General features: G+C 65.3%; 379 protein-coding genes, 2 tRNA genes, 3 rRNA genes and 3 pseudogenes (1 of these 387 only partly in view). 177 read left to right on the forward strand and 210 right to left on the reverse strand.

The features are described from left to right. The 4 genes from WI26_RS24220 to WI26_RS24235 form a co-directional block, all read right to left on the reverse strand. On the reverse strand, positions 1-867 hold the 5' portion of the coding sequence (locus WI26_RS24220) for an NAD(P)/FAD-dependent oxidoreductase (protein WP_069227433.1). The gene continues 459 nt to the left of window position 1, outside the view; 867 of the gene's 1,326 nt are visible here — the first part of the coding sequence; its start codon is at positions 865-867; its stop codon lies beyond the left edge, outside the window. An 18-nt stretch (positions 868-885) separates the two neighbouring features. Further along, positions 886-1,779 (reverse strand): dihydrodipicolinate synthase family protein, encoded by an 894-nt coding sequence (locus tag WI26_RS24225; protein ID WP_069227434.1) that lies wholly within the window; start codon positions 1,777-1,779, stop codon positions 886-888. Between the two features lie 4 nt (positions 1,780-1,783). Beyond that, entirely contained in the window at positions 1,784-3,283 is a 1,500-nt protein-coding gene (locus tag WI26_RS24230; RefSeq protein ID WP_069227435.1) for an aldehyde dehydrogenase, read from the reverse strand. Positions 3,284-3,344: 61 nt separating this feature from the next. Beyond that, a complete protein-coding gene (locus tag WI26_RS24235) occupies positions 3,345-4,070 on the reverse strand; it encodes a GntR family transcriptional regulator (protein ID WP_069227436.1) in 726 nt (241 codons plus the stop codon). 639 nt (positions 4,071-4,709) lie between these two features. On the opposite strand from WI26_RS24235, the gene WI26_RS24240 reads away from it, so the two are divergent. From WI26_RS24240 to fdhA (WI26_RS24250), 3 genes are all read left to right on the forward strand, one after another. Next, positions 4,710-5,840 (forward strand): hybrid-cluster NAD(P)-dependent oxidoreductase, encoded by a 1,131-nt coding sequence (locus tag WI26_RS24240; protein ID WP_069227437.1) that lies wholly within the window; start codon positions 4,710-4,712, stop codon positions 5,838-5,840. A 63-nt stretch (positions 5,841-5,903) separates the two neighbouring features. Continuing rightward, complete coding sequence (locus WI26_RS24245; protein WP_069227438.1) at positions 5,904-7,133, forward strand: M24 family metallopeptidase; 1,230 nt, start codon at positions 5,904-5,906, stop codon at positions 7,131-7,133. Positions 7,134-7,189: 56 nt separating this feature from the next. Then, positions 7,190-8,392 (forward strand): formaldehyde dehydrogenase, glutathione-independent, encoded by a 1,203-nt coding sequence (fdhA, locus tag WI26_RS24250; protein WP_069227439.1) that lies wholly within the window; start codon positions 7,190-7,192, stop codon positions 8,390-8,392. Positions 8,393-8,889: 497 nt separating this feature from the next. Here fdhA (WI26_RS24250) and WI26_RS24255 read toward each other — a convergent pair whose 3' ends face one another. From WI26_RS24255 to WI26_RS24270, 4 genes are all read right to left on the reverse strand, one after another. Further along, positions 8,890-9,522, reverse strand: a complete 633-nt coding sequence (locus tag WI26_RS24255; RefSeq protein WP_069227440.1) for a LysE family translocator — start codon at positions 9,520-9,522, stop codon at positions 8,890-8,892. A 6-nt stretch (positions 9,523-9,528) separates the two neighbouring features. After that, complete coding sequence (locus WI26_RS24260) at positions 9,529-10,764, reverse strand: MFS transporter (protein ID WP_236849324.1); 1,236 nt, start codon at positions 10,762-10,764, stop codon at positions 9,529-9,531. A 39-nt stretch (positions 10,765-10,803) separates the two neighbouring features. Beyond that, complete coding sequence (locus tag WI26_RS24265) at positions 10,804-11,880, reverse strand: 1-aminocyclopropane-1-carboxylate deaminase/D-cysteine desulfhydrase (protein ID WP_069227441.1); 1,077 nt, start codon at positions 11,878-11,880, stop codon at positions 10,804-10,806. A gap of 82 nt (positions 11,881-11,962) precedes the next feature. Next, positions 11,963-13,303 carry a cation:dicarboxylate symporter family transporter gene (locus tag WI26_RS24270; RefSeq protein ID WP_069227442.1) on the reverse strand — a complete coding sequence of 447 codons (1,341 nt, stop codon included), beginning with the start codon at positions 13,301-13,303 and terminating at the stop codon, positions 11,963-11,965. Between the two features lie 401 nt (positions 13,304-13,704). Between WI26_RS24270 and WI26_RS24275 the strand changes: the two genes are divergently transcribed. Then, complete coding sequence (locus WI26_RS24275; RefSeq protein ID WP_069227443.1) at positions 13,705-14,619, forward strand: LysR family transcriptional regulator; 915 nt, start codon at positions 13,705-13,707, stop codon at positions 14,617-14,619. Between the two features lie 187 nt (positions 14,620-14,806). On the opposite strand, the gene WI26_RS33340 is transcribed toward WI26_RS24275, so the two are convergent. Continuing rightward, positions 14,807-14,977 carry a DUF6726 family protein gene (locus WI26_RS33340; RefSeq protein WP_335622148.1) on the reverse strand — a complete coding sequence of 57 codons (171 nt, stop codon included), beginning with the start codon at positions 14,975-14,977 and terminating at the stop codon, positions 14,807-14,809. Between the two features lie 462 nt (positions 14,978-15,439). Between WI26_RS33340 and WI26_RS24280 the strand changes: the two genes are divergently transcribed. Further along, the gene (locus WI26_RS24280) at positions 15,440-15,916 is read left to right on the forward strand and encodes a DUF2059 domain-containing protein (protein WP_069227444.1); all 477 of its coding nucleotides are present in this window, start codon (positions 15,440-15,442) and stop codon (positions 15,914-15,916) included. A 159-nt stretch (positions 15,917-16,075) separates the two neighbouring features. On the opposite strand, the gene WI26_RS24285 is transcribed toward WI26_RS24280, so the two are convergent. Continuing rightward, positions 16,076-16,294, reverse strand: coding sequence for a hypothetical protein (locus WI26_RS24285; protein ID WP_069227445.1), 219 nt, complete (start codon positions 16,292-16,294; stop codon positions 16,076-16,078). An 89-nt stretch (positions 16,295-16,383) separates the two neighbouring features. Then, positions 16,384-17,046, reverse strand: a complete 663-nt coding sequence (locus WI26_RS24290; protein ID WP_069227446.1) for a DUF3313 domain-containing protein — start codon at positions 17,044-17,046, stop codon at positions 16,384-16,386. 232 nt (positions 17,047-17,278) lie between these two features. Between WI26_RS24290 and WI26_RS24295 the strand changes: the two genes are divergently transcribed. Then, positions 17,279-17,860, forward strand: a complete 582-nt coding sequence (locus WI26_RS24295; RefSeq protein ID WP_069227447.1) for a TetR/AcrR family transcriptional regulator — start codon at positions 17,279-17,281, stop codon at positions 17,858-17,860. A gap of 574 nt (positions 17,861-18,434) precedes the next feature. Beyond that, on the forward strand, positions 18,435-18,734 hold the full coding sequence (locus WI26_RS24300; protein WP_069227448.1) for an H-NS family nucleoid-associated regulatory protein: 300 nt from the start codon (positions 18,435-18,437) through the stop codon (positions 18,732-18,734). Between the two features lie 628 nt (positions 18,735-19,362). Here WI26_RS24300 and WI26_RS24305 read toward each other — a convergent pair. The 3 genes from WI26_RS24305 to WI26_RS33465 form a co-directional block, all read right to left on the reverse strand. Then, positions 19,363-19,701 carry a hypothetical protein gene (locus WI26_RS24305; protein ID WP_069227449.1) on the reverse strand — a complete coding sequence of 113 codons (339 nt, stop codon included), beginning with the start codon at positions 19,699-19,701 and terminating at the stop codon, positions 19,363-19,365. Positions 19,702-19,790: 89 nt separating this feature from the next. After that, positions 19,791-20,009, reverse strand: coding sequence for a BPSL0761 family protein (locus tag WI26_RS33460; protein WP_069227450.1), 219 nt, complete (start codon positions 20,007-20,009; stop codon positions 19,791-19,793). Between the two features lie 132 nt (positions 20,010-20,141). Then, positions 20,142-20,660: a DUF6471 domain-containing protein gene (locus tag WI26_RS33465; protein ID WP_069227451.1), complete on the reverse strand. Its 519-nt coding sequence runs from the start codon at positions 20,658-20,660 to the stop codon at positions 20,142-20,144. Positions 20,661-21,578: 918 nt separating this feature from the next. Here WI26_RS33465 and WI26_RS33120 point away from each other — a divergent pair. From WI26_RS33120 to WI26_RS24330, 4 genes are all read left to right on the forward strand, one after another. Next, the gene (locus WI26_RS33120; RefSeq protein ID WP_236849325.1) at positions 21,579-22,862 is read left to right on the forward strand and encodes a hypothetical protein; all 1,284 of its coding nucleotides are present in this window, start codon (positions 21,579-21,581) and stop codon (positions 22,860-22,862) included. A gap of 949 nt (positions 22,863-23,811) precedes the next feature. Next, positions 23,812-25,392 (forward strand): TniQ family protein, encoded by a 1,581-nt coding sequence (locus WI26_RS32410; protein WP_155768813.1) that lies wholly within the window; start codon positions 23,812-23,814, stop codon positions 25,390-25,392. After that, positions 25,389-26,183: a TnsA endonuclease N-terminal domain-containing protein gene (locus WI26_RS24325; protein ID WP_155768814.1), complete on the forward strand. Its 795-nt coding sequence runs from the start codon at positions 25,389-25,391 to the stop codon at positions 26,181-26,183. Before WI26_RS32410 ends, WI26_RS24325 begins: the two co-directional genes overlap by 4 nt. Positions 26,184-26,554: 371 nt before the next feature. Next, positions 26,555-28,504: a hypothetical protein gene (locus WI26_RS24330; RefSeq protein ID WP_236849326.1), complete on the forward strand. Its 1,950-nt coding sequence runs from the start codon at positions 26,555-26,557 to the stop codon at positions 28,502-28,504. A gap of 99 nt (positions 28,505-28,603) precedes the next feature. Here the strand turns inward: WI26_RS24330 and WI26_RS31735 are convergent, their stop codons facing one another. The 4 genes from WI26_RS31735 to WI26_RS24345 form a co-directional block, all read right to left on the reverse strand. Continuing rightward, complete coding sequence (locus WI26_RS31735) at positions 28,604-29,089, reverse strand: Mov34/MPN/PAD-1 family protein (protein ID WP_081334342.1); 486 nt, start codon at positions 29,087-29,089, stop codon at positions 28,604-28,606. Continuing rightward, the gene (locus tag WI26_RS31740) at positions 29,089-30,489 is read right to left on the reverse strand and encodes a ThiF family adenylyltransferase (protein WP_236849327.1); all 1,401 of its coding nucleotides are present in this window, start codon (positions 30,487-30,489) and stop codon (positions 29,089-29,091) included. Before WI26_RS31740 ends, WI26_RS31735 begins: the two co-directional genes overlap by 1 nt. 320 nt (positions 30,490-30,809) lie before the next feature. Further along, complete coding sequence (locus WI26_RS24340; RefSeq protein ID WP_069227455.1) at positions 30,810-32,024, reverse strand: nucleotidyltransferase; 1,215 nt, start codon at positions 32,022-32,024, stop codon at positions 30,810-30,812. Positions 32,025-32,043: 19 nt separating this feature from the next. Further along, positions 32,044-33,696, reverse strand: a complete 1,653-nt coding sequence (locus WI26_RS24345) for an SAVED domain-containing protein (protein WP_069227456.1) — start codon at positions 33,694-33,696, stop codon at positions 32,044-32,046. 235 nt (positions 33,697-33,931) lie between these two features. Here WI26_RS24345 and WI26_RS24350 point away from each other — a divergent pair, with 235 nt between their 5' ends. After that, on the forward strand, positions 33,932-35,704 hold the full coding sequence (locus WI26_RS24350; RefSeq protein WP_155768816.1) for a hypothetical protein: 1,773 nt from the start codon (positions 33,932-33,934) through the stop codon (positions 35,702-35,704). Positions 35,705-36,014: 310 nt separating this feature from the next. On the opposite strand, the gene WI26_RS24355 is transcribed toward WI26_RS24350, so the two are convergent. Beyond that, entirely contained in the window at positions 36,015-36,986 is a 972-nt protein-coding gene (locus WI26_RS24355) for a LysR substrate-binding domain-containing protein (RefSeq protein WP_059466824.1), read from the reverse strand. A gap of 136 nt (positions 36,987-37,122) precedes the next feature. Here WI26_RS24355 and WI26_RS24360 point away from each other — a divergent pair, with 136 nt between their 5' ends. Continuing rightward, the gene (locus WI26_RS24360; RefSeq protein ID WP_069227458.1) at positions 37,123-39,423 is read left to right on the forward strand and encodes an NADP-dependent malic enzyme; all 2,301 of its coding nucleotides are present in this window, start codon (positions 37,123-37,125) and stop codon (positions 39,421-39,423) included. 173 nt (positions 39,424-39,596) lie between these two features. On the opposite strand, the gene WI26_RS24365 is transcribed toward WI26_RS24360, so the two are convergent. Together WI26_RS24365 and WI26_RS24370 are read right to left on the reverse strand one after the other, a co-directional pair. Further along, on the reverse strand, positions 39,597-40,724 hold the full coding sequence (locus WI26_RS24365) for an aminotransferase class V-fold PLP-dependent enzyme (RefSeq protein WP_069227459.1): 1,128 nt from the start codon (positions 40,722-40,724) through the stop codon (positions 39,597-39,599). 213 nt (positions 40,725-40,937) lie between these two features. Further along, on the reverse strand, positions 40,938-41,915 hold the full coding sequence (locus WI26_RS24370) for a LysR family transcriptional regulator (RefSeq protein WP_236849328.1): 978 nt from the start codon (positions 41,913-41,915) through the stop codon (positions 40,938-40,940). 47 nt (positions 41,916-41,962) lie between these two features. Here WI26_RS24370 and WI26_RS24375 point away from each other — a divergent pair, with 47 nt between their 5' ends. The 5 genes from WI26_RS24375 to WI26_RS24395 all read left to right on the forward strand — a co-directional run bounded on the left by WI26_RS24375 (position 41,963) and on the right by WI26_RS24395 (position 47,507). Continuing rightward, positions 41,963-42,406: a DMT family transporter gene (locus WI26_RS24375; protein ID WP_069227857.1), complete on the forward strand. Its 444-nt coding sequence runs from the start codon at positions 41,963-41,965 to the stop codon at positions 42,404-42,406. Between the two features lie 149 nt (positions 42,407-42,555). Further along, on the forward strand, positions 42,556-43,500 hold the full coding sequence (locus WI26_RS24380; RefSeq protein ID WP_059466832.1) for a GlxA family transcriptional regulator: 945 nt from the start codon (positions 42,556-42,558) through the stop codon (positions 43,498-43,500). A gap of 479 nt (positions 43,501-43,979) precedes the next feature. After that, positions 43,980-45,692 carry a M36 family metallopeptidase gene (locus WI26_RS24385; protein WP_069227461.1) on the forward strand — a complete coding sequence of 571 codons (1,713 nt, stop codon included), beginning with the start codon at positions 43,980-43,982 and terminating at the stop codon, positions 45,690-45,692. Positions 45,693-45,770: 78 nt separating this feature from the next. Beyond that, positions 45,771-47,024 carry a M20/M25/M40 family metallo-hydrolase gene (locus WI26_RS24390; RefSeq protein WP_069227462.1) on the forward strand — a complete coding sequence of 418 codons (1,254 nt, stop codon included), beginning with the start codon at positions 45,771-45,773 and terminating at the stop codon, positions 47,022-47,024. A gap of 120 nt (positions 47,025-47,144) precedes the next feature. Continuing rightward, complete coding sequence (locus WI26_RS24395; protein WP_069227463.1) at positions 47,145-47,507, forward strand: YbjQ family protein; 363 nt, start codon at positions 47,145-47,147, stop codon at positions 47,505-47,507. Positions 47,508-47,513: 6 nt separating this feature from the next. Here WI26_RS24395 and WI26_RS24400 read toward each other — a convergent pair whose 3' ends face one another. From WI26_RS24400 to betC, 4 genes are all read right to left on the reverse strand, one after another. Continuing rightward, entirely contained in the window at positions 47,514-48,764 is a 1,251-nt protein-coding gene (locus WI26_RS24400) for an MFS transporter (protein WP_069227464.1), read from the reverse strand. Positions 48,765-48,997: 233 nt separating this feature from the next. After that, the gene (locus WI26_RS24405; protein WP_059537790.1) at positions 48,998-50,137 is read right to left on the reverse strand and encodes a porin; all 1,140 of its coding nucleotides are present in this window, start codon (positions 50,135-50,137) and stop codon (positions 48,998-49,000) included. A 256-nt stretch (positions 50,138-50,393) separates the two neighbouring features. Then, positions 50,394-51,362, reverse strand: a complete 969-nt coding sequence (gene choX / locus WI26_RS24410) for a choline ABC transporter substrate-binding protein (RefSeq protein WP_059511992.1) — start codon at positions 51,360-51,362, stop codon at positions 50,394-50,396. 45 nt (positions 51,363-51,407) lie between these two features. Next, a complete protein-coding gene (gene betC / locus WI26_RS24415) occupies positions 51,408-52,943 on the reverse strand; it encodes a choline-sulfatase (RefSeq protein WP_069227465.1) in 1,536 nt (511 codons plus the stop codon). 202 nt (positions 52,944-53,145) lie between these two features. Between betC and WI26_RS24420 the strand changes: the two genes are divergently transcribed. Together WI26_RS24420 and WI26_RS24425 are read left to right on the forward strand one after the other, a co-directional pair. Further along, the gene (locus WI26_RS24420; protein ID WP_081051594.1) at positions 53,146-54,072 is read left to right on the forward strand and encodes a choline sulfate utilization transcriptional regulator; all 927 of its coding nucleotides are present in this window, start codon (positions 53,146-53,148) and stop codon (positions 54,070-54,072) included. A gap of 255 nt (positions 54,073-54,327) precedes the next feature. Then, on the forward strand, positions 54,328-55,215 hold the full coding sequence (locus WI26_RS24425) for a formyltetrahydrofolate deformylase (RefSeq protein ID WP_069227466.1): 888 nt from the start codon (positions 54,328-54,330) through the stop codon (positions 55,213-55,215). 134 nt (positions 55,216-55,349) lie between these two features. On the opposite strand, the gene WI26_RS24430 is transcribed toward WI26_RS24425, so the two are convergent. From WI26_RS24430 to WI26_RS24480, 11 genes are all read right to left on the reverse strand, one after another. Then, positions 55,350-57,005: an APC family permease gene (locus WI26_RS24430; RefSeq protein ID WP_059466842.1), complete on the reverse strand. Its 1,656-nt coding sequence runs from the start codon at positions 57,003-57,005 to the stop codon at positions 55,350-55,352. A 225-nt stretch (positions 57,006-57,230) separates the two neighbouring features. Continuing rightward, positions 57,231-58,094 (reverse strand): glycine betaine ABC transporter substrate-binding protein, encoded by an 864-nt coding sequence (locus WI26_RS24435; protein WP_059466843.1) that lies wholly within the window; start codon positions 58,092-58,094, stop codon positions 57,231-57,233. 144 nt (positions 58,095-58,238) lie between these two features. Beyond that, on the reverse strand, positions 58,239-59,387 hold the full coding sequence (locus tag WI26_RS24440; RefSeq protein ID WP_059537781.1) for a hybrid-cluster NAD(P)-dependent oxidoreductase: 1,149 nt from the start codon (positions 59,385-59,387) through the stop codon (positions 58,239-58,241). Between the two features lie 120 nt (positions 59,388-59,507). Further along, entirely contained in the window at positions 59,508-60,749 is a 1,242-nt protein-coding gene (locus WI26_RS24445) for an aromatic ring-hydroxylating oxygenase subunit alpha (protein WP_059537778.1), read from the reverse strand. Between the two features lie 52 nt (positions 60,750-60,801). Next, positions 60,802-61,587, reverse strand: a complete 786-nt coding sequence (locus WI26_RS24450; protein WP_069227467.1) for an electron transfer flavoprotein subunit beta/FixA family protein — start codon at positions 61,585-61,587, stop codon at positions 60,802-60,804. Beyond that, on the reverse strand, positions 61,584-62,753 hold the full coding sequence (locus WI26_RS24455; RefSeq protein ID WP_069227468.1) for an electron transfer flavoprotein subunit alpha/FixB family protein: 1,170 nt from the start codon (positions 62,751-62,753) through the stop codon (positions 61,584-61,586). Before WI26_RS24455 ends, WI26_RS24450 begins: the two co-directional genes overlap by 4 nt. A 4-nt stretch (positions 62,754-62,757) precedes the next feature. After that, the gene (locus tag WI26_RS24460) at positions 62,758-64,683 is read right to left on the reverse strand and encodes a (Fe-S)-binding protein (protein ID WP_069227469.1); all 1,926 of its coding nucleotides are present in this window, start codon (positions 64,681-64,683) and stop codon (positions 62,758-62,760) included. A gap of 2 nt (positions 64,684-64,685) precedes the next feature. Then, complete coding sequence (locus WI26_RS24465; protein WP_059466848.1) at positions 64,686-66,749, reverse strand: NADH:flavin oxidoreductase; 2,064 nt, start codon at positions 66,747-66,749, stop codon at positions 64,686-64,688. Positions 66,750-66,823: 74 nt separating this feature from the next. Next, positions 66,824-67,357, reverse strand: coding sequence for a DUF5943 domain-containing protein (locus WI26_RS24470; RefSeq protein ID WP_059466849.1), 534 nt, complete (start codon positions 67,355-67,357; stop codon positions 66,824-66,826). Positions 67,358-67,495: 138 nt separating this feature from the next. Beyond that, positions 67,496-68,467, reverse strand: a complete 972-nt coding sequence (locus WI26_RS24475; protein ID WP_006488981.1) for a dipeptidase — start codon at positions 68,465-68,467, stop codon at positions 67,496-67,498. Between the two features lie 42 nt (positions 68,468-68,509). Further along, positions 68,510-69,784, reverse strand: a complete 1,275-nt coding sequence (locus tag WI26_RS24480; RefSeq protein ID WP_069227470.1) for a serine hydroxymethyltransferase — start codon at positions 69,782-69,784, stop codon at positions 68,510-68,512. Positions 69,785-69,793: 9 nt separating this feature from the next. On the opposite strand from WI26_RS24480, the gene WI26_RS33125 reads away from it, so the two are divergent. The 6 genes from WI26_RS33125 to WI26_RS31760 all read left to right on the forward strand — a co-directional run bounded on the left by WI26_RS33125 (position 69,794) and on the right by WI26_RS31760 (position 74,172). Then, entirely contained in the window at positions 69,794-70,213 is a 420-nt protein-coding gene (locus WI26_RS33125; RefSeq protein WP_236849330.1) for a hypothetical protein, read from the forward strand. A 20-nt stretch (positions 70,214-70,233) separates the two neighbouring features. Further along, positions 70,234-71,259 carry a GlxA family transcriptional regulator gene (locus WI26_RS24485; protein ID WP_069227471.1) on the forward strand — a complete coding sequence of 342 codons (1,026 nt, stop codon included), beginning with the start codon at positions 70,234-70,236 and terminating at the stop codon, positions 71,257-71,259. Positions 71,260-71,801: 542 nt separating this feature from the next. Next, positions 71,802-72,464, forward strand: coding sequence for a hypothetical protein (locus WI26_RS24490; RefSeq protein ID WP_069227472.1), 663 nt, complete (start codon positions 71,802-71,804; stop codon positions 72,462-72,464). 10 nt (positions 72,465-72,474) lie between these two features. Further along, positions 72,475-73,026: a PAAR domain-containing protein gene (locus tag WI26_RS31755; protein WP_081051595.1), complete on the forward strand. Its 552-nt coding sequence runs from the start codon at positions 72,475-72,477 to the stop codon at positions 73,024-73,026. Beyond that, the gene (locus WI26_RS24495) at positions 73,013-73,687 is read left to right on the forward strand and encodes a M35 family metallo-endopeptidase (protein WP_069227473.1); all 675 of its coding nucleotides are present in this window, start codon (positions 73,013-73,015) and stop codon (positions 73,685-73,687) included. The genes WI26_RS31755 and WI26_RS24495 overlap by 14 nt, the downstream gene beginning before the upstream one ends. Next, positions 73,684-74,172 (forward strand): hypothetical protein, encoded by a 489-nt coding sequence (locus WI26_RS31760; protein ID WP_236849331.1) that lies wholly within the window; start codon positions 73,684-73,686, stop codon positions 74,170-74,172. Before WI26_RS24495 ends, WI26_RS31760 begins: the two co-directional genes overlap by 4 nt. A gap of 368 nt (positions 74,173-74,540) precedes the next feature. Here WI26_RS31760 and WI26_RS24500 read toward each other — a convergent pair whose 3' ends face one another. Beyond that, positions 74,541-75,956, reverse strand: a complete 1,416-nt coding sequence (locus WI26_RS24500; protein WP_069227474.1) for a discoidin domain-containing protein — start codon at positions 75,954-75,956, stop codon at positions 74,541-74,543. 283 nt (positions 75,957-76,239) lie between these two features. On the opposite strand from WI26_RS24500, the gene WI26_RS24505 reads away from it, so the two are divergent. Continuing rightward, on the forward strand, positions 76,240-77,661 hold the full coding sequence (locus tag WI26_RS24505; RefSeq protein WP_069227475.1) for a PLP-dependent aminotransferase family protein: 1,422 nt from the start codon (positions 76,240-76,242) through the stop codon (positions 77,659-77,661). 8 nt (positions 77,662-77,669) lie between these two features. Continuing rightward, on the forward strand, positions 77,670-78,506 hold the full coding sequence (locus WI26_RS24510; RefSeq protein ID WP_069227476.1) for an ATP-dependent serine protease: 837 nt from the start codon (positions 77,670-77,672) through the stop codon (positions 78,504-78,506). A 92-nt stretch (positions 78,507-78,598) separates the two neighbouring features. Here the strand turns inward: WI26_RS24510 and fdhA (WI26_RS24515) are convergent, their stop codons facing one another. The 8 genes from fdhA (WI26_RS24515) to WI26_RS24550 all read right to left on the reverse strand — a co-directional run bounded on the left by fdhA (WI26_RS24515) (position 78,599) and on the right by WI26_RS24550 (position 88,467). Further along, positions 78,599-79,795, reverse strand: a complete 1,197-nt coding sequence (gene fdhA, locus WI26_RS24515) for a formaldehyde dehydrogenase, glutathione-independent (protein ID WP_059537747.1) — start codon at positions 79,793-79,795, stop codon at positions 78,599-78,601. Between the two features lie 269 nt (positions 79,796-80,064). Beyond that, the gene (locus tag WI26_RS24520) at positions 80,065-81,255 is read right to left on the reverse strand and encodes an efflux RND transporter periplasmic adaptor subunit (protein ID WP_069227477.1); all 1,191 of its coding nucleotides are present in this window, start codon (positions 81,253-81,255) and stop codon (positions 80,065-80,067) included. After that, a complete protein-coding gene (locus tag WI26_RS24525) occupies positions 81,255-83,087 on the reverse strand; it encodes an efflux transporter outer membrane subunit (RefSeq protein WP_069227478.1) in 1,833 nt (610 codons plus the stop codon). Before WI26_RS24525 ends, WI26_RS24520 begins: the two co-directional genes overlap by 1 nt. An 8-nt stretch (positions 83,088-83,095) precedes the next feature. After that, positions 83,096-84,034, reverse strand: a complete 939-nt coding sequence (locus tag WI26_RS24530; protein ID WP_069227479.1) for a glycosyltransferase family 2 protein — start codon at positions 84,032-84,034, stop codon at positions 83,096-83,098. Positions 84,035-84,044: 10 nt separating this feature from the next. Then, positions 84,045-85,631: a DHA2 family efflux MFS transporter permease subunit gene (locus tag WI26_RS24535; RefSeq protein ID WP_069227480.1), complete on the reverse strand. Its 1,587-nt coding sequence runs from the start codon at positions 85,629-85,631 to the stop codon at positions 84,045-84,047. Further along, positions 85,628-86,911 (reverse strand): glycosyltransferase, encoded by a 1,284-nt coding sequence (locus WI26_RS24540; RefSeq protein ID WP_069227481.1) that lies wholly within the window; start codon positions 86,909-86,911, stop codon positions 85,628-85,630. Before WI26_RS24540 ends, WI26_RS24535 begins: the two co-directional genes overlap by 4 nt. 16 nt (positions 86,912-86,927) lie before the next feature. After that, positions 86,928-87,497 carry a methyltransferase family protein gene (locus WI26_RS24545; protein WP_059466862.1) on the reverse strand — a complete coding sequence of 190 codons (570 nt, stop codon included), beginning with the start codon at positions 87,495-87,497 and terminating at the stop codon, positions 86,928-86,930. 67 nt (positions 87,498-87,564) lie between these two features. Then, a complete protein-coding gene (locus WI26_RS24550) occupies positions 87,565-88,467 on the reverse strand; it encodes an alpha/beta fold hydrolase (RefSeq protein WP_069227482.1) in 903 nt (300 codons plus the stop codon). A gap of 719 nt (positions 88,468-89,186) precedes the next feature. Between WI26_RS24550 and betI the strand changes: the two genes are divergently transcribed. Genes betI through betA form a run of 3 tightly spaced genes read left to right on the forward strand, consistent with a single transcriptional unit; the run spans position 89,187 to position 92,996 of the window. Next, positions 89,187-89,771, forward strand: coding sequence for a transcriptional regulator BetI (gene betI / locus WI26_RS24555; protein ID WP_059466864.1), 585 nt, complete (start codon positions 89,187-89,189; stop codon positions 89,769-89,771). Between the two features lie 32 nt (positions 89,772-89,803). Next, positions 89,804-91,273, forward strand: a complete 1,470-nt coding sequence (gene betB / locus WI26_RS24560) for a betaine-aldehyde dehydrogenase (RefSeq protein ID WP_069227483.1) — start codon at positions 89,804-89,806, stop codon at positions 91,271-91,273. Between the two features lie 22 nt (positions 91,274-91,295). Then, positions 91,296-92,996, forward strand: coding sequence for a choline dehydrogenase (gene betA, locus WI26_RS24565; RefSeq protein WP_069227484.1), 1,701 nt, complete (start codon positions 91,296-91,298; stop codon positions 92,994-92,996). A gap of 77 nt (positions 92,997-93,073) precedes the next feature. Here betA and WI26_RS24570 read toward each other — a convergent pair whose 3' ends face one another. The 6 genes from WI26_RS24570 to WI26_RS24600 form a co-directional block, all read right to left on the reverse strand. Next, positions 93,074-94,186 (reverse strand): hypothetical protein, encoded by a 1,113-nt coding sequence (locus WI26_RS24570; protein ID WP_069227485.1) that lies wholly within the window; start codon positions 94,184-94,186, stop codon positions 93,074-93,076. A gap of 244 nt (positions 94,187-94,430) precedes the next feature. Beyond that, positions 94,431-94,934, reverse strand: coding sequence for a hypothetical protein (locus WI26_RS24575; RefSeq protein ID WP_059466868.1), 504 nt, complete (start codon positions 94,932-94,934; stop codon positions 94,431-94,433). 123 nt (positions 94,935-95,057) lie between these two features. After that, positions 95,058-95,882 carry an OmpW/AlkL family protein gene (locus tag WI26_RS24580; RefSeq protein WP_069227486.1) on the reverse strand — a complete coding sequence of 275 codons (825 nt, stop codon included), beginning with the start codon at positions 95,880-95,882 and terminating at the stop codon, positions 95,058-95,060. 73 nt (positions 95,883-95,955) lie between these two features. Further along, positions 95,956-97,209, reverse strand: a complete 1,254-nt coding sequence (locus WI26_RS24585; protein ID WP_069227487.1) for a DUF2957 domain-containing protein — start codon at positions 97,207-97,209, stop codon at positions 95,956-95,958. Positions 97,210-97,280: 71 nt separating this feature from the next. After that, on the reverse strand, positions 97,281-98,894 hold the full coding sequence (locus tag WI26_RS24590) for a DUF2957 domain-containing protein (RefSeq protein WP_060188168.1): 1,614 nt from the start codon (positions 98,892-98,894) through the stop codon (positions 97,281-97,283). Positions 98,895-99,518: 624 nt separating this feature from the next. Further along, the gene (locus WI26_RS24600) at positions 99,519-99,815 is read right to left on the reverse strand and encodes a cupin domain-containing protein (RefSeq protein ID WP_069227488.1); all 297 of its coding nucleotides are present in this window, start codon (positions 99,813-99,815) and stop codon (positions 99,519-99,521) included. Positions 99,816-100,239: 424 nt separating this feature from the next. Here WI26_RS24600 and WI26_RS24605 point away from each other — a divergent pair, with 424 nt between their 5' ends. The 3 genes from WI26_RS24605 to WI26_RS24615 all read left to right on the forward strand — a co-directional run bounded on the left by WI26_RS24605 (position 100,240) and on the right by WI26_RS24615 (position 102,811). Beyond that, positions 100,240-101,184, forward strand: a complete 945-nt coding sequence (locus WI26_RS24605) for an ABC transporter ATP-binding protein (protein WP_059537717.1) — start codon at positions 100,240-100,242, stop codon at positions 101,182-101,184. Between the two features lie 5 nt (positions 101,185-101,189). Next, entirely contained in the window at positions 101,190-101,960 is a 771-nt protein-coding gene (locus tag WI26_RS24610) for an ABC transporter permease (protein WP_059466874.1), read from the forward strand. Positions 101,961-102,109: 149 nt separating this feature from the next. After that, positions 102,110-102,811: an MBL fold metallo-hydrolase gene (locus WI26_RS24615; RefSeq protein WP_059537715.1), complete on the forward strand. Its 702-nt coding sequence runs from the start codon at positions 102,110-102,112 to the stop codon at positions 102,809-102,811. Between the two features lie 42 nt (positions 102,812-102,853). Here WI26_RS24615 and WI26_RS24620 read toward each other — a convergent pair whose 3' ends face one another. Next, positions 102,854-103,084 (reverse strand): hypothetical protein, encoded by a 231-nt coding sequence (locus tag WI26_RS24620; protein ID WP_060320908.1) that lies wholly within the window; start codon positions 103,082-103,084, stop codon positions 102,854-102,856. 381 nt (positions 103,085-103,465) lie between these two features. Here WI26_RS24620 and WI26_RS24625 point away from each other — a divergent pair, with 381 nt between their 5' ends. The 7 genes from WI26_RS24625 to WI26_RS24655 all read left to right on the forward strand — a co-directional run bounded on the left by WI26_RS24625 (position 103,466) and on the right by WI26_RS24655 (position 109,086). Next, positions 103,466-103,897 carry a YciI family protein gene (locus tag WI26_RS24625; protein WP_069227489.1) on the forward strand — a complete coding sequence of 144 codons (432 nt, stop codon included), beginning with the start codon at positions 103,466-103,468 and terminating at the stop codon, positions 103,895-103,897. A gap of 142 nt (positions 103,898-104,039) precedes the next feature. Then, a complete protein-coding gene (locus WI26_RS24630) occupies positions 104,040-104,846 on the forward strand; it encodes a DinB family protein (protein ID WP_069227490.1) in 807 nt (268 codons plus the stop codon). Further along, complete coding sequence (locus tag WI26_RS24635) at positions 104,843-105,574, forward strand: alpha/beta fold hydrolase (protein WP_069227491.1); 732 nt, start codon at positions 104,843-104,845, stop codon at positions 105,572-105,574. Before WI26_RS24630 ends, WI26_RS24635 begins: the two co-directional genes overlap by 4 nt. A 119-nt stretch (positions 105,575-105,693) precedes the next feature. Next, positions 105,694-106,542 carry an alpha/beta hydrolase gene (locus WI26_RS24640; protein WP_196483716.1) on the forward strand — a complete coding sequence of 283 codons (849 nt, stop codon included), beginning with the start codon at positions 105,694-105,696 and terminating at the stop codon, positions 106,540-106,542. Between the two features lie 134 nt (positions 106,543-106,676). After that, the gene (locus WI26_RS24645; protein WP_069227492.1) at positions 106,677-107,576 is read left to right on the forward strand and encodes a LysR family transcriptional regulator; all 900 of its coding nucleotides are present in this window, start codon (positions 106,677-106,679) and stop codon (positions 107,574-107,576) included. A 96-nt stretch (positions 107,577-107,672) separates the two neighbouring features. Beyond that, the gene (locus tag WI26_RS24650; protein WP_059466882.1) at positions 107,673-107,999 is read left to right on the forward strand and encodes a carboxymuconolactone decarboxylase family protein; all 327 of its coding nucleotides are present in this window, start codon (positions 107,673-107,675) and stop codon (positions 107,997-107,999) included. A 79-nt stretch (positions 108,000-108,078) separates the two neighbouring features. Continuing rightward, a complete protein-coding gene (locus WI26_RS24655; protein ID WP_059511965.1) occupies positions 108,079-109,086 on the forward strand; it encodes an aldo/keto reductase in 1,008 nt (335 codons plus the stop codon). A gap of 159 nt (positions 109,087-109,245) precedes the next feature. Here the strand turns inward: WI26_RS24655 and WI26_RS24660 are convergent, their stop codons facing one another. Both WI26_RS24660 and WI26_RS24665 read right to left on the reverse strand, forming a co-directional pair. Continuing rightward, positions 109,246-109,476: a hypothetical protein gene (locus WI26_RS24660; RefSeq protein WP_059466884.1), complete on the reverse strand. Its 231-nt coding sequence runs from the start codon at positions 109,474-109,476 to the stop codon at positions 109,246-109,248. A 278-nt stretch (positions 109,477-109,754) separates the two neighbouring features. Beyond that, positions 109,755-110,660: a hypothetical protein gene (locus tag WI26_RS24665; RefSeq protein WP_059466885.1), complete on the reverse strand. Its 906-nt coding sequence runs from the start codon at positions 110,658-110,660 to the stop codon at positions 109,755-109,757. A 78-nt stretch (positions 110,661-110,738) separates the two neighbouring features. On the opposite strand from WI26_RS24665, the gene WI26_RS24670 reads away from it, so the two are divergent. Then, positions 110,739-111,077: a helix-turn-helix domain-containing protein gene (locus tag WI26_RS24670; protein WP_059511964.1), complete on the forward strand. Its 339-nt coding sequence runs from the start codon at positions 110,739-110,741 to the stop codon at positions 111,075-111,077. Positions 111,078-111,688: 611 nt separating this feature from the next. After that, positions 111,689-113,641, forward strand: coding sequence for a Xaa-Pro dipeptidyl-peptidase (locus WI26_RS24675; protein ID WP_069227493.1), 1,953 nt, complete (start codon positions 111,689-111,691; stop codon positions 113,639-113,641). Positions 113,642-113,812: 171 nt separating this feature from the next. Here the strand turns inward: WI26_RS24675 and WI26_RS24680 are convergent, their stop codons facing one another. Beyond that, a complete protein-coding gene (locus WI26_RS24680; protein ID WP_069227494.1) occupies positions 113,813-115,075 on the reverse strand; it encodes a Zn-dependent hydrolase in 1,263 nt (420 codons plus the stop codon). Positions 115,076-115,283: 208 nt separating this feature from the next. Next, positions 115,284-116,213, reverse strand: a complete 930-nt coding sequence (locus WI26_RS24685) for a 2-hydroxyacid dehydrogenase (protein WP_069227495.1) — start codon at positions 116,211-116,213, stop codon at positions 115,284-115,286. Positions 116,214-116,379: 166 nt separating this feature from the next. Between WI26_RS24685 and osmF the strand changes: the two genes are divergently transcribed. The 5 genes from osmF to WI26_RS24710 all read left to right on the forward strand — a co-directional run bounded on the left by osmF (position 116,380) and on the right by WI26_RS24710 (position 121,066). Further along, the gene (osmF, locus tag WI26_RS24690; RefSeq protein WP_059466890.1) at positions 116,380-117,303 is read left to right on the forward strand and encodes an ABC transporter substrate-binding protein; all 924 of its coding nucleotides are present in this window, start codon (positions 116,380-116,382) and stop codon (positions 117,301-117,303) included. Further along, positions 117,300-118,478 (forward strand): ABC transporter permease, encoded by a 1,179-nt coding sequence (locus WI26_RS24695; RefSeq protein ID WP_069227496.1) that lies wholly within the window; start codon positions 117,300-117,302, stop codon positions 118,476-118,478. Before osmF ends, WI26_RS24695 begins: the two co-directional genes overlap by 4 nt. Beyond that, positions 118,475-119,413 (forward strand): ABC transporter ATP-binding protein, encoded by a 939-nt coding sequence (locus WI26_RS24700; protein ID WP_069227497.1) that lies wholly within the window; start codon positions 118,475-118,477, stop codon positions 119,411-119,413. The genes WI26_RS24695 and WI26_RS24700 overlap by 4 nt, the downstream gene beginning before the upstream one ends. Continuing rightward, complete coding sequence (locus WI26_RS24705) at positions 119,410-120,177, forward strand: ABC transporter permease (RefSeq protein ID WP_069227498.1); 768 nt, start codon at positions 119,410-119,412, stop codon at positions 120,175-120,177. The genes WI26_RS24700 and WI26_RS24705 overlap by 4 nt, the downstream gene beginning before the upstream one ends. A 220-nt stretch (positions 120,178-120,397) precedes the next feature. Beyond that, positions 120,398-121,066, forward strand: coding sequence for a lytic transglycosylase domain-containing protein (locus WI26_RS24710; protein WP_069227499.1), 669 nt, complete (start codon positions 120,398-120,400; stop codon positions 121,064-121,066). Positions 121,067-121,131: 65 nt separating this feature from the next. Here WI26_RS24710 and WI26_RS24715 read toward each other — a convergent pair whose 3' ends face one another. Genes WI26_RS24715 through WI26_RS24740 form a run of 6 tightly spaced genes read right to left on the reverse strand, consistent with a single transcriptional unit; the run spans position 121,132 to position 128,168 of the window. After that, on the reverse strand, positions 121,132-121,572 hold the full coding sequence (locus WI26_RS24715) for a dihydroneopterin aldolase (protein ID WP_059511958.1): 441 nt from the start codon (positions 121,570-121,572) through the stop codon (positions 121,132-121,134). Further along, positions 121,569-122,198, reverse strand: a complete 630-nt coding sequence (locus tag WI26_RS24720; protein ID WP_059466896.1) for a sarcosine oxidase subunit gamma — start codon at positions 122,196-122,198, stop codon at positions 121,569-121,571. Before WI26_RS24720 ends, WI26_RS24715 begins: the two co-directional genes overlap by 4 nt. After that, the gene (locus tag WI26_RS24725; RefSeq protein ID WP_069227500.1) at positions 122,188-125,199 is read right to left on the reverse strand and encodes a sarcosine oxidase subunit alpha family protein; all 3,012 of its coding nucleotides are present in this window, start codon (positions 125,197-125,199) and stop codon (positions 122,188-122,190) included. Before WI26_RS24725 ends, WI26_RS24720 begins: the two co-directional genes overlap by 11 nt. Beyond that, complete coding sequence (locus tag WI26_RS24730; RefSeq protein ID WP_059534095.1) at positions 125,196-125,495, reverse strand: sarcosine oxidase subunit delta; 300 nt, start codon at positions 125,493-125,495, stop codon at positions 125,196-125,198. Before WI26_RS24730 ends, WI26_RS24725 begins: the two co-directional genes overlap by 4 nt. A gap of 27 nt (positions 125,496-125,522) precedes the next feature. Beyond that, the gene (locus WI26_RS24735) at positions 125,523-126,767 is read right to left on the reverse strand and encodes a sarcosine oxidase subunit beta family protein (RefSeq protein WP_010089369.1); all 1,245 of its coding nucleotides are present in this window, start codon (positions 126,765-126,767) and stop codon (positions 125,523-125,525) included. Positions 126,768-126,782: 15 nt separating this feature from the next. Beyond that, positions 126,783-128,168, reverse strand: coding sequence for an L-serine ammonia-lyase (locus WI26_RS24740; RefSeq protein ID WP_059466899.1), 1,386 nt, complete (start codon positions 128,166-128,168; stop codon positions 126,783-126,785). 245 nt (positions 128,169-128,413) lie between these two features. On the opposite strand from WI26_RS24740, the gene WI26_RS24745 reads away from it, so the two are divergent. The 8 genes from WI26_RS24745 (at position 128,414) to denD (ending at position 136,619) form a co-directional block, all read left to right on the forward strand. Next, on the forward strand, positions 128,414-129,484 hold the full coding sequence (locus WI26_RS24745) for a GlxA family transcriptional regulator (RefSeq protein ID WP_069227501.1): 1,071 nt from the start codon (positions 128,414-128,416) through the stop codon (positions 129,482-129,484). A gap of 199 nt (positions 129,485-129,683) precedes the next feature. Next, positions 129,684-130,388, forward strand: coding sequence for a FadR/GntR family transcriptional regulator (locus WI26_RS24750; protein WP_059452152.1), 705 nt, complete (start codon positions 129,684-129,686; stop codon positions 130,386-130,388). A gap of 83 nt (positions 130,389-130,471) precedes the next feature. After that, positions 130,472-131,362: an L-threonate dehydrogenase gene (gene ltnD / locus WI26_RS24755; protein WP_059466901.1), complete on the forward strand. Its 891-nt coding sequence runs from the start codon at positions 130,472-130,474 to the stop codon at positions 131,360-131,362. 19 nt (positions 131,363-131,381) lie between these two features. Next, positions 131,382-132,683, forward strand: coding sequence for a 3-oxo-tetronate kinase (gene otnK, locus WI26_RS24760; RefSeq protein WP_069227502.1), 1,302 nt, complete (start codon positions 131,382-131,384; stop codon positions 132,681-132,683). Beyond that, entirely contained in the window at positions 132,680-133,318 is a 639-nt protein-coding gene (locus WI26_RS24765; RefSeq protein WP_069227503.1) for an aldolase, read from the forward strand. The genes otnK and WI26_RS24765 overlap by 4 nt, the downstream gene beginning before the upstream one ends. Positions 133,319-133,456: 138 nt before the next feature. Continuing rightward, positions 133,457-134,782, forward strand: coding sequence for an MFS transporter (locus WI26_RS24770; protein WP_069227858.1), 1,326 nt, complete (start codon positions 133,457-133,459; stop codon positions 134,780-134,782). 60 nt (positions 134,783-134,842) lie between these two features. Next, a complete protein-coding gene (gene otnI / locus WI26_RS24775; protein ID WP_060188198.1) occupies positions 134,843-135,619 on the forward strand; it encodes a 2-oxo-tetronate isomerase in 777 nt (258 codons plus the stop codon). Between the two features lie 28 nt (positions 135,620-135,647). Beyond that, positions 135,648-136,619 (forward strand): D-erythronate dehydrogenase, encoded by a 972-nt coding sequence (denD, locus tag WI26_RS24780; protein WP_069227504.1) that lies wholly within the window; start codon positions 135,648-135,650, stop codon positions 136,617-136,619. 79 nt (positions 136,620-136,698) lie between these two features. On the opposite strand, the gene WI26_RS24785 is transcribed toward denD, so the two are convergent. From WI26_RS24785 to WI26_RS24795, 3 genes are all read right to left on the reverse strand, one after another. After that, the gene (locus WI26_RS24785) at positions 136,699-137,787 is read right to left on the reverse strand and encodes a lysylphosphatidylglycerol synthase domain-containing protein (protein ID WP_069227505.1); all 1,089 of its coding nucleotides are present in this window, start codon (positions 137,785-137,787) and stop codon (positions 136,699-136,701) included. After that, the gene (hpnI, locus tag WI26_RS24790) at positions 137,784-138,953 is read right to left on the reverse strand and encodes a bacteriohopanetetrol glucosamine biosynthesis glycosyltransferase HpnI (protein ID WP_069227506.1); all 1,170 of its coding nucleotides are present in this window, start codon (positions 138,951-138,953) and stop codon (positions 137,784-137,786) included. The genes WI26_RS24785 and hpnI overlap by 4 nt, the downstream gene beginning before the upstream one ends. A gap of 62 nt (positions 138,954-139,015) precedes the next feature. Beyond that, positions 139,016-139,327 (reverse strand): hypothetical protein, encoded by a 312-nt coding sequence (locus WI26_RS24795; protein WP_155624471.1) that lies wholly within the window; start codon positions 139,325-139,327, stop codon positions 139,016-139,018. A gap of 323 nt (positions 139,328-139,650) precedes the next feature. On the opposite strand from WI26_RS24795, the gene WI26_RS24800 reads away from it, so the two are divergent. The 3 genes from WI26_RS24800 to WI26_RS24810 all read left to right on the forward strand — a co-directional run bounded on the left by WI26_RS24800 (position 139,651) and on the right by WI26_RS24810 (position 142,356). Beyond that, positions 139,651-140,310 (forward strand): response regulator, encoded by a 660-nt coding sequence (locus WI26_RS24800; RefSeq protein ID WP_059466909.1) that lies wholly within the window; start codon positions 139,651-139,653, stop codon positions 140,308-140,310. Beyond that, the gene (locus tag WI26_RS24805; RefSeq protein ID WP_069227507.1) at positions 140,307-141,758 is read left to right on the forward strand and encodes an ATP-binding protein; all 1,452 of its coding nucleotides are present in this window, start codon (positions 140,307-140,309) and stop codon (positions 141,756-141,758) included. Before WI26_RS24800 ends, WI26_RS24805 begins: the two co-directional genes overlap by 4 nt. A 70-nt stretch (positions 141,759-141,828) precedes the next feature. After that, entirely contained in the window at positions 141,829-142,356 is a 528-nt protein-coding gene (locus tag WI26_RS24810) for a cytochrome b (RefSeq protein ID WP_069227508.1), read from the forward strand. 266 nt (positions 142,357-142,622) lie between these two features. Here WI26_RS24810 and WI26_RS24820 read toward each other — a convergent pair whose 3' ends face one another. Both WI26_RS24820 and WI26_RS24825 read right to left on the reverse strand, forming a co-directional pair. Then, a complete protein-coding gene (locus tag WI26_RS24820; RefSeq protein ID WP_069227859.1) occupies positions 142,623-142,898 on the reverse strand; it encodes a DUF4148 domain-containing protein in 276 nt (91 codons plus the stop codon). Between the two features lie 71 nt (positions 142,899-142,969). After that, complete coding sequence (locus WI26_RS24825) at positions 142,970-143,314, reverse strand: DUF4148 domain-containing protein (protein WP_069227510.1); 345 nt, start codon at positions 143,312-143,314, stop codon at positions 142,970-142,972. Positions 143,315-143,517: 203 nt separating this feature from the next. Between WI26_RS24825 and WI26_RS24830 the strand changes: the two genes are divergently transcribed. After that, complete coding sequence (locus tag WI26_RS24830) at positions 143,518-144,207, forward strand: aspartyl/asparaginyl beta-hydroxylase domain-containing protein (protein WP_069227511.1); 690 nt, start codon at positions 143,518-143,520, stop codon at positions 144,205-144,207. A 28-nt stretch (positions 144,208-144,235) separates the two neighbouring features. Here the strand turns inward: WI26_RS24830 and WI26_RS24835 are convergent, their stop codons facing one another. Next, a complete protein-coding gene (locus WI26_RS24835) occupies positions 144,236-145,177 on the reverse strand; it encodes a LysR substrate-binding domain-containing protein (RefSeq protein ID WP_069227512.1) in 942 nt (313 codons plus the stop codon). Between the two features lie 78 nt (positions 145,178-145,255). Between WI26_RS24835 and WI26_RS24840 the strand changes: the two genes are divergently transcribed. The 3 genes from WI26_RS24840 (at position 145,256) to WI26_RS24850 (ending at position 147,251) form a co-directional block, all read left to right on the forward strand. After that, positions 145,256-145,654, forward strand: a complete 399-nt coding sequence (locus WI26_RS24840; protein WP_059504314.1) for a nuclear transport factor 2 family protein — start codon at positions 145,256-145,258, stop codon at positions 145,652-145,654. Between the two features lie 125 nt (positions 145,655-145,779). Next, a complete protein-coding gene (locus tag WI26_RS24845) occupies positions 145,780-146,049 on the forward strand; it encodes a MoaD/ThiS family protein (protein WP_060320882.1) in 270 nt (89 codons plus the stop codon). Positions 146,050-146,105: 56 nt separating this feature from the next. Further along, positions 146,106-147,251 (forward strand): WD40/YVTN/BNR-like repeat-containing protein, encoded by a 1,146-nt coding sequence (locus tag WI26_RS24850; RefSeq protein WP_069227513.1) that lies wholly within the window; start codon positions 146,106-146,108, stop codon positions 147,249-147,251. 49 nt (positions 147,252-147,300) lie between these two features. Here WI26_RS24850 and WI26_RS24855 read toward each other — a convergent pair whose 3' ends face one another. Beyond that, on the reverse strand, positions 147,301-148,224 hold the full coding sequence (locus WI26_RS24855) for a LysR substrate-binding domain-containing protein (protein WP_069227514.1): 924 nt from the start codon (positions 148,222-148,224) through the stop codon (positions 147,301-147,303). Between the two features lie 159 nt (positions 148,225-148,383). Between WI26_RS24855 and WI26_RS24860 the strand changes: the two genes are divergently transcribed. Then, positions 148,384-148,809 carry a PACE efflux transporter gene (locus WI26_RS24860; RefSeq protein WP_069227860.1) on the forward strand — a complete coding sequence of 142 codons (426 nt, stop codon included), beginning with the start codon at positions 148,384-148,386 and terminating at the stop codon, positions 148,807-148,809. Positions 148,810-148,944: 135 nt separating this feature from the next. On the opposite strand, the gene WI26_RS24865 is transcribed toward WI26_RS24860, so the two are convergent. The 4 genes and pseudogenes from WI26_RS24865 to WI26_RS33130 form a co-directional block, all read right to left on the reverse strand. Then, entirely contained in the window at positions 148,945-149,892 is a 948-nt protein-coding gene (locus WI26_RS24865) for a choline ABC transporter substrate-binding protein (protein ID WP_060188217.1), read from the reverse strand. Positions 149,893-150,002: 110 nt separating this feature from the next. Next, on the reverse strand, positions 150,003-151,004 hold the full coding sequence (locus WI26_RS24870; RefSeq protein ID WP_069227515.1) for a GlxA family transcriptional regulator: 1,002 nt from the start codon (positions 151,002-151,004) through the stop codon (positions 150,003-150,005). A gap of 114 nt (positions 151,005-151,118) precedes the next feature. Beyond that, complete coding sequence (gene choW, locus WI26_RS24875; protein ID WP_059466921.1) at positions 151,119-152,015, reverse strand: choline ABC transporter permease subunit; 897 nt, start codon at positions 152,013-152,015, stop codon at positions 151,119-151,121. Next, positions 152,008-153,299 (reverse strand): annotated as a pseudogene (locus WI26_RS33130) (quaternary amine ABC transporter ATP-binding protein); the annotation flags it as partial. The gene choW and the pseudogene WI26_RS33130, both read right to left, overlap by 8 nt. A 472-nt stretch (positions 153,300-153,771) precedes the next feature. Between WI26_RS33130 and WI26_RS24885 the strand changes: the two are divergent. From WI26_RS24885 to WI26_RS24960, 13 genes are all read left to right on the forward strand, one after another. Next, positions 153,772-157,194: a DUF2339 domain-containing protein gene (locus tag WI26_RS24885; protein ID WP_069227516.1), complete on the forward strand. Its 3,423-nt coding sequence runs from the start codon at positions 153,772-153,774 to the stop codon at positions 157,192-157,194. Continuing rightward, the gene (locus tag WI26_RS24890; RefSeq protein ID WP_069227517.1) at positions 157,191-158,543 is read left to right on the forward strand and encodes a DUF3999 domain-containing protein; all 1,353 of its coding nucleotides are present in this window, start codon (positions 157,191-157,193) and stop codon (positions 158,541-158,543) included. The genes WI26_RS24885 and WI26_RS24890 overlap by 4 nt, the downstream gene beginning before the upstream one ends. Positions 158,544-159,075: 532 nt before the next feature. Continuing rightward, on the forward strand, positions 159,076-159,726 hold the full coding sequence (locus WI26_RS24900; RefSeq protein ID WP_069227519.1) for an NADPH-dependent FMN reductase: 651 nt from the start codon (positions 159,076-159,078) through the stop codon (positions 159,724-159,726). 221 nt (positions 159,727-159,947) lie between these two features. Continuing rightward, entirely contained in the window at positions 159,948-160,166 is a 219-nt protein-coding gene (locus WI26_RS24905; RefSeq protein ID WP_006749916.1) for a hypothetical protein, read from the forward strand. A gap of 92 nt (positions 160,167-160,258) precedes the next feature. Further along, positions 160,259-161,161, forward strand: a complete 903-nt coding sequence (locus WI26_RS24910) for a hypothetical protein (protein ID WP_059511939.1) — start codon at positions 160,259-160,261, stop codon at positions 161,159-161,161. Between the two features lie 450 nt (positions 161,162-161,611). Further along, positions 161,612-161,812, forward strand: a complete 201-nt coding sequence (locus WI26_RS32415; protein ID WP_155768817.1) for a hypothetical protein — start codon at positions 161,612-161,614, stop codon at positions 161,810-161,812. Positions 161,813-162,283: 471 nt separating this feature from the next. Next, positions 162,284-169,204: an ESPR-type extended signal peptide-containing protein gene (locus WI26_RS32420; RefSeq protein ID WP_155768831.1), complete on the forward strand. Its 6,921-nt coding sequence runs from the start codon at positions 162,284-162,286 to the stop codon at positions 169,202-169,204. A 124-nt stretch (positions 169,205-169,328) separates the two neighbouring features. Beyond that, the gene (locus WI26_RS24935; RefSeq protein WP_069227522.1) at positions 169,329-170,003 is read left to right on the forward strand and encodes an OmpA family protein; all 675 of its coding nucleotides are present in this window, start codon (positions 169,329-169,331) and stop codon (positions 170,001-170,003) included. A gap of 403 nt (positions 170,004-170,406) precedes the next feature. Further along, the gene (locus WI26_RS24940; protein WP_069227523.1) at positions 170,407-171,552 is read left to right on the forward strand and encodes a DUF2827 domain-containing protein; all 1,146 of its coding nucleotides are present in this window, start codon (positions 170,407-170,409) and stop codon (positions 171,550-171,552) included. Between the two features lie 14 nt (positions 171,553-171,566). Beyond that, a complete protein-coding gene (locus WI26_RS24945; protein WP_069227524.1) occupies positions 171,567-172,721 on the forward strand; it encodes a DUF2827 domain-containing protein in 1,155 nt (384 codons plus the stop codon). 46 nt (positions 172,722-172,767) lie between these two features. Continuing rightward, positions 172,768-173,235, forward strand: a complete 468-nt coding sequence (locus WI26_RS24950; RefSeq protein ID WP_069227525.1) for a DUF4019 domain-containing protein — start codon at positions 172,768-172,770, stop codon at positions 173,233-173,235. A gap of 28 nt (positions 173,236-173,263) precedes the next feature. Beyond that, complete coding sequence (locus WI26_RS24955) at positions 173,264-174,400, forward strand: DUF2827 family protein (protein WP_069227526.1); 1,137 nt, start codon at positions 173,264-173,266, stop codon at positions 174,398-174,400. 25 nt (positions 174,401-174,425) lie between these two features. Beyond that, complete coding sequence (locus WI26_RS24960) at positions 174,426-176,399, forward strand: FkbM family methyltransferase (protein WP_069227527.1); 1,974 nt, start codon at positions 174,426-174,428, stop codon at positions 176,397-176,399. Positions 176,400-176,441: 42 nt separating this feature from the next. Here WI26_RS24960 and WI26_RS24965 read toward each other — a convergent pair whose 3' ends face one another. The 7 genes from WI26_RS24965 to WI26_RS24995 form a co-directional block, all read right to left on the reverse strand. Further along, a complete protein-coding gene (locus tag WI26_RS24965) occupies positions 176,442-176,885 on the reverse strand; it encodes a hypothetical protein (RefSeq protein WP_069227863.1) in 444 nt (147 codons plus the stop codon). A gap of 62 nt (positions 176,886-176,947) precedes the next feature. After that, the gene (locus tag WI26_RS24970) at positions 176,948-177,751 is read right to left on the reverse strand and encodes an EAL domain-containing protein (RefSeq protein WP_059464512.1); all 804 of its coding nucleotides are present in this window, start codon (positions 177,749-177,751) and stop codon (positions 176,948-176,950) included. A gap of 739 nt (positions 177,752-178,490) precedes the next feature. Next, positions 178,491-179,633 carry a DUF2827 domain-containing protein gene (locus WI26_RS24975; RefSeq protein WP_069227528.1) on the reverse strand — a complete coding sequence of 381 codons (1,143 nt, stop codon included), beginning with the start codon at positions 179,631-179,633 and terminating at the stop codon, positions 178,491-178,493. Between the two features lie 226 nt (positions 179,634-179,859). Further along, positions 179,860-181,860, reverse strand: a complete 2,001-nt coding sequence (locus tag WI26_RS24980; protein ID WP_069227529.1) for an acetyl-CoA carboxylase biotin carboxylase subunit — start codon at positions 181,858-181,860, stop codon at positions 179,860-179,862. Positions 181,861-181,896: 36 nt separating this feature from the next. Then, positions 181,897-182,682, reverse strand: coding sequence for an enoyl-CoA hydratase/isomerase family protein (locus WI26_RS24985; RefSeq protein WP_069227530.1), 786 nt, complete (start codon positions 182,680-182,682; stop codon positions 181,897-181,899). Between the two features lie 19 nt (positions 182,683-182,701). Then, entirely contained in the window at positions 182,702-184,309 is a 1,608-nt protein-coding gene (locus WI26_RS24990) for a carboxyl transferase domain-containing protein (RefSeq protein WP_059464516.1), read from the reverse strand. Positions 184,310-184,339: 30 nt separating this feature from the next. Continuing rightward, positions 184,340-185,521 (reverse strand): isovaleryl-CoA dehydrogenase, encoded by a 1,182-nt coding sequence (locus tag WI26_RS24995; RefSeq protein WP_059447136.1) that lies wholly within the window; start codon positions 185,519-185,521, stop codon positions 184,340-184,342. A 171-nt stretch (positions 185,522-185,692) separates the two neighbouring features. Here WI26_RS24995 and WI26_RS25000 point away from each other — a divergent pair, with 171 nt between their 5' ends. Further along, complete coding sequence (locus WI26_RS25000) at positions 185,693-186,439, forward strand: TetR/AcrR family transcriptional regulator (RefSeq protein ID WP_059464517.1); 747 nt, start codon at positions 185,693-185,695, stop codon at positions 186,437-186,439. 68 nt (positions 186,440-186,507) lie between these two features. Here the strand turns inward: WI26_RS25000 and WI26_RS25005 are convergent, their stop codons facing one another. Further along, positions 186,508-186,996 carry a MarR family winged helix-turn-helix transcriptional regulator gene (locus WI26_RS25005; protein WP_059464518.1) on the reverse strand — a complete coding sequence of 163 codons (489 nt, stop codon included), beginning with the start codon at positions 186,994-186,996 and terminating at the stop codon, positions 186,508-186,510. A 198-nt stretch (positions 186,997-187,194) separates the two neighbouring features. Here WI26_RS25005 and WI26_RS25010 point away from each other — a divergent pair, with 198 nt between their 5' ends. Together WI26_RS25010 and WI26_RS25015 are read left to right on the forward strand one after the other, a co-directional pair. After that, positions 187,195-188,274 (forward strand): aromatic ring-hydroxylating oxygenase subunit alpha, encoded by a 1,080-nt coding sequence (locus tag WI26_RS25010; RefSeq protein ID WP_069227531.1) that lies wholly within the window; start codon positions 187,195-187,197, stop codon positions 188,272-188,274. Beyond that, positions 188,271-189,236, forward strand: coding sequence for a PDR/VanB family oxidoreductase (locus WI26_RS25015; RefSeq protein WP_069227532.1), 966 nt, complete (start codon positions 188,271-188,273; stop codon positions 189,234-189,236). Before WI26_RS25010 ends, WI26_RS25015 begins: the two co-directional genes overlap by 4 nt. Positions 189,237-189,267: 31 nt before the next feature. Here WI26_RS25015 and WI26_RS25020 read toward each other — a convergent pair whose 3' ends face one another. After that, positions 189,268-189,714 carry a hypothetical protein gene (locus tag WI26_RS25020; RefSeq protein WP_069227533.1) on the reverse strand — a complete coding sequence of 149 codons (447 nt, stop codon included), beginning with the start codon at positions 189,712-189,714 and terminating at the stop codon, positions 189,268-189,270. Between the two features lie 425 nt (positions 189,715-190,139). On the opposite strand from WI26_RS25020, the gene WI26_RS25025 reads away from it, so the two are divergent. The 5 genes from WI26_RS25025 to WI26_RS25045 all read left to right on the forward strand — a co-directional run bounded on the left by WI26_RS25025 (position 190,140) and on the right by WI26_RS25045 (position 196,216). Beyond that, positions 190,140-192,320 carry a TonB-dependent siderophore receptor gene (locus tag WI26_RS25025; RefSeq protein WP_069227534.1) on the forward strand — a complete coding sequence of 727 codons (2,181 nt, stop codon included), beginning with the start codon at positions 190,140-190,142 and terminating at the stop codon, positions 192,318-192,320. 369 nt (positions 192,321-192,689) lie between these two features. Then, on the forward strand, positions 192,690-193,481 hold the full coding sequence (locus tag WI26_RS25030) for a hypothetical protein (protein ID WP_060323033.1): 792 nt from the start codon (positions 192,690-192,692) through the stop codon (positions 193,479-193,481). Positions 193,482-193,489: 8 nt separating this feature from the next. Next, positions 193,490-194,545 carry a molybdate ABC transporter substrate-binding protein gene (locus tag WI26_RS25035; RefSeq protein ID WP_069227535.1) on the forward strand — a complete coding sequence of 352 codons (1,056 nt, stop codon included), beginning with the start codon at positions 193,490-193,492 and terminating at the stop codon, positions 194,543-194,545. Positions 194,546-194,591: 46 nt separating this feature from the next. Then, entirely contained in the window at positions 194,592-195,278 is a 687-nt protein-coding gene (locus WI26_RS25040; RefSeq protein WP_059538184.1) for a c-type cytochrome, read from the forward strand. Beyond that, positions 195,275-196,216 carry a c-type cytochrome gene (locus tag WI26_RS25045; protein ID WP_069227536.1) on the forward strand — a complete coding sequence of 314 codons (942 nt, stop codon included), beginning with the start codon at positions 195,275-195,277 and terminating at the stop codon, positions 196,214-196,216. The genes WI26_RS25040 and WI26_RS25045 overlap by 4 nt, the downstream gene beginning before the upstream one ends. A gap of 39 nt (positions 196,217-196,255) precedes the next feature. On the opposite strand, the gene WI26_RS25050 is transcribed toward WI26_RS25045, so the two are convergent. Both WI26_RS25050 and WI26_RS25055 read right to left on the reverse strand, forming a co-directional pair. Further along, positions 196,256-198,178, reverse strand: coding sequence for an SMP-30/gluconolactonase/LRE family protein (locus WI26_RS25050; RefSeq protein WP_069227537.1), 1,923 nt, complete (start codon positions 198,176-198,178; stop codon positions 196,256-196,258). Between the two features lie 682 nt (positions 198,179-198,860). Beyond that, the gene (locus WI26_RS25055) at positions 198,861-200,054 is read right to left on the reverse strand and encodes a porin (RefSeq protein WP_059464528.1); all 1,194 of its coding nucleotides are present in this window, start codon (positions 200,052-200,054) and stop codon (positions 198,861-198,863) included. A gap of 314 nt (positions 200,055-200,368) precedes the next feature. Here WI26_RS25055 and WI26_RS25060 point away from each other — a divergent pair, with 314 nt between their 5' ends. From WI26_RS25060 to WI26_RS25075, 4 genes are all read left to right on the forward strand, one after another. Beyond that, complete coding sequence (locus WI26_RS25060; protein WP_059464529.1) at positions 200,369-201,001, forward strand: LysE family translocator; 633 nt, start codon at positions 200,369-200,371, stop codon at positions 200,999-201,001. Between the two features lie 42 nt (positions 201,002-201,043). Continuing rightward, on the forward strand, positions 201,044-201,580 hold the full coding sequence (locus WI26_RS25065) for a GNAT family N-acetyltransferase (protein ID WP_069227538.1): 537 nt from the start codon (positions 201,044-201,046) through the stop codon (positions 201,578-201,580). A 97-nt stretch (positions 201,581-201,677) separates the two neighbouring features. Next, positions 201,678-202,412 carry a metallophosphoesterase family protein gene (locus WI26_RS25070; protein ID WP_069227539.1) on the forward strand — a complete coding sequence of 245 codons (735 nt, stop codon included), beginning with the start codon at positions 201,678-201,680 and terminating at the stop codon, positions 202,410-202,412. 53 nt (positions 202,413-202,465) lie between these two features. Then, positions 202,466-203,077 (forward strand): alpha/beta fold hydrolase, encoded by a 612-nt coding sequence (locus WI26_RS25075; protein ID WP_069227540.1) that lies wholly within the window; start codon positions 202,466-202,468, stop codon positions 203,075-203,077. A gap of 54 nt (positions 203,078-203,131) precedes the next feature. On the opposite strand, the gene WI26_RS25080 is transcribed toward WI26_RS25075, so the two are convergent. Continuing rightward, complete coding sequence (locus WI26_RS25080) at positions 203,132-204,454, reverse strand: ATP-binding protein (RefSeq protein ID WP_069227541.1); 1,323 nt, start codon at positions 204,452-204,454, stop codon at positions 203,132-203,134. Beyond that, complete coding sequence (locus WI26_RS25085; RefSeq protein WP_059464534.1) at positions 204,451-205,191, reverse strand: response regulator; 741 nt, start codon at positions 205,189-205,191, stop codon at positions 204,451-204,453. The genes WI26_RS25080 and WI26_RS25085 overlap by 4 nt, the downstream gene beginning before the upstream one ends. Before the next feature lie 228 nt (positions 205,192-205,419). Between WI26_RS25085 and WI26_RS25090 the strand changes: the two genes are divergently transcribed. The 3 genes from WI26_RS25090 (at position 205,420) to WI26_RS25100 (ending at position 207,362) form a co-directional block, all read left to right on the forward strand. Beyond that, complete coding sequence (locus tag WI26_RS25090; RefSeq protein WP_069227542.1) at positions 205,420-205,992, forward strand: thioredoxin family protein; 573 nt, start codon at positions 205,420-205,422, stop codon at positions 205,990-205,992. Between the two features lie 191 nt (positions 205,993-206,183). Continuing rightward, positions 206,184-206,738 carry a PAAR domain-containing protein gene (locus WI26_RS25095; RefSeq protein ID WP_069227864.1) on the forward strand — a complete coding sequence of 185 codons (555 nt, stop codon included), beginning with the start codon at positions 206,184-206,186 and terminating at the stop codon, positions 206,736-206,738. Between the two features lie 3 nt (positions 206,739-206,741). Continuing rightward, positions 206,742-207,362: a type VI secretion system amidase effector protein Tae4 gene (locus tag WI26_RS25100; RefSeq protein ID WP_069227543.1), complete on the forward strand. Its 621-nt coding sequence runs from the start codon at positions 206,742-206,744 to the stop codon at positions 207,360-207,362. A 375-nt stretch (positions 207,363-207,737) separates the two neighbouring features. Here WI26_RS25100 and WI26_RS25105 read toward each other — a convergent pair whose 3' ends face one another. Further along, a complete protein-coding gene (locus WI26_RS25105; RefSeq protein ID WP_069227544.1) occupies positions 207,738-208,376 on the reverse strand; it encodes an FMN-binding negative transcriptional regulator in 639 nt (212 codons plus the stop codon). Between the two features lie 125 nt (positions 208,377-208,501). On the opposite strand from WI26_RS25105, the gene WI26_RS25110 reads away from it, so the two are divergent. Together WI26_RS25110 and WI26_RS25115 are read left to right on the forward strand one after the other, a co-directional pair. After that, complete coding sequence (locus tag WI26_RS25110; RefSeq protein WP_069227545.1) at positions 208,502-210,055, forward strand: PLP-dependent aminotransferase family protein; 1,554 nt, start codon at positions 208,502-208,504, stop codon at positions 210,053-210,055. Between the two features lie 97 nt (positions 210,056-210,152). Next, complete coding sequence (locus WI26_RS25115) at positions 210,153-212,351, forward strand: penicillin-binding protein 1A (RefSeq protein WP_069227546.1); 2,199 nt, start codon at positions 210,153-210,155, stop codon at positions 212,349-212,351. A gap of 211 nt (positions 212,352-212,562) precedes the next feature. Here WI26_RS25115 and WI26_RS25120 read toward each other — a convergent pair whose 3' ends face one another. After that, entirely contained in the window at positions 212,563-213,759 is a 1,197-nt protein-coding gene (locus tag WI26_RS25120) for a hypothetical protein (RefSeq protein ID WP_069227547.1), read from the reverse strand. A gap of 248 nt (positions 213,760-214,007) precedes the next feature. Next, the gene (locus tag WI26_RS25125) at positions 214,008-215,426 is read right to left on the reverse strand and encodes an MFS transporter (protein WP_059914788.1); all 1,419 of its coding nucleotides are present in this window, start codon (positions 215,424-215,426) and stop codon (positions 214,008-214,010) included. 418 nt (positions 215,427-215,844) lie between these two features. Here WI26_RS25125 and WI26_RS25130 point away from each other — a divergent pair, with 418 nt between their 5' ends. Next, the gene (locus tag WI26_RS25130; protein ID WP_069227548.1) at positions 215,845-218,289 is read left to right on the forward strand and encodes a DUF3772 domain-containing protein; all 2,445 of its coding nucleotides are present in this window, start codon (positions 215,845-215,847) and stop codon (positions 218,287-218,289) included. A 51-nt stretch (positions 218,290-218,340) separates the two neighbouring features. On the opposite strand, the gene WI26_RS25135 is transcribed toward WI26_RS25130, so the two are convergent. The 5 genes from WI26_RS25135 to WI26_RS25155 all read right to left on the reverse strand — a co-directional run bounded on the left by WI26_RS25135 (position 218,341) and on the right by WI26_RS25155 (position 228,522). After that, complete coding sequence (locus WI26_RS25135; RefSeq protein WP_236849332.1) at positions 218,341-219,750, reverse strand: TolC family protein; 1,410 nt, start codon at positions 219,748-219,750, stop codon at positions 218,341-218,343. An 18-nt stretch (positions 219,751-219,768) separates the two neighbouring features. After that, complete coding sequence (locus tag WI26_RS25140; protein WP_060103300.1) at positions 219,769-221,112, reverse strand: HlyD family type I secretion periplasmic adaptor subunit; 1,344 nt, start codon at positions 221,110-221,112, stop codon at positions 219,769-219,771. Next, complete coding sequence (locus WI26_RS25145) at positions 221,109-223,295, reverse strand: type I secretion system permease/ATPase (protein ID WP_069227549.1); 2,187 nt, start codon at positions 223,293-223,295, stop codon at positions 221,109-221,111. Before WI26_RS25145 ends, WI26_RS25140 begins: the two co-directional genes overlap by 4 nt. Before the next feature lie 103 nt (positions 223,296-223,398). Further along, positions 223,399-228,000 carry a calcium-binding protein gene (locus WI26_RS25150; RefSeq protein WP_236849333.1) on the reverse strand — a complete coding sequence of 1,534 codons (4,602 nt, stop codon included), beginning with the start codon at positions 227,998-228,000 and terminating at the stop codon, positions 223,399-223,401. After that, the gene (locus WI26_RS25155) at positions 228,001-228,522 is read right to left on the reverse strand and encodes a hypothetical protein (protein ID WP_236849334.1); all 522 of its coding nucleotides are present in this window, start codon (positions 228,520-228,522) and stop codon (positions 228,001-228,003) included. It abuts the gene before it with no gap. Between the two features lie 925 nt (positions 228,523-229,447). Here WI26_RS25155 and WI26_RS33470 point away from each other — a divergent pair. Then, positions 229,448-229,591: a hypothetical protein gene (locus WI26_RS33470; RefSeq protein ID WP_414143876.1), complete on the forward strand. Its 144-nt coding sequence runs from the start codon at positions 229,448-229,450 to the stop codon at positions 229,589-229,591. A 223-nt stretch (positions 229,592-229,814) separates the two neighbouring features. Here the strand turns inward: WI26_RS33470 and WI26_RS25160 are convergent, their stop codons facing one another. After that, positions 229,815-231,326, reverse strand: a complete 1,512-nt coding sequence (locus WI26_RS25160) for an aldehyde dehydrogenase family protein (protein WP_059464541.1) — start codon at positions 231,324-231,326, stop codon at positions 229,815-229,817. Between the two features lie 633 nt (positions 231,327-231,959). Between WI26_RS25160 and WI26_RS25165 the strand changes: the two genes are divergently transcribed. The 3 genes from WI26_RS25165 to WI26_RS25175 all read left to right on the forward strand — a co-directional run bounded on the left by WI26_RS25165 (position 231,960) and on the right by WI26_RS25175 (position 235,734). Next, complete coding sequence (locus tag WI26_RS25165; protein ID WP_069227551.1) at positions 231,960-233,540, forward strand: amino acid permease; 1,581 nt, start codon at positions 231,960-231,962, stop codon at positions 233,538-233,540. A gap of 135 nt (positions 233,541-233,675) precedes the next feature. After that, a complete protein-coding gene (locus WI26_RS25170) occupies positions 233,676-234,944 on the forward strand; it encodes an NAD(P)/FAD-dependent oxidoreductase (RefSeq protein ID WP_069227552.1) in 1,269 nt (422 codons plus the stop codon). A 115-nt stretch (positions 234,945-235,059) separates the two neighbouring features. Then, on the forward strand, positions 235,060-235,734 hold the full coding sequence (locus WI26_RS25175) for a TetR family transcriptional regulator (RefSeq protein ID WP_059464545.1): 675 nt from the start codon (positions 235,060-235,062) through the stop codon (positions 235,732-235,734). 124 nt (positions 235,735-235,858) lie between these two features. On the opposite strand, the gene WI26_RS25180 is transcribed toward WI26_RS25175, so the two are convergent. Then, a complete protein-coding gene (locus WI26_RS25180) occupies positions 235,859-237,685 on the reverse strand; it encodes a phospholipase D-like domain-containing protein (protein WP_069227553.1) in 1,827 nt (608 codons plus the stop codon). Between the two features lie 104 nt (positions 237,686-237,789). Beyond that, positions 237,790-238,548: a DeoR/GlpR family DNA-binding transcription regulator gene (locus WI26_RS25185; protein WP_059464547.1), complete on the reverse strand. Its 759-nt coding sequence runs from the start codon at positions 238,546-238,548 to the stop codon at positions 237,790-237,792. A 206-nt stretch (positions 238,549-238,754) separates the two neighbouring features. Between WI26_RS25185 and WI26_RS25190 the strand changes: the two genes are divergently transcribed. The 3 genes from WI26_RS25190 (at position 238,755) to nadE (ending at position 241,122) form a co-directional block, all read left to right on the forward strand. After that, complete coding sequence (locus tag WI26_RS25190; RefSeq protein WP_069227554.1) at positions 238,755-238,940, forward strand: hypothetical protein; 186 nt, start codon at positions 238,755-238,757, stop codon at positions 238,938-238,940. A gap of 243 nt (positions 238,941-239,183) precedes the next feature. Then, positions 239,184-240,053, forward strand: a complete 870-nt coding sequence (locus tag WI26_RS25195; RefSeq protein WP_069227555.1) for a DMT family transporter — start codon at positions 239,184-239,186, stop codon at positions 240,051-240,053. 220 nt (positions 240,054-240,273) lie between these two features. After that, entirely contained in the window at positions 240,274-241,122 is an 849-nt protein-coding gene (gene nadE, locus WI26_RS25200) for an ammonia-dependent NAD(+) synthetase (protein WP_059464550.1), read from the forward strand. Positions 241,123-241,201: 79 nt separating this feature from the next. Here nadE and WI26_RS25205 read toward each other — a convergent pair whose 3' ends face one another. From WI26_RS25205 to WI26_RS25215, 3 genes are all read right to left on the reverse strand, one after another. Continuing rightward, on the reverse strand, positions 241,202-242,878 hold the full coding sequence (locus WI26_RS25205) for a S10 family peptidase (protein WP_060323008.1): 1,677 nt from the start codon (positions 242,876-242,878) through the stop codon (positions 241,202-241,204). 73 nt (positions 242,879-242,951) lie between these two features. Next, positions 242,952-244,541 carry a S53 family peptidase gene (locus WI26_RS25210; protein ID WP_069227556.1) on the reverse strand — a complete coding sequence of 530 codons (1,590 nt, stop codon included), beginning with the start codon at positions 244,539-244,541 and terminating at the stop codon, positions 242,952-242,954. Positions 244,542-244,774: 233 nt separating this feature from the next. After that, positions 244,775-245,398, reverse strand: a complete 624-nt coding sequence (locus WI26_RS25215; RefSeq protein ID WP_059914793.1) for a LysE family translocator — start codon at positions 245,396-245,398, stop codon at positions 244,775-244,777. Between the two features lie 134 nt (positions 245,399-245,532). Between WI26_RS25215 and WI26_RS25220 the strand changes: the two genes are divergently transcribed. Continuing rightward, the gene (locus WI26_RS25220; RefSeq protein WP_044848788.1) at positions 245,533-245,997 is read left to right on the forward strand and encodes an Lrp/AsnC family transcriptional regulator; all 465 of its coding nucleotides are present in this window, start codon (positions 245,533-245,535) and stop codon (positions 245,995-245,997) included. A 77-nt stretch (positions 245,998-246,074) separates the two neighbouring features. On the opposite strand, the gene WI26_RS25225 is transcribed toward WI26_RS25220, so the two are convergent. Continuing rightward, on the reverse strand, positions 246,075-246,986 hold the full coding sequence (locus WI26_RS25225) for a LysR family transcriptional regulator (RefSeq protein ID WP_059508255.1): 912 nt from the start codon (positions 246,984-246,986) through the stop codon (positions 246,075-246,077). Between the two features lie 138 nt (positions 246,987-247,124). Between WI26_RS25225 and speB the strand changes: the two genes are divergently transcribed. Together speB and WI26_RS25235 are read left to right on the forward strand one after the other, a co-directional pair. Continuing rightward, positions 247,125-248,081, forward strand: a complete 957-nt coding sequence (gene speB / locus WI26_RS25230; RefSeq protein WP_069227557.1) for an agmatinase — start codon at positions 247,125-247,127, stop codon at positions 248,079-248,081. A 53-nt stretch (positions 248,082-248,134) separates the two neighbouring features. Then, the gene (locus WI26_RS25235; protein WP_069227558.1) at positions 248,135-249,460 is read left to right on the forward strand and encodes an MFS transporter; all 1,326 of its coding nucleotides are present in this window, start codon (positions 248,135-248,137) and stop codon (positions 249,458-249,460) included. A 161-nt stretch (positions 249,461-249,621) separates the two neighbouring features. Here the strand turns inward: WI26_RS25235 and metE are convergent, their stop codons facing one another. After that, positions 249,622-251,913 (reverse strand): 5-methyltetrahydropteroyltriglutamate--homocysteine S-methyltransferase, encoded by a 2,292-nt coding sequence (gene metE, locus WI26_RS25240; protein ID WP_069227559.1) that lies wholly within the window; start codon positions 251,911-251,913, stop codon positions 249,622-249,624. Between the two features lie 128 nt (positions 251,914-252,041). On the opposite strand from metE, the gene WI26_RS25245 reads away from it, so the two are divergent. The 3 genes from WI26_RS25245 to WI26_RS25255 all read left to right on the forward strand — a co-directional run bounded on the left by WI26_RS25245 (position 252,042) and on the right by WI26_RS25255 (position 255,827). Continuing rightward, positions 252,042-252,950, forward strand: a complete 909-nt coding sequence (locus WI26_RS25245; protein ID WP_069227560.1) for a LysR family transcriptional regulator — start codon at positions 252,042-252,044, stop codon at positions 252,948-252,950. A 223-nt stretch (positions 252,951-253,173) separates the two neighbouring features. After that, a complete protein-coding gene (locus WI26_RS25250) occupies positions 253,174-254,766 on the forward strand; it encodes an inorganic phosphate transporter (protein ID WP_069227561.1) in 1,593 nt (530 codons plus the stop codon). Positions 254,767-255,083: 317 nt separating this feature from the next. Next, on the forward strand, positions 255,084-255,827 hold the full coding sequence (locus tag WI26_RS25255) for a 2OG-Fe(II) oxygenase (RefSeq protein WP_069227562.1): 744 nt from the start codon (positions 255,084-255,086) through the stop codon (positions 255,825-255,827). A gap of 254 nt (positions 255,828-256,081) precedes the next feature. Here WI26_RS25255 and WI26_RS25260 read toward each other — a convergent pair whose 3' ends face one another. From WI26_RS25260 to phnS, 13 genes are all read right to left on the reverse strand, one after another. After that, positions 256,082-257,506, reverse strand: a complete 1,425-nt coding sequence (locus WI26_RS25260) for a DHA2 family efflux MFS transporter permease subunit (protein WP_069227563.1) — start codon at positions 257,504-257,506, stop codon at positions 256,082-256,084. A 563-nt stretch (positions 257,507-258,069) separates the two neighbouring features. Then, positions 258,070-258,182, reverse strand: a 5S ribosomal RNA gene (rrf, locus tag WI26_RS25265). A gap of 157 nt (positions 258,183-258,339) precedes the next feature. Beyond that, positions 258,340-261,221: ribosomal RNA gene (locus WI26_RS25270) — 23S ribosomal RNA — on the reverse strand. Positions 261,222-261,515: 294 nt separating this feature from the next. Then, positions 261,516-261,591: transfer RNA gene (locus WI26_RS25275), tRNA-Ala, on the reverse strand. 38 nt (positions 261,592-261,629) lie between these two features. Further along, positions 261,630-261,706 (reverse strand) — tRNA-Ile (locus tag WI26_RS25280). Between the two features lie 62 nt (positions 261,707-261,768). Continuing rightward, positions 261,769-263,301, reverse strand: a 16S ribosomal RNA gene (locus WI26_RS25285). The 16S, 23S and 5S rRNA genes sit together here with 2 tRNA genes alongside, the layout of an rRNA operon. Before the next feature lie 511 nt (positions 263,302-263,812). Continuing rightward, on the reverse strand, positions 263,813-264,364 hold the full coding sequence (locus WI26_RS25290; protein WP_069227564.1) for a phosphonate degradation HD-domain oxygenase: 552 nt from the start codon (positions 264,362-264,364) through the stop codon (positions 263,813-263,815). 4 nt (positions 264,365-264,368) lie between these two features. Further along, on the reverse strand, positions 264,369-265,823 hold the full coding sequence (gene phnY, locus WI26_RS25295; RefSeq protein WP_069227565.1) for a phosphonoacetaldehyde dehydrogenase: 1,455 nt from the start codon (positions 265,821-265,823) through the stop codon (positions 264,369-264,371). Beyond that, positions 265,820-267,130 carry a phosphonoacetate hydrolase gene (gene phnA, locus WI26_RS25300; protein ID WP_069227566.1) on the reverse strand — a complete coding sequence of 437 codons (1,311 nt, stop codon included), beginning with the start codon at positions 267,128-267,130 and terminating at the stop codon, positions 265,820-265,822. The genes phnY and phnA overlap by 4 nt, the downstream gene beginning before the upstream one ends. Beyond that, entirely contained in the window at positions 267,127-267,987 is an 861-nt protein-coding gene (gene phnV, locus WI26_RS25305) for a 2-aminoethylphosphonate ABC transport system, membrane component PhnV (protein ID WP_069227567.1), read from the reverse strand. The genes phnA and phnV overlap by 4 nt, the downstream gene beginning before the upstream one ends. Then, entirely contained in the window at positions 267,977-268,897 is a 921-nt protein-coding gene (locus WI26_RS25310) for a 2-aminoethylphosphonate ABC transporter permease subunit (RefSeq protein WP_069227568.1), read from the reverse strand. Before WI26_RS25310 ends, phnV begins: the two co-directional genes overlap by 11 nt. Beyond that, positions 268,875-269,978 carry a 2-aminoethylphosphonate ABC transport system ATP-binding subunit PhnT gene (phnT, locus tag WI26_RS25315; protein WP_059467152.1) on the reverse strand — a complete coding sequence of 368 codons (1,104 nt, stop codon included), beginning with the start codon at positions 269,976-269,978 and terminating at the stop codon, positions 268,875-268,877. Before phnT ends, WI26_RS25310 begins: the two co-directional genes overlap by 23 nt. 34 nt (positions 269,979-270,012) lie before the next feature. After that, on the reverse strand, positions 270,013-271,104 hold the full coding sequence (gene phnS / locus WI26_RS25320) for a 2-aminoethylphosphonate ABC transporter substrate-binding protein (protein WP_069227569.1): 1,092 nt from the start codon (positions 271,102-271,104) through the stop codon (positions 270,013-270,015). 254 nt (positions 271,105-271,358) lie between these two features. Between phnS and WI26_RS25325 the strand changes: the two genes are divergently transcribed. After that, complete coding sequence (locus tag WI26_RS25325; protein WP_069227570.1) at positions 271,359-272,468, forward strand: 2-aminoethylphosphonate--pyruvate transaminase; 1,110 nt, start codon at positions 271,359-271,361, stop codon at positions 272,466-272,468. A gap of 105 nt (positions 272,469-272,573) precedes the next feature. On the opposite strand, the gene WI26_RS25330 is transcribed toward WI26_RS25325, so the two are convergent. From WI26_RS25330 to aroQ, 3 genes are read right to left on the reverse strand one after another with little or no spacing between them, the layout of a single operon-like run. Next, a complete protein-coding gene (locus WI26_RS25330) occupies positions 272,574-273,914 on the reverse strand; it encodes an MFS transporter (protein WP_069227571.1) in 1,341 nt (446 codons plus the stop codon). A 41-nt stretch (positions 273,915-273,955) separates the two neighbouring features. Beyond that, positions 273,956-274,810 carry a shikimate dehydrogenase gene (locus tag WI26_RS25335; protein ID WP_069227572.1) on the reverse strand — a complete coding sequence of 285 codons (855 nt, stop codon included), beginning with the start codon at positions 274,808-274,810 and terminating at the stop codon, positions 273,956-273,958. After that, positions 274,807-275,262, reverse strand: coding sequence for a type II 3-dehydroquinate dehydratase (aroQ, locus tag WI26_RS25340; RefSeq protein WP_059467157.1), 456 nt, complete (start codon positions 275,260-275,262; stop codon positions 274,807-274,809). Before aroQ ends, WI26_RS25335 begins: the two co-directional genes overlap by 4 nt. A gap of 256 nt (positions 275,263-275,518) precedes the next feature. On the opposite strand from aroQ, the gene WI26_RS25345 reads away from it, so the two are divergent. Then, complete coding sequence (locus tag WI26_RS25345) at positions 275,519-277,411, forward strand: bifunctional sugar phosphate isomerase/epimerase/4-hydroxyphenylpyruvate dioxygenase family protein (RefSeq protein WP_069227573.1); 1,893 nt, start codon at positions 275,519-275,521, stop codon at positions 277,409-277,411. Positions 277,412-277,697: 286 nt separating this feature from the next. Beyond that, positions 277,698-277,961 carry a hypothetical protein gene (locus WI26_RS25350; protein ID WP_059528378.1) on the forward strand — a complete coding sequence of 88 codons (264 nt, stop codon included), beginning with the start codon at positions 277,698-277,700 and terminating at the stop codon, positions 277,959-277,961. A gap of 74 nt (positions 277,962-278,035) precedes the next feature. Here the strand turns inward: WI26_RS25350 and WI26_RS25355 are convergent, their stop codons facing one another. Further along, positions 278,036-278,830 (reverse strand): AraC family transcriptional regulator, encoded by a 795-nt coding sequence (locus WI26_RS25355; protein WP_069227574.1) that lies wholly within the window; start codon positions 278,828-278,830, stop codon positions 278,036-278,038. Positions 278,831-279,485: 655 nt separating this feature from the next. Between WI26_RS25355 and WI26_RS25360 the strand changes: the two genes are divergently transcribed. Together WI26_RS25360 and WI26_RS25365 are read left to right on the forward strand one after the other, a co-directional pair. Further along, a complete protein-coding gene (locus tag WI26_RS25360; protein ID WP_059508592.1) occupies positions 279,486-280,622 on the forward strand; it encodes a branched-chain amino acid ABC transporter substrate-binding protein in 1,137 nt (378 codons plus the stop codon). 322 nt (positions 280,623-280,944) lie between these two features. Continuing rightward, positions 280,945-282,255 carry an MFS transporter gene (locus WI26_RS25365; RefSeq protein WP_069227575.1) on the forward strand — a complete coding sequence of 437 codons (1,311 nt, stop codon included), beginning with the start codon at positions 280,945-280,947 and terminating at the stop codon, positions 282,253-282,255. Between the two features lie 129 nt (positions 282,256-282,384). On the opposite strand, the gene WI26_RS25370 is transcribed toward WI26_RS25365, so the two are convergent. From WI26_RS25370 to garD, 4 genes are all read right to left on the reverse strand, one after another. Beyond that, positions 282,385-282,822, reverse strand: a complete 438-nt coding sequence (locus WI26_RS25370; protein ID WP_059467162.1) for a DoxX family protein — start codon at positions 282,820-282,822, stop codon at positions 282,385-282,387. Positions 282,823-283,046: 224 nt separating this feature from the next. After that, entirely contained in the window at positions 283,047-283,502 is a 456-nt protein-coding gene (locus WI26_RS25375; RefSeq protein WP_059467163.1) for an RbsD/FucU family protein, read from the reverse strand. A 78-nt stretch (positions 283,503-283,580) separates the two neighbouring features. Further along, positions 283,581-283,973, reverse strand: coding sequence for a nuclear transport factor 2 family protein (locus WI26_RS25380; protein ID WP_059536626.1), 393 nt, complete (start codon positions 283,971-283,973; stop codon positions 283,581-283,583). Between the two features lie 180 nt (positions 283,974-284,153). Beyond that, positions 284,154-285,707 (reverse strand): galactarate dehydratase, encoded by a 1,554-nt coding sequence (garD, locus tag WI26_RS25385; protein ID WP_059536629.1) that lies wholly within the window; start codon positions 285,705-285,707, stop codon positions 284,154-284,156. A 230-nt stretch (positions 285,708-285,937) separates the two neighbouring features. On the opposite strand from garD, the gene kdgD reads away from it, so the two are divergent. Beyond that, positions 285,938-286,852: a 5-dehydro-4-deoxyglucarate dehydratase gene (kdgD, locus tag WI26_RS25390; RefSeq protein WP_069227576.1), complete on the forward strand. Its 915-nt coding sequence runs from the start codon at positions 285,938-285,940 to the stop codon at positions 286,850-286,852. Positions 286,853-286,986: 134 nt separating this feature from the next. On the opposite strand, the gene WI26_RS25395 is transcribed toward kdgD, so the two are convergent. Both WI26_RS25395 and WI26_RS25400 read right to left on the reverse strand, forming a co-directional pair. Next, positions 286,987-287,538 carry a hypothetical protein gene (locus tag WI26_RS25395; protein WP_059536632.1) on the reverse strand — a complete coding sequence of 184 codons (552 nt, stop codon included), beginning with the start codon at positions 287,536-287,538 and terminating at the stop codon, positions 286,987-286,989. A 192-nt stretch (positions 287,539-287,730) separates the two neighbouring features. After that, on the reverse strand, positions 287,731-289,308 hold the full coding sequence (locus WI26_RS25400; protein WP_059467168.1) for an aldehyde dehydrogenase (NADP(+)): 1,578 nt from the start codon (positions 289,306-289,308) through the stop codon (positions 287,731-287,733). 244 nt (positions 289,309-289,552) lie between these two features. Between WI26_RS25400 and WI26_RS25405 the strand changes: the two genes are divergently transcribed. Further along, positions 289,553-290,956 carry an MFS transporter gene (locus WI26_RS25405; RefSeq protein ID WP_167359261.1) on the forward strand — a complete coding sequence of 468 codons (1,404 nt, stop codon included), beginning with the start codon at positions 289,553-289,555 and terminating at the stop codon, positions 290,954-290,956. A gap of 64 nt (positions 290,957-291,020) precedes the next feature. On the opposite strand, the gene WI26_RS25410 is transcribed toward WI26_RS25405, so the two are convergent. Both WI26_RS25410 and WI26_RS25415 read right to left on the reverse strand, forming a co-directional pair. After that, positions 291,021-291,746, reverse strand: a complete 726-nt coding sequence (locus WI26_RS25410; RefSeq protein WP_059508586.1) for a site-2 protease family protein — start codon at positions 291,744-291,746, stop codon at positions 291,021-291,023. Then, complete coding sequence (locus WI26_RS25415; RefSeq protein ID WP_069227577.1) at positions 291,743-292,705, reverse strand: DUF2167 domain-containing protein; 963 nt, start codon at positions 292,703-292,705, stop codon at positions 291,743-291,745. The genes WI26_RS25410 and WI26_RS25415 overlap by 4 nt, the downstream gene beginning before the upstream one ends. Positions 292,706-292,959: 254 nt before the next feature. Here WI26_RS25415 and WI26_RS25420 point away from each other — a divergent pair, with 254 nt between their 5' ends. Continuing rightward, positions 292,960-293,808: a helix-turn-helix domain-containing protein gene (locus WI26_RS25420; protein ID WP_069227578.1), complete on the forward strand. Its 849-nt coding sequence runs from the start codon at positions 292,960-292,962 to the stop codon at positions 293,806-293,808. A 6-nt stretch (positions 293,809-293,814) separates the two neighbouring features. Here the strand turns inward: WI26_RS25420 and WI26_RS25425 are convergent, their stop codons facing one another. Continuing rightward, entirely contained in the window at positions 293,815-294,441 is a 627-nt protein-coding gene (locus tag WI26_RS25425) for a LysE family translocator (protein ID WP_069227579.1), read from the reverse strand. A gap of 175 nt (positions 294,442-294,616) precedes the next feature. On the opposite strand from WI26_RS25425, the gene WI26_RS25430 reads away from it, so the two are divergent. Together WI26_RS25430 and WI26_RS25435 are read left to right on the forward strand one after the other, a co-directional pair. Beyond that, positions 294,617-295,081, forward strand: a complete 465-nt coding sequence (locus tag WI26_RS25430; protein WP_081334347.1) for an Lrp/AsnC family transcriptional regulator — start codon at positions 294,617-294,619, stop codon at positions 295,079-295,081. 462 nt (positions 295,082-295,543) lie between these two features. Further along, on the forward strand, positions 295,544-297,268 hold the full coding sequence (locus WI26_RS25435; RefSeq protein ID WP_069227580.1) for a YadA family autotransporter adhesin: 1,725 nt from the start codon (positions 295,544-295,546) through the stop codon (positions 297,266-297,268). 49 nt (positions 297,269-297,317) lie between these two features. On the opposite strand, the gene WI26_RS25440 is transcribed toward WI26_RS25435, so the two are convergent. The 6 genes from WI26_RS25440 to WI26_RS25465 are packed head-to-tail and all read right to left on the reverse strand — an operon-like array spanning position 297,318 to position 303,549. After that, positions 297,318-298,529 carry an acyl-CoA dehydrogenase family protein gene (locus WI26_RS25440; RefSeq protein WP_069227581.1) on the reverse strand — a complete coding sequence of 404 codons (1,212 nt, stop codon included), beginning with the start codon at positions 298,527-298,529 and terminating at the stop codon, positions 297,318-297,320. Next, positions 298,526-299,383, reverse strand: a complete 858-nt coding sequence (locus WI26_RS25445) for a hypothetical protein (protein ID WP_069227582.1) — start codon at positions 299,381-299,383, stop codon at positions 298,526-298,528. The genes WI26_RS25440 and WI26_RS25445 overlap by 4 nt, the downstream gene beginning before the upstream one ends. 54 nt (positions 299,384-299,437) lie before the next feature. Next, positions 299,438-300,094 (reverse strand): methionine ABC transporter permease, encoded by a 657-nt coding sequence (locus tag WI26_RS25450; RefSeq protein WP_027781522.1) that lies wholly within the window; start codon positions 300,092-300,094, stop codon positions 299,438-299,440. Continuing rightward, positions 300,087-301,274: a methionine ABC transporter ATP-binding protein gene (locus WI26_RS25455; protein ID WP_069227583.1), complete on the reverse strand. Its 1,188-nt coding sequence runs from the start codon at positions 301,272-301,274 to the stop codon at positions 300,087-300,089. The genes WI26_RS25450 and WI26_RS25455 overlap by 8 nt, the downstream gene beginning before the upstream one ends. Before the next feature lie 18 nt (positions 301,275-301,292). Then, a complete protein-coding gene (locus WI26_RS25460; RefSeq protein WP_069227584.1) occupies positions 301,293-302,708 on the reverse strand; it encodes an LLM class flavin-dependent oxidoreductase in 1,416 nt (471 codons plus the stop codon). Positions 302,709-302,718: 10 nt separating this feature from the next. Beyond that, a complete protein-coding gene (locus WI26_RS25465) occupies positions 302,719-303,549 on the reverse strand; it encodes a MetQ/NlpA family ABC transporter substrate-binding protein (protein WP_069227585.1) in 831 nt (276 codons plus the stop codon). 421 nt (positions 303,550-303,970) lie between these two features. Here WI26_RS25465 and WI26_RS25470 point away from each other — a divergent pair, with 421 nt between their 5' ends. From WI26_RS25470 to WI26_RS25485, 4 genes are all read left to right on the forward strand, one after another. Further along, positions 303,971-305,335, forward strand: a complete 1,365-nt coding sequence (locus WI26_RS25470; protein ID WP_059467179.1) for a 2-hydroxycarboxylate transporter family protein — start codon at positions 303,971-303,973, stop codon at positions 305,333-305,335. A gap of 173 nt (positions 305,336-305,508) precedes the next feature. Next, a complete protein-coding gene (locus WI26_RS25475; RefSeq protein ID WP_069227586.1) occupies positions 305,509-307,413 on the forward strand; it encodes a sensor histidine kinase in 1,905 nt (634 codons plus the stop codon). Beyond that, positions 307,403-308,767: a sigma-54-dependent transcriptional regulator gene (locus WI26_RS25480; protein ID WP_069227587.1), complete on the forward strand. Its 1,365-nt coding sequence runs from the start codon at positions 307,403-307,405 to the stop codon at positions 308,765-308,767. The genes WI26_RS25475 and WI26_RS25480 overlap by 11 nt, the downstream gene beginning before the upstream one ends. Positions 308,768-308,893: 126 nt before the next feature. Continuing rightward, positions 308,894-309,205 carry a DUF3579 domain-containing protein gene (locus WI26_RS25485; protein ID WP_069227588.1) on the forward strand — a complete coding sequence of 104 codons (312 nt, stop codon included), beginning with the start codon at positions 308,894-308,896 and terminating at the stop codon, positions 309,203-309,205. Here WI26_RS25485 and WI26_RS25490 read toward each other — a convergent pair. From WI26_RS25490 to WI26_RS25510, 5 genes are all read right to left on the reverse strand, one after another. After that, complete coding sequence (locus WI26_RS25490) at positions 309,199-309,522, reverse strand: fimbrial protein (protein WP_069227589.1); 324 nt, start codon at positions 309,520-309,522, stop codon at positions 309,199-309,201. The genes WI26_RS25485 and WI26_RS25490 overlap by 7 nt on opposite strands. A 356-nt stretch (positions 309,523-309,878) precedes the next feature. Continuing rightward, entirely contained in the window at positions 309,879-310,943 is a 1,065-nt protein-coding gene (locus tag WI26_RS31805) for a fimbrial protein (RefSeq protein ID WP_081334348.1), read from the reverse strand. Positions 310,944-311,030: 87 nt separating this feature from the next. Further along, positions 311,031-313,640, reverse strand: a complete 2,610-nt coding sequence (locus WI26_RS25500; RefSeq protein WP_069227590.1) for a fimbria/pilus outer membrane usher protein — start codon at positions 313,638-313,640, stop codon at positions 311,031-311,033. Positions 313,641-313,825: 185 nt separating this feature from the next. After that, positions 313,826-314,581: a molecular chaperone gene (locus WI26_RS25505; protein WP_069227591.1), complete on the reverse strand. Its 756-nt coding sequence runs from the start codon at positions 314,579-314,581 to the stop codon at positions 313,826-313,828. Positions 314,582-314,691: 110 nt separating this feature from the next. Next, on the reverse strand, positions 314,692-315,249 hold the full coding sequence (locus WI26_RS25510; protein WP_069227592.1) for a fimbrial protein: 558 nt from the start codon (positions 315,247-315,249) through the stop codon (positions 314,692-314,694). A 361-nt stretch (positions 315,250-315,610) separates the two neighbouring features. On the opposite strand from WI26_RS25510, the gene WI26_RS32435 reads away from it, so the two are divergent. Further along, a complete protein-coding gene (locus WI26_RS32435; RefSeq protein ID WP_155768818.1) occupies positions 315,611-315,979 on the forward strand; it encodes a hypothetical protein in 369 nt (122 codons plus the stop codon). On the opposite strand, the gene WI26_RS25515 is transcribed toward WI26_RS32435, so the two are convergent. The 6 genes from WI26_RS25515 to WI26_RS25540 form a co-directional block, all read right to left on the reverse strand. Then, positions 315,958-316,239, reverse strand: coding sequence for an Hpt domain-containing protein (locus tag WI26_RS25515; RefSeq protein WP_335622152.1), 282 nt, complete (start codon positions 316,237-316,239; stop codon positions 315,958-315,960). The genes WI26_RS32435 and WI26_RS25515 overlap by 22 nt on opposite strands. 383 nt (positions 316,240-316,622) lie before the next feature. Beyond that, positions 316,623-318,194 (reverse strand): hypothetical protein, encoded by a 1,572-nt coding sequence (locus WI26_RS25520; protein WP_069227594.1) that lies wholly within the window; start codon positions 318,192-318,194, stop codon positions 316,623-316,625. Positions 318,195-318,283: 89 nt separating this feature from the next. Further along, complete coding sequence (locus tag WI26_RS25525; RefSeq protein ID WP_155768819.1) at positions 318,284-318,850, reverse strand: hypothetical protein; 567 nt, start codon at positions 318,848-318,850, stop codon at positions 318,284-318,286. Positions 318,851-319,257: 407 nt separating this feature from the next. After that, on the reverse strand, positions 319,258-322,791 hold the full coding sequence (locus WI26_RS25530; protein WP_167359262.1) for a TcfC E-set like domain-containing protein: 3,534 nt from the start codon (positions 322,789-322,791) through the stop codon (positions 319,258-319,260). Positions 322,792-322,858: 67 nt separating this feature from the next. Next, positions 322,859-323,566 (reverse strand): fimbria/pilus periplasmic chaperone, encoded by a 708-nt coding sequence (locus tag WI26_RS25535; protein ID WP_069227597.1) that lies wholly within the window; start codon positions 323,564-323,566, stop codon positions 322,859-322,861. An 86-nt stretch (positions 323,567-323,652) separates the two neighbouring features. After that, the gene (locus WI26_RS25540; protein WP_155768820.1) at positions 323,653-324,426 is read right to left on the reverse strand and encodes a common pilus major fimbrillin subunit EcpA; all 774 of its coding nucleotides are present in this window, start codon (positions 324,424-324,426) and stop codon (positions 323,653-323,655) included. A gap of 239 nt (positions 324,427-324,665) precedes the next feature. Here WI26_RS25540 and WI26_RS25545 point away from each other — a divergent pair, with 239 nt between their 5' ends. Continuing rightward, entirely contained in the window at positions 324,666-324,887 is a 222-nt protein-coding gene (locus WI26_RS25545; RefSeq protein ID WP_069227599.1) for a hypothetical protein, read from the forward strand. Positions 324,888-325,003: 116 nt separating this feature from the next. On the opposite strand, the gene WI26_RS25550 is transcribed toward WI26_RS25545, so the two are convergent. Then, positions 325,004-328,054, reverse strand: a complete 3,051-nt coding sequence (locus WI26_RS25550; protein ID WP_081334350.1) for a hybrid sensor histidine kinase/response regulator — start codon at positions 328,052-328,054, stop codon at positions 325,004-325,006. A 230-nt stretch (positions 328,055-328,284) separates the two neighbouring features. On the opposite strand from WI26_RS25550, the gene WI26_RS25555 reads away from it, so the two are divergent. From WI26_RS25555 to WI26_RS25565, 3 genes are all read left to right on the forward strand, one after another. Continuing rightward, a complete protein-coding gene (locus WI26_RS25555; protein ID WP_069227600.1) occupies positions 328,285-328,953 on the forward strand; it encodes a response regulator transcription factor in 669 nt (222 codons plus the stop codon). Between the two features lie 604 nt (positions 328,954-329,557). Continuing rightward, positions 329,558-330,184: a response regulator gene (locus WI26_RS25560; RefSeq protein WP_230939388.1), complete on the forward strand. Its 627-nt coding sequence runs from the start codon at positions 329,558-329,560 to the stop codon at positions 330,182-330,184. 393 nt (positions 330,185-330,577) lie between these two features. Beyond that, positions 330,578-331,429: an alpha/beta fold hydrolase gene (locus WI26_RS25565; RefSeq protein WP_069227601.1), complete on the forward strand. Its 852-nt coding sequence runs from the start codon at positions 330,578-330,580 to the stop codon at positions 331,427-331,429. 224 nt (positions 331,430-331,653) lie between these two features. Here WI26_RS25565 and WI26_RS25570 read toward each other — a convergent pair whose 3' ends face one another. Continuing rightward, positions 331,654-332,688: a sugar phosphate isomerase/epimerase family protein gene (locus WI26_RS25570; protein WP_208604141.1), complete on the reverse strand. Its 1,035-nt coding sequence runs from the start codon at positions 332,686-332,688 to the stop codon at positions 331,654-331,656. A gap of 96 nt (positions 332,689-332,784) precedes the next feature. Beyond that, the gene (locus tag WI26_RS25575) at positions 332,785-333,531 is read right to left on the reverse strand and encodes a UTRA domain-containing protein (protein WP_069227602.1); all 747 of its coding nucleotides are present in this window, start codon (positions 333,529-333,531) and stop codon (positions 332,785-332,787) included. 224 nt (positions 333,532-333,755) lie between these two features. Here WI26_RS25575 and WI26_RS25580 point away from each other — a divergent pair, with 224 nt between their 5' ends. From WI26_RS25580 to WI26_RS25600, 5 genes are all read left to right on the forward strand, one after another. After that, positions 333,756-334,805: an ABC transporter substrate-binding protein gene (locus WI26_RS25580; protein ID WP_069227603.1), complete on the forward strand. Its 1,050-nt coding sequence runs from the start codon at positions 333,756-333,758 to the stop codon at positions 334,803-334,805. A 106-nt stretch (positions 334,806-334,911) separates the two neighbouring features. Continuing rightward, positions 334,912-335,808: an ABC transporter permease gene (locus tag WI26_RS25585; RefSeq protein ID WP_069227604.1), complete on the forward strand. Its 897-nt coding sequence runs from the start codon at positions 334,912-334,914 to the stop codon at positions 335,806-335,808. Beyond that, positions 335,798-336,577, forward strand: a complete 780-nt coding sequence (locus tag WI26_RS25590) for an ABC transporter permease (RefSeq protein ID WP_069227605.1) — start codon at positions 335,798-335,800, stop codon at positions 336,575-336,577. Before WI26_RS25585 ends, WI26_RS25590 begins: the two co-directional genes overlap by 11 nt. 12 nt (positions 336,578-336,589) lie before the next feature. After that, positions 336,590-337,606 (forward strand): ABC transporter ATP-binding protein, encoded by a 1,017-nt coding sequence (locus WI26_RS25595; RefSeq protein ID WP_069227606.1) that lies wholly within the window; start codon positions 336,590-336,592, stop codon positions 337,604-337,606. Beyond that, on the forward strand, positions 337,607-338,275 hold the full coding sequence (locus WI26_RS25600) for an HAD family hydrolase (RefSeq protein ID WP_069227607.1): 669 nt from the start codon (positions 337,607-337,609) through the stop codon (positions 338,273-338,275). It begins immediately after the preceding gene. Between the two features lie 268 nt (positions 338,276-338,543). Here the strand turns inward: WI26_RS25600 and opcM are convergent, their stop codons facing one another. From opcM to WI26_RS25620, 4 genes are read right to left on the reverse strand one after another with little or no spacing between them, the layout of a single operon-like run. Next, complete coding sequence (gene opcM / locus WI26_RS25605; protein WP_069227871.1) at positions 338,544-340,076, reverse strand: multidrug efflux transporter outer membrane subunit OpcM; 1,533 nt, start codon at positions 340,074-340,076, stop codon at positions 338,544-338,546. 10 nt (positions 340,077-340,086) lie between these two features. Beyond that, positions 340,087-343,287 (reverse strand): multidrug efflux RND transporter permease subunit CeoB, encoded by a 3,201-nt coding sequence (gene ceoB / locus WI26_RS25610; protein ID WP_069227608.1) that lies wholly within the window; start codon positions 343,285-343,287, stop codon positions 340,087-340,089. 45 nt (positions 343,288-343,332) lie between these two features. Continuing rightward, positions 343,333-344,550 carry a multidrug efflux RND transporter periplasmic adaptor subunit CeoA gene (ceoA, locus tag WI26_RS25615; RefSeq protein WP_059467208.1) on the reverse strand — a complete coding sequence of 406 codons (1,218 nt, stop codon included), beginning with the start codon at positions 344,548-344,550 and terminating at the stop codon, positions 343,333-343,335. A gap of 31 nt (positions 344,551-344,581) precedes the next feature. After that, entirely contained in the window at positions 344,582-345,442 is an 861-nt protein-coding gene (locus tag WI26_RS25620; protein ID WP_059508501.1) for an alpha/beta hydrolase, read from the reverse strand. 173 nt (positions 345,443-345,615) lie between these two features. Between WI26_RS25620 and ceoR the strand changes: the two genes are divergently transcribed. Next, complete coding sequence (ceoR, locus tag WI26_RS25625; RefSeq protein ID WP_059467210.1) at positions 345,616-346,620, forward strand: putative multidrug efflux transcriptional regulator CeoR; 1,005 nt, start codon at positions 345,616-345,618, stop codon at positions 346,618-346,620. A 415-nt stretch (positions 346,621-347,035) separates the two neighbouring features. After that, a complete protein-coding gene (locus WI26_RS25630) occupies positions 347,036-347,332 on the forward strand; it encodes a DUF4148 domain-containing protein (RefSeq protein WP_059467211.1) in 297 nt (98 codons plus the stop codon). Positions 347,333-347,560: 228 nt separating this feature from the next. On the opposite strand, the gene WI26_RS25635 is transcribed toward WI26_RS25630, so the two are convergent. Together WI26_RS25635 and selD are read right to left on the reverse strand one after the other, a co-directional pair. Next, positions 347,561-348,640 carry a purine-nucleoside phosphorylase gene (locus tag WI26_RS25635; RefSeq protein ID WP_069227609.1) on the reverse strand — a complete coding sequence of 360 codons (1,080 nt, stop codon included), beginning with the start codon at positions 348,638-348,640 and terminating at the stop codon, positions 347,561-347,563. Positions 348,641-348,992: 352 nt separating this feature from the next. Next, positions 348,993-350,057, reverse strand: a complete 1,065-nt coding sequence (gene selD, locus WI26_RS25640) for a selenide, water dikinase SelD (protein WP_063552689.1) — start codon at positions 350,055-350,057, stop codon at positions 348,993-348,995. A 114-nt stretch (positions 350,058-350,171) separates the two neighbouring features. Here selD and WI26_RS25645 point away from each other — a divergent pair, with 114 nt between their 5' ends. After that, positions 350,172-351,008 (forward strand): DMT family transporter, encoded by an 837-nt coding sequence (locus tag WI26_RS25645; RefSeq protein ID WP_069227610.1) that lies wholly within the window; start codon positions 350,172-350,174, stop codon positions 351,006-351,008. 96 nt (positions 351,009-351,104) lie between these two features. On the opposite strand, the gene WI26_RS25650 is transcribed toward WI26_RS25645, so the two are convergent. Continuing rightward, on the reverse strand, positions 351,105-352,613 hold the full coding sequence (locus WI26_RS25650) for a PLP-dependent aminotransferase family protein (protein ID WP_059508499.1): 1,509 nt from the start codon (positions 352,611-352,613) through the stop codon (positions 351,105-351,107). Positions 352,614-352,733: 120 nt separating this feature from the next. Between WI26_RS25650 and WI26_RS25655 the strand changes: the two genes are divergently transcribed. The 3 genes from WI26_RS25655 (at position 352,734) to WI26_RS25665 (ending at position 356,906) form a co-directional block, all read left to right on the forward strand. After that, positions 352,734-354,023 carry a 4-aminobutyrate--2-oxoglutarate transaminase gene (locus tag WI26_RS25655; protein ID WP_059467215.1) on the forward strand — a complete coding sequence of 430 codons (1,290 nt, stop codon included), beginning with the start codon at positions 352,734-352,736 and terminating at the stop codon, positions 354,021-354,023. 99 nt (positions 354,024-354,122) lie between these two features. Next, positions 354,123-355,592, forward strand: a complete 1,470-nt coding sequence (gene gabD, locus WI26_RS25660; RefSeq protein ID WP_069227611.1) for an NADP-dependent succinate-semialdehyde dehydrogenase — start codon at positions 354,123-354,125, stop codon at positions 355,590-355,592. Positions 355,593-355,706: 114 nt separating this feature from the next. Continuing rightward, entirely contained in the window at positions 355,707-356,906 is a 1,200-nt protein-coding gene (locus WI26_RS25665; protein ID WP_236849335.1) for a hypothetical protein, read from the forward strand. 76 nt (positions 356,907-356,982) lie between these two features. On the opposite strand, the gene WI26_RS25670 is transcribed toward WI26_RS25665, so the two are convergent. Together WI26_RS25670 and WI26_RS25675 are read right to left on the reverse strand one after the other, a co-directional pair. Continuing rightward, positions 356,983-358,527: a PAS domain-containing methyl-accepting chemotaxis protein gene (locus WI26_RS25670; RefSeq protein ID WP_059594196.1), complete on the reverse strand. Its 1,545-nt coding sequence runs from the start codon at positions 358,525-358,527 to the stop codon at positions 356,983-356,985. A 396-nt stretch (positions 358,528-358,923) separates the two neighbouring features. Then, positions 358,924-360,468, reverse strand: coding sequence for a PAS domain-containing methyl-accepting chemotaxis protein (locus WI26_RS25675; protein WP_069227612.1), 1,545 nt, complete (start codon positions 360,466-360,468; stop codon positions 358,924-358,926). 533 nt (positions 360,469-361,001) lie between these two features. Between WI26_RS25675 and WI26_RS25680 the strand changes: the two genes are divergently transcribed. Beyond that, positions 361,002-361,478, forward strand: coding sequence for a DUF523 domain-containing protein (locus tag WI26_RS25680; RefSeq protein ID WP_419465567.1), 477 nt, complete (start codon positions 361,002-361,004; stop codon positions 361,476-361,478). 100 nt (positions 361,479-361,578) lie between these two features. Here the strand turns inward: WI26_RS25680 and pcaF are convergent, their stop codons facing one another. Continuing rightward, a complete protein-coding gene (gene pcaF / locus WI26_RS25685; protein ID WP_069227613.1) occupies positions 361,579-362,781 on the reverse strand; it encodes a 3-oxoadipyl-CoA thiolase in 1,203 nt (400 codons plus the stop codon). A 227-nt stretch (positions 362,782-363,008) separates the two neighbouring features. Here pcaF and WI26_RS25690 point away from each other — a divergent pair, with 227 nt between their 5' ends. Continuing rightward, positions 363,009-363,797, forward strand: a complete 789-nt coding sequence (locus WI26_RS25690; protein ID WP_059508612.1) for an IclR family transcriptional regulator — start codon at positions 363,009-363,011, stop codon at positions 363,795-363,797. A 203-nt stretch (positions 363,798-364,000) separates the two neighbouring features. Here the strand turns inward: WI26_RS25690 and WI26_RS25695 are convergent, their stop codons facing one another. Next, positions 364,001-365,116, reverse strand: a complete 1,116-nt coding sequence (locus WI26_RS25695) for a succinylglutamate desuccinylase/aspartoacylase family protein (protein WP_069227614.1) — start codon at positions 365,114-365,116, stop codon at positions 364,001-364,003. Positions 365,117-365,161: 45 nt separating this feature from the next. Beyond that, on the reverse strand, positions 365,162-365,962 hold the full coding sequence (locus tag WI26_RS25700; protein WP_059508494.1) for a transporter substrate-binding domain-containing protein: 801 nt from the start codon (positions 365,960-365,962) through the stop codon (positions 365,162-365,164). Positions 365,963-366,098: 136 nt separating this feature from the next. Between WI26_RS25700 and WI26_RS25705 the strand changes: the two genes are divergently transcribed. After that, positions 366,099-367,019, forward strand: a complete 921-nt coding sequence (locus tag WI26_RS25705) for a LysR family transcriptional regulator (protein ID WP_069227615.1) — start codon at positions 366,099-366,101, stop codon at positions 367,017-367,019. A gap of 34 nt (positions 367,020-367,053) precedes the next feature. Here the strand turns inward: WI26_RS25705 and WI26_RS25710 are convergent, their stop codons facing one another. Beyond that, positions 367,054-368,385, reverse strand: coding sequence for an MFS transporter (locus WI26_RS25710; RefSeq protein WP_069227616.1), 1,332 nt, complete (start codon positions 368,383-368,385; stop codon positions 367,054-367,056). A gap of 56 nt (positions 368,386-368,441) precedes the next feature. After that, complete coding sequence (locus WI26_RS25715; RefSeq protein ID WP_069227617.1) at positions 368,442-369,632, reverse strand: M20 aminoacylase family protein; 1,191 nt, start codon at positions 369,630-369,632, stop codon at positions 368,442-368,444. Between the two features lie 229 nt (positions 369,633-369,861). Between WI26_RS25715 and WI26_RS25720 the strand changes: the two genes are divergently transcribed. From WI26_RS25720 to WI26_RS25730, 3 genes are all read left to right on the forward strand, one after another. Then, entirely contained in the window at positions 369,862-370,500 is a 639-nt protein-coding gene (locus tag WI26_RS25720) for a TetR/AcrR family transcriptional regulator (RefSeq protein ID WP_069227618.1), read from the forward strand. Positions 370,501-370,545: 45 nt separating this feature from the next. Further along, entirely contained in the window at positions 370,546-371,529 is a 984-nt protein-coding gene (locus tag WI26_RS25725) for an MDR family oxidoreductase (protein WP_069227619.1), read from the forward strand. Positions 371,530-371,614: 85 nt separating this feature from the next. Beyond that, positions 371,615-372,193, forward strand: a complete 579-nt coding sequence (locus WI26_RS25730; protein WP_069227620.1) for a peroxidase-related enzyme — start codon at positions 371,615-371,617, stop codon at positions 372,191-372,193. Between the two features lie 131 nt (positions 372,194-372,324). On the opposite strand, the gene WI26_RS25735 is transcribed toward WI26_RS25730, so the two are convergent. Both WI26_RS25735 and WI26_RS25740 read right to left on the reverse strand, forming a co-directional pair. Further along, on the reverse strand, positions 372,325-373,200 hold the full coding sequence (locus WI26_RS25735; protein WP_069227621.1) for an SDR family NAD(P)-dependent oxidoreductase: 876 nt from the start codon (positions 373,198-373,200) through the stop codon (positions 372,325-372,327). Positions 373,201-373,385: 185 nt separating this feature from the next. Beyond that, entirely contained in the window at positions 373,386-373,964 is a 579-nt protein-coding gene (locus WI26_RS25740; RefSeq protein WP_059536747.1) for a TetR/AcrR family transcriptional regulator, read from the reverse strand. A gap of 202 nt (positions 373,965-374,166) precedes the next feature. On the opposite strand from WI26_RS25740, the gene zwf reads away from it, so the two are divergent. Continuing rightward, on the forward strand, positions 374,167-375,642 hold the full coding sequence (zwf, locus tag WI26_RS25745) for a glucose-6-phosphate dehydrogenase (RefSeq protein ID WP_059467232.1): 1,476 nt from the start codon (positions 374,167-374,169) through the stop codon (positions 375,640-375,642). Positions 375,643-375,800: 158 nt separating this feature from the next. Here zwf and WI26_RS25750 read toward each other — a convergent pair whose 3' ends face one another. Beyond that, on the reverse strand, positions 375,801-376,745 hold the full coding sequence (locus WI26_RS25750; protein WP_069227622.1) for a LysR family transcriptional regulator: 945 nt from the start codon (positions 376,743-376,745) through the stop codon (positions 375,801-375,803). A 101-nt stretch (positions 376,746-376,846) separates the two neighbouring features. Here WI26_RS25750 and WI26_RS25755 point away from each other — a divergent pair, with 101 nt between their 5' ends. From WI26_RS25755 to WI26_RS25765, 3 genes are all read left to right on the forward strand, one after another. After that, a complete protein-coding gene (locus tag WI26_RS25755; protein ID WP_069227623.1) occupies positions 376,847-378,049 on the forward strand; it encodes an MFS transporter in 1,203 nt (400 codons plus the stop codon). 272 nt (positions 378,050-378,321) lie between these two features. Beyond that, a complete protein-coding gene (dkgB, locus tag WI26_RS25760) occupies positions 378,322-379,128 on the forward strand; it encodes a 2,5-didehydrogluconate reductase DkgB (RefSeq protein ID WP_059914225.1) in 807 nt (268 codons plus the stop codon). A 66-nt stretch (positions 379,129-379,194) separates the two neighbouring features. Continuing rightward, positions 379,195-380,310 (forward strand): alkene reductase, encoded by a 1,116-nt coding sequence (locus WI26_RS25765; protein WP_069227624.1) that lies wholly within the window; start codon positions 379,195-379,197, stop codon positions 380,308-380,310. 161 nt (positions 380,311-380,471) lie between these two features. Here WI26_RS25765 and WI26_RS25770 read toward each other — a convergent pair whose 3' ends face one another. After that, entirely contained in the window at positions 380,472-381,137 is a 666-nt protein-coding gene (locus WI26_RS25770) for an O-methyltransferase (RefSeq protein WP_069227625.1), read from the reverse strand. Between the two features lie 48 nt (positions 381,138-381,185). Here WI26_RS25770 and WI26_RS25775 point away from each other — a divergent pair, with 48 nt between their 5' ends. From WI26_RS25775 to WI26_RS25800, 6 genes are all read left to right on the forward strand, one after another. Then, positions 381,186-381,863 (forward strand): TetR family transcriptional regulator, encoded by a 678-nt coding sequence (locus tag WI26_RS25775; protein WP_059467237.1) that lies wholly within the window; start codon positions 381,186-381,188, stop codon positions 381,861-381,863. A 477-nt stretch (positions 381,864-382,340) separates the two neighbouring features. Continuing rightward, positions 382,341-383,729 (forward strand): NCS2 family permease, encoded by a 1,389-nt coding sequence (locus WI26_RS25780; protein WP_069227626.1) that lies wholly within the window; start codon positions 382,341-382,343, stop codon positions 383,727-383,729. A gap of 225 nt (positions 383,730-383,954) precedes the next feature. After that, entirely contained in the window at positions 383,955-384,548 is a 594-nt protein-coding gene (locus WI26_RS25785; protein WP_069227627.1) for a hypothetical protein, read from the forward strand. A 247-nt stretch (positions 384,549-384,795) separates the two neighbouring features. Further along, positions 384,796-385,716, forward strand: a complete 921-nt coding sequence (locus WI26_RS25790; protein WP_059508609.1) for a LysR substrate-binding domain-containing protein — start codon at positions 384,796-384,798, stop codon at positions 385,714-385,716. A 225-nt stretch (positions 385,717-385,941) separates the two neighbouring features. After that, complete coding sequence (locus tag WI26_RS25795; protein WP_059467240.1) at positions 385,942-386,724, forward strand: ABC transporter substrate-binding protein; 783 nt, start codon at positions 385,942-385,944, stop codon at positions 386,722-386,724. 259 nt (positions 386,725-386,983) lie between these two features. After that, positions 386,984-388,099, forward strand: a complete 1,116-nt coding sequence (locus WI26_RS25800; protein ID WP_069227628.1) for a succinylglutamate desuccinylase/aspartoacylase family protein — start codon at positions 386,984-386,986, stop codon at positions 388,097-388,099. A 140-nt stretch (positions 388,100-388,239) separates the two neighbouring features. On the opposite strand, the gene WI26_RS25805 is transcribed toward WI26_RS25800, so the two are convergent. Beyond that, the gene (locus WI26_RS25805) at positions 388,240-389,046 is read right to left on the reverse strand and encodes a MetQ/NlpA family ABC transporter substrate-binding protein (RefSeq protein ID WP_069227629.1); all 807 of its coding nucleotides are present in this window, start codon (positions 389,044-389,046) and stop codon (positions 388,240-388,242) included. Between the two features lie 307 nt (positions 389,047-389,353). Here WI26_RS25805 and WI26_RS25810 point away from each other — a divergent pair, with 307 nt between their 5' ends. From WI26_RS25810 to hmuV, 5 genes and pseudogenes are all read left to right on the forward strand, one after another. Beyond that, positions 389,354-390,514: a porin gene (locus WI26_RS25810; protein ID WP_059467242.1), complete on the forward strand. Its 1,161-nt coding sequence runs from the start codon at positions 389,354-389,356 to the stop codon at positions 390,512-390,514. Between the two features lie 221 nt (positions 390,515-390,735). Next, positions 390,736-390,996: a DUF2866 domain-containing protein gene (locus tag WI26_RS25815; protein ID WP_059467243.1), complete on the forward strand. Its 261-nt coding sequence runs from the start codon at positions 390,736-390,738 to the stop codon at positions 390,994-390,996. 124 nt (positions 390,997-391,120) lie between these two features. Next, complete coding sequence (locus WI26_RS25820; RefSeq protein WP_059501533.1) at positions 391,121-391,504, forward strand: DUF6232 family protein; 384 nt, start codon at positions 391,121-391,123, stop codon at positions 391,502-391,504. A gap of 71 nt (positions 391,505-391,575) precedes the next feature. Next, on the forward strand, positions 391,576-391,803 hold the full coding sequence (locus WI26_RS25825) for a hypothetical protein (RefSeq protein ID WP_059467415.1): 228 nt from the start codon (positions 391,576-391,578) through the stop codon (positions 391,801-391,803). A gap of 179 nt (positions 391,804-391,982) precedes the next feature. After that, positions 391,983-392,126, forward strand: a pseudogene (gene hmuV / locus WI26_RS31810) (hemin ABC transporter ATP-binding subunit); the annotation flags it as partial. A 36-nt stretch (positions 392,127-392,162) separates the two neighbouring features. Here the strand turns inward: hmuV and WI26_RS25830 are convergent. Next, on the reverse strand, positions 392,163-392,774 hold the full coding sequence (locus WI26_RS25830; RefSeq protein WP_069227630.1) for a trimeric intracellular cation channel family protein: 612 nt from the start codon (positions 392,772-392,774) through the stop codon (positions 392,163-392,165). A gap of 8 nt (positions 392,775-392,782) precedes the next feature. After that, a complete protein-coding gene (locus WI26_RS25835) occupies positions 392,783-394,894 on the reverse strand; it encodes a penicillin-binding protein 1A (protein WP_069227873.1) in 2,112 nt (703 codons plus the stop codon). 218 nt (positions 394,895-395,112) lie between these two features. On the opposite strand from WI26_RS25835, the gene WI26_RS25840 reads away from it, so the two are divergent. After that, on the forward strand, positions 395,113-395,907 hold the full coding sequence (locus WI26_RS25840; RefSeq protein ID WP_069227631.1) for an aminoglycoside phosphotransferase family protein: 795 nt from the start codon (positions 395,113-395,115) through the stop codon (positions 395,905-395,907). A 102-nt stretch (positions 395,908-396,009) separates the two neighbouring features. Here WI26_RS25840 and WI26_RS25845 read toward each other — a convergent pair whose 3' ends face one another. The 5 genes from WI26_RS25845 to WI26_RS25860 form a co-directional block, all read right to left on the reverse strand. Further along, positions 396,010-396,846 carry a bifunctional allantoicase/(S)-ureidoglycine aminohydrolase gene (locus tag WI26_RS25845; RefSeq protein ID WP_069227632.1) on the reverse strand — a complete coding sequence of 279 codons (837 nt, stop codon included), beginning with the start codon at positions 396,844-396,846 and terminating at the stop codon, positions 396,010-396,012. Positions 396,847-397,543: 697 nt separating this feature from the next. After that, the gene (locus WI26_RS25850) at positions 397,544-397,987 is read right to left on the reverse strand and encodes a hypothetical protein (RefSeq protein WP_059467247.1); all 444 of its coding nucleotides are present in this window, start codon (positions 397,985-397,987) and stop codon (positions 397,544-397,546) included. A gap of 376 nt (positions 397,988-398,363) precedes the next feature. After that, positions 398,364-399,023 (reverse strand): methyltransferase family protein, encoded by a 660-nt coding sequence (locus WI26_RS25855; RefSeq protein WP_069227633.1) that lies wholly within the window; start codon positions 399,021-399,023, stop codon positions 398,364-398,366. 165 nt (positions 399,024-399,188) lie between these two features. Continuing rightward, positions 399,189-399,353 carry a hypothetical protein gene (locus WI26_RS32795; RefSeq protein ID WP_167359263.1) on the reverse strand — a complete coding sequence of 55 codons (165 nt, stop codon included), beginning with the start codon at positions 399,351-399,353 and terminating at the stop codon, positions 399,189-399,191. Positions 399,354-399,619: 266 nt separating this feature from the next. Beyond that, positions 399,620-400,039, reverse strand: a complete 420-nt coding sequence (locus WI26_RS25860; RefSeq protein WP_059815048.1) for an HIT family protein — start codon at positions 400,037-400,039, stop codon at positions 399,620-399,622. Positions 400,040-400,151: 112 nt separating this feature from the next. Here WI26_RS25860 and WI26_RS25865 point away from each other — a divergent pair, with 112 nt between their 5' ends. Both WI26_RS25865 and WI26_RS25870 read left to right on the forward strand, forming a co-directional pair. Next, positions 400,152-400,373, forward strand: a complete 222-nt coding sequence (locus WI26_RS25865; protein ID WP_069227634.1) for a hypothetical protein — start codon at positions 400,152-400,154, stop codon at positions 400,371-400,373. A gap of 195 nt (positions 400,374-400,568) precedes the next feature. Then, entirely contained in the window at positions 400,569-401,972 is a 1,404-nt protein-coding gene (locus tag WI26_RS25870) for a serine hydrolase domain-containing protein (protein ID WP_069227635.1), read from the forward strand. Positions 401,973-402,038: 66 nt separating this feature from the next. On the opposite strand, the gene WI26_RS25875 is transcribed toward WI26_RS25870, so the two are convergent. The 4 genes from WI26_RS25875 to WI26_RS25890 all read right to left on the reverse strand — a co-directional run bounded on the left by WI26_RS25875 (position 402,039) and on the right by WI26_RS25890 (position 405,208). Continuing rightward, positions 402,039-402,662, reverse strand: coding sequence for a glutathione S-transferase family protein (locus WI26_RS25875; RefSeq protein WP_059467251.1), 624 nt, complete (start codon positions 402,660-402,662; stop codon positions 402,039-402,041). 141 nt (positions 402,663-402,803) lie between these two features. Further along, entirely contained in the window at positions 402,804-403,274 is a 471-nt protein-coding gene (locus WI26_RS25880; RefSeq protein ID WP_059467252.1) for a DUF2269 family protein, read from the reverse strand. Next, complete coding sequence (locus WI26_RS25885) at positions 403,271-404,530, reverse strand: SDR family oxidoreductase (RefSeq protein ID WP_069227636.1); 1,260 nt, start codon at positions 404,528-404,530, stop codon at positions 403,271-403,273. Before WI26_RS25885 ends, WI26_RS25880 begins: the two co-directional genes overlap by 4 nt. A 144-nt stretch (positions 404,531-404,674) precedes the next feature. Next, positions 404,675-405,208, reverse strand: coding sequence for a GbsR/MarR family transcriptional regulator (locus WI26_RS25890; protein WP_059467254.1), 534 nt, complete (start codon positions 405,206-405,208; stop codon positions 404,675-404,677). Between the two features lie 215 nt (positions 405,209-405,423). Here WI26_RS25890 and fabV point away from each other — a divergent pair, with 215 nt between their 5' ends. Then, positions 405,424-406,626 (forward strand): enoyl-ACP reductase FabV, encoded by a 1,203-nt coding sequence (fabV, locus tag WI26_RS25895; protein WP_059467255.1) that lies wholly within the window; start codon positions 405,424-405,426, stop codon positions 406,624-406,626. A 162-nt stretch (positions 406,627-406,788) separates the two neighbouring features. On the opposite strand, the gene WI26_RS25900 is transcribed toward fabV, so the two are convergent. Beyond that, on the reverse strand, positions 406,789-407,367 hold the full coding sequence (locus WI26_RS25900) for a hypothetical protein (RefSeq protein ID WP_069227637.1): 579 nt from the start codon (positions 407,365-407,367) through the stop codon (positions 406,789-406,791). A 163-nt stretch (positions 407,368-407,530) separates the two neighbouring features. Beyond that, complete coding sequence (locus WI26_RS25905) at positions 407,531-408,061, reverse strand: GNAT family N-acetyltransferase (protein WP_069227638.1); 531 nt, start codon at positions 408,059-408,061, stop codon at positions 407,531-407,533. Between the two features lie 196 nt (positions 408,062-408,257). Between WI26_RS25905 and WI26_RS25910 the strand changes: the two genes are divergently transcribed. The 5 genes from WI26_RS25910 (at position 408,258) to WI26_RS25930 (ending at position 411,730) form a co-directional block, all read left to right on the forward strand. After that, positions 408,258-408,635, forward strand: a complete 378-nt coding sequence (locus tag WI26_RS25910) for an ArsR/SmtB family transcription factor (RefSeq protein WP_069227639.1) — start codon at positions 408,258-408,260, stop codon at positions 408,633-408,635. Beyond that, entirely contained in the window at positions 408,598-409,083 is a 486-nt protein-coding gene (locus tag WI26_RS25915) for an SRPBCC family protein (RefSeq protein WP_069227640.1), read from the forward strand. The genes WI26_RS25910 and WI26_RS25915 overlap by 38 nt, the downstream gene beginning before the upstream one ends. A gap of 120 nt (positions 409,084-409,203) precedes the next feature. Continuing rightward, the gene (locus WI26_RS25920; protein WP_059467260.1) at positions 409,204-409,680 is read left to right on the forward strand and encodes an SRPBCC family protein; all 477 of its coding nucleotides are present in this window, start codon (positions 409,204-409,206) and stop codon (positions 409,678-409,680) included. 187 nt (positions 409,681-409,867) lie between these two features. Beyond that, the gene (locus tag WI26_RS25925) at positions 409,868-410,506 is read left to right on the forward strand and encodes a 2-hydroxychromene-2-carboxylate isomerase (RefSeq protein WP_069227641.1); all 639 of its coding nucleotides are present in this window, start codon (positions 409,868-409,870) and stop codon (positions 410,504-410,506) included. A 528-nt stretch (positions 410,507-411,034) separates the two neighbouring features. Then, positions 411,035-411,730, forward strand: a complete 696-nt coding sequence (locus WI26_RS25930; RefSeq protein ID WP_059467262.1) for a phosphatase PAP2 family protein — start codon at positions 411,035-411,037, stop codon at positions 411,728-411,730. A 136-nt stretch (positions 411,731-411,866) separates the two neighbouring features. On the opposite strand, the gene WI26_RS25935 is transcribed toward WI26_RS25930, so the two are convergent. Together WI26_RS25935 and WI26_RS25940 are read right to left on the reverse strand one after the other, a co-directional pair. Beyond that, positions 411,867-412,526: a glutathione S-transferase family protein gene (locus WI26_RS25935; protein ID WP_059467418.1), complete on the reverse strand. Its 660-nt coding sequence runs from the start codon at positions 412,524-412,526 to the stop codon at positions 411,867-411,869. 132 nt (positions 412,527-412,658) lie between these two features. Next, positions 412,659-413,729, reverse strand: a complete 1,071-nt coding sequence (locus tag WI26_RS25940; protein ID WP_069227642.1) for an MBL fold metallo-hydrolase — start codon at positions 413,727-413,729, stop codon at positions 412,659-412,661. A gap of 232 nt (positions 413,730-413,961) precedes the next feature. Here WI26_RS25940 and WI26_RS25945 point away from each other — a divergent pair, with 232 nt between their 5' ends. Next, the gene (locus WI26_RS25945; protein ID WP_069227643.1) at positions 413,962-414,867 is read left to right on the forward strand and encodes an HTH-type transcriptional regulator ArgP; all 906 of its coding nucleotides are present in this window, start codon (positions 413,962-413,964) and stop codon (positions 414,865-414,867) included. A 101-nt stretch (positions 414,868-414,968) separates the two neighbouring features. On the opposite strand, the gene ltaE is transcribed toward WI26_RS25945, so the two are convergent. The 3 genes from ltaE to WI26_RS25960 all read right to left on the reverse strand — a co-directional run bounded on the left by ltaE (position 414,969) and on the right by WI26_RS25960 (position 417,008). Then, a complete protein-coding gene (gene ltaE, locus WI26_RS25950; protein WP_069227644.1) occupies positions 414,969-415,982 on the reverse strand; it encodes a low-specificity L-threonine aldolase in 1,014 nt (337 codons plus the stop codon). A gap of 158 nt (positions 415,983-416,140) precedes the next feature. After that, positions 416,141-416,668, reverse strand: coding sequence for a YMGG-like glycine zipper-containing protein (locus WI26_RS25955; RefSeq protein ID WP_060321375.1), 528 nt, complete (start codon positions 416,666-416,668; stop codon positions 416,141-416,143). 13 nt (positions 416,669-416,681) lie between these two features. Beyond that, positions 416,682-417,008, reverse strand: coding sequence for a hypothetical protein (locus WI26_RS25960; RefSeq protein WP_059536788.1), 327 nt, complete (start codon positions 417,006-417,008; stop codon positions 416,682-416,684). A gap of 509 nt (positions 417,009-417,517) precedes the next feature. Here WI26_RS25960 and WI26_RS25965 point away from each other — a divergent pair. Genes WI26_RS25965 through WI26_RS25975 form a run of 3 tightly spaced genes read left to right on the forward strand, consistent with a single transcriptional unit; the run spans position 417,518 to position 420,127 of the window. Next, a complete protein-coding gene (locus WI26_RS25965) occupies positions 417,518-418,939 on the forward strand; it encodes a cytochrome ubiquinol oxidase subunit I (protein WP_069227645.1) in 1,422 nt (473 codons plus the stop codon). Between the two features lie 29 nt (positions 418,940-418,968). Next, on the forward strand, positions 418,969-419,976 hold the full coding sequence (cydB, locus tag WI26_RS25970) for a cytochrome d ubiquinol oxidase subunit II (protein WP_059594112.1): 1,008 nt from the start codon (positions 418,969-418,971) through the stop codon (positions 419,974-419,976). Then, entirely contained in the window at positions 419,948-420,127 is a 180-nt protein-coding gene (locus tag WI26_RS25975) for a hypothetical protein (protein WP_069227646.1), read from the forward strand. Before cydB ends, WI26_RS25975 begins: the two co-directional genes overlap by 29 nt. Before the next feature lie 95 nt (positions 420,128-420,222). Here the strand turns inward: WI26_RS25975 and WI26_RS25980 are convergent, their stop codons facing one another. From WI26_RS25980 to WI26_RS26000, 5 genes are all read right to left on the reverse strand, one after another. Next, a complete protein-coding gene (locus WI26_RS25980) occupies positions 420,223-420,678 on the reverse strand; it encodes a TIGR00725 family protein (RefSeq protein ID WP_155624419.1) in 456 nt (151 codons plus the stop codon). A gap of 70 nt (positions 420,679-420,748) precedes the next feature. Then, complete coding sequence (locus WI26_RS25985; RefSeq protein ID WP_420480788.1) at positions 420,749-421,564, reverse strand: ABC transporter permease; 816 nt, start codon at positions 421,562-421,564, stop codon at positions 420,749-420,751. 25 nt (positions 421,565-421,589) lie between these two features. After that, positions 421,590-422,678, reverse strand: coding sequence for an extracellular solute-binding protein (locus tag WI26_RS25990; protein ID WP_069227649.1), 1,089 nt, complete (start codon positions 422,676-422,678; stop codon positions 421,590-421,592). Between the two features lie 36 nt (positions 422,679-422,714). Continuing rightward, the gene (locus WI26_RS25995) at positions 422,715-423,746 is read right to left on the reverse strand and encodes an ABC transporter ATP-binding protein (RefSeq protein ID WP_069227650.1); all 1,032 of its coding nucleotides are present in this window, start codon (positions 423,744-423,746) and stop codon (positions 422,715-422,717) included. Positions 423,747-423,753: 7 nt separating this feature from the next. Beyond that, positions 423,754-424,605, reverse strand: coding sequence for an ABC transporter permease (locus WI26_RS26000; RefSeq protein ID WP_069227651.1), 852 nt, complete (start codon positions 424,603-424,605; stop codon positions 423,754-423,756). 162 nt (positions 424,606-424,767) lie between these two features. On the opposite strand from WI26_RS26000, the gene WI26_RS26005 reads away from it, so the two are divergent. Continuing rightward, positions 424,768-425,664 carry a LysR substrate-binding domain-containing protein gene (locus tag WI26_RS26005; protein WP_059914163.1) on the forward strand — a complete coding sequence of 299 codons (897 nt, stop codon included), beginning with the start codon at positions 424,768-424,770 and terminating at the stop codon, positions 425,662-425,664. A gap of 79 nt (positions 425,665-425,743) precedes the next feature. Here the strand turns inward: WI26_RS26005 and WI26_RS26010 are convergent, their stop codons facing one another. Beyond that, complete coding sequence (locus WI26_RS26010) at positions 425,744-427,420, reverse strand: alkaline phosphatase family protein (protein ID WP_069227652.1); 1,677 nt, start codon at positions 427,418-427,420, stop codon at positions 425,744-425,746. Positions 427,421-427,710: 290 nt separating this feature from the next. Between WI26_RS26010 and WI26_RS26015 the strand changes: the two genes are divergently transcribed. After that, positions 427,711-427,932 carry a hypothetical protein gene (locus tag WI26_RS26015; protein WP_059448952.1) on the forward strand — a complete coding sequence of 74 codons (222 nt, stop codon included), beginning with the start codon at positions 427,711-427,713 and terminating at the stop codon, positions 427,930-427,932. A gap of 66 nt (positions 427,933-427,998) precedes the next feature. Here WI26_RS26015 and WI26_RS26020 read toward each other — a convergent pair whose 3' ends face one another. Next, a complete protein-coding gene (locus tag WI26_RS26020) occupies positions 427,999-431,787 on the reverse strand; it encodes a DUF748 domain-containing protein (RefSeq protein ID WP_069227653.1) in 3,789 nt (1,262 codons plus the stop codon). A gap of 152 nt (positions 431,788-431,939) precedes the next feature. Then, positions 431,940-433,379: a DUF1254 domain-containing protein gene (locus WI26_RS26025; RefSeq protein WP_069227654.1), complete on the reverse strand. Its 1,440-nt coding sequence runs from the start codon at positions 433,377-433,379 to the stop codon at positions 431,940-431,942. A gap of 376 nt (positions 433,380-433,755) precedes the next feature. On the opposite strand from WI26_RS26025, the gene WI26_RS26030 reads away from it, so the two are divergent. After that, positions 433,756-436,554: a heavy metal translocating P-type ATPase gene (locus WI26_RS26030; protein WP_081334352.1), complete on the forward strand. Its 2,799-nt coding sequence runs from the start codon at positions 433,756-433,758 to the stop codon at positions 436,552-436,554. A gap of 169 nt (positions 436,555-436,723) precedes the next feature. Here WI26_RS26030 and WI26_RS26035 read toward each other — a convergent pair whose 3' ends face one another. From WI26_RS26035 to WI26_RS26045, 4 genes are all read right to left on the reverse strand, one after another. Beyond that, on the reverse strand, positions 436,724-437,203 hold the full coding sequence (locus tag WI26_RS26035; protein ID WP_059467282.1) for a GNAT family N-acetyltransferase: 480 nt from the start codon (positions 437,201-437,203) through the stop codon (positions 436,724-436,726). A 159-nt stretch (positions 437,204-437,362) separates the two neighbouring features. Then, positions 437,363-437,518 carry a hypothetical protein gene (locus WI26_RS32800; protein ID WP_167359264.1) on the reverse strand — a complete coding sequence of 52 codons (156 nt, stop codon included), beginning with the start codon at positions 437,516-437,518 and terminating at the stop codon, positions 437,363-437,365. 175 nt (positions 437,519-437,693) lie between these two features. Further along, positions 437,694-439,106 carry an FtsB family cell division protein gene (locus tag WI26_RS26040; RefSeq protein ID WP_069227655.1) on the reverse strand — a complete coding sequence of 471 codons (1,413 nt, stop codon included), beginning with the start codon at positions 439,104-439,106 and terminating at the stop codon, positions 437,694-437,696. Positions 439,107-439,210: 104 nt separating this feature from the next. After that, positions 439,211-439,909: an MgtC/SapB family protein gene (locus tag WI26_RS26045; RefSeq protein ID WP_069227656.1), complete on the reverse strand. Its 699-nt coding sequence runs from the start codon at positions 439,907-439,909 to the stop codon at positions 439,211-439,213. 106 nt (positions 439,910-440,015) lie between these two features. Between WI26_RS26045 and WI26_RS26050 the strand changes: the two genes are divergently transcribed. Continuing rightward, entirely contained in the window at positions 440,016-441,125 is a 1,110-nt protein-coding gene (locus WI26_RS26050; RefSeq protein ID WP_069227657.1) for an AGE family epimerase/isomerase, read from the forward strand. Here WI26_RS26050 and WI26_RS26055 read toward each other — a convergent pair. Beyond that, complete coding sequence (locus WI26_RS26055; protein ID WP_069227658.1) at positions 441,098-442,723, reverse strand: methyl-accepting chemotaxis protein; 1,626 nt, start codon at positions 442,721-442,723, stop codon at positions 441,098-441,100. The two genes, WI26_RS26050 and WI26_RS26055, sit on opposite strands and share 28 nt — an antisense overlap. A 271-nt stretch (positions 442,724-442,994) precedes the next feature. Between WI26_RS26055 and WI26_RS26060 the strand changes: the two genes are divergently transcribed. After that, complete coding sequence (locus WI26_RS26060; protein ID WP_059467287.1) at positions 442,995-443,438, forward strand: PaaI family thioesterase; 444 nt, start codon at positions 442,995-442,997, stop codon at positions 443,436-443,438. 60 nt (positions 443,439-443,498) lie between these two features. Here WI26_RS26060 and WI26_RS26065 read toward each other — a convergent pair whose 3' ends face one another. The 12 genes and pseudogenes from WI26_RS26065 to prpB form a co-directional block, all read right to left on the reverse strand. Next, on the reverse strand, positions 443,499-444,548 hold the full coding sequence (locus tag WI26_RS26065) for a CaiB/BaiF CoA transferase family protein (RefSeq protein WP_069227659.1): 1,050 nt from the start codon (positions 444,546-444,548) through the stop codon (positions 443,499-443,501). Positions 444,549-444,844: 296 nt separating this feature from the next. Beyond that, positions 444,845-446,110, reverse strand: coding sequence for a type VI secretion system protein TssL, long form (gene tssL, locus WI26_RS26070; RefSeq protein WP_069227660.1), 1,266 nt, complete (start codon positions 446,108-446,110; stop codon positions 444,845-444,847). Positions 446,111-446,257: 147 nt separating this feature from the next. Further along, positions 446,258-446,521 carry a PAAR domain-containing protein gene (locus WI26_RS31815; RefSeq protein WP_081334353.1) on the reverse strand — a complete coding sequence of 88 codons (264 nt, stop codon included), beginning with the start codon at positions 446,519-446,521 and terminating at the stop codon, positions 446,258-446,260. Positions 446,522-446,616: 95 nt separating this feature from the next. Beyond that, entirely contained in the window at positions 446,617-447,699 is a 1,083-nt protein-coding gene (locus WI26_RS26075) for a DUF6396 domain-containing protein (RefSeq protein WP_236849336.1), read from the reverse strand. A gap of 11 nt (positions 447,700-447,710) precedes the next feature. Next, a complete protein-coding gene (locus tag WI26_RS26080) occupies positions 447,711-449,276 on the reverse strand; it encodes a DUF6396 domain-containing protein (RefSeq protein WP_081334354.1) in 1,566 nt (521 codons plus the stop codon). A gap of 87 nt (positions 449,277-449,363) precedes the next feature. Continuing rightward, positions 449,364-451,334 (reverse strand): phospholipase D-like domain-containing protein, encoded by a 1,971-nt coding sequence (locus tag WI26_RS26085; RefSeq protein ID WP_069227661.1) that lies wholly within the window; start codon positions 451,332-451,334, stop codon positions 449,364-449,366. A gap of 36 nt (positions 451,335-451,370) precedes the next feature. Next, positions 451,371-454,103, reverse strand: a complete 2,733-nt coding sequence (locus tag WI26_RS26090) for a type VI secretion system Vgr family protein (protein WP_081334355.1) — start codon at positions 454,101-454,103, stop codon at positions 451,371-451,373. 33 nt (positions 454,104-454,136) lie between these two features. Further along, a pseudogene (gene tssK, locus WI26_RS33275) lies at positions 454,137-454,235 on the reverse strand (type VI secretion system baseplate subunit TssK); the annotation flags it as partial. 898 nt (positions 454,236-455,133) lie between these two features. After that, a complete protein-coding gene (gene prpF / locus WI26_RS26095; protein WP_069227663.1) occupies positions 455,134-456,324 on the reverse strand; it encodes a 2-methylaconitate cis-trans isomerase PrpF in 1,191 nt (396 codons plus the stop codon). A 26-nt stretch (positions 456,325-456,350) separates the two neighbouring features. Continuing rightward, the gene (gene acnD / locus WI26_RS26100; protein WP_069227664.1) at positions 456,351-458,945 is read right to left on the reverse strand and encodes a Fe/S-dependent 2-methylisocitrate dehydratase AcnD; all 2,595 of its coding nucleotides are present in this window, start codon (positions 458,943-458,945) and stop codon (positions 456,351-456,353) included. 82 nt (positions 458,946-459,027) lie between these two features. After that, on the reverse strand, positions 459,028-460,200 hold the full coding sequence (gene prpC, locus WI26_RS26105) for a bifunctional 2-methylcitrate synthase/citrate synthase (RefSeq protein ID WP_059508457.1): 1,173 nt from the start codon (positions 460,198-460,200) through the stop codon (positions 459,028-459,030). Between the two features lie 116 nt (positions 460,201-460,316). Then, positions 460,317-461,210 (reverse strand): methylisocitrate lyase, encoded by an 894-nt coding sequence (prpB, locus tag WI26_RS26110; RefSeq protein WP_044845010.1) that lies wholly within the window; start codon positions 461,208-461,210, stop codon positions 460,317-460,319. Between the last annotated feature and the right edge of the window lie 163 nt (positions 461,211-461,373).

Below are 461,373 nucleotides of genomic sequence, written 5' to 3' on the forward strand. Positions count from 1 at the left end.
TGGAAATGCCGGCGTCGCAGCCCATGAGCGCTCGCCGCTTAGCCTCGACGGATCGAATGCATGCGTCATCGAAGCGTACGTGTAGACATGCAGCAGCACGCCCGGGAAGAAGCCGAAACTCTGCGCATGGCCGTTGTTGGCGAGGATGATCTTGCCGGCGTTGACGGCGCCGTTCGGCGTCTTGATGCGCCACGCCGCACCCTGTCGCTCGAACGACAACGCAGGCGTATTCTCGAAAAGCCTAACCGGATCACGAAGCGAATCGGCGAGACCCCGGATATAGGCGGCGGGCTGAATCATCACGGTACCGGGCGTAAAGATCGCCGACGTGAATGACTTCGTGCCCGTTACCTTCGCGATTTCCGTTGCATTGAACAGACGATATGGTTCGTTAACCTTATCAAGCTGGGCCGCATAAGAGGTGACATGCTTGTCGCCTTGCGGTCCCATTGCGACGTTGTACTTTCCGCACGGGTCGAAGATATTCTTACCCCAACCCTTCTCGAGCGCCAGATCGCGGGCTAGCGCGATCGCCATCCGATGCACCTGGATGTCGTGTCGACGCTCATCGCTACCCGAGCCGCCATAATCTTCAGACGATACTTCGTGCGGCAGGTCAATGATGAAGCCCGAATTGCGGCCCGTAGCCCCCTCGGCGACTTCACTGGCCTCAAGCACGACGACCTTGAGCGTCGGGTCGAGTTGCGACAGGCGCCGCGCCGCGGACAGGCCGGCGAAACCACCGCCGATGATCGCAATATCGGCGTTCACCGTACCGACGAGCGGCGCGCACGCCGTCCGCGGGGGCAGCATCTCGACCCAGCCGGACTTGCCGAGATGCTGCGGGAGTTTGCTCGCTACGAACATGATGGCTCACCCGCTCCGTTATACGGCCTGCCGTTCACGCTCGACCAGCGCGCCGACGGCAGTCCGCAATGCATCGACCTTCGTGGCGGACAAGCGGGACAGTGGGCGACGCGGATTACCCGCGCCGTAGCCCGTCATCTCGGCCGCGGCATAGACCGACTGCACGTAGTCGCCTTCCCAGATCAGCGACATCGCGGGCTCGAGCAGGCGCCAGATTTCCCGCGCGTCGTCCCAGCGATGTTCCTGCGCGGCCGTTACGAGCTCCAGGCAAGTCTTTGGCGCGAAGTTCGCACCGCCCCAGATCAGGCCACCGACACCGGCATACATCGCGTACGGCACGAGCGGATCGGCACCGTTCATCATCGGCAGGCCCGTGCGGACCAATGCCGCCTGCTTTGCCAGATCGCCGCTGCTGTCCTTGACCGCGAGAAATTCGGGAATCGTGCACAGCCGGCGCAGCAGCGACGGTGTGATCTCGACGCCAACCGCCTGCGGCACGTTGTAGCCGATGATCGGCAGCCCGGCGTGCGCGACGGCGGAATAGAACTCGAACACGCCATCGTCGTCGGTCGGGCCTTCGAAGAACGGCGGCAGCACCATCACGCCGCCCGCCCCGCAATCAGCCGCATGACGCGTGCGCTCGACGACATCGTCGACGAGCAGAGCCGACGTTTGCGCGATGATGCGGGCGCGACCGTTGATGACTTTCGCACCGAACGCGACCAGCGACTTCGATTCCTCCTTCGACAGGTACACGTGCATTCCGGTGCCGGAACTCAGCACGAAACCCTTGATTCCGACCGCGAGATAGCGCTCGATCAGTTGCTCCAGTCTCGCATGATCTGGCTTACCGTTCTCATCAAAAGGAGTACTGATCGCCAAATTGATTCCAGGGAAAGCAAAGTCTTTCATGTCGTTATGCCTCGTCCGCTTCGTTAACGTTCAGGTCGATCCAGAGGGTCTTGAGCTGTGTGTACTGGTCATGCGCGTGCAGTGAGTTGTCGCGTCCGCCAAAGCCCGACTGCTTGAAGCCGCCGAACGGGGTCGTGATGTCGCCTTCGCCAAATGCATTCACCGTCACCGTGCCAGCGCGAATCGCCCGGGCCGCGCGCATCGCACGCTTCCCGTTGCCGGCGAATACCGATGCGGCAAGACCATAGTCGGTGTCGTTCGCGATATCGATTGCCTCCTGCATGCCGTCCACGGTGATGACCGACAGGATCGGCCCGAAGATTTCCTCCCGTGCGTGCTTTGCGTCGTTGTTCGCGACGTCGATGATGGTCGGATGGACGTAGCGTCCTTCACTCGTCTGGCCACCGTAAAGCACGGTGTAGTCGCCGGACAGATACGATTGCACCTTCTCGTAATGCTGTTGCGATACGAGCGGCCCGATCCGGTGAGCGGGATCGAGCGGATCGCCTACCCGCCATTCGTCGGCGAGCTTCGTAATCTTCTCGAGCAGCGCCGCCTTGATGTCGCGATGTACGATCAGCCGCGAAATCGCTGAGCAGTTCTCGCCCATGTTCCAGAACGCACCGTTGACGATGTGGCCCGCGACAGCGTCGAGGTCGGTCGCATCGGCCATCACGACGCACGGGTTCTTCCCGCCCATCTCGAGCACGACTTCCTTGATGTTGCTTTCGGCCGAATACGATAGGAAGCGTCGGCCGGTGTCGGTGGACCCGGTGAAGGACACCATGTCGATGTCGCGATGGCGACCTATCGGCTCACCCACGGCCGGACCCGTTCCCGTCACGACGTTGAACACGCCGGCGGGAATACCGGCTTCGAGCGCGAGTTCCGCGACCCGCATGGTCGTGAGCGAGGTTTCCTCGGCGGGCTTCACGACCAGCGTGCAGCCGGCTGCGAGCGACGGGCCGATTTTCCACGCGAGCATCAGCAGCGGAAAATTCCACGGCAGCACGAGGCCGACGACGCCGACCGGCTCGCGCACGATCATCGAGATATGACCGTCGGAGGCCGGCGACACCTGATCGTAGATCTTGTCGATCGCTTCCGCGTGCCAGCGCAGCACGTTGACCGTTTCCGGAATGTCGACCGTCTGACAATCGAAGATCGTCTTGCCGCTGTCGAGGCTTTCCATCACCGACAGCTCAAGCGCGTGCTGTTCAACCAGGTCTGCCAGGCGGAGAATTGCATGCTTGCGGGCGGCCGGATGCAGCTTCGACCAGCGGCCGTCGTCGAATGCTGCTCGCGCGGCGCCAACCGCGACATCGACGTCTTCCTTTGCGCACGCGGGCACGTCGGCAAGATGCGCGCCGGTTGCCGGGTTGATCGTGGCGAACGTTTCGCCCGATAGCGACGCGCGGGCTTCGCCGTCGATCACGACGCGGGACGGCAGGCTCAATTCGCGAGCGATACGTTGATACTCGCTCCTGGACAACAAATCAGTCATATCAGTCTCTCATCGACACGGGGTTTCATGAGGAACCGAACCAGCCGCTCGGTTCGTGATGCTAAAAATCAATCGATACGTCGACACCTTCGGGCGCTACGTACGACGCCATGTTTCTGCGCGCCAGATAGACGTGCGCGCTCACGATCTCTCCGGCCGCCTGCGCGTCGCGACGCTCGATGGCATCGATGATCGCGTCGTGCTGCTGAATCGCCTCGACGAGCTCGGCTTCCATCTTCTCGTCGCGCGGTTGGTAAAACGTCTTCGCGAGTCGCGCATGATCAATCAGCAAGCGGCACAAGCTCGGCAATAAGTACGGGTTGTGGGCCATCTTGCCGATCGCGAGGTGAAACTCATCGTTCTGCAACACCCGTTCGTCCACGCTGCCGCCCTCCACTGCCGCACGAAACCGCTCCTGGATGCGCTTAAGACCCTCAATTTCCGGTCGGGTCGCATGCATCGCAGCCAGCTTGGTCGTCGCTACGTAAATCATCGGTGCGGCCAGAAAATAGTTGCGCAGCGAGTCGTAGTTCATCGACGCGACGCGTGCCGCGCGATTGGCCTCGAGCTCGATGTAGCCCTCCGCCGCCATCTGCCGCATCAATTCACGGACCGGCGGACGGGACAGTCCGAATTCCTCGCCGAGCGCCACCTCGTCTAGCGTCGCGCCCGGCTGGAGTTCCATGCTGAGGATCCGGTGTCGAAGCGTCTGCGCCAGAACCGCCTTGCGATCCAGCGCCGGCGACTGCGCATCTTCACGCTCGACTTCCACGAGAATGGCCTTCATGTGCTCTCCTGTTGCATGCATCGTCGGTATACAAATTGTATTCGTCAAGACTTCAATGTGTCTAATAGGGGAAACTGCGGATGCTGCAAGCGTTCGTCCCGCCCCAAAACCGGTCTGGCGAGCCGCGTTCGACGTGCAACTTGATCGTCGTCGAGACCAGCGGGCGAGAATTTACGCGCTCCGAGTACCGATGTTAGAGGAACCATCATCGCCGGACGCCCGGTTCGGTCAGCACGACCTACTGGAAACCGGTGGTGTCGACGGTCGCCCTACAAACCGGAGTCGATGGTGGCGCGACCATTCTGGAGCGAACGCGGACGCTCAACGCGAAGCATCATCCGCCCGCTGCCTGTTTGCGCTGCGTCATTTCGAACGAAATCCATCGCTGCGATGTTCGCCTCGTTCCCGCCGAGGCAATGCCCGCACGGGTACGCGTCACGCATAACCTAATGTAATGACGCCGGGAAAATAAAGCGCATTGACGCTGTTTTAGTGCACGCCAATACTCGGGGCACAGCGAAGGCAATCCGGGCATGAAGAGAGACATCGGAGCGAGGCGCACTGCAGCCCACTCACGAAGCCCTGCTTTCGCGAATGACAGCGTGCACGCCGAGCGTGCGACGCGCCCCAAGGAATGCCATGAACTCCGTCAACACCATGTTCGATCCCGCCCACGAAGCACACGACCTTCTCTCCCAGCCCGACACGTGGGACAGCACAGGAAGAACCTGGGCGAGCGGTGAACAGCAGGTCCTGACGTGTTGCCGCGTCATCGACGAGACCCACGACGTCAAAAGCTTCGCGTTCCGCGTGGGCGACGGCTCGCCCGTTCGCTTCGAACCCGGCCAGTTCATGACGGTGTCGGCGAACGTGCACGGCCAATCGGTCGAGCGCTGCTACACCATCTCGTCGCCGCCGACCCGTCCCTATCTGCTGTCGATCACGGTGAAGCGCGTACCCGGCGGCATCATGTCGAACTGGCTGCACGACCACATGAAGCCGGGCAGCCAACTGCTGGCATACGGCCCGTCGGGAAGCTTCACACCGACGGCGGCGCCCGCAGCCAAGCTGCTTTACCTCTCCGCCGGATCGGGCGTGACGCCGCTGATGTCGATGACGCGCGCGAGCATCGACCTCGGGCTCGACCTGGACATCGTGTTCGTCCACAGCGCGAGAACGCCCGCCGACATCGTGTTCCGCAAGGAGCTGCATCGGCTCGAGGCGCTGTCGCCGCGTCTTCGTACATTCTTCGTCTGCGAAGGCGTCGGCGACGAAGCGCACTGGTCGGGATCGATCGGCCGGCTGAGCCTGCAACTGCTTGCCGAACAAGTGCCTGACTACGCCGAGCGCGAAGCATTCACCTGCGGCCCGGCGGGCTACATGAATGCCGTGCGCGACCTGCTGCGCAGCGGTGGACACGATCCCGCGCGCTATCACCAGGAGAGCTTCGACATCAGCGCAGGCGTTGCACCGGAGCCGGCCGCACCCGTGGTGGAATTGTCGTCGGAGACGTTCACGGTCAAACTGTCACGCTCGTCGAAGACGTTCACGATGAGCGCCACGGAAACCGTGCTGTCCGCGGCGAGAAAGGCCGGCGTCGCGATTCCGTCATCCTGCAGCCAGGGCATCTGCGGCACCTGCAAGACCAAAGTGCTTGAGGGCACCGTCGATATGCAACACAACGGCGGCATTCGCGACCGGGAAGTTCAGAAGGGTTTCCGGTTGCTGTGTTGCAGCCGTCCGACGTCGGACCTCGTGCTGGAACTCTAGTCGGTCTCGCTCACGCCCGATTCTCCTTAAACGCACCATCGGCATCATTCCAGGAGGCACGGCATGGCCGGCAATCAGCTCCTAGATATAAGCAGTGCTATTGATTTACATGACAAGAACTCCGTGCTGCGGGACGTGCGCGCATACCGATTAGGCCGGGTTCAAGAACAGCTTCTCGCGCACAAGATTCCCGCGATCCTTTTGTACGACCCGGTCAACATCCGCTACGCGACCGATACATCAAACATGCAGGTGTGGGCCGGGCGCAATCCCGCGCGCTACGTGATGGTGTTCGCGGACGGCCGCATCGTCGCTTGGGAGTTCCACAGCAGCGAGCACGTCTGGGACGGACTGGATCTCGACGTTGAGTTTCGCGGCGCCGTCAGCTGGACCTACTTCAACGCCGGCCCCGATGCAGAGCAGCGCGCCGAAACATGGGGCGCCGAAATCGTCGACGTATTCCGCCGCCACGCACCGGGCGAACGCTTCCTGGCCGTCGACCGCCTCGATCCGTTCGGCACCACGTTCCTGGAAAAGCGCGGACTCACGCTGACCGACGGTCAGGCATTGATGGAAACTGCACGGCTCATCAAGTCGTCAGGCGAACTCGTGCTGATCGGCGAATCGCTGCGCACGGCGGAGAAAGGGATCGAGCGGATGCGGCGCGAACTGCGCCCGGGCCTCACCGAGAACGACATCTGGGCGAACCTGCATTACGAAAACATCCGGCACGGCGGCGAATGGATCGAGACGCGCCTGCTGGCGTCTGGCGACCGCACTAACCCGTGGATGCACGAGTGTTCGTCGCGAGTGCTGCAGGCTGGTGACCTGCTCGCGTTCGACACCGACATGGTCGGGCCGAACGGCTACTGCTCGGATATCTCGCGCACCTGGCTCGTCGGCGACGGACGTCCGTCGGACGAGCAACGCCGGCTGTATGCGTACGCCCACGCGCAGGTGCATTTCAACATGGACTTGCTGCGGCCCGGGATGACGTTCCGCGAGTTTTCGGAAAAGGCATGGAAGATTCCCGACCGGTTCGTGAAGAACCGCTACTGCTGCCTGGCACACGGCATCGGGATGGTCGACGAGTATCCGTCGATCGCGCACCAGGTCGACTGGGACAGCGCGGGCTACGACGGGCGCTTCGAGGTCGGGATGACGGTTTGCGTCGAAAGCTATATCGGCGAAGAAGGCGGCCGCGAGGGCGTCAAGCTTGAACAGCAGGTCGTGCTGACCGAACACGGTTGCGTGCCGCTGACCGACTGCAGCTTCGAAACCGACTGGCTTTAATGCATCAGGGAAGGCATCGCCTTTCCGTTCAATTACCCATCACATCAGGAGACACCATGTCAGGCAATCGTGGCGTTGTTTATGTCGGTCCGGGGAAGGTCGAAGTGCGCAGCATCGCCTTCCCGGAGCTCGTCGATCCTTCAGGCCGCAAGGCGAACCACGGCGTCATTCTCCGCGTGGTCGCCACCAACATCTGTGGCTCGGACCAGCACATGGTGCGCGGCCGGACGACGGCACCGTCCGGGCTCGTGCTCGGTCATGAAATCACCGGTGAAGTCGTCGAGGTCGGCTCCGACGTGACGACGCTAAAGAAAGGTGACCTGGTGTCCGTGCCGTTCAACGTCGCGTGCGGCCGCTGCCCGATGTGCAAGGCGCAGAACACGGGCGTATGTCTGAACGTGAATCCGGCGCGCGCGGGCGGCGCATACGGCTACGTCGACATGGGCGGCTGGATCGGTGGGCAGGCTGAGTACGTGATGGTGCCGTATGCGGACTTCAACCTGCTCAAGTTCCCGGACCGTGACCGCGCGATGGAGAAGATCCGCGACCTGACGTGCCTGTCCGATATTCTGCCCACCGGATATCACGGCGCCGTGACCGCGGGTGTCGGGCCAGGCTCGACGGTCTATATCGCCGGCGCCGGTCCGGTTGGGCTTGCTGCGGCGGCGTCCGCAAAACTGCTTGGTGCGGCCGTCACGATTATCGGCGACGTGAATCCGAAACGGCTCGAGCACGCGCGGCGCGTCGGCTTCGAGACCGTCGATCTGTCCGAAGACGCGTCGCTCGCCGAGCAGATCGCGGGCCTCCTCGGCGAACCGGAAGTCGACTGCGCGATCGACTGCGTCGGCTTCGAAGCGCGCGGCCACGGTCACGCCGGCTCACAGGCAGAGGCACCGGCCACCGTACTGAACTCGCTGATGGAAATCACGCGTGCCGCCGGCAAGATCGGCATCCCCGGTCTGTATGTGACCGACGATCCCGGCGCAGTCGACGCCGCGGCGAAGCACGGTAGCCTGTCGGTTCGCTTCGGTCTCGGCTGGGCGAAGTCGCATTCGTTCTTCACGGGCCAGACGCCGGTGATGAAGTACAACCGCAACCTGATGCAGGCGATTCTGTGGGATCGGCTGAACATCGCCGAAATCGTCAACGTAACCGTCATCGATCTCGACAACGCGCCGAGCGGCTACGCGGAGTTCGATTCGGGTGTGCCGAAGAAATTCGTCATCGATCCCCACGGCAGTTTGACGGCCGTCGCCTGACGAGCATGCACGAAACGTCCGAGGCAAAGCACGGAAAGCCAACTCGATGAACTGCACCCCAAAGGTCGGATGTCAATCCAACTTTTGGGGTGTTTTTGCGCCCCACACTTACGTCGAAAGCGCAATCGTCCTCACCTAACAAGCGCTCGATATATCAGAGGCGCATCCTTCCCGCCAATTCGGCTTTGATGCAGGCCGCAGCCCGACAGACAGCCCATTCTGGCCGCCTCGCCGAGCCAGTCACGACACCGCTAATAAGCGGAAGGAAGCGCGTTGCAGTGAGTATTCAGATATGGCAATAGTCGATTGCCGCTGGCGCGCGACGACGCCCATTTTGCCGTCAACGTAGACTACTAAAGCTATCGGTCGGGTCCGCCCATTCCCAGACAGGCGCGGAGACTTCACGACATGAGAGACGTAGCTCGGATGGCCGAGGGCCCGCATTCATTTAAACCCGACCGGTCTCTACAAACCCCGAGACGCTCCAATACCGCCTTTTAGTGCGAGGACGAAGCGGCGAGCTTGATCCCGAACGCAATAAAAATACCACCTGTCATCTTGTCAAGCTTCCTCATTGCAGATGGCCGGCGCAAGAACTTGCTCAGCGGGACCATGGCAGAAATCAGAATTCCGAACCAAATCAACGTAAGTGCGACATGAAGGCATGCGAGGAAAAAAGAATAGGCCGCTACACTGGTGCCGGCTGGCACGAACTGCGGAAGGAAGGTAACGTAGAAAACACCAACCTTCGGATTGAGGAGGTTGCTCAGAAAGCCTCGCCAGAACATATCAGCGGGGGCGCTCCGATCTGTCTGCGGGCCAGCGCCAGCGCTCAACGCAGTACGCGGCTTCAGCAAGAGTTTGATGCCGATGGACACCAGATAAGCGGCTCCGACAAGCTTGACGATCGCGTACGCTGTCTCAGACGCTCGCAGGAGAGCGCCAAGCCCGAGCGAAACAGCGCCTCCCCATAGCAGGCATCCTAGCGCGATGCCTACTGCGGCCGCCGCGGCTGGCCAGCGCCCACCCGCCGTTGCCGCTCGCAATACAATAGCTGTGTCTACTCCCGGTGTAACGACAAGAATGGACGCAGTTCCAACGAAAGCAAGCAGCAACGGAAGATTTATCATAAGGGGCTAATGTGTTCGCGTGACTGATTTGCGTCCGCTAGTATGCACACACAAAGCCATACCGGCAAACGCGGCGCCCAGCATGCACACGGCAGTCCAGCCAGCTAGATTCCACGCAAGGCTCGCTGCGGCAGAACCAGTTGCCCCGCCCAAAAACATGCCACCCATCAGAATGGCGTTGAGGCGGTTACGGGCCTCTGGCCGAAGCGCCTGGATGACGTGCTGGTTCGAGACCTGCGAGCCCTGTGCACCGAAATCCAGCAGTACGACACCCGCGACCAGTCCAGCGACCATGCCCCAGACACCAAACACGACCCAAGATGCGATCATGGTTACGCTCGCGAGGCCGATAACGAAATGAGGGCCTCTGCGATCCGCAATCCGACCGGCAATCGGCGCAAACAATACTCCCACTGCGCCGATGATGCCGAACATACCGGCTACGTCTGCGCCGAGATGATATTGGCTGTCGAGTTGTAGTGCGAGCGTTGTCCACAGTGCGCTGAACGATGCGAACACGCACGCCTGAACCATCGTTGCAGTTCGCAACTGCGGCTCCCCGCGCCATAGGGCGGCCAGTGACCGCAGTAGTTCGCCATAGCTCGCCTGCGTCTTCGGCGGGCTCTTGGGCAGAGAGATGGCAAGCACGAAACCCGCTACGACGGCCAGCACCACACCGAGCCAGAACATTGCTCGCCAGCCGAAGTGCACGGCTACGGCCCCGGCAAGCGCCCGGCCAAACAGGATGCCGCAAAGAAGCCCACTCATCACGATCCCGATCGTTGCCCCCCGGCGTTCGGGTGATGCCAACGCTGCAGCGAACGGCAGAATCTGCTGGGCCACGCTCGATGAAATTCCAACCAGTGCGGACGCAAACACGAGTGACCACGCGTCAGGAGCGAGGGCCACTCCCGCAAGCGACAGCGCAAGCGCTACGAACTGAATGACGATGAGGCGACGCCGCTCGATACGATCGCCCAACGGAACCAGAAGCAGGAGACCGAACGCATAGCCGAGTTGAGTCGTTGTCGGCACGAATCCCGTCAGCGATCGCTGGTGGGGGAACGTGCTTTCAATAATGCCAAGCATCGGCTGGTTATAGTAGATGTTGGCGACTGCCATTCCGCATGTTATCGCCATGATCAACGTCAGTCCCAGGCTCATGGACGAAACGGATGAGCCGCTCATCGTGGCCTCGGGACGTTCGCGGGAAGCGGTGTCCACGATAGAAACCTTGTTCAATGTTCACTCCATTTTTTCCGAACCGCGAAGCGATGTCCGTTACTGAAGCGCGCCAACCACGCCCGACACTTCGAAGAGGTTAGCCGTATCGCCCGTATGCAGAAAGGCAACGTTGCTGCCGGGCGCGACTTTCCCACTGCCAATGTGTTCCAACAGGCCTGCAAAGCCCTTGCCGGTATAAACCGGTCCGAGGAACACACCTTCTGCCTTGGCCAACTCCTTGATTGCAGCGGTACTCTCCGGCGAAGGAACTGCGTAGTTATCGCCGATGAATCGATTGTCGACTTCGATCTCGTCGAGAATGGCTTGGTCGGAAGGCGGCTCGATCGAGAACGTCCGGAAGATATGTTTCACCCGCTCGACAATGATGGCCTCGTTAATCCAGAAGTCGGGCTGGTAGTGCGAGATCGATATCGATCGGAACTTGACCGGGTGCCCTGTCAACAGCTTGGCCGCCAGCATGCCCGGCAACGCCGTTCCGGTGCCGGTGGTGTGGTAGATGTAGTCGAGTTCCGCGCCTGCGGCGCGAGCCTGTTCGATCATTTCCTTGAATGTGCGGACGTGCGCAGCAAATCCCGTGGGATAGGCGCCACCCGTCGGGACGATCAGCACCTTGCGGCCCTGTGCCTCAAGTTCGGCCTTGCGCGCGTTCATTGCGGCCAGCATTCGTTGCTTGTCGTCCGGACGGTTCGCATATGCGCTACCAGGAGCAACAAGATAGTGCGTTTCTACATCCATCAGTTGGTCGAGCAGCAGGTTGCCACGGTACTCGCTCAACTTGCCGTGCCGCTCCTCGTCGCGCGTCAGGAACAGGATGGGCGTGAGGCCCGCAACCCGTGCTGCCGTCGCAAACTGCATCCCCGAATTCGTGAGGTAGGCGCCCTGCGTGATGATCGTGTCGACACCATCCTCGAGCGCCTGCCCGATGATGAGTTCCGCCACCCGCATTTTGCTGCCACTAAGCGACCCGGGCCCCGCCATATCCTCCCGCTTCATGAAGAGGTTGATGTCATGAGCGCGAGACATATTTTCGAGTTTGTGGAACGGGGTCGGATAGAAGCCGATGCGCTTCCTCGGCAGTTTGTCGAGAAGAGCTTCCAGTTCAGAGAGTTGCATACGGTACTCCGTTAGCCTGATTGATGAATATGCTGATTTCAGCGGTCCGATCCTTCCGGCACCGGCATGAATCGCTGACGATTCAGGAAAGCTGTTCGACGCTTTCAATTCGCTTCAGATAAGCCTGTCCCTTCTCATGGTCGTATTGGCCCTCCCACTTGGCGATGACGAGCGTTGCCAGTGCATTGCCGACGACGTTCAAGGCCGTACGCCCCATATCCATGAAACGGTCGATTCCGGCGATCAGTGCAAGTCCTTCGAGAGGTAGCCCAGCACTCGACAATGTTGCGAGGAGGATGACGAACATGAATCCGGGCACGCCTGCTGCCCCTTTGGACGTCACTACCATCGTCAGGACTAGAACGATCTGCTCTTGTAGACCAAGATGAATGCCGTATAGCTGAGCTACGAAGAGCGTTCCGATGCCGAGGTAGACGGAGGCGCCGTCGAGATTGAAGACATAACCCGTCGGAATGACGAACGTGGTGATGGCTTTGGGCGAGCCAAAGTCCTCCATCTTCTTCATAAGCTGAGGAAGTACGGTCGCCGAACTGCATGTTGTAAACGCAATCAGCAACTCGCTCTTGATTACGCGCAAAAGCGTGAAGATGTTGAAGCCGAAGACGCGAGCCGTGAAGCCGAGGATAATGACCGTAAAAGCAATGATGGCCGCGTAGGCGACACCGAGAAGTTTCAGCAGGGGCAGCAGCGACGCGAACCCGAAATTGGCTACCGTGATCGCGATCAGTGCGGCCACGCCGACAGGCGCATATCGCATCACCATGCCGGTGATTTTGAACATGGCGTCGGAGACGCCTCGAAGCAAATCGACGACGGGTTGCCGGAGTTCCTTCGGAACACTCTGCAATGCGAGACCGAAGAGCACGGAAAAGAACAGCACCGGAAGCAGATCACCTCGCGCCATGGACGCAAGAATGTTCTCGGGGACGATGCCAAGAATCAAATGCATGAATCCGTGATGTTCGCCGGCCGCCGCCGCAGAGCGCTGGATGCCAGAGATATCGGCATGACCAAGTTGCGAAATGTCGGTTCCCACGCCCGGCTGCAGGATGTTGCCGAAGACGAGGCCGACTACGATGGCGATCGTCGTGACGACCTCGAAGTACACGATCGTCTTGAACCCGATGCGGCCCAGGGACTTCCCGTCCCCTACGCCTGCGATACCGACGATCATGCTCGTGAATACGATCGGCACGACGACCATCTTGATGAGCTTGATGAACAGGTCGCCCGCCGGCTGGATATAGCTACCGATGGCCGTGCTGCGAATGTCCGGATATTTGTTCAGGATGATGCCGACCAGAATACCGACGACCATTCCTATGACAATTTGCCACGCTAACCCAATGCGCAGAGCGCTTCGCGCCTGAGGCGCGCTTGCCTTATGTGCTGAACTGTTCATATGTCTCCTATTTGCATTTTTTGCAGCCGTCGTGCGCGCGCCTGCTCGCCGAATTAATTGCGTTCGGGAGGCAATGGCTGCCCGGTCCAGCTGAATATAGGAGCCCGATGTGTTGCAGTCCAGTGCTCAGTTAGCACCGGCCCGTTGCTAGTTTTGCAACGCTCGTACGCAGCTAGATCGAATTTTCCAACCCTGTTCCCCGACCGTCACTAAACGACATTTCGGCCGATCCGCGCTCGTACGCATACGTGATCATTCGGCCCATCCTCGAAGCACGCTTCCGGCACGGCTACCAGGACAGGCTTTCCGTAGTTTCTAAAGCGATGCAATTTATCAACAATTTTTTGCCAGCCTGACGCATACTAGGCAACGTATTCGTGCTTGTGAGAACGGGGGGCTTGATGCGACATCTGCAGATTTACCGCTTCATCACAGAAGTCGCGCGCCGGGGATCTATTCGCAAGACAGCCGATCATCTTCACATCACGCCGTCAGCGCTGACCCGGAAGATTCAGGATTTTGAAGAGGAACTCGGAACGCCCGTCTTCGAAAGACTGCCGCAAGGTATGCGCTTGAACGCGGCTGGAGAGCTTCTGCTCCGCCACATCAGGGATCAAAGCGCCGATTTCGAGCGGCTGCACACTCAACTCTCCGATCTTGCTGGCATCCGCCGCGGCCATGTTGCGCTGGCGTGCTCTCAGGCTTTTGTTGACAGCGTCTTGCCAGACGAGATTGCAGCGTACCGGGCACAATTTCCGCAGGTTACGTTCTCGCTCGATGTCCGTGACAACGTCCAGGGTGTTAGCGCTTTGGCGAATTACGAGGCAGATCTGGCGCTACTTGTTGATCCTCCGCCTTCCGCGGACGTACGGGAATGGTTCGTTAAGCATCAGCCTCTCTGCGCGGTTGTGAGCAAGTCCCATCCGTTAGCCAAAACTGATTCGGTCCGTCTTCGGGACTGCCTCAAGCACCCTATCGCAATGCCCAGCCAAGCACTTGCGATACGCACGCTTCTGGACGAAGCGACCTATCGGCTACAACTTCAGGCCGAGATTGCAGTCGAGTCTGACTCACTCGAGTTTCTCCGCAGCTTCGTTGTACGAGAATCCGCGGTCACGTTTCTCCCTCTGAGTGGTGTGCCGCGTGCCGACGACCGAATATGCGCTCTGCCGATTAGCAGGCAGGACATCGATCACCTGCGGGTAGTCCTTGGACAGCTCAAAGGAAGGACTCTTTCGATCGCCGCCGAGAAGTTTGCCGACCAACTTAGTAGCCACTTGGCCAACTTACCTTACGCGTTCACGGGAGGCGATTAACCGCAGCACAGCCATCGTTTCTCGCCGAAAAAGTTTCGCGCATACGCCCACCACCACACTGGCGCGCACGCTTAATACCGAAACACGGACGCGCCCCCTCGATCCCGGCCACCGCAACGCAACTGCGCTCCTCGGTCACTTGCACGCCCCCCTCCGTTCCGTGTGCAGTAATTGCCGCTTCCGAACTTCACGGGTCGATTACTGTCGCGCACGCGTCCGTCGGCGCAGCGGCCACATGCCCGACGACCGGCACAATCTTTATACCTGCTGACGCGATACGACACGGCGCTGCCGCGAGGCCGCATCCACCAAGCGCGATACAGCTGGCAACACAAACGGCCCGGACGAACCACTTCATATAAAACCCTCCTGGTAGCGATCGACACATCTTCCGAATAGACCCGACTTCCAGGGCCTAGCTTAGAGTCATACTAACATACAAACCGTCTAGACGGTTTGTATGTTAGTATGACTCGCATGCCGAACCCGTACACGCGACGTCCTGCACTGCTCGATCGACCGCCCGACGGCGTAACGGACGCGTCGCGTGCCGATGCGCCGTTGTCTCAGCATTAACCGGCGGTTCACATGACGGTATCCATTAAGCAAGCCACAGCGGACCGCACTCTCTTCTCTCATTCATCGAATTGCGACCATGCGCCACCCAACCACTGCCACCCCGCGCCACGGACTTTCACTCAGCACGGTGCTGTTGCTTGCAGCTCCACTTGTTGTATCGCTCGGGAGCATCCTCATCATCGTAAAGGTATTTTCAACCGACGTTCCTTACCTAACGAACGGCTTCTAGGATGGGGTCCAGATGAAAATCCCACGCCTCATCCCGATCGCGTCGTGCATAGCATTGATCGGTTTCATTTCGACGGTACACGCTCAGCTCCTCGGGCTCGACGATCTGAAACGATTCGGCGAAAAGCGTGACCTCTGCCGTCAAGCGCTCGGGTCATCAGGGATCGAAGACGATATGGACCAGCGCATCCGCGATCTAGTCAGAAAATCGTATGACACTTCCCGTCTCAGGCGCGGGTCGACCGGATCGTTGGACGCCAGCACCTATCGCGAGATGGTCGAAGACTCCGTCAACGATCTTAGAGATCCGGTACTCAAGCAGTTGACGGATAGCTGCGCGAGGAATTTCACAGTAGGCGAACTCCATAGCGTCACCGATTTCTATACGAGTTCTGCTGGACAGGCATGGCTTAGCAAAGGTCGAACCATAATCATGCCGGAGATGGACAGAGCCATCTCAAGAATTCAACCTCGGGTCAATGAAAACTGAGGAGGCGCGTTGCACCACGCTCGTGTTATGAGCGGGCATCGATGCCCGCTGGACGGCGCGCGTCTCCGTCGACGCTCTTTGCTATGCGACAACCGAACGATCAATGCGACTTTGGCGAGCTCACTGCGTCGCCTGCCGTCGACGCGGTCTCACGCGAGATCATCGAGAGAGGTCCTGGATGTCCGTCTGGAAGCCCAGCACGAGGGTCAGATAGAAGAGCGACGCGAAGACACCGGCCATCGTACCGAAAATGTCCCGTGCAAGCGCGCCCCGGATCACTTGAGCAGGAATCCCGATCGCCACATAGGCGACAACGAACACGATCGAAACCGTGAGCGGTGGTGGCGTGGTAAGAATGAGATAGGCGATGTCGCGCATGCTCCCGGCTCCTCGTCAATTTCGGTCAATTCATCCCGGACGTCTCGACCCCGCCCCACCGCTTCGCCGCAGGCGAGGCATCATTGTCGTCACCGGAGTTGGGCAACGAGCGCGTCTGCGCCCTTGTCGATGCCCGTGCGGGCCGCACTGAGCGACCCAAATGCAGCCGGCAGGTTCATGGCGTTCGGATATTGCTTTGTCACATATGCAGCCAGCAGTTGACCGCTTGTGCTGTCGTAGACTTCTACAGCGTACGAAACCGAACCGCTGAATGCCCCCTTGCCCCCCCGAATTGCCTGCACGCCGTTATAAAGATTGCCGGCGATATCGAAATGCATGGCTTGCCCCACGACCGCCTTGGTCTTCTCTGCGCCAGTCAGCGTAAGCCGAACGCGCAGTGTCGCAGAGGACGGCTTCGGCACGATCTGAAAGCGCTTTCCGAGTTTGTCGACGAACACCTTCCCCATGTACTCGGCAAGCGCGGTCTTGTCCTCGCCCTTCAGGTCCCCGAATTGATTGTCCTGGCCGGAATATACGACGACGGGATCCACGATCACCTGCCGGTATTGCGACCAGTCCACTCGTGCCGCATATCGGTACGGCACCTTTGCGGCATCACCGTCGCGGTTCTCTGTCAGCTGTCGCGAGGAGGCAATGCCCGAATAGGCAACGGGTTGTACACCGGCGCATGCAGTCAACGTCAGCACCGTGACGCCGGAAAAAATGAAAGAACCAAATTTGGATGTGAGCATGTTGGATTCCGTGGAAGGCGCTCGGCCGGCACCAGAAGTGAAATTGCGAAGGGGGTTGACGCGAGGCAAGCGTAACACTGCCCTCATCGCATGTAAACCGTCTACCCGGTTTGTTTTGTGAAAAGTAATCGCCAAGGTACAATGCCTGGCTTGCGGCTGAGCGCACTCTCAAGCTCGCCTCACCCTATCGCCCTATCACCGCGCGCAAGCGCGCCGCTATCACGACGACAAAATGGACAACCAGACCCGCTCGGAAATTTCGCGCAAGAAAGCCATCGATGCAGCCCTCAGCATCCTCACACGCGAAGGTGTCGGCGGCTTAACGTTCGACGCACTCTCGCGTGAAAGCGGCATCAGTAAGGGAGGGTTGCTGCACCAGTTCCGTACCAAGCAGGGCGTGCTCCAGGCTCTGCTTGAATTTCAGCAACAGCAATTCGAACAGTTCGGGCGCGACTACCTAGCGAAGGAGGGGGCGTCGAAGGCCGAGCCAACGCTCGCGGCCCAGATCGCGATTTTTCGGGAAGCCATCAATCAACCGAACTCGGTCGCACGCGCGGTATTGGCGGCAATCATCGAAAGCCCGGACCTGCTAGAGGGCCGAGACAACGCAGACGCCGACAAGCTAAAAATCATGGACAAAGAGTCCGATGATTTCGAGCTGTCGCTACTGCGTTACTTCGCAGCGAGCGGCATTGCGTTCAACGTGCTGCTTGGCCTGACACCGCTAACAGGTGCCATGCGCAATCGACTATTCGCGCGCCTTCTGAACGAGGAGAACTGGCAAGCCAAGACCGTCAAACGCAAACCTAGCTAAGGAGGTCGTCGTGTTTGTGCGCTAGAAGTGCCCGCCCGGTGATTCGCCTCTCGGAGGCCGATCCCCGACAAAATCCAATTCGAGAAAAGGAAAAACGGACCTAGCGATCCGTTATCCGATTACTGCTCGAGCCGTCCACTCCAGAAACTCTGGAAATGCACTTCGCGCCGATGCTTAGCACGCTTGCGCAACTGCGCCTTCATCTCGGAAGTGACGACGATCCCCCTCTTGCCGAAGCGCGCAACGCGTACCACGACGGTCGGTGTCGGCTCCTCTAGGGTTTCGCTCGAATGAGCCCCCCCTTTCACGAAGACTGTCTAGCAGTTTCGTCCATGCGGCCTGTCCGCCACAGGGGCAAACTTGATCGACGGGATCGGAAAAGAGACTGTCGCAGCATTGCTATCGACAAGTATACCTAAGTAAACTCTGTTTTATCAGCCGGATTCGAAAGAACGGCTCCATGCCCGAAATCCGGATCTCCTCTACGAGTTCGAATAGACCAGCTTTATCTCGCACCTCCTGCGAACAAATCTGTATCATGCGTACATGCATTTCAAATATGGGAGATAAACGAATGGCAACTTACAAAGAGTTGAAAGCCCAAATGGATGCGCTGGCTGAAAAAGCGGAAATCGCCCGCGTAGCGGAGTTCCAAGCGGCCGTTGACGATATCCGGGCCAAAGTGGCTGAGTATGGCATTACCGCGAAGGACATCTTTGGCGCACGGCGCAGCCGCTCGGCTAAGCAAGTGAAAGCCCCAGTAGAAGCCAAGTATCGCGATCCGAAGACCGGCGCGACTTGGTCGGGCCGCGGCCGCGCGCCGGCATGGATCAAGGACGCGAAGAACCGCAATCGGTTTTTGAGTCAGGAGTAATCTCACTGTGATCAAGTTGGGACGCGAAGCGCTGATGCCTGCCGGCTCAGCCAACACCGAGCCAGACAGCATCCGAGGCGTTCTCGGCCAGCGGGTCGGTCAGCCAGGCGCAGCAGGCGAGCGTTCAATACCTTATGGTACGTTCGGTACCAACACCGAACGCCGAAGGCTTAATGCGGGCGCACTTCGACGAGCTGTTTGCTGTTGACGCCAATGGAAACCTCACCCGAAGGTACCGATTGAGGTCAACGGCACGCAAATGACGCTAGGAGTCGTGCTTGGGAGGCGTTCAGTTTGGCGGCTTCGTCTTCAGTCAAACAGTTGGCAACGATTTCGGCGTTCGCCGACTGCAAAACGGTTTAGTACAGCTCGTTAAGTTGTATAACTAATCGCCAAGTGCCGGACAGTCTGAACGATTCGGGAGGTCCGGCACGTTTCCTACGTCGACAAGCAACTCCGTTCCCAATCGTTGTCGGTGGCCGACCAGATTCGCCGAGGTGGTTGGGCTGTAAGTCCATCTCTGCGGATCACACTGAAACACCCGGGTCAGCAATGTTTGGGAATCCGTCCAGGTCATCTTCAGCCGCTGCAGTCCGTGACGGTCGGTCAACTCGTTGTGGCTTGCTCGCTACCTCGCGTGGCCTTCACCGTCAGCGCCAACGAGTAGCTGCAAGGTGACGTCAGAGTACGACTTCACGTCGTTCAGCGCGCACCACCGTTTCCACACGTACTCCGCATCGAGTGACCAGCCATCTCGGCCGACCAGTTGATACACGCGGCCCGACTGAGTCTGACCACGCAAGGTGACTCGATCGAAAACAGTGATCGCTGAACTGACGCGGCCTGAGAAATCGAGTGTATCGGCGCCGACGAAATGCCGCGTACCAGCGTCGATCTCGAAGATACGCCAGCTCGAAAGCGTGACATCAGGCGCTTCGTCCGCGGACGGCAGTCTCCAGATTGGCATCACAATCTCCCGTGCTGATGGAGCTTTCAGCGCGCGAAGTCCAGTTGAGCAATCTGGTTGGGCGAAGAGCCCGGGCGCACGCAGCCTCTTCACCGGTGGGGCTTCGCGCGTGTCAACGGCATTTCCCAGCACCCCGGATACATGGCGCACGTCAATTCGATGTCGGCCAACGACGGATAGTGGCGTAGCAGGTTTTGAGCGGCCAAGACTACGTCTCGAGGTACGGCGTCGGCCGACGGCCTCGACAGCTGCATGAGAAACGCCCGCGTCCTAAGCACCGCGGCCGTACGCTCGCTCGGCGTCGTCATTGCTCTGCCCCCCCTAGGCGACTCCGCTCAATCGCCGGACTCGATTGAGCCGAAATCCAAAACCGTTACCAATATACGGTTTCATTCTAGCCGCTGACCCGTTATTGGCAAGGCGACTTCGGCGGGAGACCACTACTCCGATGTAGGGGGGACACCCTGCATCGCAGCCGAAACGAGGGCGCGAGAATCAACATAGGCGTCCATGCTTTGGCTTCTGAGAACGGCCATACACTGGAGAAAGAACGTGAGCGAGAAGTCTCCAGCCGACAGATGCGAGATCATCGTCTTTACCGTGGTGCTCGCGCCTACAACCGCAAGTCGGTGCAGCAATTCGGTTGGGGTAATCCACGGTTGCTGCGCTAGCTCAGCCGCTAGAACGGCCTGCGCACGGGCCTCCCAGGTATCTTGCGATGCAAGTGCCTCGGCCCACAAGGCAGGAGGATGTGCCCCTGTTGCGTGAATGATCTGAAGGAGCAAAGTGAACTTGACAGAGCCGCGCGCGACACGCGCGATTAGCGGGCGCTCGTCTTCGTGAACATCGATCGCAGCGAGGGCTTCGATTAGTTCTCCGTAGCTGCAATCTTCTCGGGCTAGCACGACCCGGATTACACGGGAAGCCAATCCTGACCAGGACACATTCGTCTCGCCCACTGAACCCTTGAAATTTAAATGTTTCCGGCTAAATTAAACTGTGACGAAAGCCTCGTTTTGAGCACTGGGAAATGGTCCCGTCGGCCGCCCGTCCGCTCGGCGACCGCATAACGTCATGTTGCGAGATCAGGGGCAAGCCCGTCAATCAATCAGAAGAAAACACAATTCGGGATCAAGATTGCCGGTGAGACTAGCACACACCCCCATAGTGACAGACGCATCGGCACAGAATGGCGACATACCAGCGCAAGCGCAAAAAGGCCGACAAGCGCACGAGTGCTTGACGGCCACATCAGTGGTATGGCAGTATCGCCGTTCCCGATCTTTCGGGGTCCGGTTCTATATAGTATATGGTTATGCACTTTTTTGTCAAACAGGAATTGAAGGCTGCAGAAAGTGCATCCGGAGCGATATGCGGATAGAGGAATATAGCCTTACGATTTACTGACGATCCAAATTTTTCTCGCAAAGAAAAATGCCCAGAGTTGCAGCTCCGGGCATTCATCCGGTGCGCCCCCGAAAAGGCCCACCTACGCACTAATCACGCGCGCGTAGGATGCCATAGATAGGGGCGCGATGTCAACGCACGCCCATACGAATTCGATCTATGGCAAATATGCCTGCCCGGCTCTCCTGCCACCGGCATTCCCAGCCGCGTATCCGCATTTCGCGCGTCGGCGACGCGGAAAGGCGTTCCGCACACTGTTCGTCCGCGCTAAGTGCAACCTTCGCCCCAAGCCACCAGACAGACCTGCGTGGGGGCGCAACCACGTTCGCTGTTTCTGAGTTCGTCGATACACCTGACTATCCCCGAGCCAGTCGCTTTCCTATCGCCGGCGGAAGTGGCACTTCACTCAACGATCTGCCCGCATGTTCTTGTGCTCGCTCGCACGTGCGAAGCTCGCAAGGAGGTGCCGCTTGAGTCGCATGCTTACAACTGGCGCCGAGGACCTCCGCGACGCCGACAATCCGCTCCTCGATAGCGTGCCGACCGTACCAAGTCTCAGGGAAGCGATGGCATTAACTGAGGAAGTGAGAGCCGCGGACTTTGATAGAACCGGATTGTCGAACCAGGAATTCCTACTCCACCAAGCGGCGGGGACGTTTGTCACCAACGCGGCTTACGCACGCGTACTTATGGACGTCGTTGCTCAGGTTCGGACTTCGTACAAGGACCGGGATTTGCGCAAGCCCGACTATCGAACTTACACGTCGAATGCCAACATCTTTTTACATCGCCGACGAAATTCATACGGGCATGAATTCCCGTCGTTGTTCGGCATCGCACCGCGAGCGAGGCCCAGAGGAAATATCCTTGCAGTGCCCGTGCGTATGGGACGCAGATCATTTGCCGGCGCACTGGAAGCGACCATTGGTCGAGGTCCGGTTGTAACGCGCGTCCCGGCGGCTGAAGGATACGCCGAATATCTTCAGCTTCGCACGTTGCGAATGCAGTGGCCGATTGACGGAAAACTGGGCAGCTTCGTCCAAGGCTTCGTCGGTGCATTTGACTCGGCCTTCCAAACTGAATACGCGAAGGCGACGCACAGCCCCCTATTTCGGGATCGCGAAGCCGTTCCCGCCATGTGTGCGCTTGGCGTCGCATCGCATCTAGGCCTGCTTCTTGTCGAGAAAATCAATATGGAGAATGTCCGTAGCGCAGCGGCAGACGTGACATGGAACGCTCTTGCGCAATTTACGCGCACGACCGGCATTCCCGTACTCTGTCTTCCGACACCTGGCGCTGCTGCGGCTTCTCTCTCGAAGCTACCTGGAGCAATCGGTGACCTGACGCCAACCGGCGCCCGCGAAATCAAACCCGCATACAGCGCGACTGACCGACACTGGATTGCGGTTTGCCAAGCACTCTTCGCCGCAACCCTCGGAACAATCGGGATTGACACGATGCCAGCATGGTTTCCTGCGGCAGGCCATGCGCTGACACTCGGGTATCCAAGTTTGCTTTCCAAGGCATTGGTCGCGATTTCGCAACAGCTTCTCGCGTTCGATCTCAAGGAGTTCAGTTCGGATGTCCTCATGACACACGGGAAACAAGCCCTCGCACTAGATCTTCCACATATCGATGCCCTGAGGATTCTTCGCAAAGGCGGGACATTTCGCAAAACCAGCATCATCCGACATGGCGATTGGCTCTCCTTTGCGGAGCTGGCCCCGACACACCTAATGCCCGAACTCCAGTGAGCAGCCAGAAATTTCCATGTTTAGAACCTTCTATCCGGCCGCAAAATACGAGACTCCGTTAAGCCTCCTCTGCACACTCGCATTCACGACGATGGATAAAACAATCGTCCGCCTCGTTTCTGAAGCACAACACAGTAATTCGCTACAAGTTCAGATCGCTCCCTGTACTCTTTCGCGATTCTGCAGGTTAACCGATGATTTCTATGGAAACTCATATCAAGTATTGATGCAGCGGACCATATTCCCCTTGTATCTGAGTTGCATGACTGAACCACAGGCCACGTGCTTAGCCAACAAAGTGATTTATGGTCTACGAAAAATATCCGGTGGCCTCAATCTCCCTATGACGAACCGATCCGCAAATAGGTTTGGCATTCAATGTCGGGAATGCAACCGACTGTCAATTTCGGAGACGGGACGCCGTTGCTCGCTATCATTTCATTGCATTCCATTACAGAGCCGCTGTCCACTGCATGGATGTCGATATAGCTCCGCAAACGCACGCTGCGAATTGGAAATACTGACTTACACGACTGAAACACCCGCCAAGAAGCACAATAGCGAGGAGCTGAGCACAACACTCTTTCGCCTCATCGAAACATCAATTGCTCTACATTCTGTCAAAGAAATGATGTCGACACTTTACGCACGTGGATACATAGAAGAAAGCGGCCAAGTCAGAACTATCGAGTTGGCACAGGATTTCGCATCGCACTATTCACACGGGTTTGATGATCGCCGACTCAATGAACTGATTGCACGCGGCACTGTTGTTTTTCACGCACTCAACTGCATTAAGCAGCCCACACTCTACCCTCACCCGATAGAGATCGCACTGCTCAATACTGCCTTACGAAATATAGAGTACACATCGCCGCATACCAATCGATCATAAAAATTGGCCGTCAATTAACCAGACAATTCGCCAACACCGCGACATCCTCATAGCATGAGTTTCGATAAATTCAACAACGGCATCCTTTCGCTCTCGTCCATTTGCGAAGGCGAGGCATTCGGTGGATACCTCGCGAGGCATCGCTACAACACAACTGGATCACAGCTCGAGAAGCTTTACGGCAGTCGCAGAACACCGTGGATTCTTTCCGGACAAATAGCAGAACATGTACGCATCTGCGGCAATCACGTTGGCACACTTGATAAGGTTTTGTCCTATCACACACTAATAACCGGATTTTGTAGATTCTTACCCCCGGAAGACGCAACGCGCGTCCACGAATATCACATCGGTAAGCCGATTCGGTCGATTATGCCCACCGTTGGCCTAACAGCCAATCGCGGACTCGGGCAAGTATGGAGCCCTGGAATATGCATGGAATGCCTTAAGGAAGATATCAGCCCAACGGGGCAGAACTACTGGAGGCGAGATTTTCTGCTTTCACATATTCGCTATTGCTCAAAACATGGCACACCAATCTATGATTTCTGTGATGTGTGCGTTCACGGACATCGTGCCTCATACGGCTTGACAGCTCCCGACAGCAAGTGTCTGTGCGGCGCCCACCTCATCATACGGAAACAGATCACGACAAAGCCAGTCGCGAGATTCGAGTTAGATATCGCACGCGGCTGGTCGAAGCTATTGGATCCAAAATTCTGCCAAAACATCCAGGGGTATGAAATATTGGATCTCATAAATCAACAAGCAATCACCCTTGGCATAGTCGACGGTCATAAAATAAAATGGGATAAATTTGGAAAATTTTTTGATACTTCGACAAATTTTTCACTTTCCAACAGTATCGGCTTACTTTTCCGTAGCGCTAGGATTCTGCGCGTGCTACTAGGGAAAGCCACTCTGCGCAATCCAATTCATGCCATCTTTATGCTTACGACGTTATTCGATGGCTGGGATGGCGCAGAGAGTGCAATTAATTCATACGTGAGATCTTCACAGTATTTTCCAAACCAAGATGAGGCGATTCGTGGCAGCCGTCACGAGAAATCCAAAGGCAAAACGGGAAATAACAATACGAATAGGCGACGTCCGCTGACGGCTGAAATTTGCAGAACTTACACTAAACTCAAAAACAAACACCCAAGCTTATCGCATAGCAACATAGTACTTTTAATGGGCAGCCCCTCTGGCGTAACCATTAAAGCCCTGCGCGAATTGGGTGTAAACGCCGTACCATCGAGACGCGAAGCATTCGCACCGCCCGAACAGGACTCGAGAATGGCCAAGGATATAGAGAGGCGCTGGATGGAAATGAAAAATGCAAATGTACGGTATCGAATCACGGTTAACAAACTCGTTCATGGGCAATCGAAATTGAGTGGCCTCTATCGTCCTGGAATGTGTAAACGTTACCCTCAAGCCATTGCCGCATTAGAAAAATATTCTGAAACGCCTGCGATGCGCACGCGCAGAATTTTGCGACTCGACATTCTTAACGGTGTAGTCCGATGCTGTAAACCTGAGTCCGCAGATCAGCTCGATCACATGTCGGACCACGAGGTTGAAAAGCTGTGGAACCGCCATTGCGCAGATTTACGACGGAGACGGTCATGAAGGTTCTTGAACTGCCGCTACCATTCGTAACACCTCGACACATCACGCTTCCTCATCGCGACGCCTTTGGTGTGCCTCATGGAACAAATTATTCACCATTTCGCAAGGCGGCAGAAATCAGTCTCGCCACTCGCGCTTCCTTTGGCGGGGTCAAGGTGCGCCGAGTTCATGAAGCGCTGTCACTCAATGAAATGCGTGCTTTGTTAGCGTTCAACTTCAACCCGTACGCAGTTGACATTCGTGACCAATATCCCGTCTACGATCAGGAGGCTTATAACCGCGCGAAACGTAACGGCATCAGGATGCCCATCAACAGCGTGATGACTTACGACATCGTCTTGACGCTCGTGCTCCCTCCTGATTACCGGCTGCATTACCACGGCATATCCATCAAGGATGCCAGAGACGAACTTACCCAACAGGACTGGAACCGGCAAGAGCGTGAGCACGCCAGGTTCCTCGAACGAGGCTGGACCTGGGAGTTACTGCGCGGCGATCGGTTCACCAAGCGCGCATTTGGAAACCATGCGCTCATGAAAACATGGATCGCAAACGTCGATGTATGGAATCACTACGAGGAAGCAGCGATCCTTGCGACTCGGCTCAAAACGCGCTCCCAACGCGGAACACTCGATGACATATTGAACCGGCATGCCAGATACATGGGCATCAACTGTGATCACGCGTTCGAACTATTCTCGACGGCGGTCTCCTTCGGGTTTCTCTACATCGACCACAGTGAAGACTTGCGTGTGGACAAGCCGCTACATCTTGAGAGGTGCGCGCTATGACTGACGCTGTTGAGCCGAATGCGGTTCGCCCAATCGTCGGAGACGAGTCGTTAATTGCTTGCTTGCGCGAGATTCATCACGCGCCCTGGCCAGCCGACCTGTTTCGATTCGCGCCGTTCACGCTTTCCGGAGACGACGACAAAACCGCGTACGTTGCAATCGCATGGATCCCCGCCACACGAAGACTATATGCGCAGAGAGTCACAATTGGAGCGCCGCCTCCCGCGAGCAGAATGCCGCAACCCATGGACGTGGATGCGGACGATTGGCAATCGAGAGTAGTTCTGGCGAGCAACGCGTTTCGACCGGAATACATGAGATTGTCCGCGGCGGAGGTACCCAGCAGTTCGCTTGCAGGGATCTCAAGGCGCATGATGCTTATCAATGCGCTGGTCATGGTTGACCCGACGGGCATGGGACAAGAGTCGGACTACATCGTGAATGACTTAGTCCTTTGCGACGCTCAACGTCGCAACGAACGAATCAAGGAGATCGGGATTGCTGTCGACGGTGGCCCAGGTTTCAAGGCATACCTCGTCAAGCTATTGACGAAGTTCATGTGGTATGGGGGTGGTCAACAGGCACTGTTTGCGCGAACACCGGATCGTGGTGGCCCCAACCAGCCCCGACTGAAACCCGCGACCAAACCCGGTCCGCTATCTGCACTGGAAAAACTTGATAAGGCACGCGCAATTGCTCGAGGACGGACCTACGTCAGAAGTGCTATGCGCGTCGATAGCACAATCAGAGACACGATGACGAAAGCGGCAACTCACGATTGGGCCGTGAATCAACGTACTTTGGCTGATACTCATCGCCTAATGATCGGGCGGGAGTACTCGGACTGCCGAATCGCCGAGACGCCGAGCTATGGCGCTCTCTACTACCATCTATCTAAATACATCGAGCCAGCCCATAATTTGATGGAGAAGCGCTACGGGCGCAAAGCGGCGGCGCAATACGTTGTTCCTCGCACCGGAAATTCAAGCGATTTGACGCAAGGTGCGATTGAAATACTGGACGCTGACGGCTTCGTTCCGAAGATACCGGTCGGCGGCCTCGTGAAGGGGAAGTTGGAACCGGTAGAGGTCTGCGTTGTTCTTGCTGTTTCCCGCCTGTCAGGTGGAATTTGGGGATATGAAATATTGCTCGAGAGTGAACGCTCAGAGGGCTATCTCCGATGCCTCGTCTGGTCACTTCTCCCAATGGACGATCGAGTGAAAGCTCTCGGCCTCCCCTCGCTTCCGGGCTTATTGCACGGCAACTTCGACGGTCTATTTGTCGACAATGGGCCGGGGAAGAAGAAGACGGTTCGGGTGTCCGCAGTCGATACATTGGACGGCACCATGTTCAACCCGCCTGGCGGACGAGGTGATTTGAAGTCAATGTGCGAGAGGGTAAACAGGACCATCATACGTCTCATGGCCGATGAAACCGATGTCGGCTACACGCGGGACAACGACATTCTCGAGAAGCTCAAACGTGAAGAACGATCTCGACGCGAACCGCTCACCATCGACGACTTCGAGCGGCTGCTCCTTAAGTCAATCAATTACCTCAACCTCACATCAAACAAGGCGCGTCTGCGTACCGAAGAGATGGCCAACGCAGGGGTCGGTATAGTGCCCGCCGAGATCCACCAGTACTACCAACAGTTGCGGCGCGGAAAAGCAGCAAGATCCTGGACTCCAGCGGAAGTGTTCGACACCTTCTTGCCGTGGAAAGAAGTGCCTTGCATCAGGGGCCGCATCAAGTATGAAAAGGCGCAATACACTTCGCCAGAACTTATCGAGATTGCATCAAACCATGCGAAGCTGCCAGTAAAGCGGCAGTTAAAGGTCGAAATCAAGCGAACCGTCCAGGATTCGTGGACACTGCTTTGTCGAGGACCAGATAAGAATGTCTTCGAAATCGAGATGCTCGATGAGGACAAACGTCGGTTCGGCTCGGGCGGCTGGAAGAAATTGGAACTTGCCAATCGTGACGAAATGCTACAAGAAAAGGCCAACCTCGAACCACGGCGCGCGCGGTCAGCAGGCAAAATTAAGGTGACGCAGCAAGAGCAGGTCGATTCATACGAAAGAGGACGGGGCAATAGCTACGCCGGCGCTGTTGGCATAACAAAGACGCAGGCGAAACAGAACGGGCGCGCATCTCGGGCCAGCGAATTCGCGGAGATCGAGCGCGCTATCTACCTCCCCTCGTCGGATAAGCAGCCAACGCCGGCAAATCAACCACAATGGGACAACGTGGAGGATTTGGACGACCCGTTGGAGGCCGCTGCTCGGCGTGTAGAAGAGGCCTATCTCAGCACGAAGTGACGGTGTCGAAGCGTATCCGTTTGAAAAGCGAGGGGTTCAGGGTCCATCGATTCATGCGAGTCGCGCCTTCTCGCGCTAACACGTCGATGAGAGGAGTCGTCACTCACCGGATGCCGGCGAAATCGGCAACGCGCGATGTATCGTCGTGCCGTCGTGGACGCCCACGTAGAGCCCCTTAGGGAAAGGCGCCGTACCAACAATGATAAATACAATACCTGCAAGTCCCGCCGCCCCTGCGGCCTGTGCATCGTCCTCGGCCAGTTTTAGATCGGCCGAGGACGGGTACGGATGCGGTTCAGGATGCGTATGCCACAGGCCTATGCAATGCATTCCGGCGTCAAACATCGTCGAGCGCTCGGCATCGGCGCGAGCTCGATCTATGACGACGTTCGCCCGAGATACCGACTTTGGTTTCAGCACTGTTGCGATGTGGACAACTACCTCTGGTGACGAAAGTGAAGGGGAATACAGTTGGCCAACGCTTTCCGTGCAACGGCGGCCGTTCTGAACACGCGAATATAGCGTTCGCAGAACACCGTCTTCCAGCACCAGTTCCCATTCGGCTCGTGGCAGTGCAAAACGCATCACTGCGCAGTCCCTCGTGTGCCAAGAACGTCATTGAAACCACGTGTCAGCCGCACGGAACAAAAGGCGTCGTCGGATAGAGGTACCAGGGGACCCGGATTGACTTTGACATCGAGCGATGCGAAATATGCGCTCGAGCGAACAACTGACCAGATTTTCGACTGCTGTGGTACTTCTGCGTCCAAGACACCGAGGACGCACTCGCAGGCGGTTGCTGCAACTTGGGAAACATCGGCCGGACCATATTCGTGGAAACCTGAGTTGCAAGCCGGCAGCACGATTTTCGTTTCCTCATGCCATTCTGCTACATGGATCCGAAGGACAGGATCATCGACGGGCCAGGTTGTGTCTCTATCGACGAGAACGACGTGCGACGCCGCGCAGTACGGCTCCATCCATGCATGAATGATGGGCGTGCCGGCGAGTGTGGTGTTGCGTACCTCACTAAGAAACCGACGGACACTCTCCTCTCCAGTGCAATCAACCACCAAATCAAAGTCACCCGGTCGGCACTGAGCGAGAATCCAATCGGCTGCCATCGCGTAATGGCCCTTGACAACGACACCGGGGATATCGGCGTTCAACTGATCTGCGAGTTCGACAGCCTTATGCTTGAAAAGAGCACGCATTCCCAGCGGATGTCTGGAAACATTTTCCGGCATCACGTCATCCATATCGACGAGCGTCACGCGCTGGATGCCCGCTTTCGCAAGCCCTATCGCGAGCGGCGCGCCAAGCGACCCACAGCCCAGAACGAGAAGCCGCTTCGTTCGGCGCCGTTCGATCCGCTCGAGGCGCTGATCGCGCACAAGCGCCCAGTCCGGATCGATGCGCGTCACCTCAAGGGGCATAACATCCGGCAAGTCGAGCTTGGGCACTAGTGGAGGTGTGAGTTGATACGCAAACGCTGCGTTTGCGGCGGTCAAGACAACAAATCCCGCCGGAGCGCGCCCGGGATCCGTCGAGCACCAAGCCCTCAGATCGAATTCGCCGTCCGTCGCCTTGTATGCCAGTCGAGTTAGATCATCGAATGTTCGAGGCCAATTTGCTGGTGTCCAGCATATGGATGCCGGCAGCGGGATGAACGCCGCACGAGCCAACTCGAGAGTGCCGCATGAAAGCTTATGCCTGCGCGCGAGAAAGTTTGGGTCAACGTTGGGCCCGGTCGCTACACCTATAAGGCCCGTCTGATAGACGGCGACCTGACCTTCGACAATCGAGTCGACGCGACCTAAGGCGTTGAGGAACTGACGAATGCGGCCACGCATTTTTCGTTTCGCGCTGAACTCGCAGAAACGATTCCAGTAAGCCACGGCCTCTCGCTCAAACTCATCCGTCACCCATGCAATATCGGTACACCTGTCAAGGAAGGAGTCAAAGGCCTTGAGGACATCATGCACGGCGTACTCCGGTTGCGTGTATGCGAGGGACTCGTTGAGCTTTCCGAGGCATACGGCTCCCGTTTCTTCCACATGCGGAAGGACCAGGCATAGTGCCTTGTCGACCATAATGCGAGGTGCTCGCGTGGGAAATCCTCGCGGCAAAATGAGCTTGACGCGTGTGTGACCCCGTAAAACGGGATGCTGCAGGTCGAATTCCCACGTGTGAGTCGCGCTAGGGCGTGCCCCCACACGACTTAGGAATGCTGCCCCTTCACCATCCAACCATTGCACCACTGCCGCCACTTGGCCTGCGAATGGCGCCACGTGTTCTTCTGCGCTCATGCGAGAGTGTCTTTTTTGCTACCGGATGGTACCGGCGTCACCGGTTCACGACGTTCGCCGCCCGGGACGGATTTCATCAGCGAATTGAGCAATCCCGTGGCCGCCGGCGCGATGCTCGCTTTCCAGGCGTCAACGCCGTGCTGCCCAAAGATCTTCCGGACACGCTCCTCATTGCTGCGTGAGTATGAATCCGAAAACAGCGCAGCGAGATCAGCCTGAAGCTGCTTGTGCCAACTATAGAAGGCTCTCGCCCGTTTGCCGTCATCCTCGTTCCAGCGCTCGGCGAAGTTTTCATCTTCATGCCGCGGGTTGCGCACGCTGTAGCGCTCGCCGTCGAACTCAATGAAGTCAGGCATTCGCTCGACCACATCAAGAAGCACTTCGATGGCATTCGAGTACATATGGCGATCCTGGTAGACTGTCTTGTACGCCCACGTAGCGAGCGTCACGAGGACAACCGAGATGGGCTTGCCTTCCTTTACCTCATCCGAGGCGCCCCGATACATCAAATCGCGGTGTAGTTTGATGAGCTGCAGAGTTCGGCGCAGTATGTCGTCGATTGCCACGGGATTCTCAGGCACATCATCAATTTGATGTGCTGCGTCCATTGCGGCCTTGAGCATCCTCTGGAACACGAACTTCTGGTTCGCAGCCTCACAGAACCAGTCTGCGAACTCTTCAGGGTTTGACGGGCTCCAGCCTGTCTCTGGATCGCGTACACGCAGGTCAGTGCCTGTGATCCCGAAGCTATCCGGCAGAGCCGGGGTGACGTCGAAGTAAAACGGCTCGTTCACATACTGAAGACGCCAGCAACGAGGCTTCGGTTTCGGGTCGCCGGCAGCATCGTTGAGGCCGCGCAGGGCGTCACCGAAGTCAGTAAAAAACTGATCGGGATCGATTCCAATGAAGTGTTCGCCACCCAGCTTCACAACAATGTCGAGGTCAAACTTTTCGTTTCCTCGCGGCGCAACGGTGGTTTGCGTGCGCATCGAACCTTGGACGACGATATGCACATCGGTTTCGCCTACACCGAGTTTCCGCGCGACCTGTTTCGCGAGCAGCCCATAGTGAGCAACGGCACGGTCCCTTTCCTCCTCACTTAACTCGAGTTTCGACAGCAGTTGCACCATCAACTCTTCCCATTGTCGAGCTTCCTGGTCGGCAGCTGCCTTCTCCATGAAGGCCTTTGCAAGCGTGCGTTTGCTATTCATGTATTGGTCTCACTCATTGCTACATTAGCGACACTTCGCGTCCTGTCCTGACGTTCTTTACATAGGACGAGGCGATCTCGATTGTTGGCAAGAACTGACCACGGCTTCCATCTGAGGTCCTCGCCCTTTCGTAAAACACAACTCGACTTTGATGTCGGCTCTGCAGTTTCTGGCCCAACCTGACGCAAGCTGCCGCCGGCGCAATCGGAATGCAGTGGATACGGTCAACCCTCCACTGGTCCTGCAGTCGCTGCAGCGCATGGTCGAACGCTTTGCCGACCAGCACGAGATCGTCTCGATGTCCAATAACGCTACGAGAAGGCGCCGGGACCGTGACCTCGACGACTGGCAGCCTCCATCGCCCGTCCTGATGAAACGTCGAAGGTAGTTCCTCGGGCGGCACCCGGTCCGTCAAGCTGACAAGCAGTACCGCCTCGCGTTCATCAGGGCGGGGAGCGCGATGAACCGTCACCGAATACTTATCGCTTAGAGGCGGTTCACTGTCAGCAGGCCAAACCCACTGTCCCCCTACTGCATTGCGTTCAAACTGGAACAATTCGACCGTGCGGGCCTCCCCGATGAGACGTCCACCGAGCGCTAACACGGACATGGTGTGGAGCGGGAAGACTGAAATCACGTCGGCGCGAGCCCCACCATGGGTCGATCCATCGAGGCGCGCCTGAAGCAGCGGTATCTCCGTCCGAGCGAGCTGATCGAAGAGCGATTCCCAATAATGAATCGCCGTGCCATCCCCCTGCTCGTTGCCGTTGTACGCAAACCAATGAGGTCTCGGATCCAGCGGCCGCACCTTCATGATACGCATAGCATCTTCAGCACGTCGCTGATCAAACTGAACCGTCTGACCCGCAATGTTGCCGCCAATGACGATCATGTCCGAAGCCGGATAGCGGAGACTGCTGAATAATCTTGCGACCTGCGCAATATTGGACTCACGCATCGCCTTCAGTTTCTCCACGGAATACTCCTCAGGAGAAACACGATCAATGAGCCGGTGACATTTATCACACAGCAGCATCACGTTATCGGCGCTCTCGGCCAATCGCTCCGAGAGCGTTTCATCGCCGCGCGGACCATCCTTCGATGACGCGACAATGTGAGCGAAGTAGCTGTAGTTGCCTGCCGTATTCGTAGAAGCATGCATCGACAGGTTTTCGCCGCACCCTTCAAATTGACAGTGCCATCCCGCCTGTCCTCCAACGAGCTTGCGCACTTCTGGCGGAATCTCTCCCGTTCTGCCGCCTTCGCGCCTCTTGGGTTTGACAAACCCGGTAAGCTCATCGCGCCGTGCGGCCCAGCGGTCAACATCTACCCTGCGATAGGTTGCGGCAGCCTCAATAGATACGAGTCCCGCCTCCAACGAATCCACCTCAAGCCACTTGAACTTCCGTCTATTAGCGTCAACTACCGCGCGAGAGTTCGCCGCGAAATCACCGCTCGGGCCAAACCGCCATGGAGCCTGCGGCCCGGTCTTCATCGCAGCCGCCACGCGTAGCTTGTCCGCCATCAATACGATGACATCGGACTGCGAGACAACTTTCTGTAGCGCCTCGGCAAGTTCCGGGTCCGGAAGCCCTCGAGAAATGTCGCCACTCCGCTCAACCCCGTCCTCCGGCTGCGGCGACCGCCCCACCGAATCAACATGTTGTGCCATTTCAAGAAATTTTGACGATTTAACACAACATATAGTAACTTTGCAAAACATGCAATGCTTCAGCGTTAGCAGACAACGCTGCTCTGGAGCATGGATTGCGGCTCTCGCTCCGAGATTTGAGCCGGAGACCTAGCTCGAATCGACTGTTTAACCGGATATTTGATTTAGCGGACAAGCTCGCAAACGTTTTCCATCGCCACAACGATGTCCAAATCGTTACTTGAGGATGTAGCGCATGCATTTTGATTGGTCACGGAACACCGGGCACTCCGACCTGATACCGGGAATTCCTGATACCAAGTACCCAATTGCTGTTTTGGGTTATGGTGGGATATCGCCCAAATTCGTTGGTGAGAACACCCGAAAAGTCGCTGTTTCGTTCCAACAGCTGGATGAACCAAGCGCGCAACCATTCCACAAAATGGTGTCGTTCAGCCATCTGCGCGCACTGCGCATCGGGTCAGTCTGGCAAAACATGCGGCACGTGGGCGACGTCCGATACGATGAGTTCGGAAAAGTCGACGTCGACTTTTCGCCCGGCCAGTGGCGCGTTCTCTCCCCGCTCACCGAGACACGGGACGGACGGCCAGCGCCATTGAATGGCCGATACCGAGCCTCCAGCAAAGATGAACGCGTGGAGCGCAGCTGGTTGCTCGAGTTCACCCTTTCAAACAACCGCACCTTGCTCGTCCCGTGCATGGAGTTCCTCCTCCGGTGCTATGGCATATCGGAACTGATACCACGCGCCCTGACCAGTAGACCGTGGGACGCAGCCACGGCGTTGTTTTTGGCTAACATGACGCCCGAAATCAACGCAGAAGGGAAATGGGTAATCCGCCCGACCGAGCGAATGCAGGATGGTGACAGAGCGTTCCTCGGGCACATTGTCCACTCTGCCGATGCTCGGCACGCAGCAAAGTCGATAGCGGACCAGTGTGTGTTCGAAAGCAAAAGCAACAAGATAATCTTCCCCCGCGTCACTCCTTGGTTTTCAGGTAGCGTTCCAGTCGCTGCGCAAGGCCTATGGATCCGTGAAGGAAAAACGTTCCTCGCGTTACGCATGGACCTGTTAGATGCGCCTTCTGGTCCTGGGATCGTCGCGGTGAAGACGAAAAAAGACGAAATCAGCCGATCTGAGGACGACCTGAGCAGCGACCAAGCTTACGAGGGACGTCAGAGCTTTACCCTTTCACCCGATTCGAAGCTAAAGGTCCACGTCCCAAGCGATGCGCATAGCTTCGGTAATGCTCAGCCCGAAAAGCGCGATCCCAAACGGGACCGCTTCCCCGTCCGATCGACGCGCGACATCACAACGGTTTTTGAGCGGCAATCGAGTATCGTTTTGCCATCAGACGGTCCAGTTGGGCCTGGCGTTCAACTTGTTTCCCCAGAGGTACCCGACGTTCTCGAGCTACATCGCATGGTGATGGCTCATGGCACATTGTTGGAAATGTGGAGGGCACTGCAGACCCTTCAATCTGAGCACCCTAGACACCTGCGTCGTGTTCAATGGCTGCACGCCGAACGCGGTTTCATAAGTAGCAGTCCGCCCGAACTCATTGCGTTCAAGCCCTTTGCGGAAAAAGAAGACGTCAAGCCGGACATACGTAGTTGGGTGACGAGGGACGTCAAGACCGAATCGCCCCGCGGAATACTTGTCCTGCGCATAGACGCCACTGTCCCGAAGACGCTGGAAAACAAAACGGTCTATGTGCTCGAAATCGAACGCCGCGTGAAGCAGTCTCGGGTTGGCAAGGACAGGATTGACGAGGAAGCCGAACGCTTTCGAGGACTAGTTGCAGTCCTGGCGCCGGAAACGGACTTCGATGAGTGGCTTCGTGACACGCTGTCCAAGATCCGACACGTCGTCGGACATGTCGTTGAGCTTGAAACGCTACACCCCGACATGATTGAAGCGTTCAAGCATAGCCAATCAAGAGGCACCAACAAGACGCCATTTCGGGCGTCGGCCCTTCTGGCTTTGAAGAAGGCCGGGGTCGATCTGTAGTCGTGCGAACGCCATTGCTAGCGCTGGTGCTCGCATTGGGTCGCATTTCTGATCGGCATGGTGCCGCATGGGAAGCACCTGTATCCACATCTAATCAAAATTCCACTTCAAAGGGATGACGAGCGTTTTCCTTGTGATGTTGTCCCTCATCGCCCGACTCAGCACCCGATGCAACCCATTGATATATAAGGATGTAACCGACATATCCCGAACTAATCAAATGTCGTATCCGCATCTAATCGAAAGCAACAGCCGCAACAGGCGTGGCGCCGATTCCGGCCGGACCGGTGGCGGGCCGGCGCCCGACGCGTTATCGCGGCACTTCGACGTAGGTTTCCCTGCAGATCTCGCGCAGCGCCTGAACGAGCAGATCCCGCGTCGGCGCATGCGATTCGCCGGCGCGGGTAAACAGCGCGATGGGCGGCAGCGTCCAGACCAGCGAGTAAGGCACGATCGCCACGCCGGCGATGCGCACCATCTCTTCCGCGATATCGGCCGGCACGATCGACACCGCGTCGTCGCTCGACGCGATCATTTCGCCGATCAGCTTCGACGAGTAGCTTTCGACGATCGGCACGGGCGGCGCGATGCCGGCCGACAGGAACAGATCGGTTACCTGCTCGCGCATCGGCGTATGCGGCGCGCCGAGAATCCAGTCGAGCGCGCGCAGCTTCTCCCAGTCGAGTTTCATGCGGGCCAGTTTCGCGGCCAGGCGACGGCTCGCGATCATCCGCGGCTGCTGCTGGTAAAGGACTTCGAAGGAGACCGGCCCCAGCTCGACCGCCGACGACGCCCGCCCGATCACGAGATCCACGCTGTGATCCTTGAGCTGGAGCAGCAGCTGATCGCTGGTGCCTTCGTGAATCGTCACGGTCAGGCGCCTTTCCATCCTCGACTGCAGCCGCTTGAGCGCGGCCGATAGCATCTGGCCCGAAATAAACGGGATCACGCCGATATGCAGATGGGCCGCGTGGCCGGCGGCGACCGCTTCCATCTCGCGGGCGAGATGGTCGAGGTCCTTCAGCATCGCCCTGGCGCGCTCGAGCACGACCGAACCGAGCGCGGTCGGCCGCATCCCGCGCGACGAGCGCTCGAACAGCGGCGTGCCGAACATGCTTTCCAGCTCGGACAGCGCGTTCGTCACGGCGGGCTGGCTGCTGGCCATGTGCTCCGCCACGCGCGTCAGCGACCCGTGCTGCTGGATCTGCAGCAACAGCATCAGGTGCCGCATCTTCAGCCGCGCGCCGAGCCGCCGGACCACGTCGTTCGCGTCGAATGTCATTGCCGGACCGCCATACCATCATGAAAAAGTGATGGGCCGATATTAAAACAGAATCATCTCCTTATGGCCGATCCCTAGAATCACCTCATGGATCGCGTCGGGACTGGCCTGGCGCGCATGCCCGGACCCAAAAAACATGAAACAGACAGAGACTCAGCAGCAGGCCGCATACGACTATCACGAGTTTCCGACCCCGGGGAAGATCTCCGTCGTCGCCAGCAAGCCGCTCGTGACGCAGCGCGATCTCGCGCTCGCCTACACGCCCGGCGTCGCCAGCGTGTGCGAGTCGATCGCCGCCGAGCCGCTGAACGCGCATCGCTTCACGAGCCGCGGGAATCTGGTGGGCGTCATCACCAACGGCACCGCCGTGCTGGGTCTGGGCAACATCGGCGCGCTCGCGTCGAAGCCGGTCATGGAAGGCAAGGCCGTGCTGTTCAAGAAGTTCGCCGGGATCGACGTATTCGACATCGAGATCAACGAGACCGATCCGGACAAGCTCGTCGACATCATCGCCGGCCTCGAGCCCACCTTCGGCGGGATCAACCTCGAGGACATCAAGGCGCCGGAGTGCTTCACCGTCGAGCGCAAGCTGCGCGAACGCATGAAGATCCCCGTCTTTCACGACGACCAGCACGGCACCGCCATCACGGTCGCCGCCGCGTTCATCAACGGGCTGAAGGTGGTCGGAAAGTCGATTTCCGAGGTGAAGGTCGTGACGTCGGGCGCCGGCGCCGCGGCGCTCGCGTGCCTGGACCTGCTCGTCGACCTCGGGCTGCCGGTCGCGAACATCTGGGCAACGGATATCGAAGGGGTGGTCTATCGCGGCCGCACCACGTTGATGGACCCGGCCAAGGAACGCTTCGCGCAGGAAACCGACTCGCGCACGCTGTCCGACGTGATCGGAGGCGCCGACGTGTTCCTCGGGTTGTCGGTCGGCGGCATTCTGAAACCGGAGATGCTGAAGGCGATGGCCGCGCGTCCGCTGATTCTCGCGCTCGCCAACCCGACGCCGGAAATCTTCCCGGAACTCGCGCATGCGACGCGTGACGACGTCGTGATCGCGACGGGCCGCTCCGATTTCCCGAACCAGGTCAACAACGTTCTGTGCTTCCCGTACATTTTCCGTGGCGCACTGGATGTGGGCGCAACGACGATCACCCGCGAGATGGAAATCGCCGCGGTTCACGCGATCGCCGGCCTCGCACAGGAAGAGCAGAACGACATCGTCGCGGCGGCCTATGGCGGCGATGAAGTGTCCTTCGGCCCGCAATACCTGATTCCGAAGCCGTTCGATCCGCGCCTGATCGTGCGTATCGCGCCGGCCGTGGCCAAGGCCGCGATCGAAGGCGGCGTGGCGACGCGCCCGATCGCGGATCTCGACGCATATGTCGAGCAGCTGCAGCAGTTCGTCTACCACTCGGGCGCGTTCATGAAGCCGCTGTTCGCGACCGCGCGTCAGCTCGTGCGTGACGGCGGCAAGGCACGCATCGTGTTCACCGAGGGCGAAGACGAGCGCGTGTTGCGCGCGGTGCAGGTGATCGTCGACGAGAAGCTCGCGCGTCCGATCCTGGTCGGGCGTCCGGAGGTGCTGCTCGCGCGTATCGAGCGGTTCGGCCTGCGCCTGCGTCTCGGCCAGGATGTCGAAGTGACCAATCCGGAATATGACGAACGCTTCCCGCAATACTGGACGACGTATTGGGAATTGCGCTGCCGCGACGGCATCTCGAAGGAAATGGCACGCGTCGAAATGCGACGCCGCCTCACGCTGATCGGCGCGATGATGGTGCGGCTCGGCGATGCGGACGGGATGATCTGCGGGACGGTCGGCGAGTATCACAATCACCTGAGGTTCGTCGATGAAGTGATCGGCAAGAAGCCCGATGCGTCGACCTATGCGGCGATGAACATCCTGCTGCTCAATCAGCGGACGGTCGCGCTGGTCGATACGCACGTCAACGACAACCCGGATGCGGAGCAGATCGCGGAATTCACGATCGCGGCCGCGCGGCAGATGGAGTGGCTGAATCTCTCGCCAAAGGTTGCGTTGCTGTCGCGGTCGAACTTCGGGTCGGGGAGCGCAGCTTCGGGCGTGAAAATGCGAAAGGCCCTGGAAATCATTCGCACGCACGCGCCGGATATCGAGGCGGATGGCGAAATGCACGGCGACTGTGCGCTCGACGAGGCGCTGCGCGCGCGACTGCTGCCGATGTCGCCGCTGAAGGGCGCGGCAAACCTGCTCGTGTGTCCGAACGTCGATGCGGGGAATATCGCCTATAACCTGCTCAAGACCGAAGCGGGTAGCAACGTGGCGGTGGGGCCGTTCCTCCTCGGGGTCAACGGGCCGGTGAACATTCTCACGTCCAGCGCGACCGTGCGGCGGATCGTGAACATGACGGCGTTGACGGTGATCGAGGCGAATCGGAACGCGGCGGGATGATTGGTCGTCGGTAACAACACGATGCAGTGTCCGCGAGGCGCGATGGTCGGTGAATCGGAGGGAATACGACTCGACGATCCGCCGACCAGTCTCCACCAGGACGTCGGCTGGTGTGGGTCGGAAGCATCAGTCAAGTATGGTGGCTTCCGACCTCGGTCGATCGAAAATGCGCCCTACCGAACCCGCTCCAACGCACCAGCAAACCTCCCGACCGCCGCGTCGACATCATGCAGCTTGTCAAGACCGAACAAGCCGATGCGGAAGGTCTTGAAATCTGCCGGCTCGTCGCACTGCAACGGCACGCCGGCCGCAATCTGCATTCCGACATCGGCGAATTTCTTGCCCGACCGGATATCGTCATCGTCCGTGTAGCACACGACAACCCCCGGCGCCTCGAAGCCTTCCGCCGCCACGCTCCGAAACCCCTTCTCCGCCAGCAACGCACGAACCCGCGCGCCGAGCTCGAGCTGTTCCGCCCTCACCTTGGCGAAGCCATACGCCTCCGTTTCCTTGATGACATCGCGCAACGTCGCGAGGCTGTCGGTCGGCATCGTCGCGTGGTACGCGAACCCGCCGTTCTCGTACGCTTCCATGATCTGCAGCCACTTGCGCAGGTCGCACGCGAAACTCGTGCTGGTGGTCGCATCGATTCGCTCGCGCGCAAGCGGACTCATCATCACCAGCGCACAGCCAGGCGACGCGCTCCAGCCCTTTTGCGGCGCGCTGATCAGCACGTCGACGCCGCTCGCCTCCATGTCGACCCAGATCGTTCCGGACGCGATGCAATCCAGCACGAACATGCCGCCGACCGCATGCACGGCGTCGGCCACCGCACGCAGATAGCTATCGGGCAGCATCATCCCGGAGGCGGTTTCGACGTGCGGTGCAAAGACCAGATCCGGCTTGTGCTCACGAATCGCGGCGACGACTTCGTCGATCGGGGCCGGCGCAAACGCAGCCTGCCTCCGCGATTCGACCGGACGCGCCTTCAACACGATCGACTCGGCGGGAATACTGCCCATGTCGAAAATCTGCGACCAGCGGAAACTGAACCAGCCATTGCGGATGACCAGGCACTTCTTGTCCGTCGCGAATTGGCGCGCAACGGCTTCCATGCCGAACGTCCCGCTGCCCGGGACGATCGCAACGGCCTTCGCGTTGTAGACCTTCTTCAGCGCCGCGGAAATATCGCGCATGACGCCTTGAAAGCGCTGCGACATGTGATTGATCGACCGGTCGGTGTACACCACCGAATATTCGAGAAGCCCGTCGCGGTCGACATCGGGAAGTAATCCTGGCACGTTCGCCTCCGGTAAAGGATGAACCATGGGATCGGCACGAGCGGTATTCGTGAGTCGACACCGCCGCGCCCATGCAAATCTGCGTGAATGCTTCGACGACGAACGATTCTAACGAAAGCCGTCCGACGCCGGGGACTTTGGTGTTTTGTGCGGTGCACGCACGAAGGCGCGTTCGCGGGGGAAGGATGCTGCCTGGATGCTGTCGGAAAGCCGCTAAACGCCGCCGCGCCCCGCCCTCACGCTCCCGACGAAAGCCTTCGCCAACACCGTCGGCTCGACCGGCACCACCAGCGCACAGACCGACTTCGCATCGTCATCGGCGATCGGCACGAAGACAACGCCTTCAAACAAAAGGCCTGCCATCCGCTCCGGCACGATCGCAATACCCCGTCCGGCGGCAACGAGAATCAGCATCGACGTCTTCGGCGAAACGATTCGCGCGGTCACCGGCACGAACCCGCGCTTCAGACACAGATCGATCACGACCCGCGCCAATCCGCCGCCCTCGCGATGCACCGCCGATACGAACGGCTCGCGCCGCAAACGCGCGATGGTCGTACGCTTCTGCCGCGCGAGAGGATGACCGGCGGGCACCGCGACGCACAACCGCTCCGCCGCCATCTCGACGAAGCGAACCCGCGCATCGCGCCGCAGCACGGGCAACCGGACAACCCCGACATCGGCATGGCCATTCGCGATCTCCAGCACCTGATCCTCTGACGACGCGCGATCGACATCGATGCGCGCGCCGGGACACGCGCTCATGAACCGGTCGAGATCCGGCATCAGGCTACTGACGGGAATGGTGCTCGAATGCAGCAGCCTCAACACACCGGCCTCGCCGTGCGCCAACTGCGCGCCCTCCTCCGCCGCTGCCGTCAGCGTCGCCGGAATCGACGCCACGCGATCGCGATAAATCGCGCCGGCCGGCGTGAGCCGGACACCGCGCGGCTCACGCTCGAACAGCAAGAACCCCAACTCGTCCTCGAGTTGACCAACCTGACGGCTGAGTGCCGACTGCGCGACATGGAGCGCGCTCGCCGCCGGCGTGAATCCGCCGAGATCGGCCACGGTCAGGAAATAGTGGATTTGCCTCAGGGATGGCATGCCGAAATGAGATGAATAAGCGTCCGATTTGATATTTGCGTTATACCGGAGCGCTCTCCAGAATGAAAGCTGCGGGTCCGCCAACGCCGTCTCGGCCGTATTTCCAGGAGCGTTCGATCTTGATGATTTCGCTGACTACCCTACTGTCGTATCTCCTCGTCGTCGCCGCCGGCATGAGTGTCGCACTGCAGCAGGTGCTCAACGCCAACCTCCGCGCACAACTCGCTTCCCCGTGGTGGGCCGGCTCGGTCAGCTACTTCGTCGGGCTCGTCGCGATGCTGGCGGTCGCATTCCTGTCGCCGCAGCCGCGCCTGACAGGCGCGCTCGCCGAAACCGGATCGTGGTTCAGCTGGACGGGCGGATTCTTCGGCGCGGTATTTATCGGCGTCGCGATCCTGATGGTCCCGCGGCTGGGTGCGGCCACGACGCTCGCGCTGGTCGTCGTCGGGCAAATGGTCGGCGCGCTGATTCTCGATCAGTTCGGACTGTTCGGCACACCACAGCATCCGGTCAGCGTATTGCGCATCGCCGGCGCGGCCTGCCTGATCCTCGGCGTCGTGCTGATTCACACATGACGGTACGCCGGACGGTGCGCGGTGCAAAAATGCGCTGAGCACCGGCAAAACCCGCGATAATCGGGCGTTGAACGCCCGGCTCGCACGAACCTGCCCGCTCGCCGCGCCGCGCCATGCGTGACGACCACCCGATTCCACCCCACGCCCCGATGCCAGAGGATTTCCACTTCCTGTTGCTGCCCGGCTTCTCCGCACTCGGCTTCATGTCGGCGGTCGAGCCGCTGCGCGTCGCGAACCGCTTTCGCACCGAACTGTACCGCTGGCACGTGATCAGCGCGGACGGCGCGCCCGTCGCCGCGAGCAACGGCATCCCGGTCGCCGCCGAAGCAGCATACGCGGACGTCGCGCGGGTCGAGACGGTGTTCGTCGTCGCCGGCTTCGATCCGCTCGTGTGCTACGACCGCGCGCTCGGCGACTGGCTGCGCCGCCAGAACCGGCACGGCGCGACGCTTGGCGGCATCGACACCGGCAGCTTCGTGCTCGCGGAAGCCGGGCTGTTCGATGCATCGCAAACGCTCACGCTGCACTGGGAAGCGCTCGCGGCGTTCCGCGAACGCTACCCGGGCCTGAACGCGACGCAGGAACTGTTCGAGATCGACGACCGGCGCATCACCTGTGCGGGCGGCACCGCGTCGATCGACATGATGCTCGACCTGATCGGCAGGCGGCACGGCGCCGATCTCGCGGCGGCGATCTCCGAGCAGTTCGTCGTCAGCCGCATCCGGCAACGCTCGGACAGTCAGCGGCTCGAGATCGCAGCGCGCTACGGTGTGCACAACCGCAAGCTGATCCAGGTGATCGACACGATGCAGCGGCACATGGAAAGCCCGCTCGGATCGGACGCGCTCGCGCAGGACGTGTCGATCACGCGGCGCCAGCTCGAACGACTGTTCAGCGCGACGCTGAACGACACGCCGACGCGCTTCTACCTGAACCTGCGCCTCGACCGCGCCCGCGAGCTGCTGCAGCAGACCGACATGAGCATCACGTCGGTGTGCGTCGCATGCGGCTTCGAATCGCCATCGCATTTCTCGCGCACGTATCGCTCGCGCTTCGGCGTGAGCCCGCGCAGCGACCGCCGCGCGACGCGCTGAGCAGCGCCGCTATTGCGTACAATCCGGCGCGCCATTGCGCGCTCCGGCAGCGTTTGCCGCCGTTCGCTGAACAATGCCGCCGATTGATCGAAGGACCGAAGCGGCCTTCGAAAATAAATTGCAATGTCATCGAAAATATTCTGTAACATACCTCGCAATTAGATAGGCAGCCCTAAGGAGATGAGAGCCCGGGCCCGACGCTTGTCGTGCCACGCAGGCTGCCAAACTACGATCAATGCCGATCCGAGGGGTATGACATGACGATACTCGCTTCGCCGTCGCCGCACCTGCCTGCCGTTCGCCTCCCCGCCGCCTTTCCGCTCCGATTCTTTTCGACCTGACGTTTAGTCATCCTTAGTCAGTCGAATCTCCCTGCACCGCTTTGTCGCACCGGTTCCATCGAGCCGGCGCGCGGGCCGTGTCGTGCCTGCTCGCCACAAGCGCGCGGGCGTGTCCAACCGTTGAGATGAGGATCACGTATGCAGACATCACGCAAAGCATTGCCGCTCGCCCTGGGTCTCGCGCTCGCTTTCGGCATCGTCGGCGGCAGCGCGGCCGATACCAAGGTCGCGAACCCGCAGGCGTCGAGCCTGCGCGAAAGCCTGACGCGCGGCGTGGCACCTGCCGCGGCCAAGGCCGATACGGCCGCCGGCCAGTTCCGCGCGGACGGCGTCGCCGTCACGCTGTACAACCCCGCATATCGCGCGAAGAAGGCGGCCGCCACGCCCGCCGCCACCGCACGTGATTTCGTCGCATCGCAGGCGACGCAGCTCGGGCTCGACGCGGCCGCGCTCGCGAGCCTCGCGGTGACGTCGGAGCGCGACGACACCGATTTCACCGTCGTGCGCTTCCAGCAGCAGGCGGCCGGGCTGCCCGTATACGGAAGCGACATCGCGGTGACGGTCGCGAAGGACGGCCGCATCCTGTATGTCGCGAGCAACACGATCAACGGCGTGGTCGCCGCCGCGCGCAAGGCGCAGGCCGTCGATCAGCAGCAGGCGCTCGACCGCGCACGCGCGTATCTCGGCGTCGTCGGCTTCACGAACCTCGACGCGCAACTCGTCGCGTTCGTCGACAAGGCCGGCACGCATACCGCATGGAAGGTGCGCGGCCGTCCGCAGGACGGCCCGAAAGGCGACTGGGAACTGTTGATCGACGCGGGCAGCGGCGAAGTGCTGCGTGCCGAGGACAAGGCGTTCTATGCGACCGACGGCACGGGTTTCGTGTTCCGGCCGGATCCCCTTTCGTCGACGAAGAGCAGCTACGGCAGCACGGGCTACAAGGACAACAACGACGCGGACTCCACGCAGCTCACGGCCTCGCGCGTACGCGTAACGCTGAAGGATCTCGCGCAGTCGAATTCACGCTACGTGCTGTCGGGCCCGTATGCATCGTGCGTCGATTTCGATGCGCCGCGCGACAATGCGTGTCCGGCACAGGCGACGCCCGCCTTCGAGTTCACGCGCGGCAACCTCTATTTCGAGGCGGTGAACGCGTACTACCACATCGACACGTTCCTGCGTTACGTGAACCAGGCGCTCGGTATCAAGGCGATGCCGTACCAGTACACGGGCGGCGTGCAGTACGACCCGCACGGCGAATCGGGCGACGACAACTCGTCGTACTCGTCGAGCAGCGGCCGGCTAACCTTCGGGCAGGGCGGTGTCGACGATGCGGAAGATGCGGACGTCGTGATCCACGAGCTCGGGCACGGCATCCACGACTGGGTGACCAATGGCGGCCTGTCGCAGCAGGAAGGCCTGTCGGAAGGCACCGGCGACTATCTCGCCGCCGCGTACAGCCGCGACTTCAACCAGTGGAGCCCGTCCGACGCGCAGTATCACTGGGTCTACAACTGGGACGGCCACAACGAATACTGGGGCGGCCGCGTGACGAACTGGAACGTCGGGCGCACCTATGCGCAGGCACGCGGCGCCGAGATCCACACGGCCGGCCAGTACTGGGCATCGTGCAACCTTGTCGCGCGCGACGCGATCGGCGCGCAGGCGATGGACAAGGCGTTCCTGAAAGGGCTGTCGATGACCAACAGCTCGACGAACCAGAAGGCCGCCGCGCAAGCGGTGCTGACGGCCGCCGCCGCGCTCGGCTACAGCAGCGCGCAGCTCGCGGCGATCGGCAACGCGTACAACAAAAGCTGCACGTACGGCGTGACCGTGCCGCAGAAGTCGTAATTCCGCAGCAGGCGGGGGGCGTCGCACGACCTGCGGCGCGCCCTCTTCCTCGACATCGCCATCCTCACGAGATCGAACATGCCTACTCTGACATTGACCCGCCTGAGCGCCGCGCTGAGCGGCATGCTGCTGACCGCCGCCGCGCACGCGACGCCGGTGTGGATCACGCTCGGCGACACCGCTTTCCGCCAGCTTCAACGCATCGATGCGAGCGCGACCGCGCAGTACAGCACGACGGTGGACGCCGGCAAAACACCCGACGGCGCCACGCGCCGCGAAACCGTGCACGTCGTCGAGATCGACGATGCGCGGCTCGGCGAACTCGCCCATGCGGTACACCATGCGCGTGGCCACGGGCCCGGCTACATCGTGCATGACTCGTTCGACGACGCGCGCCGGGCATTGCAGCCGGCACCCGCCGCGCTCGCGAAACAGGCCGCCGCGACCGCCTACGCGGTGTCGAACGCGCCGCAGATCAAGACCTGGATTCAGCAACTGCAAGCCAGCAACATCGCCGGCACGATCACGTCGTTGTCGGGTTTCACGAATCGCTACTACACGACGTCGCACGGCGTCGCTGCCTCGGACTGGCTCGCGCTGCAGTGGAAGCAACTGGCCGGCTCGCGCAGCGACATCGCCGTCGAGCAGTTCGCGCATACGGGCTTTCCGCAGAAATCGGTGATCCTGACGATCCGCGGCAACGATCCGGCCGCCGGCACGGTCGTGCTGGGCGGCCACCTCGATTCGACGGTCGCCCGCACGACGGAAAACACGCGCTCGCCCGGCGCCGACGACGATGCGTCCGGCATCGCCAGCCTGACCGAAGCGCTGCGCGTGCTGCTCGCGAACGGCTACCGGCCGAAGCGGACGATCAAGTTCGTCGGTTACGCGGCCGAGGAAGCCGGGCTGCTCGGATCGAAGGCGATCGCGAAGCAGTTCCGCACGCAGAATGCGAACGTGGTCGGCGTGCTGCAACTGGACATGACCAACTACAAGGGCGATCCGAAAGACATCTACCTGATCACCGACTACACGAACGCCGCGCAGAACACCTACCTGACGAACCTGGCGAAGACCTATTTACCGGAACTCGCGGTCGGCACGTCGCAGTGCGGGTATGCATGTTCGGACCACGCGTCGTGGAATGCGCAGGGCTACCCGGCGTCGTTCCCGTTCGAGGCCGACCAGAACGACAGCCCGTATATCCATACCGTGAACGACACGCTGGAGAATTCGGACCGGCAGGCGAACCACGCGCTGAAGTTCGGCAAGCTGGCGCTCGCCTATGCGGTCGATCTTGGCGGTGACGGCAGCACGACCGTCAAGCGCTGACCGGGTCTCGCCGCCTCGAGATTCATCGGGCGGACGCGCATCGTGCGCGTCCGGTCGAAGCGCGTTTCCCGTTCCGGATAGAATCGTCGTTCGATCACTTCCGCGACACGGCGCACCGCCATGACCGACTTCTCCCGCTCTGCCGACGATCTCTCGCCCGAACGCGTCACGACCGCGTTCGACCTGCCCGGCCACACGACCGTCCGTTCGCTCGGCGTCGCGCAGGGCATCGTCGTGCGTTCGCGCTCGATCGTCGGCTCGTTCGGCGCGGCGCTGCAAACCATCTTCGGCGGCAACATCACGCTCTATACGTCGCTGTGCGAGAAGGCGCGCGAGCAGGCATTCGACAAGATGCTCGCCGACGCACGCAAGCTCGGCGCGAACGCGATCGTCGCCATGCGCTACGACTCGACCGAGATCGGGTCGGGCGTGACGGAAGTCATCTGCTACGGTACGGCCGTGCGCGTGGCGCCGGACGCGTGACGCGCATCACACGTCGCGTTCGAGCGACTTCATGTTGGTGAGCTGAGGAAACAGCTTCATCCACGTCAGCGCGACGGCGATCGTCGCTGCGCCGCCGATCACGATCGCAGCCGGCGCGCCCCACCACGCCGCCGTTACGCCCGATTCGAATTCGCCGAGCTGGTTCGACGTACCGATGAACAGCGAGTTGACCGCGCTCACGCGGCCGAGCATGTCGTCGGGGGTACGCAGCTGCACGAGCGACAGGCGCACGACGACGCTCACCACGTCCGACGCCCCCAATGCCGCCAGCGCAATGAGCGACACCGCGAAATGCCGCGACAGCCCGAACACGATCGTTGCGATACCGAACGCGATCACGCCGCCGAACATCGCGCGGCCCGGCCGCCCCTTCAACGGAAAACGCGTGAGCCACAGCGTGCCCGCGAGTGCACCGACCGCGGGCGCCGCGCGCAATGCGCCGAGCCCCCACGGCCCGACCTGCAGGATGTCGCGCGCGTAGATCGGCAACAGCGCGGTCGCGCCGCCGAACAGCACCGCGAACAGGTCGAGCGACAACGCACCGAGGATCGCCGGTTCGCGCCGGATGAACGCGATACCGGAAAACACCGAACGCAATGTGACCGGCTCGCGCGCGGGCGGCGCGCTGCGCAGCGGAATCGTACCGCTCAGCACCGCCGCGATTGCGAACGCGACGACGCTCGTACCGAACGCGGCGGGCGCGCCGACGCCATACAGGAGGCCGCCAAACGCCGGCCCGAGAATCTGCGCGGCCTGGTTCGCGGACGTCGACAGCGCGGTCGCACGCGGCAGGTCGCCGCGCGGCACGACGGCCGGCAGCAGCGACGACACCGACGGCGATTCGAACGCGCGCGCGGTGCCGACGATCGCCGCGAGCGCATACACGCCCGGTGCGACGAGCCACCCTTTCGCGGCGCCGAGCAGGAACACGCCGGCGGCCAGCGCCTCGACGCCCTGGCAGATCGTCGCGATGCGCCGGCGATCGTAGCGGTCGGCCACCTGCCCGACCACGAGCGTCAGCGCGAACATCGGCACGAACTGCGCGAGCCCGACGAGACCGAGCGCGAACGCGCTGTGCGTGAGCGCATAGACGTACCAGCCGATCGCGACCGAGAGGATCTGGAACGCGAGCGACGACATTACGCGCGTGCCCCAGAAGCGCTGGAACGGCGCGTGGCGAAACAGGTTGGCGGGTAACGGCGACGGCGAACGGGATTCGGGTAACGGGGCGGTCATCGGACGGATGTCATCGAAGAAGGGCCGGCGTTGCGCAATGCGGCCAAACCGCGATGATAGCTTCAACCGCCCCAATCCCGCCCGATGCCTGCCCGTTGGGCACAGGGCCCGCGCATATCGCACCGCCCGATACCGATTCGCATCCGAACAACGCGCAAAAAAAAAAAGCGCGAACCGCGGTTCGCGCCAAAGAGAGACCTCGCTGAAGACGTCGAAAGAATTACCCGCCCCGCTCAGAACGAATGCCGCATCCCGATCCGCACGTCGGCCTGCGTCTGCGTCGTCGACGGCGTGAAGCTGTAGCCGATCACCGCATCGACACCTTGCGAAGCACGCAGGTAATCGCCGGAGATGTACACATCGGTGCGCTTCGACAGCAGGTAGTGCAGGCCGGCCGTGCCCTGGTTCCAGTGGTGACCTTCGAAACGCGTGTGCTGGTAGCCCGCGATGAAGCTCAGTGCCGGCGTGAACTGGTACATGCCGCCGCCTTCATAAACCTGCATGTGCGACGACTGGCCGAAGCCCTTGATCGTCGTGTACGAGAAGTTCGCGTCGAGCGACAGCTTGCCGATCGTGTAGCTCGTGCCGATGCCGAACGTGCCCTGGCTGTCGACGTCCATCGCGGTGTTCGCGAACAGGTCGGTGCGCGCGCCGGTCGCCGGATCGACGGTCACGGTCTGCTGGCCGAGGAACGTATGCGTGCCGATCATCGCGTACGGGTCGAACGCATAGATGCCGTTCGGGTTGTTCAGGCGCGTGTACGCGGCGCCGATCGAGAAGTCGCCCTTCGTGTAGCTTGCGCCCGCGCTCCATGCGCTGTTGCGATGGAAGTTGCCGGCGACGTTGCCGAACGAGTACATCGCGCCGAACTTGAAGCCGCTCAGGTCGTTCGACAGGAACTTGACCGAGTTCGGCAGGCGGTCGCCGTTGAAGCGGTCGAAGTCGCCCTGGTGGATCGCGTAGCCGCTGCCCCATGCCGAGATGTTGTAGATCGACACGAGCTCGTTGGTGATGTCCAGCTGGTTGCCGAACGACAGCGTGCCCCAGTCGTTCTGGAGACCGACATAAGCCTGCCGCCCGAACTCCGCCCCGCCGAACCCGAGCTGCCCGTTGCCCAAGTGGAAGCCGCTCTCGAGCGCGAACACGGCCTTCAGGCCGCCGCCCAGATCTTCCGTGCCTTTCAGGCCGAAACGGTTCCCGTAGGCGACGCCGTCATCGAACTTGACCACATGCGAACCGCCCGTGTTGTTCACGTACGTAATGCCCGCGTCGAGAATCCCGTACAGCGTCACGCTGCTCTGCGCATGGCCGATGGCGGGAATACAGGCCGCGCATGCCAGCGCGGCGGCTACGGCAACTTTCTTTTGCTTCATTGTCGACCACCCTCCCTGAACCCTTCGATGGAAAGAACCGTGGCCTGGCGCGCACAGCAATACGCCGGCTGATTCGAATTCGGTACATCCGCTGGCTTCGGCATTTCGTTTTCCGCAATAACGCAGCCATTGGCGAAAAATACAAACCCATATTTCAGGTCACCCGTCTGAAGGCGACACCAAATGGTCTTGATGCGACTGGTCGGGAAAACACGGAGACGGGCGGCACGGCAAAAGCCGGCCGCCCGAAGGCAGGTCAGCGGGCATCGAGCGCGGCGCGTACGGCCGGCAGGGCCGGCGTGCCGGATGCGGTCGTGACGCCGTCCAGCCAGCCCTCGACGAGCGCCGGATCGGCTTTCAGCACGTGCTGCGCCGCCAGCGCGGGCGACGTCTTGTTGTCGAGCATGTCGGCGATCATCCGGTTCTCGACGTCCACGGAGAACGTCATCTGCCGGAACAGCCGCGCCAGATTCGCGCACTGGCCGGCAAAGCCGGGGCGCGTCACCGTGTTGACCGTCGCGCCGCCATAGTTCGGGCCGAAATACGCATCGCCGCCCGACAGGTAGGTCAGGTGGAATTTCGTGTTCATCAGGTGCGGCTCCCACGCGAGGAAGACAATCCAGCGCTTGTCCCGCACCGCGCGCTCGACCTGCGTGAGCATCCCCGTCTCGCTCGATTCGACGAGAGACCAGTTCGCGGACCCGAGCGCGTGGTCGGACAGCATCCGCTTGATGTTCTGGTTCGCGGGCGCGCCGGGCTCGATCCCGTAGATCTTGCCGCCGAAGCGGTCCGCGTAGCGCGCGAGATCGGCGAATGTATGCACGCCGGCCGCCGCGACGTAGTCGGGCACGGCCAGCGTGAACTTCGCGCCGCTGAGGTTCGCGTGCAGCACGTCGATCGACTTCTCGTCGACGAACGGCTTCACGAGCGGCGCCTGCGCGGGCATCCAGTTGCCGAGGAACACGTCGACCTGCCCTTTCTTCAAGCCCTGGTACGTGATCGGCACCGACAGGTTCGCGACGTCCTGCCGGTAGCCGAGCGCCTTCAGCACGACGCCGGCCATCGCATTCGTCGCGTCGATGTCGGTCCAGCCGGGCGCCGCCATCTTCACGTCGCGACACGTTTGCGGATCGGCGGCGTGCGCCGACTGCATCGCCACCACGCACGCGGTCGCGGCGAGCGCCGCGCCGAGCCTCCGGATTGCTGCATTGCATTGTCGTTTCATGATTCGCTTCCTCCGTCGTTCGTCAATGACCGCGATGCGGACCGTTCAGCGCCCGACGCGCGGAAAGCGCGCCATCGCTTCGAGCGTGTCGAGTTCGATGTGATTGCGCATGTAGCGCTGGCTCGCATCGGTAAACGGCTGCCAGTCCCATGCCTGGATGCGCCCCTGCGTCGTCGCCGCGTAATGGAACCGGCGCCGCCGCTGGCTCGCGCGCACCTGGGCGTCGAGTTCCGGCAGGTTCCAGCGCCGCGCGGCCTCCGCGCGGAAGGCGGCGAGCATGTCGGCGGCTTCGGGCAGGCCGGCCAGGTTCGTACGCTCGCGCGGATCGTCGGCGAGGTTGTAGAGCTGGTCGGGGTCGGCCGGGCAATGCACGTACTTCCAGTCGCCGCGGCGGATCATCACGACCGGCGCGACCGCCCCTTCAGCGAGATACTCGCCCAGCGCGACGTCGTGCGCCGGTGCGCCACGCAGATGCGGCACGAGGCTCGCGCCGTCGACCGGGTCCGGCCAAGCGCCGGCGGGCGCCGCGCCGGCCAGCTCGACGAGCGTCGGCAGCAGGTCGACGTGCGACACGGGCCCGCGTACCCGCGCGGCATCGAAGCGGCCCGGCGCATGAACGATCAACGGCACGCGGCAGCCGCCCTCGAAGAACGTCATCTTGTACCAGAGGCCGCGCTCGCCGAGCATGTCGCCGTGGTCGGACGTGACGATCACGATCGTGTCGTCGGCGAACCCGCATTGCTCGAGCGCGGCCAGCACGCTGCCGAATTGCGCGTCGACGTAGGACGTCGCGCCATAGTACGCGCGGCGCGCGGCGCGGATCTGCGTGTCGCTGGGCGGCGTGCGGTCGTTTTCGCAGACGAAGCGCAGCCGCTGCGAATGCGGATCGCTGTCGGCCGCATCGAGCCGCACGGCCGGCATGTCGATTTCGTCGTCGTTGTACAGATCCCAGTATTCGCGCGTGATCGCGTACGGATCGTGCGGATGCGTCAGCGAGACGACCATGCAGAACGGTCGCTCGTCATGCCCGGCGGCACGCTCGCGCGCGACGTCGTACAGCTTCTGCTTCGCCGCGAACGTGACCTCGTCGTCGAAGTCGAGCTGGTTCGTGCGCACGCACGGGCCGGCCTCGAGCACCGAGCTCATGTTGTGATACCAGCTCGGCCGCTCGGTCGGGCGATCCCAGTCGGGCACCCAGCCGAAGTCGGCGGGATAGATGTCGGTCGTCAGCCGCTCCTCGAAGCCGTGCAGTTGGTCCGGCCCGCAGAAATGCATCTTGCCGGACAGCATCGTGCGGTAGCCGCCCGCGCGCAGGTAGTGGGCGAAGGTCAGCGTTTGCGCCGGCAGTTCGGCGGCGTTATCGTAGGCGCCGATACCCGACGGCAGCTTGCCGGTCAGCAGCGAGAAACGCGACGGCGCGCACAGTGGGCTCGCGCAATACGCGGCATCGAATACCACGCCTTGCGACGCGAGCCGGTCGAGCGTCGGCGTGCGTGCGACGCGATTGCCGTAGGCTGGCAACGCGAACGGCGTCAGCTGGTCGGCCATCAGGATCAGGATGTTGGGAGTCGGGTTCGTCATCGGCGGTCGTGGGGAAATCGGTGTTCGAACGGAACGGCGCGACGCTTGCGCAGCGACGCAGCCAGCATGACGGACGCAGCCTGAAGAAAGTGCCGCGCGCACCGGCCGCGACTGGCTAGAATCGCGGAAGGACCGGCACGGTGCCGTGTCGTCCGAATCACTATCCCCCGCCCGAATTCGCGCGGGAAGGCGTCCGGCCCTTATGAGGCCATTAGAGAGACTTATGTCGAAATCCGAACCGTTACCGTCGATGCAGGCGCTGCGCGCGTTCGAATCGGCCGCCCGTCTCCAGAGCTTCACGGCCGCCGCGCGCGAGCTCGGCTCGACGCAGCCGGCCGTGAGCCAGCAGGTGTTCCAGCTCGAGGCGGAGCTCGGCGTGCCGCTGTTCGAGCGCAGCCCGCGCGGCGTCACGCTGACGAGCGACGGCCAGTGCCTGTACGAAGCCGTGCGGGTAAGCCTCGACACGCTGCGCGGCGCCACCGCGACGCTGCGCGCGCGCCGCGAGCATGGCGCGCTCACGATCGTCACGGATTTCGGTTTCGCGACCTACTGGCTGATGCCGCGCCTCGCGGGCCTGAAACGCGTGATGCCGGACGTCGACGTGCGGGTCGTCACGTCACAGGATTACGACGCGCAGCGCGACCACGCCGACATCGCGATCCTGTTCGGCGACGGCCACTGGCCGTCGTGCACGGCCGCGCGGCTCTTTCCGGAATCAGTCACGCCCGTCTGCTCGCCCGCGTTCCGCGCCGCGCACCCGCACGTCGCCCGGCCCGACCATCTGCATGCGCTGCCGCTGCTGCACGTGCAGCCGACGCGCCCCGAGCGCTGGCTGTCGTGGGCCGGCTGGTTCGACGCGCATGGCCTCGACGCGCCCGCCGCCGCGCGTGGCGTGACCTTCAACAGCTATGCGCTCGTGATCCATGCTGCGCTGCTCGGCGAGGGCGTCGCGCTCGGCTGGTCGCCGCTCGTCGACGAGCTCGTTGCGTCCGGGCAGCTCGTGAAGCTCGTCGACGCACCCGTCGTCACGTCGCGCGGCTACTTCCTCGTGCGTCCGCCGCAGCGCCCCGAACCGGACGCGACCCACGTGTTCCGTCGCTGGCTGCTGGATGCGTGCGCACCTGCGTGAACGGCGCTCCGGCAAGCGAATACACACCTGACACTTGCTGGACTCGCCGCGCCCGTCCCGCCCGACGCCCGCTGCCCGGCCCGCCGAAGCCCCGCTCCGTTCGGCCGCACTGACGCGCCGATACCAGCCACACGGCGGGTTGGTTCTATCCTCGCCAAAAACGTCCTGATTTACTTGAGTCTCCCGCTACCCGCGTAGCTCGACGCCATGGTGCGCCGCCGCGCGGGTTCGCCCCCAAGACATCCGAGGAATCACATGACCGCCGACTCACGCCCCGATCAATTCGTCCTGACGCTGTCGTGCCCGAGCGCGGCCGGCCAGGTCGCCGCCGTCGTCGGCTTTCTCGAGCGCCACCGCTGCTATGTCGATGCGCTGAACGTGTTCGACGACGATCTCAGCAACCACTTCTTCGTGCGCTGCGTGTTTCATCCGACGGATGAGTCGCTACAGATCGACGCGTTGCGCCAGGAGTTCGGGCCGATCGCGACCGCGCTCGGCGGCGGCGGTGAAGGCGACACGCAATGGGCGATCCACGACGTGAACGCGCGCCCGAAGGTGCTGATCATGGTGTCGAAGCTCGAGCACTGCCTCGCCGACCTGCTGTTCCGCTGGCGGATGGGCGAGCTGAAGATGGACATCGTCGGCATCGTGTCGAACCATCCGGACTTCGAACCGCTTGCCGTACAGCACGGGCTGCCGTTCCGCCATTTCCCGATCACGGCCGACACCAAGGCGCAGCAGGAAGCGCAGTGGCTCGACTTCTTCGAATCGAGCGGCGCCGAGCTCGTGATCCTCGCACGTTACATGCAGGTGCTGTCGCAGGAAACCAGCGCGAAGCTCGCGAACCGCGCCATCAACATCCATCACTCGTTCCTGCCCGGCTTCAAGGGCGCGAAACCGTATCACCAGGCGCACGCGCGCGGCGTGAAGCTGATCGGCGCGACCGCGCATTTCGTGACCGACGATCTCGACGAAGGTCCGATCATCGAGCAGGTGGTGGAGCGCGTCGATCATGCACTGCGTCCCGAGCAACTGCTCGCGGTCGGCCGCGACGTCGAATGCATCACGCTCGCACGCGCGGTGAAGGCGTTCATCGAGCGCCGCGTGTTCCTGAACGGCGACCGGACGGTGGTGTTTCCGTAAACGCATCGCTTCGGCGAGCGGCCAACAAAAAACCCGACCGGCAGCAGCAGCCGGTCGGGTTTTTTATCGCATTGCGTTCGGCGCCTCGCGCGACGGTTCCGGGTGCGGTGTCCGGATTCGCCGCGCTTACGGGCTTACTTCACCCACGCGAAGTAATACGACAGCCAGATCGTGAGCGCCGCGCCGACCAGCGCCGCATACGGCATCAGGTTCAGCCACATCGCGCGCTTTGGCACCTCGAGCTCCATGTCGCGCTGCATCTGCGCGGGGAAACGGCCGCGATCCTGCCAGTAGTGGCGATAGAGAAACACCGGCACGATCAGCAGCATTGCGATCAGCCCGTTGCGCAACGTGCCTTCGCCCTGCAGGTTCGCACCCGCGCCGACATAGACGAGGTTCGCGTAGCCGCAGATCGAACCGGCGACGAGCAGCCAGGTCGGACAGCGGAACGGGCGATCCCAGTTGCCGCGATCCATCCGGTGAATCCAGCCCGACTGAAGATTCAGGAACACGAACAGCATGTAGCAGACGTTCGAGATCGACAGCACCGTCATGTAGTCCGACATCATCAGCAACACGAGGTTGAAGCCGAGATCGGTCCACATCGCTCGGGTGGGCGAGCCGTGCTCGTTCACGTGCGACAGATACTTCGGCAGCCATCCGTCGACTGACGCTTGGTACAGCGTGCGCGACGAGCCCATCATCGACGTCATCACGATCAGCAGGATCGACAGCATCAGCATCACGACGACCGCGTTCGCGACCCACGCGCCGCCGCCGACGATCTTCGCCATCGCGGCCGCGACGCCGGTGCCGTCGCCGATCGACGGATCGAGCATCGCCTGCGTGCCGAGCGCGCCCTGGAACGCCATCGGCACGAGCGTCATCACGACGAGACACAGCGCGCCCGACCAGAAGATCGCCTTCGCGGTGTCGCGACGCGGATCGCGGAATTCACGCGTATAGCAGACAGCCGTCTCGAAACCGTACGACGCCCAGCCCGCCATGAACATCGCACCGAGCGCCATCGTGACGCCCTGCCCGTTCCACGAACCGAAGGTCGCGGTCGTGAGATTGCCTTGAGCATCATGACCGAGCGGCAGCAACGGGAGCAGATTCGACATCGGCACGTCGCCGGTGACGAAGGGCACGATGCCGACGATCAACAGCGGCGTGAGCGACGCGATGCCGAGAATGCGCTGCGTGCGTGCGGCCTTCGACGCGCCGCTGTGCTGCAGTTTGAACGTGATGAGAAGCAGAATCGTCGCGATGATGAACGTCGCGTTGATTCGCAGGGAAAGACCCGGCTTGATGAAGCCGAGATCCGCAACCTTGAGCTGCCAGTGCAGCACCGCCGCATTGGCGGGAAAGAGACTCGTGAGCGCATAGCTCGCCGCGAGGCCGCAGCCGAGCGCAAGCATCGGCGACCACGCGAGCCAGTTGCACCACACGGAAACCGGGGCAATCAGTTTGCTGTATCGAACCCAGCCGATCGCGCCATACACCGACGCACCGCCCGATTTATGGGGAAATAGCCCCGATATTTCCGCATAAGTCGCGCTTTGAATCAGCCCCATCGTGATCGCGGCGATCCAAATCGCCCACGCGGGCTGGCCGATCGTCGCGCATACGCCACCGATCGTGAACAGCACGCCTGCCGGCACGCCGCTCGTTACCCAGAAGGCATCTTTCCAAGTCAGGCCACGATGCAGCGTGTGGCCCGTCGAATCATGTGAGATGGTTGCCTCAACACCACTGGTGCGATTCGCACGCAGTCCTGCTTGACTCATCCAATTCCTCCTCTCGATCAGAGTTAGCGCTTCAGCGCTTACTCTGGTCCGATGCAAAGCAGATGACTCCGCACAAGGGCGCTAGTGTAACAACTTACGCGCATTTTTGCAGAATCAGTAAAAGAAAACCGGGATATGCCCGCATGAATTCCGGATTATTTCGGATTCCTGCAAGACATTCCCGGTCTGTTTTTTTATGATTCTCGCGACGAATCGCCGCGGTCTTTACTGCGCGCCTTCAGTCCACGAATTCACGCGATCGGCATGCGCCGCGATCCATGCATCGGCGGCGGCTTCCGGCTTCGAGCCGTTCTGGATCGCGAGCATCACGCTGTCGATCTCGCCCGGCTTCCACTGGAATTTCTTCAGGAACGCGACGACCGGCTTCGCCTTCGTTTCGAGCTGCGGGTTCACGACGCTGTCGACGTGCTCGGCGCCGCCGAACACCTTCTTCGGATCGTCCAGGAAGCGCAGCTTCCACTTCGCGAACATCCAGTGCGGCGCCCAGCCGGTCACGATCACGGGCTTGTTCGCGCCGACGGATCGCGACAGTTCGGCCGTCATCGCGCTGCCCGAGCTCGGCATCAGCGTGTAGTTCAGGCCGTAGCTCTTGATCGCTTCGTCGGTCTTGCGCATCACGCCCGCGCCAGCGTCGATGCCGACGATCCGGCCGCCGAAGCTGCCTTTCTCGGCATTCAGATCGTCGATGCTCTTCGCCTTCACGTAGTCGGGGACGATCAGTCCGATCTTCGCGTCAGGAAAGTTCGCGCCGAGATCGACGACCTTCGTCTTGTATTCGCCCCAGTAGGAGCCGTGCGTGACCGGCAGCCATGCGGAGAGCGTCGCGTCGAGGTCGCCGCGCGCTACGCCCTGCCACATGATCCCGGCAGCCACCGGCACGAGCTGGACCTGGTAGCCGAGCTTCTTCTCGATCACGCGAGCCGCGACGTTCGACGTTGCGACGCTGTCGTCCCACCCTTCGACGTAACCGATCTTCAGCGTCGGCTTCGTATCTGCGAGCGCCGACGCGCTCAGTGCCACCATCGCCGACAGTGCGCCGGTCCACAACAGCTTTCCGAACAACTTCATGGTCGATCTCCTTGGAATGCGCACCGTGCGCGTTGTCTCTCTAGGTTCTTCAACCACAATTCCGCGGTATCGTTGTTTTACGACGGATGCTTGTCCGAAGGCGACGCGACGCGTCGCATCCGGACCGGCGATGGCTTGTCTCGACTACTTGTCGATCACGAGGTCCGACAGCGGCTTGCTGCAGCACAGCAGCACCATCCCCTGATCGATCTCCCGCTGGCGGATGCCGCCGTTGTGCTTCATCTCGACTTGCCCCGACACGAGCTTCACCTTGCAGGTACCGCACATGCCCTGCGTGCACGACGCCGGCAGCCGCACGCCCGACTGGCGCGCCGCATCGAGCACGTGCTGCTCCGAGCCGCACGAAATCTCGCGGTTGCTCTTCGCGAAGCTGACCGTGTATTGCTTCGTCGCGACGTCGGCGCCGTCGGCGGCCGGCACGAGCTCGGCGAGCACGTCGTCGCTCGCCGTCTGCGCGAGCGTTTCGAACGAGAAGCTTTCCTCGTGATACTGCTTGCGGTCGAAGCCGGCTTCGTCGAGGAGGTCGCGCACGGCCTTCATGTACGGCGCGGGGCCGCACGTGAAGATCTCGCGCTCCATGAAGTCCGGTGCGATCAGCTTCAGCAGCGGCAGCGTCAGGAAGCCCGTGACGCCCGGCCAGTTGGTGCGCGCACCGACGCGCTCGACGACGAACGACGTGCGGAAGTTCGTATGGTTCGACGCGATCAGATCGAGTTCGCGCGCGAAGATGATGTCGTCCGGCGTGCGCGCGCTGTGCACGAACAGGATGTCGCGATCCTCGGCGAGATCATGGTGTGCGCGGCTCATCGACATCAGCGGCGTGACGCCCGAGCCGGCCGACAGGAACAGGTACTTGCGCGCCGGATGCCGCGCGCACGTGAATTCACCGGCCGGGCCGAGCACGCGGACCGACGCGCCCGGCTGCAGGTTGTCGTGCAGCCAGTTCGACACCTTGCCGCCCGGCACGCGCTTGACCGTGATCGAGATCGTGTGCGGCCGCGCCGGCGACGACGAGATCGTGTAACACCGGTTGATCGTCTCGCCCTCGATGTCGAGCTCAAGCGTGATGAACTGCCCGGGCTCGAACGAGAACGTGCGGCCCTGCGGCGAACGGAAGAAAAAGCTCTTCACGTCGTGGGTTTCCTGCCGCACGTGGCAGCACACCAGCGTTTCCTCGACGTCGCTCGTCCAGCGCTCGGGGAGCGCGCTCCAGAACGCCGGGTGCGTAACCCGGCTGTCCGCCGGCTCGAAATTGGCCGCATCTCGCATCATGTTAGCCTCCGCAGGGCCGCCCCAAGGAGGCTAACCGCCCCCTCGGGGGGCAGCGAACAAAGTGAGCGTGGGGGTTGTTTCATCTGTAGCTCCGCTTGCTGTTCCGCTGATTACTACGTACTACGCGCCGGTTTTTTCGGCGAGCCGGCCGATGTACCAGGCCGAGAATTTTTCGACGAGACCTTCCGTGTACGGCGAATACGGGCCCGGCTCGTACGCGCTGCTGGTCGCGCCGCGCTGCGAGAATTCGACGAGTGCGCGGTCCTGGTCGTTGGTCGCGTTCCACACGGCCGTCAGGTTCTTCACGTCGTAGTCGATGCCTTCCTTCGCATCCTTGTGCACGAGCCACTTGGTGCGCACGAGCGTCTTGCCGGCCGACAGCGGAATCACCGAGAACGTCACGATGTGATCGCTCATGAAGTGGTGCCACGAGTTCGGCTGCGTCCAGAACGACAGGCCGCCAAGGTCGGCCTGGTCGAATTTGCCGAGGAGCTTCTTCGATGCGATCTTCGCGTCGAGCGTCTGCGATTCGCCGCTGCGGTCCAGCGGCAGGCGCTGCGTGCGGAAGCCCGTCACGTCGAGCAGCTTTTCGATTTCCGCGGACGGCAGGCCCATTTCGGCCCACTCCTTGCCACGGCGCACGCAGGTTTCCGCGAATGCGTCCATGCCTTCGGCGTTCGCGTCGGAGCGCTGGTAGCCGAAGCCGTATTCATACAGCGAGATTGTCAGCTCCGGATGGTTCGCGACGCAGTGATAGCACTCGCGGTTGTTCTCCATCGTGAGCTTCCAGTTGCCTTCCTCGATGATGTCGATCTGCGCGGCGATCTTCGTGTTCGGCAAATCGTGCGGCAGCAGATACGGCTCCATCTGGGCGCGCAGCTGCGCGAAATCGGCCGGCGGCTCCTCGGCGAGGCAAACGAAGATCAGCCCCGCGAGGTTCTGCACGTGCACCGACTTCAGGCTGTGCTTGCAACGGTCGAACTGCTCTCCCATGTGCTCGGCGAACATCAGCTGGCCCGTCAGGTTGTAGGTCCAGCTGTGGTACGGGCACACGATGTTGCCGACCGAGCCTTTATCCTCGTTGCACAGGCGCGCGCCGCGGTGACGGCACACGTTGTGGAACGCGCGGATTTCCATGTCGTCGTCGCGCACGATCAGGATCGAGTCGCTGCCCAGTTCCACGGTCACGTAGTCGCCCGGCTCGGGAATGTCCGGTTCGACCGCGACCTGGATCCAGTGCTGGCGGAAAATCGCCTCCATGTCGAGGGCGAAGATTTCCTCGCTCGTGTAGAACGGCGCCTCGAGGCTGTAACCTTCCTTGCGTCGCTCGATCAGTGCGCGAATGTCTGCCGATACTTTCATCGTTTGCTCCGGATTCCTTGCGTCCCAGTGTGGTTGCCGACAGGCATCAAAATCAGTAGTCGATGAGCTGATGCTCGCGCAAATACGCGAGGATCACTTGTGCTTTTTCGACTGAACTCCCTTCATTTACGACGTTGCCGCCACGGCTTTCGGTCGTCGTCGCCGACAGCATCCGGGCATGCCCGGAGCGCTTCTCGGCGGCGACCAGTTTTACGGGTTTACGCTCGATCGGGCCAACCTTCCACGCGCTGGCATCGGCATCCGCGCCGGTCGACGTCAGCGCCGGGCGGATCGTGCCGGCCCGCAGCCGCGCATACGCGTAGCGCGGCGCGACGTTGGCGAGCGGATGCACGGCGACGACGGCAGGCAACGCCGCGTCGACGCGCCGCCGCAACCCTTTCGGCAAGAATTGCCGGACCGCCGCACGGCCGGCGTCGACCGTCACGTCGACAGCCGAGCCGACGAGCGGATAGCCGAGGGTCGCGGCGACGCGATATGGCAGCATCCCGGTGTCGTACGCGCCCTCGGCGCGGGTGCCGGTCAGCACCAGGTCGTAGCCTTCGACGCGCGCGGCGAGTGCGTGCGCGGCATCGTCGCCGTCATGGCAGGCCAGCACCTCGACCTGCCGTGCGCCGAGCGCGAGGTATTCAGCAAGCGCTTCATTTGCGGGATCACCTGCATGGAGCACGTCGAGCTGCGCGCGATGCCGCTCCGCGAGCTGGCGTCCGACCTCGAGCGCGGCAGCATCGTTGCGGCTGTAGCGCGCGGTGCCGCTGACGGGGTGCCGGCCCACGGAGACGAGCACCGCGATGCGTTGCAACTGGCGGGGGGCGTTCATGCTGCGACTCCTTCGGATTCACGGGCGCCGACCGCGGCCGGCGATTGTCCACGCGACGCGCGTGCGGCCTGCACCTGTTCGATCAGCGCGGCGATCGTTGCCTGCGCGTCGCCGACCACCGTCAGGTTCGCGCGCTTCGCGATCGGCGCGCTGCCGTCGAGGTTGACCGCGATCACGTGACGGCAGTCCTTGATCCCCTGCAAGTGCTGCACCGCGCCCGAGATGCCGAACGCAATGTACACACTGGCCTCGACCGTCTTGCCGGTCGCGCCGACCTGCTTGTCGCGCGTGAAGTGACCGTTGTCGACGGCGACACGGCTCGCGCCGATCGCCGCGCCGAACGCGCCTGCGAGCCGCTCGAACGCGCCGATGTCCGACACGCCGTTGCCGGCCGACACGATGAAGTCCGCTTCCTCCAGCGCGACCTGCGCCGCGTCGATTTCCTCGAGGCCGAGATCGCGGTACAGCTGCGCCGCGTCGCCGGCCGGGCGAATGAAGTCGGCGGCCAGGCGCTCGCCGGCGCCGACGAACGGCAGCTTCGCTTCGACCGCGTTCTGCGCGAGCAGGATCACGTCGGGCAATCCGCGCGTCGCGAACGCACGGCCGGCCTGCGCATACGCGCCGACGTGCTTCGCATCGATCTCGACCACGTGGGTCGCGACGCTCGCGCCGGCGGCCGCCGCGTAGCGCCGGCCGAGATCGCCGTCGCCGGTCGCGTTGTCGGGCACGAACACGTGCTTCGGCGCGAGCGCCGCGGCGCACGCCTGCAACGCCTGCAATTCGCTTTCGGGCGCAAAGGCGCGACGATCGAAATCGACCAGCTCGATCAGCTTGTCGACGCCGAGCGCCGCGGCGTCATCCTTCAGTTCGCCGAACGCCAGCAGCGCCACTTCCGTCTGCGCGTCGGCGAGCACCGCGGCGGCGGCGATCGCCTGCCGCGCATGGTCGTCGAGCGCACCGCGCTCGGTGTGCGCCACCACCAGCATCACGTGCTTCGGGTCCTGCACCGCGCGGCGCGGCTTCACGGCCGCGGCGCCATGACCGTGCGCGGACCACTGCGCGACGCTCGCGTCGGCGCTGCCTTCCTCGCCGAGCGTGATGCGCTTCAGGCCGGCGGCCGTGATGATGAACGGGCGGCGCGGATCGATTCGTTTGATCGTGTTCATCGACTCACTCCAGCGAGGCGGCAACGAGTTCGGCTACGTCGAGCACGTCGGGGCGCGGGCCCACGACGCCTTCGAGCATCGCCGTGCAGTTCGGGCATCCGACCGCGACCACCTCCGCGCCGATGGCGCGCGCGTCGGCGATGCGGATGTCGGGAATACGCTGCTTGCCCGGGATGTCGGTCAGCGGCGCACCGCCGCCACCGCCGCAGCAGCGGCCGCGCATGCCGTTGCGCTCCATCTCGACGACCTGGATGCCGATCGTCTTCAGCAGCTTGCGTGGCGATTCCGTCTCGCCGTTGTAGCGGCCGAGGTAGCACGGGTCGTGATACGTGGTGCGCTTCTCGCGCAGCGCTTCGACGGCCTTCGGCGCGATCTTGCCGCTGTCGGCCAGCTCCGCGAGGTAGGTCGTGTGATGCTTGACCGTCACGCGCAGCCCGAGCGCGCGGTATTCGTTGCGCAGGCTGTGCATCACGTGCGGGTCGGCCGTCACGATCTGCTTGTACGACAGCGAGCCGAGCGTACCGATCAGACGCTTCGCCATCTGCTGAAACGTCGCTTCGTCGCCGAGGCGGCGTGCGACGTCGCCGGTGTCGGTCTCGGTCCCGCCGAGCACCGCGTAGTCGACGCCCGCCTTGTTCAGCACCTTCACGAATGCGCGCAGCGTGCGCTGGTAACGCATGTCGAACGCGCCTTCACCCGCGACGAACAGCACATCGACCGGCTTGCCGGGTTGCGCGACGGGTGCGTTCAGGTCGACCGACCAGTCGTAACGTGCAGCCGTGTCGTAGCCGCCCATCGTGCCGGTCTCGCGCAGGTTCGCGAGCACTTCCTGGCCTTTGCCCGGCACCGTGCCGTGCACCAGCGTGCGGTTGCGGCGCATGTCGACGATCGCGTCGACGTGCTCGATCAGCATCGGGCACTCCTGCACGCACGCACGGCAGGTCGTGCACGACCAGAGCGTCTCTTCCTCGATCAGGCCGGACACGATCGGGCCGTTCGGCTCGCCGCGATGCTGGCCGACCGCGAGGCCCGGCGTCGGGCTGCCGGCGTATGCGGCGTCGGTGCCGCCCGCCATCCCGACGACGAGATCCTGGATCAGTTTCTTCGGGTTCAGCGGCTGGCCCGATGCAAACGCGGGGCAAGCGGCTTCGCACTTGCCGCACTGCACGCATGCGTCGAAGCTCAGCAGCTGGTTCCAGCGGAATTCGACCGGCTTCGCGACGCCATACTCGTCGTGCTCGATGTCCGGCAGCTTCAGCGCGGTCGGCGGCGTGGCCGTGCCGTTGCCCGTGAACGATTCACGGGTGGCCGCGAATCGTTCCTGGCGCGGGTGGAATGCGAGGTGCAGCAGGCCGGCGATCGCATGCTTCATCGGGCCGCCCTTCGCGGCGCCGATGGTCATCGTGAACGCGCCGGCGCCGATCAGCAGCGCGCAGAGCACCGCGAACGCACCCGACATCGCGCCGGCCGGCACGACCATGAACAGCACGAGGCCGAGCGCGAACGAGCCGAGCAGCCAGGGCAGCGCATTCCACGGGCCGCGCGACAGGCGGGCGGGCACGTCCTTCGCCGCGCGGCGGCGCCAGACGAACACCACGCCGACGAGCATCGCGAGCGCCGCGAGGAAGATCAGCTTGTCGAGCCACGGCGAGTAGATCGCCAGGCCGTAGTTGACGAACACCAGCGCGAGCGCGGCGATCGCGCCGCCGGCGGTCGCGACGTGGGTCTTCGCGATGTACGGATCGCGGGCGACCACGTGGTGCAGGTCGACGAAGTAGCGCTTCGGGATCGCGAACAGGTTTGCGACGCCGAATGAGCCGGGCGCCGTCGCGCGCCCGAGACGCCAGTAGGACGAGCGCTTCGCGACCGCGAACGCGAGCCCCGCCACCGACAGCCACAGCAGTGCGGTAATGAGGAAAGCCGGATTCATCTTTAGAAATCCTTGACGAGACGCAGCGAGTCGTAGATCGCACCGTGGACGTTGTGCATCGAGATGCAGTCGCCTACACGGAACAGCAGGAAGCGGCCGTTGCCCAGCTCTTCCGACAGGCACGGCTGCGGCTCGGCCGCGAACAGCGTGTGCGGATCGATCTGGCCGCGGTTCACCGACTCCGGCTTGAGCTTCCAGTACAGTTCGTCATTCGGCGACGAACCGTTCTCGATCACCACCTGGTCGACCGCGCGCTCTTCCAGTTCCTCGGTGTATTCGTTGCGCAGCACGGCGATCTTCTTGCCGTCCTCTTCGTACACGCGATCGAGCATGGTGTTCGGCGTCTGAATCACGCCGAGCGCATACAGGCGGCGATAAAAGATCGGGAACGTCGTGCCGCCGCAATCGTCGGCCACCTTCACGTCGGGCGTCACCACCTCGACCTTCGAGCCGCGGCTCGCCATGAAGTCGGCCACGCCGGCGCCCGCATGCGTGCTCACGCCGTCGAACAGCAGCACGTTCTGCTTCGGCTCGACCTTGCCGGTCAGGATGTCCCACGAGCTGACGGCCAGCCCGTCGGCAACGCCCCACGCCGGCACCTGCCACGTGAAGCTCGAACCGCCCGTGGCGAGCACGACGATGTCCGGCTTCTCGGCCATGATCATCTTCTCGTCGGCGGCGACGCCGAGGCGGCGGTCGACGCCCAGGCGCTTCGTTTCCATGTCGAACCAGCGGATGATCCCCGACATCTGTTCGCGCTGCGGCGCCTTCGCGGCGATCATGACCTGGCCGCCCACTTCGGTGTTCTTCTCGAACAACACCACGTCGTGGCCGCGCAGCTTCGCGACGCGTGCGGCCTCGAGCCCCGCGGGGCCCGCGCCGACCACCACCACCTTGCGCTTCGGACCGCGCGACTTCTCGATGATGTGCGGCATCGTCGCTTCGCGCGACGTCGCTGCGTTCTGTATGCAGAGCACGTCGAGGCCGTTGTACTGGCGGTCGATGCAGTAGTTCGCGCCGACGCACTGCTTGATTTCGTCTTCCCGGCCGTCGCGGATCTTGATCACCATGTGCGGATCGGCGATCTGCGCGCGCGTCATGCCGACCAGGTCGATCATCCCGTTCGCGAGCAGGCGCTCGGCCTGGCCCGCATCGCGGATGCTCTGCGCGTGCATCACCGGAATCTTCACGACCGACTTGATGCCGGCCGCAAGGTGCACGAACGGCTCCGGCGGCAGCGCCATCGGCGGCATGCAGTTGGCGATCGTGTTGTGCGTGTCGCCGCCCGAGCCGACCACGCTCAGGTAATCGATCAGACCCGTCTCCGACATCGCCTGCGCGATTTCCTTCAGCGCCTCGTGATCGAGGCCATCCTCGTGGAATTCGTCGCCGCACATCCGCAGGCCGACGCAGAAGTCCTTGCCGACCGCCTCGCGCACGGCCGTCAGCACCTCGATGCCGAAGCGCAGACGGTTCTCGAGGCTGCCACCCCATTCGTCGGTGCGATGGTTCGAACGCTTGCTCCAGAACTGGTCGATCAAATGCTGGTGCGCGGCGGAGATTTCGATGCCGTCCATGCCGGCTGCCTTCACGCGCTTCGCTGCCGCCGCGAAGTCGCCGATGATGCGGCGAATCTCCTCGATCTCGATGATCTTCGCGTTACCGCGGTGCACCGGTTCGCGCACGCCCGACGGCGACATCAGATGCGGCCAGTGCTCGCCGTGGAACGACGAGCGGCGGCCCATGTGCGTCGCCTGGATCATGATCTTCGCGCCGTGCTTGTGCATCGTGTCGGCCAGGCGCGTGAGCGGATCGATGATCTTGTCGTTCGACAGGTTCACCGACTTCCACCAGCCCTGCGGGCTGTCGATCGACACGGGGCTCGAGCCGCCGCAGATCGCGAGGCCGACGCCACCCTTCGCCTTCTCTTCGTAATAGCGGATGTAGCGGTCGCCCGGCAGGCCGCCCGGCTCGGCATACACCTCCGCGTGCGCGGTGCTGACGATCCGGTTGCGCAGCGTCAGCTGGTTCAGCTGCATGGGTTTGAACAGGTGGGGATAACGCATCGCAGGCGACCTCTGGCGTTCGAATGTCTCGTGTTGCGGGTGTTGTTGTGTTGCTGTGTCGTGATGTCAGCGCGTCAGTGCGCGATCGGCGACACTTCGAAGACGCAGTGATCATGGTGCTCGGCCGCACACTGCACTTCCTTCGACTGCGCGCGCGGCGCGTCCTTGCCTTCCGGCGTCGTGTCGTTGACCCAGTCCATCGCGCCGGCGAACCAGCCCGCGAACATGTAGCAGAGCTTGCCTTCCTTGCCAGGCTGCTGGAGCACGAACGACGAGTGGCGCAGCTCGATCTTCGCGCGCGCGCTGGCCGGATCGGCCTCGATGATCGAGAACAGGCCCCAGCCGCGTTGCGACAGGCGCTTCAGGTAGTGCTCGAACACGGCCATGCCGGTGAGCCCGTGCAGCTTCGCCTCCTTGTCGCACCAGTGGTATGCGGACTTGTAGCCGGCTTTGTAGAGAATCTCGGCGTATGCCTCGACACCGAGCGCTTCCTCGACGGCGACGTGGTTGTTCGTGAAGAAGTGGCGCGGCACATACAGCATCGGCAGCGCGTCGGTGGTCCAGACGCCGGTATCGGGATCGACGTTGATCGGCAGTTGCGGTTGCATCGTGGTGACTCCGTGAGGAAAATTGGCCGCGCGGCTCGGGCGCAGGCGCGATATCGTCCGCGTGCCCGCGCGGCCTGCGCAGGCACGTCCCGATCGTTGTTGTGTTGAATCGCGGGTAGCGGTTCGGCGCGGCGGCGCTTACGCGCCCCACACGTCCTTGAACACGCGCACCCAGTTCTCGCCCATGATCTTGCGGATGCGCGACTCCTTCCAGCCGTGCCGTTCCATCGCCGCAGTCAGGTTCGGGAATTCGCCGATCGTGCGGATGCCGTCCGGGTTGATCACCTTGCCGAAGTTCGTCAGCTGGCGATAGCGGCCCTTGTCATGCGTCAGCATGTCGAAGAATTCCTTCGCGAAATCCTGCGTGAAGTCCGTGCCGATGCCGACCGCGTCTTCACCGATCAGGTTCACGACGTAGTCGATCGCCTCGATGTAGTCGTCGATGTTCGCTTCGATACCGCGCTTCAGGAACGGCGCGAACATCGTCACGCCGACGAAGCCGCCGGCGTCGGCGATTTCCTTCAGCTGTGCATCGCTCTTGTTGCGCGGATGTTCCTTCAGACCCGACGGCAGGCAGTGCGAGTAGCACACCGGCTTCTTCGAGAACGCAATCGCTTCCGACGACGTGTTGCCGCCCACGTGCGACAGGTCGACCATGATGCCGACGCGGTTCATCTCCGTAATCACTTCGCGGCCGAAGTCCGACAGGCCGCCGTCACGCTCGTAGCAGCCCGTGCCGACCAGGTTCTGCGTGTTGTAGCAAAGCTGCACGACGCGCACGCCCATGTCGGCGAACGCCTCGATGTAGCCGAGGTTGTCCTCGAACGCGTGCGCGTTCTGGAAACCGAGGATGATCCCCGTCTTGCCTTCCTTCTTCGCGCGGAAGATGTCGTCGGTCGTGCGCACCAGCGTCAGCAGCTCGCCGTTGTCGCGGATCTTCTTCTTCATCACGCCGATGTTGTCGACGGTCTTGGTGAAGTTCTCCCACACCGACACCGTGCAGTTCGCGGCCGTGATGCCGCCACGGCGCATGTCTTCGAACACCGGCTTCTCGAACTTCGAGATGTTCAGTCCGTCGATGATGATGCTGTCCTGATGCAGCGTGCTCATATCTGCCTCTCGCTCCAGTCTCTGCTTTTGTGGGGTCGTCGATCAGTAAATCGGGAAGCGCTCGCAGAGCGCGAAAATCTCGCGGCGCACGCGCTGTTCGGTCGCGTGGTCGCCTTCCGGGTTTGCGCGCAGCGCGTCGAACACTTCGAGAATCAGGCGGCCGATCTCGCGGAACTCGGGGACGCCGAAGCCGCGCGTCGTACCGGCCGGCGTGCCGAGGCGGATGCCCGACGTGACGGTCGGCTTCTCCGTGTCGAACGGAATGCCGTTCTTGTTGCAGGTGATGCCAGCGCGCTCCAGCGCCTGCTCGACCGGCGCGCCCTTCAGGCCCTTCGGACGCAGGTCGACCAGCAGCAGATGGTTGTCGGTGCCGCCGGTGACGAGGTCCACGCCGCCCGCCTTCAGCACATCGCCGAGCGCCTGCGCGTTCGCGAGCACGTTGTCGATGTAGGTCTTGAAGTCCGCGTGCAGCACTTCGCCGAACGCGACGGCCTTGCCGGCGATCACGTGCATCAGCGGGCCGCCTTGCAGGCCGGGGAACACGGCCGAGTTGATCTTCTTCGCGATCTCTTCGTCGTTGGTCAGCACGAAGCCGCCGCGCGGGCCGCGCAGTGTCTTGTGCGTGGTCGACGTGACGACGTGCGCGTGCTCGACCGGGTTCGCATGGCGGCCGGCGGCGATCACGCCCGCGATGTGCGCCATGTCGACCATCAGCTTCGCGCCGACGCTGTCGGCGATCGCGCGGATGCGTGCGAAGTCCAGCGCGCGCGGGTACGCCGAGAAGCCGGCAATGATCAGGCTCGGCTTGTGCTCGTGTGCCAGCGCTTCAACCTGGTCGTAGTCAATCCGCATCGTGTCGCGGTTCACGCCGTATTGCACGGCGTTGAACCACTTGCCCGACAGCGCCGGCTTCGCGCCGTGCGTCAGATGGCCGCCGGCGTCCAGCGACATGCCGAGCACGGTGTCGCCCGGCTTCGCCAGCGCGAGCATCACCGAGCCGTTCGCCTGCGCGCCCGAGTGCGGCTGCACGTTCGCGTAGCCGGCGTTGAAGATCTGCTTCACACGCTCGATCGCCAGCGCCTCCACTTCGTCCGCGAATTCGCAGCCGCCGTAGTAGCGCTTGCCCGGATAGCCTTCCGCATACTTGTTGGTCAGCACCGAGCCCTGCGCCTCCAGCACCGCGCGCGACACGATGTTTTCCGACGCGATCAGCTCGACTTGCGACTGCTGGCGCTCGAGCTCCTTCAGGATGGCGCTGCGCACCGGCGCGTCGCGCTCGGCAAGGGGCTGCGAGAAGAAAGGCTGGGTGTTCGACATAGTGCGTCCGTGACGAAGAATAAAGGGCGTGAAACCGAAGCTCGAGGCCCGCCGTACCTGGGTTTCCAGCGCATCCAGTGCAAGGCTGCCGACGGCTCTATTCTTGTCGTTCGGATTTTCGGCGGATTGATGAATTTAGACGCGTTCTTTGCCTTTTCCGCCATGCGCGTCCGTTTTGTACAAGTGACCGGTCGTACTTTTTCAGACGGCCTGGCGAACCGGCGTGAGTCGTTCATCCATGGACAGGCACTTCGCCGGTGCCTGCGCTGCGCGTCAAGGGTGCAGCACAGCCCGCTCACGGTGCAGTGCAGCATCCGCTTTCCGCCCATACAACGTATGGAGCTAGGGTTTAGCCGTATGGCACGCTTGTTGCGCTCGCTCACACAATACGGCAGCCCGACCCGTGCCTCTCGGGCGAAAAGCTATTAGAGATTCAAGGAACGCTCCCCATGTCGCCCGACCGCACAGCGTCGCTGTCCCACTTCGCGTTCATGCCCTTGCCGAACTTCACGATGATCGCGTTCACCAATGCGATCGAGGTGCTTCGGATGGCGAACTACCTGAGCGGCCAGCCGCTCTATCGCTGGTCGATCATCAGCCCGGACGGCGGCCCGGTTACGGCGAGCAACGGCCTCACGGTCGACACGGGCCCGGCCGAATGCGTGGGGCAGCCGGATATCGTATTCGTGTGCGGCGGTGTCGACGTGCAACGCGCGACCACGCCCGCCCATCTGTCGACGCTGCGCCGCTTCGCGCGCATGGGGCTACCGCTCGGCAGCCTGTGCACGGGCACCTATGCGCTCGCGAAGTCGGGGCTGCTCGCGGGCTACGCATGCGCGATCCACTGGGAAAACATGTCGGCGCTGAAGGAAGAGTTTCCTGACACGCGGTTCCTGAAGGAACTGTTCGTGATCGACCGCGACCGCATTACGTGCACGGGCGGCGTCGCGCCGCTCGACATGATGCTGAACCTGATCGCCGCGCGCGTGGGCACCGCGCGCGTCACGCAGATCGCCGAGCAGTTCATCGTCGAACACGTGCGCGACACGAGCGCGCAACAGCGGATGCCGCTCGTCGCGCGGCTCGGCTCGGCGAACAAGTCGCTGTTCGAAGTGATCTCGCTGATGGAGAACAACATCGAGGAGCCGCTGTCGCGCGAGGAACTCGCACGACTCGCGAACATGTCGCAGCGCCAGCTGCAACGCCTGTTCCGCGAGCATCTCGGGATGACGCCAACGCACTATTACCTGACGCTGCGGCTGCGCCGCGCGCGCGAGTTGCTGCTGCAGACCGACATGTCGATCATGCACATCACGATGGCGTGCGGCTTCCAGTCGGCCTGCCACTTCAGCAAGAGTTATCGCGATGCGTTCGGCGTCGCGCCGACGCGCGAGCGCCGCAAGCAGGTCGCACCGCTCGCGCAGGGCACGGCGGCAAGCGCGCCGGCGTTTCCCGCTCATTTGATTCATGCGTGACGCGGGCGTGGTGCGATAAAAGTTCTGCGGTCTTGAAACCTGATGCCGAGAGGCCAAGCAAGCGCGATCGCAAACGCCACGCAGCGGGTCTGGCCTCTCGGCGCGACGCATTCGCGCCACGTCTCCTGACGGCATTGCTGCTGTAGCCGGGGTTCCCTCTCCGCGGTCTCCCCCCAATTGCAAGAACGTGCCCACCGGAAATTGGGGACGTCGCACCGGGACAGCGCCGCCCATCCATGCCGACAACTCCCTGGAACAGAAATTCTGCGTCCCTCGCGAGACCTCGTCCGCCGTTGCCCCACGCGAAGATCGGCGCGAGCATCCGTGCAGTGCGTCCGTTACGGGTTAAGGTCGCCGCATCTCGTACGGGGCGTGTCACACGAGTCGAGATCACGCGCTCATCGAGCGCCTCGTCATTGCTGAGTGTCAAGGCATTTCATTTTCAGTCGAAGTTAAAACTAAAAATCATCCTCGTCTGATATCCAAGCCGGTCGTTACCGGCGACCGTTCATAGCTCGTCCACTCATGTGAAATCCGGGCTAATGACAGAAAAAGAACCAGACCATTGTCCGTATTTTCTTCATTCGTCGATCCGGCTCTACGCGATGGTGAAGCAGCTACACACCACGCGGGTCTTCAAGTCCGACGCAGCCGATCAGACGTATAGCGGCAACATGCAAATGATCTGCACGACCGATCCGTTCATTTGCACCTACCTTTCACCGCTTGACGCGATCATCGGCTCCCGAACGCTCACGCGCGACGATGACCACTTCTGGCCAATCGATTTCCGGCAGGTCGATACCCGTCATTTCATGGAGCAGCACGGCCGACTCTCGGTCGCCGTGAACTATGCCTACGGAGCGACCGGCGGCCGATTGGCGGTTTCCGACGCCGGCCATCCGTTGATGACCTACACCTTTTCATCCTTCGACGTGCCGGTCGAACATCGCGATCACTTCACGATCCGGTTTCCCGACAGCGTGGTCGACCAAATCGAAACAGCCTATCTTCGTGCCGGACTGTCCGGGTTCAGCAGGACACTCGACATGATGGATAAATGGACCGCTGGTCAGATTGCCGAGGCCCAGGCCGAAGCATTGGCAAGAATGCCGTCGACCATTGCTGCTGAAAGCACGGCGATCGATCAATACGCGATCTATGACCCCGAGTGCGGTGATTGGGTCTTTGCCAACTTCGATTGAGGAAACGACCATGAGCCGACGAGCAGTCAGGCACGGCGACCCGACAACAACGGGCGGTGTCGTGATCGCGGTTACGTCCACGATGTTCAATCACGGCAAACAGGTAGCCGTGGATGGCGACAAGGCGACGTGTGGAAACTGCGAAGGCGCGTTCCCGATAGTGGGTGGCGCTCACCGCATGATCCACCATGGAAGATGTGTTGCTCTGGACGGTGACGTAGTGCTCTGTCCATGCGGGAAAAACCGGCTCGTCGCCGGTAGCGACAGCACGATTTTCTATGGGAGCGGCAGCGGTCACACTGCGGCAAAACCGCCGGCCACACATTCCCCATACGCACCAGCACGCCACGCGCACGGGTCGTTCACCCATGACGAACAATACGTGTTGCGCGATATAGACAGCGGGCGACCGCTCGCGAATGTCCGCTATCGGATCAGCCTGTCATCCGGGAAGGTATTTACCGGCACGACAGACGCAACAGGCCATACGCAGCGCGTTAGATCCATACATGCGGAATCACTCAAATTCGAGATTGCGAGAGACGGTAATGCCGATTCCTGATGACTACGTGTTGGTACATGACACGGCTACAACGAACACGACACCCGGCTCCAAGGTGTATGTCGACCTCAACACTACGCCGATATGCCCGAACATGAGCAATGAGCAGTTCGCCGAAACCGTCATGCGCGCACGCGACGCAGCCGTCGTGCTCATCAAGGACCGCATTGCAGCGGTAGCGCAATGGGACGCCAGCGAACAAGCGCGTGCCACGACCTATTTCGGGCGCGCTGATGCAGTGATTCGCAGCACGTTGTCTTCCTGCTTGCCACGATTGCTCGCGGCAATGCAGGAGCTTGTTCCGGCAAAGATCGTTCGATGGGATAGTCAAGTTAACAGGAATCTGACTTGCACGATCGTACCGGACGACGGTAGAAACCACGCCGCCGTGTGCAAGCCGGACTCCCATAATCGACTCATTGCTGTCTATTCGAAATTTTGCAGCGATTCCTTCGGCGAGCTGTACCATGCCTGCAAAATAAAGGTGCTGATTCACGAATGTACGCACTACACCGATACATTCGATTCCGATGATGTGATGTATGGAGACACGGAAATTGGGATGAAAATATTCGCGATGCAGAACCCCAATCGCGCCATCACCAACGCGGACAGCATCACCGGGTATGTCGCAACCTTTGACAGGACAATCAAACAATGATCGGACATTCACTCAAATTCAGTGTCGCAACCTGCCTTTTCGCCATGCTGTCACTCCTGCCCGGCGGGGCCACTGCATGTACCATTGGCGAAGAAACACAGGTGAAATTTCCACCGAACACAGCCGCGTTTTCCAACGCAGACCGAGTGTCAATAGCGAATATCGCTATTGAAGCGAAGAAATGGCCCGATGTGGAAATTCGAGCCGTTGTAATTGCCGGCGCCTATATTTCCGAAAATGACGTTGACAAATTGAAGGATGCGCGCGCAAAAATTGCGAAATCGTATTTGCAACAGCTCGGCATCAAATCCGAAAATATTTTTATCGACAAAAAGACATTCACTGAGGAAATGACGGAAAGACAGCCCGACGGCACAATCATCACGCATCAGATGGTCGTGGAACTGACACCGATATGCAAAGGTAGCTGCGCCTGGATGTGTGACGACCCGCGCGTGAGCCCTCGAAGTAAACCCGTTAATTGACGTCTCAGCGCCAATCGAATTGGGGACCATCGTTGATGGCGACCAAATTCCTGACTGCCGCTGCGCTCACCTTGAGTTGCGCACCTGTAGCGTTCGCGTGTGACGGTCCGTCGAACATGCTGGCCTATTACATCGACCTTGTCTTCCATACTCAGTTTTCAAGCCGGACGAATTCGGGCAATCAGGGCGGCCCGGCGAGCTGAACGTTAGCCCTCGATGTCCCAACCACTGCTGCCCGAACCTGAATCCGATACCCAGGACACACTGACGTTACACGGTGCATTTATCGGCCCGCGCAAAGCGGGCCGTCTTTCGCTACTGGGTCAGCCGCTCGCGATCGAGACCTTGAAGACCGCTTCCCTCCCCGCTTACGATCCCCACACCTGCATCTCGTCGAGCGAGTAACCCCACTGCGTCGCCCGCTTCGTGCCCAGCATCCGCACATAGCGGCCCTGCGCGTTCAGGTTCTGCAGCGTGACGTGACCATACGAAACGCCGTTGTTCGTCGAATAGACCGTCGTCCAGTTCGCGTTGTCGTTGGACGTCTGGATCTGGTAGACGAGCGCGCCCGCGTCCCAGTAGAGATCGACTCTGCTGATCTTCTTTGTTGCACCGAGATCGACGGAGATCCATTGCGGATCGACGCCCGCGCCTTCCGGCGAATCCCAGCGCGTACTCGTCGTGTTGCCGTCGAACGCCTTGTCCGGCGTCAACGACGCGTTGTAGCTCGCCGACGCAGCAGCCGGACGACCTTGCGACAGCAACGTCGGCTGCGCGGCGGCCGGGCCGCCGTAGTAGCTCGAGCCGAGCTTCGCCTTGGTCGCGTCGGCGTTCACGCCGAATTGCGACAGGCTCCAGCGCTGGCCGGTCGTCACGTCGCCCACATAGAGCTGGTAGCCGCCCGCCGTCGTCGACGAGAAGAACACGTAGTTCGTACCGGTCACCGGCGCCGGGTCCGAGTTGTTGCTCATGCAGTCGCTGATCGGCAGCGCGTTCGGCGTCGATGCCGGGTCTGCAGTCTTCGCATAGATCTGGTCGGCGCCGCCCGAGTCCTTCCAGCGCGCATAGAACACCATGCCGTCGCCGCGCACGATCGGATAGTAGGTCTGCAACCCGGCCGGATGATCGAACACCGCCGTCGCGCCCGTCGCGATCGTGCGCTTCATCAGTCCCATGTTCGAGCCGGTGCCCGTCGCGTAGTAGACGGCGCTCGCGTCCGGCGCGAGGAACGGCATCGAGTATTCGGCGCCGGCCGGTGCGTTGGTCAGGCTCACGACCGACGTGAACACCGGGCCCGCGCTCGTGTACGACAGCGTGCCCTGCTTCACGTCGCCGTTCTGCTTGAATACGAGCGTCTTGCCGTCGGCGCTGAACTTCGGATCCTCGTTGCGCGTCGCGCCCGTGCTGTTCGTCAGGTTGACCGGCGGCGTGCCGGCGCCGAGTTGCAGCATGAACACGTTCCATGCGCCGTTGCTGATGCCCATGAACGCAAGCCACTTGCCGTCGGGGCTGAACACGCCGTTCATCGGATCGGTGATGCCCCAGCTGCTCTTGCTCAACTGCGTGAGCGTGCGGGCCGAAAAGTCATACAGGAACAGCTGACTCGTGCCGTCGCCGTACTTGACGTAGCTGTGATAGACGAGCTTGCCGGTCAGTGCGGCCGGGAACGATGCGTTGGACTGAGTCGGGGGATTGTTGATGCAGGCCGCTTCGGCGACGCCGCCGTGCAGCAGGTTGAGCGCATGGCCGACCACGAGGCCCGCGACGAGGAACTTCGATTTCACGCTGGTTGCTTCCGGGTAAGGTAAGGACGCAGCAGATCCGGTCCCGCACACGGTGCGCGAGCGTCACGGATCCGCCGTCGGGGAGCGTGAACACCGTATCGATCACGCGGCGGGAATAAAGCTTGCGAAGAATGCCGGTTCGCTGGTCTGAAGAAAAGGATCAGAGTCGGTCGAAAACGTGCGTATCAGCACATTGCGAACGATCGATTGGGGCGGGATTGAACGCGGCGGACGCCGTGCTACTCTTTTTTCAGCGACGGCCGTGATCGGCCGGAGGCCAGGCATGAAGCGATATGCGGTGCTCGCACAGACGATTGCCGATTCGATCCGGCGCGGCGACCTGCCGGCAGGCGCGCGCATCCCGACCGTGCGCGCGGCGTGCCGCGCCCATCGTGTAAGTCCTTCCACCGTGTTTCGCGCGTACTACGCGCTCGAAAGCGAGGGCCTGATCGTTGCGCGCGCGCGCTCCGGTTATTTCGTTGCGAACCTCGATGACAAACGTGTGCGCGCGGGTCACGACACCCCGCGCAAGCCGGCTGCGTCGCAGATCGGCGACGACGATGCACTGTTCCAGCTGATCGACTCGCTCAAGCGCGACGACATCGTGCCGCTGGGCTCCGCATTCGCCAGCTATTCATTGTTTCCGATGAGCAGCCTGTGGCGATACGCGGCGACGGCAGCCCGCAACATGGACCGCGCGAAACTGCTGGCCGGCCTGCCGCCCGGCAATGAAGCGCTGCGTCGCCAGATTGCGTTGCGGTACCTGAACGCGGGCGCGTCGTTGCCGATGGAAGAAATCGTCATCACGACCGGCGCGGCGGAAGCGCTGACGCTGAGCCTGCAGGCGCTCACGCGCCCCGGCGACATCGTCGCGATCGAACGCCCTGCGTTCCCCGCGGTGTTGCAGGCCGTGCAGCGACTGCATCTGAAGGCCATCGAGATTCCAGTCGACCCGCGCACCGGCCTCGACCTCGACGCGCTCGCCGAAGCACTCGACACGCATCCGGTGCGCGCGTGCTGGTTCATGACCTCGTTCCACAACCCGACCGGCGCGACGCTGCCCGACGAGCGCAAGCGCGCGCTGATCGCACTGCTCGCATCGCACCAGGTGCCGCTGATCGAGGACGACGTGTTCGGAGAACTACATTTCGGCCCGACGCCCACGCGCCCCGCGAAACTGTATGACGACGACGGGCTCGTGCTGCATTGCGGTTCGTTCTCGAAGTGCCTCGCCCCGGGATTCCGGGTCGGCTGGGTCGCGGCCGGACGTTATGTGAAGCAGATCAGGCAAGTGAAGAACGCGAGCGCGCCGGCGGCCGACGTGCCCGCGCAGATGGCCGTGTCCAGTTATCTGCGCAACGGCGCGTACGATCGCTTCCTGCGCAGGCTCCGGCGCAACCTGGCCGCTCACCAGGCGCAGATGCTGGCGGCGGTACGCGCGTACTTCCCGGCCGACACGGAGGTATATGCGCCGCGTGGCGGATATTTCCTGTGGATCGAATTGCCGCCGCACGTGGATGCGATGCGGTTGTTCGGCGACGCGATGGAGAATGGGGTCAGCCTCGCGCCCGGGCCGATCTTTTCGATGACGGGTGCCTTTCACCGCTATGTCCGGCTGAACTATGGCCGGCCGTGGACCCCTGCCGTCGAGGACGCGATGCAGACCATCGGAACGCTCGCGGGGCGGCAACAGCAAACGAGGTAGCAACGATCATGCAAGTCCTGCCCAACCGGAAAGTCCGCCCGCGCGACACGCTGCGCGGCGCACTGAACCTGCGTGCCGAGCCGCGCGATACCGTCAGCCAACGCTGCCGACAGTGCGGCTTCATGGCGTTCCGCGCCAGCGAGCAGTGCCCCGTCTGCGGATTGGGCGGCTGGCCATTCGCGCCGCTGCGCCAGCCGCGCGACGATGCGCCCACCGCGGACATCACGCCGCCGCCCGAGCAGCAGCCCGTCCCGACGTGGTCCTCGCGCGTCGCGGCTGCGGTGCGCGGCGCGGCGGTCCAGCGGCCGCGCGCGTCGAGCGCGCCGCTGCTGAGCATCCTGACCCTCGTGATGCTGGTCGGCGGCTATGTGACGTATGACCGGACGTGCCGGGCGGATCCCGTCTGTCGCGGATCGGGCGCGTCGCGCACGGTGACGGCCGATGCCAGTCCGTATACGGCTGCCCCATCGACGTTGCCGGCCGGGCCCGTGCCCGTCCAGGCATTTCATCCGGCCGAGCCCGAGGCAGTCGGCACCGCTCGGCTCGCCGACGCGGACGTCGACACCAACGCCGATCGGCCGAGCAAGGCCGCTCGACGCAGCAATGCCGGCACGCCCCGACATGCGGCAGGACGCCCGACGACGATGCTCGCGCGGCACACGCCGCCGCCAGTTCACGGACCGAACAGCGCGCGCGGCGGCGGCATTCGCGTCGCCGACTGGAAAGGCGGCGCCGCCGCGACGCGACGCGGGCAGGCGATACGCCGCGTGAGCCTGCATACGCATCAAGGTCGTCGAGCCATGGCGAGCCGCACCGAATTGGCGATGGTCTATCGCGGGCATTGAGCGCGCGGCACACCGCGACCGGAGACATGCCCGCAACGACAAACGGGCGGCACCGTCTCCGGTACCGCCCGCTTCAGCCCGTCGTTCGTGCGTCAGGCGGCCAGCAAGCCGTGCGGATCGATCACGAATTTGCGCGGCGCGCCGCCGTCGAACTTCTTGTAGCCTTCCGGCGCCTGGTCGAGCGAGATCACTTCGACGTTGACGATCTTCGCGATCGGCAGACGGTCGAACAGGATGGCCTGCATCAGGTTGCGGTTGTACTTGAGCACCGGCGTCTGGCCCGTGAAGAACGAGTGCGACTTTGCCCAGCCGAGGCCGAAGCGGATGCTCAGGCTGCCGTGCTGCGCGGCCTTGTCCTTCGCGCCCGGATCGTCCGTCACGTACAGGCCCGGAATGCCGATCGCGCCGGCCGGCCGCGTGATTTCCATCAGCGAGTTCAGCACCGTCGCGGGCGCTTCCTCGGAATGGCCCGACGAGCCGTGGCCGTGCGCCTCGAAGCCGACGCAGTCGACCGCGCAGTCGATCTCCGGCACGCCGAGGATCTGCGCGATCTGCTCGCCGAGCGACGCGTCCTTCGACAGGTCGACCGTCTCGAAGCCCATTGCCCGCGCGTGCGCGAGGCGCTCCGCGTTCATGTCGCCGACGATCGTCACCGCCGCGCCGAGCAGGCGCGCCGACGCGGCCGCCGCCATGCCGACCGGGCCCGCGCCCGCGATGTAGACCGTCGAGCCCGGCTTCACGCCCGCGCTCACCGCGCCGTGATAACCGGTCGGCAGAATGTCGGACAGGCAGGTCAGGTCGCGAATCTTCGCCATCGCCTGGTCGCGGTCCGGGAATTTCAGCAGGTTGAAGTCGGCGTACGGCACGAGCACGTACTCGGCCTGGCCGCCGATCCAGCCGCCCATGTCGACGTAGCCGTAAGCACCGCCGGCGCGCGACGGGTTGACGTTCAGGCACACGCCCGTATGCGTGTCCTTGCACATCGCGCAGCGGCCGCATGCGACATTGAACGGCACCGACACGAGATCGCCGATCTTCAGCGTCTCGACGTCCGGGCCCACTTCGACCACTTCGCCCGTGATCTCGTGACCGAGCACGAGGCCGATCGGCGCGGTGGTGCGGCCCCGCACCATGTGCTGGTCGGAGCCGCAGATGTTCGTGCTCACCACTTTCAGGATGACGCCGTGGCCGATCGCGCGGCCGGTCGGATCGACCATTTTCGGATAATCGATCTTCTGAACTTCGACCTTGCCCGGCCCAAGATAGACGACACCTCGATTGCTGCTCATCGTATTGTCTCCATGTCTCGTTGGATCGCGCTGCCGCGCGCCGGCGGATGCGGCGCTACGCAACGTGCTGTTCGAGAGTAGTCCCGGAGGTGGGGGCCCCGTTGTCTCAAACGCGACATGCGTTTGAACGGTGCCGACATCGATGGCGGAAATGCGAAAGTCGGGCCAGGGGAAGCGCCCGGCGGGCGGGATCGCGGAAGGCACGGCGCACGTGAGCGCGCGAGCCGGCCGATCGGCGCGACCGGTCGGCGCCATCGGCCGGGCGCGCGTTATCCGCCCTGATTCTCGCGAATGATCGCGGCGGCGGCCGCTTCCGCGTCGCTCGCGACGCCGTCGTGCATGCGCGTGCTGACGGCCGGCGTCGGCGGCTCGCTGTCGAGCGCATGGCCGTCGCGGTTACGCGTATCGACCGTCGCACGCGTCGACAGTCCGACCCGCAGCGGATGCGCGGCCAGATCGCGGGGATCGATCGCGATCACGACCGGCACGCGTTGCACGACCTTGATCCAGTTGCCGGCCGCGTTCTGAGAAGGCAGCATCGAGAACGCGCTGCCCGTGCCGGCCGAGAAGCCCTGCACGCGGCCGCGATAGGTCACGCGCGAACCGTAGAGATCCGACACGATCTCGACTGGCTGGCCAACGCGCATGTGGCGGATCTGCCCTTCCTTGAAATTCGCCTCGATCCACAGCCGGTTCAGCTGCACGATCGACATCAACGGCACGCCGGGCCCGACTTGCTGGCCGACCTGCACCGAACGCTGGCCGATCGTGCCGTCGACCGGCGCGACGATCGTCGTGCGCTTCAGGTTCCGGTACGCGAGCTTGAACTGCGCGGCCGCCTGCACGACGGCCGGGCTTTCGTCGACGGGCAACCTGGTGCCGAGCGCGCGCGCCGCATCGAGCTGCGCCTGTGCGGCCGCCAGGTTCGCCTGCGCGCCGGCGACCGCCGCGCGTGCGCGCGCCAGCTCCTCCGGCGCGACGATCTCGACCGACGCGCCCGAACGCGCGGCGAGCGCGCGCTGCGCGAGCGACAGATCGGCTTGCCGTGCGTTCACGGCTTCGACGTACATCGTGTTCGAGATCTTCGCGTTCGCGACCTGCCGCACGGCCTGTACGAGTTGCGCCTTCGCCTGTGCGAACGCGACGGACGCCTCGGTGTCGTCGAGGCGCACCAGCGTCTGCCCGGCGCGCACGGCCTGCGTATCGGCGACCAGCACGTCGGTCACGGCGCCCGGAACCTGCGCGGCGACCTGCACGATGCTGCCCGCGACGTACGCGTCGTCGGTGTCCTCGTAATAGCGGTCGCGCAACAGCCAGAACGCGATCCAGACGAGCGCGGCCAGCAGCACGACCGCGAAGAACAGCGTGAAGCGCTTGCGGCGCGTCGCCCGGCGCGCGTCGAGCGCGGGATCGTTCAGTGCGGCCGGCTGCGCGGCGGTATGAAGGTTGTCGTGGTGCATCAGTCGCTTTGCGTAACGATCAGGCGGTCATGCTGGAACAGGGGGATCGGCGCTGGATTCGCCGCCGTGCGAGCGGAAACGGGAGCGCCGCGGGGCGTCGCGCCGGCGGCCGGCGTGCGTGCCGCATCGTCGCGTCGTGCGGCCCCCGCATTCGATGCGGCGACGTCCTGCTGAATGGTTACGCCTTGCACATGCGCATCGGCCGGCCCCGCCGTCGATTGGCTCGTGGTCGCGGCGGTGGTCAGTGCGGACATGGCGGGCGTCGCGGGTGCGGCAATCGAAGCGCCGCGTTTCGCCGCTCCATTGCGCGCCCGATGCACGGCCGGCGCCTGCGCGACCGTCGTGCCCGCGTCGAACCCGCCGCCCAGCGCGCCGATCAATCCGACGCGCAGCGTCCGCTGCCGGCCGAGCAGCGCGATCATCTGTGCGCGCTCGTCGATCAGCGTGAGATCCGCGACATCCACGTCCTTCTGCATCAGCACGCCGCGCCGATGACGGTCGGTCGCGATTTCCACGATCTTTTGCGCGGCCGCGGCTGCGTCCTGCTGCTGCGCGACCAGCGTCTGCGACGTGCGCAGAGACGTGACAATCTGCGCGACCTGGCCGAGCGCGTCGTCGACCGTCTTGTTGTACAGCCCGATCGCGACGTCGGCCTGCGCGACGTCCGCGCCGAGCTTCGCCTTCAGCCGGCCGCGATCGAACACCGGCAGCGAGAGCGCCGGGCCGACGGAACCGCCAAGCGCGTCGCGCGAGAACAGCGACGCGGGCGTCAGCGCAAATACGCCGCCGAGCGCGACGAGATTCACGTCTGGATAGAATTGCGCGCGGGTCGAATCCGCATTCGCGAACGCGGCTTCGACACGCAGCCGCGCGGCGACGATGTCGGGCCGACGGCCCAGCAGATCGGCGGGCAGCCGTGCAGGTAGCGCGCCGCCGGCCAATGCGCCGACGTGCGGCCGCTGCAACGCGAGCCCGCGTTCCGGGCCGCGGCCCGACAACACACCGAGCTGCAGTTGCGCGAGCTTGATCTGCTCGTCGTTCAGTGCGATCTGCGCGAGCAGCTTGCTGCGCTTGATCGATGCGTCGCTCGCGTCGTACGCGTTGTCGAGCCCGCGCGCGGTACGCTCGCGCAGCACAGTCGTCACGCGCTGACTGACCTTCAGCTTCTGCTGCAGCAGATCCTGCATCGCGTACGCCTGGTCGAGCTGGCAGTACACGGTCACGATGGCGACCGCCAGCGTCAGCCGCACCTGCTCGGCCTCGACCCGGGCCGCCTCACGCAGCGACATCAGGCTCTTCGTCGCCGCGCGATTCTTGCCCCACAGATCGAGCTGGTAGTTGAGCCCGACGAATACCGACGACGGCGATACGTTCGGATCGCCAAATATCTCGACCGGCACGCGATAGCCGCCGGCCGACACGTTGGCGACGTCGTCGCCCGGTTTCGGCATCCGCGCGCGGCTGACCGTTGCGCCGGCCGTGCCTGTCAGTCCCGTCAACGAATCGAATTGCTGAAGCTGCGCCTGCGCGATCCGCAGCCGCGCCTGTGCAACCTGCAGGTCGGGGTTGTTTTGCGATGCCTCGGCGACCAGCGCGTCGAGCTGCGGATCCCGCAGTTGCTTCACCCAATCTGGCGCGGGCCACGCGCCGTTCACGCCGGGGCCGGCCGTGTTGGCGAGCGCATCGTCGGCCGGCGCGCGCAACGACAGCGACGGCAGGAAGCCCGTCGGCACGCATCCGCTCAATGCCATCGCCACGGCCGCCGCACCGATCAATGCACCGCCCTTCACGCTGCGCGCCAGCTCCGCCGCATTTTCTTTCACACGCTGCATCGCTTCCCTCATCCCTGCTGGACGCGCTGCGCCCGTGCGGCCAGACGCGGCCGCGTGCGCTCGAGCGGACCGAGCCGGCCGAACAGGCCGTCCGCGATGCCGAACAGGATGCCGGCGAGCTTGTCGCGCTTGTCACGCTCGACGAGTGCGATCTGCACGACCTGCCACACCGTCAGCAGATTCGGCACGATCGCCACGGGAAAGCGCAACCCGTACTGCATCCCGAGCTGCACCGCATTGCGCGCGCTGTAGTAGCGCCGTTGCCACGAGTGATTCATCGACGTCATTTCGAAAGGACCGAACGCGTGACGCTGCTTCGCGCCGATCCGGTGCGGCAGCACCAGAGACGGCACGACGTAGAGCGGCACGTTGCGCGCGAGGGCGCGGAAGCTGTACTCAGTGTCGACGTGATCGATGAACAGCGTCTCGTCGAAGCGGCCGAGCACGTCGAACGCGGCGCGCGACACGACGCAGCCCGACGAGATCAGGAACGCACAGCGCTGCAATCGCGCATCGGGATCGACGCGCAGTCGTCGCAACGCGATTCCGTTGGTCGCCAGCTCCGGCAGGAAGCTGCGCGCGTTCTCGTCGAAGATGCGCGGGCCCGCGAGGAATGCGCGCCCCGCAAGCCCCGCGCAGGCGTCGCGCATCGTCGCGAAGTAACCGGCCGGCACCGACGAATCCTGGTCGAACAGCGCGACCGCATCGACGTTGTCGCGAAACAGCGCCGCGAGTCCCGCGTTGTACGCGCCCGCGATTCCGCCGCGATTACCGTGATGCAGCAGCGCGATACCATCGCGCGCGCACAGTTCGCTTGCACGCGAATCGGGCTGCGGCGTGTTGTCGACGACGAGCAGCGCGTCGCACGCGCGCCGCCACGTGCCGAGCGCCGCGAGCTGCGCGTCGGTCGGGTGATACAGGATCACGAGTGCGCCGAGTGTCGTCATGCCGCTCTCCTCAATGTCCGAACGACGCTGCCGCGCCGCGCTTCGGCCGCGTGAGCCACATCATCGCGGCGAGCACGAGGCAGGTCATGCTGGCCATCCAGAACATGTCGCCTGTCGCCATCATGTACGCCTGCTGCATCACGACCTGGTGCAGCGTCGACAGCTCGCGCACGCCGTCCACGCCCATCGCGTTCAGCGTGTGCACGAAGCGCTGCGTGTTCGCCGACGCGTGCGTGACCGATTGCGACACGACGTCGTAGTGATAGGTCGCGCGGTTGTCCCACAGCGTCACGCTCATCGCGGTGCCGAACGCGGCGGACAGCGTGCGCAGGAAGTTCGACAGGCTCGACGCGGCCGCGAGCCGGTCGTCCGGAATGCGCGACAGCGTCGCGGCGGTCAGCGGAATGAAGAAGCACGGCAATCCGATTCCCTGGATCAGCCCGGGCGCGGCAATCTGCGCGAACGTCATCTTCAGCGTGAAATGCGCGTCCCATGCGAGCACGGCCGCGAACACGAGGAAGCCGAACGTCGCGAGCACGCGCGCGTCGAAACGATGCGCGTGCAGACCGACAAGAATCGAGAACACGAGCGCGAGCACGCCGAGCGACGCGGTGGCGAGCCCCGCGTGGAACGCGTTGTAGCCCATCACCGCCTGCATCCACAGCGGGAACACGACGCCCACCACCGAGAAGCTCATCATCCCGAGCGAGATGATCAACACGCAGAACGAGAACGTGCGGTCGCGAAACAGGCTCAGGTCGACGACCGGATGGGCCTCGCCCGCCTCCCAGATCAGCAGCGACACGATCGCGAGCGCCGCGACCACCGCGAGCGTGACGATCAGCGGCGAATCGAACCAGCCCTTGTCGTGACCGAGATCGAGCATCGCCTGCAGCGAACCGACGCCGATCACGAGCAGCACGATGCCCGGCACGTCGATCGGGCCAGCCGCGCCGCGTTGCGCGTCGGGGCGCAGCATCGCCGTGCAGACCGCGAACGAGAACAGCCCGATCGGCAAATTGATCAGGAAGATCCACGGCCACGAGAAACTGTCGACGATCCAGCCGCCGACCACCGGCCCGAAGATCGGCGCGAGCAGCACCGTCATCGCCCACAGCGCGAGCGCGACGGTGCGCTTGTCCGGCGGGAACGTGCGCAGCAGGATCGTCTGCGACAGCGGCACCATCGGCCCCGAGCACAGCCCCTGCAGCGCGCGGCAGACCACCAGCACGTGCAGGTCGCGCGCGAGGCCGCACAGCAGCGACGTCAACGTAAACAGCAGCACTGCACCGACGAACAATCGCAGCTCGCCGACGCGCCGCGCGAGCCAGCCGGTCAGCGGCACCGCGATCGCGGCTGCGACCGAATACGAGCTGATCACCCACGTGCCCTGGCTGTTCGAGACGCCGAGACTGCCCGAGATCGCGGGCACCGCAACGTTGGTGACGGTCGAGTCGAGTACTTCGATGAAAGTCGCGAGCGACAGCGCGAACGTCAGCAGCGCGAGCCGGGCGCCGCGCACCGGCGGCGCAACGGCTGCGGGTTCGCTCGCGTCGAAGGCGGCGGGCGTATCCTGAAGCGGCGATGCCGTGCTCATGCGCCCGCCATCGCGACAACGCGCGGCAAGGTCGCACGTCCGCGGCTCGGCGCGAAGCGCTCGATGTAATCGGCAGCCGTTTCGCAGCCGTCCGGTGCCGCGTGGATCAGCGCACGCGTGCGTTCCGCATGCACGGCGAATTCGGGTTCATCCAGCACGCGCGCGAGCGCCGCACCGAGACGCACGCCGTCGACCGCACCGTCGACGCGCACGCCGGCGCCGCTTGCCGCGACGCGCTGCGCGTTGTCGAACTGATCGTGAGCGAACGGCGTCGCGACCTGCGGAATTCCCGCTTCGAACGCGAGTGCCGCAGTGCCGATCCCGCCGTGATGCACGAGCGCGCGGCAACGCGGCAGCAGCGTGCGCATCGGCACGAAGCGGCGCACCAGCAGCCGGTCGCCGTCCGGTGCCGCATCGTGCGGGCTCAGCAGGATGCCGCGCGCGCCGGTGGCACGCAGCGCGTCCGCGACCGCGCGCGCATACGCCGCGTGATCGATCAGCGTCGACCCGGCGGTGAAGACCACGGGCGGCTCGCCAGCCGAGAGAAACGCATCGAGCGCGCGATCGTCGTCGGGTGTCGCGATGTCGTTGAACAACGGAAAGCCGCTTTGCAGAACGCGGGCAGGCCAGTCGCGCTGCGCCGGTGCGAACCAGTCGGGAAACAGGCACAGCACGCCGTCCGTCGAATGCAGCCAGCGTCCGAGCACGCGCCGCGCGGGGGCGAGCCCGAGGTCGCGGCGCACCGCGTTGAGCGCCGGCCCGCACACGCGGTCGAGCACCTGTCGCTCGATCAGCGTCATCAGCGCCGCCTTCACCGGCAGCGGCCAGCGCGCGGGAATCGTCAGGCGCGGATGCGTCGGCGGCGCGTGTGCCGACAGCAGTGTGGACGGCGATACCTGCACCGACACGTACGGCGTGCCGTGCAACTCCTGCATGAAGCGCGCGGAAAAGGCCCACAACGTGCCGACCAGCACGGTGTCGCGATCGGTCAGCGCGCGCAGCGTGTCGTAGTGCGGGCGCAGCACCGGCGCGATCACCTGCCAGAGCGTGCGGAACGACGTACGCGGATTCCACAGCGCCGGGTTCTCCATCGCCGCCTCGTACTCGGCCGCCGTGCCGACCGGCACGAACGTGAAGCCGCAGCGGCGCGCGGCCGCCTCGAACGGCGGATGCGTGCAGAACACGACGTCGTGGCCGCGCATCGCGAGCGCACGCGCGACGCCGAGCAGCGGATGCACGTCGCCCGCCGAGCCGATCGCGGTCACGATCACCTTCGCCATCGCGCGCCTCGCGGGGTCAGTAGAAGCCAGGGATCAGCGCCGCGACTTCGCGGCGGTACTGCGTGTACGCCGGCCCGAAATAGCCGGTGAGCCAGCTCTCCTCGACGCGTACCTTGTATGCGAGCGACGCGAACACGAGCGCGACGCCGAGCGCGCCGCGCCATTCGCCGCCGATCAGCGCGGCGCCGACCAGCGCGATCAGGCAGCCGGTGTAGATCGGATGGCGCACGAGGCCATACGGGCCGGTACGGACGAGTTCGTGGTTTTCCTTCAGCGTGACGGACACGCTCCAGTTCGTGCCGAGATGCAGCCGCGCCCACACGGAGAACAGCAGCCCCGCGACGAGCACCGCGAGCCCGCATTGCGCCTGCAGGCCGAAGCGCTGCCAGTCGGGCACGAGTGCCTGCCACGACGGATCGGGCAGGATGATCAGCGCGCCGCCGACGATCAGCGGAATCGACTGCAGCGTGCGCGAGCGCGACGCCTCCTTGCGCACGGTCGTCTTCACGGCCTGCGACGTCGCGATCCAGTAGGCGAGCCACGCGGCCCAGGGAACGACGATGGCGATGGTCTGAACGATATTCACGGCTGGCCTGCCTCGTGTGGAAGAGAATTCGGATGCGTCCGGAATGCCCGGTGCGCGACGTGCCGCGTCATGACGACAGCGCCACCATCGGCGCGGGCACGCATGCGTGCGCGGCGCCAAGCGCGATGCCGGCGGCGACGGGCGGCGTGCCGCAGAAGAAGTCGAGCAGCGCGGCGCGCGTGGTTTCGCGCTGCACGCGGCCTTCGATGTCGAGGAAATGGCCGGCGTCGGGAATCGTCGCGAAGCGCGCGCGTGGCACGTGCGCGGCGAGTTGGCGCACGTCGGCCGGCGTCGTGTATTCGTCGCGCTCGCCGTTCAGGAACAGCAACTCGCAACCGATGTTCGAAAACTCGCTCAGGTAGCGCTCCGGCTGCAGCGACAGGATCTGGTCGACGTGGAACGCGACCTGGTCCTGCTCGTCGCGCGGCAGGCGCGTCAGATACCGGTAGTTGTACAGCTTCATGATGCGCGGCAAATAGCGGCCGACCGTATCGTTCAGCAGCTGCGCGGCCTTCAGGTTCTCGCCGGCCGCGATGTGGTCGCGGGCGCGCGTCACGTAGTCGACCATCGCGTCGTTCAGGAACGGCGAGAACGAGCAGATCGCCGCGCGCCGCACGCTCGGGCACCCGCGCGCGAGCGCGAACAGCGACGCAACGCCGCCCCACGACACCGATACGAGGAACGCCGGCGCGAAGCGCTCGACCAGATACTGGAGGATCGCGGCTTCGTCGTCCTTGGTCAGGATAAAGCAGCCCGGGTTGTGCTGGCGCGACTGCCCCGCATACGGCAGGTCGAAGCAGATCGTGTTCATCCGCTCGCCGAGATACTGGACGGTCTGCCCGAACGACGCGGTCGTCGCGAGCGCGCCGTTGACGAGCATCGCCGTGTCGAACGACGGATCGAACACGTTCCGTTCGACGTAGACCTTCAGACCATTCGGTAGCGGGACCACGTGTTTTTCGGTCGGCATCGTCGTTCTCCGGTGGATGCGGCGTCTCGGCGTCGCGGCATGCTGCAAATGCACAATGGCGGGGGGCCGGCCCCGTCGAGGTCGTTGGCCGCGCCCATTGCCGACGCACCGCGAAAAAAACCGCGGCGCCGATTCATTCCTTGTGGTGCGGCGACATACTAATACGGGCAATATTACTTACTCAAGTCATTCCAACGACCCCCTCTACTCCACCGGGAAATACGACCGATTAAAATATTTTCGACCTTTTTTATGTTAGACGGAATCGCCCCCCGGTCGACAGCAATCGTTTGCACCCCATCCGACCAACAATCGAATATCCACAAAATTTCCTTTAAATTCAATTCGATACCAAGATTCAATCGACCGATTGAAACGAATTACCGGAAATTACGAACGATGACACTCGTGGCTCCAATTTTCGAATTCCCTGGAATTTCACCGAGCTCCACACTCTTTCTGTGTGTAATAAATCGAATCGGGAAATTTTCGCAGCCATTGCACCGTCTTTTCAAAAACCGTTTTAAACAAACTTCAAATTATTTAACCGTCTTTCGATTCGTTTTTCCGCACCTGCACAATCGCGGTCGCAGTATCGGGGCTCAATCCGACCTCTACGCTCACCATCGGACCCCGATTTTTTGTTGATTGAACGTTCAATAAAAAATCGCTAAGCTGTCGGCTTCCAGGAACGGCCCGTCCGGGCGAAGGGAGTCGCGATGCCGAAAGTCGGAATGCGAGAGATTCGTCGCGCGCAGTTGATCGACGCGACGCTGCGCTCGATCGACGAGGCCGGCCTGCCCGGCACGACACTCGCGTCGGTCGCGCAGCGCGCGAACATCTCGACGGGCATCGTCAGCCATTACTTCGGCGACAAGGACGGCCTGCTCGAAGCCACCATGCGCCACGTGCTGCGCGACCTGTGGGCCGCCACCACGCGCCGCCGCGTCGCCGCACGCAAGGACCCGCGCTCCCGGCTGCGCGCGATCGTCGCCGCGAACTTCGACGACACGCAGGTCAGCGCACCGGTGATGAAGACCTGGCTCGCGTTCTGGTCGCAGAGCATGCACGACGCGATGCTCAAGCGCCTGCAGCACGTCAACACCCGGCGCCTCCATTCGAACCTGTGCGCGGAATTCGCGAAGGCGCTGCCGCGCGCGAAGGCACGGGAAGCCGCCAGCGGCCTCGCCGCGCTGATCGACGGCCTGTGGCTGCGCGGCGCGCTCGCCGGCGGCCCGATCGACACACGGGCTGCACTGAAGCTCGCCCACGATTACATCGACCTGCTGCTCGCGTCGGACTGACGCGTCGCGCAGTCGCCCTCAAGGAGATCCTCATGTCCGTATACGGTTTGCAGCGCCTCTACATCGGTGGCGGTTACGTCGACGCCACCAGCGGCAAGACTTTCGACACCTTCGATCCCGCCACCGGCGAACTGCTCGCGCAGGTGCAGCAGGCGAGCGCGGCCGACGTCGACCGCGCGGTCGCATCGGCGCAGCAAGGCCAGCGCGAATGGGCCGCGATGACCGCGATGCAGCGCTCGCGCATCCTGCGCCGCGCGGTCGACCTGCTGCGCGAACGCAACGACGAACTCGCGACGATCGAGACGCGCGACACCGGCAAGCCGATCGGCGAGACGCTCGCCGTCGACATCGTCACCGGCGCGGACGTGATCGAGTACTACGCGGGCCTCGCGACCGCGATCGAGGGGCTGCAGGTGCCGCTGCGCGCCGAGTCGTTCGTCTATACGCGACGCGAGCCGCTCGGCGTGTGTGCGGGCATCGGCGCATGGAACTACCCGATCCAGATCGCGTGCTGGAAGACGGCGCCCGCCCTCGCGGCCGGCAACGCGATGGTGTTCAAGCCGAGCGAAGTCACGCCGCTCACCGCACTGAAGCTCGCGGAAATCTATACGGAAGCCGGCGTGCCGGCCGGCGTGTTCAACGTCGTGCAGGGCGACGGTTCGGTCGGCGCGCTGCTGACGGGTCATCCGGACATCGCGAAGGTGTCGTTCACCGGCGGCGTCGAGACCGGCAAGAGGGTGATGTCGCTGGCCGGCGCATCGTCGCTGAAGGAAGTGACGATGGAGCTCGGCGGCAAGTCGCCGCTGATCGTGTTCGACGATGCCGACCTCGACCGCGCCGCCGACATCGCGGTCACCGCCAATTTCTTCAGCTCGGGCCAGGTCTGCACCAACGGCACGCGCGTGTTCGTGCACCGCTCGGTCAAGGACGCGTTCACGCAGAAGGTGCTGGAACGCGTGAAGCGCATCCGTGTCGGCAAGCCGACCGACGCCGACACCAACTTCGGCCCGCTCGTATCGGCCGCGCAGCTCGACAAGGTGCTCGGTTTCATCGAGAGCGGCAAGGCCGAAGGCGCGAAGCTGCTCGCGGGCGGCACGCGCCTGACCGACGGCCACTTCGGCAGCGGCCAGTACGTCGCGCCGACCGTGTTCGGCGACTGCCGCGACGACATGAAGATCGTCCGCGAAGAGATCTTCGGGCCGGTGATGAGCATCCTCGATTTCGAATCGGAGGACGAAGTGATTGCCCGCGCGAACGACACGCACTACGGCCTCGCGGCCGGCGTCGTGACCGAGAACCTGTCGCGCGCGCACCGCACGATCCACCGCCTCGAAGCCGGCATCTGCTGGATCAACACGTGGGGCGAATCGCCGGCCGAGATGCCGGTTGGCGGATACAAGCAATCCGGTGTCGGACGCGAGAACGGCATCACGACGCTCGAGCACTACACTCGAATCAAATCGGTGCAGGTCGAGCTCGGCCGCTACAACCCGGTGTTTTGAGAACGACAGGAGATTCCCCGTCATGACGACACGCGAATACGACTACATCATCTGCGGCGCTGGTTCCGCGGGCAACGTGCTCGCGACGCGCCTGACGGAAGATCCGAACGTCACGGTGCTGCTGCTCGAAGCGGGCGGCCCCGACTACCGCTTCGACTTCCGTACGCAGATGCCGGCGGCACTCGCCTATCCGCTGCAGGGCCGTCGCTACAACTGGGCCTACGAGACCGATCCCGAGCCGCACATGGACAACCGCCGGATGGAATGCGGCCGCGGCAAGGGGCTCGGCGGCTCGTCGCTGATCAACGGGATGTGCTACATCCGCGGCAACGCGCTCGACTACGACAACTGGGCGACGCACAAGGGGCTCGAGAACTGGACGTATCTCGATTGCCTGCCGTACTTCAAGAAGGCCGAGACGCGCGACGTCGGCCCGAACGACTATCACGGCGGCGACGGCCCCGTATCGGTCACGACCAGCAAGCCCGGCGTGAATCCGCTGTTCGAGGCGATGGTCGATGCGGGCGTGCAGGCCGGCTATCCGCGCACCGACGACCTGAACGGCTATCAGCAGGAAGGCTTCGGCCCGATGGACCGCACCGTCACGCCGAAGGGCCGCCGCGCGAGCACCGCGCGCGGCTACCTCGACCAGGCGAAGGTGCGGCCCAACCTCGAGATCGTCACGCATGCGCTCGCCGACCGCATCCTGTTCGACGGCAAGCGCGCATCGGGCGTCACGTATCTGCGCGGCAGCGAGCGCGCGACCGCGCATGCGCGCCGCGAAGTGCTCGTGTGCAGCGGCGCGATCGCGTCGCCGCAACTGCTGCAACGCTCGGGCGTCGGCCCCGGCGCGTGGCTCAAGGAACTCGACATCCCGATCGTGCTCGACCTGCCCGGCGTCGGCCAGAACCTGCAGGATCACCTGGAGATGTATATCCAGTACGAGTGCAAGGAGCCGGTGTCGCTGTATCCGGCGCTCAAGTGGTGGAACCAGCCGAAGATCGGCCTCGAATGGATGCTGAACGGCACCGGTCTCGGCGCGAGCAACCACTTCGAAGCAGGCGGCTTCATCCGCACGCGCGACGACGACCTGTGGCCGAACATCCAGTATCACTTCCTGCCCGTCGCGATCAACTACAACGGCTCGAATGCGATCGAGATGCATGGCTTCCAGGCGCACGTCGGCTCGATGCGTTCGCCGAGCCGCGGCCGCGTGAAACTGCGCTCGCGCGATCCGAACGATCATCCGAGCATCCTGTTCAACTACATGGCCGAAGCGCTCGACTGGCGCGAGTTCCGCGATGCGATCCGTGCGACGCGCGAGATCATGCGGCAGCCCGCGCTCGACCGGTATCGCGGCCGCGAACTGAACCCGGGCGCCGACTGCAAGACCGACAAGGAACTCGACGCCTTCGTGCGGGCCCGCGCGGAGACCGCGTTCCATCCGTCGTGCTCGTGCAAGATGGGCTATGACGACATGGCCGTCGTCGACGAAGAAGGCCGTGTGCACGGGCTGGAAGGCCTGCGTGTGGTCGATGCGTCGATCATGCCGATCATCACGACCGGCAACCTCAACGCCCCGACGATCATGATCGCGGAGAAGATCGCCGACAAGATTCGCGGCCGCAAGCCGCTGGCGCGCGTCGACGTGCCCTACTTCGTCGCGAACGGTGCGATGGCGCGCAATGTCGCGAAGGCGGTGCGGCAGCCGGAGACGGTGTAACCGCGCGAGCGCCCTCTCCGGTGCGCATCAGCAACACCCACGGCTCGTGGCGTTCTCGCCGCGAGCCGTTTTTCATTTCATTGGGCGCGCTCGCCGCCCGTACTGAAGCGCGTGATCGCAGCCACCCTCGGCCGCACGCGTTTCGCGCGCACGATCGGATTCGATCGCGACGTCAGGCTCATCGCGCCGCGTAGCTGATCGAACGCGACATCCTCCTGCCTCCCGAAGCGGCCGATCGCCGGCCACGCGAGCGTGTCATCGAGCCAAGCCTCCCACGCGTCGCCATGAAAACACCGCGCGAACTCGCGCACCATGCCCGGCGCCGCGATCACGATGCCCGCCAGCAGGTAATACGCCCAGAAACTGCCCGCGCCGACGAGCCGGTCAAGCCGGCACACGGACACCGCCGCGAGCAGCCCGTCCACCGACGCGAGATCGGTGCGTCGTTCGCGAATCGCCCGTGCGACCAGATTGTGTCGACCGCCATACGCGGCGAAGGAAATCCCGTTGCCGGCCGCAAGCTGGGCGCAGAACATCGCGAGCGCGGCCATCTCGTCGATGCGCGCGGCATCGTCGCGCGGCCCGCAGACGCGCAGCACGATCGCGTCGATGACGGCCCCCGGCCCGGCCGACGGCTCCACGCAGGCCGCCGCGACGGCCGCACGTCGTTCTCTCAGGTTCTTCGCAAGCGGCGGCCCTTCACCGTTCGCGAGTCGCTCCCGCATTTTGTGCGTGTCGATTTCGTCGCTGCCTGGCGTGACGCCGCCGGCAATCCGCTCGAGCGCTGCCCAGCCGTCGTTCGGATCGTCGAAGGCCCACGCATCGATGAAGCCATGCGCCGCTTCGAATGCCGCACGCGATCCCGGGCAGCATCGCTCCGCGTGCGCAAGCTGCCGCGCATCGGGAACGTGCATGCACGCATCGGTCGCATCGCACGCACACCCGCCACCGTCCGTTGCAATCCACGGCGCGAATTCGCGCAGGACAGCGATCGCGTCATGCGACAGGTTCGCGCCGACGCGCACGCGAGCCGCGTGCGTCGGCTTGACGGCCGTCGCGCCGACGTCGTCAGTCGTCACGCAAGCCGCGTCGTTCAGGTATTCGATCAGGTACTGCAGCCACGCGGCCGTGCGCAGCCGGTCGGGCGTCGCAGCGCGGGCATCGCCATACTTCGCTGGGTCGGTGAGCATGGGTGGTCCGGAATGGTTTTGGCAAGTCGAAGTAATTGTTCTGTATCCGTCGTCGCAGGCGGCACGGTGCGTCGCCCCCCCCCCCCCTGCATGACCGTCCGCATCGGATCGCGAGGCAGGCGGCCGGCCGGTCGTCACGCCGATACGCGCGACGACGCGCATGCGTCGCGAAACCGGGTCGCCCGCCGCGCATCGTTGCACGGCCCTCGTCCCTGGCGGGCGCCCGGTTCCGCTCGTGCGACGCTTACTGCACGTGGAACTTCGGCGACGTGGCGACCGTGCCGCTGACCGTGCAGTCCGGCGTCAACACCGCGTTATTGAACGTCAGCGACGAATTCGGATCGCTCCACGTCGTCACGACCTTGCTCGGCCCGCAGGTGCCGAGCAGCGAAACGGTCACCTTCGCGTTGTTGATCGACAGCTGCGTCGTGCTGTCGGCCTGCCCCGTCCACGGCGCCGCGCTGGTTGCGCTGCCGCTGATCAGGCCACACGTCGCGGCGCCCGTGAACGTCGTCGACGTGATGTTGACGATGCCCGTCGACGAGATCGTGCCGTTGAACGTCGCGTTGCAGGTCGCGTTGATCGAGCCCTTGGCCAGGACCGTGAGCCCCGTCGCGGAGAACGGCTCCCCGTTCGGGTTCATGGCCTGCCCGTCGGCGCGCGAGACGGTCACGGCGAAAGCAGGCGCGGCCGACACCGCGGTGAACGCCACTGCAGCAACAAGCGATACGATTTTGCGAATGCTCATTTGAACTGCCCCCTCTCTCTACACAAATGGCGGCATGCCGCCAGGAACGCGACGCCCCGGCCGGATCGGCCCGGCCGCTCGGTCGCAGGAAGCCGCCGGCGCGCGCGATGCACGCCGGACGGCTCAGAACTTGTAGGAAATCCCGACGAACGTGATCAGCGGATCGGCCTTCAGCCGCGTGCGCGTGGTCGCAAGTGTCGAGCCGTCCGCGGCCTTGATCACGAGCGACGAGTACGTCTTCAACGGCATGTACGTGAGCGTTGCCGTCAGCCCCCAGTGCTTGTCGATTGCGTAGCTCGCGCCGATGTTGTAGACCGGCGTGAACGACGACGACGCCTTGCCCTCCACCGACGTCGGCCCCGGCTTGCCGGCGCCGGCCGCGAGCACGCTGCCGAGGTTCTCGTTGATGTCCCTCGCGAAGTTGCCGTTCAGTTCGATGTTGCTGAACCAGCTGTAGGCCACGCCGATCCCGACGAACGGGCGAAACTTCGCGGTCGGTGCATTGAAGTAGTACTGCAGAATGATCGTCGGGCTCCATTGCCGCGCATTCTTCACGGCCGGCTGGTTCGACGGATTGTCCATGTTGACGCTGCCGAGCGAGCCCGCCGGGCCCGGCGGCCGGATCACGCCGTGCCCGGTCAGCGTGAACTCGGGCGGCACGCCGAGCACGGACGTCACCGCGATATGGTCGGTGAAGAAGTGCGTGAGCGTGAGGCCGACCGTATCGGCGTTGTTGACGGTCAGGCTCGTGCCCGGCGACGTGAACGACCCGGGCAGCCGCAGCGGCCCGTTGATCGGCATGCTCGCGAGATTCGTCGTCAGCCCGTTGGTCGAATCCTGCGGCATGATGTGCAGCCAGCCCAGCGTCGCGACGTTGTCGCCCGCCTGCTGGGCCGATGCGAGCATCGACACGCCTGCGACGACACCCGCGACAATCAGCTTCTTCATGAAGTCTCCCCCTCATTCTGCCGGCGCGCCGCGCAGCCATGCGCGACGCCGCCGTGTCTCCATGCACGCGCGATCACTGCACGAACGCGCCGACCGTGAAGTACGGATTACTGGTATCGGCCATGTCGAGGAACCCGAACACGCCGCCCGTGAACACGAACTTGCCGGTCGCCGGCCCCGATGCCGCGTCCGCGTGCACGGTCGTCACGACGCCCGGCACCTTCTGCGTGTAGTCGAGGTTCAGCGCGCGCGTGAGCGCGGCCTGGGATGCGTTGAACGGATCGAGCAGCGTCGCCTGCGCACCGACGAGCGCGGTCGCGCGGTAGTTGAACGCGCTGTCGACGCCTGTGTACTCGCCGTTTTGCGAGCCTTGGGCGATTGCCGTCTGCGGGCTCAGGAACGAGATACCCGACTCGTCGTCCGCGCTCGGCGGGCCCTGCGTGAGGTCCGCGTTCGCGGCGCCCGTACGGATGAAGACCGGCACGAGCTGGTTGCGCAGCTTGCCGACGATCAGGATTCCCTTGCCGGCCTTCGCCGGATCGAGCGCGGCGAGCGTCGGCGGAACTTGCGGCTGGTAGTTCAGCGACTGGAACGCCGGTGCATCCGCGCGAAGCGTGAACGGCTGGTTCACGGTCGCGTTCGATGCGAGCGGCTGGCCCCCGTTCTTCTTGCCGAAGTTGTCGGTCTCGACGTAGCTGCCGTCCGCGTTGATCGTCACCTGCTGGTCAAGCGCCACCGGCTGGAAGTTCTGCGACGGCACTTGGTGGTAGCCGAGCTGGTTGTATGTGCCGGCGATCTTCGACAGATCGGTTTCGAGAGACGAAAAGCTGATGAACGGGTAGTACGGGAAGGTCGTCTTCGGGATCCTGCCCACGCCGATCACGCCGTCGAACTGGATCGTCGCGCCGGGAATCGCACCACCCAGCACACCTTCACCAAGGAACAGGCGGGCCGGCCGGCTCGGGTCGAGGCTCGCGTTCTGCATCCGGAACGTGCACTGGTTCAGCTTTGTGGTCGGCAGGCCCGTTTCGTCGGCCAGCGTGCCGTCGACGACGTTGGCCGGCGCGGTGTCGCGCGTCGGTTGCACGGTGCCGGTGACCGTCGGCACCGGCGATGCGAGGTAGGTCATCCGGTACGTCATCTTCGTCGTGTCGAGCTGTACCTTCACGAGTTCGCCCGAGCCGGACCCGCCGATGAACACCGTGTTGTAGTCGATCGTCTGCGGGCACAGCCGGACCACCGGCGCGGGCGGCGGGTCGCCGTCGCCGCCACACGCGACCAGCACCGGCGCGAGCGATGCCGCGGCCATCCAATGCTTCATACTCATAGGATTCCTCTTGAATTTCGATTCGCCGGCGGCGACGCATGCGCCGCCGGTGCTCCGTGTTCCGTCCGCCGTTACTGGACGAACGCGCCGACCGTGAAGAACGGGTTGACCTTGCTGTTGTTGACGACCATCGCGTAGATGTTCCCGGCCGTCACGAGCCAGCCGGTGTCGCCCTTGCCGAAGATCGCCACGTTGCCGTTCGCGCCCTTCGCATTGAAGTCCTGCGAGGCCGTGATCTTGATCTTGCCGGGGGTGGCCTGCGTGTAGTCGAGCGCGAACTGCGACGTGACCGACGACGTCTGCGGGTCGATGAACGCCGCGGTGGCGCCCTGGAACAGCGTCGACGTATAGTTCGCGGCCATCGTCGACACGGCGGTGCCGTCGTTGCAGCTGCCGGCCTGTGCCAGGAAGAAGGTGCCGTCGAACGTGCCGGGCAGATCCGGATGCGGGATGTTGTTGTTGAAGCTCGGGCCCGCCGTCGCGATCGCGAACGTCGCGGTGCTGGGCGCCACGACACCGCACGCGGATGCGCTCGTCGCGCCAATGAAACCGCCCTTCAACGAATTGGCTGCGACGGCCGTGGTCCGCGACAGCATCGAGATTCCCACCTCGGCATCGGCAACCGACGCCAGCAGGTTGCTCGCGTCGATATGCGTGTAGCCCACGCGAATCACGATCGGCACCAGCACGCCGTTCAGCTTGCCGACGATCATGATGCCCTTCGCCTGACTCGGCGCGACGATCACGATTGCCGAGCCCTGCCCCGCGAACGGATAGACGAGGTTGCCGCCGGCGCTCGCCACCGGATGGCTCACGAACACGTTGTCGGACGAGCCGTCCGCGTTCTTGCGCAGCGCCCACGGCGTTCCGGTGGTCTGGCACGAGTAGTCGCTACCGGCCGTGATGGTGCACGAGCCGTCGGCATTGAACGTCTGGTTCCAGTTGACGACATCGGGCTGCCAGCCGACGGCGCCTGTGCTGCTCTGCGCGCTGCCGCCGACCGGCGACAGGTGGATGCCGAGTTCGTTGTAGTTGCCCGCGACCTTCGAGAAGTCGGTTTCGGTATCGGTGAAGCCGATGAACGGATAGAAATCGAAGGTGCGCGACGGCACTGTGCCGAGCACGATGCCGGGGAACGGCTCGAGGCCGGCAAACGCGATCGTCGCGCCCGGAATCCCGCCGCCGACCACCCCGTTGCCGACGAACAGCATCGGCGGATCCGCGCGATTGATCGTCACCGCATATGCACCGTCGCTCGTCGCGCCGCTGTCGAGCACGAACGCGCAGCGGTTCTGCTCGGCGGTCGGCAGATTGGTCGGATGATGGAACGCACCGCTGATCGTCAGGCCCGCGCGCGTGTTGTTGACCTGCCCAGCCGACGTCGGCACCGACGATTCGATGAACTGCATCTGGTAGGTGAGCTTCGTCGTGTCGAACTTGACCTTCACGTATTCGCCGCTGCCGGCGCCGCCCGTATAGGTCGTCGTGTAGTCGAGCGAATCCGGACACAGCTTCGTCACGACGGGCGGCGTCGTTTCAGCGCCGCTCGGCCCGCATGCGCTGCCCGAGCACTGCGGCACATTGATCGGGCCCGGATCGTCGCCGCCGCCGCAACCGGCAACGAACGGCAGCGCCAGCACGGCGCACGACAGGATCGCCTTCCGCCAATCAGGAATGCAAATCATCAACCCCTCCTTTTGAGGTACGACAGGTCTCGCCCGAACGGGCTGCGTGGCCCGCCGGTTGGTATCGCGCCGCCGCGACAACGCGCGGCGCATGACGATGCGCGCAAATGCGCGCCGCGTTGCCGGCCACGCAAATGCGATCAGGACCGCCGCGGCAGGCAAGCGCTATCCGGCGCCGCCGTCATGCGGCACGGCGCCATCGGGAAAATCGAAATGGAATGGGGTGGATCGCTACAGCGACATCGCGATGCGATGACGCAGACGCGCAATGCGCGTCGCGCCCGCATCCGGCGACAAGCAGGGAAACGGCAGTGCGGCAAGGCCCTCGGATAGGCGTCTCATGTATTGGTCTCCGTACGTACGCTTGATTCGTTATCGTGATGCGTCGTTTGTCGAGACTATGATCGGACGATACGCACAAGTAAATGGATGCAGAGTTCCAAACGTGCGGGACCGTGCGATCCTAGTGGGCGCACGGTTTTTGACACTTTTTCAAACAGCCTTCAATTTATTTGCTCAGACAAATATCCAAGCCGTACAACCCGCGTTCGAATGTCGGCGGGCGACCGCGCGAGGCCCGGCGTACGGGCCTCCGGCGGCCCGCGCACATGCTGCGGCGCAACCTTACACGTCGATGATCGCGAGGGTTCCGGAGCTGCCGGGCAGCACCGCGTGATGCGTGCCGGCGACCGCGAGATACATCTGGCCGGCCTCGACGACGACCGTCTCCCCTTCGACCTCGAGCATCAGCCTGCCGTCGACCACCAGCAGCCCTTCGTTGTAGTCGTGCACTTCCTTTTCGTACGGCTGCGCGTCCATGCGCAGCACCTTGATCCGGGCCGGCCCGACCTCGCCGACGATCGTGGATTTCCATGCAACGGCCTGCGCGGCCGCGACGGACTTGAAATCGATCAAAGACATGCGCTTCGCTCCGGGACGTGAGAGGAACGCATTATCGCGAGCGCGGCGCGCGCCGTCCCGATACGGCGCAGCGCCGTTCGGGCAGCACAGTCGCCGCCCGCCCCGCCGTCACGCGCAGACGCGATCGGCGTCCGGTTGCCCGAAAACCGCACGCATTATTCGCCCGATTCGAATAAAGCATCGCTTTATTGAATGACGCGCGCACATTGGTTGCAAATCCGACACGGGGGTCACACGTCCTTTGCATCGGAATGCATTTCCATCTTCCGGTTGCTAATATGGCGGTCCTGCGATCCCGCACCACAACGCCGTTCGACATGACGCCCGCTCGCCATGCCGCACCCGACACCGGCCGCTTCGCAGCGGCGGCACCGGGCACGCGCGGCGCGCGGCGTCGGACCGACCGGCCGTGCCATCCGTGAGCATGCAACCGATCCTTTCCGTCTCCGACCTCTCCAAGACTTACGCGTCCGGCTTCCAGGCGCTGAAGCACGTGAACCTCGACATCCGCCCCGGCGAGATCTTCGCGCTGCTCGGGCCGAACGGCGCGGGCAAGACCACGCTGATCGGCTCGATATGCGGCATCGTCACGCCGACCGAAGGTCGCGTGACGGTCGGCGGGCACGACATCCGCGATCAATACCGCGCCGCCCGCGAAATGATCGGCCTCGTGCCGCAGGAGCTGACGACCGACGCGTTCGAAACCGTCTGGGCGACCGTGTCGTTCAGCCGCGGCCTGTTCGGCAAGGCGCCCGATCCCGCCTACATCGAAAAGACGCTGAAGGCGCTGTCGCTGTGGGACAAGCGCGACAACAAGTTGATGACGCTGTCGGGCGGCATGAAGCGCCGCGTGATGATCGCGAAGGCGCTGTCGCACGAACCGCGCATCCTGTTCCTCGACGAGCCGACGGCCGGCGTCGACGTCGAACTGCGCCGCGACATGTGGAAACTGGTCGACTCGCTGCGCGAAAGCGGCGTGACGATCCTGCTGACCACGCACTACATCGAGGAAGCCGAGGAAATGGCCGACCGGATCGGCATCATCCTCGGCGGCGAACTCGTGCTCGTCGAAGAGAAGCACGAGCTGATGCGCAAGCTCGGCAAGAAGCAACTGACCGTGCAGCTCGAGCATCCGCTCGCGACCGTGCCGGGCGAACTCGCCGCATTCGGGCTCGAACGCGCGGACGACGGCGCCGCGCTTGTCTACACCTACGACTCGCAGCGCGACGACGCGAGCATCGCGAAGCTGATCAACGCGCTCGGCTCGGCCGGCATCGGCTTTCGTGACCTGCACACGACGCAGAGCTCGCTCGAGGACATTTTCGTCAGCCTGATCGACAACCGCCGCAACGGCACACAAGGGGCGTAACGCACATGGCGAACTGGAATTTCCAAGGCATCCGTGCGATCTACCGTGCCGAAATGGCCCGCACGCGCCGCACGCTGATGCAGAGCATCATCGCGCCGGTGATCTCGACGTCGCTGTACTTCGTCGTGTTCGGCTCGGCGATCGGCTCGCGCATCAGCGACGTGAACGGGATCGGCTACGGGTCGTTCATCGTACCGGGCCTCGTGATGCTGTCGCTGCTGTCGCAGAGCATCTCGAACGCATCGTTCGGCATCTACTTCCCGCGCTTCACGGGCACGATCTACGAGATATTGTCCGCGCCCGTGTCGTACTGGGAGATCGTGATCGCGTATGTGGGTGCGGCCGCGTCGAAGTCGTTGCTGCTCGGATTGATCATCCTCGCGACGGCCGGCCTGTTCGTGCCGCTGCACATCCTGCATCCGTTCTGGATGGTGCTGTTCCTCGTGCTGACGTCAATCACGTTCAGCCTGTTCGGTTTCGTGATCGGCATCTGGGCCGACAGCTTCGAGAAGCTGCAGCTCGTGCCGCTCCTGATCATCACGCCGCTCACGTTCCTCGGCGGCAGCTTCTATTCGGTCGACATGCTGCCGCCCGCGTGGCGCATCGTCACGCTGTTCAACCCGATCGTCTATCTGATCAGCGGCTTCCGCTGGTCGTTCTACGGGCTGGCCGACGTGCACGTGGGAATCAGCCTCGCGGCGACCTCGCTGTTCCTCGCGATCCTGCTCGCGATCGTCGCGTGGATGTTCCGCACCGGCTACAAGCTGAAGAACTGACTCGGCGCGCCGCGGGTTGCCCCGGTTCGCGGATCCGCAGCGGCGCTGCTAGACTGAATCGGAAGATCGACTGCCGCCGTCTGCCGCACCGCAACCCGCGGTGCGCGGGCGGCGCGGCTCCCGCCCCCTTCCCTGCGCGAGGATCCCCGATGAGCGCCTCCCGAATCGACGTCGTCCGCGACGGCCTGTTTCGCGCCACGTCCTACGTCGACACGCTGAACCTGAGCTTCAGCCAGTTCTTCGTACGATCGCCGCACGGCGATGTGCTGTGCATCGAAACGGGCACGCGTTCCAACTTCACCCAACTGAGCGCGGCGCTCGATACCGTCGGCATCGCGCCGTCGATGGTCAGCAACGTGATCGTCCCGCACTTCGAGGCCGACGAAATGGGCGCGCTGCCCGACTTCCTCGCGGCCAACCCGGCGCTCGTCGCGTACGGACATCCGATGTGTACATGGGGGCTTGCCGACGTGTTCGGCGTGCGCGCGATTCCGTTGAAGGACGGCGAGCCGACAACGCTGTCGGGCATCGACGTCGTGCCGATCTTCACCAAGCACGTGCATCAGTGGGACGCGCTCGTCGTGTATCTGCCGGCGTACAAGGCGCTGCTGTCGTCAGACATCCTGATGCGCTTCGGCAGGGAAGAAACCGACGACCCGCTGCCGGCGATCCTCGATGCGATCACGCGCTCGGACTACCTGCCGTCGCTCGCGCACCTGGCGAACGCGCTGCGCCGCATCCAGGCGCTCGATCTCGACATCGTCCTGCCGATGCACGGCCCGGCGATCACGCACGACATCGCGCGCGTGATCGCCGGTGTGATTGCCCATTGCGAGGCGACCGCGGCGTAACGCACGCGCCGCCGCGTGTGGCCGCCGGCCGCGCGTCGCCGGTCAGGTGCCGGTCACGACGAATTCGGCGGCCGCCTTGCTCTGGATCGCGGCCATCACCGCAAGTTCGCGCTTGCTGCGCGGCTCGCCGGATATGACGCCCGTCGCATGCTTGGCCTTCGCGCCGAGCGGGAAAAACACGAACGATGCGCCGGCCGGCGCGGTCGGCTCGGCACGCAGGCGTTTGTTCAGAATCTTCAGGTACTTTTTCTTCGAGACTTCCTTCGTTGCCATGGCGCCCTCCACATGAACGTGATGCTGACCAGCATACCAGTTTTGACCGGTGGCTCCGGCGCGCTGCAGCACGATCGGCCTGCACGCGAATCGGCCAGCTTGCACGCCTCGACGAGTCAGGCCGCGACCTTGGCCGTTGCCGGCGCCATTCACATGCCGTCACATCCCGTGTCACGCGCGAGCGGATCTTCCATTCCGGGCGCTTCCCGTTACGCGATGCTGCCCACGGCTGTTGCCTGCCGCTACCGGTCGCCAGAATTTCTTGCGCTCGATGTCGATTCGCGCGCAGGTCAAGCGTCGTAGTGTCGTAACCGATCGTTTTGCCGTCCGCACGGCCGGCCGATCGCGGATTCCCCCTTTCCCGTTCAAGGAGCAGCGACAATGCGCGTCATGGTGATCGTCAAGGCCACGGCCTTTTCCGAATCGGGCACGATGCCCGATACCGAACTGCTGGCCGCGATGGGCCAGTACAACGAGGCACTCGTGAAGGCCGGCGTGATGCTGGCCGGCGAAGGGCTGCACCCCAGTTCGCGCGGCAAGCGCGTGCACTTCTCCGGCAAGGACCGGACCGTCATCGACGGCCCGTTCGCCGAGACCAAGGAACTGATCGCCGGCTACTGGCTGTGGCAGGTGAATTCGATCGAAGAAGCCGTCGAATGGGTCAAGCGCTGCCCAAATCCGATGCCCACCGAATCGGACATCGAGATCCGCCAGGTCTTCTCGCCCGAGGACTTCGGCGAGGCTTTCACGCCGGAACTGCAGGAACAGGAAGCACGGCTGCGCGCGGAGATGGACGGCAAGCGCGGGGCGTAGGCCGGGCGGTCGAGGGGCGCTGCGGGATCGACGCGGGCGCCCCGCGCCCGCCGACTCCCGGACAAATCCATCGACCGGGATTGACGGCGCCTCGCCTAGTAACGTATCGTTTTGATACGTTACTAGGCGAGGCCTTGTCGTCATGCATTCCCGTTTCGACCGTTTTCGCGCAACGCCCCTTGGCGCGCAGCTCGAAGCGCTGATCGCGCAGCCCGAGCGTTATCTCGAATTCGCGGCGCTGTCGCGAGTCGGCGTCGCGGCGATTGGCGCGATCCAGCACGAGATCGCGCACAAATTCCCCGAAATCGAAGGCGATACGACGGCCCGGCAGTTCTGCGGCGCGATGGTCGCCGACGTGATGCGCCGCCACGGGCACGACGTCGTGCAGGCGCGCGGCCGGATCGGCGGCGCGCTGTTCAGCTACGGTGCGGTATTCAGCGCGTTCCCGCTGGCGCTGCCGTTCGCCGACGTCGTCGCCGCGCTGGCCGCGATGCCCGACCGGGTCACCGCGTATGCCATGCACATTCCTGCCGCGCTCTTCACGCGCCGCCCCGCCGGCACCGGCTTCTCGTTCGTCGAACATGCGTGCCACCTGCGCGACCTCGATGCGGTGTTCGCCGAACGCATCGACGTCGTGCGCACGCACGAACTGCCGGTGATCGCGTCCGTCGACGGCACTGCACTCGCCGCGCAGCGCGACTACCTCGCGCAGCCGCTCGACGACGCGCTCGCCGCGTTCCGCACCGGCCGCGCCGCGCTGTGCGCGTCGGTTGCGGCGCTGCAACCGTCCGAACGCCAGCGCTGCGGGCTGCGCGACGGTATCCGCCGGATGTCGCTCGAGGAACTCGTGCGCGAACTGCTCGACCACGATCGCACGCACGTGCTCGAACTCGACGAACTGCTCGCCGAACTCGAATTGCCGCCCCTCCCGTCATCGGAAGCCAAATGAACCGGCCCACTCCGCCCGTCGTCTTCGTCCACGGTTTCATCGGCACATTCGACGTACCCGAATGGCCCGGCCCGCATCTCGCCCCCGACCTGCTCGGCTACGGCACGCATCGCGGCGCGCCGGCCGATACGATCACGCTCGCCGCGCAAGTCGAACACGTCCGGCAGGCAATCGACACGCACTTCGGTGCACAGCCGGTCGATATCGTCGGTCACTCCGTCGGCGGCGCGATCGCGATGCTAGTCGCCCATGCGCATCCAGCGTGCGTGCGCCGGATCGTCAACGTCGAAGGCAACTTCACGCTCGACGATGCGTTCTGGTCGGCGTCGGTCGGCCGCATGTCGGCCGCGCAAGCCGACGCGATGCTCGATGGCTTGCGCGGCGATCCGTCCCGCTGGCTGCGCGGCTCGATCGACGATCCGTCGCCACGCCAGCTCGACGACGCGCGCCGCTGGCTCGCGCATCAGCCGGCATCGACGCTGCGCGCGACGGGACGCTCGGTCGTCGCGACGACGGGCGAACCCTGTTATCTGCGGACGCTCGCCGAAGTATTCGAGCGCCATCCGGTATGGCTCGTCGCGGGCGAACGCTCGCGTGCGGGCTGGCATGTGCCGGACTGGGCGCTCGCGCGGTGTGCCGGCTTCGAAACGATCGCCGGCTGCGGGCACCTGATGCCGTCCGAGCGGCCTGCCGCATTCCGGGAGACACTCGCACGCTGTCTCGGCTAATGCGAGCGGCCACCCGCCCGACGCGCCCGCCACCTGACAACCCGTAGGTTTCGCCGAAATATGGCTGAAAGGCACGGTTGCTAGAGTCGTCTCACAGGGTTTTCCCGATGCGAGGCTCCATGAATCTGGTACGCGCGTTCTGGCTACTGCTGCTGCTCGCCGCCGCGGGCCCGGCCCTCGCTTTTCAGACGCGGATCGTCGCGATTCCGAGTGCCGCGATGAACCAGACGCTGAAGGCGACCGTCGTGCTGCCCGACGACTACGCACGCCCGCGCCACGGCCCGGAACGCAGCGTCGAGCGCTTTCCGGTCGTCTACCTGCTGCACGGCTCCGGCGGCGACCACACCGACTGGACCGCGAACACGCACATCGCCGCGTTGGCCGATCGCTACCGCGTCATCCTCGTGATGCCCGACGGCGGGCACGAAAGCTGGTATATCGACAGCCCGTTCGACTCGGGCAGCCGCTACGAAACCTTCGTCGGCGACGAAGTCGTGTCGTATGTCGACATGCATTTCAGAACGATCGCGACGAAGGGCGCGCGCGCCATCACCGGGCTCAGCATGGGCGGCTTCGGCGCGCTGCGTATCGCGCTCGACCGGTCCGACACGTTTGGCGCGGTCGGCAGCATCAGCGGCGCGGTCGATCCGCGCTGCTGCGAGGACGAACCGGGCATCGACCACGTATTCGGCGATCCCGGCCGCCATCCGTCATTCTGGAACCGCAACGCAATTGTCGAAAACGCGCGCGCTTTCGTCCGTGCGCATCTGGACCTCACGATCGACTGCGGCCGCGACGACTCGTTCGTCGGTTCAAACCGCACGCTGCATCAACGACTCGTCGCGCTCGGCGTGCCGCACGACTATGCGGAGCGCCCGGGCGGACATACATGGGACTACTGGGCGCACGCGATCCGCTATCAGATGCAGTTCTTCGCGGCGTCGTTCCAGCACGGCGGCTACGCGTAACGTCCGATCGGCGCGACATGGAGCAGCCGACGCTCGCGCCCCCCGCTTGCGCGTTCTTCGAATCTTCGCGCCGTCGCATCGCGCAACGGGCCCGATGGTAGGATGCGCAGGCATCGACTACCCGACTTCCCCCCATGCCGCGCGACAATTTCGCGGACCTGCTCGCCTTCATCGCCGTCGCGCGCGAGCGCAGCTTCACGCGCGCGGCCGCCCGCCTCGGCGTGTCGCAATCCGCACTCAGCCATACGATCCGCTCGCTCGAGACACGCCTCGGCGTGCGGCTGCTCACACGCACGACGCGCAGCGTGGCGCCGACCGAAGCCGGCGAGCGCCTGCTGCTCAACCTCGCGCCGCGCTTCGACGAAATCGAGGCCGAGTTGTCGGCGCTCGCCGAGCTGCGCGACAAGCCGGCCGGCACCGTGCGCATCAACGCGACCGACTACGTGATCCGCACGCTGCTGTGGCCAAGACTCGCGCCGATGTTGCGCGACTATCCCGACCTGAAAGTGGAATTCGTTACCGACTATGGACTGTCCGACATCGTCGCGGAACGCTTCGACATCGGCGTGCGGCTCGGCGATCAGGTCGCGAAGGACATGATCGCGGTCCGCATTTCGCCCGACATGAAGATGGCGGTCGTCGGCGCGCCCGCGTATTTTGCGGAACGCGAGCCCCCCGCGACACCGCAGGATCTCGTTACGCACGACTGCATCAACCTGCGCCTGCCGACGCACGGAGCACTGTACGCGTGGGAACTCGCGCGCGGCGACGACACGCTGCAGGTGCGCGTCGACGGCCAGGTCACGTTCAACGGCACCTATGAAATGCTCGACGCGGCCCTCGCGGGCTACGGCCTTGCCTACGTGCCGGCCGAACTCGCCGCGCCCCACGTCGACGCCGGCAGGCTCGTCAGCGTGCTCGACGACTGGTGTCCCACCTTTCCCGGCCACCACCTGTACTACGCGAGCCGTCGGCAATCGTCGCGCGCGTTCGCGCTGATCGTCGACGCGCTGCGCCACCCCGGCCATTCATGAACAGGTTCGATAAGTGCATGCGCACTCCTGGGGATTATCGATAAGCGCGTCGGTGACTACCATCGTCGATGTCTTCCACGTCCTCCGGAGCCTTCGATGTCCGAACCGACTTCCGCCGCGCGCCAGGCCTTCGGCGCAATCGCGCCTGCCCTCGCCGACTACACCGACAACGTGCTATTCGGCGACGTGTGGCAACGCCCCGGCCTGTCTCCGCGCGATCGCAGCCTGATTACCGTCGCGAGCCTCGTCGCGCTGTATCGCGTGAACGAACTGCCGTTCCATCTGAAGAAAGCGCTCGACAACGGCATCACGCGCGACGAGCTGATCGAAGCGATCACGCATCTCGCGTTCTACTCGGGCTGGCCGACCGCCAGCTCGGCGCTGCCGATCGCGAAGCGCGTGTTCGACGAAGCGGGCGTGTAAGCGCCGCGCAATCCCGTGCCAGCACCTTCATTCAACTGACTTCAACCGACGCGGGCGCACGCCCGCATGGAGCCTCAACATGGATTACCGCTATCTCGGGCGCAGCGCGCTGAAAGTGTCGCCGCTGTGTCTCGGCGCGATGATGTTCGGCGGCGAGACCGACGAAGCAACGGCAACGCGCATCATCGACAAGGCGTTCGACCAGGGCGTCAACTTCATCGACACGGCCGACGTCTATCACGCCGGGCGCTCGGAAGAAATCGTCGGCCGTGCGATCGCGCGGCATCGCGACAGCTGGGTCGTCGCGACGAAGTTCGGCTATCCGGCCACCGCTGACGCAGGGCCGAACCGTCAGGGGCAGTCGCGCAAATGGATCCATGAATCGGTCGACGCGAGCCTGAAGCGGCTCGGCACCGATTACATCGACATCCTGTATTTCCATCGCACGCTGACCGACGCACCGCTCGAAGAAGGGATGCGTGCGGTGGCCGACCTGATCCGGCAAGGCAAGGTGCGCTACGTCGGGCTGTCGAACTTCAAGGGCTGGCGCATCGCCGAGATCGTGCGCGTCGCCGACCAGCTCGGCATCGATCGCCCGGTCGCGAGCGAACCGCTGTACAACCTCGTCGATCGCACGGCCGAAGTCGAACAGTTGCCGGCGGCCGCACACTACGGCATCGGCGTCGTGCCGTACAGCCCGCTCGCGCGCGGCGTGCTGACCGGCAAATACGCGCCCGGCACGCAGCCGCCCGCCGATTCGCGCGCGGGCCGCGGCGACCGGCGCATCCAGCAGACCGAATGGCGGCCCGAGTCGCTGCACATCGCGCAGCAGGTGGCCGGACACGCGGCCGCGCGCGGCACGACGTCGGTCGCGTTCGCGCTCGCATGGGTGATGAAGAACCGGTTCGTCAGCTCGACGATCGCCGGGCCGCGCACCGAAGCACACTGGGACAGCTACATCGATGCGCTGACGCTCGAGCTCGGCCCCGACGACGAACGCTTCGTCGATTCGCTGGTGCCGCCCGGACATGCGTCGACGCACGGTTATACGGATCCGGGTTATCCGGTCGAAGGGCGGAAGGTGTGAGGTTCGTCTGCTGAAAACGGGCGGGCGCTGCCCGACCGCTCGATGCGACGGGGCGACGGGGCGACGGCCCATTGGCACGCTGGGCGTCGGGCGCCGCAGCAAAAAACGAAAACGAAAGACCACAGCGGCGCAAGCGCCAGCAGCAGCCGCGAATGGCGTTCAGTTGCCGGCCGCCGCGTCGGCACTCACCACGCGATCGAAGCACTCCTGCGCACGCGCCAGTTCGTCGAGCGCGCGATCGAGGCGCGACATCGCGCGTGCATACTCGGCCGCCGAGATGTCGTCGTCGCTTTCGCCGCGCACGGCGCGAAACGCCTGGTCGACGTTGCGCGTCGCTTCGACGAAGCGTTGCGCCGCTTGGGCTTCCCGCGAACAGATGTGGGTCGACATCGACACTTCTCCCTCGGGGTTGCAGTGTGAAGCAAGCCGACGCCCAGCATGCGTGATGCGCATGTCGGCGGCGTGAACGACGGCTGGCAGCCTGTCGACGCGCGACCACCGCGCGGCGCGCTTCGTGGCGATTGTCGCGCGACGCTTGCCGATCCGCCACGGCGAGATTGCAACAAATTCTTGCGCGCGCCGAGACGGCGGCCGCACGCATGCGTGTCGTTGCACGCGCATTCAGCTTTCCTGTTCCGCATCACGCGCCGCACATGAGCGGCCGAACATCATGCGCGCCCGATGCGCGGATGCGCGAGACCGCCGAATGCAGCCGCCTCGCCGGGCGACAGATCGAACAGATCGCCAGTGAGCTCGCGCGGATGCTCGGACGCGGGCCGGCTGCGCAGTCGCGCGACATGGGTGGGTGCGACGTAGGCGGCCGCCGTTTCGATCGGCGGCACGTCGAACAGGTCGCGCGTGACGCCGCGCACGGCATCCGTCGGCGAACGGCCGCGCAAGCGCGCGACCAGCTCGACGAAGCGATCGAAATCGCCGGCGCGCGTCGCCTTGTTCACTTCCGCGAGATCGCGCGCCTTCAGCACGCACGGCTGCGCGAGCCGCACGAAATACGGCGCTTCGAGTTCGACCGACAGCGCAAGCGGATAGCTCTTGCCGGTTTGCTCCTTCGCGCGCCCGATGCAATCGACCACAGCCGCGCCCTGCGCGACGCCGAGCGGCTTGCCGGTGCTCACGCTGCGCAGGTGATCGGGGAACACGCGCAGTTGCGTGCCGACCGTCAGTGCGGTGGACGATGCGCAGACGAGTGCGTAGTGCTGTTCGCGGCGCCGGCCCGACGGCAGCGTCGAGCGGCTCGCGATGAACGTGTGCGGCGGCAGCGGCCGCACCTGGCCGCTGGCGTCGACCCATGCATTCCACAGCAACGCGTCCTCGCGCCTGCGCTCGCCCGGCCGCGTGCGCGACGCGACTGGCGAAAACAGCGCAAGCAGCGAGCCCGTGCGATGCGCGGCGACTTGCGCACTGTTGCCGAGCGGCTGGTTGATTCCCCACAGAAAACGCCCGCCTCCGAGCCGGCGCTCCCATTCCTTGCGGAGCACGACGGTCGGCAGTTCCTCGCCGGACTCGGTACCGATCTTCGTCCAGCAGAACGTGGGAGGGAGGTGTTTCAGTGTCATCAACTTTCTCGGGATACAGCCTCGCCGGTGACAGCAAGCCCATTCAACAACCGTAACTGTATAGGTATAATGCATCGCATGGAAGCCCCGGACCACGATTTTCCTGTACAAGACCTGCTACGCCGCCTGATGGCGGATACGCGTTCGTCCAGCGAAATCGCGCGACTTTCAGGCGTCAGCCAGCCGACCGTGTCGCGTCTTCGGCTGTCGAACGGGCATCGGCTGCGACGCAGCGCGCCATTCAACAAGCTATGCAGTTTCTATGGCGTCGACACCAGCCCGGCGCGCCGCCGGTACAACGACCTGCTGCGCGACGCGATCGTCGACGCATGGGACGGCTCCGACGAGCACGGGCGCGCGCTGCTGGTCGTAATTCAGGGGTTGAAGGATCTGCAGGCGAAGGCCGACGACGGGTGATCCCCACAGGCATCCATGAATGGCGAAAGGCTGAAAGCATCCAGCGAGCGGGCGATGGCGAAGACGATTCGTCATCGCCCGTCTTGCATCGGGCGATGAGGCACAACGCAGCGGCAGGCCGCGTCGCCGAACACGCGCATCGGGATGCACACCACATGCCCCGCATCGACGACACTTCAAATATTTTTTGCTCGCAGTTAAAAAAGTTTGACACGCTGTTTTCACTGAGATAACTTTTCCGCAAGCTTCCGGAAAGCAAACGCGAACCGGCAAGCCATCACGATGCGCGGCGCGGCCGAAACCGCCGATCCGTTTCATTCCGTCGCCGCACGCGCGTCGCGTCGTGTTTTTCAGCAGCGCAGCTCGCAACATCCCCGTCTCATCGAACGAGTCGTTCCGTCTCACCTGGAAGGACGCGCGGCATGCGCACATTTACTTTGCAGTCCTGCATGACATGCAGTACGAAGCTGCTGCTTTCCGCCCCGTGCATGTCGCCCGGCGTTGCCTCGATGGCGCGGCTTCCTTTTCGTTGCATGCAGTAATCGGCCCGGCCCGCAGGGGGCGTATCGCGGAACGGTCGTATCCACACAATCAAAAGAACGAGGTCGGCAATGCAATTTCATTTCAGAGGATCGCGGCGCGCATGGCTACCCGCGCTCGTTGCAGCCGCGACGCTCGCCGCTTGCGGCGGTGATGACGGCGGCAGCGTCGCGGGCGTGTCCGCGCTCGCGCAAGGTCAAGGGCAAGGGCAAAACCAGGATCAGCAGGGTGACGATACGCAAGGACGCGTATCGCCGTCCGGCGTCCCGTACGCGAATCCGGCCAGCGGTGGGCGCTACAAGCCGGTGATCACCAACGGTCAGGTACAGCCGTCGCTATCCGGCGGCACGATCGAGGAAAACGCGTGGGTCGACACGCCGGTCGACTCCGACGGCGACGGTACGCGCGACCGCATTCACGTGCGCATCGTGCGTCCGTCGGAAACCGCCAACGGCGCGCACACGCCGGTCATCGTGCTCGCAAGCCCGTACTACGCAGGGCTCGCCGACAGCCCGAACCACGACGTCGACGTCGAACTCGACGGCACTCCGCATCCCGCCGCCACGGCGGCCGCGACGGCCAACGGCGCCTCCGCGCGCATCATGGCCGCGGCGCCGCAGACGCGCATGCTGCAGCAGCTCGAGGCGGCCGCGGCCGGCCGTTCGTGGATCGAGGGCTACTTCATTCCGCGCGGCTTCACGATCGTCTATGCGGATTCGCTCGGCACCGCCGGTTCCGACGGCTGCCCGACGATCCTCACGCGCGATGAATCCGTCGCGATGGCGTCGGTGATCCGCTGGCTCGGCCGCGATGCCACCGCGAAGGATGCGAGCGGCAAGCCCGTCGTCGCGAACTGGTCGACGGGCCACGTCGGCATGTACGGCGTGTCGTACGACGGCACGCTGCCGAAGATGGTCGCGAGCCTGCGCACGCGCGGGCTCGACGCGATCGTGCCGGTCGCCGGGCTGTCGAACATGTACGGCTACTACCGCTCGGGCGGCCTCGTTCGCGCGCCGGAGGGCTATCAGGGCGAGGACGTCGACGTCTATATCAAGGCGCTGCTGACGAACGCGCATCCGGAGCGCTGCACGCACCTGATCGACGAGGCATTGCAGCAGGAGGACCGCAAGACGGGTGACTATTCGCCGTTCTGGGCCGCACGCGACATCCCGACCACGCACGCGGTCGCGCCGGCGCTCGTCGCGCAGGGGCTGACCGACGACAACGTGCGCGTCGACCAGTCGACATCGTGGTATATGGCGATGCGGCGCCAGGGCGTGCCGACGCAACTGTGGCTGCATCGCCTGAAGCACACCGACCCGACCCGCGTGCCGGCGATGGCCGATGCGTGGACCGCCGAAGTGAACCGCTGGTTCACGCGCTACCTGATCGGCGCCGACAACGGCGTCGAACGCGATCCGCGCGCTGTGGTCGAGCAGGCCGACGGCACGCTGCTGAAGGAAGCCGACTGGGCCGCTCGGCACGCCACGCCGGTCGCGTACTTCGCGGGCGGCGACGGCACGGGCACCGGCACACTGTTGCGGCTGCCGAGCGGCGGCCCGCTCGCGCGCTTCACCGACGATGCGTCGATCCCCGCGCTCACGCTGGCGAACGCCTCGACCGGCGAGCATCGCAGCCGCTTCGAGACAGCGCCGTTCGCGGCTGCGACGCGCATCTCCGGCACCGCGACCGCCCGCGTGCGGCTGACCTTCACCGGCGTCGCGAACGTGACGGCACTACTGGTCGACCGCGCACCGGACGGGTCGGCAACGATCGTCACGCGGGCATGGACCGATCCTCGCAATCGCGTGTCGGACTGGTTCTCGCAGCCCGTGCTGCCGGGAATGCCGTATGACCTGAAGCTGACGTTCATGCCGCGCGACTACAAGCTCGAAGCGGGTCACAAGCTCGGCCTCGTCGTGCTGTCGAGCGACAACGAGGCAACGCTGCGGCCGACACCGGGCACGGGTCTCGCGCTCGATCCGGCGGGCACGTCCGTGACGGTGCCGCTGGCTTCTTCCTGAGCTGGCGAGGTTGATCGGCATGACTGACCGCCATGCGCGTGCGATCGCGCCCCATCGCATGCGCATGACGCCGAGTGACACGCACCGAAGGCGCCGTGCGACGATGCTTCACCATCGCACGGCGTCATTCTTCATCGGCAACGCGATCGCGTCAGCCATGCGACGCGCAACTCACCCTGCCGCGAGACGCCTGAGCACGACGTCCAGCAACACGTTCGCGCCGTCGACGAGCTGATCGTCGTCGGTATGCTCGCGCGGGTTGTGGCTGATCCCGCCACGGCTCGGCACGAAGATCATCGCGGCCGGCGCGATGCGCGCGATCATCTGTGCGTCGTGGCCGGCGCCCGACGTCATCCGGCGATGCGAGAATCCCATCCGCTGCGCCGACGCCTCGATTTCGTCGACGAGGCCGGCATCGAACACGACCGGCTCGAAACGCACGAGTCGTTCCGTCGCGATCCGGACACCCTCTTGCGCCGCCACCTTGTCGAGGAACCCGGCAAGGCGCTTCTCCGCGTCCTGCAGGCGCCGTTCGTCGGGATCGCGGAGGTCCACCGTGAATACGGCCTTGCGCGGAATCACGTTGATCACGTTCGGTTCGATGCGCAGCATGCCGATCGTCGCGAGGGTCGTGCCGCTCGCCACTGCCAGCTCGCGCAGGAAAGTCGCGACGGCCGCCGCCACCCAGCCCGCGTCGTGCCGCAGATGCGTTGGCGTCGTGCCGGCATGATTCGCGTTCCCCAGCACGGTGATCTGCTGCCATGAAATGCCCTGCAGGTTCTCGACCGCTCCGATGCGGTTCTGCTCGGCCTCGAGAATCGGCCCCTGCTCGATGTGCAGTTCAAGATACTCGTGCGGCACGATCGCGCCGGGCTCGAGCTCGCCGGCATACCCAATGCGCGCGAGTTCGTCGCCCAGGCGCGTGCCGTCGACGCCGACGGTATCCAGCGCCGCATCGACCGACAGGCCGCCAGCATGGACGAGCGACCCCATCATGTCCGGCTGATAGCGGATGCCCTCTTCGTTCGTGAACGCGCCGATCGTGATCGAGCGCCGCGGCTTGAGCCCTGCGCGACGAAACGCGCGTGCGACGGCGAGGCCGGCGAGCACGCCGTAGCAGCCGTCGAGTGCGCCGGCGTTCGTCACGGTGTCGATGTGCGAGCCGATCATCAGCGGCCGCTCGGCGCCGTCGTCGGAGGCGGAACGCAACGTGCCGAAAATGTTGCCGATCCGGTCGACCTGAACGTCGAGGTCGAGCTCGTGCATCCACTCCACGACGAGATCGCGCCCTGCACGCTCGTCGTCCGTCAGCGCGATGCGGGTCCGGCCGCCGGCGTCGGGATCGGCACCGATGTCGCCGAGTTGTCGCAATTGGTCGAGAAGAAGCGCTCCATCCAGTTCGAGCGCCGGCAGCGGTACGGCGAGGGTATTCATCGATCGTCTCCATGAGCGGCACGCGTCCGGCCGATAGCCGGGCTTGACGGAGTGAAATGCTATTTCATCGCGATCGATATTTCGGCTCTGAATTCGCGGCCCGGACGCAATTTTTTCTCGTCCTGGCAGACCGGTCCGGATCAATGCGCGCCGGTTCGTCTTCGTGCCGGCGTGCCTTTCATCTCTTTCGCATGCTCCGCCGTGCCGCTCACACCGGCGTCAGCACCGGCTCCCCCGCGAAATGCCGTGCGGCGTTGTCGAGAAACTGCTGGACCGAACGATCGAGCGCCTCCGGCGACCAGCCGCCCATGTGCGGCGTCAGCACGATATTGTCGAGCACCGTGAGCGCGCGCGGCGGATCCGGCTCGCCTTCGTATACGTCGAGCCCGGCGCCCGCGATGCGCCGTTCGCACAGCGCGTCCGCCAAAGCAGCGGTATCGACAACGCTGCCGCGCGACACGTTGACGAGAAACCCGCCCGGGCCGAGCGCGTCGAGCACCGTGCGATCGATCAGATGACGGGTGCCCGCACCGCCCGGCGTCGCGACGATCAGGAAATCGGCCCATTGCGCGAGCGAATCGACGCGATCGAAATAGCGATACGGAACATCCTTCGCGGAACGGTTGTGATAACCGATCTCGATGTCGAAGCCGGCCGCGCGCCGTGCGCATTTCTCGCCGATCTTGCCGAGCCCGACGATGCCGAGCTTCTTGCCCGACACATTCGGCGGCATCTGCAGCGCGTCGCGCCATACGCCGGCGCGGGTGTTCGCATCGAGCTGCACGACGTTGCGCACCGCCGCCAGCAGCAGCGCGAATGCATGATCGGCGACGCAATCGTCGTTGGTGCCCGCGCCCGTCACCACGGTAATGCCGCGCGCCTTCGCATGCGCGACGTCGATGTGCTCGTAGCCGGCGCCGAGCGCGCTGACGAACGTGAGCTGCGGCAGACGATCGATTTCGGCGGCAGTGAGGCCCGTGCTGCCGTTGGTCAATACCGCGCGGATCGTGCCGCCATGTTCGGCGATCGCACGCGCGCGCTCGTCGGTGGTCGGTGCATGGTGGACGTCGTATGACGCGGCGATCTGGCGGTGCGCGTCGTCGCGCAGCGCGATAAGAACCAGCAGCTCGGGCTTCATGTCAGCAAATGTCCGCAGGCGGGAATGCGTTCCAGTGTAACAACGGCGCGTGACGCGCACGGGTTACCCCCACGCGCGCTGTGGACGTGCCGCCGCACATGGTTTGCCAAAGCCGACTCAGTCAAGTAACTTTCGGCGTACGTCCCCGTTCTGGAGATTGGCCCCGATGAAGCTCGCCCTGCCCGCCCGAATCCTGGGCCTCGCGTTCGCCGCCGCTGTCGTGGCCCCCGGCGCGCATGCCGACGCGCCCGTCGTGGTGTCGTCGAAGATCGACACTGAAGGCAACCTGCTCGGCAACGTCATCGCACAGGTGCTGAAGGCCCATGGCATCCCCGTCACCGAAAAGATCGCGCTCGGCACGACGCCGATCGTGCGCAAGGCGCTTACGAGCGGCGAGATCGACATCTACCCCGAATACACGGGCAACGCGGCGTTCTTCTTCAACAAGGCCGACGATCCCCTGTGGAAGGACGCGAGCCAGGGCTACGACACCGCGAAGAAGCTCGACTATGCGGCGAACCATCTCGTCTGGCTCGCCCCGGCGCCCGCGAACAACACGTGGGGCGTCGCCGTGCTCGCGCCGGTCGCGCAAGCGCAGCACCTGAAGACGTTCTCCGATTTCGGCAAGTGGATCGCGGGCGGCGGCAAGCTGAAGCTCGCGGCGTCGGCGGAGTTCGTGAACAGCGCGTCCGCGCTGCCGTCGTTCGAGAAGGCGTATGGCTTCAAGCTGAAACCCGACCAGCTCGTCGTGCTGTCGGGCGGCGACACGGCCGCGACGATCAAGGCCGCCGCGAACCAGACCGACGGCGTGAACGCGGCGATGGTGTACGGCACCGACGGCGGCATCGCATCGAGCGGCCTCGTCGTGCTCGACGACGACAAGCACGTGCAGCCCGTCTACGCGCCGACGCCGGTGATTCGTGAAGTCGTGCTCAAAGCGCATCCGCAAATCGCCGAGTACCTGAAGCCCGTGTTCGCAAGCCTCGACCTGAAGACGCTGCAGATGCTGAACGCGCGCATCCAGATCAACGGCGAACCGGCCGCCGGCGTGGCAAAGAGCTACCTGAAATCGAAAGGCTTCGTCAAGTGACGGGTCGCGCGGTGCCGTCCGCGCGCCGCGTCGCGCTCGACAAGGTCGGCATCCTGATCGGTGTCCTGACGATCGTCGCGGTATTCGGCATGCCGTTCATGGTGCTTCGACCGAACCGCATCGCGGCCGGCACGGGGCTGTCGACGTTCGCCGCACTGCCCGCCGCGCAGGGGGCCGCGCTCGCCGCGTTGTGGGTTGTCGGCGCGTTGTGGGCGATGACGGCGAGCCGTCCCGCGTGGCGGCTCGCGGCCGGCTGCACGTGGCTCGCGACGTTGGCCTACGCGGTCGGCGCGGCGGCGACGCACGTCGTCGCACCCGACGACGTGCTCGCACGCGTGTCGCCGGCGGCAGGCGTCTGGCTGCTGCTGTTCGCGTGGGCCGTGCTGGTCGCCGACGCGCTCGCGCGGCTCGCCTTCAGACCGTGGCGGCGCCTCGCCGCACTCGTCGTCGCGATCGCGGCGATATCGGTGCCGCTCGCGAGCGGCTGGTGGGACGGCCTGTCCGTGATGCGCGAATACGCAGTGCGTAGCGACGACTTCTGGCGCGAGGCCATCCGGCACATCGCGCTCGCGGGCGGCTCGGTCGCCGCCGCGCTCGTCGCCGGCCTGCCGCTCGGCGTCGCATGCGCGCGGATCGCACCGGTGCGCACCGTCGTGATGCCCGTTCTCAATATCGTGCAGACGATCCCGAGCATCGCGATGTACGGGCTGATGATGGCGCCGCTCGGCCTGCTCGCCGCGCACGTGCCGATCGCGGCCGCGCTCGGCATCCGCGGGATCGGCGTCGCGCCGGCCGTGCTCGCGCTGTTTCTCTACTCGCTGCTGCCGATCGCGTCGAGCGTCGTGGTCGGGCTCGAGCAGGTGCCGCCACACGTGACCGAAGCGGCGCGCGCGATGGGCATGACGCGCGCGCAACGGTTGCTGCGCGTCGATCTCGTGCTCGCATTGCCGGTGATCCTGAGCGGCGTGCGCATCGTGCTCGTGCAGAACATCGGGCTGACGGCGGTTGCCGCGCTGATCGGCGGCGGCGGCTTCGGCACCTTCATCTTCCAGGGAATCGGGCAATCGGCCGCCGATCTCGTGCTGCTCGGCGCGATCCCGACGATCGCGCTCGCGCTGGCGGCCGCCGTCGTGTTCGAAGCCGCGACCACGCTCGCGAAGGGACGTACCGCATGATCGAAATCGAACGCATCGGCAAACGCTTCGGCGACATCGTGGCCGTCGACGACGTATCGCTGACGATGAAGCAAGGCACGATCACCGCGCTCGTCGGCGCATCGGGCAGCGGCAAGTCGACGCTGCTGCGGATGATCAACCGGCTGATCGCGCCGACCGCCGGCTCGATCCGCATCGACGGCATCGACACCGCGAGCGTGCCGCCCGAGCAACTGCGGCGGCGTATCGGCTACGTGATCCAGGGGCACGGCCTGTTTCCGCACTGGAGCGTCGCGCGCAACATCGCGACCGTGCCGCGTCTGCTCGGCTGGTCGGCCGAGCGGATCGACGCGCGCGTGCGCGAACTGCTCGACCTGTTTCATCTGGCACCGGCCGAGTTCGCGGACAAGCTGCCGCACGAACTGTCGGGCGGCCAGCAGCAGCGCGTCGGTGTCGCGCGCGCGCTCGCGGCCGAGCCCGCGATGCTGCTGATGGACGAGCCGTTCGGCGCGCTCGATCCGATCATCCGCAACAAGGCGCAGGACGATCTGTTCGCGTTGCAACGCCGGCTCGGCATCACGGTCGTGATCGTCACGCACGACATCGAGGAAGCGCTGAAGCTCGGCGACACGATCGCGGTGATGGACGGCGGACGGCTGCTGCAGGTCGCGTCGCCTGCCGAGATTCTCGGCAGGCCCGCAGCGGGTGTCGTCGAGCAGCTCGTCGCCGGCGTCGACCGGCCGCTGCGCCTGCTCGCGCTGACGCCGATCGACGCGGTGGCCGAGCCCGGTCACGCCGATGGCGAACCAATCGCCGCGACGCGCACGCTGCGCGATGCGGTGTCCGAGCTGCTGTGGCGGGGAGCGGACGCATTGCCGGTCGACGACGGCGACGCCCGCGCCACGCGCCGCATCACGCTCGATGCGATCCGCGCGCACGCGAGAAAACCCGCATGACGACGCCGCTCGCGCGTTCGCCCCTGCCGCGGCGGCTGCCCGCGCATGTCGCACGCGCGGCCGCGCTCGCGCTGCTGCTCGTGCTGCTGCTGCGCCCCGCGTGGCTACAGGGGATGTTCGCGCCGTTCGCCGACAACGGCGCGCCGGTCATCTACGATCGCGCGAGCCTGCTCGACCTCACGCTCGCGCATCTCGGCACCGTCGCGCTGTCGAGCCTGATCGGCACGGTGGTCGCGGTCGCGGCCGGCATCGCGGTCATGCGGCCGTCCGGCGCGGATTTCCTGCCGGTGGCGCGCAGCGTCGTCGACATCGGCCAGACCTTCCCTCCCGTCGCGGTGCTCGCACTCGCGGTTCCGGCCGTCGGTTTCGGGTTGAAACCCGTGCTGATCGCGCTCGTTCTGTACGGGCTCCTGCCGATTTTCGAGAGCACGATCGCAGGGCTCGAAGACGTGCCGCGCGAAGTCGTCGAAGCCGCACGCGGGATGGGAATGAGCGGCTGGCAGCAACTGGTGTCGGTCGAGCTGCCGCTCGCGTTTCCGGTGATCGTGAACGGCATCCGGCTCGCGGTGGTGATCAATCTCGGCACCGCGACGATCGGGTCGACGGTTGCCGCACGCGGGCTCGGCGACGTGATCATCGCGGGCCTGCAGACGTCGAACACCTCATTCGTGCTGCAAGGCGGCGTGATCGTCGGGCTGCTCGCGGTGCTGCTCAGCGATGCGATCGGCGCGCTTGCACGGGTGGCGAGCGCGAGGCGGGCGTAGCATGCGTCGGCGGCGCGCTACCCTGCGTACGAAATAGGGGACGCGAGAAAAAATCCGGCCGTGCTTCATCCGGACTCCGATACGTGTTCGTGCAACGATCGGCTTTGCGTGAGGCACGCGCCGACCAAAGCCTACATCGCGCTTTCATTCGAGCCCGCGCTCGCACACGTACGATGATTGGCCGATATACTATGCGCCTCCCATTTCCCCGCACTCCACCATGCGACGACGGTTTCTCTGGCTGATCGTGCTTTCGCTCGGCATCGCGCACCAGGCCTCGGCGCAGCAGGCGCCCGCATTGCCTGCCTCCGCGCCCGAAGCGGCCGCATCCGCGCCGGCCGAGGCCTCCGCCCCGCTCGCGAACGATCAGCCAAACGAAGCAAACCGCCGCATCACGTCCTACCTGACGAAGAAATTCGGCGTCGCGAAAGAGCGTGCCGCGAAGCTCGCCGATATCGTGAACATCACTGCGGCGAAATATTCGCTGCCTCCGGCGCTCGTTTACGCCATCATCTCGATCGAATCGCGCTTCCAGGAAAAGGCGCGCGGCCAGCATGGCGCGACCGGGCTGATGCAGGTCGTGCCTTCCGCGCACCGCGGCATGCTGCGCGACGTGAAGGACCTGACCGAGCCGAATGCGAACGTCGAAGCCGGTTCAAAGATCCTGTCGGGCTATGTGCGGGCAGCCGGCGGCAACGTGCAGGCCGGGCTGAAAAGCTATGGTGGATCGAATGCATATGCGGCGAAAGTGATGCAGCGGGTCGACACGTTCCGTTTCGTCCTCGAACCCGAAGACGGCGCGAAGATCGCGAACGATACGAACGCGCGCATGATTCCGGTCAGCGATCTGTCGACCGCGGCGCCCGCCGCAAGCCGCAACGCGAAGTAAGCGCTGCATAGAGAAACGGCGCGTCATCACGCGCCGCTTTGGAACGATACGGGCTGCTCAGACCGTCACAGCTGGCCCGCCGCCCCCGTCCACCGCAGGTAATCCCCGCGCGTCCAGTCGAGCGACACGCCGACGCGCTTCGTCCCGGGCCGGATCTTCGGCTTGTACATCGACAGCGTTAGCGACTCCAGCGCGGGCCATTCGCGGAACGACAGCACCGCGAGATCGGCGACGAGCGTTTCGAGCAGTCGCGTATGCGGCTTGTGCGACAGGAACGACGCGACACGTGCGCAGTAGCCGTCGTAGTCGATCCACTCGCCCTGCTCGCTCGGCTCGCAGCGATACCCGAGCCGCGCATCGATCACGATCGGCTGCGGCGCCTCGTGCTCGTGCGCGTGGATGCCGATCCGCGCGGGCACTTTCAGTTCCTCGACGAACACGCTCCAGCCGCGCCCGCGCAGGCGCGGCGCGTCGATCGCCACGAACGGTTCGTCGAACGGCTTCATGATGCGAGCGGCGCCGCGGCGTCGAGCATGATGCGCACGAAATAGTCGGCGAAACTGCGACGCACGACGATCTCGAACGTATCGTCGCCGGTCGGGAGCAGCGTGATCGGCGACTTGAAGTAGTGCGACTGCGCGCACTGGCCCGGCTTGAGCACGCGCGGATGCAGATCGAGCGGGCAGCCGCGCGCGATCACGTCGCGCACGCGTTCGCCGCTGACCTCGACGACCGTGTAGCCGCTGCCGACGTCGACGGCCGCCGCATACGAACCCTGCACGGCCTCCGCTAGCTGGGCTTCGAGCACGCCCGCCTGCACGGGCCCGTTCGAGCGCACGAGCCACTCGTCGGGACCGAGCCACAGCACGTCGTACTCGGCGCCGCGCGCGACCGTGTTCGGCGCCGACGGCGGCCGGCAGCCGACCACGCGCTCGAACGCGCTGACGAATGCCGGGTCGCTCAGCTCGCCGCGCACGTTCACGAGATCGAGGAACGCCCGCTCGCGCAGCATGAACTTCTTCGATGCGCGCGCCTGGTGCGGCTTCAGCACATCGGCCGCGCCGACGAACGGCGATTCAAGCGTCACGCCCGCGCCCGCCACCTGAGACTGGTTTCTCGTTTCATTCCACATGCTGGCGCACCCCTTCGGTATCGTAGAAAACCGGGCTCGAGATCTTCGCGGTGACGCGCTTGCCGTTGGCCAGCGGAATCACGACGCTCTCGCCCATCTTGTTCAGACCGCCCTTCACCACCGCCAGCGCAATCGAGCGCTTCAGGATCGGGCTGTAATAGCTCGACGTCACGTGACCGATCATCGGCGTCGGATCGACCGCCGACACCTGCGTGTCCTTCGCGATGATCTGCGCGCCTTCCGGCAGCACGAACTGCTCGTCCTCGGTCAGCAGGCCGACGAACTGCTTGCGGCCTTCCTTCGCGGTATCCGAGCGCGACAGCGAACGCTTGCCGAGGAAGTCCTTCGACTTCGCGACGAGCCCGCCCATCCCGAGGTCGTACGGCGTGATCGAGCCGTCGGTATCCTGACCGACGATGATGTAGCCCTTCTCGGCGCGCAGTACGTGCATCGTTTCGGTGCCGTACGGCGTGATGTCGAACTCGGCGCCGGCCGCCATCAACGCTTCCCACACCGCGCGGCCCGCGTTGGCCGGCACGTTCACTTCATACGCCAGTTCGCCCGAGAAGCTGATGCGCATCACGCGCGCCTTCACGCCCGCGACGGTGCCGTTGCGGTAGCTCATGAACGGGAACGCATCGTTGCCGAAGTCGATGTCCTGGCACACCTTCTGCACGACCTTGCGGCTCTTCGGGCCGACCACCGCGAACGTCGCCCAGTGATCGGTGACGGACGCGAGCCGCACCTTCATGTCGGGCCATTCGGTCTGAAGCCAGCGCTCGAGCCACGTGAGCACGCGCGCCGCGCCGCCGGTGGTCGTCGTCATCATGAAATGCTGGTCGGCGAGGCGCACCGTCACGCCGTCGTCGAACACCATGCCGTTTTCGTCGAGCATCAGCCCGTAGCGGCACTTGCCGACCTCGAGCTTGTTCCACGGGTTCGTGTACATCCAGTTCAGCAGCTTCACCGCGTCCGGACCCTGGATGTCGATCTTGCCGAGCGTCGACGCGTCAAGGATGCCGACGCTGTTGCGCACCGCCAGGCATTCGCGCTTTACGGCCGCATGGAGATCTTCGCCGCTCTTCGGGAAATACCAGGGCCGCTTCCAGTTGCCGACGTCTTCGAACATCGCACCGTGCTCGACGTGCCATTCATGCACGGCCGTCTTGCGGATCGGGTCCAGGAAGTCGCCCGTCTCGCGGCCCGCGAACGTACCGAACGACACGGGCGTGTAGTTCGGGCGGAACGTCGTCGTGCCCGTTTCCGGAATCGTCTTGCCGAGCGCCTGCGCGAGGATCGCCATCCCGTTGATGTTGCCGAGCTTGCCCTGGTCGGTGCCGAAGCCCATCGCGGTGTAGCGCTTCACGTGCTCGACCGATTCGAAACCTTCGCGCGCGGCCAGCAGGATGTCGGCGGCCGCCACGTCGTTCTGGAAGTCGACGAACTGCTTCGGCCCGCGTGCGGCGGCCTCGCGGCTGCCGACGAGCCACAACGGCTGCAGTGCGCCTTCGACGGTTTCCGCGACCTGCGGCGCGACGGGGCGCTGCGCAGTCGTGAAGCCCGCTGCCTTCGCCGCTTCGGCGCCCGCGTCGAGCGCGAGCCGCAGCGCACGGGCGAGACCGAACTCGCCGGCGGCCGCACCGACGCTCGCTTCCGCCTGCACGGGCTTGCCGGGCAGGAAGCAGGCTTTCTCGTCGTTCCAGCACGCCTTGCCGCCCGACTGCGCGAACAGGTGCAGCACCGGGCTGAAACCGCCCGACATCGCGACGAGGTCGCACGGCAGCGACTGCAGCTTGCCGCCGGTCTGGCCGTTCGAGTAGGACGCGACGTCGACCGACGATACGCGCCACTTGCCCGAAGCAGCCGTCACGACGGCGCCGCTCATCACCGTCACGCCCTGCCGCTTCGCGGCGGCGGGCAACGCGCCGTTCGACGACGCTCGCGAATCGACGACCGTCACCTTCGCGCCGCACGCCTTCAGGTCGAGCGCGGTCTGGTACGCACGGTCGTTGTTCGTGAACACGACTGCGTTGCGGCCCGGCAGCACGCCGTAGCGATGAATGTAGGTCGACACCGCGCCGGCGAGCATCACGCCCGGCAGGTCGTTGTTGCCGAACACGATCGGACGCTCGTGTGCGCCCGTCGCGAGGATCACGCGCTTCGCGCGAATCTTCCACAGCAGCTCGCGCGTGCCCTTGCGCATCGACACCGGCTGGTGATCGGTCAGGCGCTGCGTGACGGTCACGAGGTTGTGGTCCTGATAACCGAACGCGGTGCTGCGCGACAGGATCGTCACGTCGGGCAGCTTGCGCAGTTCAGCCTCGATCTTCTCGACCCATTGCAGCGCCGGCTTCGCGTCGATTTCCGCGCGGCACGACAACAGGCTGCCACCGAGTTCGCGCTGATCGTCGACGAGGATCACGCGTGCGCCGGCCGTCGCGGCCGCATGCGCGGCGGCGAGACCCGACGGGCCACCGCCGACCACGAGCACGTCGCAGTGCGCGTAGCATTTGTCGTAGCGATCGGCGTCGAGCACTTCGGGCGCCTTGCCGAGGCCGGCGGCCTCGCGGATCTTCTCTTCGTACTTCGGCCACATGTTGCGCGGCCACATGAAAGTCTTGTAGTAGAAGCCGGCCGGCATGAAGCGCGAGAACTTCTGGTTGATCGCGTACTTGTCGTTCTCGAGCGACGGTTCGGCGTTCACGCTCGTCCCGACGAGGCCCTGGTACAGCTCGATCTCGGTCGCGCGCGCGTTCGGCACCGTGTACGGGCCGGTCTCGAGCTGCACGACGGCATTCGGTTCCGCGACGTCCGCCGTCACGATCCCGCGAGGACGGTGGTACTTGAAGCTGCGCGCGACGAAGTGCACGCCGTTCGCGAGCAGCGCGGATGCGAGCGTGTCGCCCTGGAAGCCCTGATACGTGCGGCCGTTGAACGTGAACGTCAGCGGAATCGCGCGATTGATGCGGCCACCGGTGCCGAGGCGGTCTTTCTGGCTCATTTGCTCGTGCCCTCTTCGTGTGCGTTGCCGGCGGCAGCCCCACCGAACTTTTCGTAGCCCTTGATATCGTAGGTCACCGTGTCGCGCGTGACCTTGAACCAGCGGCGGCAGCCCTGCGTGTGCAGCCACTGCTCGCGGTGGATACCGCGCTTGTTCTCGCGCATGAACACGTATTCGCCCCATTCTCGGTCGGTCATGTTCTCGTTCGCAACCGGGCGCACGATGTCGGCTTCACCGCCGCACGTGAACTCGGATTCGGCGCGCGGCCCGCACCACGGACATTCGATCAGCAACATGTTTCTTTCTCCTCGTTCAGTGCGGGGTCAGTGCGCGACGGCGGCAGCGCCGTGCTCGTCGATCAGGTGGCCCGTGTAGAAGCGGTCGAGCGCGAAGGGCGCGTTCAGCGGATGCGGTTCGTCGCGAGCGATCGTGTGTGCAAACACCCAGCCCGAGCCCGGCGTCGCCTTGAAGCCGCCGGTACCCCAGCCGCAGTTGAAGTAAAGGCCCTTCACGTCGGTCTTGCTGATGATCGGGCACGCATCCGGCGACACGTCGACGATGCCGCCCCACTGACGGTTCATCCGCACGCGCGAGAACACCGGGAACATCTCGACGATCGCCTGCAACGTGCCTTCGATGATGTGGAAGCTGCCGCGCTGGCCGAAGCCCGTGTACTGGTCGATACCCGCGCCGATCACGAGGTCGCCCTTGTCGGACTGGCTGATGTACGCGTGCACCGCATTCGACATGATCACCGAGTTGACCACCGGCTTGATCGGCTCGGACACGAGCGCCTGCAGCGGATGGCTCTCGATCGGCAAACGCACGCCGGCCATGTCGGCGAGCGTCGTCGTGTTGCCGGCCGCGACCACCGCGACCTTCTTCGCCTTGATGAAACCCTTCACCGTGTCGACGCCGACCACAGCGCCGCCCTCGCGGCGAATGCCCGTTACCTGACAGTTCTGGATGATGTCGACGCCGGCGCGATCGGCGCCGCGGGCGAAGCCCCAGGCCACCGCGTCATGACGCGCGACGCCCGCACGGCGCTGGATCGAGGCGCCGAGCACCGGGTAGCGGCTGTTCAGGTTGATCGTCGGCTCGATTTCCTTGATCTGCGCAGGCGTCAGGAATTCGGCGTCGACGCCGTTCAGGCGGTTCGCGTTCACGCGCCGCTCGGTGTCGCGCACGTCCTGCAGCGTGTGCGCGAGGTTCATCACGCCGCGCTGGCTGAACATCACGTTGTAGTTGAGGTCCTGCGACAGCCCTTCCCACAGCTTCATCGCCTTCTCGTACAGCGCGGCCGATTCGTCCCACAGGTAGTTCGAGCGCACGATCGTCGTGTTGCGCGCGGTGTTGCCGCCGCCGATCCAGCCCTTCTCGAGGATCGCGACGTTCGTGATGCCGTGCTCCTTCGCAAGGTAGTACGCGGTCGCGAGGCCGTGGCCGCCGCCGCCGACGATCACGACGTCGTATTCCTTCTTCGGTTCCGGGCTCTTCCACTGCTTTTCCCAGTTCTCGTGATACGAGAGGCCGTTGCGGAACAGGCTGAATATCGAGTAGCGGCTCATGTTAGTGATCCTTCGTTAGCATTCGATGACGTTCACGGCGAGACCGCCGCGCGACGTTTCCTTGTATTTCGTCTTCATGTCGGCACCCGTCTCGCGCATCGTCTTGATCACCGAATCGAGCGATACGTAGTGCTGGCCGTTACCCTTGAGCGCCATCCGCGATGCGTTCAGCGCCTTGATCGCGCCCATCGCGTTGCGTTCGATGCACGGAATCTGCACGAGCCCGCCGACCGGGTCGCACGTCATGCCGAGGTTGTGCTCCATCCCGATCTCGGCGGCGTTCTCGACCTGGTCGGGCGTGCCGCCCATCACTGCGGCGAGCGCGGCCGCGGCCATCGAGCATGCGACGCCCACTTCGCCCTGGCAGCCGACTTCCGCGCCCGAGATCGATGCCGTTTCCTTGTAGATGATCCCGATCGCCGCGGCCGTCAGCAGGAATTCGACGATGCCGGCTTCGTTCGAGCCCGGCACGAATTTCACGTAGTAGTGCAGCACGGCGGGGATCACGCCAGCCGCGCCGTTCGTGGGCGCGGTGACGACCCGGCCGCCCGCCGCGTTCTCCTCGTTGACGGCCATCGCATACAGGTTGACCCAGTCGAGCATCGACAGCGGATCGCGCAGCGACTCCTCCGAACGCGCACGCAGGCGCCCGTTCAGTTCGGCCGCGCGGCGCTTCACGCGCATCGGGCCCGGCAGGTCGCCCTCGACCTTGCAGCCGCGCTCGACACATGCGGCCATCGTGCGCCAGATCGTCAGCAGCCCGGCGCGCACCTCGTCTTCGGAACGCAGCGCGCATTCGTTGCGCAGCATCACTTCGGCGATCGACAGCCCGTGTTCGCGGCACTGGCGCATCAGGTCGTCGCCCGTGCGGAACGGATACGGCACTTCGGCCGCCGCGCGCACGCCGTTCACGCGATCGCCGTCGCGATTCACGACGAAGCCGCCGCCGATCGAGTAATACTCCTTCTCGACGAGCAACTGGCCGTGCTCGTCGAACGCCTGGAAGCGCATCCCGTTCGGATGCACGATGCTGGTGCCGCTCATCAGCTTGCGGTAGAAGCCGATGTTTTCCTTCTCGTCGAAGCGAATCGTCTGCTTGCCGAGCAGCGCCAGCGACTTCTCCGCGCGGATCGCCGCGAGCCGGGGCTCGATCAGGTCGGGATCGATCGTGTCGGGCAAATGGCCTTCGAGGCCGAGCAGGACCGCCTTGTCGGTACCGTGGCCCTTGCCCGTTGCACCGAGCGAGCCGTATAGTTCGACCCGCACGCGGCGCACGAAGCCGAGCAGGTTCGCGTCCTCGATGTGCGACGCGAAGCGGCACGCGGCGATCATCGGGCCGACCGTATGCGAGCTGGACGGGCCGATTCCGATCTTGAACAGGTCGAACGCGCTGACGTTCATCTGGCTTCCTCAGGGTGGGCGTACGTGAAATGTCGTTGGCGTCAGTACATCAAAGCGTAAAATTGGCCGATAGAACAAAAACGGCATCGGCGTGGGACACTGCCGCCAAGCCCCGCGCAAGACGGTCGGAAAGTGCGTTTTGACGATGATCGGCGACGAAAAACCACAAGTCGGCAGCCAGCCGTGGCAGCAGAGTGAGTGAAACGAGTGAGACCCGCCTTCCCGGCGTGACGAGATTGACCGCGATGACACCCGACGTACCCGCTTCCCCCCTCGCCGAACCCGCGCCGCGGCGCATCCGTTTCGGCATCGTGCTGCTGCCGAACTTCACGCTCACGGCCTTCTCGGGTTTCGTCGACATGCTGCGGCTGTCGGCCGACGACGGCGACTACAGCAAGCCGGTGCGCTGCGCGTGGAGCGTGATCGGCGAAACGCTGGCGCCGGTGCGCGCGAGTTGCGGGATCCAGATCACGCCGTGGGAAACTTTCGAGAGTGCCGAGCCGTTCGACTACGTGGTCGTGGTTGGCGGGCTGCTGCATTCGGGGCCGCAAGCCGGCCCCGAAACGCTCGACTTCATCCGCCGCGCGGCGACGGGCGGCGCGACGGTCGTCGGAATCTGCACGGGCGTGTTCACGCTGATGCGCGCGAACGTGCTCGACGGCTACCGCACTTGCGTGAGCTGGTTCCACTATTGGGATTTCATCGAGCGCTTCCCGAACGCGGATCCCGACATGCTGATCGCCGATCGCCTGTTCGTGATCGACCGGCGCCGGATCACCTGCTCGGGCGGACGGGCGTCGATCGACGTCGCCGCCGCGATCCTTCTGCGCCATTTCGATCATGCGACCGTGCAGAAGGCCCTGCGCATCCTGCTCGTCGGCGAGATGCAGAAGGGCAATGCACCGCAGCCGCACCCGCCGGGCCTCGAGCCGGCCACGCACCCGAAGGTCAAGCGCGCGATTCTCCTGATGGAACAGCATGTCGGCCGCGCGCTGCCGCTCGAGGAACTCGCCTGCAAGCTCGACATGTCGACGCGCCAGCTCGAGCGCCTGTTCAAGGCGGAAACGGGCAAGAGCCCGCAGGCGTTCGCGAAGCAAGTGCGATTGCGCACGGCCGCGTGGCTGTTGACCAGCTCCGACCGCACCGTCGCCGATATCGCATCGAGTTGCGGGTTCGCCGACGCGTCGCACCTCGGCCGCGAGTTCCGCAAGCAGTTCGGCGTGCCACCGGCGACCTATCGCGAGCGCGGCGCGGACGACGCGGAAGCCGCCCCGATGCCGGCCGACCTCGACCCCGTCGAAAACATCGCCGACTGACCATCGCGCGTGCTGCCGACGCGCCCTTACGTTCTCCCGCCTCGCGCCGACCCTCGCACGATCGCCGCATTTCACGTGAATTGGAACCGGTTCCAATCAAATTAATCGACGTTACGGCCCGTTAGCCGAGGGTTATCCCGGATGCTGGTGCATCTGCAAATTTGTATGATGACCACATCACCTTACAAACCAGAGCGCCATGTTCGAGAAAATTCCCGCCCGTGCGATGAGCGACCACGTCGCGCAGCAGCTGCTGAAGCAGATCGAAGTCGGCAGTTTCTCGGCCACCGGCAAGCTGCCGACGGAAGCCGTGCTCGCGCAGGAATTCGGCGTGAGCCGCACCGTAATCCGCGAAGCGATCTCGCGGCTGAAGAACGAAGGCGTGGTCGAACCGCGCCAGGGCAGCGGCGTGTACGTGAATCAGCACGGCGCGATCCGGCCGCTGCGGATCGACTACGCGGAAGCTGTCGAGGCGAGCTCGCTGCCGCACCTGCTCGCGGTACGCCGTGCGATCGAGGCTGAAGTCGCGGCCGAAGCCGCGCTGCACCACACGGCCGACGACATGGCCGACATCGACGACGCATTGCGCAAGATCGACGACGCGGTGGCCGAAGGGCGTGACGGCGTCGCGGAAGACGTCGCGTTCCACCGCACGATCGCGGCCGTCACCGGCAACCCGTATTTCCTGAAGACGCTGCAGTTCCTGAACCAGTACCTCGAGGCCGGCGTGAAGGTCACGCGGCGCAATGAAGCGACGCGCGAGGATTTCTCGAGGCAGGTGCGCGAGGAACACGCGGCGATCGCCGACGCGATTCGCGCGCGTGACCCGATGGCAGCGCGCAATGCGGCGCGCACGCACATGTACAACGCCGCCCGCCGTCTGGCGGAAGCCGGCATCTGCTGATGAACGATTGCTGAATGCGGCGGCCCGGGCCGAACCCGGGCCGTCGTTGCCCCGAACCTTTCCCGAATCGATCAAGGTTGACCATGTCACGAAATGTTGGAGTCATCGGCCTCGGCGCGATGGGCCTCGGCGTCGCCCGCTCGCTGCTGCGCGCAGGGTTCCGCGTGCACGCATGCGACGTGCGCGACACCGTGCTGCAGGCGTTCGCGGCCGAAGGCGGCGTGGCCTGCGCGAGCCCGGCCGAACTAGGCGCGCGTTGCGACGTCGTCGTCACGCTCGTCGTCAATGCCGCGCAGACCGAAACGGTGCTGTTCGGAGAGCACGGCGCGGTCGCGGCGATGAAGCCGGGCGGCGTCGTGATCGCGAGCGCGACCGTCGCGCCCGACTTCGCGGTCGCGCTCGGCGCACGCATCGAGGCTGCGGGCCTGCAGATGCTCGACGCGCCGGTATCCGGCGGCGCGGCGCGCGCGGCCTCCGGCGAGATGACGATGATGACGTCGGGCCCTGCGGCCGCGTATGCGGGCTGCGACGACGTGCTCGACGCGATCGCCGGCAAGGTGTATCGCCTCGGCGACGCGCACGGCATCGGCTCGAAGGTGAAGATCATCAACCAGCTGCTGGCCGGCGTGCATATCGCGGCCGCCGCCGAGGCGATGGCGCTGGGCCTGCGCGAAGGCGTCGATGCCGACGCGCTCTACGACGTGATCACGCACAGCGCCGGCAACTCGTGGATGTTCGAGAACCGCGTGCCGCACATCCTGAACGGCGACTACACACCGCTGTCGGCCGTCGACATCTTCGTGAAGGATCTGGGGCTCGTGCTCGATACCGCGCGCCGCAGCAAGTTCCCGCTGCCGCTGTCGGCCACCGCGCACCAGATGTTCATGAGCGCGTCGAGCGCCGGCCACGGCGGCGAGGACGATTCCGCCGTGATCAAGACTTTCCCCGGCATCACGCTGCCGCCCGCCCGCTGATTCGAACGACGTTTCCGCCATGACCGCTTCCGCTTCCCGTCCCCTGCTCGGCTGCATCGCCGACGATTTCACCGGCGCGACCGACCTCGCGAACATGCTCGTCAAGAGCGGCATGCGTACCGTGCAGACGATCGGCGTGCCCGTCGGCGGCGCCCCCGCCGATACGGCGATCGACGCCGACGCGATCGTCGTCGCGCTGAAGTCGCGCACGATTCCCGCAGCCGACGCCGTCGCGCAATCGCTCGCGGCCTACGAATGGCTGCGCGCGCAGGGCTGCCGTCAGTTCTTCTTCAAGTACTGCTCGACGTTCGATTCGACCGACGCGGGCAACATCGGGCCCGTCGCCGATGCACTGCTCGATGCGGCCGGCGGCGGCTTCGCGATCGCATGCCCGGCATTCCCGGAGAACGGGCGCACGATCTTCCGCGGCCACCTGTTCGTCGGCGACGTGCTGCTGAATGAATCCGGCATGGAGAGCCACCCGCTCACGCCGATGAAGGACGCGAATCTCGTACGCGTGCTGCAACGGCAAACGAAGTCGCAAGTCGGCCTGATCCGCTGCGACACGATCGCACTGGGCGCAGCCGCCGTGCGTGCGCGGATCGAGCAGCTGCGCGCGGAAGGCGCACGCTTCGCGATCGCCGACGCGCTGTCGGACCGCGACCTCTACGTGCTGGGCGAAGCGTGTGCGGGCCTGCCGCTCGTCACGGGCGGCTCGGGCGTCGCCCTCGGCCTGCCCGCGAATTTCCGTCGCGCGGATCAACTCCCCGAGCGCGACAACGCCGCGTCCCTGCCGCGCATCGACGGGTTGTCGGCGGTGCTCGCCGGCAGCGCGTCGAAGGCCACCAACGCCCAGGTTGCCGCGTGGCGCGAAAGCCGACCGAGCTTCCGGATCGATCCGCTCGCGGCCTCGCGCGGCGACCCCGTCGTCGACGCGGCACTGGCATTCGCACGCTCGCATCTGCCGCAACCCGTGCTGATCTACGCGACCGCGACGCCCGACGAAGTGAAGGCCGTCCAGCAGGCGCTCGGCGTCGAGGCGGCCGGCCATCTCGTCGAGAGCACGCTCGCGGCGATCGCCAAGGGCTTGCGCGACCTCGGCGTGCGCAAGTTCGTCGTCGCCGGCGGCGAGACCTCCGGCGCGGTCGTGCAGGCGCTCGACGTGAAGTCGCTGCAAATCGGCGCGCAGATCGATCCGGGCGTGCCGGCGACGGCCACCATCGACACACAGCCGCTCGGCCTCGCGCTGAAATCCGGCAACTTCGGCACGGTGGACTTTTTCGACAAGGCGCTGCGCGCGCTCGACGGAGCCGCACGATGAGCCACGAAGCGAAACTGCGCGAAGAGATCTGCGTCGTCGGCGCGAGCCTGTATGCGCGCGGCCACGCAGTCGGCAGCGCCGGCAACATCAGCGCGCGTCTGGATGACGGCTGGCTGATCACGCCGACCGACGCCTGCCTCGGCCGCCTCGATCCCAACGACATCGCGAAGGTCGGCCTGGACGGCGAGCCTGTGTCGGGCGGCAAGCCGTCGAAGACGCTCGCGCTGCATCGTGGAATCTACGCACGCAACGCGCAGGCACACGGGATCGTCCATACGCACTCGACGCACCTGGTCGCGCTGACGCTCGCGGGCGTATGGCGCGACACCGACGTGCTGCCGCCGATCACGCCTTACTACGTGATGAAGGTGGGCCACATTCCACTGATCCGCTATCGTCGCCCCGGCGACCCGGCCGTCGCGGCCGAAGTCGCGGCACTCGCCGATCAGGTGCGCGGCGTGCTGCTCGATCGCCTCGGCCCGGTGATGTGGGGGCAGTCGGTGTCGCACGCGTCGTATGCACTCGAGGAGCTCGAGGAAACCGCGCGACTGTGGCTGATGACGAACCCGAAGCCCGAGCCGCTGTCCGACGCCGCGCTCGACGAGCTGCGACAGACGTTCGGCGCACGCTGGTAACGCAAAGCGTCGCGTCCATATCACAAAGGACTACCAACCGGTTTCAAGCCCGCCGTGTGCGCGGGCCTTTCCATCAGCACACACGACACAATCCGGCGGCGTGCGCGCCGCCGGCACATGACATTCCAGGAGACGACGATGACTGCTCTCGACGCGGCCGCAGGCCGCTCGCCCGCCGCGCCCGCCCAATCGGCCGAGCTCGACCACACCTACAGGAAAGTGTTCTGGCGAATCGTGCCGTTCCTGATGCTCTGCTACGTGGTCGCGTATCTCGACCGCGTGAACGTCGGCTTCGCGAAGCTGCAGATGTCGCAGGACCTCGCGTTCAGCGAAACCGTGTTCGGCCTCGGCGCCGGCATCTTCTTCCTCGGCTACTTTCTGTTCGAGCTGCCGAGCAACATGCTGATGCACCGCATCGGCGCGCGCATCTGGATCGCGCGGATCATGATCACGTGGGGCCTGCTGTCCGCGCTGTTCGCGTTCGTGAAGACGCCGACGCAGTTCTACGTCCTGCGCTTCCTGCTTGGCCTCGCGGAAGCCGGCTTCTATCCGGGCGTGATCCTGTACCTCACGTACTGGTTCCCGTCGCATCGCCGCGCGAAGATCATCGCGGTGTTCATGTCGGCGATTCCGGTGTCGGGCATCTTCGGCAACCCGCTGTCGGGCTGGATCATGGAGCGCTTTCACGGCGGCTCCGGCTTCCACGGCTGGCAATGGATGTTCATGATCGAGGCCGTGCCGGCCGTGCTCGTCGGCATCGCGACGATCCTGTATCTCGACAACGGCATCCGCAGCGCGAAGTGGCTCGACGAGCGCGAGAAGCAGATGCTCGAGGATGAAATCGCCGCGCAGCCGCAGGAACAGCAGCAGCACGGCCATTCGCTGAAGGCCGTGTTCGCCGACCCGCGCATGTGGTGGATGTCGCTGATCTACTTCGCGTTCGTCACCGGCCAGTACGGCCTCACGTTCTGGATGCCGACACTCGTCAAGTCGACCGGCATCACCGATACGTTGCAGATCGGCCTGCTGTCGGCGATCCCGTTCGTCGTCGCGATCGTCGTGATGAACCTGTTCGGCCATAGCGCGGACAAGCGCCGCGAACGCCGCTGGCACCTGATCGTGCCGGCGCTGATGGGAGCGGTCGGCTTTGCGGTCGCCGCGTCGTACTCGCACAATACGGCGGTATCGATCGTGTTCCTGTCGCTGGCGGCTGGCGGCGTGCTGACCTGCGCACCGCTGTTCTGGTCGTTGCCGACTGCGTTCCTCGCCGGATCCGCTGCGGCCGCCGGGATCGCGATCATCAACTCGGTCGGCAACCTCGCCGGTTTCGCGAGCCCGTACGTGATCGGCTACCTGAAGGACGTCACGCACAGCACGTCGTCCGGGATGTACATGCTGGCCGGCATGCTCGTGATCGGCGCGATCGCCGTGTGGCTCACGCCCGCGAAACTCGTGAACCGCTGATCCGGTATTCGACGCGGGGCGCCGTGCGCCCTGCCCCATTCATTCACAGGACCCGCTGCCATGCCCCGCTTCGCTGCCAACCTCTCGATGATGTACACCGAGCACGCGTTCCTCGAGCGCTTCGCCGCTGCCTCGTACGACGGCTTCAAGGCCGTCGAATACCTGTTCCCGTACGATTTCGCCGCCGAGGACATCCGCGCGCGCCTCGACGCGCACGGCCTCGTGCAGGCGCTGTTCAATGCGCCGCCGGGCGACTGGGCTGCCGGCGAACGCGGGATCGCGTCGCTGCCGGGCCGCGAGGACGAGTTCCGGCGCGGCATCGACCAGGCGCTCGACTATGCGCGCGTGCTCGGCAACAAGAAGCTGCACGTGATGGCCGGGATGGTCGCGCCGGGCGCCGACCGCGCGCGCCATCGCGATACCTACGTGGCGAACCTGCGGCATGCGGCGCAGGCGGCCGCCGCGCACGGCATCACGATCCTGATCGAGCCGATCAACCAGCGCGACATGCCCGGCTATTTCCTGAGCCGCCAGGACGATGCGCATGAAATCCGCGCGGAAGTCGGCGCGCCGAACCTGAAGGTGCAGTTCGACTGCTACCACTGCCAGATCGTCGAAGGCGACCTCGCGATGAAACTCAAACGCGATTTCGCGGGCATCGGCCACATCCAGATCGCCGGCGTGCCCGAGCGTCACGAGCCGGACATCGGCGAACTCAACTACCCGTATCTGTTCGAGCTGATCGACGCGCTCGGCTACGACGGCTGGATCGGCTGCGAGTATCGTCCGAAGGCCGGCACGTCCGAAGGCCTCGGCTGGCTCAAGCCGTATCTGTAATCCAGGCATTCCGAAGAGGGCTCACAACATGAAGGTACTGATCACCGGCGGCGCCGGCTTTCTCGGCCAGCGTCTCGCGCGCAAGCTGCTCGAGCGCGGCGAACTGACCGGCCCCGACGGGCGGACCAGCAAGATCGACGAACTGGTGCTGCTCGACGTCGTCAAGGGCAGCGATTTCGGCGACGCGCGCGTGACGTCGATCGTCGGCGATATCGCCGATCGCACTGTGCTCGAAAGCGCGATCGACACACAGACGGGCGCGATCTTCCACCTCGCGGCAATCGTCAGCGGGCAGGCCGAAGCCGATTTCGATCTCGGCATGCGCATCAACCTCGACGCATCGCGCACGCTGCTCGAAGTGTGTCGCGCGCGCGGCCATCGTCCGCGCGTCGTGTTCACGAGCTCGGTGGCCGTTTACGGCGGCGTGTTGCCCGACATCGTGCAGGACGACTCCGCGCTGAATCCGCAATCGTCGTACGGCGCGGAGAAGGCGATCGCCGAACTGCTGCTGTGCGACTACGCACGGCGCGGCTTCGTCGACGGCCGCGTGCTGCGGCTGCCGACCATCAGCGTGCGGCCGGGCCGCCCGAACGCGGCCGCGTCGTCGTTCGCGAGCGGCATCATCCGCGAACCGCTGAACGGCGAGGAGAGCGTATGCCCGGTGCCGGGTTCGACGCGGCTGTGGCTGCTGTCGCCGCGCGGCGCGATCGACGCGCTCGTCGCGGGTTGCGAGATCGACGGCGCGAAGCTCGGCAACAAACGCGTGATCAACCTGCCGGGCCTGTCGGTATCGGTGGACGAAATGATCGCGGCGCTGCGCGAAGTCGCGGGCGACGACGTCGTGAAGCTGATCCGCCATGCGCCGGACGAACGCGTCGAGCAGATCGTCGGCAGCTGGCCGGGCCGCTGGGACACGACGCGCGCCGAAGTGCTCGGACTGAAAGGCGACACGTCCTTCGCGGACGTGATTCGCAGCTACATCGCCGACGAGCGGCGTTGATGACCGCGCCGCCCGACGTGGCAAGCAGCCTCGTCGGCGAGCCGCTAGACGCTCGGCGGGCAGGCGACGTCGGGCCGCATCAGCGCGGCCCGGCGGATTCCCCGACGCGCATCGATGCGCGCCTCGCGTCGTACGGCGTGCGCGCCGCGCCGGCCGCATGCTGCCACGCCAGCAAGCCCGGCAGATAGAACAGCAAGTCGCGCACGCGCCGCGCGCCGGCGAGAGCCAGACAGGTCGGCGCGTCGAACCCGAGCAGCCCGCCGATCAGCACGAACCCGCCCTCCTGCACGCCGAGACCGCCCGGCATCAGGAACGCGATGCTGCTCAGAAGCTGGATCAGCGCCTCGATCGCGAGCGCCTGCGCGAGCGTCGGATCGGCGCCGAGAAAATGCAGCGCGAGCCAGATCTCCAGCGCATAGCCGGCGAATTGCAGCGTCTGCCAGACGGTCAGATAGCGGACGACCATGCCCGTCTTTCTCCAGATCATCCGGATCGACTGATCGGTGCGTGCCGATTCGCCGACGAGTGCCACCACCTTGCCGCTCGTGACGCGGTTGACCACACGCATCGCGCGCTCGAACGGCCGCGCGTGCTGAACCAGCGCAAACAGCAGCAGCACCGGCACGAGCGCCGCCATGCCGATCGCGAGATGCGCGGCCACCTGTGCGGCGTCGGACGACACGTGTTCGAGCACGTAGCCGATCGCGACCAGCGCGAACACCAGCTGGCTGATCAGCGTCAGCTGCATGTCGGCGACGAGGCTCGCCACGGCGGTCGCCGGGCGCACGCCCGCCTGCCGCAGCAGGCTGAACGACACGATCTCGCCGCCGATCCGCGCGACCGGCAACAGCCCATTGATCGATTCGCGGATCCACACGAGCTTGAGCATCGTCGCGAACGACGGCCGGCGCGGGCCGCGGATCAGCATCCGCCAGTCCCATGCATTCGCGAGCATCGGCAGGACGTGGGCGAGCGCGGCGACCAGCAACCCGGCGCCGGCGATCCGTAGCCGGTGCAGGATCTCCAGCGGATGCTCGCGCCAGATCAGCCACACCGCGAACACCAGCCCGGCCAACGCCGCCGCGCGCCCCGCATGGCGCAGCCGCGCGTCGCGACGCGCGCGCCGACGGTCCGCGCCTTCGACATCGGAATGCGTGTCGTGCATCACGATTTTCCCGCCGGCGACAGCAAGCCCTCACGGTCGACGCGAAAGCGCGTGCCGCGCCAGACGACGTGCGACGAGAAGAAGCTCGACACGAAGACCACGAACTGCAGGAAATCGACGAACGGCATCCAGAGCGCGCCGCGCAGACCCGCGCCGGTGGCGCGGCTCGTCTTCAACATCAGCACCGCCCGCGCGACGAGCGCCGCGAGCGCCAGCCACCAGGCGGCCGGCGTGCCGCCGGAAAACAGCACGGCCAGCAACGCCAACGGCAACGGATGCATCAGCACCGACCCGGCGTGACCGAGCCGGTCCGCCGCGCGGATCGTGCAGCTCCAGCGCAATTCGTGCGCGTACAACCTGGCGAACGTCTCTTCGACGCAGGCATGCCCGACGACGAACGACGGGACGACGACCTGCGCGCCGACCTGCCGCACCGCTTCGCCGAGTGCGTGATCCTCGGCCAGATGATGCGCGAAACGCGCGAGCCCGCCGATGCGTTCGAGCATCGCACGCGTGATTGCAATCGTCTGGCCAAAGCACGGACGGGCGCGCCCGATGACAAGCCCGGTAATGACGCCCGGCAGGAAATGGTAGTTCGTCATCGCGACGGCGACACCGGGCCAGAAGCCCGGCGACGCAACGCCGCGATACACGCTCGTCACGATGCCGACATCCGGCTCCTGTAGCGCGCCGACGACCGCGCGCAAATAATCGCGCTCGACCAGGACATCGCTGTCGGCGAGGCACAGCACCGAATGCTCCGCGTGTTCGAGCATGTTGACGAGATTCGCGATCTTGCGGTTCGGCCCGTATAACCGCGCATCGGCGACGACCTTGATGTTCGCGTCCGGATAGCGTGCGCGCAGCGTCTCGACGGCCGCAAGCGCCGCGTCGCCCGCATCGTGCACGCCGAACAGATGCTGAACCGGCCCCGGATAATCCTGGACGAAGAAGCTTTCGAGATGCTGAACGAGATTCCATTCGTCGCCGTGCAGCGGTTTCGCGACGGTAACGCCCGGATAGTCACGCGGCACCGCCCGCGCGCGCGAAAAGAATCGGCCGACCAGCACGCTGGCCGTGACAGTGTAGACAATGCCGAGCAACGCGCCCAGCCCGCAGGCGACCGACATCACGCCGGCCAGCGCGTACAGCACATGCAGCAAGACCATGCTTCTCCCCAGTGGTGGCCCGGTGACCGCGACGCCCGGGGCAGGCACGCGCGAACGCGCGCTCACCCGTACACGCCGCCGTATCGATTCCCGTTGAGCCGGATATGCAGGACGACCAACCGACGGTACGCGCAATCAGATGACACGGCTACCGTGCGGCGATCGATTCCGGACACGCGCACATAGCCGCAAACGTCCGCGGCCCTGAACGCCGCGTCGGCCACCTTACGGGCCGACAGGATCGCGGTCGCGACCGCGACGACGGTCCAGAGGCGAAATGTCATCGTCGTGAAAAACGCTTCGGGTACGCGCAGCGCAAACAACGAAACCAGCACGAAACACTGAATGAACATGCCGGCGAGCGCGGCGATCAACAGGTAGGCGCGCCATCGCTCGATCGTCGAGGATGCCATCAGGAATGAACCTCCCGTGCGGACGACCCGCATCGATCCTGCGTCGATCAATACGGTCGCGGGTGGACGGGCGGGCGCGGGGGGACGCACCGAACCCGGTTCGGGATCAGGGGAAGCGGAACTCGACCCGAGAAATGTTGTGGCCGATGGTAGCGGGAATGCCGTTACCGAACCTTAAGCGTTCTTCAGAATCGGGCGATATTTGACGGAACGCAATTACAATCCGTTGCACGGCACGCACAGTCGGGCTCGTACAATTGCACGCATCTGCACACGAATCGACCATGCGCCTCCTCCTTGTCGAAGACGACGACCTGATCGGCAGCGGCCTCGAAATCAGCCTGAGCCAGGCCGGTTACCAGGTCGACTGGCTGCGCGACGGTCATGCCGCCGCCGTCGCGCTCGCGACGACACGCTTCGCGCTCGTCGTCCTCGATCTCGGCCTGCCCGGCAAATCGGGAACGGAACTGCTGCGAGCGATGCGGGACGCGGGCGATACCACGCCGGTGCTCGTACTGACCGCGCGCGGCACCGTGGCGGACCGCGTCCGCGGCCTCGACGACGGCGCCGACGACTATCTCGCGAAACCGTTCGAGCTGTCCGAGGTGCTCGCCCGCTGTCGCGCGCTCGTGCGGCGCTCACAGGGTCGCGCCGGCGACGAGATCGTATGGCGCGACATCACGATCGACCTGACGACCCAAACGGTGACACGCGATGCTGCGCGCATCGCGCTGACGTCACGCGAATGGACCATCCTCGTTCAGCTCGTCAGTCATGCGGGCATGCCCCAGTCGCGGGCGCGCCTCGAGGACGGCCTGTACGGGTGGCAGGAAGGCATCGAAAGCAACGCGATCGAGGTTCACATCTCGAACCTGCGCAAAAAGCTCGGCGCGGAACTGATCCGGACGGTGCGGGGCATCGGTTACGTCGTCGACAAACCATGATCTCGCGCTCGATACGGCGCCGCGTTTCGTCGATGGCGCTTGGCTGCGTGATCGTCGTCTGGATCGTCGCCGTGTTCGGCAGCTTCCGGCACGCGACACGCGAGATCGGCGAATGGGAAGACGCCCGTCTCGTCGAATATGCGTCGCTGCTGGTCAATCTCGCGCCGGCCGACCTCGACCGCCTCGCCCGCTTCCCGCCCGACGCACGCATCGAACTGGCTCACGGCACGTCCGCCGCCGCCCGTGACAACGACGGCGATCGTCTGCCGCGTGACGTCCTGTTCGAAGTCCGCGACGCGCGGGGCAACGTCGTCGCGTCGAGCCTGCCGGTCGACGCCGCCGGGCGGCCCGATGCTGCCGACCGACTCGACACGCCCGCGACGATCGTCGTGCGCGGCGCGCAATGGCGCACGCACACGCTGCGCGACGACGGGTCGGGGCGATGGATACGGGTGATGGAGCCGGCCAACACGCGCAGCGATCTCGCGACGGGCATCGCGCGCGGCATCGTCTGGCCGCTGATCGTCGCGCTCCCGGTGCTCGCGTTGCTGCTCTGGTATCTGATCGGGCGCAGTCTCGCGCCGCTGAAGACGCTGTCGACGCTGATCGGCGCGCGCGATGCGCGCTCGCTCGAACCGCTCGGCATCGCGACCGTCCCCGAAGAAGTCCGCACGCTGGTCGACGCGATCGATCGCCTGCTCGCCAGACTACGGCAATCCATCGTGCGCGAACGGGCATTCACGTCCGACGCCGCGCACGAACTCAAGACACCGCTGGCCGCGATCAAGGTTCAGGCCCAGGTGGCGCTCGCGACCGACGATCCGGCGCGCAAGCAGCTCGCCATGCAGCGCGTGGTGCAAGGCGTCGATCGCAGCGCGCGTCTCGCCGAACAGTTGCTGCTGCTCGCGCGGCTCGACGAATACGAACGCATTCCGGTGCGTGCCGTCGTCGTCCGCGAACTGGTCGACGCTGCCATCGAGCGGCATCTCGCGAAGGCGTCGGATCACTTCATCGACATCGTCGCCGCCGGCACCGCCGGGCGTACGATCCAGGCCGATCCGATCCTGCTTGGCATCCTGCTCGACAATCTGCTCGACAACGCGCTCAAGTACGGCCGGCAGGGTGGCCGCATCGAGATCGACGTACACGACGACGGTGCCACGCAACGCATCGTCGTGCGCGACGACGGGCCCGGCGTCGCCCCCGGCGAGCACGAGCGGCTCGGTGATCGCTTCTATCGCGGCGTCGGCACGCAATTGCCCGGCAGCGGGCTGGGGTTGTCGATCGTCCAGCGCATCGCGCAATACTTCGGCGGCACCGTGCAGTTCGGGCCCGGCATCGGCGGCCGCGGCCTCGGCATCACCATCACGTTGCCGTCGGCTGAATCCGCTCGGATCGATGGCACGCAGGCGCTATCGGACGAAGCCGGCGTGCGGCAGCACGCTTAACGTTTCGTTAAGGATTCGGCCGTAAAATCCGCCGGAATATACAGTCCTCATCCGCTTGCCAGGAGCTTTCATGTCTACAACTGCCCGATACGACGCAGTCGCACGCCTTCTTCACTGGCTGATCGTGGCGCTGGTCGTCGCGCAGTATGCAATCGGCTGGACGATGCCTGACGTGCATCGTGATACGCAACCGGTCGGCCTGATCGCCGCGCACCTGATCGTGGGCACCGCGCTGCTCGCGGCAATGGCTTGCCGAGTGCTCTGGCGCGTGACGCATCGCCCGCCCGCCGACGAACTGTCGCCTGCGATGCGCGCGGTGTCCGGCGCAACGCACTTCGGGCTCTATGCCCTGCTGATCGCGGTGCCGCTGCTCGGCTGGATCAATGCGTCGTCGCGCGCATGGGCCGTAACGCTGTTCGGCGTCGTCCCGCTCCCGGCGCTGTCGGCGGCCGGATCGCGATTCGGGCACGCGATGGGCGATGTGCACGGCATCCTCGCGTGGGTGCTGTTCGGCGGCATCTGCGTTCACGTCGCAGCCGCGGTCGCGCATCGTTTCGTCCTGCGCGACGGGGTCATGCAACGCATGATGCCCTGGTAGTCTCGACGCGCGGCCCGTTGCATGCCATCGCGGGCGGATGTCCGGCAATGGCGGACGCGATCCCGGCTGCGTCGCGACTCATCCGGCAATCCACCTGCGCGACCGTCGGAATCGGGGAACGAGCCGATCGCGACGCCGCGCAAAGCGGCGCGCGATCGACAGCCTCGCCGTCCGTGCCGTTCGACCCGGCCGCGTGCCGCGAACGGCATGCGTATTGCCGTACCGCGAACACGTCGGCCTGAGCAGACACACGTACATGCCGGCGACTAGTTGTCGGCCTGCGCCGGCATGACGGAGGCCGCCGCAGGCGCGGCGGGCAAAGCCGCCATCCTCGCCCGATCCTGCTCGGCGAGCTTCGCCATCGCGGCCTGAATGTCCGCCGGATATTCGCCGTCGTCTCCCTTCGAAGGATCGTATCCCGCCGCTTCCAGACGAATCAGCTCCTCGCGAACCTGTGCTCGCGTGAGCGGCACATTCGATTGCGCGAGTACGGATTGACCGGACATCACGCCGATCATCAGTAGTGCGATACATGTTTTCATCATCAACTCCTTCAATGTTGCGTGCCCGTCGACCTTCGTGGATTTCGGGCTCGCCGTGGCGCTCCTCTACTTCAGCTTCCGAAATACAGCGTGCAGAAACTTTCAGGGCCCACGCACGCGGCCGAACGCGGACGCGACGGCAGTTCCGTCGGCCTCCCCGCACCGGAAGTCGCGGCCGGATCGCTGCCGACCGCGGTTTCGGCCTGATCCCGGGGCATCTGTTCGGCCTGCTGCTGGAACAGCGGACTCATCTCGGGATACGACGCATCGGTCACGAAGCGCAGCCCGCTGTTTTCGGCGTCGAGCAGTTGCTGCCTGACCTGCGCACGCGTCAGCGCCTGTGCCGACGCAGGCGTCGCGACACTCGCGACGGACATCGCCGCCACCATGGCGGCCACCAACCAATGGGTATTCATGTTCCACTCCTTCGGAAGTCAACGAAACGACGTGCTACACCCGTATGACGACGCGGGGCGTACGTTTATTCCCGGAATGGCGAACCGCTGCGCCTGACGTTCATCGAACTGTCATTCTTTCGTCAGCCGGCGTAACCTGACGTAACGCAGGCCCCACCGCGCGTGGGGCAGACTGACGACACCTTGTGGATCGCACCTCGATCATGTCCGTCGCTTACGACTATGCAGCCGGCTTGCTTCGCACGCTGTACGATCGCCATATCGACAGCGGCGCCGTGCTCGACTCGGCCGTGTTCCCCGACGCCGAACGATTCGTCCGCGCGTGGCCGGCCATTCGCGCGGAAGCGCTGGCGGTCGCGCGCCACCTGCCGCGCATCCCGCGCTTCCACGAGATCATGCGCGAGCAGCACGACATCTCGGCCAACGATGCGCGCGACTGGCGGATGTTCATCATGCAGGCTTACGGCCAGCCGTTCCCGCGCAACCTGTCGCGTTGCCCGACCGTCGAATCGATCGTCGCGGCGTCGCCGGACGTGTTGTCCGCGTCGCTGTCGTTCCTCGCGCCCGGCAAACACATCCCGCCGCATCGCGGACCGTTCCGCGGCATCCTGCGCGGCTATCTGGTGCTGTCGATGCCGACGCGCGCCGACGGCACGCCGGCCGCGGTGCTGAAGGTCGACGGCCGCGAATACCGGCTCGACGAAGGCTGCTTCCTGCTGTGGGACGACACGTTCGTGCACGAGGTGTGGAACGACAGCGACGAAGTGCGGATCGTGCTGCTGCTCGATATCCGGCGGCGCGGCATGCCGCGCTTGTTGACGTGGCTGTCGAATGCGGTGATCGGCGTCGTGCGGCTCGGCATCCGGATGCGGGGGCGGTCGATCCCGGTCTAGCCAACTGCACGGCGCCCGCCCGTCGCGGTCAATCCTCGCGCGCGAGACGCGTCAGCACGTCCGCAAGCGCTTGAATCGCAGGTTGAGCGGCGCGCTGCGCCGGGTACACGAGGTAGTAACCCAGACCGTTGCGCGCTACCTCCGGAAACGGCGTGACCAGCGCGCCGGCGGCCAGCCGATCCGCCGCCATGCGCGGATCGCCGATCGCGACGCCGTGCGCGTGAGCCGCGGCCGTCAACGTCAGTTCGAGCGTATCGAATACGAGCCCGGTACCCGGGTCGATTTGCGTTGCGCCGACAGCGTCAAGCCAGCATCGCCATTCGTCGCGATTGCGCGCGGGATGCAGCAGCGTCGCATGCGCGAGATCAGCGATCGACTTCAACGACGCGCCTGCTTCGCGCGTGCACATCGGCGTGAGGCACTCGTCGAACAGCGGCACCGCAACCATTCCCGCCCAGGTTCCGGTACCGCGCACCACGATGGCATCGAAATCGGCGTCGGTGAAATCCGGCGTGTCGTCCGCCGACGTGTGAATACGCAATTCGGTTCGCGGCAACGCGTGATTGAGCGCCGGGAGCCGCGGCAGCAGCCATCGAATCGCAAACGTGGAAGGCAAGCGCAACGTCAGGGTCGACGCGGAATGCGCATGGGCGTGCGCGTGTTGCGCCAGTTTCGCGAGCACGTCGACGGCCACCGTCAGCAACGCGCCGCCTTCCGCAGTCAACGTCAATCCCGAAGGATGACGAACGAACAGCGCACATCGGTAGTGCGCTTCGAGTTGCTGCACCTGACGGCTCACCGCGCCCTGGGTCCGGCACAGATGCTCGGCCGCCCGGTTGAAGCTGCCGAGCTCGGCGGCGGCAACGAACGCCTGGAACGCGGTCAGCGGCGGCAGCGGGCGCGTCAGATCCGCCAGCGGATATGCGCGAGCGGCATACCCGGGTTGCGGATTATTCGTTTGCTCGGTCATCGCGGCATCGCTATCGTGGTTGAACCGGTTCGCGACGGCTCTCGCGCACGGTTCGTCAACAATCAGCGGAGAAATACCATGGCATCGTCGTCCGACGCACTATACACGCGGCAGGTCGATACCTACCTGAAAGCGCTCGAACGCGGCAACGTCGCCGAGATCTGCGCACTGTTCGCGCCGGATGCGCAAATATATTCGCCGTTTCTCGGCTGGATGGCGCCGCAACCCTTTTTCGAAAAAGTCGTGGCGGCATCCGGACAAAGCCGGATCACGCCGATCGACATCTGCGTCAGCACGACGGGCGCGCGTCGGGCCACCGGCTATTTCGTCTACGACTGGGGACTGAAGGACGGCTCCGAAGTGCGGTTCGAGTGCGTCGACGTATTCGAATTCGACGACGACGCGCGCATCGAGCGCATGATCATCGTCTACGACACGCATCCCGTGCGAAGCACGGTCGGCGACAAATACGCATAGCCGGATCATTGCGCGACGCAGCAACATCGTCGCACCGCCGGCCGTATGGCAAATGTCGCTGCTCGCCCGATCGATCGCCTACACTACAGACCGTTCCTCCCGCGCGACTCCTGCCAGTCACTGCCATGGCACATCTCTTCTTCGCGGCGTCGATCCAGCGCCATATCGACACGCCCGAGCGTGACATCGACGCACGAACGCTCGGCGAAGCGCTTGAAGCCGTCTTCGGCGAGCAGCCGCGGCTGCGCGGGTATATCGTCGACGACCAGGGTGCGCTGAGAAAGCACCTGTCGGTGTTCATCGACGGCCAGCCGGTACGCGACCGGCAACACCTGTCCGATGCGCTCGGCGATGCCAGCCGCGTCTATGTCGTGCAGGCGCTGTCCGGCGGATAAAGGGACGCATCTCCATCGAAACAAGCGTACGGTCGGACCTACTGGAGACACCCGACATGAACGATCGATTGCTCGTCGCGACCCGCAAGGGCCTGTTCGTGCTGCACGCCGACGGCAACGGCGGCTGGTCGCTCGGCGAGCCGCACTTCGTCGGCGAACCCGTCAGCATGGCGCTGGCAGACCCGCGCGACGGTACGCTGTATGCGGCGCTCAATCTCGGCCATTTTGGTGTCAAGTTACATCGCCGGCGCGCCGGTGCCGCCGCATGGGAGGAATGTGCGGTGCCCGTCTATCCGCCGCAGCCCGCCGACGCGCGTCGCAACGCCAGCACCCACCCAGGCGCCGGCGATTCGGAGGAGGAAGCACCTGCCCCGCCGCGCGCACCGTGGACGCTTCAGCAGATCTGGTCGCTCGAAGCCGGCGGCGCCGACGAGCCGGGCGTATTGTGGGCCGGCACGATACCGGGCGGACTGTTCCGCTCCGACGACAGCGGCGATTCGTGGGTGCTCAACCGCGCGCTATGGGACCGCCCGGAGCGCGCCGAGTGGTTCGGCGGCGGCTACGATGCAGCCGGCATCCACTCGGTGATGGTCGATCCGCGCGACAGCCGGCACGTGACGATCGGGATTTCGTGCGGCGGCGTCTGGCAGACCTTCGACGGCGGCGCGACCTGGCGCGTCAGCGCCGACGGCATGGAAGCCGACTACATGCCGCCCGAGCGGCGCGGCGAACCCAATGTGCAGGATCCGCACCGCGTCGTCCAGTGCGCGGCGGCTCCCGATGTGTTGTGGACCCAGCATCACTGCGCGATCTTCCGCTCGACCGACGGCGCCGCGCACTGGCGGCGGATCGAAGCGCAGCCGTCGAGCTTCGGCTTCGCGGTCGCCGTGCATCCGGCAGATCCCGACACCGCATGGTTCGTGCCGGCGGTGAAGGATGCGTGCCGGATTCCCGTAAACGGCCGGTTCGTCGTCACGCGCACGCGCGACGGCGGCCGCAGCTTCGAGAGCCTGTCCAACGGGCTGCCGCCCGTACCGGCCTATGATCTCGTGTATCGACACGGGCTGGCGGTGGACGACTCCGGCACGCGTCTCGCGATGGGGTCGACGACGGGCGGGTTATGGACGTCCGGCGACGGCGGCGAAAACTGGCGGCAGGTCTCCGCGCATTTGCCGCCGGTGTATTGCGTGCGTTTCGCGTAACGAACGACCCGAGCGCCTCACGGCGGAATGCAAGCGCCGGACCGTTGCGTCACGCATGCGGCGCGATCCGTGCGACTGCCCTGCGTGTGCGCGCGATTTCTGCTTCGAGCCAATCGAGAAACCGCCTGACTTGCGGCTCGCGCTCTCTTCCCGGTCGGCACAGCGCGACGAAGCGTGCGCCGGCGAGCCGCACCGACGGCTCGATCGGCATCAGCGCGCCGCGCTCGACGTGCTCTGCAACCAGCACGGAACTGAGCAGACCCACGCCCTGCCCGTGCAACACCGCCTGCAACGCGTAGTGCTCGTCGTCGTAATGCCGGAACACCGCGCGTGCCAGCCACATGTCCCGGCCCGCCGCACGGCACCACGAGACCCAGTCGATCGACACCGGCAGCGGCGTATCCCACACGGTCTCGATCAAATCGAGGCGCTCGTCCGAACGATGCGCGTCGAACCCGGTGGCCGCATACGCGCCGAAATATTCGTCGATCAATGCAATCTCGTGCAGCGCCGGAAACGTGCGCGACGTCGCGCGAATCGCGAGATCGATTCGCGCGTCGCGATCGAGATCGGCGAGCGCGTTGCCGGTTTCGACCTTGATGTTCAATTGCGGATCGACCTGCCGAAACCGGCCGAGACGCGGGATCAGCCACATCGCGGCGAATGCGGGCGTGGTGGTCAGCACGAGCGTGCGCGCGTCGGCCGCGTCGGGCCGCACCGCATCGAGCCCGCGACTCAGCGCAAGCAACGCATCGTGGCTCGCGCGAAACAGCCGTTCGCCGTCTTCCGTGAGCCGCACGCCGCTCGCGCCGCGCTCGAACAGCAGCACGCCGAGCCGGCTTTCGAGCGACTTGATCTGATGCGAAACGGCCGCCGGCGTCACGGACAACTCGTCCGCCGCGGCCTTGAACGAGCCGAGCCGTGCAGACGACTCGAATACACGCAATGCGGTCAGGGGAATTTTCGAGAACACGGGGCCTCGCGGGCCGGGTCCGGCCGGGTTGAATTCGATTCAATCCGGGTGAGATTAGGTGAATTGAAGCGCTCGCGCAACGCACGTAGCCTTGCGGGACATCGTGGCACCGGCGCCGCGAAAGCGGCCGTCGAGCCACCGTCGAACCGGAGAAACCACGTGCAAGGCCTACGGCGCAGAATCACGCAGGCGGCGCTTTACGAAGCGATCGCCGTTTCCTGCATCTCACCCGCGATCGCGTCGATCTTCAAGCAGAACCTGGTGTATTCGGGCGCGCTGTCCGTGACGATGTCCGCGATCGCGCTGCTGTGGAACATGATTTTCAACGCGCTGTTCGAGCGCTGGGAAGCGTCGCGCCGGCAGCCCAGGCGCACGCTCGCGCGACGGATCCTGCATGCGACCGGGTTCGAGGGCGGACTGATCTTCATCCTCGTGCCGGTGGTGTCGTGGTGGCTCGACATCTCGTGGTTCGACGCGTTCGTCGTCGACATCGGGCTGTTCGCGTTCTTCTTCTGCTACGCGTTCGTGTTCCAGTGGGCATTCGATCGCGTGTTCGACGTACCGGCGGCAACGAAGGAATCGTGACGTTCGTTCGCGACCGGCAATTCGCCAATCGGCTCCGGGTCCGAAAGCGACGCGGCCCGCCCGCACGATACGGAAGGGCCGCGTTTCATTACGCCGGCGCGCCGCCTTCGGCGAGCGCGCCGTTGGTCCGGTCGCTCAATGCACGCCAAGATACGCCTTCACCGCCGGCAGGCCCGGCTTGCCGTCGAGCGTCGTCACGCCGGCCAGCCACTTGTCGAGGGCCTGCGGGTTCGCCTTCAGCCACTCGGCGGCCGCCTTGTTCGGATCTTCCTTGTTCATGATCGGCACCATCACGTGGTTCTCGATCGTCGTCGTGAACTGCAGGTTCGACACGAACTTCGCAACGTTCGGGCAGCGCTGCGCGTAGTCGGGCGGCGTGGCCGTCAGCACCTTCGCTTCGCCGTAGTTCGGACCGAACACGTCGTCGCCGCCGCTCAGGTAGTCGATCTTCATCTGCACGTTCATCGGATGCGGTTCCCAGCCGAGGAACACGATCCACTGCTTCTCGCGGATCGCGCGATTCACCTCGACCAGCATCCCGGCCTCGCTCGACTCGACCATCTTGAACTTGCCGAGGCCGAACTGGTTGCCGTCGATCATCTTCTTGATCAGCAGATTGCCGTCGTTGCCCGGTTCGATCCCGTAGATCTTGCCGTTGAGCTTGTCCGCGAACTTCTGGATGTCGGCGAACGACTTCAGGCCGCCCTGATACACGTAGTCGGGCACCGCGAGCGTGTATTTCGCGCCGGTCAGGTTCGGCGTGCCGAGCACCTTGATCGTGCCGGCCTTCGTGAACGGCTGGATGATCGGATCCATCGTCGGCGACCAGTAGCCGAGGAACACGTCGATCTGCTTGCTCTTGATGCCCGCGAACGTGATCGGCACCGATGCGATCGTCTTGGTCGGCGCATAGCCGAGCCCTTGCAGCATCGTCGATGCGAGACCGGTGGTGGCCGCGATGTCGGACCAGCCGACGTCCGCGAAGCGCACGTTCTTGCACACGGGCGGGTCGGCCGCATAAACCGCCGACATCGGCGCTGCAATTCCGATCCCGCATGCCGCTGCGATCAATAGGCGCTTCATCTGTCTTCTCCTCAAAGTGACGTCGTTTTTCATGGGTGCGGGATCGAGTATTGAAACCGCGCGCCGCGATCCCGGCGGCGTCGCGGACCGAATGGTTCGCGCGGGTCGCGTTAGCGGCCCGGCAACCGGCGCTCGTAGCTCGGCGCGTGACCGAACTGCGCGCGGTACGCCTTGCTGAAGTGACACGGCGAATGGAATCCGCACGTCGTCGTCACGCGCGCGATCGATGCGTCGGTCGTGCGCAGCAGGTCGCGCGCGCGTTTCAGACGCAGCGTCAGGTAATAGTGGGTCGGAGACACGTTCAGGTACACCTTGAACATCCGCTGCAGGTGCCGTTGCGACAGCCGCACGAGCCGCGCGAGTTCCTCGAGCGACAGCGGCTCCTCGATGTTCGCCTCCATCAGCCGCACGACCTCGATCAGCTCCGCGCGCGAGAAACCGACGCGCGCATCGACGGGAATCGGCTGCGTGTCGGTCGAGCTGCGGATGCGCTCGAGAATGAACTGCTCGGACACCTGCGCGGCAAGCTGCTGGCCGAAGCGCATGCCGACGAGGTTCAGCATCAGGTCGAGCGGCGCGGTGCCGCCGGTGCAGGTAAGCCGGTCGCGATCGACGACGAACAGCTCGTCGGCGAACCCCACCTGCGGAAACTCCGCATGCAGCGCGGACAGGTTCTCCCAATGCACGGTGCAGCGATAGCCGTCGAGCAGGCCGCTCGACATCAGCGCGTACGCGCCGGTGCAGATGCCGCCCAGCGGCAGCCCGCGTTCGGCGAGCGCCGCAAGGGTGTCGCGCGCGCCGTCGTCGACCACGTCGCGGATGCGGATCCCGCCACACACGATCATCACGTCAGGCAGGTTCGTGTAGTCGAGCGCCTGGGTCGGGCGCACCGCGATGCCGTTGCTGGCATGCACGGGCGCACCGTCGAGCGAATAGATCGACCACTGGTAGTGGTCGGAACGCCCGACGTAGTTCGCCATCCGAAGCACTTCGACGGCGCTCGAGAACGCGATCATCGAGAAATTCGGCAGCGTCAGGAAGCCGAAATGGGCAAGGGACGAAACCGGTGAAACGCAAGCGGCGGGCACGGCGGCAACGGCGGCGGACGTCACATCGGGCTCCTGGCGAATTGAGCAGGTTGCACGCAGCCAGCCCCGTGGCAAACGCCACGGAAGCCGGTATCGAATCGGGGAAGGCGGCCGGAAGGCGAACCGGCCGCCGGTTGCTTACGCTTGCGCGGGCGTGGCCTTCGCGCGGAACAGGTGCTTCAGGCCCGAGAACAGCGGTGCCTTCACGGTGCCCGGCGCGCGGCCGAAGCTCTCGGTGATGCGGTCGAGAATGATCGCGAGCAGCACGACCGACAGACCGCTTTCGAAGCCGAGGCCGATGTCGAGGCGCTGGATACTCGCGAGCACGTCGTTGCCGAGGCCGCCCGCGCCGACCATCGACGCAATGATCACCATCGACAGCGCCATCATGATCGTCTGGTTCACACCCTGCATGATCGACGGCAGCGCGTTCGGGAATTGAACCTTGTACAGCAGCTGCCACGGCGTGCAACCGAATGCCTGGCCGGCTTCGACGATCTCGCGGTTCACGTGGCGGATGCCGAGGCTCGTCAGGCGCACGGCCGGCGGCATCGCGAAGATCACCGTCGACAGGATCCCCGGCACGCGGCCGAGGCCGAACAGCATCGCGGCCGGAATCAGGTAGACGAATGCGGGCATCGTCTGCATCAGATCGAGGATCGGACGCACGATCGCGGCGACCCACTTGCTCTTCGCCGCCCAGATGCCGAGCGGAATGCCGAGCACGAGGCTGATGATCGTCGACGACAGCGTGAGGCCGAGCGTGATGACCGTCTGGTCCCAGAAGCCCGTCGCGAAGATCAGCAGCAGCGACGCGGTGGTGAACAGCGCGAAACGCCAGCCCACGCGCCACAGACCGATACCGATGAAGATCGCCATCATCAGCCACATCGGGATCGCCTGCAGGCTGTGCTCGACGAATGCGGCGAGGCCCTCGATCGCGCGGCCGATCGTATCGAACGTCGCCGCATCATGGTCTAGCAGGTAGTGAACGGACTGGTCGACCCAGCTGCCGAGCGGAATCATTTCAGACATGGGAGCCTCGCGAACGCGTGATGGCCTTCAGGATAAGTGCGCGATCGACCGAGCCGCAGTAGCAGCCGTCGTCGTCGACGACGGGCAGCGCATTCGGGCTCGCGACGACACGCGCGACGACATGTTCGAGCGACGCATCGCGCCGGATGCTTTCGATCGGCCGCACGGACGGCGCGTCCTGACCGATCGCCTCGCGCGTGACGAAGCCGCGGATCTTGCGGGCGGCGTCGAGCACGAACGCGTATTCGGCGCTGCCGTTCAGCGTCGCCGCGACGTTCGCCGCATCGCACTTCGACATGGTCGGCACGGCGCCCGTCTGCATCAGGTCGCCCGCCGTCAGATAGCGGCTCGTGTCGATGCCGTCGAAGAACGCACGCACGTAGTCGTCCGCCGGGTTCGCGATGATGTCCTGCGGCGTGCCGACCTGCACGAGCCGGCCGCCTTCCATGATCGCGATGCGGTTGCCGATGCGCAGCGCCTCTTCCAGATCGTGCGACACGAACATGATCGTGCGGCGCTGCTCCTTCTGCAGTTGCAGCAGCACGTCCTGCATTTCGCGGCGCTTGAGCGGATCGAGTGCGGAGAACGCCTCGTCCATGATCATCAGCGACGGGTTCACGGCCAGCGCGCGGGCCAGCCCGACGCGCTGCTGCATGCCGCCCGACAGCTCGGACGGCAGCTTGTGCGAGAACGGTGCGAGGCCGACCTGCTCGAGCACCTCCATCGCGCGGCGTTCGCGTTCCTTCTTGCCGACGCCGGCGACCTCGAGGCCGAACGCGGCATTCGATACCACGGTGCGATGCGGCATCAGCGCGAACGACTGAAACACCATGCTCATGTCCTTGCGGCGCAGCGCGGTCAGCGCGGAGCGGCGTGCCGACGCGACGTCGAGCCCGTCGATCAGCACCTTGCCGGCGCTCGGATCGACCAGCCGGTTCACGAGGCGGATCAGCGTGGATTTGCCGGAGCCGGACAGGCCCATCAGCACGAATATTTCGCCTTCCTGCACGTCGAACGATACGTTGTGCACACCGACGACCTGACCGGTACGCTTGAGCACGTCGTCTTTCGTCGCGCCGGCAGCGAGCATGTCGAGCGCCTGCTGCGGGTTGCTTCCAAATACCTTGCACAGACCTTCGACCACGACCTTGGGGGCATCCATCGAAACCTTCTCCTCGTGTAGCGGGGACTCACGCGTGTCATAGCGTGCCTACATAGTTGCCAGAAAAAACCCCGACCTGCCGACGAATTACGACAAACGCTTGCGCAAATACGACACACCCGGCGGCCCCGCCACGCGGGGCTCGGCGCCCGGCGGCACGTGATTGCGGCAATGCAATACGCGCACGACCAATAACGACGGGCATCTCGGGCGCGGCTTGTGCGCAGCAGCGCGATGCGCAAGCGGCGCCGATTTGCACTCACCCGCGCAGGCCGCGCGTCGCTTTGCGACAATTCCACGTCCGATCGGACGGCGTCGCCTGCCCCTCTCGTGCAAAAGGAATGGTCGTACGAAACCTGGCATCGCGAACGTGCAATAGCCACGTTTCGCAGCGCGCCCGCAACCCAGAAAATCCCCCATGGCCATTGTGATACATTGCCGGCAATCACGCCGATCGCGATGTCGCGCACCTTGCGCGCGGCGCCGCGCCAAGGTGTGCGCATGCCGGTTCGCCTGCCGGCCATACTGAAACAGCCTCGATCGGGCCGTGCGACGATCGAAGGACGATAACGAAATGAGAGAGGGAGCAAGGCGATGAATTGGGCTTTTGCCGCAATCGGTTTCATCGTGGGCGGTATCGCCGCATTATTCGGGGATTTCTCCGCTGCCAACGGCACGCTGCTTGGCGCGGCGGTCGGGTTCTGCATCGGTCACGCGCTGCAGCAACGCACGCGCAAGAGCGGCGGCACGATACCCGACGCGTTCGCGATGTACACCACCCCCGCGACACTGCAACCCGCTCCCGTGCCGCTCGCCGATCGCGTCGCGCGCCTCGAAGCGACGGTCGACGCGCTCACGCGCGAGCTCGACGCGCTGCGCGGTCAGCTCGCGGGCGCGAAGGCCGGCGCCGCGAGCGGCAGCGCCGCACAAATGCCGCCGGCGACGCCTGCCACCGTCACGCCCACACCCGCCGCAATGCCGCCGCGGCCGGCCGCGCGGCCGGCCGTCGCGCGCGACGGCGTGCCGCCGTCGACGTCCGTCCCGGCTCCCGCACCGGCAGTCGCCACGCGGGCGAGCGACGCGGCCGCCGCTGCCGGCGCGTCGACGAATCCGCCCGCGACGACTGCGCCATCTGCCCCGCCCGCCCCACCCGCCCCACCCGCACCGCCGGAAGCATACGAACCCGACATCGTCGAACGCGCGTTCCGCGCCGCGCGCGACTGGCTGCTCGGCGGCAATACGGTCGTGCGCGTCGGCATCATCGTGCTGTTCTTCGGTGTCGCGTTCCTGCTCAAGTACGCGGCCGACAACAACATGCTGCCGATCGAATTGCGCCTCGCCGGCACGGCACTCGCCGCGGCCTCGCTGCTCGCGATCGGGTGGCGCGTGCGTGCGCGCCGCGCGGCATACGGCCTCGTGCTGCAGGGCGGCGGCATCGGCATCCTGTACCTGACGATCTTCGCCGCGACCAAGCTCTACGCACTGCTGCCGATCGGCGCGGCGTTCCCGCTGATGGTCGCGGTGTGCGCGCTGAGCGCGTTCCTCGCGGTGAAGCAGAACGCACTGCCGCTTGCGTTCATGGGCACCGCGGGCGGCTTTCTCGCGCCGGTGCTGCTGTCGACCGGCCACGGCAGCCATGTCGCGCTGTTCAGCTACTACGCGTTGCTGAACGCGGGCATCTTCGCGATCGCATGGTTCAAGGCCTGGCGTCCGCTGAACCTGCTCGGCTTCGTGTTCACGTTCACGATCGGCTCGGCGTGGGGCGTGACGGCATACCGCCCCGCGCTGTTCGCGACCACCGAGCCGTTTCTGATCCTGTTCTTCCTGATGTACGTCGGCATCGCGCTGCTGTATGCGGTGAAACGCGAACTGGCGTTGCGCCACTATGTCGACGGCACGCTGGTGTTCGGCACTCCGATCGTCGCGACGGCGCTGCAGGCCGCGCTCGTGAAAGGCACCCCGTTCGGGCTCGCGTGGAGCGCGGTCGCGCTGTCGGCGTTCTACGTCGCGGTCGCCGCATGGCTTGCGCGGCGCCGCGATCGTCTCGCGCTGCTGTTCGAGGCAATGCTCGCGCTGGCGGTGATCTTCGCGACGCTCGCGGTGCCGCTCGCATTTTCGGGCCCGACGACGAGTGCCGCGTGGGCGATCGAAGGCGCGGCGATCGTGTGGGTCGGCGTGCGCGAGAAACGCCTTGCGCCGTTCGGCTTCGGCCTGCTGATGCAGATCGCCGCGGCCGGCGCATTCTTCACGAGCCTGCTTGGGCCGACCGACACGAACGCGCTGCCGGTGCTCAACAGCCCGTATATCGCCATGCTGCTGATCTCGCTCGCCGGGCTGTTCACGGGATGGTGGCTGCACGGGCGCGACGAAGCGCGCGCGTGGCACGCATGGATGCCGGACGTCGGCGCTGCCGCCGCGGCCTGGGGGCTGCTGTGGTGGTTGAGCGGCGGGCTGCACGAGATCCTGGTCCAGGCGAGCCGCCACGTCGATCTGCATGCGGACCGCTTCGTCGTCGACGCAACCGCGCTGTTCGCGGTCGGCACCGCATGGCTTGCACACGTCGCGCGCCGCAAGCTGGCGTGGCCGATCGCCGAATGGCCCGCACTCGCGTTGACGCCGGTGCTCGCGCTGCTCGCAATGCGCGCGTTCGATGCGCATGAGGCACCGTTGTCGGGCATGGGCGCGTTCGCGTGGCCGATCGCCGTCATCGCAGGCTACGCGCTGTTGCGGCGTCAGTCGCGCGGCACGGTAGCGGCTGCGCCGGCCACGGGCGCGACCGGCACCACGAGCGCGTCAACCATGGCGGCCATCCCCGCCCCGGTGATCGCGCCACTGCACACGCTGATGTTCTGGACGTTGTGCGGGCTGTTCTCGCTGGAAGGCTTCTGGCGCCTGCGCGCGTTCGTGCCCGAAGGCGCGTGGAGCTGGAGCGCGTGGGCCTACGGCTTCGGCGCGCTGCTTCTGCTGGTTTCTGGCCCCGGCTCCCGGCTGCGCTGGCCCGTCGCCGCGTTCCCGCGTGCGTATCAGGTGTGGGGGGCCGCGCCGCTCGCCGCGCTGCTGTGGCTCTGGAGCATCGCCAGCGTAACGAGCGACGGCGATGCGTCGCCGTTGTTCTGGCTGCCGCTGCTCAATCCGCTCGACGTCGCGCAACTATTGATCTTCGTCGCATTCGCCACCTGGCTGCGCCGCCTGAAAACGCTCGGTGTCGGCTGGCACCCGCTCGCGGCCGACCTGGCGGCGCTCGCGACCGTGTTCCTGTGGTTCAACGCGCTGCTGCTGCGCACGCTGCATCACCGTTTCCACCTCGCCTACGACATCGACGCCGTGCTGCAGTCGTTCGGCATCCAGCAGGTGTTCATGGTCGGCTGGAGCCTGTTCGCGTTCGCCGGCATGTGGCTGACGCGCCGCGAAGGCATCGCGCGCGTGTGCGCGCTCGCGTCCTTGCCGCTGATCGTCGTGATGTGGGTCTGGACCTTCTACGCAAACTTCACGCAGGACGGCGGCAACTGGGCGCGCGTCCCGCTGCTCAATCCGCTCGACCTCGTGCTCGTGGTGGTCTATGCGCTCGCCGCATCGTGGTTCCTGCGCGCGCGCAAGCTCGGCTGGTCGTTCGGCAACTACCGCATCGAGCTGCTCTGCGCGGCCGGCGCGACGGCCTTCCTGTGGCTGAACGCGATGCTGCTGCGCACGCTGCATCACTGGACCGGCGTGCCGTACGCATTCGATGCGATGGCGGAATCGACGCTCGTGCAGGCGTCGGTTTCCGTGTACTGGACACTCTGCGCGCTGGCGACGATGATCTGGGCCGCGCGCCGCGGGTTGCGTCCGCTGTGGTTCGTCGGCGCCGCGCTGCTCGCGCTCACCGTGATCAAGCTGTTCCTGTTCGACCTGTCGCACGTCACCGGCATCGAACGCATCGTGTCGTTCATCGGCATCGGCATCCTGCTGCTGTTGATCGGCTATTTTTCGCCGCTGCCGCCGAAGGCCGCGGCTCAACGGGACGACCACCAACCATGAAGCGACTCGCAGCCCTGCTCGGCCTGAGCCTGCTGACGTCGTTCGCGGCGGCCGACGGCGCCCCCGGTGCCGAACGCGTTGCCCAGCGCTTCTCGCTCGATCTCGACGGCAGCGCCGCGTATTACCAGCTCACCGTGCCGCAGCCGGTCTATGCAGCCAGCCGGCGTGACGATCTCGGCGACGTGCGCATCTTCAACGGCGCCGGCGAGCCGGTGCCGTACTCGCTCGATGCGCCCGCGGCAGCGGCCGTGCCGCCGTCGCGCACGCCGGTGCACTGGTTCCCGCTGCCGCCCGCGCGCAACGACGACGGGCACGCGCCGCTCGGCGTGTCGGTTGCGCCGGACGGCTCGCTGCGAGCGGCCGTCACCGCGCCGGCTCGTGCGAAGCATGCGGCCGATCTCGTCGACCTGTCGCACGCGGACGGCGAAGTCGACGCACTGCTCGTGCATGTGAGCGACGACAGCTACCAGGGGCGCGTCGCCGTCGAAGCGAGCGACGACCTGCGCAGCTGGCGCTCGCTCGGCAGCACGCAACTGCTGAAGGTCGGGCGCGGCGGCGACACGCTGGTGCAGGATCGCATCGCGCTCGAAGGCACGGGGCCGCGCTACCTGCGGCTCGACTGGCTCGACGGCGCGCCCTCGATCGCATCGATCGAGACCGAAACGCGGCCACACGATGCACGCACGGCGGACAGCGCGGCCGTGCCGCGTCAATGGCGCGACGCCGTGCACGTGCGAGCCGGCAGCACGCCCGGCGAGTATCTGTTCGACACCGACGGCGCATATCCGGTCGACCGCGTGCGCATCGACCTTCCACAACCGAATACGGTTGCGCGCGCAATGTTGCAGAGTCGCCCCGACGCGCAAACGCCGTGGCGCGACGTCGCCGGCGTGGCCCTGTTCCGGCTGCAGGGCAAGGGCGGCGAACAGCGCAACCCGCCGCTGGCGTTCGCGCCGAATCCGGATCGCGCATGGCGAATCGTCGTCGACATGCGCAACGGCGGCCTCGGCGGCGGCCGGCCGTCCGTCGCGGTCGGCTGGCATCCGGCCGCCCTGACCTTCGTCGCGCGCGGCACGCCGCCGTTCACGCTCGGCGTCGGCAATGCGTTACTGCCGTCGGCGGCGGTGGGCCGCGATGCGCTGCTGGTCGGGATGGCGCCGGAAGTGCGGCCCGCGCGCGTCGGCGCGGCACTGCCGGTCTCGGCGGCTCCGCCGGAGCCGGCCGCCGATAAGGATGCGATCCGCCGTTACGTGCTGTGGGGAGCGCTGGTCGTTGCGGTCGGCGTGCTCGGCACGATCGCATGGCGCCTCGCGCGTGGCGGCAGCGACACGCACGCACGCGACGATTGAAGCCACGCCGGCACGACGCATCAGGCCGCAGCCGCGCGCGGCGAGGCACCGCGACGAAAATGTCGTAAAGATCACGCGAGGGCGAAGCGGAACGATGGTGCGGCGGCGTGCATGCTCATTGCATCCGGCGCCTTCGGACACGGGGTCGAACTTATCGATCGTTGCGCCCGCAAGCAGACCGCGACGCGCACGTCGGCGTCGGCGTCGGCGCAATTCGGCACGGCCGAACCCTTGCCCGCGCATCGCGCCCCCTTTCCGGCGTCGGACGAAAAAAAGCCCCGCCTGCATCCGCGCGGCGGGGCCAACCCATGTCAGTAGAGACATCATGGAGGAGACGGCCCCATCTTATCGAGTGCGGCACGCCGCCCCAACCAAGCATTTCTGCTATCCATCTGCACCGCCGCGCGCACCCTCGACCCGTGTGCACGGCATATCGATAGAACGAAAAGTCGTTTTCAGAGTAGCGGCGGGGTCGTTACCATCTGGTTTTAAGCCTGTGCTTAGCCGGGCAAGCCATCCCAAGGAGCGCCCCTTGACTGCATTCGATCAACATCGCCGCCCGTTCGTGGTCGGCATCGGCGGGACCACCCGAGCCGCGTCATCGACCGAGCGCGCGCTGTCGTTCGCGCTGCGCGGCGCGCAGGCCGCCGGCGCACGCACGCGACTGTTCGACGGCCCGTTCCTGCATACGCTGCCGCACTACGCCCCCGAACACAAGGCGCTGACCGACGCGCAGCGAGAGCTGATCGACACCGTGCGCGAAGCCGACGCGATCATCATCGCAACACCCGGCTATCACGGCGGCGTGTCCGGCCTTGTGAAGAACGCGCTCGACACGCTCGAGGAACTGCGCTCCGACGAGCGCCCGTACCTCGACGGCCGCGCGGTCGGCCTGATCGTGACGGCCTACGGCTGGCAGGCCGCCGGCACCGTGCTGACGTCGCTGCGGTCGATCGTCCACGCGCTGCGAGGCTGGCCGACCCCGTTCGGCGCCACCGTGAATACGCTCGAAACGCGCTTCGACAGCGCCGACAGCTGCTCGGATCCGAAGGTCGTCGCACAGCTCGAGACCGTCGGCTCGCAGGCAGCCGAATTCGCGCTCGCGTTCGCGTCGCATCGCGCGGCCACGCATGCCGCATCGGTCGACGCGCTCGCTCCCGTGCTGAAGATCGCCAGCCAGTAATCGCCCGCCTGCCTACCCGCGCCCGGCCGGCGACGTTCGTCGCGCGCGGGCGCGCGTATCCGACTGTCCGGCGCGCATCGCGCCGTCGCCCCATGCTTCATGCCGACTCCCCGCGCCGATAATGATCCGGGCTGCGAAGTGATTTGCATTGGCCGAAAGATTGGTTCACGCGGGCCGCGGGTTTTCGTACGCTGAAAACCCGAACCTTCCATGCGCACGCCATGAACCGCACGATCCGCTACAAGGGCTACGAAGTCGCCCCCGCTGCCGCCCGGCTGCCGAACGGGCTGTTCGCCGCGAACCTGACGATCGAGAAGGCAAGCGGCGGTCCGTCGCCGCGCGCCGTGTCGTTCGACGCGATCGATTTCTTCTTCGAAGAGGAGCATGCGCTCGCGTACGCGTCGCGCTGGGGACGCCTCTGGGTCGACACGCAAGCCTGAGCGCAGCGCACGGCAGCGCGGACCCGCTCGAAAATACGCGATTACGGAAGCTATGCAAGAATCTTTCGTCTCGTAATCGCATTACAACAGCCATGTCCGACACGCTGCAGGAAGATCATGCAGCGGCAGATCACGCCATGCGCAACTGGACCTTCGAGCACCAGGGTCCGGTCAGGATCGGTTCCGATGCGCACAGGCAGATGTTCTGCCGCATGCTGCTCGACACGCACAACCCGTACAAGCCGGCCGTCATTGACTGGCCGCCGCTCAAGCCCGACGAACTCAAGCGGCTCACGTCGCTGCCGATCTGGGACATCGCCGTGCAGACCGAAGGCCGAGCGTCGATCCGCGTCGCCACCTTCGCGGCGACCGTCGGCGATCCGCTTTTGCGCCAGGCGCTCGAGATGGACGGCGCCGAGGAGGCCCGGCACAAGGTCGTGCTGTCGAAGCTGGTGCGGGCATACGGCATCGAGCTCGCGCCCGAACCGCCCTATCCGGCACCGAACGATCCCGAATGGTCGTGGATGGTGACCGGCTTCAGCGAGTGCATCGACAGTTTCTTCGCGTTCGGCCTGTTCCGCTCCGCGCAGCGCTCCGGGTATTTCCCGCCCGAACTCGTCGACACCTTCGAGCCCGTGATCCAGGAGGAAGGCCGGCACATCCTGTTCTTCGTGAACTGGTATGCGTGGTACTGGCGGAACTTGCCGTGGTGGCGCCGGCCGTGGTTCTTCGCACGGGTCGCGGCGGTGTGGGCGTTCCTGATCTGGGAACGCATCGGCATCGCGCGCGGGATCGATGCGGACGGCGTCGCGCACGACGCGAACTTTCCGGCGACGAGCACCGCCGACATCGGCGATGCACTGAACCCGCGCGAACTGATCGAACTGTGCCTCAGCGAGAACGACCGGCGGATGGCCGGGTACGACAGACGGCTGCTGCGCCCGATGTTCGTGCCGCGCATGGCGCGCCTCGCGCTGCGATTCCTGAGGAAATAAGACCGCGACGGCAGGTTGCATGCGGCGCCTGGTCCGGGACGACGCGCTGCATCGCCCGGACCAGGTGACACAACCACGGCGTGCGGCCGCCATCCGCGCAACGGCACGCACTTTCGCACGAGAACGAGCACGTTCCGGCTGGCATGCGACTCCCATCCGGCGATTCGCGCGCGACGTCACGCCGCGGCCAACGCGGCCCACGTCAGCCCGACGGTGCTCATCCGGCGTGCTTGCGCGCCATCTTTCATTCCACGGAACGCCCCTTGGCCAGCAAGCTCGAGCCACCGTGGCACAAATCTGACGTTTCCTGCTCGCCGCGCTCGTCACCCCCAACTTGCGCGTCTCCGACCATCGTCCTGGATACCGCGGCAACAACACAACAACTACTTCGAAAGCGTGGCTGGCGCGGACGAGCCGGCACGCCGTCCAATTCGCCTCTGAACCCATCATATGGAATACGTCAATAGGGCAGATTCCAAACGGGATCCCAATCGTCGGGTCAATGCGCCTGTAGCACTTTTTTACAACTTCGTGCAGCCGGCAGGCGGGGGAAGGCCCGTCCTGCGGGCGAGTGCGGGCGGTGAAATGCGCAATCCAGCACAGCCAGGCAATCATTTCTATATGTTTTTTGATTTTCAAGAAAATCATTAAATATATTTTTTAGATTCGACAAAAATCTCAAATTAACAAATTAACAAGAACAACCAACCCATCCTAACTTGCGCTTCGTCAAATATTACAACCTTGAAATGTCAACGTTTGCCGCAAACGTTTGCCTTTTCATTTGTCTTACTTTTGATGCGAGACGATGTGTTAACCAGCGCACAAAAGTCACATACGCGCCTGATTTTTAAGCGATTTTTCCGTTCCACCCCGAACTTGGGCAAACCCTTCATCCAACATTCCACTCATTTTCGCTTGCCTTACTTCGCGATACATCAAAACGCGATGCATTAACTATCTTTTAACTTTCAAAACCACCAATTTTTCACTGTTTGTCAATCTGAAAATAGCGCCTCCAATAAACTCCGCCCATCAATTTTGAGATTCGCGCGAGCGCACGGCAGATTCATCTAACGAAAGAGACCGGTGTGTGGCGTGCTTATTTGGAGGTAGTTGGACATGAACCGCACATACCGCTCGATCTGGAACGAAGCTCTTGGCGCCTGGGTCGCGGCATCCGAACACGATTCGGCACGGGGCAAGGGCAAGCGCTCGGCTTCGGTTAAGCTGCTCGTCACCTTGTTGTTGGCCGGCGCAGCGCAGGCGAGCCATGCAGGCATTTACACCTTCAACGGGGGCAATGGAGGGGGCAATTGCGGCTATGCCAGTGGAACGGGACCTGACGGCTCGCGTACGTATGCGGCAGGCACGGCTCCCCAAGACGGCAGCGGCGGATTCTCGTCGGTTGCAGGCTGTAATGCGAATGGCAACAATCTCCTCGGCGTGACGCTGTTCGGCTCGTATACGACAGCCACTGGGAATGGGGCCGTCGCTATCGGCATGGGCGCTAATGCGGCTCAATGGGCACTGGCTGCGGGCCTTCAGGCGACTGCGTCGGGTCAATCGAGCACCGCATTGGGCTTCAATGCCTCGGCCGGCGGCGTAGGATCCGTGGCGCTGGGCGCCAATTCCGGGGCCACGGCGGACGGTTCAATCGCACTGGGTTCGGGCGCAACCTCGACTGTCGTCAACTCGGTCGCAATCGGCTCCGGCGCTACCGCAAGTGGTACTACGTCGGGCACGACCGGCGGCACGGGTACGGTAAGCAATACAACAATCGGCACCCAGACGTTCGGCACCTATGCCGGCGCGAGTTCGTCCGCCGGTGTGGTCAGCGTCGGTAAAGTCGGTTCGGAACGCCGTATCCAGAACGTCGCCGCTGGCCTCGTCAGCGCAACTAGCACCGATGCGATCAACGGTAGCCAGCTTTTCGCGGTTGCAAGCACGACGACGTCGAGCATCGCGAGCCTGTCGACCTCCACGTCGACGGGTCTCTCATCGGCCAATAGCTCGATCGCTTCGCTCTCCACGTCGACTTCGACCGGCATCAACTCGCTGTCGACCGGCCTCAGCTCGACCAATAGCTCGGTGGCTTCGCTTTCGACTTCCGCGTCGACCGGCCTGTCGTCGGCTAATAGCTCGATCTCGTCGCTGTCCACTTCGACCTCGACGGGGATCAAGTCGCTGTCCACGGGCCTGAGCTCGACCAATAGCTCCGTTACATCGCTTTCGACTTCGACGTCGACCGGTCTGTCGTCGGCTAACAGCTCGATCAGCTCGCTGTCCACTTCGACTTCGAGCGGCATCAACTCCCTGTCCACGGGCCTCAGCTCGACCGACAGCACCGTGGCTTCGCTGTCGACCTCCACGTCGACCGGCCTCTCGTCGGCAACCAGCTCGATCAGCTCGCTGTCGACGTCGACTTCAACCGGCATCAACTCCCTGTCCACAGGCCTGAGCTCGACCAATAGCTCGGTTACATCGCTGTCGTCGTCCACGTCGACCGGTCTGTCGTCGGCTAACAGCTCGATTTCGTCGCTGTCCACGTCGACTTCGACGGGCCTGAGCTCGACCAATAGTTCGGTCGCTTCGCTCTCGACCTCCGCGTCGACGGGTCTCTCCTCCGCTAACAGCTCGATTTCGTCGCTGTCTACGTCGACCTCGACGGGCCTGAGCTCGACCAACAGTTCGGTCGCTTCGCTCTCGACCTCCGCGTCGACGGGTCTCTCCTCCGCTAACAGCTCGATTTCGTCGCTGTCTACGTCGACCTCGACGGGCCTGAGCTCGACCAACAGTTCGGTCGCTTCGCTCTCGACCTCCACGTCGACGGGGCTCTCGTCGGCAAATAGTTCGATCGCCTCGCTCTCCACGTCGACTTCGACCGGCATCAACTCACTGTCGACCGGCCTCAGTTCGACCAACAGCACGGTGGCTTCGCTTTCGACCTCGACGTCGACTGGCCTCTCCTCCGCTAACAGCTCGATTTCGTCGCTGTCTACGTCGACCTCGACCGGCCTGAGCTCGACCAACAGTTCGGTGGCTTCGCTCTCGACCTCCACGTCGACGGGGCTCTCGTCGGCTAACAGCTCGATTTCGTCGCTCTCTACGTCGACCTCGACTGGCCTGAGCTCGACCAACAGTTCGGTGGCTTCGCTGTCGACTTCCACGTCGACGGGGCTCTCGTCGGCGAATAGTTCGATCGCTTCGCTCTCCACGTCGACTTCGACGGGCATCAACTCGCTGTCGACCGGCCTCAGTTCGACCAACAGCACGGTGGCTTCGCTTTCGACCTCGACGTCGACTGGCCTCTCCTCCGCTAACAGCTCGATTTCGTCGCTGTCTACGTCGACCTCGACGGGAATCAGCTCGCTGTCCACCGGCCTCAGCACGGTCACGACCAAGACCGACAATCTCGGCAACAGCACCGCCGCAGCCCTCGGCGGCGGCGCGAGCTACAACCCGGCAACCGGCACGGTTTCCGCTCCGTCGTACACCACCTACAACGCGAACGGCACGACGTCGACCGCCAACAGCGTCGGCTCGGCGATCGACAGCATCAACAACCAGGGCATCAAGTACTTCCACGCGAATTCGACGGCAGCCGACAGCCAGGCACTCGGCACGGATTCGGTCGCGATCGGCCCGAATGCGATCGCCAACCACGCCGGCGACGTCGCACTCGGCAGCGGCTCCGTTACCGATGCACCCACCCCGACGCCAACGGGTACCGTCGGCGGCGTGACCTCGACGTTCGCGGGCGGCAACCCGAGCAGCGTGGTGAGCGTCGGCAATGCGAGCACAGGCACCACGCGTCAAATCACCAACGTCGCGGCTGGCCAAATCACGGCGAACAGCACGGACGCGATCAACGGCTCCCAACTCTTCGCGACCAATTCCGTCGTGGATTCGCTGTCGACGACGGTGTCGTCGTCCAGCAGCGCGATTTCGTCGCTGTCGACCGGCATCACTTCGTTGTCGACGGGGCTGAGCTCGACCAATAGCTCGGTCGCTTCGCTGTCGACCTCCACGTCGACGGGGCTCTCGTCGGCGAATAGCTCGATCGCTTCGCTCTCCACGTCGACCTCAACGGGCATTAACTCGCTGTCGACCGGCCTCAGCTCGACCAATAGTTCGGTGGCTTCGCTGTCGACCTCGACGTCGACTGGCCTCTCGTCCGCTAACAGCTCGATTTCGTCGCTGTCTACGTCGACCTCGACGGGCCTGAGTTCGACCAATAGTTCGGTCGCTTCGCTCTCGACTTCCACGTCGACCGGCCTCTCGTCCGCTAACAGCTCGATTTCGTCGCTGTCTACGTCGACCTCGACCGGCCTGAGCTCGACCAATAGTTCGGTCGCTTCGCTCTCGACCTCCGCGTCGACGGGTCTCTCGTCGGCTAACAGCTCGATTTCGTCGCTGTCTACGTCGACCTCGACCGGCCTGAGCTCGACCAACAGTTCGGTCGCTTCGCTCTCGACCTCCGCGTCGACGGGTCTCTCGTCGGCTAACAGCTCGATCAGCTCGTTGTCCACCTCGACCTCGACGGGCATCAACTCGTTGTCGACGGGCCTCAGCTCGACCGATAGCTCGGTCGCGTCGCTGTCGACCTCAACGTCGACTGGCCTGTCGTCGGCAACCAGCTCGATCAGCTCGCTCTCCACCTCGACTTCGACCGGCATCAACTCGCTGTCCACGGGCCTCAGCTCCACCGACAGCACGGTCGCTTCGCTGTCGACTTCCACGTCGACCGGCCTCTCGTCGGCCACCAGCTCGATCAGCTCGCTGTCCACCTCGACTTCGACGAGCATCAACTCGCTGTCGACCGGCCTCAGCTCGACCGATAGCACCGTCGCGTCGCTGTCGACCTCCACGTCGACCGGCCTCTCGTCGGCCACCAGCTCGATTTCGTCGCTGTCCACCTCGACCTCGACGGGCATCAACTCGTTGTCGACCGGCCTCAGCTCAACCGATAGCACGGTGGCTTCGCTGTCGACCTCCACGTCGACCGGCCTGTCCTCGGCAACCAGCTCGATCAGTTCGCTGTCCACCTCGACTTCGACGGGCATCAACTCGTTGTCGACGGGCCTCAGCTCGACCGACAGCACCGTGGCTTCGCTCTCGACTTCGACGTCGACCGGTCTGTCGTCGGCAACCAGCTCGATTTCGTCGCTCTCGACGTCGACTTCGACGGGGATCAACTCGCTGTCGACGGGCCTCAGCTCGACCGACAGCACCGTGGCTTCGCTCTCGACTTCGACGTCGACCGGTCTGTCGTCGGCAACCAGCTCGATTTCGTCGCTCTCGACGTCGACTTCGACGGGGATCAACTCGCTGTCGACCGGCCTGTCCTCGGCAACCAGCTCGATCAGTTCGCTGTCCACGTCGACTTCGACCGGCATCAACTCGTTGTCCACGGGCCTCAGCTCGACCGATAGCACGGTCGCTTCGCTGTCGACTTCGACGTCGACCGGCCTCTCGTCGGCCACCAGCTCGATCACCTCGTTGTCCACGTCGACCTCGACGAGCATCAACTCACTGTCGACCGGCCTCAGCTCGACCGACAGCTCGGTCGCTTCGCTGTCGACTTCCACGTCGACGGGTCTCTCATCGGCTACCAGCTCGATTTCGTCGCTGTCCACGTCGACTTCGACGAGCATCAACTCGCTGTCGACCGGCCTCAGCTCGACCGATAGCACCGTCGCTTCGCTCTCGACTTCGACGTCGACTGGCCTGTCCTCGGCAACCAGCTCGATCAGCTCGTTGTCCACCTCGACCTCGACGGGCATCAACTCGCTGTCGACCGGCCTCAGCTCGACCGATAGCACCGTCGCTTCGCTGTCGACTTCGACGTCGACCGGCCTGTCGTCGGCCACCAGCTCGATTACCTCGTTGTCCACGTCAACCTCGACGGGCATCAACTCGCTGTCTACCGGCCTCAGCTCGACCGACAGCACCGTGGCTTCGCTGTCGACCTCCACGTCGACCGGCCTCTCGTCGGCCACCAGCTCGATCAGCTCGCTGTCCACCTCGACCTCGACCGGCCTCTCGACCGCGACCAGCTCGATCGGCTCGCTGTCGACCGGCCTCAGCTCGACCAACAGCTCGCTGACGTCGCTGTCCACCTCGACCGCAAGCAGCGTCACGTCGCTGTCCACGGGCCTGAGCTCGACCAACAGCTCGGTCGCTTCGCTGTCGACTTCCACGTCGACCGGTCTGTCGTCGGCCACCAGCTCGATCACCTCGCTGTCCACCTCGACTTCGACGAGCATCAATTCGCTGTCGACGGGCCTCAGCTCCACCGACAGCACGGTGGCATCGCTGTCGACTTCCACGTCGACCGGTCTGTCGACGGCCACCAGCTCAATCACGTCACTGTCCACCTCGACCTCGACCGCGATCGAAGCCGCCAAGACGCACTACTACAGCGTCAACGACAACGGCACGCAGCAAGGCAACTACGCCAACAACGGCGCAACGGGCGTCAACTCGCTCGCAGCCGGCGTGAATGCCAGCGCGGCGGGCGCCAGCAGCGTCGCGGTCGGCGACGGCTCGAACGCGCAGTCGACCGGCGCGGTTGCCATCGGCCAGAACGCATCGGCCACCGGCGGCAAGGCGGTGTCGATCGGCTCCGGCAACACGGCGAGCGGCGACGGCGCGGTTGCGATCGGCGACCCGAGTGTCGCAACGGGCACCGGCGCCGTGGCAATGGGCGCGAACGACACGGCCACCGGCACCGGCGCAGTGGCGCTCGGCAACGCGAACACGGCAACCGGCAACAGCGCACTCGCCCTCGGCAGCGCGAACCAGGCCACTGCGGACAACACGATCGCGCTGGGCAACCAGTCGACGGCCAGCGCCATCGGCGCCCAGGCCTACGGCGCGGGCGCCACGGCCAGCGCGGCCAACGCGCTCGCCCTCGGCTCGAACGCCACCGCTAACGTCGCGAACTCGATCGCGCTCGGCGCGGGCTCGGTCACGGGCACCGCGGTGGGCACCTCGAGCGCCACGATCGGCGGTGTCACGTACTTCTTCGCGGGCACCTCGCCGGTGGGCGTGGTCAGCGTCGGCGACCCTGCCACGGGCGCCACGCGCCAGATCACGAACGTCGCGGCGGGCCAGGTATCGGCCACCAGCACGGACGCGATCAACGGCAGCCAGCTCAACGCAACGAACCAGGCGGTCAACAGCCTGTCCACGTCGACCGCGTCGAACATCTCGTCGCTGTCGACCGGCATCGGTTCGCTGTCCACGGGCCTGAGCTCGACCAACAGCTCGCTGACGTCGCTGTCCACGTCGACCTCGACGGCGATCAACTCGCTGTCGACGGGCCTCAGCTCGACGAACAGCAACCTCACGTCACTGTCCACGTCCACGTCGACCGGGATCGGCTCGCTGTCGACGGGCCTGAGCTCGACGAACAGCACGGTGGCATCGCTGTCGACCGGCGTGACGAACCTCGGCGATCAGGTGAACCAGTTGTCGACGACGATCAACAACAACACGACGCGCTCGGCGAACAACACCGCCATCGCGGCCGACATGAACGGCACCGGCTCCGACCGGCCGACGGTCACCGCCGGCTCGAACTCGGTGGCGATCGGCGCGAATTCGACCGATGGCGGCCGTTCGAATGTCGTGAGCGTCGGCTCGCCCGGGAGCGAGCGCCAGATCACGAACGTCGCGCCGGGTACGCAAGGCACGGACGCGGTGAACGTGAACCAGCTGACGCAGGTGCAGACGACGCTGTCGACGGCACTGTCGGGCCAGCAGGCGCAAATCAACTCGCTGGGTTCGCAACTGCAGCAGACCGACCAGATGGCGAAGCAAGGTATCGCGGCCGTCGGCGCGATGGCGTCGATCCCGCAGCTCGATCGCGACGCCAACTTCGGGATGGGTGTCGGCACCGCGTCGTTCCTGGGTCAGAAGGCGATGGCGGTCAACATGCAGGCGCGCATCACGGAGAACCTGAAGGCGTCGATCAACGGCGGCTTCAGCGGCGGTCAGAAGGTGATCGGCGCCGGCATGCTGTACCAGTGGAAGTAACCCGTCGCGCCGCCACGCCGCCGGCTCGCGAGCCGGACGGCACCGGGGCGGCCCCGACGGCAGGACGAGCCCGTCGCGCAACGCGTGGCGGGCTTCAGTCAACCCAAGCATTGAGGACGTAATCGTGAACAAACTCGTTCTTGCGCTCGCGCTTTCCGCGACGGCCCTCGCCGCGTGCTCGACCGCATCAGGCCCGACCTACAGCGCATCCGAACTGCAGCCGCGCGACGGCGTGCGCACCTTCCAGGTGGATTGCCACGGCCTGCTGTCAGGCCCGCAGACCTGCATGAAGGCCGCCCGCAAGATCTGCGGCGACCAGCCGGTGCGTACCGTCGATTCCGCGCGTGCGCTGCGCGACGGCGCTGATCCCGCGACGCTGGTGTTCCAGTGCGGCGCCGCGCCGGCCGCAGCGGCGTCGACCGCCGAGCCGTCGCCCACGCCTGCACCCGCAGCGGTGGAACACGTCAACCTCGCGGGCGACGCGCTGTTCGCGACGGGCCTGGCCACGCTCACGCCGGCCGCGCGCGCATCGCTCGACAAGCTGCTGAGCGAACGCGAAGACCACACGTACACGCACGTGACGGTCACCGGCCATACGGATTCGGTCGGCAACGACGCCGCCAATCTCGCGCTGTCGAAGCGCCGCGCGGAAACCGTCGCAAGCTACCTGAAGGCGCACGGGCTGAAGGCGCAATCGGTGTCGGTCACGGGCCGGGGCGCCGCCGATCCGGTCGCCTCCAACGCGACGGCCGAAGGCCGCGCGAGCAACCGCCGCGTCGAGATCTCGCTACAGCGCTGAGCCCCGGCCGTCGCGGCCCCGGGCGCCCTCCCCGCGCCCGCGCGCGACGGCCCGGACCGGCAGGGCGCAGTCGCGCCGCCGGCACCCCGCCGCCCCCGTCGACACCGCTTCGCCGGCGCCCCGACTCCCGCGCCCGGCGGCTATGTCAAAGTTCGTCAGCCCCCTCCACAGAACGGCGCCTTCCGTGCCACAATCGCCGCAGACAGCTGCCGGGGCGTTCCGCCCGCGTCGCGCGCCGTGCCAGACCCGCCCGACGACACCCCGGAATCCGGCGGCCGCATCGCGTTCCGCGCCGCTCGACGCGCATTCCAGTGCGCGCCGGCGCGAACACGACCACGACAATCCACGGCGCGCCGTTTCGCGGCCACGGCCGAACGCACGACGCCGCAGAGGAAACCAACCGGTGACGGATATCAATCAAGCCGCCTCGGGCGGCACCCGCAAGCAACGGCCGGCCGTCGGTATCTCGCTGTTTGCGCGGGACGGCCAGGCGATCTGGGAAAACGGCATTCACCAGAACATCGCGTTCCTCGCGATGATGCTCAAGCGCTCGAACCGCGTCGGCCCCGTTTATTTCCTGAATGGCGGTGACGCGAACGCGCTGCCGGCCGGCCTCGAACTCGACGGTCTCGATGTGCCGCTCGTGAAACCCGTCGACGTCACGCACGAACTCGACGTCGTGATCGAAATGGGCGCGCAACTGCCGGTCGAATGGCTCAGGCACATGAAAGCGCTCGGCACGAAGCTGGTCGCGTGCTACGTCGGCCACACCTACAGCGGTCTCGCCGAGACGCCAATCTTCGACAAACCGTCGGGGCACATCTTCAACGGCACTCAGTTTGACGAAGTGTGGGTGCTCGAGAAGTCGCAAAAGATCGACGTGCCGCTGCTGCGCACGCTCACGCGCGCGCCGGTCCATACGATTCCGCATCTGTGGTCGCCGTACTTTCTCGATCGCCGCATCGCCGCGCTGGCGAGCGAAGGCCTGACGTTCGGCTATCGGCCCGGCCGCCGTGCATGGAATCTCGCCACGCTGGAACCGAACATCTCGGTCGTGAAGTCGTGCCACTACCCGATGCTCGCGTGCGACGAGTTCTACCGCGCGCAACCGGACGCGGTGCAACATCTGTTCGTCGTCAACTCGATGCACATGAAGGCACATCCGACGTTCGTGCACTTCGCGAACAGTCTCGATCTCGTGCGTCAGCACAAGGCAACGTTCGAGCCGCGCATCAACCTGCCGGGCTTCATGGCGCGCCATGCGGACGCGGTCGTGTCCCACCACTGGGAAAACGCGCAGAACTACCTGTACTACGACGTGCTGTATGGCGGCTATCCGCTGATCCACAATTCGACGCTGCTCGGCGACGCCGGCTACTACTACCCGGACTTCGATTCCGCCGCGGGCGGCCAGGCGCTGCGCGATGCATGGCTGCATCACGACGACCGGCTCGACGACTATCGTGCGAAAGCCGGCCGGCTGCTGCAGTCGGTCTCGATCGACAACCCCGCGAACCTGGACGCGTTCGTCGCGCGCCTGGTCGCCTGAACCGGAGCATACGCATGTCGGACTCCAATGCCCGTCAAGCGCCCGGCGAGGGCAAGCGTCTCGTCGTCGGCGTGTCGCTGTTCGTGCGCGGCGCCGGCCAGTCGCTGTGGGAAAACGGCATCTTCCAGAACTGCCTGCTGTTGATCCTGCTGCTGCGCCAGTCTCCGCTCGTCGCCGAAGCCGTGATGGTGAACGGCGGCGAACAAGTCGCCGATCCGCAGATGATGCTCGGCGAGTGGGACGTGCCGCTGCTGTCGATGGACGAAGCGCTGGAACGCTGCGACGTGCTGATCGAAATGAGCGCGCAGTTCGGCGCCGACTACCTGCGCGCATTCCGCGACCGCGGCGGCAAGGTCGTCACGATGCGGGTGGGCAACGACTACGTGATCGACATCGAGCGGGCGATGTTCGACAAACCGTCGGGCTTCCTGTTCTCCGGCGCACCGTACGACGCGGTGTGGACGATTCCGGAATTCGAGCGCTCGTGCCTGCACTATTACCAGACGGGCCTGCGCGCGCCGGTGACGATCGTCCCGCACATCTGGCATCCGATGCTGTTCGACAAGGCACGCGCGACGCTCGGCGCCGGTTTGTCGTTCGGTTACCAACCCGGCAAGCCGCGCTGGCGCGTGACGATGTTCGAGCCGAACATCTGCATGGTGAAGACGAGCATCATCCCGATGCTGGTGACCGAGGAGGCCTATCGCGCGAAGCCGGAATTCCTCGAGTTCGTGCGCGTGTGCAACACGCTGCACCTGAAGGAGCATGCGACCTTCGTCCATTTCGCGAAGAGCCTCGACATCGTGAACCACGGGATCACGACGTTCGAAAGTCGCTATGCGGTGTACGAGTTCATGGCCGCCTACGGCGACGCGGTGGTATCGCACACGTGGGAAAACGCACAAAACTACCTGTACTACGAATTGTTGTACGGCGACTATCCGCTGATCCACAACTCCCCGTTCCTCGGCAAGGCCGGGTATTTCTATCCGGACTTCGATTGCCAGGCCGGCGGCCGCGCGCTGCTGCAGGCGTTCGCCGAGCACGATGCGAACCTCGACGCGTATCGCGAGCAATCGAAGCACGTGCTCGACTCGGTCAGCATCTACAACCCCGGCAACGTCGCCGCATATTCCGACGCGATCGCGTCGCTCTATCGCGACGCGTGACGCGCGACGCGTGGCGCGTGACGCGCCGCCATTTTCGGATTCCGACATGAACGCACACCTGCCCCTCTCCCGCACGAAATGGCTGATCGGCTGCGCCGTCGCGTCGATCGCGATCGGTGCGCACGCGCAATCCGGCGGCGAATCGGCCGACGCGCTGCTGCGCGATGCCGATGCGGTCTTCAACCAGCTCGACGCCGGCCACTACGGCGCGGTGTGGAACGACTCCGCCGCGTTCGTGAAGGCGCGCATCAAGCAGGACCAGTTCGCGCTGGACATGCAACGCGCGCGCCAGTCGGTCGGCATGGTCAGCCATCGCGGCTGGGCGCAGATCACGCGGATTCGCTACGCGAATTCATCGTCGATGCCCGACGGGCTTTATGCGAATGTCGACTATACGACGACGCTCACGACCGGGACGACCGTGTACGAAAAGCTGAGCTTTCGCCTCGACGACGACGGCCACTGGCACCTGACCGGCTACGTACCGCGCCAGTCGCAGAACTACACGCCTTGAACCGCGCACCGTCCGCCCGGAGCCGCCGATGAAAATCAATGTCGCGATTACGATGAACGTCCAGCGCGACGCGACGCAGTCGATCTGGTACAACGGCGCGAACCAGCATTGCGTGTACCTGTACATGCTGCTGAAACGCTCGCCGCTGATCGGCGAAGTCTGGCTCGCGCACGACGACGGCATCACCGACTACCCGCAGGCGCTGATGATGGACGCATTCGGCGAAGCGCTGCGACCGCTGTCGGCGATCGTTCACCAGACCGACCTGCTGATCGAGATGAACGCGTTCGTCGATCCGTCGCACACGAACGCGGTGCGCCAGCGCGGCGGCAAGTGCGTGTCGTACCGCTTCGGCAACGACTACGTGATCGCGGTCGAGACGATCAACTTCGAGAAGAACAACTGGCGGCCGAACCCGAACCGCGTGCAGTTCGACGAAATCTGGACCAACCCGCAGCACATGCACACGTGCGCGGCCTACTTCCAGGCTGTGTATCGCGCTCCGGTGATCGAGCTGCCGCACATCTGGTCGCCGTACTTCATCGAACGCAGCCTCGACGCCGATCCCGAACTGAAGGCGCGCTTCGGCTATCGCAATCACGGCCCGGCCAAGCGCATCGCGTTCTTCGAACCGAACCTGAACGTCGTGAAGAGTTCAATCGTGCCGATGCTGGCCGCGAACGCATGCTACGTCGAGCACCCGGAGCTCGTCGAGCACGTGTACATGACCAACACGTTCGACAAGAAGGAAAACGTCGCCTTCAAGCATCTCGCGCTCGGGCTCGAGATGGTGCGCGACGGCAAGGCGACGGCCGACGTGCGTGCGCCGTTCGTCGCATGGGCCGCGCATCACACCGACATCGTCGTGTCGCACCACTGGGAAAACGGCCTGAACTACCTGCTGTACGACGCGCTGTACGGCAACTACCCGCTCGTGCACAACTCGCCGTTCCTGCGCGACGTCGGCTATTACTACCCGGACTTCGAGATCTTCGATGCGGCGCGCGCGATCGCGACGGCCGCGCAGACGCACGACGCACGGCTCGGCGACTACGCGGCAGCGGCCCGCCGCTGCCTGCAGCAGGTCGATACGCTCGCCGACCACAACGTGCGCGCGTATTCCGAGCAGATCCAGCGCCTGTTCACCGGGCGCACGCTCGGCTGATTGTCTTCCCACGCGCCCCTCGCCCATGAATCAGACCGTCCGCAATTTCGTCGTGATCGATTCGATCCACGGCCCGTTCGTCATCAACCGCCACTGCGCGTTGCAAGCGGAGGCGCTGATCAAGACCGGCCGGCCGCATATCCAGGGCGAGCTCGACATGATCATGCACGTGATCGATCAGTTGCCCGACGGCGCAATCGCGGTGGACGGCGGCGCGAATGCCGGGCTCGTGTGCGTGCCGATCGCGCACCGGCTGCGCGAACGCGGCGGCCGCGTCTATGCGTTCGAGCCGCAGCGCACGCTGTTCCATGCACTCGGCGGCACCGTCGCGCTCAACCAGCTCGACAACCTTTATCTGCTCAACATGGGGCTTGCCGCCGCCAACGGCACGATGAAGGTACCCGATGTCGATTACGGACAGGATGCCGATTTCGGGACGGTTTCGCTCGTCGACGCGCAAGCATCCGGCGGCACGCCGACGCCTGTCGTCAGGCTCGATTCGCTCGGCCTGGCGCGTCTCGATTTCCTGAAGCTCGACATCGAAGGGATGGAGGTCGAAGCACTGCGCGGCGCGCGCCGGCTGCTCGAGACGCATCTCCCGTGGTGCTGGATCGAATACTGGAAAGTCGGCGAAGCGCCGATCATCGATACCTTCGCCGGTCTCGATTACACGTTCTATCGGATCGACGGGTTGAACATGCTTTGCGCACCGAACCCGCGCTGGGACCGGCAGCGCCTGTTCATCTCGGGCGAACCGCTCACCGTCGGCGGGACGACCGAACACGGCGCGGATCGCCCGACGGCCGCGCCCGCCGATACCGAAGCACCCGAGACACACTGGAATCGCGCACTCGACCACGAATCGCGCTGCGAGTGGGGACGCGCGATCGACCGCTGGCAACGCGCGCGCGGCCGGGGCCTCGACGACGATGCAATCGCGTTCCAGCTCGCGTCGTGCTACGGATTCGCCGGCGCACCCGAGGCCGGCCTCGCGGCGCTCGACCATTTCGGCGATCCCGCGGTGTTGCCCGACGCCGCGCGCGGGCGGATCGAACTGGCCCGTTCGGCGCTGCTGCTGCGCGCCGGCCGGCGCGACGAGGCCGCGCGTGCCACCATCGACAGCGAAAACGTTCTGACGGCCGCGCAGTTCGGGCTGCCGACGGACCGGCTTTACCAAGGCCAGCCACTGCACGGGAAGCGGCTGCTCGTACTCAGCTACGGCGGCGTCGGCGACCAGCTCCAGTACGCCCGCTACCTGCATGCGCTCGATGCACTCGGCTGCACGGCGGTGACGGTCATCGTCCCCGCCGCGCTGGCCGACCTGATGCGCCACACGTTTCCGCGTATCGAGTTCGTCGGCGCACACGGCGCGTGGGTCGACGCGTCGCAGCTCGCGCACGACTACTGGTGTTCGTTCCTGATGCTCGCCGCGCACTTCGGTTACGCATCGGCGCCGAAAGGCGTGCCGGCAATCTACCTGACGTGCCCACCCGCGCACGAGGCCGCGTGGCGAGATCGCGTGTCGCACGATGGCCATGCGCCAGGCACGCGCCGCATCGGGCTGAACTGGCGCGGGCGCGACGAAAGCGACGCGCGGTTCCATCGCGCGGCCAGCCTGCGCGATTTCGCGCCGCTTGCACGGATGCACGGCTACTCCGCGTACTGTCTCAACCGCGACCTGTCGGCACAATCCGAGCCTTCGGATCTGCCGGTGACGTTCCCGCATCACGCGATCGGCGATTTCAGCGATCTGGCCGCGCTGATGCTCGCGATGGATGCCGTGGTCACCACCTGCACCGCGCACATCCACCTGGCCGGCGCGTTGGGTGTGCCGGCAGTCCTGCTGCTGAGCCCGAAAGCCGATGCACGCTGGGAAACCGGCTCGCGCACCGCGCTGTATCCGGGCATCCGGATCGTGCGCGCCGCGCATCCGGGCCAATGGGACGATGCGGTCGATCGCGCGCTGGCGCTCGTGCTCGGGGGATTCGGAAACGACTGACGCGGCGCCTGCCGAGCGCCGCACACCCGCGTTCGACGAACGTCAGGCACGGTGCGCGGGCCGGCGCCAGGGCGGCACCCAGTCGCCGCCGTGCATGGCGAACAGGTGGCCATGCCGGCGTCCGATCCGCGCGAGCCCCGCGAAACAGCGGAGCGCGGCACGACTGACCTGGCCAGCGTGCCGCGCGAGGCTGCCGGATACGCCGCGCGCAATCGCCGAATCGTCGCCGCAAGCGCCTGCAAACACGCCGGCGTAATAGTGCCGCGCCGCGAGTTCCCGGCCGTCGGCGTCGAGCGGCGTCATTCGGCGAATACGGTGCGCGACGGCCTTCAGGCCATCGAGATACGGCGTGACATCGAGCGGTGCATCGGTCGATTCCGCGCCGAGTTGCCACAGAATGTCGGCCAGTTCGGCGATTGCGACGAGTTCGCTCGCATCGGCCGCCCGCGTGCCCGTTCCTTGCCCGGCCTTCTTCGTCGCCGCCATACCCACGCCCCTTTCCGATCCTTCGTTGCCCGATGCCGACGCGCCGCGTGCGCACCGCGGCGTCATGCGGCCGCCGGTGACCGCCATGTAAAGCGGACGCCCTGCGCCCATGCGACGCCGGAATCCAGGATGATCTGCCGGTCGATCTCGTTCTCCACGCCTTCGACGACGACGTGCCGCGCACTTTCATGCGCGAACGCGATCAGCCGGCGAAACTGGTAGCGCCCGATCGCGTTGCGCTTGATCAGCGACAGGACCGACCTGTCGAGCTTCACGATATCGGGGTTGCCGACCACCAGGTTGTTCAGCGCGCTGAAGCCGACGCCGAAGTCGTCGATCGCGACGCGGCACCCGGCCTGGCGAAACCGGTTCACGAACGATCGGCCCGCGACGGGATTCAACGGCCCCGTCTCGGTAATCTCGACGACCAGCCGCGCTGCGACCGACGGCTCGCACTCGAGCCGCCTGAATATGGCCAGCCACGCGTCGTCCACAACCGCGCTCGTCGCCGCGACATTGCAGCCGTACACAGCCTTCGGATCGGCACGCAGCGCGTCGATCGTCCGGCCCACGACGAGCCGGTCGAACCACCGCATCAACCCGAGCGATTCGAGGCGAGGCAGGAACGCGAGCGGTGGCAGCGCATCGCGCGCTCCCCAGCGCAGCCGCGCGAGGCATTCGTGATAGAGCACGCCACCCGACAGGTCGGCGCGGCAGACCGGCTCTCGCGCGAATCCGAGCCGGCTTTCGACAAAACTGCGCACCGACGCAAGGTCCGGGTGATCGTCATGCGCGCCCAACACGAGATCGATCTCATCCCGATTCGCTACGTTATTCGCCTCCAGGCGAGATTCGACCGCATTCATCCGGCGCTCCGGCAAATGTCGGACCGCCGATGACGGCCCGCGCTCTCGATACACATGGCGCGAGCCGACCACGACGCGCACCACCGCCTACCCGGCCCATCCTGTTGTTTCGATCTTTTCCGGGAGCGTACTTTTTATTTCGGCGCACCGTCAAACCCGATATTGTCAACGATATTCAAACATCGGAAATACACCACGCGCGCATGTCGACAACAGTGCGGCAGATTACACAAAATCGTTGGAACAGCACCAATCGATACCGCTTATCTTTCCCGCCCGAACATCGCACGAAGAATTGATTTACCACGCGACCTGTTTAAATAATCAAGTGCCTGGTATTTTGTATGATAAATATCCGACAGCGGAACACTGCCCGGACCGATACCCGCATTCGCCGCACCTCGCGGCGCCGATGGCCCGACGCGGCACATTCGGTCCTCGCGACATTCAATTTCGTCGTTTGAAACGATATTGATAACGGCCGAATATTAATCAGACAAGCCGATAAAGATAATATGCGCTCAAATTATATGACGGCCGTCGATTGAAAGATGTTTAACAATCTTTTCGACTTGTTAACCTCTAAAATAATTTCCGACGGACTTCCCTCGGAGCCGTCAAATTCGTGCCTTCAAAACCGTCGAATCTCCCCGGTTCGACGGTTTCTTTTTTTAACGGCGCGATTTCTTCAGACATTAACCGGTGACGATCCACCCGACGGCTTGCCGCACGCGCAACCTCATGCCGCCGTCGCGCCGATCAGATTCGCGAGCAGCGCATCGTATTCGGCGACGAGCGCGGGGTTCGCCGACGTATAGCGCCCGAGGATCTCGCGCTGGCGCCGCGTGTACCCTTCCCAGCCGTCGTCGTGCGTGTGCAACGCGTGCAGCAGCGCGTCCGCGCCCTTCTGAACGTCATTGTCCGGGTAGTAGTAGCCGAGATCGGGCGCGAGGCTCGCGTTGTGCACGAGCGGATAGCCCTGCCAGCACACGTCGAAATAGAAGTAGTTGAGCGGGTTCGACCATTGATGCGACACCACGATATCGGTCAGGTCGGCCAGGAACAGCGGCGTGTCGAAACGACCGACGAAGCTCGCCTTGCCGGCACGCACGATGTCCAGGTAATTCATCAGCATCACGAACTCCGGGCTTTCGTGCGCGAGACGGTCGGCGTTCGTCACGTGCGTGAAGCAGATCGCATCGGGGTCGCGACGATACGCTTCGTCGATGATCAGCATCGGGTACACGCAGAACTTCACGACGTTGTGGTTCGGTTCCATCACCGTGAGCCGCTTGCCCGGCTCGCTGCGTGGGCGGTATTCGCCATGCTCGGGCAGCGATGCCGCGCGCGCGCTCAGGAACATCGGATCCCATACAAACGGCACGACGCGCCCCGGGCAGCGACGCAGCGACTGCAGGAACGGCAGCGATGACGGCGCGATCTGCGGAATCGCCCACACCTCGTCGTAGCCGCGGTTGATGAACAGCGAATCCCACAGCCGGCGGCCGAACAGCATCGACTCCATCGCGTTGATGTACTCGACGCCGCAGCAGTAGCTGACGATCTTCGCACCGCGGGCCTTCAGGTAGGCCGTCTGAGCGGCGTCGATCTGGCCGCCGAGTTCGATCACCACGTCGAGCGCATCCTTCATGTCCGCGAATGCGCGCGTTTCGAACACGGTGCGATCCCACGGCAGCGCATCGGTCAGCGGCACGTCGGTCGTGTTGACGAGCGTCACGCGGTAGCCGTGCGGCGACGCCATCAGCAGCTTCGCGAGAAACAGCGCGTTCTGCTTGATGCCGTTGATCCACAGGCTTTCGTCGGGAGTGCGCAGTCCGATCGTGATACCGATGCGCAGGCCGTTCAGGACAGGAGACGTCATCGTCGGCGAGATGGGAGGTTGAATGGACGCAGTGTAGCGCGCGGCACGCGGCCGCGCGAGCAATCCGCCAGTCTAGCGGAGCGCCGGCCGCCAGACTGTCATGCATCGTCATACGCGGCGCCGATGCCCGTGGTCGGCGGCCATGCGCGCCGCCGACGCCAGATGCGACAAGGCCGGCGTCGCACCGCGAGGCGCTACGCCGGCCCATGCGCGACGCGCGCTCCGGTCAGCCTTCCGCCATCATCAGCAGCTGCGCGCCATCCGCGACCTGGTCGCCGACGCCGTACAACACTTCCGCGACGACACCCGCGCCCGGCGCGCCGATCGTGTGTTCCATCTTCATCGCTTCCATCACGATCAGCGGCGTGCCGGCTTCGACCTTCTGGCCCGGCTCGACCAGCACCGCGATCACCTTGCCCGGCATCGGCGCGGTCAGGCGGCCGCCGCCATGCTCGGCATCGCCCGCGTGCGCGAGCACGTTGCGCCATTCGAAGGTCTCGGCAACCCCTTGCGTGAATACGTGGAAAGTGTCGCCATCCGCATACACGCGGCCGCTGCTGCGCACGCCGTCGAGCGTTACGTCGAAGTCGAGCGGTGTCGCGCCGCGCGTCCACGCGAACGGCTGCGCGGCCGCGCCGCCGGCGGCGATACGCGTGCTGCCGTCGTCGTACTCGTAGGTGACGGTCACGTCCGCGTCGCGTTCGGGCGCATGCCATTCGAGCGTGCGGCGATAGCCGCCGTTCAACCGCCAGTCCGGCAACGCACGCCACGGCGACGCACTTTCCGTTGCGGCCGCGTCGCGTTCGCCCGCGAGCAGCGCCGCGCAGGCCAGCGCGAGCGTCGCGCGCGGCGGCTGTTGCGGCGCGAACAGCACATCGTGGTTGCGCTCGATCAGGCCCGTGTCGAGATCGGCGATCGCGAACGGCGCACAGGTGACGATCCGCTGCAGGAACGCGGCGTTCGTGTGCAGACCGACCACCTCGCACGCACGCAGCGCGCGCAACATCCGCCCGAGCGCTTCCGCGCGGTCCGCGCCGTGCACGATCAGCTTCGCGATCATCGGATCGTAGAACGGCGTGATCGCATCGCCTTCGCGCACGCCGCTGTCCACGCGCACCGGCGCGCCGATCGCGAACTCGACACCTTCCGGCAGCCGCAGGTGCTTCAGCGTGCCGGTGGACGGCAGGAAGCCGCGCGCCGGATTCTCCGCATAGAGACGCGCCTCGATCGCGTGCCCCTGCACGCGCAGTTCTTCCTGCTTCAGCGGCAGCGGGTCGCCCGCTGCGACGCGCAGTTGCCATTCGACGAGATCGAGCCCGGTGACCATCTCGGTGACTGGATGCTCGACCTGCAGGCGCGTGTTCATTTCCATGAAGTAGAACGCGTCGCCCGTCATGATGAACTCGACGGTGCCCGCGCCGACGTAATTCACCGCGCGCGCGGCCGCGACGGCCGCTTCGCCCATCGCGAGCCGCACGTCTTCGTGCAACCCCGGCGCCGGCGCTTCCTCGAGCACCTTCTGGTGACGGCGCTGCACCGAGCAGTCGCGATCGAACAGGTAGACGGTGTTGCCGTGCGTGTCGCCGAACACCTGCACTTCGACGTGGCGCGGCCGCGTCAGGTATTTCTCGATCAGCACGCGATCGTTGCCGAAGCTGCTGGCAGCCTCGCGCTGGCACGACGCGAGCGCCGCCGGGAAGTCGTCGGAGCGCTCGACCACGCGCATGCCCTTGCCGCCGCCACCCGCGCTCGCCTTCAGCAGCACCGGGTAACCGATCGCGTCGGCTTCGCGATGCAGGTTGGCCGGGTCCTGGTCGTCGCCGTGATAGCCCGGCACGAGCGGCACCGCGGCCGCGTGCATCAACGCCTTCGCGGCGGCCTTCGAGCCCATCGCCGCGATCGCGTTGACGGGCGGCCCGATGAACACGATGCCGGCCGCTTCGCACGCGTGCGCGAAATCCTCGTTCTCCGACAGGAAGCCGTAGCCCGGATGGATGGCCTGCGCGCCGGTCGCGCGCGCGGCCTCGATGATGCGCTCGATGCGCAGATAGCTGTCCGCGGCCGCCGAGCCGCCGATGTGCACGGCCTCGTCGCATGCGGCGACGTGCTTCGCGTTCGCGTCCGCGTCGGAATAGACGGCGACGCTCGCGATCCCGAGACGTTTGCACGTCGCGGCGACGCGGCAGGCGATTTCGCCGCGATTGGCGATCAGAATCTTGTCGAACATGGCTTCGATGTCGTCCGGAAAGTTAGAGGCACGCCGTCATTCACGCCACGAGGGCGTGCGTTTCTCGAGGAAAGACGCGATCCCTTCGCGCGCTTCCGCGCCGGCGCGGGTCCGCGCGATCCAGTCGGCGGTCTGGTCGATCAGCGCCGCGTCGAGCGGCCGGCCGGCCACGTCGGCGACGAGCCGCTTGCATGCGCGCACCGCGTCGGGGCCGTTCGCGACGAGCGTCGCGGCCAGCTTCGCGACCGTTTCGTCGAGCGTCTCGGCCGGCACGGCATCGTGAATGAAGCCGAGCGACGCGGCGCGCGCGCTGTCGAACACTTCCGCCGTCGTGAAGTAACGGCGCGCCGCGCGCTCGCCCATCGCGCGCACGACGTACGGCGCGATCGTGGCCGGAATCAGCCCGAGCCGCGCTTCGGACAGGCAGAACTTCGCGCCGTCGGTGGCAATCGCGATGTCGGCCGCCGCGACGAGGCCCACGCCGCCCGCATATGCATCGCCATGCACGCGCGCGATCACCGGCTTGCCGCAGCGATGGATCGCCTCGAGCATCCGCGCGAGCTTGCGCGCGTCGGCGCGGTTCTCGTCGTCCGAGTAACCGGCCATCTTCTTCATCCAGTTCAGGTCCGCACCCGCGCAGAACGCGGCACCTTCCGCCGCGAGCACGACCGCGCGCACGCCGGCGTGTGCATCGAGCCACTCGAACGCGGTGGTCAGCTCGGCGATCGTCGTCTCGTTGAACGCGTTGCGCACGTCGGGCCGCGCGAGCGTGACGGTCGCCACGCGGCCGGCCTCGCTTACCTTGATCGTTTCGTATCGCATCGGTCAGTCCTCCCGGCCGTTACATGCGGAACACGCCGAAGCGCGTATCGTCGATCGGCGCGTTCATCGACGCGGCCAGGCCGAGGCCCAGCACGTCGCGCGTCTGCGCGGGGTCGATCACGCCGTCGTCCCACAGCCGCGCGCTCGCGTAATACGGATGCCCCTGGCGCTCGTACTGATCACGGATCGGCTGCTTGAACGCATCCTCGTCCTCGGCCGACCACGTGCCGCCCTTCGCCTCGATGCCGTCGCGGCGCACGGTCGCGAGCACCGATGCGGCCTGCTCGCCGCCCATCACCGAGATCCGCGCGTTCGGCCACATCCACAGGAAACGCGGGCCGAATGCGCGGCCGCACATCCCGTAGTTGCCCGCGCCGAACGAGCCGCCGATGATCACCGTGAACTTCGGCACCTTCGCGTTCGACACGGCCGTCACCATCTTCGCGCCATGGCGCGCGATGCCTTCGTTCTCGTACTTGCGGCCGACCATGAAGCCCGTGATGTTCTGCAGGAACACGAGCGGAATCTTGCGCTGGCAGCACAGCTCGATGAAATGCGCGCCCTTCACGGCCGATTCGGAGAACAGGATGCCGTTGTTCGCGACGATCCCGACCGGATGGCCCCAGATATGCGCGAAGCCCGTGACGAGCGTCGTGCCGAAGCGTGCCTTGAATTCGTCGAACTCCGAATCGTCGACGATGCGCGCGATCACCTCGCGCACGTCGAACGGCTTGCGCGTATCGACGGGAATCACGCCGTACAGGCTCTTCGCGTCGTAGCGCGGCGGCTTCGGCTCGCGCAACGCCACCGGCGACGCGATCTTCGGCGCCAGGTGGTCGACGATGCTGCGCGCGATCGACAGCGCATGCGCGTCGTTCTGCGCGAGATGGTCGGCCACGCCCGACAGGCGCGTGTGCACGTCGCCGCCGCCGAGATCCTCCGCGCTCACTTCCTCACCGGTCGCGGCCTTCACGAGCGGCGGGCCGCCGAGGAAAATCGTGCCCTGGTTCTTCACGATGATCGACTCGTCGCTCATCGCCGGCACATACGCGCCGCCTGCCGTGCACGACCCCATCACGACCGCGATCTGCGCGATTCCCGCGGCGGACATCGTCGCCTGGTTGAAGAAGATGCGGCCGAAGTGGTCGCGATCCGGGAACACGTCGTCCTGGTTCGGCAGGTTCGCGCCGCCCGAATCGACGAGATACACGCACGGCAGCCGGTTTTCCGCGGCGATTTCCTGCGCACGCACGTGCTTCTTCACGGTCATCGGATAGTAGGTGCCGCCCTTTACCGTCGCGTCGTTGCACACGATCATGCACTCGCGGCCCGCGATCCGGCCGATCCCGGTGATGACGCCCGCGCCCGGTGCGTCGTCGTTGTACATGCCGTTCGCCGCGAGCTGCGACAGTTCGAGGAATGGCGCCCCCGGATCGAGCAGCTGCGCGATCCGGTCGCGCGGCAGCAGCTTGCCGCGCGACAGGTGCTTGTCGCGCGCGGCCTGGCCGCCGCCTTGCGCGAGCTGTTCGATCTTCGCGCGCAGGTCGGCGACGACCGCCTCCAGCGCCGCGGCGTTCGCGCGGAATTCTTCCGAACGCGGGTTCAGTTTGGATTCGATGATCGGCATCGACGGGGCTCCGTTCGCGTGACGTGGGCGTTACATCGTTTCCGCGAACAGCTCGCGGCCGATCAGCATGCGGCGGATCTCGCTCGTGCCGGCGCCGATCTCGTACAGCTTCGCATCGCGCCACAGACGGCCGACCGGATACTCGTTGATGTAGCCGTTGCCGCCGAGGATCTGGATCGCCTCGCCGGCCATCCACGTGGCCTTCTCGGCCGTATAGAGGATCACGCCCGCGCAGTCCTTGCGCACCTGGCGAATGTGGTCGCTGCCCGCCGAGTCGAGATGGCGCCCGACCGCGTACAGATACGCACGGCACGCCTGGAACGTCGTGTACATGTCGGCGACCTTGCCCTGGATCAGCTGGAATTCGCCGATCGACTGGCCGAACTGCTTGCGGTCGTGGATATACGGGACGACCGCGTCGAGACACGCGGCCATGATGCCCGTCGGACCGCCCGACAGCACCGCACGCTCGTAGTCGAGGCCGCTCATCAGCACCTTCACGCCACCGTTGAGCTGGCCGAGGATGTTCTCCTCCGGCACCTCGACGTCCTGGAACACGAGCTCGCCCGTGTGCGACCCGCGCATGCCGAGCTTGTCGAGCTTCTGCGCGACCGAAAAGCCCTTCATCCCCTTCTCGACGATGAACGCGGTGATGCCGCGCGGGCCGGCGTCGATGTCCGTCTTCGCGTAGACGACGAGCGTGTCGCAGTCGGGGCCGTTGGTGATCCACATCTTCGTGCCGTTGAGCACGTAGCGGTCGCCGCGCTTGTCCGCGCGCAGCTTCATGCTGACGACGTCGGAGCCGGCGTTCGGCTCGCTCATCGCGAGCGCGCCGATGTGTTCGCCCGACACGAGCTTGGGCAGGTATTTCCGCTTCTGCGCGTCGGTGCCGTTGCGGTGGATCTGGTTCACGCACAGGTTCGAATGCGCGCCGTAGGACAGGCCGATCGATGCCGATGCGCGCGAGATCTCCTCCATCGCGACCATGTGCGCCGTGTAGCCCATGTTCGCGCCGCCGTATTCCTCGGAAACGGTCATGCCGAGCACGCCGAGATCGCCGAACTTCTTCCACAGATCCATCGGAAACTGGTCGGTACGGTCGACCTCCGCCGCGCGCGGCGTGATTTCCTTGGCCGCGAACGTCGCGACGGCGTCGCGCAGCATCTCGATGTCTTCACCGAGCATGAATTGCACACCGGGCAGGTTGATCATGTCTCCTCCGTCTCCAGAAAGTGGGTCGCACGCGCCGATTTCTGAGTTTCGCTCAAATCGGATCAATGCGTCGATTCATTAAGCCAATACAGCGGAAATTTCGCACAGTTTCGCGCCTCGCCCAGCTTGCCGTCAATAGTTTTTTGAGTGACACTCAGTTATCATTGCACGATGACAGCCGCTACCGCCGACACCATGACCGCCACCGCCAAAGCCGACCGCCCCGAGCCGTCGCGCGCACCCGCCGGGCGCAAGTCCCAGCAGCGCGTGCAGGACATCCTGCGCGCCGGTCGTGAAGTGTTCGCCGAAAAGGGTTACGAGCATGCGACGGCCGCCGAGATCGCGCAGCGGGTGGGCGTGTCGGAGGCCACGGTGTTCAGCTACTTCCGCGGCAAGCGCGAGCTGTGCGCGCGCGTGATCGCCGACTGGTATGACGAAATCATTGCCGCGCTCGAACGCGGGATGCCGCAGGAAGCGCCGGTACAGCAGCAGTTCGCGTTCATCGTGCGCACACATTTGCGGCTGATGCTGGTGAACGGCACGGGGCTGTGCGCGCTGGTGCTCTCGGAGGGGCGAGCGAAACAGCATGCGTTGAGCGACGAGCTCATCGCGCTGCAGCGGCGCTACACGGCGCCGCTGATGGACGTGCTCGCACGCGGCCAGGCGGCCGGGCAGGTGCGCGGCGACATGCCGCTGAGCCTGCTGCGCTCGATGGTGTTCGGGCCGATCGAGCACGTGCTGTGGGATGCGATCCTCGGGCACCGCAAGCTCGATACGGAAACGACGGCCACGCAGCTCATCGACATGCTATGGGCCGCTGTTCAGCCGCCCGCGCCGGAGCAGGCCGCGCTGGTTCGCTTCAGGAACGAAGTCGCGGAAGCGGTGCGGCGGCTGGAAGGAGAAGCGTCCCGCCCGTGACGCCGGCGGGCGGCACGGAGCGCCGCCGCGTTGCCGCCTCACCTGCCCCATCACGGGGTATTCAATCGCTACGAATCCTCGCCGACCCGCAGCGGCGCGCGGCTTTGCTCGTTGTTCAGGTGAACGAACTTGCGTAACAGGCGCATCAGTTCGCGCGAATCATCTTCCCCCATGCCGTCGAACAGGCCGTCGCGCAGCTCCGTCACCGACGGAATCAGGCGCGCGAGCAGCTCGACGCCCGCCGGCGTGAGCAGCAAGCGCCGCTGACGCCGCGGCAACACTTCGCGGACGATCAATCCTTTCGCTTCGAGCCGGACCGCGAGGTCGGCGGTCGTTGACGTGTCGAGCGCCACCCGCTGCGCGAGCGTCACCTGATCGAGCCCCGGACATTCGTAGAGCATCCGCAGGACCGCATACTGCACGGGCGTCACGTCCCGGCCCAGCTTCTCGTAGAACATCGCAACCGCGATCTGGTGCGCGCGCCGGATCAGGTGCCCGGGTTCGTCGTACAGGTCGAGCGGGAAAGCCGGTGCGTCGGCGGGATTCGTTTTTTCCATGGATGAGTCGATGACATAGGCGGCGCACGCCGTTGCGTGCGCCGACGGCATGGCGCTGCGTCGCGCCATTTCCCGGGAAAACCAGTATACCGCTCGGCTTGCCGCGGCCAACCTCGATGAGTACACTGAATCTCATTCAGTACACGGAATGAAGAACCGCCGCGCACCGGCGGCACCGCCCTGAAGGAGACGAAGAACGTGTTTCTCAAGAACGCTTGGTATGTCGCGTGCACGCCCGATGAAATCGACGGCAAGCCGCTGGGCCGCAAGATTTGCAATGAATCGATGGTGTTCTACCGCGCGGCGGACGGCCGGGTCGCCGCGCTCGAGGACTTCTGCCCGCACCGCGGCGCGCCGCTGTCGCTGGGATTCGTGCGCGACGGCGTGCTCGTGTGCGGCTATCACGGGCTGGAAATGGGCTGCAACGGCAAGACGGCCGGCATGCCGGGGCAGCGTGTCGGCGGCTTTCCGCCGATCCGCAGCTTTCCGGTGGTCGAACGGTATGGATTCGTCTGGGTGTGGCCCGGCGATGCGTCCGCGGCCGATCCCGACAAGCTGCCCGCGCTGCGGTGGGCTGAGGATCCGGCCTGGGCACACGGCGGCGGCCTGTATCACATCCGCTGCGACTACCGGCTGATGATCGACAACCTGATGGATCTCACGCACGAGACCTACGTACATGCGACGAGCATCGGCCAGAAGGAAATCGACGAAGCGCCGCCGAAGACGATCGCCAACGGCGACGAAGTCGTCACGAGCCGCTTCATGGAGAACGTGATGCCGCCGCCGTTCTGGCGGATGGCGCTGCGCGGCAACGGGTTGGCCGACGACGTGCCGGTCGACCGCTGGCAGATCTGCCGCTTCACCCCGCCGAGCCACGTGATGATCGAAGTGGGCGTCGCGCATGCCGGCCACGGCGGCTACGACGCACCGGCCGAACTGAAGGCGTCGTCGATCGTGGTCGACTTCATCACGCCGGAGACGGACACCTCGATCTGGTATTTCTGGGGGATGGCGCGCAACTTCCGGCCCGACGATCACGCGTTGACCGCCGAGATCCGGGAAGGCCAGGGCAAGATCTTCGCGGAGGATCTCGACATGCTCGAGCGCCAGCAGCTCAACCTCGAGCAGTGGCCTGAGCGTAAACTGCTCAAGCTCAACATCGACGCCGGCGGCGTGCTGTCGCGCAAGGTGATCGAGCGGCTGCTCGCCGACGAAAACGCGTCGAGCCCGCAGCGGCCCGTGATTCCGGTCGCGCAGATCAAGGAGGCGCCATGAGCACCGCGACGCTGACGGTCCGGGTGGCCCGCAAGTGGCAGGAAGCGCGCGATATCTGCGGGTTCGAATTCGTCAGCGACGACGGCTCGCCCCTGCCGCGCTTCGACGCCGGCGCGCATATCGACGTGTATTTGCCGGGCGGCCTCGTGCGCCAGTACTCGCTGTGCAACCACCCCGAACACGGCGACCGCTACCAGATCGCGGTGCTGCGCGATGCCGAGGGCCGCGGCGGGTCGCGCGCGATTCACGACGAGGTCCGGCAAGGCGATACCGTACGGATCGGCATGCCGCGCAATCAATTCCCGCTCGCACCCGACGCCCCGCACCACCTGTTGCTCGCGGGCGGGATCGGCATCACGCCGATTCTTTGCATGGCGGAACGGCTGTTCTCGTCCGGCACGCCATTCGACATGCACTACTGCGCGCGTTCGACCGATCGCATGGCCTTCGTCGAGCGGATCAACGCAGCCGGATTCCACGACCGCGCGCGCTTGCACGTCGACGACGGCGCGCCCGCGCAACGCCTCGACCTGCCCGCCGTGCTCGCCGCGGCGCCTGGGGGCACCCACCTGTACGTATGCGGCCCGCGCGGCTTCATGGACGCGGTGCTGAACGCCGCGCGCGAAAGCAACTGGGCTGACGAGCGGCTGCATTACGAGTTCTTCGGCGGCGAGGTTGCATCGTCCGGCGCGGATCGCGCATTCCAGGTCCGCATCGCGAGCAGCGGGCAGGTGATCGACGTGCCTGCCGAATGCACGGTCATCGCCGCGCTGGCGGCCAACGGCATCGACGTGCTCACGTCGTGCGAGCAAGGTGTATGCGGCACTTGCATGACGCGCGTGCTCGAAGGCGAGCCCGAGCACCGCGATTCTTACCTGACCGAAGCGGAACGAGCGGCCGGCGACCAGTTCATGCCGTGCTGCTCGCGTTCGCGAAGCGATCTGCTGGTACTCGACCTGTAGACGGACCGCCCGGCACCGCGCATCGCTCGCGTCAATCGGCGAGCCGGCAATGCGAGAGCTTCAACCCCGGCAGCACCGGCGCGTCGATATAGCCTTCGTTCAGGCAACTGAAGCGGAAATTCGCGGACGCCGTGAACGGCTTGATCTCGCCGCCGGGAAATTTGGGATTCAGCGCGGCCTGGTCGGCCGCATCAAAGTGCGTATCGAACTGTTCGCCGTCCGTCGTCAACGCACCGAAGTATGTGCCGTCCGGGTCGCTGCCCATCCGGATCACGGCGCCGACGAACGCGAGGCGCTTGCCGTCGTATTTCGTCTTCGCGGCGGCCATGTTCTGCGTATAGGCTTCGATCACCGTCCCGTAGTGCGCGTCGATCGCGGGATCGGCGGCCGGTGCGGCGCAGGCGTTCTGGCAAACGCCTGCCAGCATCGCGCAAGCAGCAAGCGCGGCCGTCATGAGCGGCGCGGAAATCTTCTTCAAGGGTGGTCTCCCGTCAAACGTCCTGGTTGATGTCGTTGACCGAGGCGCGGTGCCGGGTTGCCACGCGCCACGCCGAACGGTCGCGTCGCCGTTGCTTTATTCGTTCGAATCGTGGAACACGGCTGCGATCACTTCACCACCCGCATGGTCGACGGCGGTGTGCGGCGTCGCGCTGCACGCGACGTGACAGGAAGATGACATGGTGCGGCCCCCGGCTCTCAATGAATTTCACTGCGTCTGATTTTGGCCGCTACGGTAGCAGACGGCCGGCGGCCCGGCAATCGCGATACCCGGTCCGTATCGGCCTCATTTCAATTGCAAACGATTCTCATTACAGTTATCATGCGCATCCTGCTGCGGTGAGCCAGCGAGCGAAGCGCTGCGGCCCACGCCCACATCCTTAGCACTCCATCATTCATCGATTCATGCCATCCCGTCGACCGCCCCGCCATGCGCGGACCTTGCGTCCGTGGCGCGCGAGCCTGCCTGCCCTGATCACCCTTTGCGTCGCAAGCGGCGCGCATGCGGATGCCGAACCTGCGTCCGCGGCATCCGCGGCCGCGCCTGCGCCCGTGTCGCGCGAGCCCGAACGTGAACTCCCGACGATCAGCGTCAGCGCATCGGCGGCCACCGATCCGACCGTCGGATACCAGCCGCGCACCAGCAGCGTCGCCGGCGGCGACGATCGCCCGCTCAGGGAAATTCCGCAGTCGGTCGCCGTGGTCGGCAGCAGCGTGATGCAGGACCAGCAGGCGCGCTCGCTCGACGACGTGCTCGGCAACATCAGCGGCGTGACGCAGACCAATACGCTCGGCGGCACGCGCGATGCGTTCATCAAGCGCGGCTTCGGCTCGAACAACGACGGCTCCGTGCTCGTCGACGGCGTGCGCACGCCGGTGCTGCACAGCTACCTCGCGACGATCGACCGCGTCGAAGTGCTGAAGGGCCCGGCGTCACTGCTCTACGGGATGCAGGACCCGGGCGGCGTGATCAATCTCGTCACGCGCAAGCCGGAAGACACGCTCGGCGGCTCGATCTCGGCCTCGCGTACGAGCCACGGCGGCGGCAGCGCGCAGTTCGACCTGACCGGCCCGCTCGGCAAGCCGGGGCAGGTCGCGGGCGGCACGCTCGCGTTCCGGCTCACCGGCGAATACGACACGAGCCGCTACTGGCGCAGCTTCGGCCGCGAACGCGACGCGCTGATCGCGCCCGCGCTGTCGTGGCACGACGCGAACACGTCGATCGACGTCAGTTACCAATACGTCGACTACACGACGCCGTTCGATCGCGGCACCGTGCTCGTGAACGGCCGCCCCGACGATGCGCTGCGCTATCGTCGCTACGAGGAAGCCTGGGCGCAAAGCAGCGGGATCCAGGAAACGCTGCGCGCGCGCATCGAGCACCGCTTCTCCGACGCGTGGCGCGTGCGCGCAACCTACGGCTGGGGCCGCGACCGCTACGATCAATACATTACCCGCGCGACCGCCTTCAACAGCACGACCGGCGCGCTGTCGCGCACGTCCGATGCGAACCTCGGGCGCAACGACTCCGATCAGATCGCGACGCTCGGCCTGCTCGGCAACCTGACGCTCGCGGGAATGAGCCACGCGCTCTACATCGGCGGCGAATACGAGCGCCAACGCAGCTTCCGCGGCGACACGATCCGCGGCGCCGCGACCCAGGGCTTCAATCTCTACGATCCCGTCTACGACCTCCTCGCCCCCGGCGGCACCGCGAGCGCGAAGCAGAGCGATTCGCTTTCGAAGGTTCACACGTACTCGATGATCGTGCAGGACTCCGTGAAGATCACCGACCGGCTCACCGCGGTCGGCGGGCTGCGCTGGGAGGACTGGCAGCAGGAATCGGGGATGGGGCGGCCATTCGTGTTCGCCGACCGCTCGCACGGCAACGTGTGGCTGCCGCAGTTCGGGCTCGCCTATGCGCTCACGCCGTCGCTGACGGCCTACGCGAACGTGAGCCGCTCGTTCAAGCCGAACGTCGCGTCGAACGTGGCCGCACCGCTCGCGCCGGAATTCGGCCGCGTGCTGGAAGCCGGCCTGAAGTTCAGCCTGAAGCCCGGCATCACCGGCACGCTCGCGGCCTACCAGATCGACAAGCGCAACGTTGCGGTCACGGTCGGCGACATCACGTCGACGATCGGCACCGCGCGCTCGCGCGGGATCGAACTCGACGTCGCCGGGCAGCTCACGCGCCACCTGAGCCTGATCGGCAGCTACGCGTATACGAACGCGAACGACCGCGACAGCAACACGCCGCTCGTCAACGTCGCGCGCCATACCGGCAGCCTGTTCGCGGTGTACGACACGGCGATCGCGAACCTGCCCGGACGCTGGCGCTTCGGCGGCGGCGCGCGGCTCGTCGGCGCGCGGCCCGGCGATACCGCAAACAGCTTCACGCTGCCCGGCTACGTGACCGTCGACGCATTCGCGGCCTATGAAACGACGATCGGCAAGTTCCCGACGCGTATCCAGCTCAACGTGAAGAACCTGCTCGACAAGACCTACTATCCGTCGAGCAACAGCAACCTGATCGTGGCGGTCGGCGAGCCGCGGCTCGTCACGCTGACGACGACGGTGTCGTTCTGACGCATCTTCGCACCGGGCGGCCGGGGCCCGCGACGTCAGCTCCGCCTGCGCGAGCGCCGATGGCCCCGACGAGAACGCGAGCACGGCGATCCCCCTGCGTGTTCGTGCGCAACGTCCGGCCGTCGGAAGTGCTGCGCGAACGCGCCGCGCACTGACCTGCTGCCGCTGACGAAGGCCGCGCGGCGCCGCACGATTCGGCGCCGCGCGGCCTCGTCGTTTCGTCCCATCATCGGCCCCTCGAATATCTCCCATCCGATATCGCGATTTCCGCTATCGATCGCGCGCCCGTAGACTGGCTACGCGATGGCGGCGCATCGCCGCGACACGGCGAAGCGGCACGCCCCCACAAAAACGATATGGGAGAGTTCGATGTCCGACCGGGATGCGCGCCGCGGCGCGCTCAAGACACTCGGCCTCGCGGCCGGCACTGCGCTGCTCGGCGCCTCGCGCGTCGCGCAGGCGGCGGCCCCCGAATCCGGCACGCTGCTGCCCAGCGGCGCGACGCGCCTCGCCGAGCTCACCCGCCGCCTCGCAGCCATACCGAGACGACGCGACTTCAAGACGGTGCCGATGATCGTCGAACGTCCCGATCAATGGGATCACGCGGCGCTCGTGGAAGTGATCGGCTATCGCGGCGGCCCGAAGCAGGTGTGGGACAACACCGAGCTCGGCGGCCCGTGGCTGAACCTGATGCGCAATGCGCTGAACGCGCAGATCTGGGCGTTCGGTCATCCGGATTTCCTCGTCGTATCGGCCACGCATGGCGCCGCGCATCTCGCGCTGTTCGACCAGGCCGCGTGGGACAAATACGGCCTCGCAAAATTCGCCGGCACCGCATTCGCGACCAACACGCTGCTCGCCGCGAAGCCCGCGCAATCCAGAGACGCGAACGATCACGAACTGGCCGATGGCGCATTCTCGTCGCACGACAACAGCATCGCCGCGCTGCAGCAGCGCGGCGTCGTGTTCCTGTCGTGCCACAACGCGATCTGGGAACTCGCGGAACGGCTCGACGGCGCGAACGCGAATCCCGACAAGCTGTCGCTCGATGCACTCGCCGCCGATCTCACCAACCATGTGATTCCGTCGGCGATCGTCACGCCCGGCGCGGTCGGCACGCTGCCCGAACTGCAGCGCGCCGGTTTCACTTACGCGAAGTGAGGCGCCCGATGACGACATCGCTCCGCACGCGTTCTGCGTTGCGACGCCGGCGGCGCCCGGCGCTGCATGCCGCACTCGCCGCGCTTTGCTGCACGTCCGTGCTGTCGCTCGCCGCGCCCGCCGACACGTCAAGCAGCATCTTTCCGCCGTGGCAGGACGGCCGCAACAACGACGCTACGAACCGCGGCCTCGAATTCACCGTGCCGCAGGTCGACGTGCTCGCCGATTTCCATGGCGATCTCGCCGCGCCAAAGCTCGTGCTGTACGTCGGCGGCAACTACTTCTTCGCGATGGCACCGCTCGTCGCGAAGTTCGAGGCAGATCATCCCGAGTACCGCGGCCGCATCTACTGGGAAACGATCCCGCCCGGGCTGCTCGTGAAGCAGATTCACGCCGGCGGCACGATCACCGTCGGCAACATGACGTGGACGGTCAAGCCCGATGCGTATTTCGCGGGGCTCGGCAAGATCGACCAGCTGATCGCGGACGGCACGCTCGAAGGCCCGGCCGTGCCCTACGTGACGAACCAGCTGACGATCATGGTGCGTGCCGGCAACCCGAAGCACATTACGGCGCTGGCCGATCTCGCTCGGCCCGACGTGAAGCTCGCGATGCCGAACCCGGCATTCGAAGGCGTCGCGCGGCAGATCCGCGCATCGCTCATGAAGGCCGGCGGCGACGCGCTCGCTCGCATCGTCTACGACGACAAGGTGCGCGCCGGCACGACGGAGCTCACGCACATCCATCATCGGGAAACCGCGCTGTTCCTGATGCAGGGGCGTGCCGACGCCGGCGTGCTGTGGCAATCGGAAGCCGCGTTCCAGGAACAGGTCGGGCATCCGCTGATGCACATCGACATTCCGGCCGCGCACAATACGACGGCAATCTATGCCGGTGCGTTGGTGAAGAATGCGCCGCATCCGCAAGCCGCGCGCGCGTGGCTTGCGTTCATCCGGTCACCGGAGGCGTTCCGGATATTCGCGCGCTACGGCTTCGGGCAATACGACGCGACGGCACCGACACCGAATCTCGCGCCACGGCAGGACCGGCCCGATGCGGGCTGAGCGCGCGGGTGCGCAAGCCACAAGACGGACATCCAGGAGGGGACACGTGAACGATTCGGTCGACATACCGCGACGCCGGTCCGTGCGGCTGCTGCTCGCCGCGGCGGCACTGTTCGCCGGCAATGCCCACGCGGACGATATCGCACTTGGCAAGACCATCGCCACCCAGGGCACGACGACGGGCGCGGCCGCATGCATCGGCTGCCACGGCGCGCAAGGCGAAGGCAACGCGGCCGCCGGCTTTCCGCGTCTCGCGGGCACGAACGCCGCCTACCTGTCCGCGCAACTCGCCGCGTTCGCGGACGGCAGCCGCCAGAACGCGGTCATGCAGCCGCTCGCGAAACAGCTGTCGCCGCACGATCGCGACGCAGTGTCCGCATACTTCGCGAGCCTGCCCGCGCCGCCCGCCATTGCCGCTTCCGACGCCACCTCGATCGACCCGGCGAACATCGGCGCATGGCTCGCGACGCGCGGACGCTGGTCGCAGGGCCTGCCCGCGTGCGCGCAATGCCACGGCCCGGGCGGCCTCGGCGTCGGCACCGCGTTTCCGCCGCTCGCCGGCCAGCCCGCCGCATACATCGCGGGCCAGTTGAACGGCTGGAAGCACGGCACGCGGGCGCCCGGCCCGATGGCGCTGATGCCGATGATTGCCGGCAAGCTGTCCGACGCCGATGTCGACGCGGTGGCGGCGTACTATGCGCGCGGCGGTGCCGCGAACGGAGAAAAACAATGATCGACCGCACGACGTTGATCCGCGGCGCGCGCGCCGCCCTGCTCGGCGCGGTCTGGATGCCCGCGCTCGCCTGCGCGGCGGCGCCGCAGGACGCACCGGCCACCGCTTCCGCCCCTGCGGCGGCCGCGTTCCCTGCCGCGATGACGGCGAAGCCGTTCACGCCTCCGCCCGAATCCGCGATACCCGCCGACGACTTCGGCAAGACCGTGAAGCTCGGCGAGCAGATCTTCCTGCACACGCCCGAATACGCGGGCAAGTACGTCGGCAACAAGCTGACCTGCGCGAGCTGCCACCTCGACGCGGGCCGCCGGCCCGATTCGAGTCCGATGTGGGCCGCGTACCTGCTGTACCCGGCCTACCGCGCCAAGAACGGCCACGTGAACACGTTCGCGGAACGCCTGCAGGGCTGCTTTCGCTACAGCATGAACGGCAAGGCGCCGCCCGCCGGCGACCCGATCCTGGTTGCGCTCGAAAGCTATTCGTACTGGCTCGCGAAGGGTGCGCCGGTCGGCACGAAGCTGCCGGGGCAAGGCTTTCCGAAACTGCCGCCGCCCGCGCGAAAGGCCGACTACGCGCGTGGCGCCGCCGTCTACACGCAGCACTGCGCGCTGTGTCACGGCGCGGACGGCCAGGGGCAATCGAGCGGCGGCAAGCCGGTCTTTCCGGCGCTCTGGGGTGCGCGCTCGTTCAACTGGGGCGCGGGCATGGGCGACATCCGCAATGCGGCCGGCTTCGTGAAGGCCAACATGCCGCTCGGGCTCGGCGGCACGCTGACGGATCAGGAAGCGTGGGACGTCGCGACCTTCATGGATAGCCACGAGCGCCCGCAGGACCCGCGTTTCACCGGCTCGGTACAGGATACGCGCGCGAAATTCCACGACACGCCCGACTCGATGTACGGGCGCGAGGTGAACGGCCGCGTGCTCGGCACGCCGTGAAGCCGGGCCGCCCCGCACGGCGCGGCGCGGCATGTCCGATCACGGATGCCAGCGATACACGACGAGGCTCGAGCCGTTGTAGTTGTCCTTCGTGATCACGTATTCGCCGGTCGAGCGCAGGTACGCACGGATGCCATACATCGAGTCGACGTCGTTGCCGACGTCCATCGCCGACGTGTTCGAGTTCGTCAGCGTGGTCACGAGGCTGCCGGTGTTCAGGTCGAACACGTCGACGTTCGGTACCGTGTGCACGTAGCCGACGAACAGGTAGTGGCCGGCCGCCGCCATCGATTTCGGATTCGCGCTCGTCAGGTTGATCGCGACGTTCGGCGTGCTCGTGTTGCCGGCCTTCCAGCCGCGATAGACCTCGATGTGCCCGTTCATCGCGGTCCAGTCCCAGCTGCCCGAGATGCCCTGCGCGAGGATCATCGTGTCGCTGTCGGCCTGATAGATGATTCGCGTGAGCGGCAGCACGGTGCGCGGAATCGGGATCTGCACCGGCTTGCCCCAGGTCGGTTTCCCGGTCGCGTCGAAACCCGTCATCGGATAGTGCGAGATGTTGTTGGTGCGATCGAGGCCGGCCCACACGTCGCCGTTGTCGTCGAGCGCGAAACCGGCCGTCACCTGCAGGGTCGTGTTGAACGGCTTGCCGGGAATCGAGCCGTCCGGAATCGCGATGTAGCCGCTCGCGGCGTTGAAGTGATAGATGTTGTAGTTCCCCGGGTTCTGCCCGGTCGCGACGAGCATCCGCGTGCCGTTCACCAGCGCGAGCTGGCCGAAATGCTGGCCGCGCTGGTAGTCGTTCATGTCGAGGCGCGGGTCCTTCGGATAGCTGAACGGATCGATCGTGTTCGCGACGAACGTGCCACCCGCGGTGCCGGTGTATACGTTGTTGCCGCTGTAGAAGAACGCGCCGTCGGTCGCCGGATCGGGCGCGGCGGCACCCTCGAAGTTCAGCGCCTGCAGCTTCCATTGCAGCGCGCCCGTCGGGCCGTACGAATGAAGATCGGTGCTGCCGTTGCGCCCGAGATCCCAGCCGCCGCCCCACGCATTGTTCAGCACGTACAGATTGCCGGCCGCGTCCTTGCCGATGCCTGCAACGCGCGTGAAGCGCTTGTCGCCGACCTGCCCCTTGATGCCAGAAGTCGTGTCGAGATACCCGCCCTGCACGCCGAACGTGCCGAGCAGCACGGGCTGGCCCACGAGCGTGTAGATCTTGATGTTCATGTCGGGGCCTTCGTCGCCCACCAGCAACTGGCCGCTCGGCGCATCGAAATACAGCGACGCCGGCCGCGCGCGGGCCGCCATCTGGATCGTGCTCATCGCCGTGCCCGTCGGGCTGAACTGCGCGACGACGCCCGCGCTCTTGCGCGCGACCCAAAGGTTGCCGGCCGCGTCGAGCGCCAGCGCGCCGGGGCCTGACACGCCGATGTCGCGCTGCCACACGCCGTCCGTCGTGTAGACCCGCACGCGGTTGCCGTAGAAATCGCTCGCGTACAGCAGGTTGCCGGTTGTCGCGAGACCCGTGATCACGTCCGCGTACTGGACGCCCGTCCACGTGCTGACGGGAATGCGCAGGTCGCGCAGGTTCGTGCTGCGGTTGTAGCGCCCGACCGAGCCGCTGCCGAACGTGCGGTTGTAGCCGAGCGCGACGAACAGCGAGTTCGCGTTGCCGGTGATCGCGCCACCCTGGAATTCGTCGTGAATGCCGATCGTGCCGAGCGTCTGCCCGTTCTGGTAGATCGCGACGCCGCCCGCGTTCTCGTCCCAGCGTGACGCCGTATAGATCACGCCCTCGGGGGCGACCCATAGCGAACGCGCACCGTTGCCGACGTGCGCGGCGAGCGTGCCGAACGTGTTCGCAAGCCAGTCGGTCGTGTATTGCACTTGCGCGTGACCGACCGGCGCCAGCATTGCCATGCACAATCCAAGCAATGCCGCACGAATTTGTTTCGATAACATGAACGATGCTCCCGGACGATCGCTTTTAGATACTCTAATTCGCTGCGTATGAAATATTGGTGATTTTTTCAAAAAGATGTTCAATTGCACTGCGAATGATTCATTAGGTTCTTTTACCGCGCGGCACCGATGACAGAAGAAGCATTGCTCCCGGCACCGCATCGCTCCCCCCGTCCGACAGCGCTCTCGCAATTCTGGCCGCCCGGCACTTTATTCCGATCCGACCAATACGAATGCGTCATTTTTTCTGATTTGCGTGTATTGAATTCCCATTTCAGGCAAATCGACTCAATGATTACAAATCGAAATTAAAATGAAAGAGAAAAAATATTGCGCGGGGCCCGCTGCATTGCCGGGAAAACCATGAACATATGAAATAAGGCAATGCGCGGCGGAATGCCGTTGCCGATGAAGATGGGGACGAGAATGAAGGCCGGGATGTACCGCGCATGGCGCGCCGCGCGATGCGGGCGGCGACGATGAGGAAGGCGGCACGCCGGCGTCGCGGCCGGTTCAGGTCAGCTTGCGCTGTCGAGCGTCGGGCCGTGCCGGCCGTCGAGGTACTTGAGCAGCACATCGACGACGTCGATCATGCGCTGCGGGTGGAACTGGCATCGACAAGCAGCGAGCCACGCGACCGGCGGCCCGCGTCGCGCGCAGGCCGCCGGTCAAGCGCGTGACGTCAGAACTTCTGGCGCAGGCCGAGGCTGACGATCGCCTGCGACCGCGAGTCGGACGAGTGGCCGTTCGCCTTGTCCGACACCGATGCGGTCGCGGCCACGGGCCGGCCGAGCGCGTCGAGCGTCGTGCCGGACGCATGCTGGTACGCGCCGAGCAGGTACACGCTGGTGCGCTTCGACAGGTCGTAGACCGCGCCGAGCGTGACGTTGTGATACTGCGCGCGGTTGTCGATGCCGTCGACGTCGCTGCCGCGCGTGTAGCTGTAGCCCGCGAACAGCTGCGTCTGCGGCTGCACGTTCCAGCGCGTGAACACGCCCGCGACGTTGAAGGTCGCGTGGCCGTTGAACAACGACTGAGCACCGCTGCGGTACTGCACGTTGCTGTAGTTCACGCCGACCACGGCCGGGCCGAAGTCGTACGTCGCGCCGGTCGCGATGATCTGCTGCGACTGCGCGCTCGCATAGCCTTCGTTGATGGACGAGTTGAACAGGCCGTCGTCGGTGCTCTGCCACTTGCCGGCCGTCGGGTCGGCCGCGCCCGTCTTGCTGTTGTCCGAACGCTCGTAGCCGACGCCCACGCGCAGCGGCCCAGCCGCGTATGCCGCGCCGACGCTCCATGTGTTGCGCTGCTTCATGCTGCCCGGCTGGCTGCCGAAGCCGTACAGCGCGCCGAACGTGAAACCCGCATAGTTCGCGCTCGTGTACTTGATCGAACTGTCGACGCGCGCGGTCTGGTCGAGATCGTCGATGTCGCCCGGGTGCGCGCCGAAACCGCCGATGAACGACGAAGGGGCGACCGGGCTCACGAAGTCGTCGAGCGACGTGTACTGGCGGCCGAGCGTGACCGTGCCGTAACGCGTGCTGCCGACGCCGACGAAGGCCTGCCGGCCGAACTGGCGACCGCCCTGGCCCGATGTGCCGTTGGCGATGTCGAAGCCGTTCTCGAGCACGAACAGCGCGCGCATCCCGCCGCCGAGATCCTCGGAACCCTTGATGCCCCAGCGGCTGCCGGACAGGTTGCCGGTGGTCAGGCCGACGTTCGAATGCCCTGTGTAGGCGCCCGGCGAGCCGACCCGTTCATTGCTGCGATAGGTCACGCCGGCGTCGACGATGCCGTACAGCGTGACGGAGCTTTGCGCGGATGCGATGCCCGCGAGCGAAAGCAGCAGCGGTGCTGCGATCAGTTGCTTGTTCATGGTTTTTAGCGTCTCCGGGTGGTGAACCCGTTGTTCTATGCGAGTAGCGCGTGCGGTCGGGAGATCCGCCGGCAGGCGAGGCCGGCAGCGTCCGCACACGGGAACGCGCGCGTGCGATACGCGCGCGCGGCGTCGCGGCGAGCGTGCCCGCCACGGGTGCCATGGTAGTTGGAACCGGTTCCGATCGACAGCGCAATAATGAAAACAATTTCTTGCCGCAATCGAGATAATCGACCGCGCAGCGAACGCCGCTGTACAGCGCGACGACACGCACCCGATAATCGAGCACCCGCCTTCCACAGGGAGCCTCCGGCATGCATCAAACGACTCTGCTGATCTTCGCCGCCGTCGCGTTCGTCGGAATCGCGACGCCCGGCCCCACCGTGCTGCTCGCCCTGACGAACGGCTCGCGCTACGGCGTGCGCCGCGCGGCCTACGGCTTCGCCGGCGCGATGCTGTCCGACTTCGTGCTCATCGTCGCGGTCGCGCTCGGCCTCGGCGCGCTGCTGATGGCGTCGGCATTCTGGTTCTCCGTGGTGAAATGGCTGGGCGCCGCCTACCTCGCGTATGTCGGCATCCGGCTGCTCACGTCGAAGGGCTCGCTCGATGTCGCCGTCGCGCAAGGCGGCACGGTGCACGGGCGCAACGCATCGATCTTCGCGAAGAGCTTCCTGACCGCGGTGACGAATCCCAAGGGCTATCTGTTCTTCTCCGCGTTCCTGCCGCAGTTCCTCGATCCGTCCGCCCCGCTCGCGCCGCAATACGTCGCGCTCGCGGTCACGTTTGCGCTGCTCGACGGGGCGGTGATGTTCGGCTACGCGCTGCTCGGCGCTCGCGCGGTGCAGTTGCTGAAGCGCTCGGGTGCGCTGTGGCTCGAACGCACGTGCGGCGCGATGCTGCTCGCACTGGCCGGTTCGCTCGCGCTGTACCGGCGTCATGCCGCGTAGGCGCGTCGGCATGCGCGCCGCATCGTGCGTGACGGGTGTGCGATGAGGATCGCCGCGCCGCCCCGCTCCGGTTTCCCCGGCCTGTCGCTCCGGCAGCTCGAGCGCGCGGACCTCGACGCGTGGTACGCGTACCTGTCGCAACACGATGTCGTCCGCCACACGAGCTGGAATCTCCGTGCGCGCGACGATCTGCTGCCGCTGTTCGACGGCATCGAATCGACTCATCCGGATTCGATCCGCCGCCTCGCAATCGTCGACGACGCGTCCGGCGCACTCGCGGGAACGATCGGACTCCATACGGTGTCCACCGCGAACCGCTCGGCCGAGATCGCGTTCGACCTCGCACCGTCGCACTGGGGGCGCGGCATCGCGAGCGTGCTGTGCGCGAACGTCACCGCGTGGGCGTTCGCCGAAGGTGGTTTCATGCGCATCCAGGGTGTCGTGCTGACCAGCAACACCGGCTCCGCGCGCGTCCTGCAGAAATGCGGCTACCGGTACGAAGGTTTGTTGCGCGCGTACCGGATGGTGCGCGGCATGCCGGGCGATTTCGCGATGTACGCGCGCGTCGCGACCGACTGAAGCTCGCCGCGCTCAGCGCGTATCGCGCCATCGACACGATTGGACGATCCACGCCGAATTCGCGACAATCGCCATTCCCCGCCTCGACTGACTCACCATGAAAATCGCCGCGCTGTCCGACATCCATGGCAACCTCGCCGCGCTCGACGCGGTGCTCGACGACGTGCGCCGCCGCGGCGCGGACGTGATCGTCAACCTCGGCGACATCGTGTCGGGCGCGCTCCATCCGGCCGACACGGCCGACCGCCTGATCGCGCTCGACCTGCCGACCATCAAGGGCAATCACGAACGGCAACTGCTGACCGGCGAGCGCGACACGATGCGGCTGTCCGACCGCTGGGCGCACGACACGCTGCGCGACGACCATCGCGCGTGGATCGCCGCGTTGCCCGAGCATCTGACGCTCGGCGACGACGTGCTGATGGTGCACGGCACGCCCGCCAGCGACCTCGTCTATTTCCTCGAAACGGTGACGCCTGATGGCTGCCGCGCGGCAACGCCCGATGAAATCGCGCAGCGCGCGGGCGATGCGCCGGCGTCGCTGATCCTGTGCGGGCATACACATGTGCCGCGCATCGCGAAGCTCGACGACGGCCGTGTGATCGTCAACCCGGGCAGCGTCGGACTGCAGGCATACATGGACGATCTTCCGCATCCGCACAAGGTCGAAACCGGTTCGCCGCATGCGCGCTACGCGATGGTGTCGCGTACGCCGGCCGGCTGGCGCGCCGAGTTCCATGCGGTCGAATACGATTGGCATACGGCCGCCGCCACCGCGGCATCGCGCGGCCGCGACGACTGGGCCGTCGCGCTGCGCACCGGCCGTTGCTGACACGGCGTCGCCCTTCGTTCACCACGCTTCGTTTCCCGGAGACCCGATTCGCCATGCCCGTCCCGTCCCAACTGCTTTTCCTGCCCGGCGCGTCGGGCAGCACCGCGTTCTGGCAACCGCTCGCGAGCCGTCTCGCGCATCCGGCCGAGCGACGGATCGTCGGCTATCCGGGTTTCGGCGACACGCCGCGCGATCCGGCCGTCGACGACTTCGACGGCCTCGTGCGCCATGTGCTGAACGCGATCGACCGGCCGACCGCCGTGATCGCGCAGTCGATGGGCGGCGTGATCGCGATGCGCGCGGCGCTCGAACGGGCGGCGCTCGTCACGCACCTGGTGCTGACGGTCACGTCCGGCGGGCTCGACATGCACGGACTCGGCGCGCAGGACTGGCGCACCGGCTTCGCGGAAGCGAACCCGCGGTTGCCCGACTGGTTCCTGACGTTTCGCGCCGACCTGTCGCATGACCTCGGCCGCATCGCGCAGCCCACGCTCCTGCTGTGGGGCGACGACGATCCGATCAGTCCGATCGCGGCCGGCCGGCGGCTGCTCGAACGGCTGCCCGATGCGCAGCTGCATGTGGTGCCGGGCGGCCGCCACGATCTCGCGGCGGTGCATGCGGATACGCTTGCACCGCTTGTCGACGCGCATTTGCAGCGCATGTGACGCGAGCCGCTTCGACGCGAATCCCGCAACGCCCTCGATACCTTTGACGCCGCATCACGCAACGTTCGCCAGCGTCAACCGCGCTTCGAGCCCGCCGCCGTCCGGCCGATTACGCAACGTGAGCGTGCCGCCCATCGCGAGCGCGAGCTGACGCGCGATCGCGAGGCCGAGCCCGGTGCCCCCCGTCTCGCGATTGCGCGACGTCTCCACGCGCCGGAACGGTTCGAACACCGCGTCGAGCTGATCGTCCGGAATGCCGGGCCCGCGATCGAGCACCGCAATGACCGCACCGCCGCCCGGTGCCGCCCGCACGTCGATCTCGGCCGCGCCCGCGAACTTCAGCGCGTTGTCGACGAGGTTGCCGACGATCCGGCGCAGCGCCTTCGGCCGCGTGACGAGCGCGAGCGCGCCGCCGCTGTGCAGCGCGACATCCTGCCCCGCATCCGTGTAGTCGCATACGATGCTGTCGAGCAGCGCATCGAGATCGATGCGGCGCGCGGCCTCTTCCGTGCCGTGCAGCGTGCGCGCATACGCGACGCCTTCCTTCACCAGATGCTCCATCTCGAGCAGGTCCTGGCGGAGCTTCGCGCCCTGTGCATCGTCGTCCATCACGTCGACGCGCAGCCGCATCCGCGTGATCGGCGTCTGCAGGTCGTGCGAGATCGACGCGAGGATCTGCATGCGCTCGGCCATGTATTGCGCGATGCGGTCCTGCATCGCGTTGAACGCGCGGGCGGCACGCGCGACTTCGGACGGGCCGTCCTCGTTCAGGCGTTCGCCCTTCAGGTCGGGGCCGAGCGCGTCGGCCGCCTGCGCGAGCTGCTTCAGCGGCCGCGTCGCGAGGCGCACCGCGAGCCAGCAGCACGCGGCCAGCACGGCAAGCTGCAGCGCGAGCACAACCGGCAGCCAGCCCGACAGCGGCACCGTCGACATCGGGTGGATGTCGATCGTCAGCGGCGAGCCGTCGGTCAGGCGCAGATGCACCTGCAGATGCTCGCGATCGCCGGGGAGCGCGTTCGCGGTCAGCGGGTAATCGCCGCCGATGCCATCCGAGATCGAGCGCTCGACGCGCGCCGAGAGCCGCGCCTCCGGCGGCGTGCCCGTTTCGCCCGGTCCGAGGATGAACGTGTAGCTGCGCCGCGCGAGACGCGGCAGCCACGCGGCGCGCTGGTCGGGCGGCAGGTGGTCGAGCAACGCGACCGAGCTCGCGACCTCGCGCTCGATGTAACCCATCATCAGGTTGGTGGTCGCCTGGTCGCGCTCGGTCACGGTGAGCCAGAACGACAGCGTCTGCGCGAGCGCGAGGCCCACGCACAGGATCAGCGCGAGCCGCGCGAACAGCGAGCGCGGCCAGTGCCACCGGGTGCGCGTGTTCATGCGTCGCCTTCGACCGCGGTCACCGCCGACGAGAACACATAACCCTCGTTACGCAGCGTCTTGATGTAGCGCGGCTCGCGCGCGCCGTCGCGCAGGCGCTGCCGCAGCCGGCTCACGAGCAGGTCGATCGACCGGTCGAACGGATCGGACTGCCGGCCTTGCGTGAGATTGAGCAATTGGTCGCGCGTCAGCACGCGCTGCGGATTGTCGAGGAACACGCGCAGCAACCGGTACTCGGCGCCGCTCAACGCAACCATCGTGCCTTCGGTGTCGAGCAGGTGACGCCCCGTCGTGTCGAGCCGCCATTCACCGAATGCGAGCATCGCGGCCGTCTCCGTCACCTGCATGCCGGGCGGCAGCATGCGCGCGCGGCGCAACACCGAGCGGATCCGCGCGAGCAGTTCGCGCACCGCGAATGGCTTCGCGAGATAGTCGTCGGCGCCCATTTCGAGGCCGATGATGCGGTCGGTTTCCTCGCCGCGCGCCGTCAGCATCAGCACCGGCACCGTCCGGAACTTGCCCGCGCGCAGGTCGCGACACAGCGTCAGGCCGTCCTCGCCGGGCATCATCAGATCGAGCACGATCAGGTCGGGCGCGCCATCGTCGAGCACGTTGCGCATCTCGCGACCGTTCGCGGCGAGCGACACGCGCATGCCGTTCTTCTCCAGATAATCCGCGATCAGTTCGCGGATCGCGCGATCGTCGTCGACGATCAATACGTGGTCGATCTTGTCCATGAGTCGGTGTCGTTGGCGTGATGTTCCGGCTGGCGATGTCCGCTTTTATACCGCACCGCGGGTGCGCGTTTGTATCCCAATGTATCGCGCCGCCGTGACGACACACAACATTGCACACGCGCGGCTTGCCGGACACACCGCAGATACGTCGGCGCGGCCCAATGACGGCTGTCGAAACCAGTCCGGCCGACGCATTCGCGCGGCGGCCGGCCGAACCGGAGAACCGTCATGCTGCCCAGATTCAGGACCGCCGCCCTCGTGATCGCTCTCGCCGCCACGGCCGGGCTCGCCGCGTTCGCCGGCACCCGCGACGACGCGGGCCCGACCGCGTCGCTGGCCGGCACGCCGGCGCCCGAGTTCACCGGCATCGAGCGCTGGCACAACAGCGCACCGCTCAAGCTAGACCGGTTGCGCGGCAAGGTCGTGCTGGTCGATTTCTGGACGTACTCGTGCATCAACTGCATTCACACGATCCCGTACGTGAACGACTGGTACCGGAAATATCGCGACCAGGGGCTCGTCGTGGTCGGCGTGCATACGCCCGAGTATCCGTTCGAACGCGATGCGAAGAACGTCGCCGATGCGGTCAAGCGTTTCCGCATCGAGTACCCGGTCGCGCAGGACAACCACTACGACACGTGGCGTGCGTACGGGAACCAGTACTGGCCCGCGCTGTACCTGGTCGACGCGAACGGGAAGGTCGTCTATACGCGGTATGGCGAGGGCGGGTATGACAAGACGGAAGCGGCGATCCGGGGGGCGCTGGCGCAGGCACGAGACGGCGAAAAACGGGGGCAATAGATCGCACCGGCGGCCGTTGAGACAACGATTGGAAGGAGTGGTCACGTGTACCGTGCGTCATAACCGGGCGCCTGCGATTTTCTCCACGGCGGCTCTTGCGCCAGGCCCACCGTTTCAGGAAACCCTTTCAATATTGAGATGCGCGATCACGCGACGCGGCTACGATGGCGGCTCTCCGAGAGGGTCGATTAATGAAACGAAGAATTGCAGTCGTTGGCGATAATCTTTCAACGGGTGGAACAGTTGGCCCATGCGACGCCCCACCGTTCCTTGTACACGGGCATCAGGCAGCCCTGATTGGAGGTAGTGCATTCTGCACCGCGTGCCAGAGTGTCGGCATCATCGCAAAAGCGGGCGGCCCATACAGAATCAGGTTCCGGGGAGAAGTTGCGCTGGATGGTGACGTGGTCCTGTGCGGCTGCGCAATCCCACCGCACATCGTTGCGCTGCGTGCTGGCGAAGCTTGGTGCAATGACAGGATCAAGAGTCTTGGGGAAGTCGTTTCGAGCCGTACGATAACGGGCGGCATAGCATCGGTCACGAAAGGCGCTTTCGACGAGCGTGTAAGGGCGACCGAGGAGGTAACGGAAGGGTTGCCCTACTACATCGAAACCTCCGACGGTCGCATGCATTTTGGACGTCTTGACGCGAGCGGCAGGCTACCCCGTATCCATACAGGCGACGCGGCTAGCGACTACATCGTCTACTGGGGTGATGACGCGCTCTCGATGCAAAGCGGGCGGTAACTGATGCCACACACCGAACCCACCAAAGTCCGCACTACCGACAGGAAAGGCTCAGAGAAAGATGTGCCGATAGCAGGCGTCACCTTCAAGGAGCTTTGGGACAACTTCCCGCCCGGCAATCCATACCACGACCCAGCGTATGCGAATCAATGCGCCATTCGCCTTAGCATTACTCTGCACCGTGTCGGTGTAGGAATGAAGTCGTTCAATGCAAAGACCGTCAGACCGATGTTGGGCGCAAAGACGATCGGCCGTATCCTTCTTGACGGGAAACCTACCGCAACACGTGCTGACGAACTTGGTGCATGGTTGCAACTACAACCGTTCGCCGGCCTTCCCAAAGCCGAAAACATCACGGGGGACGATTGGGAAGCGATGGTCAAAGGCCGCACCGGTATCATCCAGTTCTCACGATACTGGACGCGCAGCGGCGAGTCGGCCGAGAACGCAAGCGGCAGTCATATCGACTTGTGGAACGGATCGCTACTTACCGTCAGCAGCGTGCCTGGTTTCGTAGCAACGTTTGGCCGTGCCTTCGGGATACACGCGCTCCTACCCGGTACAGATTTTGGTTGGTCCAATCTGCGCAACTCCAAACAGATTCTCTTTTGGGAAATCAAATGATGCGACGCTCCCTCGCTACAGTGGCTTTCGCTATCGCGGGCCTCGTCAGCGTCGTTGCCTGGGCAGCGATAGACGCGCGCATATGCGCCGGATTCGATCGATTTTGTGCGCCGCGTCCCGGTGAATGCGGTGGCGGCGTTGACGCCTGCGCCTCCACCCTTCATTCGACTCTCTCTCTATTTGGGTATGTGTTCGGACCACCGGCCATCTTTGCGGCTTTGGGCTTCATCCTGTTTGCTCGCCGCCGCCGCCCGCTGGTTATATTCGGATACTTCGCAGTTGCGGTCGCAACGCACTGGTTTTTGACATTCCTGAGCGTACGCATACTGCACACTTGATCTCGGCCCCAAGTACGCCCGCCTCGCTACAGCGCGACTATTCATTCTTGCGGACCGCCTCCGCCAGCATCGCCTCCCCGATCGCGAGATTCCCGTTGGCGATCAGCGCATCGCCCGCGCCTCGAATATCGTCGACCGCCTTGTTCTGCCCGAGCTTGCGCTTGCCGACGAGTCGCGTGATCTCGATCTGCAGCCCGACGATCGACTGCAGCATCGTGTCGAGATAGTCCTTCGGCGCGTCGGCCATCTTCCACGGCACCGGCTGCGACGCCTCGTGCGTGCGCGTCAGCCGCGCGACCACGCCGCGCACGAACTTCTCGTCGTCGCGCACCGTGATGCGCCCGTGCGCATGCACGACCACGTAGTTCCACGTCGGCACCTGCCGATGCGCGGCGTGCTTGCTCGGGTACCAGTTCGGCGAAATGTACGCGTCGCCGGCGCGGAAGATCACCAGCACCTCGTCGCCGTTCGCGACGTCCTGCCAGACAGGATTCGCACGCGCGACGTGCGCATGCAGCTCGCCGAGGCCGCCGTCGCCCGGCAGCAACTCGAAAGGGAGGTGGTTCGCGTCGAGCCCGCGCTTCCCATGCGTGACCAGCGTGCCGAACGGATGATCGACGATCAGTTCGCGCAGTGCGTCGGGGCGGGATTCGGCGAAATCGGCAGGCACATACATGGCGGCTCCACGGTCGGACAGGGTTCGACGAAACGGGCCGGAACCGGCCCCTCGTGCGCAGATTGTGCCCGCTAACTGGTTTATCCTGTAGAGCCGGTTTCGAACAATTTCAGCAGACCAGAATCATGGCCCGAACCGCCCGGATCGTCGAAATCCCGTCGCTCGGCGTGCTTGACCGCGCGGCCGGCGACCTGAGTCGCCAGCTCGCGCAAGCGTTGCGAAATGCAGTGCGGCGCGGCGACGTGCGCCCGGGCGACACGCTGCCGTCCACGCGGCTGCTCGCGACGTCGCTCCAGGTTGCGCGCGGCACCGTCGTCGACGCGTATGCGCAGCTCGTCGCCGAAGGCTTCCTGGAGTCGCGCGGCGGTGCCGGCACGCGGGTCGCGAACGCACTCGCCGAGTCGTCTTTGCCGGCTGACGAATCACCCGCGCCCCGCGAGCGCGTCGCGCACACCGGCCTGCCGGAACCGGCCGCGACGTTCGCGCGGATCGCCCGCGAATTCCGTCCGCTGCCGGCCGTGCCGTTTGCGATCTCGGTGCCGGTCGGGCTCACCGCGCCCGACGATATCTGGCGCCGGCTCGGCAACCGCCTGCGCGCTCGCGGCGCCGGTGCGCCGTCGGGTTATGCCGATCCGCAAGGTGCGCTGCCGCTGCGCGAAGCGATTGCCGATTACGTGCGCCGCTCGCGCTCGGTGCGCTGCACCGCCGATCAGGTCGTGATCACGAGCGGCACGCAACAGGGGCTGCACCTCGCGAGCCAGGTCCTGCTCGGCCCGAACGATCGCGCGTGGGTCGAGAATCCCGCCTATCGCGGCATCACCGCGCTGCTCGAGAGCACCGGGCGACATGACGCGATGGTCCGCGTGCCGGTCGACGCGGAAGGCATCGACGTCGAGGCCGGCATCCGTCTCGAGCCGGACGCACGCGCGGCGTTCGTCACGCCGTCGCACCAGTATCCGCTCGGGATGCCGATGAGCATGGCGCGACGCAACGCACTGCTCGGCTGGGCGCGTGTGCATCGCGCATGGGTGGTCGAGGACGACTACGACAGCGAGCTGCGCTACGAAGGCTATCCGTTTCCGTCGCTGCAAGGCCTGGATCCAGAACACGTGATCTATCTCGGCACGTTCAGCAAGATCCTGTTCCCGTCGCTACGGCTCGGCTACGTGATCGCGCCCGACGATCTCGTGCCCGCGTTCTGCGGCGCGCGCGTGCTGATGGATCGGCACGCGCCGACCACCGATCAGCACGTGCTGGCCGCGTTCATCGCGGAAGGACATCTCGACCGCCACATTCGCCGCGTGCGCGGCGTCTACTCGGAACAGCGCGCGCTGCTGATCGATACGCTCGGCAAGCGGCTGCCGCGCGAGCGCGCGTGGGTTCAGCCGGGCGATCAGGGGATGCACGTCGTGCTGTGGCTCGCGCAAGGGATCGACGATCTCGACGTGGTGGCGCGCGCCGCGCAGGCGGGCGTCGCTGTGCGCGCCGTGTCGCCGATGTTCGCGCCAGGCACCGCGCGTCCCGGCCTCGTGCTCGGCTTCGGCGGGTTCGATCGCGCGCGGATGGAAGCGGCCGCGCAGCGGCTCGCGGATGTCGTCGGCGAAGCGGCCGGCATCGTTTCATCGGAAGAATCGCGGCGGCGCATTCGACCAAAGATTGTCCGCGGGAAACAAACGTAATCGTCTGTAAATCCTGCAAGAAAACGGGCTGTTTGGCCGGCGGCGGCGGTGCTCGGTTTGCTACGATCGCGCCTTTTCAGCTCGCGCTCCTGCCGCCGTGAATCGCTTCGTGTCGTTTCTCCGAGACCTGTGGCTTCGCTGCCGCGTCGGAGCCCGCGTGCTGGGCGCCGGCGCGTGGCATCGCCTGCGTCATCCGACGCGTCGCGGCGTCGCGCTAACGCTCGCCGCCATACCGGTGCTCGGGCTGCTGACTCTGCTCGCGTTCGTCCCGTTTACGCCGAGCATCGGCGACATCCGCAAGGCGCGCATCGACCGCCCGGCGCGCGTGCTGTCGGCCGACGGTCAGCTGATCGCCGAATTCCGGCCCGTCAACCGCGAGTGGGTGCCGCTCAAGCAGATCTCTCCGCACATGGTCGACGCACTGATCGCGACCGAAGACCACCGCTTCTACGCGCATCACGGCATCGACTGGCGCCGCACGCTCGCCGCCGGGCTGCACACGTTCTCGGGCAGCCGCCAGGGCGGCTCGACGATCACGCAGCAGCTCGCGCGCAATCTGTATCCGGACGAAGTCGGCCGCGCGCCGACGCTCACGCGCAAGGTGAAGGAGCTGATCACCGCATTCAAGATCGAGACGGTGTACAGCAAGGATGAAATTCTCGAAACCTACCTGAACACGGTGCCGTTCCTGTACAACGCGTACGGCGTCGAGATGGCCGCGCGCACCTATTTCGGCAAGTCGGCGGACCAGCTCGACATCGTCGAAAGCGCGACGCTCGTCGGGATGCTGAAGGGCAACAGCTACTACAACCCTGTGCTGAACCCGGAGCGCGCGGTGCAGCGCCGCAACATCGTGCTCGCCCGGATGGCTTCGATGGGCATGCTGTCGCCGCGGCAGCTCGCGCAGTTGCAGCGCCGGCCGCTGCGCGTCGACTTCGAACCGCAGACCGCGCAGCCCGGTCCCGCCCCTCACTTCGCGGTGCAGTTGCGCAAGTGGCTGATCGCATGGGCGGACCGCAACAACTACGATCTCTACGCCGACGGCCTCGTCGTGCGCACGACGCTCGATGCGCAGTTGCAGGACATGGCGACGCAAGCGCTGACGCAGCAGACTGATCGCCTGCAGGTGATCGCCGATAGCGCATGGCGCAACCCGTCCGGCTGCGGGCTGCGCAACGACCTGTTCCGCGGCTTCATCCGGCAGACACCCGACTATCGCGCCGCGCGCGATGCCGGGCTCGCCGATGCGGCGGCGCTGAAGCTGCTCGGCGCGAATCGTGCGTTCATCCGCGCGTTGTGCGAGCGCAAGACGCAGGTACAAGCCGGCTTCGTCGCGATCGATCCGCGCAACGGCGCGATTCGCGCATGGGTCGGCAGCCCCGACTTCGGCAGCGAGCCGTTCGATCACGTCGTGCAGGCGCGGCGCCAGCCGGGCTCGACGTTCAAACCGTTCGTCTATGGCGCCGCGTTCGCGGACGGCATGCGGCCGAGCGATACGTTCGTCGATCGTCCTGTCGCGATCCCGATCGGCGCGCACGCGGTGTGGCACCCGACCGATGCCGAACCGCCGACGGACGCGCCGATGACGCTGCGCGACGCGCTTGCGCTGTCGCGCAATCGCATCACTGCGCAGGTGATGCAGCGCGAAGGCGCGGCCCGGGTCGCGCAGCTCGCGCGCGCGATGGGCGTGCGCGACAGCACGCTCGACGCGGTGCCGTCGCTCGCGCTCGGCACGAGCCCCGTCACGCTGAAGGAAATGGTGTCCGCGTACGGCACGATCGCGAACCGCGGCGTGTACGTCGCGCCGCAGATGATCACGCGCATCGAGGATCGCGACGGCAAGGTGCTCGCCGCGTTCGGCAGCGCGCCGCCCGAACGCGCGCTGCCGGTGGCCGCGGCACAGACGCTGGTCGACGTGATGCGCGGCGTCGTCGATTACGGGACCGGCGCCGACATCCGCTCGCGCTACGGAATTCGCATCGACGTCGCAGGCAAGACCGGCACGACGCAGGACAACACGGACGGCTGGTTCATCCTGATGCATCCGCAACTGGTGGCCGGCGCCTGGGTCGGCTTCGACGACGGCAGCGTGACGCTGCGCAGCGACTACTGGGGTGCGGGTGCGCACAGCGCGCTGCCGATCGTCGGCTCGTTCTACGATGCGGCGCTGCGGGCGCGCGCGATCGATCCGCATGCGCAGTTCTCGCCCGACTTCCGGCCGCGCAGTGCACCGGCGCCGGCACCGAGGCGGCGTCCGCACCCCGGGTTGTTCGACTGGCTGAAAATCTTCCGCTGACCAGTGCGCGACAACGATGCTTCGTTTACCTGAACGAAGCGATCCGGGCACGCGCCGCGTATCGCGTTCCGCGGCTACACGTTGTTCGCTTTCGCGGGTGAGCTGCGTCAACTCCGGAGCGATGCGCCGGCCGACAACGCGCCCAAGCCGGTCGCAAGCGTCGCCGCGAGCGCATCGAAAGTCCTTCGTCGCATCGTCGGGCCGGCTGTCATCAGTCCGCCGTGTCGCCGCTCTTCGGAAGCTTCGACCATGCATTGCGCCCCGGCGCCGGCGACCATGCCGGACGCGTCTTGCGCGCGCTGTCGATCACCACCAGGTAGCGGCCGGCGATCGGCGTGATGTCGCGATCGCGGCGCAACACCCACAATGATTTGCCGGCCTCCACACGCGCCTGATAGTCGTCGTCGAGGAGGCCGTGCCGGTCCAGGAACGTGTTCAGCGAAGCAGGAATCCGCACGCACCCTTTCGAGTGCCGGATGCCGAGCAGCGGCTCGAGGCGATCGGGATCGGTCGCGTGCATCTGGAAGCGCATCGGCGACTTGCCGCCCTTGCCCCAGCCCCGCTCGCCGTCCACCCAGCCGAAGTCGTAGATGCGCATGTCGCGCACGCCGTAGCCGCGAATGCCGTTGTCGTTCGTCGTGCCTTCCGCGCGGAAGTCCATGTTGTCGGGTGAGTGGTGGAACACGCCGAGCGGCGTCAGGAAGTGATCGTATTTGCCGGGCCAGCCGGTGCCGACCGGCGACGCGCCGATCATCAGCCACGCGTTGGACGGCGTCGCGCGGAAGTAGATGAACAGCGCCTGCACGTTCGGTGCGCGGTCGACCATCGCGACGTATTCGCCGGCCAGGTCGCCGAGATCCGCGTCGGCGAGCGCATTCTGAAGGCGGACACCATACGCGCGCTGCTCGCTCGCGGGCACGTTCAGGCGTCGCGTGACTTCCTGCGTGAAGCGCTTGCGCATGTCGATCGCACGCTCGGTCGCGTTCTTCGCCTCGTCCGCCGACAGCGGCGGGTGCCGGCGCGGCGGCGTCGGCGCGGGTGCCTCGGCCTCGCTTGCCAGTGTGCCGGATGCGGCCGACGCAGCCGATGCCGGGGAAACCGTGGACGCGGCCGATGCCCCCGATGCCCCCGATGCGCCGCTGACAGGTGACGCATGCGCCGGCGAAGCCGGATGCGCGGCCGAAGCGGTCGATGACGAAGACGTGGCAGTGGCCGACGGCACGTCGGACGCGGCCACGGCCGGCCGCGCGACAAGAACGGGGATCGGGACAGCGGCCGCCAGCCAAACATACGTGGCGACCGCGAGGGAACGGCAACGCGGCTTGGGCAACCGCCGCGTCAGGTCGGAGAGCATCATGCGATCGAAGCCATCGGCCGATCCGGCCGCCGCACGTGGCGAACGGCGCATCTGCCGCGCGAGCCATCGACACGCCGGTCACACGCATGTGCCCGGCGCCGACGCCTCTTCGCGGTGGAGCCGTTCGCACTGCAACGCGTTCGGCCAATGGCGGCTAATGAGTCGTCAGGTCTTTCATTCTACCCGCGCGGACACGAATCGGCAGGGCCGCCCCCTCCCGGTTTCGCGGTGGTCTTGCGCTTCGTCACGCCTTGTTTCAACTCGTTGCCGCATGCGACATGCGAGTGCGCCACCCGCGTCTACTTCGAAATGGTTTCGAGCGCGATGCCTTTTGTACGCGGCCCCATGAGCCCGATCGCGGCCATCACGATCGCCATCGCGCCGGCGATGAACGCGAATACGCCGAACGTACCGAAGCCCTTCAGCACGGCCGCGATCACGAACGACGAGAAGATCGCCGAGAAGCGGCTCCATGAATAGACGAAGCCCACCGCGCGCGCACGGATCGACGTCGGGAACAGCTCGGCCTGATATGCGTGGAAGCTATACGACATGATGTTGCTGGCGAGCGTAAGACCGATGCCGAGTACGATCAGGAACGCGCCGACTGTCGTCTGGCTGAACAGCAGCCCGCAGACGACGATCGCCGCCGCCATCGCGACGATCACCGACTTGCGCTCGAAGCGGTCGGCGATCACGAGGCCGATCAGCGGGCCGAGCGGCGCCGCGAGCGCGATCACGCTCGAATACATGAGGCTCGACGTGATCGTGATGCCCTGCTTGATCAGCAGCGTCGGCACCCAGTTCGCGAAGCCGTAGAAGCCGACCGTCTGGAACACGTTGAAGATCGTCATCATGATCGTGCGGCTGCGATATGGCGGCACCCACATGTCGCGGAAGCTGCCGCGCGGCGGTACCGGCTCGGCAGGCGCGGGCGGCGGCAGCGGCCGGCCGTATTCGGCTTCGACCTTCGCCTCGAGTGCGCGCATGATGCGATCGGCTTCGTCGACGCGCCCCTGCTGCGCGAGCCAGCGCGGGCTCTCGGGCAACGCGCGGCGAATCCACCACACGAACAGCGCGCCGTGCGCGCCGATCAGCACGACCCAACGCCAGCCGTCGAGGCCGAGCGGTGCATGCGGCACGAGCAGGTACGCGAGGAACGCGACGACCGGCACCGCGACGAACCCGACCGCCTGCTCGCACGCGAACGCACGACCGCGGATCTGCTTCGGCACGAGCTCGGAGATGTATGTGCCGATCGTCACCATCTCGACGCCGAGGCCGAGACCGACGACGAAGCGCCAGAAGTTCAACCCGCCCGCCGTGTCCTGGAATGCCATCACGACGTTGGCGGCGGTGTACCACAACAGCGACCACGTGAAGATCGCCCGGCGACCGAAGCGGTCCGCGAGGAAGCCGCATGCGATCGTGCCGATGAAAAGGCCGGAGAACAACGCGGCGATGAAGCTCGCGACGCCCGTGGTGCCGAACAGGCCGTGCGTCGTCGCGGACAGGATCCCGCTTTTCACGAGGCCCGGCGCGACGTAGCCGCTATACAGCAGATCGTAGAGTTCGAAGAAAAAGCCGAGGCTCAGCAGCACGACGAGCTTCCAGACGCTGCGGGTCGGCGGCAGGCGATCGAGGCGGGCTGAAATCGAGCCGGCGTCGATGGAAGAGAACGAGGCGGCTGCCTGTGGAAAGCTGTCCGTTGAGACCATCTTGGTCGTGTCTCCTGATCGTGTCGTGTGTTGTTGTCCGGCGGCCAACGGGCCACCGTCGGGCGATTCGCTGCATTGTACCGGCACGCCGCGCGGCCCGCGTGGCATGGCGAACCGGTTCGGACACCCCACTTTCGCGCCGAATATTGTGTAAATTCCGTAACCGTCTGTCGGATCTGTAAGGTGCGCCGCCGCCGCGATGTTCCGCTACCGGAGTGCGGAAGCGATCGTCTCGCCCCCGCCGGCAAGGGCCTGCGGGCCATTGCACGCCCGCGCGCGCGCCGCGGTACCGCGGCAGGCAGCGCGCATCATCGGCAGCGCCGCGGCCGCCATGCCCCGGTAACATGCTACCGGGCCAACTCCCGGCTTCCGGGGCGCCTTCCGGCACCCGGCATTGTCGGCAAAACGTAAGCATTCCATGTCCATACAACGACTATCCACGTACGCACGCCGAATCGCGCTGTTCGCACTGCTGCAGATCGCGGCGATCGCGACCGCGTCGGCGTTTCCGGCGGCCGCGTCCGCACCGGGCGCGAGCGCCGTCGGCGTCACCGTGCCAACGATTTCGCTCAGCGACGCCGTTGCGCAACTCAAGCAGATGCAGGGACAACAGGACCGCATCAAGCAGCAGACGTCGAACGCGACCAACAGCAAGGAGCTCGACGAGCTCGGCGACGCGACCCAGGAACTGAGCGCCGACGTCGACAAGCTGCAGAGCCAGCTCGCGCCGCAACGCACGCAGGTCCAGGCGCAACTCGACGTACTCGGCCCGCCGCCGGCGCCGGGCGCATCGCCCGAAACACCCGCCGTCGAACAGCAGCGGGCGACGTTGAACGCGCGCAAGGCGCAGATCGACGCGGCGCTGAAGCAGGCCGCCGACCAGAAGGCCAACCTCGCGAACCTGAACGACCAGTTCTCGAAGCTGCACCGCGGCCTGCTGAAGAACCAGCTCGCGTTCCGCTCCGGCAGCATCTTCGGCGCGCAGTTCTGGATGCCGCTGTTCCATCTGTCGCCGGACGACGTGCAGCGGCTCGACGATTTCAACGACGAGCTGCGCGACATGCTGCGCTCGTCCTGGATACCCGGCCAGCGCGCGCTCACCACGCTGCTGATGATCGCCGCGCTCGCGGTCTGGCTCGGCGGCCGCCGCATCGTCGAACGCGGGCTGGCATGGTTCTGCCTGAACCGCCTGCCGCCCACCCGGCTGCGCCGCAGCGCGCTGGCGCTGGCGACGGCGTTCTCGACGCTGCTCGCGACCGCGGTCGCCGTCCAGATCCTCTATCTCGCGCTCGCCCGTCACGCCGAGCTCACGTCGTCGATGACCGATCTGTGGGACCAGTTCGCGAAGCTCGCCGTGACTTGCGCGCTGATCGCGGGCCTCGGCCGCGCGCTGCTCTGCACGAAGCATCCGTCGTGGCGCCTGCCCGCGCTCGCCGATCCCGTCGCGCTCGCGATGAAGCCGTTCCCCGGTGTGCTGGCCGCGCTGCTGCTGATGTCCGGCACGCTCGAGTCGATCAACCGGATCGTTGATACCAGCCTGTCCGTCACGCTGTTCGGCCGTGGCATCGTCTCGCTCGTCGTCGCGCTGACTGTCGGCGCGTCGATCCTGCGCGCGAATCGCGTACGCAGCGCACTCGCGGCATCCGGCGAGGCGCCCGAGGACCGCTCGACGCTGGCGGGGTTGATCCATGCGGGCGTCACGCTGGCGATCGTCGTGTCGCTCTGCGCGCTGTTGATCGGCTACATCACGGTCGCGCGCTTCATCACGTACGAGCTCGTGTGGTTCGAGATCGTGCTGTGCAGCGTCTACATCATGACGCAGCTGACGCGCGACGCGAGCGAAAGCCTGTTCTCCGCGAACCTGTCGACCGGCAAGCAGATCAAGCACCTGTTCGCGCTCGACGACCGGCATCTCGACCAGGCCCACACCGTCGTGTCCGGCCTCGGCACGAGCCTGCTGATGCTGGTCGCGGCGATCGCTTTGCTGACGGGCGGTTTCGGCACGACACCGAGCGACCTGCTCGACAGCGCGGTCGCGATGATCGGCGGCCAGCGGCTGCAGAGCCTGAACATCATGCCGGACCGGATCATGAACGCGGTGATCGGGTTCGCGATCGGCTTCTACCTGCTGCGCTCGGTGCGCCGGTGGCTCGACAGCGAATTCATGCCGGCACTCGGCATGGATGCGGGGATGCGCGTGTCGCTGATCACGCTGTTCACCAACGTCGGCTACGTGTTGCTCGTGCTGATGACGCTGGGGCTGCTCGGCGTCAGATGGAGCAACCTCGCATGGATCGTCAGCGCGCTGTCGGTCGGTATCGGTTTCGGCCTGCAGGAGATCGTGAAGAACTTCGTGTCGGGCCTGATCCTGCTGACCGAGCGGCCGGTCAAGGTGGGCGACATGGTCAGCATCGCGGGTGTCGAAGGCGACATCCGCCGCATCAACGTGCGCGCGACCGAGATCCAGCTCAGCGACCGCTCAACCGTGATCGTGCCGAATTCGCAGCTGATCTCGCAGAACGTGCGCAACGTGACGATGGGCAACAGCACGCAGGGCGTCGCGACGCTGATGCTGACGTTCCCGCTGAACACCGACCCCGAGCAGGTGCGCGACCTGCTGCTCGATGCATATCGCGAGCATCCGGCGATTCTCGACAAGCCGGCGCCGTCGGTCACGTTCAGCCAGCTGGCACCCGACGGGATCACGCTGAGCGTCACGGGCTACGTGGCGAGCCCGCGAATCGCAAGCTCGACGAAGAGCGATCTGCTATTCGAGATCCTGAAACGGCTGCGCGCCGCGCAGATCACTCTGTCGAGTCCGCAGATGCTGGTTGTGCAGAATATGCCGCCGGCGGAGAAATGAACAAAGACGGCCGGTCGCGTCCGGCGGTTATCGCGCCGACCGTCTCGGGTACTACCGAAATGCCCATCGGCCGATGATGCCGGCGCTGGCAAACAGCCGAAGCCGCGCTGCCTCCCACTCGGCCAGTGTTCGCACCCGTTCCTGGCGGGCGTCGGCAAGCGCCGCTTGCGCCGACAGCAGTTCGAGAATGTCTCCCGCGCCTAGCGCGTAACGATTGCGCGCCGATGTCAGCGCCGCTTCCGCAGCAGCCAGTAAGCGTGCAGACGCGTCCAGGTTGTCCGCTGTCATCTCCGCATCGGCGTGCGCCTTCAGCACGTCACGAAAAATCTGCTGCTGCGTATCGAGAAGCTGTGCCTCTGCCAGCTCAGCTTGAGCTTGCGCGTCGCGAATCCGATACGTGCGAGAAAAGCCGTCAAAGAACGGAATCGTCAAAGTCAGACCGATGCTGGTCTGCGTCGCCCGCACTGACTGCAGCCCCTGATTCGGATAACCGTTCCGCGACAGCGTACCGCTTAAATCGAGGGTCGGCATTCCGTCGGACCGCATGACCGTGACCTTCTCTTGCGCGGCCTTCCATTTGGCCCGCGCTGCCCGGATCTCAGGGTGAGAAACTTCGGCCGCGCGAAGCCAGTCGCTTAGCTGGCGCTCCGCCTCCAGCGCAGCCGGTACGACCGCTTCCTCGACTTCAGCGCGCGTGCCGACGGGCAGACCGGTCGCAAAGACCAGTTCAGCGCGGGCCCGAGCCATCTCTCCGCTCGCTCGCCGCGCAGCTAGTAACGCCTTGGCCAACGCCGTTTCCGCCTGTAATACGTCTGCTCGGGATGCAACGCCCCTGGCCAGCCGCTTGCGCGATGCGCGCAACGTCGATTCCGCTAAAGTCGCAGATTCGGTCCGCGCTGCAAAAGCCGCTTGTGCATTCTGAACATCGAAATAGCTGCCGATGACATCCACGACTGCCTTTTGCATCACTGCGTCGTGGCCCGCCAACGCTGCGGTCAGTAGTTGTTGCGCAGCCGCGCCGTTTGCAGTCCGTCCACCAAAATCGAGTAGCCGCCAGTTCAACGTCGCGTTCGACGTTCGACCGACGCCGCGCGAATTCATCGATGGTGCATCAGGGTATCGGTTGTAAGTCGTCAGTTGGCTGATCGCCCCGTTGACGGTGGGGAGCCACGCCGATCTGGCTTCGCCCACCGCAGCGGCCTGGATCTTGATCGATGCCCACGCCGCTCGAATACGAGGGTTGTGGCATAGCGCAAGATCGACCGCATTACCAATCGTCAGCAGCTTCGCCGGGCCATTCGACGACGCGCATACAACAGGCATGTCGTCGCCCGGTAATCGTTGCCCCACATCCAGGACCGTGGACGGGTCAGCAGCGGATCGGTCAGGCCATCCGGAAAACCGCGTGTTTCGGCATTGGATGCAACTGAAACAAACATCAGGCCGCAGATCCACGGACACACGGGAACTTTCAAACTCCTAGCGCTCACGCAGGCTCTCCCGTGCGTGCTGCAGTAAAGGCGACAGCACATATTCGATCACGCGCCGCGTACCGGTTCTGATCTCGGCACTGCCCGTCATGCCCGGCGACAGTGCGATCTCGCGACCATCTACTACCATCGCCGAACGATCAAGTACGATCCTGATCGAATAGACGAGTCCCTTCTTGTCGTCGTCTATCGCATCGCGCGAGACATGACTGACGGTCGCCGACAACGTCCCGTATTTCGTGTACTCGAATGCGTCGATCTTCACGCTGGCGGCCTGCCCCTCCTTGACGAAGCCGATATCCCGATTGTCGACGAATGCTTCCATTTCTACCGCCCCCTCCCGCGGCACGATCTGCATCAGCGGCTGCGCAGCCGGCACCGCCGTCCCGATGGTATGGACGGCGAGTTGCTGGACGGTTCCATCGATCGGGGCGCTCAGGCGCAGCAGTTCGCCGTGTGCCTCCGCACGCCGCATGTCGCCCGACGACGCATCGACAATACGCTGCGCGTCGTTCAGCGCATCCTGGGCATTCCTTCGCGTCTCTGCCACGAGCGCCGCACGTTGGTGACGAGAATCTGCAAGCTGCCCCGCCGTATCGATGCGCTGCTGCTCGGCCTCGATCCACGCATGTTCCGCAACGTCACCGGTCTTCATCAACCTCGCGTAATCGTCCGCACGACGCGCCGCAAGCGGAACGGCCTGACCGTATCGGAGAATTTCGCTGTCGAGACGGTCCCGTCGCGCAACGAAATCGCGCCATTGATCCAGCAGGTGCCGCTCGACCTCGCGCCGTCGCTCGGGCGAAACGTTCTCCACATCCGCCAGTCGAGGCTTCCGCCCGGTATCGATCGCGTCGATCAACGCCCGTGCACGCTCTGCTTGCAGCACCGCATTCAGCCGGTCGCCGTCCGCTCGTTGACGTTCAGCGTCAATTACGCGCGTATCGAGATCGATCAGCGCATCGCCAGTCTTCACGATCTGCCCGTCGCGCACGTGCAGCGCTCGCACGCTTGCAACTTCGACCGCCGCCAATGTCTTGGTCCGGGAGGATGGAATGATCTTGCCGCCGGCGTCGACGACAATGTCGATTTTTCCGAAATACGACCAGACGATCGCCGTCATCACGAGCAGGATGAGAATGCGCGCGACCCACCGGCCTGCCGGCGAGACAGGCGCCGCCTGGAGAGACAGTGCTGCCGGGAGAAACTCGGCCTCGTTTGCGTTGAATGCCGGCAGCGTCATCCGATGGCGCCGCTTCCAGCAGTGACGCCAGACATCGCGATAACGCCCAACAAGTTCACGCCAGGCCTCTGCCTGTTGTCGCACGCTCATGCCCGAGACTCCGCTACGCCGCAACCACCCTGTTGCAGCGAATACAGATGCGCGTAGATGCCGTCCTGTATGCGCCGCAGTGTGTCGTGCGTGCCGCTTTCCACGATCTGTCCGCGGTCCATCACGAGAATCCGGTCGGCATCGCGCACCGCCGAAAGCCGATGCGCAATGATCAGCACCGTGCGCCGCGCGCAGATGTCCCGCATGTTGGCCTGTATGACGGCTTCGGATTCGTAGTCGAGCGCGCTCGTCGCCTCGTCGAATATCAGGATGCGTGGATCAGTCATCAATGCGCGGGCAATGGCGATGCGCTGCCGCTGGCCGCCCGAGAGCCCGGTGCCATGCTCGCCAACGAGCGTGTCGTAACCCTCAGGAAGCTCGCAGATGAACTCGTGTGCGCCGGCCAGCCTTGCTGCGTCAATCACCGCGTCCATCGACGCAGTGGGTCGGGCCAGCGCGATGTTGTCCCGCACCGAACGATTGAACAGCGTGTTTTCCTGCAGAACAACGCCAATCTGCTGTCGCAGACTTGCCGTATCGATCACGGCAATATCGTGCCCGTCGATCAGAACTCGCCCACGATCGGGCACGTAGAGCCGCTGCGCGAGTTTGGTTAGCGTGCTTTTGCCGGATCCGGAGCGGCCCACGATTCCTACCACTTCACCCGCCGTGATCTTGACGGAGATCTGCCGGATGACATCGCTCGCATCTGGCCGGTAGCGAAACGATACCTGGTCGAATTCGATCGCGCCGTGAAGACGGGGTACTCGCGTCTTTTTAGCCGCGGTTTCAGGCGCCGTGTTCAGGATGTCCCCGAGGCGACCCATCGAAATCCCTACCTGTTGAAAGTCGTTCCACAGCTGCGCAAGACGCAGTATCGGACTGGATACCTGCCCGGCCAGCATGTTGAACGCGACGAGTTCGCCAACAGTCAACTTGCCGTCGATTACCAGCGTGGCGCCCAGCCACATGATCGCCGCGGTCACCAGCTTGCTGATCAACGTCACGCCACCGCTTGCAATCGTCGCCACGTTGGTCGCCGAAAGCCCCGCACTCACATATGCGGCCAATTGACGGTCCCATTGGTCCGTCCAGCGTGGTTCGATTGCCATCGCCTTGACCGTATCGATCCCGCTGATGGTTTCAACGAGGAACGACTGATTCTCGGCGCCCTTATTGAATTTCTCGTTCAGGCGCCGCCGAACAATCGGCGTAAAAACAACGGACAACAGCACGTAAAGCGGAATTGAAACAACGACGATCAACGTAAGCCACGCACTGTACCAGAGCATCACGCCGAGGAAAACGAACGAAAACGCGAGGTCCATCACCAGCGTCACGGCGTTGCCGGTGAGGAACGCGCGAATGTTCTCAAGCTCGCGAATACGGGCTACAGAATCGCCCACGCGGCGCGCCTGAAACCACGCCAGCGGCAATGCCAAAAGATGACGGAAGAGCCGCGCGCCAAGTTCGACATCGATCTTGCAGCTCGTATGCGCAAAGACCCACGTTCGTATCCCCGAAAGCGCCGCTTCGAACAACGTCGCGCAAATCAGTCCCACGGCGATCACGTTCAACGTCTTCATCGCGTGATTGACTAGCACTTTGTCCATCACCACCTGGAAGAAGAGCGGCGTGGCTAGCGCAATGAACTGCAACACCAGAGAGATCGCGAGGACTTCGCCCAGCAGCTTTCGGTACGTGACAATTGCCGGAATAAACCAACTGAAATCGAAGCGCGCCAGAGTACCCGCAATGCTGCTCTTGCTCGTGAAATAGATGAGCTCGCCGGTCCAGATTTCCAGAAGACGCTCGCGGGGCAGCACGGTAGGCGCGTCGCCCGTAAACTGAACAAGAGTTCGAGGCGCGCGCGTTGCGTCCCCGGCCTGATACTGCGCGACCACAAAATAGCCGCCTTCGCCCTTCATCCGCGCGACCGCGGGCAAAGGCGCCCGATCCAGTCGTTCAAGGTTCTGTTGAACGGCCCGGGCCGTCATGCCAAGTGAGCGCGCGGCTCGCAGAATTGTTTGTGTATCGAAACGGCCGAAGCCGAATTCATGTCGCAACGCGGCTTCGTCAGCTGCGATGCCATGCAGGCTGGCCATCGTCAGAACGACGGCGAGACCGGTGTCGACATCCTGCGTCAGAGACGACGCCGGAGGCTGGAAATTGGAACTATCCATGAAGGGAACAGAGGCGATGAAGGAAATGCGATACGGCCCGCAGCAGGCGGTCCGGTCGCACGCGATGTGCAACCGGACGGCCCAACCTTCGGGGAGGCGGGAATTAACGCCAGCTCGTCGCCAGCGTCGGCGCAAGCGCGGCCTGATGCTCAGGAGACAGCGTTATTGATCCCGCAGCCGGCGGCGACCATACCGCCATGGCCTGTACCAGCTTCTCGACATCGGCGTTGACAAGTGTCCGGCCGTCGTCGATACGGATCTGCTCGATCTGATACCTTGATCCCAGATACCAGTCGCGAACCGTTGCGGTATCGCTGGTGCCGAGGATATTGATCTCGAGATCGTCGCCGACGTGACGGAACCACAATTGATCCGCGGATACGCCGGTTCCGATGCTGATCACATCACCGTTGCCGAGCGTTTCGTCGTCATCCCGGATCGTGTCGCGACCGGACCCGCGGCCGAATCGATAAGTATCGTTGCCCAGGCCACCGATCAGGATGTCGTTGCCGGCACCGCCATCCAGCACGTTGTTGCCCCGGTTGCCGATGATCGTGTTGTCGAGTGCGTTACCCGTGCCGTCGATGTCCTCGTTCCACAGTTTCAGCGCTTCGGCGGTGTAGATCGCGTAGGCATTCGGTACGTTGGCGGCCGCCCGGAATTCCTGAAGGCTGATGTAGCGCGTCATGTCGCTGACCCTCCGGCGGCCCGAGTCCGCAATGTAAAAGCCCTTGAGCGCGCCATCGGCGTCTCCATAGACCGCACCCGTGACGGTAACCACGTGATTCACGCCACCGCCATCCAGATAAGCGCTGTCTTCCCAAAGCCGCCCCGAGTTCAGCGCCAGTATCACGCCACGACCGCTGCGGACGAGATTCGCAACCGCATGCTCGTCGTATCCGGCAAGCAAATTGTTTGCAATACCATAACTCTTGAGCAGCGCCTGTTGCTGAACGTAATTCGATCCGCCTCTCTGGTAATCCGTTGCGGCCGGGTTGGTGACGGCCCATTGGTTATCGATTGCGCGCCGGACGACGTCTTCCTCGGTAGTCGGGGCCCCAGTCTGCGTCAGCAAATTTACGATCGACGTCAGCGCACACGTTCCCTTGAACTGCGGGACCGCATCGCCTTGCATGTAATCCAGCTCGTTGGCTTTCGGGTATCCGTACACATGAACGGCCACACCATCGACGAGCCCTTTTTCCGGCTTGCCGAAATCCAGCAGGTTCAGATTCTCGACGTGCTCGCCCAACGAATAGCTGATCTTGCTCTGCACGGTATCGATGCCTTCGTCTGCGAATTCAACGATCCGGTCGCCGACATTGTCGACATAGTAGGTATCGTTGCCCTTTCCGCCGATCATCGTATCGGCACCGGTGACGCCATCGAGGATGTTGTCTGCGCTGTTGCCGACGATCCGGTTATCCAGCGCATTTCCCGTGCCGTTGATGTTGAAGCCTTCGACGAGTCTCAATTCTTCAAGGTTGGCGTTGAGAATATAGTTTGCGCTGCTGATTACCGTGTCATAACCTTCGTTTGCGTATTCGAGAATCACGTCATTGACGCTGTTCACGATATAAGTATCGTTGCCCTCGCCGCCCTCCATGTGATCCGCACCGGCCCCGCCGTCGAGATAGTCGTCACCCAGACCACCGAGCAGCGTGTCATTGCCCTCTCCACCGTAGAGATAGTCATCGTCGGTCTCGCCGGCGCCTAGTGCCCTCTTCGCCTCGTTGTCACCGGTGAACCCCACCAGCAAATCGTCGCCCGCACCGCCGTACAGAATGTCGTTCCCGACTTGGCCAAACAGTCGGTCGTTGCCATCACCGCCATAAAGCCTGTCATGGCCGTCCCCGCCTTGAATTTCATCGTTGCCTGCGTCGCCGTACAGCTGATCATTGCCGAGGCCGCCGAGGATCAAATCGTTTCCGGCCCCGCCGTAGATCGTATCGTCATCGGTTTCCCACGCGGCCAGCGACTGCTTCGCGTCATTGCTGGCAGTAAAGCCAGCGAGAATATCGTCGCCGTCGCCTCCCCAGATCGTGTCATTGCCCGCGCCACCGAAAATCTTGTCGTTGCCGGTTTCTCCCGAAAGCGCGTCGTGACCGTTGCCGCCATTTAGTTCGTCATCACCCGCGCCGCCAAAGAGCCGGTCATCGCCATCGCCACCGTCGAGAAAATCGTTGTCGTTACCACCATCGAGGTAATCGTTGCCGAGACCGCCATATAGCGCATCGTTGCCGTTGCCGCCATACAGCATGTCGTTGTCGGATTCACCCCACGACAACGTTTGCTTCGCATCGTTGCTGGCAGTGAAGCCGACCAGCACGTCGTCGCCGTCGCCGCCCCAGAGCACATCGTCCCCGGCCTCGCCGAACATGCGATCGTTGCCGGCATCTCCAAGCAACCTGTCGTTGCCTGCGTCACCATGCAGTTCATCGTTCCCGGCGCCGCCGAGGACCGTATCGTTTCCGTCTCCGCCACTCACGAAATCCGCCCCGTCGCCACCGTCCATGTAGTCGTGGCCGACGCCACCCCACATCCGGTCGTTGCCTGCGCCGCCGTACATGATGTCGTCGTCCGTTTCGCCCCAGGAGAGGGTTTGCTTGCTTTCGTTCGATGCGGTGAAGCCCATCATGATGTCATCGCCATCGCCGCCGTTCATGATGTCGTTCCCGACCTCGCCGAATAGCCTGTCGTTGCCGATACCGCCGTCGAGCACGTCGTTGCCGGCACCGCCGTTCAGTTCGTCGTCGCCCTCTTCGCCGTAGAGCCGGTCGTTACCCTCATAGCCGAACAGCGTGTCGTTGCCCGTTCCGCCCCACAGGTTGTCGTCGCGGCTGCTGCCGCCCATCGTGTCGTTGCCGCCTCCTGCGAGGAAGTTGACGAGCAGATTGCTGTCGATCCAGTGACCATAAGCAGCGTAGTAATTCGCATCGAATACGTCGTCCCCGTCGGTACCGATGAGATAGATCCGATTGGAAGGACTGACCTTGATCTGCGTCGGGCCGAATAGGATGAAGTCTCTGGAGTTGATCCAGTAGATTTTGTCGGTATCGCGCAGCGTTCGGTAGTTCGACAGCGGAACAGCAGGGGCCAAGTACATGCGGCCGGGTTGTGATGCTTCCCAAGGTTTCCATGGCGCCGCGACCGGTGCCGATGCATGGCGGTTGTTGCCCCGCGTGATTACGTCGTAGTCGACTGCACGAATCTCCGTGATGCCGGATTGTGCCAGCGATTTGAATTCACCTGCGTCGCCGATACCGTCTTCGTTCGCGTCAATCCAGACTTGTAGCCCGCTTAGCTCCGCGCCGGTCAGTTTTCCGTCACGGTTCACGTCGCGCGAATGGAGCGCGTTAACGTCAACACCCCATCGGTTCGCGTCGAGCAGGACAGGCGTCTTGTCGGCAATGGAGGCGGCCTTGTCGAACGCAGCGCTTTTAGCTTCGTAGAATGCACCGATCGGGTTGTACCAGCCGGGCGGCATCGTGAAACCGTAGTCGTTTCGACCGCCGAAGGTGAGCGTACGAGAAATGATCTGGCTCAGGTCGAGGAAACTCGTGCCGCTCAGAAGCCCTGTCGTTCGATATCGTGTCAGCAGGCTGTCGACAAAGGCGGCATCACGGACGTTGGACAGGTCGTAGCGTTGGCCGCCGTTCATGACGAAATTGTGGTCGGCGACGCCATCGCCGTTGGTGTCTTCGCGGATTACGCTGGCGCCGTCGGTGAGGCGGGTTTCTTTCGTGACATGGTCGAATATGCCATCTCCATTCGTGTCGGTCTTCGTGACCGTGCCCGACCGTCCAATGTACTGGACGGTATGACCGCCCTTTCCATTGGGCGTGGTAATCTGGACCGAATACCCTACCCACTCGCCTCCGAGCTCAATGTACCCTGGCTCGAATTCCGGGCGATAATCTTCCAACGACAGGGTAGACATTTTTATCTCGGCACCATTGCTGTACGTCGTGATACTCCAGTCCCCATCGGTACGAGTGTTAGCAATGGTTACGCCAGACGATGACACCCCCATCAACAAATCGATGGTACGTGATACGTCGTCGCGGAAACGTGGACTGTTGGCCGCAGTCAAATCTAGCAGTTTGGGGGCGATATACTCCTTCCATGCTGATTCAGCTTTTTTCGCCAAAAATAACCCGCCCACCACAGACGTAACACCGGCAACTACTGTTGCCCCCGGCAACACCGCTGTTACGGCTACTCCTGCTATCGCTCCTCCAAGAATACCAGCCATTACCCCAATGGCCGCACCTCCGACCTCATAGGACGATGCGCTCGGATCTTTGATGATCCACAACAACTGAGCAACCGAAATAATACTACCCAATCGATGCCCTAAACCCGACATCAGTTTACCCATGGAATCAGCTTCATGCGCGATCTTGGAAAATGACTCTATTTTCCCAAGCTCCGCGCGCATAGCATCAACGCGCGCAATAAGCTGAGCATCGAGACGACTTCGGTCGATACTATCCAGCGCTCTAATTGTTGCGTTACTCAATTCATCCAGACTTTGCCACATCGCCTTCGCATATTGAGCACGGCTCGCTGCATCTGTAGAAAGACGCGCCGCATTGTTTGCGATGAGCTCCATCTGGGCAGCAGATTTCTGTAGCGCGATTCTTATGCCCTCCCCTACCGAACCGAGCACATCCCATTTGTCGAGTTCATAACCAGCCACCATCTACTCCTCCTTACAATTAAAAGCGCGGCGCACTGCAATGAAAACTGCAACGACACCCGGCGCAATAGCGATAACCTCGGCCCCACCCGCAAACAGCGGCCCGATCAAACCCAGCCACATGCGCGAACGGCTTATTGCCACAAAGTTCCATTCATAGAAATACCCATCAGCCAAAATCGAATGGAATCCCATGCACATAAACATCAAGACGACAAAAATTGCGTAGATTTTCCTCGCAAAGGAAATTTTAGAATACCCACTCTCAATCCGAGATCGATACGAATAACAAAAGCGAATCGCTACCGAAAGCCTCATCGGAATCGCGACCAACATCAAAAAAAAATACAGCGCCGTCACGTCAGGAAACTTGGATTTCTTCACCGCGCCGGGTATCAAAGGAAATATCTCTCCAGCGTTGGCTACCGCAACCTTCAGAAACGACCAACGCGTCAACGCGTCATCCGGTGCAAACCAAGCAATCACCACCCCAGATAAATGCAACACCAAGAGTGCGGGACTCATTCGATAAACCTTGATCATTAGGCTAAAGATGTTCGTTGGCTCAGTATCATCTCCGCCCTTTTCCCTCACCGATCCATAGCCGGCTCCGTTCTCCCGCCCTGTAGAACGAGCATCCCTCCTTGGCCACCGACGCTCTTTCATATCGATACCCAATCAAACTCTGCAAGCATTATCGAATTCAATCCGAATATCTCCCTTAGTCACATTCAATTCCATGAAAACGTAGATGGGACGCTCGCCGCCTTCTCCAGCGGTATCCGGCATACTCCGTCAGCACTGGCCAACGCACCAGTACGTCCGCACCAGTACGTCATTTGATGCGAACCATGCCGTTAGCGCACCGACGAGATACCAAACCATGATCACCGATTCCGCCGATAGATCGCAATCAGTCATCCACCGATAACTCGAGCCCGATTGTCATCTCCTTTCCGTGCGAGTTCGCACAAGCCCCTTTTCGTCTCGCCGCCATTCCATATAGATGCCAATCACAGTGTGTCAAAGCGTTACCAAGCAAAACCGACGGATCACACTAGCCCCCAGCACTATGTCGCACCACGAAGACACGGAAATAATTTAAACAAAATAGGAAGTCGATTTATTTTCATACAGATACGAAACCACAAATATAATTCCGCACTTGTACGAGTAATCGCTTAACGCGCAACATCGACGAATTAGTAGTAGAAAAAACAGCCAAGCCAGATTTTCAAATCCGCGCCACAATGCTTCGACTGGTTGTAAATCAGGAGTGACGATGTTCGCTTTTGTCGGCATGCTGGCCGACGACTTTCGCCCTTTGCCGTTCGAACGAGACCGGCTAGGTCGACATCTAGCGTACGAATGAATGCAGTCGGCAGCCCGGACAACCGAAAGTTCCAGCATTCGCCGGCAGCGCTTGCCGGCTCAATAGGTGGTGTGGCTGGTGCTCGCGCGTGAGTTGTACCGGCATCAGTCGATCAGCGAGATCGTTGATGGATTGACGCTGGCGCTACCGGCACCTGATGCGTCATTGGTCGGCGAGAGCGCCATCCCCGCGCTCGTACGGCATATTTCCGGCACTGCCTGAACACCTACGTGAACGGATCAAGCAACTTCTCAATGAAAAACGGCCCGGTCGCTTTCGCGACCGGGCCGTCAAGTCCCAACTGTTTCGCTACACCATTCTGCACTTCACCGGGAATGTTAAAACGGCATTAGGCTCCATGGCCGGCTTTCCCGCTTGAAGCGATTCCGACGCTACATCAGTCGCCCGATGGAATCTGCGCCAGTAACACACCGGCCCCTCTCCGTCACACGTCGAACTTCACGCCTTGCGCCAGCGGCAGCTGACGGCTGTAGTTGATCGTGTTCGTCGCACGGCGCATGTATGCCTTCCACGCATCCGAACCCGACTCGCGGCCGCCGCCCGTTTCCTTCTCGCCGCCGAACGCGCCGCCGATCTCCGCGCCGCTCGTGCCGATGTTCACGTTGACGATCCCGCAATCGCTGCCGGCCGCCGACATGAACTGCTCGGCCTCGCGCATGTCGTTCGTGAAGATCGCCGACGACAGGCCCTGCGGCACCGCGTTGTGCACGTCGATCGCGTCCTCGAAGTTGTCGTAGACCATCACGTAGAGAATCGGCGCGAACGTCTCGCGCTCGACCACCGCCGATTGCTTCGGCATCCGTACGATGGCCGGACGCACGTAATACGCATCCGCGTGACCGAGATCGACGCGCTCGCCGCCCTTCACTTCGCCGCCCTGCTCGCGCGCGTCAGCCAGCGCCTTCTGCATCGCGTCGAACGACGCACGGTCGACCAGCGGGCCGACGAGCGTGCCTTCCTCGAGCGGGCTGCCGACCTTCACCGATGCGTACGCCTTCTCGATGCGCGGCAGCAGCTGGTCGACGATGCTGCGATGTACGATCAGGCGGCGCAGGGTCGTGCAACGCTGGCCTGCCGTGCCGACTGCCGCGAACGTGACGGCGCGCACCACGAGGTCGAGGTCGGCGCTCGGCGCGACGATCATCCCGTTGTTGCCGCCAAGTTCGAGGATGCCGCGCGCGAGACGCTGGCTCAGCACCTTCGCGACTTCCTGGCCCATCCGCACGCTACCGGTCGCGCTGACGACCGGCACCTTCTTCGACGAGGTCAGCACCTCGCCGACGTCGCGCATGCCGAGCACGAGCTGGCTCAAGCCTTGCGGCGCGACACCCGGATGCGTCTTGTCGAATTCGCGCAGCGCCTTGGCGAGCAGCTGATGACATGCGATCGCGGTGAGCGGCGTCTTTTCCGACGGCTTCCACACGACCGAATCGCCGCACACGAACGCGAGCGCGGCATTCCACGCCCACACCGCGACCGGAAAGTTGAACGCCGAGATCACGCCGCACACGCCGATCGGGTGCCACGTCTCCATCATCCGATGGCCCGGGCGCTCGGATGCGATGGTCAGGCCGTAAAGCTGGCGTGACAGGCCGACCGCGAAATCGCAGATGTCGATCATTTCCTGCACTTCGCCGAGCCCTTCCGACGTGATCTTGCCGGCTTCGAGCGTGACGAGGCGACCGAGCTCGGCCTTGTGCTCGCGCAGCACGTTGCCGAACACGCGCACGAGCTCGCCACGCACCGGCGCCGGCACCGTGCGCCACTTGAGGAATGCGTCGTGCGCGGCGTCGATCTTGCGCTCGGCGTCGGCGGGCGAGTCGACCGCCAGCGTCGCGAGCGTCGCGCCGTCGAGCGGCGAACGCGCGGTCAGCGCATTGCCTTTCCACTGGGCGAGATCGATGTCGAGCGCAGCAAGAATGTCGTTGAATTGCATCACTTCCTCTTCAGGGACAGATTGATCGATGCGGCGGCGACGCCGCCCGCGTGATTCGATTGGAGCGCGTTCGCGCGCCCTGTGCAAGCGGATGTGCGGCTCGGGAGGGCCGGCGCGCCGCCTGGCGCATCGCGCGGCGCCGCCGCCGGAAAACCCGCCGGACGGCACGTCCCGGCCTCGCGACGCACGATCCATGAGACACATTGTCGGTGGCCACAAGTCGGGCCGCTATTGATATTAACTCACGACTTCATTCCCAAAACGCAACACCCCCGCAGGGCGAATCCACTTGTTTCGGCATGGGTACGGGACGTGTCCGGGGCTCGTGGCCGGGCCGCCGCGCCGGTTTCGGCAGGCAACAAGTTGATGACAAAGTTGCATTACCCAGTGCGGAAATATCGTTTGCCGCGCATGCGGTCGGCACACACAATCGGGGCGGCGTCGAGGTGCACAGCACCCGCTGCGCCGACGGCCGCCCAGCGGCGGCCGGACGACCGACGAAGGCGACACGCGTCGCGGCCCGCTGCACTGGCAGATCGGGATCAAGCCAGCGAAGCAGTGCCGCTGCCCACCCGGCGACGCGCCGCCCTTCGTCACCAAAAAACAATCCCGGAGACAGCGCCAGCCCCCGCCATGCATTCAGATGCCCGCCCCGACTCGCCCCGTCCGTCCGGCTCGCCGCCCGCGAAGCCGTCCCTCCACCGCGCGCTGCAGGCACGCCATCTGCGGATGATCGCCATCGGCGGCTCGATCGGCACGGGCCTGTTCGTCGCGTCCGGCGCGTCGATCTCGCAGGCCGGCCCCGGCGGCGCGATGCTCGCTTACATGCTGATCGGCCTGATGGTGTACTTCCTGATGACGAGCCTCGGCGAAATGGCCGCGTTCATGCCCGTGTCCGGCTCGTTCGCGACCTACGGCGCGAAATTCGTCGACGAGGGCTTTGGCTTCGCGCTCGGCTGGAACTACTGGTACAGCTGGGCCGTGACGCTCGCGGTCGAGCTCGTCGCCGCCCAGCTCGTGATGCACTACTGGTTTCCGCATGTGCCAGGCGTCTGGTGGAGCGCGATCTTCCTCACGCTGATCTTCGCGCTCAACGCGCTGTCGGTGCGCGGTTTCGGCGAAGCCGAATACTGGTTCGCGCTGATCAAGGTGCTGACGGTGCTCGCGTTCGTCGGCGTCGGCCTGCTGATGATCTTCGGCATCATGCAGGGCGGCCCGAGCGCGGGCTGGGGCAACTTCACCATCGGCGACGCGCCCTTCGTGGGCGGTTGGGCAACGATGCTCGGCGTCGCGATGATTGCGGGCTTCTCGTTCCAGGGCACCGAAATGATCGGCGTCGCGGCCGGCGAATCGGAGAACCCGCGCACGACGATTCCGCGCGCGGTCAGCCAGATCTTCTGGCGCATCCTGCTGTTCTACGTGTTCGCGATCTTCGTGATCGGCGTGCTGATTCCGTACACCGACCCGAGCTTGCTGAAGAGCGACGTGACCGACATCGGCGTGAGCCCGTTTACGCTCGTGTTCCGCCATGCGGGCCTCGCGTTCGCGGCCGGCGTGATGAATGCGGTGATCCTGACGGCCGTGCTGTCGGCCGGCAATTCGGGCATGTATGCGTCGACCCGGATGCTCTACAACCTCGCGGTCGAAGGCCGCGCGCCGAAGCTGTTCGCGAAGCTGTCGGCCGGCGGCGTGCCGCGCAACGCGCTGCACGCGACGACCGCCGTCGGCGCGCTGTGCTTCCTCACATCGCTGTACGGCGACAAGACCGTCTACCTGTGGCTGCTGAACACGTCGGGCATGGCCGGCTTCATCACCTGGCTCGGCATCGCGGTCAGCCACTACCGGTTTCGCAAGGGCTTCCTCAAACAGGGCTATCGGCTCGACCAGTTGCCGTACCGGTCGAAGTGGTTCCCGTTCGGCCCGCTGTTCGCATTCGGGCTGTGCGCGATCGTCGCGCTCGGCCAGGACTACCAGGCGTTCCTCGCCGACAAGATCGACTGGGCCGGCATCGCCGCGACCTACATCGGCCTGCCGTTCTTCCTCGCGATCTGGCTCGGCTACGCGCTGGTGCGCAAATGCCGCCTCGTCCGCTACGAGGACATGGAGATCGCGCCGTGGATCGAGCGCAACGCGACGGCCGAAGCGACGGTCAAGGCCGATGCCGGCTATCCGACCTACGTCGCCGCCCCGGCCAACCCGACGCCGGGCGCCTGATGGCCGGTCGCGCAACGGCCGCCGCCCGACCGCCGCGGCCGTTGCGCTGAAAACCCCATTCGACGCGGCGCGCGCGTTCAGGCAAGATCGACGCGCGCCGTCCGTTTTTCCGTCGTTACGAGTCACCGAGAACGCATGCAGAACTTCTACGAAGCCACCGTTACCCGCCAGCCCTATCCGCAACTGACCGGCACGATCGACACGCAGGTCTGCATCGTGGGCGGCGGCCTCGCCGGCCTGTGCACGGCGCTCGGCCTCGTCGAGCGCGGCGTGCGGGATGTCGTCGTGCTCGACGGCGAGCGGGTCGGCTTCGGCGCATCGGGCCGCAACGGCGGCTTCGTGTTTGGCGGCTACAGCCTCGACAACGCGGACCTGTTGCGCACGCTCGGCCGCGACGAGGGCCGCCGCCTGTACCGGCTCACCGTCGATGCGGTCGACCTGATCCGCGCGCGGATCGCCCGCTACGGAATCGACTGCGACATCGTCGACGAAGGCGTGATGCTCGCGAACTGGTTCGACGATCCGTCGCGGCTCGACGGCGTGCGCACGCTGATGAAGCAGGAATTCAACGTCGACTGGGAACCGGTTGCCACCGACGCGCTGCGTGCGCGGCTGAGGACGCAGCGCTATTACGGCGGCCTGTTCGAACCGAACGCGTTCCACTTCCATCCGCTCAAGTACGTGCTCGGCGTCGCGGCGGCCGCCTCGCGCGGCGGCGCGCGCGTGTATGAACGCTCGGCCGCGCTCGGCATCGCGCGCGAAGGCGCCGGCTACGTCGTGCGCACGGCGCAGGGCGTAGTGCGTGCGAAGGACGTCGTGTTCGCCGGCGGCGGCTATGCGCGCGGCGTGTCGCCGCGCATCGAGCGCGCGGTGCTGCCGATCGCGACCTACGTGATCGCGACCGAACCGCTCGGCGCGCGCCTGCCGGACGCGATCGACGCGCCATATGCGATCTACGACACACGTTTCGCATTCGACTACTACCGTCCGCTGAAGGACACACGGATTCTGTGGGGCGGCCGGATCTCCGTGCTCGACCGCGGCCCCGATGCGATCGCGCGGCTGCTGCGACGCGACCTGCTGCGCGTGTATCCGCAGCTCGACGGCGTGAAGGTCGAATACGCGTGGGGCGGGCTGATGAGCTACGCGCGACACAAGATGCCGCAGATCGGCCGCGACGCGGACGGCGTGTGGCACGCGATCGCATTCGGCGGCCACGGGATGGCGCCGACCACCGTCGCCGGCGAAGCGCTCGCCGCCGCGCTGGCCGGGGAGCGGCCCGTTCCGGAAGGCTTCGCCGCGTTCGGGCTCACGCGCACGTTCGGGCTCGCGGGGCTAGCCGCCGCGCAACTCACGTACACCGCGTACCAGGCCCGCGACGCGCTTGCGTCGTGCCGGCACTGAGCGGCGGCGGCAGCCGAAACCGCACGGCCGATTAGAGCGAAAGGTCGGCCGGGCGGGCATTTCCCGCATGCTAGAATGATTTTTTCATGCCGCCGCGAACCCACAACAAAGTCACATGAAAGCTGGAAGCAAGGCCGCCACGTCCGAAAGCCGAGCGCTTGCGACCGATGCGCGGCGCAAATACGATCCCGAGCAAACCAAGCGCAACATCCTCGACGTCGCCACGCAGGAGTTTTCCGCGATGGGCCTCGCCGGTGCGCGCGTCGACGCGATCGCCGAGCGCACGAACACGACGAAGCGGATGCTCTACTACTACTTCGAAAGCAAGGAAGGGCTGTACGAGGCCGTGCTGGAGAAGGTGTACGGCGACATCCGCGCGCTCGAGCAGGAACTGCACGTCGGCGACATGGAGCCGCGCGAAGGCATGCGCCGGCTGGTCGAATTCACGTTCGACTATCACGACAAGCACCGCGACTTCGTCCGCCTCGTATCGATCGAGAACATCCACGGCGCGAAGTATCTCGAACAGCTGAAGTCGTTCAAGAACCGCAACGTCAGCATCATCAAGACGCTCGAGGAACTGCTCGAGCGCGGCGCGGCGAGCGGCGCCTTCCGCAAGGACATCGACGCGTTCGACCTGCATCTGCTGATCAGTTCGTTCTGCTTCCACCGCGTGTCGAACCGCTATACGTTCGGTGCGGCGTTCGGCCGCGACCCGTCAGCGCCGCGGCTGCGCGCACGGCATCGCGAGACGATCACCGATTCCGTGCTGCGTTACGTCGCCGCGTAGGCTCACCGCACGATTCCGTCCGAAGGCCGGCGGGCGAGCATTCCACTCGCCATCCGGCACATCCCCCGAACTTCGCCGCACCGCCTGCAACCGGCATGAGCCGGACGCACGCGGCGCGCATGGTTCATGCCACCTCGCGCCGCGCGTGCATCGCGGGCGCATCCGTCGGCACGGCCGACGCCAGCGCGATCCGCGCCTTCTCTTCCGGGCTGCCCGGCACGTAATACTTCTTCGCCCAGCTCGAATCCGGTGCGAGCGCGAGCTGCCGCTGCGCACTGGCCCCTTGCCGTTTCGTCTCGATCGACAGCGCCCGCGCGCGGTAGTGCTCGTAGAGCCGCAGGAATTCCGCGAGATAGATCGCCGCGATCCGCGTGTCGCGAATCTCCAGCAGGTTCTCGTCGTTGTACTGCTCGGAATTGCGACTCATGTTCGCCGAGCCTGTATAGACGATCGGGTCCGCGCCTTCCGCATCGATCACGATGAACTTGTGGTGGATCACGACCGGCGGATAGGCCGGCGCCGGCTCGCCCGGGAAGAGGCGCAGCTCCGGCTCGAAACCCTTCGGCACGGTCGCCGGCGAAAAATACGCGGCATCGATCACGTCGCGCCGATCGCGCTGGCGATGGTAAAGCTCGAGGTTCGCAAGCGTCGCCGCATCGAGCGATTGCCCGTCGTGCTGCGCGGCATCGGCCTTCGTCGCGCTGCCGACGTTGATGCGGTTCACCAGGCCGAACATCATCAGGCCGCGGTCGCCGGCTGCAAAGCATGCGTCGCGCAGCGCGGCGTCGGTCGGCATGAACAGGCAGAACGACACCGAATGCTTCGCGGCCGCGATGGCGGCGACGATCGTATCGATCTCGGTGCGCTGCCCCGCCGGCTCCGGCGAAAACGCGACACGCACCTGCGCGCTGCCGATCGTCATCGGCGCCGACCAGCCCGCCGACAACTTCGCCGTCTCCGCAATCGGCGGATTCGCGGCCAGCGCGTGCGCCCGCGCGTTGTACAGCGCCGCGAGCGCCGGCGAATCGAACGCGTGCAGCACGTTCGCCTGCTCCGTCAGCCCTTCGGTCGTGAAGTTGGCGGAACCGGTCAGCACGCGCGCCGGCGCCACCGCGGTCGCCGCATTCGCCGGTGCATCGGTCACGATGAACTTGTCGTGCATGATGTGCGTCCGGTCGCGCGGCGCGAGCGTCGCGAGGCCCTGCAGCGCATCGACGGCCGGCTGGTTCGGCGACGGCAGCGGCGGCTTGCCCTTGCGCGCGGTCGCGTGCGCATCGTAGACGATCGCGAGCGACGCTTCGCCGTGCTGACGCCCGAACGCCTCGAATGCGGGCAGCGCCCACAGCGTGTCCGTCAGGTGATAGACGGCCGACACCGCGCGCGATGCGGGGTCGAGCATCGTCGCGAACACCTGTTCCATGTCGTTCGCGAGCCACGTGCGCAGCTTCAGCGCCTGGTCCGCACTCGGCGCCGCATTCGGTGCGAGACCCAGTGCCGCAACCTGCTTCGCGAATGCCTGCGAGCTGACGACCGCACGGTTGAACCACGTGCCGACACCGTCCACGACGTGCGCGGGCAGCACGACCTCGCACACGCCGGCTTCCGCGTCGAGCACCTGCAGGTTCTCCGGCGTGCCGACGACCGGATAGACGTCATAGCGGAACGACGCATCGCGATCCTGCGGATCGATGCGCGCGTCCCACCACATGAATTTCTGGATCGGCGCCTGATCGGTCGGCGCGTCGCCCTGCGTGTCGGCGGCCGGGCCGTCGAACGTGAGCCGGTTCGGCAGCCAGCTGTTCGGCGCCCGCGTCTTGCCGTCGGCCGACCAGAAACCCGGCGTGCGCCGGATCGCGAAGCCGAGGAAGTCCGTGCGCGACGCCGCATCGGGCCAGTCGAAGGCCAGCAGGACCAGGGTCGGAGAAAGATAGCTGCGTACGCTGACGGTCATTCGTTGCTCCTGCCGGACGAGCCGGTCGAGATGAATGGGTCAGTGTTGACGGCGGTTCTTCCCGCGCGATGACGGTTCGATGAACCTTGTATGTCGGACCCGCGTCAGTCGCACACGAGCAGCTCGATGCCGCGTGCGGTCAGCGCGCGGCGCACGGCCTTGTCCGGCGCGCGCTCGGTCACGAGGTAGCGCGCGGCCGACGTGCCGTTGATCCGCACCGGCGTCACGCGGCCGAACTTCGAATGATCGGCGACGATGATCGCCGTGCCGGCCGCCGCGATCATCCGGCTGCGCACTTCGGCGGCGAGCCGCGAGTAGTCGGTGCAGTCGCCGTCGGCCGTGATGCCGCCCGCGCCGACGAACGCGAAATCGACATGGTATTGCGCGAGCTGCTGGATCGTATCGAGCCCGAACGTCGCATCCTCGTCGTCGGACAGTTCGCCGCCGAGCAACGTCACGCGATTGCCGTTGCGCCGCGCGAGCACGAACGCCGTGCGCCAGTCGTTCGTGTAGATCGACAGCCGGTGGCGATCGGCCAGCGCGAGCGCGACCGCATGCGGCGTGCTGCCCGAATCGATCAGCACCGACGCGTCGTCCGGCACGAATTCGGCCGCGCGCCGCCCGATCGTGCGTTTCGCTTCGGCGTTCGCCGCTTCGCGCTCGGACAGGCTCGGCTCGCGGCGGTCCGCCGCCAGCGCGCCGCCATGCGTCATCACGAGCAGGCCGCGCGCCGCGAGCGCGTTCAGGTCGCGCCGGACCGTCTCGCGCGACACGTCGAGCGAGCGCACGAGTTCGGCAACCGACAGCGCACCCGATCTTCCGAGCTCCGACAGAATGTATTGATGACGTTGTTCCGCCAGCATCGCAATGCGCCCGAGGCGACTGGTAATGGGTAAGCCGACCATTGTATTACGGCCGTTTGACCGCCATTTGACGGCGGCGCGGCGGGCGGCCATCGCGTTTCACGGAAACGAAATTCTGTATTGCCCGATGCGCGCGAATCGGTGCGGCAAGCGGTTGCTACACTCTGCGTTTCGCCGAACGACAGACCATCAGGGGGGCTTGCGCAATGTATCGCAAAGGCAGTGTGCTCGAAATCCAGTTTTCGCCGGGACGACTCAACGACGCAGCGGGCGATCCGTACTGGATCGACCTGACGCTCGATGAGGCGCGCCGGCTGTACGAACAGCTCGCCGCGCGCTTCGCGACCGACGCGCGCGCGAACCAGCCGCTCGACACGTTCTCGCTCGATTGACCCCCTTCCTTTCCGCGCGCCACGGCGCGTTTTCATGCCGCAGCATCTTCACCTGGCCGGCCGGTAGGCGAACGCCGCCGGGCTTGTAGCGCGTCACGGCCACGGCCAACGCGCATCCCGTGGCAACTGTATGCGGCGCGCACGCGCCACGAGCGAGTGCAGAATCCGACAAGACGGCGGCGCCGCTTCGCCCGATACTGGCCAACTTCCCGATTCGTCCGGCCGTATCGCGGTCCGCCACGCATGTTTACCTCGCTCGTCGCCGCGGCTTTCGTCGCGCTGTGGTCCACCGGCTTCATCGTCGCACGGGCAATCAAGCCCTACGCCGATCCGAACCTGTTCCTGCTCGCGCGATTCGCGGGCACGGCGGCGCTGTTCGGCGCGGTGGCGCTCGCCGCGCGCGCGCCATGGCCGGCCCGCCGCGAATGGCCGCGCCACCTGATCGCCGGCGCACTGCTGCAAGGCGTCTATCTCGGCGCAAGCTACTGGGCCGTCGCACAGGGACTGAACGCGGGCGTGATGGCATTGCTCGGCGCGCTTCAGCCGCTCGCCACCGCCGCGCTCGCGGTGCCGCTGTTCAACGAGCGCCTGCCCGCGCGCGGCTGGCTCGGGATGGCGCTCGGGCTCGCCGGCGTCGCACTCGTGCTCGCGCCGAAGGTCGCGGACGGCGTTGCGTCGCCGCCGGGCGCCGCGCCCGCGTGGTTCGTCGTGGCCGTGTCGATCCTGTCGGTCGGCTCGATCACCGCTGGGTCGCTGTATCAGAAGGGCAAGCTCGCGCAGAACGATCTGCGCACGGCCGTCGCCGTGCAGAACCTCGGCGCGGCAATCGTCGCGGCCGTCTTCGTCGCGCTGCTGCACGAAACGCGCTGGATCGGCGCGCCGGCGCTGTGGATATCGCTCGTGTGGGGCGTCGTGTTCCTGTCCGGCGGCGCGGTCACGATGCTGATGTGGATGCTGCGGCGCGGCAACGCCGCGCGCGCGACGTCGTTGCTGTTCCTCGCGCCGCCGCTCGCCGCGCTGCAGGGCTACCTGCTGTTCGGCGAAACGCTCGCGACCGTCCAGCTCGCCGGCTTCGGGCTCGCGCTGGCGGGCGTCGTGCTCGCGCGGCGCTGACGCGGCGAGCGGAAGCAGGGCGCGCCGTCACCGCACTCCCATGCATCGAAACGGAGCATCCGCGTGCACGCCGGAGTCTGCCGCGTCGCGCGCTGCCCATGACGCGGCAGCCCGTCTCGCCGATGCAACGCGCGGTCACCGGATCGCATGCCCGGCGCGGCGCCGGACCGCGATTGCGCTTATGATGGGCGCCTCGCATTTCGTTCCGGAACCACCCTCCATGACATCCGCCGATTACGCCAGCCGCCAACGCGCGATCATTGCCGAACTGAACGTCGCCCCGCAATTCGACGTCGATGCCGAAATCGCCCGCCGCGTCGATTTCCTCGCGCAGTACCTTCGTTCGACCGGCCTGCGGACCTACGTGCTCGGCATCAGCGGCGGCGTCGATTCGTCGACGGCCGGGCGGCTCGCGCAACTGGCGGTCGAACGGCTGCGCGCCGAAGGCTACGACGCCCGCTTCATCGCGATGCGCTTGCCGAACGGCGTGCAGAACGACGAAGCCGATGCACAGCGCGCGCTCGCGTTCGTGCGCGCGGACGAGACCTTCACGGTCGACGTGAAACCGGCCGCCGACGCGATGCTCGCGTCGCTCGTCGCGTCCGGCCACGCATTCGAAAACCCCGCACAGCAGGACTTCGTGCACGGCAACATCAAGGCACGCGAGCGCATGATCGCGCAGTATGCGGTCGCCGGCGCGCGGCGCGGCATCGTGATCGGCACCGACCACGCGGCCGAATCGCTGATGGGCTTCTTCACGAAATTCGGCGACGGCGGCGCGGACGTGCTGCCGCTCGCCGGCCTGAGCAAGCGTCGCGTGCGTGCAATCGCCCGCGCGCTGGGCGGTGACGAACTGATCGTGATGAAGGTGCCGACGGCCGACCTCGAGGAACTGCGTCCGCTGCGCCCCGACGAGCACGCCTATGGCGTCACCTACGACGAAATCGACGATTTCCTCGAAGGCAAGCCCGTCGCCGACAGCGTGTACGAAACGGTGCTGCGTTTCTACGACGGCTCGCGCCACAAGCGCGCGCTGCCGTACACGCCGTTCGACTGGCCGGCCGCCTAAGCCGGCCCCGTCGTCGCAACACCATGCCGTGCCGCGCGAACCCCGGCGGTTACGCGCGGCATGTGCACGACGGGCGCCGCTACGCGTGCCCGCCCGCCTTCTTCGCCTGCAGTGCGCGAATCCGCATCCGCGCGCCCGTATCGCTGACCGTCGCGTCGTACATCGTCGCGAGATCGCGCTTGAGCGCGGTGCGCGAACCGCCGTCGAGATACACCATGTGTCCCGACGGATAGAAGCGCGCGGACAAGTTCTGCCGCACCTTCTGATCCTCGAGCGGCATCTGCTGCAGGTCGATCACGGTCTGGTAGAACGGTGTGACGAAATCGTAGAGGCCGTTCGCCGACAGCACCTTCAGGTCGACGTTCAACGCCATCACCGCGGCGAGATCGCCGGCCGTATAGAGGATCACGTTCCCTTTGGCGTCGATGCCCTGCTGCGCGCCGGTCGGGTCGATATGGCTGAAGTCCCAGTTCTGGAACGCCTGGTCGTTCAGGTCCGTGAACGCGGAATTCGACGTGAACTTCAGCTGCTCGTTCAGGTAGCTGTTCCACATCGCCGTGTAGACGCCCGTCACGGCCGTCATCGTCGGATCGTTGCCGCCCGAGTTCGGGTCGATCTTGCCGGCGATGCCCGATGAAATCCCGGTCACGCGGCCGTCGTACGAACCGAGCGCCAGCCCCTGCGCCCGCAGCAGCGTCGTGAGGAACAACGAATTGCCGCGCGGGTCGTAGCCCGCGATATCGAGGCCCCATGTCTGCAGCGTCGCCGCATCGATACCCGTGTACTCCGACAGCTTCCGCACGGTGGCCGGATCGGCATGCGGGACGTTGCGCAACGCGGTCAGGTAGTCGGTACGCGCGAACTGCGCGACTTCCTCGACGAACGCGCCGAGATCGGTCGGCGCGGGCGTGACGCCGAGCTTCTTGTGATACCACGCGTCGGCCGCGGCGGTCGGCAGCGCGCCGACCGGGTTGCCGGCCTGCCGGTAGTCGAGGATCGACGACTGCAGCGTGACGCCGTTCAGGTCGACGCCGTCCTCGTGCAGCTTGTACGCGAGCACGCAGCTGCGCGCGGTGCCGTACGACTCGCCGAACAGGTATTTCGGCGAATTCCAGCGGTTGTTCTTCGTCAGGTAGCGCTTGATGAACTGCTTCAGCGAATTCGCATCCTGGTCGACGCCCCAGAAATTGCGGTTCCGGTTCGGCGCGACGGCCGCCGAATAGCCGGTGCCGACCGGGTTGATGAACACCAGATCGCTGTGGTCGATCATGCTGTCCGGGTTATCTTCCATCTGGTACGGCGCGGGCGGCGTGAACCCCGGCATCGACGTCTTGATGCGCTTCGGCGCGAACGAGCCGAGCAGCACGAACACCGACGACGATCCGGGCCCGCCGTTGTAGAAGAACGTGACGGGCCGCGTTTCCTCCTTCGCGCCGTCCGCCGTGAACGCGACGTAGAACAGCTTCGCGGCCGGCTGCGAACTGCTCGGATCGACCGTCACGAGATGCCCGGCCGTCGCCGTGTACGCGATGCGCTTGCCGTCGATCAGGATCGTGTGGTGCGTGATCGCGGCCGCCTCGGTCGTGTCGGTCACCGAGTCGTCGGGGCCGTTGCCGTACGCGACCGGATCGAAGAACGGCTGGTCGCGGCCGTGGCTCAGCGCGACCGGATTGATGGTCGGCGGCACGCCATGCGAATTGTGGTCGCCGTGATGCAGCGGATACACGCCGCCGGAGGATGCGGAATCGATGCCCATCGTGCTGCTCCTGGAGGTGAAAAAGGACGCGGGCAGGACACCCGCGTCGCATGGAAAGGCCTGTGCCGGTGCGTCAGCTCGATGGCTTGCGCGCAAGGATCGCCGCGAGTTTCGCGCCGTCCGGGCTGCCGAGGCCCGTGCACGCATCCCAGCCGGACGCGGCTGCATACGTGCCGTTCGAGCCTTTGGTGATGTCGCGCAGCGCGCCCGGATTCTTGTACAGCGCCGGATTGATCCAGCCGGCCGATGCGCCGGCCGATGCGTTGATCCGTGCGATCAGCGCGGCCCACAGCGGCGCGACCGCACTCGTGCCGCCCATCACCGCGGGCGTGCCCGCAACCGACACCTCGTAGCCCGTTTGCGGCGATGCATCGCCTGCGACGTCCGGCACGCCGCGCTTAGCAAGCGGCGTGCTGCTGCCGTCGGCGAGCGCAACCGTCAACCCCTGCTGCCATGCCGGCAGGTCGAACATCGTGCTGACGCCACCGCCGCCCGCGCCGCCGCCGGCCGCCTCGTCGTTCCACGTGACCTCGCTGCGGATGCCCTGCCCGGGCAACGCATCGAGCTGCGTGCCGCCGCAGCCGAGCACGTACGGGCTCGACGCAGGGAAGTCGACGTGATCGGTGCCGTCCTGCAACCCGTCGCCCGAGCCGCTGTCGCCCGACGCCGCGCACACCGTGATGCCTTGCGCGGCGGCCGCCTGCAGCACGCGGTTGAACGCCTGCGCCGACTGCGCCTGCCAGATCGCTTCCGGCCCGCCCCAACTGATCGAGATCACCGACGGCTTGTTGGTCGTGTCGGTGACGGCCGCGTTGACGGCCTGGATGAAGCCCGCGTCGCTGTTCGGCGCGAAGTACACGGCGATCTTCGCGGCCGGCGCGATCGCACCGGCGATCTCGATGTCGAGCGCGACTTCGCCGTCCGGGCCGTTCGCGTCGCCGGTCGGCGCATTGCGGCCGGTGCCGACGTTCACGTCGACGAGCGTCGGCGGCGTGCCGATGCCGAGCCCGCGGAAATACTGCTCGATATCGGCCGCGCGATAGCCGCCGCCGAGTTCGACGATCGCGATGCATTGCCCGGCGCCGTCGCCGGCCGGAAAGCCGTACAGCGACGCGAGCTGGATCGGCGTGAACGTGACGCTCGTGGCGCCGCGCGCCGGCCTGAACGGCGGACGCAACCGGAAGTGCGGCCGTGCCTGCGGACGGCTGTCGAGGCCGAGCACGGCCGTGACGGCGTCGCCGAGATCGTCCGGCAGCGCGATCGGGCCCGAGCGGCCGCGGTATTGACCGATCGAACGATGCTCGAAACGTTCGAGCTTCACGCTGAATGCCGCTTCGAACTGCTGGATCGTGCCCGACAGCACGACGACGCTTTCGACCGGGTCGACGCGATCGACCGTCAACTGATGACGACGCGCGAAGTCCTCGGTCTTGCGGATGTCGTCGGAATGGGCGGAGAAACGCTGCGCGAAGGCTTCGCGCGACAGCGGTTTCGCCTGTGCGTCGCCGGTGGCGAGCTGGTGGACCAACGTATCGAGTTGCCCTTCTTCCTGCCGCCGCAACATGATCGTGACGTGGATGCGTTCTGCCGGATCGCACGGCCCGAGGCACTTGGACTCGGGGACGATTCGGGGTTCACGGTCGGCGTGAAGATGCCTTGCCATGTTCAGACCCTCCTTGGTACCGCGTTGCACGGAACAGCCAGGAAATCGGACATAGCCGGCGGAAGTGGGTTCCGTTCGGTCAGTCGGTTCGCGAATGCGCGAAGTTAAACGGAGTTTAGATCAGTCAGACGATTTGCGCGCACGCCCTTCTGCGGCGAGCATGCACACGAAGGCCGGCATTGCGCCCGGCCTCTATCGATCGTCGCATCGCTGCCGCGCGGCAGCGATGCCGCTCAATCCATCGACAGGCGCAGCGCGAACCCGATCAGCGCGGCGGAAAACGTCCAGCGCTGGACCGTCTGCGCGAGCGGATGCGCGCGCATCCACGCCGCGATGCGCGACGCGCCGAACACGCATGCCAGATCGAAACACACGCCGGCCGCGACCAGCAGCGCGCCGAGCGCGAACATCTGCCACACGACGGGGCCTGCCTCGGGCCGCACGAACTGCGGCAGCAGCACCGAGCAGAACAGCAGCGCCTTCGGATTCAGCAGGTTCGTCAGCAGCCCCTTGAAGAACGACTGCCGCAGTTCACCCGGAGCCGCCTCGTCGCCGTCGCCGAGTGCGAACACCGGCGAGCGAAACACCTGAATCGCGACGTACGCGAGATAAAGCGCGCCGCCGTAACGGATCACTTCGTACAGCCACGGCGCGCTGCGGATCAGCGCCGCGACACCGCACGCGGACAGCGTCACGTGCGCGGTGCGCGACAATGAAAGGCCCGCGGCCGCCGCGATGCCCGGGCGCACGCCGCGGCCGATGCTGGTCTGCAGCACGAGCGCCATGTCGGGCCCGGGCACCGCGTAGATAGCCGCCAGCGCGGCGAGATAAATCAACAGCAAATGCGTGGAAATCATGGTCTGCCCCCGTCCTTCAATGACGATATGTTGCCGCTGAAGGTGGAGGGATTATTGGCCATCTTTGGCTCAGTATTGGCGATCCATAGCGGAATCCGCCACAATCATGGAATCCAAACGAGGATTCCGCCAACATGACCGAACTCGACAAAACCGATCGCGCGATTCTCGCCGCGGTGCAGCGCGACGGCCGCCTGCCGATCGCGCGCCTCGCCGATTCCGTCGGCCTGTCCGAAACGCCGTGCGCGCGGCGCCTGAAACGTCTCGAAAACGACGGCTACATCGAGCGTTACCGCGCGCAGCTGTCGCGTCAGGCGCTCGGCTTCGGCGTCGTCGCGTTCGTGCTCGTGCGGTTCGCGACGCACGACCGCAAGGTCGCCGACCGGTTCGAACGGGAAGTGCTCGGCATCGAGCGAATCCTTGCGTGCCATAACGTCGCGGGCACGGCCGACTACCTGTTGCAGGTGGTCGCACGCGATCTCGACGACTACGGCACGTTCCTGCGCGACTCGCTGCGGATGCTGCCGGGCGTCACATCGATCGAATCGGCGCTGTCGTTGCGGGAGGTGAAACACGATGCGGGGTTACCGGTGCCTTGATGCCCGCAGCGGGCCGCGCGCGCGATACCCGGCCGCAGGGCCCGCGTTGCCTGGCCTCACGCGCGGCGCGCGAGACCTCACACGACGTCGGGCGACTGGTGCGCGCGTTCGAGATCCTCGAGAAACGCTTCGACGAGCGGATCGCCGCGCCCGTCGCGCGCCACGACCATGTGGAACGTGACCTCGTAATGCAACCGATCCGGGTTGAGCGGCGCGAGGAGCCCCTGCGTGACATACGGCGCCGCGAAGTGCTGCGGCAGATAGCCGAGGTGGTGGCCTGACAGGATCAGCAGCGCGACCGCCTCCATGTTGTCGGCGGTCGCGGTCACGCGATCGGGCGTCGTGGACATCTGCGCCTCCGGCAGCGGATACGAGCGCCAGGCCCATTCGAATCCCGCGACGTCGGCCGGCGTCAGCCCGCCGGCGCGTTCGAACAGCGGATGGCCGCGACCGCAGTACGCGACCTGCCGCTCGATGAACAGCGGCGTGTAGTGCAGCGTCGGCACGCGATGCCAGAAGTAGCCGACCGCGATCTGGATCTCGCCGCTGAGCAGTTTCTCCTCGAGATCGCCCGGCGCGCGCACCGAGATCGAGAAGCGCACGGCCTCGTCACGCGTGCGGAACGCGGCGATCGCCTCGGCGATCCGCGCGTTCTGGCTGACCGGCGTATGGCCAATCAGGCCGATATTCAGCGTACCGACCAGTTGGCGGTCCATGTGCCGCGCGGCTATCCCGAATTCGTCGAGCGCGGCGAGCAGCTTGCGGCTCATCGCGTGGAACCGCTCGCCCTTCGGCGTGAGCCGGAAGCCGCTGCGGCCGCGCTCGCAGAGCCGGTAGCCGAGCCGCGTCTCGAGCGACGACAGTTGCGCGCTGATCGTCGACTGGCCGACGTTCAGCATCGCCTGCGCGGCCGACACGCCGCCCGCGTCCGTGACCGCGAGAAACACGCGGATCAACCGCAGATCGAGGGTCGACAGATTCCCCAGCACGCTATTCCCCTTCCATACATCGATGAAAATCGATGTTTACGTCGATATCTTCGCATTCTTCTTTCCGGCCGGACGCGTAAAACTATGCGCCAAGCCGCGTCGAATGATACGGCACCCCACATCGGAAGAGACAAGCCCATGAACGACCACACCCATTTCCAGCCGCTTGGCGGCAATGAAATGCCGCGCAGCGGCGGCATCGCGACGATGATGCGCCTGCCGCACGTGACGAGCGCCGCCGGCCTCGACGCGTGTTTCGTCGGCGTGCCGTTCGACCTCGGCACCTCCAACCGCACCGGCGCACGCTTCGGCCCGCGCCAGATCCGCACGGAATCCGTGCTGCTGCGCCCGTACAACATGGCCACGCGCGCCGCGCCGTTCGATTCGCTGCAGATCGCCGACATCGGCGACGTCGCGATCAACCCGTACAACCTGCACGACTCCATCGCGCGCATCGAGACCGCATACGACGCGATTCTCGCGCACGACTGCAAGCCGATCACGCTCGGCGGCGACCACACGATCGCGCTGCCGATCCTGCGCGCGATCCACCGCAAGCACGGCAAGGTTGCATTGATCCACGTCGATGCACATGCCGACGTGAACGATACGATGATGGGCGAAAAGATCGCGCACGGCACGCCGTTCCGTCGCGCGGTGGAGGAAGGCCTGCTGCACGGCGACAAGGTCACGCAGATCGGCCTGCGCGGCACCGGCTACGCCGCCGAGGATTTCGACTGGTGCCGCGAGCAAGGCTTCCGCGTGGTCCAGGCCGAGGAATGCTGGAACAAGTCGCTCGCGCCGCTGATGGAAGAAGTGCGTGCGCGCATCGGCGACACGCCCGTCTACATCAGCTTCGACATCGACGGCATTGACCCGGCCTACGCACCGGGCACCGGCACACCGGAAATCGCGGGTCTCACGGTGCCGCAGGCGCTCGAGATCATCCGCGGCGCGAAGGGGCTGAACATCGTCGGTTGCGATCTCGTCGAAGTCGCACCGCCGTACGATCCGTTCGGCACCACGGCCCTGCTCGGCGCGAACCTCGCCTACGAGCTGCTGTGCGTGCTGCCCGGCGTCGCGTACCGCGACTGATCCCGGCACCCGACCTATTCCAAATCAGAGGATTCCAGAGGAGCACATAACAGATGGGGACTGCCATCAAGCAACCGAAGCGGGCGGCGCTCGCTTCGTTCGTCGGCACCACGATCGAGTGGTACGACTTCTATAGCTACGCGACCGCCGCCGCCATCGTGTTCGGGCCGCTGTTCTTTCCCGGCGAAAGCCGTTTCGTCAGCCTGCTGGCGTCGTTCGGCTCGTTCGCGGTCGGTTTCTTCGCGCGGCCGCTCGGCGGCGTGATGTTCGGCTATCTCGGCGACCGCTTCGGCCGTAAACGCTCGCTGCTCGCGACGCTGATGCTGATGGCCGTGTCGACCGTCGCGATCGGCCTGCTGCCGACCCATGCGCAAGCCGGCGTGATCGCACCGATCCTGCTGGTCCTGATGCGTGTGCTGCAAGGCATCGCGGTCGGCGGCGAATGGGGCGGCGCGGTGCTGCTCGCCGGCGAGCATGCGCCCGAAGGCAAGCGCACGTTCTTCGCGTCGTTCGCGCAGCTCGGCAGCGCGAGCGGCCTGATCCTGTCGATGCTCGCGTTCGGCGCGATCAGCACGCTGTCGAAGGACGACATGATGAGCTGGGGCTGGCGCGTGCCGTTCCTCGCGAGCGCCGTGCTGCTGGCGGTCGGCTTCGTGATCCGCGCGAGCGTGTCCGAGTCGCCCGAGTTCGAGGAGGTCAGGAAAAGCGGCAACACCGCGCAGAACCCGGTGCGCGAGGCGCTCAAGTACTGGCCGCTGCTGCTGCTCGCGATCGGCGCGAACGTGTACGGTATCGCCGGCGTGTATTTCAGCAACATCTTCATGATCAGCTACGCGACGCAGTTCCTGTCGCTCGACCGGTCGATGGTGCTGCATTGCATGACGATCGTCGCCGTGCTGCAGTTCGTCGTGCAGCTCGCCGCCGCGTTCATCGCGCAGCGCTTCGGCACGACGCGCGTGCTGCTGATCACCGGCGCCTGGGCCGCGGTCGTACCGTTTGTGATGCTGCCGCTCGTACATATGGGCACGCCGTTGTCGATCACGGTCGGCGTCGGCCTCGCGACGCTCGCGGAATCGGGCTACTACTCGGTGGTCGCGGGCTTCGTCAGCGGCATCTTCATCGCGCGCATCCGCTACACGGCAATCTCGATCGCGTACCAGGTGTGCGGTGCGATTGCCGGCGGCCTCACGCCGCTCGTCGCAACGCTGATCGCACAGAACACCGCGCCGCAATGGTGGCCGCTCGCGATCCAGTACACGAGCGCCGCCGTGCTGTCGTCGGTATGCGTGTGGCTGATCTCGCGCCGCGTCAGCATCGACGATGCCGGCGCGCCCGGCAAGGCGGACGAACCGCTGCCGCGCGGCGCACGCACCGCGTAACCTCGCGCAACGGGCAGGCGACATCGCCTGCCCGTTTGCATTGCGCGTACCGCGGTACGCCGCAACGTTCCCACCTCCCCGAACAAGCGTGCCGCACATGCGAGCCGCTTGTTCTGCCGCCCGAACGTCGATCGCGACGGCAGGCGCGCGGCGTTCGTGCGTTATCGCGCCTGGCTGCGCAGCGTCTTCGCGGCGGCGACCATGTTCGCCAGCGCCGGAATCACTTCCACCCACTGGCGGGTCTTCAGCCCGCAGTCCGGGTTGACCCACAGGCGCTCCGCCGGAATCCGCTCGGCCGCCTTCTTCATCAGGCCGACGATGTGATCCTGCGTCGGGATGTTCGGCGAGTGGATGTCGTACACGCCCGGCCCGATCTCGTTCGGATACCTGAAGCTGTCGAACGCGTCGAGCAGCTCCATGTCCGAGCGCGACGTCTCGATCGTGATCACGTCCGCGTCCATGTCGGCGATCGACGCGATGATGTCGTTGAACTCCGAATAGCACATGTGCGTATGGATCTGCGTATCGTCCTGCACGCCGTTCGCGGTGATGCGGAACGATTCGACCGCCCACTTCAGGTACTCGCCCCATTGCGAGCGGCGCAGCGGCAGCCCTTCGCGCAGCGCGGCCTCGTCGATCTGGATCACGCGCACGCCGGCCTTCTCGAGCTCGAGCACTTCGTCACGGATCGCGAGCGCGAGCTGGTAGCACGACACCGAACGCGGCTGGTCGTCGCGCACGAACGACCAGTTCAGGATCGTCACCGGCCCGGTCAGCATGCCCTTCATCGGCTTGTTCGTCAGCGACTGCGCGTACGCGATCCATTCGACCGTCATCGCCTTCGGGCGGCTGATGTCGCCGAACAGGATCGGCGGCTTCACGCAGCGCGAACCGTACGACTGCACCCAGCCGAACTGGCTGAATGCGTAGCCGTCGAGCTGCTCGCCGAAGTATTCGACCATGTCGTTGCGTTCGGCTTCGCCGTGCACGAGTACATCGAGTTCGAGCAATTCCTGCTCGCGCACGCTGCGCTCGATTTCTGCCTGCATCGCCTTGCGGTAGCCGGCTTCATCCAGCGCGCCAGCCTTGAATTGGCTGCGCGCGACGCGAATCTCGGCGGTCTGCGGAAACGAGCCGATCGTCGTCGGGAACGCCGGCAGGTTCAGGCGCGCCGACTGTTTCGGCGCGCGCTGCGTGTACGGGCTCGCGCGGTTGCCGAGTCGCGCGTCGATGCGTGCGATCGCTGCCTTTACCGCCGGGTTGTGCACGCGCGGCGAGCGACGGCGCGCTTCGATCGCGGAAGCGTTCGCGGCGAGCGCGTCGGCCACCTTGTCGCGGCCTTCGTTCAGCGCCGTCGCGAGCACTTTCAGTTCGTCGAGTTTCTGCAGCGCGAATGCGAGCCACGCACGGATCTCCGCGTCGAGCTTCTCCTCGCTCGCGAGATCGACCGGCACGTGCAGCAACGAGCACGACGGTGCGAGCCAAAGGCGGTCGCCCAGTTGCATCGCGAGCGGTTCGAGCCAGTCGAGCGTCGCGTTCAGGTCCGTCTTCCAGATGTTGCGGCCGTTGATCGCGCCCACCGACAGCACACGGTCGGACGACAGTTCGCGCACGAGTGTGTCGATTTCGTCGCGGGCATGGATCGCATCGACATGCAGGCCGTCGACCGGCAGCGAGGCCGCGAGTGTGAGGTTTTCCTTGAGGTCACCGAAGTACGTCGCGAGCAGCAGCTTGATGCGGCGCGTCTCGAGCGCGTCGTACGCGGTGCGCAGCGCCACGCGCCATTCGGCGTCGAGCTCGGTGACGAGGATCGGCTCGTCGATCTGCACCCATTCGACACCCTGCGCGGTCAGCGTGTCGAGCAGCGCGCCATATACCGGCAGCAGCTTCGGCAGCAGCGCGAGGCGATCGGAATCGTCCTTCGCCTTGCCGAGCCACAGATACGTGACGGGGCCCAGAATCACCGGCTTCGCGGCGACGCCCTGCGCCTGCGCTTCCGCCAGTTGCTGGAGCAGGCGCGACGGATCGAGCGAGAAGTTCGTGTCCGCGTGGAACTCCGGTACGATGTAGTGATAGTTCGTGTCGAACCACTTCGTCATTTCACCGGCCGCGACACCGCCGCAGCATGCCGCGTGTTCTTCCGCCGACTGCGCCGAACGGCCGCGCGCGACGCGAAAATAGTTGTCGAGCGCATCGCCGTGGAAGTCCTGCACGCGCTTCGGCAGGTTGCCGAGCGTGAAGCTCATGTCGAGGACTTGATCGTAGAACGCGAAATCGCCGATCGGCGCGAGATCGAGATCGCGTTGATCATTCCAGTGCCGCCGACGGAGTTCGGCGCCGAGCGCCTTCAGTTCGTCGCGCGACGATTCACCCTTCCAGTAGCGCTCGAGACCGAACTTGAGTTCGCGCTTCGCGCCGATGCGCGGAAAACCGAGGTTGTGTGTCGTTACCATGAAGCTGCCATCCAGAAGAAATTGAAGATTCCGGCAGTCATCATAGGGATTTCATCCCATGAAATAAAATGGCATTATTTCATTCATCCATTAAACCTGTTCATGTATCTGTTGGATGAACGATCTCCATGCTGGAACGATTCCATCTCGTCGTGATCCGCGAAGTCGAGCGCCAGGGTTCGCTGACCGGTGCCGCCAATGCGCTGCATCTCACGCAATCGGCGCTCAGCCATACTGTCCGAAAAATCGAGCAGCAGCTCGGCACGCCGATCTGGGACCGGGAAGGACGCGGCCTGCGGCTCACGCAGGGCGGGCAGTATCTGCTGAAACTGGCGAACCGGCTGCTGCCGCAGTTCGAACTCGCCGAGGAGCGGATGAAGCAGTACGCGAAGGGCGAGCGCGGCACGCTGCGCATCGGGATGGAGTGCCATCCGTGCTACCAGTGGCTGCTGAAGGTCGTGTCGCCGTATCTGGCACGTTGGCCGGACGTCGACGTGGACGTGAAGCAGCGCTTCCAGTTCGGCGGCATCGGCGCGCTGTTCGGCCATGACATCGACGTGCTCGTGACGCCCGACCCGCTGAACAAGCCGGGGCTGCGCTTCGATCCCGTGTTCGATTACGAGCAGGTACTGGTGGTCGCGGATGCGCATCGGTTCGCGAACGCCGACTACGTGACACCCGAGCAACTGACCGACGAGGTGCTGATCACCTACCCGGTCGAGACCGACCGGCTCGACATCTACAACCAGTTCCTGACGCCGGCCGGCATCGTGCCGCGGCGCCACAAGTCGATCGAGACGACCGACATCATGCTGCAGATGGTGGCGAGCGGGCGCGGCGTGGCCGCGTTGCCGAGGTGGCTTGCCGATGAATACGCGGACCGGATACCGGTTGTGCCGGTCAAGCTCGGCAAGAAGGGCATCGCGAAACAGATCTTCCTCGGCATCCGCGACGCGGATGCATCGATCGACTATCTGGCCGCATTCGTCGCGCTCGCGCACGAATCGACGTGGAGCGCGCCGCGCATGCTGCGCTAGTCGCGCTCGCACGCCACGCACTTCTGGCGGTCCGCATGTCGGTGCGCAGGCTGGTTGTTCACTATTTGGACGACAACACGAGCCTTGCACGACATATTGCGTCACGGCGTTGCGGCACTTCCTCTTACACATCCGTAAGACCATGATTCGCCATCCGTACTGTCATCAAACTGACTGCTAGCGAAAGCTAGGATCGGAAACGGTTCCCTTACGAGATGCCGTCATGAATCAACCTGCTTCGTCCGCACCGAACAATTCGGGTTCCGTCGAACGCACCAGGCAGGTCGGCTATGCCGTGTTCCTGCTGGTGCTCGCGTTCGGCGCCGGCTATATCGCCACGCACCTGATTGCCGATCTGTCGCCGGTCCGCGAAGGGTCGCTGTTCCCGTACCTGATGCTCGGCGCCGCGCTGCTGATCGCGCTCGGCTTCGAATTCGTCAACGGCTTCCACGACACCGCGAACGCGGTGGCCACCGTGATCTATACCCACTCGCTGACGCCCAACGTCGCGGTGATCTGGTCCGGCATGTGGAACTTCCTCGGCGTGATGGTCTCGAGCGGCGCCGTCGCATTCGGCATCCTGCAGTTGCTGCCGGTCGAGCTGATCCTGCAGGTCGGTAGCGGCGCGGGTTTCGCGATGGTGTTCGCGCTGCTGATCGCCGCGATCATGTGGAACCTCGCGACCTGGTATTTCGGGTTGCCGTCGTCGAGCTCGCATACGCTGATCGGATCGATCATCGGCGTCGGCCTGATGAATCAGTTGATGCACGGGCCCACCGGCACGAGCGGCGTCGACTGGGGCCAGGCGCTCGGCGTCGGCAAGTCGCTGCTGTTCTCGCCGATCGTCGGCTTCCTGTGCGCCGCACTGCTGCTGCTCGTGCTGAAAGCACTCGTGCGGATTCCTGATCTGTACCAGGAGCCGCCGAAGGATCAGCCGCCGCCGTTCTGGATTCGCTGCCTGTTGATCGTGACCTGCACGGGTGTGTCGTTCGCACACGGATCGAATGACGGGCAAAAAGGGATGGGCCTCATCATGCTGATCCTGATCGGCACGGTGCCGACCGCGTATGCGCTGAACAAGGCCGTCACGCCGGCCGAAACGCAGACCTTCGTCGCCGTCGCGAACCAGGCTGCCGCGACATTCGGGAAGTACACGAACGGCGTCGCGCCGTCCGCGAACCCGCGCGCCGACGTCGAACACTACGTGCAGCATCGTGAACTGACGCCCGCCGTGCTGCCTGCCGTGCAACAGCTGTCCACGTCGCTCGCGACCGCGGTCGGCGCGTCGGGGTCGATGGCGGCGGTGCCGCAACGCGACGTCGACAACGTGCGCAACACGATGTATCTGGTGTCCGAGGCGATTCGCCTGATCGAGAAATCGGGCAAGCCCGCGTTCGCCGCCGACGACAAGCTCGCGATCGACAACTATCGCAAGCAACTCGACCACGCGACGAAGTTCATTCCGACGTGGGTGAAGGTCGCCGTCGCGATCGCACTGGGCCTCGGCACGATGGTCGGCTGGAAGCGAATTGTCGTAACCGTTGGCGAGAAGATCGGGAAGCAGCATTTGACGTATGGGCAGGGTGCGTCCGCCGAACTCGTCGCGATGCTGACGATCGGTGCAGCCGACGCATACGGGCTGCCCGTGTCGACGACGCACGTGCTGTCGTCGGGCGTCGCGGGCACGATGGCCGCGAATGGATCGGGGTTGCAGTGGAGCACGGTGCGCAGCCTCGTGCTCGCGTGGGTGCTGACGCTGCCCGCGTCGATCGTGCTGGCAGGCGGGCTCTACTGGTTGTTCCGGTCGGTGGCTTGATCGGGTAGACGGCAGGCGGCCAGTGAGGGCCGCCTGCCGTGGAAGGTTTCGCCGCCGTTTGTCCGTTCCCCATTCCTCCGCCTCTCCGCTTCCCCGCTTCCCCGCTCCGACATGTCTCGGCATCGGATGTGGCCGTGCCACGCCCTTCCCTTTTCCGCCTTTGCGGATTGGAGCGCAAGATATGGAGCGCGCCGGCACATGGACGCCGCTAGACTGGGTTCATCAACTTTCATCGTGGCTTCAACCGTGCGCGCGACGCTTGCAAGTGTTTCGCTCGACCGTACGGTGCCACACCGCTGACGAACCGAGGTACGCCCGTGAATATCGCCAATCTGCAACCTGTCGTCGAATCGACGGACATCGTGCAACGCGTCGACGCAATCGACTGGCCGACCGTCGATGTCGACCTCGATCGCTACGGATGTGCGCGAGTACCGGGCCTGCTTTCCACAAGCGAGTGCGATGCGCTCGCCTCGCTCTATCCACGGGATGCGCTCTATCGTTCACGCGTCGTGATGGGACGGCACGGATTCGGGCGCGGCGAATACAAGTACTTCGCGTACCCGCTGCCTGCGATCATCGCCAAGCTGCGCGCGACGCTCTACCCGCATCTCGCCCCGATCGCGAATCGCTGGAACCAGGCACTCGGGATCGACATCCGCTATCCGAAAGAACACCGTACATTCCTCGATCGCTGCCACGCGGCGGGACAGACACGACCCACGCCGCTGATCCTGCAATACGGTCCCGACGACTACAACTGTCTGCATCAGGACCTGTACGGCGAGCATATCTTTCCGATTCAGATCGCGATCCTGCTGTCCGCACCCGGGCGGGATTTCACGGGCGGCGAGTTCGTGCTGACGGAACAGCGGCCACGCATGCAGTCACGCGCGGAAGTGGTGCCGCTGACGCAAGGCGACGCGGTAATGTTCGCCGTTCACGGCAGGCCCGTACAGGGAACGCGCGGCGTCTACCGCGTCAACTTGCGCCATGGCGTGAGTAGAATCCGAAGCGGTCACCGCCACACGATCGGCATCATCTTCCATGACGCGCAGTGACGGGCTGCGGCGTGCAACGCGATGTTGCCGCACGATTCGCCATGCGGATAAGTTCGTGCAACAAACACTGCGCATCGTTGCGCGAGGATCGTTGTGTGGAGCCGCCGCCGCACGGTTTGCATGTCACAGGAGGTAACGGACGACGGGCGCACTGCCCTTCAGACGATCGTCGCCATGACGGATCGACGTTTCGGGTGAGCGAGAAAAACTGAAGCCTTCACCCGTCGCGACGCCGATGCAATGAGAAATCCGGCTTACCCGCGGGCTGCATTTGCCCGCAGGCGATCGCCAGCATTGGAAGCCAGCCGCGCATAGCCGGGCAACGTCAGCAGCGCGAGCACGCCCGCAGCGACGAACGCCCAGCGGAAATCGTCGAGCACGTAATGCATGCCGGCGGCATCACCTCGCACCAACGCCGCGAGCCGCAGCGACAACGCACCGAATGCGATCCCCATCCCGATCGTCATCTGCTGCGCGGCGCTCCACAGCGTGCTGGCCGCGCTTGTCTGCCGAGCCGGAATATCCGCATACGCCAGCGTCGCGAGCGTCGTGAACTGCATCGACCGCGTGAGTCCGTAGACGAATACGACGAACAGCGTGACTACCAGCGGCGTCGACGCTGTCAACCAGCCACACGCGATCGTGAAGAGACCGACGATCGTCACGTCGACGAGCGCAACGCGCCGGAAACCAAATCGGTCGAGGATCCACGACGTTCCTGCCTTCATTCCTAGATTGCCGAGCGCGCTCGCGAGCAGCAGCAGGCCGGACTGGAACGGCGACAGGCCGAAGCCGATCTGGAACAGCAGCGGCAGCAGATAGGGCACGGCGTTGATCGCCATTCGCGTGACGGAGCCGGTGATCACAGTCACCGAGAATGTCGGCACCTTCAGCGTCGAGAAATCGAGCAGCGGATGCGCACATCGTTGCGCGTGCATCCATGCGGCGATGCCGAACAGCACGCTCGCGCCCAGCAGAATACCCGCGCGCGTGAAGTCGACGTCCTGCTGACCAGCCGCTTCGGTACCGATCAGCAGACAGGTCAGCGCAGCGCCTGCCAGCAGGAAGCCGACCCAGTCGAGCGGTCGTTGCTCGTCGGCGCGCGTGTTCCGGACGACCAGCCAGGTACAGACGATCGCAGCGATGCCGAACGGGACATTCAGCAGAAAGATCCATCGCCATGACGCGTAGGTCGTGATGAAGCCGCCGATGGGCGGCCCGACGACTGGCGCGACGATGCCCGGCCACGTGATCGTCGCGATTGCACGCATCAGCCTGGCCTTCTCGGTGCTGCGCACGACGATCATTCGTCCGACCGGCACCATCATCGCCCCGCCGACACCCTGCAGCAGGCGCGCGGCCGTGAACGTCATCACGCCCTCGGACAGCCCGCAGAGCACCGATGCGCCGGTAAATACGAAGATGGCTGTGGCAAACACCGTGCGCGAGCCGTAACGATCGGCGATCCAGCCGCTGATCGGGATAAATACTGCCAGCGCCAGCATATAGGCCGTCATCCCGAGGCTCAGCGCGTTCGGCCCGACGCCGAACGATCGCGCCATCTGCGGCAGCGCGGTCGCGATCACGGTCGTGTCGAGATACTCCATGAAGAACGTTGCGGCAACCAGATACGGCAAGAAGTCGGTCGTCCGACCACTTTGGGCAGGGCTGTCAGTCATGAACGATGGGGAAACGGAGTGCGAAGGACACCGAATACCGACAAATTCAGATGAACGCCGGGAACGGGATGAATGGCGATATTACCCTGAAGGGCTGGTGGTCCGCTCTGCCGGGCATGTCGGGCTAATGGACTTTATGCGCATAGATTTTTATGACGATATCGTGGTGCGGCCACCGAATGGCGCATGCGATCAGATCTCCCCCAAACGTCGAAGGACGAGGACATCAATTCAGGCACATTCTCCGGAAACGGCATTTTCGGCGATCATCGGTCAACATCGCTCATTGCCCACCATCACATCGCCATTACTGGACTCGCTGACATGGCCAGCGTTAAGTGAGGGTAGATTGGTCGGATCTAGATAAGAGGGTGCCGAGAGATGGGGAGGCGGGGAGATCTCGGTAGTGTGAGTGGAGGATTGCTCCAGAACCGTGGATACCTCAAGCGATACCTTCGGCGCGCCAGTTCCAGGCATCTTGCACTCGCCATTTCGCTCGCGCTTTCCGTCGCACCAATGCAAAAACCCCCGCCTGTTTGGGCGGGGGTTTCTGGCTTGAGGGAGCCTGACGATTACCTACTTTCACACGGGAATCCGCACTATCATCGGCGTAGAGTCGTTTCACGGTCCTGTTCGGGATGGGAAGGGGTGGGACCGACTCGCTATGGTCATCAGGCAAAGAGGGTTGTCCTGCTGGCGTGGCCAACAGAACCAATCTTGGAAGAAGCAGTAATTTTGAGTTGTGTGTATCACACACGAGAATCCAACTTGTCGCTCTGGATCTGGCGGCCGGTGCTGTCGCACGGCGCCGATCTACAAGGCAGACTTGTTATAGGATCAAGCCTTACGGGCAATTAGTATCGGTTAGCTGAACGCATTACTGCGCTTACACACCCGACCTATCAACGTCCTGGTCTCGAACGACCCTTCAAGGGGATCTAGTCCCCAGGGATATCTCATCTTAAGGCGAGTTTCCCGCTTAGATGCTTTCAGCGGTTATCTCTTCCGAACATAGCTACCCGGCGATGCCACTGGCGTGACAACCGGTACACCAGAGGTTCGTCCACTCCGGTCCTCTCGTACTAGGAGCAGCCCCCTTCAAATATCCAACGCCCACGGCAGATAGGGACCAAACTGTCTCACGACGTTTTAAACCCAGCTCACGTACCTCTTTAAATGGCGAACAGCCATACCCTTGGGACCGGCTACAGCCCCAGGATGAGATGAGCCGACATCGAGGTGCCAAACACCGCCGTCGATATGAACTCTTGGGCGGTATCAGCCTGTTATCCCCAGAGTACCTTTTATCCGTTGAGCGATGGCCCTTCCATACAGAACCACCGGATCACTATGACCTGCTTTCGCACCTGCTCGACTTGTCGGTCTCGCAGTTAAGCACGCTTATGCCATTGCACTATCAGCACGATTTCCGACCGTACCTAGCGTACCTTCGTACTCCTCCGTTACGCTTTGGGAGGAGACCGCCCCAGTCAAACTGCCTACCATGCACTGTCCCCGACCCGGATCACGGGCCAAGGTTAGAACCTCAAACAAACCAGGGTGGTATTTCAAGGACGGCTCCACCGAAACTAGCGTTCCGGTTTCATAGCCTCCCACCTATCCTACACAGATCGGTTCAAAGTCCAATGCAAAGCTACAGTAAAGGTTCATGGGGTCTTTCCGTCTAGCCGCGGGTAGATTGCATCATCACAAACACTTCAACTTCGCTGAGTCTCGGGAGGAGACAGTGTGGCCATCGTTACGCCATTCGTGCAGGTCGGAACTTACCCGACAAGGAATTTCGCTACCTTAGGACCGTTATAGTTACGGCCGCCGTTTACCGGGACTTCAATCAAGAGCTTGCACCCCATCATTTAATCTTCCGGCACCGGGCAGGCGTCACACCCTATACGTCCACTTTCGTGTTTGCAGAGTGCTGTGTTTTTATTAAACAGTCGCAGCCACCAGTTTATTGCAACCCCTTCACCCTCCTGGCGCAGGCCAGTCAAGCTACAAGGGCGTACCTTATCCCGAAGTTACGGTACCAATTTGCCGAGTTCCTTCTCCCGAGTTCTCTCAAGCGCCTTAGAATACTCATCTCGCCCACCTGTGTCGGTTTGCGGTACGGTCATCGTTAGACTGAAGCTTAGAGGCTTTTCTTGGAACCACTTCCAATTGCTTCGCTCCCGAGGGAGCTCGCGCCACACCCTTGAATTACGCGCCCGGATTTGCCTAAGCGCCTTCTCCAATGCAGCGACCGGGACTTCCAACACCCGGACAACCTTCCGCGATCCGTCCCCCCATCGCATCTAACAATGGTGCAGGAATATTGACCTGCTTCCCATCAGCTACGCATTTCTGCCTCGCCTTAGGGGCCGACTCACCCTACGCCGATGAACGTTGCGTAGGAAACCTTGGGCTTACGGCGAGGGGGCCTTTCACCCCCTTTATCGCTACTCATGTCAGCATTCGCACTTCCGATACCTCCAGCACCCTTTACAAGGCACCTTCGCAGGCTTACGGAACGCTCTCCTACCATGCGTGCTAAGCACGCATCCGCAGCTTCGGTATATAGCTTAGCCCCGTTACATCTTCCGCGCAGGACGACTCGATCAGTGAGCTATTACGCTTTCTTTAAAGGGTGGCTGCTTCTAAGCCAACCTCCTGACTGTTTTAGCCTTCCCACTTCGTTTCCCACTTAGCTATATTTGGGGACCTTAGCTGGCGGTCTGGGTTGTTTCCCTCTTGACACCGGACGTTAGCACCCGATGTCTGTCTCCCGTGATTGCACTCTTCGGTATTCGGAGTTTGCTATGGCGGGGTAATCTGCAATAGACCCCCCAACCATGACAGTGCTCTACCCCCGAAGGTGAGACACGAGGCACTACCTAAATAGTTTTCGGAGAGAACCAGCTATTTCCAGGTTTGTTTAGCCTTTCACCCCTATCCACAGCTCATCCCCTAACTTTTCAACGTTAGTGGGTTCGGACCTCCAGTACGTGTTACCGCACCTTCATCCTGGCCATGGATAGATCACCTGGTTTCGGGTCTACGCCCAGCAACTGAACGCCCTATTCGGACTCGCTTTCGCTACGCCTGCCCTATACGGTTAAGCTTGCTACTGAACGTAAGTCGCTGACCCATTATACAAAAGGTACGCCGTCACCCCTTACGAGGCTCCGACTGTTTGTATGCATGCGGTTTCAGGATCTATTTCACTCCCCTCCCGGGGTTCTTTTCGCCTTTCCCTCACGGTACTGGTTCACTATCGGTCGATCACGAGTATTTAGCCTTGGAGGATGGTCCCCCCATCTTCAGACAGGATTTCACGTGTCCCGCCCTACTTGTCGCACACCTAGTTCTTTCATACTGTTTTCGCCTACAGGGCTATCACCTGCTATGGCCGCACTTTCCAGAGCGTTCGGCTAACAATACAAATAAAGAGTGCAAGGCTCATCCCATTTCGCTCGCCACTACTTTGGGAATCTCGGTTGATTTCTTTTCCTGCGGTTACTTAGATGTTTCAGTTCACCGCGTTCGCTTCACATGGCCTATGTATTCAGCCATGGATACTCCAAAAGGAGTGGGTTTCCCCATTCGGACATCTACGGATCAAAGCTTGTTTGCCAGCTCCCCGTAGCTTTTCGCAGGCTACCGCGTCCTTCATCGCCTGTGATCGCCAAGGCATCCACCACATGCACTTGTTCGCTTGACCCTATAACGAGTCTGTCTCATCGACAGTCGTTACAGGTTGAGTTCTCGCGTTGTGCCGTATTCCAATTGAGCCGAACATGAAGTTCGAATCATCTTGAGATACATCGATACAATCACAACCCGGATAGTTTCCACGTCCATCTCAAAGACGCTTCCGCTATCCAAATTACTTACTTCTTCCAGATTGTTAAAGAACGACAGCCGATATGGTGTTACTCATATCACTCTGACTGGCTCAATCGCCAATGCAAAATTCTCGGTTCAGTGTCTGAACCAAGCCCTTAGCGTTGGTGATTGGTGGAGGCAGACGGGATCGAACCGACGACCCCCTGCTTGCAAAGCAGGTGCTCTCCCAGCTGAGCTATGCCCCCATGAGTACAGATGCCTCAGGTGTTCTACCGCCAGACAATGGTGGGTCTGGTTGGATTCGAACCAACGACCCCCGCCTTATCAAGACGGTGCTCTAACCGACTGAGCTACAGACCCCTGAGTCTGTCTTTAAATTACAGCCGATAAGCGTGAGCGCTCAATTTTGCGAGAAGCTCTGGAAAGGAGGTGATCCAGCCGCACCTTCCGATACGGCTACCTTGTTACGACTTCACCCCAGTCATGAATCCTACCGTGGTGACCGTCCTCCTTGCGGTTAGACTAGCCACTTCTGGTAAAACCCACTCCCATGGTGTGACGGGCGGTGTGTACAAGACCCGGGAACGTATTCACCGCGGCATGCTGATCCGCGATTACTAGCGATTCCAGCTTCATGCACTCGAGTTGCAGAGTGCAATCCGGACTACGATCGGTTTTCTGGGATTAGCTCCCCCTCGCGGGTTGGCAACCCTCTGTTCCGACCATTGTATGACGTGTGAAGCCCTACCCATAAGGGCCATGAGGACTTGACGTCATCCCCACCTTCCTCCGGTTTGTCACCGGCAGTCTCCTTAGAGTGCTCTTGCGTAGCAACTAAGGACAAGGGTTGCGCTCGTTGCGGGACTTAACCCAACATCTCACGACACGAGCTGACGACAGCCATGCAGCACCTGTGCGCCGGTTCTCTTTCGAGCACTCCCGCCTCTCAGCAGGATTCCGACCATGTCAAGGGTAGGTAAGGTTTTTCGCGTTGCATCGAATTAATCCACATCATCCACCGCTTGTGCGGGTCCCCGTCAATTCCTTTGAGTTTTAATCTTGCGACCGTACTCCCCAGGCGGTCAACTTCACGCGTTAGCTACGTTACTAAGGAAATGAATCCCCAACAACTAGTTGACATCGTTTAGGGCGTGGACTACCAGGGTATCTAATCCTGTTTGCTCCCCACGCTTTCGTGCATGAGCGTCAGTATTGGCCCAGGGGGCTGCCTTCGCCATCGGTATTCCTCCACATCTCTACGCATTTCACTGCTACACGTGGAATTCTACCCCCCTCTGCCATACTCTAGCCTGCCAGTCACCAATGCAGTTCCCAGGTTGAGCCCGGGGATTTCACATCGGTCTTAGCAAACCGCCTGCGCACGCTTTACGCCCAGTAATTCCGATTAACGCTTGCACCCTACGTATTACCGCGGCTGCTGGCACGTAGTTAGCCGGTGCTTATTCTTCCGGTACCGTCATCCCCCGGCCATATTAGGACCAAGGATTTCTTTCCGGACAAAAGTGCTTTACAACCCGAAGGCCTTCTTCACACACGCGGCATTGCTGGATCAGGCTTTCGCCCATTGTCCAAAATTCCCCACTGCTGCCTCCCGTAGGAGTCTGGGCCGTGTCTCAGTCCCAGTGTGGCTGGTCGTCCTCTCAGACCAGCTACTGATCGTCGCCTTGGTAGGCCTTTACCCCACCAACTAGCTAATCAGCCATCGGCCAACCCTATAGCGCGAGGCCCGAAGGTCCCCCGCTTTCATCCGTAGATCGTATGCGGTATTAATCCGGCTTTCGCCGGGCTATCCCCCACTACAGGACATGTTCCGATGTATTACTCACCCGTTCGCCACTCGCCACCAGGTGCAAGCACCCGTGCTGCCGTTCGACTTGCATGTGTAAGGCATGCCGCCAGCGTTCAATCTGAGCCAGGATCAAACTCTTCAGTTTAAACCTGTTACTGTTTTCGGTTCGGTTAAGAACCGGTCGCTCACTCAAAGCTGACAGGTATATGAATCACTTCATAAACCTGACTTACTTTAGTGTGAGACTCTTGATACTTTCGCTATCTGATCCGAAGATCAGCTCGCGGCCATCAAGCGCCCACACTTATCGGCTGTTAATTTTTAAAGAGCATTTCTGCGAGAAACCTGAAGTTTCTCAGCAGCGCTGCGTTTTCAGCAGCAGAGAAGCGAGATTATGAACCGTCTTTTTCGGTTCGTCAACAACTTTTTAACTGCTTCGTTGCGACAACCGGGGTTCAACTTCGTGTGCGCCGGGGCTCTCTACAGCCAACCCAACCGCACCGCTTCCCTTCTTCCCTCGCGCCGCGTTGCCGTTAGCGCGAAAGAGGCGTGATTCTATGCATCGCCCGGCAATCGCGCAAGGGGTTTCGTAAAAAATATAAGGCCTCGCACGCTGCCGCGTGCAAGGCCTTATATATATTCAAGCAGCCCAATCGTCAGGCCATACGCGCCTGACGCGCCACTATCTCCATGTAGTGATCTAGATCAGGCGTCACCTTGCCCTCTTCCTTCGCGGTATCGTCCCAGCGGCGCAGACGGAGTGCGTCCTCCGCAAACGGGCGCTGCAGGAACGCCACCGTTTCCGCTTCACTAAAGATGCCGCCCTGCGGCGCGAGGCTGCGAACCGAATCCGGCGACAGGCTCTCGAAATAGCCGGCGTCCGTGCGGCACAGGCAACGCTTTGCGTCGACATGCAGGCGGATCGGCTCCAGCACCGCGTCCGAAAACAGCGGTCGCAGGAACGGCAGCACGTAATACTGATGCAGATCGTCGATCCCCCGCGCGCTCGGCGTCTCGCCCTGCCGATTCAGCAGATGCCCCAGGTCGTGCAGAAACGCGGCCGCAACCAATGCTTCGTCGGCGCCCGCCTCCTCCGCCAGCAAGCCGCTCTGCAATGCGTGCTCCAGCTGCGTAACCGGTTCGCCGCTATATGCGACATGGCCGTGCTCGCGATACAGTCCGTGAATCTCTTCCACCGTCAGTGCCATCCGCTCACTCCCAAGGCAGCGAAAACGTCTTCAGGTTCGTGAAGCTCTTCATCGCTTCCTGAACGCCTTCCTTATAGCCCAGCCCCGAATCCTTGATCCCGCCGAACGGCGACAGTTCGATCCGGTATCCGGGCACTTCCCAGACGTTCACCGTCCCGACGTTCAGCTCGTTCACGAATCGCACGACCGCAGCCGTACTGTCCGTACAGATACCCGACGACAACCCGAATGCCGTGCCGTTGCTGATCCGGATCGCATCGTCGATCGTGTCGAACGCGATGACGGGCGATACGGGGCCGAAGGTCTCCTCGCGCACGATCGTCATCGAAGGATCGACGTTGTCGAGCACGGTCGGCGAATAGAGCGCCCCGCGACGCACGTTGCCGATCAGCAGGCGCGCGCCCTGCGCGACCGCCTCCCCGACCCGCGCCTCGAACAGTCGCGCCGCCGCGTCGTCGATGACCGTGCCCATTTCATTCGCGGAATCGAAAGGATCGCCATATTTCCATGCACGTGTCTTCTCGACGAGCAACTCGGTGAACGCCGGCGCGATCGAGCGCTGTACCAGGATCCGCTTGACGGCCGTGCAGCGCTGCCCCGAATTCCGGTACGAACCGAGCACGGCGAGCGAGGCCGCACGTTCCAGATCGGCGTCGTCGAGCACGATCAGCGGATCGTTGCCGCCCAGCTCCAGCACGATGCGCCGGTAGCCGACCCGCGCAGCGATCGCCTTGCCGATCGACACACCGCCCGTAAAAGTAATCAGCGATGCATGCGGATGCGTAACGAGTTCGTCAGCGATTTCGCGCGGGTCGCCGGTCAGCACCTGCAGCATCGGCTCGGGCAAGCCAGCCTCGTAGAGCAGGTCCGCCAGATAGAACGCCGACAGCGGCACTTTCTCCGACGGCTTCACGATCACGCGGTTGTTGGTCGCAATTGCCGGCGCAATCTTGTGCGCGACCTGGTTCATCGGATGATTGAACGGCGTGATCGCGACGATCACACCGTCGAGCGGCTGGCGCTGCGAGAACACGCGGCGCGCCTTGCCGTGGGGCGTCAGGTCGCACGAGAAGCTCTGCGCGTCGTCGCGCAGCGCCTCGACCGACGCGAACTTCAGCACGTCGGCAACGCGGCCGATCTCGTAGCGCGAATCCCGTTTCGACAATCCCGATTCGAGCGTGATCAGGTCGGATGCCTCCTCGGTACGCTCGCGCAGCAGCGCCGCCGCACGTTCGAGGATCTGCGAACGCTCGTAGCGCGTGAGCGCCGGCCGGTACGCCATCGCGTAGTCGAACGCGGCGCGCACGTCGTCGACGCTCGCCAGCGGCACCGTGCCGACACGCGTGCCGGTGTATGGATCGCTGACGTCGAGAACACGGTCGCGCGTCGCACGCGTGCCGCACCAGCGCAGCGCCTCGGCGCGAAACGCGGGGTGATCCTGTCGGGGATGAGCCATCATGACGCGATCCGGTTCAGCACGAAATCGAAGACGTCGAAGTTGCGCGGACGACGTGCAGGATCGTCTCGCTCGATCCGACGGTTGAACAGCAACGGCACCTCCTGCTCGGTCACGCCGCCGTGCGAACGCAGCGGCACGGTGAGGCCAGACAAGTCGTGTTCGCGCTCGCGCGTGCCGAGCGTCATGTCGCGCCGCGCAATCACGATGAGGTCGCCGATCCGGTCGGCCGGCAGTTCGAAGCGCGCGGCGGCTTCCGCGTTGTCGAGCACGAGCTCGACGCCATCGATCCCGCCGACGCGCCACATCGCTTCGGTCCGGTCGACGCCGGGCGCCAGGTAGACGGTCGCGAACGAGCCAAGCGCGCCGTGGTGCACGACGTACGGATCGGTGATCGGCAGGATCACGCGCGCAGCCCGCGCACCGAACCAATCGTCGAACGCGTCCTGCAGATAGATCACATTCGGGCGGCCCGTTGCAGGATCGTGCTTCGCGTTCATCCCGTGATCGGCCGTGAGCCCGATGGCCCAGCCGAGCGCGTCGAGCTGCGCCAGATAGCCGTCCATCATTGCGTAGAACGCGTTCGCGCCGGCACTGCCCGGCTCGCACTTGTGCTGCACGTAATCGGTGGTCGACAAGTACATCAGGTCGACCTGGCGCGTCTGCGCGAGCCGCACGCCGGCCGCGAACACGAATTCGGAAAGCGCCGCGCTGTACACGTCGGGCGACGGCAGGCCGACCCAGTCCAGCACGTCTACGATCCCGTTTTCCGCGAGATTCGCCTGTGCGGCCTTCTCGGCGGAAAAGCATATGCCGTTCATCCGCCAGCCGAGCAGCCGGCGCAGCTTGTCCTTCGCCGTGACGACGGCCACCCGCGCGCCCGCGTCGGACGCCGCCGCGAGCAGCGTGCCGGCGCGCAGGTAAGCCGGGTCGTTCATCATCACTTCGGCACCGTGACCGCCGTCGGCGGCCGGATCCCAGAAGTAGTTGCCGCAAATCCCGTGGACCGCCGGCGGCACGCCGCAGACGATCGACAGGTTGTTCGGGTTGGTGAAGGTCGGCACGACACAGTCGGCACGCCAGGCCGTGCCTTCCGCGATCATCCGGCCGATGAACGGCGCGACGCCCGCCTCCACCGCGCGCTCGAGATAGTCGTACTCGCAGCCGTCGACGCAGACGACGACGGTCGGTTCGACCGGCAGCCGGTAGCGCCGGCCGTTGACGTCGACGGATCGCCCCGCGAGATTCGCCGATACCTTGCCGGCGGCCGGTTGCTCGCCGGGCTGCCGCAATGCGAACGCGGCGTTCATGATGCCACCCGCTTGCCGCGCGGCACCCGCGCGGCGATCAGCAGCAGCGCCGCGAGCGACGCGCCGAGCATCAGCAGCGACAGCGCCGATGCCGGAAGGTAGTAGCCGCGCTCGACCTGACCGATCACGACGATCGGCACGGTCGCGAAACCCGGCGGGTAGACGGTCAGCGTCGCGCCAAGTTCGCCAAGCGACAGCGCGAAGCCGAGCGCGAGACTCGCGCGCAGCGCCGGCACGAGTTGCGGGAGCAGCACGCGGCGCAGCACCATCGCGGGCGGCGCACCGAGGCTCGCCGCGGCTTCGCGCAGCACGGTCAGCTCCGGGCGCAGCGCCGCGGCCGCGCAGCGATAGCAGAACGGCAGAATCAGCGCGAGTTGCACGAGCACGACGATCGCGGCAGAACTCGACAGGTCGAGCGGTTTCTGGTGATACGCGATCAGCACCGCGAGCCCGAGCACGACACTCGGCACGCCGTTCGGCACCATCGCGAGCGCATCGACCACCGCGCCGAGGCCACGCCGGTCGCGTCCTTCGAGTGCGAGCGCGAGCCACAGCCCGAGAATCGTGCCGATCGCCGACACGCCGAAGCCGATCTCCAGGCTCGTCAGCAGTGCGTCGTATTCCGGCGAACCGAGCCGCTCGAACCAGCGCAGGCTGTAGCCGGCCGGCAGGATCGTACCTGACCACTGCGTCGACACGCTCGACAACGCGACGACGATGACGGGCAGCACGAACAGCCAGAAGCACGCGAACGCGGCCAGCGCGAGCGCCGCGCGCGACGCATGCTTGAGGACCGTGTCGCCCCAGCCGACCTGGTGGCGCGGCACGGCTTGCCCGATACGGAATTCAGCGGACATCGTTTCCTCCCGTCGCACGCCGGTTCACCCGGCGATAAACCGCATAGAGAGCCAGCGACAGCGTGAGCATCACGACCGCGCCGGCCGACGCGGTCGGCAGGTCTAGGTCGACGGTCGCGCTGCTGTAGATCGCGACCGGCAGCGTCACGAGCCGCGCGCTGCCGAGCACGAGCAGGATGCCGAACTCGTTCAGCGTCAGCAGGAAGCACAGCACCGTGCCGGCGGCGATGCCCGGCCACGCGATCGGCAGCACGACGCGACGCGCGAGCATCCAGCCGGACGCGCCGAGACTGCGCGCCGCTTCGATCAGGCGCAGGTCGAGCGTCGCGAACGACGCGAGCGTAGGCCGCACGACGAACGGCGTATAGAACACGGTCTGCGCGAGAATCACACCGCCGATGCCGAACAGGAAATCGAGCGGCGGGGCCTCGAGATGGAACAGGTGTTGCAGCCCGATACTGATCGAGCCTTGCGAGCCGTACAGGAAGATCAGCGTGAACGCGACGAGGAACGACGGGAACGCGACGTACAGCTCCAGGAAGCGCGTGACGAGCGATGCGCCCGGAAACGGCTTGAAGAACAGCAGCGCGGCCAGCAGCACGCCGAGCACCGACGCTGTGCCGGCGCTCGCGAACAGCACGCCGACGGTCGTCAGCAGCACGTTGCGCGTATCGGGGTTGCCGAAGAACGTCCGGTACGCGGCAAAGCTCAGCCCGTGATCGCCGGACACGCTCAGCAGCACGAGCCGCACCAGCGGATAGACGACGAGCGGGCCCAGCACGACGATCGCAAGCACGGCGAGATGCAGGTCGCCCATGCGCTTGCGGCGCCGCGCAACGGCGGCATGCGCGGCGGCCGACGCCAGCACGTGCGGCGGCAGGCCGGCTTCAGGGCTCGATAAGGACGACATCGTCTGCCTCGCAATGCAGGGAAACGCGCGCCCCCCGCTCGGGAGCCGCACCGCGGCCGCGTTGCATCGTGACGCGCACGGGCTCGTCGGGCGCCGCGTCGATCACGACCGCGATCGACAGGTCCGCGCCCTGCCATTCGACCGATGACACCGTGCCGTGCAGGCCGCCCGCCGCGAGCGGCATCACGGTCAGGCGCTCGGGACGCACGCATGCGACCTTGCCGCGCATACCGTGACGCGGATCGCCAAGCGGGAAAATCACGTGCGGCGGCAGCAGGTTGGCCGGGCCGAGATAGCGCGCGACGTAGCCGTCCTGCGGCGCGTCGTACAGTTGCTGCGGCGTGCCGAGTTGCGCGATGCGGCCGTCGCGCATCAGCAGCGCGCGGTCGGACAGCACGAGCGCGTCGTCGCGGTCGTGCGTCACGCAGACGACGGTCAGGTTGGGCAGGCGCTCGTGCAGCGCCTTCAGCTCGCTGCGCACCGACGCGCGCAGGTTGGCGTCGAGCGCCGACAGCGGCTCGTCGAGCAGCAGCACGTCCGGCTCGATCACGAGCGCGCGGGCCAGCGCGACGCGCTGCTGCATCCCGCCGGACAACTGCGCGGGCAGATGGTGGCCGGCTTCGCCGAGCTGCACGAGCTTCAGCGCGTCGGCAACGCGACGCGTCACTTCCGACGAGGCCATCCCGCGAGCGCGCAGCCCGAATGCGACGTTCTCGAACACCGACAGGTGCGGGAACAGCGCGTAATTCTGGAACAACAGACCGAGATTGCGCTTGTGCGGCGGCGCATGCGTCAGGTCGCGTCCGGCCACGGTCAGTGTGCCGGTCAGGCCGTCGGCCTTCACGAACCCGGCGATGAAGCGCAGCAGCGTGGTCTTGCCGCAGCCGCTCTTGCCGAGCACGGTCAGAAATTCACCGGCGCCAATCGACAGCGACAGATCTTCCAGCACCGTGCGTGCGCCGTAGCGCACGCTCAGGTGTTCGATCTGCACGCCGCCCGGCGCGCCGGACCGCAGCGTGGCGCGCGGTTCGGCGGCGCCGAATGCGCCGGGATGGGTCAAGGTGGTTTCCACCGGGTTCATCCTCTTGCTCACAAATACAGACGGCGTGCGGCGATCACTTCGGCTTGACGACGTCGAGCTGCTTGCCCGAGTTGCCGATCACGTCCTTCTTCCAGCGCTCGATCCACACCGGCTTCTTCGCCATCACCTGGGTCCAGTCGACCGGGATCAGCTTCACGCCCGCGATCGCCTTCTTGACCGCTTCGCCGTTCTTGCCGGCCAGCGGCACGTCCGTGCGGCCCGGGATGCCATACATGTCCGGCACCTTCGATTGCACTTCCGTCGACATCAGGTAGTCGATCAGCTTCTTGCCGACGTCCTGGTTCGGGCCGCTCTTGATCAGGCCGATGCCGTACGGCAGCTGGAACGTGGTCGGCTGGTCGCCGTCCTTCGCGGCCAGGAAGATCGGCTTGACGGCCAGCGCGCCGTGCTCGGCGTCGTCGAGATCCATCTGCAGGTCGCCGTTCGCGACGCTGATCTCGTTACGCGACAGCAGCACGTTCAGATAGCCCGTGCCCTTCGTGTGGAACTTCACGCTCTGCGACAGCTTCGCGAGGTAGTCGAACGCCTTGTCCTCGCCCATCAGCGACGTCGTCAGGATCAGCACGGCCATCCCGTCGCCAGCCGTGGCCGGGTTCGAGTATGCAACCTTGCCCGCGTAGGCCGGCGACAGCAGGTCGGCGAACGTCTTCGGCTGGTTCTTCACGACGTCCGGGTTGATCGCGAACGAGAAGTAGTTGTTCACGAACGTCGCCCACGTGCCGTCTTCCGCCTTCGCGATCGCCGGCACGTTCTTGTAGTTGACGCTCTGGTACGGCTGCAGCAGCCCCATCTGGCCGGCTTGCTGGATGAACGGCGGCAGCGTGACGATCACGTCCGCCTTCGGCGAATTCTTCTCGATGTTCGCGCGGTTGACGACCTCGCCGCTGCCCGCCGTCACGATGTTGACCTTGACGCCTTCCTTCTTCTCGAACGCGGGCAGCACGTCGCGATAGAGATTCTCGAGACCGTCCGCCGTGTACAGGACGACCGCGTTCGCCGCATGCGCGGGCATCGCCGCGCCTTGCAGCAGACCGGCGGCGCAGGCGGCCAGCGCGAGCTTGCGGAACGCGCCGGCAGCGGCGCGCGAGGAATTCTGCAGTGTCATCTCACTTCTCCGTAGGCGGAACACCAAACGGCCGGGGCACGATCCGGCTCCTTTCAGTCGGACAGACCGACGACCGGCCTGTCTCGCTGCCGCGCTGCAGGTGGTCTCGCGCGGCAACCGAAGGATCACAGCGTTCGATGACAACGCCGTGACGAGTGCCACAATTTCCAAAAAATGACACATTTTGCCAATATCATGCAAGCCATTCAGAAATGCCTCCCGGTGTTTCGTCCGATCTTTGCAGGAGAAAAACCATGCCCGACCCGATTCTGCTCACGCCCGGCCCGCTCACCACGTCCGCCACAACACGCCACGCAATGCAACATGACCGGGGCTCGTGGGACGCCGCTTTCAATCAATTGACGGCCAGCGTCTGCGCGGATCTCGTCGCGATCGCGCGCGGCGGCGACGAATACGTGTGCGTGCCGATGCAAGGCAGCGGCACGTTTTCGGTCGAGGCCGCGCTGGGCACGCTGGTGCCGCGCGACGGCGTCGTGCTGGTGCCGGACAACGGCGCGTATTGCGCGCGCATCCTGAAGATCCTCGGCCGGCTCGGCATCGACGCGATCGCGCTACCGTTCGGCGAGGACGCCGCGGCTGACCCGGCGGCAATCGAAGCCGCGTTCGCGCGCGAGCCGCGCATCACGCACGTCGCGCTGGTGCACCTGGAAACGAGCGCCGGCATCCTGAATCCGCTCGACGCGGTCGCGGCCGTGTGCCGGCGGCATGGCAAGCGGCTGATCGTCGATGCGATGAGTTCGTTCGGCGCGTTGCCGATCGCGCTGGCGGACAGCGGGATCGACGCGCTGGTCTCGGCGAGCGGCAAATGCCTGGAAGGCGTGCCGGGGATGGGGTTCGCGATCGTGCGGCGCGACGCGCTCGACGCGTGCGAAGGCAACTCGCCGTCGCTCGCGCTCGACCTACACGATCAGTACGCGTACCTGCGCAAGACGGGCCAGTGGCGCTTCACGCCGCCGACCCACGTGATCGCCGCGCTGCGCGCCGCCCTCGACCAATACCTCGCCGAAGGTGGCCAGCGCGCGCGTGGTGCGCGCTATGCGGAGAACTGCCGGACCCTGATCGAATCGATGCGCGCGCTCGGCTTCACGCCGTTCCTCGATGCAAGCGTGCAGGCGCCGGTAATCGTCACGTTCCATGCGCCCGACCATCCGGCCTACGATTTCCGCCACTTCTACGACGCGGTGCGCGACGCGGGCTTCATCCTGTATCCGGGCAAACTGACGCAACTCGAGACGTTCCGCGTCGGCTGCATCGGCGCGATCGATGCCGGCGATATCCGGCGTGCGGTCGCGGCGATCGCGCAGGCGGTCGAATCGCTCGGGATTGCCGTGCAGCGCGCGTGAACGCTGACGCGTGCAACGGCCGGCAAACGGGAAAGGCAGACACAAAAAAGCCCGGCGACCCACAGGTCGCCGGGCGAACGCACCGAGAGTGCGTGGAGCCGGTACTTAGAGTTCGATCCGCTTGATGTCGCCGACGACGAAGATGTACGACAGCGCGCCGATCAGCGCGATCACGCCGATGAACACGAGCGCGCCGACGAACGATCCGGTCGATGCGACGATGAAGCCGACGACGAGCGGCGTGACGATGCCCGCGAGGTTCGCCGCGAAGTTGAAGATGCCGCCCGTCACGCCGAGCAGACCGTCCGGCGCGATGTCGGACACGAGCGTCCAGCCGAGCGCTGCCATCCCCTGCGCGAAGAATGCGACCGACATGATCGCGATCACGGCTTCGTTGCTCTTCACGTAGTTCGCGAGAATGATCGTCGACGCGAGCAGCAGGCCCGCGATGATCGGCAGCTTGCGCGCGAGGTTCGCGGACTTGCCGCGGCGCAGCAGCCAGTCGGAGAAGATCCCGCCGAACATCACGCCCACCGACGCGGCGATGAACGGCATCACCGCGAAGAAGCCGATCTTCAGCCAGCCCATATGGCGTTCCGTGGCGAGATAGGTCGGGAACCAGGTGAGGAAGAACACGAGCGTCGAGTTGCCGGCGAACTGGCCGAGGCAGATACCGGCAAGCTGGCGCTTCTTCAGCAGCCGGCCGGCCATCGACCAGCTGAACTTGGCCTGCGCGGGCTTGCCGCTCGTGTCGCCGTCCTTGCGCGCGCGGTGCACGAGACCGCCGCCCGCTTCGATGTATGCGAGTTCTTCCGAATTCGCGCCCGGATGGTTGCGGGGCTCGTGATAGAACTTCCACCAGACCAGGCCGAACACGATGCCGATCCCGCCGACGACCCAGAACAGCGAGCGCCAGCCGAACGCACCCATCAGCGCGAACAGCACGGGGCTGAAGAACGCGAGACCGATGTACTCGCCCACGGTGTAGGTGCCGGTCGCCATCGCGCGCTCGTTCTGCGGGAACCACGTCGCGACGACCCGGCTGTTGGTCGGGAAACACGGCGCTTCCGTCACGCCGAGGCCGAGCCGGCATGCAAGCAGCGTCCCGACACCGGGCACGAAACCTTGCAGGAGCGTGCACAGCGACCACAGCGTCATGGACCAGTAATAGGTGATCTTGCTGCCGAAGCGGTCGAGGAACAGGCCGCCGGGCACCTGCATCGCGACGTACGTCCACGAGAACGCGGAGAACATGATGCCCATCACCGCCGCATTGATGCCGAGCTCCTTGGTGAGCTGCGGCGCAGCCACCCCCAGCACGGTACGGTCGAGATAGTTGATCATCGTGCCGATCGCGAGCAGCGCGAGGATCTTGTAGCGCGCCGAGGTCCGCCGGACCGTGGCGGCCGCCGCGGACGCGGCGTTCGTGTGGGTGGTGTGCTGCATGGTCGTCTCCTGGTCTCTTTTTCAGCTAGTCGGTAGAAGGGTCAGCGCGCGACGAGCGACTGAAAATGCTCGAACATCCGCTCGTCGTCCGGCGTGCGTCCGGCGAAGATCTCGAACGCATCGACGGCCTGGTACACGGCCATCCCGCCGCCCGGCAACGTCGCGCAGCCGGCTGCGCGCGCGGCGCGGATCAGTTCGGTTTCGAGCGGGAAATACACGATATCGGCGACCCACATTCCCGCGTGGAGCAACTCGGCCGGCAGCGGCAGGCCCGGATGCTTGATCATGCCGGTCGGCGTCGCATGAATCAGGCCGGTCGCGGCCGGCATCGCGGCCGCGAGATCGCTGCCCGGTGTAACCCGGGCGGCGGGGAAGCGCTGCTGCAGTTCACCCGCGAGCGCGACGGCACGCGCGCCGTCGACGTCGAAGATCGTCAGTTCGGCGGCACCCATCTGCAGCGCTGCATGCGCGACGGCCGCACCCGCGCCGCCCGCGCCCAGCTGCACGACACGCTCGAGCGACGCGCCCGGCAACCCGCGGCGGAACGACTTCGCGAAGCCCGACCAGTCGGTGTTATGGCCGATCCGCTTGCCGTCCTTGAACAGCACGGTGTTCACCGCGCCGAGCGCGCGCGCGTCGTCCGACAGCGCGTCGAGATGCTCGATCACACGCTGCTTGCACGGATGCGTGATGTTGAGCCCGTTGTAGCCCATCCGCTGCGCGGCATCGAGCAGTTCCGGCAGCGCGTCGGCGGTCACGCCGAGCACGTCGAGATCGATGCGCCGGTACACGTAGCCGAATCCCTGGCGGAAGCCTTCTTCCTCATGCATCGCAGGCGACAGCGAACCGCCGATGCCCTGGCCGATCAGGCCGATCAGAAAAGACGGGCGGCTCATCGTGTGGCTCCCTGCGTAAAAAGGGTCGACAGGCGCTGCAGCGCGAATACATAGCCTTCGGTGCCGCAGCCGCAGATCACGGCTTCGGCAACCGCCGACACATACGAGTGGTGACGGAATGCCTCGCGGCGATGCACGTTCGAGATATGCACCTCGATCACGGGTTTCGCGATCGCGGACAGCGCATCGGCCAGCGCGACCGACGTGTGCGTATAGGCGGCCGGATTGATCACGATGCCGTGCGTATCGTGACGCGCGGCATGCAGCCAGTCGATCAGCTGGTGCTCGGCGTTCGACTGGCGAAAGTCGATCTCCAGCCCGAGCGCCTCAGCCGCCGTGCGGCAACGCTGCTCGACATCGGCAAGGGTTTCCGCGCCGTAGATGTGGGGCTCGCGGGTCCCCAGCAGATTCAGGTTCGGGCCGTTCAGCACCAGCACCTTGTGCTTGCTCATGGTGTTTCTGCTCCAAAAACAGGGGCGAATCGCTAGCCGACTTCGCCCCTTGACGTCAAGACTCGGCGCTAGTGTGCGCTTGCGCAAGCGCAATGTCTTTTCGGGTTTTCGCTAATTTGTACCATCTAGTTAGTTTGTATAATTCGCCATACTCCCCTAGTAAACTCGGGATGTGGTGCCCGCAGATAATTCAACGACTGGTTCATTCCGGCCCGATCCGGCCGACGCCACGCCCCGCTCACCGCAGGATTCGCCCATGCAGCGCTCGATCGCCACCGTGTCACTGTCCGGCACACTCGCCGAGAAGCTCGCCGCCATCCAGGCCGCCGGCTTCGACGGTGTCGAAATCTTCGAGAACGACCTCGTCTACTTCGACGGATCGCCCGCCGACGTGCGGCGCATGGCCGCCGATCTCGGCCTCGACATCGTGTTGTTCCAGCCGTTTCGCGACTTCGAAGGCGTGAGCCCGGCCCAGCTTGCGCGCAATCTCGACCGTATCCGCCGCAAGTTCGACGTGATGCACGCGCTCGGCACCGACCGCATCCTGGTGTGCAGCAACGTGTCGCCCGATACGATCGCGGACGACGCGCTGCTGGTCGATCAGCTCGGCGCGCTCGCCGAAGCCGCGCGGCAGGCCGGCGTGGTCGCCGCGTACGAGGCGCTCGCGTGGGGCCGCGTCGTGAACCGGTACAGCCACGCATGGCAGCTCGTGAACGCGGTGAACAGCCCGCATCTCGGCCTCGCGCTCGACAGCTTCCATACGCTGTCGCTCGACGATTCGCCGGACGCGATCGCCGACATCCCCGGCGACCGGATCGCGTTCGTGCAGATCGCCGACGCGCCGAAGCTCGCGATGGACGTGCTCGAATGGAGCCGCCACTACCGCTCGTTCCCTGGCCAGGGTGATTTCGACCTCGCGCGCTTCACGGCCCGCGTGATCGAGTCCGGTTATACGGGGCCGCTGTCGCTCGAGATCTTCAACGACGGCTTCCGCGCCGCGCCGACCGCGATCACGGCCGCCGACGGCCACCGCTCGCTGCTTTATCTGGAAGAACTGACGCGCGCGCGGCTCGCGCAGGACGGCCGCGCGCCGGGCGCCGGCCAGCCGCTGTTCGCGCCGCCTGCGCCGCCCGCGCACGTCGGGTTCCAGTTCATCGAATTCGCGGTCGACGCGCAGGCGGCAGCCACCGTCGGCGAATGGCTCGGCCGGATGCGGTTCCGGCTCGCGGGCCGCCACCGGTCGAAGGACGTGACGCTGTTCCAGCACGGCGCCGCGTCGATCGTGCTGAACGCCGAGCGCGACTCGTTCGCCGACGCGTTCTTCCAGCAGCACGGGTTGTCGCTGTGCGCGTCGGCGTTCCGCGTCGACGATGCGAAAGTGGCATTCGAACGCGCGGCCGGCTTCGGCTACGCGCCGTTTTCCGGGCGCGTCGGCCCGAACGAGCGCGTGCTGCCGGCCGTGCAGGCGCCGGACGGCAGCCTCGAATACTTCGTCGACGAGACGCCGAACGCGCCAACGCTGTACGAATCGGACTTCGTGCTGACCGACATTGACGGTCCGAGCGAGGTCGGCCCGCTGACGGGCATCGATCACGTCTGCCTCGCGCTGCCGGCCGACGCGCTCGACACGTGGATCCTGTTCTTCAAGACCGCCTTCGGCTTCGAGGCCGAGCGTAGCTGGCTCGTGCCCGATCCGTACGGCCTGATGCGCAGCCGCGCGGTGCGCAGCGCCGACGGCTCGGTGCGGATCGCACTGAATGCATCGGTCGACCGCCATACGGCCGTCGCCGAATCGCTCGACCGTTATCACGGCACGGGGCTGAACCACGTCGCGTTCCGGACCGACGACATCGTGAAGACGGTCGCCGCATTCGCGGCCGACGGCGTGCCGTTCCTGCGGATTCCGCCGAACTATTACGACGATCTCGCCGCGCGCTACGCGCTGTCGGACGAGTTGATCGACACGCTGAGCGCCCACCATCTGCTGTACGACCGCGATGAAAACGGCGGCGAATTCCTGCATGCGTACACGGAACTGGTCGACAACCGCTTCTCGCTCGAAATCGTCGAGCGACGCGGCGGCTACGACGGCTACGGCGCGGCCAACGCGGCCGTGCGGCTCGCCGCGCAGGCCCAGCGCAGGAAATAAGGGATCAAGCGAATTCCGTGCTGGGGGGAATCGAACTGGAAAACCACGCCGCCCCCTGCGCCGCGCGCCGCGCGGACGCACCATCGTGGTGAGCGCCGTCGCGGCGCCTAGCCTGGCACGGCCGGCCGCTTCGAGCGGGACACTGCCGACCGGCAGGGGTTACATCCGGTAACGCACACCGCACTGCAGCATGCGCTCGGCCACCGCGGTTTTAAGAATCGCTTAAGTCTTCGACGGCACCATCCGCAACCAGTACCCGATGGATATCTCGAAAAGGAGGACAGCGATGAGCGCCGTAGATGCACCCGCGGGCCGCCCGGCCGCCCCCCCTGTGAAAAAGACGATGCTGCGCCGTTTGCTCAGCCATCATGAAATCGCGACGCTGCTCGTGCTGCTGCACGCACCGATCGGCGCGAATGCCAAACCCGAATTGCCCGCGCTGCAGGAAGCCGGCCTCGTCGAAATGATCAAGCTCGACGCCGACACGGCACCGAGCTTCCGGCTGACCGAAGACGGCACGGCCGTCCTGAAAGGCCTCGGCTACCGCTGAGCCGCCGCTTTCCCGTCTCCAATCCTCGTACCGCCCCGATCCTTCAGACCCGCCGGCCCGTCCGGCGCGTCACTTCACCCTGCCCGGTCCTGCAACATCAGCCGGTATTCCGTTGGCGTCACGCCGACCGTCGCCTTGAACTGTCGCGTGAACGCGCTGTGATCCGTATAACCGCATAGCGCCGCGACGTCAGTCACCTTGTCGTGCGTGACAAGCAGCGCTGTGGCCGCCTCGAGCCGCGTTTTCAGCAGCACCTGGCGCGGCGTCAGGTGAAACACCTTGTGGAAGTAGCGCTCGAGCTGCGCGACCGACATCCCGGCCATCTGCGCAAGCTGCTTCAGGTTCAGCGGCTGCACGTAGTGATCCTGGATGTGCTGCACCACGTCGGCGAGCTTGCTGTAGGCCGGATGCGAACCCTCGTGCGCCTTCAGGTCGCGCGAGATGCCCGCGAGACCGACCACCTTGCCGTCCGCGTCGCGCAGCGGCTCCTTGCAGGTCAGGCACCAGCCCGGCTGACGGCCCGGATACAGATGCAGCTCGAGCTGGTCCATCAGCTGCTGGCCGGCGGTGATCGTCGCCATGTCCTGCTCGAAATAAGTCCGGCCGAAGCGGCGCGGAAACACTTCGTCGGTCGTCTTGCCGAGCAGGTCGCGCTTGTCCTTGTAGCCGCAGCGCATCGCGAGCGTGCGGTTGACGAGCGCGTAGCGGCCGTTCGCGTCCTTCACGAAGAATGCGACATCGGGCAGCGCGTCGAACACCGGCTCGAGCAAACGGAAGTGCGCAAGCATCGCGCCGAGATCGGCATTGTCGGGCTGGTAGCGCAACGTATCGGACAGGCTCATGGGCGGTGCGGCAAGGAAGGTCGTCATCCCGGCATCTGCGAAGGGGGTGGCTGATGGCGTCGATTATAGGAGCGCGTTCGAGAACACGTCATCGCGATCTCGAGCAAGCGATCGAGCGACTCGGCGAGCGGCGGTCCGCGCAACGCGCCGCTGGACGTTCGCGATCGGGCAGCAGTATGTCTCTGCGCGTAACGCGCGTGCAGTTGTGCGCGCAACCACCGCGCCGCGCCTGCCGTGCAGCGACGATTTCGCATCGGCCCGCCGCATGGCGCCGGGCATCGATCGGCCACACAGGCGATGTCGACGTCACGTACGGGGTATCGAAACAACGCTCGCGAAGCCGCCATCCTAGAAATGCCGGCGTGTCGCGTCTTGGCGCGATTGCGCATTCCACATGACGATTTCGGCATATATAAGGGTTATCGACGATATGCCGAAATCGTCGCCGGTCACGCATCGAACGCGCAAGACGCGTGCATTTTCGCTACCTAGACTTCGATCAACGGTTACGAGACGACATCCCGTCGCCGCCACGCACGCCGATTCCGGCACAACCCGCGCGGCGCACGGCACACCCCGCACGGCTGTCGCAATGGCCTGCAGACCGATACGTCTCGCCCGGCTTACCGCACCGGCCTGTTGGCCGGCGGCGGCCCAACCACGCCATCAAGGGGAAGTGAAAGTGAAGCTGAAGGTATCGCACGTCGCGCTGGCCGCTGCCTGCGCACTGTCGGGCGCACACGCCATCGCCGCCGACGTCGTCAAGATCGGTTTCGCCGCACCGCTGACGGGGCCGCAGTCGAACTACGGCACGGACATGCAGAAGGGCGTGCAGCTCGCGATCGCCGATTTCAACGCGACGCATCCGTCGATCGGCGGCAAGCCGGTCACGTTCCAGCTCGACTCGCAGGACGACCAGGCCGACCCGCGCACCGGCACGACGGTCGCACAGCGGCTGATCGACGACAACGTTCGCGGCGTCATCGGCCACTTCAACTCGGGCACGAGCATTCCCGCGTCCGACCTGTACGATCGCGCGGGGCTGCCGCAAATCTCGATGGCGACGTCGCCGCAATACACTGCGCGCGGCTACAAGACGACGTACCGGCTGCTGACGAGCGACGCGCAAGCGGGCCGCATCGTCGGCACGTACGCGGTGAAGACGCTGCGCTTCAAGCGCATCGCGATCATCGACGACCGCACGGCCTACGGCCAGGGCATCGCCGACGAATTCGCGAAGGCCGTGCAGGCCGCGGGCGGCACGATCGTCAAGCGCGACTTCACGAACGACAAGGCGCTCGACTTCTCCGCGATCCTGACCAACCTGAAGGGCATCAACCCCGACGCGATTTTCTACGGCGGCGGCGACGCGCAGTCTTCGCCGATGATTCGCAAGATGCGCCAGCTCGGGATGAAGTCGGCATTCGTGACCGGCGAGATGTCGCGCTCGCCGACGTTCCTGAAGGTCGGCGGCGAAGCGGCCGAAGGCGCGATCGTCTACATGGGCGGGCTGCCGAAGGAAAAGATGCCAGGCTTCGCCGGCTACGCATCGCGCTACAAGGCACGCTTCAATGAAGACGTGATCACCTATTCGCCCTACTCGTACGACGGCACGATCGCGCTGCTCACCGCGATGAAGGACGCGAACTCGACCGACCCGAAGGTCTATACGCCGTATCTCGGCAAGGTGTCGATCAAGGGCGTGTCGGCGCCGAGCATCGCATACGACGCAAAGGGTGACCTGAAGGATGCGCCCGTGACGATCTACAAGGTCGAGCATGGCGCGTTCAAGCCGGTCGACACGATCGCCGGCAACTGATCACTCAGTCCCCTGTCACGCGCGGCGCGGCACGCGGCTCATCCGCCTGTCGCGCCGCGTGCGTTTCGCGCCCGGCGAAGCCGAAGCCTTCCTCGGCAACCCGCCGCGTGCATGCATTTCGCGCTCCTGTAGAATCCCCCCCACCCGCCTTGACGCTTCGTCTCCGTCGCGCCCCATCCTGGTGCGACGGTGCATGTGACGTGTCCCATCCGATATGCGACACACGCTCGACGACGCAAGCCGCGCCTTGCCAGTCCATGCCGATAGCGGGCCCTGGAGACGCAGCACCGACAACAACATTCGAAAACCGATCGTCCTGACCATGCAAGCTTCCGAATTGAGCGGCGTGCCTCGCGCCGCCGAACGCGCGCTCACGCGCAGCGACTACAAGACCCTTGGCCTTGCCGCACTCGGCGGCGCCCTCGAGTTCTACGACTTCATCATCTTCGTGTTCTTCGCACCCGCGATCGGACAACTGTTCTTCCCGCACGACATCCCCGACTGGCTGCGCCAGTTGCAGACGTTCGGCATCTTCGCGGCCGGCTATCTCGCGCGCCCGCTCGGCGGCGTGATCATGGCGCACTTCGGCGACCTGTTCGGCCGCAAGCGGATGTTCACGCTGAGCGTGCTGATGATGTCGGTGCCGACGCTGCTGATGGGCCTGCTGCCGACCTACGACTCGATCGGCATCCTCGCGCCGGTGCTGCTGCTGCTGTTCCGCGTGCTCCAGGGCGCGGCGGTCGGCGGCGAAGTGCCGGGCGCATGGGTGTTCGTGTCGGAGCACGTGCCGTCGCGCCACATCGGCTATGCGTGCGGGACGCTGACCGCGGGCCTCACGGCCGGCATCCTGCTCGGCTCGCTGGTCGCTGCCGGCATCAACAGCCGTTACTCGGGCGCCGAAGTCACCGCGTTCGCATGGCGCATTCCGTTCCTGCTCGGCGGTGTGTTCGGCCTGTTCTCGGTGTACCTGCGCCGCTGGCTGCACGAGACGCCGGTGTTCGCCGAAATGAAGGCGAAGAAGGCGCTCGCGGCGGAGATTCCGCTGAAGGCCGTGCTGCGCGACCACGGCCGCGCGGTGATCGTGTCAATGCTGCTCACGTGGATGCTGTCGGCGGCGATCGTCGTCGTGATCCTGATGACGCCCGCGCTGCTGCAGAAGCAATTCCACCTGACGCCCGCCACCACGCTGTTCGCGAACAGCATCGCGACGCTGTGCCTGACGGCCGGGTGCATCACCGCCGGCTCGCTCGCGGGCTGGATCGGCGCCAAGCGCGTGCTGGGCATCGGCGGCCTCGTGCTGGCCGCGTGCTACTACCTGCTGTTCGCGCAGGTCGCGGCCGACGCGTCGACGCTGCCGCTGTACTACGGGATCGCCGGCTTCATGGTCGGCACGATCGGCGCGGTGCCGTTCGTGATGGTCAGGAGCTTCCCCGCAGTCGTGCGCTTCTCGGGCATCTCGTTCTCGTACAACGTCGCGTATGCGATCTTCGGCGGCCTCACACCAGTGATCGTGTCGCTGATGATGAAGTCGAACCCGCTCGCGCCGGTCGTGTACGTCGCGGCGATCTGCGTGCTCGGCGCGATCGCCGTGCAATTCTCGAAGGATGCGAAGGACCTGAAGGACGCACGCTGAACGCCGGCGCGCATGCGCCGGCTGGATGAACAAAGGGCCGAATCCCGCAGTGTGCGGGATTCGGCCCTTTCGTTTTGGTTCGGTGCGGCGCGCGACGTGCGTGCGTCGCGCCGTTCAGTTCGGTTCGACTCAGCGCAGCGCGCCGTACGACGAACTCGGCCGGCGCAGCGCGTCGATGCTCGCGCCGCCCGCACCGGTCACGAACAGCAGCAGGAAACCGCCGGCGATCGCGATGTTCTTCCAGAAGTGGATCACCATGTCGTGCTGGACGGCGGCGTCCGTCGCATCCCAGAAATTGTGGCCGACCATCGCGGTCGCGATCGTGTAGAACGCCATCAGCAATGCGAGCGGCTTGACCTTGTAGCCGACGATCAGCAGCAGGCCGCCGAGTGCTTCGATCGCAACGACGAGCGGGCCCATCACCTGCGGATAGGGGACGTTCATTCGATGCAGATAGCCGATGAAATCGCCGTAGCCGAGCAGCTTCATCACGCCGCCCCACAAGAACAACGCCGCCAGCGCCAGGCGTGCGAAAAAAATGACGCCGGAATCGACGGAACGCGTCATGCCTCTCTCCTCGTATGCAATTCGGCCGTCCGCGCAGGGCGTGCCCCATGCGGTCCGAGCCGCGCGGCCCTGCCGGGCCCGCGGCAAATGGGCCAGCATAGAGGGTCTTTTCGCGGTGTCAAAAGGTTGTAGCAAATCTTTACACTGCGGCGGCCGGCGCAGGCGCGGCGCTGCCGTGAGGAACGACGCCCCACCGCCGCAACCGCGAATAAAAGGAACAGGCCCTAACCGGCGTCGCTCAACAGCACGCCTTTCTTGAACAGGAAACAGCCGTAGCCGCGCAGCTCGCCGGTGACGATCACCGCATACGCCTGCTGCGCGCGCTCGTAGAACGCGAATCGATCGATGCCCACGAGCGGCACGGCGCGCCCTTCCGCGCGATCGATTTCAACCTGCACTTCGCGCTGCACGGGCGGCACCGCGGCCGGGTCGCCGACCACCTCCATCCGCCACGCGGGCGTGTCGACGAACGTGTCGAGCGGCAACACCGACAGCACGGCGCGAGCGACGCGCGCCGAGTCGGCGCCGTCGATGCGCAGCGCGCGGCCGACCACCGTATGTTCGGCGACGGATTCCGCCGGAAAATTCGCATCGCAAATCACCACTTCATCGCCGTGGCCCATCGCGCGCAGCGTGTGCAGGATGTCGGCGTGCAGCAGGGGATCGAGATTCTTCAGCATGTGGGCAAACCTCCGGGAGGGGGAACGAATTGCATAAGTTACCCGATCCCGGCGGCAGCCGGGCATGCATCGTTCACGTCACGACGCCGCGGCCGGCATTTCGTCGATGAAACCCGTAACCGACTTCAGGCGGCCCGACGCATCGACGATGCCGAAATCGGAGCCCTTCACGATCGCCGCACCCTCGGGCGATACGAGCGCCCACGAAAAGCGCAGGTGCTGGCCGAAGCCGTCGACGTCGGTCGTGCGGCGAAAGCGATACGCGGGGAAGCGCGCCTGCACCGCGGCGATCATCGTGTCGATGCCCGCGTGGCCGTCACCGGCCATCAGCGGATCGCGATAGGCCGCGTCGCTCGCGTAGGTCGCATCGATCAGCGCGCGTCGGCGTGCGACGTCGGACTCGTTCCAGGCATCGAAATAACGGTCGATCAGGTCGGCGTGAGCGGACTGGACGGTTTCGGTGGTGTTCATGCGAGGCTCCTGGTCTGGATGAGGGGAGGACAGCACCGCGGACGTTTCGTGTTCGCGTGTCGCCATCGTCGCCGGCCCCGCGCGGGCGGTCGATTACGTTCGAGGTAAGGAAACCGCGCCGCCGCGATGAAAAACGGGCGCTCGAAGGCGCCCGCATCGTCCGCCGTCGAACGGCGCGCGTCAGGTCACCGGCGCCGGATTGAACAGCGTCAGCGCATTCGCGAGCTTCCATTGCTCGGCCCACGTGCGGCGCTTGCCGCTCGCGACGTCGAGCATCAGCCGGAACAGTTCCCAGCCGACGTCCTCGATCGAGGCCGCACCCGTCGCGATCTGCCCCGCGTCGAGATCCATCAGGTCGTGCCAGCGGCGCGCGAGATCGCTGCGCGTGGCGACCTTGATCACCGGCACCTGCGCGAGGCCATACGGCGTGCCGCGGCCGGTCGTGAAAACGTGCAGGTTCATCCCCGCCGCGAGCTGCAGCGTGCCGCAGATGAAATCGCTCGCGGGCGTCGCCGCGTACAGCAGCCCCTTCTGCCGCGCCCGATCGCCGGGACGCACGACGCCGGCGATCGGCGCGCTGCCCGACTTCACGATCGAACCCATCGCCTTCTCGACGATGTTCGACAGGCCGCCCTTCTTGTTGCCGGGCGTCGTGTTCGCGCTGCGGTCGACGCGGCCGCGCTGCAGGTAGCGGTCGTACCAGTCCATCTCGCGGATGATCTCGCGGGCGACGTCCTCGTTCGCCGCACGCGACGTGAGCTGCGCGACGCCGTCGCGCACTTCGGTCACTTCCGAGAACATGATCGTCGCGCCCGCGCGCACGAGCAGATCGGCCGCGAAGCCGACCGCCGGGTTCGCCGTCAACCCCGAAAACGCATCGCTGCCGCCGCACTGCACGCCGACGACGAGATCCGACGCCGGACAGGTTTCGCGACGCCGGCGGTTCAGCCGCTCGAGATGCGATTCGGCCATCTTCATGATCGAATCGATCATCGAGTTGAAGCCGACGTGCGCGGCGTCCTGCAGGCACACGACGCCGCCGTTGTCCGTCGCGCCGTCGGCCGCCAGCGGAATCGCGCCGGGCGGCAGCAGCCGCTCGGGCTGCAGCTTCTCGCAGCCGAGGCTCACCGTCATCACCTCGCCGCCGAAGTTCGGGTTCAGGCTGATGTTGCGCAGCGTGCGAATCGGGATGTCGGCGTCGGGTGCATCGATCGCGACGCCACAACCATATGTATGCTCGAGCCCGACCACGTCGTCGACATTCGGGTAGCGCGGCAGCAGTTCATCCTTGATCCGCTTCACCGCATGCTCGACGACGCCCGACACGCACTGCACGGTCGTCGTGATTGCGAGGATGTTGCGCGTGCCGACCGAACCATCGGGATTGCGAAAGCCCTCGAACGTATAGCCTTCGAGCGGCGCCAGCGGCGGCGCGGCGCGCGTGGCGAGCGGCAGGTCGTCGAGCCCCGGCGGCTCGGGCATGCGCATCGTGCGCTCGTTGACCCAGCTGCCGCGCCGAAGCTCGGTGAGCGCGTAGCCGATCACGACGTTGTAGCGGACGATCGGGTCGCCGGCCGCAAGATCGACCAGCGCGACCTTGTGCCCTTGCGGCACGCCTTCGCGCAGCGTCAGGCCGTCGGCGAACGTCGCGCCCTCAGGCAGGCCGCCGTCGTTGACGACGATCGCGACGTTGTCGTCCGGGTGCACGCGGATATAAAGCGGGGAAGCAGTCATCGGAATTCCTGGAAGGCTACCAGTCAAATCGTTAGTCATCATACGACATTCAACACCAATCCGCGATGCTGCGTAAACCCTTATCCGGAAAGACCCTACCCTTTACCCGCCGGCAAACCGCTTGCACTGCTCGTTCTCGCGTTGTACGATGACATACAACGACATCGCCAATATGGCTCGGATGCCGTACCCGACGAACCCAGCACTCGCGCTAGACGGACGACCCAACCATGACTTCACCGCAAGAACTCAAACAGATCATCTCCCACGGCCTGCTGTCGTTTCCGCTGACGGACTTCGACGCGGATGGCAGCTTCCGTCCGACCACCTATGCCGAGCGTCTGGAATGGCTGGCGCCGTATGGCGCGACCGCGCTGTTCGCGGCCGGCGGCACCGGTGAATTCTTCTCGCTCACGCAGCGCGAGTATTCGGACGTGATCCGTGTCGCGACGGAAACCTGCAAGGGCAAGGTGCCGATCCTGGCCGGCGCCGGCGGCGCGACGCGCGTCGCGATCGAATATGCGCAGGAAGCCGAGCGCCTCGGCGCGAGCGGCGTGCTGCTGATGCCGCACTATCTGACCGAAGCCAGCCAGGAAGGCATCGCCGAACACGTCGAGCAGGTGTGCCGCGCGCTGAAGATCGGCGTCGTGGTGTACAACCGCGCGAATTCGAAGCTGAACGCCGACATGCTCGAGCGCCTCGCCGACCGCTGCCCGAACCTGATCGGCTTCAAGGACGGCGTCGGCGAAATCGAGAGCATGGTCACGATCCGCCGCCGCCTCGGCGACCGCTTCGCGTACCTCGGCGGCCTGCCGACGGCCGAAGTCTACGCAGCCGCGTACAAGGCGCTCGGCGTGCCGGTGTACTCGTCGGCCGTGTTCAACTTCATCCCCAAGACGGCGATGGCGTTCTACGAGGCGATCGCGAAGGACGACCACGCAACGGTCGGCCGCCTGATCGACGAATTCTTCCTGCCGTACCTGAAGATCCGCAACCGTCGCGCGGGCTACGCGGTGAGCATCGTGAAGGCGGGCGCAAAGCTCGTCGGCCACGACGCGGGCCCGGTGCGCGCGCCGCTCGTCGACCTGACCGACGACGAAATTGCCGAACTGGACGTGCTGATCAAGAAGATGGGCCCGCAGTAAGCCGGTACGGCCGGCGTGGCGCCTCCAACGGCACCGCGCCGGCTTGTCGCCCATGTTGCATCGCGGCCGGCGCCTGCCGGCCGCGGTCGTTTGCAGCGGCGGCCATGCCGCGCATCCCGCCGCGATGCGCGCGGTCACATCTGCGCGATGACGCCGATGATCCGGTGACGCACGTTGCCGAGCTTGATCCGGGTCGTCTCGATCTGCTGTTGCGCGCCCGCACGCACGCGTGCGTTCGCCTCGCCGCCGAGAATCTGCCCGAGCACGTCGCGATCGACCACTGCATCGAAAAACCGGCCGACGGTGATCGTTGCCGACTGCTTCGCGGTCAGAAGCGCGCTGTTGGCCTGCATCAACGCCTCGGTGCGCTGGCTCGCGTCGCCCTCGTCGATATTGCGGCGATGCTCGAGCGCGAACACCAGCGCTTCCATGTCCTGCCGGAATCGGCGCACGGCGAGGCCGAACATGAGCGAATGCGCGTCGGAGCCCGTGACGGGCCGCCCCTGGTTGATGGTCATGTCGAATTCGCTGCCGCCCAGGTCGCGCTGGAATTCCAGCAGCGCATTCGCGAGCACGCGCCCTTCGCTGTACTGGCCGATCCGGCTGCGGACCGAATGCGCGACGTCGCCGATCGCCTTCCACAATCCGGCGGCGAACAGGTGGTCGCCGCGTTTGCTGATGTTCATCGGATGGCTTCCTTTTGGAATTTTGTAGTCTCTCAGGCACGCCTGCGGACCGGGCGGCCCGAGGCCCCGCTACTGTAGGAGAAATTCCGGCGACGCGGAAGCCATCATGAAAAAAGCGGGGGCTGCCTGCCGGCCGCCCCCGCCTTCATTCCCCGGGCAAGCGGCCCGGCTTCGCGCCGCGCCGCCGCACCGTCACTCCGCCTTCCCGTCGCGCAGCCGCGGAATGTCGAGCGGATTGCTTTCCTGCAGCCCTTCGGGCAGCAGGTCGTCCGGGAAGTCCTGATAGCACACGGGCCGCAGGAAACGGTCGATCGCGGTCGCGCCGACCGACGTGACGGCCGGGTTCGACGTCGCCGGGAACGGCCCGCCGTGCACCATCGCGTCGCACACTTCGACGCCGGTCGGGTAGCCGTTGACGAGCAGGCGCCCGGCCTTGCGCTCGAGGATCGGCAGCAGGCGGCGCGCGAGCGGCTTGTCGCCGGCGTCGATCTGCAGCGTGGCCGTCAGTTGGCCCTCGAGTGCGTCGAGCACGCGTGCGACTTCGTCGAGATCACGGCAGCGCACGATCAGCGATGCCGGCCCGAACACTTCGTGGCTGAACGCCGGCTCGGCCAGGAACGCCTGAGCGGCAACTTCGTACAGCGCGCCGCCCGCCTGGCATTCGGTCTGCGCCGCCTCGCCCGCGCCGATTTCGCGCACGCCCGGCAGTTCGGCCAGCTTGCCGCGACCGTTGCGATACGCGTCGGCGATCCCGCGCGTCAGCATCACGCCTGCCGGCTTCTTCGCGAGCGCCTGCGCCGCGACGGACTCGAAGCGGTCGAGATCGGGGCCGTCAACCGCCAGCACGAGGCCCGGGTTCGTACAGAACTGGCCGGTGCCGAGCGTCAACGAATCGACGAAGCCGGTCGCGATCGCGTCGCCGCGCGCGGCCAGCGCAGCCGGGAACAACACGACCGGGTTGATGCTGCTCATTTCCGCATAGACCGGAATCGGCTGCGGACGCGCGTTCGCAAGCTGCACGAGCGCCATGCCGCCCTGCCGCGACCCGGTGAAGCCGACGGCCTGCACCGCCGGATGGCTGACGAGCGCCGCGCCGATCACGCGGCCGGGGCCGATCAGCAACGAGAACACGCCGGCCGGCATCCCGCATTTCGCCACCGCCGCGCGGATCGCCCGGCCGACCAGCTCGGACGTGCCGAGGTGCGCCTCATGGGCCTTCACGATCACCGGGCAGCCGGCCGCGAGTGCCGACGCGGTGTCACCGCCGGCCACCGAGAACGCGAGCGGGAAGTTGCTCGCGCCGAACACCGCGACGGGCCCGAGCCCGACCTTCTGCAGCCGCAGGTCCGAGCGCGGCAGCGGTGTGCGCGCGGGCTGCGCGGGATCGATCGACGCGGCGAGGAAGCGGCCGTCGCGCACGACGCGCGCGAACAGCCGGAGCTGACCGACGGTGCGGCCGCGCTCGCCCTGCAGCCGCGCGACGGGCAGGCCCGTTTCGGCGTGTGCGCGCTCGATCAGCGCGTCGCCGAGCGCGACGATTTCATCGGCGATCGCTTCGAGAAACGCCGCACGTGCCGCGAGCGGCTGCGCGCGGTACGCGTCGAAGGCGTCGCGCGCGAGCTCGCACGCGCGCTCGACGTCGGCCTGCGTCGCGACGCCGAAGGCCGGCGCATCGATCGGCGCGCCCTTCGTCGGGTCGAACGCGTGCAAGGTACCGGCCGAGCCGGCTACCGCGTCGGCGCCGATCAGCATCTCTCCAGTCAGTTGCATGGGATGTGCTCCGTGGTTCGGGAATGATTCGCTCATTGTAGCCCAACAGATATGATGTCTGCCGACGATGGCTCTTAATTCACGCATGGCGTGCGCAGGGCTGCCGCTCGCCGCAGATCCTTACCCATCGGGCATAAGCACACATTCTTACCCTTTTTGGTCAGCTTTCAAAGGGAAAACCCGATGTTTCCACATTCTGAGAGCCGACATAAACTTTCAGTCATGTCATACGACGACGCACTACATGAACGTGCCTAATCAGACTCCCTCCCGCGATCTTCCGATCGACCTCGCCGGCAGCGCGCGCCGCACCGCCGTGCGCTACTGGATCCTGGCGATGCTGTTCGTCGTCACGACGCTCAACTATGCGGACCGCGCGACGCTGTCGATCACCGGCACGCCGATCCGCAAGGCTTTCGGCATCGATCCGGTGACGATGGGCTACATCTTCTCGGCATTCAGCTGGGCGTACGTGCTCGCGCAATTGCCGAGCGGCTGGCTGCTCGACCGCTTCGGCGCGCGCCGCGTGTATGCGACCAGCATCTTCCTGTGGTCGGCGTTCACGCTGCTGCAAAGCACGATCGGCCTCGGCGGCAGCGCCGCGTTCGCCGTGACCGCGCTGTTCGTGATGCGCTTCGCGGTCGGCATCGCCGAAGCGCCCGCGTTTCCCGCGAACGCGAAGGTCGTCGCGAGCTGGTTCCCGACCGCCGAGCGCGGCACGGCGTCGGCGATCTTCAATGCCGCGCAGTATTTCGCGGCGGTGGTGTTCTCGCCGCTGATGGCGTGGCTCACGCATGCGTATGGCTGGCATCACGTGTATCTGTGGCTCGGGCTCGCCGGCATCGCGCTCGCGTTCCTGTGGCTGCGCGTGATGAAGGATCCGGCCGACCATCCGGCGGTGAACCGCGCGGAACTCGAGCACATCGAGCAAGGCGGCGGCCTCGTGCGCACCCCTGGCCGACCGACGCCGGCGCGCGGCGCCGGCGCAGCGTCGGCGGTTGAAGGCAGCCGCGTCGCGGGCTGGTACTACGTGCGCCAGCTGCTGTCGAACCGGATGCTGCTCGGCGTCTACCTCGGCCAGTACTGCGTGAACGTGCTTACGTACTTCTTCCTCACGTGGTTCCCGATCTACCTCGTGCAGGCGCGCGGGATGTCGCTGCTGAAGGCCGGTTTCATGACGTCGCTGCCGGCGATCTGCGGGTTCCTCGGCGGCGTGCTCGGCGGGATGCTGTCGGACATGCTGATTCGCCGCGGCGTGTCGCTGACGCTCGCGCGCAAGATTCCGATCGTCGGCGGAATGCTGCTGTCGATGGCCATCATTGGGTGCAATTACGTCGACAGCGAAGCGCTCGTGATCGTGCTGATGGCCGTGTCGTTCTTCGGCAAGGGAATCGGCTCGCTCGGCTGGGCCGTCGTCGCGGACACGGCGCCGAAGGAAGCGATCGGCCTGTCGGGCAGCCTGTTCAACATGTTCGGCAACACGGCCGGCATCGTCGCGCCGATCGCGATCGGCTATCTGGTCGGCGCGAGCGGTTCGTTCAACGGCGCGCTCGTGTTCGTCGGGTTGAACGCGCTCGTCACGGTATTGAGCTATCTGGTGATCGTGAAGGACATCAAGCGCGTCGAGCTGCGTCATCGCGATGCGTGACCTTCCGGGGAAATAGCGGGAAGACGACGGCGGCCGCGGTGAGCGGCCGCCGTTTTTACATCGCTCAGGCCGCCGAATGCGCGACGCGCAGCATGTCGTGCACGCCGGACGTCATCAGCGCGAGAAACGCGAGCAGGCCGACGTAGAAAAGCGCGTAGGTCGTTTTCGTCTCGACCGATGTCGTGTAGTACGCACGGTTCTCCGGCGCGTCCGGATCGTAGCGCCAGGCGCGCTTCAACTGCGGCAGCGCGAGGATCGCCATCACGATCAGGAGCGGGCTCGGCCGGTATGCGAACAGCGCGATCAGCACGGGCACGCCCGCGAACCAGATGCGCGGCGACAGCACCGCCGTGATGCGGCCGCCGTCGAACGGCGACAACGGAATCATGTTGAACAGGTTCAGGAAGAAGCCCGTATAGGCGAGCGCGAGCAGGAGGTTGCTGTCGTAGTGCCGCGCGGCCGCGTAGCAGGCCAGCGCGCCGAGCGTGCCGACGAACGGCCCGGCCAGCCCGACGTACGCTTCGGTTTCGGCGTCGTGCGGCATCTCCTTCAGCTGGATCCACGCGCCGACGAACGGAATGAACGTCGGCAGCCCGACGTCGAGCCCACGCCGCTGCGCGGCCACGTAATGGCCGGCTTCGTGAACCAGCAGCAGCGCGACGAAGCCCGCCGCGAAGCGCCATCCGTAGAACAGCGCGTAGACCGCGATCGACGCCAGCATGGTGCCCGCCGACATGAGCACCTTGCCGAGCTTCAGGCCGCCGAAGATCAGCAGCAGCAGCTTCGTCATTCCTTGCGCTCCGTGCCGGACACGGCGGCTGCGCCGGTCGCGTCGGCGACGACCGGCACGGCCGCCGGCTTCGGCTTGCGCCCGAAGAAGCGCTTCAGCGCCGCGCCGCCCGCCAGCAACGCGACCGCGCCGATCTTGAAGAACTTCACGGCGAACGCGCCGAGCAGCGCGAGCAGCCCGAGCTTCTTCGCGCCGACGCCGACGATCAGCGCCGCGAGCCCGTACTCGGCGACGTGGTCGGTCGACTTGTTGAAATCAGCGTAGCGCTTGCCGTCGTTGAAGCGAATGTTCGCGAGCAGGTCGTCGGCCGACGCCTTGTACTTCGGCAGATCGGCGAGCGTCGACGCCATCGTCAGCGACAGGTAGCCGTCGCGGCCAAGCACGAGCGTCCGGTAGTTCACGCCGTCGCTCTGTGCGTTCGCGGCCACGCCCTTGTCGCGGATGATCGCGGACCACACGAGCCGGTGCGTGGCGGCGTCGTACACGGGCGCCTGCGCCCAGCCGACCACCTCGGTCTCGGGCAGCCCGCGTTCCTTGCGCGCCGGGTTGTTTTCCTCGGTGCCGGCTTGCAGGCTCTTCAGCAATTCTTCGGGTTTCCAGTCCTTCGCGTCGTCGTCGCGGATGTAGCCGCTCGGCTCGAACGACACGACCGAAATCCAGTCGGCATCCGGGTCCTCAGGCAGCACGAGGCCGACCAGTTTCGATTCGTCGATCGAGTTGCCCATCGAGCGCAGGTAGCGGCCGGCTTCGGCGGCCGGCACGAACGATTCGCCTTCCTTCAGCTTCAGCACGGCTTCGTGCTTGACATCGATATCGGCCGGCCCGTTCACGACGGCCTTGTTGGCGGCGGCTGCTGCGGCTCTCATTTCGACCTGCGCGGCTTCGGTCTGCGCATGGCCGTTGATTGCGGCGAGCGCAAGCATCGCCATGCAGGCGACGCGGAGGGCGAGTTTTTTCATTTTGGATTCCCCTGGAATGCCTTGTTGTGAATGTGCGCGGCATCCGGCCCGGGCGCGGTGGTCGCCGGTCCGATGTCGCCTCTCAGGTGGCACGAGGGCTATGGTAACGCAGCGTCGGGGCGCATCCTGGCAAGAAATGCGGGGCGGAAGGCAGCCTCGGGCGGCAGCGGCGGGCGCCGGCGATGCGCACCGATCCGGAATGCTTACCTCACAGGTAATGCCCGTTGCACGCGGGATTGCCTATCATCCTCGTCATGAACTCGACCGCCGCCCTTCAATCGCTCCCCCCGTCCGCCGGCCGTGTGTCCGGCATCGGCTCGCTGCTGCGCACCTGGCGTCAACGCCGACGCCTGAGCCAGATGGCCCTCGCCCTTGAGGCCGAGGTGTCCGCGCGACACCTGAGCTTCGTCGAATCGGGGCGCGCGCAGCCGAGCCGGGAGATGGTGCTGCATCTCGCCGAGCGCCTCGACGTGCCGCTGCGCGAGCGCAATGCGCTGCTCGTCGCGGCCGGCTACGCGCCGCTGTTTCGCGAGCGCCCCTTCTCAGATCCGCAGCTCGATGCGGCACGGCACGCGGTCGAAGCCGTGCTGCGCGGCCACGAACCGTACCCGGCACTCGCGGTGGATCGCCACTGGACGCTGCTCGCGGCGAACCGGATGCTCGGCGCGCTCGTTGCGCAGGCCGCTCCGGCGCTCTTGCAGCCACCCGTCAACGTGCTGCGCCTGAGTCTGCATCCTGACGGTCTCGCGCCGCAGATCGTCAACTGGCACGAATGGCGTGCGCATATCCTGCACCGGCTGCAACGGCAGATCGACGCGAGCGGCGACCGCACGCTGCATGCGCTGCGCGACGAACTCGCCGCCTATCCGGCACCCGCCGGCCAGCCCGACGACACGCACGCACGCGGCGACTACGCGGACATCGCGGTGCCGCTGCAGCTGCGCACGGCCGCCGGCGAACCGACGTTCTTCAGCACGACGACGGTGTTCGGCACGCCGGTCGACGTCACGCTGTCGGAACTCGCGATCGAGGCGTTTTTCCCGGCGAACCCGGAAACGGTGGACGCGATGCGCGCGCTGGCGGATACGCTGCCGGCTCGGTGAGCATCGTCAACGACGCTCGAACGCCAGCTTCACGCCCAGCCCCAGGAGCACCGCGCCGCTCGCCCGGTGCATGCGGGTCAGGATGCGCGGATTGCGCCGGATCGACGTCGATAGCAGGCCGGCGAACAGCGCGACCGGCCCCTTGACGAGAAACGTCAGGCCGGCAAACGTCGTGCCGAGCACGAACAACGAAAGCATCGGATGCGTGGCGCCCCCGGGGACGAACTGCGGCAGAAACGCGAGATAGAACAGCGCGACCTTCGGATTCGACACGTTGGACAGCGCGCCTTGCGCGAACGTACGCAACCCGGACGCCGGCGCGTCGCGGCCGCTCGCGAGCGTCAGCTCGCCGGACGAACGCAGCAGGGTGATGCCGAGGTACAGCAGGTACAGCGCGCCGATCATCTTCAATGCAGTGAACAGCCATTCGGATGCCTGAAGAAGCGCGCCAAGGCCGAGCGTCGCGAGCATCGTATGCACGAGCAGCCCGACGCTGACACCCGCCGCGGTCACGAGGCCCGCCCGCGTGCCGCCGGACAGCGTGCGCGACATCACGAGCACCATGTCCTGGCCCGGCGTCAGAATGATCAGAAGGGAGGTGGCCGTGAACGGCACCCAGGCTACGTGCGGCATCGGGATTCTCCTGAAAAGCGGCGCGGGGGCGGACGGGCGGGAATCGCACACGCCTGCGGGGCCGGGCAGTCATCCGATTATCGGCAACTTGCCGTGGAGAATGGCTGCGAAGTTGGCTATTTTTGATGTGCGATTTGGCGTTATTCTCCAGCATCGACATCATCGGTAGCCAAAAATGCCAATCAAACTGGACGCCATCGATCGGCGCATCTTGCGTGCACTGCAACGAAACTCGAACCAGACGAATGCCCAGGTCGCCGAGGAGGCGGGCCTCTCGCCCACGCCCTGCCTGCGCCGCGTTCGCCTGCTCGAGGAACAGGGCGTCATCGACGCGTACGTCGCCCTGCTGAACCCGGCGGCCGTCGAGCTGCGATTCACGGCATTCGTGCGCGTCACGCTGGAGCGTCAGGACAAGACGACCGTCGAACGCTTCGCGCGCGAGATGGAGCAAGCGCCCCAGGTGCTCGAATGCCATCTGATGGCCGGCAGCTACGACTATCTGCTGCGCGTCATCGCGAAGGATCTGGACGACTATCAGCGCTTTCAGATGGAGACGCTCACGCAGATCGAAGGCGTACGCAACGTCGAAACCGAGATTCCGCTGAAGCGCATCAAGCAGACGGTACGTCTGCCAATCTAGGCATGCGGCCGAGCACATGGAAATGGCTGGCGCCCGCCCGCCGGGCAAATCCGCGCCTGTCCTGACAGCGCGGTCGAACGTCACGCGCCCGCGTGAGCGAGTCGCACCGCATTACCGTCGCCGCATCGTGCGCGTCGCCGACCGAATTTCCCCCGAAACATAGCGTTCAGCCGCCGCGGCAAACATGGACGCGGCCGAGGCCAATCACAATGCGTCGTCGCGGCCCGAGCTTCGGACTTCGAAGTGCCGATGTGGCCGCGATCGAAGCACGTAGTCGCGATTCATGCGCGGTTGCCACCGATTCGAGATCGACGAACGTTCTATTTGATTAGTACAGCTTTCATTTTTTCGACGAGCTGGCAACACCCGTCATAAAACGGACACGAACGATTCGATCGGCATATCGCGCACGGACCGTGCAAAACACAACACGTCTTTTACATCGAGCCTGGGAACAACGAGATGAAGATTCAACGAGGGTTGGGACAATCGGCGCAAAGCGCCCCGGGGAAGTCGAAGGCGGCGCTTGCCGTCGCAGTCGCCGCCGCCATGGTCGCATTCACTGCCTCCGCGCCGGCGCGGGCCGACTATGTGCAGAACGGCACGTCGACCGACACGTCGGGCGGCTGCGTCGGCAACATCGCGATCTCGGGGAGCGGCACGTATCCGGCGAACGCAACGGGTTGCGACAACGTGGCGATCGGCACCGCAGCGGCGGCGAACTCCGGTTCGTCGACCGGCGCCTACAGCGAAACCGTCGCGATCGGCCGCATGGCCGGCGCGACCGGCACCCAGGCCACCGCGCTGGGCGGGAATGCCACCGCGACCGGCGACCATGCGACAGCGGTCGGCGCACTGTCGGGCGCAGTCGGGACCCAGGCGACGGCGGTCGGCGACAGCGCGGTCGCGAACGGCACAACCGCGTCGGCGTTCGGTCAGGGCGCATTTGCCGTCGACCAGTCCACTGCCGTCGGGCAAGGCGCGAGCGCGACCGCGACATTTTCGACGGCCGTCGGCAAGGGCAGCATTGCGGCCGGCGGTACCGCGCTCGGATTCCAGGCGAATGCCGGCGCCGGCGATGCCGTCGCACTCGGCATCGACAGCTCGGCATCCGCAATCGGCAGCGTCGCCATCGCCCGCGCGACGGCCTCCGCCGTGAATGCAGTCGCCATTGGCGAAGGCGCGAACGCCGCCGACGCGAACTCCGTTGCATTGGGCTCGAACGCAGCCACACGCGCGTTCACGACCGTGAGCAGCGTGACGCTCAACGGCGTCAGCTACAGCGGCTTCGCGGGCACGCCGGTCGGCGTGGTCAGCGTCGGCAGCGCGGGTGCCGAGCGGCAGATCGTGAATGTCGCGGCGGGCGCCATCAGCGCGACCAGCACCGACGCCGTGAACGGCTCGCAGCTGTTCTCCATTGCGAACCAGGTGTCGACGCTGACGGCGGACCTCGCATCGCTGACGACCACCGTCGGCAAGATTTCGTCGAGCGTTCCGAGCGGCACTGTGACGGACCCGACGGACACCGCGATCGGCACGAACACGTCGGTCACTGCAACCAACGGCACCGCGGTGGGCAACGGCTCGAACGTGTCGGGCGACAACGGTACGGCGGTCGGTGTGAATGCAACCGTCAGCGCGACGAACGGCACGGCAATCGGCACGAACTCGAAGGTCACCGCAACCAGCGGCACCGCGATTGGCACCGGTTCGAACGTATCCGGCACGGACTCCACCGCGATCGGCACGAACAGCCGCGCGAGCGCCAACAATGCCGTCGCGTTGGGCGCGAACTCGGTTGCGGATCGCGACAATACCGTGTCGATCGGCGCGCCCGGCGCCGAACGCCAGCTGACCAACGTGGCCGACGGCACCGCACCGACGGACGGCGTCAACGTGCGTCAGCTGAACGGCGCGATCAATTCGGTTCGCGAGGAAATGTCGAAGTACCGCAAGGATGCGGATGCGGGCACGGCGAGCGCGATTGCGATGGCCAACCTGCCGCAGGCCGTGCTGCCGGGCGAGAAAGTCGTGGCGCTCGGCGGCGGCACGTACGGCGGCCAAAGCGCGATGGCGGTCGGCTTGTCGGTCGCGACGACGAAATGGCTCGTCAAAGGCTCAATCACGACGGCGGTGTCGGGCCACGGCTCATTCGGCGCGGGTGCGGGTGTCGGCTATCGCTGGTAAGCGACACCGGCTGAGCAGCGTCGGCGGATGGTTTGCCGACGCTGCTCAGCTATGTATACAGCGACGCCAGCGGCAATTCCCCCGTCAACGCGAACCGGCCGGCGTCACGCAGCCGGTAGTCGAGCGGATCGTGCAGCGTATGCGTGCGCGCGTTGCGCCAGAAGCGGTCGAGGCCGAGCGATGCGGCCGTGGCGCGCGCGCCGCACGCATCGAACAGCGCCTCGCCATTGTCGAGCGCCGCACGCTGCGCAACGATCTTCGCGTCCGACACCGCGAGCGCCGCTTCCGCGCGTTCGTCGGCCGTCAGCGCATCGCCCCGCGCCCATGCGCGCTGCAACGCGACAGCCGCGCGATCGGCGAGCGACGACGCCGCAACCGCCTGCACGCGCATGTCGCCGAAGCGCTGCAGCGTATAGGGATCGTCGCTCGCCCGCGCAACGCCCGAGTTGATCCACGGCCGGCCGTGCGCCAGCACGTAGTCACGCGCCTCGGCCAGCGCGCCTTCCGCAAGCCCGACGAACAGGTTCGTCAGCACGAGCTGCGATACCAGCGTGCGCAGCGTCGCGCGCGGCGTCGGCGGCGTCTCCGAGCGGTGCAGCACTTCATCGGGCGCGAGCACGACGCCGTCGAAGCGCACGCTGCCGCTATCGGTCTGGCGCTGGCCGATCGGGTCCCAGTCCGCATCGACCGTGATCCCGTCCCGATCAGTCGGCACCACGCCAAACACGGCGCGACCCGTTTCCGGATCGTGCGCGGACACGGTCATCCGCTGCGAGCCGCGCGTGCCCGAGCAGAAACCCTTCACGCCGTCGAGCCGATAGCCGCCGTCCGGCGTCGCGGTTGCCAGCAGCCGCGTATCGAGCGGATTGACCGCGTTGCCCCACCACCAGCGATGCTCGACCGTGCCGCGCAGATAGCGTTCGCGCTGCGCCGCGCTACCCCATACATCGACACTCACCACCTGCAGGGCCTGGAATCCGACCAGATGCGCAAGTGCGCTGTCGACGCGCGCGATGCGCCGGATCGCGTCGTAGATCGCCGGCCAGGCGGTTTCCTGTCCGCCGAACTCGCGCGGCACCGCGAGCGTCAGCAGTCCCGCATCGGCGAGCCGCCGCTTTTCGTCGGCTGCATGGCCGCCCACGCGATCGCGCTCGGCAGCCGTCGCCCGCAGTGCGTCGATCGTGTGCGCCAACGCGTCAGCGTCGATCGCGCCGGCACCAGGATCCGGCGCAAACGTCGCCGGACTGCGCGGGTCGTTCATGCTACGGCTCCCTCCACAATGGTTTCTCGCGCAACGACTTGCTCCGACAACGGCACCAGCACATCGAGCCGCCGGCCGGTCAGCCGCGACAGGATCTCGCGACGCCAGTCGTCGTAGATCGCGCGGTATTCGGCGATATCCGCACCGAACACATGCTCGGTATGCGCATACTCGGCGTGCAGATACCCGTCGAGCCGTGCCTGCGTTTCCTCGTCGGCCGCGATCACGCGATCGATCAGCGCGTCGCGCTCGGCGGCCGGCAGCGCCTTCAACGTGTCGAACCACCACTGGACGATCTGCACGCGATGCCATTCCTCGTCCGGGCGAATCCGGTTCTCGCCATGTTCGCGCATCGCGCCGTCGGCGATGCGGCCGGTCTTGCGCTGGATCCACAGCTTCGCGAGGATGTGCAATTCGTAGTGCCATTCGAATGCGAGAAAGCCCGCGATGTCGCGCACCGCGATATCGCCGATGCGTTCCCAGTGCGCGGCGACGAGCCGCTCGACTTCGGGCAGCGGATCGCGGCCCGTCAGTTCGGTCACGCGTTCGCGACCGATCACGGCATGCGCGCCGTCATCGCCGAGCTGGCGCGACAGGATCAGCTGGAAATGCGGGTCGTCCCGGAACAGTGTGTCGATCGCCTTCGCGACAACCTGCACGATGAACAGGTCGTGCGACGCCATCTTGGTGTAGTAGTCGGCGACGGCCGCCAGTTCGTCCTCGCCGCGCGGCTCGCGCGGCGGTGTCGCCAGCTTGTCCGGGAAGCCTGGACGATGGCGTCGCGCGACGTCAAGAAACAGTGCTTCCTCGAATTGTCCGTTCCATTCGCGCGGCGCGCCGGTAGGGATGGTCATGGGTATCGTTCTCTCAGGGTCTTCAATGAAAGGAGCCGGCGCTCGTGGCGCCGCTCAGGTACGCCGGGTCACGCGTCGGACCAGGCGGTCGCCCGTGATTTGCACGGCCGAAACGAGTGCGATCAGGATCACGATCACGGTCGCCATGACGGTGGTGTCGAAGCGCTGGTAGCCGTAGCGGATCGCGAGATCGCCGAGCCCGCCTGCGCCGACGGCGCCCGCCATCGCGGTCGAGCCGATCAGTGCGACGACGGTGATCGTGAAGCCGCCGAGCATGCCGGGCAGCGCCTCGGGCAGCAGCACGTGCCACACGATATGACGGCGTTTCGCGCCCATCGCGAGCGCGGCCTCGATCAGCCCGCGATCGACTTCGCGCAGGCTCACTTCGGCAATTCGCGCGAAGAACGGAATCGCTGCGATCGACAGCGGCACGACGGCCGCCCACACGCCGATGGTCGTGCCGATCAGCACGCGCGTGAACGGCAGCAGCGCGACGAGCAGGATGATGAACGGCGTCGAGCGGAACACGTTGACGAGCGCGCCGAGCACCGCGTTCACGCCGCGCCGCGCGTAGATGCCGCCGGGCGCGGTCGTCACGAGAATCACCGCGAGCGGGATTCCGATCAGCGCGGCGATCGCGGCCGATGCGGCGACCATCGACAGCGTGTCGCGGATCGCGTCGAGCAGTTCGGGCCACCAGAGTTCAAACATAGCCGAGCACCTCCGCGTGGTTCGCATGGCGGCGTGCGCGCTCGAGCAGTGCCGCGACCGCGCCGCCACGTGCCGGCGACTGCGCCGCGTCATCCGCGCGCGGCGCCGCCGCGATCACGAGACGCCCCTGCGCATGCCCCTGGATCCGCTCGATCCCGCCGTGCAGGAAGCGCACTGCCCCGCCGAGCTCCGCCGCGAGCGCGCCGACGTCGGGCTCGCCGCCGCTCTCGCCCGTATAGCGGACGTCGAGCACGACTTGCGCGCCGTCGGGCAGCGCGGCCAGCTCGGGCAACGGCCGCACGCGTGCAGCCAGTTCGGCAGGCAAGTCGTGCACGAGCGTGCTGAGCAGCGCGCGCGTCGCGCCGTGACGCGGATCGCCGAACACGCGCCACACCGGGCCCGTTTCGACGACCTCGCCCTGCTCGATCACCGCAACCGTGTCACACACTGCGCGGATCACCTCCATCTCGTGCGTGATCAACACGATGGTGAGCCCGAGACGGCGATTGATGTCGGCGAGCAGCGCGAGGATCGATTGCGTCGTCTCGGGATCGAGCGCCGATGTCGCCTCGTCGCACAACAACACTTCCGGGTCGTGCACCAGCGCCCGCGCGATGCCCACGCGCTGCTTCTGGCCGCCGGACAGGCTCGCCGGATACGCGTCGCGCTTCGCCGCGAGCCCGACGAGGTCGAGCAACGCATCAACCTTCCGCGTGCGCTCCGCCTTCGGCACGCCGGCGATCTTCAGCGGCAGCGCGACGTTCTCGAACACCGTCTTCGCCGACAGCAGGTTGAAATGCTGGAACACCATCCCGGTACGGCGGCGCAGTGCGACGAGCCCGTCCTCGTCGAGCGCGCCGACGTCGACGTCCTGCACGCGCACGCTGCCCGAACTCGGACGTTCGAGACCGTTGACTAGCCGCAGCAGCGTCGACTTGCCGGCACCGCTGCGGCCAATGATGCCGAACACCTCGCCGCGCCGAACCTCGAGCGTCACGTCGCGCAGCGCGGCGGCCTGGCCGCGCGGCGTCGCGAATACCTTGCCGACATGCGCGAACGACACGGCGACACCGTCGGTGCGTGCGCCCGCTTCATCATGCGCCGCATGTGCGTGCGCGCCTGCGCCGGCCCGCACGGCCGACGCCTCGATGAACCCCAGCGTATCGAACAGTTGCGTCATCGCTTCGCTCCGTCACGTTCATGCATGCGCGGGATGCGCGGGTTCCGTCACGGGCACGGCGGCAGGCCGATGCTGCGCGCCCGTGTGCCAGGCCGGCAGCCGCGCGCCGTCGCCGAACAGCTTCTCGCGCAGCGTCGGCGCCGGATCGTAGTCTTCCTTGTAGATGCCGCGGCTCTGCAGTTCCGGTACGACCCAGTCGACGAAATCCTCGAACGACTCGGGCATCACGGTGCGCGTCAGGTTGAAGCCGTCGATGCCCGTCTCGTCGATCCATGACTGCAGTTCGTCGGCGACCTGCGACGGCGAGCCGACGATCGGCGCATAGCGCCCGCCGAGCGACATCTGTTCGAGCATCCGTCGCACGGTCCACGTGCCGCTCGTGCTCTTCTTCGAAATCGCGTCGACGGCCGACTGGATCGAATCGGTCTTCACGTACGAGATCGGTTCGTCGAGACCGTACTTCGCGAAGTCGATGCCGGTCGAGCTCGCGAAATGCGCGAGACCGGCTTCCGGGCTCGCGTAGCGCCGGTATTCGTCGAACTTTTCGCGTGCGAGAAGTTCGGTCTCGGCGGTCACGACGCTCACGCCGGCAAAAATCCTGATCGATGCAGGATCGCGCCCCTGCCGTGCGGCGGCCGCACGAATGTCGAGCGCGGCCGCGCGCGCGGCGGCCTTGCTCTGCCCGTTCACGAACACGCATTCCGCATGCCGTCCCGCGAACTCGACGCCGCGCGCGGACGAACCGGCCTGGTACAGCACCGGCGTGCGCTGCGGCGACGGCTCGCTCAGGTGGATCGCGTCGACCGAATAGAACGGCCCGTCGTGCTTCACGCGCCGCACCTTGCCCGGCTGCGCGAACACGCGTGCGTGCGCATCGCGGATCACCGCATCGTCGTCCCAGCTCTGTTCCCACAGCTTGTAGACGACTTCCATGTAGTCGTCCGCGCGTTCGTAGCGGTCATCGTGGCCGATCTGCCGCGCGAGGCCCATCCCGCGCGCGGCGCTGTCCAGATAGCCGGTCACGATGTTCCAGCCGATGCGCCCCTTCGTCAGGTGGTCGAGCGTCGACATGCGGCGCGCGAACAGGTAAGGCGGCTCGTACGTCAGGTTCGCGGTCACGCCGAAGCCGAGATGTTGCGTGACCTGCGCCATCGCCGGCACGAGCAGCAACGGATCGTTCACGGGCACCTGCACCGATTCGCGCAGCGCTGCATCCGGGCCGCCGCCGAACACGTCGTATACGCCGACGATGTCCGCGAGAAAGATTCCGTCGAACTTGCCGCGTTCGAGCGTCTTCGCGAGATCGGCCCAGTAGTCGAGATCGGTGTAGTGCGCGGAGCGGTCGCGCGGATGCGTCCACAGCCCGTGGTTGATGTGCCCGACGCAGTTCATGTTGAACGCGTTGAGCAGGATCTTCTTGCGGTTCGTCGTCATGTCGCCTCCGTCACCACGCGATCGCGTACAGCGAGCCGAACGCGTTGTCGAGCGCCCGGCGCACCGCCGGCGAGTGCTGGTAGATCGCGATGAACTTGCGGATGCGCGCGTCGTTCACGCTCTCCGTCCGCACGACCCACTGGATCGCGAAATTCTTGTTCTCGGTGCCGTCGAACAGCAGCGCGCTGTTCGGGTCGGTCGTGCCGGCGAGCTTGATGAAGCTCGGGTAGCCCTGCGCGAGATCGACGTCGTCGAGTGAGCGCGCGAGCTGCGACGCCTCGAGCGGGATGATCTTCAGGTGCTTCGGGTTGGACACGATGTCGTGCGTCGTCGCGCGATAGTCGGCGCCCGGCTTCAGCGTGATGAGCCCCGCGCGCTGCAGCAGCAACAGCCCGCGCCCGCCGTTCACGGGATCGTTCGCGATCGCGACGCGTGCGCCGTCCTTCAGCTCGTCGAAGCGCTTCACCTTCTTCGAATAGAGGCCGATCTTCATGATCGTGCCGGGCGCGATCGATACGAAGTCGTAGCCGCCCTGCTTCTTCGCGTTCTCGAGAAATGGAATGTGCTGGAAGTAGTTGACGTCGATGTCCTTGTTCGCCAGCGCCGCATTCGGCGTATTCCAGTCGGTGAACTCGACGATCCGCACGTCGAGGCCCTGCGCCTTCGCCTCCTTCGCGGCGATCTTCAGCGCATCGATCTGCGGGCTCGTCGAGATGCCGACCTTCAGCGGCGCGGTGTCGGCGCGTGCGCCGTTCAGCATCGCGACGCCGAGCAACGCGGTTGCCAGCAGACGGGCCACGCGGCCGGAGGAAAAGCGGGCGGAAAAAACGGCATGCAGCATGGAAACCACTCTCCTGTCCAAAGACGGTATCGACGGATGAGCGACGCCGCGGCGAACGCGCGGGCGTTCTCCGGACGGTCGTCGTCGCATCGGAAAAGGATCAGCCGATGATAGAGAGCGGCAGGAAGGCGGTCTACGAAGCGATTGTGCGAAGAAAATCGCGCGCAGCGATATGGCGCTCGATCCGCCGGGGCGAGCGCCCGGCCGGCCCGTTGGCCGAAATCTCGGCCTGGCCGGCGGGCGAATTCCGAAATCTCGGCCAGCCTGTGGCGGGAACCCTTTCCGCAGACGAAACAAATCCCTTATGAATCAATGCATTGAAAATATTCCGGCAGGCCGGAATTCTGGCACGGGGGTTGCGTAATAGACGGCACACGATGCCGCGAAGCCATGCAGGCATTCCAACATCAGGAGACACGTCTTGCAGACCTCAATTCCTACCCAAACCCGCCCCGAGCCGATTGCCGAAGCCGGTCCCGCCACGCGCGAGCGCTTCTGGCCGGAAGGCTGGTGGAAGCTGATGGAAATCCGCGTCGGCATCATCCCGCTGCCGGTCTACGTGATCCTGTTCGGGCTGATCGTCGGCTTCGCGGTGACGGGCAAGGTGCCCGGCGAGATCTCGATGGCGATCGCCGTGCTCGCGTTCTTCGGCTTCACCTGCGCCGAGCTCGGCAAGCGCCTGCCGCTGTTGCGCAACATCGGCGCGGCCGCGATCTTCGCGACCTTCGTGCCGTCGGCGCTCACCTACTATCACGTGCTGCCGAAGCCGGTGCTGAACCTCACCGTCGAGTTCACGAAGTCGACGAACTTCCTGTACCTGTTCATCGCGTCGATCATCGTCGGCAGCATCCTGAGCATGGACCGGCGCGTGCTGATCCAGGGCTTCGTGAAAATCTTCATTCCGCTCGCCGCCGGTTCGGTCGCCGCCGCGATCGTCGGCACGGCGGTCGGCACCGCGCTCGGCCTCGGCGCGCGCCACACGCTCCTTTACATCGTCGTGCCGATCATGGCGGGCGGCGTCGGTGAAGGCGCGATTCCGCTGTCGATCGGCTATTCGGAACTGATGCACCTGCCGCAGGGCGAGATGTTCGCGATGGTGCTGCCGCCGGTGATGCTCGGCAGCCTGACCGCGATCATCCTGTCGGGCGCGCTCGACATGCTCGGCAAGCGCCTGCCTCATCTGACCGGCAACGGCCGCCTGCAGGTCGGCGAAAGCGGCGACATGACGCCGGAAAGCGAGGAAATCCGCGGCCACGTCGACGTCACGCACATCGCGGGCGCCGGCATCACGGCGATCACGCTGTACCTCGTCGGCCTGATGGCGCACAAGCTGTTCGGCCTGCCCGCGCCGGTCGCGATGCTGTTCCTCGCGGTGCTGGTGAAACTCGCGCGCGCGGTGTCGCCGCCGCTGCAGGAAGGCGCGTTCGTCGTCTACAAGTTCTTCTCGACCGCCGTCACGTATCCGCTGCTGTTCGCGATCGGCGTCGCGATGACGCCGTGGGACAAGCTGACCGCCGCTTTCACGATCGTCAACGTCGTCACGATCGTGTCGACCGTCGCGACGCTGATGGGCACGGGTTTCGTGGTCGGCCGCCTGCTGAAGATGTACCCTATCGACACCGCAATCGTGAACGCCTGCCACAGCGGGCAAGGCGGCACCGGCGACGTCGCGATCCTGACCGCCGCGAACCGGATGCAACTGATGCCGTTCGCGCAGATCGCGACGCGCATCGGCGGCGCGATCGTCGTCACGGTGACGCTGATCCTGGTCGCGCACTTCGGTTGACACGCCGCTGCGCGCACCGTCGCGCAGGCTGCTTCGCACGCGCCGCCGCCGGCCCTGCCGGCGCGCGGCGCGCGTCGTTGCGGACGGCCGGTTGCGGACGACCGGTTGCGGAGGGCCGGTCGCGGAGGGCAGGTCGCGGACGACCGGTAGCGGACGACCGGTAGCGGGCTTCGATGAGGGCGAACGTGCAGAAGAGCTTCAAGGGAATCCCGTGGTGGGGATGGGCGTCGGCCGCCGTGGTGTATGTCGGCGTGGCGGGCGCGGCTGTCGATTTCGCGTGGGAGCGCGCGATCGACGCGCTCGAGGAAACCGGCGCGCACCGGCTCGACCTGTACGCGTCGAGCCTGAAGAGCGAACTCGGCCGATTCGAGATCCTGCCGGGCCTGGTCGCCCGCCAGGACGGCGTGCGCACGCTGCTGCGGGCCGCGCCGCAAGACCGGCCCGCGCTCACGCACACCGTCAACACGTATCTCGAAGCCGTGAACCGCGACGCGGGCAGCGGCGCCGTCGACGTGATCGATCTGGAGGGCGAAGTGATCGCCGCCAGCAACTGGAACGAGACGATCAGCTTCGTCGGCACCAACGTGTCGTACCGGCCGTACTTCAAGGACGCCCTGGCACGCGGCAGCGGCCGCTTCTTCGGCATCGGCACGAACACCGGCGTGCCGGGCGTCTACTTCGCGAGCGCGGTGCGCGACGACGGCGTGCCGATCGGTGCGGCGGCCGTGAAGATCAGCGTCGATTCGCTGGAGTCTGCGTGGCGCGCGCCGGGCGTCGCCGCGATGGTGGTCGACAGCAACGGCGTGGTCGTGATCTCGACCGAGCCCGCGTGGAAGTTCACCGCGCTGCGCCCGATCACCGCCCAGCAGCAGCGCGACATTCAGGCATCGCGACAATACGCGGGGCGCACGGTGGACGTGCTGCCGTACCGCCACATCGGCGACCGCAGCGCCGCCGCGTGGTTCGGCACGTTCCCGGATCCGCGCCACGCCGGCCGCAACACGCGCTATCTGGTGATGTCGCGCCCCGCGCCGCAGGCAGGCGATTCGTTGATGGTGCTGCTCGACATCGCCGGCGCGCGGCGCCAGCAGCAGATGGCGTTCGCGTTCGTCACCGGCGCATTCCTGATCGTCGCGCTGCTGGTCGGCTATGCGATCCAGCGCCGCCGGGCAATTCTCGCGCGGCTGAACGCGCAGGACGCGCTGCGCCGCGCGAACGACCGGCTCGAACTGACCGTCGCACAGCGCACGGCCGCGCTGACGGCCGCGAACGAACGGATGCAGCGCGAGATCGTCGAACGCGAACGCACCGAGCAACGGCTGCGCGATTCGCAGCAGGAAGTCGTGCACGCGGGCAAGCTCGCGGTGCTCGGGCAGATGGCGGCCGGTCTCACGCACGAGCTGAACCAGCCGCTCGTCGCGATCCGCACGCTCTGCGACAACGCGCGCACGTTCTTCGAGCGCGGCCAGCCCGCGCCGGCGTATGCGAATCTTGAACGGATCGGCAAGCTCGTCGACAGCATGGCCGTGCTCACCGGCGAATTGAAGACGTTTGCGCGCAAGCCGGACGTCGAGCGCGTCGCCGTATCGCTGAACGAAGCCGTCGCGCATGCGCGGCTTATCTACGAGGCGCGGATCCGTGACGAAGGCGTGCAGCTCGACGTAAACATCGCGCCGGGCATGACCGTATCCGCCGAGTCAAGCCAGTTGCAGCAGGTCATCGTGAACCTGCTCGGCAACGCGCTCGACGCGGTGCACGATGCGCCCGTGCGGCGCATCGTCATCGAAGCCGTCGAAGTGGAAGGCGCGGACGATGCGCGCGCCGCCGGCCGCGTGCGCTTCACCGTCGCAGACAGTGGCGCCGGCATCGCGCCCGACGTGCTGCCGCATCTGTTCGAGCCGTTCGTCACGACCAAGCCGCGCGGCCAGGGGCTCGGGCTCGGCCTCGCGATCACATCGCGCATCGTCGAGGCATTCGGCGCGAAGATTACCGCGACGAACCGCGACACGGGCGGCGCGCAGTTCACCATCGAATTCGCGGCGGCAACGCCGCAACAAAGGACAGAGCATGGAAGATGAAATTCGCGTGCTGGTCGTCGAGGACGATGAAAACGTCCGGATCGGCGTCGAGCAGGCCGTCGCGCTCGCCGGGTTTCCGGTCGATGCGTTCGCGTCGGCCGCCGACGCGCTTGCGCACGTCGCGCCCGGCGCGCCCATCGTGATCGTGTCGGACGTGCGAATGCCCGGCATCGACGGGCTGCAGTTGCTCGAACGCGTGATGGCGGTCGACGCGCAGATTCCGGTCGTGCTGATCAGCGGTCACGCCGACATTTCGACGGCCGTCGGCGCGATGCACGACGGTGCGTACGACTTCATCGAGAAGCCGTTTTCGTCGGACGTGATCGCGGGGCGCGTCGCGCGCGCGGTCGAGAAGCGCCGGCTCACGCTCGAGGTGCAGGGGCTGCGCGCGGCGCTCCACAACTGGCAGGGGATCGAGGCGCTCGTGCTCGGCAAGTCGCCCGCGATGGCCGATGTGCGCAAGAAGATCCTGCGCCTCGCCGATACGTCGGTGTCGGTGCTGATCACCGGGGAGACGGGCACCGGCAAGGAGTTGATCGCGCGCAGCCTGCACGACTTCGGCGGAAGGCGCGACGCGCATTTCGTCGCGTTGAATTGCGGCGGCCTGCCCGAGCAGGTGTTCGAGAGCGAGCTGTTCGGCCATGAGGCCGGCGCGTTTACGGGCGCGATCAAGAAGCGTATCGGCAAGATCGAATGGGCGCACGGCGGCACGCTGTTTCTCGACGAAATCGAAACGATGCCGATTCCGCTGCAGATCAAGATGTTGCGGGTGCTGCAAGAACGCGTGGTCGAACGGCTCGGCGCGAACGAGCTGATTCCGGTCGATTGCCGGATCGTTGCCGCGTCGAAAGCCGATCTCGCCGAACTGGCCGCCGACGGGCGCTTTCGCGCGGACTTGCTGTATCGGCTCAACGTCGCGCAAATCGAGCTGCCGCCGCTACGCGAGCGCCGCGAGGACGTGCCGCTTCTGTTCGAGCATTTCGTGCTCGCGGCCGCGCGGCGCTTCGGGCAACCGGCGCCGGTCGTCACCGCTGCGCAGGTGTCCGAACTGATGACGCACGCATGGCCCGGCAACGTGCGCGAACTGCAGAACGTGGCCGATCGCTTCGTGCTCGGCCTGACCGGCGACAGCCTGCTTTCGTCCGGCGGCGAACCGGCGGCAGGCGGCACGCTTGCCGAGCAGATGGCGTATTTCGAGCGGATGCTGATCGAGGACATGCTGCGGCGTCACAACGGCAACGTTGCGGACGCAAGCGTCGCGCTCGGCATGCCGAAGAAGACGCTCTATCACAAGCTGCGCAACCTGCGGATTCCCGCGCGCGGCGATGCGGGGGCTGACGGAACCGAAACATGATGCACACGGGCAGCGCGGTCATGCGCGTGCTCGCCGTGCGGCAGAGCCGTCATCGCCGCCGCACGCGCATCGAGATCGAACACGGCGCGAAACCGCGGATGACGCGCGAACGAGGATAGTACAGGGATGGATCGCATCAACATAACCGACGGATGTCGGATCGACGGCTTCATCGTCAGGGGAATAACGCATGCGCGCAAGACATTCAGGCCAAGCGACTGGCCCGAGCGGCTCGCGGGTGTCATCACGCTGTTCGTCGGCGAAAAGCAGCCGAACTGCCGGAGCGCGCTGACGCGGCTCGCAACGCCGCTCGTCGTCGACGGCGCCAAGTGCCTGCTCGTGTCGCGCGAGTTACAGGTCGTGTGCCCCGACGCATTCGAATTCGCGATGCAGTTCGCGCGCGCCAACGACCTGCCGGTCGATGCGCGTCGTTACTGAAACGTCACGCTGAAATTCGCATCGGCCGCTACCGTGCCGGCGCGCAACGCCCCGCCCGTCCGCACGTAATAAGCCTGCAACGGCAAAACCACGGTGCCGCCCACTGGCGCTCCCATCGAGAACGTGTTGTTCCTGCCAAAAGGTATATCCGTATTGGTTCTCCCGTTCCGGATCCGGAGCGCGACACCGCTCGCCGTGCTGGTGCTCTTCAATGCGAGGTTCGGCCCGGTGTTGGCCGTATTCTGTGCGTCGATCAACGCAATGATCGGTTTCGCGTTGTTGCTGCAATCGCTCAACCTGATATTGAAAACCTTCAAGGCATGGACGCCTTGCCATCAGTCAACGTACGGATGCTGACTGCAGGTAAGGCCACCCCGATTCGAGGAGTATCCAGTTTACACGTGGGCGTGGGCGGTGGCTTGATTGGTGGATTCGCCCCTCCCGAACCGAAGAGCGAAGTACCCTGATTAACGTCGCATTCTTCGTTATTGATGAGCGCTCCATAGATACAACGTGACTCGAAGCTAAAAGCGTCGAGAACTGACAAACCGATACGTACTGCCGCGCCCGATACGCATCGTCGAGCGGAAGGGTCATCCAACGCAATCCCGATATTGGCCTCACCATCGTCGCGCACGACACTTCCGCGACGATGAAGTGCACGAGGCGTTCGTCATTGATATGAAAACGTGATCGTGCTGCGCGCCATGACACTCCCGCTCGATACCTTGGCCCCGGACTGCGCGTACTTAGCGACGAACGGCACGGCGACGCGCGCGCCGTTGAGCGGAGTTGTCGTGATGTACCACTGGTTTGGATTGCCAACGCTCGATGAGTCAGGCCCGTAACTGACGGGTGTCGAGCCGTTATCGCGCAAGATCCGGATGCCGACGCCGGATGCGGTCGATCCCGGCGCGAGCGTCAGAATGTCTGTGGTATTCGCCGGATCGCTGGCATCAGTCATCGTGGCGTGAAGTCGAATGTCTTCCTGGCAATCCAGCGTGATCGCAAATCGTTCGGCCGCTTGGGAGGAAACCGATCCGACACCACTGAAACTCGTGCCTGTCACCGGGGGCAAGTTGACGACGGTATCAGCGCCGTCCACAACTTTGCAGACGCGCGCGGCGACGGTTACTTTCGCGGAGATAGAGCCAAACTTGCTATTGACCATCTCGGCACCGGACGTTGTTCCAATTCCTCTAGCCGCTAGCAGATACGAACTGAACGAGTATGTGCCGGATTTGACAGGTCCGGTCACAACTAACACCCCGCGCGTCGAGATAGCGACGGAGTCGTAGCGACCTCGAACGCCATAGTCGAGGTTGGCTGTCAGCGGCTGCCAATTATCTACACCTTGTACGCCTCGGATCGCGACGGCGTAACCGATCCCGGGAATGCTGGTCTCATAAACGGGATAGGCGACGCCGTTTTCCACATATTGCACTCCAGGTACCTGTGGCGACACCGGATCGAGCGTCACGCGGTACTGCTGATCGCTCGGTGGGCACGGTTGGCTTTGAACGATTTGCCAGAATATGTAGGGTGAAGACGTGATGAAACTGCCGATTGCGCTGCCCGGCGGATAACCGCTGGACGGGCCGGAAATATTTTGTTGCCCAAACGAAATGCTACTGGATCCGGAAGCTATGGTGCACACGGCGGCATATGCCGTCCCGGAAAGCAACCACAGCACAAATGGCGCCGCCATTAACATCTTTCTGAACGATTCTATTTTCATATTCGATTTGAATTGAAGTTAATTCACCGAGCATTGCTCACCGCATGTCATGGAGTGCGTACCGCCCCGCTTGCATGGGCCCATTTGTCACAATCCGGCGGATCTCGAAACCACGGTCCTGCACGTCCCGCTGAATTGCTGATAACCCGCTTTCTTCTTGCGTGGCGGCATCTCATACGAAATCGCACAGCTTTGCTCGTGTTCCTCGCCCCACACGACTTGCAGGGATCCCTTGTCATCGAGACCGCGCGCAAGGATCTTCCCTGCCTGTCCCACGACACCGATCTGCTTGCCGTCGGCATTGCGCACCTCGGCCCCGAACGGAACCGGTCGGCCATCTGACTGACGGGCGCGAATGAGCGCCGTGCGCCCCGAGACCGTCCCGAAACGGAGCATCGGCACCGCACCGGCTCGCGGCACGACCGGCATGCTCGTCTCCCTGAGCTCGACATCCGTCGAGAGTCCCTTCGGATCGAGTTCCACCGTATTCATGCTGTACGGCGTGAGATACGGCACGATCGCGAAGCCGCGACCATCGACCCGCACGCCAGACGCGTTTGTCACGCGCGCACCCTTCGCGCCCGGCGCCTCGACGATCGCGAAGGTCTCCGACAATGGCTGCGCAAGCGTGACACCGCCGCGATGTGCAACCACCGCACCGTGCATGCCGACCGACGCCTGTTGATATCCCGAGCTTCCGCCTGCCGAAACATTGAGTTCCGCGAACGACCCGCGATAGGTCAGGTTGCCGCTGCCCTCGTTCGATGTTGCGCCGCCGCCGGACGCGTGATTTGCACTTACGCTGTACGACAGATTTCTGTCCGGTCCCGCCATACCCGAAAACGTCGACTGAATCTGCGTGCGTCCCGCTGTATCCCGGCTGAAATTGGTCGAGAGCGAGGTTGAATTCGACTTGCCGAGCGGAATCGACACGCTCGCGTAGTACATCGTGCTCATCTGGCCGCCGAAGCTGCGTTGTCGCGATGCCGAAACCGAGTACGAAATGTTCCTGAACGTATTGCTGTAGCCGACGGAGTAACTCGTATCGGAACCGTTCCGGTTCCAGTAGTCGGCCGCCGACGCCGTCACGCTCAGTTGACCGCCGCGATCGCCGAGGGTCTGGCTGAGCGTAAGCGATGCACGGTTGCGCTGTCGCCAGACCGAGTCCATGGACTCTCCGCGCTTGACTCGATCGCGGGTCAGCACCGCGTCGTTGAGCCCGAAATAGCCGCTTGTCGAATACCGGTACGCCGCCAGCGCGATATCGGTACGAGTCTCGGGAATCGACTTCGAATAGCTGAGACGGATGCTCGAGCCGTTATAGCGTCCGGCACCCGGCAAGGAGGTCACGGCCTGCGTAACATCCGCGCCGAATGCGCCCAGTCGCGTGGTCAGCGCGGCGCCGATCATCGCGGCTGCATAACCCGGCGAAAGCGAGACGCCCGCGTATCCTGTGAGCAGGTTGTTGAAGCCATGCTGCCACGTGGCCTGTGCGAACGGAGCACGACCGTCGAGTTGCTGATTCCTGACTAGTCCGGCCACGAAGTTGTAGCGATTGCGGCCGGGCCGAAGCGACAGCGGCACCGCCGCGTACGGCACGGAAAAACCATGCACGCTCCCGTCCGCCTCGGTAACGTCAACCCGGAGATCGCCGCCATATCCCGTCGGATACAGATCCGTGACTTCGAACGCACCGGGAGCAACGGTCGTCTCGTATATCGTCGTGCCATTCTGGCGAATCGTCACTTTCGCATTGCTGTTCGCCACACCGCGGACGACCGGTGCGTATCCGCGCAACGAGTCCGGCAACATACGGTCGTCCGACGACAACTGTACGCCTCGGAATGCAGTCGAATCGAACAATTCGCCGGAGGTATAGCTTTCGCCGATCAGCAATTGCGATGACAGCGATGGAATGTCGCGCTGTACGTAGGTCGCGATGTCCTGGTAACGATTCTCGCCATTCCCGGACCAGCTATACGAACCGTTGTGCCGAAAGTGCCAGTTTCCGATGTTGATGCCGGACGTCAAACCGACATACCCGTCCGTTTGCGCGGCACTGCCCTTGCTCTTCGACCGGTACACGTTCGCGTTGTAGCCGAGCATCGCGACCGGCACGCCAGTGCTCCATTGGTCCGGGCTCACGGCGCCGCGCGCATTTCGCAGCAGCGATGCTTGCGGAATCGAGAGCGTCAGGCGGAGTTCGTTGAGGTTGAAATCCGCGCTGGCATCGCTCACGACCTGACCGATACGCAGACAAGCGTCGTCCTGGTCGAGTTGCTCGACCACTTCCGGCGGCAACTTTCCGAAGTCGATGCCGATACGGTGCAACACGTCCTTGTCGAAGCACGGTTGTGCATCGGGCGTACCCTGCGCGGATTTGAACGGCACGTCGTAGCGACCAACCCAATCCTGACCGACATAGATGTCGACGCTATAGTCGCCAGCCGAAATGACGTTACCACGCCCGAAGCGCGAGAGGTCGACCGCGCGCCCGCCTCCGTTCACGCCGAAGCCGCTGTCGAACTCCACCTGCGCGAATTCGGTCTGCGCGAGTTGCAGTGCCGGCGCGGGTTGCTCCACTTCGGCAGCAAGACTGCCGACGGAGTATGCCGCCAATGTAGACAGCACAAAGCCTGACAGCGGCTTCAGCTGCGGAGGCGACACTGGGTTGACGTGATTGATCGGATTTGCCATCTCATGCGGAAATTGGTCGGTGACCCGCAAGAATCGTTTGCGGCTCAACGCATTAGGTAATCAAGGGAAGTGGCGAACTACCTTCGCGGCTCGTTCCAACACCGATCGAGGCTGACCATTCGGTGGATCAATTTCGATCCGCCGGCACTGCAGTCACCTGTTCGCGAGAAAGGGAAGGAGGTCGCTTATTCAGCTTTCCCGCTGCGATGCACGGGAAGTTCGTAGGTGCGCGTACCGCCCCAATCGTCAATTGCACCGAACTTGACTGTGACGTTGTCGGCCGGCTGCGCAATTGCTTTTTCGACGTCGAAAGCGCTCGTGCTTCTCGGCAACACGTATCCCGGTTTAGCCTCGTATTCATTTCCCCCCGACTTCAACATGACGTATCCCAAGTTGACGACGTAGGGCGTCGGGTTCACTGCGCTCAACGTGTATCCGCCCGTACCCTTACGCGCGAAACTCCACTGCAATTCTGATGGCGCCGAACTTGCGGAACCTGGCAGTCCATCAGGGCGGTACATCATCTTTACTCGGGTCCGGAAGGCAACCTGAAGCTTGTTCCGGCCATCTGCACGCGAGGCGCTCGGTGGAATTTCCAGCACGTTGAGCCAGAACAGCGATTCCTTGTCGCTTGGCAGCGTGTCACCGTCGCGAATGATGCGAAGCATCTGACCACGGCCGGGCTCCAGACGAAACATGCTGGGTGTCAACGTGAAGGGCACGTCGATCAGATCCGGAGATTCATTGAAGTTGCCCGTGTCGAACCATGCCTGGACCAACGCCGGCACCTTCCCTTCATTCGCCACCTTGACGGTCACCTCACGCTCTGCGCCGGAGAAGATCACGCGCGTTCCGGCCAGCACGACACCTGCCGACGCATTGGCACAAAGAAAGGTCGAGACGACGACGAGGAGTGTTGACAGGAGCTTCCTTTTCTTCATAGATTCCTATATATTTTGAGATCCTAATGAATTGGCGAAGTGTTATACGAACAATCTTCGCCAATACGAAGAGTCGAGACCCCGCGCCGATTTGCGTCGCGGGCCGAACGTTACTGGTAGTTCAGGGAGTACTGAACGCGCGTATTGACCGCACCGGCTTCAACGGCGCCCGTTGCAATATATTCGGCGTAGTAATCCATCTTGGCCTTGCCGTCCTTGCCAATGTCGACGAGCAGCGAATTCTGATCGCCCGCTGCCCCGACCTTCACCGGTTGCTGCTGTGCGTTCAACACCTGGAGTTCCACGTTCTTGGCGCCAGGCGCCTCGGTCGTCCCCGCATCGACGGTCAGGCGGCCCGTCGATTGATTGACGCTCGGGCCGGCTTCGAAGGTCACGGCAACCTTGGTCGGATTGCCCTCGCTGGTCGAGCATCCGGTCAGGGACAGACTGAACGGGGTCCGGCCTGCCGACTTGCCCGCCTCTCCCAGCGCGGTCGTGGACACCGGCGGCAGCGTCACCGTAAGGTCTGCGGGCCCGCCGTCGGGTTTGCAGGTCGACGCAATGACATTACCGTTGAACGTGATCGTGCCGTCGGATGCGTAAGCAGTCGCGGCGGAGAAGAAACCTGCCGAAACGAGCAAGATCGGGAGGAGTGCGTTTTTCTTCATGTCGAATGACTCATGGAAGTTAATCAAAGGATTCAGAATGACCGGACAACAGCCCCTTTTCCTCGGGGACACATCTCTAGATCAGCTCTGACACCAACCGATGAGGCATTGAATTCCCTCATCGGGAACGGCTAAGCAAATTGTCGCGATGTAAGCAAATTGAAACAATCGTACCCAGCATGAATGGCCAATCCTCCAGGCTCGTACCCGTACGAAAACGAATATTTGCCCAAAATCGTTTGACGTCCGAAATTGACTTCGCATCCTGATGCAAGGCCTTCCGCGGCGCTTTCATGTCGCTGGCAGATCGCCGGAATGCGGCGACGACGTGCGGCTTCGACCCCGTTTATGAGTCGAGGCGATGCCAGTCAGCGAAAAAATCGGCATTGATATTGCCCGGCGCATTCAGTCCACCGCGTTGGACCGATGCGATAAGTGGCATCTCGACAAACAGGTGACAGCGATCAATGACAGAAGAACGGGCGTGCCAAGTGGTGGACCAGTCAGCCCGTGTATGACGGAAGGCGATGCGCCGCTAAAAGAGTACGCGCAGGAGAAACAACAGCTGCGCATGCGGACTTTTGAATCACGGGACGCAGCGACATGGAATCCGATGATGGATCGCCGTGCCGGACGCTCGGAAATGGAGAAGCACTTCGATTCTGGTCGCACGCCGCTCGACAACGCGACCGTGCCGCCCGGGATGGTTCAATCGCTCGCCCCGGCATGACGCGATTCGTGATCCGTCGCGATCCGCTCGAGCACCGACGTCACATTGGTGCGCACCCCGGCGAGCGCATCGGACGCGTCTCTGCCGTCAACGGCCGGCGCGTGGCGAATCACGTCCTCCAGCCGCAAACAGGCATCGATCACCGCCTGCTCGTGAATCATCGCAAATGCACCCTTGATCGAATGAACGCGCGAGCCTACGGTTTCCCAGTCGCCATGGGCCATCGCCTCGTCAATGGCCGACAGCGACTCGTCCAGGATCGAGAAATTCGCTCTTGATCAATGCGTTGGTCTGCGCGGCTTTGGCCCAGTCGATGAAAGCTTGATCTGTCATGGTCGTCAAAACAAAACGAATCCTGGCGAGCCGCCGGGCGTTTGAACGGGGGCGAGAGTGGACGCATAATGTCACGCGTCTTGTTGCCGAGCGAACCGAGTTTTCGCAGCTGATCCCATGGCGCAGCTTCGGGCGTCGTCTCCGGCACAGTTTCTGCCTCGGATGCCTCCTGCTCTCGCTTTCGTCCGCATCCGCATTTCTCCGTCGTAAGCAGCACCGGCTCAGCACCGGCACCGGCGATTCGCAATTCCGACATCCGCTGCAGCGTGCTGTATGTGTCGCCATCGAACTTCATTTCGACCACTGCGGGTCAGTTCCATTCGCCTTTCACGACGACTTCCCCCTTCGCCTCCACGGTGCCAACCCAGGCGTTGCCGGCCACGTCGAGGTTCAGTTCCTGCGGCGACAGCGGGAAGATCAGGTCCATATCAAGCGAAGCCTTATAGGGAAAGTCACCGCCGACGATCTCGCGCCACTTCATCGACGCAATGTCGTAACTGATGCCGCTGCAATTGTCGGGCCGGTCGATCAACTCCGTGCCGCTGTGGAAACGCACGTTGGCGGGGATGCCGACCACGGTCGCCCCCTGGTTGCCCACGAACTTGCAGCGGGGCCCCTGTGGCGTGGAGATGCTGTCAGCCACCACCTGGACCGACACCTTGGTGGCCTTCGACGCGCCGAACTGCCCGATTGTCAGTGGGATCATGATCTGGGGATCTTGTCCGACGCTGCCGGAATAGCGACCGAGCGCGGAAGAGTCGTGCTCGTCGATGGTGACGCCAAACGTGAGACGCTTGAGTTGAACGTTCGAGAACAGCCCGAGCGGTCCGGTCAGTTGCGGCATCTGGTCGGGCGCCATCATGAGGGTCAGTGCATCCAGCGAGACGGTATCCTGAGTGCCGAGCAAGCTCAACAGGTAGGCCCCCGTTGTGACCAGCGTGGTGTTCCCGAGCTGGCCGATGTCGACGCGATCGGTCTTCTGGCCGTCGACGAGCAGCCACGCCTGATTGGCATCGACGTTGTCCAGCTTCACCGTAAAGCCGCCGGGCACGGTGTTGACCCGGGTGCGGATCGGACATTCCATGCGGTCGCCTTTGCTGATGCAAGCGTCGGGTACGCGATGAACGATGTTGCCCTGCGTGACTTCCACGGTCCCGGTGATCGGCTCGACTTCGACTGCGAAGCGGGTCGGCTGGACATGTAGCAGGTGCAACACATAGCCTACCCCGTAGCCTACCTCACATGCGTACCGGGCCCATTCGGTTATGTACCAGTCTCTCCACTGGACCATTGCACCGATATCAAAAGGTCGACCATCGATGATGGCCGACGCGATCATCCTTCTCGCGCTGCCATCCATCACCTGTGTACCAATCGGGGACTTCCCGGCTGTCAACCCGATGTCACCCAATCTGGTGGCGAACAATCGCAGGCCGTTGTATGCACCGCCGCTGGCAGCATTTACGTTTTCGGGACGGCTGAACGGCAACGCGGGATTGCGGATATCGGACGTGCGAGAAACGGACAGCGAAGCGACTTGGGCCGACGCGTCTGTCACCCAAAACCCGGCGGAGACACCACCAATCCAGACTGAATTTAATGTATTTGAAGGGAACGCCGCCGCCAGTTGCGATTGAGCCGGATTGCCCCGATCAATGTATCCAACGAGTGCGCCATTTTCGATGAGGCCGTTGGTCGATAGATAGATCCGGTCGCCCGCCGCGACCTGAATCGGCTGGATGCTCGTCTCGTATCTCGACCGCTCCTGGCTCGCGGGACAGTTCGGCGGCAAGAACGGGTTGTAGGTTGCGAACGCATCGACTGCTGGAATGCCGGCCAGCGCGCTGGTGACGCAGATAAAGCGAAATATTCTTGAGAACATGTTCGATCAGTTTAGGTAAGGGTTGTGCCGCTTGCGCGTCGAGTTGACGTACTGGTTGTGCCGTTTGTGCGCTTTCCATGCGCGGCCCGTCACCATGTGATTTCGAACTCCTCCATCTCGGCGCCGTTGGCGAGTACGACCCGAACCGACTCTCGCTTCTGCTCGAACTCGCCGAGTTCCAGGGATTCGCCCGGCGCCAGATAGCGATCGGTCATGCAGTGCTGCGCAATGGCGCAAGCGCCGCGAGCCGTGGCCAGCATGACCGTGTTGCCGTCGTTGATCAGGCGCGCGCCGTCGAGTCGATGGAATTGCCGAGGCTGGCGAGGTTGCACGACAAGCACCGTCTGGAGGCTCAATCTCGGTTTGACCGCCACGGCATCCACCTCCATCGCGACCGCGCGCTCTTCGCGATAGATCACCTGGAAAAAGCGCGGCGTATCGTCGTTTTTCCCTTTGTAGTAAAGCCTGAGCCATCCGCTCTGCCCCGGCCGCAAGACCAGTTGCTTCGGCGCATACATCAGGTCGCCGCCTTTCGGTTTCCACGTTTTCGCGTCGCCATAGGGGGGCGCGCTTTCAACGACCGACACGCTGTAGACGCGAGTCCGATCGCTGTCGTTGACCACTTCGCGCACCAGATAGTCCTGTCTGGCGTTCATGAAATACGTCATGTCGCCGACCGACAATGCCTGCGCGGAGCACGCCCAAATTGCCGTCAATAGCGCTATGCAATATCTCAATTCATTTCCTCATTGGTTGGCCGGCTCTCCAGGCACTGGCGACGACGCTGGCGCCCGGAGAGCCAGAAAAAAGAGCGTGTTTCGATCTCGGTGAGCGCTTCCGTTTGAGCATGCGCGACTTGCGCGCGTTGCCCCGATTTCGATAGGCGTACGCCCTGAACATGCATGCCCGAAGGACGTCTCCAAGCGGCCAAACGCGACCTTCGGATGCTTCAGCAGGCTGGCACGCAGGTATGCGCCCGCACGCGGATCGATCGACAGCAAACAAGCTCTATCCACCCAATCGGGACCGCAAAGCGCCTCGAACCGAGACGCCGCGCCATGACTTAACCTTCCCGCTGACGCGGCACACTCGACCGTGCAACGCTCTTGGGTTTGCATTCGACCTGATCGACCCAGAGCGCACCCTGCGCCTTGGTCAAATCGAAGTCGATTTCGCAAGTGCCGCCTGCATCGGTCTGGTACTGAATAGCCGGATACGCGGAGTCGACGTCGATCACGAATCCACCGTCGGCGGCAGTCGTCGCCTTGCCGATGTGATTGCGGATCTCCGTATTCGGCTTCACCGTACCGTTTTCCGTCAGCACGCCGAAGACGGTCACAAGACGACGCACCTTGGGTTGCATCGACGCGACGTTGCCCGGATAGAGCACAAGCTTTGCTTCGCCACCCTGGATATCGAAGTTCTCGGGCGTGTCGCGACGGGTCCGGATGTTGACCTTGTGCTCCTTGTAGCCGGTCAACGGCACGAAAGTGGACCTCCCGTCGAGCGACTGAGTACCGCCGCTCGATATCATTTCCAGATTGCCGCGCGCCGTCTTGTCGACATTGACGATCACGCCGCTCTCGCCCTTCTTGCTGTTGAAGCCGATACCGCTCGTATTCCAGCCCACGCTGCCCTGCACCGCTGCCGTGCCATTTGCATCGCCGGTCTCGTCGACGTTGACGTTGCCTTGCCAGCCGAACCAGCGGTTGTGCCCCTGCGCGCCGAGATTCAGCTGTGTGCTGCTCGAGTTGCCGTATTGACTGCTATTCAACGACCGGGAACGATTCACGCCGGCCGACAGGTAATCCACACCGGCGATATGCGTCGGACGCCAGCCGACATGCGCGCCGATCTGTTCGCTGTCGAGCGAACGCGAATAGTCGATACCTGCGTCGCCCCACGAGAACGTCGCGTTCAGTCCGACGTAAAATGCGCTGTTCCATTTCCGGCCGCCGTTCCCGCTGCGGCTGAACATTTGCCCGCCGTTCAAGGTCATGCGCACCCACTTGTTGCTGTAGACGTCCTGGCTGTAGTCGATGCGGTAATCCTGGCTGCCGCCGTTATACAAGCTGCCGGACAGGTTCAGCGTCGCGTTGTTCTTCCACCCGAACATCCTTGCAATACTGATCGTCGAGCCGAAACTCGTCGTGCGCTGGTTGTAGATGCCGTTCTTCTCCGTGCTCCCGGTCGTCAACATATAGTTGGCCCAGGCGCCCAGCGGACCAATGTTGGCCGATCCGTTCGCGTTGAATCGATAGCCGCCATCCGTGGTGGCGCCGGTGTCGACGCCGATCGTGCCGTGCTTGAAATCGCGCTGATAGCGCAGTTCCGCGGCAGCGAGCCCGTCGAAGTAGTAGCTGCTCCCGTAGAACGTGCCGAGTTTCGTGGCCTTCTTGCCGCTGACACCGAACATGGGCTGGCTGACCGAGCCCTGGCCACGGATATTGTTCGCGATGTATTGGCCGCCATAGACCTGAAACTGCGTATCGGCGCCGCCGCCACCATTGCTCGGCTTGTAGACCTGCTCGGTCTTGGACGACACGACACGCCCGTTGACCACCACGTCCACGCGAACCGTATAGCTGCCGACCGGCAGCGGGCGCGTATTGATTTCCTGATTCCCGAGCGGCAGTTGCTGGACATTGATCAGTTTGCCGTCACGGTAAAGCTGCACCTCGCCCGATGCAGGCATGAACGCAAAGATCGGCGTACGTGCCAACGAACCGTCGTTGATCTCCGACCGGCTCGCATTACCGGCACTCACGCCGATAAAGCGCCCGCCCGGCAGGAACGTCGTTTGTCCGAGCGCACTCATCGACCATGTGCTGAGATAACCGCCCGTGATCGCGAGGCCGCGATAGTCACGCTCGAGGCGCGCTTCATAGAGGTTGAAGTCGTCGCCGCTGCGGATATCGCCCTCGACATACGCGTGATTGACGCCGACACCGGTGACCGATTGCAGATGCAAATAGCCGTTCGCATCGGACCGAGCGTTCTTGACCACGGACACGTCGTAGTTCAACACGCCGCTCAGGTGCTGTTCGGTGCTGTCCGCGAGATTGTAGGAGCGTGCCTCGCCCTCGCTGGAATACGCCGCTTTCGGCAATTGCGCGATCACTTCGAACGTGCGGAGATTGAACTCGGTGCGAATGCCATTCACATTCGCGCCGGCCGGCGACATTTCCGCCACGACTTTAAGCGGTTTGCCGTAGCGGCTTGCGATCAGTTGCTTCGTTGCCTCAGTCAGCTTGATCTTGTTCAGCGCGAAGTCCGTCAGCGTCAGCGCGCCGTCGACATACTTGACGCTCGCCTTGCCCGCCTCTTCCGTTCCGTTTTCCGTCGTGATCCGTACCGGCACTTCAACGCCCTGCTCGAGTGCGCCCAACAGATTTTCCGGGAACGAATAGGTGCCGACGGTCAGCGCGCCGTCGCCTTTCGTCTCGCCATCGATGGCAATGGCATCCGCTTCCGGCATGCCCGAGGCTTCGGACGCGGACGCATCAGCCTCACCGGAGGCAGGCAACACGGACGATGCAGCACGCGCGCCATTAACCGGCGTCTCGGCCCCCGTCACGGTTGACCCTTCGGCCGGATCCGTCTCCGCTGCCGGGAAAACCGTCTTCTGTGCAATCGGCTTCGCAAACGGATCATCAAGCGAGACCCTGGTTTTGACCATGCCCGGTCGAGCCACGTCTCGCAATTCATCCATCGTCGTGCTCGACAGCGCATCGTTATGCACATTCACGGCCGACGAAACGCTGGCGACAGGACCGACCACGTCGACGTCTCGCGGAGAGCGAGCGTCGTCGCCGGACCACATTTTCTGCGCTTCCGTCACGGACGTGGCGGCGACATCGGCGACGCCGCGTACGACAGACGCTTCCGCGTCGACGACCGGCTCTTCGAGCGATCCGCTTGACGGCTCATCCACCAGTCGAACCTGAGCGGTTCGCTCGTCAGGCGTATCGCGTTGATCCGCCTTCCATGCCGCCGCTTCCGATTTCAGACGTGCGATCGCGTCGTCATTCCGACGTTCCGGCTGCGCGCCATCGACTCGCGACGCCACGGATTTGCCGTCAACCAGCGCTGACGGCACGCTGTCGGCACTGATGCTCGACGCGCCCCTTACCTCACCGGCGCGCGCGGCTTTCGATGCACCGACCGGCACGTCGAGCGACACGCGCGTCGCGATTGCACGCTTGGCTTTCGCCCGGCCAAAGGCTCGCTGTTTGATCGCACCGGATGTCTTCGACGCGGCGCCGCCAGGTCTGATCCACTCGACACCACCAGGCGCGATAACGTCAGCCCGATCCGCCCGCACATGCCGGATGGCGGATTGCGGGGCGATCTGGCGCCAGCTCCCGGGGTGCCACCTTCCGTTCTCATCGAGCTGCCACGTACGGCGGACGGTACCAGCCCCCATGGGTGTCGCAGCCGGAGGCGCTGCCAGCGGAAAAATCGAATGTTTTGCATCCAGCTTCGCGAGCCCGATCGGCAGCATGTCTTCACTGAACCGGATGGACTGATCCGATGCAAGCACATCTGACGACACCCACCCTCCCATCAGGGATATCGAAAGGCGAATGGCTGTCATTCCTTGCTCGTTCATTCGGAGTCCAAATTTTAATACGGTTGAAATGAAGTAAGGAGGAAAGCTTCCTTTACTTGGCGACGATCCTGGTCGGCGTGGTATGTGCCGGGAAATACTGGTAGTCGGTACCCTTCCAGATACCCACTCCATCGAGTGTGCGAATGCCGCTGCGTTTGCTCATGTCCATCGTCTCCCCAGGTAACAGGAAAGCCGACCGGCTGCATGCCTGAGGATCCTGGTTCCCCTTCTCCTCGCATTTCCCCGTGGCGGTCACGTGAATGAACGTATTGCCCGTGTTACGCACGTTGCCCTTGCCGTCCTGTTCGAACGTGAAACGGATTGCACGCGGCCGAACAACGAGAATCGAGCTCAGGCGGATGCGCTGTTTCGCCGAAACACTGACACCACCCTTGAGCTGGGATTCGGACGAAACGGATTGCTCGATGAAGGAAAGCTGGTAATAGCGTTCCTTGTCGTCGCGTTCGCCCTGGTAGTAAATCTTGACATCGGCCTTTTGGTGCGGCGGAAGAAATACGGTTGCCGGCGAGACCAACACATCCTTCCTTTGCGCTGGCAGGACTTTGAGCGTTTTCGGGTCGCTGACCTGCTGAACCTCCGTCGACACAAACTTGGCTACCGAGTCGTCGTTTTGAATCTGCTTGACGACATAGAATTCCTTCTCTTGCATCTCGGTCGTCAACGAACCAATGCCGATCGCGCCCGCCGGCGAAACACACGCCGCCGCAACCGCCAGCACAAGAATCTTCAGATTTTTCATCGCAAGCCCTCGAAGAAAATGAAAATGCCGGACCTCAACCTTTCGAGATCCGGCACCACCAGAGTTAGACCGGTATCGAAGCTTGCTTACGCGTCAGGCGTTTTCCAGCTGGCGACGAAACGCACTTCCACGTCGCCGTTGTACTTGCCATCCGCGACGTTGGCGAGATCCGCACCAGTGAGCTTTGCACCGGCGTTGTCCGTGCCTTCGGCGATCGAGAACTTGACCGGCACGCCGTTCGCCTGGTGATACGAACCGTTCGGCGTCTTGTTCGCGCCGGCCTTCGACAGGTTCATGTTCTGCAGACCGTTGGCGGCGGTCGTCGGGGCGGTGTCACCTTTCGTGCCGGCCAGGATCTGGACCGGCGCGTCACCCAGCTCGATACCGCCGAGTTCCACGCCGACCTTCAGCGTGTCTTTCACGCCGCCTGCCGCTGCGTTCAGCGTATTGCGGGTGACTTGCGCTTCGATCGAATAGCCTTCGCCGCCCTGGTATCCCGCCGCCATCACGGTCAGCGCGCGATCCTGCGACGTGAATGCGTTGTTCGCGACGCTCCAGTCGAAGTCGAGGTTCGTGCTGCCTTCTGCATACACGCTCAGGGTCACGTCGGACTTCTTGACCACCGAGGCGGTCCACTTCACGCGCGCTTCTTCGGTAGTGGTTGCCGCGATAGCCGGGGCGGCGATCGCGAAGGCCAGTGCGGATGCCGCGGCGAGACGGAGTGCGTTTTTCTTCATGTCGAATGACTCATGGAAGTTAATCAAAGGATTCAGAATGACCGGAAAACAGCCCCGTTTTCCTCGGGGATACATCTCTAGATCAGCTCTGACACCAACCGATGAGGCATTGAATTCCCTCATCCGGAACGGCTAAGCAAATTGTCGCGATGTAAGCAAATTGAAGCAATCGTACCCAGCATGAATGGCCAATCCTCCAGGCTCGTACCCGTACGAAAACGAATATTTGCCCAAAAACGTTTGGTGTCCGAAATTGACTTCGCATCCTGATGCAAGGCCTTCCGCGGCGTTTTCATGTCGCTGGCAGGTCGCCGAAACGCGGCGACGACGTGCGGCTTCGACCCCGTTTATGAGTCGAGGCGATGCCAGTCAGCGAGAAAATCGGCATTGATATTGCCCGGCGCATTCAGTCCACGGCGTTGGACCGATGCGATAAGTGGCATCTCGTTAAAGGGAGCGATCGAGATCAGCGGGAAGAAGAGCTGGCGTGCCGCGTGATGGAGCAGTCAGCCCTAGTGCGAGAGAAAGCAATGCGCCGCTACAAAGAAACGCGGAAGAAACGACAGCCGCGCATGCAGCTTTGAATCACTGGAAGCAGTGGCCCGGAATCCGATGACGGATCGTAGTGCCGCATCTCTCAGGAATGTGCTCCGATTCTGACAGCACGCCCGCTCGACAACACGACCGTGCCCGTGACAGCTCAATCGCTCGCCCCGGCTTGATGCGATTCTTGATCCGTCACGATCCGCTCGAGCACCGACGTCACACTCGTGCGGACTCCGGCCAGCGCATCGGACGCCTCTCCGCCATCGACGTCCGGCGCGTGGCGAATCACGTCTTCCAGCCGCACACAGGCATCGACCACCGCCTGCTCGTGAATCATTGCGAATGCGCCCTTGATCGAATGAACGCGCGAGCCCACGGTCTCCCAGTCGCCATGGGCCATCGCCTCGTCGATGGCCAACAACGACTCTTCCGTGCGCTGGTCCAGCGCGGCCACGAGGCTTGGCGACAGCACGATCGACCGTTCGGCCGCGGCTACGATCGCCGCGGCGGCGTGCGGATCCGCAGCGAGCTTCAGGTGCTTGCGCGCAACCGCATCGATCGACGCAAGCGACATCGGCTTGAGCAGCACGCCCGAAATCCCCGCTTCCTGCGCGCGCCGCGTATTGGCCGCCGTGACATCGGCGGTAATCGCGATGATCGGCGTGCGCGCGCCTTGAGCGCGCAGGCACGTCGCGAGCGTGTAGCCATCCATCGCCGGCATCGCCAGATCGGTCAACACCAGGTCGTAATGCCGCTCATTGAAATAGCGCAGCGCGACGAGACCGTTCTCGACGATGTCGTACGTATAGCCGAGCGCGTCGAGCTGGTCGCGGATCAGTTCGCGATTGACTTCATGGTCCTCGGCCACGAGCACATGGATGCCGCGCAGGTCGGCGTCGTCATCCGGGGTGTCGACGTCCATTTCCACGTCAAGCGCCGTTTCGTCATCAGGCGATATCGGCACCGTCACGGTGAAGGTGCTGCCACGTCCGACCTCGCTGTCCACCGCGATCGCGCCGCCCATCGATTCGGCAATGCGCTTGCACAGCGCGAGGCCCAGCCCGGTGCCACCGAAGCGCCGCGTGATCGACACGTCTGCCTGATCGAATGCGTCGAAGATGTGCACCTGACGGTCGGCGGCAATGCCGATCCCCGTATCGGTCACATCGATGACGACCGGCGACGCAGAAAGTTCGCCCCCGCCTGCCCGCACGTCGATCGACACATGGCCGTCATCGGTGAACTTGATTGCATTTCCCACCAGGTTGACGACGATCTGCCGGATGCGCCCCGGGTCACCGACATAGTGACTCGGCAGCGCGGGATCGATCGACCAGGTGAGCGCGAGCCCCTTGCGTTGCGCGAGCGGCATGAGCATCGCGACCGCCTCCGAGATCAGGCGCGCCAGGTCGAACCTGATCGATTCGAAACTCATCTCGCCCGCCTCGACCTTCGAGAAATCGAGGATGTCGTTGAGAACGTCCAGCAACGCGCGCGACGACGACGCGACCGTGCGCACGCGCGCCGCGACGGGTGCTGCTTGCGGCAGGCGCTCCAGTAATTCGAGGTGGCCGAGAATCGCATTGAGCGGCGTGCGGATCTCGTGGCTCATCGCGGCGAGAAAGGCCGTCTTCGCCGCGTTCGCGCTGTCGGCCGCATGCTTGGCCGCGGTCAGCTGGCGAGCCAGCCGACGTTCGGCCGTCACGTCGGAAAATGCCGCGACCACCACCGGCCGCCCCTGATAGTGCGCCGGCGTCAGCTTGGCCGCGAGATCGATCATGCCACCGTCGTCGCCAGGCAGGCTCAGCTGGATGTCGGCCGTCGCCGCCTGGCTGCCGCGCTGCTCGAGGAACACTGCCGGCGCATGGCGCTTCAGCACGTCACCGATGAGCGTGCCGTCGCGCGCGCCGACACGGGCCTCGAGTGCCTGCATATGCGCGCTTTCGAGCAGCACGGTGTTGTCGCTCACGTTGACGAGCGCCAGCCCGACCGGCGCTGTCTCGATCAGCGTGCGACTCAGATGTTCGCTGTCGAACACGCGCTCCGAACGCTCGAACAGCGGCGCGACGACCTTGCGATTGAAGAGGAGGACGAACGTCCATAACAGCACGAGCGCGAGCGCGGTGGCGCTCGCGGTGCCGGCAATGCGCCGCGCCACCGTGTTCACGATGACATGCCGGGGCAATACGTAGACGAGCGACCATCCCGATCGGGCGAGCGGCATGGAAATCGTCATCGCGCCATCCGCATAGCGCTCGGTCAACTGCGACGACGACGCGTTCGCCCGCTGTTCCGCGAGCACCTGCCGGATTGTCGCGCTGCCAAGCGGCGGGGCCGACGTGCTCACCACGGGCACGCCGCGCGCATCGACGATCATGTACGTACCGGCAAACGAACCCGGAACGAGCGACTCGATCAGCCTTTCCGGCATGTACTGCCCGACGACGACACCGAAGGGCCGGCTGCCCTCGAACATCCCGGCGGCGACGCGATAGTACGTCTGCCCGGTCACCGGATCCGGCTCCGGTGGCAACCAACGGAGCTCGCGCGCGCTTTCCCGCGGGACGGCCCACTGATCGAAATTGTCGAGACCGGCCAGGTAATAGCGGGCCAGGCGCGCCCGATCGGCAATGGCGCGAGCCACGCGCGGATCGGACAACTGAGGCAGCGGGCTGATGCCGACTACCGACATCGAAGGGAAGACCACGTACCCCATCGCCTGCCACGACATATATTGCGCTTCGCTCTGCGATTTCATCTGGTGCCGGGAAAAGCCGGCAGGGCCTTTCGCGTACATCAGAATACGACGCAGCTCGTCGTCCGGACTCCGCGGAGCGCCCGGCAGACGGAGCAACAACGGCAGGTTCACATCCGCCGTGGACGGAAAGACCATTTGACCGCCATGTGCGTCGAACCGCCGCCGCATCTCGGGATCGGCAAGGCCGGAAGCTTCCCAGGCGGTCTCGCCCTGCACGGCAGCGAGCCGCACGCGGACCGCGCTGACGTAGACCCTGTCGAGCACCAGCGCCTGGTCGCGACTGAACGTCTGCCGCTCGTCACCGAGGTAGCTACGCAAGGCCCCGGTCAGGCTTAGCGCGAACGTGAGCAGGATGAAGAACGTCAGTACCCCGGCGCCCGAGAACAACAGGATCTGCTGATGGGTGCGAAAACGGCTGAGCAGGTTGAGCGACGGGGTCACACGCATGGTGGGCCTTGACGTAAGCGAGTTCGGGAACAGTATCGAGCTTCAGTATCGCGACCGCGACGCACACCGGCACGCAAGCGACGATGCGCGTTCACCGGCGCGCGGCTCACTGCCGGCCAAACAAGACGAGTATGATCCATACTTCGCTCCCTTCGGGATGCCGGCGCCGGGGCCGCCGCATCGTCGAATGGCGAGCGACCACAATATCCGGGGCGGCAATCGCGAACAACATGAACCAGTTTTCGATACGAGTGGTTATCGCGGACGATCATCCGACGGTGCTGGGTGGGCTCGTCCACACGCTGGAGCCGATTAGCACCGTCAAGGTCGTCGCGACGTGCGGGAACGCGACCGAACTCATCAAGACACTCGAGCGGCAGCCCTGCGACATAATCGTCTCCGACTATGCGATGCCGGGCGGCGAATACGCCGACGGTCTCGCGCTCTTCGAGTACCTGCAGCGGCATTATCCGGACATTGGCCTCATTGCGTTGACGGTAATGGACAGCCCCGTCGTGATCCGCTCGCTGATGTCGATCGGCATTTCGTCGATCCTGAGCAAATCCGATGCGACCGGCCATATCGTCACCGCGATTCATGCACGTTATGCGGGCGGTGCGTATTTATCGCCGATCATCGAAGCGATCGTCAAGCAGGCGGAGATCGATTCGCCGGGCGCCGCACAACCGCTGTCGCCACGCGAACACGAAGTGGTCCGGCTGTTCGCATCCGGCCTGTCGACGACCGAAATCAGCAAGCGCCTGAACCGCAGCAAGCAAACGGTGAGCACGCAGAAGGCGGCGGCAATGCGCAAGCTCGGCGTCGCGAACGACGTGGAATTGATCCGCTACGCGATCGACGCGAAACTGATTCCCGCCTCCCCTCGCAACACAGAATGAGTCCGGCCGCGTAACGGCGGGGCAACGCCCCCCGCGCACGCCCGGCGCCCTGCTTGCGGGTCGGAAAATTCAGAAGACAAGAAGACATCTTGTCTCAGCTCGGCCGAGCGTTGCGTGACCACATTCCCTCAAGCATCTGCACATCCGGCTCGAACGCCTCGCGGCCATACGCGAGGCGCTCGTGAAAATCGGCGCTTGCATCGTCGATTGGCCGCGCCTTGAAAACGCGTTCAGCCACGGCATCCTGAGCAGCCGAGCCATTGTCCGATCGAGATTTCGTACATGTACGACGTCATCTTCCCCTACGTCGATCACGCATACGATACCGGCCACACCGCAATCTCACTAGACTTTCCAGTGCCCTTTCCCGACGCGCATCTTCATCGGATGGCGAGCGAGTTCGCAACGAGCGATCGCGCTCGCCATCCCGGATCGATGACGATCCGGCACCGGCCGACAAGGTCCCGCGCCGCCGTTTGACGCGCGGCGAACCGGTCGGACGCGCAGCGACGTCTTCGGCGTTCGATCGCCATGGTTTGGGAAACGCCCTTTGCCCAGTCGTTCACCGGATAACCCTCGAATGAAGAAATTCGCCATACGCGTCGTGATTGCCGACGACCATCCCGCCGTGCTATTCGGTTTGCAACAGATCCTCGAAACCGTCGACACGTTTCGGCTTGTCGGCGTCTGCCAGAACTCGACGGAACTGATCTCGACGCTGCGACGCACACCGTGCGACGTCGTGCTGTCCGACTATACGATGCCGCCTGGCGAATACGGCGACGGGCTGGCCCTGTTCGGCTACCTGCAGCGGCATTTCCCCGACGTCGGGCTGGTCGTGTTCACGATGATGTCCAATCCCGTGGTGATCCGTTCGCTCATTACGCAAGGCGTGTCATCGGTACTGAGCAAGGCGGATCCGATCGGGCACATCATCACGGCGATTCACGCGAGCTACGCAAGCGGCAAGTACACGTCGCCGAGCATCAGCGCCCTCCTTGCCAACGCGCAACTCAGCGCGCCCGGTCCGATGCACGATCTTTCTCCGCGCGAGGCAGAGGTGTTGCGGCTTCTGGTCTCCGGACAGTCCGTCGCCGACATCGCGAGGCACTTGAGGCGCAGCAAGCAGACGGTCAGCACGCAGAAACGCAGCGTGATGCGCAAGTTCGGCGCGGCGACCGACATGGAACTGATCAAGTTCGCATTGGAAGCCACCGATCAGCGTAAGTGAGACGCTGCAAATAGGCGACTCACATGCATCACCGATGAGTCGGCTTCGCAATGGAACCTCAACCGCCGAAGCCGACACATTCCGGGACGCGCCGCTCTGCCACGTTTGACGTTTCACCGCCCAACCGTCGGGTGCAAATCGACCAGCCGGGCGACCTTACATCGGCGTTCCGCCGCGCAACCAACCGGCCGTTTTCTCTTTGAAATCGGCGCCTTATGCCGTAATACCCCGAACGTTTCACGAATCCCGCCGCCTCCCACCGCTTCTCCCATGGGCGTTTCGCCGTGTTGCTATCAATAAAATTGATCGTGACGATGAAAATTATGCGTTTTCCTTGCAGCTTGCCGTGAGGCATAGTTGCGACGTGATGACGCACCCATTGAGTTTTCAGTCATGAACATGCGAATCGAGCCGTCGGTGCTCGCGAACCCCGACCTGCAATTTGCGACGCTGTCGTCAGGCATCAGCCTGCCGTATGTCGAGCGGGGCAGCGGCGCGCCGATGGTGTTCGTGCACGGATCGTTGTGCGACTACCGCTACTGGGAACCGCAACTCGCGTCGCTGTCGGCGCACTACCGCTGCATCGCGCCGAGCTTGAGCCACTACTGGCCGGCCGTCGAAGCCGGGATCCAGGACGAATTCAGCTGGCAGAACCACGTCGACGAGCTCGCCGAATTCATCGATGCACTCGATCTTGGCCCCGTGCATCTCGTCGGCCACTCGCGGGGCGGCAGCGTCGCGTTCAACGTCGCCCGTCAGCATCCGCAGCTCGTCGACACGCTGACGCTCGCGGATCCGGGCGGTCCGCTGCAACAGCCGGGCGTGCGCGAAGCCGCGCTGCCGGCCGCCGCGATCGCACTGCGCACGAAGGCCGTGACCCTGATCGGGCAAGGCGAAGTGGAAGCCGGCCTGGAGATGTTCGTCGATTCGGTCAGCCTGCCCGGCGCCTGGAAGAAGAGCACGTCGCGCTTTCGCACGATGGCGATCGACAACGCGAGCACGCTGCCGAAGCAGCTTCAGGATCCGCTGCCCGCGTATTCGCAGCACACGGCGTCGGATATCGCATGCCGCACGCTGCTGATCGACGGCCAGCGCAGCCCGAAGATGTTCCGCAACAACGTCGAAACGCTGTCGCAGTGGATCGGCGACGTGCACCGGCAGACCGTCGCCGGTGCATCGCACGGGATGAACGCGGCCAATCCGGCTGCATTCAACGGCTACGTCCACGAGTTCATCTCGACCTGATCACGATGTGATTTCGTCAAGCGTGCGTCGCCGCGAATGCGGAGAGGTGCGGTGACGAACAGACGGCGCACGCCGGCCGTTTTGCATTCGTAGCACCAGATCCCCATTTCGTTTCATATGCGGTCCGCGCCTGCCGATAACCATCCGGACGCCTGCCCGTTTGGCGCTTGCATCGCGGAGCCCTCAGGCGAAACCGCATCGGGAAGAACACGATCAGTCGTGCGTCACAAGCGCGTGTCGAACACACGCTGCGCGAGTTCCCGCAACTCGCTGAGAACCGAGCGCACATATACGATCTGGTCGATCGCCCAGCGTTCCTCCCCGTCCATCATCTGCTCGACAGTGAAACCGGCCGGCAGCGGCGTATCGCTCATCTCGCGATAGGGAATGAACGGGTCGACCTCTTCATCGCGCATCCGGAACGCTGGCGCGGGGTAGTGGTTTTCCTGTTCGAGAATGAACGCGGTCACCTGCGGCGCATCCTCACCCAGCATCAGCAATTCGAACAGCATGCGCGCGCCTGGCAACTCGTCGTCGGCACTGCCCTGCAGCACGCCGTAATGACCGAATCCGCCAACTTCAGGCACGACACGCACGCCTTTCATGTGTACTTGGCGAATGTGCGGCGCCAGGTTCCGCAATGCACTCAGCGGCTGCTCGCATGCGTTGATCATGTTGCCGAAGTCGAACAGCGCATTGATGCGGGGATGGTTTACGCGGCGCAGCAGTGCGGCGATTTCCGCGCTCTTCAGTTCTTCGTGCTGTTCGAAGTCGACGTGGAGGTCGAAACGTTCGGCCAGTTGCGCGACATAGCGCAGATCCGCCTCGATTTTCGTCATGACCGAGGACAGCCGGCCCTCATAGCGCGAATAGACCCGCAGATCGTGCACGCCCATCACCTCCGCGATACGTGCCGCCTCGTCCACATCGGCGCGAGCGGTGCTGCTCAGTTCCAGATGGAGCGCCAGGCCCAGCGTTTGCGCTCGCTCGGCGACCGCACGCAAACCATCGTCCGGCATTCGGGCGAGACTGTTGACGTCGCCGTCGAGGACATGAATGCACATGCCGTCCAGCTCGTGACGCCACGCGAAATCGAGCAGATCGATCGGCCGATAGCGACCATGCGTCAGATTGGTCAGCAACGGGTATGCGTGGCCGAACAATCGCACCTTGTCGAGCCGGTCAAGCAGTTTCTGGGCGAGCGCCCGCGTAAGAGCGGGCACTGGCCATTGCGACGGGTCGGGCACGTTGTGGTTCAACAGCGCATCGAACCGGTCATGAAGGGGATGCAACGATGACATGCTCATTTTCTTGATGAAGGGACGTAAGTGATGGGCGACGGATCGGGCCGGCGTTCATGCAGTATCCTCACCACCCCACGGCTGGTCCGCCTGGCTGTCGACAGAAATGCGAACCGCGTCGTGGCGCCAGTATTCGTGGTCGCAGTCAACCAGCATGCCGTGCTGGTCGAAATTGACCCGCGTGATCATCAGGATCGGACTGCCGGGCGTGACGTTCAACTGCTGGGCGACGTCACCGCGCGCGGCCGATGGATAGATCTCGAATCGCGAGCGGGAAAAGTGCAGGCCGTAGCACTGTTCATAAGTCTGCGTCAGCGATTTCGAAAAATCGTGCTCGAGAATGCCGGGAAAGCGCTCCGGCTTGAGGAAATGCTCGACGTACGACACTCTGCGACCGTCCAGATAGCGTAAGCGGCGTATCTGGTACAAGCGCGTGAGCGGCGCAAGCGCCATTTCCTTGCACAGGAGCGCGTTCGCGACGACGTGCCCGATACCGACGACCTTCGTCTCCACCTGACGCTTCTGCATCGTGACCATGCGCTGAAAATACGTGCGGTAGAGCGGGTTGTAGTTCAGTCGCGGATAGGCGACGAACCAGCCACGCCGTTCTTCCCGGTAGATCAGGCCTTCGGCCTCGAGCGCCAGCAGCGCGTCCTTGAGCGTGATGCGGGTCGTGCCGAACAGTTCGCAGAGTTCACGTTCGGACGGCAGCTTCGCACCGGGAGCAAGCAGGCCGCTGTCGATCTGGCCGGTAAGCGCTTGCCGGATTTGCATGATCTGGGTTGGAGGGCGGTCGTTCATGCGATGACTAGTCCAATTGTGCTGTTTCTCGGATGCCGCCTTTTTGCCAAAGCTTGATGACGGCTTTATGACATCACGATGATCAGCAGTGCAGCGTATTGACGGCTCATTTCACGATGTCCCTTCGAGACTCTGAATAAATTGCAAGCACCGAGACGTAAAACTGACATATTCGGCGTCTAATATTCGCGCTGTTTTTTTGACTAGTCCAGAGGACGACCACCATGCGCACCCTGATCGCCGGTTGCATCGCCGGCGCCCTGAGCCTGACCATCTCCGCCGCATTCGCGCAAAATATCGACGGCCTCATCGGCGCCGCGAAAAAAGAAGGCGCGGTCAACAGCCTCGGCATGCCGGCCGACTGGGCCAACTGGCAGGACACGTGGACCCAGCTTTCACGGAAATACGGGCTAAAGCACCAGGACACCGACCTGAGCTCCGCCGAGGAGATCGCAAAGTTCGACGCCGAGAAGACCAATGCGAGCGGCGACATCGGCGACGTCGGCTATACGTTCGCGCCGATCGCCGTGAAAAAGGGCGTGACCCAGCCGTACAAGCCGACCACCTGGAACCAGATTCCAGCGTGGGCAAAAGACAACGACGGCCAATGGGCAGTGTCGTACACCGGCACGATCGCCTTCATCGTCAACAACAAGCTGGTGAAGAATCCGCCGAAGACATGGGCCGATCTGCTGAAGGGCAAATACAAGGTCGCGCTCGGTGACGTCGGCACGTCGGCGCGCGCGAGCAGTGCGGTGCTTGCCGCCGCCTATGCACTCGGCGGCAACGAGAAGAACCTGAAGCCGGCGCTCGACCTGTTCGCTGAGCTCGCGAAGCAGGGGCGGCTGACCCTGAACGACCCGAACATCGCGAATCTCGAAAAAGGTGAGGTAGAGGTCGGCATTCAGTGGGATTTCAACGCACTCGCGTATCGTGACAAGATCGACTCGTCGCGTTTCGACGTGCTGATCCCGCAGGACGGTTCGCTGACTTACGGTTACTCGACGATCATCAACAAGTATGCAAAGCACCCGAACGCGGCGATGCTGGCACGTGAATACATTCTGAGCGACGCCGGCCAGGTCAACCTGGCGCGCGGCTATGCGCGTCCGATCCGCGCCGACGTGAAGATTCCGCAGGACGTCGTCGCGAAACTGCTGCCGGCGTCGCAGTATCGCGTCGCAAAGCCCATCGGCGACATCGCTGCCTGGGAAGTCGCGCAGAAGCAATTGCCGCGCGCATGGCAGGAGCAGGTGATCGTCAACATGCAGTGAGGCTGCGTCGCGCAACCCCGGGGTTCCGCAGGAATGCGGCAACCCCCGTTGCGCAAGCAGCCCGTGCCCGCACGGGCTGCCGCAAGCCCTGCGGAGCCTCAATCCAATGAATACTTCCGTCCCCCCGCCGCTGCCGCTTCCGATGGCGACCAGCATCGCGTCCGCCCCCAAGCGTCTTGCGCTTCACTGGCGCTCGGCGCTGCTGCTCGTACCGATGCTTGCACTGTTGACGCTGTTTTGCCTCGCGCCGATGGGCTGGGTGCTCGCGCACAGTGTCGCGGGCGAACACGGCCTGTCGTTCGAGAACTTCAGCGCGATCGCCGGCTCGCCGTTCTATCGCCAGGCCTTCGGCAACAGTCTGATCGTTTCGCTCCATTCGAGCGTGCTGGCGCTGCTGATCACGCTGCCCGGTGCGGTTTCCCTGCGCCGCGTAGGCGGGCGCTTCCGTAACGCCGTGATCGCACTGACCAACATGACCGGCAATCTGTCCGGCGTGCCGCTCGCATTCGCTTTCGTTATCCTGATCGGCACCAACGGCACGCTCACGCTGATGCTGCGCGAATGGGGCTGGCTGCAGGATTTCCGTCTGTATTCGCGCGACGGGCTGATCCTGCTGTACACGTACTTCCAGTTGCCGCTCGGTTTGCTGCTGCTCTATCCGGCGCTCGACGCGCTCGACGACCACTGGCAGGATGCAGCGGCACTGCTCGGCGCGGGCCATTGCGCGTACTGGCGTCATGTCGCGCTACCGGTGCTGGCACCGGCGCTGCTCGGCACATTCATCCTGCTGCTCGCGAACGCGATGGGCGCCTATGCGACTGCGTTCGCGCTGACGTCGGGCAACTTCAACCTCGTGACCGTGCGGATCGCAAGTCTCGTATCCGGCAACATCGATCTGCAGCCGGGCCTGGCCGCCGCGATGTCGGTGATGCTCGTCGGACTGCTCGCGCTCGTCGCCGCTGTCAACCAGTGGCTGCTGAAGAGGAGCTACCATGCGCGCTGACCGTTTCCATCGCGGGGTCGTCGGGTTGCTGAGCGTGCTGCTCGTCGCGCCCGTCGTCGCAACGCTGCTCTACTCGCTCTCGCGGCACTGGGAGGCGACGATCCTGCCCGAAGGGCTGACGTTCGACTGGTACGCGCGGCTCTGGCACGACACCCGATTTCTCATCGCGTTCGGACATTCGCTGCTGCTGTGCGTCGGCACGCTGCTGCTCGCGACACTCACGATCGTGCCGGCCGCATTCGTCGTCTGCTACCGCTTTCCACGGCTCGACCGCTGGATGAACGTGCTGATCCTGATTCCGTTCTCGATGCCCCCGGTGGTCGCATCCGTCGGATTGCTGCAGTTGTTCGCCGACGGGCCGCTGCCGCTCGTCGGCACGCCGTGGATCCTGCTCGGCAGCTATTTCACCATCGTATTGCCGTTTGTCTATCGCGCACTGGCCGACAGCCTGCGCTCGCTCGATGTGACAAGCCTGATGGACGCCGCCTACCTGCTGGGCGCCGATACACCACAAGCGTTCGTCCGTGTGATCCTGCCGAATCTGCGCAAAGGCCTGACAGCGTCGCTGTTGTTGTCCTTCTCCCTCCTGCTCGGCGAATTCGTGTTTGCGAACATGCTCGCCGGCGCGCGCTACGAGACGCTGCAGGTTTATCTGTACGGCCTCAACGCCGGCAGCGGCCATCTGACCAGCGCGCTCGTGATGAGCTACTTTCTCTCTACCCTCGTGCTGACCGGGTTCGCGACCCGGCTCGGCCATTCAAGCAAATAAAGAGGCTGCGCCATGTCTCATGTGGAAATCGATGGTCTGACCAAGCGTTACGGCGCGACGACCATCTTCGAAGACATCCGGCTCGTCCTGCGGCAAGGCGAGTTCGTCACGCTGCTCGGTCCGAGCGGCTGCGGAAAATCAACGCTGCTGCGCTGTCTCGCAGGCCTGACCGGCGTGGATAGCGGATGCATTCGCGTCGACGGCCAGGACATCACCACGCTCGCGCCACAGCGGCGCGGCATAGGCATGGTGTTCCAGAACTACGCACTGTTCCCGAACATGACCGTCGCGGACAATATCGCATTCGGCCTCAAGATGCAGAAGCGTACAGCTGACGACGTCGCGCGCCGCGTGGCCGACGTGATTCGCCTCGTCGAGTTGACCGGCATGGAGGCGCGTTATCCGCACGCACTGTCCGGCGGACAGCGTCAGCGCGTCGCGCTCGCACGCGCCCTCGTCGTGGAGCCGCGCATTCTGCTGCTCGACGAGCCGCTTTCAGCGCTCGACGCGCGCATTCGCCGCAACTTGCGCGAGCAGATCCGAGACATCCAGCGACGTCTCGGCCTGACTACCGTATTCGTCACGCACGACCAGGAGGAAGCACTCACGCTGTCGGACCGGATCTTCGTGATGAATCGCGGTCGCATCGTGCAGGAAGGGGCCGCCGAGACAATCTATACCGAACCGGCCAGTGAGTTCGTCGCACGCTTCATGGGCAACTACAACCTGCTGTCTTCAGCCGAAGCGAAACGGCTGCTGGGGATCACGCTGACCGGACATCTGGCGATTCGCCCCGAATCGATCCTGCTGTGCGAACCGGGCGCGCGGCATCCCCTTCACCCGGACCCACCGGTGCCCGCGATCATTCGCGGTCGCCAGTTGCTCGGCAATATCGTCCGCTACGAAGTCGACGCCGAAGGCGTAGGCCTGCGTGTCGACCACCTGAACCGAAGCGCCGACGATTTGCTGCCGACCGGCAGCGCGATCGGGGTATCGATCGATCGCCGTCAGATGCGGGAGGTGCACTGAATGGCGCTCGCGATCTTCGACATGGACGACACGCTGATCGACGGCGACAGTTCGAACCTGTGGCTGCGGTTTCAGGTTGAACATGGTCTCGCGCCATTCGACATGCTGCCGCACGAAGCCGCATTGCTGCGGGATTACCATGCAGGCACGCTCGCAATGGAAGACTACATGGACTATACGCTCGCGCCGTTGCAGGGCATCGCGTGCGACGTGGTCGGCGCATGGATCGACCGCTTCATCGAAGCCGTGATCGTACCGCGCGTATTCCCTGACGCGTGGCGTCGGCTTGCGCTGCATCGCGAGCGCGGCGATCGCTTGCTTGTCATCTCGGCGTCGGGTGAGCATCTGGTCGGACCGATCGCGCGGCGGCTCGGTGTCGCCGACGTGATCGCGATCAGGCTGGAAACGACCGGCGACGTATACAGCGGCCGGACATGCGGCGTACTCAGCTATCGCGAAGGCAAGGTCACACGACTGCGGGAATGGCTGGCGCAGCACGGCGAATCGCTCGACGGCAGCCATGGTTATAGCGACTCACTGAACGATATGCCATTGCTGCAGTCGGTACGGCATGCGCATGTCGTGAATCCGAACGACGCGCTGCGCAATGAAGCAATCCGCAGACAATGGGTCGAGCTGAACTGGCGACGCGTACTGGCGGACGCCTGAGTGAGAACGACATACTCGTGTCGACCGCGAATACGGCGGAGCTGGCGCATGTATCCGCACATGCCGGAACAGACCGGGCTTCGCAAAGCGAGCACCCAACGAAGCGATTCGCCGACAGCGGGCGACAGTCGATGGAGCACGACCGTCGGGATTGACCGGTAGTTCGGCGCTGACACAACCGGCAACCGGAATCCCGGCCGCGCAACACTCGTCGCGCGCCGGGGTTCGACTTTGCGAGGGCGACGGCAGCATCGCCCGCCGACCACGCTCACCGCGCGGCGACATCCTCCTTGTGCGCCGCATCGCCGATCGCCGCCGGCGCCGCGCCCCACCCGCCGCCCAGCGCGCGGATCAGGTTCACGGTCGACACGGCCTGCGCACCGGTCAGCTGGTTCGCCTGCAATTGCGACTGCAGCACCGAACGCTCGCTGTCGATCACGTCAAGATAGGCCACCTCGCCTTCCTGATACTGCGTACGCGACAGCGTCGCCGCGCGACGCGACGCATTGACGGCCGCATCCTGCGCGCGAATCTGATCGTCGAGCAGGCGCAGATCGGCGAGATTGTCCTCGACCTCGCGGAACGCGACGAGCACCTGCTGCCGGTAGTTCGCGACCTGCTCGTCGTACTGCGCACGTGCCTGCTGCACGCCGGCCGCACGGCGGCCGCCGTCGAACAGCGGCAACGTCAGCGCTGTGCCGGCGAACGGCCCGAGCAGGAACGTGCGGCTCGACCACATGAACAGGTTGCCGAGCGTCGACGCCTCATAACCGAATGCACCCGTGATATCGAGCTTCGGGAAATACGCCGACTTCGCAAGGCCGATCCGCGCATTCGCGGCGGCCATCGCGCGCTCGGCCGCCGACACGTCCGGGCGGCGTTCGAGCAGCGCCGACGGCAGGCCCGGCGGCACCTTCACCGCGACCGGCACGATCGGCGTCTCCTTGAACGCGAAATCCGCGGGTGCCTTGCCGAGCAGGATCGCGAGCGCATGCTCGGACGCCGCGCGCCGGCGCGTGACGCCGACCGCATCGGCCTGCGCGGTCGCCAGTTCGTTCTTCGCGCGCGACACGTCGAGCTCGCTGATGTCGCCTTCGTTGAAGCGGCGCTGCACGAGCTTCAGCGCTTCCTCGCGCAGTTCGACCGTGCGACGGTACAGGTCCTGGTCCGAATCGAGCTGGCGCAGTTCGAAGTAATTCTGCGCGACGTCCGCCTGCAGCGCGAGCTGCACCGAACGGAACAGCGCTTCGCTCTGCGCCTGATCGGCACGCGACGCCTCGACGTTGCGGCTCACGCGGCCGAACAGGTCGGCCTCGTACGATACCGTGCCCTGCGCGCGCCACAGCGTCGCGGTCGTCGGGCCCGTGCCCTGCGGCTGGAATTGCGACGCCGACGACAGCCCTTCCCGTGTCGGCCCGAACCCAGCGCCGATCTGCGGGAACCACTGCGAGCGCGCGGTGCGCGTGGCAGCACGCGCTTCCTCGACGCGCGCCGCCGCGGCCTTCAGGTTCTGGTTCGCGGCGAGCGCCTGCGACTCGAGCGAGTCGAGCACCGGATCGCCGAATACTTTCCACCATTCACCGCGATGCTCGCCGTCCGCCGGCTCGGCCGTCTTCCACGTGCCGGCCTGTTCGCCGGCCGCGAGCGTCGGCGCTTCCTTGAACGCCGCGGGCGTCGACACGTCCGGGCGCTTGTAGTCGGGCCCCACCGCGCACGCGGCGAGTAGCGTCGCGAGCAGGGTGCTCGCGGCCGCCACCTTCGCAAAGCGCATCAGGCCATTCGAGTTGTGCATGTTGTCCATCTTGTTTTCCTCAAGCATCCGAAGCCGGCACGCCCGGTGCAGGCACGCCATAACCGGCGGAGTCCTTGCCTGCGACGTGGATCTTGCCGCCTGCGAGCGTGCGCAGCACGACGTAGAACACCGGCGTCAGCATCAGCCCGAACAGCGTCACGCCGAGCATCCCGAAGAACACCGCGACGCCCATCGCATGTCGCATCTCGGAGCCCGCGCCCGTCGACGTGACGAGCGGCACGACGCCCATGATGAACGCGATCGACGTCATCAGGATCGGGCGCAGCCGCATCCGGCTCGCCTCGATCGCGGCCTCGAGCGGCGTCCTGCCGTCATGCTCCAGTTCGCGTGCGAATTCGACGATCAGGATCGCGTTCTTCGCCGACAGCCCCACCAGCACCATCAGGCCGATCTGCGTGAAGATGTTGTTGTCGCCCTGCGTGAGCCACACACCCGTCAGCGCCGACAGAATGCTCATCGGCACGATCAGGATCACCGCGAGCGGCAGCGTCAGGCTTTCATACAACGCGGCGAGCACGAGGAACACGAGTAGCACGCTGATCGGGAACACCCACATCGCCGAGTCACCCGCGAGGATCTGCTGGTACGTGAGGTCGGTCCATTCGAACCGCACGCCACGCGGCAGCGTTTCATGCGCGATGCGCTCGATCGCGGCCTGCGCCTGCCCCGACGAGAAACCCGGCGCCGGGCCGCCGTTGATGTCGGCTGCCGTGTAGCCGTTGTAGCGCACGACCATTTCCGGACCGAATGTCGGCGTCACCGTGACGAGCGACGACAGTGGCACCATCTCGCCACGGTCGTTGCGCGTCTTCAGCTGCAGGATGTCGTCCGCGCGCTGACGGAACGGCGCATCGGCCTGCACGCGCACCTGGTACACGCGCCCGAAGCGGTTGAAGTCGTTCACGTACAACGAGCCGAGATACACCTGCATCGTGTTGAACACGTCGGTGACGGGCACGCCGAGCTGCTTCGCCTTCACGCGGTCGAGATCGACGTTGAGCTGCGGCACGTTGATCTGGTAGCTCGTGAACAACGGGCCGAGCTCCGGCGCCTGCTGTGCGCGCTTGATGAAGTCGTTGGTCGCGTCCGACAGTTTCGCGTAACCGACCGCGCCGCGATCCTCGATCTGCATCTTGAACCCGCCGAGCGTGCCGAGGCCGAGTACCGGCGGCGGCGGGAACACCGCGACGAACGAGTCCTTGATCGCCCCGTACTGCTGGTTCAGCGCGCCGGCGATCGCACCGGCCGACAGCGCCTTGCCGTGCCGTTCCGAAAACGGCTTGAGGGTCACGAACACGATGCCCGCGCTCGAGCTGTTGGTGAAGCCGTTCACCGACAGCCCCGGGAACGCGACCGCGCTCTCGACGCCCGGCTGCTTCAGCGCGATCGAGCCCATGTCACGGATCACCTTCTCGGTGCGGTCGAGCGACGCGCCGTTCGGCAGCTGTGCGAACGCGATCAGGTATTCCTTGTCCTGCGCGGGCACGAAGCCGCCCGGCACGACCTTCGACACGAGCACGGTCGCACCCACCAGCACGAGGTACACGCCGAGCATCAGCGTCTTGCGCGACAGCACGCCGCGCACGCCGCGGCCGTAGTTCTCCGCGCCGCGATGGAACACCTTGTTGAAGCCCTTGAAGAAGCCGCCGAGCACGCGATTCATCACGCGCGTGAGCCAGTCTTCCTTGTCGCCATGACCCTTCAGCAGGATCGCGGACAGCGCCGGCGACAGCGTCAACGAGTTGAACGCCGAAATCACCGTCGAGATCGCGATCGTCATCGCGAACTGCTTGTAGAACTGGCCGGTCAGGCCCGACATGAACGCGAGCGGCACGAACACGGCGACGAGCGTCAGCGCGATCGCGATGATCGGCCCGCTCACTTCCTGCATCGCCTTGTAGGTCGCCTGCCGTGCATTCATCCCGCTTTCGATGTTGCGCTCGACGTTCTCGACGACCACGATCGCATCGTCGACCACGATACCGATCGCGAGCACCATCCCGAACAGCGACAACGCATTGATCGAATAGCCGAAACCGAGCAACAGCGAGAACGTGCCGATGATCGACACCGGCACCGCGATCAGCGGAATCAGCGATGCGCGCCAGGTCTGCAGGAACACGATCACGACGATCACGACCAGTGCGATCGCCTCGAGCAGCGTGTGCACCACGGCCTTGATCGACGAGCGCACGAACTGCGTCGGGTCATAGACGATCTTGTAGTCGACGCCGGCCGGCATGTCCTGCTTCAGCTCGGCCATCGTCTTGCGCACTTCGTCGGAGATCTGCAGCGAGTTCGCGCCCGGCGACTGGTTGATCGCCATCGCGACGGCCGGCTTGTTGTCGAGCAGCGAGCGCAGCCCGTATTCGGATGCATCGAGCTCGATGCGCGCGATGTCACGCAGGTGCGTGACGCCGCCGTCCGGCGTCGTCTTCACGACGATGTCGCCGAACTCGTCTTCCGTCTGCAGACGGCCGCGCGCGTTCACCGACAACTGCAGCGGCGTGCCCGGCAGCGAAGGCGATGCGCCGATCACGCCCGCCGCGACCTGCACGTTCTGCTCGCGGATCGCCTGCACGACGTCCTCGGCCGACAGCCCGCGCTGCGCGACCTTCTGCGGATCGAGCCACACGCGCATCGCATAGTCGCCCGAACCCCACAACTGCACCTGGCCGACGCCCTGGATCCGCGACAGGCGATCCTTCACGTTGATCAGCGCGTAGTTGCGCAGGTAGGTCATGTCGTAGCGGTTGTCCGGCGAGATCAGGTGGACGACCATCGTCAGCGTCGGCGAGCTCTTCACCGTGGTGATGCCGAGCCGCTGCACGTCTTCCGGCAGGCGCGGCAGCGCCTGGTTCACGCGGTTCTGCACGAGCTGCGTGGCCTTGTCCGGATCGGTGCCCAGCTTGAACGTGACGGTGATCGTCATGTTGCCGTCGCTGTTCGCCTGCGACTGCATGTAGAGCATGTCCTCGACGCCGTTGATCTGCTCCTCGAGCGGCGACGCGACCGTCTCGGCGATCACTTTCGGGTTGGCGCCGGGATACTGCGCCTTCACGATCACGGAAGGCGGCACGACTTCCGGATACTCCGAAATCGGCAGCAGGAACATCGCGATCACCCCGCCGAGCAGGATGATCACCGATAGGACTCCTGCAAAGATCGGCCGGTCGATAAAGAATTTGGAAATGTTCATGTCTGGCTCTGTCTGGTTGAACGCGGAAACGAAGCGGCGGGCCGCTTACGATTCCGCCTTCGCCGGTGCGGCCGGCTTCGCGTTGTCCGCGAGCGGCGCGGACGGCTCGTCGCCGCCCGTCATCGGGACCATGTGCGGCTTCACCTGCTCGCCCGGCCGCACGCGCTGCGTGCCGTTCACGATCACGCGATCGCCGGCGGACAAGCCGCTCACGATCACGCGCCGATTGCCGTGCTGCATGCCCTGCTGCACTTCGCGATACGACACGCGGCCCTGCTGGTCGACGACGAACACGAACTTCTTGTCCTGGTCGGTGTTGATTGCCGCGTCGTCGACGAGCAGTGCCTGGTGCGGCGCGCTGCCGCCCACCTTCACGCGTGCGTAGAGGCCCGGGACGAGCGTGCCGTCCGCGTTGTCGAAACGCGCGCGCACGCGGATCGTGCCGGACGACGTGTCGAGCCGGTTGTCCACCGAGTCGATCTCGCCGCTGCGCGAATAGCCGGTTTCATTCGCGAGGCCGAGCTCGACCGGCACCTTGCGGCCGTTGCGCGCGCCGTTGATGTATTGCAGGTAGGTCTGCTCGTCCGCGTCGAACGATGCGTAGATCGGCGACACCGACACCAGCGTCGTCAGCGGCGCGGCCGATGCACCGGCAGACACGACGTTGCCGAGCGTGATTTCCGCCCGCGACACGCGGCCCGACACAGGTGCGGTGATACGCGTGTAGCCGAGATTGATGCGCGCCGTCTCCAGCGCGGCTTCGGCGGCCTTCAGGTTCGCACTGGCCTCGCGCGCGGCGTTCTGCTTCTCGTCGTAGTCGCGCTTCGCGATCGCGTTGTCGCCGATCAGCCGCTGCGCGCGCTGCCAGTCGCTCTGCGCGTAGCCGTTGCGGGCCTGCGCGGCGGCGAGCTGCGCGGCCGCACGATCGACTTCCGCCTGGTACGGGCGCGGGTCGATCACGAACAGCACGTCGCCCTTCTTCACGAGCGCGCCGTCCTTGAAGTTCACGGCGACGATCGTGCCGGACACCTGCGGGCGCACGTCGACTTTCTCGACCGCTTCGAGGCGGCCCGAATAGCTTTGCCAGTCGGTAACGGTCTGCGGCACGACGGTCGCGACGTCGACTTCCGGCAGCGGCGGCGCCGCCTTCTCGGGCGCGTTCGCGTTCACGCGCATCGCGCCGAACGTGCCGATGCCGACGACGGCGAGCGTCACGATCGCCGCCGTCGCGATTCGGGAACGGGAGGTGCGTAGGATGGCCATGTGGATCTCCAATAAGCGTGGATTGGTCTGGTTATTCGGTACGGTTCGGCTGGCGCGCCTGGAAGCGGCACTGGAAGAAGCGCACGGCTTCCTCGAGCGCGGCTTCGTGCGTCGCGAGCGCCGCATGCGTCACGTCCGGGTAGCGGATCACCTGCGTGAGCACGCCCGATGAAATCAGGCAGCCCGCATATTTCTCCGCTTCGACGTGCAGCACGTCGTTCTGCGCGGTGACGACGAGCGTCGGCGGCAGGCCCGCGAGGCGCACCGATTCGAGCGGTGCCGCGTACGGATGCATGCGCTGCGCCGCCTGCGGCAGATAGGCGCGATAACAGGCCGCGCATTCGCGCGCGGTGATGTCCGATGAAAGGCGTTCGGCGTCGCCGATACGCGTCATGCTCGGGTCGAGCATCGGCCCGAACAGCGCCTGCGCGGCGATCGACACTTCACCGCGATCGCGCGCGATGAACGCGAGACAGTTCGCGAGCTGGCCGCCTGCATCGTGCCCCGCGACGCCGATCTTCTTCGGATTGCCTCCGAACGCGCGGGCGCGCGTCGCGGCCCATACGGCGGCGCGATACGCATCCTCCGGCGCGGCCGGAAAAGGAAATGCCGGCGCAAGCGAATAATCGACCGACACTACGAGAGCTGGTAAGCGTTCTGCTAAAAAGCGCGCGGCGAAGTCGGCGTCATCGAGCGTGCCGCGCACGAAACCGCCGCCGTGGAAATAAAGCACTACCGGCAATCCGGTCTTGTCGGCGCGGCGATAGACGCGCAACGCAATGTCCTGCGCGTAGCCTGGGATTTCCACCTCCGCGACCGTCAGCGCCGCGCCGGCTCTGGCTTCGGCGGGCAATGCGGCTTTCAGGAATTTGCTGAATTCAGAAGCGTCCATGACGATGCAGCATCCATTTCGAGATGGAACGAATTCTGGGTCCGGCAGACATCCGGATAAATGCCTATAATCCGGCAACACAATTCAACGCCCCCGAACAATCCCAGGCTGCGCTTGCCCACCAGGTAGCGCAGCCTCTTTGTTCGCGGGCTCATTAGATTGCGGAGGTTGTGATGGACCGGCTTCAGGCCATGCAGGTGTTTACTCGCGTCGTCGATACAAGCAGCTTCACCAAGGCAGCAGAAACGCTCAGCTTGCCGCGGGCGTCCGTCACGACGATCATCCAGAATCTCGAAGCATTCCTCGGCGTGCGCCTGATGCACCGGACCACGCGCCGGCTGTCGCTGACGCCTGACGGCGCTGCGTACTACGAACGCTGCGTGCGGATCCTCGCCGATGTCGAGGAAACCGAAGCGAGCTTCCAGAACAACAACCGGAAGCCGCACGGAAAGTTGCGTATCGACATGCCGGGCTCGATCGGGCGGCTGCTCGTGATCCCGTCGCTGTGCGAATTCCACACGCGCTATCCGGACATCGACCTGCAACTCGGCCTGTCCGACCGACCGGTCGACCTGCTGCAGGAGGGCGTCGACTGCGTGATCCGCGTCGGTGCGCTGCAGGACTCGTCGCTGGTCGCGCGCCGCGTCGGCCTGTTCGAATGCGTGTCGGTCGCGTCGCCCGCGTATCTCGAGAAGCACGGCGAGCCGCACACGATCGAGGACCTGAGCGACCACAAGGCCGTCAACTACTTCTCGAGCCGCACGGGCCGCACGATCGACTGGACCTTCCTCACGGACGGCAAGGAAGTCGAGGTGAAGATGAACGCGATCGTGTCGGTCAACGACGCCGACGCATACGTGACCTGCGGGCTCGAAGGCTTCGGCCTGATCCAGCCGCCGCTGTTCATGGTGCTGCCGCACCTGCGCGACGGCCGGCTCAAGGAAGTGCTGCCCGGCCTGAAACCGCTGCCGATGCCGATCTCGGTCGTCTATCCGCACAGCCGGCACCTGTCGCCGAAGGTGCGCGTGTTCGTCGACTGGATCGCCGAGGTGTTCGACCGCTGCCCGCTGCTGAGCGGCAAGGGCAGCCTCGACGCGACGTGCAGCAAGCGCACGTTCGAGGAAGCCGAGCGTGCACCCGCGCTCGACACGCCGGTCATCAACGAGTGGGTCGCGTAATCGTCTGAATCGCGGCGCGCGGGCTGCCCGGCCCGCGCGCCGTCCCGCCTTTGTGCCGCTTCGGTGTCACCTTCGTGTCACCTTCCTTGCCGCGCACATCGCCTTTTCCGAATCCGCACCACACCTTTGCGCCGCGCGTGGCAATCGTCCGCGCACGTCGTCGCGCGAGCGGCTGCACACCACGCGAAGCCCGCTGCAGGCGGCTGCGAGCGATTTCGACATCACGCTGACGACGTTGCGGATCGCGATTGTTCCTCGATCACGACAAATCAATTCGCGTCTGCCGCATTTATCGCGTCCGAACAGATACCTAGAGTAAACCCTGTCGCGCACCTCGTTGCGCATCGAACAGCCCGTTTGACGGGACCGGAGCGAGCGCTCGCGCGCCAACTCCGACCAACACAGGAGTTACGTCATGAACCGCCGCCATCTTCTCTCCGCCGTTGCCCTTGCCCTCGCCGTGTCCGCACCGGCCTTCGCCGATACGAACACCCCGCACGCCGGCGATTACGGCAACACGTCGTGGTACACGCAGCACAACAACGGCCCGCGCACGCGCGCCGAAGTCAGCGCCGAAGTCGAGCAGGCACGCCGCGACGGCACGCTCGCGTACCTGCGCAAGGCGACTTCGTATCCGCAAGGACTCGAACTCGCGCAAGGCCCGTATCGCTCGATGCCCGAAAGCAACCAGCTCGCAGGCGGTGGCCGATAACCGTCGGTAAACGTGCAACGCCGCGCAGAGGATGATCCACCGCGCGGCGTCGCGATACCGCCGTCGAACACTCGATTAGTCAGTTAGTTGCAGGAGTCTGTGATGAACGACCAACTTCCTTCGCCGCTCGATCACTGGGACGACACCACGCCGGTGTGGACGCCGTTCCGTTCCGCGCCGCAATCGCATTGACGTTCGCGTCGACGTCTCGTCGACAGCGGCCGGCCGTCAGCGGCGCGGCACCCCGTCGCGCCATTCGCCCCAGTGCGTGACGATGTCCTGCACGAGCGGGTTGCCGGCTCGATACAGGTTTTCGGTCGCCGGTGCGAAGCCGCCCTGGTCCGCGTAGTTCAGCAGGTTGTCGGCGCTCGTCTGCCCCGCATACGGCCGGTCGAAGTCGGACCCCGTGCGCAGCACCGCGACGCGCGACAGGTCGACCCGCTTCACGCTCGCCGCACGCTTGAGCGCTTCATATGTCGCGTTGTCTTCCTGCGCGGTCATGCAATACGTGCCCTTGCCGTCGGTCAGGATCTTCGTCCACTGACGCGCGCGCTCGCCGATCAGCGTGCCGGAGAACCACGTGTTGCCCGATGACGTGTCGCACTGGATCACCGTCGGCGGCCGGTTCGCGGGCGCGTAGGTGAACTTCGCGCGCGCGGCCTGCGCCTGCACGCTGTCGGCAAGCACGACGTTGCGCGACAACGCATAGGCGGCGTCCGTCAGCTGCGGGTTGAGCTGGAACACTTCGGTGCGATAGTCGAGCGGCGGCTTGTCGTTCGGGCTCTTCGTATTGATGCCGAGATAGCCGGTGTTCCAGCCGGCGGGAATCTCGCGCGCATCGAGTTCCCACTGCAGGCTGAAGTCGACCAGGTACTTCGACCACGCGGCCGAACCGACCGTGCCTTGCGCGGGGTCGACGCCCGCAATGCCCGAGATCAGGAAGTATGTTCGACGCAGGTCGAAACGCTGCGAGAACGTGAGCGCCATGATCGTCGCCGACGCGTTCGCGTAGCCCATGCCGGTCGTCACCACGCACACGTCCTGCTTGTTGCAGTGAACGTTCGGGTAGTCGGGCGACAGGCCCGGCACGGCGATGTCGCGCCACGGGCCGATCCGGTCGAGCCATGCCTGGCCCTCCGGCCCGAACATCGTGATGATCATGACCTTGACCGGGCGGCCCTGTGCACCGGTCTCGGCGAATGCCGTATTGCCCGCGTTGTTGCCCTGGTTGTCCTGCGCGATCGACGGTGCGGTCGCACAGGCGGCAAGCGAGAATGCAGCTGCGGAAAGGATGGAGCGAGTCAGCATCGGCGTTCCTTGTTTCGGTGATGTTGGGTGAGAACGGCTCTCGGAGACTGCGCGAGGAGTATAGAACGCACGTGCGCGATGCGGAACCCGACTACGAAACGGGCGGAAGTATTCGCGGCGCCCGGATACGCGCGAAGCGCTCGACGGAATCCACATTCGCGTCGCGCAATGACGTCAGGAATACTATCGATTTATCGGAGCCCCGACCAACGCCGATGCACATTACGGCACGCAAACGGCGACGAGCCTCGCATGGTCCTCGCCCCACTGCCCGAACAGAAAATCGTTCATCCATCGTCGATGCCTTCGAGAGAAGGCATCGTTAGCAGCGATCCGGCATGAAAAAAACGCGTCAGGCGACGTCCACGCGCGCGGGCCCGTCCACCATCTCGCCGATCACGGCCGCACGGTCGAAACCGTCGGCGCGGAAGCACGCGAGCACGTCGTCGACTGCGTCCGGCGCACATGCGACCAGCAGGCCGCCGGATGTCTGCGGATCGGTCAGCAGCGCCTGCGCGACCGGCGGCAGCCCGTCGGCGAGCCGCACGTCGGCACCATACGCGGCCCAGTTGCGGCCCGATGCGCCGGTGAACACGCCGTCGGCGACGAACGCCTCGACGCCCGCCAGCCACGGCAGCGACGCGTAATGCACGCGCGCGGTGAGATTCGCGCCGCGCGCCAGTTCGAGCGTGTGGCCGAGCAGCCCGAAGCCCGTGACGTCGGTCAGCGCATGCACGCCCGGCAGCGCGGCGAGTTCGGCGCCCGGCCGGTTCAGCTTGGTGGTCGTCGCAACCATCTGTGCGTAGCCCGCGTCGTCGAGCTGGTTCTTCTTCAGTGCGGCCGACAGCACGCCGACGCCGAGCGGCTTGCCGAGCACGAGCACGTCGCCCGCGCGCGCGGCCGCGTTGCGCTTCACGCGCGACGGATGCACGACACCGATCGCCGCGAGCCCGTAGATCGGCTCGACCGAATCGATCGAGTGGCCGCCCGCGACCGGAATGCCGGCATCCGCGCACACCGATTCGCCGCCGCGCAGCACGGCCGCGATCGTCTCGTGCGGCAGCACGTTGATCGGCATCCCGACCAGCGCGAGCGCGAGAATCGGCTTGCCGCCCATCGCGTAGACGTCGGACAGCGCGTTGGTTGCCGCGATGCGGCCGAAGTCGAACGGATCGTCGACGATCGGCATGAAGAAGTCGGTGGTCGCGACGATCGCCTGCTCGTCGTTCAATCGATAGACGGCCGCGTCGTCGGAGGTCTCGGTGCCGACCAGCAGGTCCGGAAACAGCGCCGGCGGCGTCGCGCGCTTCAGCAGCTCGGACAGCACGCCCGGCGCGATCTTGCAGCCGCAGCCGCCCCCGTGCGACAGGCTCGTGAGGCGCGGAACGGCGGGCGGGGTGAGGGTGGCTTCGGTCATCGTCGGCATCCGGTGAATAACAACGCTCCATTATCGACAATTCCGCGCGAGCGCGCCGGATACCCACATAATTGACGGCGCTTGCCGCTCCCCTGCCCGTCCGTCCCTTCGTTCATGGATCACCTGTTCATCGGCCTCGTGCTGTGCTCCGCGTTGCTGCACGCGATCTGGAATGCCTTCCTCCATGTCAGCGAAGACCGGCTCGTCCAGATCGGCACGATGTCGCTGCCGTATCTCGCGTTCGGCATCGCCGGCGCCGTGCTGCTGCCCGCGCCGGCGCCCGCCGCCTGGCCGTATGTCGCGGCGTCGGCGGTGCTCGAGGTTGCGTACTGCTTCACGCTGGCGCGCGCGTACCGCAACGGCGAGTTCGGGCAGATCTATCCGATCGCGCGCGGGATCTCGCCACTGCTCGTGTCGATGCTGGCGCTCGCGCTGCTGCACGAGCGGCCGACGCCGGTCGGCTTCGCGGGCATCGCGCTCGTGTCGTTCGGGATCATGTCGCTCGCGCTGCGGCGCGGCTTCCGGTTCTCCGGCGAAGGCGTGCCGTACGCGCTGCTCACGGGGGTGTTCATCGCCGCGTATTCGATCTGCGACGGGATCGGCTCGCGCGTGTCCGGCAGCGCGCTCGGCTACATCGCGTGGGTGTATCTGCTGTGGAGCGTGCCGCAGCTCGTGCTCGTCTGCGTGCTGCGCGGCGGCCCGCGCGCGGTGCTCGCGTCGCGCACCGCGCTCACGCACGGCGCGATCGCCGGCACGATCTCGCTTGCCGCATACGGGATCGTGATCCTCGCATACCGGCACCTGCCGGTCGCGACGGTGTCGGCACTGCGCGAGACGAGCTCGATCTTCGCGGTCGCGATCGGCTGGTTCGTGATGCGCGAGCGGCCCGGCGCGCAGCGGCTCGCCGCGTGCGTGCTGGTGGTCGCGGGCGCGGCGTTGATTCGGCTGTAGCGCACGCCAACGATCGATTCCCGCCGCGGAAGCGATCGTCAGGTCCACTACCGGCGCCCCACCTCGCAGCGCGCGCATGCCCCCGTCCGGCTCGCTTCAGACCGTCGCGGCCACCTGGTCGAACGCCCGCTCGTCGATCGCCTCGGCCAACGTCGCGAACGCCGTCGCGATCTCGTCCTCCGGCACGCACGCGTAACCGAGCAGCAAGCCCGACTCCGCACGTTCGCGCTGCGCGTAATAGCCGGACAACGGCCGCACGACGATGTTGCGTTCGAGCGCGGCCTGCGCGACCGCGCGATCGTCGACACCGTCCGGCAGCCGCGTGACGAGATGCAGCCCGGCGTCGCTGCCGAGCGCCTGCAGCGTGTCGCCATAGCGGCGTGCGACCGCATCGAGCAGCACCTCGCGGCGCTGCCCGTACAGCGTGCGCATCTTGCGGATGTGCGACACGAAGTGCCCTTCCGCGATGAATTCCGCAAGCACCGCCTGCTGCAGCAGCTGACCTTCGCGATACAGCTCGGCGCTCGCGGTCGCGAAGCTCTCCGCGAGCGGCTCCGGCGCGACGAGATATCCGACCCGCAGCCCCGGAAACAGCGTCTTGCCGAAGCTGCCGACGTAGATCACCTGCCCGGCCGTATCGAGCCCCTGCAGCGACGCGAGCGGCCGGCTGCCGTAGCGGAATTCGCTGTCGTAGTCGTCCTCGATGATCCAGCAGCCGTGCTGGCGTGCGTATTCGAGCAGCATCCGGCGCCGCGCGAGGCTCATCACCATCCCGAGCGGATACTGGTGCGACGGCGTGACGAGCATCAGCTTCGGCGGCTCGGCGAGATCGGCGGCCGACGGCGCGATCCCTTCGTCGTCTACCGGAATCGGCCGCGTGGTCAGCCCCGACACGTTCAGCACGCTGCGCACGCCCCAGTAGCACGGATCCTCGGTCCAGATCACGTCGCCCGGATCGGTCAGCAGCCGCACCGCAAGGTCGATCGACTGGTGGATCCCCGTCGTGATGACGATCTGCTCGGGCGTGCAGCGCACCGAGCGCGACGTGCGCAGATAGTCGGCCAGCGCCTCGCGCAACAACGCGAGCCCGCCGCCCGGCGCGTAGGTCAGCAGGTCCGGGCGCAGGCGCCGCCAATACTTGTTGTGCAGCCGCGTCCACACGCGCGCCGGAAAGCGCGATACATCGGGCACGCCCGGCATGAACGCGCCGCCCTGCCGCTTCGACACGCCCGCCCCCTCGACGAGCCGCGTGCCGCGCGCGGACAGCCGCCGCGCGGAAGAAGGCACCACCGCCGGCCCGGCGCCCGCGTCGGCCGGCGCGCCGACGATCTCGTCCGGCGCGCTGTCGGCGACGAACGTGCCGCGCCCCGTCGCCGAGTTCACGTAGCCTTCGAGCGCAAGCTGTTCGTAAACCTGCGTGACCGTGTTGCGGGCGATCCCGAGCTCGGCCGCGAGCAGCCGCGACGACGGCACGCGCGTGCCGGCCGGCAGCTCGCGCGACAGGATCGCCTGCTGCAGCAGCCGGTGCAGCTGCCGGTAGATCGGCTGTTCGCCGCCGCGCACGAGGCGTTGCGCCAGCCAGTCCGACAACACGCTTGCGCGCATGATTGGCTCCTGAATATTTATTGAAATGGCTCTGATTGCCAGAGCCAAATGTGATTATAGTCGCCTCCATGGGCTGCCAACGCGGCCAATTTTTATCCCACCGGACAAAACATCAAGGAGATGACCGTGAAGAATGCCGACCTGCAGGCCCGCAAGAACGCCGCCACCCCGCGCGGCGTCGGCGTGATGTGCGATTTCTACGCAGCCCGCGCCGAGAACGCGGAACTGTGGGATGTCGAAGGCCGCCGCTTCATCGATTTCGCCGCCGGCATCGCGGTGCTGAACACGGGTCACCGCCACCCGAAGATCGTCAAGGCGATCGCGGATCAGCTGAACAGCTTCACGCACACCGCTTACCAGATCGTCCCGTACGCGTCGTACGTCGAGCTGGCCGAAAAGATCAACGAACGCGCGCCGGGCGACTTCCCGAAGAAGACGGCGTTCTTCACGACCGGCGCCGAAGCCGTCGAAAACGCGATCAAGATCGCACGCGCGGCAACCGGCCGTCCGGGCGTCATCGCGTTCTCGGGCGGCTTCCACGGCCGCACGATGATGGGCATGGCGCTGACCGGCAAGGTCGCCCCGTACAAGCTGAACTTCGGCCCGTTCCCGGGCGACGTGTTCCACGCCCCGTACCCGAACGCGCTGCACGGCGTGACGACGGCCGACTCGATCAAGGCCATCGAAATGCTGTTCAAGGCCGACATCGATCCGAAGCGCGTCGCGGCGATCATTTTCGAACCGGTCCAGGGCGAAGGCGGCTTCAATCCGGCGCCGGCCGAATTCGTGCGCGCGCTGCGCAAGATCTGTAACGAGCACGGCATCCTGCTGATCGCCGACGAAGTGCAGACGGGCTTCGCGCGTACCGGCAAGCTGTTCGCGATGCAGCACTACGATGTGCTCGCCGACCTGATCACGATGGCGAAGAGCCTCGCGGGCGGCATGCCGCTGTCGGGCGTCGTCGGCCGTGCGGACGTGATGGACGCGGCAGCCCCCGGCGGCCTCGGCGGCACGTACGCGGGCAACCCGCTGGCCGTCGCGTCGGCGCACGCGGTGCTCGAGATCATCGACGAAGAAAAGCTGTGCGAACGCGCGACGCAACTCGGCGACGTGCTGAAGGCGAAGCTGAATTCGCTGCAGGCCGACGTGCCGCAGATCGCCGACGTGCGCGGCCCGGGCGCGATGATCGCGGTCGAGTTCCTGAAGCCGGGTTCGGGCGAGCCGGACGCGGAATTCACGAAGCGCGTGCAGGCGCGTGCGCTCGAGCGCGGGCTGCTGCTGCTCGTGTGCGGCGTGTACTCGAACGTCGTGCGCTTCCTGTTCCCGCTGACGATCCCGCAGGCCGTGTTCGACGAAGCGCTCGTGATCCTCGAGGAAGTGCTGAAGGAAACGGTCGGCGTGCCGGCCTGAGTTCCCGTCCGCTTCAACTGAATGTGCCGCCGCCGTCGTAAAGACGGCGGCGGCCGTTTTCACCCGTCCTTACCGTCCTTTTCAAAGCAGGCGATGCATATGAGCACTGTTCAGGAAACCCTGGCACTGAAAGACCCGTCGCTGTTCCGCCAGCAGGCGTACGTCAACGGCGAATGGCAAGGCGCGGCCAACGGCGAATCGTTCGAAGTCCGCAACCCGGCAACCGGCGGCCTGCTCGGCACCGTGCCGGCGATGGGCGCGGTCGAGACGCGTCACGCGATCGAAGCCGCGAACGCCGCATGGCCGGCGTGGCGCAAGAAGACCGCGAAGGAACGCGCGGCAATCCTGCGCAAGTGGCACGGCCTGATGATGGAAAACGCCGACGATCTCGCGCTGATCCTGACCACCGAGCAGGGCAAGTCGCTGGCCGAAGCGAAGGGCGAGATCGGCTACGCGGCGTCGTTCCTCGAATGGTTCGCGGAGGAAGGCAAGCGCGTGTACGGCGACACGATCCCGACGCCGGCGAGCGACAAGCGCATCGTCGTGACGAAGGAAGCGATCGGCGTGTGCGCGGCGATCACGCCGTGGAACTTCCCGGCGGCGATGATTACCCGCAAGGTCGGCCCGGCGCTCGCGGCAGGCTGCCCGATCGTCGTGAAGCCGGCCGAAGCGACGCCGTTCTCGGCGCTCGCGATGGCCGTGCTGGCCGAGCGCGCGGGCGTGCCGGCCGGCGTGTTCAGCGTCGTCACGGGCGACCCGAAGGCGATCGGCGGCGAACTGACGTCGAACCCGATCGTGCGCAAGCTGTCGTTCACCGGCTCGACGCCGGTCGGCCGCCTGCTGATGTCGCAATGCGCGGCGACGGTCAAGAAGGTGTCGCTGGAGCTCGGCGGCAACGCCCCGTTCATCGTGTTCGACGATGCCGATCTCGATGCGGCCGTGCAGGGCGCGATCGCGTCGAAGTACCGCAACAGCGGCCAGACGTGCGTGTGCACGAACCGCTTCTACGTGCATGAAGCCGTGTACGACCAGTTCGCGCAGAAGCTCGCGGCGGCGGTCGGCCAGCTGAAGGTCGGCCGCGGCACCGAGCCGGGCGTCACGCAAGGCCCGCTGATCAACGAAGCGGCCGTGCTGAAGGTCGAGGCGCACATCGAGGACGCGCTCGCGAAGGGCGCGACCGTCGTGACGGGCGGCAAGCGCCACGCGCTCGGCCACGGCTTCTTCGAGCCGACCGTGCTGACGGGCGTCACGCCGGCGATGAAGGTCGCGAAGGAAGAGACGTTCGGGCCGCTCGCGCCGTTGTTCAAGTTCGGCAGCGACGACGAGGTGATCCGCCTCGCGAACGACACCGAGTTCGGCCTCGCCGCGTATTTCTACAGCCGCGACATCGGCCGCGTGTGGAAGGTCGCCGAGGCGCTCGAATACGGGATGGTCGGCGTCAACACGGGCCTGATCTCGAACGAAGTCGCGCCGTTCGGCGGCGTCAAGCAGTCCGGCCTCGGCCGCGAAGGCTCGCACTACGGCATCGACGATTACGTCGTGATCAAGTACCTCTGCCTCGCCGTCTGACGGTTCGGGGCCTGTCGCGTCCGTGACAGGCCCTGACCGCCCGGCCGGAACCGGGCGGTCCCGACGCGGGCCGGTGCCCCTCTCCGCCGCGCCCGCGTCACCTCTACGCGCGCGATGTCGACGCGCCTGCCGAGCGCGACGTCGATGCCGCATCGGCCAAACGTCATCCCGTTCGGCAATTTCGGTCAAGTCTCATTTCTCGTTCCGCGGCCAACCGCTAGATTGAGCGTTCCACCTCGATCCGGTTTGCCCGCGCATGAACACGTCTCCCGTCCGCCCGACCTGCTTCTTCGCCACGCGCCTCTTCCCCGCGCGGCTTCCTCGCATCCGCCCCCGCATCGCAATTTGCACGCAGGGAGTCCACGCATGATCGTGAAAACCTCCGATCGCCGGGTGCCGCCGCTGGCGGGCAGGCCGGGCGGCACGACCAATCACCAGCCGTTCAACGTCGTCTACGACGGGCCCGCGCTCGGCGAGCACCGGATGGACGTGCGTGACCTCGCGCCGGTGCTGCTCGCGATCGCCGATCTGTTCTCGTCCGCCAACAAGGAACTCAATGGCGAGCGCTCGGAAGTTCGCCTCGAGGTCAGGGGCAGCTTCAAGGCCGGCTCGTTCCATGCCGAACTGATCTTCGTCCAGTCGCTCGCGAGCCAGATCCGCGATCTGTTCGCGGGGCCGAACGCCAATGCGTTCAGCAACGCGCTGACGATCCTCGCCGCGCTGGGGATCGTCGGCGGCGGTGGCCTGATCGGCCTCATTCGAACGCTGCGCGGACGCAAACCGCATCGCACCGAACCCGATGGAACGAACGTCAGGATCTGGACGTCGGAGCAGGAATGCTTCGTCGTCGATGAATCCATCGTCCGGCTGTATCGGAACCGGGCCGTTCGCGTCAGTCTGCAGAAAGTGCTGTCGCCGCTCGAACGCGAAGGCATCGACAGCTTTGGCATCATGCGCGACGACACCGTCGAACTTTCGATCGAGCGCGATGAAGTGCCTACGTTCTCGAGCAGCGACGATCCCGGGGAAGTGGTCACCGACACCATCGCGCGCAAGATGCTGACGCTCGAATCCGTGGTGTTCAAGGACGGCAACAAATGGCGCGTGCACGACGGCACATCCGCGTTCTTTGCGTCACTGGACGACGAACAGTTCATCGCGAAGGTCGATGCCGGCGAACGCTTCGGCAAAGGCGACGTACTGGTCGTCGATCTGCGTCAAACGCAGATCATCGTCGACGACGGGCTTCGCAACGAATACCGGATCGTCAAGGTTCGCGAACACCGTGCGCCGCTGCAACCGGTGCTGATCTGAGCTTCGCCCGCATAACGGTAACGCGCGGGCCGGTGCCCCTCTCCGCCGCGCCCGCGTCACCTCCCTTCCCCCGCCTTCAACGAAACACGTTCACCGCATCGACAAGCCGCGTCGCCTGCTGCTTCAGGCTTTCCGACGCCGCCGCGCTCTGCTCGACCAGCGCCGCATTCTGCTGCGTGATGTTGTCCAGATGCACGACCGCCTGGTCCACCTGCGCGACGCCCGTGCTCTGCTCGGCCGTCGACGAGCTGATCTCCGCGATCAGGTCCGACACGCGCTTCACTTGCGTGACGATGTCCTCCATCGTCTTGCCCGCGCCGTCGACAATCCGCGCGCCCGATTCGACCCGTTCGACGCTCGCGCCGATCAGCGTCTTGATTTCCTTTGCCGCGTTCGCACTGCGCTGCGCGAGCGCTCGCACCTCGCCGGCGACCACCGCGAAACCGCGCCCCTGGTCACCCGCGCGCGCCGCCTCGACCGCCGCGTTCAGCGCGAGGATGTTGGTCTGGAACGCGATCCCGTCGATCACGCCGATGATGTCGGAAATCTTGCGCGAACTCTCCGTGATGTCATGCATCGTCGTGACAACCTCGCTCACCGCCTGCCCGCCGCGCTCGGCTGCCTCGCTCGCGGAAACCGACAACTGGTTCGCCTGCAGCGCCGTCTCCGCATTGCTCGACACGGTCGCCGTCATCTCGGCCATCGACGCGGCCGTCTGCTGCACGCTGGTCGACGCCTGCTCGGTCCGTGCGCTCAGGTCATTGTTGCCTTGCGCGATCTCGTTGCTCGCGCGCTGCACGTTGTGCACCTGCTCGCTGACGTCATCGACGAGCCAGCGGAACATCAGCCCGAGCTGGTTGATCGTGCGCAGCGTCATGCCGATCTCGTCGACGCGGTTCATCGCCACGCCCGTGCGGCTCTCGCCGGTCGCGACGCGCAATGCCTGGTCGCGCAACTGCATCAGCGGCCGAGCGATCTGCGCATCGAGCCACAGGCCGGCGGCAATCGACACCCCGGCCGTCGCGGCGGCAAACGCGGCGAGCCCGCCGCCGGCCAGCCCGCATGCCCAGCCCGCGCCGACAACCGCCGGCGCCAGCACGCACAGCGTCGAATGCAGCCGCGCGCGCACCGACATCGTCTGGAACAGCGACGCGACGCCCAGCAGCCCGGTCCGGACGATCAACCCCTTGTGGAATCGGCGCTGGCCGGCCTTGCCTTCGCGGAACGCGCGATACAGCGCGTCGGCCGCCGCGATCTCGTCGCGCGACGCCTTCGTGCGCACCGACATGTAGCCGGTCGGCTGCCCGTTGCGCATCACCGGCACCGTATTCGAACGGACCCAGTAGTGATCGCCGTTCTTGCGGCGATTCTTCACGAGCGCGGTCCATGGTTCGCCGTTCTTCAGCGTCGCCCACATGTCGGCGAACGCCTCCTTCGGCATATCCGGGTGCCGCACGACGTTGTGCGGCTGACCTTCGATCTCTTCGGGGGAAAATCCGCTGACCTGAATGAACGCGGCATTCGCGTATTTGATGTAACTGTCAGCATCGGTAGTCGACATCAGCGTCGCGTCATCGGGAAATTCGAATTCGCGTTGCGTGACAGGCTGGTTATTGCGCATGGTATGGAGTTCCCGGTTGCGGATCTTGCGCCCGCTTGTGAATTGGATCGAGACCGTACGCATCGCGGTCGCCCTGCATGCGTTCGATCAGACTCCTGCGCTTTCGGCAAATCTGGCGAAAACATTATGCCGGCTACGGGTAAATATGCATCTATTTCGCATCATCTTGATTCAGCCGAAAACTTTGTTTATACGTGAATCAAACTCCCGTTTTATCAAATTACCCGGCGATCAATTGTCTTATCAATTGAAGCATTTCCCCCGCCCGGATTAGCCAATAAATCCGGATCCGGAAATGAGAACCCATCTCGTTTCATACATTCGAATCAAATCGGAAAGCGAAGATGCAAGCGGCTCGCCGCGATGGCGCGCGCAAGTGCGCGCGCCCCTTTCGGATTACCGAAACACGTTCACCGCATCGACAAGCCGCGTCGCCTGCTGCTTCAGGCTTTCCGACGCCGCCGCGCTCTGCTCGACCAGCGCCGCATTCTGCTGCGTGATGTTGTCCAGATGCACGACCGCCTGGTCCACCTGCGCGACGCCCGTGCTCTGCTCGGCCGTCGACGAGCTGATCTCCGCGATCAGGTCCGACACGCGCTTCACTTGCGTGACGATGTCCTCCATCATCCTGCCCGCATCGTCGACCCGCCGCGCGCCCGAGTCGACCCGCTCGACGCTCGCGCCGATCAGCGTCTTGATTTCCTTTGCCGCGTTCGCGCTGCGCTGCGCGAGCGCCCGCACCTCGCCGGCGACCACCGCGAAGCCGCGCCCCTGTTCGCCCGCGCGCGCCGCCTCGACCGCCGCGTTCAGCGCGAGGATGTTGGTCTGGAACGCGATCCCGTCGATCACGCCGATGATGTCCGAAATCTTGCGCGAACTCGCCGTGATGTCGTTCATCGTCGTAACGACCTCGCTCACCGCCTGCCCGCCGCGCTCGGCCGCCTCGCTCGCGGAAACCGACAACTGGTTCGCCTGCAGCGCCGTCTCCGCATTGCTCGACACGGTCGCCGTCATCTCGGCCATCGACGCGGCGGTTTCCTGCACGCTCGACGCGGCCTGTTCGGTGCGCGCGCTCAGGTCGTTGTTGCCTTGCGCGATCTCGTTGCTCGCGCGCTGCACGTTGTGCACCTGCTCGCTGACGTCGTCGACGAGCCAGCGGAACATCAGCCCGAGCTGGTTGATCGTGCGCAGCGTCATGCCGATCTCGTCGACGCGATTCATTCGCACGCCGCGGCGGCTTTCGCCGGTCGCGACGTTCAGCGCCTGATCGCGCAGTCGCTTCAGCGGCCGCACGATCTGCGCATCGAGCCACAGGCCGGCGGCAATCGACACCCCGGCCGTCGCGGCAGCAAACGCCGCGAGCCCTCCGCCGGCCAGCCCGCATGCCCAGCCCGCGCCGACAACCGCCGGCGCCAGCACGCACAGCGTCGAATGCACGCGCGCGCGCACCGACATCGTCTGCGGCAGCGACACGATCCTCAACAGCCCGGTCCGGACAATCAACCCCTTGTGGAATCGGCGCTGGCCGGCCTTGCCTTCGCGGAACGCGCGATACAGCGCGTCGGCCGCCGCGATCTCGTCGCGCGGCGCCTTCGTGCGCACCGACAGGTAGCCGTGCGGCACGCCGTCGCGCATCACCGGCACCGCGTTCGCGCGCACCCAGTAGTGGTCGCCGTTCCTGCGGCGGTTCTTGACGAGCGCGGTCCACGGCTCGCCGTTCTTCAGCGTCGCCCACATGTCGGCGAACGCCTCCTTCGGCATATCCGGGTGCCGCACGACGTTGTGCGGCTGGCCGACGAGTTCGTCGTTCGAGAAGCCGCTCACGTACGCGAATGTCGTGTTCGCGTACGTGATGATGCTGTCGGCATCGGTGGTCGACATCAGCGTGACGTCGTCGGGAAATTCGAATTCTTGTTGGGTGACAGGTTGGTTGTTGCGCATGCAAGGCTCCGAAAGGCGGGTCCGCTGCGGGATCCGCGCGGCGCGAAAATCACGCTCAGTAGCCGAAAAACGGTTTATCGCTTTACGACGGTCTCGTCCTTGCTGTCGGCAATCACCGTGAAATCCTTAGTCCGGAAAGCGAACGAAATATCGAATTCCGCCATCGACATGATTTCGATCAAGTAATCCCGCAATAATCGCGTCCAACACTTTTCGGATGCAGCCCGATGCTCTATGGGATTACGTCAGGCGACGCGTCGGTTCAGACAATCATTGCGCACAGCGAAACGATTCTGTCGGATCGACTCAACTCAACCGGCATTTGAATTCGATGAAAAATTCCGGCGATCAATGGAATCGGTCGTACCGGAATGCGGCAACGAACATGCCGCCCGGCGCAAGATCGTCCGTCATCCGTGTGCGCGCGAACGCGGCCCGCGCGTAGAATTTCCGCTTGCTCAACCCCGTCCGCACGGAGAACGACATTGCAGAATGCGTCGCAGCCGCCGGCCTCGCCGAAGATCCTCGTCAGCATGTGCGTGCTCGGTCACCCCGTCCGTTACAACGGCTCGGCGAAGACCGCCGCGCATGAAACGCTCGCACGCTGGCAGCGCGAAGGGCGCCTGGTGCCCGTCTGTCCGGAACTGGCAGGAGGATTGAGCGTGCCGCGTCCGCCCGCCGAAATCGCGGACGGGGAATCGGGGCAACGCGTTCTGTCGGGTGCCGCGCGTATCGTCGACGTGCACGGCACCGACGTGACGGCGCCGTTCGTCGATGGCGCGCGCACCGCGCTCGCGCTGGCTCGCACGCACGATTGCCGCTACGCGATCCTGGCGGACGGAAGTCCGTCGTGCGGAAGCAGTTTCATTTACGACGGGAATTTTGCGGGCCGGCGGCATGCCGGCGCCGGCGTGACGGCGGCGCTGCTGCGCCAGCATGGCATCGAGGTATTCGCGGACAGCGAGATCGACGCGCTCGTCGCACGCCTCGCGCAACGATCGCCAAGCTGAATGACGAAGTGGCCGGCACGACGATCGCGCGCCGGCCACATCGTTCGGACGGGGAAGCCGGTGAAGCGGCGTGAGTCTTGCCGCTCCCCGGATGACGCGATCAGACGCGCTCGATCGCGATCGCGATGCCCTGGCCGACGCCGATGCACATCGTGCACAGCGCGAAGCGGCCGTTGGTGCGATGCAGCTGATACATCGCGGTCGTCACGAGACGCGCGCCCGATGCGCCGAGCGGATGGCCGAGCGCGATCGCGCCGCCGTTCGGGTTCACGCGAGGATCGTCGTCGGCGACGCCCAGCATGCGCAGCACCGCGAGGCCCTGCGACGCGAACGCTTCGTTCAGCTCGATCACGTCGAACTGGTCGATCGTCATCCCGAGCCGCGCGAGCAGCTTCTGCGTGGCCGGCGCGGGGCCGATGCCCATCACGCGCGGCGCGACGCCGGCCGTCGCGATGCCCAGCACGCGCGCACGCGGCGTCAGGCCGAAGCGCTTCGCCGCCGCCTCGTTCGCGAGCAGCAGCGCGGCGGCGCCATCGTTGACGCCCGACGCGTTGCCGGCCGTCACCGAACCGTCGGCGCGCACGACGCCCTTCAGCTTCGCGAGCGCTTCGAGAGACGTTTCGCGCGGATGCTCATCACGCGAAAAGACGACCGGATCGCCCTTCTTCTGCGGAATCGTGACCGGCACGATTTCCTCCGCGAGCGTGCCGTCCTGCTGCGCCCGCGCAGCCTTCTGCTGGCTGCGCAGCGCGAACAGGTCCTGGTCGGCGCGGCTGATGTTGTAGTCGACCGCGACGTTCTCGGCCGTCTCCGGCATCGAATCGACGCCGTGCAGCTGCTTCATCAGCGGATTGACGAAGCGCCAGCCGATCGTCGTGTCGTAAATGTCTGCCTGGCGCGCGAACGCGCTGGCGGCCTTGCCCATCACGAACGGCGCGCGCGTCATGCTTTCGACGCCGCCGGCCACCATCAGCGCGGCGTCGCCCGACTTGATCGCGCGCGCGGCCACGCCGACCGCGTCCATCCCGGAACCGCACAGGCGGTTGATCGTCGAACCCGGCACGCCTTCCGGCAGCCCCGCGAGCAGCGCGGACATGCGCGCGACGTTGCGGTTGTCCTCGCCTGCCTGGTTCGCGCAGCCGTAGATCACGTCGTCGATCGCCGTCCAGTCGACATCGCGGTTGCGCTCGACGAGCGCCTTGAGCGGCACCGCGCCGAGGTCGTCGGCGCGCACGCCGGACAATGCGCCGCCGTAACGGCCGATCGGGGTACGAATCGCATCACACAGAAAAGCTTCGGTCATCAGTGTCTCCGGTCTCATGCAAGGCTGGGAAGAAGATGGAACGCGCCCCTTGCATTGCCCGCCGGGATGCGCTTAAATGTTCTATATACGAACATAAGATCGTGTATCGAACGTTCAACGCATCATAGGGAGTGCGGGGACGACCTGTCAAGCGCGCGGTCCGCGGTGCGGTTGGCGTGTCAGGCCCCATGCGCTATCTTCTCGGCTGCACGACAATCCGACCGTTCATGACAACCGAAGACATCCAGACGAAACCGGGCGACTCCTATGTGCAGTCGTTCGCGCGCGGCCTCGCGGTGATCCGCGCATTCGACGCCCAGCGGCCGGAGCAAACGCTCACCGAGGTTGCGTCGGCCACCGGGCTCACGCGCGCCGGCGCGCGCCGGATCCTGCTGACGCTGCAGACGCTCGGCTATGTCGAGGCCGACGGCCGCCTGTTCCGGCTCACGCCGAAGATTCTCGAGCTCGGTTTCGCGTATCTGACGTCGATGCCGTTCTGGAATCTCGCCGATCCGGTGATGGAGCAGCTGTCCGCGCAGATCCACGAAAGCTGCTCGGCCGCCGTGCTCGACCGCACCGAGATCGTCTACGTGCTGCGCGTGCCGACCCACAAGATCATGACGATCAACCTGTCGATCGGCAGCCGCCTGCCCGCGTATTGCACGTCGATGGGCCGCGTGCTGCTGTCCGCGCTCGACGACGCGACGCTCGACGAAACGCTCGCGCAGAGCGGCATCCGCGCGCATACACCGCGCACGATCACCGACATCGGCGAGCTGAAGGCGACGATCGCACAGGTGCGCCAGCAAGGCTGGGCCGTGGTCGACCAGGAGCTCGAAGTGGGCTTGATGTCGATCTCGGCGCCGATCCGCAACCGGCGCGGGCAGGTGATCGCCGCGATGAACATCAGCGGCAACGCGCAGCGGCACACTGCGAAGCAGATGGTGAAGGAGTTTCTCGGGCCGCTGCAGCAAGCCGCGCAGACGGTGTCCGAGCTGGTGGCACGGCGCGGGTGAGCGCACGGCGCGACGGCCGTTCATTCGCAGACACAAAGACGACGGGCGGCACCGAGCCGCCCGCTCACTGCCCCGACTCCGCTTCTCCCTTCCCGCCGAACACGGAGCGCACTCCGCGCCGCCCGGTTTCGTGGCGCGGCAAAGCCTGATCAATTCGACCAAAACAAAATTGCGCGGTGCCCCCCGGACACCGTGCCCGCCGCTTACGCACCGAGCAACATCCCCGTGCGCACCGGCACCGTCCCCGTCACGCGGCCGAGCGGTGCGCCTGCCGTCACGAAACGGATCGCGCGGCGCATGTATAACACGCCGTCGGTGCCGCTCGACACCGTCGTGATCGCGTCGGTCAGCGGATCGACGATGTCGAACAACGGATCGCCGGCACGAATCGTCGCGCCGACCGCCGCGCGGTGCACGAGAATCCCGCTCACCGGCGCGTAGAACTGCTCGCTGCCCGCGAGCGGCGTGGCCGGCGCGGCGAGCGGCGGCAGCGGCGCGCGCTCGCCGCGCACCGCGCCGCACCACACCAGATAGTCGACGAGCGCGTCGGCGTCACGCGCTGCGTATTCATGCGTCACGTCGCGCTGGCCGCGGCATTCGACCGTCACGGCCACCGTGCCCGCCGCCATCGGCGTGCGTTCCGGCAGATGCTCCCGCAACTGCGTCCACAGCAGGTGATGCGCATCGTCGAACGCGTGGCCGCCTGAATCCTCGGCGAGCAGCGACACCTGCGCGCCGAGATAGCGCGCGAGCGGCTCGACCTGCGGCCATGCCGTGTCGCTCGTGTACACGTGCATCACCGCTTCGAGCGAGCAATGCAGGTCGATCACGACGTCGGCGTCGTGCGACAGCTTCAGCAACGCGAGCTGCAACGCGTCGAATTCGGTGCGCGGCGCGATCCCGTCGAGCGCCGCGCCAACGCATTCGCGCACGATCTCGCGGTTGCGTTCGGGGTCCGCGCAGAGCCGCTCGCGCGCCCGCGCGGCGATGTCGGCGAGCGGCAGGAAGCCGCGATTGAAATTGCGCCCGCTCGCGAGATCGAACCGGCCGATGAACTGCCCGAGCAGATGATGGTTGAGGCCGACCGGGTTCGCCACCGGCACCAGCACGACCTCGGCGGCGAGCCGGCCGTCCGCTTCGAGCCGCGCGAGTCGCTGCTTGAGCGCGACGGCGGCGAGCATCGCGGGCGTCTCGTCAGCGTGCAGCGCGGCCTGCAGGTAGATCTTGAGGCCGGCGCCGGCCGGCCCGAAATGAAAGCTCGTCAGCGTGCGCTGCGTGCCGATCGACGGCGACAGGAGCGGCGTGGTGCGAATCTGCATCGATGATCCCGAATAAAGGAGTGCGACGGAAACGGAGCGTGCGGCTCAGTCGCCGTACGGGTTGAAATCGAAATACTGCTTCGCGATCCGTTCGTACGTGCCGTCCTTCAGCATCGATGCGATTGCGCCGTCGATCGCCGCCTTGAGCGCCGTGTCCGACTGGCGCATCCCGATGCCGACGCCGCGATCGCCCAGGTCGAGCGGTGCGCCGACGAACGCGAAGCCCTTGCCCTTCGGCTGGCGCAGGAATCCGTAGTCGGCTTCCACCGTGCCGAGCAGCGCGGCGTCGAGCCGGCCGTTGACGAGATCGGCGAACACGTCGTCCTGGCTCTTGTACGGCACCACGCCGACGCCGGCCGGCGCCCAGTGCGCGAGCGCCCACGATTCGAACTGCGTGCCCGACTGCACGCCGACGCGCTTGCCGGCCAGCGACGCGGGCGTGCTGCCGAGCCCGCGCTCGGGCCGCGCGACGAGCCGCGACTTGAAGCGGAACAGTTTCGACGAGAACAGGATCTGCTTCTCGCGCTTCTCGGTGATCGCCATCGACGACAGGATCGCGTCGATCTTGCGCGCCTGCAGCGCCGGGATCATCCCGGAGAATTCGAGCTCGACCCACTGGCAGCGCAGTTGCGCGCGGCGGCAGATCTCGTTGCCGAGATCGACGTCGAAGCCCTTCAGGCTGCCGTCGGGCGCCTTCGCGTCCATCGGCGGATAGGTCGGATCGATGCCGAGACGCACAACATGCGTGTCGAGCGCGTGCGCGCAGGGCGCCGCGAAACCGATGCTCAAGGTAGCCAGCAGAACGAGGAAGCGGTGAAAACGACGAAGGCGTGGCACGCGTTTCATGGTCGACGGAAGGCGGGAAGTGGGACAACCGGCATGGGCCGGACTGCCTGCGATCGTAGTGCGTGCGCGTCGCCGCCGGAATGCGCGGCTGTCTTATCATGATCGGTATTTCCGATCACAGGCCTCGCGCTCGACCATGGCGTTCACGCTGTCCCAGCTCCGCATCTTCCAGGCGGTCGTCGAACACGGCAGCCTGCGCGCCGCCGCACGCGCGCTGGATCTCGCGCAGAGCGGCGTCACGCAGCAACTGCAGAGCCTCGAAGCGACGCTCGGCGCGACGCTGTTCACGCGCACCAATCGAGGAATCGTGCCGACGGCCGTCGGCCAGCGGCTGCTCGCCCGCTCGGGCGCGATCCTCGGCGAATGCGAACAGGTCGAGCACGAGATCCGCCAGTTAAGCGGCGCCTACGAAGGCACGGTCACGCTGGGCCTCGTGACCGAACCGCTGATCGATGCGTTCGCGCCGGTGCTGACGGCCTTCCGCGCGCGCTTCCCGAAGGTCGACGTGCACCTGCGCACCGGCACCTCGCGGATGATGATCGGCTGGCTGCGCGAGAACGCGGTGGATTTCGCGATCGCGCTCGTCGCGAAGCAGACCGACACGACCGATCTCGCGGGCACGCCGCTGCATGCATCGGCGCCGGTGGTCGTGTGCCGCAGCGGCCATCCGCGGCAGCACGCGCAATCGCTTGCCGAGCTGGCCGGTTACGCGTGGGTGTCGACGCGCTCGCCGAACCTGAGCGCCGATCCGGTCGTCAACCGGCTGCTCGCCTATTTCGACGCGCACGGCCAGCCCGCGCCGACGATCATCGCGACCGTGGAAGGGATGTTCGAAACGCTGCAGCTCGTCACGCAGACGGATTGCCTCGCGCTCGAATCCGAAGCCGTGACGCGGCACGGGCCGTTCGCGGGCGCGCTCGCGAAGGTGCGCGTGCGCGAGCAGGCGGAATCGCAGGAAGTCTGCCTGCTGCAGCGCGCGGCCGTGCCGTTGACGCCTGCCGCGCAGGAGCTGGCGACGATGCTCGCGTCGTATCTGAGGACCGTGCGCGGGCGTTGATCCAAGCGTGGAGCGCCGCCCGCGTCGCCGCACGTCAGTCCATCGATTCGCGCGCCGTCTCGCGCAGCAGCGCGACCGCGATCAGCGACAGCACCACACACGCGGCCACGTAGCCGGCCGGCGCGAGCTTGCTGCCCGTCGTCTTCACGAGCCAGGTTGCGATCAGCTGCGCGGTGCCGCCGAAGATCGTCACCGCGAGCGCATACGCGATCGAGATGCCCGTCGCCCGCACGTGGCGCGGCAGCGATTCGCACATCAGCGCCATTTCGGAGGCCGAACCGAGCGAATAGAACAGCAGCATCAGCGCGGTCAGCGGCAGGATCACCGACAGCGTCGGATGATGGTTCATCAGCCAGAACGCCGGGAACAGCAACAGCACGAGCACGCCGCGCCCGACGAAGATCGGCATGCGCCGGCTGCCCAGGCGGTCCGACACCCATCCGAACAGCGGGCACGTCACGAGCATCACGCAACCCGACGCGACGCCGACGAACATCGACAGCTTCATCGGCAACCCCAGCGTATGGATCGCGTAGGTCGGCATGTAGAAGGTCAGGATGTAGGTCGACACCGTGCCGCCCATCACCGTCAGCATCAGCAGCAGCACGGTCCGCGTATGCTGCGAGAACAGCTCGCGCAGCACGCCGCGCTCGATCCCGTGATGGCTGTCGCCGGGCGCATCGTCGGCGAGCCGGCGGCGCAGATACATGCCGACCGGCGCGATCAGCACGCCCACGAGGAACGGCAGGCGCCAGCCCCAGCTCTCGAGTGCATCCTTCGTCAGCGTGTTCGACAGCAGCGCCGCGAAGCCCGAGCCCATCAGCGCCGCGCCGCCCTGCGTCGCCAGCTGCCAGCTCGCGCGGAACGCGCGGTGCGACGTGCCGCCCTGCTCGATCAGCGTGGAAGTCGCCGCACCGAACTCGCCGCCCTGCGAGAAGCCCTGCATCAGCCGCGCGCAGACGACCAGCAGCGGCGCGGCCACGCCGACCTGCGCGTAGGTCGGCGCGATCGCGATCAGGCCGGTGCCGAGCGCCATCAGCATGATCGTCAGGTTAAGCGCGGCCTTGCGGCCCTTGCGGTCCGCATAGACGCCGAGCACGACGCTGCCGAGCGGCCGCGTGAAGAAGCCGGCGGCGAACGTCGCGACCGACAGCAACAGCGACGTGGTCGGATCGCTCGACGGGAAGAACAGTTTGCCGATCAGCACCGCGAAAAAGCCGTACACGGTGAAATCGAAGAACTCCAGCCAGTTGCCGATCACGGCCGCGGCGATCGCGCCGCGCTTCGTGACGGCCCGCGCGCCGCGCGTCCCGGTTTCGGCGGCCTCCGCCGACGCGGGGTGCAGCGCGAGATGGTCTTTCTGCATCGTTCGTCTCTCCTCTCAATGCGGCCGGAAGCGCCGGCCGCGCGCCGCCGCCAGGCTTACTGTCCGAGGTAACGCTCGACGAGACGCGTCCAGAACGCCGCGCCGATCGGCAGATTGCGATCGTTGAAGTCGTACTTCGGGTTGTGCACCATGCAGCCGTCCTCGCCTTCGCCGTTGCCGAGCCGCACGAACGAGCCCGGCCGCTGCTGCAGCATGAACGCGAAATCCTCGCTGCCCATCAGCAGGTCGGCCTGCTCGACGACGTGCGCGTCGCCGACCAGCTCGCGCGCGACCTGCGCGGCGAAATCCGTTTCGGCATCCGTATTGACGACGACCGGATAGCCTTCGATGTACTCGACGTGCGCGGTCGCGCCGTAACTCGCGGCCTGCGACTCGGCGAGTTCGACGATGCGGCGCTTGAGCAGCGCGCGCACGTCGGAACTGAACGAGCGCACGCTGAGTTCGAGGCGCGCGCCGTTCGGAATCACGTTGTTCGCGGTGCCGGCATGCATCGAGCCGACCGTGACGACCGCCGGCTGCGACGGGTCGACGTTGCGCGCGACGATCGTCTGCAGCGCCATCACGATGCTCGCCGCGACGACCACCGGGTCGACCGTCAGGTGCGGCCGCGCCGCATGGCCGCCGACGCCCTCGATCGAGATGATCGCCTTGTCGCCGGCGGACATGAACGGTCCGCGCCGCGTGAGGAACACGCCCGGCGCCGCGCCCGGATGGTTGTGCATGCCGAACACCGCATCGCACGGAAAGCGCTCGAACAGGCCGTCGTCGATCATCTTCTTCGCGCCGCTGTCGACGCCGTGCTCCTCCGCCGGCTGGAAATACAGGTGCACGGTGCCGGAGAAGTTGCGCGTCTTCGCGAGGTGTTGCGCGGCGCCGAGCAGCATCGTCGTGTGGCCGTCGTGGCCGCATGCGTGCATCTTGCCGTGCGTGCCGCTCGCGTACGGCAGGCCGGTCGCCTCGATGATCGGCAGCGCGTCCATGTCCGCCCGGATGCCGATGCTGCGCGCACCGTCGCCGACGCGCAGCGTGCCGACAACCCCCGTCTTTCCGACCCCGCGCGTCACTTGCCAGCCCCATTGCTCGAGCTTGTCGGCGACGAGCGCGGCCGTCTCGTGCTCCTCGTACGCGAGCTCCGGATGGTGGTGAATGTGATGGCGAATCTCGCGCAGCCCGTCGGCGGCGGGCATCAGATCCTCGATTTCGGTGAATCGGGCGTCGGTGGTCATCAAGCGGCTCCTGCTGATCGTCAGCGTGTCAGCCGCACGCGAACGGTTGCGTGCGGGAAAGCGAGCCACTATAGCCAGCCGATATCGGTTCAATAAGATGCGGAATTTTTCACCGCGATAAGGTTTATTAATCAGGGTTAATACGGGGAACGGAGGCCGGATGTACCGCGATCGCCGCATTCGACGCACGAGCGACTGATTTCCGAGACGAACGGTCTATTATTCGCGCATGGACGTTCGAACTGATCCGCCTCGCCGCCGCGGCAGGCCACCGAAGCAGCACGAAGACCTCGTCGCGACGCGGGACATGCTGTTGCGAACCGGGCTGGAAGTGCTCACCGAAAAGGGCTTCTCCGCCACCGGGCTCGACGAGATCCTCGGGCGCGCCGGTGTGCCGAAAGGCTCGTTCTATCACTACTTCGACAGCAAGGAGGCGTTCGGCCTCGAACTGATCGATCGCTACGCCGAGTTCTTCGCGCGCAAGCTGGACCGCCATTTCAGCCAGACCGAACGCTCGCCGCTGGCACGCGTGCGCGCGTTCGTCGATGACGCACGCGATGCCATGGCGCGCTACGAATACGGCCGGGGCTGCCTGATCGGCAACCTCGGCCAGGAAATGGGCGCGCTGCCCGAAAGTTTCCGCGCGCGTCTGCGCGCGACCTTCGAGGACTGGCAGCGCCGTCTGGCCGACTGCCTGGACGCGGCGCGGCAAGCAGGCGAACTGGCGGCCTCGGCCGATCCCGCCGAACTGGCCGCGTTCTTCTGGATCGGCTGGGAGGGCGCCGTGCTGCGCGCGAAGCTCGAACGCAGCGACGTGCCGCTCGCGCGGTTCGCGCAGTTTTTCTTCAATGGATTGCCTCGCCGCTGAATTTTTTTCCATTACCTAGACGATCGGTCTAGAAAAGGAGGACGGATGTTCCAGGGCATCGTGATCGACAAGGACGAAACCGGCCAGCACGCGCGGCTGCAAACGCTGGACGACGCGCAGCTGCCTGCCGGCAACGTGACAATCCGGATCGGCTATTCGACGTTGAACTACAAGGACGGGCTCGCGATCACCGGCAAGAGCCCGGTGGTTCGCAAGTTTCCGATGGTGCCGGGGATCGACTTCGTCGGCGAGGTCGAGCACAGCACGCATCCGGACTACCGCGCGGGCGATCGCGTCGTGCTCAACGGCTGGGGCGTCGGCGAAACGCACTGGGGCGGGCTGGCACAGAAGGCGCGCGTCGACGGCGACTGGCTGGTGCCGCTGCCGTCCGCGTTTTCGCCGGAACAGGCGATGGCCATCGGCACGGCCGGCTACACCGCGATGCTGTGCGTGATGGCGCTGGAGCGGCATGGCGTGCGCCCGGGCGAAGGCGAGATCGTCGTGACCGGCGCGGCAGGCGGCGTCGGCAGCGTCGCCACCGCAATCCTCGCGCGGCTCGGGTATCGCGTCGTCGCCGTGACCGGCCGCCCGGGCGACGCCGATTACCTGCGACAACTCGGCGCGGCGGAGATTCTCGACCGGTCGCAATTCAGCGCACCGGGCAAGCCGCTCGGCAAGGAGCGATGGGCCGGCGCGGTCGACGTCGCCGGCAGCCACGTCCTCGCCAACGTGTGCGCGACCACGCGCTATCGCGGCGTAGTGACCGCCTGCGGCCTGGCCGCCGGCATGGACTTTCCGGCCACCGTCGCGCCCTTCATCCTGCGCGGCGTGACGCTCGTCGGCATCGACAGCGTGATGTGCCCGCGCGCCGAGCGCCTGGAGGCATGGCGCAGGCTCGCATCCGATCTCGATGTCGAGAAACTGGGCGCCATCAGCCATCAAGTCGGCCTCGCCGACGTCATCCCGCTCGCCAACGAACTGATCGGCGGCAAGGTGCGCGGCCGCGTCGTCGTGGACGTCAACGCATGACGGCGGCAACGGCAATCCATCGATTCGATCCAGGCTGGCGACTCGTGCGTCGAAACCACCCGCGCCACTTTTTCCAGGAGACCTCATGACCGCCGCAGACACCCCCCCCGTCAGCCGCTTCCCCGTGCCGGCACTCGAAGGCCTGCCCGAAGACATTCGCGAACGGATCGCGGCCGTCCAGGAAAAATCGGGCTTCATCCCGAACGTATTCCTCACGCTCGCGCACCGCCCGGACGAGTTTCGCGCGTTCATGGCATACCACGACGCGCTGATGGACAAGCCGGGCAACCTCACCAAGGCCGAACGCGAAATGATCGTCGTGGCCACCAGCAGCGTGAACCAGTGTCAGTACTGCGTGATCGCGCACGGCGCGATCCTGCGCATTCGCGCGAAGGATCCGCTGATCGCCGACCAGGTCGCGACCAACTATCGCAAGGCCGACATCACCGCCCGACAGAAGGCGATGCTCGACTTCGCGATGAAAGTGTCGCAGACCGCACACCTGGTAGGCGAAGCGGACTTCGACATGCTGAAATCGCATGGCTTCACCGAAGAGGACGCCTGGGACATCGCGGCGATCTCGGCGTTCTTCGGGATGTCGAATCGCATCGCGAACGTGACGAACATGCGGCCCAACGCGGAGTTCTACGCGCTGGGCCGCTGAAGGCCGCCGGCAACGGCGATCGTTGTCGGCGACCGGGTGTGCATGCGCCCGGCCTTCCTCCGGTCGCCGCACGTCGGCGTCGGCGATCGGTGCGACGCTCAGGCGAACCCGCAATGCCGCCGCTCCGGGGCTTATCCGACCTTCTTCAACGCTTCCAGCCCGTCCGGCAGCTTCGCGTCCGGGAACATCGTCGACAGCGTCGTATCGCGCCACCGCGCCGCCTCGTCCGCGCGCTGCGCTTCCGCCTGCTCGCACACGAACAGCGCATCGCCGCCGAGCAGCAGACGCATTGGCACGTCGTCGCGACGCGACAGCTCGACGATCAGCGCCGCGATCCGCGCCGGATCGCCGACCTCGTGGCCGCCATACGCGCCGAGCAAATCGAGCATCTTCCCGACCGATGGCCGATAGTCGGGCAGCAGGCCGTCTACATCGCGCTTCGCCTGCGCTGCCCATTCGGTGCGCATCCCGCCCGGCTCCAGCGTGCAGACGCGCACGCCGAACGGCGCGACTTCCTTCGACAGCACGTCGCTGAATCCGCCAACCGCCCACTTCGCGGCCTGATACGCGGACAGGCCGGCCGTCGACGTGCGCCCGCCGACCGACGACACCTGGAAGATGTGACCCGCGCGCTGCGCCCGCATCGTCGGCAGTACCGCGCGCGTCAGGTTGACCACGCCGAACAGGTTCGTTTCGATCTGGTCGCGGAAGTCATCGGCGCTCATCTGCTCGAACGGCGCCGTATGGCCGTAGCCCGCGTTGTTCACCAGCACGTCGATGCGGCCGAACGCGTCGCGGGCAGCCGCCACCGCATGCGCGGCCGCCGCCGCGTCGGTCACGTCGAGCTCCATCGGCAGCAGCCGGTCGCCGTATCGCTCCTGCAGATCCGCGAGCCGCGCGGGATCGCGCGCGCCGGCTACCAGACGATCGCCCGCCGCCAGCACCGCTTCCGCGATCGCGCGCCCCAGGCCGCGCGCGGCCCCTGTTACCAGCCAGACTTTCGACATTTTTCACTCCTCGACAAGGTTGAAACCAAAAAATGAATGATTACTCACTCATTAATATGGGCGCCGACACGATGGATTGCATCGTGCCTCGTCCTGCCTGAAACCGCCTTCGACCGCGGCGGATGCGCCGGAATGGAACGCCCCGCGATCAGCGGCCCCGTTCGCCCGCCGGGCCGGCCGTCAACTCATACCGCGTGCAACACAGCCCACAGTGCGCGAAACCCTGCCTCCCGGTATCCGTCCGCCAGCGCCGGATCGCGCGCGATCGACTCCATCGCCGTTTCCGCGATCGACGTGAACAGCGCCGCGCGAAACGCATGCGCGTCGTCGGCCTTCAGCCCGCCGGCCGCGGCGACCTGCGCGCGCAGCAGCGAACTGATCGCGCCGAACCCTTCGGCCCCGGCCGCACGATGCGCATCGTCGATGCGGCCGCTCACGCCGAGCTGCTTCAGCGCGCGGCGCCCGTCCGGATTCGCGACGCCCCACGACACGTAGCCGTTCCACGCATGCCGCATTGCCTGTTCGGCCGGCGCGTGCTCCGGAAACGCGGTCATCATCGCCTCGCGCATCTCGGCCTTCAGGCTCAGGTACAGCGCATTCAGCAACGCATCCTTCGTCTCGAAATAGGTAAACACCGTGCCTTCCGCAACGCCGGCGAGCCGCGCGATGCGCGCGGTGGTCGCGCTCGCGCCATCCTCCGCGAGCGCGCGGGCGGCGGCGGCGAGGATGGCGTCGTGCTTGTCGGGACTGCGCGGTCGGGCCACGTGCGGCTCCTTTAATGAGTGAGCGCTCAATCATAATCGCGACGTCCATGCCATGCAATCGCTGTTACAACACGGGAAGCCATACACAATCGATCAAAAGCGTGCACTATTAGCGTTTTCACGTACTGGCGCGCCAACGCACCGGCGCCCGGCGCTTCGCCGTTCGTTCCACGCTCACACCGCTTCAGACCGCGATCCACTCATGACGAATAAGCCCAATCAGACCGAAGCAGACCAGCCCGTCGACATGATCATCTTCGGCGGCGGCGGCGACCTGGCCGCCCGCAAGCTGTTGCCCGCGCTGTACATGGCGCATCTGCACTGCAATCTGCCGCCGGACACGCGCATCATCGCGGTCGGCCGGCGCGACTGGGGCATCGACGGCTATCGCAAGTTCATGGACGAGCAATCGCGCCCGTTCATCGACGACAAGGCGTTCGACGCCGACGCGTGGGCCCGTTTCCTCGACCTGTTCAAGTACGTGCTGATCGACGTGAACGCGCCGGAAGACTACGCACGGCTCGCCGAAGCGGCGCGCGGCGAAGCGATCCGCGTGTTCTACCTGTCGACGTCGCCGGAGCTGTTCACGACGATCTGCGACAACCTGTCGGCCGCGCACCTCGTCGATGCGCGCTCGCGCGTCGTCCTCGAGAAGCCGCTCGGCCACGATCTCGCGTCGGCGCAGGCGATCAACGATGCGGTCGGCAAGCATTTCGCGGAATCGCAGATCTACCGGATCGACCATTACCTCGGCAAGGAAACCGTGCAGAACCTGATGGTGCTGCGCTTCGGCAACCCGATCTTCGGGCCGCTGTGGCAGGCGCCGAGCATCCGCAGCGTGCAGATCACGGTGGCCGAGACGGTCGGCGTGGGCAGCCGCGCGGGCTTCTACGACCATACCGGCGCGCTGCGCGACATGGTGCAGAACCACCTGCTGCAACTGCTATGCATCGTCGCGATGGAGCCGCCCGTGTCGCTCGACCCGGACGCGGTGCGCGACGAGAAGCTGAAGGTGCTGCGCTCGCTGCGGCCGATGGCGCTGTCCGACGTCGCGCGCGACACGGTGCGCGGCCAGTACACGGCCGGCGCGGTCGACGGCCAGCCGGTCAAGGGCTATCTCGAGGAAGACAACGTGCCGGCGGACAGCCACGCCGAAACCTTCGTCGCCCTGCGCGCGTACATCAACAACTGGCGCTGGGCGAACGTGCCGTTCTTCCTGCGCACCGGCAAGCGGCTGCAGCGCCGCCAGTCGGAAATCGTGATCGAGTTCGCGGACATGCCGTTCTCGATCATTCCGAGCGGCCCGCGCCACTACAGCAACCGCCTCGTGATCCAGCTCCAGCCGGAAGAGTCGATCCAGCTGCAGATGCTCGCGAAGGAGCCGGGCAGCGGAATGAAGATGGTGCCCGTGAGCCTGAACCTCGACCTGCAGCAGGCGATTCCGGAACGGCGCGCGGAAGCGTACGAGCGGCTGCTGATCGACGTGATCCGCGGGCGCCTCACGCACTTCATGCGCCGCGACGAGCTCGAGGCTGCGTGGTCGTGGGTCGAGCCGATCCTCGACGGCTGGAAGCAGCTCGGCGATCGCCCGCGCCTCTACACCGCTGGCACGTTCGGGCCGGCGGCATCGTCGGCGCTGCTGGCGCGCGACAACATGTCGTGGTCCGAAGAAGCATAAGCGCTGCACGACGGCGTGCCCGCGGCGCAAGCGCCGTGCGGCACGTCGGGTCGCGCCGGCGCGCACAGCCGGTCGCCCGAAGCCGGTCGCCCGAAGCCGGTCGCCCGAAGCCGGTCGCCCGAAGCCGGTCGCCCGCTTCCCCCTCCGTCGCGCCGACGTTACAGCGGCCCCATCCACGCGGCCTTGCGCCGCGCCGACGCATCGCCGCCGCTTCGCCCGCCGCCCAGCGCCTCGATCATGTAATCGACGAATGACGCGATCCGCGACGAGATCGCGGTGTTCCGGTAATACACCGCGTGGATCGGCTGTTCGACCTCGAGCGTCGGCCGCGCGAGCACCTGCACGAGCCGGCCGGCCTCGCGATCCTGCGCGGTCATGAAATCCGACAGGCACACCACACCCGCCCCCTCCAGCGCGAGCTGCCGCAGCGTCTCGCCGCTCGACGACCAGATGTCGGGCTCGATGCGGGTCGGCTCGCCGTCCGCGCCGAGGATCGGCCACACGTTCAGCGATTCGGGCTGCGTGAAGCCGAGCAGCGTGTGCTTGCCGAGGTCCTCCACCTTGCGCGGCTGGCCGTTCGCTTCGATATACGCGGGGCTCGCGAGGATGCGCAGCCGGCTGTTGCCGATCCGCCGGCTGTGCAGCGTCGAATCCTTCAGGCGGCCGATCCGGATCGCGACGTCGGTGCGGCGCTCGAGCAGGTCGATGATTCCCTCGTTGCTGTTCAGCTCCAGTTCGACCTTCGGGAAGCGTTCCCGGTAGCCGCGCACGAGCGGCACGATCACGTGCAGCATGAACGGCGTCGCGGCATCGACGCGCAGCCGCCCCGACGGCATCTCGCGCCGCGCGAGCATCTGCTCCTCGGCGTTCTCGACCGATTCGATGATCGCACGCGCATCCTGCAGGAACGCGCGTCCCTCCTCGGTCAGTTCGAGCCGGCGCGTGGTCCGGCGCAGCAGCGTGGTCTTCAGCTTTTCCTCGAGCCGCGCGAGCGTGCGGCTCGCCGCCGACACGGTGACGTCAAGCTGCTGCGCAGCGGCGGTGATCGAACCGGTGTCGACCACGGCGGCAAAGGCCTGGAGTTCGTCGAGCGTGATTTTCATTGTTGATCTGAAATCAAAACAATTTGGTTTATAGGCCAGTTTTTCCGCAAAAGTAAAGGCGGCACACTGCGGTCCATTCTTACTGGAACCTGGATCCCGCCATGCCACTTGCCCTGCTTGCGCTGACCATCAGCGCATTTGCCATCGGCACGACCGAATTCGTGATCGTCGGGCTGATCCCGACGATCGGCGCCGATCTCGGCGTCAGCCTGCCGTCGGCCGGCCTGCTCGTCAGCCTCTACGCGCTGAGCGTCGCGATCGGCGCACCGCTGCTCACCGCGCTCACCGGCCGCGTGCCGCGCAAGACGCTGCTCTCCGCGTTGATGGCACTGTTCACCATCGGCAACCTCGTCGCCTGGCAAGCGCCGGGCTATGAATCGCTGATCGTCGCGCGCGTGCTCACCGGCCTTGCGCACGGCGTATTCTTCTCGGTCGGCTCGATCATCGCGACCACGCTCGTGCCGAAGGACAAGGCCGCCAGCGCGATCGCGACGATGTTCAGCGGCATGACCGTCGCGTTCGTCGCCGGCATTCCGCTCGGCACCTTCATCGGCCAGCACTTCGGCTGGCGCGCGACGTTCCTGATCGTCGCGCTGTTCGGCGTCGTCGCGTTCGTCGGCGCCGTGGCCTTCGTGCCGCGCGGCCTCCCGCGCACACCGCCGGCGCCGCTCGCCCGTCAGTTCCGCGTGCTGGCCCAGCCGCGCCTGCTGCTCGTCTACGCGATGACGGCGGTCGGCTACGGCGGCTCGCTGATCGCGTTCACCTACATGGCACCCCTGCTCGAACAGATCGCCGGATTCACGCCGTCGCAGGTCAGCCTCGTGCTCGTCGGCTACGGCGTATCGGTCGCGTTCGGCAACGTGTGGGGCGGCAAGCTCGCCGACCGCGTCGGTCCGGTCAAGGCGCTCAAGCAGATCTTCCTGCTGCTCGCGATCGTGCTGTTCGCACTGACCTTCACGGTGCACGTGAAGGGGCTCGCGGTGCTGACGATGCTCGCGTGGGGCGCGGTCGCATTCGGCAACGTGCCGGGCCTGCAGGTGTACGTCGTCAAGCAGGCGCGCCACTTCGCGCCGGACGCCACCGACGTCGCGTCGGGTTTCAACATCGCCGCGTTCAACCTCGGCGTCGCCGGCGGCTCGTCGCTCGGCGGCCTGATCGTCGCGAACGTCGGCCTCGGCCATACGCCGTGGATCGCCGCCGTCGTCACGCTCGGTGCGTTCGCGCTGACCGCGCTGAGCGGCCGCCTCGACCGCGGCCAAGGCTTGCCCGAACGCACGGCCGAACCCGTGGAACTCGCGCATTGAAGGTCGCCTTCAGGCGGCAGCGGCCCGACGCTCGTCGTTCGAAGGCAAGACGCTCGACGTACGCAGCGACGGCTTCATCTCGCCTCACGCAAAGCACGAGCACGGCCCGCGCGCTTCGTGCGATGGCAGGGGCGCACGCGGCGGAGCCGGCTCGCGCCGATATTTGATTTGGAATCCAATATTTTTGACCTCTGAAGGCGTTTATCTCATCAGTTCGGGACGCCAGAATGACTTCCATACCGCAATCGGTCCACCTCTTCCAGGAACACATGATGAGCAACATTCCCTCATTCGGCCTCGGTACTTTCCGCCTGCAAGGCCAGGTTGTCATCGACTCGGTCCGCAACGGCCTCGAACTCGGCTACCGCGCGATCGACACCGCGCAGATCTACGGCAACGAAGCCGAAGTCGGTGAAGCGATTGCCGCATCGGGCGTGCGCCGCGACGACCTGTTCGTCACGACGAAGATCTGGGTCGACAACTACGCGCCGGCCAAGCTGGCCGCCAGTCTCGAGGAAAGCCTGCGCAAGCTGCGCACGGACTACGTCGACCTGACGCTGATCCACTGGCCGGCTCCGGACAACGGCGTGTCGATCGACGCGTTCATGACCGCGCTCGCCGACGCGAAGGCGAAGGGCCTCACGCGCCAGATCGGCATCTCGAACTTCAACATCGAGCTGACGAAGGAAGCGATCGCGGTGGTCGGCAAGGATGCGATCGCGACGAACCAGATCGAACTGAGCCCGTATCTGCAGAACCGCAAGCTGGTCGAGTTCCTGAACGCCGAGGGCATCCACGTGACGTCGTACATGACGCTCGCGTACGGCAAGGTGCTCGGCGACCCGGTAATCGGTGCGATCGCGCAACGTCACGATGCGACGCCGGCGCAGGTCGCGCTCGCCTGGGCCCTGCAGCTCGGCTATTCGGTAATCCCGTCGTCGACGAAGCGCGAAAACCTCGCGAGCAACCTGCTCGCGCGGACGCTGCGCCTGACCGACGAGGACATGGCGCGGATCGCCGCGCTCGAGCGCAACGGCCGCGAAGTCGACCCGGCCGGCCTCGCGCCGAAGTGGGATTAAGCGCCCCGCCCCGTCAATCGAAAACCGTCCGCGGCCAGCCGGCCGCGGCACCGACAGGAATCCATCATGACCCAGGACCCGCTTTTCCAGCCGCTGCAATTCGGCACTCTGACGCTGCCGAACCGCATCGTGATGCCGCCCATGACGCGTTCGCGCGCCAGCCAGCCCGGCGACGAAGCCAACGAACTGATGGCCGCGTACTACGCGCAGCGCGCAAGTGCCGGGCTGATCGTCAGCGAAGGCACGTACATCGCGCCGCTCGGCAAGGGCTACGCATGGACGCCCGGCATCCACACGCCGTCGCAGGTCGCCGGCTGGCGCAAGGTGACCGACGCCGTCCACGCCGCGCACGGCCGCATCTTCGCGCAGCTCTGGCACGTCGGCCGGCTGAGCCACACGAGCCTGCTCGGCGGCCGGCAACCCGTGTCGTCGTCGCCGCTCCAGGCAAAGGGCGTGAACGTGTTCATCGCCGGTGAAGACGGCAGCACGCCGGGTTTCGTGCAGGCCTCCGAGCCGCGCGCGTTGTCGGTCGACGAAATCCGCGAGATCGTCGATCAATACCGCGCCGCCGCGCGCAACGCGATCGAAGCCGGCTTCGACGGCGTCGAGCTGCACGGCGCGAACGGCTATCTCGTGAACCAGTTCATCGACTCGAACGCGAACACGCGCACCGACGCGTACGGCGGCTCGCTCGAGAACCGGCTGCGCTTCCTGCGCGAAGTCGCGCAGGCGCTGATCGAAGGCACCGGCGACGCGTCGCGCGTCGGCATCCGACTCGCGCCGCTGACCACGCTGAACGGCTGCGTCGACGACGATCCCGAGACGACGTACCTCGCCGCCGCGAAGCTGCTCGGCGAACTTGGCGTCGGCTACCTGCACATCGCGGAAGCCGACTGGGACGACGCGCCGCTGATGCCGGTCGAGTTCAAGCAGCAGCTGCGTGCCGCGTTCCCGGGCGTGATGATCTACGCCGGCGCGTACACGGCCGAGCGCGCGCGCGAAGCGATCGCCGCAGGCTGGGCCGACCTCGTCGCCTTCGGCCGCCCGTTCGTCGCGAATCCCGACCTGCCCGAACGCCTGCGCACCGGCGCCGCGCTCACGCCGCACGACCGCAACACACTGTTCGGCGGCGGCGCACGCGGCCTCATCGACTATCCGACGCTTGCGCAAGCCGCGGCGTGAACGTCCCAAGGCCGGGCGAGACGAGCATTGCGCCCGTGTGGTTTTCCGTTTTCGGCACCGCGCCGCCGGTCGCCTCGTATCGGGCCATGCCGGACGCCACCGTCGGCATGGCCCGAGCATCGACGGCGGCGCAATGCGCGGGCCGCCGGCACGGATCGCGTTCAGCCAATCCTCATCGACAGCTCGACATCGCCGCCGAACGGCACCGACAGGTAGCTGTTGCGCGGCGCACGCACGTAATCGAGGTAGTCCGGGCTGTATTCCGCGTTGTCGGCAACGACGAACGCCCCGGGCCGCAACCGCGGCTCGATCCGCGCGAGGATCTCCGGATACAGCGCCTTGGCGCCGTCGAGCAGCAAGAGATCGACCGTGTCCGGCAGATCGCTCGCCAGCGTGCGCAACGCATCGCCTTCACGGATCTCGACCAGATCGGCCAGCCCCGCCGCCAACAGGTTCGCGCGCGCCCGCGCGACCTTCGACGCTTCAAACTCGCTCGTGATCACGCGGCCGCCGCCGTTGTCGCGCAGCGCGGCAGCGAGGTGCAGCGTCGAGATGCCGAACGACGTCCCGAACTCGACGATCGAGCGTGCGCCGCAGCTGCGCGCGAGCATGTACAGCAGCGTGCCCGTCTCGCGCGACACCGCGAGCGGATAGTCCTTCAGGCGCGCATAGAAATCGGCGTAATCGGTCTTGCTGCGCATCAGCCGCGCGTGCTCGTCGTGCGACAGGTCGGCGAAGTCCGGGCTCGACGCGGGCGACGATGCGTCGGCTTCGTCGAACAGGCGCGCGAGCAGCGACGCCAGCGGGTCGTGAATCAGGGTGGTCATGCGAATCTCCAGTGTCAGGTTGAGTGCGTCAGAGCGCCCGATTAGAATATGACGAACTATTCACGTTTTACTATTCGCATTGGCAGACCCGTCATGACCGACCGCCGCAACACCCCGATCGCCACGCGCAGACTGCCTCGGCAGGCGCGCTCCGCCCAGCTCGTCGACGACGTGCTGCAGGCCGCTATTCAGGTTCTGGCGACCGAAGGCGCGCAGCGCTTCACGATGGCGCGCGTCGCCGAGCGCGCCGGTGTGAGTGTCGGTTCGCTGTATCAGTACTTCCCGAACAAGGCGGCCGTGCTGTTCCGGCTGCAGCACGACGAGTGGCGGCAGACGTCCGGAATGCTGCGCGGGATGCTGGAAGATCCGCACAAGACGCCGCCCGAGCGGCTGCGCACCGCCGTCCATGCGTTCATCCGCTCGGAATGCGACGAGGCGCGGATGCGCATCGCGCTCGACGACGCCGCGCCGCTCTATCGCGATACACCCGAAGCCCGGGAAGCGAAGGCCGCCGGCGACCGGATCTTCAGCGCGTTCATGCTCGACGCGCTGCCCGACGTGCCGGACGCCACGCGCGCGCTCGCGTGCGAGCTGATCACCAGCACGCTCATGAATTCCGGCAAGGCGTTTTCGGAAACCGAACGCACGCCCGCGGAAATCGACGCGTACGCGGCCGCGATGGCCGACATGTTCTGCGCGTATCTCGCGCAGCTCGCGCGCGGTTGATGCACGGCGGCGACGACGCACGGCCGTACGGCCGCGCCGCCGTATTCGCGCGCCTGCGCGGCCTCGGCGAAAGACATTCGTAATATCCGATGCGTCACCCGCTGCCGCCCTGCCCGCCGATCCTGCGTTCAAATAATCGCCTTAACGGATTCGAACTAGGCGTATACACGCGTTCCGCGACGACGAAGCCCCGTTGCACGCCGATATAAGCGCTGCGACATGCGCTGCATGCTCTTCCTCCAATGGGACGTGATGAGCCGTTCGCCTAACCTTCGCTACGGCAAAGCACACGTGACGGGGTCGACCGCACCACGCGTCGTACGACGCGACACTCGCGCGCCCTTCGACGCGCGGACGACGACACGAATCGCGCGCGATGCGTCCCCACGACGCTGCCGATAATTTCAACCAGATACGAGACACCCTGACGACGGCCTGCCACGGGCCGTTTCAGCATGCTGATAAAGGAGCAAGCTCATGAGTGATACCCCGGTGCAGCCGACGGTCGGCGTCGGCGCGGAAGAAACGGACTTCGGCACCAAGGGAGTCATCGACCGGTACTTCGGCATTTCGTCGCGCGGCAGCACGCAGCGTCGCGAAATCGTCGCGGGCGTGACCACTTTCCTCGCGATGGTCTATTCGGTGTTCGTCGTGCCCGGCATGTTCGGCAAGGCGGGCTTCGACACGAGCGCGGTATTCGTCGCGGTCTGTCTCACCACCGCGTTCGGCTCGCTGCTGATGGGCCTGTGGGCGAAGCTGCCGATCGCGATCGGCTGCGCGATCTCGCTGACCGCGTTCACCGCGTTCGGCCTCGTGCTCGGCAAGGGCCTGCATCCGAGCGTCGCGCTCGGCGCCGTGTTCCTGATGGGCCTCGTGTTCACGGGCATCTCGGTCACCGGCGTGCGTTCGTGGATCCTGCGCAACCTGCCCGCGGGCGTCGCACACGGCACCGGGATCGGCATCGGCCTGTTCCTGCTGCTGATCGCGTCGAACGACGTCGGCCTCGTGATCAAGAATCCGGGCGCCGGCCTGCCGGTCTCGCTCGGCCAGATCACCGCGTTCCCGGTCATCATGTCGGTCGTCGGCCTCGCCGCGATCTTCGGGCTCGAGAAGCGCCGCGTGCCCGGCGGCATCCTGCTCGTCGTGGTCGCGATCTCGCTGATCGGCCTCGCGTTCGATCCGGCCGTGAAGTATCGCGGCATCTTCGCGCTGCCGTCGCTGAGCGCACCGGGCCACGCATCGCTGATCGGCGCGATGGACATCAAGGGCGCACTGTCGATGGCCGTGCTGCCGAGCGTGCTCGCGCTCGTGATGACCGCCGTGTTCGACGCGACCGGCACGATTCGCGCGGTCGCGGGCCAGGCGGGCCAGCTCGATGAAAGTGGCCGCATCATCAACGGCGGGCGCGCGCTGACCGCCGATTCGGTCAGCTCGATCTTCTCCGGCTTCCTCGGCGGTGCGCCGGCGGCGGCCTACATCGAGTCGAGCGTCGGCGTGGCGGCCGGTGCGAAGACGGGCCTCGCCGCCGCGGTGGTCGGCGTGCTGTTCCTGGTCGTGATGTTCTTCTCGCCGCTCGCCGGCCTCGTGCCGTCGTACGCAACGGCCCCCGCGCTGATGTACGTCGGCCTGCTGATGCTCGGCAGCGTGAGCAAGCTGCACATGGACGACATGGTCGATGCGATGTCGGGCCTCGTGTGCGCGGTATTCATCGTGCTGACCGCGAACATCGTGACCGGCATCATGCTGGGCTTCTCGACGCTCGTGATCGGCCGCATCGCCAGCGGCGAATTCCGCAAGCTCAACGTCGGCACCGTGCTCATCGCGGCCGTGCTCGTCACGTTCTATCTCGGCGGCTGGGCGATCTGACCGCGCATCATGCGCGACGTCGCCGGCAGAAGGGCGGCGCGCATCGGGACGACACGTCTCCTCCACCATCGTCGTCGATGGCCTCCCGGCCTGGAAACGCATGTTTCCAGGCCTTTTTTGTCGGCGCTGCCGGCGTTGCGGCGCGTTGTCACGCGAAATGGCCGGCTCATCGCATCGCGATTCCGCACGCAGTGCTACGATCGCGCTTTGTCCTCCGGAGCGCTCATGAATCCGTTCGGCATCGTCTCTGAATCAGACACGCGGACCGCGGCGCACAAGCCGCCGTTCATCCCGTCGTTCGGCTTCGTCGAAGTTCATGAATCGCAGCCGATCGACGCGCCGCCGTCGCGCATCATCGACGCCGTGGCCGCGCTCGACATGCGCGCCGATCCGGTCATCGACGCACTGCTCACCGTGCGCGAAGCGCCGGCGGCCATCGCGCGCGCGTTGGGCGACCGCCGAGCCGAAGGTGCACGCGAACGCTTCGGCTTCGATACGTTCACGCTGCTGCATCGCGACGACACGTCGCTGTCGCTGGGCCTCATCGGACGCTTCTGGCGCCCGACGCCCGACGTGCGGACGATCGACGACGCCGCGGCCTTCGTCCGGCACGACGATCCGCGCGACGCGAAACTGGTGCTACGGTTCGAGGTCGTCGGACTGTCGTCCGGCACGCGGCTGCTGCGCACCGAAACCTTCGTGCACTGTCCGAGCATGCGCACGCGGCTGCTGTTTCTGCCGTACTGGCTCGCGATCCGGCTCGCGAGCGGCTGGATCCGCCGCCGCACGCTCGCGGCCGTCGAACTGGCGCTCGCCTGACACGCCCGGCCGCCGCCACATTGCGATGCGGTACGTCGAATCGCCGCGCATCTCGCCGACGTCACGGACGCTCACGCACCGTCATCTGTAAATTTGCAATCCTGATCGGTTCGCCATCGGTCGCGGCGCAAACATGCCGCACCGCGCTCCGCGTTTTTTGTTCCACTCGGCGTTCGCCGTCGCGGCGCGCTACCCTGTCGATCTTCGCGCCGGCGCCCCCGGCCCGCCGCCAGATCCGAACCGATCGATGACCCGCATCCGAAACCACCTGAACATCGCGCAGCTCCAGGCATTCGTCTCCGCCGCGCATCACAAGAGCCTGCGCGCGGCCGCGCGCGAGCTCGGCGTCACGCAACCCGCGATCACACATACGATCCGCGAACTCGAGACGGCGCTGAACGCGGAACTGCTCGCCCGCAGCGTGCGCGGCGTCGAGCTGACCGCGTGCGGCCACGCGCTGCTGCCGCGCGCCGAGCAATTGCTGGGCGACATGCGCCGCACCGTCGAGGCCGTCGAGCAGGTGAAAGGGGAAATGTCGGGGCGCGTCGCGGTCGGCACGATGCCGTCGATCGCGCTGACCGCGCTGCCGCACGCGGTCACCGCCTTCCGCCAGTCGATGCCGAACGTCAGCCTGCACCTGGAGGAGGTGACGGTGCCGGACGCGCTCGCGCAACTGCGCAACGGCACGCTCGACATCGCTGCGATGCACCATGTGCCGGCCCTCGACCGCGATTTCACGCAGGTGCCGCTGCTGTCGACCGAGTTCACCGTCGTGATGCGCGAAGGCCACCCGCTGGCGCACGCGCGCCGGTTAGAGGAATTGCTCGACGCCGAATGGATCGTCACGGTCGGGGCGGAGCAATTCCCGCACAGCGTGATGGTCGGCATGTTCGAGGCGCGCGGGCTGCCGCTGCCGAAGCGCCTGCTGCGCTCGCCGATGTCGTTCGCGGTGACGCTCGGACTCGTCGCACGCTCCGACGTCATCGGCTGCTTCACGCGCCCGCTGGCCACGATGGTGGCGCCGCTCGGGATTCGCACGGCCGAGCTCGACGAAAGCATGCCGCGCTTCGACCTGTCGATCATCGCGCGGCGCGACCTGCTGCCAACGCCTGCCGTGTCGCAATTCGTCACCTGCCTGCAGCGCGCGGTCAACGAAACGCTCGGTTGAATCGTTCCTTCGTCTGAAACGGTCGCGCGCCGCACGCACGGCCGTCGGGTCCGGTATCGGGGCATGTCCTAGGCGCCCTGCCGGTATTTTGTCTTGATAATCTTGCGCACGTCGCGCGCCCGCATCGGGCAGCGAAACGGACAGTCCGACGCGAAGCCGCGCCGGGCCGAAGGCTTACGGCGCGGCACAACCGCGCACCCATCGAACAAAACGAGGAGTCACCGAGTGAAAAAGATTCTTGCGGCTGTGACCGTAGCCCTGCTCGCCGTATCGGCCGGCACTGCATACGCGAAGGACTGGACGACCGTGCGCTTCGGCGTCGACGCAAGCTACCCGCCTTTCGAATCGAAAGGCGCTGACGGCAAGGTGGTCGGGTTCGACGTCGATCTCGGCAACGAAATCTGCCGCCGCATGAACGCGAAGTGCGTGTGGATCGAAAACGACTTCGACGGGATGATCCCGGCGCTGAAGGCACGCAAGTTCGACGGCGTCCTGTCGTCGATGTCGATGACGCCGGCGCGCCAGGAACAGATCGCGTTCTCGTCGAAGCTGTTCAACACGCCGACGCGCCTCGTCGCGAAGAAGGGTGCCGGCCTGATGCCGACGGCCGAATCGCTGAAGGGCAAGTCGGTCGGCGTCGAGCAGGGCACGATCCAGGAAACCTACGCGAAGACGTACTGGGCGCCGAAGGGCGTGAACGTCGTGCCTTACCAGAACCAGGACCAGGTCTATGCCGACCTGATCTCCGGCCGTCTGGATGGCGCACTGCAGGACGCGGTGCAGGCTGAAATCGGCTTCCTGAAGACGCCGCGCGGCGCGAACTTCGATTTCGCCGGCAAGGACATCGACGATCCGAAGACGCTCGGCAACGGCGCCGGCATCGGCCTGCGCAAGGAAGACACCGACCTGAAGGCGAAGATCGACGGCGCGATCGCCGGCATGCGCAAGGACGGCACGTACGACAAGATCGCGAAGAAGTACTTCGATTTCGACGTGTACGGCAAGTAACACCGCGCAACGCGCGCTTCGCATCCGCGCAGACGGGCTCCGCAAGGAGCCCGTTTTTTTTGCTCCGCGCGCGACGAACGACGACGGGGCACGCGTGAACGAAGGGCGGCGGCAGCGTTATTTTTTACGCAACAACCCGATGATTCGTAAAGGAAATCGACTTGTCCGGTGCGTGGTTTGATAGGTTCGCGCAAGGCAACGTACAATCGATCTTCCACGCATACCGGATCACTCGCGGCTGCGCCGCCCTCCCCTCATCATGCAAACGCAGACCCATCCGCTGATTTCCCCCGCCGTCGGCACCGAACGTCAGATCACGAGCTTCCACTACGGCCCGCGCGGCGGGAAGAAGGTCTACATCCAGTCGTCGCTGCACGCGGACGAACTGCCCGGCATGCTGGTCGCCGCGCTGCTGCGCCGCAAGATCGCCGCGCTGGAGACGGCCGGCAAGCTGCGCGGCGAAATCGTCATCGTGCCGGTGCCGAACCCGATCGGCCTGTCGCAGCATGTGTTCGGCGATCACCTCGGCCGCTTCGAGCTCGGCTCGATGCAGAACTTCAACCGCAATTTCTACGATCTCGCGGCGCTCGTGGTGCCGCGCATCGAAGGCCGGCTGACGAACGATGCGCAGCGCAACCTCGGCGCGGTGCGCACCGCGATGCGCGAGGCGCTCGACGAGCAGAAGCCGCGCACCGAACTCGAATCGCAGCGCCTCGCGCTGCAGAAGCTGTCGTTCGACGCGGACATCGTCCTCGACCTGCATTGCGACAACGATGCGGTCATGCATCTGTATACGAACCCCGATCTGTGGGAAGACGTCGAGCCGCTGGCGCGCTATCTGGACGCGCAGGCGTCGCTGCTCGCGCTGAATTCGGTCGGCAATCCGTTCGACGAGATCCACAGCTTCTGCTGGTCGGATCTGCGCGGCCGCTTCGGCGACCGCTTCCCGATCCCGAACGGCGCGATTTCCGTCACGGTCGAACTGCGCAGCGAGCGCGACGTGTCCTATGAACTCGCGGAAAAGGATTCCCAGGCGATCGTCGAATACCTGACCGAACGCGGCGTGATCGACGGCACGCCCGCGCCGCTGCCGCCGCTCGCGCATCCGGCCACGCCGCTCGCGGGCACCGATCCGCTCGTCGCGCCGGTGTCGGGCGTGATCGTGTTCCGCACGCCGGTCGGCGCGTGGATCGAGGCCGGCCAGGAAGTGGCCGATATCGTCGATCCGCTGACCGATCGCGTGATCACGCTGAAGAGCAGCGTGTCGGGCGTGCTGTACGCGCGTCAGGTCGTGCGCTTCGCCACCGCCGGCATGGAAGTCGCGCGCATCGCCGGCGCGACGCCGATCCGCACCGGCTCGCTGCTGTCGGCGTGATCCTGAACTCCTGAGCCGCCCGAGCGGCCAGCGCGCTCGCCGCATCACGGCGCGCATGAACGAAATCGCCCGCTTGCGCGGGCGATTTGCTTTTCGGTCGGGCGTGATGCCCCGCGCCGCGACCAGGCAACGGCCGACGTTCAGAACGCCGGCACGATGGCACCGCCGAACTTCTGGTCGATGAACTTGCGCACGTCGTCCGATTCATAGGCCGCGACGAGCTTCTTCACCCACGGCTTGTCCTTGTCCTGCGCGCGCACCGCGATCAGGTTCGCGTACGGCCCGCGCAGATCCTCGATCGCAATCGCATCCTTCACCGGCGTGAGCCCCGCCTTCACCGCGTAGTCGGTGTTGATCGACGCGGCGTCGAGGTCGGGCAGCGCGCGCGGCAGTTGCGCGGCGTCGAGCTCGACGATCCTGATCTTCTTCGGATTCTCGGCGACGTCGAGCGGCGTCGCGTTCACGCCGTTCGTGCCCACGCCCGGCTTCAGCTTGATCACCCCGTACTTCTGCAGCAGCAGCAGCGCGCGGTTGCCGTTCGACGGATCATTCTGGATCCCGACCTTCGCGCCGGCCGGCAGGTCCTTCAGCGACTTGAGCTTCTTCGAATAGAAACCCATCGGCGCCGTGTAGGTCAGCCCGACGTTGACGATCCTGTAGCCGCGCTGCTTGATCTGGCTGTCAAGAAACGGCTGGTGCTGGAAACCGTTCGCATCGAGGTCGCCCGCGTCGAGCGCCGCGTTCGGCTGCACGTAGTCGTTGAACTCGATGACCTTGATCGCGAGGCCTTCGCGTGCGGCGACTTTCGTCACCTCGGTCCAGATCTGCGCGTCAGGGCCGCTCATCGTGCCGATCTTCAGCGTCTGGGAGTCGGCGTGCGCGCCGGGTGCGGCAAAGGCCAGCACCGCGGCAAGCGCGCCGAGGCCGGTCAGGATCGAACGTCGCATGGTGTCCTCTTGTCCCGTGTCGTTGTTGAAGCGCGCATCGTGGCACGGGCCCGCAACGGCACCAACCAAGCTAATTTCATGTGCATATTCCCGACCCCGATCGAACCTCAGGCGGAATCGGTATAACTCCCTGCTATACAACCGGGCAGAATCCAGTGTCGCTTCGGCACCACAGATTCGTCATATGACAAAGCCTGTCACATTCATTACGTGGCCCGCCGATAAAGTTGCGACCGGTCCGTGAAAGCGCCCAGAGAGAGCGCCGGAACCGCAACTGGACACGCCATTTATTCGCTCGGAGAATCCTTTGAACAAGAAACTGTTGACCATCGCCATCCTCGCAGCAACGGCTGGCGCGGCACACGCACAAAGCAGCGTGACCCTGTATGGCGTCATCGATGCCGGTATCAGCTACGTGAACCACAGCAAGACCGCGAACGGCGGCAGCGGCAAGCTGTTCAAGTACGACGACGGCGTGGCCCAGGGCAGCCGTTGGGGCCTGCGCGGCACCGAAGACCTCGGTGGCGGCCTGAAGGCGATCTTCGTGCTCGAAAACGGCTTCAACAGCGGCAACGGCACGATCGGCCAGGGTGGCGCGATCTTCGGCCGTCAAGCGTACGTCGGCCTGAGCCAGTCGCAATACGGCACGGTCACGTTCGGCCGCCAGTACTCGTTCTCGACCGACATCCTCGGTTCGAACTACTCGACGGGCGGCAACACGGTCGCGGGCAACTACGCGTACCACGTGAACGACATCGACCAGCTCACGTCGAGCCGCATCAACAACTCGGTGAAGTTCCAGAGCGCGAACTACGCCGGCTTCACGTTCGGCGCGTTGTACGGCTTCTCGAACTCGACCGACTTCGCCGGCGCACCGTCGACGACGACGGGCACCACGACGACGGCCGGTTCGTCGCGCGCATACAGCTTCGGCCTGAACTACGCGAACGGCCCGTTCGCCCTCGGCGCCGCTTACACGGACATCCGCTTCCCGAGCCAGTCGACGCCGGCATTCTCGACGTCGATCGCGAACATCGCGCTGACGAACATCCGCGACCTGCGCACGTACGGCGTCGGTGGCCGTTACATCTTCGGCCCGGCAACGGCATGGCTGCTCTGGACGCGCACGCAGTTCACCCCGATCGCGGCTGGCGCATCGGGCACGTTCTACAACGCGTATGAAGCAGGCGTGAAGTACGCGATCACCCCGGCCCTGTCGGCAGCAGCGGGTTACACGTACACGAACGCAACGCAAAGCGGCAACTCGGCGCACTGGAACCAGGGCAACCTGGGCCTCGACTACGCACTGAGCAAGCGCACGGACGTGTACGGCCTGGTCGTCTACCAGAAGGCATCGGGCAACGGCGTGCAAGCGCAGATCGGCTCGAGCACGAGCTACTTCAGCACGTCGGGCAACGGTTCGTCGAACCAGCTGGCCGCTCGTGTCGGTATCCGTCACAAGTTCTAAAGCATCCGCTTAACTTATCCGCTCATTTCGCGGAAGACGACGGCAAGAAGCGCCCCGCTCCACGCGGGGCGCTTTTTTATGGGCTTTTAAGTTTCGCTTAATTCTGGGCTGAGAGGATGCTCTCACCCCCCCTGTTGGCCGCCTGAGCATCGGCGGCTTTTTTTTTGAGACCCACTACGGCACCGCCATCAACTGCCCACAAGACAGGATCGGAGCCCAAGATGATCGAAGATACCGTTTTCAGCCATCTGCATGCGATTCTGACGCGCCAGCATTCGCTGCCGGTCCAGAGCTGTCGCGTGTCGGTCGAAATGCAGCGCCCGTGGGGCCGCCCGTACCGGCTCGTCGAATGGACGATGCATCTCGACGCGCCCGCGCGACGCCAGATCGTGCCGGCCGAATCGACCGACGAAGAGATCGCCGAGGTCGTCGCGTCGCACGTGCCGGGCCGCCTGTACGGCGACGGCCAGCTACAGTTCTGACTCCCCTCGGTCACCCGCCGCGGCCCGCATCGCGGCCGGCCCGCACGCATCGTGCGGCACTCGGTCTCGTTTGACGCGGCAACGAAGTCTGCTACGCTGCGCGTTTTCGTCCACGCAACACACGATGGAAAACGCATTCAACGAACGCGGCGTGATGGTCACGCGCAACGGCCTGTCGGCCGCCGGGCAGGTCTTCCCGCTGCGTGACATCCGCAACGTCGACGTCGTCAAGATCCCGAAGAATCGCCTCGTGCCGTCGCTGATCTCGCTGATCGGCGTGGCCGCCGCCATCGCCGGCGGCATCGGCGCATCGAGCGCCGCGCTGGTCGTCGGCGTGATGCTCGCCGTCGTCGGCTATCTCGCCTGGACCACGCAGGACGTCACGTACCGCCTGATGGTCGAGATGCCCGACGGCAAGCGCGAAGCGCTGTCGAGCGTCGACGCCGAATTCGTCGAGCGCGTCGCACAGGTCGTGCGCGACGCACGCACGGCGACGGCCGCCGGCTGATTTCCGCTGCGCGCGCCGACCACCTACTATTGAATGAGCGGCACGCCGCCGCGTCGTTCGAGGAGGTCGGCATGAACGCCCAATCGCTGTCCGGCATGCTGCGCGCGCAGGAACTGCTGCTCGTCTCGATGATCCGCACGCTGCCGCCCGACTCGCGCAGCGCGCTCGTCGATCTCTACGCCGAACAACTTGCGTTCGCCGAACAAGCCGGTTTCGAAGGCCACGGCGATCGCGCAACGCACGACGCGTTCATCGCGCATGCGCGCAACCTGCTGATTCGTATCGAGTCGCTGGCCTAGGGCCGGCCTGCTTGCCTCATCTTCGCCCCCGCGCGGTTCGCCTGATCCGCGCTGACGGCGCACGTCAGAAACGCGCTGCTCTGCGACCCAGTATCGCTAATAATTCTCATTTGCACTGGCGAAATTAGCAAATCCCTCATCGACAATGGGAGACCACCTGTGTGCATTGCTATCCACTGGCGCGGCACGCGGACGGCACGATCGTCGCGCACGGTACGCCGCGCGACGTGATGACGCCTGCCCATATCGCGCAGTGCTACGGATTCGCGGTGACGATGGTGGAAACGGGTGATGGGTCGCCGCGGGTCATGGTGCCGGCGTAGCACTCACTTGCCGCCGCATCCGTGCGGCAACCCTGCTCAACGCTCGACGTCCGCGGCGCCGAACGTCCGCATTTTCCATCCGAGCCGCACCGCAAGCATGCGCATCGTGAAGCCCGCCGCCAGCGCGACCACCGTTGCCAGCCCGGCATCGATGCCGAGATGCTGGCCCCCGACGTACAGCGTGCCCGTGAAGAACGCGACGCTCGCATACAGTTCCTCACGCAGGATCAGAGGCATCTCGTTGCACAGCAGGTCGCGCAGCATCCCGCCGCACACGCCGGTGATCGCGCCGGCCAGCACGACGATGATCGGCGCGGCGCCTGTCGACGCGCCGATATCGCAGCCGATGATCGTAAACGCCGCAAGACCGATCGCGTCGACGGTGACGAACAGCGTCTTCATCCGCGCGACGTGCCGCGCGGCCCACGACGCGACGGTTGCCGCGACAAGCGTGATCACCAGGTATTCGGGATGCGCGATCCAGCCGAGCGGATAGTGGCCGAGCAGCACGTCGCGCACCGTGCCGCCGCCGAGCGCCGTCACCGCGCCGACGAGCGCGAGCCCGAAGCGATCCATCCCGCGCCGCATGCCCATCAGCGCGCCCGACATCGCCTCCGCGACGATCGCGATCAAATAAAGCGTATGCATCGCGCGCCTCAGTCTTCGGTACGGAACAGGTCGAGCACGCGTTCGCGCTCGGCCGCATCGACGGCGGCGGGCATCGGCGCATCGGGCTTACCCTGCTCGCGCGATGCATCCCGCGAGTCGGATGCCGGCGCGCCGCCGCACGCGAAGCGGCTGCGGATGAACGGCGGCACGTCGGCCGTGCACGTGCCGCGTGTGTATTCGGCGTATACGAAGTCGCCGTCGACGAGCGCAACGTCCGGCGGCGGCATCGCGTCGACCGGCGTGCGTCCGTCGACCGCCGTCTTCATGTAGTCGAGCCAGACCGGCAGCGCGAGCGTCGCGCCGGTCGCGCGCCCCATCGGGCGCGGCGTGTCGTAGCCGAGCCACGCGACCGCGACGATGCCCGACGAGTAGCCGGCGAACCAGACATCCTTCGATCCGTTCGACGTGCCCGTCTTGCCGGCCGCGTCGTCGCGACGCAATGCGAGCGCGCCGCGCGCGGTGCCGGCCTTCACGACGTCGCGCAACATGCTGTCCATCATGAACGCATTGCGCGCCGACACGACGCGCGCGCCTTCAGGCATCGTCGCCTCGTACATCGCGCCGCCGTGACGCTGCTTCACCGACAGGATCAGGCGCGGCTCCATCCGCGTCCCGCCGTTCGCGAACACGCTGTATGCGCTTGCGAGTTCGAGCGGCGTCACCGCGCCCGCGCCGAGCGCGAGCGGCAACGACGCCGGATTGCGCTGCGCGTCGAAACCGAAACGCACCGCGTGCTGCTGCACGTAGCGCGCGTCGGCGGCCTGCATCAGGCTGACCGCGACCAGGTTCTTCGAGCGCACGAGCCCGCGCCGCACCGGAATGAAACCCTCGTAGCGGTTGCCGAAATTGCGTGGGCGCCACGGCCGCGCGCCGGTTTCCTCATGGGTCAGCGTGCGCTGCGTATCGTCGACCAGCACGCCAGGAAAGTAGCCCTTCTCCAGCGCCGCCGAGTAGACGAACGGCTTGAAGCTCGAACCCGGCTGGCGATACGCCTGCAGCGCATGGTCGAACACGTTGCGATTGAAATCCGCGCCGCCGACGAGTGCGAGCATGTCGCCCGTCGCCGCATCCAGCGACACGAGCGCGCCCTCGAGCGCGCCGCGCGCATTGCGCTTCGCGCCCGGCTGCCGGCTCAGCGTGTGCTGGAGCGCGGCTTCGGCCGCGCGCTGGTCGCGCATCGAGATCGTCGTGGTCACGTCGAGCCCGAGCGTGTACGCGTCGTCGTGAAAGCGTTCGACCATCATCCGGCGCGCGCGCTCCGCGACGTACGGCGCCGCGATGATGCCGGGCGGCGGCGTGGTCGCCAGCGCGATCGGCATGTCGACCGCCGCGCGATAGGCCGCGTCGTCGAGCTCGCCGAGCGCATGCATGCGGCCGAGCACGTAGTTGCGCCGCGCGGTCGCGCGTGCCGGGTTGACGACCGGATTGAACGCGGACGGCGCCTTCGGCAGCCCCGCGAGCACGGCCGCTTCGCCCGCGCTCAGCGCGTCGAGCGGCTTGCCGAAATACACGTTCGCGGCGGCCGCGAAACCATACGCGCGCTCGCCGAGATAGATCTGGTTCATGTAAAGCTCGAGCAGCTTGTCCTTGCTGTACTCCCGCTCGAGCTTGATGGCCATCAGGATCTCGGCGAGCTTGCGGCTCAGCACCTTGTCGCGAGTCAGATAGAAGTTGCGCGCGACCTGCATCGTGATCGTGCTGCCGCCCTGCCCCGGCTGCCCTGTCACGACGTTCGCGAACGTCGCGCGGGCAAGGCCGCCGATATCGATCGCGCCGTGCTGGTAGAACTTTGCGTCCTCGGCCGCGAGCAGCGCGTGCCGCATGAGTGGCGGAATCCGTTCGAGCGGCACGAATTCGCGACGCTCGACGCCGTACTCGGCCAGCAAGTCGCCGTCGCGGGAGAAAATCCGAAGCGGCAGCGCGGGACGATAGGCGGCCAGGTGTTCGACGGACGGCAACTGCGTCCAGATACGGTGGGTCGTCCATGCGCCGATGCCCGCACACGCGAGCGTCAGGCCGAGCAGCGCGCCCGCGAGCATGCGCCACGCGCGGCGCGGCGATGCGGGAGGCGGCGGAGGGTTGGCGGTGTGGTCGGTCATGCAGGCTCCTTCTTCGATGCGGCGAACGCGGGCGCGCAACAGGCGCCCGTCGATCACGGAAGGCGCGCATTGTCGGAGGGATGGCGGGATACCGGAACATTCTTTAGGCCAAGTTTGGCTGGCTAAATTTTATTTAGGAATGGTCGCGCGGGCGGCTGTGCGGGCTATGCAGACGAACCGCGCGGCGCACGCGCTCGTTCGCCTGTACCATCGTCTGCATGTTCGACACGTACCTGCGCCTGTGGGACCTCGTTCCCGACGGCGGCCCGATCCTGACCGCGAGCGGCGGCGTGCTGCCCGTCGTCTGGCACGCGCGGCCCGCGATGCTGAAGGTCGCGACCTGCGACGAAGAGCGCCGCGGCAATGCGCTGATGACCTGGTGGAACGGGGATGGCGCCGCCCGCGTGTGGCTGCACGACAGTGATGCGCTGCTGCTCGAACGCGCGCAACCGGAGCCGACGCTCATCGGCCTGTCCGCCGCGGGCCACGACGACGATACGATCCGCATCGCATGCCGCGTAGTCGCGCGGCTGCATGCGCATCACGCACCGCAACCGCCCGAGGTCGTGCCGCTGGCCGCCTGGTTCCATGCGCTGCTGTCGCACGATATGGGCGACGACGTGCTGCGGCGGTCGGCCACGACGGCACACCGGCTGCTGGCCGCGCCGCCCGTCGACGACGTCGTACTGCACGGCGACATTCATCACGGCAACGTGCTGCACTTCGGCGATCGCGGCTGGCTGGCGATCGACCCGAAGGGTCTGCGCGGCGATCGCGCGTTCGATTACGCGAACCTGTTCTGCAATCCCGCGCACGACATCGCCGTCGATCCGGCTCGCTTCGCGCGGCGCGTCGCGCTCGTCATCGAAGCCGCGCAACTCGACCGGCGCCGGCTGCTGCAATGGATCCTCGCCTGGGCGGGCTTGTCGGCGGTCTGGCTGATGGCGGACGACCTGCCGCCCGATACGCGGCTGCAGGTCGCAAGGCTGGCCGCCGCAGCGCTCGACGCGTAGCGTGCGGCGACGCCCGCCACGTCGGCTGCGTCGCGCGGCGGCACCAATGAAAAAACCCGCCGGCATGCACCGGCGGGTTTTTGTGTCCGACGTGTGCGACGCTTAGCGCGCCGGATTCAGCGTCAGGTTCATGTGACGGTTCACATCCTTGTACAGCAGATAGCGGAAGCGGCCGGGGCCGCCCGAGTAGCATGCCTGCGGGCAGAACGCACGCAGCCACATGAAGTCACCTGCTTCCACCTCGACCCAGTCCTGGTTCAGGCGATAGACGGCCTTGCCTTCGAGCACGTACAGGCCGTGCTCCATCACGTGGGTCTCGGCGAACGGAATCACGCCGCCCGGCTCGAACGTCACGATGTTCACGTGCATGTCGTGACGCATGTCGCTCATGTCGACGAAGCGCGTCGTCACCCATGCACCGTTGGTGCCCGGCATCGGGATCGGCTCGACGTCCTGCTCGTTGGTCACGAACGCTTCCGGCAGCGCAATCCCGTCGACGGCCTGGTAATGCTTGCGGATCCAGTGGAAACGCACGGCGGCATCGCTGACGTTGTGCAGCGTCCAGTCGGCGCCCGGCGGAATGAACGCGTAGCCGCCCGGCTTCAGCGTGTGCCGCTTGCCCTGCAGCGTCAGTTCGGCCTCGCCTTCGACGACGAACAGCACGGCCTCGGCGTTCTTGTCCTGCTCGGGCTTGTCGCTGCCGCCGCCCGGGTTCACTTCGACGATGTACTGGGAGAAGGTTTCGGCGAAACCCGACAGCGGACGCGCGATCACCCAGAGGCGCGTGTTGCTCCAGAACGGCAACCAGCTCGTGACGATGTCGCGCATCACTCCCTTCGGAATGACCGCGTAGGCCTCGGTGAACATCGCGCGATCGGTCAGCAGATCGGTCTGCGGCGGGTGGCCGCCATGCGGCGCGTAATACGTTGTCTTAGACATAAAGCATCCAGGCAATGGGTTGGTCCGGCCCCGGGTCGCAACGCAGGCGCGGCACGCGCGTGGGGCACGCGTGCGGCGGCGGGACATCGTTGCCGGGGTGGCTTGAAAGCGCGGGGCGCCTTCGTTCGGTCGGCCAGGCTTCGCGACGGCCCGCCCGGTTCAGCGAGCGGGACGAACATGCTTGCGGGTCCGGCGGCTGGGCCGCGGACACTCGGGTCATGCGGCAGGGCACGGAGGACGGCACGGTTCGATTCCGTACGCGGGCAGCGTTGACGATAGCGAAGTCGATCCTGATCGACCAATTAAATGTTGCGATGACCTCCATTCGATTTCGCACTACTCGCCGTTGCGCGCGACGCGCCAGTGCATGCGTGACGCAGGCGCGTCGACGTATCGGTGAAATCCTGAGGACCGAACGACAACGCGTCGATCAGCGATGGAGAAACGGGAATGGCCGAACCTGCGCGGCTGCATGTCGATGCAACTGGCGATGTCGTGTACGAGCGGGAAAGGTGAAGCGGAGAGAGTATGCCAACCCGTCGAGCGGGGCTGCGGCATGAACTGCGGGAGGGGTGAAGGCGCCGGTCTTGCCGGCGATGGCGGCCCGGCTGAGGCCGCCGGGCCGGCTGTCGGATCGGGTGCCGACGCGTCGGGCGCGCCGGTGCGCAAGCCGCGCACCGTGCCGCGCCCGCGGCGATCAGTCCCAGTCGCGGTGGTGGCGATGCTTGCGGTGACGATAGCCGCGATCGCCATGATCGCCGCGGTCGTACGAGTTGCGCGACAGGTTGCCGCCGAGCGCCGCGCCGGCGCCGCCGCCGACAGCCGCGCCCAGCAGGCCGCCCGTGCGGCCGCCCATCGCGTTGCCGGCCGCGGTACCCGCGCCGCCGCCGAGTGCGCCGCCGATGATCGCGCCGGTCCGCTCGCGACGGTTCGACGTCACGGCACCACCCGCGCCGCCGCCGATCGCGCCGCCGATCACGGAGCCCGTGCTGCCGCCGACCGCGCCGCCGACCGCTGCGCCGGCAACCCCGCCGAGCGCGCCGCCGAGCGCGTTGTTCAAGTCACCACCGGCCAATGCCGGCACTGCGGTCGCGCCGGTCAGCACGGCGACGACGAGAGCGGGTGCGATTTTCTTCCACATTCCCGTATTCTTCCTTGTTCGCAATCTGGTTATCGAAGGTCCGCTCGATACGACGATCTGAATCGATCGACGTCGATGCCGGCATTGTGCCGAATCCCGGACCAATTCATTTCAATGAGCTTGCGGCGAAGAATAGCACCGGTCGAGCCTGCTTGCCGTCGACATTCTGGTAACAAGTTGTTTACCGAAAGAGGACCGGAAAAGGTTGCCGGAAAATGCCCGCGAAGCCCGCCGGCAGAGGCTCCGCCGATGGTCCAGCCCCGTTTCTCGACATGGCGGAACGTGCCCGTCGCGCGGCTTCGGACACACGTGGCAACACATCGGAGGCGCGCCGCGCGCTGACGGAATCTCCCTGGTCGTTCGGGCCAAACGAGGGTCAGTACACGCCCGGGATCAGCCGCCAGGTGTGTGCGCAGTACGCGTCGTATTCGGCGCCGAACTGCGCGCGCAGCAGCGCTTCCTCGGAACGGATGCGGGCGATGAGCGGGATCATCGTCAACGCGACGAGCAGCAGCCCGACGCCCGATCGGAACGCCAGCGCCCAGCCGGCCGCATTGACGAGCAGGCCGAGATAGCTCGGGTTGCGGATCCTGCGATAGATGCCGTCCGTCACCAGCGTGTGGCCCGGCTGGATCGCGACGAGCCCGCTGAAGCGCTTGCCGAGCACGAACACGGGCCAGATGCGCAGCACGCCGCCCGCGACGTACAGCACGACGCCGACCCAACGCACCGTGTCGCCGCCGAAGGTCCATACGTCGAGCCGGTCGGTCAGCGCGGGCAAATACGCAAGCAGGAACCCGCTGGCCCCGAAGGCCGCCAGCACCCAGCGATTGTCGCGGTTCTCGCGTTCGCCGGCGCTCAGATTGCCTTCGGTGAACAGCGCGACGACGGCCAGCGCGAGCGTCGCGACGGCGACGACGGTCAGTTGCGGATGCGAGAAGAAGGCCGCGAACCCGCCGATGCCGACCACGGCGAGCCCCAGATAGACGAGCGTGGAGCAGCTCGCAACGATTGCGACCTTGCGCGTAACGGCCATGGCTTGCCTCGCCGGAGTGGGCTTTCCTGTGAAGTATAGAAACCCGGGCGGGCGATGCGCACGCGCGCCGTCGTGCGGCGCGCGAGTCGTTGTTGCGAGAAGCGGCGGAGCGTCGGACGACATGGCCGATCGACGTGCGGGCTGCGCCCGCGCCCCGCCGCCCGGTCAGCGAATGCGGAAGTTGCCGCCGATCCCGACACTGACGGGCGGTGCGTAATACGCCGGCGCATAGCCGTAGTAGGCCGGCACGGGCGCATAGCCGTAAGGCGGCGCGACATAGCAGCCGGACAGGCCGCCGATCAGCGCAAACGTGATGAGAACTTTGTACATGGCTCGATTCCGGGCGAAGAGGGCACATCGCATCGCGCGAAAGCCACGCCGTCGCAGTTCTTGACGGCCGGCTCGAAAAGGCAACCGGCAGGCAACCGTCCCTTCCTGTCGCTCGATGCGGCAATGCGCGGAGTCTAGCGCCGCAGTCGCCAGGCCGAGTTTCGCGAGCGGTTACACGTGTTACGTGGCGTGACCGCTGAAACAGGTGCGCGCGGCATCGCCGCACGCACCCGCTGGCGCCGCCCGAATCACGAGCCGTGCATGCGTTACACGAAGCGCGCGCGGATACGCTCGGCGAGCGATTCGAGCGTGGCCGCGTCGGCGATGTCACGCGCGTGCATCCGCAGGTCGACGCCTTCCCAGCGCGGAATCACGTGGAAATGCACGTGCGGGACCGTCTGGCCCGCCGCCGCGCCGTTGAACTGGCCGATGAACACGCCGTCCGGCCCGAGCGCCGCGCGCACGGCCGCCGCGACGCGCTGCGTCATGCGAATGCCGGCCGCGGCCGCGTCGCCGGACAATTCGAAGATCTGCGCGGCCGGCTCCTTCGGGATCACGAGCACGTGACCGTCGGCCTGCGGCATGAGATCCATGATCGCGAGCGTTGCGTCGTCTTCGGCGACCTTCACGCACGGCAGTTCGCCGCGCAGGATCCGGGCGAACGGATTGTTGTTGTCGTAGGACATGGCGTTTTCCGATTTTGCGATTGCGATTTGACTGGGAACGATGCCGGACGATTATCGGCCGACGGCGGGTCGGATTTCAACTTGTCAGGCCGTGTCGCGATTGCGGTGAACAATGCATGCCGGCTCGTTTATTGCGAGTGCCGGTTCGCACGGCAAGACAGCCGACCACGGACGCTTCGTCGCGCAGATGCAGGTCGACACCGTGCCGGGAGCGGCCTTCGGTCTCGCGTTCGGACAAGGCAGCAAAGGCCAGCCGGAATTCGCGGCCGTCGGCGACAACACGAATACCGCGACCGTCTGGACACTGCATTCGGACAACGACAACGCACAATGACGCACCGCGTGGACGGGCGGCATGCGGCCCGTTCGAACCTGCGCGATCGACACACGCGATTCGCACACGCCGGGCACCATGCCGCCTGATCGACGCCGCCCGGCGTTGCCCCCCCCCCGCGATTGCCACTGCTTGCCCGAACCTGCGACACTGCCGGATCGTTGCCGGCCGGCACGCCACCGAGGACGCTCGCGCATGACGATCCCCTTCAAATCGCTGATCCTGCGCGGCGTCGCCATCGCGCTCGTCGCCGCGGCCGGCTATACCGGCTACATGCTGTCGCGGCTCGCCCCGATCGCGACGGGATATGCCGCGAAGGCGCTGTGTTCCGGCGTGTTCGTGTCGGGTCGTCCGGCCGCATCGGTGATCGACGTCGACATCATGGCCGGCGTGCATCCGTTGCTGAAACTGGTGCGTCCGTCGATCGATCCCGCGCATCATCGCGCCATCGCGACGTTCGCCGGGTTCGCGCAACGCGAGGCGGACTTCCGGCCGGGGCTCGGCTGCACACTCGCGCTCGGGCCGTCTCCCGGCGTGCTGCCGGCCGCGCTGCCGCCCGTCCCCGATCCGCCGCCCGCGCAGACGGCGGTGCCGCTCGCACCACCCGCCGGCATCGACGCACGCAAGCTGCAGGCCGCGCTCGACCGCGCGTTCGATGAACCCGATCCGGCGCGGCCGCGGCGCACCCGCGCGGTCGTCGTGATGTGGCGCGGCCAGATCGTCGCCGAACGCTACGCGCCCGGCTTCACCGTCGATACGCCGCTACCCGGCTGGTCGATGACGAAGACCGTGACGGCGGTGCTGGCCGGCATGCTCGTCGCGCAGCACAAGCTGTCGCCCGACGCGTCGGCGCTGCTGCCCGAATGGCGCGACGGTGGCGACCCGCGCGCGGCGATCACGCTCGACGAGCTGCTGCGCATGACGAGCGGCTTGCAATTCAACGAGGACTACGACGACCCGCTGTCCGACGTCGCCGTGATGCTGTTCACGCAGCCGGACACCGCGCGCTTCGCGTCGGCCAAGCCGCTCGCCGCGCAGCCCGGCACGCAGTGGTACTACTCGAGCGGCACGAGCGCGATCGTCGCGCGTGTGATGCGCGAGGCGATGGGCGGCACCGAGGATGACTACCTCGCGTTTCCGCGCCGCGCGCTGTTCGCGCCGCTCGGGATGCGCAGCGCCGTGTTCGAACCCGATGCGGCCGGCACGCTCGGCAGCGCGTCGTTCATGTATGCGAGCGCGCGCGACTGGGCGCGCTTCGGGCAGTTTCTGCTGCAGGACGGGGGGTGGGACGGGCAGCGGCTGCTGCCGGAAGGCTGGGTGCGCTACCTGACGCGCGCGACGCCGCTGTCGACGCGCGGAGAATTCGGCGCGCATCTGTGGGTCAAGGTGCCGGAGCCGTTCAACGATCTCGATCCGCACGCGCGCTCGCTGCCCGTCGACGCGTTTCATGCGGTCGGCCATGAAGGCCAGTTCGTGAGCGTGGTGCCGAGCCGCGAGCTGGTGGTCGTGCGGCTCGGGCTGTCACGGCCGGAATCCGCGTGGAATCACGAGGCGTTTCTCGCGCGCGTGCTCGAGGCCGTATCGGCATCCGGCATGTGACCTGCCGCGGGGAGGCAGCGTTGCGGCGGCAGTCACGCCGCCGCAACGCGCCGAGCATGCAATGCGTTACGGGTTCGCGCTGCCCGCATACAGCTTGAAGCCCTCGCGCGTTGCCAGGCGCTCGACGTAGCGCTTCACCGCCGGGAAATCCGGATGCTCGAACGGCGTGCCGAACCAGCGGTTCACCGACAGGCCGATCGGAATGTCGGCGAGCGTGAAGTGGTCGCCGGCCACGAACGCGCCGGTCGCTTCGAGCTGTGCGTTCAGTATCTGCATGTGCTTCGTCCAGCTCGCGATCGACTGCGCGATCGCCGCCGGGTCCTGATGATCGGGCGACTTGCGCACGAGGCCGAGGAACGCGCCGACCCACGAACGGTTCAGGTCCGTGCCCTGCCAGTCGATCCACTGGTCGACCCGCGCCCGCGCGCGCGGCTCGGCTGGATAGAGCGCGTCGCCGCCATAGCGGTTCGCGAGATAGCGGATGATCGTGTTCGACTCCCACAGCACGAAGTCGTCGTCCTTGATGACCGGCACCAGGCCGTTCGGATTCAGCGCGAGGTAGGTCGGATCGTTGGTCGTGCGAAAGCCCGCGCCCCAGTCTTCCTGTTCGAACGGCAGGTTGAGCTCGGTGCACAGCCACAGCACCTTGCGGACGTTGATGGACGGGATCTTGCCGAGGACGTGCAGCATGCAGGCTCCTTGTGAGGTCGAATGCGAAGCGTTCGGAACCCGCGAAACGGGCCGAACGCGCTCTCGTCGAAGTTATACACGAGCTCACGGGAATCGGCAGGGCGCCACGCGAAATCGCTGCTCGCGGCTCCGCTGCTTCGCTTACATCGGCTTGACCACCATCAGGAAATACACGCTCAGCATCGCCAGGAACGCCGGGTAGCCGAGCAGTTCCCAGCGCTTCGCATAACGCCAGTAGCGTGCCGGCAGCTCGGCATCGCCATTCGCATGCGCGAGCTTCGCCATCGCGGCCAGCTCGATCTGCAGCCACACGACCGGCAGCCAGCACGCGCCCGCGACCGCATACAGCGCGATCGACGCGATGAGCCACGGCGTCGTCCACGGCCAGCCGGCCGTGTGTGCGAGCCACAGCCCGGAGGCGGGCTGGAACAGCACGGCCGGCGTCGTGAACCACCAGTCCGCACGCACCACGAGCCGCGACACGGCGGCGATTGCCGGCACCGAGCGCGTGCGGTTCGCGAAAAACAGGTAGAACGCGGTGCCGAAGCCCGTGCCGACCATCAGCACCGAGGACAGGATATGCAGCGTCTTGATCACGAGATAGGTGTTCATGCGTGTTCTTCTTCTGAAAAAAGGATCAACAGGATCGCGAGAATCGGCACGTTCTTCAGCACGGGGCCGAACGGCTCGGCGAGCAGGCCGGGCATCGCGACCGCGATGACGGCCGAATACGCGACGATCAGCGCGCCTTGCCCGACCCACAGACGGCGGGACGGGGCGACGACGGTCGCCACGCCGAACGCGAAGTCCAGCGCGCACGCCGCGTAAAGCGCGAAAAGCGCAGGCAGCCCGCTCAGATGAGCGTGAGCCAGCATCGCGAGACTGTCGTGCCGCGGATGGATGAACGCGCTGACGATGGCCGTCCAGATCCAGACGATCGCGAGCGAGCCGAGCAGCAGCGGCCGCCGCCACATCGCGAGCGCGTCGCGTCGCAGCGCACCTGTGCTGTCATCCGCGCCGATGAAATTCCTCAGCCCGCGCGGCGGCCGGCCAAGCACGGCCGCAAGCGCGGCGGGATCGCCGGTATTGCCGCCGCGCAGCATCGTCCAGGTGTCGCGGGTCAGCATCGCGCCCGGCATCGTGCCGAGCAGCGCGGCCGCCGCGCCGACCAGCGGGCCCGGCAGCGCCACGCGCACCGCCGGCGGGAAGCCGAGGGCGGCGCGATAGACGCTCAGCATCTCGCGATACTCGACTTCGTCGCCGCCGACAGCGTCGATGACCGGGCGGCCGGCCGCCGGCGCATCGACCAGCCGCGCGACGAGTTCGGCGAGATCGTCGATGTGCACGGGGCGCAGCCGCTGATGGCCGCCCGCCGGCAATGCGTGCACGGGCAGGCTCGCGAGCATCCGGAAGAACCGGGCGGATGTGCCGGTGGTCCCGTAGACGAGCGCCGGGCGCACGATCCGGTAATCGAGCGGCAGCGTCTGCAGGAAGGCGTCGGCTGCATGCTTGCTGGCGAAATACGGCGTGTCGCCGCGCTCGACGCCCAGCGCCGAGATCTGGATCACGCGTCGCACGCGTGCACGGCAGCATGCGGTGAAGAGCGCGCAGGGCGCCGCGCGATGCACGGTGTCGAACGTCTCGTCGCGTCGGTCGGCGAGGATCCCGACCGCATTGATCACCACGTCGACGCCATCCAGCCGGGCGAGCCAAGCGTCGGGATCGACATCCTTCGCGAAGTCGATCGCGACGTCGTGCGGGCCGATCGCATGCCGCACGCCGCGCAGCACGCGATGGCCGCCGGCCTCGAGCCGCGCGACCAGCGCCCGCCCGATGAAGCCGTTCGCGCCGCAAACGAGGATGTTCATGTCGCACTCCGCGATGCGTAGTGCCAGCGGATCGACAGCATGATCTCGTTCATTTTTTCATCCTCTATATACAGTTATTTCTGTAAAGACAGAAATATCGACTGCAAAAAAAAGCGGGCTGTGCGCCCGCACGTCCGGGGCCGTCTACTTCGGCGACTTGCGCCGGACCGTCTGGCTGATCTTCGCGCCGATCCCGAGCGCCTTCATGAGCGTGTCGGGCTTGAGCCGCAGCATTTCGTCCGACCAGGTCGTGAGCGTCTCGACGAACTGTAGCGTGTCGCGAATGCGCTGTTCGGTTTCGCGGCTTTCATCGGCGATCTCGGGGCTCGTCAGGCAATCGCGCAGCACCGTGAGCGTCGGTTCGATCTCGCGTTGCCGCCGCCCTTCGACGATCAGCTTGAACAGCTCCCAGATGTCGGTCGACGTCTCGAAGTGGTCGCGACGATCGCCCAGCACGTGCACGACCTTCGCGAGCCGCCACGCCTGCAGCTCCTTCAGGCTCGTGCTGACGTTGGAGCGCGCGACGTTGAGCGTCTCGGCGATTTCGTCGGCCGCGACCGGCCTGCCGGCCAGATACAGCAGCGCATGAATCTGCGAGACGGTGCGGTTGACGCCCCACCGCGAGCCCATTTCGCCCCAGTGGAGAATGAATCGTTCGGCAATCGGTGTGAGTTTCATGTCGGGAAATTTAGCTTTTTCAGTTATTTCTGTCAAGAGAGAAATAACTGACGGCAATGCGACGGCAATGCAAAACGCCGCGCCGATGATCCGCCCCCGGATAGCCCGGACGATCGCCGGCGCCCGCCTTTCCCGCCCTGCCGGCCCGCTTCCATTACAATGCGCGGGATTCTTCCGATTTCAGGCCGTCCGCGCCTTTCTGACTAGAGGTTTCCATGATCATCAAACCGCGCGTGCGTGGCTTCATCTGCGTGACGACTCATCCGGTCGGCTGCGAAGCCAACGTCAAGGAACAGATCGACTACGTGACTTCGCACGGCCCGATCGCCAACGGCCCGAAGAAGGTGCTCGTGATCGGCGCGTCGACGGGCTACGGCCTCGCCGCCCGGATCTCGGCCGCGTTTGGCTCGGGCGCGGACACGCTGGGCGTGTTCTTCGAGCGTGCCGGCAGCGAAACGAAGCCGGGCACCGCCGGCTGGTACAACAGCGCCGCGTTCGAGAAATTCGCCGCGGAAAAGGGGCTCTATGCGCGCAGCATCAACGGCGACGCATTCTCCGACAAGGTCAAGCAGATCACGATCGACACCATCAAGCAGGATCTCGGCAAGGTCGACCTGGTCGTCTACAGCCTCGCGGCACCGCGCCGCACGCATCCGAAGACGGGTGAAACGATCAGCTCGACGCTGAAGCCGGTCGGCAAGTCGGTCACGTTCCGCGGCCTCGACACCGACAAGGAAGTGATCCGCGAAGTCTCGCTCGAGCCGGCGACGCAGGAAGAGATCGACGGCACCGTCGCCGTGATGGGCGGCGAGGACTGGCAGATGTGGATCGACGCGCTCGCTGAAGCCGGCGTGCTGGCCGATGGCGCGAAGACGACCGCGTTCACGTATCTCGGCGAGCAGATCACGCACGACATCTACTGGAACGGCTCGATCGGCGAAGCGAAGAAGGATCTCGACAAGAAGGTGCTGTCGATCCGCGACAAGCTGGCCGCGCACGGCGGCGATGCCCGCGTGTCGGTGCTCAAAGCCGTCGTCACGCAGGCGAGCTCGGCGATCCCCATGATGCCGCTCTATCTGTCGCTGCTGTTCAAGGTGATGAAGGAAAAGGGCACGCACGAAGGCTGCATCGAGCAGGTGTACGGGCTTCTGAAGGACAGCATGTACGGTGCGACGCCGCACATCGACGACGAAGGCCGCCTGCGCGCGGACTACAAGGAGCTCGATCCGCAAGTGCAGGCCAAGGTCGTCGCCATGTGGGACAAGGTGACGAACGAGAACCTGTACGAGATGACCGACTTCGCCGGCTACAAGACCGAGTTCCTGCGCCTGTTCGGCTTCGAGATCGCCGGCGTCGACTACGACGCGGACGTGAACCCGGACGTGAAGATCCCGGGCATCATCGACACCACGGTCTGACGGCCGGGCCCGCCGCGCACGACGCGGCGGCGGGCTGACTCTCCGGGGGCGAAGCCCGCACGGCGTCGCCCCGTCCGGACACATCCGCCGACAGCACGGTTCGCACCTTCGGTGCGAGTACGTCGGCGGCTCCCTCCGCGCATCGGGCGATCGCGCCCCGCGCTATTCGACCGCCCTTGCGGCATCCCACAGCGGCTGTCCGCCCAGCGCCGCATGCCATGCGCCGAAACGCCCGCGCCACGACTCGAACGGCTCCTTCAGCGGATGACGCGGATCGTCGCTGAGCGCATACGCCATCCCCTCGATCAGCCAGCGCGGCTTGGTCGCGACTGCGACGTTGCCGAGCACTTCGGCCTGGCGATGATGGATCAGCTCGTGCGCGAGAAAGTAGGTCTGCCAGCCGCGCGGCGCGACGATCACGCCGAAATCCCCGAGCGTCAGTGCCGCGCGTTCGCCGAGACCGAATTGGTCTGCGCACTCGCGCGTCGAGCAGAACACGACGCGCGGTGCATCGCGAAACGGGCCCACGGCAGCCGCCGCGCGCGCATAACCGTCGCGATAGAGTTGCTGCGCGAAGCCGAACTTCGCGGGATCGTCGGTGCAGATGTCCGCGCTGGGACACGACACGCCGGGAAGCAGCGCGGGCGCGACGACGCGCAGCGGCTTGACGAGCGCGTAGGCGGCAATCGGCGCCGCGACGAGCAGGCCCGCGAGGGCGAAGGCAACATGGGAGCGTTTCATGGAGGCGGCAATTCCGTTGGCAGTACGGTGGTCCAGCACGAATATATCGGAGCGGCGCCGTCGCGGGCCAGCTTTTTCCGTTCCGTCCGGCGTTCGGCGCCCGGCCGCGCTCCGCCGCGCGCCGCGCCGATCGCGAACCGGATCGCGATCGCACCCGGCGTGGCTACGCGAGCTGCTTGTGAAAATACGTCGTCGCGCACAATGCGCCGTCGGGCATCAGCGCGAAGTTCGGCACGACGCCGACGCGCTGCCACCCGGCCCGCTCGTACAGACGCTCGGCATCGCCGCCCGTCACGGTATCGAGCACGAGCACGGTCTTGCCGGCATCGCGCGCGGCGTCATCGGCGGCCGCCATCAGCCGCGCCGCGATTCCCTGCCGGCGTGCATGACGTGACACGAGCATCTTCGCGATGTCCGCGCGATGCGGCTGGTTCTCCGGCTGCGCGGTCACGATCTGGACGGTGCCGACGATCCGGCCGGCGGCGTCCTCGGCCACCAGCAGGATGCGCTCGCCGCTCGCGACACCGTCGGCGACGCGCGTCCAGAATGCAACGGCGGTCGAGCGTGCGATCGGCAACATGAAGCTCACGGACGCGCCGCCTTCGACGCAGTCGATCAGCACGTCGGCCAGTGCGTCGATGCACGCATGCGCTTCGCTTGCATCGACGCGCCGCACGGTCACGGATTCGGTCATACGCTCTCCGGTATATCGGGCCGGGCACGCGCTCGATCGGCGTGCGCCCGGATCGAATGAAATGCCGGCGTGCGGTCGCTGCATGCGCAACGGCCGCCGGCGCCGGGCAACACGGCGCCCAGTTCGATCGGCGCGTGTTACCGCCCCATCATGCTACGCGATGGAAAATCCCGCTGCATCGCCTATGCTTAGCCGTATGGCTAACTTTCAACCCGGTATCAGCGACGTATTCCACGCACTCGCCGATCCAACTCGCTGCGCGATCATCGGCGCGCTCGGCAACGGCGGGCAGACCGTTTCGGAACTGGCCGCGCCGTTCGGCATGGCGCTGCCGTCGTTCATGAAGCATCTCGCGGTGCTCGAGCGCAGCGGCCTCGTCACGACCCGGAAAACCGGCCGCTCGCGCACCTGCGAACTGGTCGGCAGCCGGCTGGCGGAGGCCGAGCAGTGGCTCGCCGCGCAACGCGCTCAATGGGAAGCGCGCGCCGATCGTCTCGTGGAATTCGTCGAACGCCGTCACCAGGAGGAGCAAGCGCATGTCAGTCAGCCACGTCGCCCCCGCCGAAGCCCATGACCTCGTCATCACGCGCACGCTGCGTGCGCCGCGCCAGGCACTCTGGCGCGCATGGACCGATCCGGAATTGCTGAAGGAATGGTGGTGCCCGAAACCGTGGACCACGGAAGTGCGCGCGTTCGACCTGCGCCCGGGCGGCGCCTTCCACACGTTCATGCGCGGCCCCGACGGCGGCACGAGCGACAACCCCGGCTGCTTCCTCGAAATCGTGCCGGAAGCGCGAATCGCATTCACGTCGATGCTCACGGGCGGCTGGCGGCCACAGGTGCCGTGGCTCGGCTTCACGGCCGTCATCACGATGACCGACGACCCCACCGGCTGCCGCTACGAGGCGCGCGTGATGCATCCCGATGCCGCGACGCGCGAGCGCCACGAGGCGCTCGGCTTTTTCGAGGGCTGGAACATCTGCATCACGCAACTCGACGAATTCGCGGCCGCATTGCGCTGAATGCGGCCGCATGCGCGGACCATTGCAAGCCGCCGCGCGCGCGCCTAGGATTCCTGAAGGAAGCATGACGACACGCCGGCATCCGGCGTGCACCGTCGTGCGCGTTGCGCGGGAGGCCACATGCTGCACATGCACACGCATTCGACTCGGGTCAGCCGGCACCTGAACGCGCCGCGCGGGCGCGTCTACCGCGCGCTGCTCGATCCACACGCCGTCGAACAATGGAAAGTGCCCGACGGCATGACGTGCCGCGTGCACGCATACGACACGCGCGAAGGCGGCGCGCTGCGCGTATCGCTGAGCTACGACGAACCGTCGGACGGCACCGGCAAGACCACCGCGCACACCGACACCTATCACGGCCGCTTCGTGACGCTCGTGCCGGACGAGCGGATCGTCGAAATCGACGTGTTCGAAACCGACGATCCGATGCTGCGCGGTGCGATGACGGTCACGATTACGCTGTCCGACGAAGCAGGCGGCACGCGCGTCGACGCGGTACACGACGGTGTGCCGCCCGGCGTGCCGGCCGCCGACAACGAGGCCGGCTGGCAAATGGCGCTCGCGCGACTGGCCGCCTTGGTCGAGTCGGGTTAGCGTGTGCTGATCGTGCGCTAACGCGTGATACCGTCCCGGAGCCGCGGCAGCGTTGTGGCCGTGCGTGCCCCCAGCCAGCGCGGCAGCGCGAAACGCTGCCGCGTGCGACACTGGCCCGCCACTGCGTGCATCGCCCCGCCCGGCCTCCGCACGCGCCGATCCGGATCCACACGAGGAACCCCAGACGATGAACACCGCGCGCACCGCCACCTGGTATTTCGATTTCGTTTCGCCGTTCGCGTATCTGCAGCAGGAACGGTTCGACCAATTGCCGCCTGTCGTCGCATACGAGCCGAAACCGATCGTGCTCGGCGCGCTGCTCACCCACTGGGGCCAGAAAGCGCCGGCCGAGATCGCCGCGAAGCGCATCTTCACCTATCGCCACGCGCAATACCGCGCGGAGAAGCTCGGCGTTCCATTCCGGATGCCGCCCGCGCATCCGTTCAACCCGATTCGACCGCTGCGTCTCGCGATCGCGATGGGCAGCTCGCCCGACGCGATCCGGCGGATTTTCCGGTACATCTGGCGCGACGGCCACGACGTATCGACGCCGGACGGCTTCGCCGCGCTGTGCGAGGCGGTCGGCTTTCCCAAAGGCGTAACGGCCGTCGATGCCCCACCGGTGAAGGATGCGCTGCGCGCGAACACCGATCAGGCGATCGCGCACGGCGTGTTCGGCGTGCCGACCTTCGAGCTCGACGGCGACTTGTTCTGGGGTGACGATGCGAGCGACATGTTCGTAGACTGCGCGACGTCCCGCGCATGGCTCGACTCGCCCGAAGTGCGCCGCATCAGCGCGTTGCCCGAAGGCATCCGGCGCGGTTGACGGCACGTGCGACGATGCTCGTGTGTCGCGCCCTCCGACGGGCGGCGGCACGGCTTCGCGCGTCATCGCGACGAAGTGCACAAGCAGCGCCTGCGCAGGCGCTGCCGGCAAATGTGGAGCGGACAGGCCCGCACGGCGCGGGCACACATTTTCTTTGATTTTCGTTCGTTCCTGCGCGGCCCGGCGCAGCACGGCAGATCCGCGCGAGACGCGACGCCGATACGATCATCCGATGCAAGATCCGCCGTGGCTCGCCGAATTGTCCAGTTCAACCGATTATTTTTAGACGATGCGCGATGAATGCGCGCGCAACTGTCATACGATATCGCCCGGCCGCGCCACACGGTCATTTCCAATCCGGCCCCATCGGAAAATCACGTTTTTCTCAGGGGAATCCCGGTATTTTTTCCCATTTTCTTCGAAATTACCGGTGACATACTTGGCCCCCATTGCGCTCCTGTGTGAGCGCGCTTCCTGATGCCTGCCGGTCGCGTCTCATGTGCTGCGTGTCCGCCAGGGTCGCAGAACATGAACAATTTCGACACCACGATCCAGGTCTTCCTCACCCACATCACGTTCGGACCGCTGATGAATCACGCGATCCGCGTGATCGCCGGCCTCTATACGTTCAAGGGCTTCATCCTCATCCCCGTTCTGTGCTGGCTGTGGTTCCAGCCGGGACCGGCACGCGAACGGCAACGCGAGCTTGTCGTCGCGACGGTCGCGAGCGGGCTCGTCGCGCTCGCGTTCGGCCGCCTGCTCGCGAAAGTCCTGCCGTTCCGTGTGCGGCCGATCTACAACGCCGACCTGCACCTGCATTTCCCGTCCGAGGAGTTGCGCGCGGCCACGCTGCAGGCATGGAGTTCGTTTCCGAGCGATCACGCGATGCTGTGGATGGCGATCGCAACGGGCATCTTCATCATCTCGCGCCGCGCCGGCGTGGCCGCGCTGCTGTATGCGGTCGTGTTCATCTGCGTGCCGCGCGCGTATCTCGGCTATCACTATCCGACCGACCTGATCGCCGGCGCCGCAATCGGCATCGCGATCGCGTGGCTGCTGACGCGCGATGCGATCCGATCGCGCTTCGCGCCGCAGGTGCTGGAGGCGATCCGGCGCTTCCCCGCGCCGGCCTATACGCTCGCGTTCCTGCTCTGCTTCGAGCTGATCACGCAGTTCGACGAACTGCTGACGCTTGCGCAGTCGGTCAAGCACACGACGATGTAGCGGGACGACGCCGCGATGCATCCGCTGCTGTCGTCACGACGCCCCGCCACGCGCTGCCGGCCCTGCGCGGCAGCATCACGCGCTGCGCGCGCCGCCGGGCGGGTCGCCGCCGCGTCGTCGACCGCAGCCATGCAAGTCAGTCGCGATCGGGCGCGCCGAGCGGGAAGAACGCACGATACGGCCGCGCCTCGTCGACCGCACGCGCGAACGACGGCCGCGCAAGCAGCCGCTTGCGATACGCGATCACGTTCGCGAACGACGGGTCGATCCGGTGCGTCCAGTCCGCGTAGAACAGGAACGGCGCCGCGCCGCAGTCGGCGAGGCTGAAGCGGTCGCCGGCCGCCCATTCGCGATCCGCCATCGTTCGGTCCAGCCATGCATACGACGTTTCGAGCATCGCGCGCGCATCGGCAACGCCCCGCGCATCGCGCTCGTGCGCCGGCCGCAGCGCATCGAACACCACCTTCTGCTGCGGCGTCGACACATAGTTGTCGAAGAAGCGGTCCATCGTCCGCACTTCCAGCGCCGCGCGCCGATCGTCGGGCACCAGCCGCACGGGGCCCGGATGGTAGAGATCGAGATACTCGACGATGATCGTCGCCTCGATCACGGTGCGGCCCGCGTCGACGAGCACCGGGAAGCGCTTCAGCGGCCACAGCGCAGCCAGTTCCTGCATCGGCTTCGGATCGTCGTGCGCGAGCACGCGATACGCAAACGGCGTGCCGTTCTCGTACAGCGCGGTCAGCACCTTCTGGCAGTAGGAGGAAAAGGGATGGGCGTATAGCGTGGGCGTCATCGCGTGGTCTCTCAGGGGTTTCGGCGCCGCGTCATGCGGCGCCACGTGATCGGATACCTTGACGACGAACGGCACCTGGCCGATTCGACGCCGGTCCGAACAATTTTTTCTCGGTCTTGCGTCACCGCGCCGCTACGGCCGGCCGTCCATCACGACGCGGCCCTCGCCGCGCCAGCGCAGCATCCCTCCGCCGAGGTTCGCGACGGCATCGAAACCGGCCTTCCGCAGGATCACGGTCGCCTGCGCGGAGCGGCCGCCCGCGCGGCACACGGTCACGATCGGCCGGTCGCATGCAAGCTCGCCGGTGCGCGCGGCCAGTTCGCCGAGCGGAATCGGCATCGCGCCGGGCAGATGGCCGAGCGGGCCGGTGAATTCGTCCGGCTCGCGCACGTCGACCACCTGTACCGCCCACAGGTGATCCTCGAGCCACTGCGGATCGATTTCCCAGAACCCGGCGAACGTATAGACGAGGGGCGCCCAGTCGGGCGCCGCCTGCGCGTCGGGCGCGTTCGCGGCAACGCCGCACTGCAGGTTCGCGGGCACCGCGACGTCGATCTGGCGTGGATGCGCAAGCCCGAGGTTGCACATGTAGCCCGCGAAATCGTCTTCGCTGAGATCGCCGCCGAGGCGCGGATTGAAGCGCCGCTCCTCGCCGACGCTCGTCACCGTCAACCCGCGATAGTCGTGCGCCGGGTACAGCAGGCATGCGGCCGGCAGCGTGAAGAGCCGGCCGTGGACCGCGCGATACAGCGCGCGCGGGTCGCCCTGCTGGAAATCGGTGCGGCCGGTGCCGCGAATCAGCAGGCAGTCGCCGGTGAATGCCATCGATTCGTCGTCGAGCACGAGGCTGATGCAGCCGCTCGTATGGCCCGGCGTCGCGCGCACGGTCAGGTAGCGCGTGCCGAACGTACAGCGATCGCCGTCGTTCAGGTAGCGGTCGGCGCCCTGCGCGCCGCTCGCGGCCGAAATCGCGATCGCGCTGCCGGTGCGCTGTTTCAGCAGCCACGCGCCCGTCACGTGATCGGCGTGCACGTGCGTATCGATGGTCGCGACGAGCCGCAGCCCGAGTTCGTCGAGCAGTGCCGCATCGCGGCGCACCTGCTCGAACACGGGGTCGATCAGCAGCGCCTCGCCCGATGCGCGGTCGGCAAGCAGATACGTGTAGGTCGACGATTGCGGGTCGAAGAGTTGCCGGAAGATCATCGCGAAGTCGCTCCGTCGGCTGGGCGTGTCGGTTGGGTGAAGGATGCGGGTCGTACGCCCGCACCGCGTGTATCGCCGGCGCGCGGCGCGCACGTTCATACAGCGTAGTCCAAAACACGCGCACCACCGGCATCGCCGGCGCGGCGGGACGTCGCGACGCGCCATGAGCGCCGCACGCGCTGCCTTACACTACCGCCTGTTCTCGTCTTACGTTCACAGGAATTGCATCGACATGTCGATGACGATCGATCCGAAGCAGGCCGCCGCGCTGCTGGCCGTCGCCGACACCGGCAGCTTCGAGCAGGCCGCCGTGCGCCTGCACGTGACCGCGTCCGCCGTCACGCAGCGGGTGCGCGCGCTGGAGGCGAGCCTCGGCACGCCGCTCGTGCTGCGCACGCGGCCGTGCCGGCCGACGGTGGCCGGACAGCGCGTGCTGCAGCACCTGCGCCGCGTCGCGCTGCTGCAGGCCGACCTGCAGAGCACGCTCGCGGCCGAACGCGAATCGCCGATCTCGGTCACGATCGCGCTGAACTCCGACAGCCTCGGCACCTGGTTCCTGCCCGCACTGACGTCGGTGCTCGCGGGCGAGCGCATTCTGTTCGAGCTGATCGTCGAAGACCAGGATCATACGTTCGCGTTGCTCGAAAGCGGGATGGCCGTCGGTTGCGTGACGACCGAGCCGAAACCGATGCGCGGCTGCGTCGCGACGCCGCTCGGCACGATGCGCTACCGGCTGCTCGCGGCCGCCGCCTTCGCGGTGCGCTGGTTTCCGCGCGGCCTGAACCGCACGAGCGCGCGCCATGCGCCGGTCGTCGCGTATTCGCGGCGCGACACGCTGCAGTCCACGTTCCTGAAGGAGAAGTTCGGGTTGCCCGAAGGCGCGTATCCGTGCCACTACGTGCCGGGCACGCACGCGCATTTCGCGGCGGTGCGGCACGGGCTCGGCTACGCGATGGTGCCGGAGCCGCTGATCGGCGGGCCGCCGCTCGACGCGCAAGGGCTCGTCGATCTCGCGCCCATGCATCCGACCGATATCGCACTGTACTGGCATGCATGGACCGTGCAGTCGCCGACGATGGCGTCGCTCTCCGCGCGGGTGGTCGAAGCGGCGCGCCGGCTGCTCGCGCCGCTGCCGTGACAAGCGCGTCGCCGGCGTCGCCAGCGCGGCACGCCGTGCGGTCCGCGTGACGGCGAGCAACCCTGCCGTGCCGGCGCCCCCACCGGCCGGCGCATTCCGCCTTACGCGCGCCGTTGCGCGAAATACGCGCCGACCGCGTCGATGAAGGTATCGATGTCCGCGCGCGACACGTCGCAATGCGTGACGAAGCGCGACGCATACAGCATTTGCGTGAGGATTCCGCGCGCCTTCAGCCACGCCTCGAGCGGCGCGCAATCGGCTTCGGGGAATTGCGCGAACACCATGTTGGTCGCGTGCGACAGCACCTTCACCGGCTCGATGCGCGCGAGACCCGCGGCAAGATGCGCGGCGTTCGCGTGATCGTCGGCCAGCCGCTCGACGTTGTGGTCGAGCGCATACAGGCAGGCCGCCGCGAGAATGCCCGACTGACGCATCCCGCCACCCAGCACCTTGCGCCAGCGCTGCGCACGCTCGACCAGCGCGCGATTGCCGACCAGCACCGAACCGACCGGCGCGCCGAGCCCTTTCGAGAAGCAGATCGACACGGTGTCGAACGGTGCGCACAGTTCCGCGATCGGACGGCCGGACGCCACGGCCGCATTGCATACGCGCGCGCCGTCGAGGTGCGTGGCCAGCCCGCGACCGCGCGCGAGCGCGACGGCTTCGTGTACGTAGCCTTTCGGCAACACCTGGCCGCCGATCGTGTTTTCGAGCGCGAGCAGGCGCGTGCGGGCGAAGTGATTGTCGATCGGCTTGATCGCCGCGGCGATCTTCGCGAGCGGCAGCGTGCCGTCGGGTGCGTTCTCGATCGGCTGCGGCTGGATGCTGCCGAGCACGGCCGCGCCGCCGCCTTCGTACTTGTAGGTGTGCGCGAGCTGCCCGACGATGTATTCGTCACCGCGTTCGCAATGGGCCATCAGCGCGGCCAGGTTGCTCTGCGTGCCGCTCGGGAAGAACAGGCCGGCTTCCTTGCCGGCCCGCTCGGCCGCCACCGCCTGCAGGCGCAGTACGGTCGGGTCGTCGCCCCATACGTCGTCGCCGACTTCGGCGGCAGTCATCGCGGCCAGCATCGCCTGGCTCGGACGTGTCACGGTATCGCTGCGTAAATCGATCATCGCTGAGTCCTGGTTAAACGCAGACCGGAACCAATGCGTCCGGCCCTGCCGAAACGAGACTCAGAGTGTACGCAATTCACGCAGCGAGTGTGTGCCGACAGTCGATGCACGCACGGCGCTCTGGCGCGCCATGCCGCGCGACGCCGCCCGGGTCGCCGTCAGTAGCGCGGCGGCGGCGGCTGAACGCCGGCCGGCGGCATCGGCGGCGCCGCGCGCGGTCCACCGCCATATCCGCCGCCGCTCATCCCGCCCGGCACGGGCACGCGATTGCCGGTCGCGTACATGCATTGCAGGTAGCCGTAGTCGTAGCGGCGCTGGATGTCGTAGGCCGAGCCCTGCGCTGCGCCTGCACCGACCACGCTGCCCGCGAGCAGCCCCGCGCCGGCGCCGACGGCCGCACCCGTGCCGCCATTGAACGCCGCGCCGGCCGCCGCCCCGATCGCGGTGCCGACTGCCGCGCTGCCGACCGCGCTCGCGGTCGATGCCTGCCCGGCGCTCACGCCGCCCGATTGCTGGAACGCATACTGGCGACAGTTCGCATCGTCGGCACGGAACTGGTCGAACGACTTGCCGGTGCCGGGCAGCGCCATCACGGTCGGCCCGGCCGGCATGTACGCGCACGCGCCGAGCAGGCCGGCCAGGAGCAGCGCGGCCGCCACGCGCAGAGGTCGAAATACGGATTTCATCGTCGCGCCTCCATCACTGCGGCCGCGCCGGCACCGATCGCCAACCCGACTTGCAGGTCTTCACATATGGGTAGTAATGCTTCGACGCGTCGCAGTAGTACCAGACGTTCGCGTCGCCGTCGTCCTGCGGCTGCCCCTTCTCGACGTACTCGGGCGGCGGGCCCGGGTCAACCGGCACGGCGATGACAGGCGGCGGGTAGTAGTACGGCGCGGGGACGACGGGGTAGTAATACGGATAGCCGGGGCCGATATAGACCCCGACCCGTGCGGCATGCGCCACGCCGCCCGTCGCGACCGCTATCGCGGCCACCGCGCCCATCGCGAGCTTCAATCCATTCACGTCACGTTCTCCGGCTGGCGGTTCGTCGATACGAAGCCGACATACCGAACGCTACGCCGCGCGCGATCCGGCATCCATTACGGGCGCATACGCCAATGTTGCGCGGCGTTACCAATGTGACGGACCCCGTCGGCCGCGGCCCGCCGGCATGGCCGCGCGCGTTACGCGATAACGCGCCGCAACGGTTTGGCTGCTTCCGCGCGCGGGCACGGCGCCGCTCAGTGCGGCCCGATGCTTGCGTCCGCATCGAACCGTTCCGATGATGCGACGCGCCATATTGCCGCACATGCGTCAGACCGCCACGCCGCGGGCACTGCGGCGCGCGTCGCGATCTTGATACGAATCAACGATTTATCCCGAAACCGCCCGCGCGGGGCTGGACATCTGCGACGAGTTGGCGCATTTCGCGGCGCAACATCGCGGCACATACTCCAGCCAACCCCGATGCCCCGTCGGCCGGGGTCCGCCGGCACCCCGCCGGCGGGTATCGTCAGCCTCGGTCAACTGGTATGGACACCGCTTTTTCGGCCCTCGATCTGGCCCGCCTGCAATTCGCGTTCACCGTCTCCTTTCACATCGTCTTCCCTGCCCTGAGCATCGGCCTCGCCAGCTTCATCGCCGTGCTCGAATATCGCTGGCTGAAGACCGGCAAGCAGTACTACAAAACCCTCTGTCTGTTCTGGTCGAAGATCTTCGCAGTCGCGTTCGGGATGGGTGTCGTCTCCGGCGTGGTGATGAGCTATCAGTTCGGCACGAACTGGTCGGGCTTCTCGAGCTTCGCCGGCGCCGTCACCGGGCCGCTGCTGATGTACGAGGTGATGACCGCGTTCTTCCTGGAAGCCGGCTTCCTCGGCATCATGCTGTTCGGCTGGAATCGGGTCAGCCCGCGCGCGCATTTCGGCGCGACGCTGATGGTCGCGATCGGCACGCTGATCTCGACGTTCTGGATCCTCGCGTCGAACAGCTGGATGCAGACGCCGCAGGGCTTCGAGATCGTCGACGGCCGTGTCGTGCCGACCGACTGGCTCGCGATCATCTTCAACCCGTCGTTCCCGTACCGCCTGTTCCACATGGCGATCGCCGCGTTCATCGTCGCCGCGCTGGTCGTGGCCGCGACGGGCGCATGGCACCTGCTGAAGGGCCGTCGCGACAAGGGCGTGAAGAAGATGTTCTCGATGGCGCTGTGGCTGCTGCTGGTGCTCGCGCCGCTGCAGGCCGTGATCGGCGACCAGCACGGCATCAACACGCTGAAGCACCAGCCGGCGAAGATCGCCGCGATCGAAGGGCTGTGGGAGACCGAAAAAGGCGGCACGGCGCTCAACTTGTTCGGCATTCCGGACATGCAGGCCGAAACGACCCGCTACGCGGTGAAGGTGCCGCACCTCGGCAGCCTGATCCTCACGCACAGCTGGGACGGCGAGATCCGCGGGCTCAAGGACTTCCCGCCCGAGGACCGCCCGAATTCGACGGTCGTGTTCTGGAGCTTCCGGATCATGGTCGGCCTCGGCTTCGCGATGATCGGTCTCGCCGTGCTCGCGTGGCTGCTGCGCCGCCGCGGCAGCCTGTACGAATCGAAGTGGTTCCAGCGCTTCGCGCTCGTGATGGGCCCGACCGGCTTCGTGTCGCTGCTCGCGGGCTGGGTGACGACCGAAGCGGGCCGCCAGCCGTGGGTCGTCTATGGCGTGATGCGCACCGCGCAGGCCGTGTCGCCGTTGTCGGTGCAGCAGGTCAGCCTGTCGATGATGACGTTCGTGATCGTGTACTTCCTCGTGTTCGGCACCGGCGTGTATTACATGCTGAAGCTGATGAAGGCCGGCCCCGCGCTGCCCGACGTCGAGCACGGCGCGCAACGCGGCGAGCCCGACGCGCGTCCCGACCACACTGCGCGCCGCCCGATGTCGGCCGTCGACGAGTTGATCGAGACCGTCTGAGCCACCCATTTTCGCAAACGAGAAAACCTATGGACGTCACCGTAATCTGGGCCGCGATCATCGCATTGGGGCTCTTCATGTACGTCGTGCTCGACGGCTTCGACCTCGGCATCGGCATCGTCTTCCCGTTCTTCCCGGACGAGAAGGAACGCGACCTGATGATGAACACCGTCGCGCCCGTTTGGGACGGCAACGAGACGTGGCTCGTGCTTGGCGGAGCCGGACTGTTCGCGGTGTTCCCGATCGTCTATTCGACGGTGCTGTCGGCGCTGTACCTGCCGCTGATCTTCATGCTGGTGTGCCTGATCTTCCGCGGCGTGTCGTTCGAGATTCGCGCGAAGGCGCGGCGCACGAAGCAGCTGTGGGATCTCGCGTTCATCGGCGGCTCGGCCGGCGCGACGCTGTTCCAGGGCATCGCGCTCGGCGCGTTCCTGCAGGGCATCAACGTGAAGGATGGCGTGTTCGCGGGCGACGCATTCGACTGGCTCACGCCATTCAGCCTGCTGACGGGCCTCGGCCTGGTCGTCACGTACGCGCTGCTTGGCTGCTGCTGGCTCGTCGCGAAGACGGAAGGCGACCTGCAGCGGCGCCTCCATCGCGTCGTGTGGCCGCTGACGGTCGTGCTGCTCGGCTTCATCGCGGTCGTCAGCCTGTGGACGCCGCTGCAGGACCCGGCCGTCGCACAGCGCTGGTTCGATTCGGGGCTGTTCTGGCGCCTGCTGCCCGTGCCGTTCCTGGTCGCCGGGTGCGCGGTGTGGATGCGCCGCGCGGTGCGCGACCGGCACGACATGACGCCGTTCGTGCTCGCGCTGGCGCTCGTCCTGCTCGGCTACGTCGGCCTGCTCGTCACGATGTTCCCGTACGCGATTCCCCAGACGATGACGATCTGGGAAGCGGCGGCACCGCGTTCGAGCCAGACCTTCACGCTGGTCGGCGCAGCGGTTATCCTGCCGATCATCATCGCCTACACGACGATGGGTTACTGGGTATTCCGAGGCAAGGTGCGCCATGAAGACCAGCATTACTACCACCACTGATTCCGCAGCTCACCAGTCCGGTGAGCCGCGGCCGCGGATGCGCGGCTGGATGTGGTTCGTCGTCCTGTGGGCGGGCGGCGTGCTCGGCGCCGTCACGCTCGGTTATGCGTTCAAGATCTTCATGAACCTGACGCTGTTCGCGGTGAAGTGAACTCTGGCGGCCGGGGTACCCCGCCACACCCGTAACGTATGCCGCATGCCGATCCGCACGAGCATCGGCATGCTTCCGGCGAGCGCGATACCGGCCTATGCCGAACCGGACAACCACCGCGCGACGCGCGCGACGAGCCGGTCTGCTTCGTCGAAATGTTCGACACCCGCCACCTGCGGCGCGTCGCAGATCGCGAACACCGGCTTGCCCCATTGCAGTCCCAGCGCAATTTCCGACAGCGTGCCGAGACCGCCGCCGACCGCGATCAGGCACAGCGAAGCGCGCGCGATCAGCGCGTTGCGCGTAATGCCGAGCCCCGTCGGCAGCGCGACGGTCAGATACGAATTCGCGTCCCGCGCATCGTCCTCGGGCAGCAGCCCGATCGCGCATCCGCCCGCCCCCCGCGCGCCGCGCGCGGCGGCCTCCATCACGCCCTGCTTGCCGCCTCCGACGATCGCGATGCCCGTCGCCGCGATCCCGTGTGCGATCCGCTCGGCGACGGCGAGCTGCACTTGCGTCGCGTCGCGCGGCCCGATCACGCCGACCGGCATCCGGTGCCGTTGCGCGCCGCGCTGTCGCTGCGCGAGTTGCGCCAGCGCGTCGCGCGTGTCGATCGACCATTCAATGACGTCGTTGCCGTGCAAGTCCTTCCCCCAGTGCAAGAACGCAGGTGCAAAGCGCCGTCAGCACGATCGACAGCACGGCGGCCTGCGAGAAATCGGTCTGTCCGTCGGACAGCTTCAGGTACATAAGCAGCGGCAGGATGTTGACCTGCGTGCCAGCCAGCGCGAGCGCCGTGCCGTACGTGCCGAGCGCGATCGCGCCCACGAGGCACCATGCGGACGCGATCGACGGCCACAGCTCGCGCCACGCGACGTCGAACCACGCGCGCCACGGCCGCGCGCCGAGCGTCAGCGCCGCCTCGAGCGGCCGCCGGTCGAGATTCGCGAGCGCCGGGTAGAGAATCAGCGCGACACGCGGGATCAGGTAGTACGCATAGGCGAATGCGAGCCCCGGCATCGAGTAGATCGCGCCGCCGACGACGGTCGGGTCCGCGCCGAGCGATGCAAGCAGCATCGTCACAAAACCGGCGCGGCCGAACACGAGGATGAAGCCGTACGCGATCACGAGGCCGGAAAAGGCGAGCGGCACGCCGAGCAGCGCGAGCGACCAGCGGCGGCGCGTTGGCGACTGCCCGGCCAGCACGAACGCGACCGGCACGCCGACGGCGACGGACAGCGTGCCGGCGCCGATCGCGAGCGCCAGCGAACGCACGATCGCGTCGGCGACGAGCGGATCGCCGAACACCGCGGCGAACGCACGACCGCCGCCGTCGAACGCGGCGCCGACGAGCGCGCCGAGCGGCAGCACGAAGCACACCGCGAACAGCCCGGCCGCCGGCATCGCGCCGTAGCGGCGCAGGACGCCGCGCTGCATGGATGAGCCCCGCATCGCGCGCCCCTTACTTGCCGAGCGTGGCCTGCGACCAGAGCTGGTCGACTTCGGCCTTGTGCGTCGCGGCCTTCGCGACGTCGAGCGGACGCACCTGCGGCGCGTTCGGCAGCTTCGCGGCGACGTCCTGCGCCACCGGCGTGCCGGGCACGGCCGGGCGCACGTAGCCCTGCGCGAACAGCGCCTGCCCGACGTCGCTCATCACGAGGTTGAGCCACAATTGCGCGGCGGCCGAATTCGGGCCGTTCTTCACGAGACTCATCGCATACGGCGCCGATACGCTGCCGTCCTGCGGGATCACGACTTCAGCCGCATCGCCCATGCCGTCCACGTACTTGGCCTTGAGCCCGTCGTTCTCGTAGCCGATCAGGATCGGAATCTCGCCCTTGACGAATTTCGCGTACGGCGTCGTCCCCTCGACGCGCAGCACGTTGCCCGCCTGCTTCAGCTTGCCGAAGAATTCCGCGCCCGGCTTCGGGTTGTCGACGCTGCCGCCGTTCGCATAGGCGGCGGCGAACACGGCGACTTGCCCCTGCCCGGTTGAACGCGGATCGAGATACACGACCGCATTGCGATATTCCGGCTTCAACAGGTCGGACCAGCGCTGCGGCACGTTCTTCACGAGCTTCTTGTTGACGAGCAACGCGATGTTCAGCGAATGCACCGCGAACCAGCGGCCGTCGGCCGCGCGGAACACCGCCGGCAGCTTGTCGAAATTGACCGGCTTGAACGGCGCGACGACGTCCCTGGCCGTCGCATCGAGCGCCGACGCCGCGAAGTAATACGCCGTGTCGGCCTGCGGGCGGCGTCGCGACTTGTCGAGCGCGACGACGGTGGCCGCCGAGCCGATGTCGTTGTACGTGATCTCGACCTTCGGGTAACGCTTGCGGAATTCGGCGAACAGCGACTTCCAGTTCGCCCACTCCGGACCCGTGTCGAACGACACGACGAGCCCTTCATCGGCGGCCTTCTCGTACAGCGCGTCCTCGCCGGGATAGAGCGGCGCGGCATGGGCCAGCGCCGGCGCGAGGGTCACGAACGCGCAGAGCGCCAGCAGGCGGCGGCGCGTCGCATGAAGAAAGTTGCGGCGTGCAGACATCGTGATTCTCCGTTGAGTGAATAGGGTCGCCCGCGCTCACGCGGCGGGCAGCACGAGCAGATGGCGCGGCTCGATCGACACGCAGCGCGCGGGCAGTTCGCGCCCTTCGCCGAGCAGTGCGTCGGCCGCGCCGGCCGGCACGAAGTCGAAGCGCTGTGTCGCGCCGAAGTAACGCACCTCGCCGACCCGGCCATCGATGCGGTTCGTGACGTCCGCGGGCGGATCGGGCTGCAGGTGTTCCGGCCGGATCAGCACCTCGACCGCGTCACCCGGCCGGTGCGCGCCCGTATCCGCGCGCAGCGTCGCGAACCGCACGTCGACCGCGCCATGCGCGAGCACACGGCCGCGCAGCAGCGTCGAATGGCCGACGAAGCGTGCGACCTGCACGGTTGCCGGACGCTCGTACAGGTCGCGCGGGGTGCCGGCCTGGAGCATGCGTCCGCCGTCGACGATCGCCACGCGATCGGCCATGCTGAGTGCTTCGTCCTGGTCGTGCGTGACAAGCAGCGTCGTCGCGCCGCATGCGCGCTGCAGCGCGCGGATTTCGTCGCGCAGCTGGTGGCGAATGCCGGCGTCGAGGGCCGCGAGCGGCTCGTCGAGCAGCAGCAGCTTCGGTTCGATCACGAGCGCGCGGGCCAGCGCGACGCGCTGCTGCTGCCCCCCGGACAGCAGCGCCGTGCCGCGGCCGGCCTGCGCGGCAAGACCGACGCGTTCGAGCATCTCGAGCGCGCGGCGGCGGCGCGGCGCCGCGGCCATGCCGCGCATCTTCAGGCCATAGGCGACGTTGTCGACGACCGACAGGTTCGGAAACAGCGCGTAGTGCTGGAACACCATCCCGACCTCGCGCTGCCACACCGGCACGCCGGCCATGTCGCGGCCGCCGATCGCGATACGGCCGCGATAGCCGTCGAGCAGGCCGGCCGCGACGCGCAGCAGCGTCGATTTGCCGGAGCCGCTGCGGCCCATCACGGCAAGCAGTTCGCCCTGCGCTGCGGACAGCGTGACCGCGTCGACGCCGTGACGGGCGCCCGGATACTGGAAGCTGACGTTTTCGAAATCGAGACTCATGACGGTTTCACTTCAGGCGTTGCACGGTGAAGACGGAGGCGAGCGTCGCGATCACGGCGAGGACGAGCAGCACGACGGTCGCCGCGCAGGCCATCCCCGACGCGCCGTAGAACGCCTGCAGCAGCACGATCGGATAGTTGCGGTAACGGAAGCCCGCGATGAGGTTCGAGATCTGGAATTCGCCGATCGACAGCGCGGCGACCATCACGAGCCCGGAGAACAGGCTGTGCCGCAGGTTCGGCAGCACGATCGTCAGAAACTGGCGCAGCGGTGTCGCGCCGAGCGTCGCCGCGCATGCCTCGAGCTGCGCGAGGCCGAGGTGGCGCAGGTCGCTCAACAGCGTCTGCAGCAGGTACGGCAACGTCAGCACGGCGTGCGCGGCGATCATCAGCGGCAGCGTGCCGAGCCACGGCAGCGCATCGCCGCTGAAGATCGCGATGTAGCCGAACCCGAGCGTCAGCGCCGGCACCGCGATCGGCATCAGCATCACGATGCGCGCCGCGAAGCCGCGGCCGGCCAGAGCGCGGTGATGCAGCGCATAGGCGAGCGGCAGCGCCAGCCCGGCATTGATCGCGCAGCACGCGAGCGCGACCACGAGGCTCGTGCCGAATGCGCGGGTGAAGCTGCGATTCGCGGCCAGATCGACGAACCAGCGCGACGTGATGCCGGTCGGCAGCAGCGTGTTGGTCCACGACTGGCCGACCGAGCCGACCAGCAGCAGCACGATCGGCAACGCGAGATACAGCCCGAACACCGCGACGAACGCGTGCAGCAGCAGGCGTCCCGCCATCGCACGCGGCCGTTTGTTACGACGAATCGGAATAGCTTCGGCAAGGGCCGAAGCGAATGGCGGATGCATGGCGAATCTCGCTGACGAACACGGAACGGGTCGTGCAATGCCTGCCGGACGGGGCCGGCGCGCGTTGTCACGACGGACGCAGTGTGCGGATCCGACATGGCATCGTCATGAAAAAAACGTACAACGCCCGCATCGATCTGTGCGCGCAAGGAATAGTTCGCCGTGAAGCACCTGTTTCCCAACGTTGCGGAGCTGCAAGCGTTCGCGAGTTCCGTGAAGTACCTGAACTTCTCGTATGCGGCGCGCGAGCTCGGCCTGACGCCGAGTGCGGTCAGCCGCCAGATCGCGAATCTCGAATCGATGTTCGGCGTGAAGCTGTTCGTGCGCGAGGGGCGCACCCTCGCCCTCACGCGGGCCGGGCAGGTTTATCACGCGCGCGTGATCGGCCCGCTGCGCGAAATCGGCAACGCATCGATCGAATTGCTGAGCGCGCGCGAGGACAGCGACCTGCTGACGATCGCAAGCGTGCCGACCTTCACGACGAAGTGGCTGGTGCCGCGCCTCGCGCGCTTTCTGGCCGGCGCGCCGGAGGTCACGCTGAGTTTTCGCCGCCATCTCGCGCACGGCGACGTGTTTCCGTTCGGACTCGACGCGGCCATACGCTATGGCGACGGCGCGTGGGAAGGCGTCCGGTGCGATTACCTGGACGGCCGCACGTTCGTGCCGGTCTGTTCCGGCGAATTCGCGGCGCGCCATGCGCTATGCACGCCCGCCGACGCAGCCGCCGCGCCGCGGCTCGTGCACGAGCAGGCGGAGATCGCGTGGTCCCTCTGGGCGGAGCGCCATCGCGTCGCCGGGATGAACGCGCTGGCGGGGCCGCGCTTCGAACAATATTCGGTGCTGATCCAGGCCGCGCAAGCCGGGCTCGGACTCGCGCTCGTGCCGCGCTTCCTGATCGTCGATACGCTCGCGAGCGGCGCGCTCGTCGAACCGTTCGACGCGCCGGTCGACGTCGACGCGCAGGGGCACTACCTGTGCTGCGCGCCGGAGCGTCTCGAGACGAGCGCCGCGTTGCGGCGCTTCAGGGAATGGATGCTCGACGAATGCGCGGACCGTTGAGCGTGCCCGACATCGCCGGGCACGGCTGAACGGCACGGCGACGCGCCACGGGCGCCGTCGTGCCGCCCGTCACGTTGCGTCAGTGGTCGATGCCGAGCCCCGGCAGCACGTGCGTGTTCTCGGCCACGACCGCGTGCAGCAGCTTCGGATCGGCGCCGAGCAGGCCGAGGATCGTTGGCGCAACCTGCTTCGTGCCGACGAAATCGCTCACGGTGCGCGCGCGGTGCAGGCCCGGATACGCCACGAGCAGGCCGAGGTGGCTGTCGTCCGGCGCGTTGCCGCCGTGTTCCTCGTCCTTTTTCGTGCTCGACGTGTAGATCACGCCCGGATTCGGCTGGACGACGATGTCCGGCGTGCGGCCGTTGGCCGGATCGCCGAACTGGTCGGCCAGCGCCGCGCCGTACAGGACGTACGCGTGCGGGCCGTCGGCGCAGATCCCCGGCGCATTGCAGCCGAGGTTCGCCTTCAGCGTCTGCACCACGGCCGTGCGCTGGCTGCGGTCGCGCAGCCAGATCAGGCCGACGTCGTCGGTCTGCACGAAGCCCGTGCCGACCAGGCCCGAACCGTCGTTCAGGTTGCCCGTCGTCGTGTTGTTCTGGCCGAAGTTGCCGTTCGGGTCGAGATAGTCGTTCGCTTCGAGCAGCTTCGTCAGCGTGTCGCCGTTCTTCACGAGCTTCGTGTGATCGGTCGGCGACTGGCCATGCTTCGCCGTGACGATCACCGCCGTCGACGTGTACAGGTTGCGCTGCTTCAGCTCGTTGACGATGCGGCCGATCGAGTTGTCGACGTAGGTAATCGCGTTCGCGACCTGGCCGTTCGGCGTGAAGTTCGCGTCGAGATAGCCGCCGCCCTTCGCGACCGGCGCCTTCTGCGCGACGCTGAGCGTCTGGAAGTTGGCGCCGAACAGCGTCGGCACCGGCGCGTTCTTCGTGCCGGTCGAGTCGCGGCCGTCGATCTGGTTGACCAGCGCCTGCACGTGCAAGTTGTCGAAGCGCGCGGTGTGCGAATAGACGTCGGTGTAAGCGGTGTTCGTCGCCGGGTCGATCGAGTTGATCTCGGTACGCATCAGATCGTCGACGCCGGTGCCCGACGGGCCGTTCAGCCAGTCGTAGCCCCACGCATGCTTGTCGGCCCACGCGGTGTATGCGTTCGGCACGCCGGCCTTCACGGCCTCGAACACCGTGTTGGTCTTCACGTAGTTGTGCGGATAGACCGGCACGCACTGACCATTCACCTTCGCGTGCGGGATCGCCTGCGGATTGAACGCGCCGCCGCCGTCGAGGTGCACGAGCGCGCCGCCGTTCATTGCGTCGATGCCGGTCGTCTCGTCGAACACCACGTTCCAGCCCTGCTTGCCCGAGCAGGTCGTGTCGCTCGGCGCGTACAGGTTGCGATCGTACGACACGTCGTAGAACAGGCCGGCCGTCTTCGGCGAGCCGCCCGTCACGAGCGCGGCGAGCCCCGGGAACGAGTCCGACAGGCCCGGCGTATAGGCATTCGTGTACGTGACGCCGTTTTGCGCGAGCACCGCGATGTTCGGACACGTGTTCGCGCCGATGCAGCGCGCGAGATCCTGCTCGTGCAGGCCGTCGACGCTGATCAGCAGCACGTGCTTCACGACGCGCCGGCCATGGCCGGCGTCGTTGCCCTGACCGTTGCCATCCTGCTGCGCCGCATAGGCGCTGGCGCCCGTGAGTGCCAGCGCGCCCGCCACCATTGCCACCAGCTTCCGTTGCTTACCAAGGAAAGACATCATCACCCCACCTCATCGATTGACGTTGAACTGCGTGACCTGCCATCAGGCGCGCAAAATATGGCCGGATCGTGCGGCGGTCCGATGAAGCGGGGCTTTCTGTTTTCTATCAAACGTAACCAATCGCAAGTGACATGACGCGGTCGCACAACAAGGCGAAGCGACGCGTGCGCCCAGCTCCGCACCGGACCGGTGCATGCCGCGCGCCACCGCCTGCGACGCGATTTTTTTTCGCGCTTGGCGCATGACTATTGGCGTGTGATAAAGGGTTTTCCCTGACCCGGAGCACGAGTATGTCGACCCTGGAAGCTCTCCGGTTCGTGCTGGACGATGCACGCACCCCCGAAATCATTCGCCATCACGTCGTCGACGCGCTGCAGTACGCGTTGCGCAACTACGGCCAGGTGTTCACCGCGAAGGAAGTCGAGTGGCTGACGCAGTGGGACGACGCGCGTCTGCCGCTGGCCGCGCGGAAGGAACTGGACAAGCGCGAACCGGCGATCGCCGAGCGCTGAAAGGAACGCGCGCCGCCGCGCCCGATTGCCGGTCGGGCGCGGCGGCGGCTGATGACGTGATGCGGCTTACTGCAGGCCGAAGTCGACGCGGGTCGTCGCGCCCTTGTCCTCGATGCCCTTCGCATCGAGCTTCGGCGCCACGACGAACATGCGGCTCGAATCGATCTTGCCGTCGAGGTATTGGCGCACGGCCTGTGCGCGCCGCTGCGCGAGCGCGCGCAGCGCATTGTCGTCGGCCGGCGCGTGATCGGCGAGCGCCTTCTTCATGTCCTCATCGGGCAGCGTCTTCTGCAGGCCGATCAGGTTGCGCGGCTTCTTGAAGTCGGCGGCCTTGTATGCACGCGTCAGGTACTTGGTGTACTCGGCCGGTTCGACCTTCACCGACATCGGATCGATGCTCTCGCCCTGGCCGACCACGTCCTTCAGCTTCTGCTGACGCACCAGCCGCTCGACGTACGCGTCGCGCAGCCCCGGCGTGTCTTTCGCCGGATCGACGCGGCCGATCAGGTCCAGCCGGATCGACGGCTTCTCGGTCAGCATCTTCACGACGGTGTCGAGCTTCTTCTGCTGCGCGTCGGTCAGCGCGTAAGAGCCCGGCGCGAACTCGACGTAGCCGAGATCCTCGCCGCCGCTGCCGCCGAACGCATTTGCGAGCAGCGTGAACGGCGACGTGACCGCCTTCGCGATCAGGTTCAGCACCGCGCGCCAGATCAGCCCGCCGACGCTGAACTCCGGATTCGACAGCGAGCCCGACACCGGCAGGTTCACGTCGATCTCGCCGCGCGTGTTCTTCAGCAGCGAGATCGCGAGCTTCACGGGCAGCTTCGTCGCCGTGTCGTTTTCGACGTGATCGCCGAACGTGAGCTGGTCGATGAAGATGTGGTTGTTCGCCTGCAACTGATCGTTCGCGAGCTGGTAATGCAGGTCGACGTTGAGCTTGCCCTTCGTGATCGGGTAGCCGGCGTACTTCGCCGAATACGGTGTCAGGTTGGTCAGCTCGATATCGTGCGCGGTCGCCGTGAGATCCAGCGCCGGCTTGTCGATCAGCGGGTTCACCGAGCCCTTGATCGAGATCGGCCCGTTGCCCGCGAGGTTCGCGGCGACGTCGACCGGCGCGGACGTCGTCGAGTCCGTGCCAAACGCGCCGACCGTCCCCTTGATCGCGACCAGGTTCGCCGTGTAGTTCGGCTTGATGAAGTTGTCGGTGTAGGTCACGCGGCCGTTCTGCAGCACGAGCTGGCCGAAATGCATGCGCACCGGATTCTGCGGCGGCGGCGCGGCCTTCACGACGACCGTCGCCGATGCGGCAGCCGGCGCGGACGCCAGTTGCGCGGCCGCGGCCTGCGCGGCGGCCGGCGGCGTCACGCCCGGCGAAAGCGGCACCGGTTCGCTCTTGCTCGCGTCGCGCGTCAGCGATTGCGCGGGGCCCGTCTCCTTCGCGATGACGTCCTTCAGGTTCAGCCGCCCCTGCGCATCGAGCAGCACGCGGCCGTAGAAGTTCGAGAACGTCACGCGCGAAGCGTCGACGTCGGTGCCCTTTTCGTCGTAGTTCACCTTCAGGTTCGACAGCGCGAGCGAACGCCAGCCCGCGAACGGGTCGGACGTCGCCTTGTCGAGCATCCGCACGTCGACCAGCGCGACATCGCCGCGATAGGTCGCGCGCGGCGCGTCCTTCACCTGCGCGAACGTCAGGTTGCCCTGCGCGTTCAGCAGTGCGCTTGCGATGGTCGCGTTCAGCGCGCTGCCGAAGTACGGCTCGAACGCGGCCGCATCGAGCCGGTTGCCGTTGATCTTCAGGCCGAGCTTCAGCGGCTGCGCGGTCACGTCGCCCGACACGTTCACCGAGCCCTTGCGGTTCAGCGTCGCCTTCAGCTGCACCGGCAGCGACTTCGTCATGTCGTCGCTGAGCTTCTGCACCGACAGGTCGAGCGGCTTGATCGCGAGCTTCACCGGGCGCGGCGTCGACAGGTCCGTGAAGTTCGCGGACGATTCCTTCACGTTCAGCGCGTCGATCCGGTAATGCCACGACGGCGCGGCCGCCTCGGCCTTGCGCGCGACCGTGCGCCTGGGCACCGCCGCCTGCGCGGGTTCGCCCAGCGCAGCCAGGTCGATCTTGCCGTCCTTCAGGCGCTTCACGTCGAGCGCGAGCCCGGTCGCGTCGACGCTCGCGATTTCCGCGGTGCGCGCGGCGACGTCGACCTTCGCGATCTTCGCGCTCGCATCGGGCAGCACGATCGCGGGGGTCTTGGCGTCCGGCGTCGCGAGCTTGAGCGACTTCAGGCTCACCGTGCTGTCGGCAACCTGCGCGTCGAGCGGCGTCTTGCCCCAGTCGGCCTTCGCGTTGACGCTCGCGCCGAGCGTGCCGTCAAGCACGCGCGCGCGGGTCGCCTCGCCGAGATACGGCTGCAGCGCCGGCAGCGCGAGCGCGTCGACGGTCAGCTTCGTGTCGGCCTGCTTCGCCGCCAGGCTGAACGCGCCCTCGGCCTTCACGTCGCCGCCGCGCGACAGCGACGTCGACAGCGTGTATTTCGCGGGCGTCTTGCCCTGCAACGTGAAGCCGTCGAGCGTCGCGGCGAGCTTCGTCAGCGACATCGCGGTCGGCGTCGCGGGCACGCGGTCGTCGATGTTGATCGTGCCGCCGTCGATCGCGAAATGACGGATCGTCAGGTCGAGCGGCGGCGCTTCCTTCGCCACGGTTTCAACCTTCGCGCCGCTCGCGGCGCTCGCGGCGCTGGCAGCGGCGACGGTCGATGCGGCCGGCTTGCCTGCGTCGGCCTTCGGCGCGGCGACCGACGGCCCGGCGAGCTTCTCGACGTTCAGCCCCCCCTGCTTGTCGCGCGCGAGGTCGACGACCGGCTGGTCGAGCCGGATCTCGTCGAAATGCAGCGCATTGCGCAGCGGCTCGAGACCGGCGGCCGCGACGTGCACGCCGCGTGCGGCGAACAGCGGCGCGGACGCGCGGTCGGTCACCTTCGCGTCGTTGAAATCCACGGTGCCCGACACGCGCAGCGACGGCGTGTCGCCGCTCATCACGAAGTTCAGCGTGAGATTGCTGCTCAGCAGGCCGCTCGCGACGATCACCGGCAGCTTCGCCGGCGCGTACGAAATCAGCTTCGGCACGTCGAGCCGGTCGAATTTCAGCGCGACTTCCGACTCACGCGACAGCGCGAACGGCTTCGTCCTGCCGTCGATCGCGATCGGGCTGCCGTCGAATCGGGCGCGCAGCTTCGGCTGCACGAAGATGTCGGTCTTCGACGGCAGCGTCGCGATGAACGGAATGCCGAGCGTCCAGTTGTCGACTACGTGCTTTTCGTTCAGCAGGCGGTCGTCGAAGTCGATCCGGCCATCGTTGACCTGGATGTTCGACACCGAGAAATGCGTCGGCTTGCTTTCGGGTTTGGACGGCGTCGAGAACTTCTCGATCAGGTCGGTGAAGTTGAAGCGTTGCGCGTCGTAGCGGACGACGTGGAAGCGCGGCGAGTCGACGCGCAATTCGTTGACGATCGGCGCGCCGCGGAACAGCGACGCCCACGACGGCCGCACGACGAGCTTGCCGATGTCGATGAAGTCGCCCTGGCCGCCGCGCTCGCCGACGTGCACGCCGTCGGCTTCGAGATTCAGCGTGTAAGGGTTCAGCGCGATGCGCTGGATGGTGGACGGCCGGCCGAGCTGCTGGCTCAGTTGCTGTTCGGCGATGTGGCGGATCAGTGGCGGCGCTGCGAAGAATCCGAGCAGTCCGAATAAAACGAGGAAGATCAGCACGCCGAGGCCGATACGCCGGGTCCGGCGCGAGCGTGCAACGCCGCCGAGGGCATGGAGGGTCGAGGGTACGGTTTCTTTGTCTGCGCTTGACATGCTTGGATGCCTCGGGAATGGATGCCGGGCCGCGCCGGAAGACCGGTACGGCCACGCACGCTATCCCGAAAGTATAGGCTCAGGTGGTGACGGAACGACGTTCGGGCGAGGCCGCCGCGCCCGCGGATCGGACAGTGGCGGCGCCCGTCGGTTCATTTTCGGACGACGGCGGGCGGCATCCACGAGCCGTCGCTCGCCTGGGGCTTCGGCGCGTAGAGTCGCAGTGCGAGCGCGAAATCGGCGCGTGGCGCCGGCAGCCAGTTGGCCGCGTGCGTGCCGCCCGGCGACGCGGACACGACCACATCGATCGAGCCGTCGTGATTGCGGCGCAGCCGGTCGCGGTCGCCGAGCGAGCGGCGCGCCGAGCCGACATCGGGCAGCGAGCCGTTCGTCGCGTACGGCGTGAGCGTCCAGAACCCACGCACCGGCGGCAGCGCGCCCGGCGCGAAGTGCAGCACGTAGCGGTTCGCGCCGTTCAGCGGGTGGCCGTCGCTGTCGACACGCACGAGCGCGAGCGTCTCGTCGTCGCGCGTCGCCGTGCCGAACTGCGTGTACGCCGCGTACGCGCGCAGCGCATAGTCCTGGCCGTACTTGCCGGCCGTGTCGCCGATCCAGCTCCAGCCGTTCGCGCTCAGCAGGTTCGACGGCGGCGTCGCGAGCCGCGCGCGTGCCTCGGCGACACCGGCCGTCGCGGCGCTCAGGCGATCGCCCGTCCACAGCACCGGGTAACCGGCCGACACGCCGATGTCACCGAGCAATTCGTTCGCGTGCGCGTCGTCGGCGGGTGCCGGATTGTCCTGCAGCGCCTGCGCGAAGCGCGTGAAGAACGCCTTCGGGTCGAGCGCGGCCACCTGCTCGGCCGGCGTGCCGCCGCTCGCCGCTTCCGACGGCGCGCTACCCGCATGGACCGCGACCGACGCGCCGCGCATGCTGCCCGTATAGACGGACAGCGGCACCACGCGGATCGCCCGCTGCAGTTTCTTCACGTTCGTGAGGTCGCGCCCGCCGCTCGTCTGCAGCCGCACTTCGAGCCATGCGTTCGCCGACGGCACGTCGATACGCAATACGCCCTTCGGCAGCGTGCCCTGCCAGCCCTTCGCGGCGAAGGCAATCGTTTGCGATCGCGCGGCGCCGCGAGCGCCGCGCGCCGCCACGCTCGACGACGACCACAGCACGTTCGTCCACATGTCGAGCGCGCGGGCATCCCAGTAGCGGCCGCGGGTATCCGGCAGCGTCACGATCACCGGCTCGGCGCCGACGTCGAGCCAGCCGGTCGAGTCGAGCGTGTCGACGCCCGGCAGCGGCGGATTGAGCGCACCGACGGGCGGCAGCGCCTGCGCGTGACGCAGCGTGTTGAGCGGCGCCTGGCCCGGCTGCGCGCCGTCGCCGCCCGTCGCGGCTTCCTTCGCGACGTCCATCAGCACGAGCGGATAGGCGTATACATAGGAGTCGGCCACTTCGGCACGCATCCAGCCGGTTTTCCGCTGAATCGCATCCGGTTGCGACGCGCATCCCGTCAGCAGTGCCGCCAGAGCCAGCGACGCGCCTGCCGCGCGCCGCAGAGAAATTGATTCTCGTAGGTTTTCAATCATTGAGTACTGGCCGAATATCGTTCTTGTCAGTCAACGCCTTGTTCGACTCACGATCGGCGAAAGCAAGGCACCCCAGCGTGCCCGATTGCCGCTTTGCGGGGCGGACGCTGATGTCAGGCCGGTATCATAGCGCCTAAGGGCATCCCCCAATATGCCGAATATCGGGCGGAGCGGTAGCCGGCTCGTCGTCAGCCAGGACTTCGATTGATCCGGCCCCCTCGAAAGCCGCTCACCGCCTGCACGAGGCGGCACGACGCGCGAGAATGGATCGGCCGGCCGCACCATCCTGTATCGCATCGCCCCTTGACCTTCCCATCATGGGAATGTTGATACTGGCGTCATTCGCGGCACGAACCGCGCTTTTGGGGAATCGGACATGACTGAACCACTCGCCTCCGCCGCCATGCAAACGATCGAACTGACCATCGACGGCATGCATTGCGACGGCTGCACGGGCCGCGTGCAGCGTGCGCTGGCCGCCGTGCCGGGCGTCATCGAGGCCGCGGTCGATCTCGACGCGCATGCGGCGACGGTGACCGCTCAGGAGACCGTCGAGCCCGCACAGCTCGTCGCCGCGGTCGATGCCGCCGGCTATCGGGCAGCCGTGCGCGAAGCGGCTGTCGAAGCCGTTGCGACCGCGCACGCCGAGCACGCAAACGCCCGAGCCGCAACGGCGACGACGGCACAGCCCGCGCCCGCCGCCAGCATCGAACTCGACATCGACGGCATGACCTGCGCGTCGTGCGTGTCGCGCGTCGAAAAGGCGCTGGCGAAGGTGCCCGGCGTCACGCGCGCGTCCGTCAACCTCGCCACCGAGCGCGCGACCATCGACGCGGCACCGGACGTTTCCGCGTCGCAACTGGCCGACGCGGTGCGGCAAGCCGGCTACGGTGCGACGCCGGTCGCCGCGCCGCCGGCCGCTTCCCGCGATCTCGAATTCGACATCGAAGGCATGACGTGCGCCTCCTGCGTCGGACGCGTCGAAAAGGCGCTGGCCGCCGTGCCTGGCGTCGCGCACGCGTCGGTCAATCTCGCGACGGAACGCGCCTCGGTACACGGCACCGGCGCGCTCGACGCCGCCACGCTGATCGCGGCGGTCGCGACGGCCGGTTATCGGGCGTCGCTCGCCGCTGCACCGGACGCGGGCGTGTTGGCCGACGCCGAAGCCCGCGCCGGCGAACCCGCGCAAGCCCCCGACGCCCGCAAGCGCCGCGAAGCGATCCGCGAACGCAATCTCGTGATCGGCTCGGCCGTGCTGAGCGCGCCGCTCGTCGTGCCGATGCTCGTCGGGCCGTTCGGCGTCGACGCGATGCTGCCCGGCTGGCTGCAGCTCGTGCTCGCGTCGATCGTCCAGTTCGGTTTCGGCGCGCGCTTCTACCGCGCCGCCTGGCACGCCGTGAAGGCACGCACCGGCAACATGGACCTGCTCGTCGCGCTCGGCACGTCGGCCGCGTTCGGCCTGAGCCTGTGGATGCTGCTGCGCGACTCCGCGCACCCCGGCCACCTGTATTTCGAGGCATCGGCCGTCATCATCACGCTGGTGCGCTTCGGCAAATGGCTCGAAGCGCGCGCGAAACGCCAGACGACCGAGGCGATCCGCGCGCTGAATGCGCTCCGTCCCGACCGCGCTCGCGTCGTCGAGCACGGCGTCGAACGCGACCTGCCGCTGGCGCAGGTGCGCGTAGGCACGATCGTCAGCATCCGTCCCGGCGAGCGGGTGCCCGTCGACGGGCGGATCGTGTCGGGCCGCTCGCACGTCGACGAATCGCTGATCACCGGCGAAAGCCTGCCGGTGCCGAAGGACGACGGCGATCCGGTCACGGCCGGCTCGATCAACGGCGAAGGCGCGCTCGTCGTCGAAACCACCGCGATCGGCGCGGAGACGACGCTCGCGCGCATCATCCGCCTCGTCGAATCCGCGCAGGCGGAAAAGGCGCCGATCCAGCGGCTCGTCGATCGCGTCAGCGAAGTGTTCGTGCCGGCGATCCTCGGCATCGCCGTGCTGACGCTGGTCGGCTGGCTGATCGCCGGCGCCGGCATCGAGACGGCGACACTCAACGCGGTCGCGGTGCTCGTCATCGCGTGCCCGTGCGCGCTCGGCCTCGCGACGCCCGCAGCGATCATGGCGGGCACCGGCGTCGCGGCCCGCCATGGCGTGCTGATCAAGGACGCCCAGGCACTCGAACTCGCGCAGCGCGCCACGGTGATCGCGTTCGACAAGACCGGCACGCTGACCGAAGGCAAACCGTCCGTGACGGCATTCGACGCCGTCGACATTCCACGTGAGCAAGCGCTCGCTCTCGCGGCCGCGGTCCAGCGGCAAAGCGACCACCCGCTCGCTCGCGCCGTGGTCGCCGCGCACGATGCGGACGTCGTGACCCACGGCGGCACGGGTTCGACCGAGATCGTCGCGGCCGATGCGCGCGCGGTGGCCGGACGCGGCGTCGAGGCGCGCGTCGGCGGGCAGCGTCTCGCACTCGGCAGCACCCGCTGGCGCGACGAACTCGGCATCGTCGTGCCGCCCGAACTCGACGCGCGTGCCGCGGAACTCGAACGCGCGGGCAACACGATTTCATGGCTGATGCGTGCCGACGCGCCGCGCGCGCTGCTCGCGCTGATCGCATTCGGCGACACCGTGAAGCCCGGCGCGCGCGACGCGGTCGCGGCACTGGCGGCGCGCGGCGTCGCGAGCGTGCTTGTTACGGGCGACAATCGCGGCAGCGCGGCGGCCGTCGCGGCGACACTCGGGATCGGCGAAGTGCATGCGCAGGTGCTGCCCGACGACAAGGCGCGCGTGGTGGCCGAACTGAAACGCACGCACGGCGGAATCGTCGCAATGGTCGGCGACGGGATCAACGACGCGCCCGCGCTCGCCGCGGCCGATGTCGGCATCGCGATGGCGACCGGCACCGACGTCGCGATGCATACGGCCGGCATCACGCTGATGCGCGGCGACCCGGCGCTCGTCGCCGACGCAATCGACATCTCGAAGCGGACGTATCGGAAGATCCAGCAGAACCTGTTCTGGGCGTTCGTCTACAACCTGATCGGCGTGCCGCTCGCGGCGCTCGGCTGGCTGAATCCGGTGATCGCGGGGGCGGCGATGGCGTTCTCCAGCGTGAGCGTCGTGACGAACGCGTTGCTGTTGCGGAGATGGAAAGGCCGCGCACGGTGATGCGGGCGACGGCGGGCGTCGAGCCGTCCGACGGACGCCCGGCGCTTGTCGTATCGGGAATGGTTTGCCGAACGGCGGGGCGCAAATCGAATGCGCTGCGTCCGGACAGATCGCCGGACGAGGCCGGGAAAACGGCAACGCGCGTCACCAGCGCACGCACATACGGGCTTCAGCCCTGGACGACCGGCTTGATCAGCGTCGTCGTGATCGGCACGAAGCCGCACGCCCGATACAGTGCACGGGCAGCCGTGTTGTGATTGAACACCGACAGCCCGATTTCGGTGATGCCATGACGGCGCGCCTCGGCCTCGAGCGCGTCGAGCGCGCGCGTAGCCCAGCCCTGGCGGCGCCGGGTCGGGACGATGTCGAGATCGTAGATGAACAGCGTACGGTTCGGCCCTTCAGGCACGATCGCATACCAGAGATCGCCAACCGTGTCGCCGCTAGCGGCGTCGATCAGCTGGACAAGTATCTGGCCGGAGGTGAGCAGGCCGTCGGGCAACAGCGTATCGAAACAGGCCCGGGCGCGGCTCGCCGCGTCCTCGGTCGTGTTCTGCCCGGATGACACGAGATCGTGCGCGTAGCCGTCGATGGCGCGCGTGCGGTATGCGTGGAATTCACCGGCCGTCATCGGCCGCATCTGCAGCATGGTCCGGGTGTCGCGAGGGAAGTCGGACTTCCAGTGTAGCGGGACGGTCGCACCGGCGCGCGATGCGGCGGTGGAAAGCGGGCACGCAGTGTCGGCAAACGCCGCGCCGAATCAGCGAATCAGCGAATCAGCGAATCAGCGAATCAGCGAATCAGCGAATCAGCGACGGTACAGGACGATCGGCACGAGATTCGCACGACGCACGCGCTCGGCTTCGGCGCGACGCGCAGCGTACGAATATTCCGCGTCGAGCGGCAGGTGCGGGGAGACGAACAGGTCGTCGATCTTTTGCAGCAGGGCAAGAATGAAGCTCATGTGAGACTCCTGACAGATGGCGCTAGGGTTTTCCCTTAGATGGATGCCATTCTAAGGGTTTTCCCTGAACTCTGCCAGCGCACCGCATCAGTTTGCCGCACCCGCGCCACGGCCGATCGATGGCCCGCCCCGACGTGCGTTGCCACATCGGGGTTTGCAGGTAGGGTCGGAAGATTTAACGCGTTCGACGCGCGCGCTTCGCGGCCGCCGCCTCGCGATTCGCATTGCGCTGCAACCGGTCAACTTGCGACAGCATCGCTTCGTGGTGTTCCGCGAGCGTCATCAGCGTGGCCTGCTGGGTCGACAGATCGGCAGCCAGCCGGTCGATCCGCTGCTGCCGGGCGTCAAGTTCCTGCTTCAGGTGCGCGATCTGCCGCGTTTGCAGCACCAGCGCGACGAGCCCCGCGAATACGACGATCGCCAGCGCCAGCAGCAACCGGTTGACGCGCCGCATCTCGCGATCGGCCGCCTGCTTCATGCCGGCAGTCTCGGCCTGCAGCGCGACGAGCCGGTCCGACAGCGGGCGAAGTTGCGTGTCCGGATCGAAGGCGGACGCACTCGACGTGGCCGGTTGCGCACGGTCCGCCGACGGCTTCGTCACGAAGGACGCCGCGGAGGCAACGGGCTGCACGATCGGCGAGGCGGGCGCTACAGCTGCTCGCGCAGCGTCACGGGCAATCGCGGCGCCGGCGGGCGCGGCCGGTTCGGCAGTCGTGGACGGTTCAGTGGATGGCGCGGGATGCTGCGCCGGGGCCGCTTCCGACGCCGCGTCGACGGATGCCACTTCCGGCGCGCTACGCGCCGCTGCCGCTTCGCGTACGCCTGCGGCCACGCGGCGCTTGCCGCCGGAGGATGCGCGACGGCCCTTCGTGGTCTCGCCGGGCGCCCGCACTGCTTCGTCGCGCGTGACCGGCGTGGCAGCGCCTTCGCGCTCACTGCCCGCGTTCACGGATCGGTCGCCGATGACCGCATCGGCCGCACCTTCTGCCGCTCCGGCATTCGCGGTCGAACGATCGGCGTGCGTCCCGGCCGCGTCGCCGGCTTGCGCCACACTACCGGCCATCATCTGGCCGCCGTCGGTTGCGGGCTCATCGGCTGCAGTCGCGGCGGCACCATCGGGCAGCCGCGCCTCGCCGGGCTTCGCTGCATCGGCAGAGGACGCACGCACGGCATCAACATCGACATCGACCACTTCGCCGATTCCACGCGCCGACGCAGACTCCGCCGTTTTCGCAACGTCAGGCGCCGGCTCGACCGCACCGGCAACGACGCCCGGCGTGCCGAACCCCTCCAGCATTGCCTGCCGACCAGCGTCATCGCTGTCCGCGACGGCGTCCACCGTGTCGGCGTCCATCCCCCCGTCGCCGCGCGAGACCACCGGCCCACGCGCGGCCGGCTCGACCACCGGATCGCCGAACAGATCGAGCGTGCGTTCGTCCCGCGGCGCATCGCCGCCCGTCGCGTTGCCGGACCGCGCGATTGCCTTGGCGGCGGTGTCTGCCGCGGCCGCGACGGCACGCGGACGCGAACGAGCCGACGAGCGGTCGGCGCGGGAACGGGAGCGAGGCAGGGAAACGGATTCGGTCATGGAGTCGGATTACAGGCCCGCGAACGCGGAGCCGGATGTCGAACGGAATCAGTGACCGGCCATTGTCGCATGACCGATCGCCGATCCGGCCGATCGGATGCCGTCTATTCGTCACCCAACAACCCGCCGCCCTCCTCGAATCGCGTCACGCACGAAAGCGCGCGCAGCTTGTCGCAGATCGCGCGGTATTCGAGATCGGACACGCGCGCGAGCGCGATGCGCACCTCGTCGTGCTCGCCCCCATCGTCGGCGCGCTGCACGATGAATTGCTTCACGCGCGCGCTGTCGGGGCCGAGGGCCGCGTGCAGCGAATCGAACGTCAGCGCGCCGCTCACCACCGTCAGCGCGAGTTGACGCCGCTGCCGCACCGTGAAGTAGCGCCGCTCGAGCGGCTTGATGCCGGCCAGGATGATCAGGATGATGATCGTCGCGGAAATCGACGCGACGTACAGGCCGCCGCCCACCGCGAGGCCGATCGCGGCGACCGACCACAGGCTCGCGGCCGTCGTCAGCCCGCGCACGATCTCGCCGCGCAGCAGGATCGAGCCCGCGCCGAGGAAACCGATGCCCGATACCACCTGCGCGGCGATCCGCGACGGATCGAGCACAATGTGGTCGCTGCTGCCCAGCACATCGGCGAAACCGAACGCCGACACGATCATGATGAGCGTCGAGCCGACGCAGACCAGCATGTGCGTGCGCAAGCCGGCCGCCCACGAAAGGCGCTCCCGCTCGAAGCCGATGACACTGCCGAGCGCCGCCGCGAGAACCAGCCGCATCACGAGTTCCAGGTTGCCGAGCATCCGATTTCCCTCCTGTTTTGAGGACGGCCGCGCGGAATGGTTTATCCTTGGCCCCGGCCGCGCCGCTCCGCGCCGCCCCAATTCGATCCAAGCGTTCAACCCCGCCATGTCCGTTCCCGATTCCGCTTCCGCCCAGGCCGCCCGATTGCGCGACCATTTTGCGCACGTCATCCTGCCGATCTGGCAGGGTTCAGGGTTCGACCAGACGCTGCGGCTACCGTTCGAAGCCGTCGATCCGGCCACCCATGCACCGCTGCCCGTCACCCGTTATCGCGCAATGGCATGCGCGCGACAACTGTTCGTGTTCGCGCAGGCCGGCAACACCTCGCATGCGGCCACGCTGTTCGACTCGCTGTGCAGCCGCTTCCGCGACCCGCGCCACGGCGGCTGGTTCTACAGCGTCGACGCGCAAGGCGCGCCGCTCGACACGACCAAGGACCTTTATACACACGCGTTCGTCGTGTTCGCGTGTGCCGCATGGCATGCGGCGTCGGGCGACACCGCGGCGCGCACGGTCGCCGAGGACACGGCCGCGCTGATCCAGGACCGCTTCGCGCCGCAGCCGGGCACCGCGCTGCTCGACGCCGCGCGTCACGCCGATTTCTCGTCATCGGGCAGCGGCGCGCTGCAGAATCCGCTGATGCATCTGACCGAAGCATGGCTCGCGGCCGCCGATGCGTTCGGCGACGCCGCGTTCGACGATGCGCTAGCGCGCACCGCGCAGGCTGTCGAGCGCACGTTCGTCGATACGGCGACCGGCTGTGTCGCCGAGCTGCCGCTCGGGGCGGCCGACAACCGCTTCGAGCCCGGCCATCAGTTCGAATGGTTCTATCTGGTCGATGCGGCCGGCGCGCGCCTCGCGCAAACCGGGCTCCCCGACGCACTCGCGCGCGCGTTCGCGTTCGCCGAGCGGCACGGGATCGATCCGCTCACGGGCGCCGTGTGCGCGGCGGTCGACGCACAAGGCGCATGCATCGACGCCACGCAGCGAATCTGGGCGCAGACCGAATACCTGCGCGCGCTCGCCACGCACGGCGGCACGCCGGCCTCCGCGCCGCTCGCGCTGCAGATCGAGCGTTTCGCCGCGCGCTTCCTGCATCCGCGCGGCTGGTTCGAGTGCAAGACGGCCGACGGACAGGTGTCGCGCGCCGACATGCCGTCGACGACGCCCTACCACCTCGCGACCGCTTACGCGGCGCTGCCCGCCGTCTCGTAACCCGCGTCCGCGAACGACGCCGCGCGCTCGCCGCGAACATCGCGAGCCGCGCGCGCGTCGCCCAGTTCGAACACCGACACCGCCTGCATCAGGTGCGCGGTCTGGTCGTTCAGCGACGCGGCCGCCGCCGCGACTTGCTCCACCAGCGCCGCGTTCTGCTGCGTCAGCTGGTCCATTTGCGTGACGGCCTGGTTGACCTGCTCGATGCCGACGCTCTGCTCGACCGACGCGGCCGTGATCTCCGACATCGTCTGCACGACCCGCGCGATCGACGCCGACACCGTCCGCATCGCGTCGCCGGCCCGCTCGACGAGTTCCGAGCCGCCGTCGATCTGCGTGACCGACTCCTCGATCAGCGCCTTGATCTCCTTCGCCGATTGCGCGCTGCGCTGCGCGAGCGAGCGCACTTCGCCAGCGACCACCGCGAAGCCACGGCCCTGCTCGCCGGCCCGCGCGGCCTCGACCGCCGCGTTCAGCGCGAGGATGTTGGTCTGGAACGCGATGCCGTCGATCACCGAGATGATCTCCGCGATGCGCCCGGAGCTTTGGGCGATGCCGCGCATCCGGTCGATCACGCTGTCGACCACGCCACCGCCGTGGCGCGTCGCGTCGAGCGCCGCGTCAGCCAGCGCGCTGGCCGCACGCGCGCTGTCGGTGTTCTGGCGGACGGTCGCGGTCAATTCCTCCATGCTTGCGGCGGTTTCCTCGAGCGACGCGGCCTGCGTGCCCGTGCGCGCGGACAGGTCCGCGTTGCCGCCGGCGATTTCACCCGCGCCGAGGTGGATCGCGTCGGACGCGTGACGCACGGTGCGCACGGTATCCGCGATGCTCGCCTGCATCGCGGCAAGGCCGCGCAACATCCGGTCGATCTCGAACACGCCGCCTGCCCGCACGGCTTCGTCGAGCCGGCCCTGCGCGATGCGCTCGAAATGGCGGCCGGCTTCGTCCAGCGGCGCGACCACCGCGCGCCGCGCGGCAGCGTAGATCGTCGCGCTCGCCGCGAGCATCGCCACCAGCAGCACGATGCCGACCCACTTGAACCATTGCATCCCGCTATCGATCGTGGCGAGCGCATCGCGGCTCGATGCGCCGCCGTAGTCGGCGAAGCGGTGCAGTTCGGCGAGATACGCGTCCTGGAAGCCCTGCGTCGGCTGGTCGAGGAACGCCTGGATGTTGTCGGCGTCGAGGAACTGCACGAGTTCGCCCAGCGCGCCGCGCAGCGCGCGATAGCGCTCGGCGAGCGCCGCCACGTGCGCGCGGTTCGTCGCGTCCACGGCCTGCGCGGCCGTCAGCGCGGCGAACGCCTTGTCCGCTTCGGCGAGCGAAGCGCTGGCATGGCGGATGATCTCGTCGGGCTTCGGGCCGCCGCGCACCATCCGCGTGCCGGCGCGCGACAGGTTCACGCGTGCGTCGAGCAGGCGCTCGGTCGCCTGGCTGGCCGCGTCGACCTGCTCGATCGCGACGTTCGACAGATCGTCGACGCCGCTGCGTGTCGACGCGAGCGCCCAGAAGCCGAGCGCCTCGATCGCGAACAGAAAGAGGCAAAACACGGTCAACACGCCGAGCAGACCGGACGCGAGCTTGATTTTTCCGAACATGGGGGAGATTCCTGGAGAGGCGACGATGGAGCAATGCCCCGGCATTAGCGGCATTTCTTCGTCGGACTTTAGGAACACGGGGAGGAGCGGACGGCCGAGCCCCCGTCATTCCCGCCGAATCGCCGGCAAACGAGGACAACGCACGCGTTCGACGCAATAATCGCGTCGCATCGCGCCGGTCATTGCACGAAATGCGAACGAATTTCCTTGCTTATCCGCAGCCCCCTTCCTAGAGTTCAGCGCAAGCGGACACGCATTGCGAGGGCAGTCGATGACGGACATCACGGATCACGCGCGCGGCGCATTGCGCGCGCAACCGTTCAGCATGCTGCTGGGCACGGAGCTGATGCATATCGGCGACAACGAAGTGTCGCTGTGCTTGCCCGTGCGGGAAGAGTTGCGGCAGCAGCACGGCTTCGTGCATGGCGGCGTGATCGGCTACCTCGCGGACAACGCGCTGACCTTCGCCGGCGCGCTCGTACTCGGCCCGCGCGTCATCACCGCCGAATACAAGATCAACTACCTGCGGCCGGCCGTGAACGGCACGCTCGTCGCGCGCGCGAAGGTCGTCTATGCGGGCCGGCACCAGGCGACCTGCCAGTGTCATGTGTTCGTCATCGACGGCGATCACGAGCGGCTCGTCGCGATCGCGCAAGGCACGATCAATCGCGTCGGCGACGGCAAGATGCCGGATGCGCCGGAGGAAACGGCGTGAATCCGTCGCGCCGATAAAACATACCGCGTTGTCCGGAATGCGTTCGACGTCAGGACGCGGTCAATGCTTTCCGCCCGCCAAGGGCAAGAATCGGGGCGCTACGCGCGCCCGAACGTTTCCGTTCGCGTCGGTACGATAAATCCCGCGCGCCGAATTGTGCGGATGCTGGACCGCGTCGGACACGCTCAGCACCGGCGCAAAGCACGCGTCGGTGCCTTCGAGCAGCGCGCGCCAGTGCGCGGACGGCTGCTGCGCGAACACCTCGGCAAAGCGCGCCTTCAGCGCCGGCCACTGCGCGCGATCGTACTGCGATGCCGGATCGACGTCGGTCAACCCGAGCCGCTCGATCAGCAGCGCGTAGAACGGCGGCTCCAGCGCACCGATCGTCACGCATTCGCCGTCCGCGCAGCGATACACGTCGTAAAACGGCGCATCGTGGAAGAGGCTCGGCTGCGCGCCGTCGAGCTGGCCGTTCGCGCGCGCCCAAAGCGCCAGCGAGCCGAGCATCGACACGATGTCGACGATCGCGCCGTCGACCACGCGCCCCTGGCCGCCGCGGCGCACGTCGAACAACGCGCAGACGATGCCGAACGCGAGCCCGAGTGCGCCCCCCGCATCGCCGACGACCGTCGGCGGCACGCCGGGCCGTCCGTCGCGCGGCGCGGACAGCGACAGCAGCCCCGTCAACGCGACGTAGTTCAGGTCGTGCCCGGCCGCCGTCGCGAGCGGCCCGTCCTGGCCCCAGCCCGTCATCCGTCCGTAGACGAGCTTCGAATTGTGGTGTGCGCAATCGTCCGGACCGAGACCGAGGCGCTCCATCACGCCGGGCCGCAGCCCCTCGATAAGCGCGTCGGCCTGGGTGATCAGCGCGAGCGCCGCGTCGCGGCCGGCCTTCGTCTTCAAATCGAGTTCGACGATCGTCTTGCCTTCGCGCAGCAGGTCGCCGTCGCGGCCCTGCAGCGCGTCCGGCGCGCTGGTGCGGCCCGCCGGACGCGCGATCAGCGTGATGCGCGCGCCCATCCCGGCGAGCATCCAGCCCGCGAGCGGGCCGGGGCCGAGGCCTTCGAATTCGACGATGTGGACGCCGGAAAGCGGCGCGTTCAATGACATGGCGACCTCGCTGGAGTGCAACGCGATTAGACGGGACAAGCAAACGTTCCGATTCTATGTGAAGCGTGCGGCGCACGCGGCACGTACGGGAACGATGAAAATGGCCAAACAGCGGCCCGCATGCCATTCGCCCGGGCACCGCAGGCGCGAACGGCGTCGCACGCCCGAAAGCAAGCAGCGGCCCGATGAACCGGATCACCAGCGCGACGACGATCAGCGCAACGAATACGAGGAACTGGCGCGAGGCCAGAAACGACGAGGTTCTTCCTTTCTTATATCCCGGAAACGGATCTGGCTTATCGCGCGACGACGATCTCGACGCGGCGGTTCTGCGCGCGCCCCTGCGCGGTGCGGTTGTCGCCGACCGGATCGGCATCGCCTTTACCGGTTGCTTCGAGACGATTCGCCGGCACGCCTGCTGTCTGGAGCGATTGCATGACCTGGGTGGCCCGCTCTTCTGAAAGCGCCTGATTCGATGCAAAGTGGCGGCTTCGGATCGACACGCTGTCGGTGTAGCCGAGGACGGTAACCTTGCCCGGCACCTTGGCGATTTCAGCGGCGATCTTCTCGATCAACGGATTCATCGAATCTTGAACCGCTGCGCCGCCGGGCTTGAACATCGCGTCGCCGCGGAACGTTACGGTGCTGTGTTTTGCGTCTTCGCTTACGCTCACCATGCCTGCGGCGATCTCGTTTTTGAGCAGTTGTTTCAGATGGAGTTGCGGGGCGGGCGGTGGGGGCGGCGGGGTCAGGTTTCCGATCGCCGCGATCTGCTTCTGAAGCGCCGCGCCACGGGTCGACAGTTCGTATTTGAACCAGCCGAACAGACCGAGCAGGATCGTCGACAACACGGCTACCGTGATCCACACGGGGAAATCGTAGAAGGACAGGCGCTTGCCCTTCGCATTCGATTGCCAATGCGGCGAGAGCGTCAGTGGCACCGGATCGCGTTGCGACGTGATCTCGTTGTAGAGACGCTGGCGAATCGCATCGTGTTTGCGTTTGCCACCCGCTTCGAGACGGTAGCGCCCTTCGAAACCGAGGCTGAGTATGCGGTAGATCACCTCCAGGAGGTCCCGGTGTTCACGTGGATCCTCCAGCAAGCGGGCGATCAGCAGATAGACTTTATCCCCGCCGCGTCGGTCTTCGTGGAAAGTCGTTGCGAGGCCGCCATTGATCCATTCTATTCCCGCCCCGTCCTCCCTCGCCCAGGCGGTCTGCGTTGCCGCCTCGTCGAGCGCTGTGCACAGGCAATACCGTGCGCCGATCATGTGGTCGCGGCGAATGTTCGCCTGCTCACAGAGCTTCTGGAACACACGCATCTCTTGTTCGAGAAGCATGCGCAGTGCGAGTATCTGGTCTGGTTCGAGATACTCGGGCATACTCGCTTGCGCCCGAAGAAGCGGGCCTGCGGCAGCTCGCAACGGATTATCTGCGGCTAGAACCGCCTGCAACCTTTCCTCAAACGGAATTGCCCGGGATTCAGCGGATTCACGCCGTTCGGCCGCAGATTGCGCCTGGCCGGTTTCGGAATTGGGCGCAGGATTTGATTGATTACTCATCGCAGCATTTTTTATAGTTTATTGATAACTCAGTAGTATTAATTGTCGAATCGCGTGTTGGACGGCATTCGACACGAACATTCAATCTTCAACAGATGCGTAGGCGCAGACGTTGATCTCCGTTTTTTTTGACAGACTGATCCAGTGCTACGAGATCGACAACGTAGTGTGCCGACTGACCAGCACGCACCCGCATTTCGCGCGATGCCCTTCTAGGGCTGCAGGTTCACCATCCATCATGAAGGATTCCTCTCCTTCCATAATTTGATTGATTCCGTGTTCGTTGCAGCGAACGATATCTTCTCTGCGTGCAATTGCACGACCGTCAACGACATCTGTTGCAGCCCCCGTCAATACCTCGCCACCGAACGGCGCCAAGGCGTCGCCTACTACAATAATCTGTCGTGTCATCTTGTTTCTTCTTTCATACAGCTCGTCACGCTCTGATCTTCCATCGTTCGCGCCAAATCCCTAGCACCTCACTACCGGCGCCATGTTCGGGCCATTCATTTCGGTAGCTCACGAATGTCTAACCCACGTGCTGTGCCTTGATTCGGTGCAGGCGTAACTGGCTTGGCCGAATCGATCAGCGTCTTGACGTTACCGTCCCACTTGGGCAACGCCGCAGGCGGTAGTGGTAATACCTTGTCCAGGTTGGGGAGTTGCAAGCGGCCTCGGTAATGCTCCAAGACTCGAGCAATCTTGCTGTACCGTTCCGCGCGGGCGCGATCGATGTGGCCGACAAGATTACGTCCCTCGGCCAAGTTGAATCCGTCGAATTGGGTAAAACTCGCGCTCGCACATTTTGCGCTCCCGAACTTCACTCCCTCGTGCAGCGTCTCCAGCGCACGCCGCTTGGCCTCCGGGGTTTCCGGCCGAGCGTAGATATAGCTCAGTTTATGTGCGGCATCGCCATACCCTTGCGCCAACGCACACTCCAGCATTTGCGTCGCAATGGGTTCATTGCCCCAGAATTCGCCGCCCGGATCGTCATACGTGCCTGCGAGTTTGTGGCCGAGGAACGTCATCGCCGATGGGCTGCCCATGTCCGCCGCGCGCTGGAAAAACGCATACGCGCTCGTCGCATTGCCACCTCTGACCAGCCCCCTCTGGTGGTACACCCCCATGCGGTCGTAGGCGTCCGGCACACCCAGCTTCATCGCCTTTTCTACCCACGTGATCGCCACTTCCGGATCGCGTTCCGGTACACCCGGATATGTGCTCTGGATCAGCGCTGCCAGATTCAGCATCGCCTCCCAGTGATTGCGCTCCGCAGCCTGTTCGTATAACTGGTAAATCCGAGCATAGTCACGACGCTTGTAGTAAATGTCCGGATCGTCCAATACCAACGCCTGTTGGAACCATAGTTCAGCCTGCGCATCGATGGGCGGAACGTGTTGATCCTGGTACACGCACTTGAACTCCTTGCGATGCGGATTGAACAGCGGCAGTTTCTCGTAGCGTGGCAGATCGGACATGGCAGCGGTCAGTTTGTCGGTCAGGGTCGTCAATGGCCCGGCCTGTGCCCCTGAGACATGCAGGCACAGCACGGCAACGATGACGCGCAGACTCCAATCGGGCACGTTCATTACAGATCGACTCACAACGCGATCCTCTCGAAGCCGTCCGCAGTGCTTGCATTCGGACTACCCACATAGGTCCATTGCACGTGTTCCGGCTCAATATCCAGATAGCGATGGCCCGGGTCCGGAAACGATTGCCCTTCGTGGACGAAGGCTTGTTGATCCCAACGGTTGTACAGGTCCGCGAGTCGATGATCGACCGCAACACGTCCTTCCCAGATTCCAGCACGGGGACACTGCTCCAGCCCGTGGCAGACGAGTACTTCAGGTTGCGCCGACAACTGCCGCAGGAATCCGGCATCGCTCAATTGCGCGACGAAAATCTCTTTTGATGGTTGTGCAGGACGGGCATCGCCAAGGTAATGCCATTGCACCTGTTCCGCTTCGAGCCAACTGACTTTCGGCAGGTCAAAACGCTCGCCTGCCCGATAGCGCTCGGGGTTTCCGCCTCGGGCGAATCGGAGCTGGTCCTTGCGCATGGTCGATAGGCCGTAGAGGGCAAGCCAGTAGCCCGTCTCAGGCACTACCTTGTCCCCGGTCACAGCGTAAGTACTTTGCGCGAGCGGCAGGACGTCATGTCCCTCCGGCATGAACTCACGCCCGTCAAGCGCGGACACGGCGTTCTTCTTCGGTGCAGGCGTGACTGGCTTGGCTGCATCAATCAGCGTCTTGACGTTGCCGTCCCACTTGGGCAACGCCGCAGGCGGTAGTGGTAATACCTTGTCCAGGTTGGGGAGCTGCAAGCGGCCTGGGTAATGCTCCAAGACTCGAGCAATCTTGCTGTACCGTTCCGCGCGGGCGCGATCGATGTGGCCGACAAGATTACGTCCCTCGGCCAAGTTGAATCCGTCGAATTGGGTAAAACTCGCGCTCGCACATTTTGCGCTCCCGAACTTCACTCCCTCGTGCAGCGTCTCCAGCGCACGCCGCTTGGCCTCCGGGGTTTCCGGCCGAGCGTAGATATAGCTCAGTTTATGTGCGGCATCGCCATACCCTTGCGCCAACGCACACTCCAGCATTTGCGTCGCAATGGGTTCATTGCCCCAGAATTCGCCGCCCGGATCGTCGTACGTGCCTGCGAGTTTGTAGCCGAGGAACGTCATCGCCGATGGACTGCCCATGTCCGCCGCGCGCTGGAAAAACGCATACGCGCTCGTCGCATTGCCACCTCTGACCAGCCCCCTCTGGTGGTACACGCCCATTCGATCGTAGGCGTCCGGCACACCCAGCTTCATCGCCTTTTCCACCCAGCGAATCGCCACTTCCGGATCGCGTTCCGGTACACCTGGATACGTGCTCCGGATCAGCGCCGCCAGATTCAACATTGCCTTCCAGTGATTGCGCTCTGCGGCCTGAACATACAGCTTGTATATCCTCGGATAATCACGATCTTCAAACCAAACGTCCGGATCGTCCAATGCCAATGCCTGTTGGAACCATAGTTCAGCCTGCGCATCGATGGCCGGAACGTGTTGATCCTGGTACACGCACTTGAACTCCTTGCGATGCGGATTGAACAGCGGCAGTTTCTCGTAACGTGGTAGATCGGACATGGTACCGGTCATTGTTTCGGTCAAGGTCATCAATGGTCCTGCCTGAGCCCCAGCGGCATTCAATGCCGCAGCGGCCAAAAAAATTCTTGCATAACGAATCACAGAAGCCACCTTCCTTTACACAATTGCTGTTTTGTTCGATGACGGGACCGTAACCTTAGCGTGCATAGTGGATGTGGCGCGATAATCTTCGAAGCGCAGGAGAAACCCGTTCATAGACTTTCCACGTTGCTTCAAGTCATCGTTGTCGGCCATTTGTTCACTCCACTTGTCGAATACATCAGGTATCAACTCTTGATCGCCGGTTCCTCGGATCTTGGTCCCCGAATGCAACATGAACACCTTCTCACGCAACTTCGCCGCCCATTCATCCCCAGTCGCAGCAATATTGATCTCGCTATCCACCGACATGCTGCGCTGATTCAGGTTCGCGCTCCCCAGTGTCACGAAAACGTCGTCGATCAGCATGAGCTTGGAGTGGATATAAATCTCCCGATACGCCATCTGCCCGCCGACCACGCCGCTCGTACGCAATCGCGCAACGCTCACCTTCATTCCCAACGTGTTCTTGAGTTCTTCCACGCTTGGACGATCCAGCACCTTGTGCGTCGCCTTGACCTTGAGTGGATTCCCGTGTTCGTCCTTCAGATCGATGGTGTGCGTCGCATCCTTCGCATTCTCGTAGCGTTGATTGACCTTGCCCGTATCCACCAATTCGGCCTGACTGGGCATGGCGCTCCCGTGGCCCAGCTCCGTCAGTGTGTCGAACGTACGCGGAATCAATCCGTCATCCTCAGGATGAGGAATGACGATAAACAAGTGGAGCTGCGGAACTTCTGCTGCTGGCTTGTTGGAAAGCTTGTTCCAGGATCGGCAGAATTTCAGGCGCTGCTCCTTCAAATGCCGCGCAAATTCCGGATAAAAGAAATACTGATTCTCGATGTAGATATACTTACGGGCATAGGTAGTAGCCTGAAAGTACAGTTCCTTGATACTCTTTTCCCGCTCGTGCGGCTGGGTGCGCACGATCTGCACGGCCTGCTTCGAATTTCTCGGCAACGTCGGGATCCGGGACGGCACATCCGTCAATTCCTTTGTTTTCAGGGAATCGGATGCAAACAGATTCCAGCCTCGCTCGAAATTCTGATGCAGGCGCTTGAGCGCCGGGCCGACCACTCGGCACGCATAATCCTGAAGCGGCCTCGCGTGCCGATACTGACCGATGCCGAGCCGTTTGTTGGGGTTCTGGGTGCTCCGCGCCTGCTCACGTTCCCCCGCAAGCATTCCTGCCGTCCAGGTCTCCCGCCGCGGATCATCGATATCGTGTTTCGTACCGTCCCAATAATCCGTCACGGAGTTCAGGCCCATGACGTAACCGACGGCGTGTCGACCATCTTCGTACGCGTAATCGATCAATATCGGCTTCTGGTGATGCGTCGGAAAATTCAAAAGCAGGCCCTTTTCATCGACGGGGTTATGCCATTCGTACGCGGGTTTATCCTTCTCCTTCGGCTCCGCGTCAATCAAGGCTTCGACGTCGGATCGGGAAATGTCTCGAAGAACAATTTGGAGATTCGGATTTCTTCCGACACCTCGATTCCTCAGCGGAAGATTGTCAATCCACCATTTCCTGCAGTAGTCGTGCCGGATACGATTTCCATAAGGCCCCCCTAGCGGCCCTCTCTGAGCGTCCGTATAGCCTGGCATATTGTTCTGCTTGGTCGACGCCAGGAGGTCATGCCATATCAACAGCCGAACCCGCACCCGATTTTTGGCGCGCGTCGTAATTTCGTCCAGCAGCTCGCCATAGGTATGACCGCGCTTCCATTTCTTTCCGGTCCGCACAAGCTCCATGCCCGGATCGAATCCCCAACAGACGATATCGACTGTCGACCTGGCGTTGCGGATATCTTTTTCGATCTCCTTGAACCCTTCCTCACCGCAGATGACGAACTTCAGAGCGTTACCGTAGGTAATGGGGATACTCTCGCGCTTCTCCAGCAACCACTGGACTGCACCGTGAGCCTTGCGGCCGGCTTCATCGATCGCGATGTCGACAGGGTTGTGTGTCTTGATTTCATCAGTCATATCATCTCCCGTTGGAGTTGCGATCGCAAATCACTTTCATGCAATGCGTTCACCGCGATTCGAACGCAAATCGGTGTGCCCGGCATCGCGATTGAGCACATCGCGCACCTTGAGCTGGAACTGCCCTCCGTTGCTCAACTTGATCTGGTATGCGGTCGTGCCCGGTTGATGGTTCTTCACGACGACTCGTCCGAATTCGTCGGTCACCCCTTCGTCGATCTTCGTTTCTCCGCTGAACAGTTCGTAGGGTTCGTCGATGTATTGATGCGTTGCCCCCGGCAGCGCGCCAAGCACGAAGTGCAGGTTCTGAGGCATTTCGGGTGCACTGGATGCAAGCGGCTTACCAACGTTATCGGGCCCCGTGAAGATCCGCCCCGCCGAGTGAACCTCGTATCGTCCCGACGTGCCGGAACGGATAGCTCCTGCGCTCCAGCGCGTATAGCTTCCGCCACCGCTGATCTCTACCTCCTGCTGTGCACTGATGCGAATTCTGTCGGCAACGACGGTCACATTGAGTTTCGCGAGCAGATTGATGCTGTCCTTGAGCGCCTTGAGATCGATATCGCCGGCAGCTGCTACGAAGCGCATGCCAGCCTGATAGACGAACAACCGAAAAGCTTTGCGGAGGCTCGCGAACAATCCGCCGCCCGTGACAACCGACACGTCCGTACCCGCCGTGATTGCTGCGGCATGCCCGCTGCTCAGATGGATCTGCTCGGGTGTACTGGCGACTATGCCGGTCGGGCTGGCGAGTACGAGTTGCGGATCCCTGAACTGCTCCAGTTTTCCACCTCCCCGAATCGCGTCTGCCTGCGACTTCAACGAGCCGGCGACGCTCGTTTGCTCGCCATCGTGCGCGCTCGCCGATTGCGCGGTGCGGGCGAGGTTCTCCATGAGCTCATGCGAGTCAGCGAGTTGCGCATCGATTTCGTCAACACTGAACGCATCACCGTTAGCAGCGGGTCGGCCGAACGTAGTGAGCAGCATCCCTTCCGCACTTCGAACCGCAGCCTTGCCGTCCGTGCGCAGCTCAGCTCCCCGCCCCCGCTCATCCTGCCGCCCCGCATTCCCCGCGATCCGCGTGATGTACCCGAGATTCAGCTGCGAACTGCCCTCGTCGCTCGACAGATGCGCCTGGATCTTCCCGTTCGTATCGTCGAAGGCCAGCGTGTTCGCGCGCCGCCCATCGAGCTCTCGACTGCGAAAGCCCGCCAACGCCTGATTGCTCGACAGAGCGAACGGCGGCATATTGAACGCATTCGCCGCACTGCCCACAACGATCGGCAAATCCGGATCGCCGTTGACGAATGCGACCTCGACCTCCTGCCCACGCCTCGGCAGAAAGACCGAGCCGAACTGATCGCCGCGCCACGCGCCGGCCACGCGCACCCAGCAGCTCGAGCGTTCGTCGTTCCTGCCCAGCCGGTCCCAGATGAACTGCAGCTTCACCCGGCCATACGCATCGGTCCAGATTTCCTGGTTCTCCGGGCAGGTGACGACCGCATACTCGACACCATGAATCCGCGGCTTCTCGATCGAGCGCAGCAACCGAAATGGCTCATTAGTCGGCTGCAGCGTGAAATCCGCTTCGCATCGATACTGCTGGCCGGCACCCGACGCTTCACCGACTTCCTCGATCGTCAGCGAGCATGCGATGACCGCGTGCTCCCGGTTGGCCGCATCCTGCGGATAGTGCGACAGCACGAATGTCTGGCCCGCGACGAGGCCGCGCACATTCCCGCTTCCGGAAGCACGCAGCCCCTGGCAGCGGTACGCCTGCATCTGCACGAGCGTCAGGTATTCCGCCTCGGTCTGCGGATCGTTGTGATCGCCGGAGAGACCGCCCGCGCCGGCTTGCGGCTGCGCGTAATCGCCCCATGCGTAGTGTTCCTGATTGGCGAGTGCCGTATCGCGCGGATCCTCTCGCTTGACCGTCATATCCGCGCGCGGCCACGTATAGTCGTAGTCGACACGCGTTACCGCGCCGGTCGTCAACGCATGCGAGACGGACAGGTCGTGGATATGCTCCTCGTCGATGCGCCGCCCGTTCGGCGCGGCATAGCGAATCGTCGCGTACGCGTCGCCGAGCGGCTTGAGCGCGCCCATCGAATCGACCAGCACCAGCCGATGCTTGCCGTCGCTGTGCTCGAAGAAGTAGAAGATGCCCCACTCTTCCCACAGGCGCTGCAGGAACGCCCAGTCGCTTTCGGCATGCTGGCGCTGGATGTCCCGCTTGGGCCACGCCCGGTTCGGGCGCGGTATCGTCAGCCGTTTATCGACCGGGAACGGATAGGCCGACAGCACCGCGTCGGTGATCTCGATCACCGACATATCCTGGTAGATGCGGCTATCGCAGTTCTTCGTTGCAAGCCACAGCCACGGGAGCAAGGTCAGCACATATCCGATCGAACGACCGTCTTCGCGCAAGATCGTCGCGCCAACGACGACGCCCGTGATCTCCCGCGCGCCAGCGCCGATATTGGCCATGCCGGCATCGCCGGCCAATCCGGGGATGAAACGCCCTTTGCCTTCCAGCTGGATCGCCACGGTCACTTCCGTGCCGATCAACTTGTCGAGCTCGACGTTCGCGGCAATGCTTGGCGAAAACGCGAGCGCGTCGGGTGTCTTCAGCTCCAGCGTGTACTCGAACAGTTCCCCGATCGCTTCCCGTCCGCTCAGCTTGACCGGCGTGAGGAACGGCTCGCCGCCGAAGGTCGGCAGAGCCGCGCCGGTAATCGACAAGGTTCGTGGCACGTCAAACAAGGCCATTTGCATCTCCCAACGTGATCGACGGATGCTCGCTTATGTGCGAACACCCCACAGCTCCAGCTTCAGCGACGGAAAATCCCCTGCCACATGCAATGCAAGCCCGCCATGCCGCACGACCTCCTCCCAAAGTGGCCTGGGTAAACTGGCAGTGGATGCGCCCCTGATTAGTTACGACCCGATTGCCGCACAACTTGCAGGAATTTTTCGCAGATTCGATTGCCTATAGCACCCGAACCTATCGAATAAAGTTCGCCGGGGAATTCTCATAACGATCTCGTTTTTCAAAATCGTGTTTCCTGCAAGGCAGCTGAATAACCGAATTTACGTTATTAGAAATACTTCCCTAATGGCCTATGCATCCATCCCAATACAACCACGTTTCGGACTCGACGCAGTCTTTACGAGCATCAAGCATTGCGAACGGCAAAGTGCATTATCAGCACCGAGCCGCGACGGCGTCAACGCAGTCTCCGCATCAATAAAATCCGGAACGGCTCCTACCAGACCAGTCGTCTTACACACTCGGATGTGAAGCAGCCACCTTGATACAACCCTCGGTCGACCTCTACGGCTCCAACTCCACAAATTACCGGACACGGTTATCGCATTAAAAATTTTTATTTTGTTATAAAAACCGTCAACACTCGGCATCCATCTAACGGTTGAAAGTGATTTTTCTTATATTGAGATATTTTCATTTGATGGTGAACAGGAATCCTTCACTCATCTTTTGGACAAGTCTCACTGGTGCCAAGTCGACTACGTCGTCGACGCAAATGACCGATGCGTCGCGCATGCCCCCACACGATCGCGTCAAGATACCTATCGATCGGTGTCAGTCAGCCGCCGGCACCGATCACCAACCGCATGCCACTCCGCCCGCCCCCGATCACCGTCGAGACATCGCGGCCGCGCGGTGCATCCGCGACGACGCGCTGCGCCGCTTCCTGCACGGCTGACCGAAGCCGAAGCCAAAACGACAAGGGCGGCCGAAGCCGCCCTTGTCGTCATCGGAACAACGCCCGCACACTCAAAACGCGTCGCCCGGCACCCTCACCCAGCCTTCCATCAGCACACGCGCACTGCGGCTCATGATCGCCTTCGTGACGGTCCATTCGCCGTTCTCGAGCTGCGCTTCCGCACCGACGCGCAGCGTGCCCGACGGATGGCCGAAGCGCACCTCATTGCGTTCGCCGCCGCCCGCCGCGAGGTTGACGAGCGTGCCGGGGATCGCCGCGGCCGTGCCGATCGCGACCGCCGCCGTGCCCATCATCGCGTGATGCAGCTTGCCCATCGACATTGCCCGCACCAGCAGGTCGACGTCGCCCGCACTCACGCGCTTGCCGCTCGACGCGACATAGTCGGCCGGCTTCGCGACGAATGCGATCTTCGGCGTGTGCTGCCGCGTCGCGATCTCGTCGAGCGTATCGATCAGGCCCATGCGCAGCGCGCCATGTGCGCGGATCGTCTCGAACTTCTCGAGCGCCTTCGCATCGCCGTTGATCGCGTCCTGCAGCTCCGTGCCCGTATAGCCGATCGCTTCGGCCTCGACGAAAATGGTGGGAATCCCGGCGTTGATCATCGTCGCCTTCAGCGTGCCGATGCCCGGCACGGCAAGATCGTCGACGAGGTTGCCGGTCGGGAACATCGAGCCGCCCGAGCCTTCTTCCTCGGCGGCCGGATCCATGAACTCGAGCTGCACTTCGGCGGCCGGAAACGTGACGCCGTCCAGCTCGAAATCGCCCGTCTCCTGCACCGCGCCGTTCGTGATCGGCACGTGCGCCACGATCGTCTTGCCGATGTTCGCCTGCCAGATACGCACGGTCGCGATGCCGTCGCGCGGCACGCGCGCCGCATCGACGAGCCCGCCGCTGATCGCGAACGGGCCGACCGCCGCCGACAGGTTGCCGCAGTTGCCGGTCCAGTCGACGAATGCCTTGTCGATCGCGACCTGCCCGAACAGGTAGTCGACGTCGTGGCCGGGCCGCGTGCTCTTCGACACGATCACCGTCTTGCTGGTCGACGACGTCGCGCCGCCCATCCCGTCGATCTGCTTGCCGTACGGATCGGGGCTGCCGATCACGCGCAGCAGCAGCGCGTCGCGTGCGGCGCCCGGCGCCTGCGCGGCGTCCGGCAAGTCCTGCAGCCGGAAGAACACGCCCTTGCTGGTGCCGCCGCGGATATACGTCGCGGGAATCCTGATTTGAGGAATGTGAGCCATGTTTGCGTTGTCCCTGTGTGACCCGGTCAAGCGGCCTGCGACGATTCGAGGAAGTCCTGCGCGAAACGCTGCAGCACGCCGCCCGCATCGTAGATCGACACTTCCTCGGCCGTGTCGAGCCGGCACGTCACCGGCACCTCGGCACGCTCGCCGTTCTTGCGATGAATCACGAGCGTGAGATCGGCGCGCGGCGTACGCTCGCCGATCACGTCGAACGTCTCGGTGCCGTCGATGCCGAGCGTCGTGCGGTTCGTGCCCGGCTTGAACTCGAGCGGCAGCACGCCCATCCCGATCAGGTTCGTGCGGTGGATCCGCTCGAAGCCTTCCGCGACGATCGCCTCGACGCCCGCGAGTCGCACACCCTTCGCGGCCCAGTCGCGCGACGATCCCTGGCCGTAGTCGGCGCCGGCGACGACGATCAGCGGCTGCTTGCGATTCATGTACGTCTCGATCGCTTCCCACATCCGCATGACCTTGCCTTCGGGTTCGACGCGCGCGAGCGAGCCCTTCTTCACCACGCCGTCGACGACCGCCATCTCGTTGACGAGCGTCGGGTTCGCGAACGTCGCGCGCTGCGCGGTCAGGTGGTCTCCCCGGTGCGTCGCGTACGAATTGAAATCTTCTTCCGGCAGGCCCATCTTCGCGAGGTACTCGCCGGCCGCGCTGTTCGCGAGGATCGCGTTCGACGGCGACAGGTGATCGGTCGTGATGTTGTCGCCGAGCACCGCGAGCGGGCGCATGCCCTTGAGCGTGCGTTCGCCGGCCAGCGCACCTTCCCAGTACGGCGGACGGCGAATGTACGTGCTTTGCGGACGCCAGTCGTACAACGGTGCCGCCCGCTCGCCCGCATCGGCCGTGCGCGCGAACATCGGTTCGTACACCTTGCGGAACTGCTCGGGCTTCACGCTCGATGCGACGATCGCGTCGATTTCCTCGTCGGTCGGCCAGATGTCCTTCAGCGTGACCGGCTTGCCATCCTGATCGTGGCCGAGCGCGTCCTTCTCGATGTCGAAGCGGATCGTGCCGGCGATCGCGTACGCGACGACGAGCGGCGGCGACGCGAGGAACGCCTGCTTCGCATACGGATGGATGCGGCCGTCGAAGTTGCGGTTGCCGGACAGCACGGCGGTCGCGTACAGGTCGCGATCGACGATCTCCTGCTGGATCTTCGGATCGAGCGCGCCCGACATCCCGTTGCAGGTCGTGCACGCGAACGCGACGATACCGAAGCCGAGCTTCTCGAGTTCCGGCAGCAGGTTCGCTTCTTCCAGATACAGCTCGACCGCCTTCGAGCCCGGCGCGAGCGAACTCTTCACCCACGGCTTGCGCGTGAGGCCCTTCGCGTTCGCGTTGCGCGCGAGCAAGGCAGCTGCGATCACGTTGCGCGGGTTGCTGGTGTTCGTGCAGCTCGTGATTGCGGCGATGATCACGGCGCCGTCGGGCATCTCGCCCGCCTTCTCTTCCCACTGGCCGGCGATGCCGCGCGCGGCAAGGTCGGACGTCGGCAACCGCTTGTGCGGGTTCGACGGGCCGGCCATGTTGCGCACCACGCTCGACAGGTCGAACGTCAGCGTGCGCTCGTACTGCGCGCCGTTCAGCGTGTCTGCCCACAGGCCGGCCGCCTTCGCGTAGGTCTCGACGAGCTTCACCTGCTCGTCGCTGCGGCCGGTGAGGCGCAGATAATCGGTCGTCTGGCCGTCGATGAAGAACATCGCGGCCGTCGCGCCATATTCGGGCGCCATGTTCGAAATCGTCGCGCGATCGCCGAGCGTGAGGCTCGCCGCGCCCGCACCGCGGAATTCCAGATACGCGCCGACCACCTTTTCCTTGCGCAGGAATTCGGTCAGCGCGAGCACGATGTCGGTCGCGGTGATGCCGGGCTGGCGCTTGCCCGTCAGCTCGACGCCGACGATGTCGGGCAGCCGCATCCACGATGCGCGGCCGAGCATCACGTTCTCCGCCTCCAGGCCGCCCACGCCGATCGCGATCACGCCGAGCGCGTCGACGTGCGGCGTGTGGCTGTCGGTGCCGACGCAGGTGTCCGGATACGCGACGCCATCCTGCACCTGGATCACCGGCGACATCTTTTCCAGATTGATCTGGTGCATGATGCCGTTGCCCGGCGGGATCACGTCGACGTTCTCGAACGACTGCTTGGTCCATTCGATGAAGTGGAAGCGATCCTCGTTGCGGCGATCCTCGATCGCGCGGTTCTTCGCGAACGCGTCCGGATCGAAACCGCCGCACTCGACGGCGAGCGAGTGGTCGACGATCAGCTGCACGGGCACGACCGGGTTCACCTTCGCCGGGTCGCCGCCGCGCTCGGCGATCGCGTCGCGCAGGCCAGCGAGGTCGACGAGCGCCGTCTGGCCGAGGATGTCGTGGCACACCACGCGCGCCGGGAACCACGGGAAGTCGCGTTCGCGCTTGCGCTCGATGATCTGCTTCAGCGAATCGCCGAGGATCGCCGGATCGCAGCGGCGCACGAGGTTTTCGGCAAGCACGCGCGACGTGTACGGCAGCGTGTCGTACGCGCCGGGGGCGATCGCTTCGACCGCGGCACGCGCGTCGAAGAAGTCCAGCGACGTGCCGGGCAGGGGTTTGCGGTAGGCGGTATTCATGATGTGGGGCGGAAATCGGGGTAAGACGTTCCGCGCGCGCCGGCAGCCCGCGTCACGGGTGCCGGCGCGCGCGGCGGGCGTTTCAGCGCTTCTCGATCGGCACGAACTGCAGATCTTCCGGACCGGTGTAGTTCGCGCTCGGGCGGATGATCTTGTTGTCGATGCGCTGCTCGATGATGTGCGCGCTCCAGCCGGACGTACGCGAGATCACGAACAGCGGCGTGAACATCGCGGTCGGCACGCCCATCATGTGATACGACACGGCGCTGAACCAGTCGAGGTTCGGGAACATCTTCTTCGCGTCCCACATCACCGATTCGAGGCGCTCGGCGATGCTGTACAGCTTCAGGTCGCCCGCTTCCTTCGACAGCTTGTGCGCGACGCCCTTGATCACCTTGTTGCGCGGATCGGAAATCGTGTAGACCGGATGGCCGAAGCCGATCACGACTTCCTTGTTCTCGACGCGGCGGCGGATGTCGGCCTCGGCGTCGTCCGGCGAGCTGTAGCGGCTCTGGATTTCATACGCGACTTCGTTCGCGCCGCCGTGCTTCGGCCCGCGCAGCGCGCCGATCGCGCCGGTGATCGCCGAATAGATGTCCGAGCCCGTGCCCGCGATCACGCGGCCGGTAAACGTCGATGCGTTGAACTCGTGCTCCGCGTACAGGATCAGCGACGTGTGCATCGCGTCGACCCACGACTTCGACGGCGTCTTGCCGTGCAGCAGATGCAGGAAGTGGCCGCCGATCGAGTCGTCGTCGGTTTCCGTCTCGATGCGCTTGCCGTTGTGCGAGAAGTGATACCAGTACAGCAGCATCGAGCCGAGCGAGGCCATCAGGCGGTCGGCGATGTCGCGCGCGCCCGGCAGGTTGTGATCGTCCTTCTCCGGCAGCACGGTGCCGAGCACCGACACGCCGGTACGCATCACGTCCATCGGGTGAGCCGATGCCGGGATCTGCTCGAGCGCGGCCTTCAGTGCGTTCGGCAGGCCGCGCAGCGCGCGCAGCTTGGTCTTGTACGCCGCCAGTTCGGTCAGGTTCGGCAGCGTGCCGTGCACGAGCAGGTGCGCGATCTCCTCGAATTCGCACGATTCCGCGACGTCGAGGATGTCATAACCGCGATAGTGCAGGTCGTTGCCGGTCTTGCCGACCGTGCACAGCGCCGTGTTGCCGGCCGTCACGCCCGACAGCGCCACCGACTTCTTCGGCTTGAATGCGCCTGCGGCGGCCGGTGCTGCTGCGTCTTTCGTCTCGCTCATGTTTCCGTTCTCCAATGGGTATCGGGGGTGTCATGTCGGCCGGGCGCGCCGCGAATGCGCGCGGCCCGGCTTCATGCAAAGCATTCCGGGAACCGTGCCCCGGCGCGCGGGGCGCGTTACTTCTTGCCCTGCGCGAACAGTTCGTCGAGCTTCTGCTCGTATGCGTGATAGCCGAGGAAGTCGTACAGCTCGGCGCGCGTCTGCATGGTCGGCACCGCGGCCTTCTGCGTGCCGTCGCGGCGGAGCGTCTCGTAGAAATTCAGCGCGGCCTTGTTCATCGCGCGATACGCGCCGCAGCAGTACAGCGCGATGTCGACGTTCGCCTCGCGCAGCTCGTCGAGCGTGAACAGCGGCGTCGAGCCGAACTCGGTCAGGTTCGCGAGGATCGGCACCTTCACGGCGGCCTTGAAGCGGCGATAGTCGTCGAGCGTCTTCATCGCTTCGGGGAAGATCATGTCCGCGCCGGCTTCCACGTACGCGATCGCGCGCTCGATCGCCGCATCGATTCCTTCGGCGGCGGCCGCGTCGGTGCGGGCCATGATCACGAACTGGTCGTCGGTGCGGGCATCGACCGCGGCCTTCACGCGATCGACCATTTCGTCGGTCGGCACGACTTCCTTGCCCGGACGGTGGCCGCAGCGCTTCTGGCCGACCTGGTCCTCCAGGTGGACGGCCGCGACACCGGCCTTGATGAACGAGCGAACGGTGCGCGCGATGTTGAATGCGCCGCCCCAGCCGGTATCGATGTCGACGAGCAGCGGCAGGTCGGTCGCGTTGGTGATCCGGTTCGCGTCGATCAGCACGTCTTCCATCGTGCTGATGCCGAGATCGGGGATCCCGAGCGAATTCGCGGCGACGCCGCCGCCCGACAGGTAGACGGCCTTGAAGCCGACGGCCTGCGCCATCTTGGCTGCGTACGCGGTGATCGCGCCGACCACCTGCAGCGGCTGCTCGGCCGCGACTGCCGCGCGGAATTTCGCGCCGGCGCTCTGAAGATGCGTGTTGCTCATGAACGGCCTCCTGAAGGAATGCCCATCAACAGCAAGGACCGGGCCAGCTCGCAAATCTCCGCTAACCCACTGATTCTTAAGCAACCGGCACGGGCCCCGAATCGTCCGGCAATTTCATTTCGGCGATTTCATGTTTCAAAATTGAAATCGCGCGCGCATAATC

Origin of the sequence: Burkholderia diffusa, from assembly GCF_001718315.1 — a bacterium.
Lineage (GTDB): Bacteria > Pseudomonadota > Gammaproteobacteria > Burkholderiales > Burkholderiaceae > Burkholderia > Burkholderia diffusa_B.

Excerpts from the sequence above, each read along its gene's own strand:
- WI26_RS24225 (WP_069227434.1), bottom strand. The coding sequence starts at position 1,779 with ATGAAAGACTTTGCTTTCCCTGGAATCAATTTGGCGATCAGTACTCCT.
- WI26_RS24230 (WP_069227435.1), bottom strand. The coding sequence starts at position 3,283 with ATGACTGATTTGTTGTCCAGGAGCGAGTATCAACGTATCGCTCGCGAA.
- WI26_RS24235 (WP_069227436.1), bottom strand. The coding sequence starts at position 4,070 with ATGAAGGCCATTCTCGTGGAAGTCGAGCGTGAAGATGCGCAGTCGCCG.
- WI26_RS24240 (WP_069227437.1), top strand. The coding sequence starts at position 4,710 with ATGAACTCCGTCAACACCATGTTCGATCCCGCCCACGAAGCACACGAC.
- WI26_RS24245 (WP_069227438.1), top strand. The coding sequence starts at position 5,904 with ATGGCCGGCAATCAGCTCCTAGATATAAGCAGTGCTATTGATTTACAT.
- fdhA (WP_069227439.1), top strand. The coding sequence starts at position 7,190 with ATGTCAGGCAATCGTGGCGTTGTTTATGTCGGTCCGGGGAAGGTCGAA.
- WI26_RS24255 (WP_069227440.1), bottom strand. The coding sequence starts at position 9,522 with ATGATAAATCTTCCGTTGCTGCTTGCTTTCGTTGGAACTGCGTCCATT.
- WI26_RS24265 (WP_069227441.1), bottom strand. The coding sequence starts at position 11,880 with ATGCAACTCTCTGAACTGGAAGCTCTTCTCGACAAACTGCCGAGGAAG.
- WI26_RS24270 (WP_069227442.1), bottom strand. The coding sequence starts at position 13,303 with ATGAACAGTTCAGCACATAAGGCAAGCGCGCCTCAGGCGCGAAGCGCT.
- WI26_RS24275 (WP_069227443.1), top strand. The coding sequence starts at position 13,705 with ATGCGACATCTGCAGATTTACCGCTTCATCACAGAAGTCGCGCGCCGG.
- WI26_RS33340 (WP_335622148.1), bottom strand. The coding sequence starts at position 14,977 with ATGAAGTGGTTCGTCCGGGCCGTTTGTGTTGCCAGCTGTATCGCGCTT.
- WI26_RS24280 (WP_069227444.1), top strand. The coding sequence starts at position 15,440 with ATGAAAATCCCACGCCTCATCCCGATCGCGTCGTGCATAGCATTGATC.
- WI26_RS24285 (WP_069227445.1), bottom strand. The coding sequence starts at position 16,294 with ATGCGCGACATCGCCTATCTCATTCTTACCACGCCACCACCGCTCACG.
- WI26_RS24290 (WP_069227446.1), bottom strand. The coding sequence starts at position 17,046 with ATGCTCACATCCAAATTTGGTTCTTTCATTTTTTCCGGCGTCACGGTG.
- WI26_RS24295 (WP_069227447.1), top strand. The coding sequence starts at position 17,279 with ATGGACAACCAGACCCGCTCGGAAATTTCGCGCAAGAAAGCCATCGAT.
- WI26_RS24300 (WP_069227448.1), top strand. The coding sequence starts at position 18,435 with ATGGCAACTTACAAAGAGTTGAAAGCCCAAATGGATGCGCTGGCTGAA.
- WI26_RS24305 (WP_069227449.1), bottom strand. The coding sequence starts at position 19,701 with ATGCCAATCTGGAGACTGCCGTCCGCGGACGAAGCGCCTGATGTCACG.
- WI26_RS33460 (WP_069227450.1), bottom strand. The coding sequence starts at position 20,009 with ATGACGACGCCGAGCGAGCGTACGGCCGCGGTGCTTAGGACGCGGGCG.
- WI26_RS32410 (WP_155768813.1), top strand. The coding sequence starts at position 23,812 with ATGAGTTTCGATAAATTCAACAACGGCATCCTTTCGCTCTCGTCCATT.
- WI26_RS24325 (WP_155768814.1), top strand. The coding sequence starts at position 25,389 with ATGAAGGTTCTTGAACTGCCGCTACCATTCGTAACACCTCGACACATC.
- WI26_RS24330 (WP_236849326.1), top strand. The coding sequence starts at position 26,555 with ATGATGCTTATCAATGCGCTGGTCATGGTTGACCCGACGGGCATGGGA.
- WI26_RS31735 (WP_081334342.1), bottom strand. The coding sequence starts at position 29,089 with ATGCGTTTTGCACTGCCACGAGCCGAATGGGAACTGGTGCTGGAAGAC.
- WI26_RS24340 (WP_069227455.1), bottom strand. The coding sequence starts at position 32,024 with ATGAATAGCAAACGCACGCTTGCAAAGGCCTTCATGGAGAAGGCAGCT.
- WI26_RS24345 (WP_069227456.1), bottom strand. The coding sequence starts at position 33,696 with ATGGCACAACATGTTGATTCGGTGGGGCGGTCGCCGCAGCCGGAGGAC.
- WI26_RS24350 (WP_155768816.1), top strand. The coding sequence starts at position 33,932 with ATGCATTTTGATTGGTCACGGAACACCGGGCACTCCGACCTGATACCG.
- WI26_RS24355 (WP_059466824.1), bottom strand. The coding sequence starts at position 36,986 with ATGACATTCGACGCGAACGACGTGGTCCGGCGGCTCGGCGCGCGGCTG.
- WI26_RS24360 (WP_069227458.1), top strand. The coding sequence starts at position 37,123 with ATGAAACAGACAGAGACTCAGCAGCAGGCCGCATACGACTATCACGAG.
- WI26_RS24380 (WP_059466832.1), top strand. The coding sequence starts at position 42,556 with ATGCCAGAGGATTTCCACTTCCTGTTGCTGCCCGGCTTCTCCGCACTC.
- WI26_RS24385 (WP_069227461.1), top strand. The coding sequence starts at position 43,980 with ATGCAGACATCACGCAAAGCATTGCCGCTCGCCCTGGGTCTCGCGCTC.
- WI26_RS24390 (WP_069227462.1), top strand. The coding sequence starts at position 45,771 with ATGCCTACTCTGACATTGACCCGCCTGAGCGCCGCGCTGAGCGGCATG.
- WI26_RS24395 (WP_069227463.1), top strand. The coding sequence starts at position 47,145 with ATGACCGACTTCTCCCGCTCTGCCGACGATCTCTCGCCCGAACGCGTC.
- WI26_RS24400 (WP_069227464.1), bottom strand. The coding sequence starts at position 48,764 with ATGACCGCCCCGTTACCCGAATCCCGTTCGCCGTCGCCGTTACCCGCC.
- WI26_RS24405 (WP_059537790.1), bottom strand. The coding sequence starts at position 50,137 with ATGAAGCAAAAGAAAGTTGCCGTAGCCGCCGCGCTGGCATGCGCGGCC.
- choX (WP_059511992.1), bottom strand. The coding sequence starts at position 51,362 with ATGAAACGACAATGCAATGCAGCAATCCGGAGGCTCGGCGCGGCGCTC.
- betC (WP_069227465.1), bottom strand. The coding sequence starts at position 52,943 with ATGACGAACCCGACTCCCAACATCCTGATCCTGATGGCCGACCAGCTG.
- WI26_RS24420 (WP_081051594.1), top strand. The coding sequence starts at position 53,146 with ATGAGGCCATTAGAGAGACTTATGTCGAAATCCGAACCGTTACCGTCG.
- WI26_RS24425 (WP_069227466.1), top strand. The coding sequence starts at position 54,328 with ATGACCGCCGACTCACGCCCCGATCAATTCGTCCTGACGCTGTCGTGC.
- WI26_RS24430 (WP_059466842.1), bottom strand. The coding sequence starts at position 57,005 with ATGAGTCAAGCAGGACTGCGTGCGAATCGCACCAGTGGTGTTGAGGCA.
- WI26_RS24435 (WP_059466843.1), bottom strand. The coding sequence starts at position 58,094 with ATGAAGTTGTTCGGAAAGCTGTTGTGGACCGGCGCACTGTCGGCGATG.
- WI26_RS24440 (WP_059537781.1), bottom strand. The coding sequence starts at position 59,387 with ATGATGCGAGATGCGGCCAATTTCGAGCCGGCGGACAGCCGGGTTACG.
- WI26_RS24445 (WP_059537778.1), bottom strand. The coding sequence starts at position 60,749 with ATGAAAGTATCGGCAGACATTCGCGCACTGATCGAGCGACGCAAGGAA.
- WI26_RS24450 (WP_069227467.1), bottom strand. The coding sequence starts at position 61,587 with ATGAACGCCCCCCGCCAGTTGCAACGCATCGCGGTGCTCGTCTCCGTG.
- WI26_RS24455 (WP_069227468.1), bottom strand. The coding sequence starts at position 62,753 with ATGAACACGATCAAACGAATCGATCCGCGCCGCCCGTTCATCATCACG.
- WI26_RS24460 (WP_069227469.1), bottom strand. The coding sequence starts at position 64,683 with ATGAATCCGGCTTTCCTCATTACCGCACTGCTGTGGCTGTCGGTGGCG.
- WI26_RS24465 (WP_059466848.1), bottom strand. The coding sequence starts at position 66,749 with ATGCGTTATCCCCACCTGTTCAAACCCATGCAGCTGAACCAGCTGACG.
- WI26_RS24470 (WP_059466849.1), bottom strand. The coding sequence starts at position 67,357 with ATGCAACCGCAACTGCCGATCAACGTCGATCCCGATACCGGCGTCTGG.
- WI26_RS24475 (WP_006488981.1), bottom strand. The coding sequence starts at position 68,467 with ATGAGCACGCTGCATCAGGACAGCATCATCATCGACGGACTGAACATC.
- WI26_RS24480 (WP_069227470.1), bottom strand. The coding sequence starts at position 69,784 with ATGTCGAACACCCAGCCTTTCTTCTCGCAGCCCCTTGCCGAGCGCGAC.
- WI26_RS24485 (WP_069227471.1), top strand. The coding sequence starts at position 70,234 with ATGTCGCCCGACCGCACAGCGTCGCTGTCCCACTTCGCGTTCATGCCC.
- WI26_RS24490 (WP_069227472.1), top strand. The coding sequence starts at position 71,802 with ATGACAGAAAAAGAACCAGACCATTGTCCGTATTTTCTTCATTCGTCG.
- WI26_RS31755 (WP_081051595.1), top strand. The coding sequence starts at position 72,475 with ATGAGCCGACGAGCAGTCAGGCACGGCGACCCGACAACAACGGGCGGT.
- WI26_RS24495 (WP_069227473.1), top strand. The coding sequence starts at position 73,013 with ATGCCGATTCCTGATGACTACGTGTTGGTACATGACACGGCTACAACG.
- WI26_RS31760 (WP_236849331.1), top strand. The coding sequence starts at position 73,684 with ATGATCGGACATTCACTCAAATTCAGTGTCGCAACCTGCCTTTTCGCC.
- WI26_RS24505 (WP_069227475.1), top strand. The coding sequence starts at position 76,240 with ATGAAGCGATATGCGGTGCTCGCACAGACGATTGCCGATTCGATCCGG.
- WI26_RS24510 (WP_069227476.1), top strand. The coding sequence starts at position 77,670 with ATGCAAGTCCTGCCCAACCGGAAAGTCCGCCCGCGCGACACGCTGCGC.
- fdhA (WP_059537747.1), bottom strand. The coding sequence starts at position 79,795 with ATGAGCAGCAATCGAGGTGTCGTCTATCTTGGGCCGGGCAAGGTCGAA.
- WI26_RS24520 (WP_069227477.1), bottom strand. The coding sequence starts at position 81,255 with ATGCACCACGACAACCTTCATACCGCCGCGCAGCCGGCCGCACTGAAC.
- WI26_RS24525 (WP_069227478.1), bottom strand. The coding sequence starts at position 83,087 with ATGCAGCGTGTGAAAGAAAATGCGGCGGAGCTGGCGCGCAGCGTGAAG.
- WI26_RS24530 (WP_069227479.1), bottom strand. The coding sequence starts at position 84,034 with ATGACGACACTCGGCGCACTCGTGATCCTGTATCACCCGACCGACGCG.
- WI26_RS24535 (WP_069227480.1), bottom strand. The coding sequence starts at position 85,631 with ATGAGCACGGCATCGCCGCTTCAGGATACGCCCGCCGCCTTCGACGCG.
- WI26_RS24540 (WP_069227481.1), bottom strand. The coding sequence starts at position 86,911 with ATGGCGAAGGTGATCGTGACCGCGATCGGCTCGGCGGGCGACGTGCAT.
- WI26_RS24550 (WP_069227482.1), bottom strand. The coding sequence starts at position 88,467 with ATGCCGACCGAAAAACACGTGGTCCCGCTACCGAATGGTCTGAAGGTC.
- betI (WP_059466864.1), top strand. The coding sequence starts at position 89,187 with ATGCCGAAAGTCGGAATGCGAGAGATTCGTCGCGCGCAGTTGATCGAC.
- betB (WP_069227483.1), top strand. The coding sequence starts at position 89,804 with ATGTCCGTATACGGTTTGCAGCGCCTCTACATCGGTGGCGGTTACGTC.
- betA (WP_069227484.1), top strand. The coding sequence starts at position 91,296 with ATGACGACACGCGAATACGACTACATCATCTGCGGCGCTGGTTCCGCG.
- WI26_RS24570 (WP_069227485.1), bottom strand. The coding sequence starts at position 94,186 with ATGCTCACCGACCCAGCGAAGTATGGCGATGCCCGCGCTGCGACGCCC.
- WI26_RS24575 (WP_059466868.1), bottom strand. The coding sequence starts at position 94,934 with ATGAGCATTCGCAAAATCGTATCGCTTGTTGCTGCAGTGGCGTTCACC.
- WI26_RS24580 (WP_069227486.1), bottom strand. The coding sequence starts at position 95,882 with ATGAAGAAGCTGATTGTCGCGGGTGTCGTCGCAGGCGTGTCGATGCTC.
- WI26_RS24585 (WP_069227487.1), bottom strand. The coding sequence starts at position 97,209 with ATGAGTATGAAGCATTGGATGGCCGCGGCATCGCTCGCGCCGGTGCTG.
- WI26_RS24590 (WP_060188168.1), bottom strand. The coding sequence starts at position 98,894 with ATGATTTGCATTCCTGATTGGCGGAAGGCGATCCTGTCGTGCGCCGTG.
- WI26_RS24600 (WP_069227488.1), bottom strand. The coding sequence starts at position 99,815 with ATGTCTTTGATCGATTTCAAGTCCGTCGCGGCCGCGCAGGCCGTTGCA.
- WI26_RS24605 (WP_059537717.1), top strand. The coding sequence starts at position 100,240 with ATGCAACCGATCCTTTCCGTCTCCGACCTCTCCAAGACTTACGCGTCC.
- WI26_RS24610 (WP_059466874.1), top strand. The coding sequence starts at position 101,190 with ATGGCGAACTGGAATTTCCAAGGCATCCGTGCGATCTACCGTGCCGAA.
- WI26_RS24615 (WP_059537715.1), top strand. The coding sequence starts at position 102,110 with ATGAGCGCCTCCCGAATCGACGTCGTCCGCGACGGCCTGTTTCGCGCC.
- WI26_RS24620 (WP_060320908.1), bottom strand. The coding sequence starts at position 103,084 with ATGGCAACGAAGGAAGTCTCGAAGAAAAAGTACCTGAAGATTCTGAAC.
- WI26_RS24625 (WP_069227489.1), top strand. The coding sequence starts at position 103,466 with ATGCGCGTCATGGTGATCGTCAAGGCCACGGCCTTTTCCGAATCGGGC.
- WI26_RS24630 (WP_069227490.1), top strand. The coding sequence starts at position 104,040 with ATGCATTCCCGTTTCGACCGTTTTCGCGCAACGCCCCTTGGCGCGCAG.
- WI26_RS24635 (WP_069227491.1), top strand. The coding sequence starts at position 104,843 with ATGAACCGGCCCACTCCGCCCGTCGTCTTCGTCCACGGTTTCATCGGC.
- WI26_RS24640 (WP_196483716.1), top strand. The coding sequence starts at position 105,694 with ATGAATCTGGTACGCGCGTTCTGGCTACTGCTGCTGCTCGCCGCCGCG.
- WI26_RS24645 (WP_069227492.1), top strand. The coding sequence starts at position 106,677 with ATGCCGCGCGACAATTTCGCGGACCTGCTCGCCTTCATCGCCGTCGCG.
- WI26_RS24650 (WP_059466882.1), top strand. The coding sequence starts at position 107,673 with ATGTCCGAACCGACTTCCGCCGCGCGCCAGGCCTTCGGCGCAATCGCG.
- WI26_RS24655 (WP_059511965.1), top strand. The coding sequence starts at position 108,079 with ATGGATTACCGCTATCTCGGGCGCAGCGCGCTGAAAGTGTCGCCGCTG.
- WI26_RS24660 (WP_059466884.1), bottom strand. The coding sequence starts at position 109,476 with ATGTCGACCCACATCTGTTCGCGGGAAGCCCAAGCGGCGCAACGCTTC.
- WI26_RS24665 (WP_059466885.1), bottom strand. The coding sequence starts at position 110,660 with ATGACACTGAAACACCTCCCTCCCACGTTCTGCTGGACGAAGATCGGT.
- WI26_RS24670 (WP_059511964.1), top strand. The coding sequence starts at position 110,739 with ATGGAAGCCCCGGACCACGATTTTCCTGTACAAGACCTGCTACGCCGC.
- WI26_RS24675 (WP_069227493.1), top strand. The coding sequence starts at position 111,689 with ATGCAATTTCATTTCAGAGGATCGCGGCGCGCATGGCTACCCGCGCTC.
- WI26_RS24680 (WP_069227494.1), bottom strand. The coding sequence starts at position 115,075 with ATGAATACCCTCGCCGTACCGCTGCCGGCGCTCGAACTGGATGGAGCG.
- WI26_RS24685 (WP_069227495.1), bottom strand. The coding sequence starts at position 116,213 with ATGAAGCCCGAGCTGCTGGTTCTTATCGCGCTGCGCGACGACGCGCAC.
- osmF (WP_059466890.1), top strand. The coding sequence starts at position 116,380 with ATGAAGCTCGCCCTGCCCGCCCGAATCCTGGGCCTCGCGTTCGCCGCC.
- WI26_RS24700 (WP_069227497.1), top strand. The coding sequence starts at position 118,475 with ATGATCGAAATCGAACGCATCGGCAAACGCTTCGGCGACATCGTGGCC.
- WI26_RS24705 (WP_069227498.1), top strand. The coding sequence starts at position 119,410 with ATGACGACGCCGCTCGCGCGTTCGCCCCTGCCGCGGCGGCTGCCCGCG.
- WI26_RS24710 (WP_069227499.1), top strand. The coding sequence starts at position 120,398 with ATGCGACGACGGTTTCTCTGGCTGATCGTGCTTTCGCTCGGCATCGCG.
- WI26_RS24715 (WP_059511958.1), bottom strand. The coding sequence starts at position 121,572 with ATGAAGCCGTTCGACGAACCGTTCGTGGCGATCGACGCGCCGCGCCTG.
- WI26_RS24720 (WP_059466896.1), bottom strand. The coding sequence starts at position 122,198 with ATGTGGAATGAAACGAGAAACCAGTCTCAGGTGGCGGGCGCGGGCGTG.
- WI26_RS24725 (WP_069227500.1), bottom strand. The coding sequence starts at position 125,199 with ATGAGCCAGAAAGACCGCCTCGGCACCGGTGGCCGCATCAATCGCGCG.
- WI26_RS24730 (WP_059534095.1), bottom strand. The coding sequence starts at position 125,495 with ATGTTGCTGATCGAATGTCCGTGGTGCGGGCCGCGCGCCGAATCCGAG.
- WI26_RS24735 (WP_010089369.1), bottom strand. The coding sequence starts at position 126,767 with ATGAGCCGCTACTCGATATTCAGCCTGTTCCGCAACGGCCTCTCGTAT.
- WI26_RS24740 (WP_059466899.1), bottom strand. The coding sequence starts at position 128,168 with ATGAACGTCAGCGCGTTCGACCTGTTCAAGATCGGAATCGGCCCGTCC.
- WI26_RS24745 (WP_069227501.1), top strand. The coding sequence starts at position 128,414 with ATGACACCCGACGTACCCGCTTCCCCCCTCGCCGAACCCGCGCCGCGG.
- WI26_RS24750 (WP_059452152.1), top strand. The coding sequence starts at position 129,684 with ATGTTCGAGAAAATTCCCGCCCGTGCGATGAGCGACCACGTCGCGCAG.
- ltnD (WP_059466901.1), top strand. The coding sequence starts at position 130,472 with ATGTCACGAAATGTTGGAGTCATCGGCCTCGGCGCGATGGGCCTCGGC.
- otnK (WP_069227502.1), top strand. The coding sequence starts at position 131,382 with ATGACCGCTTCCGCTTCCCGTCCCCTGCTCGGCTGCATCGCCGACGAT.
- WI26_RS24765 (WP_069227503.1), top strand. The coding sequence starts at position 132,680 with ATGAGCCACGAAGCGAAACTGCGCGAAGAGATCTGCGTCGTCGGCGCG.
- WI26_RS24770 (WP_069227858.1), top strand. The coding sequence starts at position 133,457 with ATGACTGCTCTCGACGCGGCCGCAGGCCGCTCGCCCGCCGCGCCCGCC.
- otnI (WP_060188198.1), top strand. The coding sequence starts at position 134,843 with ATGCCCCGCTTCGCTGCCAACCTCTCGATGATGTACACCGAGCACGCG.
- denD (WP_069227504.1), top strand. The coding sequence starts at position 135,648 with ATGAAGGTACTGATCACCGGCGGCGCCGGCTTTCTCGGCCAGCGTCTC.
- hpnI (WP_069227506.1), bottom strand. The coding sequence starts at position 138,953 with ATGGTCTTGCTGCATGTGCTGTACGCGCTGGCCGGCGTGATGTCGGTC.
- WI26_RS24800 (WP_059466909.1), top strand. The coding sequence starts at position 139,651 with ATGCGCCTCCTCCTTGTCGAAGACGACGACCTGATCGGCAGCGGCCTC.
- WI26_RS24805 (WP_069227507.1), top strand. The coding sequence starts at position 140,307 with ATGATCTCGCGCTCGATACGGCGCCGCGTTTCGTCGATGGCGCTTGGC.
- WI26_RS24810 (WP_069227508.1), top strand. The coding sequence starts at position 141,829 with ATGTCTACAACTGCCCGATACGACGCAGTCGCACGCCTTCTTCACTGG.
- WI26_RS24820 (WP_069227859.1), bottom strand. The coding sequence starts at position 142,898 with ATGAAAACATGTATCGCACTACTGATGATCGGCGTGATGTCCGGTCAA.
- WI26_RS24825 (WP_069227510.1), bottom strand. The coding sequence starts at position 143,314 with ATGAATACCCATTGGTTGGTGGCCGCCATGGTGGCGGCGATGTCCGTC.
- WI26_RS24830 (WP_069227511.1), top strand. The coding sequence starts at position 143,518 with ATGTCCGTCGCTTACGACTATGCAGCCGGCTTGCTTCGCACGCTGTAC.
- WI26_RS24835 (WP_069227512.1), bottom strand. The coding sequence starts at position 145,177 with ATGACCGAGCAAACGAATAATCCGCAACCCGGGTATGCCGCTCGCGCA.
- WI26_RS24840 (WP_059504314.1), top strand. The coding sequence starts at position 145,256 with ATGGCATCGTCGTCCGACGCACTATACACGCGGCAGGTCGATACCTAC.
- WI26_RS24845 (WP_060320882.1), top strand. The coding sequence starts at position 145,780 with ATGGCACATCTCTTCTTCGCGGCGTCGATCCAGCGCCATATCGACACG.
- WI26_RS24850 (WP_069227513.1), top strand. The coding sequence starts at position 146,106 with ATGAACGATCGATTGCTCGTCGCGACCCGCAAGGGCCTGTTCGTGCTG.
- WI26_RS24865 (WP_060188217.1), bottom strand. The coding sequence starts at position 149,892 with ATGAAGCGCCTATTGATCGCAGCGGCATGCGGGATCGGAATTGCAGCG.
- choW (WP_059466921.1), bottom strand. The coding sequence starts at position 152,015 with ATGTCTGAAATGATTCCGCTCGGCAGCTGGGTCGACCAGTCCGTTCAC.
- WI26_RS24885 (WP_069227516.1), top strand. The coding sequence starts at position 153,772 with ATGAATTGGGCTTTTGCCGCAATCGGTTTCATCGTGGGCGGTATCGCC.
- WI26_RS24890 (WP_069227517.1), top strand. The coding sequence starts at position 157,191 with ATGAAGCGACTCGCAGCCCTGCTCGGCCTGAGCCTGCTGACGTCGTTC.
- WI26_RS24905 (WP_006749916.1), top strand. The coding sequence starts at position 159,948 with ATGAACCGCACGATCCGCTACAAGGGCTACGAAGTCGCCCCCGCTGCC.
- WI26_RS24910 (WP_059511939.1), top strand. The coding sequence starts at position 160,259 with ATGTCCGACACGCTGCAGGAAGATCATGCAGCGGCAGATCACGCCATG.
- WI26_RS32415 (WP_155768817.1), top strand. The coding sequence starts at position 161,612 with ATGGAATACGTCAATAGGGCAGATTCCAAACGGGATCCCAATCGTCGG.
- WI26_RS32420 (WP_155768831.1), top strand. The coding sequence starts at position 162,284 with ATGAACCGCACATACCGCTCGATCTGGAACGAAGCTCTTGGCGCCTGG.
- WI26_RS24945 (WP_069227524.1), top strand. The coding sequence starts at position 171,567 with ATGTCGGACTCCAATGCCCGTCAAGCGCCCGGCGAGGGCAAGCGTCTC.
- WI26_RS24950 (WP_069227525.1), top strand. The coding sequence starts at position 172,768 with ATGAACGCACACCTGCCCCTCTCCCGCACGAAATGGCTGATCGGCTGC.
- WI26_RS24955 (WP_069227526.1), top strand. The coding sequence starts at position 173,264 with ATGAAAATCAATGTCGCGATTACGATGAACGTCCAGCGCGACGCGACG.
- WI26_RS24960 (WP_069227527.1), top strand. The coding sequence starts at position 174,426 with ATGAATCAGACCGTCCGCAATTTCGTCGTGATCGATTCGATCCACGGC.
- WI26_RS24965 (WP_069227863.1), bottom strand. The coding sequence starts at position 176,885 with ATGGCGGCGACGAAGAAGGCCGGGCAAGGAACGGGCACGCGGGCGGCC.
- WI26_RS24970 (WP_059464512.1), bottom strand. The coding sequence starts at position 177,751 with ATGAATGCGGTCGAATCTCGCCTGGAGGCGAATAACGTAGCGAATCGG.
- WI26_RS24975 (WP_069227528.1), bottom strand. The coding sequence starts at position 179,633 with ATGACGTCTCCTGTCCTGAACGGCCTGCGCATCGGTATCACGATCGGA.
- WI26_RS24980 (WP_069227529.1), bottom strand. The coding sequence starts at position 181,860 with ATGTTCGACAAGATTCTGATCGCCAATCGCGGCGAAATCGCCTGCCGC.
- WI26_RS24985 (WP_069227530.1), bottom strand. The coding sequence starts at position 182,682 with ATGCGATACGAAACGATCAAGGTAAGCGAGGCCGGCCGCGTGGCGACC.
- WI26_RS24990 (WP_059464516.1), bottom strand. The coding sequence starts at position 184,309 with ATGCCGATCATCGAATCCAAACTGAACCCGCGTTCGGAAGAATTCCGC.
- WI26_RS24995 (WP_059447136.1), bottom strand. The coding sequence starts at position 185,521 with ATGATCAACCTGCCCGGTGTGCAATTCATGCTCGGTGAAGACATCGAG.
- WI26_RS25000 (WP_059464517.1), top strand. The coding sequence starts at position 185,693 with ATGACAGCCGCTACCGCCGACACCATGACCGCCACCGCCAAAGCCGAC.
- WI26_RS25005 (WP_059464518.1), bottom strand. The coding sequence starts at position 186,996 with ATGGAAAAAACGAATCCCGCCGACGCACCGGCTTTCCCGCTCGACCTG.
- WI26_RS25015 (WP_069227532.1), top strand. The coding sequence starts at position 188,271 with ATGAGCACCGCGACGCTGACGGTCCGGGTGGCCCGCAAGTGGCAGGAA.
- WI26_RS25025 (WP_069227534.1), top strand. The coding sequence starts at position 190,140 with ATGCCATCCCGTCGACCGCCCCGCCATGCGCGGACCTTGCGTCCGTGG.
- WI26_RS25030 (WP_060323033.1), top strand. The coding sequence starts at position 192,690 with ATGTCCGACCGGGATGCGCGCCGCGGCGCGCTCAAGACACTCGGCCTC.
- WI26_RS25035 (WP_069227535.1), top strand. The coding sequence starts at position 193,490 with ATGACGACATCGCTCCGCACGCGTTCTGCGTTGCGACGCCGGCGGCGC.
- WI26_RS25045 (WP_069227536.1), top strand. The coding sequence starts at position 195,275 with ATGATCGACCGCACGACGTTGATCCGCGGCGCGCGCGCCGCCCTGCTC.
- WI26_RS25050 (WP_069227537.1), bottom strand. The coding sequence starts at position 198,178 with ATGTTATCGAAACAAATTCGTGCGGCATTGCTTGGATTGTGCATGGCA.
- WI26_RS25055 (WP_059464528.1), bottom strand. The coding sequence starts at position 200,054 with ATGAACAAGCAACTGATCGCAGCACCGCTGCTGCTTTCGCTCGCGGGC.
- WI26_RS25060 (WP_059464529.1), top strand. The coding sequence starts at position 200,369 with ATGCATCAAACGACTCTGCTGATCTTCGCCGCCGTCGCGTTCGTCGGA.
- WI26_RS25065 (WP_069227538.1), top strand. The coding sequence starts at position 201,044 with ATGAGGATCGCCGCGCCGCCCCGCTCCGGTTTCCCCGGCCTGTCGCTC.
- WI26_RS25070 (WP_069227539.1), top strand. The coding sequence starts at position 201,678 with ATGAAAATCGCCGCGCTGTCCGACATCCATGGCAACCTCGCCGCGCTC.
- WI26_RS25075 (WP_069227540.1), top strand. The coding sequence starts at position 202,466 with ATGCCCGTCCCGTCCCAACTGCTTTTCCTGCCCGGCGCGTCGGGCAGC.
- WI26_RS25080 (WP_069227541.1), bottom strand. The coding sequence starts at position 204,454 with ATGAACACGCGCACCCGGTGGCACTGGCCGCGCTCGCTGTTCGCGCGG.
- WI26_RS25085 (WP_059464534.1), bottom strand. The coding sequence starts at position 205,191 with ATGGACAAGATCGACCACGTATTGATCGTCGACGACGATCGCGCGATC.
- WI26_RS25090 (WP_069227542.1), top strand. The coding sequence starts at position 205,420 with ATGCTGCCCAGATTCAGGACCGCCGCCCTCGTGATCGCTCTCGCCGCC.
- WI26_RS25095 (WP_069227864.1), top strand. The coding sequence starts at position 206,184 with ATGAAACGAAGAATTGCAGTCGTTGGCGATAATCTTTCAACGGGTGGA.
- WI26_RS25100 (WP_069227543.1), top strand. The coding sequence starts at position 206,742 with ATGCCACACACCGAACCCACCAAAGTCCGCACTACCGACAGGAAAGGC.
- WI26_RS25105 (WP_069227544.1), bottom strand. The coding sequence starts at position 208,376 with ATGTATGTGCCTGCCGATTTCGCCGAATCCCGCCCCGACGCACTGCGC.
- WI26_RS25110 (WP_069227545.1), top strand. The coding sequence starts at position 208,502 with ATGGCCCGAACCGCCCGGATCGTCGAAATCCCGTCGCTCGGCGTGCTT.
- WI26_RS25120 (WP_069227547.1), bottom strand. The coding sequence starts at position 213,759 with ATGCGCCGTTCGCCACGTGCGGCGGCCGGATCGGCCGATGGCTTCGAT.
- WI26_RS25125 (WP_059914788.1), bottom strand. The coding sequence starts at position 215,426 with ATGGTCTCAACGGACAGCTTTCCACAGGCAGCCGCCTCGTTCTCTTCC.
- WI26_RS25130 (WP_069227548.1), top strand. The coding sequence starts at position 215,845 with ATGTCCATACAACGACTATCCACGTACGCACGCCGAATCGCGCTGTTC.
- WI26_RS25140 (WP_060103300.1), bottom strand. The coding sequence starts at position 221,112 with ATGAGCGTGCGACAACAGGCAGAGGCCTGGCGTGAACTTGTTGGGCGT.
- WI26_RS25145 (WP_069227549.1), bottom strand. The coding sequence starts at position 223,295 with ATGGATAGTTCCAATTTCCAGCCTCCGGCGTCGTCTCTGACGCAGGAT.
- WI26_RS25150 (WP_236849333.1), bottom strand. The coding sequence starts at position 228,000 with ATGGTGGCTGGTTATGAACTCGACAAATGGGATGTGCTCGGTTCGGTA.
- WI26_RS25155 (WP_236849334.1), bottom strand. The coding sequence starts at position 228,522 with ATGAGTCCCGCACTCTTGGTGTTGCATTTATCTGGGGTGGTGATTGCT.
- WI26_RS25160 (WP_059464541.1), bottom strand. The coding sequence starts at position 231,326 with ATGCAATTCAACGACATTCTTGCTGCGCTCGACATCGATCTCGCCCAG.
- WI26_RS25165 (WP_069227551.1), top strand. The coding sequence starts at position 231,960 with ATGCATTCAGATGCCCGCCCCGACTCGCCCCGTCCGTCCGGCTCGCCG.
- WI26_RS25170 (WP_069227552.1), top strand. The coding sequence starts at position 233,676 with ATGCAGAACTTCTACGAAGCCACCGTTACCCGCCAGCCCTATCCGCAA.
- WI26_RS25175 (WP_059464545.1), top strand. The coding sequence starts at position 235,060 with ATGAAAGCTGGAAGCAAGGCCGCCACGTCCGAAAGCCGAGCGCTTGCG.
- WI26_RS25180 (WP_069227553.1), bottom strand. The coding sequence starts at position 237,685 with ATGACCGTCAGCGTACGCAGCTATCTTTCTCCGACCCTGGTCCTGCTG.
- WI26_RS25185 (WP_059464547.1), bottom strand. The coding sequence starts at position 238,548 with ATGCTGGCGGAACAACGTCATCAATACATTCTGTCGGAGCTCGGAAGA.
- WI26_RS25190 (WP_069227554.1), top strand. The coding sequence starts at position 238,755 with ATGTATCGCAAAGGCAGTGTGCTCGAAATCCAGTTTTCGCCGGGACGA.
- WI26_RS25195 (WP_069227555.1), top strand. The coding sequence starts at position 239,184 with ATGTTTACCTCGCTCGTCGCCGCGGCTTTCGTCGCGCTGTGGTCCACC.
- nadE (WP_059464550.1), top strand. The coding sequence starts at position 240,274 with ATGACATCCGCCGATTACGCCAGCCGCCAACGCGCGATCATTGCCGAA.
- WI26_RS25205 (WP_060323008.1), bottom strand. The coding sequence starts at position 242,878 with ATGGGCATCGATTCCGCATCCTCCGGCGGCGTGTATCCGCTGCATCAC.
- WI26_RS25210 (WP_069227556.1), bottom strand. The coding sequence starts at position 244,541 with ATGGCAAGGCATCTTCACGCCGACCGTGAACCCCGAATCGTCCCCGAG.
- WI26_RS25215 (WP_059914793.1), bottom strand. The coding sequence starts at position 245,398 with ATGATTTCCACGCATTTGCTGTTGATTTATCTCGCCGCGCTGGCGGCT.
- WI26_RS25220 (WP_044848788.1), top strand. The coding sequence starts at position 245,533 with ATGACCGAACTCGACAAAACCGATCGCGCGATTCTCGCCGCGGTGCAG.
- speB (WP_069227557.1), top strand. The coding sequence starts at position 247,125 with ATGAACGACCACACCCATTTCCAGCCGCTTGGCGGCAATGAAATGCCG.
- WI26_RS25235 (WP_069227558.1), top strand. The coding sequence starts at position 248,135 with ATGGGGACTGCCATCAAGCAACCGAAGCGGGCGGCGCTCGCTTCGTTC.
- metE (WP_069227559.1), bottom strand. The coding sequence starts at position 251,913 with ATGGTAACGACACACAACCTCGGTTTTCCGCGCATCGGCGCGAAGCGC.
- WI26_RS25245 (WP_069227560.1), top strand. The coding sequence starts at position 252,042 with ATGCTGGAACGATTCCATCTCGTCGTGATCCGCGAAGTCGAGCGCCAG.
- WI26_RS25250 (WP_069227561.1), top strand. The coding sequence starts at position 253,174 with ATGAATCAACCTGCTTCGTCCGCACCGAACAATTCGGGTTCCGTCGAA.
- WI26_RS25260 (WP_069227563.1), bottom strand. The coding sequence starts at position 257,506 with ATGACTGACAGCCCTGCCCAAAGTGGTCGGACGACCGACTTCTTGCCG.
- WI26_RS25290 (WP_069227564.1), bottom strand. The coding sequence starts at position 264,364 with ATGGCACTGACGGTGGAAGAGATTCACGGACTGTATCGCGAGCACGGC.
- phnY (WP_069227565.1), bottom strand. The coding sequence starts at position 265,823 with ATGATGGCTCATCCCCGACAGGATCACCCCGCGTTTCGCGCCGAGGCG.
- phnA (WP_069227566.1), bottom strand. The coding sequence starts at position 267,130 with ATGAACGCCGCGTTCGCATTGCGGCAGCCCGGCGAGCAACCGGCCGCC.
- phnV (WP_069227567.1), bottom strand. The coding sequence starts at position 267,987 with ATGTCCGCTGAATTCCGTATCGGGCAAGCCGTGCCGCGCCACCAGGTC.
- WI26_RS25310 (WP_069227568.1), bottom strand. The coding sequence starts at position 268,897 with ATGTCGTCCTTATCGAGCCCTGAAGCCGGCCTGCCGCCGCACGTGCTG.
- phnT (WP_059467152.1), bottom strand. The coding sequence starts at position 269,978 with ATGAACCCGGTGGAAACCACCTTGACCCATCCCGGCGCATTCGGCGCC.
- phnS (WP_069227569.1), bottom strand. The coding sequence starts at position 271,104 with ATGACACTGCAGAATTCCTCGCGCGCCGCTGCCGGCGCGTTCCGCAAG.
- WI26_RS25325 (WP_069227570.1), top strand. The coding sequence starts at position 271,359 with ATGCCCGACCCGATTCTGCTCACGCCCGGCCCGCTCACCACGTCCGCC.
- WI26_RS25330 (WP_069227571.1), bottom strand. The coding sequence starts at position 273,914 with ATGCAGCACACCACCCACACGAACGCCGCGTCCGCGGCGGCCGCCACG.
- WI26_RS25335 (WP_069227572.1), bottom strand. The coding sequence starts at position 274,810 with ATGAGCCGCCCGTCTTTTCTGATCGGCCTGATCGGCCAGGGCATCGGC.
- aroQ (WP_059467157.1), bottom strand. The coding sequence starts at position 275,262 with ATGAGCAAGCACAAGGTGCTGGTGCTGAACGGCCCGAACCTGAATCTG.
- WI26_RS25345 (WP_069227573.1), top strand. The coding sequence starts at position 275,519 with ATGCAGCGCTCGATCGCCACCGTGTCACTGTCCGGCACACTCGCCGAG.
- WI26_RS25350 (WP_059528378.1), top strand. The coding sequence starts at position 277,698 with ATGAGCGCCGTAGATGCACCCGCGGGCCGCCCGGCCGCCCCCCCTGTG.
- WI26_RS25355 (WP_069227574.1), bottom strand. The coding sequence starts at position 278,830 with ATGACGACCTTCCTTGCCGCACCGCCCATGAGCCTGTCCGATACGTTG.
- WI26_RS25365 (WP_069227575.1), top strand. The coding sequence starts at position 280,945 with ATGCAAGCTTCCGAATTGAGCGGCGTGCCTCGCGCCGCCGAACGCGCG.
- WI26_RS25370 (WP_059467162.1), bottom strand. The coding sequence starts at position 282,822 with ATGACGCGTTCCGTCGATTCCGGCGTCATTTTTTTCGCACGCCTGGCG.
- WI26_RS25375 (WP_059467163.1), bottom strand. The coding sequence starts at position 283,502 with ATGCTGAAGAATCTCGATCCCCTGCTGCACGCCGACATCCTGCACACG.
- WI26_RS25380 (WP_059536626.1), bottom strand. The coding sequence starts at position 283,973 with ATGAACACCACCGAAACCGTCCAGTCCGCTCACGCCGACCTGATCGAC.
- garD (WP_059536629.1), bottom strand. The coding sequence starts at position 285,707 with ATGACTGCTTCCCCGCTTTATATCCGCGTGCACCCGGACGACAACGTC.
- kdgD (WP_069227576.1), top strand. The coding sequence starts at position 285,938 with ATGACTTCACCGCAAGAACTCAAACAGATCATCTCCCACGGCCTGCTG.
- WI26_RS25395 (WP_059536632.1), bottom strand. The coding sequence starts at position 287,538 with ATGAACATCAGCAAACGCGGCGACCACCTGTTCGCCGCCGGATTGTGG.
- WI26_RS25400 (WP_059467168.1), bottom strand. The coding sequence starts at position 289,308 with ATGCAACTGACTGGAGAGATGCTGATCGGCGCCGACGCGGTAGCCGGC.
- WI26_RS25405 (WP_167359261.1), top strand. The coding sequence starts at position 289,553 with ATGAACGTGCCTAATCAGACTCCCTCCCGCGATCTTCCGATCGACCTC.
- WI26_RS25410 (WP_059508586.1), bottom strand. The coding sequence starts at position 291,746 with ATGACGAAGCTGCTGCTGCTGATCTTCGGCGGCCTGAAGCTCGGCAAG.
- WI26_RS25415 (WP_069227577.1), bottom strand. The coding sequence starts at position 292,705 with ATGAAAAAACTCGCCCTCCGCGTCGCCTGCATGGCGATGCTTGCGCTC.
- WI26_RS25420 (WP_069227578.1), top strand. The coding sequence starts at position 292,960 with ATGAACTCGACCGCCGCCCTTCAATCGCTCCCCCCGTCCGCCGGCCGT.
- WI26_RS25425 (WP_069227579.1), bottom strand. The coding sequence starts at position 294,441 with ATGCCGCACGTAGCCTGGGTGCCGTTCACGGCCACCTCCCTTCTGATC.
- WI26_RS25430 (WP_081334347.1), top strand. The coding sequence starts at position 294,617 with ATGCCAATCAAACTGGACGCCATCGATCGGCGCATCTTGCGTGCACTG.
- WI26_RS25435 (WP_069227580.1), top strand. The coding sequence starts at position 295,544 with ATGAAGATTCAACGAGGGTTGGGACAATCGGCGCAAAGCGCCCCGGGG.
- WI26_RS25440 (WP_069227581.1), bottom strand. The coding sequence starts at position 298,529 with ATGAACGACCCGCGCAGTCCGGCGACGTTTGCGCCGGATCCTGGTGCC.
- WI26_RS25445 (WP_069227582.1), bottom strand. The coding sequence starts at position 299,383 with ATGACCATCCCTACCGGCGCGCCGCGCGAATGGAACGGACAATTCGAG.
- WI26_RS25450 (WP_027781522.1), bottom strand. The coding sequence starts at position 300,094 with ATGTTTGAACTCTGGTGGCCCGAACTGCTCGACGCGATCCGCGACACG.
- WI26_RS25455 (WP_069227583.1), bottom strand. The coding sequence starts at position 301,274 with ATGACGCAACTGTTCGATACGCTGGGGTTCATCGAGGCGTCGGCCGTG.
- WI26_RS25460 (WP_069227584.1), bottom strand. The coding sequence starts at position 302,708 with ATGACGACGAACCGCAAGAAGATCCTGCTCAACGCGTTCAACATGAAC.
- WI26_RS25465 (WP_069227585.1), bottom strand. The coding sequence starts at position 303,549 with ATGCTGCATGCCGTTTTTTCCGCCCGCTTTTCCTCCGGCCGCGTGGCC.
- WI26_RS25475 (WP_069227586.1), top strand. The coding sequence starts at position 305,509 with ATGAGGGCGAACGTGCAGAAGAGCTTCAAGGGAATCCCGTGGTGGGGA.
- WI26_RS25480 (WP_069227587.1), top strand. The coding sequence starts at position 307,403 with ATGGAAGATGAAATTCGCGTGCTGGTCGTCGAGGACGATGAAAACGTC.
- WI26_RS25485 (WP_069227588.1), top strand. The coding sequence starts at position 308,894 with ATGGATCGCATCAACATAACCGACGGATGTCGGATCGACGGCTTCATC.
- WI26_RS31805 (WP_081334348.1), bottom strand. The coding sequence starts at position 310,943 with ATGAAAATAGAATCGTTCAGAAAGATGTTAATGGCGGCGCCATTTGTG.
- WI26_RS25500 (WP_069227590.1), bottom strand. The coding sequence starts at position 313,640 with ATGGCAAATCCGATCAATCACGTCAACCCAGTGTCGCCTCCGCAGCTG.
- WI26_RS25505 (WP_069227591.1), bottom strand. The coding sequence starts at position 314,581 with ATGAAGAAAAGGAAGCTCCTGTCAACACTCCTCGTCGTCGTCTCGACC.
- WI26_RS25510 (WP_069227592.1), bottom strand. The coding sequence starts at position 315,249 with ATGAAGAAAAACGCACTCCTCCCGATCTTGCTCGTTTCGGCAGGTTTC.
- WI26_RS32435 (WP_155768818.1), top strand. The coding sequence starts at position 315,611 with ATGCCAGTCAGCGAAAAAATCGGCATTGATATTGCCCGGCGCATTCAG.
- WI26_RS25520 (WP_069227594.1), bottom strand. The coding sequence starts at position 318,194 with ATGTTCTCAAGAATATTTCGCTTTATCTGCGTCACCAGCGCGCTGGCC.
- WI26_RS25525 (WP_155768819.1), bottom strand. The coding sequence starts at position 318,850 with ATGAACGCCAGACAGGACTATCTGGTGCGCGAAGTGGTCAACGACAGC.
- WI26_RS25530 (WP_167359262.1), bottom strand. The coding sequence starts at position 322,791 with ATGACAGCCATTCGCCTTTCGATATCCCTGATGGGAGGGTGGGTGTCG.
- WI26_RS25535 (WP_069227597.1), bottom strand. The coding sequence starts at position 323,566 with ATGAAAAATCTGAAGATTCTTGTGCTGGCGGTTGCGGCGGCGTGTGTT.
- WI26_RS25540 (WP_155768820.1), bottom strand. The coding sequence starts at position 324,426 with ATGAGGGAATTCAATGCCTCATCGGTTGGTGTCAGAGCTGATCTAGAG.
- WI26_RS25545 (WP_069227599.1), top strand. The coding sequence starts at position 324,666 with ATGCCAGTCAGCGAGAAAATCGGCATTGATATTGCCCGGCGCATTCAG.
- WI26_RS25550 (WP_081334350.1), bottom strand. The coding sequence starts at position 328,054 with ATGCGTGTGACCCCGTCGCTCAACCTGCTCAGCCGTTTTCGCACCCAT.
- WI26_RS25555 (WP_069227600.1), top strand. The coding sequence starts at position 328,285 with ATGAACCAGTTTTCGATACGAGTGGTTATCGCGGACGATCATCCGACG.
- WI26_RS25565 (WP_069227601.1), top strand. The coding sequence starts at position 330,578 with ATGAACATGCGAATCGAGCCGTCGGTGCTCGCGAACCCCGACCTGCAA.
- WI26_RS25575 (WP_069227602.1), bottom strand. The coding sequence starts at position 333,531 with ATGAACGACCGCCCTCCAACCCAGATCATGCAAATCCGGCAAGCGCTT.
- WI26_RS25580 (WP_069227603.1), top strand. The coding sequence starts at position 333,756 with ATGCGCACCCTGATCGCCGGTTGCATCGCCGGCGCCCTGAGCCTGACC.
- WI26_RS25585 (WP_069227604.1), top strand. The coding sequence starts at position 334,912 with ATGAATACTTCCGTCCCCCCGCCGCTGCCGCTTCCGATGGCGACCAGC.
- WI26_RS25590 (WP_069227605.1), top strand. The coding sequence starts at position 335,798 with ATGCGCGCTGACCGTTTCCATCGCGGGGTCGTCGGGTTGCTGAGCGTG.
- WI26_RS25595 (WP_069227606.1), top strand. The coding sequence starts at position 336,590 with ATGTCTCATGTGGAAATCGATGGTCTGACCAAGCGTTACGGCGCGACG.
- WI26_RS25600 (WP_069227607.1), top strand. The coding sequence starts at position 337,607 with ATGGCGCTCGCGATCTTCGACATGGACGACACGCTGATCGACGGCGAC.
- opcM (WP_069227871.1), bottom strand. The coding sequence starts at position 340,076 with ATGGACAACATGCACAACTCGAATGGCCTGATGCGCTTTGCGAAGGTG.
- ceoB (WP_069227608.1), bottom strand. The coding sequence starts at position 343,287 with ATGAACATTTCCAAATTCTTTATCGACCGGCCGATCTTTGCAGGAGTC.
- ceoA (WP_059467208.1), bottom strand. The coding sequence starts at position 344,550 with ATGGCCATCCTACGCACCTCCCGTTCCCGAATCGCGACGGCGGCGATC.
- WI26_RS25620 (WP_059508501.1), bottom strand. The coding sequence starts at position 345,442 with ATGGACGCTTCTGAATTCAGCAAATTCCTGAAAGCCGCATTGCCCGCC.
- ceoR (WP_059467210.1), top strand. The coding sequence starts at position 345,616 with ATGGACCGGCTTCAGGCCATGCAGGTGTTTACTCGCGTCGTCGATACA.
- WI26_RS25630 (WP_059467211.1), top strand. The coding sequence starts at position 347,036 with ATGAACCGCCGCCATCTTCTCTCCGCCGTTGCCCTTGCCCTCGCCGTG.
- WI26_RS25635 (WP_069227609.1), bottom strand. The coding sequence starts at position 348,640 with ATGCTGACTCGCTCCATCCTTTCCGCAGCTGCATTCTCGCTTGCCGCC.
- selD (WP_063552689.1), bottom strand. The coding sequence starts at position 350,057 with ATGACCGAAGCCACCCTCACCCCGCCCGCCGTTCCGCGCCTCACGAGC.
- WI26_RS25645 (WP_069227610.1), top strand. The coding sequence starts at position 350,172 with ATGGATCACCTGTTCATCGGCCTCGTGCTGTGCTCCGCGTTGCTGCAC.
- WI26_RS25650 (WP_059508499.1), bottom strand. The coding sequence starts at position 352,613 with ATGCGCGCAAGCGTGTTGTCGGACTGGCTGGCGCAACGCCTCGTGCGC.
- WI26_RS25655 (WP_059467215.1), top strand. The coding sequence starts at position 352,734 with ATGACCGTGAAGAATGCCGACCTGCAGGCCCGCAAGAACGCCGCCACC.
- gabD (WP_069227611.1), top strand. The coding sequence starts at position 354,123 with ATGAGCACTGTTCAGGAAACCCTGGCACTGAAAGACCCGTCGCTGTTC.
- WI26_RS25665 (WP_236849335.1), top strand. The coding sequence starts at position 355,707 with ATGTCGACGCGCCTGCCGAGCGCGACGTCGATGCCGCATCGGCCAAAC.
- WI26_RS25670 (WP_059594196.1), bottom strand. The coding sequence starts at position 358,527 with ATGCGCAATAACCAGCCTGTCACGCAACGCGAATTCGAATTTCCCGAT.
- WI26_RS25675 (WP_069227612.1), bottom strand. The coding sequence starts at position 360,468 with ATGCGCAACAACCAACCTGTCACCCAACAAGAATTCGAATTTCCCGAC.
- WI26_RS25680 (WP_419465567.1), top strand. The coding sequence starts at position 361,002 with ATGTGCGTGCTCGGTCACCCCGTCCGTTACAACGGCTCGGCGAAGACC.
- pcaF (WP_069227613.1), bottom strand. The coding sequence starts at position 362,781 with ATGACCGAAGCTTTTCTGTGTGATGCGATTCGTACCCCGATCGGCCGT.
- WI26_RS25690 (WP_059508612.1), top strand. The coding sequence starts at position 363,009 with ATGACAACCGAAGACATCCAGACGAAACCGGGCGACTCCTATGTGCAG.
- WI26_RS25695 (WP_069227614.1), bottom strand. The coding sequence starts at position 365,116 with ATGCAGATTCGCACCACGCCGCTCCTGTCGCCGTCGATCGGCACGCAG.
- WI26_RS25700 (WP_059508494.1), bottom strand. The coding sequence starts at position 365,962 with ATGAAACGCGTGCCACGCCTTCGTCGTTTTCACCGCTTCCTCGTTCTG.
- WI26_RS25705 (WP_069227615.1), top strand. The coding sequence starts at position 366,099 with ATGGCGTTCACGCTGTCCCAGCTCCGCATCTTCCAGGCGGTCGTCGAA.
- WI26_RS25710 (WP_069227616.1), bottom strand. The coding sequence starts at position 368,385 with ATGCAGAAAGACCATCTCGCGCTGCACCCCGCGTCGGCGGAGGCCGCC.
- WI26_RS25715 (WP_069227617.1), bottom strand. The coding sequence starts at position 369,632 with ATGACCACCGACGCCCGATTCACCGAAATCGAGGATCTGATGCCCGCC.
- WI26_RS25720 (WP_069227618.1), top strand. The coding sequence starts at position 369,862 with ATGGACGTTCGAACTGATCCGCCTCGCCGCCGCGGCAGGCCACCGAAG.
- WI26_RS25725 (WP_069227619.1), top strand. The coding sequence starts at position 370,546 with ATGTTCCAGGGCATCGTGATCGACAAGGACGAAACCGGCCAGCACGCG.
- WI26_RS25730 (WP_069227620.1), top strand. The coding sequence starts at position 371,615 with ATGACCGCCGCAGACACCCCCCCCGTCAGCCGCTTCCCCGTGCCGGCA.
- WI26_RS25735 (WP_069227621.1), bottom strand. The coding sequence starts at position 373,200 with ATGTCGAAAGTCTGGCTGGTAACAGGGGCCGCGCGCGGCCTGGGGCGC.
- zwf (WP_059467232.1), top strand. The coding sequence starts at position 374,167 with ATGACGAATAAGCCCAATCAGACCGAAGCAGACCAGCCCGTCGACATG.
- WI26_RS25750 (WP_069227622.1), bottom strand. The coding sequence starts at position 376,745 with ATGAAAATCACGCTCGACGAACTCCAGGCCTTTGCCGCCGTGGTCGAC.
- WI26_RS25755 (WP_069227623.1), top strand. The coding sequence starts at position 376,847 with ATGCCACTTGCCCTGCTTGCGCTGACCATCAGCGCATTTGCCATCGGC.
- dkgB (WP_059914225.1), top strand. The coding sequence starts at position 378,322 with ATGAGCAACATTCCCTCATTCGGCCTCGGTACTTTCCGCCTGCAAGGC.
- WI26_RS25765 (WP_069227624.1), top strand. The coding sequence starts at position 379,195 with ATGACCCAGGACCCGCTTTTCCAGCCGCTGCAATTCGGCACTCTGACG.
- WI26_RS25770 (WP_069227625.1), bottom strand. The coding sequence starts at position 381,137 with ATGACCACCCTGATTCACGACCCGCTGGCGTCGCTGCTCGCGCGCCTG.
- WI26_RS25775 (WP_059467237.1), top strand. The coding sequence starts at position 381,186 with ATGACGAACTATTCACGTTTTACTATTCGCATTGGCAGACCCGTCATG.
- WI26_RS25780 (WP_069227626.1), top strand. The coding sequence starts at position 382,341 with ATGAGTGATACCCCGGTGCAGCCGACGGTCGGCGTCGGCGCGGAAGAA.
- WI26_RS25785 (WP_069227627.1), top strand. The coding sequence starts at position 383,955 with ATGAATCCGTTCGGCATCGTCTCTGAATCAGACACGCGGACCGCGGCG.
- WI26_RS25790 (WP_059508609.1), top strand. The coding sequence starts at position 384,796 with ATGACCCGCATCCGAAACCACCTGAACATCGCGCAGCTCCAGGCATTC.
- WI26_RS25800 (WP_069227628.1), top strand. The coding sequence starts at position 386,984 with ATGCAAACGCAGACCCATCCGCTGATTTCCCCCGCCGTCGGCACCGAA.
- WI26_RS25805 (WP_069227629.1), bottom strand. The coding sequence starts at position 389,046 with ATGCGACGTTCGATCCTGACCGGCCTCGGCGCGCTTGCCGCGGTGCTG.
- WI26_RS25815 (WP_059467243.1), top strand. The coding sequence starts at position 390,736 with ATGATCGAAGATACCGTTTTCAGCCATCTGCATGCGATTCTGACGCGC.
- WI26_RS25820 (WP_059501533.1), top strand. The coding sequence starts at position 391,121 with ATGGAAAACGCATTCAACGAACGCGGCGTGATGGTCACGCGCAACGGC.
- WI26_RS25825 (WP_059467415.1), top strand. The coding sequence starts at position 391,576 with ATGAACGCCCAATCGCTGTCCGGCATGCTGCGCGCGCAGGAACTGCTG.
- WI26_RS25830 (WP_069227630.1), bottom strand. The coding sequence starts at position 392,774 with ATGCATACGCTTTATTTGATCGCGATCGTCGCGGAGGCGATGTCGGGC.
- WI26_RS25835 (WP_069227873.1), bottom strand. The coding sequence starts at position 394,894 with ATGACCGACCACACCGCCAACCCTCCGCCGCCTCCCGCATCGCCGCGC.
- WI26_RS25840 (WP_069227631.1), top strand. The coding sequence starts at position 395,113 with ATGTTCGACACGTACCTGCGCCTGTGGGACCTCGTTCCCGACGGCGGC.
- WI26_RS25845 (WP_069227632.1), bottom strand. The coding sequence starts at position 396,846 with ATGTCTAAGACAACGTATTACGCGCCGCATGGCGGCCACCCGCCGCAG.
- WI26_RS25850 (WP_059467247.1), bottom strand. The coding sequence starts at position 397,987 with ATGTGGAAGAAAATCGCACCCGCTCTCGTCGTCGCCGTGCTGACCGGC.
- WI26_RS25855 (WP_069227633.1), bottom strand. The coding sequence starts at position 399,023 with ATGGCCGTTACGCGCAAGGTCGCAATCGTTGCGAGCTGCTCCACGCTC.
- WI26_RS32795 (WP_167359263.1), bottom strand. The coding sequence starts at position 399,353 with ATGTACAAAGTTCTCATCACGTTTGCGCTGATCGGCGGCCTGTCCGGC.
- WI26_RS25860 (WP_059815048.1), bottom strand. The coding sequence starts at position 400,039 with ATGTCCTACGACAACAACAATCCGTTCGCCCGGATCCTGCGCGGCGAA.
- WI26_RS25865 (WP_069227634.1), top strand. The coding sequence starts at position 400,152 with ATGCATGCCGGCTCGTTTATTGCGAGTGCCGGTTCGCACGGCAAGACA.
- WI26_RS25870 (WP_069227635.1), top strand. The coding sequence starts at position 400,569 with ATGACGATCCCCTTCAAATCGCTGATCCTGCGCGGCGTCGCCATCGCG.
- WI26_RS25875 (WP_059467251.1), bottom strand. The coding sequence starts at position 402,662 with ATGCTGCACGTCCTCGGCAAGATCCCGTCCATCAACGTCCGCAAGGTG.
- WI26_RS25880 (WP_059467252.1), bottom strand. The coding sequence starts at position 403,274 with ATGAACACCTATCTCGTGATCAAGACGCTGCATATCCTGTCCTCGGTG.
- WI26_RS25885 (WP_069227636.1), bottom strand. The coding sequence starts at position 404,530 with ATGAACATCCTCGTTTGCGGCGCGAACGGCTTCATCGGGCGGGCGCTG.
- WI26_RS25890 (WP_059467254.1), bottom strand. The coding sequence starts at position 405,208 with ATGAAACTCACACCGATTGCCGAACGATTCATTCTCCACTGGGGCGAA.
- fabV (WP_059467255.1), top strand. The coding sequence starts at position 405,424 with ATGATCATCAAACCGCGCGTGCGTGGCTTCATCTGCGTGACGACTCAT.
- WI26_RS25900 (WP_069227637.1), bottom strand. The coding sequence starts at position 407,367 with ATGAAACGCTCCCATGTTGCCTTCGCCCTCGCGGGCCTGCTCGTCGCG.
- WI26_RS25905 (WP_069227638.1), bottom strand. The coding sequence starts at position 408,061 with ATGACCGAATCCGTGACCGTGCGGCGCGTCGATGCAAGCGAAGCGCAT.
- WI26_RS25910 (WP_069227639.1), top strand. The coding sequence starts at position 408,258 with ATGGCTAACTTTCAACCCGGTATCAGCGACGTATTCCACGCACTCGCC.
- WI26_RS25915 (WP_069227640.1), top strand. The coding sequence starts at position 408,598 with ATGTCAGTCAGCCACGTCGCCCCCGCCGAAGCCCATGACCTCGTCATC.
- WI26_RS25920 (WP_059467260.1), top strand. The coding sequence starts at position 409,204 with ATGCTGCACATGCACACGCATTCGACTCGGGTCAGCCGGCACCTGAAC.
- WI26_RS25925 (WP_069227641.1), top strand. The coding sequence starts at position 409,868 with ATGAACACCGCGCGCACCGCCACCTGGTATTTCGATTTCGTTTCGCCG.
- WI26_RS25930 (WP_059467262.1), top strand. The coding sequence starts at position 411,035 with ATGAACAATTTCGACACCACGATCCAGGTCTTCCTCACCCACATCACG.
- WI26_RS25935 (WP_059467418.1), bottom strand. The coding sequence starts at position 412,526 with ATGACGCCCACGCTATACGCCCATCCCTTTTCCTCCTACTGCCAGAAG.
- WI26_RS25940 (WP_069227642.1), bottom strand. The coding sequence starts at position 413,729 with ATGATCTTCCGGCAACTCTTCGACCCGCAATCGTCGACCTACACGTAT.
- WI26_RS25945 (WP_069227643.1), top strand. The coding sequence starts at position 413,962 with ATGTCGATGACGATCGATCCGAAGCAGGCCGCCGCGCTGCTGGCCGTC.
- ltaE (WP_069227644.1), bottom strand. The coding sequence starts at position 415,982 with ATGATCGATTTACGCAGCGATACCGTGACACGTCCGAGCCAGGCGATG.
- WI26_RS25955 (WP_060321375.1), bottom strand. The coding sequence starts at position 416,668 with ATGAAATCCGTATTTCGACCTCTGCGCGTGGCGGCCGCGCTGCTCCTG.
- WI26_RS25965 (WP_069227645.1), top strand. The coding sequence starts at position 417,518 with ATGGACACCGCTTTTTCGGCCCTCGATCTGGCCCGCCTGCAATTCGCG.
- cydB (WP_059594112.1), top strand. The coding sequence starts at position 418,969 with ATGGACGTCACCGTAATCTGGGCCGCGATCATCGCATTGGGGCTCTTC.
- WI26_RS25975 (WP_069227646.1), top strand. The coding sequence starts at position 419,948 with ATGAAGACCAGCATTACTACCACCACTGATTCCGCAGCTCACCAGTCC.
- WI26_RS25980 (WP_155624419.1), bottom strand. The coding sequence starts at position 420,678 with ATGCCGGTCGGCGTGATCGGGCCGCGCGACGCGACGCAAGTGCAGCTC.
- WI26_RS25985 (WP_420480788.1), bottom strand. The coding sequence starts at position 421,564 with ATGCAGCGCGGCGTCCTGCGCCGCTACGGCGCGATGCCGGCGGCCGGG.
- WI26_RS25990 (WP_069227649.1), bottom strand. The coding sequence starts at position 422,678 with ATGTCTGCACGCCGCAACTTTCTTCATGCGACGCGCCGCCGCCTGCTG.
- WI26_RS25995 (WP_069227650.1), bottom strand. The coding sequence starts at position 423,746 with ATGAGTCTCGATTTCGAAAACGTCAGCTTCCAGTATCCGGGCGCCCGT.
- WI26_RS26000 (WP_069227651.1), bottom strand. The coding sequence starts at position 424,605 with ATGCATCCGCCATTCGCTTCGGCCCTTGCCGAAGCTATTCCGATTCGT.
- WI26_RS26010 (WP_069227652.1), bottom strand. The coding sequence starts at position 427,420 with ATGATGTCTTTCCTTGGTAAGCAACGGAAGCTGGTGGCAATGGTGGCG.
- WI26_RS26015 (WP_059448952.1), top strand. The coding sequence starts at position 427,711 with ATGTCGACCCTGGAAGCTCTCCGGTTCGTGCTGGACGATGCACGCACC.
- WI26_RS26020 (WP_069227653.1), bottom strand. The coding sequence starts at position 431,787 with ATGTCAAGCGCAGACAAAGAAACCGTACCCTCGACCCTCCATGCCCTC.
- WI26_RS26025 (WP_069227654.1), bottom strand. The coding sequence starts at position 433,379 with ATGATTGAAAACCTACGAGAATCAATTTCTCTGCGGCGCGCGGCAGGC.
- WI26_RS26030 (WP_081334352.1), top strand. The coding sequence starts at position 433,756 with ATGACTGAACCACTCGCCTCCGCCGCCATGCAAACGATCGAACTGACC.
- WI26_RS26035 (WP_059467282.1), bottom strand. The coding sequence starts at position 437,203 with ATGCTGCAGATGCGGCCGATGACGGCCGGTGAATTCCACGCATACCGC.
- WI26_RS32800 (WP_167359264.1), bottom strand. The coding sequence starts at position 437,518 with ATGAGCTTCATTCTTGCCCTGCTGCAAAAGATCGACGACCTGTTCGTC.
- WI26_RS26040 (WP_069227655.1), bottom strand. The coding sequence starts at position 439,106 with ATGACCGAATCCGTTTCCCTGCCTCGCTCCCGTTCCCGCGCCGACCGC.
- WI26_RS26045 (WP_069227656.1), bottom strand. The coding sequence starts at position 439,909 with ATGCTCGGCAACCTGGAACTCGTGATGCGGCTGGTTCTCGCGGCGGCG.
- WI26_RS26050 (WP_069227657.1), top strand. The coding sequence starts at position 440,016 with ATGTCCGTTCCCGATTCCGCTTCCGCCCAGGCCGCCCGATTGCGCGAC.
- WI26_RS26055 (WP_069227658.1), bottom strand. The coding sequence starts at position 442,723 with ATGTTCGGAAAAATCAAGCTCGCGTCCGGTCTGCTCGGCGTGTTGACC.
- WI26_RS26060 (WP_059467287.1), top strand. The coding sequence starts at position 442,995 with ATGACGGACATCACGGATCACGCGCGCGGCGCATTGCGCGCGCAACCG.
- WI26_RS26065 (WP_069227659.1), bottom strand. The coding sequence starts at position 444,548 with ATGTCATTGAACGCGCCGCTTTCCGGCGTCCACATCGTCGAATTCGAA.
- tssL (WP_069227660.1), bottom strand. The coding sequence starts at position 446,110 with ATGAGTAATCAATCAAATCCTGCGCCCAATTCCGAAACCGGCCAGGCG.
- WI26_RS31815 (WP_081334353.1), bottom strand. The coding sequence starts at position 446,521 with ATGACACGACAGATTATTGTAGTAGGCGACGCCTTGGCGCCGTTCGGT.
- WI26_RS26075 (WP_236849336.1), bottom strand. The coding sequence starts at position 447,699 with ATGAACGTGCCCGATTGGAGTCTGCGCGTCATCGTTGCCGTGCTGTGC.
- WI26_RS26080 (WP_081334354.1), bottom strand. The coding sequence starts at position 449,276 with ATGACCTTGACCGAAACAATGACCGGTACCATGTCCGATCTACCACGT.
- WI26_RS26085 (WP_069227661.1), bottom strand. The coding sequence starts at position 451,334 with ATGACTGATGAAATCAAGACACACAACCCTGTCGACATCGCGATCGAT.
- WI26_RS26090 (WP_081334355.1), bottom strand. The coding sequence starts at position 454,103 with ATGGCCTTGTTTGACGTGCCACGAACCTTGTCGATTACCGGCGCGGCT.
- prpF (WP_069227663.1), bottom strand. The coding sequence starts at position 456,324 with ATGGCTCACATTCCTCAAATCAGGATTCCCGCGACGTATATCCGCGGC.
- acnD (WP_069227664.1), bottom strand. The coding sequence starts at position 458,945 with ATGAATACCGCCTACCGCAAACCCCTGCCCGGCACGTCGCTGGACTTC.
- prpC (WP_059508457.1), bottom strand. The coding sequence starts at position 460,200 with ATGAGCGAGACGAAAGACGCAGCAGCACCGGCCGCCGCAGGCGCATTC.
- prpB (WP_044845010.1), bottom strand. The coding sequence starts at position 461,210 with ATGAGCAACACGCATCTTCAGAGCGCCGGCGCGAAATTCCGCGCGGCA.